The sequence below is a fragment of the Lutimaribacter pacificus genome (genome assembly GCF_900142185.1).
GTDB classification, from domain to species: Bacteria; Pseudomonadota; Alphaproteobacteria; order Rhodobacterales; family Rhodobacteraceae; genus Lutimaribacter; species Lutimaribacter pacificus.
Window position 1 is genome coordinate 57,259 of the sequence record NZ_FQZZ01000001.1, and the last position, 445,531, is coordinate 502,789.

The following is a 445,531-nucleotide window of genomic DNA, read 5'->3' on the forward strand; positions in this document are numbered from 1 at the left end:
GCCTGACGTTCGCCCACCGGCAGGCGCACGGGCACGCGGCGGCCGATGAACCGGGCGTCCAGCCCTTCGACTTCGATATCCGCCTGAAGGCGTCCGCCGGTGATCAGCGGATAAAGCTTGGCCAGCCGCCCCTCGCGCAGGCCGTCGCCGGCTTCGATCTGGATCGTGTCGCCCTCAGACAGCGCGGCCGAGAACCGTTCGGGCACGGCAATGCGCATGAAGACGCCGCCGCCGCCGATTTCGGCCACCGCCTCGCCCGGGGTGATGACCGATCCGCGCGAGACCGGCACGTCCAGCACGATCCCGGCCTCGGGCGCCAGAACACGCCCTTCCTCGATCTGGCGTTCGACCACCAGCTTTTCGGACCGGGTGCCGGCAATCTCGCCCTCCAGTACGTCGACCTGCGTTTGCAGCGCGTCGAACCGCTGCGTGGTGATGACGCCGCGATCCAGCAATTGCCGGCCGCGCTCCATATCGGCGCGGGCGGTGGCCAGTTGCGAGTTCAGCGCGTCGAGCCGTGAATTCAGCGCGTCGATCTGGAATTGCAGTTTGTCGTCGGTGATGACGGCCAGCGGCTGCCCGGCTTCGACCCGGTCGCCCTCGGTGATCGACAGGGTGTCGACCGTGCCGCCGATCCGTGCCCGTGCGGGCACCCGGTCGCGGGTATCGACCTGGCCATAGATCGCTTTCCACTCGGTCAGCGTGACGGGGCTGATGGTCAGCGTCTCGGCCCCAAGCGGGGCGGCAAGCAGGCTGAGCAGCAGGATAACCGGGATGCGGCGCATGGCGGGCCTCTTTATATTCCATATTTCGAATTTGATTTAGTGCGAGAAGGGGGCAAGTTTCAAGTGCCCTCAGTAAACGCGCCTATCTGCCCGTGATGCAAGCGAAAGCCCGCACAGCCCGGTTCATGGGGCCGGTGGGGCGGCCGCGTGTCGCAAGGCCTCTCTGTAATCCGCGTGATAGATATATTCCATAAACATGATATATGGAAAGGAGTACCCCATGAAACGCCTGATGACCGCCGCCACTCTGACCCTGGCAACGCTTGCCGCACCGATGGCCCATGCCGAGGGCCCCTCGCGGCTGGTGACGGTGCTGACCGCGCCCGAACCGCAGACGCAGCTTATGGCCATGGTCCTGAACATGCAGGCCGTGGCGCAGGGCAAGACCGTGCATATCCTGCTGTGCGGTCCCGCCGCCGACATCGCGCTGAAGGAGGCGCCGGCCAGCGCGACCGCGGGTCAGCCGCCCAAAGGCATGAGCCCGCAGGGCCTGATGCAGACGATCATGTCGAAGCCGGATACCAAGGTCGAGGTCTGCGCGATCTACCTGCCGGGCAAGGGCGCGACGCCCGAGGTTCTGCTGGACGGTGTCGGCGTGGCCAAACCCGAGGATATGGCATCCTCGATCATGTCGGAAGATACGCAGGTCATGAGCTACTGACCGGGGCGTCCCTTTCCCGGTTTACGGCGCGGCAGGGCAATCCTGCCGCGCCTTTCGTCATCGGGCCTCCGGCAGGAGTATTTGGGGAACGATGAAGGGCAGGGCGCGCGCTGCCGCAGCGCATTGCCCCGGCCCCGTGGCTTATGTATCAGGGGCCGCAACACGATATTCCATCAGGAGCACGGGGCCATGGCATCCTATCAGTACGTCTATCACATGCAGGGGGTTTCCAAGACCTATCCCGGCGGCAAGAAATGCTTTGAGAACATCCATCTCAACTTTCTGCCCGGCGTGAAGATCGGTGTCGTCGGCGTCAACGGCGCCGGTAAATCGACGCTGCTGCGCATCATGGCCGGCATCGACACCGATTTCCAGGGCGAGGCATGGTCGGCGCAGGGGGCCAAGGTCGGCTATCTGCCGCAGGAGCCGGAACTGGACCCGGCGCTTGACGTGCGCGGCAACGTGATGCTGGGCGTGGCCGACAAGAAGGCCAAGCTGGACCGGTTCAACGAACTGGCGATGAATTACTCGGATGAGACCGCCGACGAGATGGCCGAGTTGCAGGACGAGATCGACAGCAACAACTTGTGGGATCTGGACAGCCAGATCGACGTGGCGATGGAGGCATTGCGCTGCCCGCCGGACGATGCGGATGTCACCAGGCTGTCGGGCGGGGAAAAGCGCCGCGTGGCGCTGTGCAAGCTGCTGCTGGAAGCGCCGGACATGCTGCTGCTGGACGAACCGACCAACCACCTGGACGCGGAAACCATCGCCTGGCTGCAGCAGCACCTGATCGACTACAAGGGCACGATCCTGATCGTCACGCACGACCGGTATTTCCTGGACGATATCACCGGCTGGATTCTGGAGCTCGACCGTGGCCGGGGCATTCCCTACGAAGGCAATTACTCCAGCTGGCTGGAACAGAAGGCCAAGCGCCTGCAGCAGGAAGCGCGCGAGGACAAGAGCCGGCAGAAGACGCTGGAGCGCGAACTGGAATGGATGCGCGCCAGCCCGAAGGCGCGGCAGGCGAAATCCAAGGCGCGGATCAACGCCTATAACGACCTGGCCAACCAGTCCGAGCGGGAAAAGATCACCCGGGCGCAGATCGTCATCCCGGCGGGAAAGCGCCTTGGCGGCAAGGTGATCGAGGTCGATGGCCTGAAAAAGGCGATGGGTGACAAGCTGCTGATCGAGGACCTGTCCTTCAGCCTGCCGCCGGGCGGGATCGTCGGCGTGATCGGCCCGAACGGCGCTGGCAAGACCACGCTGTTTCGTATGCTGACCGGGCAAGAGCAGCCCGACGAGGGCACGGTTGAATACGGCGATACGGTCGAGCTGTCCTATGTCGACCAGACCCGCGACGCGCTGCCCGCCGACAAGACGGTGTGGGAGGTGATCTCGGGCGGGAACGACATCATCCAGCTGGGCGATGCCGAGGTGAACAGCCGCGCCTATTGCTCGGCCTTCAATTTCCGTGGCGGCGACCAGCAGAAGAAGGTGGGCATTCTGTCGGGCGGCGAGCGCAACCGCGTGCACATGGCGCGGCTGCTGAAATCGGGCGGCAACGTGCTGCTTCTCGACGAACCGACGAACGACCTGGACGTGGAAACGCTGCGCGCGCTCGAGGATGCGCTGGTGGATTTCGCGGGCTGTGCGGTGGTCATTTCGCACGACCGTTTCTTCCTTGACCGAATCTGCACCCATATCCTTGCCTTCGAGGGCGAGGCGCATGTCGAATGGTTCGAGGGCAATTTCGAGGATTACGAGGAGGACAAGAAACGCCGCCTCGGCCCCGATGCGTTGGAACCCAAGCGGTTGAAGTACAAGAAATTCGCCCGCTAAGGCGGCGGATTTTCGCAGCCCCGGCCCGTGCGGAGCGATCCGCGCGGGCCGTTTTCGTCCATGCGGTTGCCGGGCTGCCGGGGCGCCCCCATCTGACAGGGGCAACACGGAAAGCAAAGGAGGCTGCCATGCAATGCCCGATCGACGGAACCACGCTGAAAATCGCCGAACGGCAGGGGGTCGAGATCGACTTTTGCCCGCAATGCCGGGGCGTCTGGCTGGACCGGGGCGAGTTGGACAAGATCATCGACCGCAGCACGGCCGATGCCCCGGCGCCGCGCGGGGGCGGGTATGAGGAACGGCCGCGCAGGAAAAAGCGCGAAAGCTTCCTGTCGGAACTGTTCGATTTCTAGGGCAGGCCCATGGCCGGCGCAGGGCGGGGCGTCGCGGCGTTTGCGCCCTGTTTCTTATGACGATCCCACCCGGCCGGGCCTTGCCCGCCCTGCGCGTGGGGCTTGCATTTTTCGCGCCGATCTGCCATATGGGCGAGGCAAGACCATCTCTACGATCTTTCTGTTACCGCGACCCGGCCACAGTCTTCGATCCAGACGTGACTTCGCCGAGCCGCTGCATGACGCGAGCGGTACTAAAACAGAAAGGAAACTCACATGGCCAACGGCACTGTGAAATGGTTCAACACCACCAAGGGCTACGGCTTTATCGCACCGGAATCGGGCGGCAAGGACGTGTTCGTGCACATCTCGGCTGTCGAGCGTTCGGGCCTGACCGGCTTGGCCGACAACCAGAAGGTCACCTACGACCTGGAAGCCGGCCGTGATGGTCGCGAAAGCGCGACGAATATCGCCCTGGCCTGAGGTCTGATCAGACCACAGCGGATTTGGCGCGGTCCCGGAAACGGGGCCGCGTTTTTCTTTTCGGGCGGCAAGCTTTGACGCGGGTCGCCCTGCGGGACTAGGCTGGGGCGCAGGAGACATGGTCACCGGGAGGAGGAAGGATATGCGTATCGCGGTCATTGCGCTGGCATTGCTGGCGGGCACGGCACAGGCCGAAGAGGTGGCGATCACCAAGGACATGCCGAACGTCACGGTCGAGACCGGCAACGGGCCGGTGGTGATCGAACGCATCCAGGACCCCGCGCATGAGATCACCGGCGAATGGGCGCGCACCTCGCGCCCCTGTCCGAATTTCTGCGTTCAGCCGATCATTCCCGCGCCGGGCGTCACGCCCATCGGCGAGCTGGAGCTGATTGGGTTCCTGAACGATCCCGACGTGGTGGTGATCGACGGGCGGGTGCGGCGCGATTTCGAAACCGGCGCCATCCCCGGTGCGGTCAACGTGCCCTATACCGAGGCGGGCGACCGGCTGGGCGAGTTGGGCTGCGAGCCGGATTTCGAGGGGTTCATCTGCGAGGGCGACGACATCAAGTCAGCCGCGCTTTACTGCAATGGGCCTTGGTGCGGGCAATCGCCGGCTGCGGCGCGGCGGATGATCGAGGCCGGGTTTCCGGCGGAAAAGATCTACTACTACCGTCCCGGGATGCAGGGCTGGCGGATGCTCGGCCTTACCGTCACCGGCGAATGAGGGCCATTGGATGAGCGATCTGCCGGTGATCGGTGCGCAGTTGACGGTGCTGGACCTGGACCGGCACCGTGACTGGATCTTCGAAAAGGACCGGGATATCGAGCTGCCCGAGTTCTGCATGGCCGACATCCTGCGAGATCCCGACCCTTTCATCGACATGGCCAGGGCAAAGCTGGCGGGGTGGAAGGGACGGCTGGGCATTCACGGGCCGTTTTCGGGGTTCGAGCTGGATGTCAGGGATCGTGACATTCGCGCTGTGGTGCAGGCGCGGCTGGATACGGCGCTGGACGTTTGCGGAAAGCTGGACGCGCGGCAGATGGTGATCCACTCGCCCTATGATCCGTGGGATGCGCATAACCTGGACAACAAGCCGCGTGATCGTGAAAAATCCGTCGCGGCCATTCTCGATACGCTGGCGCCCGCGCTGACGCGGGCGGCCGACGTGGGCGTCGAAATGGTGCTGGAAAATATCCGCGATACCGACCCCGCCCTGCGCGGTGCGGTCGTCGGGGCGGCGGACAGCCCCGCCCTGCGCCTGTCGGTCGATACCGGGCATGCCGAATGGGCGCATGTCAGCGCCGGTGCGCCGCCGGTCGAGCGGTTCATCCGCGACGCGGCCGGGATGCTGGGCCATGTGCATCTGCAGGATGCCGACGGCTATGCCGACCGGCACTGGGTGCTGGGCGAGGGCAGCATAGATTTTCATAGTGTCTTCAAGGCGCTGGGTGAGCTGGGCGCACAGCCGCATCTGATTGTCGAGATCAACGACTTCAGCCGCGTTCCCGACAGCGTCGCGCATCTGGAGCGGTTGGGGCTGGGGCAGTAGGCACCCTGCTGTTTCTGTGCATGGTCTTTTCGGCCGGACGGGTGCGACCGCCAAAGCCGCCGGGTGCAAAGTGCTGTTTCCCGCGCATCGCCGCGGTTGTGCTTGCCAATGACCCGCGGACCTGTCATTGAGCGCGTGCTTAGACCTTCTCTTCGACTTCTGTTTTCCTTCACCGGCGCGCAGTCTTTCGATCCAGACGCCTCTACGCCGGGCCGCTGCATGTTGCGAGCGGTAATCAGACAAGGAAAATACAGATGGCCAATGGCACTGTGAAATGGTTCAACGCCACCAAAGGCTTCGGCTTCATTCAGCCTGAATCGGGCGGCAAAGACGTGTTCGTTCACATCTCGGCTGTCGAGCGTTCGGGCCTGACCGGCCTGGCGGACGACCAGAAAGTGACGTTCGACGTGGAATCCGGCCGTGACGGCCGCGAAAGCGCGACGAACCTTCAGCTGGCGTAAACCGCCCGCGATACGGAATTTGGCGCGGCCTCTGGAAGGGGGCCGCGTTTTTCATTTCGGGGCGAAAAATACCTGAACGACAGGCTTACCGCCCCCGCCGCCGCTTGTTCCCGCCGCGCTGCCCGGCGCGGCCTGCGGTTGAGCGGCCGCTTGATTTCACCGCCTCTTCGCTGGCGCGTTCGACTGCCTGCTGGCGGGCCAGCGGGTCGTCGTGGATGGCAAGGTCGACTGCTTCCAGCCGTTTGATCTCGTCGCGCAGGCGGGCGGCCTCTTCGAATTCCAGGTTCTCGGCGGCCTTGCGCATGTCGTCGCGCAGCCCGTCCAGCACCGCCTGCATGTTCGAGCCCTGCAGCTTGTCGTCGATCCTTGCGGTGACGCGGTTCATGTCCACATCGCCCTTGTAGAGCCCGGCAAGGATGTCATCGACATTCTTCCTGACGGTTTCCGGGGTGATCCCGTGTTCCTCGTTATAAGCGATCTGCTTGGCGCGGCGGCGGTCGGTTTCGGCAATCGCGCGTTCCATCGAGCCGGTGATGCGATCGGCATACATGATGACACGGCCATCGGCGTTGCGCGCGGCCCGCCCGATCGTCTGGATCAGCGAGGTTTCCGAGCGCAGGAACCCTTCCTTGTCGGCATCCAGAATGGCGACCAGCCCGCATTCGGGGATATCCAAGCCCTCGCGCAGCAGGTTGATGCCCACCAGCACGTCGAAGGCGCCGAGCCGCAGGTCGCGCAGGATTTCGATCCGTTCGATCGTGTCGATATCGGAATGCATGTAGCGCACGCGGATACCCTGTTCGTGCAGGTATTCGGTCAGATCCTCGGCCATGCGTTTGGTCAGCGTGGTGCAAAGCGTGCGATAGCCGGCGGCGGAAACCTTGCGCACCTCGTCCAGCAGGTCGTCGACCTGCATGTCGACGGGGCGGATTTCCACCTGCGGGTCCAGCAGGCCGGTGGGGCGGATCACCTGTTCGGTGAACACGCCGCCCGTCTGCTCCAGCTCCCACGCGCCGGGGGTGGCGCTGACGAAGATGGATTGCGGGCGCATGGCATCCCATTCCTCGAACTTCAGCGGGCGGTTGTCCATGCAGGAAGGCAGGCGGAACCCGTGTTCGGCCAGCGTGAACTTGCGCCGGTAGTCGCCGCGATACATGCCGCCGATCTGCGGCACGCTGACATGGCTTTCGTCTGCAAAGACGATGGCGTGATCGGGGATGAATTCGAACAGCGTGGGCGGCGGTTCGCCCGGTGCGCGCCCGGTCAGATAGCGCGAATAGTTCTCGATCCCGTTGCAGACGCCGGTCGCCTCCAGCATCTCCAGATCGAAATTGGTGCGTTGCTCCAGCCGCTGCGCCTCGAGCAGCTTGCCCTCGCCCACAAGCTGATCCAGCCGCTGGCGCAGCTCTTTCTTTATATTGATGATCGCCTGCTGCATCGTCGGCTTGGGCGTGACGTAATGCGAGTTGGCATAGACGCGCACGCGCTCCATCGTGGCGGCCTTTTCGCCGGTCAGCGGGTCGAACTCGGTGATGGATTCCAGCTCTTCGCCGAAGAACGACAGCTTCCATGCGCGATCTTCAAGGTGGGCAGGCCAGATTTCCAGGCTGTCGCCACGCACGCGGAACGAACCGCGCTGGAACGCCTGGTCGTTGCGACGGTATTGCTGCGCCACAAGGTCGGCCATCACCGCGCGCTGGTTGTACTCCTTGCCGACCTGCAGGTCCTGCGTCATCGCCCCATAGGTTTCGACCGAACCGATGCCGTAAATGCAGGACACCGAGGCGACGATGATCACGTCGTCGCGTTCCAGCAGCGCCCGCGTGGCCGAGTGGCGCATCCGGTCGATCTGTTCGTTGATCTGGGATTCCTTCTCGATATAGGTGTCGCTGCGCGCGACATAGGCCTCGGGCTGGTAATAGTCGTAATAGCTGACGAAATACTCGACCGCGTTTTCCGGGAAGAACCCCTTGAATTCGCCGTAAAGCTGGGCGGCGAGCGTCTTGTTCGGCGCAAGGATGATGGCGGGGCGCTGGGTTTCCTCGATCACCTTGGCCATCGTAAAGGTCTTGCCGGTGCCGGTCGCGCCCAGCAGCACCTGGTCGCGTTCGCCGGTGTCGATGCCGCCGGCCAGTTCGACGATGGCGGTGGGCTGATCGCCTGCAGGTTCGAACCCGCTATGCATGACGAACCGCTTGCCGCCTTCCAGCTTTTCGCGGGATTTCACCTCGGGGGCGGGGGAATGCAGGATCGGCTCCGACGCGTCGGAATGTGCATAGGGCATGAGAATCTCCGGCAGGGCAGATACAGATTTGATCTGTTTTTGTTCCAGTTCAACCCCGGTGCAGCCGATATGGCCCGGCCCTGCGGAAAAATGGGGCGGGACGTGGTTTGTCATGCCCCGACAGGCGCTTATTCGCGTGCGGTTCATGCGGCATCGCGTAAACACAAGTCTGAAAAACATCTATTTCTTGCGTGAGTTCGAATTGGGTTGCTAATCTTTGACTTGCAAGCAGTGTGCCTGGTTGCGCCATCGGCTGCACCACCCACCCCTCGCTCCCCGTGGCCGGGGCGTAGTCACGCAACTGTTTGCACCTTGCCCACCTCGCCGCGCCGGGTTGCGTTCGCCCTTGCCCCGTTCCGTGATTTGGCCGATAACGGCCGCATAACCTGGCAAGAGGAATCCAATGCGCGCACGTATCTACAAACCCGCCCGCAATGCGATGCAGTCCGGCAGCGCGAAAAGCAAGCACTGGGTTCTGGAATATGCGCCCGCCTCGCGGCGCGAGGTCGATCCGCTGATGGGCTGGACCTCGTCCTCGGACACGCAGACGCAGGTCAGGCTGCGCTTTGCCACCAAGGAGGCGGCGCTGGAATACGCCGAGGCGCACGGTATCAACGCCATCGTGGTCGAACCCAAACCGCGCAAGCCCAATATCCGCCCCGGCGGCTATGGCGAGAATTTCGCGACCAACCGGCGCGGGGCGTGGACCCACTGATAACCGCCGGACGCCCGGTCAGCGCGGGGCAATCGCCCCGCCGCATCCCGGGCACCTGACGCCTGCCGCGCGTGGCAGGTGCGTTCCGCATTCCGTGCAGAGCCGGACCTGCCTGTCCGATCGGTCGATCTGCGACCGGCAGGCCGGGCAGCGCCGGCGTGCCGCGCGGGGCAGAGGTGTGCGGCAGACCGGGCAGCGGGACCGCCCGGTCATGGCAGGACCCCGGCGGTTTCCCCGATCCCCAGAAGCAGCAGGCTGCGCGAGGCGCCGTCGCGCGTCTGCCAGCGCACCTGTGCGCCGACGGGCAGGCCGATCATTGCCACGCCGATCGGGGTCATGACCGATATGGCGCCCGATGCGATATCCGCCTGGGCGGGCGGGACGAGGGTAAGCACGCGGGTTTCGCCGGTTTCCTCGTCAAGGCAGGTCGCCGGGACGCCCAGGGTCACGACATCGGCGGGCATCTTCCGGGGCGGGGCGATACGCGCCCGCGCAAGCCGCGACAGCAGGCGGTCTGACAGGTCGGGGCTTCGGCGGGCGAACCCGGTTGCGAGATCTTCAAGGGTGGCGAGTTGCGCCTCGGCGATAACCGGACGCGCGGCGCGGGTGCGCCGGGGGTAGGGATGGGCCATCTGGGCCTCCGTTTATTGAAATGAAAGAAATCCCTGCGCAGGAACGTACGAGGGAGGGAAAGACCGACCCGGCTATGATGCCGGGGTGGTGGCCAGAACCTCGATCCGGTCGGCCGGGGCGCCAGGCAGCCCGCGCAGGCTGACGACCTGCCCCTCGGCCATGCCGATCAGCGCCGCGCCCAGCCATGACCCCGCGGAAACCGGGTGCGGCCGTTCCGGGGGCGTCCAGTGATAGAGATGCAGCCGGCAGGGCGCGTGCCGGTCGAGCCGGCACAGAACCTCGCTGTCGCCCGCAACGAAGGGGACGGGCGCGCGGCGGGTATCGGCGATCGCCGCGTCGGTCAGCTTGGCCCTGAGATAGGCGGCCAGCAGCGGCCGCGGCGCGCTGCCGCCGGGGGCACATCGCCGCCGGTGATCCTGCAACTGCCAGAAATCGAAGCCGCTGAGAACCGCGCGGATCGGGCGCAGGGCCTCGATCCGCGTGTCGATGCGGCCCTGCAGGTCCTTCTGCGCGTACTGGAATTCGATTGCCAGATGGCAATACCTGTCAACGTCGGATTGCATGTCAAATCCCTCTGGCCATGCACATGGCACGGCCCTGATGATGATGCTTTCGGTGTGAGGGAACCCCGGACGGATATTACCGGCACATGGCCTGAACCGCCCGGGGCAGCGGGCGGTTCAGAAGCGAACCGGAAAACAGGACGAACCTGCTCTTATGGACATGCGTCATCATCATTGCGCACCAAGGCTAGCACCCCCCGGGGCAAAGTCAATCTTGGTAAAGGGGCCGGCCGGGCGGTTGGCGGACCGGCGCCCCCTAACCCGGATTCCCGCTTGCGTTTGGGGGCTTGGCTGCGCAAATAAGGCACCAGCGGTCCCATAGCTCAACTGGATAGAGCAGCTGACTTCTAATCAGCAGGTTCGGGGTTCGAGTCCTCGTGGGATCGCCATTTCCCGGACCGGGGCCGCCACAATCCGGGGGTGGCATGAAAAAAGGGGCGCCGGGGCGCCCCTTTTCCATGTGATGCCGATATGCCCTTACTGGCGGGCCAGAAGCTTCCACTTGCCGCCTTCGACGATCGAGATCGTGATCTCGTTCGCGCCCTGGTGATCGCCCGGGCCATAGGTCAGTTGCGTGTCGAGCAGGTCGGAATAGTAATCGACCGATTCCATACCCTGCTGGAAGCTTTCATGGGTCAGGTCCGGCCCGGCGGCCTCCAGCGCCTTCACCAGCGTTTCGGCGGCGTTATAGCCCAGCATGGCAAAGCCACCGGCGGGCTGGCCGTATTCCTCTTCGTAGGCCTTGATGAAGGCGGCGGGCACCGGATCGGTGGCACGCGCGGCCAGGTCCACCCAGCCGGCCGCGGCGTAAAGCCCGTCGGTCACGCCGTTCGGCACGGCGGCCACCGGCTCAAGGAAACCGGCCGAGGTGTTGAGGAACTTGGCCTCGGTCCAGCCAAGCTGCTTGGCGGTGCCGACGACGGTGATGCCCGCCCGCACACCCAGCGCCAGGGCGATGATCTCGCAGTTTTCGCTGCGCAGCTTTTGCACGGCGCCGACGAAATCCTGCTCATCCGGCTTGTGGGTGGTCTCGGACACGAAGGTGGTGCCCAGGTCGCCGGTGCTTTCCTTGGCGGCGGCCGAGATTTCGATGCCGAAATCGGTGGGCAGGTACATCGCGCAGACATTGGTGTGGCCGAACTGTTCGTTCAGGTACTTGATGCCGGCGATGGTCTGGTCGTAGTAGCTGGCAAAGCCGGTATACTTGTTGTCGATCGGCTCCGACAGCATCTCGCGCGCGGCCGACAGCGGGTTGAGGTTCGGGATGCCCTTGGGATCGAGGATTTTGAAACCGGCCAGGTTGTGCGGCGTGCCGAGGCTCAGCATCATCGCAAAGACCTTGTCGCGGTTCACCAGCTTGTTATAGCCCTGCGCCGCCTTGGGCAGTTGGTAGGCATGGTCCTCGACGACAAAGCGGATCTGGCGACCATGCACGCCGCCAGCCTCGTTCACTTCCTTGATCTTGAGGTTGGCGCCGTTGACCGCGGGCACACCCACGGCGGCGAAGATGCCGGACAGGTCGTTGACCGACCCGATCACGATCTCGCTGTCGGTGACACCCTGGGTTTGGGCAAAGGCCGCCTGGGTCATCCCCAGCGCGAGCGCACCGCCCAGCACGGATTTCATGAGGGTTTTCATCTTGGTCTTTCCTCCCTAGGTCTCGCCCCGTGTTGCGGGGCCTGGTCAATACATATCATCAATCAAGGGCTTGTGGCGTTTTTCCACGAAGCTGCGGCGCAGTTTCATCGTCGGCGTCAGTTCCTCGTCCTCGGCCGTCAGCAGCACGTCGATCAGGCGGAAATCCTTGATCTGCTCGACGCGGGCGAATTCGCGGTTCACCTGCTCGACCTCGGCGCGGATCAGGTCCTGCACCTCGGCCGCGCGGCAGAGCGAGGCGAAGTCGGAAAACGGCACCTTCATGTCCTGGGCGTATTTCTCGACATTCTCCTGGTCGATCATGATCAGCGCGGTCAGGTATTTGCGCTTGTCGCCGATGATGACCGCGTCGTTGATGTAATGGCTGAATTTCAGGCGGCTTTCGATCTCGGCGGGCGTGATGTTCTTGCCGCCGGCGGTGATGATGATGTCCTTGAGCCGCCCGGTGATGGTGACATAGCCGTCACCGTCGATCCGGCCGACATCGCCGGTGCGCAGCCAACCGTCGTCGGTATAGGTTTCGGCCGTCTTTTCGTTGTTGCGCCAGTAGCCCTGGAAATTGTTCAGCCCCTTGGTCTGGATTTCGCCATCCTCGGCGATGCGGACCTCGACTCCGGGCACGGGTTTGCCGATGGTGCCGACCTTGTTCTCGTCCGGCGTGTTGATCGTTGCGATCCCGGCGGTTTCGGTCATGCCGTACCCTTCGACCAGCGGCACGCCGATCGACCAGTACCATTTCAGCAACTCGGGCGAGATCGGCGCCGCCCCCGTGCCGCCCCGGCGCATCCGGTCGAAGCCCAGCATCCGGCGCAGGTTCTTGAGCACCAGTTGATCCCACAGCCAGAAATTCAGCGCCGTGCCGGCGGGCACGCTGCCGGTTTCCATCAATGCCCTGGTGCGTTTCTGCCCCGCCTTCAGCGCCATGTGGAACGCGCTGCGGCCGATCCAGGTGCTTTCCTGCGCCAGGATCAGCACGCGGGAATAGATCTTTTCCCACACCCGCGGCACCGCGGTAAAGGTCATCGGGCTGACCTCTTGCAGGTTGTCGAACACGGTTTCGGGGCTTTCGGCGAAGTTCACCGTGCATTTCGCGGCGAGCGGGAAATAGATCGACACGTCGCGTTCAAGGATGTGGCAGAGCGGCAGAAAGCAAAGCTGCTCGTCCTCGGGCTTGGCAGGCAGACCATGCGCGCCCGCAGTGATCGCCGACATGATGTTTTCGTTCGACAGCATCGCGCCCTTGGGCATCCCCGTGGTGCCCGAGGTATAGATCAGCAGGGCGGTATCCTCGGGTCGGGATTTTTCGACCTCGGCCTCGAAGGTGCCGGGTTCGGCGGCGTCGGCCTCCTTGCCTATCCGGTACAGCTCGTCGATGAAGATGCAGCGGTCGTGGTCCAGGTCGTGCAGCCCCTCGTCTTCGAGGATGATAACCTTGAGAACCCCGGGCGCCTCGCCCTCGATTTCCAGGAACTTGTCGAGCTGCTCCTCGTTCTCGACGATCAGGAAGCGCGAGTCGCTGTCCTGCAGCAGATAGGACAGTTGCGTGGCGCTGTCGGTGGTGTAGACCCCCGAGGCGATGCCGCCCACGGCCTGTATCCCGAGATCGAAATAGGCCCATTCCTTGCGGTCTTCCGACAGGATCGACACGCACTCCCCGCGTTTCAGCCCCAGTTTGCGCAGGGCCATGCCGATCCATTTCGCGTGGGTCCAGTAATCGTTCCAGGAATAGGCTCTCCAGATGCCGAAATCCTTTTCCCGGTGCGCCGTGCGCTCGCCCAGCTCCTTGCAGCGCGCGGCAAGCAGCTTGACGATGGTGTCCTGTCCGTCGACGGTGACGGGGCGGGTATCGGGGATCGCGTTGAACACGACCCCGTTGATGGTGATCTTGTCCGATGCGGCATTGGCGTTCATCGCGTCACCTCCAGGTTTTCTTGCGCTTCCAGCGTTTTTCGCCGCGTGCGCCTTCTTCGGTATGGCCGAGATAGAAGCTCTTGATGTCTTCGCTTTCCTTCAGCCGGGCCGACGAGCCGCTCATCACGATCCGGCCCAGTTCCATCACATAGCCCTGGTCGGCCAGGTTCAGCGCGGCGCTGGCATTCTGTTCGACCAGCATCATGGTCACGCCTTCGTCCTTGTTGAGACGCTTCAGGATGCCAAAGATTTCCTGAACCAGCAGCGGCGACAGCCCGAGGCTGGGTTCGTCCAGCAGCATGATCTCGGGGCTCAGCATCAGGCCGCGGCCGATTGCCAGCATCTGCTGCTGGCCGCCCGACAGCGTGCCGGCCTCCTGGTGGCGGCGCTCGGCAAGGATCGGGAAATACTGGAACACCAGTTCCTTGTCCCGGGCGATGGCCGCGCGGTCGTTGCGGGTATAGGCGCCGAGGTTCAGGTTTTCCTCGACCGTCAGGAGCGGAAACACCTCGCGACCCTCGGGCACATGCACGATGCCGGCGCGCACAACCTTGTGCGGCTCCCATCCCTCGATGTGCTTGCCGTTGAACAGGATTTCGCCCTTTTCCGGGTCCATGATGCCCGAGATGGTTTTCAGCAGCGTCGTCTTGCCCGCGCCGTTCGCGCCCAAGACCGTCACGACCGATCCCTTGTGCACTTCGAGGCTGACGCCGCGGATCGCCATGATCGGCCCGTAAAAGGTTTCGAGGTTGCGGACTTCCAGAAGGGGCTTGTCGCTCATGCCGCGTCCCCCGTGCCCAGGTAGGCCTCGATCACGGCGGGGTGGTTCTGCACCTCCTGCGGTGTGCCCTCGGCCAGTTTCGCACCATCGGCCAGCGCCAGAACGCGGTCGCAGACCTTGCTGACCAACCCCATGTCGTGTTCCACCATCAGCACCGTGATCCCCATCTGGCGGCGGATGTCGTCGATCCACCACCGCATGTTCTGCGTTTCTTCGACCGACAGGCCCGAGGCGGGTTCGTCCAGCAACAGCAGCCGTGGCTTCGATGCCAGCGCGCGGCCCATCTCGACCACCTTGCGCACGCCATAGGGCAGGCCGGCGATCCGCTTGTTCCGGTAGGGTTGCAGGTCGAGGAAATCTATCACCTCTTCCACGGCCTCGCGGTGCGCGCGCTCTTCGCGGCGGACGCTGGGCAGGTGCAGCATCTGTTCGACCAGCGTGGTCCTGCGATGGCGGTGGCGGCCGACCAGCAGGTTGTCCAATACGGTCGCCTGGTCGAACAGCTCGATATTCTGGAAGGTGCGCGCGATGCCAAGGCTGGGCACTTCGTCGGGCGCAAGCCGCAGCAGGTCGGTCCCATCGAAGGTGATCCGGCCCTCGACCGGCGTATAGAACCGCGAGATCAGGTTGAACACCGTCGACTTGCCGGCGCCGTTCGGGCCCACAAGGGCGAAAACCTCGCCCTCGTCGACCGTCATGCTCAGCCTGTTCACGGCCGTCAGGCCCCCGAACCTGAGCGTTACGTTATCGAGCGTCAGCAGGCTCATCTCAGGCGCTCCGTCTTCAGATAGGATTTCTGGCGGCGGAACATATCCTTCCGCGCGAATGGGAACAGTTCAAGGAAGGTGCGGATCTTCAGCCACCGGCCATACAGCCCCATCGGCTCGAACAGGATGAACAGGATCATGATCAGCCCGAAGACGCCGGTTTCAAGGCCGGGGATCGCCACGGTGCTGCCCAGGCTGTCGGTCGCAATCGACAGGACCTGCGGCAGGAACGCGATCACGATGGCGCCCAGGAACGCCCCGTGGATAAAGCCCAGCCCGCCCACGACGATCATCATCAGAAGCTGGATCGAGATGATGAAGGTGAAGGTCTCGTTGTTGAACACCTCGGCGAACAGCCCCATCAGCGCGCCGCCCAGCCCGGTGATCCCGGCCGAGATGCCGAAGGCGATGGTCTTGGTGCGGGCGATGTTGACGCCCATGGCCTGCGCCGAGATTTCGCTGTCGCGCACGGCGGCAAAGGCCCGGCCCATCGGCGCGCGCAGCAGGTTGCGGTAAAACAGCGTCACCACCAGCACCACGATCAGCGCCATGTAATACCACGCCGCCGGGCTGGACCAGCGGTTGATTTCAAGCCCGAAAACCTCGATGGCCGGGGCGAACTTGCCGGCCACGCCGCCCGTCCAGGGCTCCAGCATCACGATCAGGTCGTCCGTCAGGATCGCCAGTGCCAGCGTGGCGATCGCCAGGTAGACGCCGTGCAGCTTCAGCGCCGGGATGGCGATCAGCGCACCGACCAGCCCGGTGATGACCCCGCCCAGCGGGAAGGCCAGGATGAAGGGCACGCCGGCCTCCATCAGCAGGACGCAGGCATAGCAGCCCATCGCCATGAAGGCCGAATGGCCAAGGCTGACCTGCCCGGTCTGGCCGGTCAGCAGCATCAGGCCCAGCCCGCAGGTGGCCCAGATCAGGACGTTGGTCGCCTCGCCGAGAAAGAAATCGTCGATCAGCCAGGGCAGGACGACCATCAGCGCCAGCAGCGCGATGTAGAGAAACGCCTGCCAGCCGTCCTTGAACAGGCGGATATCGTGGTCGTAGCTGGTTTTGAACTGGATGCGCATGGCGTCAGACCTTCTTGACCCGGACCTGCGCGAACAGGCCGTGCGGACGGAAGAGAAGTACGCCGATCAGCAGCGCATAGGGCGCGATCTGCGACCAGCCGGCAGGCAGGTAGCGCGCGGCGAAGGGTTCGATGATGCCGACGATCAGCCCGCCCATCAGCGCACCGGGCAGGCTGCCGAAACCGCCGATCACGGCGGCGGCAAAAGCCTTGATCCCGATGAAACCGGCATTGGGGTCGATCGCACCCTTCGAGGCGTAGAGGATACCGGCGATGGCGGCGACGATCCCGGCCAGCGCCCAGACAAAGCCCTGCACACGCTTGACGGGGATGCCCATGTAATAGGCCGCCATCTGGTTCTGGCTGGCCGCCTGCATCGCCAGTCCGACCTTGGTGCGCTGGAAGAACTGCCACAGAAACAGTGTCAGCAGGAAGGTGACGATGATGATCGCCACGTCGGCCATGCCCAGCACCAGCGTTCCCATCCGCAGATCGCCCAGCGCCAGCGGCGAATGCAGCGAAAGCGGCTCGTGCCCCCAGATCAGGCCGGCGACGAACCGCAGGATGAACCCCAGCGCGATGGTCAGGATGATCACGGCCACCTGATTCTGCCCGAACAGCGCCCGCAGCACCACGAGGTCGAGCAGGTAGCCGAACACCCCCATGATGACGAAGACGATGGGCAGCGCCACCCAGAAGTTGAGGCCCATGAACTCGGGGTTCACAAGGCCGAGCGTCACGAAGGCGCCCAGCATCATGAAATCGCCCTGCGCGAAATTCACCGCCTCGGTCGCCTTGTAGATGAGCACGAAGCCCAACGCGACGAGGCCGTAGACACAGCCGTTGGCCATGCCACTGATGAGAAGCTGAAGAACTTCCACCGCGATCCTCCCTGTTTCCTGCGGCCCGCAATCTTGATCGTTGCGGTCCCGCTGCGCCGGTCCTCCACCGGGCGATCCGTCCCCTTGGGGCGGTATCGTGATCCGTCCACAAAATCGGACACGGGTCAACATCCGGTGATAAAGTGACGTTGCGGAAATTACAACCGCCATGCGGAAGGTTCCCCATGCCCGCCCGCGACGCAACGGCAGACTGGACGCGGGCGCCGGTCCTTCGCCATGATCGTGGCCGAACCGGATCATGGGAGGAATTGATGGGTCTTTTCACGCCGACCGCAGGCTGGGTCGCGGATGAACACCGTATGTTCGCCGACGCCGTCTCGCGCGTTTATGCCGACGAACTGGCGCCGAATATCGAAAAGTGGATCGACCAGGGCATGGTCGACCGTGCATTCTGGGAAAAGGCGGGCGCGCAGGGGATCATGGGCGGCTCGGTGCCCGAGGCTTATGGTGGTGCCGGCGGCGGTCTGGGATTCGATGCAATCGCCATTTACGAACAGGGCGCCGTGGGCGATTGCGGCTGGGGGTACACGATCCAGTCGATCGTGCTGCATTACCTGCTGACCTATGGCTCGGAAGAGCAAAAACAACGCTGGGTGCCGGGCCTCGTGTCGGGCGAGCGCGTGGCCGCCATCGCCATGACCGAACCGGGCTGCGGATCGGACCTGCAGGCGGTCAAGACGACCGCCGAGAAGGACGGCAACCACTACCGCATCAACGGCTCGAAAACCTTTATCACCAACGGCCAGACCGCCGACCTGATCGTGGTGGTGGCCAAGACCGACAAGACCGCCGGTGCCAAGGGCGTGTCGCTGATCGTGGTCGAGACCGATGAGGTCGAGGGCTTTCGCCGGGGCCGCAACCTGAAAAAGCTGGGGATGAAGGCCAACGATACGTCCGAGCTGTTCTTCGAGGATGTGAAGGTGCCGCAGACGAATCTTCTGGGCGCCGAGGAAGGGCAGGGCTTCTACCAGCTGATGCGGCAATTGCCGTGGGAGCGGCTGGCAATCGCGATCACCGCGCTGGGCAATATCGACTTCGCGCTGGCCGAGACAATTCGCTACGTGCAGGAGCGCAAGGCGTTCGGCAAGCGGGTGATGGATTTCCAGAACACCCGCTTCAAGCTGGCCGAGATGAAAACCAAGGCCGAGGTTCTGCGCGCCTTCGTCAACGATTGCATCGCCCGCGCCGAGGCCGGAACGCTGGATGCTGCCACCGCGTCGATGGCGAAATACTGGGGCACCGAGACGCAGAACGAGGTGATGCATGAATGCCTGCAACTGTTCGGCGGCTATGGCTTCATGATGGAATACCCCATCGCGCGGCTTTACGCGGATGCGCGGGTGCAGATGATCTATGGCGGCACGAACGAGATCATGAAGGAACTGATCGCGCGCTCCATCGACGTGTGATCCGGCGGCGCAAGCCGGGTTCGCCGGGCGCGCGCCACTCCTCCCGTCCCGGGGGCGCTGCCCCCGGACCCCCGGAGTATTTTTGGCAAGATGAAACCGGGTGCCGCCTTATGTTTTAATCTTAAAATATTTGCCTTTGAAATAATTGCCGCCTGCGCTACGCTTGGATGACGCGATGGATTCGGGGAGGCGATACCATGAAGGTCGCATGTTTGGGCGGCGGGCCGGCGGGGCTCTATTTTGCCATTTCGATGAAGCTGCGGCAGCCGGATGCGGATATCACCGTGTTCGAGCGCAACAAGGCCGACGATACGTTCGGCTGGGGCGTGGTGCTGTCGGACGACGCGCTGGAGAACCTTGAACGGAACGACCCCAAAAGCGCCGGGGCGATCCGCGCGAATTTCGCCTACTGGGACGATATCGCCGTGATCCATGACGGGCACCGCACGGTATCGGGCGGGCATGGCTTTGCCGGCATCGGTCGGATGAAGCTGCTGCTGTTGCTGCAGGAACGCGCGCGCGAACTGGGTGTGAACCTGCAATTCGAAACCGAGGTCGGCGCGGTTGAGGAGTATTCCGACAAGTATGATCTCGTGGTGGCCGCGGACGGTCTGAACTCGCGCGTGCGCGATGCCTGGGCCGAGCATTTCAAACCCGATATCGACACGCGCCTGTGCAAGTTCATCTGGCTGGGCACGCATCAGAAATTCGACGACGCCTTTACCTTCATCTTCGAAAAGACGGAACATGGCTGGGTCTGGGCCCATGCCTACCAGTTCGACGACGACACCGCGACCTTCATCGTGGAATGCACGCAGGACACCTGGGATAACTGGGGGTTCGAGGGCATGTCGAAGGAAGAGATCGTCGAGACCTGCCGCAGCATTTTCGAAGATCACCTGGACGGGCACGATCTGATGTCGAACGCCAAGCATTTGCGCGGTTCGGCGGTCTGGATCAATTTCCCGCGCGTGAATTGCGAAAAATGGCACCACAAGAACGTGGTGCTGATGGGCGATGCCTCGGCCACGGCGCATTTTTCGATCGGGTCGGGGTCGCGGCTGGCCTTCGACAGCGCGATCGCGCTGGCCGAGTTCGTCGACAGCGAACCGACGCTGGAGGATGCGTTCCGCAAATACCAGGACGAACGCCGCCTTGATGTGCTGCGCCTGCAATCGGCCGCGCGCAACAGCCTTGAATGGTTCGAAGAGGTCGAGCGGTATCTCGACCTTGACCCGGTGCAGTTCAACTATTCGCTGCTGACCCGCTCGCAGCGGATCTCCCACGAAAACCTGCGCCTGCGCGACCCCGACTGGCTGCGCTCGGCGGAAAAGTGGTTCCAGATGCAGGCCGGTGTGCCCGGTGACGCGCCCGTGCGCCCGCCCATGTTCGCGCCCTACAAGCTGCGCGACATGGCGTTGAAGAACCGCATCGTCGTCAGCCCGATGGCGCAATACAAGGCGGTGAACGGTTGCCCGACCGACTGGCATTTCGTGCATTACGCCGAGCGCGCCAAGGGCGGCGCCGGGCTGGTCTATACCGAGATGACCTGCGTTTCGCCCGAAGGCCGGATCACACCCGGCTGTCCGGGGCTCTATGCCCCCGAGCACGAGGCCGCGTGGACGCGCCTGAACGATTTTGTCCATGCCGAAACCGAGGCGCGGCTGTGCTGCCAGATCGGGCATTCGGGGCGCAAGGGCTCGACCCAGCTGGGTTGGGAAAAGATGGACGCGCCGCTGGCCTCCGGCAACTGGGATATCGTCTCGGCCTCGCCGATCCCGTGGTCGCCCGAAAACGCGACCCCGCGCGAGATCACGCGCGCCGAGATGGACGAGCTACGCGATCAGTTCGTGGCCGCCACGGAAATGGCCGGCCGCGCAGGTTTCGACATGATCGAACTGCATGCCGCCCACGGCTATCTGCTGTCGTCCTTCATCTCGCCGAAATCCAACATCCGGCAGGACGAATATGGCGGCAGCCTGGAAAACCGGATGCGCTATCCTCTGGAAGTGTTCGCCGCGATGCGTGCGGCATGGCCCGCGGCCAAACCGATGTCGGTGCGCATTTCGGCCAACGACTGGGTGGGCGACGACGGCGTGACGCCCGAAGAGGCGGTAAAGATCGCGCGCATGTTCTGGGACGCGGGCGCCGATATCATCGACGTGTCCGCCGGCCAGACCAGCATCGACGCCAGGCCGGTTTACGGGCGTATGTTCCAGACCCCGTTTTCCGACCGCATCCGCAACGAGGCGGGGATTTCGACGATGGCCGTCGGCAATATCTACGAGGCCGACCACGCCAACTCGATCCTGATGGCGGGCCGGGCCGATCTTGTGGCCGTCGCGCGCCCGCATCTGGCCGATCCCTACTGGACGCTGCACGAAGGCGCGCGGATCGGCGACCGGCTGGAACATTGGCCGCTGCCCTATCTTGCCGGGCGCGATCAGGCGTGGCGTCTGGCCGACCGCGAGGCGGAAATGCAGCAGGTGCGTGTCTGATGGAGGGCCGGCACGTCATCGTCACCGGGGGCGGCACCGGCGTCGGCGCCGCGATGGCCGAGAGCTTTGCCCATGCCGGCGCAAAGGTCACGATCCTGGGTCGGCGCGAGGCACCTTTGCGCGAGGTGGCCAAGCAGCACAAGTTCATCGGCTGGATCACCTGCGACGTGACCGATGGCGCGGCGGTGCGCGACGCGTTCCGGCAGGCGCGCGGGCTGAACGGGCCTGTGGACGTGGTGGTGGCCAATGCCGGCGCCGCCGACAGCAAGCCGTTCGAGGCGATGACCGCCGACGATCTGGATGCGATGCTGCGGGTGAATCTGACGGGCGTCTTCCACAGCTTTCAGGCCGCTCTTCCCGACATGAAGACGCAGGGCTGGGGGCGGATGATCGCCGTGGCCTCGACCGCATCGCTGAAGGGCTATCCTTATGTCGCGGGTTATGTCGCGGCCAAGCATGGCGTGCTGGGTTTGGTCCGGGCGCTGGCGGTGGAACTGGCGCGCACGGGCGTGACGGTGAACGCGCTTTGCCCGGGTTTCATCGAAACGCCTTTGCTGGATCGCTCGATTGCCAATATCGTCGAAAAGACCGGCATGACCGGGGAACAGGCCGCCAAGTCGCTGCGCGCGGGCAACCCGCAGGGCCGCTTCATCCAGACCGACGAGGTGGCGGGCGCGGCGCTTTGGTTGTGTTCCGAGGCCGCGCGCTCGGTCAACGGGCACGCGCTGAGCCTGACGGGAGGCGAGATATGAGCGACCAGGCTGAGATTACCCGCAGCACGGACGACTCCAAGGCGCGGCTGCGCCTTTGGCTCCGGCTGCTGGGCGTCACCCGCAAGATCGAGGGCGAACTGCGCGACAGGCTGCGCCGCGAACATAGCACCACGCTGCCGCGCTTCGACGTGATGTCGGCGCTGAACCGGCACCGCGACGGGCTGCGCATGTCGGAACTGTCGGGCGTGCTGAAAGTGTCGAACGGCAACGTCACCGGGATCGTGGACCGCCTTGCCGAAGAGGGGCTTGTCGAGCGCGTGCCCGTCCCCGGCGACCGTCGGGCAATGATGGCACGGCTGACCGCGCGGGGGCAGGAGGTGTTCGCCGGGCAGGCCGCCGAGCACGAGGCGTGGATCGACAGGTTCTTCGCCGGGATGGGGGCCGCCGAAGCGCGGAACATGGCGGCCCGGCTGAAGGAACTGGCCGAGGCGCTGGAAACGAAGGGAGACAAGGGATGACGCCGATGCGCACCGACGTGAAACATTTTCTGCTGAAGATCGAGGACGGGATCGCCACCGTGCGGCTGGACCGGCCCGACCGCAAGAACCCGCTGACATTCGACAGCTACGCCGAACTGCGCGACTGGTTCCGCGACCTGCACTACGCGGATGACGTCAAGGCGGTGGTCTTTGCCTCGAACGGCGGCAATTTCAGTTCGGGCGGGGATGTGCATGACATCATCGGCCCGCTGACCCGGATGAACATGAAGGAACTGCTGGCCTTCACCCGGATGACGGGCGATCTGGTCAAGGCGATCGTGAACTGCGGCAAGCCGGTGATCGCGGCGGTCGATGGCATCTGCGTCGGCGCCGGTGCGATCATCGCCATGGCCTCGGACCTGCGCATGGGCACGGCGCAGGCGAAGACCGCGTTCCTGTTCACCCGCGTGGGGCTGGCCGGCTGCGACATGGGCGCCTGTGCGATCCTGCCGCGCATCATCGGGCAAGGGCGTGCGGCCGACCTGCTTTACACCGGCCGGGCGATGAGCGCCGAGGAAGGCGAGCGTTGGGGGTTCTTCAACCGCATCGTCGAGGCCGATCGGCTTGAGTCCGAGGCGGTGGCATGGGCGCGCAGCATCGCCGCGGGGCCGGGCTTTGGTCACATGATGACCAAGACGATGCTGGCGCAGGAATGGTCGATGTCGATCGAACAGGCCATCGAGGCCGAGGCGCAGGCGCAGGCGATCTGCATGCAGACCGGCGATTTCGAACGTGCCTACCATGCCTTCGTGAACAAGGAGAAACCCGTGTTCGAAGGCGACTGACGCCGCGCCGGGGTCACGCCTCCGGCGGGAGTATTTCGGGAACGATGAAACAGGGGAACGCGCAATGGCGGACAAGACATTCCTGAACTGGCCGTTTTTCGACGAAAGGCACCGCACGCTGTCGGAAGAGCTGGAGGCCTGGTGCGCCGCCAACCTGGGCGCCATCGACCATTCCGATACCGACGCGGCCTGCCGTGCGCTGGTGGCCGGGCTAGGCGAGGCGGGATTCCTGCGCCATTCCGCGGTGGACCCCGAGGGCGGCGGGCTCGATGTCCGGTCGCTTTGCCTGATCCGGGAAACGCTGGCGCGTCATGACGGGCTGGCGGATTTCGCCTTTGCCATGCAGGGGCTGGGCACCGGGGCGATCTCGCTGTTCGGCACCGACGACCAGAAACGCCGCTGGCTGACGCAGACGCGCGCGGGCGCGGCGATTTCCGCCTTTGCCCTGACCGAGCCGCAATCGGGCTCGGACGTGGCGGCCTCGACCCTGACGGCGGAAGAGGATGGCGACGATTTCATCCTGAACGGTGAAAAGACGTGGATTTCAAATGGCGGCATCGCCGGTCTCTACACGCTGTTCGCGCGCACCGGCGAGGGGCCCGGCGCCAAAGGGCTGTCGGCTTTCATCGTGCCTGCCGGGCTGCCGGGTTTCGAGGTGGTCGAGCGGCTGGAGGTGATTGCGCCACACCCGCTGGGACGCCTGAAATTCACCGATTGCCGCATTCCCAAAGATGCGTTGCTGGGCGAACGCGGGCAGGGATTCAGGATCGCCATGTCGGTGCTGGACGTGTTCCGCTCGACCGTGGCGGCGGCGGCGCTGGGCTTTGCCCGCCGCGCGCTGGACGAGGCGCTTGAGCGTGTCACAACCCGCCAGGTGCAGGGCGCGCCGCTTTTCGATCTGCAGATGGTCCAGGGCCATATCGCCGACATGGCGCTGGACGTGGATGCCGCGGCCCTGCTGGTCTATCGCGCGGCCTGGACCAAGGACAGCGGCGCGCCGCGCGTCACGCGCGAGGCGGCGATGGCCAAGCTGTTCGCCACCGACCAGGCGCAGCAGGTGATCGACCGCGCGGTGCAGCTGCATGGCGGCGACGGCGTGCGCAAGGGCCAGAAGGTCGAGGAACTGTATCGCGATATCCGGGCGCTGCGGATCTATGAAGGTGCCTCCGACGTGCAGCGCGTGGTGATCGCGCGGCAGGCGCTGGCGATGCATCAGGGGGGCTGACATGCTGGGACCGAGCGCACATACCGACACCTTCACCCGCGACAACCTGCCGCCCGCGGATCAGTGGCCGGATTTCCTGCTGGACGGGTTCGATTACCCCGACCACCTGAATATCGGGGTCGAACTGACCGACGCGATGGTCGAAAAGGGGCATGGCGACCGCACCGCCCTGATCGGCAACGGGCGGCGGCGCACCTACAAGGAACTGTCGGACTGGACCAACCGGCTGGCCCATGCGCTGGTCGACGACCTGAAGGTCAAGCCGGGCAATCGCGTGCTGATCCGCTCGGCCAACAACCCGGCGATGGTGGCGGCATGGCTGGCGGTGACCAAGGTGGGCGCGGTCGCGGTCAATACCATGCCGATGCTGCGCAAGGGCGAGCTGTCCAAGATCGTGGACAAGGCCGAGATCACCCATGCGCTGTGCGACACGCGGCTGATGGACGAGATGACCGCCTGCGCCAAGACCTCGAAATTCCTGAAAACGGTGGTCGGGTTCGACGGCACCTCGAACCACGATGCCGAGCTTGACCGGCTGGCGCTGGAAAAACCCGTGCGGTTCGAGGCGGTGAAGACGGGCCGCGACGACGTGGCATTGCTGGGCTTTACCAGCGGCACGACGGGATCACCCAAGGCGACGATGCATTTCCACCGCGATATCCTGATCATCGCCGACGGATATGCGCGCGAGGTGCTGAACGTGCAGCCCGACGACGTGTTCGTCGGCTCGCCGCCGCTGGCCTTTACCTTCGGCCTTGGCGGGCTGGCGGTGTTCCCGCTGCGCTTCGGCGCGGCGGCGGCGCTGCTGGAAAACGCCTCGCCCCCCAACCTGATCGAGATCATCGAGAAATTCCGTGCAACGGTGTGCTTTACCGCGCCCACCGCCTATCGCGTGATGCTGCAGGCGATCGACGAGGGTGCCGACCTGTCATCGCTGCGGGCTGCCGTCAGCGCGGGCGAAACGCTGCCCGCCCCGATCTACGAAGAGTGGATGGAAAAGACCGGCAAGCCGATGCTCGACGGGATCGGCGCGACCGAGATGCTGCATATCTTCATCACCAACCGTTTTGACGATCACCGTCCCGCCTGCACCGGCAGGCCGGTCACCGGTTACGAGGCCCGGGTGATCGGCGAAGACGGCAAGGACATGCCGCGCGGCCAGATCGGCCGGCTGGCGGTGCGCGGCCCCACCGGCTGCCGCTACATGGCCGACCCGCGCCAGGCCGATTACGTGACGGATGGCTGGAACGTCACCGGCGATGCGTTCTCGATGGACGAGGACGGTTACCTGCATTTCGCCGCACGCAACGACGACATGATCGTCAGCGCGGGCTACAATATCGCCGGACCCGAGGTCGAGGCGGCGTTGCTGGCGCACCCGGATGTGGCGGAATGCGCCGTCGTGGGCGTGGCGGACGACGCGCGCGGCCAGATCGTGCAGGCCCATGTTGTGCTGCGCGCGGGCACCGATGGCGGGGCAGCCATGGCAAAACTGCTGCAGGATCACGTCAAGGCGACGATTGCCCCTTACAAATATCCGCGATCGGTGGTCTTTACCGACGCGCTGCCGAAAACCGAAAGCGGCAAGATCCAGCGGTTCCGCCTGAAAGAGGAGTGACAAGCCATGCGTGCCACCTTTGTTCAACTGCGTTGCAAACCCGGCCAGACCTACAAGGTGGCCGAGCAGGTCATGCTGAAGGAGTTGCATTCCGAGCTGTATTCGACCAGCGGCGACTGGGATCTGCTGATCAAGCTGTACATTCCCGAGGATCAGGATATCGGCAAGTTCATCAACGAGATGCTGGTGGATGTCGCCGGGGTCGAGCGCAGCCTGACCACCCTGACCTTCAAGGCATTCTGAGCAGGGGCATGGCGTTCACCCATCGTCAACAGGTGCTGTTTCGGCACTGCGATCCGGCGCGGATCGTCTTTTTCCCGCGCTATTTCGAAATGCTGAACGACGTGGTCGAGGCGTTCTTTGCCGCCATCCCCGGCGAGGCGTTCCACGAGATGCACCCCGATCGTGGCGTGCCGACCGCCCGGATCGACACCGAATTCACCGCGCCCAGCCGGCATGGCGACTGGCTGGATTTCACGCTGGCATTCACCCGCGTCGGGCGCAGCAGCGTCACGACGCGATTTGTCTGTACCTGCGGCGGCGAAACGCGGCTGACCGCCCGGTCGGTGCTGGTCCATGTCGGGCCTGACCTGCGGCCGATGCCGTGGTCCGACGCGGCACGCGGCGCGCTGCTGGCGCATCAGGAGGAGGAAATCGCATGACGAACCGCATCATTCATCCCGAGGGCTGGGCTCCGGCCAGGGGCTATGCCAACGGTGTGCTGACCGAGGACGGCACGCTTTATGTCGGCGGGCAGATCGGCTGGACCGCCGGGCAGGTGTTCGAGGCGCATGATTTCATCGGGCAGATGGAGCAGGCGCTGAAGAACATCCTGGCCGTCGTCGAGGCCGCGGGCGGCGGGCCCGAGCACCTGACCCGGCTGACCTGGTATGTCACGGACAAGCAGGAATACCTGGCCCACCAGGCCGAGATCGGGCGCAGCTACCGGTCCGTTTTCGGGCGCAATTTTCCGGCGATGACGATGGTCGTCGTTTCGGCTTTGGTCGAGGACGAGGCGCAGATCGAGATCGAGGCGACGGCGAAGATCCCGCAGGCTTAGGCCAAGGCCGGGCAGCCGCCTCCGGCGGGAGTATTTTTCCGAACGATGAAGGGGGCGGGCCTGTTTTGCTTGACCAGCGGGCAGGGGGACATGAAGTTGCGTCCATGACAGAGCAGAAGAATGCCCTCCGCCCGGTCGCCGAAATCGCCGACATGCGCATCCCCCTGTCCGATGGCTGCCAGCTGTCGGCCCGTGTCTGGATGCCTGCGGATGCGGGCGACGATCCGGTGCCCGCGATCCTGGAATACCTGCCCTATCGCAAGCGTGACGGAACGACGGCGCGCGATGCGCTGACCCATCCGTGGTTCGCCGCGCGCGGTTATGCCTGCATCCGTGTCGACATGCGTGGCAATGGCGACAGCGACGGGCTGATGGCGGATGAATACAGCCCGCAGGAGCTGGACGACGCGGTCGAGGTGATCGGCTGGCTGGCGGCGCAGCCCTGGTGCTCGGGCCGGGTGGGCATGATGGGAATCAGCTGGGGCGGGTTCAACGGCTTGCAGGTGGCCTATCTGCAGCCTGAGCCGCTGAAGGCCGTGATCTCGCTGTGCTCGACGGTGGACCGCTTTGCCGATGACATCCACTACAAGGGCGGTTGCCTGCTGAACGAGAATTTCGGCTGGTCGTCGGTGATGTGGGCCTATTCCTCGCGCCCGCCCGATCCGGCCCTGCGGGACGACTGGCGCGACCTCTGGCTGCACCGGCTGGAGAACGAGCCGTTCCTGATCGCAACCTGGCTGCGCCACCAGCGGCGGGATGCCTATTGGCAGCACGGCTCGATCTGCGAGGATTTCAGCCGGATCAGGGCGAAGGTGCTGGCGATCAGCGGTTGGGGCGACGGATACCTGAACACGGTGCCGCACCTGGTGCGGAACATTCCGGGCACCAAGGGCATCAACGGGCCATGGATTCACAAATACCCGCATTTCGCCGTGCCCGAACCGCGCATCGGGTTTCTGCAGGAGGCGCTGCGCTGGTGGGACCGCTGGCTCAGGGATATCGACACCGGGGTCGAGGGCGACCCGGCCTATCGCCACTACCTGATGGACGGGGCGCGGCCCGACCGATCCTATGCCGAGCGTCCGGGGCGGTGGCTGGCCGATCACGATACCGAATGGCCGCAGCAGGTCTGGCATCTGTCGCCGGGCCAACTGGGCGGTATGGCCGCGCCGCTGGACGGGGCAATCGCCTCGCCGCAGACATGCGGGATGGAATGCGGCGAATATTACGGTGGGTCCGCCGGGCCGGAATGGCCGGGCGACCAGCGTGGCGACGACGCGATGTCGGCCTGTTTCGACAGCGCGCCGCTTGGGGCGGATGCGGATATCGTCGGCGCCCCGATCCTGCGCCTGAAGCTGAGCGCCGGCAGGCCGCAGGCGCAGATCGCCGTGCGGCTGTGCCACGTGCACCCGGACGGAGCCAGCACGCGGATCACCTGGGGCCTGCTGAACCTGTCGCACCGTGCGGGATCGGCCGAGCCGCGGCCGATGGTGCCCGGCGTGGCGGAAGAGGTCGAGGTCGTGCTGGATCATGTCGCCTATCGCGTGCCGGCAGGGCACCGGATACGGCTGGCCGTCAGCACGGCCTATTGGCCGATGATCTGGCCCGCGCCTGATGCCGCGACCGTCACCCTGCTGGAAGGTGACTTGCGGCTGTCCATACGTGACCGTGCCGGTGGTAATGAATGGACGTTCCCGCCGCCCGCCGCCGCCCCGCCGCAGGAGGTCGAGATCCTGCGCCCCGATACCGAACGGCGCGAGGTCACGACCGACATGGTCAGCGGCATCGTCACCCATTACATCGAGCGTGACGCCGGCAAGCGGCGCGATCTCGGGCACGGGCTGGTCTCGGGCGGGGTGGCGCGGGAATGGTGGGAAATCCATCCCGACGACCCGCTGAGCGCCCGCGCCCGCACGCACTGGACCGAAGAGGTCGAACGCGGCGACATCCGCACGCGGACCGAAACCTTTGCCGGGATGTGGGCCGATGCGACCCATTTCCATGTCGAGGGGCGGCTGGAAGCTTATGAAAACGACCGCCTGATCCTTGAGCGCAAGGTCGCCGATAGGATTCCACGCGACCACATGTGACGGGATGATGTCGCAAACAGACCTGTCATGTCGGAAATCATCAAAGTTTTGACTTGAAGCGCGCGGCGCAATCGGCATTCTTGACGGCAAAGTCAATAACCCGCCCGGCAGACCGGACAGGGACCAAACAACGGGGAGAACCGCATGAAGAACCAGATCGACTATCTCAAGCTACGCGCGGCGCTGGGCCATATCAGCCGCCGCGAATTCATGGGTCGCATGGGCGCGCTGGGCGTGTCGGCGGCGCTGGCGAACACGATGCTGGCCGGCGCGGTCAGGGCCGCCGGCCCGCAAAAGGGCGGCACCATCCGTGTCGGCATCCAGGGCGGCGGTTCGGGCGACAGCCTCGATCCGGCGCTGGCGGCAAATGCCACCGCGACGATGGTTTCGCAGATGTGGGGTGAAACGCTGGTCGAGCTGAAAGAGGGCGGCGGCCTCGAAGGCCGGGTTGCCGAAAGCTGGAGCTCGACCCCGGACGCCAAGACCTGGACCTTCAAGATTCGCTCCGGCGTCACCTTCTCGAACGGCAAGACCGTCACTGCCGAGGATGTTCTGGCCACGCTGGAACGCCACTCCGGCGAAGACACCAAATCGGGTGCGCTGGGGCTGCTGCGCGACATCACGGGTATGCGCGCCGAGGGCGACAGCTTTGTGATGGAACTGAACCAGCCGAATGCCGACTTGCCCTACCTGATGGCGGATTATCACCTGATCATCCAGCCCAATGGCGGCAAGGACGATCCGACCGCGGGTATCGGCACCGGGCCCTATGTGGTGAAATCGGCAGAGCCGGGTGTCCGGTTCGTGTTCGAAAAGTACCCCGATCACTGGGACAGCAACCGCGGCCACGCCTCGACGGTCGAGATGATCGTCATCAACGACGACACCGCCCGCATGGCGGCGCTGCAATCGGGACAGGTGGACATGGTGAACCGTGTGCCGCCGCGCACAGCCGCCCTTGTGGACCGTGCGCCCAATATCACGGTGAACAGCAAGTCGGGCCCGGGCCATTACGTGTTCATCATGCATTGCGATACCGCGCCCTTCGACAACAACGATGTGCGTATGGCGCTGAAATACGGCATCAACCGGCAGGAAATGGTCGACAAGATCCTGTTCGGTTATGGCTCGGTGGGCAATGACACACCGATCAACGCCTCCTATCCGCTGTTCACCGACTTCGAACAACGCGAATACGACCCGGACAAGGCGGCGCATCACTGGAAGAAATCCGGCGCCACCGATCCGATCCTTCTGCGTACCTCGGACAACTCTTTCCCCGGCGCGCCGGATGCGGCGGCGCTGTTCCAGCAAAGCTGCGCCCAGGCCGGTATCCCGGTCGAGATCAAGCGCGAGCCGAATGACGGTTACTGGTCCGAGGTCTGGAATGCGCAGCCCTTCTGCACCTCGTACTGGGGCGGGCGGCCAACGCAGGACCAGATGTTCACCACCGCTTACCTCTCGACCGCCGACTGGAACGACACGCGCTTCAACAACGAAACCTTCGACCAGTTGCTGCTGGCGGCGCGCGCCGAACTGGACGAGGCCAAGCGCACGCAGATGTATTCCGACATGTCGACCATCGTGCGCGACGAGGGCGGGCTGATCTGTCCGATGTTCAACGATTTCGTCGACGCGCTCAGCGATCGCGTGGCCGGTTACGTCCAAGGCGGCCCCGGTTACGAATTGATGAACTTCTTTGCCCCGGTGAAGATGTGGGTCGCCGCCTGAGATGGTGCCTGCACTGAAATTGGTGGTCCAGCGTGTCGCGCTGGGCCTCCTGCTTCTTTTTCTCGTGTCCGTCCTGATCTTTGCGGGCACGCAGATCCTGCCGGGCGATGTGGCGCAATCCATCCTCGGCCAGTCCGCCACGCCCGAGGCGCTGGCGAACCTGCGCGCCGAACTGGGCCTGAACGAACCGGCTGTGACCCGCTATCTGGATTGGCTGTTCGGTGCGTTGCAGGGCGATCTTGGAACCGCCCTGACCAACGGGGCCAGCATCTCGGAAAGCCTGGGCCGGCGGCTGGGCAACACGATGTTCCTGGCCTTCTGGGCGGCCGTCGTTGCCGTGCCGCTGGCGATCTTTCTGGGCCTTCTGGCCGTGCGCTATCGTGACCGCTGGCCGGACAAGCTGATTTCGGGGGTCACGCTGGCCTCGATCTCGATCCCGGAATTCCTGATCGGCTATGTGCTGATGTATTTCGTCGGGGTGAAGCTGGGCCTTGCCCCCTCGGTCGCCATGATCAACGACACGATGAGCCTGGGCCAGAAACTTCATGCCATCGCGCTGCCGGTGGCGGTTCTGACGCTGGTGGTGCTGGCGCATATGATGCGCATGACCCGCGCCGCCATCCTGAACGTGATGCAATCGGCCTATATCGAAACGGCCGAGCTGAAGGGCCTCTCGATGTTCACGATCATCTGGCGCCATGCCTTTCCCAATTCCATCGCGCCGATCGTCAACGTGGTGATGCTGAACCTGGCCTATCTGGTGGTCGGTGTCGTGGTGGTCGAGGTGGTGTTCACCTATCCCGGCATGGGGCAATACCTGGTCGATCACGTCTCGAAACGCGACGTGCCGGTGGTGCAGGCCTGCGGGCTTGTCTTTGCCGCCGTCTATATCGGGCTGAACATGATTGCCGATATCGTGTCGATCCTGTCGAACCCGCGTCTGAGGCATCCGAAATGACGAAGAACATTCCCATAGCGGCCGCCATCGGCCTGTTCTTCACGGCGCTTTATTTCCTGATGGCGATCCTTGCGCCCTGGATCGCGCCCTACGGCATGGCCGAGGTCGTGGGCGGCGTATGGGAACCGCCAAGCGCCGAACACCTGATCGGCACCGACAATATCGGGCGCGACCTGCTGACGCGGATGATCTATGGCGGGCGCACCACGATCTTCATCGCCACCGCCGCGACCGTCCTGTCCTTCACCACCGGGTCGGTTCTGGGGTTCCTTGCGGCAGTCATGGGCGGCTGGGTCGATCAGGTGATGAGCCGTTTCGTCGACCTGCTGATGTCGATCCCGTCGCTGATCTTTGCGCTGGTCGTGCTGTCGGTGATGCCGGTGACGGTGCCCGTGCTGATCGTCGTGATGGGCCTGCTGGACAGCACGCGCGTCTACCGGCTGGCCCGCGCGGTGGCGGTGGATATCAACGTGATGGACTATGTCGAGGCCGCCAAGCTGCGCGGCGAGGGGCGTATCTGGATCATCTTCCGTGAAATCCTGCCCAATGCGCTCAGCCCGCTGGTGGCCGAGATGGGGCTGCGCTTCATCTTCATGGTGCTGTTCGTGTCGACCCTGTCCTTCCTCGGGCTGGGTGTGCAGCCGCCTGCCGCCGACTGGGGCGGGATCGTGAAGGAAAACAAGGACGGCATCGTTTACGGCATCGGCGCGGCGCTGTGGCCGGCGGTGGCGATCGCCACGCTGGCGATCAGCGTCAACCTGGTGGCGGACTGGGTGCTTAACCGCACCACCAGCCTGAAAGGGGGCCGGGGATGAGCGAACCGCGCGATTCCTTGCTGAAAGTGCGCGATCTCAGGATCGGCGCGACCGTCTATCCGCCCGGCGAAAAGCCGCACGAGATCGAGATCGTGCATGGCGTCAGCTTCGACCTGGAACCGGGGCGCGTGCTGGGGCTGATCGGGGAATCCGGGGCGGGGAAATCCACCATCGGACTGGCCTCGATGGCCTATGGCCGCGGCGGGGTGAAGATCACCGGCGGCGAGGTCCGGGTGAACGGGCGCGATATCCTGAAAACGTCGCTATCCGACCTGCGCCGCCTGCGCGGGGGCGAGGTGACCTATGTCAGCCAGTCGGCCGCCGCCTCGTTCAACCCGGCCAAGCCCATCATGGAGCAGGTGACCGAGGCCGCGGTGCGCCACGGCAAGTTCACCCGCAAGCAGGCCGAGGACCGCGCGGTCGGGCTGTTCCGCAAGCTGGGCCTGCCGAACCCGGAAACCATCGGGAAACGCTATCCGCACCAGGTATCGGGAGGGCAGTTGCAACGCTGCATGACGGCGCTGGCGCTGTGCCCCGAACCCGATCTTGTGGTGTTCGACGAACCCACCACGGCGCTGGACGTGACCACCCAGATCGACGTGCTGATGGCCATCAAGGAGGCGATCCGCGATACCGGCGTGGCCGCGATCTATATCACGCATGATCTGGCCGTGGTGGCGCAGGTCAGCGACGATATCATGGTGCTGAAACTGGGTGACATGGTCGAATACGGCACCACCGACCAGATCATCAACAACCCGCAGGAAGAATATACTCAGGCGCTGGTGTCCGTCCGGTCGATCCGGCACGAGGAAAAGCAGCCCACCGATACCCCGTTGTTGCAGGTCGAGAACGTGACCGCGCGCTACAAGGGCACGAAATTCGACGTGCTTAAGGATGTAAACGTGGAGCTGCACCCCGGTCAGACGCTGGCGGTGGTGGGCGAAAGCGGCTCGGGGAAATCGACGCTGGCGCGGGTCATCACCGGGCTGTTGCCGCCGGGCGCGGGCCGGATCGTCTTTGACGGGCACGAGCTGACGCCCGACCTGGCCACGCGCCCGCGCGACGACCTGCGCGAATTGCAGATGATCTACCAGATGGCCGACGTGGCGATGAACCCGCGTCAGACCGTGGGCACGATCATCGGCCGCCCGCTGGAGTTCTATTTCGGGCTGAGAGGGGCCGAGAAACGCCGCCGCGTGCAGGAATTGCTGGATGAGATCGAGATGGGCGAGGGGTTCATCGACCGCTACCCGGCCGAGCTGTCGGGCGGGCAGAAGCAGCGCGTGTGCATCGCCCGCGCGCTGGCCGCCAAGCCCAAGCTGATCATCTGCGACGAGGTGACATCGGCGCTCGATCCGCTGGTGGCCGACGGCATCCTGAAGCTGTTGCTGAATCTGCAAAAGATCGAGGATGTGGCCTATCTCTTCATCACGCACGATCTGGCCACCGTGCGCGCCATCGCCGACAGCATCGCGGTGATGTATCAGGGGCAGGTCGTGCGCTATGGGACGAAAAGCGAGGTGCTCAGCCCGCCCTTCGACGACTACACCGACCTCCTGCTCAGCTCGGTGCCGGAAATGCGGCTGGGCTGGCTGGAGGACGTGATCGCCAGCCGCAGGATGGAAAGCGCGGGGAACTGAGCCCGCGATGCGGTGGTGATGCATGAAACGCAAGCTTCTTCTGATCATTCTGGACGGTGTGCCGCTGCGCAACTGGACGCGGCTTTTCGGCAATCTTGAAGGCTGGGTGCAGTCGGGCGCGGCGCGGCGCTGGACCATGCGCTCGGTGCTGCCGTCGATCTCGGCCTCGTGCTATGCCTCGATCCACACCGGGATCACCCCGCAGGAACATGGCTGCACGGGCAATGGCAACGTGTTCTATCTGGACAAGCCCGATATCTTTGCGCAGGTGCGCGCCGCCGGTGGTGTGACCGGGGCGGTGGCGCATTCGTTCTGGTCCGAGTTCTTCAACCGCGCGCCGTTCGATCTGGTGCGGGATATCGAATATGACGAACCCGCCAGCGCCACGATCAATCACGGGCGGTTCCACACGATGACCGGCTACGGGCTGATCAACCAGATGACGCCTTCGGACGTGGACCTGTTTGCCACGCTGACCAGCCTGTGCGCACGGTTCGGCCTGGATTACGGGCTGCTGCATACCTGTACGCTGGACAGCATGGGGCATCGCTTTTTCCACGAAAGCCGGGAGATGGATCACGCCTGCGCCGTGATGGACGAGATGCTGGCCCCCTTCATCCCGAAATGGCGCGCGATGGGGTACGAGGTGATCGTGACCGCCGATCACGGCCAGGATGCGCGTGGCCATCATGGCGGGCACGACCCGTTGCAGCAGGATTTCGCGCTTTACTATTTCGGCGATGGCGACGGACCCGCACCCGATACGCCGCTTGACCAGTTGCAACTGGCATCGAGTATCCTGCGCCTGCTGGGCGCACCCGTTCCCGAAACGATGCAGGCCGAGCCGTTCCTGCGCTGACGGGCTGACAGTCGCATTTTCGCCGTAATTGGTGCGGATTTCAGGATTTTCCCAGTGGGATATTCCCGCAACATTTTGGTTTTCCCACAGTATTTTGTGTGCGCGGGTAAAAAACCATCTTTCGAATGTGTCGAAAATAAGGTAACGTTTGCCGCACAATAACAGGCGCCGTCGGTAAATCGTGCGCCAAGAGGCAAAGAGTGGTGTTGTTATGAAGGCGATTGAGTTCGTCGTCCGTACTAGTATGGGCGCAGTTGAGCGCGGTGAAATCCCCCAGAACGAAACAATGACAAAGCTCGCTGTCCCCGGCGGCGCCGAGATGTCGTTGAATCTGCGGCAGATGGATCTGCAGGGCTTCAGCCGTATCGGAAACGACTTGGAAATTGTCCTGGCGGACGGGCGGGTTATCCTTCTCGAGGATTACTATGTCGGTGGCGAACCGGCGGCGCGCCTGTTCATCAGTGCCGACGGATACCTCAGCGAGGTAACGCTGGCCGAAGGGTCGGACGGGGTGCTTTACGCGCAATACGGCCCGACCGAGCAATGGGGCAAGTGGAGCCCCTCGGACGATCTGATCTTTGTCGGCGATCCCGAGGTCGCCGTGGCCGACGCCTATGCGGCGGGCGATAACGAGGTCAGCATGTTGGGCGCCGCCCTGCTGGGTGGCGGTGGCCTTGGCGGCCTGGCGGCCGGCGGGGCCGCGGCGCTGGGCGGTGCGGCCTTGCTGGCCGGCGGCGATGGCAGCGATGGCGGCAAGGACGGCAACGGCGGTGCTGGCGACGGTGGCGGCACTGGCGGGACCGACCGGATCGTGCCCACGGTGAACGAAAAAGGCGTGATCGAGATCGGCGGCGACGAGGCCGTGGCCAACGGCCCCTCGGTTTCGATCTCGGGCACCGGCGCGCCGGGCGCCACGGTCGACGTAACCATCGGCGGCGAAAGCGAAAGCACGACCGTTGGCGATGACGGAACGTGGGAAGTGACCTTTGACGATGGCACTTTCCCGGCCGATGGCAGCCATGACACGGCGGTGGTTGTCACCGATCCCGATGGCCATGTGACCGGAATCGAAGGCCCCGATGTGGTCATCGACACGACCGCGCCCGAACTGGGCTTCACCGACGGGACCAGATCGGTGGGCGACATCACCAATGGCGAGGATCATACCGATGGCGTGGAAATCGCCGGCACGGGTGAGCCGGGCGCCAGCGTTTCCGTCGTGGTGGGCGGGGCAAGCTATGACACGGTGGTCGGCGGCGACGGAACCTGGGGCGTGGTCGTCGATACCGCGACCCTTGGCACGGGCGAATACGAGGCCGGTATTACCGTCACCACGACCGACAGCTTCGGCAACAGCGCCGTCTTTACCGACAGCGTGGTGATCGACACGCAATCCTTCATCGAGATTTCGCCCGCGCCGGTCACGTCCGACAACGTGGTCAATCACGACGAACGCCTGAATGACGGCGTGACCCTGACCGGCACGACCGAGCCGGGCGCCAGTGTCGAGATCACGCTGGGCGGCGTTACCCGTCCGGCACAGGTGGATGGCAGCGGAAACTGGAGCGTGACCTTCCCAGCGGGCGATCTGCCCACCGGCGAAACCACGGCCGATGTTCTGGCGGTCACGACCGATGCGGCGGGCAACACCGCCAGCACCACGGGCAGCGTGCGGTTCGATACCGAGGTGCGGAACTTCACGCTCGGCAACGTGCCGGGCGGTGCCGACGGTGTGATCAACGCGGCCGAGGCCGATGCCGGCCTTGTGGTCAGCGGCACGACCGAGCCCGGTTCGCGCGTGACGGTGCAACTGGGGCAGGCGGTGGTTCAGGCCAGCGTCGACGATCAGGGCGTCTGGACCGCGACGATCCCGCAGGGCCAGATCGCGCGGGGCGAATATATCGCGACGATGACCGTCACCTCGACCGACATGGCCGAAAACGTCGCCACGATCACCGAGCAGGTGCGGGTCGATACCGATGCGGGCATCCTGACGCTCAGCCAGGCGCCGATCGAGGGCGACAACGTCATCAACGCACAGGAAAGCCTGGATGGCGTGGTGATCCGCGGCACCGCCGATCCCGGTGCGACGGTTCAGGTCAGCCTTGGCGGCGTGACCCGCAGCACGGTGGCCGACGGCAATGGCAACTGGCAGCGCCTGTTCACCCACGCCGAGATACCGGCAGATACCGACAGCGCGCCGATCGTGGCCACGACCACCGACGACGCCGGCAACACGCGCACGGTGACCGGCAGCGTCGGCGTCGATACCGTGGTGGAAAGCCACTCGCTCGCCACGTCGCAGGTTGCGGGCGATGGCGTCATCAACGCGGCCGAACAGTCCGGCATCGTCGAGGTTACCGGCACGGTCGAGCCGGGCTCGGTCGTGACGGTCACGATTGCGAATATCCCGCAGCAGGCCGTGGTCCAGCCCGACGGAAGCTGGACCGCCCGTTTCCCGGCCGGTGCGCTGCCCACGGGCGAGGGAACGCTGGACGTGACTGTCCGCTCGGTCGACCGGCATGGCAACGTCGCCACGCTGAACGACACGGTCGAGCTGGACACCTACGTCAATCAACTGAACACGACCGGCGATCCGACCGGCGGCGACGGCGTGGTCAACCTGGCCGAGGCGCAGGCCGGGCTGAGCCTGTCGGGGCAGGTCGAACCGGGGTCGGGCGTGCTGGTCACGGTGGCGGGCATGTCCTACGAGGCCACGGTAACCGCCGGCGGCCACTGGACGCTGGATCTGCCCTTCGGGGCGATCCCGGCCGGGCAGGACAGTGTCGATCTGGATATCGCGGCCACGGATGCGGCGGGTAATACCCACAGCATCACGCAAACGCTGGCGCTGGATTTCGACGTGCCCGACGTGCCGATCATCGAGGATTACACCCGCAACGTGAGCGGCTATTCCGCGATATCCGTCGACCTGACCGAGAATGACGTCACCGTCTACGAGGTCGACCACGGCGTGCCGGGTGCGCAGGTCGGCGGTGAGGGCCTGCCGATCGACGTCCTCGGGGTCGAAAGGTTCGGCTTTACCCCCGAGATCGCCGATGGCTCGCACCTGATCGTGCAAAGCACCGATGCGGCGGGCAACAGCTCGGGCACCTACCTGGTGCTGGACGAGGCGTCGACCTCTCAGGTGGATCTGTCGAACCCGGCCCTCGGTGCCTTCAACATCGAGGCGATCGACCTGCAATTCGCCGAGGACAGCCAGCTTACGCTGACCGAGGCGCAGATCAAGGCGCTGTCGGCCAACACCGACACGCTGGTGATCTCGGGCGGGGTGGACGATACGGTGACGATCACCGGCGCCACGCATACCGGCCAGTCGCAGACGGTCGGCGGGCAGGTGCACGACGTCTATACCCTGGGCGATGCCACCGTTCTGATCGACGACGATATCACCACCGTCATCTGACGGTGCCGGTCTTCGGGGCGCGCGCGCGGTTCCATGCGCGCGCGTCCCGGCAATCGAAAGAACAAGCGCCGGGTACAAGGGGCGGTTCATGGGGCAGAGTATGCGTTTCGGGGTTCTGGTTTGCGCGGGGGTGGTGCTGTCGGCCTGCATGGGGCCGGGCGGCACGTCCGGCGATACGGTCACGCGCAACGCCCCGCCGGCCCCGGCCCCGGCCACCGCGCTGGGCGCCGCGCAGGCCGATGCCGAAGGGTCGGTCATCCTCGAAACGCTGATGGCCCGCGAAAGCGCGCTGCCGGATGGCGGCGCCTATGATGCCGTGGCCACCGCGGTTCTGGCCGCCAACAGCCGCGCCGCCGAGGCAGAGCTGCGCAGCGCCAGGCTGCGGGCGCAGGCGGCGGCGAAGAACTGGCTGCCCACGCTCGGCCCGCAGATCAGCCTGACCAGCCTGTCGGACGTGATCGCCTCGCTCGTGGTCGATCAAGTGCTGTTCGACAATGGCCGCAAGAAGGCCGAGCGCGCCTTTGCCCGGGCCGATGTCGAGGTGGCCGCCGTCACGCTGGCGCAGGACACCAACGACCGGGTGTTCACCGCGCTGTCGCTTTATCTCGATGCGCAGAAGGCGCGCGAACGGGCGGCGCTGGCCGCGCGTTCGGAACAGGACATGGCGCATTTCGAATGGATCATGGATCAGCGCGTGCGGGGCGGGGTGTCGAACATGTCCGACCTCAACGTGATCCGGCAGAAGCTGGCCGAGATCCGCGCCGACCGGCAGGCCCAGTCCGAGGCCGCCGCGGCCGCACTGGCCGAGTTGAACGTGATGGCGATCCGCCCGCTGGATGACGTGTCGGGCCTGTCGCCCCTGTCGCCGGCCATGACTGGCGCCGACCCGTTGCCGGTGCTGCTGGCCGAGGCCGAGAAACGGCGCGCGGTCGAGGCGGCCAGGATCGAGCGTGCGGGCTTTCTGCCCGGCGCAAGCGTGGGTGCGGTGCTGGGCGACAACAGCAGCGATCCGGCGCTGAGCGTCGCATCCGACAAGCCGCTGGGCTTTGGCACGGGGGCGAGCCTGAAGGCCGTCGAGGCCGGGAAAGAGGCCGCCGGCCGCAAGGTGTCGCAGGCGCGCGAGGACAGCGGACGCCGGTTGCGCCGGCTGGAAAGCGAGGCGGGCGCACAGGCGCGGCAGCGCGACGAGGCCGGGAAACTGGCGGTGGCGGCAAAGCGCAACCTCGACCTGTTCCAGAGCCAGTATGACGCGGGGCAGCGGCAGGTGATGGATGTGGTGGGCGTCTATGAAACCTATGCCCGCCAGCACGAGGCGGAACTGGACCTGAAATACGGTGCCGCCCGTGCGCAGCTTGAAATCGCGCGTGAACTGGGCCTTCTGGCCGACGGGGGGCAGATTTGACCGCGCGGACCATATCGCTCGGGTCGGTGCGCAGGGGCGGTGCGACCCTGACCGCGATCACCCCCGATCCCGCCGCGCGGCCCACGGTGCAACCCCCCCGCTTCGACGAAAAGAGCACGGCCCGCGCCCGGCTGGCGGTGATCTATGCCGGGCTTCTGGGGGTCGATGCGCTGCATGGCGATATCCTCGAGGCGATGGCGGGCTCAGCGGCGCAGGGGGCCGGGGGGCAGGCGCAGCGTCTGGCCGATGGTCTGCGTGCTGCCGGGTTGATCGCGCGGGTGGAACGCGTGGATGCGCTTATGGCCGATCTGTGGCCGGCGCTGGCGCAGATGACATCGGGGCAGGTCGTGCTGGTGCTGGCGCAGTCGCGTGGCGGCCTGGTGATCTATGATGCCAGTTGCGCCGACAATCGCGCCGATGTGCCCCTGTCCGAGTTTACACCGGTCTTCGCCGGGCAGGTTGTCCGGGCCGAGGCACCGCTGGGCGCGCTGGAAAGGGCGCATGGTCCCGTCATCGCCGGACCGCACTGGTTCTGGGGCGAATTCGCGCGGTTCCGCCGGCCCTTTGCCGAGGTGGCGCTGGGCTCTTTCGTGGCGAACCTGCTGGCGGTGGCGGTCGCGCTGTTTTCGCTGCAGGTCTATGACCGGGTGATCCCGCACCAGTCCGAGGCGACGCTTTGGGTGCTGGCCATCGGCGCGATGATCGCCCTGCTGATGGAGGCCGCGCTCAAGATCGCGCGGGCGCGGCTGATCGACGGGGCGGGGCGGCAGATCGACCTGAACGTGCAGCAACTGTTGATGGCGCGCCTGCTGGGAATGCGTTCGGACACGCGGGGGCGGATGCCCTCGCAGCTGTTCAGCGCGATGCGCGAATTCGGCTCGGTGCGCGAGTTCTTTACCGCCTCGACGGTGTCGTCGCTGGCGGACATCCCCTTTATCTTCGTCTTTCTGCTGCTGGTCGCCTCCATCGCCGGCAGCGTGGTCTGGGTGCTGGTCGCGGGCGCGGTGCTGATGGTGGTGCCGGGGGTGTTCCTGCAAAAACGCATGATCCGGCTGACGCAGGAAACGCAAGGCGCATCGTCAAAGGCAGGGCGGCTGTTGCACGAGGCGGTGTTCGAGCTTGAAACCATCAAGACGCAGCGCGCCGAGGACCGGTTCCAGCGTATCTGGACCGAACTGACGGCGCTGTCGGCACTGAAATCCAGCGATCAGCGCAAACTGGCCTCGGCCCTGACATTCTGGAGCCAGGGCGTGCAGCAGGCGACCTATGTCACGGCGGTGATCACCGGCACCTACCTGGTCTTTGCCGGGGAATTCACCGTCGGGTCGATCATCGCGGTGGGCATCCTGACCAGCCGGACGCTGGCGCCGCTGACGCAGCTTTCCGGCACGATGGCGCGCTGGGGCAACGTGAAGACCGCGCTTGACGGGCTGGACGGGATCGCCAACGCCGCGCAGGACACCGACGAAAGCCGCAGCTACCTGCGCCGCGAAACCCTGCGTGGCGATTTCACCCTGCGTGAGGTGCTGTTCCGCTATGACGCGGATGGCGCACCGACGCTGGATGTGCCCGCGCTGCAGATCCGCGCGGGGCAGAAGCTGGCGATCCTCGGCGCGAACGGTTCGGGCAAATCGACCTTTCTGAAACTGCTGTCGGGGCTTTACGCGCCTGAACGGGGCACGGTGCTGGTCGACGGCACCGACATGGCCCAGATCGAGCCGCGCGACCTGCGCCGCATGATCGGTTACCTGGGGCAGGATGTGCGCCTGTTCGCCGGCACCCTGCGCGACAACCTGAACCTCAACCTCTTCGAACGCGATGACGAACGGCTGCTTTGCGCGCTGGATTTCGCCGGGCTGGGGCCGTTCGTCCGGTCGCATCCAAGGGGGCTGGACCTTGAAATCCGCGATGGTGGGCAGGGGCTGTCGGTGGGGCAGCGCCAGTCGATCGGCTGGGCGCGGCTGTGGTTGCAGAACCCGCCCGTCTGCTTGCTGGACGAACCCACCGCGGCGCTGGACCAGGTGCTGGAAACCACGCTGGTCAGCCGCCTGTCGCAATGGCTGGAGGGGCGCACGGCGATCATCGCCACCCATCGTGTGCCGATCCTGTCGCTGACCGACCGCACGCTGATCCTGCAAAACGGCCGCATGGCCGTGGACGGGCCGCGTGACCAGGTGCTGGCGCATCTGGCCAAGGCAAAGGGGAGCTGAGCGATGGCCTCGGCAAGCCCCGACCTGGCCGCGCAACTGCACGACCGTCTGAAGGGGGCGTCGCTGATCGTCTGGCTTTGCGCGGCTTCGGTCCTGCTGTTCCTTGTCTGGGCGGCCTTCGCCTGGATCGACGAGATCGTGCGCGCCGAGGGTGAGATGATCTCGTCCTCGCGGCCGCAGATCATCCAGAACCTCGAAGGGGGTATCCTGGCCGAGTTGTTGGTGCGCGAAGGCGACGTGGTGCAGCAGGGCGACGTGCTGGCGCGGCTGCATGGCACGCAGTTCCGGTCCTCGGTGGACGAGGTGGGCGAACAGATCCGCGCGCTGGATATCCGGCGCCTGCGGCTGGAGGCGGAACTGGCGGGACAGTTCGATTTCCAGGTGCCCGCCGATCTGGCGCAGGCCTCGCCCGAGATCGTGGCGTCGGAACGCGCGCTGCTGAAGGCGCGGCAATCCGATTACGTCGCCAGCCGCGACGGTGCGCAGAAGGTGCTGGATCAGACCGCTGCGGAACTGGCGCTGATGGAAAACCTGCTCCGCAAGAACGTCGTCGCGCTGATCGAGGTGACGCGCGCCCGCAAGGCCCATGCCGATGCGCAGGCACGCCACGACGAGGTCGTGACCCAAACCGAACTGGAGCGGGCGCAGGACTATTCCGATACGCTCAAGGAACTGGCGACGCTGCGGCAGACCCTCAAATCCGGGCTGGACCAGTTGAACCGCACGGTGCTGAAGGCGCCGATGCGCGGGATCGTCAACAACCTTGGCATCACCACGATCGGCGGGGTGGTGCGGCCGGGCGAAGAGATCCTGCAGATCATCCCGCTTGACGAGGAGCTTTTCGTCGAGGCGCGGGTCAAGCCCGAGAACATCGCCAATATCCGCCGCGGGCAGGCGGCGACGATCAAGCTGAGCGCCTATGACTACACGATCTTCGGCACGCTCAGGGGGCAGGTCGATGTCATTTCCGCCGACACGTTCAAGGACGAGCGCGCGCGCGACCCCGACGCCAGCGCGCATTACAAGGTGACGTTGCGGGTGGATATGGAGCATCTGACCGACCGTCAGGCCGGTGTCGAGATTCGCCCCGGAATGCAGGCCAGCGTCGAATTGCACACCGGGCAGAAAACCGTGCTGCAATATCTGCTGAAACCACTTTATAAATCCCGCGAGGCGTTGCGCGAACCCTGAAACGAAGGAGGCCCCGATGCGTGGAAAGCTGCGGTTCGGTCTGGTCCTGGCGATCCTGCTGGGCGGCGTGGCGCTGGTGACGGCGCCGGGGCAGGGGGCCGGTGAGCTGAAACTGCGCGCCGCGCTGGAGCGTGAACTGGCCCGCGCCGATCCCGACAGCGCCGGGGGGCCGCTGGGCAAGGTCGCCCTTGCGGCCTGCAAGCTTGACCCTGACAGCTGCTACAGCTTGATGCGCGACCAGATCGAAACGCATTACGAACATCGCATGGTCTACAGCGTTTTCACGGTCGAGGGGTTCGGCAAGACCGCCACCTGCTATGGCGCCTTCACGCGCTATGTCTGCCCCGGTGGCGTCGTCGATATCGGTGGCTGAGCGCGCTCAGTGCTCTATCCAGATGGTCACGGGGCCGTCGTTCAGCAGCTCGACCTTCATATCCGCGCCGAACCGGCCCTTTTCGGTCGGCACACCCTCGGCTGAGAGGCGGGTGGCAAAGTAATCGTAAAGACGCTCGCCCTCGTCCGGGCTGGCGGCGGTGGAAAAACCGGGCCTGTTCCCGCGCGAGGTGTCGGCGGCCAGCGTGAACTGGCTGACCACAAGGGCCGAGCCGCCGATATCGCGCAGCGACAGGTTCATCTTTCCGGCGTCGTCCTTGAAAATGCGCAGCTTGGCGATCTTGGCGGCAAGCGTGTCGGCCTGCGCCTCGGTATCGCCCTGCATTGCGCAGATCAGGATCAGCAGGCCCGGCCCGGTCCGGCCGATGACCTGACCATCCACCACCACGCTGGCATGGGCCACCCTTTGCAGCAGCGCCCGCATCAGCCGGCACCCGGTTTCACGCGGTTCACATGGCCCATCTTGCGGCCCGGTTTGCATGTCACCTTGCCGTAAAGATGCAGCGCGGCGTGCGCTTCGCGCGCGATCTGCGGGATACGGTCGATATCGTCGCCGATCAGGTTTTCCATCACCACGTCGGAATGGCGTTTGCCATCGCCCAGCGGCCAGCCCGCGACCGCGCGGATATGCTGTTCGAACTGGTCCACCGCACAGCCGTTCTGCGTCCAGTGGCCCGAGTTGTGCACGCGCGGCGCGATTTCGTTGACGATCAGGCCCCGGGGCGTGACGAACAGCTCGACCCCCATGACGCCCACATATTCCAGCGCATTGAGGATATTCGCCGCCAAGAGGACCGCGTCGGTGCGCTGTGCGGGGCTTAGCCTTGCGGGCACGGTGGTGCTGCGCAGGATGCCGTCACGGTGCACGTTCTCGCCCGGATCGAAACAGGACACCGCCCCGTCCGCGCCACGCGCCGCGATGATCGAAACCTCGTGGCTGAACTTCACGAACCCTTCGAGGATCGCGGGCGCGCCGGCCATGTCTGCCAGCGCCTGTTGGGCATCGCCGGGCGCCATGATCCGCGCCTGCCCCTTGCCGTCATAGCCGAAGCGGCGGGTCTTCAGGATCGCGGGGGTGCCGATCCGGCCGATCGCGGCGGCCAGGTCGTCGGCGTTGTCCACGGCCGCATAAGGTGCGGTGGCAAGACCGAGGCCGGACAGGAAATCCTTTTCGGTCATCCGGTCCTGGCTGATGCGCAATGCCTCGCGTCCCGGGCGGATCGGGCGCAGGGCGTCCAGTATGTCCAGCGCCGAGGTCGGGATATTCTCGAACTCGTAGGTGATCACATCGACGGCTTCGGCAAAGGCGCGCAGGGCGGCCTCGTCGTCGTAATCTGCCCTGAAATGGCGGTCGGTCACATGGCTGGCCGGGCAGTCGTCGCCCGGTTCGAATATGCAGGTCCTGAACCCCAGGCGGCTGGCGGCGACCGACAGCATCCGCCCCAGTTGACCGCCGCCGAGAATCCCGATGGTCGCGCCGGTGGTCAGCGGATCAGTCATCGCTGGGCACCTCGGGGATCGAGGCCGACAGCGCCGCGCGCCACGCATCCAGCCGGTCGGCCAGCGCGGGATCATGCATCGCCAGCATCTGCGCCGCCAGAAGGCCCGCGTTCTTGGCCCCCGCACCGCCGATGGCCATCGTCGCCACCGGATAGCCGCGCGGCATCTGCAGGATGGAATAGAGGCTGTCGACACCCGACAGCGCCCTGGTCTGGACCGGCACACCGATCACCGGCACCCGTGTCTTGGAGGCCATCATGCCCGGCAGATGCGCGGCGCCGCCGGCACCGGCGATGATCACCTCAAGCCCGCGGTCGACGGCCGTCTTGCCGTAGTCCCACAGCCGGTCGGGGGTGCGGTGGGCCGAAACGATCCGTGCCTCGTAGGGCACGCCAAGCTCGTCCAGGATATCGGCGGCTTCCTTCATTGTGGGCCAGTCCGACTGGCTGCCCATGATGATACCGACCTTGATCTCCGCCATTTACCTGCCTCTTCGCTGCGATGAGAGGCGCACTATACGAAAGGCGCGCGCTTAGGCAATGATATCCGGCGTCAGCCGATCCTCGATCAGCGCAATGCGGTCTTTCAGCAGCAGTTTCTTCTTTTTCAGCCGCTGCAGCGTCAGCTGGTCGGCGGTGGCACGCTCCTGCAACGCGCGGATCGCATCGTCCAGATCGCGGTGTTCGCGGCGGAAAACCTCAAGCTCGACGCGCAGCACCTCGTCGGTTTTCATCGCAAGGTCGCGGGCGAAGTCCGAATGGGCGTTCATGGCTGCTGATTCCGTGGTTGCAAGCGGTCCTTTAACATACTGAAAATGCCCGTTTTCGCAAAGCCCTTGCGCGGGCCTTGGCCAACCCCCATATTTTCAGTGACCGGGCATTGCCGCGATCGGGGTGGCCGGAGAGGACTGTCGCTTTGATAAGGACGTGTCGATGACAAAGCTTACACTCGGGTCGCACCCGTATCTTCTGGGCTTCGAACAGCTCGAGCGGTTGCTGGAACGCAATGCGAAATCCGGCAACGAGGGTTACCCGCCTTTCAATATCGAACAGACCTCGGATCATTCCTATCGCATCACGCTTGCGGTGGCCGGGTTTGCCGAAAACGATCTGAGCATCACCGTCGAGGACCGGCAGCTTGTGATCCGTGGCCGCCAGGGCGACGACAGCGCCGACCGCGTATTCCTGCATCGCGGGATCGCCGCGCGGCAGTTCCAGCGCAGTTTCGTTCTGGCCGACGGTGTCGAGGTGGGCGACGCGATCATGGAAAATGGTCTGTTGCATATCGACCTGACCCGCGCCGAGCCCGAAACGGTGGTGCAGACGATCAGTATCAAAAGGGGGTAAGCGAAATGGATGCGAAATACGATTTCGGCGAAGGCGGCGAAAACCGCATCGTCTATGTCCGGCCGGTAAAGGTGGCGGACCTGCCCGACGAGGTTCAGGCGCAGGTCGGCGATGCCGAGACGCTTTATGCCGTGCATGACGCCAACGGCCAGCAGCTTGCGCTGGTCCGGGATCGCCGCCTGGCCTTCGTGCTGGCACGCCAGCACGATCTGTCGCCGGTCACGGTGCACTGACGCAGCCCGGCGGCGGGCTTGCCGCCGCCGCCAAGTCCTGCCAGTCTCGGGCGTAACGCGCGGGAAAGGCGGGCAGATGTTTACCGAGAAAGAGCTATCCGAGGCACAGGCGCTTGTCGCGCGGCACATGGCGCCGACGGCCGCGCATGACTGGCCGCTTCTGGGGCAGGCGCTGGGCGCCGAAGTGATCGTCAAGCATGAAAACCATGCGCCCACCGGTGCCTTCAAGGTGCGCGGCGGGATCACCTTCATCGACTGGCTGAAACGCAGCCATCCCGAAATGCGCGGCATCGTGACCGCCACGCGCGGCAATCACGGCCAGAGCCAGGCCCGCGCGGCGGTGGCCGCCGGGCTGGAGGCGCGGATCGTCGTGCCGCACGGCAACTCGACCGAAAAGAACGCCGCGATGCGGGCCTATGGCGCCACGCTGATCGAACACGGGCAGGATTTCGACACCGCCCGCGAACTGGCGATGGAAATGGCCGAAAAGGAACCGCTGTTCCCCGTGCCGCCCTTTCACCGCGAACTGGTGCGGGGTGTCGCGACCTATGGGTATGAGCTGTTTTCCCGGCATCCCGACCTCGATGTCGTCTATGTGCCGATCGGCTGCGGATCGGGTATTTGCGGCACGATCGCCGCGCGAGATGCGCTGGGGGCAAAGGCGCGGATCGTCGGGGTGGTTTCGGAACATGCGCAAACCGCCAGACTGTCGGCCGAGGCCGGCGCGCCGATCGAGACCGACAGCGCGCGCACCTTCGCCGACGGGATGGCGGTGCGTGTGCCGGTGCAGGCCGCGCTGGATATCTATGGCCCCGGCACGGATCACATCGGTACCGTCAGCGAGGACGAGATTGCCGCCGCGATCCGGCTGTATTTCACCGCCACGCACAACCTTGCCGAAGGGGCCGGCGCGGCGGCGCTGGCTCTGGCGCTCAAGGAAAAGGACGAGAACGCCGGCAGGAAGGTCGGGCTGATCCTGTCGGGCGGCAATATCGACACCGGCTGGTTTCGGACCGTGCTGGCGGGGCAGGTGCCGGAACCCTGAAAAAAATACGACGGAACCTAGCGCGACATGCGTTAAAGGGAATGTGTTCCGTTTGCATATGAGATTCCCATGACACATGACTCGCCTCGCTACGCGACCATCCAGATCGCCCTGCACTGGGGTATCTTCCTGCTGTTCGCGCTGAACTACATCGTGTCCGACGATATGGGCCGCGCCCTGCGTACCAAGCTGGAAGGGGGCGATCCTGACCAGTTCGCGGCCCTGACCCATCCGCCGGTCGGGCTGGCCATCCTGGCGCTGACGTTGATCCGCATCGCCGTGCGCCTGCGCCTCGGGGCGCCCGCGCTGCCGCCGGGCAAACCGTTGCTGAACAAGCTTGCCCATCTCGGCCACGGCGCGCTTTACCTGCTGCTTCTCGCGGTGCCGCTGTCGGGCATGGCGGCCTGGGGCGCGGGCATCCGCGAGGCCGGTGACGTGCACGAGCTTCTGGTGACCCTGACGGTGCTGGTGATCGTCGGCCACGCGCTTGCCGCGCTGTACCATCAGCTCGTCCTTAAGGACGGGTTGATGGATCGTATCCGGCCTGCGCGGCGCTGAGATCGGCCGACAGGTGGAAAAGAAAAAGCCCGGTCGCAGGACCGGGCTTTATTCGTCTGGTCGGGTGCGGTCAGTGTGCCGCGACCAGCCCCATGCTTTCCAGCGTCAGGATCACCTGGTGGGCGCAATTGTCCACGTCCACGTTTTCGGTCTCGACCCGCAGTTCGGGTTCGACGGGCGCCTCGTAAGGGTCGGAAATCCCGGTGAACTCCTTGATCTTGCCCTCGCGCGCCAGCTTGTAGAGCCCCTTGCGGTCGCGGCGCTCGCACTCTTCCAGCGAGGTGGCGACATGCACCTCGACGAAGGCGCCGTATTGCTCGATCATCTCGCGCACGGCGCGGCGGGTCGCGGTGTAGGGCGCGATCGGCGCACAGATCGCGATCCCGCCGTTCTTGGTGATTTCCGAGGCGACATAGCCGATGCGCTTGATGTTCAGGTCGCGGTGCTCTTTCGAAAAGCCAAGTTCGGACGACAGGTGCTTGCGCACCACGTCGCCGTCCAGCAACGTGACCGGGCGCCCGCCCATCTCCATCAGCTTGACCATCAGCGCGTTGGCGATGGTCGATTTGCCCGACCCGGACAGCCCGGTGAAGAACACGGTAAAGCCCTGTTTCGAGCGCGGCGGCGAGGTGCGGCGCAGCTCGGTCACGACCTCGGGGAAGCTGAACCATTCGGGAATCTCCAGCCCCTCGCGCAGGCGGCGGCGCAGTTCGGTGCCCGAGATGTTCAGGATCGTGACATTGTCCTTGTCCGCGATCTCGTCGTTGGGTTCGTATTGCGCGCGCTCCTGCACATAGACCATGTGTTTGAAATCGACCATTTCGATGCCGATTTCCTCCTGGTGGTCGCGGAACAGGTCCTGCGCGTCATAGGGGCCATAGAAATCCTCGCCCGCGCTGTTCTTGCCGGGGCCGGCATGGTCGCGGCCGACGATCATGTGGGTGCAGCCGTGGTTGCGGCGGATGATCCCGTGCCACACCGCCTCGCGCGGGCCGGCCATGCGCATGGCCAGGTTCAGCAGGCTCATCGTGGTGGTGGCCTGCGGGTATTTGTCCAGCACCGCCTCATAGCAGCGCACGCGCGTGAAATGGTCCACATCGCCCGGTTTCGTCATGCCGACAACGGGGTGGATCAGCAGGTTGGCCTGGCTTTCCTTGGCGGCGCGGAAGGTCAGTTCCTGGTGCGCGCGGTGCAGCGGGTTGCGCGTCTGGAACGCCACGACCTTGCGCCAGCCCAGCTTGCGGAAATAGGCGCGCAATTCGTTGGGCGTGTCGCGGCGGGCGCGGAAATCGTAGTGCACCGGCGGCTGGATGCCGGTGATCGGGCCGCCCAGGTAAACCTTGCCCGCGGTGTGGTGCAGGTAGTTCACCGCCGGATGCGCCAGGTCGTCGGCGCCGAACACCTTTTCCGCCTCGCGCGATTTGTCCGGGGTCCAGCGGTCGGTCACCGTCATGGTGGCAAGGATCACGCCCTCCTGGTCGCGCAGCGCGATGTCCTGGCCCAGTTCCAGCCCCTCGGCGAAATCCCCGGACACGTCCAGCGTGATCGGCATCGGCCAAAGCTGCCCGTCGGCCAGCCGCATGTTTTCGACCACGCCGTTGTAATCCTCTTCGCTCAGGAACCCCTTGAGCGGGTTGAACCCGCCGTTCATCAGCAGTTCCAGGTCGCAGATCTGGCGCGGCGTCAGGTCCAGGCTGGTCAGGTCGCCGGCCTCTACCTTCAGCTTCTGCGCGCTCTCGTAAGAGACGTAGAGTTCGGGGATCGGCGCGAGGTTGGGAATGATCATCTTGTCTCTCTCAATAGGTACTGGGACAGCGGTTTTCGCGGCAGGGCTTAGTCCCGCAGCCCTGTCTTTAGCAAGGGATCGGGTTTCAAAACGTCAAAACAGGGACATTTTCAGGGAGTTCTGTGGCGAACGGGAACCAGCGTCCCGGCTCCCGTCCGATTTCCGTCTGTTTTCCGGCCGGCGAAAGGGACTCAGCCCTCCTGTTCGGCCAGCCACCGCTCGGCATCGAGCGCGGCCATGCAGCCCATGCCCGCGCTGGTGACCGCCTGGCGATAGACATGGTCGGTCAGGTCGCCCGCGGCGAACACGCCGGGGATCGAGGTGCGGGTATTGCCCGGCTCGACCCTGACATAGCCGCCATTGTGCAGTTCGAGCTGGTCCCTGACCAGTTCGCTGGCCGGGGCATGGCCGATGGCGATGAACACACCCTTGCACGGGATCTCGGTGATTTCGCCGGTTTCCACGTGCTTGACGCGCACCGCCTCGACCCCCTTGGGATTGTCGGTGCCGACGACCTCTTCCAGCGTGTGAAACCACATCGGTTCGATCTTGGGATGCTTGAGCAGCCGGTCCTGCAGGATCTTTTCCGCGCGCAGCTCGTCGCGGCGGTGGATCAGCGTGACCTTCGAGGCGAAATTGGTCAGGAACAGCGCCTCTTCCACGGCGGTGTTGCCGCCGCCGACCACCACGATCTCCTGCCCGCGGTAGAAGAACCCGTCACAGGTGGCGCAGGCCGACACGCCAAAGCCCTTGAACGCCTCTTCGCTGTCCAGCCCCAGCCACTTGGCGCGCGCGCCGGTGGCCAGGATCACCGCGTCGGCGGTATAGGTCGTGCCGCTGTCGCCCTTGGCGGTAAACGGGCGTTCGGACAGGTCGAGCGAGGCGATGATATCGCCCACGATCTCGCATCCCATCGCCTTGGCATGGGCCTCCATCCGCACCATCAGGTCGGGGCCCTGCACCTCGGTATCGCCGGGCCAGTTCTCGACCTCGGTGGTGGTGGTCAGCTGCCCGCCCGGCTCGATCCCCTGCACCAGGATCGGCTCCAGCATGGCGCGGCTGGCATAGACGCCGGCGGTATAGCCTGCCGGGCCCGAACCGATGATGAGAACCTTGGTGTGACGTGTCTCTGTCATCCTCGAACCTTCCGTGATTGATTTTCATCCGCTATTATCGGAATGAGAACGGAACCGCAAAAGCCATTTCAGGGCCGGATGCGATGGCCGGGTCGGAACATTGCGAGGTGATTGAATGATAAACGTATTTTCTGCAAGAGGATTGGCCGGCGCGGGTATATGCGTTGCCGCGGCCTTCTGGTTCCAGGGCGCACAGGCATCCGACCTGCCCGAAGGGTGCCGGGTGCTGGATGCCTCCGATGTGATCCGCGTCATGGTGTGCACCAACCCGATGGAGCAGGCTGCGCTGGTCGAGGCCGGAAAGGCCGCGTGTGGGGAGCATCTGCCCTGCGGTGTCTGGATCTGGTCGGACGAACGGGATGCGCCGCAAACTGCCCCGGAAAACCATGACGGGCTGACGCAGGAACAGATCACGACGGCGCAGGGGGTCTGGGTGGCGGAACAGGAAATGTTCGTCGGTATCGAGGCGCTGAGAAAATAACCCGGCCAAGGACGCATGAAAAAGGCCCGCACCACGGTGCGGGCCTTTCTGTTTTCGGGGGCTTTCGCGCGGTTTACGCGGCTGCCCGCTTGCGGCGCACAAAGGCGAAGACGCCGATGACGCTCAGCATCAGGGGCATACCCGCAGGCAGCGGAATCACGCCGTCGCCGCCACCGGTGTCGTCCACGATCCGCTGGATCTTGGCGCTGATTGCGGCCTCGTAATCGGCGAAGTTTTCAACCGCGAACACGAAGCCTGCCTCGGTCGGGTTCGGGAGATCCCCGGCAACCGTCACGTATTCCGACGGGGTCGGCGACGTGATCGCCAGCATGTTGTTGATCTGGCCCGTGGAGAAGCTGCCCACCAGTTCGACGCTGATGCCGTCAACACCCGCTGCAACAGCATTGTTTGCTGCGGTCAGGGTTGCGGACTGGCTCGACGGAGAACCATCGGTCGAAATGTTGTAGAGCGTCAGGGTGTTCTCCATGTCGTAAGGATCGAACAGCGAGGTCAGCCGATTGATTGCATCGTCGGTCTGTGTCGATGAGGTGCCGCTACGGCTATAGCCTGTGATTGCGGACTGGATGGTCCCGATATTGCCCGCGGTCACGATTTGCGGAGTAACGAGATTCGTAACGTCGCTTCCGAACGCGACCACCGAGACGCGGTACTGGACGTCGCCGGTTGTCGGGATCAGTGACAGGGCATTGGCAAGACCTTGCTGCTGCAATGTGAAATCACCAGCGTCAACGCTGCCTGATTTGTCGATCGCGAAGCCGAGGTTCACGATGGTCGCGGCCGATGCGGCCCCGCCCATCACCAGTCCCAGTGCCAGGGCGGCGCCGGTAATCAGTCTGTTGAGTTTCATATTTTCACTCCCCCTTCTGGAATGACTCTTTGGTTTCAAATTTCATGGCCAGCTATCGGGATTGAAAAAACGCCCAGGAAATTCTGATGCGCTGCAACCGGCCGATCAAAGATCCGACCGCCGCCATCGAAACCGTCATGACAGAAATCGTAAACTCTAATCGCAGCGACGCTAACACATTGGCGGCCAACCACGAACACATTTTCACCGCAATCATGCCTGGATTGCGCCTGAACCAGCGCCCTGAACACTATGTTTCCTGGATTGATACAGATGTTTCCCTAATAATATTGCCAGTCCTTGAAACAATATTGCGTGTGCCTGCGGGGTTGTTATAACTTTCTCAAACTTCCAACCAGGAGCGAATCATGCCCGCCACCCGTCTGGATCAGATAGATCGCAAGATCCTTGCCGAACTGCAGGCCGACGGGCGTATGACCAATGTCGAGCTGGCCAAGCGTGTCGGGATATCGGCGCCGCCCTGTCTGCGCCGGGTCCGCACGCTGGAAGAGGCGGGGTACATCCGTGGCTATCACGCCAAGGTGGACGCGCGCGAGCTTGGCTTCGAGGTGCAGGTTTTCGCCATGGTCGGCCTGCAAAGCCAGGCCGAGGCCGACCTGTCGAAATTCGAACAGCGTTGCCGCGACTGGCCGCTCGTGCGCGAATGCCACATGCTGAACGGCGAGGTCGATTTCATCCTGAAATGCGTGGCGCCCGACCTCAGCACGTTCCAGAGCTTCCTGACCGAGGAACTGACCGCCGCCGAGAACGTGGCCAGCGTCAAGACCAGCCTCGTCATTCGCGGCGCCAAGGACGAACCCGGCGTACCCTTCGACGTGCTTGAGGATCGCCTGGCGCGCAGCGCCTGATCCGCGTCAGGCGGCAGGTGCCTCGCTGAGATCGCGTTCGCTCAGGCGCGGATAGGTCAGCGGCCCGAAATCCCCCGGCTGGTCGATATGCGGAAAGATCGACAGGAACAGCGCAAGCTGGCGCGGCGAAAGCGTGCTGCGCAGGCTGATGCCGGGGTGATAGCTTTCCATCGCCAGCCCGCCGACCCGAAGGGTGGAATGCACCGGCAGCGCCAGGTGATACAGTTGCACCGCGCTGGGCGGGGTGACCGGGATGATGGTCGCGCCGTCCTGCAGGGCCGAGACCGGCACCAGCACCTGCGACCGCGGCCCGCCGGTGGGCAGGTTGCGCGGACGATGGATCACGCGCGCCGCGGGGCCGATCAGCAGATCGCGCACCGGCCGGCCGATTCCGAACCCGTCGGTCATGATCCGCGTCAGGCGCCGGCAGCGATCCTGCGGCGTGGCATGGCATGTCAGGCTGCCGCGCCACAGGACAGGGAGCGGGCCGTGCTCCTGCGTCAATACCTCGTCGCCGGGCAGGATGTCCTCGATCGCCACGGGCCCGTCGGGCGTCTGGATCGGCGTGCCGTGGGCAAAGGCCGAAAAGCACTCTTCGAACAAGGCCTTGGAGGGGATGGCATGGGCCGACATCTCGACATCGCCATTGCGCCTTTGCCAGGCGATTTCGATGCGGCGTCGCGGTATGTCGGTTTGCGGGGTATCGGATGCCGCCTGCCGTGCAACTTGCACGGGGGGCGTGCCGTGGGGGCTGTATGTGGTCATGCGGTGTCTGAACTCGTTTAAGATGTGCCGCCGGCCCCCACCGAACGCAGCACATGGATGCTGATATCGCGGAAAATATGCGGCAAACCCCGGCGACCTGTCAAAAATCGGCAACGACTGTCGGGGGCGGGGCGTCAATCGGGGCCGTTTCGGGCAAGTGTTTCCCCTGCGGTAACGGGTCTGCCCCATTCCGATACCCGATTCGCGCGAAAACCGCCCCGAGGGATGGGGCGGTTTCCGATTGTGCCACGGCGGCACGCACGAAGGGGATGCAGGACACCCCGGGGGAGGACCCTTACGCGTGGCGGCGGGCAGGCGCCGGGGCCTTGTCGTCGCGGCGGGCGATCATTTCGGCCCGGCGCCTGCCACGCTGCCACGGCACGGAGGGTACGTCGTCTGCCTTGGCGGTTTCGGTCACGCTTTTGATCCAGCGTTTGGTCTTGGTCATGCTCGGGTCTCCTGCCTTGTATCCCATTGCCGGGCCTTGTTTCGCCGGGCCTTGTTTCTTTGTTGTGAAACAATCTGCCTGCGCATTCGGGCATTGTTTTGGCAATCGGCGGGAAATCGAAAAGTTTTTGCCACGATCCCGGCGTCAATCCGGGCGGCGCCGGCATGATTGTTCAAGATGTTGAAAATGCTTGGCTTTGCGGGGTTCTGCTTGGCCAATAATTGAATTTTGGCAGGATTGTTTCCCCATATAAGGCAATTTCTGGGCGATGCGCGGCCAAACTCCTGCCGGAATTACAGCCGGATGGTGGAAATCAGCCGCCCGTAATCGGCCTCGCCGGCATGGGTGGCCCGGCGGTAAGAGAAGAATCGGTCAGGATCGGAATAGGTGCAGTGGCGCGTCCATTCGGCATGGCCGATTCCCGCATCACGCAGCCGTTGCAGCCCGTAGGCCGGCAGGTCGAAAAGATACCGGTCGCCCGCGCCATTGGTGAAGAAGCGGTGGTTGGCGTCATCCCCGGCCAGGAAATCGTCCAGGAATTCCGGCCCCACCTCATAGGCGCGCTGGCTGATCGTGGGGCCGATTACCGCCACGACATCGCCGCGCGCCGCGCCAAGCGTCTCCATCGCGTCCAGCGTCGCCTCGAGCACACCGTCCAGCGCCCCGCGCCAGCCCGCATGGGCCGCACCCACGACACCTGCCTGCCGGTCGGCGAACAGCACCGGCTGGCAATCTGCGGTCAGAACGCCCAGCACCAGCCCGGGGGTCGCGGTTACCATCGCATCGGCGCTGGGGCGCGGATCGGGCACGGCGTCAAGCGTCACGGCGGTGGCCGAATGCACCTGGTTCACGGTCACCAGCCGGTCGGGCGGGGCGCCCATCGCCTCGGCCACGCGGGTGCGGTTGATCGCCACGATCTCGGACTGGTCGGAACTGCCCTGCCCGCAATTCAGCCCCGCGAACACCCCCGAGGATGCGCCGCCGCGCCGGGTAAAGAACCCGTGCGTCACGTCGTGCAGCGCGTCGGATGTGATGATGTCCAGCGTCATGGCTCCAATCCCGGCGGTGGTGCGGCATGGGGCGGGTAGAGCCCCAGCACCTTGAACAACGAACCCATTTCATCGGGATGCGTCAAGCGGCGATGCGCGGCGACATGCGCCTCAAGCGCCCGCGGGGGCATCCCCCCGGCCAGCGCTTGCGCACGCTGCGTGATGCCCAGCCGCTCCAGAAACACGCCCTGAGGGGTCAGGCGGCTATGCGCGGCCGGGGCCGCGGCTTGCGCCAGAACCTCGAAATCCACATGCGCGGTCAGGTCGGCCGCGCCCGGATCGGCCAGCGGATCGACCGTCCTGTGCCCCTGCAACGCCTGGAACGTGTTGCCCAGGCTGCGCCAGTCGCCGTAATCCACGATCAGCGCCGCACCGCCATGCGCCGCGATGCGTCGGCCGACCTCTTGCAGGACGGGCGCGGCGGCGGGGCAATATTCCACCACGTCGCCGGGCCGCGTATCCGCCAGCCGGTGCGCAAGGGCGGGCTGCGGCGCATCCGCACCCAGCCCAAGGGTAAGCGCATCGTCCTGCGCGCCGACCAGCCGCTCGGCCCAGCCGGTTTCCGTGCGCTGGAACTGGCGGATCGGCAGGGCGTCGAAGAACTCATTGGCAAGCAGGAACAGCGGCGCCTCGGGCAGGGCTTCGACACTGTCATGGTGGGTGATCGCAACCCCCTCCAGCGTTGCGGTCTGACGCGCGCGCAGGGCGGGTGAGGCTTCGACCAGGTGCACCTGCGCGGCGGCGTGAAAGCCGGGCACCGCCTGCGTGGCGCGCAGCGCGTCGGCCATCAGCGTGCCCCGCCCCGGCCCAAGCTCGGCCAGCGTGAATTGCGCGGGCGCGCCCTGATCCAGCCAGCATTGCGCAAGGCACAGGCCCAGCAATTCACCGAACATCTGGCTGATCTCGGGCGCGGTGGTGAAATCCCCCGCCGCGCCCAGCGGGTCGCGCGTGGTGTAATAGCCCAGCGTCGGATGCAGCAACGCCTCGGCCATGAAATCGGCCAGGCTCATCGGCCCGTCCGAGGCGATCCGCGCCAGCAGGTGATCGCGCAGGCTCATCCCCGCACCCGCGCCCTTGCGTAAAGGATCAGGCCGATCCCGACCGCCACCATCGGCAGCGACAGGATCTGCCCCATCGTCAGCCCGATCTGCCCCGACCCGATGACGAAGCCCAGCGGGTTTCCATCCGTGATGAACTGCGCATCCGCCTGCCGGAAATACTCGACCACGAACCGCGCCAGCCCGTAGCCCGCGATGAAAACGCCGGTGATCTGCCCCGGCACCTTCAACGCCCCGCGCCGGTAGGCCAGCCACAGTATCAGCCCCAGCAGCACGACGCCTTCCAGGAACGCCTCGTAAAGCTGCGAAGGATGGCGCGCGCACAGCCCTGCAACCCCCGGACAATCCTGCGCCAGCGGATGCGGAAAGATCACGCCCCAGGGCAGGTCGGTGGGGCGGCCCCACAGTTCGCCATTGATGAAATTGGCGATCCGCCCCAGCATCAGCCCTACCGGCACACCCAGCGCGATCGCGTCGCCCGCGGCCAGCCGGGGGATGCCCTGTGCGCGGGTATAGAGCCACCCCGCCAAAACCACGCCCAGAAACCCGCCGTGAAACGCCATGCCGCCCTGCCAGACCTTCAGGATCTCGGCGGGGTTCTGCAAGTAGTAGGCCGGTTGATAGAACAGCACGAATCCCAGCCGCCCGCCCAGCACGATGCCGATGATGATCCAGGTCAGCAGATCCTCGACCTGCGCTCTGGTCATCGGCGGCGTGTCGCCCTGCCACAGCGCCGGCCGCGCCAGCGCGTGCAGCGATATCCGCCACGCCACCAGGATACCCACGATATAGGCCAGCGCATACCAGCGCAGCGCAAGGTCGATGCCGAAAACGGTGATGGTGAACAATTCGGGCGAGATGTCGGGAAAAGGGATCGCGGCCTGCATATGCGTCTTCCTGCCTCTGTTGCCGGGCGCAAGTCAACCTTGTGGCTGCCGCCCCCGTGGCCCATATAAGGGATCAAGCAGAAGGTGGAGAGCGCAATGCAAACCCGCAACAAGATTTTCGACGATCTGTCGCAGCTGATGACCAACGCGATGGGCGTGGCACAGGGCGCCCGGACCGAGGCCGAGACCGCGATGAAGGGCATGATCGACCGCTGGCTGGCCGACCGCGATTTCGTCACGCGCGAGGAATTCGAGGCCGTGCGCGCCATGGCCCAGAAGGCGCGCGAAGAGAACGAGGCGCTCAAGGCCCGGATCGAGGCGCTTGAGAAAAAGGGCTGACCGGGCGGGCTAACCCGCGCCGCGCGACCGCAGCGGCGCGCGGCTCTGTTCGTTGCCCGTGCTTGCCGCCTTGTCGAGCAGCCGCAGGAAGGTGGCGCGCTCGTCGGGATCGAGGCCCGACAGGATATCCATCTGCAACTCCCGGACCAGCGGCTGACAGGCCGTCAGCAGCTTTTCGCCCTTTGGCGTCAGCGCGATCACCCGCGCGCGCCTGTCGCGCGGGCTGACCGCGCGGCTGACCAACCCCTTTTTCTGCAACCGGTCGATCACCCCGCTCAGCGTCACCGGGTCATAGGCAATCAGCCCCGCCAGAGTGACCTGGTCGACCTCGGGGTTGGCGTCGATGGCCGACAGCGCGGCAAACTGCACCGGCGTCAGGTCATAGCCCGCGGCGCGCATATGCTCGGTGAATACCGACACCGAAATCTGTTGCAACCGCCGGATCAGGTGCCCGGCCATCTGGTAAATTTCGCTCATGCCTTTCTATAGCCCTTTGGGCGGCGACGCGGAAGGGGTTTACATGCATACTAATGATAAGTATACGTATTAAAATCTGATTACGGGAGGATGCAATGGCAGATCGGGTTCTGATCGCGGGTGGCGGCATTGGCGGGCTCGCCACGGCGTTGGGGCTGGCGCAAAAGGGCGTGCGCAGCCTTGTTCTGGAAAAGGCCGCCCGGCTGGGCGAGATCGGCGCCGGTATCCAGCTTGGCCCGAACGCCTTTCACGCCTTCGACTATCTCGGCGTGGGCGATGCCGCGCGCAAGATGGCGGTCTATATCGACAGCCTGCGCCTGATGGACGCGATCGAGGGGCGCGAGATCACCCGCATCCCGCTGGACGACGCGTTCCGCGCGCGCTTCGGCAACCCCTACGCGGTGGTGCATAGGGGCGACCTGCATGGCGTGTTCCTTCAGGCCTGCCGCGATCACGACCTGATCGAACTGCGCACCAGCGCGGCGGTGACCGAATACGACCAGACGGCGGACAAGGTCACCGCGATCCTGGACGACGGCGAGCGCATCGACGGCACCATGCTGATCGGGGCGGATGGCCTCTGGTCGAACATCCGCAAGCAGATGCTGGGCGACGGTGCGCCGCGCGTGTCGGGCCACACCACCTATCGCAGCGTCATCTCGGTCGACGACATGCCCGAGGATCTGCGCTGGAACGCCGCCACGCTCTGGGCCGGGCCCAAATGCCATATCGTGCATTATCCGTTGCAGGATTGGAAAAGCTTCAACCTTGTTGTCACCTATCACAACGACGCGCCCGAACCCGTGGCCGGCAAGCCCGTCAGCCATGACGAGGTGCGCCGCGGCTTCGAACACGTGGCCCCGGTGGCGCGGCAGGTGATCGACAAGGGCAAGGACTGGAAGCTCTGGGTGCTTTGCGACCGTGACCCGGTGATGGCCTGGGTGGACGGGCGCGTGGCGCTCTTGGGCGATGCGGCCCACCCGATGCTGCAATATTTCGCCCAGGGCGCCTGCATGGCGATGGAGGACGCGGTGGCGCTGGCCCATTGCGTCGAAACGGGCGGGCTCGGGAACGACGCGCTCATTCGCTATCAGGATATGCGCCGGTTGCGCACCGCCCGCGTGCAACTGCAGTCGCGCGAGATCGGCCAGCATGTCTATCACCCCGCCGGCGCCCATGCCGAGTTGCGCAATGCCGTGATGCGCGCCCGTGGCCCCGAAGAATGGTATGACCAGATCGACTGGCTCTATGGCTCCACCGGGCTGGAAGGGGCGGTGTCCTGCGAAACGCGCCGGCACTGAGGCATCGCCCGGTTCTTCATCGTTCCCGCAATACTCCGGGGGTGTGGGGGCAGCGCCCCCACCCGGGCGTTGAAGGGGGTCCCGGTTCTGGCTACGGTCACGGGCAGGATCACCCCGGAAAGGCCCGTGACGATGTCCGCGATCACCGTATTCAAGGCGAAAAAGATAATCACGATGGACCCCAACCGCGCGCAGGCGACCCATGTCGCGGTGCGCGACGGGTATATCCTGGCGGTGGGTGGCCCCGATTGCGCGGACCAGTGGGGGAAGGTCACCCACGACGACAGCCTGTCCGACACCGTGCTGATGCCCGGCATGGTCGAGGGGCACGCGCATATGATGGCGGGCGCGATGTGGAATTTCGCCTATGCCGGTTTCCACGACCGGATGGACCCGGACGGCACATGGTGGGACGGCAAGCCCGACCTCGCGGCGGTGGTGCGCGACCTGTCAGCCTATGAAAAGGGCCTGCCCGGGGACACGCCCCTGCTGGGCTGGGGGCTCGACCCGATCTTTTTCGATGGCGAACGGCTGAGCCGCAAACACCTTGACGCGATCAGCACCGACCGGCCGGTGGTGATCATGTTCTCGAATTTCCACCTGATGTGCGTGAACTCCCGCGCGCTGGAACTGGCCGGTTACGACCGCTCCACCAATGTCGAGGGCGTGGTGAAGGGCGCGGATGGCGAACCCACGGGCGAATTGCAGGAAATGGCCGCCATGTTCCCGGTGATGCGCCGGGTGGGCATGGATTTCCGTGCCCTGACGCAGAAACCCGAAACGATCCGCACCTATGGCCAGGTCTGCATGCGCGCGGGTGTGACCACGGTGACCGATCTTTTCGCGCAGATCGAAGGCGGGGATCTGGACGATCTGCTGGCGGTTACCTCGGAGGATGCGTTCAACGCGCGGCTGGTCAGCGTGCTGGGCGTGGCGGGCGCCGACCCGGCGCAGGCGGCGGCACGGGCGCTGGAGCTGCGCGGGAAATCCACCGACAAGCTGCGGCTGGGCGCGGTCAAGCTGATGACGGACGGGTCGATCCAGGGCTGGACCGCGCGGGTGAAATGGCCGCATTACGTCGGCGGGCAGCCCAACGGCATCTGGAACATGGCCCCGGACGAAATCCGCCGCATGGTGCTGGAGATGCAGAAGGCCGGTGTGCAGATGCATATCCACGTCAATGGCGACGAGGCCAGCGAGGTCGCTATCGACGCGATCGCGGCGGCAACGCGCGATCACCCCTGGGCCGGCGCGCGGCACGTGTTGCAGCATTGCCAGATGATGGGCCGCGACCAGTTCGAACGCTGTGTCGAGCTGGGGGTCTGCTGTAACATCTTTTCCAATCATATCTGGTATTTCGGCGACCAGCACGCGGCGCTGACCATCGGCGAGGATCGCGCGCTGCGCATGGATGCGGCACGCACGGCGCTGGACGCGGGCGTTCGCGTGGCGCTCCATTCCGACGCGCCGGTGACGCCTCTGGGCCCGCTTTTCACCGCCTGGTGCGCGGTCAACCGGAAAACCATGTCGGGCCGCACATTGGGCGCGGCGCAAAGGATCACCGTGGACGAGGCGCTTTATGCCATCACGATGGGCGCGGCCCATACGCTGAAAATGGATGACGAGATCGGCAGCATCGAAACCGGCAAGCGCGCCGATTTCGCCATACTGGGCCACGATCCGCTGTCGGTCGATCCGATGGCGCTGAAGGACGTGCCGGTGCTGGGCACCGTGCTGGGCGGGCGGGTCGCGCTGGCATGACGCTGCCCCGGCTGCCCCTGACGGTGATCGGCGGCTATCTGGGCGCGGGCAAGACCACGCTGCTCAACCGCCTGCTGGCCGAGGATCACGGGCTGCGCGTGATGGTGATGGTCAACGATTTCGGGGCCATCAACATAGATGCCGGCCTGATCGAACGGGCCGAGGGCGATACGATTTCCCTGACCAACGGCTGCGTCTGCTGCACGATGGGGGCGGATCTGTTCATGGCGCTGGGCGATGCGCTGGATCGCCGCCCGCGCCCCGACCACCTTGTGATCGAGGCGTCGGGCATCGCCGATCCCGCTAAGATCGCGATGGCCGCGCGCGCCGAGCCCGATATGGCCTATGGCGGCATTGCTGTGGTGGTGGATGCGCTGAACTGGCCCGCGCTGGCCGATGACCCGCAGATCGGGGCGCAGATACAGGGGCAGGTGGCGGTGGCCGACCTGCTGCTGGCGTCCAAGGCCGAAGGTGGCCTTCCGCCGGGGCTGGCGGCCCGGCTGGCTGCGCTGTCCCCCGCGCCGGTCGTCGATCTGGCGCAGGCGGGTGCGGTGGCGCCGCTGCTGCTGGGGATGAGTCCGGGCGATGCATGGGCCCCGGCACGCCCCCATCCCGATTATGTCGGCTGGGCGCATGAGGGGGCCGAGGCGCTGGATCGCGCGGCGCTTGATGCGCTGATGGCGCGGGTGCCGGCGGGGGTTTACCGGGTCAAGGGCAAGGTGCTGGCGCCGGACGGTGCGGCACATGAGGTGCATATGGTCGGCCGCACGGTCGACATCAAACCGGCCGAAGCGGAGCGCACGTCGCTGGTGGCCATAGGCCTGCCGGGCCGCGTGACCCGCCAGGAGATCGCGGATTGGTGGGGCGATCAGACGACCAGCTGAAACACCACGCCCGAAAGGATGGCTCCGAACACGCCAAGCCCCAGATAGAGCGCGAAGACCGGGCGCCTGACCAGCGACCACACCGCGATCATCGCGGGGATCGAACTGACCGCCCCCGCCACCATGAAGGCCAGCGCCGCGCCCATGCTCATCCCCTGCTGGGTCAGTCCGGCCAGCAGCGGCGGCGCGACATAGGAGTTGAGGTAGGCCGGCATCCCGACCAGCGCCGACAGCACGATCGGGCCGACCCCGTCACCGCCCACCAAACCGGCGATCAGGTCGGCGGGCACGTAGGTGACAAGCAGCGCCTCAAGCACATAGGCCAGTGCCAGCCACTTGATCAGGAACAGCGCGTTCACCCGCAACTCGGTGCCGAATATCTGACGCCGGGCGGGGTCTTGCCATACGGGCCAGACGGGGGCCTGCATTCCGGGTTTCGGTGCACCGCAGCAGCCGCTTGGGCGCCACGCCTTCAGCGGGTCTGCAAAGACGCCGTTGCGCATCAGGGCAAGCGTGACGAAGCCGCCGAACAGGCCGAGCGCGACCGCCGAAACCGCCTTGGCGATGGCGAAGGGCCAGCCAAGTGCTGCGGCGGTGATCAGCAGCGTCGGCGGGTCGATCAGCGGCGAGGACAGCCAGAACGCCATCACCGCCGACAATGGGGTGCCCAGCGCCAGCAGGCCCGCGATAAAGGGGATCACCTGGCAGGAACAGAAAGGCGCCAGCCCGCCCAGCAGGGCGGCGGCGACAATCATCCGCCGTTCACGCCCCTTGAAGGCCGTGGCGATCACCGCATCCGCGCCTGTCGCCTTGAGCCAGGCAATCAGCACCACCGCCCCGGCGATATAGGGCAGGGTGCCCAGAAAGGCGCGCAGCGCGAATCCGGCCACGGGTTGCGCGTTCGGCGGATCGAGCAGCGCCACCAGCACCAGCAGGCCGAAGGTGAATGTCCACGGGCTTGCCAGCAGGTTGCGCAGGCGCGTCAGGGTGGCATTGGGTGTTGTCGTGATATCAGCCATTGTTGGCGGCCTTTCGGTCGGTATCTGCGCAGCATTCGGACAGGATGAACCCGGCAAGCTGTTCCAGGGCGGTGAAATCGGCGCGCGTTCGCATCGCACGGCCTTCGCGCGTCTGGGTCAGCAACCCCGCGCCGGTCAGGAATTTCAGGTGATGGGCCAGCGTCGAGGCGGGAATGCCCGACCGCGCGCCGATTTCCTGCACGGTCAGGCCGTCATGGCCCGCCCGGATCAGCAGGCGCAACACCTGCAAGCGGGATTCCGATCCCATCGCGGCAAAGCCCTGCGCGGCGCGTTCCCAGTCCATGTCATCCTGCCTTTGATTCGATAAAACTAGTTTTATAGTTTAATTAAGGCGGCGAAATGTCAAGCCGCGTGTTTGCGCGGCGCAGGGTTAGGGCAGGGATGGAGGAAAGGCCGCCCTCAGAAGTCGGGCTGGCTGCCGCCGGTTTCGGCCGGGCCGCAGAACAGGCGATACAGCAGGCCGATCACCTCATAGGTGTTGCGGTCGGCAAGGCTGTAATAGATCGTCTTGCCGTCGCGGCGGGTGGTGACAAGCCCCTCTTCGCGCAGGCGGGCCAGCATCTGGCTGACCGCGGCCTGACGAATCTGAAGCAGCTCTTCCAACTCGCCAACGGATTTTTCGCCCGAGCCGAGATGGCACAGGATCATCAGCCGCCCTTCATGGGCAAGGGTCTTGAGATAGGCTGCCGCCGCTTCGGCGCTGCGCGCCATTTCCGAGGGCGGGGCCGGGGGGGCCTGCGTCGTCAAGTCGTCAATCCGGTTGTTTTCCATGTCCATAGCACGACCCATCAGGAATTACGAGATTACCGTTCGCCCGCGGGGGCTCCTCCTTCAAAATGGTTCCCTTTTGCGTAATCGCAAGGCTTTTCCTGCATCTGAAGGTGCAGGCCGGTGCCGGCATAGGGATGCGCGCGGGCCAGCTCCTCGTCGATCTCGATGCCAAGGCCGGGGGCGTCGGACAGGCGGACGAACCCCTCGTCGACCCGGATCGCGCCCTTGATCAGGCTGTCATGGAACCCGGTTTCGATGCATTCCGCGATCAGCAGGTTCGGGATCGAGGTGGCAAGATGCAGGTTCGCGGCCCACTCGACCGGCCCGGCGTAAAGATGCGGCGCCATCTGCGCGCCAAAGGCTTCTGCCATGCCGGCCAGCTTCTTCATCTCCCAGATGCCGCCCGCGCGTCCCAGCGCAGGTTGCAGGATTTCCGCCCCGCCGGTGCGCAGGAGGGTGGCGAACTCGGCCTTGGTGGTCAGCCGCTCTCCGGTGGCAACGGGGATGCGCACGGCCTGCGCGACGCGCTGGAAATCCAGCAGGTTGTCGGGCGGGATCGGTTCCTCGAACCAGAGCGGGCTGTAGGGTTCCAGCGCCTGACCCAGCCGGATGGCGCCGGCAGGCGTGAACTGCCCGTGCGTGCCGAACAGCAGGTCGGCGCGGTCGCCCACTGCCGCGCGGATCGCCTTGCAGAAGGCGGCCGAGCGGGTGATGTCGGACATCGCGGGCATGTGCCCGCCGCGCATGGTGTAGGGGCCGGCGGGGTCGAACTTCACCGCAGTCCAGCCGCGCGCGACGTAATCGGCCGCGGCCTCGGCCGCCATGTCGGGCGAGACCCAGAATTCATCCATGTCATGCTGGGGCAGCGGGTAGAGATAGGTATAGGCCCGCACCGCCTCGTTCATCCGCCCGCCCAAGAGCGCCCAGACCGGGCGGCCGCGATCCTTGCCGAGGATATCCCAGCACGCGATTTCCAGCCCCGAAAACGCGCCCATCACCGTCAGGTCGGGGCGCTGGGTAAAGCCGCTGGAATAGGCGCGGCGAAACATAAGCTCGATATTCTCCGGGTTTTCGCCCGCCATGTGGCGATCGAACACGTCGCGGATCACATGTTTCATCGCCTCGGGGCCGACCGACGCGGCATAGACCTCGCCCCAGCCGGTGATGCCGGTATCGGTGGTCAGCTTGACCAGTATCCAGTAACGTCCGCCCCAGCCCGGCGCGGGGGGCGACGTGACGATGATGTCGAGATCGGTCAGTTTCATCTGTCTGTCCTCGGTCTCATTGCGGTGTCGGGCAGGGTGGGGGCGCTGCCCCCACACCCCCGGAGTATTTATGGAACGATGAAGGGGCGGGCATGTCCGGTTCTCAGCGGTCGAACAGGATCACGTTGCGCCGCGCCGCGCCGGTCAGCGTGTCGGCGATCGCCTCGTTGATCTGCTCCAGCGTCCAGCGGCCCGAGATAAGCTCGTCCAGTTTCAGCCGGCCCTGCTGGTAGAGATCGACGATCCAGGGAATGTCGCGCTTGATCACCACGTCGCCCATTTTCGACCCGATCATGCCCTGGCCCGCATCGGCCATGATGATCGGCGAATAGCTGGCCACCTGGTCGAGATGCGGCATCCCGACCATCACGATATTGCCGCCATTGGCCAGGTAGCGCGGCGCCTTGTCATAGACCGGGGCGGCGCCCACGGTCACCAGAACGGCATCGGCGCCGCGGCCGAGGATATCCTTGACCTCGGCCCAGGGCTTGCCGCTGCCCAACACGCCGTGGGTGGCGCCGAACTCCCTTGCGATGTCCAGCTTGTCCGCGCTCATGTCGACGGCGACGATGCGGCGGGCGCCGGCCAGCCGCGCGCCCTGGATCGCGTTCAGCCCGACGCCGCCCGCGCCGATCACCACCACGTCCTGCCCCGGGCGCACGTCGGCGGCAAAGACCGCGGCCCCCAGCCCGGTGATCACCCCGCAGGAAATCAGCGAGGCCACGTCCTTGGGCATGTCGGCGGGGATCACAGCGACCTGGCTTTGATCCACCACGACCTTTTCGGCGAAGGCGCCGGTGGCCATCGCCTGCAACATCGGCTTGCCATCCACGGTGGTCAGCGGCCCCCTGGTGCCGTCATAGGGGGTTTCGCAGATCGTGGGCTTGCCCGAGCCGCAGCTGTTGCAATGCCCGCAGGCGCGGATCAGCGTGGCGCAGACGCTGTCGCCCACGGCGATGCCCTGCACGCCATCGCCCACGGCGGTTACAATGCCCGCGGCCTCGTGCCCATAGACGGCGGGCAGCGCGCCGCCGAACCCGCCCTGCCAGAACGAGATGTCGGAATGGCAGATCGCCACGGCATCGAGCGTCACTTCGACCTCGCCCATCGCGGGCGCGCGCAGGGCCACCTCTTCGATCACCAGCGGGGCGTTGAATTCGTGGCAGACGGCGGCTTTGATGGTGGGCATTTCCGTGACTCCCCTGAGATTTTCTTGCGGTGGAGCCTGCCTTCTGCGGGCAGGGCGCGCAAGGTGAAAGTCTTTTGCGCGATGCGGAATATCAGGCGATCCGCGGGCTGACGCGGCGGCGGAACAGCACGAGGCTGACCGCCATCAGAACCGCCGCCAAAAGGAACGGCGCGCCGGGCATGTAGACGGGGGCACCCGCGCCGGTGAAGGCGGCGAAGGTCTGGGTCATCACCACCGGGGCCAGGATCATGGCGACCGAGGTGACGCTGGTCAGCACGCCTTGCAATTCGCCCTGCGCGTTGTCGGGCGTCAGGCGCGACAGGATGCCGTGCAGGGCCGGTGCGCCGACAGCGCCGATGGCCGTGACGGGGATCAGCAGCAACACGGCGGTGCCGCTGGTGACAAGGCCCAGGATGACAAGGCTGACCACCTCGACCGAAAGGCCGAAGATCACGGTTATCCGCTCTCCCATCACGCGGATCGCGGGACGAACCAGCGCGCCCTGCACGATGGCCATCGAGATGCCGTAGACCGCAAGGCTGACGCCGATCAGGCCGGGCGACCAGCCGAACCGCTCGGCGGTGAAATAGGCCCAGACCGCGGGATAGACCATGGTGGCCACCTGGAAGAAGAAGAACACCCATAACAGCGCGGTCAGGTCCGGCAGCCGTGCCACCGCGCGAAACGCGCCGAACGGGTTGGCGCGGGCCCTGTCGAACGGGCGGCGGGTGGCGTCTGTCACGGTTTCGCGCAGCACCGCCCAGCCAAGGGTGACATTGGCCAGCGACAGCGCGGCGGCGGCGTAGAACGGCGCGCGCGTGCCGAACTCGGCCAGCAGCCCGCCCAGCATCGGGCCAAAGACGAACCCCACCCCGAAGCCCGCGCCGATCAGCCCGAAATTGCGCGCCTTGTCCTGCGGGGTCGAGATATCGGCCATATAGGCGGTGGCGGTGGCGTTCGTGGCCGCGGTGATCCCGCCGAAGATGCGCCCCGCCAGCAGCAGCCAGATCGAGCCCGCCAGCGCCATCACCACGTAATCCAGCGCCATCGCCAGCAGCGAGACAAGCATCACCGGCCGCCGCCCGAAGGCATCCGAGAGGTTGCCGACAAGCGGCGCGAACAGGAATTGCATTACCGCGAAACTGGCTGCCAGCAGCCCGCCCCAGATCGCCGCGCCGGAAATGTCGCCGCCATTCACCTCGCGGATCAGTTCGGGCATGACCGGCAGGATCAGCCCGATCCCCATCGCGTTGAGGATGACGGTCAGCAGGATGAAAAAGACGGGCAGACGCATGGGCAACCTTCGACCGGGTGCGGTGACGATAGGCCGGGTCGCGCGGCAGGGAAAGCGGTGACGTCGGGGCGTTGAAACGGCAGGGGCAATGCGGTTGAGTGGTGGCGAACCCGGAAAGCGATGGCAGGGAAACGGATATGAACAGACGCCGGATGCTTTTGCTGGCAGGCATGGGGCTGGCGGCAACGGGCGCAGCCGGCGCCGGCGCGGTGTTGCGCCTGCACAGCACGCCGCGGCGCACTCCCTTGCTGACCGGGGCGCATATGTCGGAGTTGCTGGCACGGGAACTGTCCCGGCCCCGCGTCCTGTTCATCGGCAATTCCATGCTGCTGCGCCATGACGTTCCGACCCGCGTGGCCGGGCTGGCAAAGGCTGACGGGGTGCCGATCGGCGTGGCGACACTGGCCGCCACCGGCGCAAGGCTGGTCGAGACCATGCGTATTGCCGGGATCGGCGCGGTCCTGCGACGCGGGTGGGATACGGTCGTGGTGCATGATTTCACCGGCACGCCGCTGCGCGCGGTCGACCGTTGGGGATCGGCGCTGGCAATTGGTCGGATCGCCCGGCTTGCCGCGCCCGCGCCACTGCTGCTTTGCCCGCCCTTTCCGGCGGCAACGGGTCATCCCGTCTACGAGCGGGCCGGGCTGCTGGCGCGGGTGCCCGACGGCCCGCGCGATTTCGCCGACCGCACGATGGCGCATTACGGCGGGCTGGGGCATCCGGTGACCGACCTGCCGCATCGCTGGCTCGACGCCGTCGGGGCGGGGCAGGGGCTTTATGCCCGGGACGGGCATCATGCCAGCGTCGCAGGGGCCGATTTCATGGCCGAACGGATCTGGGATGCGCTGCGCGGGATGTTGGCTTAGCCCTTCAGGTCACCGGGTCAATTCGCCACCATCAGCCTGAGCGCATCGTAGATCGCCGCATGGGTGTTGCGGGCGCTGACCGCGTCGCCGATGCGGAACAGGCGGAACCTGCCTTCGGGGTTTCTGTCCAGCATCTGCGGCTGCCGCGCGATAAAGGCGCCGTGGTCAAGCTCGCCCAGGTTGCGGGACAGCGGCTTGAGGTCGAAATAGAGCGCGTCCAGCGGCACCGTGCCGTGATTCACCACCACCTGGTCGAAATGGCGGGTTTCGGTATGGGGGCTGTAGTCGGTGCCGATCGTCGCTTTCAGGCGGTTGCCGTCGCGGGCCACGGATTTCAGCCGGTAGGTCACCGTGAAACGCGCCTGCTTGTCCTGCAGGCTGCGCATGTAGGGCACAAGGTTCATGCCCATCACCTCGGGCGCGAAGCTGCGGTCGGGTGTCATGATCTCGACCCGCGCGCCGGTATCGGCGATCACCCCGGCCGCCATCAGCGCCGGGTGGTCGCCCGCGTCGTCGAAGATCAGAACGTCCTGACCGGGTTTCGCATCGCCCGACAGGATGTCCCAGGCGCTGACCACAAGCTCATTGCCGGACTCAAGGATTTCGGTGTCGGGTATCCCGCCGGTGGCGACGATTACGATATCGGGGTCCAGCGCGGTGACATCCGCCGCCTCGGCCCATGTGTTGAAGCGGAACTCGACATCGCGGGCGGCGCATTGCGCCATGCGCCAGTCGACGATGCCGATCATTTCCGAGCGGCGCCTGTCCTGCGCGGTCAGCCGTACCTGCCCGCCGGGCTGGTCGGCGGCCTCGAACACCGTCACGCGATGGCCACGCCCGGCGGCGACGCGCGCGGCCTCGAGCCCGCCGGGGCCTGCACCGACGATGACCACCCGTTTCGCGCGGTCGGCGGCGGGAATGACCTGCGGCAGCTCCAGCTCGCGCCCGGTGGCGGCGTTGTGGATGCACAGCGCCTCGCCGCCCTGGTAGATGCGGTCGAGGCAATAGGTGGCGCCGACGCAGGGGCGGATATCGTCCTCGCGCCCGGCCATGATCTTGGCCACGATATGCGGATCAGCGATATGGGCGCGGGTCATGCCCACCATGTCAAGCTGCCCGGTGGCGACGGCATGGCGGGCGGTGGCCACGTCGGGGATGCGCGCGGCGTGGAACGTGGGCAGCCCCACCTCGGCACGGATGCGGCCCGCGAAATCCAGGTGTGGCGCATAGGCCATGCCCTGCACCGGGATCACGTCGGTCAGGTCGGCGTCGGTTTCGACGCGCCCGCGGATGACGTTCAGGAAATCGACCTGCCCGGAGTCGCGCAGGCGCTTGCCGATCTCGATCCCCTCCTCGGTGGAGATGCCGTCAGGCGCTAGATCGTCGGCGGTATAGCGCAGCCCGACGATGAAATCGGGGCCGACCCGGTCGCGGATCGCCGCCAGCACCTTGAGCGAGAATGCCATACGCGCGTCCAGGTCGCCGTTCCACGGTGCATCCAGTGCGTTCTGGCGGCGCGACCAGAAGGCATCCATCAGATGCCCGTAAGCCTCAAGCTCGATCCCGTCCAGCCCGGCGGCCTGCATCCGTTCGGCGGCGTCGGCGTAATCGGCGATGATACGGGCGATGTCCCAATCCTCCATCACCTTGGGAAAGGCGCGGTGCGCCGGTTCGCGCATCCCCGAGGGCGCGAGCGAGGGCAGCCAGTCGCCCTTGTTCCAGCCCGTGCGCCAGCCCAGATGCGTCAGCTGGATCATCACCGCGCAGCCGTGATCGTGGCATTCATCGGCCAGCTTCTTCAGCCACGGCACCACCTCGTCACGATAGGCCAGCACGTTGTTGAAGGCGGGCGGGCTGTCGCGGCTGACGATGGCCGAGCCGGCGGTCATGGTCATCGCCACGCCGCCCCGCGCGCGTTCGACGTGATAGGCGCGATAGCGGTCCTTGGGCAGCCCGTCCTCGGGATAGGCGGGTTCGTGCGCGGTGGTCATGATCCGGTTCTTCAGGGTCAGGTGTTTCAACCGATAGGGCTGAAGCAGCGGATCGTTCGACATGCCGGCGGCCTTTCCTGCGGGATCGTGCCGTCAGGGTTCCGCCTGTGCCCCGCCCTGTCAAGCGCCGCGCGCGACAGGCCGTGTCGCGGATGCGCCAACCGGGCGCGGCGCCGGCGGTTGCGTCGCGCCGTGAGTATTTTCGGAACGATGAAACCGGTCAGCCGGGCCGGGCCTGCCCTTTTGCGAAATCGTGCAGTATCGCCGCCAGATCGCGCGGTTTTGCGAAGAACGGCGAATGCGAGCAGTCCATCGTGACGACATGATCGGCGGGCCAGTCCCGCGTCATGGTGACCTGGTATTCCGGCGGGATCGTGCGGTCCTCGGAACAGCGGATATAGCGGCGCGGGATATGCGACGACCGTTCGGTGACCGTCACCGGAACCGAGGTCGGCTGCGTCGCCTGGATGCACAGGTTGGCGGCGGCAAACTCGACGGTGCCGGGCGGGCAGTCATGGTAAAAGCGGTCGTGCAGGATATCGTCGGGAACGGTCCAGCCCTTCCTGTCCGGGGTCATGCGGATATGCGGCAAAAGCGGCTGATAGGGCGCCTCCATCCGCATCTGGGCAAGGCTCAGGCCGGGTTTCGGGACATAGGCGCAGAGATAGATCAGCATCTGCACCATGTCCGGCGCGCGTTCGGCGGCAAGCGTGATCGGATAGCCACCCATGGAATGCCCGACCACGATCGCCGGGGTGTCGAGCGCATCGGCGATCGCGTCGGCATAGCCGTCCAGCGTCACCTGCGCATAGGGCGTGCCGTCCTGCCCGTGCCCCGGCAGGTCGATGGCGCGGGCATTGTGCCCCAGCGCGGTGAGTTCGGGGATCAGGTCGCGCCAGCACCATGCGCCATGGGCGGAGCCGTGGATCAGAAGGAAATCGCTCATGCCCGGTGTTGTGGCACGAAATCCCGGCCACGGGAACAGGGATCATCGCGCGATGTCGCGCGCGCTCAGCCGGTAGGCCTTGCCGAAGCCGCCGTTCAGCAGGGCGTCGGAGACCGTGAACCGGACCAGGCGGAAATCGGGAAAGTCGATATAGAGCTTCGACTTGGGGCGCTGGTCCAGGTAGCGGGCGCGCAGGGTGGCGTGATCGGTGCTGTCGCGCGGAACCAGCGCCGCGCGGGCGTGCAGCGTCAGGCGCGGATGGGTCAGGGGATCGCCCCTGTTGCCCGGCTCACCGATCAGCAGCGCGCAATCGGGCGTGGTCTCCAGCGCCTGAGTATGCGGCGCAAGGCCCGAGATCAGCGAAACCGGCCCGCCCGCATCGTCGGTGGCCAGCGCGATACGGCTGACCGAGGGCAGGGCGGTGCCCGGCCGGACCACGGCCAGCGCGGCATATGCGGCGGTGTCGATCAGGTCGCGTGCGATGCGGCGGGCCGTGTCGTCGGCGGGTTGGAACAGGTCATTTTCGGGCATTGCGGGCGCTTTTTCCAGTGGGGACATCGGGTTGCGCCCTTGGGCGTGCCTGTCCCATCTGTCGCGCGGCGCGCGCGGATTGGCAAGGGCCCTACCCGTCGCTGCGGCGATCAGGCATGGCCGGTTTCCGCGATGAACCCGTTGAGGATGCGGGCATACTCCCCGGGTTTTTCCACGCAGGGCAGGTGCCCCGCGCCCCGGATCAGCGCGAATTTCGATCCCGGTATCAGGTCCACGGTTTCGCGCACCAGGTCGGGCGGGGTCGATCCGTCCTCGGACCCGGCGATGCCGAGCGCGGGCAGGCGCAACCCGCTGGTGGGGGTGTAGAAATCGGTGCCCGCGATCGCGGCCGAACATCCCGCATACCCTTCGGGCGGCTGCCGCACCAGCATGTTGCGCCAGGCGTGAAACTCTTCCGTCTCGCGGAAGGACGCGGAAAACCACCGTTCCATGATGGCATCGGCCAGCGCCTCGATCCCGCCCGTTTTCACGGCGGCGATGCGGTCGGCCCACATGTCGGCGGTGCCGATCTTGGCGCCGGTATTCGACAGCACCACCGCGCGCACCATGTCCATGCGCTTCACCGCCAGCCCCTGCGCGATCATGCCGCCGATGGACAGGCCCACCAGCAGGCAATCGCGCACGCCAAGGTGATCGAGCAACCGTTCCAGATCGCCCACCAGCGTGCCCATCTTGTAGGGGCCGGGCGTCACCCCGCTCAGGCCGTGGCCGCGCTTGTCGTAGCGGATGATGCGCAAACCGGCGGGCAGCAGGGGCACGACCTTGTCCCAGAGGCGCAGATCGGTGCCCAGCGAATTGACAAAGACGATGGGCGCGCCGTTCGGGTCGCCCTCGTCGGTATAGTGGACCTTGAGGCCCTTCAGGTCGGCGACATGCATCAATAGGGCATCCCGGTATAATTCTCGGCCAGCGCCCTTTGCGCCGCCTCGTTCTCGCGCAGGAAGGCCAGTTCGGCCTGCTGCACCCTGAGGTCGAACTCGGTCTGGTCGGGAAAGCGATGCAGTTGCGTCGTCATCCACCAGCTGAACCGCTGGGTCTTCCAGATCCGGGCCAGCGCCTTTTCGGAATAAAGGTCCAGCCCCTCGCTGTCGCCATCGTTGTAATGCCGGTCGAAGCCGTGGAACAGATAATGGATGTCGCTGGCCGCCGTGTTCAGCCCTTTGGCGCCGGTGGGCGGCACGATATGGGCGGCATCCCCGGCCAGGAACAGCCGGCCCCAGCGCATCGGCTCGCACACGAAGCTGCGCAGCGGCGCGATGGATTTCTCGATCGAGGGGCCGGTCATCAGCTTGTCGGCGGCCTCTTGGGGGATACGGCGTTTCAGCTCGTCCCAGAAAGCGTCGTCGGTCCAGTCGTCGGGCGTATCGCTCAGGTCGCACTGGATGTAATAGCGGCTGAGATTGTCGTTGCGCATGGAGCACAGCGCGAAACCGCGCGACGAGTTGGCATAGATCAGTTCGTGATCGACGGGCGGGGTTTCCGACAGGATGCCGAGCCAGCCGAACGGGTAGGTGCGTTCGTATTCGCGGCGTATGTCGGTGGGGATCGCCTGGCGCGACGGCCCGTGAAACCCGTCGCAGCCGGCGACGAAATCGCAATCCAGCCGGTGCACCTTGCCATCCTTCAGGAAGGTGACATAGGGCGCGTCGGTATCCAGATCCCGTGGATTCACCGCCGAACATTCGTGCAAGACCGTGCCGCCCGCCGCATCGCGCGCCTCGTACAGGTCGCGCGTCACCTCGGTCTGGCCATAGACCATGACCGTCCTGTCGATCAGCTTGCGGAAATCGATGCGGAACATGTCGCCGTCAAAGGCGATCTGCGTGCCGTCATGGACAAAGCCTTCGCGCTCCATCCGGCCGGCCGCGCCGGCCTGTTTCATCAGATCGACGAACCCGGTTTCCAGAACCCCCGCCCGGATGCGCGACAGCACGTAGTCGCGCGACCGGCGCTCCAGCACGACGCTGTCGATGCCCTTTGTGTGAAGAAGCTGCGACAGCAAAATCCCCGAAGGCCCGCCGCCGATGATGGCCACCTGTGTGCGCATGGTTCCCCCCTGTTCGCCGGGATGACGATTCCGAAAATAGTTTACCATGTCAATCAATTTAAACCAAGGCCCGGCTTCATCGTTCCGGCAATACTCCGGGGGTGAGGCCGCAGGCCGAGGGGGCAGCGCCCCCTTTGCCCCTGCCGTGGCGATTACGCCGCCCCTTTGGATCGCGCGGGCTTTCCGCTATGCAGGGCGCCATGTGCGGACGTTTCACCCTGACCCAGACCCCCGACGCGCTGGCGCAGCTTTTCGGCGCGGTTCTGGCCAATGACCTGCCGGACCTGCCCGATTACAACATCTGCCCCACGGCCCGCGTCCTTTCGGTCGTGTCGGCGGGGGGCGGGCGGCGCATCGGGGCGATGCGCTGGGGGTTTCTGCCGCACTGGTACAAGAGCCCCACGGATGGCCCCCTGCTGATCAACGCGCGGGCCGAAACGATCGCCGACAAGCCCGCCTTTCGCAGTGCAGTGCGCAAGCGGCGCTGCCTGATCCCGGCCGACGGGTTCTACGAATGGGAAAAGGATGACGAGGGCCGCCGCCTGCCCTGGTATGTCACCCGCAGCGACGGGGCGCCGATGATCTTTGCCGGTGTCTGGCAGATGTGGGGGCCGGAAGAGGCGCGGATACCCGCCTGCGCCATCGTCACCACCGGGGCGGGCCCCGATGTCGAGACCATCCACCACCGCCAGCCGGTGATACTCGACCCCGGTCAATGGGGGCTGTGGCTGGGGGAGGAAGGCACAGGCGCGGTAAAATGCCTTCAGGCCGCCCCGCAGGGCAGCCTGACTGCGACGCGCGTCGATCCGCGCGTCAATTCGAACCGGGCCAGCGGGGCCGAACTGGTCCGTCCGCTGGCCTGAGGCTGGTCAGTCTTCGAGCACCGGCGCGTCGAAGCTCAGCATACCGTGCATGACGTTGCCTTCTTCGTCGGTGTCGGCCTCCTGCTCGGCGGTGGCGCCGCCTTCGCCGACGGTGCCCTCGGTCGCGGACGTGCCGAAATAGTCGGTGGGCATGTCTTCGGTCACGGTCAGCACGAACTGGTCACCGGTGTTCAGGCTGGGCGTGACGAAATGGAACGTGTCGCCGAAAACCGTGCGGGGTGTTTCGGAGGCATTCTCGATCACCACGGTATCGCCGGGCTGGACATAGGTGATCTCGGGGAAGAAGGCGCCATCGAGGATGGTGACCTCATGCTCGGCTGCATAAGCGCCGGCGGAAATCAGTCCAAATGCAAATGCCGCGGCAGCAGTCTTGCGTAGCATGTCGTATCTCCTGTCAACAAGCGCCCCACCCGTCACAGAATCATGTCCAAACGGATAGTCGGGAAATACGGCAGGAATAGGGCAGCCCGCGGCCGGCCCTTGGCCCGCGCGCCGCGGAAAGCCCCCGTGTCAGGCCGGATCGGCGGCCGGTGTCAGGCTTTCCCAGTGTTCGCCCATGGCCACGATGCACGAGGTGCCGTTGGCATAGCTTTGCACCAGCGTCCAGTCGCCCGTGCGCGGGGAAATCCAGACCTGAAGCACCGCGTCGGGGCCGCGCAGGCCCTGGCCCTGCTTTTGCGCGCCGTGGACCTGGCTGAGCCGCTGTTCAAGCCGGGCGGTGGCATCGCAGATGACATCGGCCAGCTGCGCGGTGCCGGTATGCGGCGCCAGCATAAGGGCGCCGATAAGGAAGGCGGATTTCAGCGTCATGGCCCGAGCCTAGCACCGGCTGCGCGGTTTGTAACGGTTTTATGACCGGCTGTGGATAACCGGGAAGACCGAAAGGCGCCAGATACTTGGCGGCACCCGCCCGGGGTGCGGCGGCGGTGCGTGTCACATGGCTGTTTCAAAAGCTTCAAGACTTTGAGTCAAAACCGTCAAGAAACTTTGTTCCCCGCCCGGTATCCGCCCTGTCGACACCAGGGGGAAACCGATGCTCGAAGTTCAGTCCTTGACCAAGATGTTTGGCGAAAAGGCCGCCGTGGACGCGGCCAGTTTCACCGTTGACCGCCCGATGATGATCGGGATCATCGGACGGTCCGGCGCGGGCAAATCGACGCTGCTGCGGATGCTGAACCGCCTGAGCGATGCGACGACCGGCGCGATCCGTTTCGAAGGGCGGGACATCACGTTGCTGAAAGGCGCGGATCGCCGCGAATGGCAGTCGCGCTGCGCGATGATCTTTCAGCAGTTCAACCTCGTGCCGCGCATGGACGTGGTGTCGAACGTGCTGCACGGCACGCTGAACCGCCGCTCGACCCTGGCGACGATGTTCAACCTCTATCCGCAGGCCGATATTCACAAGGCGATCGAGATCCTCGACCGTCTCGGCATTGCCGAACAGGCGCCCAAACGCGCCGAGGCGCTTTCGGGCGGGCAGCAGCAGCGGGTCGCAATCGCGCGGGCGCTGATGCAGGACCCGGCGGTGATCCTCGCGGATGAGCCCATTGCCTCGCTCGACCCGATGAATGCCCAGATCGTGATGGAGGCGCTGCGCCGCATTCACGAGGAAGACGGGCGCATGGTGATCGCGAACCTGCACACGCTGGATACAGCGCGGCGTTATTGCGACCGGGTGATCGGGATGCGTGACGGGCGCATCGTGTTCGACGGCACGCCGCAGCAGCTGACGACGGGCGTTGCCCGCGACATCTATGGCGCCGGTGCGGATTTTTCCGAGGCCGCCACCTCGACCGAGATCGAAACGCTGGACAGGACGGGCCCGCGCGCCGCGGTCCCCGCCTGAGTCAGTCGCCCGCCCGCAGACGCGCGGGCAAAACCCCATCACGCAATGGAGATGATGATGAAAAAGACCCTTGCCCTAGCCCTGGCCACCACCGCGCTGACCGGTGCCGTGCAGGCCCAGGAGATCACCGAATTCCGCATCGGCATCCTGGGCGGCGAGAACGCGCAGGACCGCATGAACAGCTATAGCTGCCTGCAGGATTATGCCGCCGAAGAACTGGGCGTCGACGTCAAGCTGTTCGCGCCGGCCGACTATAACGGCGTGATCCAGGGCCTGCTGGGCGGCACCATCGACATGGCGTGGCTGGGCGCCTCGGGTTATGCCGCCACCTACCTGCAAGACCCCGAAGCGGTCGAGCCGGTGCTGGTCAAGGTCAACATGGACGGCTCGATCGGTTATCACTCGATCGGTTTCGCCCGCAAGGATTCCGGCATTACCTCGCTGGAGGACATGAAGGGCAAGGTCTTCGGTTTCGGCGATCCGAACTCGACCAGCGGCTACCTGATCCCCTCGATCGAGATCCCGCAGCAGACCGGCGGCACGATGAAATCGGGCGACTATTTCGGCGAGGTGAAATTCACCGGCGGTCACGAGCAGACCATCGTCGCGGTCTATAACGGCGATATCGACGGCGGCGTGACCTGGGCGGACGCGCAGGGCCATTGGGAAGACGGTTACAACTCGGGCGCGCTGCGCAAGGCCGTGGATGCCGGGCTGGTGGATATGAACGAACTGGTGGAGATCTGGAAATCCAAGGTCATCCCCGAAGGCCCCGTCGTGCTGCGCAAGGCGCTGCCGGCCGAGGTCAAGGCCAGCATGACCGAGCTGGTGGATACCCTGCACGAGCGTGACCAGGAATGTGCCTATGGCGTGGCTGCGGGCGAAACGCTGGGCTTTCAGCCGGTCGATCACGAAACCTATCTTTCGGTGATCGAGGCGCGCAAGGCCAAGATCGGCGGCTGACCGCCCGAACGACACGAAACCGGCGGCCTGCCACGGCCGCCGGTTTTTTCCTGATCCGAGGTATCCGATGACCGACGCCACCCTTGGCAAGGCCCACAGCCCCGCGGCGATCGACGCGATCCAGTCCTCTTACATGGTGCAGGTGCAGCGCCGCCGGCTGTATGGCGGGCTGACGCTGATGATCTTCGTTCTGCTGATGGTGTCGGGCTTCGTGGTCGCCGACGACCGCAACGCCGGCGGGTTCTGGGAAGGGCTGCACCAGATCGGCGACTATCCCGCCGCCGTGCTGAGCGAGGCATGGGCGAAGCGCGCCGATCTGCCCGCGCTTTTACTGCATTTCTTTCCCGCGCTGGTCGAGACGATCAACATCGCGGCGGTATCGACGCTGTTCGGGGCAGGCGCGGGGCTTGTGCTGTCGCTGCTGTCGACGCGCGGGCTGGCGCGCTGGCCGCGCCTGATCCCGCTGTTCCGGCGCTTCATGGATATCATGCGCGCGGTGCCCGAGATCGTTATCGCGCTGGTCCTGATCTTCATCCTCGGCGGCGGTCCGGTGCCCGCGATGATCGCCATCTCAATTCATACCGCGGGCGCGCTGGGCAAGATGTTTTCCGAGGTGGCCGAAAACGCCGATCTGAAACCCGTCGAGGGGCTGGCCTCGACCGGGGCGACATGGTCGCAGCGGATGTGGCTGGGCGTGCTGCCGCAGGTGGCGCCGAACTATATCAGCTATGCGCTGCTGCGGTTCGAGATCAATATCCGCGCCTCGGCCATCCTGGGCTTTGTCGGCGCGGGCGGCCTTGGCTACGAGCTGCGCAACTCGATGGCCTGGGGGCCGGGCCAGTTCGACGAGGCGGCGGCGATCTTCATCCTGCTGTTCGGCACGATCGTGTTCTTCGACCAGTTGTCCAGCCGCTATCGCAACCGCCTGAGCGAAGGGGCACACGCATGACGACGGCCGATCTCGACCTGATGAAGCACAATGCCGAGGGCCTGTTCCGGCGCAAGCGTGTGCTGGCCTTTGCGATGCCGGCCATCGTCGCGGCCTATTTCGCCTATATCTTCTTTGCCTTCGACATTCCCGGTCTGGTCCAGCGGGCGAGCATGGACAATGCGGTGACGCTGGCCTCGGACAGCTGGTCCTACAAGGTGCATGTCACGCGCTCCAACAGCACGGGCGAAATCGCCTATGCTGTCGAGGGCGAGCGCAAGGGCGCCTATCCCGAGGGGCAGCGCCCCGACTGGGTAAGCGGCGGGGATATCGTGACCGTCGATCTGGGGCGCGGCTACCTGGTGCGCCTGCTGCCGGAGAACCGCACCGAGGTCGACATCCCCGGCTATGGCACGATCGAGGCGCAGGCCGGGGACCGGCAGGTCACGACCAACCTGGGCGACGATCTGCCCGACTGGATCAACGCCTCGGACCGGCGGGTGGCGATCACCACCCCCGAGGGGCGGATCACCCTCACCGGCTCCAAGACCGAGGTGTTCAACTATTTTCCGGGGTGGGAACTGTTCTGGTTCACCTTCGACAGCCCGTATCACGGGCAGCCGGTCACCCGCATCCTGTTCGGCGACCGGATCGACCCGGACCGCGCGAATATCGCCGGTGCGCTGGCCGACTGGTGGAACAACCCGATGTGGCGGCACAAGGACGTGGCCTGGGCCATCGGCGAAACGATCCTGATGGCGTTCCTGGGCACGATGGGGGCGGCGATGCTGGCCCTGCCGCTGGCATTCCTTGCGGCGCGGCGGTTCACGCCGATGGTGGTGGTGCGCGGGCTGACGCGGCGGCTGTTCGATTTCGTGCGCGGGGTCGACGCGCTGATCTGGACGGTGGTTCTGGCCCGCGCCTTCGGGCCGGGGCCGCTGACCGGATCGCTGGCAATCCTGATCACCGATACCGGCACCTTCGGCAAGATATTCTCGGAGGCGCTGGAAAACGTCGATGGCAGGCAGATCGAGGGCGTCGCCTCGACCGGGGCGAAGCCGCTGCAACGCTATCGTTTCGGCGTGATCCCGCAGGTGGTGCCGGTGCTGCTGGCGCAGGTGCTGTATTTCCTGGAATCGAACACCCGGTCGGCCACCATCATCGGGGCGATCACCGGGGGCGGCATCGGGCTGATGCTGACGCAGGCGATCCAGACCCAGAAGGACTGGGAAGAGGTGGCGTATTACATCGTCCTCGTTGTCGTGATGGTCATGCTGATGGACTGGTTCTCGGGCTGGCTGCGCGGCCGGCTGATCGGCCGGAAGGACTGACATGGCGCGACTGAAACCCGACGCGGCCGTCATTCACGACGGCTGCACCATCACCGGCAGCACCTTCGGCGCCTATGTCGAGATCGGTGCGGGATCGCGCGTCGCGCATAGCGAAGTCGGCGATTACTCCTATTGCGACCGCTATGCCGATATCGCCAATGCCACCGTCGGCAAATTCGCCAATATCGCCAGTTTCGTGCGGATCGGTGCCACCGATCACCCGTTGCACACGGCGGCCTGCCATCACTTCCTGTACCGCTCGGACGATTACTGGGACGATGCGGACCGTGACCCGGCCTTTTTCGCCCACCGCCTGTCCCGGCGCGCAGCGATTGGGCATGACACCTGGATCGGGCATGGCGCCATGATCAAGCCCGAGGTGACGCTGGGCCACGGCGCGGTGGTGGCGGCGGGCGCGGTCGTGACGCGGGATGTCGCCCCCTATACCATCGTCGCGGGCACGCCGGCCCGGCCCTTGCGCGAAAGGCAGCCGCGCGCGATTGCCGACCGGCTGATCGCGCTGGCGTGGTGGGACTGGCCGCATGACGCGCTGCGCGCCGCGCTGGCCGATTTCCGAAAGCTGCGGGCCGAGGCGTTTCTTGAAAAATACGGCGGCTGAGTCGCGCGGTCTCAGCTTTCCAGCGTCAGGGTCACCCTGTCGCCGGCAAACCATGTGCGCCCGTACTCCACCGGCACGCCATGCCCGTCGACATTGACCCCGGTCGAGCGCAGCAGCGGGTCGCCCTCGCGCAGGTGCAGCACAAGGGCGCGTGCCGCGTCAGCCCGCACCGCCGTCAGCCGGGTCGAGGCGCGGGTGTAATCGGCCACGCCCGCGCGGGCCAGCGCCTCGGTCACGCTGCTGACCTCGGTCAGGGCGGTGTCGATGCCCGGCAGCCGCCCGATGGGAAAGACGCTTTCGAACACGGCAATCGGCAGGTCGTCGGCAAGCGACAGGCCATGACAGGCGCAGACCTGGTCCTGCGGCGACAGCTCCAGCACCCGTGCCTCGCCCGGCGTGGCGGCGCGGAGCTCGATCTGCAGCACCTGCTTGCTGGGGCGGCGGCCCGCGGCCAGCAGATTTTCGTGAAACCGCACCCGCGCCCCGATCGGGTAATCGGTGGGCGCGGCGGCCACGAAGGCACCGGCCCCGCGCCGCGTGCGCACCAGCCCCTCGTCGACGAGATGCGCAAGCGCGTGGCGCACCGTGTGGCGGTTGACGCCGAACCGGGCCGCCATCGCGGCCTCGGTCGGCAGCTTGTCGCCGGGCTGGTAACGGCCTTCGGAAATTTCGCCGCGCAGGGTGTCGGCGATGGCCTGCCATATCGGCGTGCGGGGGGGCGCGGGCCGGGTGCTGTCACTCAAAATTCACAAATCTCCACTGTGCCCCAAGGGCGAATCTGCTATGATGTGTCTAGTTGTATAGGAATAGCCGAAGTTGTCGAGATGAAAGATACCGTTGACGGGAACGAGGACCGCAAAGGCTGGATGAGCCTGTTCGCCAGGGCGCCGGAGGGCCGGGTGGCGGCGTTGCTGGACGCGGCCTGCACGCGGCCCGGTTTCACCTGGCTGCGCCCGCCCGAGATCGGCAGCGTCATGGTGCAGGGCCGGGCCGGGGGCACCGGCGCGCCGTTCAACCTGGGCGAAATGACGGTCACGCGCTGCGCGCTGAAACTGGCAAGTGGCGAGGCGGGCCATGCCTATGTGCAGGGCCGCCGCAAACCCGATGCCGAGGCGGCGGCGCTGGTCGATGCGCTGATGCAGACCGACCTGGCCGATACGCTGCGAACGCAGGTGATCGCGCCCCTTGGGGCCGAACTGGCCGCCGCCACGCAGGCCCGCGCGAAAAAGGCAGCGGCGACCAGGGTCGATTTCTTCACAATGGTACGGGGAGAGGACTGATGCACCCGCAAACCCTTGAAGGCGGTTTCGCAAACCCGGCCGCCGATGCGGCCCATGCCTTTCGCAGCGTGATGGAGGCGGTGGCCCGCCCCGGCACGATCCACGAAATCACCGGCGCCCGTCCGCCCGCACCGCTGTCGCCCGCCGCCGGGGCGGTGCTGCTGACGCTGTGCGATACCGACACGCCGCTGTACCTGGCCGGTGCGGCCGATTGCGACGCGGTGCGTGCCTGGCTCGCCTTTCACACCGGCGCACCGCTTGCGGGGCCGTCGGACTGCATGTTCGCGCTGGGCACGTGGGACGCGCTGCTGCCGCTGTCGGCCTATCCCAAGGGCTCACCCGAATATCCCGACCGCTCGGCCACGCTGATCGTCGAGGCCCCGGCGCTTTCGGACGAGGGCGCCGTGTTGCAGGGGCCGGGCATCCGCGACACCGCCCGCCTGTCGCTGCCCGATATCGGGGCGTTCCGCCAAAACCGCGCGCTGTTCCCGCTCGGGCTCGATTTCCTGTTTACCTGCGACGGCCGCATCGCCGCGCTGCCGCGTGCGACACGGGTCGCGGCGCCGGCCGAGATGGCGGAGGCGCGCTGATGTATGTCGCGGTCAAGGGCGGCGAGGCCGCCATTCGCAACGCCCATGCCTGGCTGGCCGAGGAGCGCCGGGGCGATACTTCGGTCGCCGAATTGTCCATCGCGCAGATCCGCGAACAGCTCAGCCTGGCGGTCAACCGGGTGATGGCCGAGGGGTCGCTCTACGATCCCGACCTTGCCGCGCTGGCGATCAAACAGGCGCGCGGCGACCTGATCGAAGCGGTGTTCCTGATCCGGGCCTATCGCACGACATTGCCGCGATTTGGCGCGACGCGGCCGGTCGAAACCGCTGACATGGCGTGTGACCGGCGCATCTCGGCCACGTTCAAGGATCTGCCGGGCGGGCAGATCCTGGGCCCGACATTCGACTACACCCACCGGCTGCTGGATTTCAAACTGGCCGCCGAAGGGGGGAAAGAGGTGCAGCAGGCGGAGCAGGCCGGGGATGCCGCCCCGGCGCCGGTGCCGCATGTCACCGGCTTCCTGAACCGCGAGGGGCTGATCGAAGAGGCCCCGCGCGACGACACCCCGCCGCCCGACCTGACCCGCGAACCGCTGGAAATGCCCGCCGACCGTGCGCTGCGCCTGCAGGCGCTGACCCGCGCGGACGAGGGGTTTACCCTGTCGCTGGCCTATTCCACGCAGCGCGGATACGCCCGCAACCACGCCTTCGTGGGCGAGTTGCGTATCGGCACCGTCGCGGTCGAAATGGACATCCCCGAGCTCGGGTTCGCCATTGATATCGGCGAGATCACCCTGACCGAATGCGAAACCGTCAACCAGTTCACAGGGTCGAAAACCGAACCGCCGCAATTCACCCGCGGCTACGGGCTGGTTTTCGGGCAGACCGAGCGCAAGGCGATCTCGATGGCGCTGGTCGACCGCGCGCTGCGCTGGGAGGAACTGGGCGAGGATGACATGGGCGCCCCGGCGCAGGATGCGGAATTCGTCCTGTATCATTCCGACAACATCCAGGCGACCGGGTTCCTGGAGCATATCAAGCTGCCCCATTACGTCGATTTCCAGTCGGAGCTGGAACTGGTGCGCAAACTGCGCCGCGAGGCGGGGGCAGAGCCGATGCAGGAGGCGGCGGAATGACCGACCAAGCCTATAACTTCGCCTATCTCGACGAACAGACCAAGCGGATGATCCGCCGCGCGATCCTGAAAGGGCTGGCGATCCCCGGCTACCAGGTGCCCTTTGCCAGCCGCGAGATGCCGATGCCCTATGGCTGGGGCACCGGCGGCGTGCAGGTCAGTGCCGCCGTTCTGACGCCCGATGACCGGTTCAAGGTGATCGACCAGGGCGCAGACGACACCACCAACGCCGTCTCGATCCGCAGCTTTTTCGAACGTACCGCCGGGGTGGCGACGACCACCGTCACCACCGAGGCAACGGTGATCCAGACCCGCCACCGCATCCCCGAGGTGCCGCTGGCCGAGGGGCAGATCCTCGTCTACCAGGTGCCAATCCCCGAGCCGCTGCGCTTTCTCGAACCGCGCGAAAGCGAGACCCGCAAGATGCACAGCCTTGAGGAATACGGGCTGATGCATGTGAAGCTTTACGAGGATATCGCGCGCCACGGGCATATCGCGACCTCCTACGCCTACCCGGTGAAGGTCGAGGGGCGCTACGTGATGGACCCGTCGCCGATCCCGAAATTCGACAACCCGAAACTGGCCGATTGCCCGGCGATCCAGCTTTTCGGCGCCGGGCGCGAGCAGCGGATTTATGCGCTGCCGCCCTATACGCAGGTTGTCAGCCTCGATTTCGAGGATCACCCGTTCGAGGCGTCCCGCGCCGATCACCCCTGCGGGTTGTGCGGGGCGGTGGACAGCTATCTTGACGAGGTGATCACTGACGATGCGGGCGGGCGGATGTTCGTCTGCTCCGACACCGATTATTGCGAGACCCGGCAGGCCGCCGGCCATCGCGGAAAGGATGCGGCATGACCCCGTTGCTGTCTGTTCAGGGTGTGACCAAACGCTATGGCGCGCATATCGGATGCGCCGACGTGTCCTTCGATCTTTACCCCGGCGAGGTGATGGGGATCGTCGGCGAAAGCGGATCGGGCAAGTCTACGCTGCTCAACTGCATGGCCGGGCATATGGCGCCGGATGCAGGCAAGGTGGTGTTCGACACCCGCACCGACGGCCCGCGCGACACGCTCACCATGTCCGAACCCGAGCGCCGGATGCTGGGCCGCACCGACTGGGCCTTCGTGCATCAGCACGCGCGCGACGGGCTGCGCATGGGCGTTTCCGCCGGCGGCAACGTGGGCGAGCGGCTGATGGCCGTGGGCGCGCGTCACTATGGCGACATCCGCGCGCGGGCGACCGACTGGCTGGAACGGGTCGAGATCGCGCCGGGCCGGATCGACGACCGGCCCACCACCTTCTCGGGCGGGATGCAGCAGCGCCTGCAGATCGCGCGCAACCTTGTGACCGGGCCGCGGCTGGTGTTCATGGACGAACCGACCGGGGGTCTTGATGTCAGCGTGCAGGCGCGGCTGCTGGACCTGCTGCGCGGGCTTGTCCGCGACATGGGGCTGTCGGCGATCATCGTCACCCACGACCTAGCGGTGGTGCGGCTGCTGGCCGACCGGCTGATGGTGATGAAATCGGGCCATGTGGTCGAGGCCGGTCTGACCGACCGGGTGCTGGACGATCCGCAACATGCCTATACGCAGCTTCTGGTCAGCTCTGTGCTGCAAGTGTGAGGGGGAAGAGGATGATCGACCTGCAAAACGTTTCGAAAACCTTTACCCTGCACAACCAGGGCGGCGCGACGATCCGGGTGATGGACGGGGCCACCCTTTCGGTTGCGCAGGGCGAATGCGTGGCGCTGACCGGGGCGTCGGGCGCGGGGAAATCCACGCTGATGCGCATGATCTACGGCAACTACATGGCGCAGGGCGGCGCGATCCGCGTGGGCGGCGTGGATCTTGTGCAGGCCGAACCGCGCGAGATCATCCGCATCCGCCGCGAGGTGCTGGGTTATGTCAGCCAGTTCCTGCGCGTGGTGCCGCGCGTGCCCACGCTGGACGTGGTGGCCGAGCCGCTGCGCGCGGTGGGCGTGCCGCGGGACGAGGCGCAGGACCGCGCGCGTGCCCTGCTGTCGCAGCTCAATATCCCCGAACGGTTGTGGTCGCTGTCGCCCACCACCTTCTCGGGCGGGGAACAGCAGCGGGTGAACATCGCGCGCGGCTTTGCCCATGCATATCCCGCGATGCTGCTGGACGAGCCGACCGCCAGCCTGGATGCCGCGAACCGCGAGGTCGTGCTGGGCCTGATCGCCGAGGCCAAGGCGCGCGGCGCGGCAATCGTCGGGATATTCCACGACGAGGCGGCGCGCGACCGCGTCTGCGACCGCGAAATCGACGTCAGCCGGTTCAGCCCGGCCCGCGCGGCATGAGCGCGGGGCGGCTGATCGCCGTGGTCGGCCCGTCGGGTGTCGGCAAGGACAGCGTGATGGACGCGCTGTCCGGGGCCGCGCCCGCGTTCCGGCGCGTGCGCCGCACGATCACACGCGCGCCGCACCTGGGGGGCGAGGATTTCGATCCGCTGACGCCGGACGAGTTCGACCGGGCGGTCGCGCGTGGGGCGTTCTGCCTGCACTGGGCCGCGCACGGGCTGCGTTACGGCATCCCGGCCACCGTGCTGGACGAAACCCGCGCCGGGGCGGACTGCCTGGCCAACCTGTCGCGCGATGCACTGCCACGGGCGGCGGGGATATTTCCGCGCCTCCTGGTCATGAACATCACCGCCGCGCCTGACGTTCTTGCCCGGCGGCTGGCGGGGCGCGGGCGGGAAAGCGCCGATGAGATCGCCCTCCGGCTCGGGCAGGCGTCCAAGCCTTTGCCACCGGGGCTGGAGGTCGTCACGATTTCCAACGACGGATCGCTGGAGCAGACCGTGGCGCAGGCGCTGGCCGCCTTGCTGCCGGAAAGGGCATAGATATGGGCACCGCCCGCACCATCACCGCGAAAAGAGGAACCAGCATGAACTCTCCTATCCCGCGCATGTCGCCTGCCCGCGCCGGGGGCCAACCCGGTGCCGGTAGCCTGTGCCTGGCCAATGCGCGGCTCGTGCTGCACGACCGGGTGATGACGGGCCGGATCACGGTCGAAGACGGGCAGATCGCCGGGATCGCCGAGGGCGATCGCGTGCCGGGCGGTGCGGTGGATTGCGCGGGCGATTACGTGATGCCGGGGCTGGTCGAGCTGCATACCGACAACCTGGAACGCCATATCGAGCCGCGCCCGGCGGTCGACTGGCCGCACCTGCCGGCGATCCTGGCGCATGACGGCGAATTGGCCTCGACCGGGATCACAACGGTGTTCGACGCGCTGCGCGTGGGCTCGATCCACGACAGCAAGGCGCGCTACGGCGCCTATGCCCGCAAGCTGGCCGACGAGCTGCTGGCGGTGCGCGCCGAGGGGCACCTGAAGATCAGCCATTTCCTGCACCTGCGGGCCGAGATCTGTTCGGAAACCCTGCTGGAGGAAATGGCCCAGTTCGGCCCCGACGACCGGGTGGGTATCGTCAGCCTGATGGATCACACGCCCGGCCAACGGCAGTTCCGCGATCTGCAGGCGCTGCGCACCTACGTGTCGAAAAAGCGCGGCATGTCGGATGCCGATTTCGCCGACCATGTCGCCAACCTCAAAGAGCTTCAGCGGCTTTATGGCGAGCTGCACCAGATCGGGGCCGTGGCCGAGGCGCGGCGCTATGGCGCGGTGCTGGCCAGCCATGACGACACCACCGCCGAACAGGTGGTGCAATCGCGTGAAAACGGCGTGGGCTTCGCCGAGTTTCCGACCACGATCGAGGCCGCCGGGGCCTGCCACGCCAACGGCATCGCAGTGATGATGGGGGCGCCGAACCTGATCCGCGGCGGATCGCATTCCGGCAATGTCGCCGCCAGCGAACTGGCCCATGCCGGGCTGCTGGATATCGTGTCGTCGGATTACGTGCCCTCGGCGCTGCTGCTGTCGGCCTTCAGCCTGTCGGAGCTGTGGGGCGATCTGCCCCGCGCTGTGGCCTGCGTGACGGAAAACCCGGCAAAGGCGGCGGGGCTGACCGATCGCGGCCGGCTGGCGCCCGGATTGCGCGGCGATCTTTTGCGGGTCGGGCAGGCCGGGCAGACACCGCTGCTGCGCGGGGTCTGGAGCAACGGCCGCCGCGTGGGCTGACGCCCGGCCTGCGGCGGCACCGATCTGCGCAGGCGGGCCCGGCGGGGCGGGAACGGCTCGACGAAGCCGGCAAGCTGCGCTTTGATGTGACGGGACAAGGCACATCGGGGGGCCCGGACATGGCCAATAGCAGTTTCCTTTCCGATCTGATGGCGCGCGTCGCGCAGGCCGGCTGGCGCCGCCATGCGCGGGGCGATGCATCGGACACGTTCGACCTGTTCCAGCGGCTGCTGGGTGACGAGGGCGAGGCATCCGGCCTTGTGACCGCGATGCAGGCGCTCGACCAGTTCGAGACGCATTCGCCCTCGGAAAAGGCGCAGCTGTTCCACAAGATCGCCGGGGAGTGCAGCGTGGACGATGCGGCCCTTGCCGATGCGATTGCCGCCTACCGGCCGGGCGATGCCGAGGCCGCGCGGCGCATCCACTATACCGCCGAACCGCAAAGCCTTGAACTGATCCGCAGGCTCAACCGCGTGCCGGGCGCCACCGCGCGGCTGGTGAACATGCGCGCCGATCTGCTGGGCGCGCTGCGCGATGCCCCGTCGCTCAAGGGGCTGGATGCCGATTTCGAGCATCTTTTCGCAAGCTGGTTCAACCGGGGTTTCCTCGAAATCCGCAGGATCGACTGGCACACCCCCGCCGACATCCTGGAAAAGATCATCACCTACGAGGCGGTGCACGAAATCAACGGCTGGGACGATTTGCGCCAGCGCGTCGCCGATCCCGACCGCCGGCTTTTCGCGTTCTTCCATCCCGCGATGCCGTCGGACCCGCTGATATTCGTCGAGGTCGCGCTGACCCGCGTCATCCCGGCGGCGATCGACGCGATCATCCGCAGCGACCGCGACCGGATCGACCCGACGGATGCGACGACGGCGGTGTTCTACTCGATCTCGAACTGTCAGAAGGGGCTGCGCGGCATCTCGTTCGGGAATTTCCTGATCAAGCAGGTGGTCGCCGAACTGCAATCGGAACTGCCGAACCTGAAAACCTTTGTCACGCTGTCGCCGGTGCCGGGCCTGCGCAAATGGGCCGAGGCGCGGCCCGACCTGCTGACGCCCGGTGACCTGGCCGCCATCGACGCCGCGGATGGCCCGTCGTTCGACGATGCCCGCCGGATCGCCGCGCGCTACCTTCTGCACGCCCGCCGCCCGCAGGGCACCGCGATGGACCCGGTGGCGCATTTCCACCTGGGCAACGGCGCGGCGCTGCACCGCATCCACGCCGCCGCCGATCTCAGCGCGAATGGGCGGGCGGGCAGTTGGGGGGTCATGGTGAATTACCTTTACGATGGCCCAAGCATCGAGGCGAACCACCAGGCCTATGCCACCGCGCACAAGATCACCGCCTCGGCCGAGGTCAGGAAGCTGGCCGACTGACCGGCGGGCCGGCGCACCGCTCAGCGTGCCGCGCAATCGGTCAGCGCAAAGCTGTAGCCGGCCGATGGCAGCGCCCTGAACAGCCGGTAACCATCGCTTCCGGCCCGGAAAAGGGCGGCGGGTTCGCGCACGTGGATCGTGGTGGGCGGGCCATCGACTGGCCAGCCGAGGGAAAACAGCTTGATCATGGCGGCAGCCCCGCCGTTTTTCGTCTGCGAAAGCCGGGCGCTCATGCATTCGCTTGCCGCGCCGTCATGGATGCAGGTCGCTTCCTCGGGCTGGCGATGCGGCCAGTTCGAGACGAAGACAAGGCGGTCGCTGCCGATGATGACGGTGCCGCCGCCGTTGATCTCGTCATAGGGAACCGTGCATTCCCAGGTTTCCGACAGTGCCGGGCCCGCGGTCAGGGCGGCGAGTGCGATCAGGGGAAGGCGCATCATGGCTGTTCCTCCTTGCCCGGACGAAGGCGTGGCTGCGGCCGTTCCTGCGCGGTCCGGGCGGGGGAAACGCGGTCTTGCGTCTTGACCCGTCTGTATCGGTCCTCTAATCAGCCACTGTACCAAGCGGGTATAGCTTAATGGTAAAGCCCCTGCCTTCCAAGCAGGCTATGTCGGTTCGATTCCGTCTACCCGCTCCATGATTCCCGTTCACAAGGCGCGATGCGGCGGTGGAAACCGCGCTTCTTGACTGCGCAGGGAATGGGGATACGCTCGGCCCCAGGGAGGAAATTCCGCCATATGGGCGGGATCGGCGATGACCGGCGCGACACGCTGGCCGCCACCGCGGGAGGAGTATTACCCATGAAACTGAGGACAGTCGGTGCCGCGCTCGTGCTGGGGGCCATGCCTGTGGCCGGCGTGGCCGAAACCTATAACGTCACCGTCGCCGCGGGTCATCCGCCGGTCTTTCGCTGGGTGCGCATGATCTCGGAACAGTTCATCCCGACCGTGCAGGCCGGGCTTGAGGGCAGCGGCCACACGATGACTTTCTCGGAGCAGTACGGCGGCGCCATCGCCGGTGTCGGCGAAGAGCTTGAGGCGGTCGAGGCCGGGCTGGCCGAGATCGGCACCTGCCAGGCGTTGTTCGACCCGGCCAAGCTGGCGGTGCAGAACGTGACCTATTACACCCCCTTCGTCAGCGACGATGTGCGGCAGGTCGCCACCACCGTGGATGCGATGCATGATGACAACCCCGACATGCTGCGCGCCTATGCCGACAACGGCGTGGTCTATATCGGCGCGCCGATCGGCATCGACGATTACCTGCTGATGACGAACTTCCCGGTGGACAGCCTGGACGACCTCGATGGCCGCAAGATCGCGGCGCCGGGGGCGGCGATCAACTGGCTGTCGGGCACGGGCGCCGTGGGCGTGGCGGGGAACCTGACCACCTATTACAACGAGATCAAGACCGGCGTTTACGATGGCGTCATCGTGTTCGCCAGCGCCGCGCTTCCCGGCAAGCTCTACGAGGTCGCGCCCCATATCACGAAGTTCGGGCTGGGCGCGCAATATGCCGGTTCGCTCTGCGCGAACGAGGCGTGGTACGACGCCCTGCCGGACGAGGTGAAGGCCGCGCTGGAGGCGGGCGCGGATGCCGCGATGCAATGGTATCACGATGACCTCGAAAGCTTCGTGGAGATCGCCCTGACAAAGATGCAAGAGGCCGGCGCGACCGTCACCGAGGCCACGCCCGAGATGCGCGCGCAATGGGCCGACGGCATGGACAACGCCGCAAGGGTCTGGGCCGATGAGCTGGATGCGCAGGGCCGTCCGGCCTCGGCCATCCTGTCGGCCTACATGGATGCGATGCGCGCCGCCGGCGCGACACCGCTGAGGGACTGGGACAAGGAATAACCCGATGCGGCGCATCCTGCGCGCCCTCGATGGCGCGACCCAGGCCGCGAACGTGGCCGGGTCGCTGCTGATCCTTGTGCTGATGGCGCTTGTCGGGCTCGACGTGGCGGGGCGCAACCTGTTCGGGGCACCGGTGCCGGGCGTGCCGGAAATGGTGACGCTGTCCATCGTCGCCATCGTGTTCCTGCAGATCCCGCAGGCGCTGCGCGCGGGCCGCATGACGCGCTCCGAGGCGGTGCCTGGCTGGCTTTCGCGGCGCGCGCCGTGGGCGGGCAGGATGCTGGAAACCCTGTTCGACCTGCTGGCCATCGCCGTGGTCTGGGTGATCCTGCGCAGCACCTGGCCGATCTTTACCCGCGCGTGGGACAGGGGCGAATTCATCGGCGCGCTGGGCGATTTCACCGTGCCGGTCTGGCCGGTGAAGGCGACGATCCTTCTGGGCTGCGCGCTGCTGATCGCACAATTCGCCGCCCGCATCCTGCGCCGCTGGGCCGGGGGCGCGGCATGAGCCCGTTCGATATCGGCCTGATCGCGCTGGCCGCGATGTTCGGCACGGTCCTGCTGGGCCTTTACGTGCCGGTTGCGCTGATGGTCTGTTCCTTCGCCGGGGTCTGGGCGATCAAGGGTTCGCCGCTGCTGGCCTCGAAACTGCTGGCGCTGGCGGCGAACGATGCGATCTCCAGCTATTTCTTCGGCGTGGTGCCGCTGTTCGTGCTGATGGGTTTCGTCGTGTCCGAGGCCGGTCTGGGCCGCGACGCGTTCGACGTGGCCAACGCCATGTTCCGGCGGCTCAGGGGCGGTCTGGGCGTCGGCACCGTGGGGGCCAACGCGATCTTTGCCGCGATCACCGGCATCTCCATCGCCTCGGCCGCCGTCTTTACCAAGATCGCCGTGCCGCAGATGATCCGCCACGGCTATGCCCCGCGCTTTGCCGTGGGCGTGGTCGCCGGGTCCAGCGTGCTGGGGATGCTGATCCCGCCCTCGCTGCTGCTGATCCTCTACGGCATCCTGACCGAGCAGAGCATCGGCGACCTGTTCATCGCCGGTATCGGGCCGGGCATCCTGCTGGCGGTCTTTTTCGCCGTGGGAATCGTGGCGATGGCGATCTTCACCCCGCGTTTCGTCGGTCGCCCCGACGATGTGGACGACGGCGCGCTGCGCCCGGCCGAGATGCTGCGCAAGGGCCTGCCCATCGCGGGGCTTATCGTGCTGGTGCTGGGCGGCATCTATGCCGGTATCTTCACCCCGGTCGAGGCCGGCGCGATGGGCGCCATCGGCGCACTGGCCCTCGGGTTCGCCATGCGGCGGCTGACATGGGGCAAGCTGTGGACCGTGCTGGTCGATACCGGCATGGTCACCGCCACGATCTGTTTCCTGATCATCGCCGCGCAGATGTACAGCCGGATGCTGGCGCTGTCGGGCGTGCCCGGCGGGATCGGCGCCTGGGCGGCAGGGGCCGAGCTGGGATTCTGGGGGCTGATGCTGCTTTACGTGGCGATCGTGATCGCGCTGGGGATGATCCTCGACAGCTCATCCATCATGCTGATCCTCGTGCCGCTGATGCTGCCCGTGGTGGTGCCTATGGGGATCGACCTCGTGTGGTTCGGCATCGTCACCGTCCTTGCGGTGGAAATCGGCCTGCTGACACCGCCTTTCGGCATTTCCGTCTATGTCATCAAGGCGACACTCGACGATGACAGCATCACGCTGGCCGACATTTTCCGCGGGGCAGCCCCTTTCGCGCTGATGATGCTGGCGGTCTTGCTGATCGTCATCGCCATCCCATCCGTCGCCACCGGCCTGTTGCCGGGGCGCTAGACAAAAGGAGACACGCCATGCCACGCCGTTTCGTCGATATCTCGGTCCCGCTCGAGGCGGGGATCGCCAGCGATCCGCCGATCATGCTGCCCGAGATCGACTATCTCGACCACAAGATGACGGCGGGCCAGATCGCGTCGTTCTTTCCGGGGCTCAGGGAAAGCGATCTGCCGGGCGGCGATGGCTGGGCGGTCGAGATGCTGCGCGTGTCCAGCCATAACGGCACGCATCTGGACGCGCCGTATCACCACCATTCCACGATGAACGACGGCGAGCGCGCGATCACCATCGACGAGGTGCCGCTGGAATGGTGCTTTGCACCCGGCGTGAAGCTGGATTTCCGCCACTTCCCCGATGGCTATCTCGTCAGCGCGCAGGAAATCGAGGATGAACTCGCGCGCATCGGCCACGATCTGCAACCGCTGGATATCGTCGTGGTCAACACCGCCGCCGGGGCGAAATACGGCGCGCCCGATTACGTCGACAGCGGCTGCGGCATGGGACGCGAGGCCACGCTCTACCTGCTGGAACGCGGCGTGCGCGTCACCGGCACCGACGCCTGGAGCTGGGACGCCCCGTTTTCGCACACCGCGAGGAAATGGATGGACACCCACGATCCCGGCATCATCTGGGAAGGCCACCGCGCGTCGATCGACATCGGCTATTGCCACATGGAGAAACTTGCCAATCTCGACAGCCTGCCGCCGACGGGGTTTACGATCAGCTGTTTCCCGATGAAGCTGAAGGGCGGATCGGCCGGGTTCACCCGTGCCGTGGCGATATTCGAGGAGTGAGCACATGAAACTGGGAACGGTCGCCCATGAGGGCGTGGAAAAACCCGTCGCCGTGATCGACGGTGACACGCTGCTGGACCTGCGCGCGGCAGGGCTGGATATCCGCGACATGGTGCAGCTTGTGGAAATGGGCGAGGCGGGCCTCGAGGCGGTGCGCGACGCGCTGGCCAACCCGCAATTCGGCGCGACGCTGGGCATGGAGGACGTGGAGATGCGCGTGCCGATCCGGCCCGTGCAATACCGCGACTGCCTGGTGTTCGAGGCGCATCTGAAGAACTGCTTTACCGCAATGGAAAAGGTGACCGGCCGCGCGCACGAGATCCCGCCGGTCTGGTACGAGCAGCCGATCTATTACAAGGGCAACAGGCTGAGCTTCATCGGCCACGGGCAGGACGTGCGCTGGCCCAATTACGCCGATTTCCTGGACCTCGAGCTTGAGCTTGCGATCATCATCGGCAAGCGCGGCACGGATATCCCGGCCGGGGATGCGCCGGGATATATCTGGGGCTACACGATCCTCAACGATATGACCGCGCGGGATGCGCAGATGGTGGAAATGGCCGGCCAGCTCGGGCCCGCCAAGGGCAAGGATTTCGACACCGGCAATATCCTCGGCCCGTGGATCGTCACGGCGGACGAGATCGGCCACCCCGTCGCGCTGGATATGGAGGTGCGGGTGAACGGCACCCGCTGGGGCGGCGGCAGTTCCGCGCAGATGCATCACAGCTTTGCCGATATCATCGCGCATATCTCGCGCTCGGAAACGCTCTATCCCGGCGAGGTGATCGGCTCGGGCACGGTGGGCACCGGCTGCGGGCTGGAACTGGGCAAGCGGCTGGAGCCGGGCGATACGTTCGAGTTGGAGGTCGAGAAGATCGGGATTCTTGAGAACCGGATCGTGAAATGACGCCACCGGGGCGAGGGGCGCTACCCCTTTTGGGCCTGCGGCCCAATTCCCGGGGCTCCGCCCGTTCGGGCCTTGAAACGTCCACCGGACGTTTCATCGCGCTATCGCGCGAACCGGCCCTCACCCCCCGGAGTATTTCGCGGAACGATGAAAGGCGGGGCCGGCGCAGTCAGCTGCGCCAGCGCAGCATCCGGGCTTCGATCCGGCTGATGGCCCAGCTGAGCACCACCCCGAGCGCTGACAGGATCACCACACCGGCGAACAGCCGTTCGAGATCGTAGAGCGAGCCGGCCTCGAGGATATAGGCGCCGATGCCGTATTGCGCGCCCAGCATTTCCGCCGCGACCAGCAGGATGATCCCGATGCTGAGGGAAATGCGCATCCCCGACAGGATGCCGGGCAGCGCGCCGGGCAGCACGATCTTGGTCACGATCGACAGCCAGGGCAGGCCAAAGCTTTGCCCCATGCGGATCAGCGTGCGGTCCACGTTGTCGACCGCGCCGAAGGTGGCGACCACCGTGGGGGTAAAGGTGCCGAGCGCGATCAGCGCGTATTTCGATCCCTCGTCGATGCCGAACCAGATCACGAAAAGCGGCAGCAGTGCGATCTTGGGGATCGGGAACAGCGCGGCGACCAGCGGCACCAGCCCGGCGCGGGCCAGGCTGAACAGGCCGATCAGCACGCCGATGCCGATGCCCGCGGTGACCCCCATCGCGCTGCCCACGGCCAGCCGGCTGAGCGAGGGCAGGACATGCTGGAACAAGAGGCCGGATTGCCACAGGTCGATCAGCGTCCGCGCCACGTCCGAAGGGCGCGGCAGCGTGAGGCTGGAAATCCACCCCGCCCGCGTGCCCCATTCGACGATGGCGATCAGCAGGATGAAGACAAGCAACCCGACGCCGCGTTTCTGCACCGGGCGGAAGCCGCCGCCGCGAAAGGGGACGGGACGGGGATCAGCCATGCGCCAGCTCCGCATCGGCGGCCCTGGCCTCTTCGCGCATCAGGTGCCACAGGTGATCCTGCGCGCGGGCCAGTTCGGGGTCGGTGGCGTCGCGGGCATCGAGGGGGGTGTCGATCCCGACCACCTCGCGGATGCGGCCGGGGCGGCGCGACAGCACCACGATCCTGTGGCCGAGGCGCACCGCCTCGGACAGGTTGTGGGTGACGTAGACGGCGGTAAAGGGCGTGCGTGTCCACAGGCCCACAAGGTCGTCCATCAGCAATTCGCGGGTCTGTGCGTCGAGCGCGGAGAGCGGTTCGTCCATCAGCATGACCGCGGGGTTCACCGCCAGCGCGCGGGCGATGGCGACGCGCTGCTTCATGCCGCCCGACAATTGCCGGGGCAGGGCGCCCGCGAAATCCGACAGGTTGGTGCGTGCCAGCACATCGGCGATGCGATCCGCGCGGTCTTGCCGCGAAACCGCGCGGTCTTCGAGCACAAGCGAGATGTTGCCCGCGACCGTGCGCCAGGGCAGCAGCGCGAAATCCTGGAACACGAAGGTCAGCGGGTTCAGGCAATCGGGCGGCGGGTCGCCCAGTTGCATGATCTGCCCCGCGCTGGGCCGCTCCAGCCCGCCGATCATGCGCAGCAGCGTGGATTTTCCACAGCCCGACGGGCCGACGATGCAGACGATCCGGCCCGAGGGAATGGCAAGCGAAATGTCGGACAGCACCTCGACCGCATCGTAGCGATGGGTCAGGCCTTGGATCGTCAGGTCCATCGGGGCTCCCTGTGGGGCGGGCCGCGCGGGCCCGCACCGGGTTGGTCACATCGTGGCGACGTAGGACGGATCGACCAGCGTGTCCATGGTGACGCTGTCCTTGACCAGCCCTTCGGCCTTGAACCAGTCGAGCTGGTCCTGCACCGAGGTGGTGTTGAGCGCCGCGCCCGCGTTGACGCGCATCGCGCCGTTCACGATGCCGGCCTTGGCGGCCTCGTAGTCACGGTCGGTATAGACGTATTTGTGGATCAGTTTGACCATGTCCTCGGCGGCGTCCTCGCCCGCGGTCCGGTCGACCAGCGCGGCGTTGAAATCGTCGGCACCCTTTGCGAAGGCGGCCAGGAACGCCTCGGTCTTGGCGCGCTCGTTCGCGGCGTTCGCGGCCGAGGTAAAGACCGTCGTCACCTGGTAGTCGGGGATGTAATCGGCCACGTCGCCGATGATATGCACCGCGCCCGATCCGGCCAGCGGCTTGGCGATATGCGGCACGATCGACCAGGCGTCGACCTGCCCCGATTTCATCGCGCCGATGATGGCGCCGACCTTTTGCAGGGGGGTGAAGGTCATCTCGATCCCTTCGGCCTGCGCGATCTTGGACCCCATGTAGTGGAAGGACGACCCGGCCTGCGTGACCGCCCATTTCTTGCCCGCCAGTTGCGCGGGGCTGGTCAGCCCGGCCTGGAACGCGGCGTCCGAGGCCAGGATCTTTTGCCCGTCGATACCCTTTTCCTCGGACAGCCCGCCGCCGATCACCTTGGCCGCGCCCTTTTCGGCAAGGCTGATCAGCCCGCCGGATATCGCGGTTACGGCGTAATCGGCGTCGCCCGAGGCGATCGCCACCGCCATCGGCTGCGCGGCCTGGAAGAACTTGAACTCGACATCGAGCCCCGCCTCGGCGAAATATCCGCGCTCATAGGCGACGAAGCTGGGTGCGTGGCTGGTAAAGCGCAGCGCCCCCACGGTCAGTTTCGTGTTGGCCAGCGCCGGCGTGCCCAGCATCGGCAGCGTGGCGGCGCCCGCCATAAGGCCCAGCGTGTTGCGGCGTGTAAAACGGGTCATCGGATCCTCCCCCCGGCTATCTCGGTTGCGTGGGGAGATTTGACCGAATGGTCGGGGAAATCAACCCGCGACAGAGCGTCGCTTGCCCGGGGCGCGCGGAAAGCTTAAACCCCTCACGCGCGAACGAGGAAGGATATCCAGATGGCAGAGGCGGCGCCCGCGGGCGAACAGGAGCGCGAGAAATCCAAACGCGTGGGCGCGTTGCGCCGGCTTTGGCCCTTCATGAAACCCTATCGCAAGCTGATGGTCGCGGCGGGGCTGGCGCTGACCCTGACTGCCTGCCTGTCGCTGGCGTTGCCGATGGCGGTGCGGCGCGTGGTCGACAATTTCGGGGCCGAGGACGGCGCGCTGCTGGATCGCTATTTCGGCGCGGCGATGGTGTTGGCGGGGCTGCTGGCGATCGGCACGGGGCTGCGTTACGCGCTGGTCACGCGGCTGGGCGAACGGGTGGTCGCCGATATCCGCAAGGCCGTGTTCGACCGCGTGCTGTCGATGAGCCCGGCCTTTTACGAACGCATCATGACCGGCGAGGTGCTGAGCAGGATCACCACCGACACCACGCTCATCCTGTCGGTGATCGGTTCGTCGATATCCATCGCGCTGCGCAACATCCTGATCTTCATCGGCGGGCTGACGCTGATGCTGCTGACCTCGGCCAAGCTGACGGGGCTGGTGCTGCTGCTGGTGCCCGTCGTGATCGTGCCGATCCTGACGCTGGGCCGCAAGCTGCGCAAGCTCAGCCGCGAGAACCAGGACTGGATCGCCGAAAGCTCGGGCAGCGCGTCCGAGGCGCTGTCGAGCGTGCAGACGGTGCAGGCCTTCACCCATGAAAGCCACACGCGCGCGGCCTTTTCCGATGTGACCGAGAAAAGCTATGACGCGGCGCGGCGGCGGATCACCACCCGCGCGGTGATGACGGTGATCGTCATCTTCCTTGTGTTTTCCGGGGTTGTGGGCGTGTTGTGGATCGGCGCCAACGATGTGCGCGAGGGCATGATGACGCCCGGCGCGCTGGTGCAGTTCGTGATCTATTCGGTGATGGTCGCGGGCGGCGTGGGCGCGCTGTCGGAGATCTGGGGCGAGCTGCAGCGCGCCGCCGGAGCCACCGAGCGGCTGGTCGAGCTGCTGGAAACCGAGGACGCGGTACAGGACCCCGGAAACCCGGTCTCCCTGCCTGCGCCCGTGCGTGGTGAAATCGCGTTCGAGGGCGTGTCCTTCGAATATCCCGCGCGGCCCGATATCCCGGCGCTGGAAGCGGTCGACCTGTCGATTCGCCCCGGTGAAACGGTGGCGCTGGTGGGGCCCTCCGGTGCGGGCAAGACGACGGTGATCCAGATGATCCTGCGGTTCTACGACCCGCAGAAGGGCCGCGTGACGCTGGACGGCGTGGCGCTGACCGACATGGCGCGCGACGGGTTCCGCCGCCACCTGGCGCTGGTGCCGCAGGACCCGGTGATCTTTGCCACCACCGCACGCGAGAATATCCGCTTCGGTCGGCCCGAGGCGAGCGACGCCGAGGTCGAGGCCGCGGCGCGCGCGGCGGCCGCGCATGATTTCATAATGGCGCTGCCCGAGGGCTATGACAGCCAGGTGGGCGAACGCGGCGTGATGCTGTCGGGCGGGCAAAAACAGCGCATCGCCATTGCCCGCGCGATCCTGCGCGACGCGCCGGTGCTGCTGCTGGACGAGGCGACCAGCGCGCTGGACGCCGAAAGCGAGCGCGCGGTGCAAAGCGCGGTGGATACGCTGGCCGAGGGGCGCACGACGATCATCGTGGCGCACCGGCTGGCGACGGTGAAAAAGGCCGACCGCATCATCGTGATGGAGGCCGGCCGGATCGTGGCGCAGGGCACCCATGACGAGCTGGTGGCGCAGGACGGGCTTTACGCGCGGCTGGCGCGGCTGCAGTTCACCGACGGGCAGGCCGCGTAACCGTTACAGCCGGGCGACGGCGCGTGCCAGCACCGCCATCCCGGTCACGAGGTCGGATTCGTCGGTATCCTCGGCGAAATCGTGGCTGATCCCGTCGATCGAGGGCACGAAGAGCATCGCCGCCGGCATCAGTTTCGCCACGTTGGCCGCGTCATGCAGCGCGCCCGACTGCATCCGCCGCCAGCGCCCCGGACATACCGCTTCCGCTGCATCGGCCAGCGCGGATTGCAGGGGGGCGGCCATGTCCACGGGCTCCAGCCCCAGCATGGTGCCAAACTCCACCTGCAGGCCGCTTTCGCCTGCGATGTCTGACGCCGTGTCGCGGATGATCGTTTCCATCCGGCGCAGGCGGTCGCCATCGCCGTCGCGCCACTGCATCGAGAATGTGCAGCGCCCGGGCACGATGGAATGGGCGTTGGGATGCACCTCGACATGGCCGTTGGTCCAGACCGTCTGCGGTGCCACCACGTTGCGGAACCTTTCGTTGATCGCGGTGACGAAAGCCACCATCGCCTGCACCGCGTCCTTGCGCCGGTGCATCGGCGTGGTGCCGGCGTGGTTCTGTTCGCCGGAAAAGGTGATCCGCATGTCGCGGATGCCGACGATATCGGTCACGACGCCTGCCGCCTCGCCCGCCTCGTAAAGCCACGGGCCCTGTTCGATATGCACCTCGACGAAGCCGCTGAACCGGCCGGGATCGACGAAATCGCCCGCCAGGTGGGACATCGCGCCGCGCGCCTCGGCGAAGGTGATGCCGTCGCGGTCGGTCAGCGTGTCGGCTGCGTCCAGCGCCAGCGCGCCCGACCAGATGGTCGAGCCTGTGGTGACGCCGAACCGCCCCTCCTCGTCCTGGAAGTTTGCCACCGATACGGGCGGGCCGCCCGCCTCGGACGCGGCGCGGGCCAGTTCCAGCCCGCAGATCACGCCAAGCGCACCGTCCAGCCAGCCGCCCTCGGGCTGGGTGTCGGAATGCGAGCCGACCAGCAGCGATTTCGGCGCGTCCGACAGGCCGAACAGGCTGCCCACCGGGTCGAAATGCGGGGTCAGGCCGGCCTCCTGCATCTTTTGGGCCAGCCACTCCCGCGCGGCGATGTCGGGGGCGGAATAGGCCGGGCGCACCACGCCCTTGCCGATGCCTGATGCGCCGAACCCGCGCAGCTCGTGAAGGTCGCTCAGGAATCGGTCGGGGTTGATCTGCATGGGGCGCTCCTTGTCGTGACGCGACGGAGCCAACACCAAGAGCGGCCCGCGTGCAAGCGGGCCATTGCATCCCCGCGCTGCTCCTCCTAATCCGTTTACGACGCCAAATGGGGAAGGAATGCGATGTCCACCATCACGCTTGTGCGCCACGGACAGGCCAACACCGCCGCGCGGGACGAGGCGGATTACGACCGGCTGAGCGCGCTGGGCCACAGGCAGTCCGAATGGCTGGGCGATCACCTGCGCGACACCCGCGAACATTACACCCGCGTCTATACCGGCACGCTGACGCGGCATCGTGAAACGGTGGCGTCGATGGGGTTCGGCGCCGACGCGGCGGCCGATGCGCGGCTGAACGAGCTGGAGTTCTTTACGCTTGCCCACGCCCTGCGGGCCGAGCATGGCGTGCCGTTGCCCGCCACGCGCGAGGATTTCGTGGGGTATATGCCGCGGCTGTTGCAGGCATGGGCGGATGGACAAATCGAGGGCGCGCCGGAACCTTTCGACAGGTTCGAGGCCCGGATCACCGACGCGCTGGCCGATATCGCCGGCGGGCACGGGCCGGCGCTGATCGTCACCTCGGGCGGGCTGATCGGCATGGCGGTGCGGCAGGTGATGGGGCTGGATATAACGGCCTTTGCGCGCACCGCGATCGCGATCATGAACACCTCGGTCCACCGGCTGCACCCGATCGGCGATGCGATGTCGCTGACGCAGTTCAATGCCGTGCCGCATCTGGACCGGCCCGAACGGCAATTCGCCCAGACCCATCTTTAAGCCGGGCGCAGGCGGCGCTAGGTTGCTGCCAAACCAAGCGGGGACACCATGACACATCTGTGGGTGCGCGCCGAGCAGCGCGAGAACGAAGAGCGGGTCGGCCTGACGCCCGAGGGCTGCGCCGCGCTGATCGCGCAGGGTATCCGCGTGACGGTCGAGGACAGTTCGGTGCGCGCGATCCCCATCGGCGGCTATCGCGCGGCGGGTGCCGAAATCGCGCCGGAAAACAGCTGGCCGGATGCCCCGGTCGACGCGATCATCTTCGGCCTGAAGGAGCTGCCCGAGGACGGCACGCCGCTGCCGCATCGCCACATCATGTTCGGCCATGCCTACAAGGGCCAGCCCGCCGGGCAGGATCTGCTGCGCCGGTTCCGGGCCGCGGGCGGCACGCTTTACGACCTGGAATACCTTGTTAACGAGGATGGCCGCCGGGTGGCGGCGTTCGGATACTGGGCCGGGTTCGCGGGCGCGGCGGTGACGCTGACGGCCTGGGCCGCGCAGCAGCGGGGCGGCATTTGCGGGCCGGTGGGTGTCCATGCCGGGCGCGATGCGCTGGTATCCTCGCTGACGCAGGAGATGGCGGCCACCGGCGCCGAGTGTCCCCGTGCCATCGTTATCGGCGCGCTGGGGCGGGTGGGCACCGGCGCGTCGGATCTGTGCGAGGCGGTGGGTGTGCAGGTCACCCGCTGGGACATGGCCGAAACCGCAAGTGGCGGGCCGTTTCCGCAAGTGTTGGCGCACGAGGTATTCCTGAACTGCATCCTTGCCCAGCCCGGTTGCCCGGTCTTCGTGCCGGCGGATGCGAAAACTGCGCCGCGCAAACTGACCGCCATCGGCGATATCGCCTGCGATCCGACCTCGGATTTTTCGCCGGTCAAGGTCTATGACCGCACGACCACCTGGGCCGAACCGGTGTTGCGCGTGCAGGACGATCCGGTGCTGGATGTGATGGCGATCGACAATTTGCCGTCCATGCTGCCGGTGGAAAGCTCGCAGGATTACGCGGCGCAGCTTTTGCCATCGCTGCTGACGCTGGGCGACCCGGACAGCGGCGTCTGGGGGCGGGCGAAGGCGACATTCGACGACCATATCGCGCGCCTCTGAGCGCGCCGGGAAAGGGAGAGCGAGATGACGATTCACTGGTGCGGCACGGGCCTTTCGGCAATTCCGGGGCTGCGGCGTCTGCTGCAGGACGGGCATAAGGTGACGGTCTGGAACCGTACCGTGGACAAGGCGCAGGAGGCGGTCGGCGATCTGGCGACCGACATACGCGCGTTCGACCGCGACGCGCTGGCCGATGCGCTGCAACCCGGCGATGTGGTGGTGTCGATGCTGCCCGGCGACTGGCATGTGCCGCTGGCCGAACTGTGCCTTGGGAAAGGCGCGCATTTCGTCAGCTCGTCCTATATCGCGCCGGAAATGCGGGCGCTGGACGGTGCCGCACGGGAAAAGGGGCTGCGTTTCGTCAATGAAATCGGGCTCGATCCCGGTATAGATCACCTGATGGCGCATCAGCTGGTGGCCGATTACGTCGCCTCGGACGCCTACGACCCAACGAACGCCATATCCTTCATTTCCTATTGCGGCGGGGTGCCGAAGATCCCCAATGCCTTCCGCTACAAGTTCAGCTGGTCGCCGCTGGGCGTGCTCAAGGCGCTGCGCTCACCCTCGCGCTCGATCCGGGATTACACCGAATTGCGGGTGAACCGGCCGTGGGACGCGATTTCCAGCTATACCGCGCCGCTGCCGCAGCCCGAGGCGTTCGAGGTCTATCCCAACCGCGATTCGATCCCCTTCATGGCGCAGTATCATTTCGATCCGGCTTGGCCGGTAAAGGAGTTCGTGCGCGGCACGCTGCGCCTGAACGGCTGGGCCGAGGCGTGGAAGGACGTGTTCGCCGAGATCGAAACGCTGGAAGGCGAGGCCGGCGAGGCACGGCTGAAAGAGATGTCGGACCAGTTCTGGCGCGATAATGCCTATGACGAAGGCGAGCCGGATCGCGTGGTCCTGTGCGTCGGGCTGAAGGCCGAGAAGGACGGCGTTCCGGTCTGGCACAGGACATATGTGATGGATGCCTGGGGCGATGCGCGCGGCACGGCGATGGCGCGGCTGGTGTCGATCCCCGTATCGCTTGCGGTCGAGGCGGTGCTGAATCGCGAGGTGCCGGCCGGCGTCACCGCCGCGCCGTCGGACCCGAAGCTGGTGCAGCGGTTCATGGCCGGGATCGACAAGCTGGCGCAGCATTTGCAGATCGTTTCCCACGCCTGACGGAAAAACCCCGCCCGGCAGGGGGGCCGGACGGGGCCTGTGGGGGCGCGTAATCATGCGCCCCCCCGGGGGGGAGTCGCTTTAGCGTGCACCGTAGGCGGTAGCGGCGTTTTCGCTGCCACGGAACCGGTTGCTCGTCACGGTATCGCTGCGCAGATAGGCCTGCTCACGCGGGGTCAGGACATTGGCGGCGGGCAGTTCCACGGCCTGGCCCCTGGTGGCTTCGACGATGCCATCCACGCCGATACCCCGTTCGCCGGGATGCAGCGACACGACGGCCTGCTCGCCCATGGTCGAGATCGTGGTGCCGGCCAGGACCTGGTCGGCAAAGGCCGGGGCTGCGGATGCGCTTGCGATCAGGGCAAATGCGATGGTCATGCGTTTCATTTCTTCTCTCCTTCCAGATGGTCAAACCCATCGTTTCTGTGTGTTACGTCGCATCTTTCGATGCGTTGTGAGAAGGAAACTGGATATTTATGTGCGATTTTTCAAAACACCGGAATTCACGCTCCTGTGTGTGAGCGAGAGAAGTTCGGTGCAGCGGTGAACACTGAACGTGCTTTTTTGAATTTTTTATTAAAAACAGCAGGTTGAATCGGATAACCTGTCTCGTTCCCGCAGGTTTCGTTCACGAAAAAAGTTTGCAGGGCCGTGAATTTCCGATTTTCACGAATATGCAAAACCGGGCGCAAGAGGCCCGGTTTTGCTCTTTTCAAAGAGTGATCGTGCATGGATGCACATATGGCGGAAATTCCGCCTAGCGATGGCCCATCAGGTCGTCTTCGTCGTCGCTTGCCGACAGGCCGAGCGCGTCCAGCCCGTTTTCGAGATGGTCGCTCAGATGCGGCGTTCCCAGAAGGTAATCGGCGGTCGGCGTCGTCGCCTCGGTGGCGGCGGTTGCCTTGGCCTCTTCCAGTTCGTCGGCATCGAAACTGCCGCGTCCGATCCACATCAGGGCGACCAGCGAAATCTGTTCCTCTTCGCTCAGGCGGTCGATGAAGGCACGCAGTTCCCCCTCGGCACGGTCCATCTCCCGCGCCATCAGAATGACATTGGCCACTCGTCTTACAGTAATATCGAGCATGGTTCCTCCGGCGTTTCCTGTCGCGCAGAGTCACCCTATAGCACGGATCGCGTCTTTGATCTTACGCAAATAGCCGGTTGTCGGTGGCCGGGGATTGGTGGCCCCGTGAGTTCTGGGGCGATCATGCCCGGGCCGCCGCGCGGCTGTTCCGGGCGGGGTGCATCATTTGAACGGCAACGGGCCGCACTCAGGGAGGATGCGGCCCGTTTTCTGCGATTGCCAAGCCAGGCCGGGCGCAGCGCACCGGCCCGGCGTGTCACGCACCCTGGTTGTCGGGTTGCGCCCGCACGCACAGGCGACCGCGTTTCGAGATGCGGTAGGGGCTGCCGGAGCGGGATTCGATCAGGCGCTTCTTCCGCAGCCGGTGAAAGACGTCCAGATCGCAGTCCGAAAGGATCGTCCCCTCGCGGGTGACGCAGGTGATCGCGGTGATCTTGGGGCCATCGCCCCGTTCGTGCAGGATATGGCCGCCCAGGGCCAGAACGTGCAGGACACGTTGCTCGTTTCGTGAGATATTCATGAGAGTCTCGTGGGGCAGATGTGAAAAGATACCCCGCGTGCCGATGCGCGCGGCGGTTCGGATTTCACCCGGCTCTCTGACCTTCAGAGAGCCTTATCTCACAAGCTCTGACATCCAATCCTCATTGCACGAGCGGTGAGCCTGTCACCTGCTCGCAATGCCAATATGGGAAAGACGCGCGCCGGGGGCAAGCGCGAAAAGGGGCGGCAGGGCGTGCCCCGCCGTTCCGCGGGATTACCGGTCAGCCGCGGCCGCGCTCCAGCGCCGAGCGCAGTTCCTCGGCCTCGTATCGCGCATCGCGCAGCCCTTCCATCGCGGCGGCCAGTTCGGCCTCGGCCTGGCTGATCTGGTTGGTCAGCTCGGCCTCGCGCTGTTGCAGGTAGGTGATCGCCTGGTCGCGGGTTTCCTCGGCCTCGTGCAGTTCCTGCGCCATCCGCTCAAGCTCGCCCATGTCGGCGCGCGAGACGCGGGTGAAGCGGTGGATCAGCCAATGCGCGAACCAGCCCACGCAGAACGCCACGAACAGGATGACCGCCGTGGCGATGATGATCTCGGTTCTATTCATCGGTTGATCCCTCTTCCGACGACGCTTCGTCGTCGGGTATGTCTACGGCGGGCTGCTCGAGACTTTCAAGGGTCGTTTCCTCTTCGACCGTGGGTTCGGGGCGGATCAGCCTGAATTCGATCCGGCGGTTGGCCTCGCGGCCCTCCTCGGTTTCGTTGTCGGCGATGGGCTGCTCCTCGCCATATCCCTTTGCGGTGATGTTCGCGGTCAGCACCCGGCGTTCGCGCAGGGCATTCAGAACCGCCTGCGCGCGGGCCTGGCTGAGTTGCTGGTTCATGACCTCGCGGCCCTGGCTGTCGGTATGGCCGCCGATCTCCATGCGGATGCCGCCGCAGAGCTTCAGGATCTCGGCGATATCGTCGATGATGCCCCCGGCCTCGGAATCCGGGGTGGCCGAACCGGGTTCGAAGTTGATCTTGCGGGCGGCCAGGATCGCGGCGATCTCGGTTTCGCATTCCTCGGGCGTGGGGATCGAGGCGATCGGGTCCAGCTTTTCCTGATAGGTCACGTCGATTTCGAACCGTTCGGCCTCGCCCAGCTTTTCGACCAGCAGGCGCGATATCTCGGCCGATGCGTCCTGGTTGCCGGTATTGCCGTTGACGCGCACCGTATCCGGCCGCACGATCACCGCGCCGTTCGACAGTTTCGACAGCGCCTCCAGCCCGGCCAGCACGCGCACCGGCCAGTCCCTTGGCAGGCTGTCGTCCAGCCGCGCCCCGACATAGATCCTGTCCGAGCCGAAGCGCGCGCGGGCAAAACTTTCGGCGGCCACGCGGTTCAGCTCGTCACTGACGCGGCCGCGCAGTTGCAGCAGCCCCTCGGGCGACAGCGTGGCCACGAATTCGGGCGGGCCGCCCTGTGCCTTGTCCTCGGGTTCCGGCAAGACCGCGTGCAGCGCGAACACATCGGGCAGGCTGTTTTCCAGCTCGCCCACCGTGCGGTCGAAAAGCCCCTGCTCGGTGCCTTCGGCGGCGACCAGCGAGATGTCGGCATCGGCGAATGTGACCGACCCGCCGCCCAGCGTGGCCAGCGCGCCGATCGCCTGTTCGGCCGCGACCGCCCAGTTGGGCGAGGGCACGCCCAGCCCCACGGTGCAGCTTGTCTTGCCCTGCACGCCGGCGCGCGCCGCGGCGCGCAGGATGCGGTCGCGGGCCTCGTCGCTGTCGGCCGAGCAGGCATCGAACCGCGCGGTGCCGTCCTCGATCAGGAACCGCAGGGTAAAGGGCGTGATGACCGGGCGCGGCGCGCTGATCTCCAGCGCCAGCCGCAGGCCCAGCGGCGCGGCGCGCGACAGGTCGCTTTCCAGCTGGCGCTTGGCGGCCACGCTGTCCGATATCGCGGTGATCACCACCTGGTTGGCGCTGACCGAAACCTTGGCGCGGCGCAGCTTTTCCAGCGCCCCGACCGCATAGTCCACCGCAGGCTCCCACCCGTCGGGCACGGGGTAATCGGCGCTTTCCAGCAGATCGGTGACCGCGCCGCCATCCGACAGGTCGGCAAGGTCCCCGGCCAGTTCCTCGCGGTCGGTCGCGGCCGGCACCAGGCCGATCAGCGAGATGCCGCTGTCGTTGCGCAGGATCTCGATCGAAAAGCGCGGCGGCCTGATCCGCTTGCTTTCGGTCACCTCCATGCGGTCGATGATGCGGGCGGCATCGACGACCTTGCCCGCGGTCGACAGCGCCTGGAACCGTATCGCCTCGGTCGGGGCGGTTCCGGTCAGGAAGACCTGCAACCCGTTCGCCTGCACCTCGGCCCAGTGCAGCTCGGCGCGGTCCAGCGCCTGGCGCACGCCGCGTTCGGAATTGTCCTGGATCACGTTGACGGCGAAGACCGCCGCGATCAGGCACAAAATCGCGCCGACGGCGAAGGTTACGGCGATATAGGCGATCGAGGATAGACGCATGAACAGGCCGGGATCAGTCAGTGTTATCGCTTCTTAGGGCCGCGGGCGGGGAGGTGCAATCAAAGGAGCATGGCACCGGCGAAAAACAGCAGGGGGATCAGCCCGGTATCGCGGTTGGCGCGGAACAGCATCAGGCAGGTGTCGGGGTCGTCGATCTGCAGCTTGCGCATCTGCCAGACCATGTGCCAGCCCATCGCCCACGGCCCGAAGATCGCCAGCCCGATGGCCAGCGGGTTGCCACCCCGTCCCGCCATCGCCGACAGAATCGCCATCGCCATCAGCGCCACCGCCGCCACCATGAACCGCCGCAGCCACATCGCCGTGTCCGACCCGAAAAGGCGCGCGGTCGATTTCACGCCGATCAGCGCGTCGTCTTCCTTGTCCTGGTGCGCATAGATCGTGTCGTAGAACAGCGTCCACGCGATCCCGGCCATATAAAGCACCAGCGGCGCGGGGTGCAGATAGCCGGTATGCGCCACCCAGGCCAGCATCGCGCCCCAGTTGAAGGCCAGCCCAAGGAACACCTGCGGCCACCAGGTGAACCGCTTGGCGAAGGGATAGATCGCCACCGGCACCAGCGACGCGATCCCCATCGCGATGGCCGCGCCGTTATAGGTCAGCAGGATGGCAAAGGCCAAAAGCGCCTGCGCGATCATCCACGCGGCAGCCTGTGCCACGCTGACCTGCCCCGAGGGGATCGGCCGCGATGCCGTGCGCGCCACCGAACCGTCGAAATCGCGGTCGGTGATGTCGTTCCAGGTGCAGCCCGCCCCGCGCATCAGCCACGCGCCGATGCCGCAGGACAGGAAGATCCACGCATCCTCCCACCGGGGCGCGCCATCATGCAGGATCGCCAGCGCCAGCCCCCACCAGCAGGGGATCAGCAACAGCCATGTGCCGATGGGCCGGTCGGCCCGCGACAGCCGCAGGTAGGGCCGCGACCATGCCGGCGCGCGCCGATCCACCCAGTTGCCGCGATAGGCGTCGGCCACCTGTCCGTCTGGGCTCGTGCCCTCTGGCATCCGGTCGGGTGTGGTCATATGGTCGGCCCCATGAATTCGACTGCGAAGATCCGCCTTTATGTAGATCACCCTCTGGGGGAGGGGCAATGCGTCCCGTTGGATCGTGATCAGGCGCATTACCTGTTCGGCGTCATGCGGCAGGGTGCGGGCGATCCGGTGCTGCTGTTCAACGGGCGCGATGGCGAATGGCTGGCCCATGTCACGCAGGCGGGCAAGCGGGCGGGGGAACTGGCCTGCGATACGCAGACGCGCCCCTTGCAGATGCCGCCCGACCTGTGGCTGATGTTCGCCCCGATCAAGAAGGCGCGCACCGATTTCATCGTCGAAAAGGCGGCCGAGTTGGGGGCCGCGCGCATCCTGCCGGTGCAGACCGCGTTTACCAATGCCGAGCGTATCCGCCAGGACCGCCTGCAGGCCCACGCGGTCGAGGCGGCCGAGCAATGCGGCGGCACCTTCGTGCCCGAGGTCTGCGACCTGCAACGGCTCGACCGGTTGCTCGATGGCTGGGATGGGGCGCGGCGGATTCTCTTTTGCGACGAGGGGCTTGCCGGGGCGTCACCGGCCCTTCCGGGCTTTTTCCGCGATGAGGGGGCTGCGCCCCCCGACAGCGGCCCCTGGGCCATTCTGATCGGCCCCGAGGGCGGGTTTTCCGATGCCGAACGCGCGCGGCTGCGCGACATGCGCTGCGCCCGCGCGATCAGCCTCGGGCCCCGCATCCTGCGCGCCGACACCGCCGCCGTGGCCGCGCTGACGCTGTGGCAACTGGCGCTGGGGGACTGGCGGTGATCCGGGAGGCCGGCCCCCATGATGCGGCGGATATGGCGGCGTTTCTCGAACGTCACATCGACACCTCGATGTTCCTGCTGAGCAATCTCGAACGCTTCGGGACCGGCGAACGCGACCACCCGCATGGCACCCGCTTTTTCCTGCGCGACACCGGGACGGGCCTGAGCGGTGTGTTCGGCTGCACCAATGGCGGGTTCCTGATGTGCCAGATGCCGGGGCTGACCGCGCCGGAGGCCGGGATGCTGGCCCATCTCGTGCACGGCCGGGCCATGCGCGGGATGACGGGCGATGCGATACAGGTGGCGCGCGTTCTCGGTGCGCTGCCGCTGTCCGCCGATGCCTTCGCGCTGAACAGCGTGCAGCCGCTTTATGCGCTCGATCTGGCCCGGCTTGCCGCGCCCGTGGCGAATTTGCGGCGGCCCACCGGGGCCGACCGTGCCCTGCTGGAGCAATGGTATGCCGCGTCGGCGCTGGAGACCGGGCAATCCGTCGCTGCGCGGGCAGAGGGCGACGGGCGCGCGCGGGCCGAAACCGCGCTGTCCGCCGGTTGGGCGCGGTTGCTGTTCGTCGATGGCGTGCCGGTGTCGCTGGCCGGGATAAATGCCCGCGCCGGCAACGCTGTGCAGGTGGGGGGCGTCTATACCCCGCCCGCGTTTCGCGGAAACGGCCATGCCGGTCGTGCCGTCGCGGCCTGTCTGGCCGAGCTGCGCGCCGGTGGCGCTGCCCGTGCCATCCTGTTCGCGGCCTCCGCAGCCGCCGCACGGGCCTATGAGCGGATCGGATTCGCCCGTATCGGGGAGTACCGGATCGCCATGCTGAAAGCGCCTGTCACGCTGGGGGTGCCGGCATGAGCCTGATCCGCCCCGAAGCGATGGATGTGCTGACGCGCTGGCGCGATGCGCTGATCGGTGCGGGGCTGGGGGCGCTTGGCCTGTGGTGGGCGCTGGGGGTGCATGGCATCCTCAACTGGATCGGCTGGCTGGTCCTGCCGGTGGCGGCGGCGCTGGTCTGGACCGGCATCCGCCGCGCGCGGTTCCATTCGGGGCGCGGCGGCCCGGGTGTCGTGACGGTGGACGAGGGCGCGATTGCCTGGCTCGGGCCGTTCCACGGCGGGGCGGTGGCGCTGGAAGAGCTTGACCGGCTGGAGCTTGACCCGACCCGCAGCCCGCCGGTCTGGCGGTTGTTCGCACCGGGCCGGGTGCCGCTGGAAATCCCGGTGACGGCGGAAGGTGCGGATGCGCTTTTCGATGCGTTCGCCCGGCTTCCCGGCCTCGATACCCCGAAAATGCTGGCCGAATTGCGCGGTGGCGCACAGGCCCCCGTCACGATCTGGCGAAAAAGCCGGCCCCGGTTGCATTGACAGTGGCCCGAATTCATCGCACCCATTCCCGCGTTTGAAGCCAAAGATCGGAGAGCCACCCATGTCCATACCTCAGTCCGGCGGCGGGCCGATCGAAAGCTTCGACCAGCTTGCAGGCTACCTTGAAAGCGGCTGCAAGCCCAAGGAAGACTGGCGCATCGGCACCGAGCACGAGAAATTCGGCTATTGCAAGGACACCCATCTGCCGATCCCCTATGACGGCCCGCGCAGCGTGCGCGCGGTGCTGGAGGGCTTGCGCGACAAGCATGGCTGGGCCCCGATGGAAGAGGGCGGCAACCTGATCGGCCTGACCAAGGGCGGCGCGAATATCAGCCTTGAACCGGGCGGGCAGCTCGAACTGTCGGGCGCGGCGCTGGAAACCATCCACCAGACCTGCGACGAGGTGAACGAGCACCTGCGCGAGGTCAAGGATATCGCCGACAAGGTCGGCGTCGGTTTCATCGGGCTGGGGGCGGCGCCGGAATGGACGCATGAGCAGATGCCGATGATGCCGAAAGGCCGCTACCGGCTGATGACGTCCTACATGGACAAGGTCGGCACAATGGGCAAGTCGATGATGTATCGCACCTGCACCGTGCAGGTGAACCTCGATTTCTCGTCCGAGGCCGACATGGTGAAAAAGCTGCGCGTCGCGCTGGCGCTGCAGCCGGTCGCCACCGCGCTTTTCGCCAATTCGCCATTTTTCGAGGGCAAGCCCAACGGCCATAAATCCTGGCGCGCACGCGTCTGGCGCGATCTCGACCCGGCGCGCACGGGCATGTTGCCCTTCGTGTTCGAGGACGGGTTCGGTTTTGACCGCTATGTCGATTACGCGCTCGATGTGCCGATGTATTTCGTCTACCGCGACGGTGAATATATCGACGCGCTGGGCCAGTCGTTCCGCGATTTCCTGAACGGCAAGCTGCCCGCGCTGCCGGGCGAGACACCGACCCTCAGCGACTGGGCCGATCACCTGACCACGATCTTCCCCGAGGCGCGGATCAAGAAATACATGGAAATGCGCGGCGCCGATGGCGGCCCGTGGCGGCGGATCTGTGCGCTGCCCGCCTTCTGGGTGGGGCTGATGTATCACCAGGACAGCCTGGATGCCGCGTGGGATCTGGCAAAGCACTGGGATGCCGAAACCCGCGAGGCATGGCGCGTCGAGGCGTCGGTGCGCGGGTTGCAGGCCATCGTCGGCGGCCGGCGCATGATCGACCTGGCGTCCGAGGTGCTGGATATCAGCCGTGCCGGGCTCAAGGCGCGCGCGCGGCCCGGTCTTGGCGGTATGGTGCAGGACGAACGCCATTTCCTGCACGCGCTCGAGGACAGTATCGAAACCGGGCAGGCCCCGGCGGACGAGCTGCTGGAGCATTATCACGGCGACTGGAACGGCGACCTCGGGCGCATCTACGACGAATACAGCTACTGACACCGCCGCGCAGGTCGGTTTTGTGCGGCATTGCGTCGGCTGGGCAATCCGCGAATTGCGCGGCCTGCTAAAGATCGTGCAACGCATGATCCAAGGGAGTCGCCTGCGCAATGAAAACCCAAGTCAAAGCTTTGGTCGTCGGCGGTGGCGCTGTCGGCACCTCGATCGCCTATCACCTGGCCCGCGCGGGCTGGTCCGACGTGATGCTGCTGGAGCGCGACGAGCTGACCAGCGGATCGACCTGGCACGCCGCCGGGCTGCTGCCGCTGTTCAACATGTCCTACGCGACCACCCATATCCACCAGTATTCGGTCGAGTTCTACAAGACGCTCGAGGCCGAAACCGGGCTGAACGCGGGGTTTTCCATCGTCGGCAACCTGCGCATGGCGCAGACGCAGGACCGTATGGACGAATACATGGTCTATGCCACCACCGCCGAAACCTGCGGCGTGCCCTATGAATGGATGACACCGGCGCAGATCAAGGAGCGTTGGCCGCTGGTCCATACCGACGACCTGAAGGGCGCGATCTATCACCCGACCGACGGCTACATAAACCCCGCCGACGTGACGATGGCGATGGCCAAGGGCGCGCGCCAGCGCGGCGTGACGATCGAGCGGAAATGGCAGGCCGACGCCTTCGAATGGAAGGGCGATCACTGGGATGTCACCTGCACGAAGATGGTGGAAAGGGGTGGCAACCTCGTGCCCGGCGACGAGCAGATCGTGATCTCCGCCGAACACGTGGTCACCGCCAGCGGCAACCACGCGCAGCGCACCGCGCGGATGCTGGGCATCAAGATGCCCGCGATCCCGGTCGAGCATCAGTTCATCGTCACCGAACCCGATCCCGCGCTGGTCGCCTATCGCAGGAACGGCGGCGAGGAACACCCCGTCCTGCGCGATGCCGACGCCAAGTGGTATGTGCGCGAGGAACGCGGCGGCTGGATTCTGGGGCCTTATGAGCGCAACGCGCCCGCGCGGTTCGAATACGGCGTGCCCGACAGCTTCCGCGCCGACCTTTTCCCGCTGGATCTCGAGCGGATCGAAGAGGAATACATGTCGATGATCCACCGCATTCCGTCTTCGGAAACCGTGGGGCTCAAGGACGATTTCAACGGCCCGATCTGCTATACCCCCGATGGCAACCCGCTGGTCGGCCCCGCGCCGGGGCTGCGCAACATGTGGCTGGCCGAGGGCTTTTCCTTCGGTATCACCGCCGCCGGCGGCACCGGCTATTACCTGGCGCAGATGATGGTCGATGGCGAGGCCGGGATCGACATGGCCAGCCTCGACCCCAAGCGGTACGGGCAGGACTGGATGACGACCGAATACGCCGCGCGCAAGAACGAGGAATGTTACGAACACGTCTTCATCCTGCACCACCCGGACGAGGAACGCGAAGCCTGCCGCCCGCTGCGCACCGGCCCGGCCTATGACCGGCAAAAGGCGCGCGGCGCGCAGTTCGGTTGTGTCAACGGGTTCGAGCGGCCCAACTATTTCGGCCCGCTCGACGCGCCCGACAGCTTCGACCACGACGCGCGGTCTTTCCGCCGCGGTGGCTGGTGGGACCATGCAAGGGCCGAGGCCGAGGCGGTGCGCAACACCGCCGGGCTGATCGACGCCACCGCCTTTACCAAGCACGTGGTCAGGGGGCCGGGTGCGACGCAGTTCCTTGACTGGTTCACCTGCAACAAGCTGCCGAAGGTCGGGCGCATCAACCTGACCTATGCGCTGACCGATGCGGGCACCACGCGCACCGAATACACCATCGTGCGGCTGGCCGAGGACGAGTATTACCTTGTCTCCGCCGGGGCCTGGGGCGCCTATGACGGCGATTACCTGCGCAAGGCCGCCGCCGACAAGGCAGGCGAATTCGGCTATGTCGAGATCCAGGACGTGACGACGCAATGGGGCGTCTTCGCCCTTGCCGGGCCGAAGTCGCGCGACATCCTGAACGCGGTGATCCGGGATGCCGATCCCGCCACCGCGCTGTCGAACAAGCGGTTCCCGTGGCTGTCCTGCCGCGAGATCGAGCTGGGCATGTGCCCGGTGCGCGCGATCCGCGTGGCCTATACCGGTGAGCTGGGGTGGGAGCTGCATCACCCGATCGAGATGCAGAATTACCTGTTCGACCTGCTGGAAAAGGCCGGTGAAGCGCACGGGATGAAGCTGGTGGGCGCGCGCGCGCAGAACTGGCTGCGGCAGGAAAAATCCTATCGCGCCTTCGGCAACGAACTGGGCCGCGACGCCACTCCGCTCGAGGCCGACCTGCCGCGCTTTGTCGATCTGTCCAAGGATTTCCACGGCAAGGCGGCGATGGAGGCAAAGGGCATCCGCAGCACATGCGTGACCGTGCTGATCGACGGGCCGGACGACGCCGACCCGTGGGGCCGCGAGGCGCTTTACGTCGATGGCGAAAAGGTGGGCCGCCTGACCTCGGGCGGGTATTCCGTGGCCTTCGGTCAGTCGATCGGCATGGGCTATGTCAAACCCGAACTGGCGGTCGAGGGCCAGAAGCTGCAGGTCAGGATGTTCGACAGGCTGTGGGACGCGGTCGTGACCTGCGACAGCCCCTATGACCCGAAGAACGAGGTCATCCGCAAGGACGGCTGAGTGCCGTTGCGAATGACGGCGCCATCGCCCGGAACAGCGGCGCAAGCCGCCCGGGCCGCGCCCGACCGCCCCCCGGGCGGGCGCGTTTGCAGCGTTTCAGCACGCGCAGCCGCAGGAAGTATGTGGCACGATAAAGCGCCAGGCCACGAGTGGCGCAGCGCCCACCCGCGGTCGGGCGCGGCCCTTTTGTCGGGACGATCTTTTCAACCCGCTTGCGCCGCCACCAGCTCGTCATAGCATTCCAGCGCCTTGCCGGCATACATCGTGGCCGGGCCGCCGCCCATCTGGATCGTCATGCCCAGCACATCGGCGATCTCGTCCCGCGTGGCACCGGCCTTGACCAGCGCCTCGATATGCAGGGCAATGCAGGATTCGCAGCGGATGGCGACGGCGATCCCCAAGGCGACATATTCCTTGGTCTTGAAATCCAGAACGCCGCCCTCTTTCACCGCCTTGGACATCGCGCCAAAGCCCTTGGTCACGTCGGGGATGGTCTTGTAAAGCACGCGCAGACGGTTGCGGGTGGTGTTCAGTGTGTCGCTCCAGGCCATATGTGCCGCTCCTTGAATGTAATTTCGGCACAGCCAGACCACGGGCAGGCGGGCGGCTCTTTGACCTCGATCAGATGGGGGCGATTTTCTCGGCTGGCCGCCCACATCCGGTCGCCGCGCCTGTGGCAGGGGCAGGGTGAGTATTTGCGGAACGATGAAGCCGGCAGGTCAGGGCCGCTGCGCGACGAAGCCCATGTTGTTCGCGGGCATTTCCACGACCTGCACGAGGACCAGGAAATTCTGCTGGAGCCACTCGATCACATCCCAGTCATCCTTGTAACCGATCTCGGAATCCTGCGCGGTCAGCGCCGCGTGGAATGCGGCATCGCCGTCCGACGTGGTTTCGCCGTCGCGCAGGAAGGGGCCGTAAAGGATCAGTATCCCGCCCGGCGCCAGCGCCTGTGCCGCCTCGGCGATCAGGATACGCGCCTCGCCTTCGCTGATGAGGTGCAGCAGGTTCACCAGCACGATCAGATCCTGCCCGTCATGCGCCGCCGCCCAGCCCGGCGCGGTGGCATCCAGCGCGATGGCGGGGCACAGGTTCGCCAAACCCGCCTGCGCGGCATGGGCGTCAATGGACCGGCGGCGCGCGGCGTCGATATCGCTGGGTTGCCAGGTCAGACCGGGCAGGCGGCGGGCCAGCGTCACGGCATGTTCGCCGGTGCCCGAGGCAAGCTCCAGCGCGCGGCCCGTGTCCGGCGCGTGGGTGGCCACAAGATCGGCAATCGCAGCGGCGTTGCGCGCGGCCGAGGGGGCGAACAGGCGCCCGTCATCGGACGGGGTCGCGACCGAGGCGCTGTCGGGCAGGTTCAGGCGTCTGGGCATGGTTTTCTCCGATAGGGGCGCGGCGCTCAGGCGGCGAAACGGGCGGGCGACAGCGCCGCGACGGTGGCCGCGTCCAGCGTCGTGGGCACACCGTCGGCGATCTGGGCCAGCAACTCGCTGGCAGCGGCGGCGGTCTGGAACCCGTAGCCGCCTTGCCCGGCGAGCCACAGGAATTCCGGCACGCCCGCATCGCGGCCGATCACCAGTGCGCGGTCGGGGGCAAAGCTGCGCAGCCCGGCCCAGTTGGCGATCATCCGCTCCACCGGCGCGGTGCTGAACGCCTGGTAGCGCGCCAGCCCTTCGGCCAGCACCATGTCGTCGGCCCAGGCATCGTGCGGGTCCATCCGGTCTTCGTCGCCGGGCGACACGATCAGCGCACCGGCATCCGGTTTCGCATACCAGCGGTCGCCGACCCCGTCGACAAAGGGCCAGCCCGCAGGATCGGCGCCGTCCGGCAGCGCGATGCGCGCCATCGAGCGGCGATAGGGCTGGATGCCGAGCGGCGCGACCCCCGCCATCGCGGCCACCCCGTCGGCCCAGGCCCCGGCGGCGTTCACCAGCGTGCGTGCGGTGTAATCCTGCCCGCCCGCCGTCACCTGCCAGCCGCCGGGGACACGTCGGATCGCCCCGACCCGCGCGCCGGTGACGATGCGCGCCCCGGCGCCGCGCGCCTCGCGCAGGAAATTCTGGATGAACAGGTCGGTATCGAGGTCGCAGGTATCCGCGCGCAGGGCGGCATGGGCGGCATGGCCGCGATCCAGCAGCGGCCAGAGCGTTGCCGCCTCGTCGATGGCGATCCGCTCCAGCCCCATATCCGCAGCCTGCGCGGCAAAGCCCCCGGCCTCGTCCGCCGCGCCCAGCAACATCATCGGTCGCGGCGACAGCACCCCGCCATGTGCGGTGCGCAGGTAATCGGCGCTGGCGCCGTTCAGCGCGCGCACCACCGCGTTGCCGTAGCTTTCCAGGAACATCGCCGCCGACCGGCCCGAAGCGTGATAGGCCAGGTTGTCCTCTGCCTCGAGCAGCGTGACGCTGCCCAGCCGCGCCAGCCGCGCGGCGGCGCTGATGCCCGCGATACCGCCGCCTATGATCAGGAAATCCTGCATGGAAACCCCCTTGTCCCTGCCACAGCCTGCCACGGCTTGCGCCCCGCCGAAAGGGGCAGGAGGGCCGATTCCCCTTTTGATGAAATTTTCATGTCATCCACAAGATATAGAGGTTATCCCCAACTTTTTGCTTTACAGGATGCGAATTGACGCACACCATATCTGGTAGGAACAGGGCAAAAAGCCCCGGTTTCTAGAGCAGGCAGCTAGCGTTTGGGGCGCTGCCACGCCCCGACGCTACGCATAAACAGGAGGTGGCGTCATGGCCCTGTCCGAGCAGTTTCTTCAGGAAGATTTGCACCCCATCGACATCGTCGAGCATCTGGCCGAATTCAACGACTGGGATTTCGACCGCGTGCATGACGACCAGATCGCCATGGCGGTCGAGGGACAGTGGCGCACCTATTCGATCACGCTGGCATGGTCGGCCTATGACGAAACCCTGCGCATGGTCTGCACCTTCGAGATGGAGCCGCCCGAGGATCGCCTGCCGGCGCTTTACGAATGCCTGAACGCCGCCAACGACCAGTGCTGGGCCGGCGGCTTCAGCTATTGGGACGAGCACAAGATGATGGTCTATCGCTACGGCCTTGTGCTGGCGGGCGGGCAGTCGGCCAGCGCCGAGCAGATCGACACGATGATCGGCGCCGCGGTGCTGAGCGCGGAACGCTTCTATCCCGCCTTTCAGCTGGTGGTCTGGGGCAACCGGCCCGCGAAAGAGGCGTTGCAGATCGCCATTGCCGAGGCTTACGGCCGCGCCTGACACCCCTTTCGTGCGGGCAGGCCGCCGCTTGCCCGCCCTTTCCGCCATTGCCCCTTGGGGGCGGGCGGCGTAACACTCCCCCAACGACAAACGCGCAGGGGGTGCATCCGATGGACATGGACGATCTGGAACGGCGCGGCCTCGTTCTGCTGGGCTGCGGCAAGATGGGGTCGGCCATGCTGGAAGGGTGGCTTAAGGGCGGAGTGCCCGCCGCCTCGGTCTGGGTGATCGACCCGAACCCCTCGGACTGGCTGCAACAGACCGGTGTGCACCTGAACGCCAAACTGCCCGCCGCGCCCGCGCTGGTGCTGGTCGCCGTGAAACCGCAGATGATGGGCGATGCGCTGCCGTCGCTGCAGGCACTGGGCGGGGGCGATACGCTGTTCGTGTCGGTTGCCGCCGGCACGCCGATTGCGCATTTCGAACAGGTGCTGGGTGCCGCCACGCCGATCGTGCGCGCGATGCCCAACACGCCCGCCGCGGTGGCGCGCGGGATCACTGCTATCGTCGGCAACAGCCACGCCAGTGCCGGTCACATGACCCTGGCCGAGACATTGCTGCGCGCCGTCGGGCAGGTCGTGCGGCTGGAGGGCGAGGATCAGATGGACGCGGTCACCGGCCTGTCCGGCTCGGGCCCGGCCTATGTGTTCCACATGATCGAATGCATGGCCCGCGCGGGCGAGGCGCAGGGGCTGGCTCCCGCGCTGGCGATGCAACTGGCCAAGGCCACGGTCGCGGGCGCCGGTGCGCTGGCCGAGGCGGCGGATGAAACGCCCGCGCAGCTGCGCGTCAACGTCACCAGCCCCAACGGCACCACGCAGGCGGGGCTTGAGGTGCTGATGGACGAAACCACCGGCCTGCCGCCGCTGATGGCCCGGACCGTCGCCGCCGCCACCGACCGCAGCAAGGAGCTGCGCGATGGCTGACGAGATCACATTCGACGATTTCCTGCGCGTCGATATTCGCGTGGGCCGCGTGCTGCGCGCCGAACCCTTCCCCGAGGCGCGCAAGCCCGCGATCAAGATGTGGATCGACTTTGGCCCCGAACTCGGCGAACGCAAGACCAGCGCCCAGATCACCGCGCATTACACGCCCGACGCCCTGATCGGCAAACAGGTGATGGCCGTGGTCAATTTCCCGCCGCGCCAGATCGGAAAATTCATGTCCGAGGTGCTGGTGCTGGGGGTTTCTGACCCCGATGGCGGCATCGTTCTGATCTCACCCGACAAAGAGGTGCCGCTGGGCGGCAGGATGCATTGATGGCAAGGAAAAAGGTGCTTATGACACGGAACCTGCCCGACGCGGTGATCGCGCGGGCCGAGGATCTGTTCGACGTGACCGTGCGGGAAAAGACCCAGCCGATGACGCCCTCGGAAATGCGCTCGGGGCTGGCGATCTATGACGGGATGATGCCCTCGCTGGGCGATCGGTTCACGGCCGATATCTTCAACGAGTTCGGTCGCCCGCGCTGCAAGATCCTCGCCAATTTCGGGGTGGGGTATAACCATATCGACGTCGATGCCGCCCGCGCCCACAGCGTGACGGTGACCAACACGCCCGGCGCCGTGACCGACGCCACCGCCGACATCGCCATGACCCTGATCCTGATGAGCGCGCGCCGCGCCGCCGAGGGCGAAAGGCTGGTCCGCTCCGGCGCGTGGGAGGGCTGGCACCCCACGCAGATGCTGGGCCTGCACGTGACGGGCAAGACGGTCGGCATCGTCGGCATGGGCCGGATCGGCCAGGCCATCGCGCGGCGCTGCCATTTCGGATTCGGGATGGAGGTGCTGTATTTCAACCGCTCGCAAAAGGACGTGGATTTCCCCGCAAAACAGGTGGCCGACCTGGCCGATTTGGCGGCGCGCTGTGACATCCTCGTGACCGCCACGCCGGGCGGGGCCGAGACCCGGCACCTGGTCGGGGCGGATGTGTTCGCGGCAATGAAACCCACGGCGCATGTGGTCAATATCAGCCGCGGCGACGTGGTGGACGAGGCGGCGCTGATCGCCGCCCTGCAGGCGGGCCAGATTGGCGGCGCGGGGCTGGATGTCTACGAGTTCGAACCGCAGGTGCCCGAGGCGCTGCGCGCGCTGGAAAACGTCGTGCTGCTGCCCCATCTCGGCACCGCCGCCGAAGAGGTGCGCACCGACATGGGCATGATGGTTCTCGACAACCTGTCCGCCTTTTTCGAGGGCCGCGAACCGCCCAACAAGCTCTGACCGCGTGGCTTGACCTTTTGGTCAGCTTTGGATGATGTGGCAGGACACAAGGGAGGGGCCCCATGTATCAGCCTGCGATCACAGGAACCGGCGTGTTCACGCCAAGCCAGGTCATCACCAATGACGAGCTTGTGGAAAGTTTCAACCGCTACGTCGACCTGTTCAACGCCGAGAACGCCGAAGCGATCGCCGCAGGCGAGGTCGCGGCGAAGGAGCATTCCTCGACCGAATTCATCATCAAGGCCAGCGGTATCGAGCAACGCTATGTCCTTGATAAAGAAGGCGTTCTCGATCCCACCCGGATGTATCCCCGGTTCCGCCAGCGCAGCGACGACGAACCCGGCATCATGACCGAGATCGCGCTCGCGGCGTGCAAAACGGCGCTCGGTCAGGCGGGGCTGACGGGGGCGGATATCGACCTTGTGATCTGTGCCGCGTCGAATATGGAACGCGCCTATCCGGCGGTCGCCATCGAGATCCAGAAAGAGCTGGGCGCGGGCGGGTTCGCCTTCGACATGAACGTGGCGTGCTCCTCGGCCACCTTCGGAATCCAGGCCGCCGCCGACATGATCCGCGCCGGCTCGGTGCGCCGCGCCATCGTGGTCAATCCCGAGATTACCAGCGGGCATCTGGAGTGGCGGGATCGGGATTGTCACTTTATTTTCGGGGATGTAGCCACCGCGACGGTGCTGGAGCGGGCGGAGGATGCCAGGGGGGCGCACTGGCTCGTGCGCTCGACGCGCTGCGCGACCGAGTTTTCCAACAACATCCGCAACAACAACGGCTTCCTGCGCCGCAACCGGCCCGACGGGATGACGGACCGGCGCGACATGCAGTTCATGCAGAACGGCCGCAAGGTGTTCAAGGAAGTGGTGCCGATGGTCTCGGCGCATATCCTGCAACATCTTGAGGATGAAGGGATTTCCCCCGACCAACTGCGCCGGATGTGGCTGCACCAGGCCAACAAGGGCATGAACGATTTCGTGGGCCGCAAGGTGCTTGGGCGCGAGCCGGAGCCGGATGAGCAGCCCAATATCCTGCAGGAATATGCCAACACCTCGTCGGCGGGGTCGATCATCGCCTTTGCCAGGCATTCCGACGACATGAAGCCCGGCGACCTGGGGGTGATCTGTTCGTTCGGGGCGGGGTATTCGGTGGGCTCGGTCGTGGTGGAACGGGCCTGAAAGGCGGGGAAACCGCGCGGTTTGGGGCCGGAACCGCGCGCTTTTTAACGAAAGATGACCGGAAATCGCGCGGTTTCAGCGGGGAATCGCGTGGTTCCTAACGGGAAACCCATGTCGCGCACGCAGCGAATGGGGTGTCATGATACCTCTGACGCGAAAACCGCGCGGTTTGATGGCGAAATCGCGCGGTCGGGTCTGGGCCGATGCAGCCTTTGCCGGGGGACAGTCGCAACAGAGGGCGTCGCATGGCCGCGGTCGGGCGATCCGACATTTGTGACGGGCAGTTTATCTTGCAGTCACTTCCTACCTCTGACCGTGGCACTTGCGGCAGCCAATCGCACGGCCGGGGGGCGGCCGTGCGATGCCCGGGCCGCTGCGCGGCTGTTCCGGGCGGGGTGCGTGATTTGAACGGTAGCTTCTCCCGCAGCTGCCCCCGGCCGCCACCCTACAGCCCGCCATCCGTCACGCCGCTGATAAGCTGATAGGCCAGCAGGTCGCGGATCGTGTGCGGGTCGCGCAGCAGCGGGTGGGCGGATTTCGCCAGAGCCTTTCGGTGGGCCCTGGCGCGGCTCATGGCCTGCACCCCGTCCCCGGGCGTGACGAAGCGAAAGCGCAGGCCCGTGCCCGCGGCGGCCTGTGCGACGCGGGGCAGGTCGCAGGGCAGCACGGCGCCGATGCGGGGATAGCCGCCGGTGGTCTGGCATTCGGCCAGCAGCACGAAGGGCGTGCCGTCGCCGGTGATCTGGATATCGCCGGGCACGATCACCTCGGACAGCACCGAAAGCCCGCCCTCGGGGGCGAAGCCGTCGCCATCGGGCACCACGCGCACGCCCATGCGGTTGCCGCGAGTGTCGCGGGTGAATTGCGTGGCGTCGAAACGGGCGATCTCGTCATCGGGGAACAGCCCGGTTTGCGGGCCGGGCACGACGCGCACCGTGCCGCCGGAAAACCGGTCATCGACGGGCAGGGCAAGCCCGGTTTCGCCGCCCTTGTCGGGGCCGACCGGCAGGGAGGCGCCGCTTTCGATCCGCGCGCCGAGGCCCGAGGCCAGGTGCGCGCTGCGCGATCCCAGCGTCACCGGCCCGTCGAACCCGCCGCCCACATGCAGGTAGCCATAGACACCCGCGCGTGCCGCGCCGATGGTGAGTGTCGCCCCGGCGGCAAGCGTATGGCTGGCGTTCCACGTCACCGCCGTGCCGTCGATGGCGGCCTGCATCGGTGCGCCGGTCAGCGCGATGCGGATCGTCTGCGTGGCCTCGAACGCGCCGCCCATGCCGGCCATTTCCAGCGCCGCCAGATCGCCCGGCTGGCCCAGCAGCGCCGCGCCCTCGGCCAGGGCCAGCCTGTCGGCGGCCCCGCCGCGCGACAGCCCGTAGACCAGATAGCCGGGCCGCCCGGTATCCTGCAGGGAAAGGCCGGGACCGGCCTGACGGACGATCAGCGCGCGGGTCATGCCAGCGCCTCGGCCCTTGCGCCGCCGTCGGCATCGCTGCGCATGTTTTCCAGTTCTTCGGGCGTAACCTGCGGGAACAGCACCTCGTCGCCCGGGCGCAGGATGAAGGGCGTGGCGCTTTCGGGGCGGAAAAGCCGTATCGCCGTCTGGCCCGCATGGCGCCAGCCCGTGGGCGTCGAGACCGAGAACAGCACGACCTGCCGGATCGCCACGGTCAGCGCGCCCACCGGCACGCTGTCGGTCAGGGCGGTCTGGCGGGGGATGTCCCATTCGGGCGGCAGCTCGCCCAGGTAGGGCTGGCCGGGGGCGAAGCCGATGGTCTGCACGCGCAGGCGGGTGCCGGACAGGTGGGCGATCGCGTCATCGACGCCGAGGCCCGCCTCTTGCGCGGCCTCGTGCAGTTGCGGGGCAAGGCCGGTGCCATAGACGGTGGGGATGCGCCACAGCCGCCGGCCCTGCGGCAGCGGTGCGTCGTACCAGTTTCGGCCGGCCAGCAGCGCATCGGCCTGTGCGCGAATGGTGCCGGGATCGGCGGCCAGCGGATCGAGCCGCAGATAGACCGAGACCAGCGAGGTCGAACATTCCTCGACCCCGTCCCAGCCCGCGCGCTCGACCGCCGCGCGAAAGGCCAGCGCCGCGCGGTTGGCGGGTTCCGACAGCCGGTCGCCGAAGCTGACGAGCAACCCGTCGAGCCCGGCGGGGCGGATGCGCGGCCATTGTTGTGCGGCGGGATCGGTCATGGTGACAGGAATATTGCAGCGTGCCGGGCAGGAACAGGGCGATTTGCGCAAAGGCGATCGGTGCGCAGATTTTAACCCGAAATTAACGGTTGGGCGTGTCACATGCGGCGGTGTGCCGTCATCCGCACCGCTTGTCATGGAGGGGTCACCGCGTGTTGCGGCGCATCCAAGCCTTGTTTGCCCGCTATGCCGCCCGCCACGCGCGGCCCGGGCCGGCTGGAGGGCTGGCGCGTACCGGGCTTTTGCTGCGGTTCCTGCGCGATGGGGCGGGCGCGCTGCCGGCGGTGCTGCGCTGGTTTCGCCACCGTGACCCGGCGGCGCGGGCCGAGGTGAAGGCGCGGCTGGGTCTGGGGCCGCCTGACGCGGTGTTGCGGGTCGATCCCGGTTTCCTGGACGGGGGCGGCGCCGGGGTGCGGGCGGATACCGCGATCACCATCGTGATGCCGGTGCACAACGCCTTTGCAATGGTGCAGGAGGCGCTGGCGCGGGTCGCGCGCCATACCGAGCTGCCGTGGCGGCTGGTGCTGGTCGAGGATGGCTCGACCGATCCGCGCGTCAGGCCCTGGCTGCGTGACTGGGCGGCGGCGCAGGGCGCGCGGGTGCGGTTGCTTGAAAACGCGCGCAACCTCGGCTTCGTCGGCAGCGTCAACCGCGCCCTGGGCGTGGCGCGGGGATATGGCGATCCGGTGGTGCTGCTCAATTCGGACGCGATGGTGCCCGCCGGCTGGGCCGCGCGGCTTGTCGCGCCGATGCTGGCGGATACGGGTGTGGCGAGCGTCACGCCGATGTCGAACGATGCCGAATTGCTGTCGGTGCCGGTGCCCTGCCGGGCCACGGCGCTGCGCGCGGGCGAGGGCGATGCGATCGACGCGGTGGCGCGGCGCTTCGATCCCGGCGCGCAGATCGTGGCGGCGCCGACCGGCGTGGGGTTCTGCATGGCGCTGTCGCCGCGTTTCCTGGCGCTTGTGCCGGGGTTCGACCCGGCCTTCGGGCGCGGCTATGGCGAAGAGGTCGACTGGTGCCAAAAGGTGCAGGCGCTTGGCGGGCGGCACCTGTGCCTGCCGGGGCTGTTCGTGGAACACCGGGGCGGCGCGTCCTTCGGGGCGGAAAAACAGGCGCTTTTGCGGGCCTCGGGCGCGATCCTGTCGGCGCGCTATCCGGGGTTCGACGCCTCGGTCGACGGGTTCCTGCGCGCCGATCCGCTGCGCGGGCCACGGCTGGCGCTGGCGCTGGGCTGGGCGGCGGCGCGGGTCCGGGGCCGCGTGCCGGTCTATCTGGGGCACGCGATGGGCGGCGGGGCCGAGCGCGACCTGGAACGGCGCGTGGCGCGCGACGTGGCCGGCAAGGGCGCGGCGGTGGTGCTGCGCGTGGGCGGCGCACTCCGCTGGCAGATCGAGCTGCATTCGGACGCGGGCGTGACGGCGGGCGGCTGCGACAGCGCCGACGGGGTGCGGGCGTTCCTTGCGCTCCTGCCGGCGCGGCGGGTGGTCTATTCCTGCGCGGTGGGCGCGGCCGACCCGCTGGAGGTGCCCGCGCTGCTGAACGCGCTGGCCGGGGGCGCGGCGCATCGGCTGGAGGTGCTGGTGCACGATTACCTGCCGGTCAGCCCGTCCTATACGCTGCTGGGGGCGGACGGGATTTACGATGGCGTGCCGCAGCCCGGCGACGAGGGCCGCGCGCACCGGTTCCGCCAGCGCGACGGGCGGGTGGTCGGGCTGGCCGAGTGGCGCGCGTGTTGGGGCGCGATGATCGCGGCGGCCGACCGGGTAGAGCTGTTTTCCGAGGCCAGCCGCGCGATCATGGCCGGGGCGTTTCCCGATGCCGCCGGCCGGATGCGGGTCAACCCGCACCGGCCGCTGGCGCAGATACCGCGGATCGACGCGCGCGCCGGGCCCCGGCCGGTGATCGGGGTTCTGGGCCATATCGGTTTGCACAAGGGCGCGGGCGTGCTGGCCGGGATGGCGCGCCGCCGCCGGGCGCGGCTGGTGGTGATCGGCGATCTGGACCCGGCCCATGCGCTGCGCTCGCCCGCGCATGTGCACGGCGCCTATACCCATGACGAACTGCCGGGGCTGGTGGCGCGCTACGGCATCACCTGCTGGCTGATCCCCTCGGTCTGGCCCGAGACGTTTTCCTTTGCCACGCACGAGGCCGTGGCGACGGGCCTGCCGGTCTTTTGCTTCGAGCTGGGCGCGCAGGCCGAGGCGGTGCGCCGGGCCGGGCGCGGCGCCGTGGTGCCGCTGCGGCGCGGCGGCGATCCGGCGGGCGACATGCTGGATGCGATCCTGCGCCACGAGGCCCGCCAATGACGCCGCCGCCCCGCGCGATCCTGCATATCGGCGCGCCGAAATGCGGCAGCTCGGCGCTGCAGATGGCGCTGAGCGCCTCGCCGGAGCTGCGCGGGGCGGACGGGCGGCGATACGCCTACCTTGCCAGCCATGGCCGGGGTGTCCTGCGCGGCGGGGCGCTGAGCCGGGCGGCGCGGGGGGCGGCCCATGGCTATGCGAACTGGGCGAACATGGCGCGGGGCGCGGATGCGGAGACCTGGTGGCGCAGGCTGGAGGCGGCCATGCGGGGCAGCGCGGCGCGCGGTGTCGTGCCGATCCTGTCGAGCGAGGGATGGATCGAACGCGGGCGGGCCTTTGGCGCGCGCCCGGGCCTTGGCGACGGCGCGCCGGTCGATGCCATCGCCTTTGTCCGCCCGCCGCTCGACTGGCTGAACGCGGCCTACTGGCAATGGGGCGTGTGGCATTACGGGGCGTTCCACAACCGCAATACCGAGGACTGGCTGCACCGGGCGCGGTTCCGCCTCGGGCGCCAGGTGGCGGCATGGGCGGCGGTGCCGGCGATCCGGTTGCGGGTGTTGCCTGCCGGGCAGGATGTCGTGGCGGGCTTTGCCGGGGCTTGCGGCCTGACGCTGCCGCCCTCGGGCCAGGTGAACGGGGCGGTGCCGCCCGCGCTGATCGGGTTCCTGCTGCGCAATCGCCGGTTCCGCCCCTCGCCGCATGCCAGCGCCGTCGAATTCGTGTTCAACAGGTGGTGCCTTGTGCCCGGCACGCCGCGCCCCTGGGCGTTCCTGCCGCGTTTCGCCGAGGCGGCATGGCCCGCGCTGCAGGACGAGGTGTCGCGCCTGCTGGACGTGCTGCCCGAAGACGAGGCCGGGGCGTTGCTGGCCGATCCCGGCTGGCGTTCGCTGGGGCCGTATTACGCGCGGCTGCGGGCCGGGCCGGTGCCGCTGGATGCGCCCGCGGACATGGCCGGCCTGCTGGCGGCGCTGTCGGACGGGCTGCGCAGGGTGGCCGGGGCGTTGCGGATGCAGCCGCCAGCCCCGCCACAGGTTCCCACCGCCCGCGCGCCGGTGGCGGACTGGGATGCCGCCATCGCGCCGGTGCTGGCCGCACTTGTCGAACTGGACCGGCTCTGGCGACGGGGCCGGGGATGAGCCTTGCCCGCGGCTTCACTGTTCCGAAAATACTCCGGCGCCACCTCGCCCCGCGCTCAGCCGTCGATGAGTGTGCGATGATAGCGCCGCAGGAACAACAGCCCCGCCACGCCCAACCCCAGCCCCAGCCCGATGACATAGGCGGGCGAGGCATAGGCGGCGTCGTAGCTGGGGTAAAAGCCGCGCCGCATGATGCCGGTGACATGCACCAGCGGGTTGAACCACAGGTAATCGCGATAGGGCTGCGGGATGGTTTCGAACAGGAAGAAGATGCAGGAGACGATGAACATCGGCCGCATCGCCACCGACCAGACCCGTTGCCAGACCGGAAACCGGGTCATCAGGAAGCAGTTGATCGTGCCCACCCCGAAGCTGAGCACCGCCAGCATGGCATAGGCCGCCATGATCGCGTGGGGGTTCAGAACGGCGCGCGTCTCGAAGCTGAACAACAGCCCGGCCAGCACGATGTAACCCACCATAACCTGCGTCGCGGCGTTGAGCAGGAACCGCGCCAGGATCGCGTCGAGGAAGGTCACGCAGGGATAGGCCAGCAGCGCGCGGGAAAAGTTGATCGCCTGCGCCAGCTTGCCCGTCACATCGGTGAAAAAGATAAAGGGGATCATGCCGGTGGCATAGAACATCGGAAAGCTGATCCCCAGCGCCGGAGCCTGGAAGCCGACCGAGAATACCAGCGACAGCAGCGCGATGCCGGCGACCGGCTCGAGCACCGCCCAGAGATAGCCGCCGGGCGAGCGGCCATAGGTTGTGGCCATCTCGCGCAGGATCAGCGCCGGGATCGTGCGGACCCCGGCAAGGCGGCGCGGGCGGGTGCGGGGGATCGGTGTGGTATCGGACATCTTGCGCTGGTCAATCCGCTGGGTGATGTTTATCTATAGTAGAAGTATTCAACTGAAAACAACCAAGAGGAAATGGTGTCGCACAGCGTGACGGATTCGCAGGCGCAGGGCGCCCGCCCGCCGGCGCGGCGGGCGCGGTTGCGGGCGCGGCACAGGGCGGTGCTGGCCAGCTTCGTGCTGATGGTGCTGCTGCCCGCCGGCATCGCCGGGTGGTATCTGTGGCGGGTGGCGGCGGATCAATATGCCTCGACCGTGGCGTTTTCGGTGCGCAAGGAGGAAACCAGCTCGGCGGTGGAGCTGCTGGGCGGTATTACCGAGCTGTCGGGGTCAAGCTCGTCCGACACCGATATCCTGTACGAGTTCCTGCAAAGCCAGCGGCTGATTTCGGACATCGACGCGCAGGTCGACCTGCGCGGGTTGTGGTCGAAACCGCAGGACGATCCGTGGTTTCGTTTCGATCCGTCGGGGGCGGTCGAGGATCTGATGGATCACTGGGCGCGGATGGTGCGAATCTCGTATGACAGCGGCACCGGCATCATCGAGGTGCAGGTGCTGGCCTTCGATCCCGGCGATGCGCAGCGCATCGCGGCGGCGCTGTTCGCGCGCTCGTCCGGGATGATCAACGAATTGAGCGCCATCGCGCGCGAGGATGCGATCCGCTATGCCCGCGAGGAGTTGCAGGAGGCCGAGCAACGCCTGGCCGGCGCGCGCCGCGCGGTGACCGGGTTCCGCAACCGCAATCAGCTGGTCGATCCCGCGATGGACCTGCAGGCGCAGGCGGGGCTGCTGGGCACCCTGCAGGAACAGCTTGCCGCCGCGCTGATCGAGATCGACCTGCTGGGGCAGACCACCAAGCCGGGCGACCCCCGCATCCTGCAGGCCGAGCGGCGGGTGGGGGTAATCGAGGAACGCATCGCCGCCGAGCGCGGCAAGCTGGGCCTTGGCGGCGATGGCGCGCCCGGGATGGTCATGGCCGACGTGGTGGGCGAGTTCGAAAGCCTGGTGGTCGAGCGCGAGTTCGCCGAACGCAGCTATACCTCGGCGCTGGCGGCCTTCGACGCGGCAAGGGCCGAGGCCCGCCGCAAGAGCCGCTATCTTGCCGCGCATATCGACCCGACGCGGGCGGAAACCGCGCGCTATCCGCAACGCCGGACGCTGCTGGGGCTGCTGGCGCTGTTTTTGTCGCTGAGCTGGGCGAGCACGGTTCTGGTGATCTATGCGCTGAAGGACCGGCGCTGAGGGGCGGGAATGATCCGGTTCGAACATCTGAGCAAGCGTTTCACGCTGGACGGCCGCAGCAAGGTGGTGGCCGACGACATCACGCTGAGCTTTCCGGCGGGCCGTTCGGTGGCGCTGCTGGGGCGCAACGGGGCGGGGAAATCGACGCTGCTGAGAATGATCGCGGGCACGATGGAGCCGACATCGGGGCGTATCCTGTCCAGCGGCACGATCTCGTGGCCGGTGGGGTTCGCCGGGTCGTTCCACCCGGAGCTGACGGGGCTGCAGAACGCGCGGTTCGTCGGGCGCATCTATGGCGTGGACACCGACGAACTGGCCGCATTCGTCGAGGATTTCGCCGAGCTGGGCGCGCATTTCCGGCTGCCGTTCCGCACCTATTCGGCCGGCATGCGCTCGCGCCTGGCGTTCGGCGTGTCGATGGGGATCGCCTTCGACACCTATCTGGTGGACGAGGTGACATCGGTGGGCGACGCCGCCTTTCGCCGCAAGAGCGCCGAGGTGTTCCGCGCCCGGATGGAGCGGGCGGGCGCGGTGGTGGTGACGCATTCGATGGAGCAGGTGCGCCAGTTCTGCGACGCGGGCGCGGTGCTGGAGGCGGGCAGGCTGGTCTATTACGACGATGTGGAGGCGGCGATCACGCATCACAACCACAACATGGGCGGTTAGACCCGGCCCAGCAGCGCCGCCAGATAAAGCGCCGCCGTTTCGGGGCGGGTCTGCCGATGCAGGCCGCAGCGCGCCAGCAGCGCGGCGCGCGCCGGGCCATGGCGCGGGGTATCGGCGGCGGAAAGCGCCCGCAGGATCGCGCGGCTTTCCGGGGTCAGCAGGTGTGACGCCCGGTTCAGTGCCGCGATATGCGCCGCCACCCAGCCGCCATAGCGCCGCCCCAGCAGCGCCGCCGCCCGTGTCCCGGCGGCGCGTATCCCGTGGCGCGCGCCCAGGTGGTTCGCGCCATGCTGGCGGTAGGACAGCACCCTTTCCCGGTCGCAGATCACCCGCCCGCCCGCGCCCGTCACCAGTTGGTAGAGCCACCAGTCATGGAAGGCGAGGCCGTCCGGCATCCCCGCCCGGCGCAGCAGCTCCAGCGCCGGGGCGTTCAGCATGGCGCTATGGCCGCTGACGATGTTCTGCACCAGCGCGTTGCCGAAGGACGGGCCACGCCCCGGCGGGCGCGAATGGCCGGTCACGCGCAGCGCGGCGTCGGTGTACAGATACTGCGCGCCGTAAAGCACGGGGCCGCCGGCCGCCCCGATCCCTGCCAGCGCGCGGGACAGCTTGCCGGGGTGCCACACATCGTCCTGATCGGACAGCGCCACCGGGCCGGGCGGCAGGTCGGGATGGGTCAGCAGCGACAGGTAATTCGCCGCCACGCCCCGCTGCGGGCCGCGCAGGATGCGGATGTCGCGGCGGTGCCCATGCGCCTTGCGAAAGGCGTGCAGGATCTCCGGCGTGGCGTCGTCCGAGCCATCGTCGCTGATCCAGAGCGCCCAGTTTTCATGGGTCTGCGCAAGGTAGGAGTCGAGCTGCGCCGGCAGGTGCGCGGCGCCGTTGCGGGTGCACAGGCAGATGGTGACGGGCAAGGGTGTCATCGGCGGTTCGTCGGGTGTTTGCACTTTTGTCGTGCAATCACAATCTGATCGCAACCTGAAAGCGTAGCGTCGTATTTTACCGAAACGCCCAAAATCCGACACGGTTTGCCCGGCCCATCGTCGCGCCCGTCGCCCATCCTGCCCCCGGTGAGTGAGAGAAACGGGGGTCAGGGGTGGCCTATTTCAGGACGATCGGCACATGGCGCGCGGGGGCAGAGCGGTTCCTGTCGGGGATCGACGACCTGTATTTGCGGCAGTCCGGCGGATCGGTGCAGCTTTACCAGCTGTCCGGCACCGGTGTGCAGGTCTGGGACGTGGCCGATGCGCCGCGCACGGTGTTCCAGCGCGACCGGCTGGACGATCCGGTGCCGGGCCTGCGCCCGGAGCTGGGCAGCGGGCGTTACATGGGTCAGGATGTGCTGTGGCTTTACGGGCAGAACGGGCCGGGCGTGCAGGCCTTCGGGTTCGACGGGGCGGGGGCGCTGAGCCTGCTGGGTTCCTTCGTGTTCGGGACCGGGCGGATAACGGCGCTGGCGGAAACCGACGGCGCGGCGGGCCGTGTCTATGTCACCGCCGCGATGGACCGGCCCGAACTGACGCTGTGGCACGCGGATGCGCAGGACCGGCCGGTCGAGGTGGCGCGGCAGGCGGTCGGGGATACGGTTGCCGCGCTGGCCACGGTGACGCAGGGCGGCGCGGATTATCTGCTGGCGCTGTCGCCCGATACGGCCACGCTGGCCAGCTACCGGATCGCGGGCGACCGGCTGGAGGCGGTGGCAATGGTGGACCCCGCGCAGGGATTGCCGGTGGCGGTGCCGCACCTGCTGGAGGTGGTCGAACTGGCGGGGCGCGATTACGTGCTGCTCGGCGCGCATGGCACCAGCTCGATCTCGGTGCTGGAGATGCGCGATGGCGTGCCGGTGCTGCGCGACCAGGTCGGGGACGATATGAAGACGCGGTTCCAGAACATCACGGTTCTGGACACCGTTGCCGTGTCGGAGCGGGTCTTCGTGCTGGCGGGCGGGGCGGATGACGGGCTGTCGCTGCTGGAACTGCTGCCGGGCGGGCGGTTGCTGCACCACGCCACGGTCGCGGACGGGCCGGCCACCAGCCTTGCCAACGTGCCGGCGCTGGCGGTGGGCGTGGTGGACGGGCGGATCATGGTCTTTGCCAGCGGGCAGGAGGCTGACGGCGTGACCGTCCTTGCCATCGAAACCGGCGAGTTGGCCCCGCCGCGGCTGGCAGGCCCGGCGGGCGACATGCTGTCGGGCGACGGGCGCAACGACCTGCTGGCGGGCGGCGCGGGGGGCGACCTGCTGCACGGGCAGGGCGGCGACGATATCCTGATGGACGGGGCGGGATCGGATACGATGTGGGGCGGCGCGGGCGCGGATGTGTTCGTGTTCGTCAGGGACGGGCAGCGCGACGTGGTGATGGATTTCGACCCCGCGCGGGACCGGCTGGACCTGTCGACGCTGGGCCTGATCCATGGCCGCGAGTCGGTGGATATCGCGCAGGCGGGGGCCGGGCTGCTGATCACCGCCGCCGGCGAAGAGATCGAGCTGCGCGGAGCGGGGATGCTGCGGCCCGAGATGCTGACCTCGGCGCATCTGGTCGATCTGTGGCATATCGTCGGCCCGCCGCCCGACCCCCAGGGCTCGGTTTCCGATGACGGGCCCGGCGGCACGCTGCCGATGGCGGGCCCGGCGGGCGAGGTGCTGACTGGCCTTGGCGGGGCCGACACGCTGCGCGGGGCGGGGGGCGACGACGTGCTGCTGGGCGATCCGGGCGATGCGTGGTTCGACGTGAATGCCGGGCGGGTGGTGCGGCTTTACCAGGCGGTGCTGGATCGCGCGCCGGATCAGGCCGGGCTGCTGGGCTGGGTGGCTGCCTTGCAGGATGGCGCGCGCCTGCCGGATGTGGCGCGCGGCTTTGTCGCCTCGCCCGAGTTCCGGGCGGCCTATGGCGGGCTGGACGATGCGGGGTTCGTCACGCTGCTCTATCAGAACGTGCTGGGCCGCGATCCCGGCGCGGCCGAGGTCGCCTATTGGGCGGGGCAATTGCAAAGCGGCGCGCGCGACCGGGCGGTGGTGGTGGCGGATTTCGCCGAAAGCCCCGAGTTCCACCACAACACCTTTCTGGATACCCTTGGCCATGGCAGCACCGCCCGCGCGATGGAATGGAGCGACGATGTGTTCCGGCTCTACCAGGCGGTGCTGGACCGCGCGCCGAACCTGGGCGGCCTGTCCTACTGGGCGGGCGAGCTGGCCTCGGGCGTGGCGCTGGGCGAGGTGATCGGGGGCTTCATGGCCTCGCCCGAGTTTCGCGGGAAATACGGCGCGCTGGGGGACGAGGCGTTCGTGACGCAGCTTTACCTCAACGTGCTGGGCCGCACGCCGGCCACGCAGGAGGTGGGATACTGGGCGGGGCAACTGGAAAGCGGCGCGCGCGACCGCGCCGAGGTGGTCGCGGGGTTCGCCCAGAGCCCCGAGTTCCGCGCCGCCACCGCCGGGCCGCTGACCGGGTGGATGCGCAGCGCTGCCGCCGACGACCGGCTGGAACCGGGCGCGGGGCGCAACCTGCTGTTCGGCGGCATGTTCTCGGACGAGTTCGTGTTCGACATCGACGCCCAGGGCCACCACACCATCGCCGGGTTCGAGGCGTGGGACGTGCTGCGTTTCGGCGATTTCGGCTATGACGGGGCAGAGGACGCGCTGGCGCGGATGAGCCAGCAGGGCAACGACGTGCTGTTCTCGGACCGGGGGGTGGAGGTGCTGCTGACCGATACGCTGCTGTCGGATATCGGCGCGGACGGGGTGTTCGTGTGGTGACGTCTGGCGCGAGTGACTTTCGTGAAAAGCAAGTTAAGGTTGTGTGCGCTCGCCCGATGCGGTAGCAGGGGGCATCCGGCGACGCGCGCCGCAACTGGCAAGAAGGCACGAAGGTTTGAAACGGGCGATCATTCTTTTCGAAGGCCGCTGCGGCAGCAGCCACCTGAGCACGCTGCTGGACCGCTCGCCCGTCGGCACCTTCCTGGGCGAGGTTCTGTCGGATCTCAGCCACCAGGGCTGGGGCGCGCAAAAGGATTTCCTGGACGGGTTCTTTTCCGCCGAAAGCCATCCCGGCGCGGCGCAATATGTCGGGCTGAAGACCAAGCTGCGCGCCGTGGACGAGGCGCATCAGGACGAATTTGCCCGCTACCTCGTGGACAACGAAATCGCGGTGATCCGCCTGCACCGGCGCGACCTTCTGAAACAGACGGTATCGTCGCTGCGCGCGGATGAGCTGGTGCGGCAGAAGGGGCTTTACAACATCGCGCAGGCGGACGGGTTCGACCTTGGGCCCATCGTGATCGGGCCCGGCGCGATGTCCGAGCGGGCCGAATTCATCGTCCGCGAAGAGTTGCGGATCGACGCGTTCCTGCTGCGGCACGGCGATATCCAGCCGCGCATGGTGCTGAGCTACGAGGAATTGCTGGCCGACCGCAACGGCGTTCTGGCGCGGGTCTATGACTTTCTCGGGGTCGATCATTTCTTTCCCGGGCAGGATTTTTTTCGGAAGATGACCAGCGACCGGCTGGCCGACAGCGTCGGGAATTACGACCAGGTCGCCGCCTGGGCCGAGGGGTGCAAATTCCTGTGCCCGCCGCCGGGCTGACGGGGGCGGGACCGGTCTGATGCGTGTCTTCCAGTTCCATTCCGGCAGCCATCCCCGCGATGCGGTGACCAACTCCATGCTCCTGATCGCGCGGGAATTCGGGCGGCTGGGCCTTGGCGGCGCGATCATGGCCGAGCATGTCCACCCCGAGCTTGAGGGCCGGCTGGAGCCGTTCGATGCCGCCCGGATGACGCCGGACGATCTGCTGCTGGTGCATCATTCCATGCGGAACGGCATACTGGAGGACGTGCTGGCCGCGCCCTGCCGCAAGCTGCTGGTCTATCACAACATCACAAAGCCCGCGTTTTTCGCGCCGGACGATCCGATGCGTGCGGCCGCGATCGAGGGTTACCGCCAGCTTTGGGCGCTCAGGGACGCGGTTGCGGGGGCGGTGTGCGTTTCCGCCTTCAACGCCCGCGCGCTGGTCGAGCGGGGGTTCGGGAACGTCGAAACCATCTGCCTGCTGAGCGATTTCGAGGCGCTGCCAAGCCGCGCCAGCCTGGGCCGGCCCTGGCACCATGACGACGACGTGTTCCACATCCTGTTCGTCGGGCGCATCTGCCCCAACAAGGGCCAGCACCACCTGATCCGCGCCTTGCCGGAGTTGCAGCAGGCGCTGGGCCGCGAGGTGCGGCTGACGCTGTGCGGCCATGCCGAGCATGGCGGCGCCTACCTTGCGCGGCTCAGGCACCTGATGGCGCGGCTGGGTGTGGAGCGGAACGTGGTATTCGCCGGATCGGTGCCCGACGAGATGCTTTACGGCTATTACCGCGAGGCCGACGCCTATGTCAGCTACAGCCAGCACGAAGGGTTCGGCGTGCCGCTGATCGAGGCGATGGCCTTTGGCACGCCGGTCTTTGCCTATGGCTGCACCGCGATCCCCGAAACGCTGGGCGGGGCGGGGCATGTGCTGCACAGCCACGATCCGGCCGAGCTGGCACAGGCGATGCTGCGGGTCTTTGCCACCCGCCCGGCGCGGCGGGCCTTTGTCCGGGCGCAGCGCGCGCGCGTGCGGGCGCTGTCGATCCGGCAGGGCTTTCTCCGGCTGTGCGATTTCATGGAGGGCACGTTTGGCGTCACCCTGCCCGCGCGGGATGCGCGCAGCGACGCGGCCGGGCCGGCCCCCGCGCGGCAACTGGTCTGCGAGGGGCCGATGGATGGCAGCTATTCGCTGTCGCAGGTCAACCGGGCGCTGGCCATGGCGATGCGGGACAGCGGGGCGATGTCGGTCACGGCGATCCCGCGCGAGGGGACGGATGCCTATCGCTTCGACGCCACGGAACTGGACCGCCGGCCGGAGCTGGCGGCGATCCTTCACGGCGGTATCGACCTGTCGCGCCCCGGCGTGGGGCTGCGCAACATGTACCCGCCGCGCGTGCGCGGGCATGTCGCCGACCTGCGCCTGCATTACCTTTACTGGGAGGAAAGCCGCCTGCCCGCGCCGCTGGTGCGCCAGATCAACACCCAGCTTGACGGGATCGTGGCGCCGACGCGCTATTGCGAAAAGGTCTGCCGGGACAGCGGCGTGATGGTGCCCATCCGCACCGTGGGCAGCGGCATGGTCCGCCGGATGACAGCGCAGCCCCCGGCGGCGGGTGACGGGCCGTTCGTGTTCCTGCATGTCTCCTCGGGGCTGAAGCGCAAGGGGGTGGAGGAGCTGCTGCACGCCTATGCCCGCGCCTTTACCGCAGGCGATGACGTGCTGCTGCTGATCAAGACCCACGACAACCCCTCGAACGTGATCCCCGGCCTTGTGGCAGACCTGATCGCGCAATCCCCCAACGCGCCGCGGGTTCTGGTCGATACCGCCACGCTGGACGACGCGGCGATGGACGGGCTTTTCCGGCTGGCCGATGCGGTGGTGCTGCCGACGCGGGGCGAGGGGTTCAACCTGCCCGCGGCCGAGGCGCTGGCGGCGGGCAGGCCGCTGCTGGTGACCGATACCGGCGCGCATCGCGATTTCTGCGATGCCGAGAACGCGATCCTGCTGAGATCGCGGTTCGCGTATTCGGACAGTCACCTTGCGGAAAAGGGATCTTACTGGGCGGTCGTGGATATCGACGACCTGGCGGGCAAGATGCGTGCGCTGCGCGACGGGCGGCTGCGCCCGGCGGCCCGGCTGGATTACGGGGCGGAGGACTGGAAAGTGGTTGCCGAAAACATCGCGTCATTCGTGGACGAGCTGGAAACCGAAAAGCCGGTGAAGGACAGGATCAGGCTGGCCTCGGTCTCGACCTACAACACCCGCTGCGGTATCGCGGCCTATGCCGAGGGGCTGTTGCGGGAATTTCCCGACACGCTCTACGAGATCGAGCACTGGGCCACGCGGGAAGAGGCGCAGGCCGGGCATCTTGAAACCGACCGGGTCCGGCGGCTGTGGGTGCCGCTGGCGGGTGATTTCCGCGCCCTGTGCGAACGTGCCGTGGACGAGGGGTTCGACGCGGTTCTGGTGCAGTTCAATTTCGGGTTCTTCGAACTGGACGACCTGTTCGCCGGGCTGGCGCATCTGCGCGCGCATGGCGTGCTGGCCTATGTCGAGTTTCACAAGACCGCCGACGCGGCCATCGGCGACCGGCCGGTTTCGCTGGCCGGTCACGGGGCGGAACTGGCCGCCATCGACCGTATCTTTGTGCACGGGGTCGGGGACGTGAATTACCTGCGCGATCTGGGCGTGCACGACAATGTCACGCTGATCCCGCTGTATATCCCCCGGATGCCGCGCCTGTCGCGCGATGCGCTGCGCAGCGTGCTGGGGCTGCCGCAGAATGCCCCGGTGGTGGCGACGAACGGGTTCTTGCTGCCCAACAAGGGGGTGCCGGAACTGATCGGCGCCTTTGCCGGGCTGATCAACGATTTTCCCGACGCGCATCTGGTTCTGGCGACCGCACTGTTCCCGGCGCCCGAGTCCGCGGCGCTGAGCGATACCTGCGCCGATCTGATCGCGCTTTACGGGCTGGAGGGGCGGGTCAGCCTGTTCACCGAATTCCTGGGCCACGAGCAAATACATATGCTGCTGAGCGCGGCCGACCTGATCGTCTATCCCTACGGGTTTTCGCGCGAATCCGCCAGCGCCTCGGTCCGGCAGGGGCTGGCGGCGGGGCGGCCGGTGCTGGGCACCGACACGCCGATCTTTGCCAGCGTGGGCGACGCCATCGACCGGGCGGGCGACAACCGCCCCGAAACGCTGCTGCCCCACATGCGCGACATCCTGCGCGATCCCGAACGGCAACAGGCGATGCGGGCGCGGGCCGAAGGGGTTGCCGCCGGGCAGGGTGCCGACGATATCGCGCGGATCGTCATGGCCAACATCCAGCAGGACATCATGGCGCGCGACGGGGTCGAGATCCCGGTGATCGCGCCCGCGCGCGCCGCGCCGCCCGCCGCGCTGTCGGACCGCGCCAGCGGGCCGATCCTCAGGGCGCTGCTGGGCCGCGATCCCTCGCCGGAGCAGAACCGGGCGTTCCACGCGATCTATCGTGACAGCGGCTCGCTGGTGGCCGCCATCGACGACCTTCTGGGCCATGACGAGTATTTCGACGACCTGATGCGCGATCCGCAGCGGCTGGAAAGCCTGCGCCTTCCGGTGCTGGACCTCGATGCGCTGCACGGTCTCGGGGACGAGGCGTTCGTGACCCAATGCTATCGCCGCATCCTGTGCCGCGATCCCGATGCCGACGGGTTCGACGCCTTCCTTGCGCGGCTGCGCGACGATCCGGGCGGCAGGCAATGGGTGATCGACGCGATGACGGGGTCGGACGAGTACCGCGCCGCCGTCGTGCCGCGCCGGATCGTCGGGGGCAGGGGCGGATGATGGCCGGAACCGGATGCCCGGTCCCCGACCTGGCGGTGCACCACGCCAAGCTGGAATGGCTGGTCGAAAGCTGGCGCGACACCGGATCGTTCGAACGCTTCGCCCATATCCGCAACCTGCTGTCCTGCTTTCCCGAATTGCAGCCCGCGTTCGAGGACATGCTGGCGGCGCACGGCTTCGCGCGGGAGGCGGAGGCGCTGTTGCAACCGCTGCTGCGCGATGCGCTTGCCCCCGGCGAGGCGGCGATGGCTGCGTTCGAGGCCCGGCCGCTGTCGGTGGTCGCCACGCGGGAGCTGGCCGAAGATCTGGCAGCGGGCCTTGCCGCGCCCGGCGAAACCGTCCCGGTTGGCGATACGCTTTACCTTGCCGCCTCGGCCCGGCTGCTGCGCCGCCGGTTGTCCGGTGGGTCGCGCCAACCCCGCCCGCCGGTGCGGGCCGACGCGCTGCGCGCCCTGCGGGCGGGGATCGCCGCGCGCCCCGAGGCCACGCCGCCCGCCCCGGCGGATATCGCCACGCTGGACGGCCTGAGGGCGCGAAAGGACGCGGTGTCGGGGGTGGCGATGCTCAGATCCGCCTATGCGGCGTTCGACCCGCAGGACCGATGCTTTGCCGCCACGCTGCACGAGCGGGACAAGGCGTTCGTGCACGGGCCTTACCTGCAGCTTGGCGCGGGCCGCTACCTGCTGGAGCTTGAGTTGCGGGCGGCGCGTCCGGTGACGCTGGACCTCAGCGCGCGGGCCTTTCATGCCGGAGGCAGCCGGGTGCTGAGCGCGCGCAGCCACGATACCGGGCCGGGCGTGGCGGTGCTGCGGATGGGGGTCGACTGGCCCGGCGCGCTGGTGGCCGGCCACCTTTTCGAACTCCAGCTCAGGGTGGCGCATCCGGCGATGGCTGCGCTGGCGGTGACGGGTTTTCGCCTGCGCGCTGACAGGCAAGGAAGGAGCGATGTGTTGCCGGAGCCGGTCATGCCCAATAAGAATGGCTGCGAAGTCATTTCCGGGACACTCTCCAAAAGGTAGAAATTCATGAAAAAAGCATTCATCACCGGCATCTCGGGGCAGGACGGCGCTTATCTGGCCAAACTGCTGCTGGACAAGGGATACGAGGTGCATGGCGGCGTGCGCCGGATCTCGCAGCCGGAAACCGAGCGGCTGGAACGGCTGGGTATTGCGGATGACGTGCATATCCATGAGTTCGACCTGACCGAGATGAACAACATCTTCCGGGTGATCCGCGATATCGAGATGGACGAGTTCTATAACCTCGCCGCGCAAAGCTTTGTCGGCGCGTCGTGGGAATTGCCGATCTACACGGCGGATGTGGACGGGATGGCGGTCGTGCGCATCCTCGACACGCTGCGCACGCTCCGGCCCGAAACGCGGTTCTACCAGGCCTCGACCTCCGAGATGTTCGGGCTGGTGCAGGAGGTGCCGCAGCGCGAAACCACGCGGCTTTACCCGCGCTCGCCCTATGGCGTGGCCAAGGTCTATGGCCATTACATCACGATGAATTACCGCGAAAGCTTCGGGATGCACGCCAGTTCGGGCATCCTGTTCAACCACGAAAGCCCGCTGCGCGGAAAGGAGTTCGTGACCCGCAAGATCACGCTGGGGCTGGCGCGGATCGCGCATGGCGGCGAGGCGCCGATCGAGCTGGGCAACATGGATGCGCGGCGCGACTGGGGCTTTGCCGGGGATTATGTCGAGGGCATGTGGCGGATGCTGCAGCAGGACAAGGCCGACGATTACGTGCTGGCCACCGGCGTCACCACCACGATCCGCGATTTCTTTACCTATGCCGCCGAGGCGCTGGGCATGGACCTGGACTGGCAGGGCGAGGGCGAGGGCGAAACCGCGACCGACCGCAAGACCGGCAGGCAGGTGATGCGGGTGAACCCGAAATTCTATCGCCCGGCCGAGGTCGAGCTGCTGATCGGCGATGCCGCCAAGGCCCGCGAAACGCTGGGCTGGGAGGCAAAGGTCGATGTGCGGCAACTGGCCGGGATGATGGCCAGATCGGATTATGACGATCTGGCCTAGGCTGCAGGGGCGCCTGAGCACGGCGCTGGGCCGGGCCCGTGGCGGGCTGGGCCATATCGACGGGCGAAGCGGTGGCCAGCTTCTGGGCTGGGCCGCGCGCAGCGGGGCGGGCGGTGGCGCGCTGCGCGTGGGCATGTTCGGCGGCCGCCGTTTCCTGGCCGGGACGGTGGCGAATATCTTTCGCGGCGACCTGGCAGAGGCCGGGATCGGCGATGGCCATCACGGATTTGCCTTTGCTTTGACGCCCGAGCTTTTGTCGGCGGCAGCGCGGGCGGGCGGTATGGTGACGCTGCGCGCGCTCGATCCGCCGGGGCACGAGATCGGCAGCCTGCCGCTGGCCGCGCCCGCCGGTGCCCCGCCGCCGCGCGGCCAGGTTCCGGCGGCGTTGCAGGACCGGCTGTTCGGCGCGATGGCGGCGCTGTCCTTTCGCCGGGAATTGCCCATGCCCGACGGGGCGGCGCCCGCGCTGGAACCGCACGCCTTGCTGTTCGAACCGCGCGATCCGGCGCGCGGCGGCTTTGCCTATGGCGCCTATTTGCGGGATCGCTTCGGGCTGCCCGACGGGGACGGGCGCGATTTCCTGCGCTGGTATTTGCGCCACTATGCCGGGCTGCGCAACGGTCTGCGCGTGCCGATACCGGCGCGGATGATCGCGGAGCTGAACGCGCCCGCTGGCCCCGGCGGGCTGAGCCTTGCGACATGTCTGTTGCAGGACAGCCCGGCCGAGGTGGAGGAGGATTTCGAGGCGATCTATCGCTGGGCCGCGCGGCAGGTGCGGGCGATCCATTGCGCGGATTGCCTTGTGCCCGATCGCTATGCGGACGGTCTGGCCGGGGTGCCCGCCGAATGGCAGGGGCGCGACTGGGCGCCGTCGCGTTACATGCTGCGGCTGCGGGCGGATGAGCCGGCGCTGGCGGCGCTTGATCTGAGCACGCATACCGGGCGGCGGTGGCTGGCGCTGTCGATGCTGGCGCTGGCGGTCGCCGATCCGTGCACGCTGCGTTACCTGCCGGCGGGGCTGATCGAGCGGGCGCTGGATGAAAGGGCGGGGGAAAGCCCGTTCTCGGCCTTTGTCCGGGCGCAGTCGGTGCCGGGCGCGCCGGTGCTGACGCGGGCCGACTACGCGGCGGCCCTGCGGTTGTCGGGCTACGATCTGGACCGGGGGCGCTTTGCCAGCCTGACGGCGGCGGGCGACCGGCTGGAGGCGGCGGCGCTGCCGCCCGCGCCGGGGCCGGTTGAGACCGATGTGCAGATCATCGGGCCGTTCGGCAAATCCTCGGGGCTGGGGCAGGCGGCGCGGCTGTCGGCGCTGATGCTGGACAAGACCGGGTTGCGGATCAACAGGGTGGACTTCGACCTCGACAACCCCGCGCCGGACCAGGGCGCGGCGGGCACGGGCCCCTGCCGGCGGGCGCGGGTGAACCTGATCCACCTGAACGCGGAATCGGTGCCGCTGGCCTTTGCCTACCTGCCGGACGTGTTTTCGGGCGCGTATAATATCGGGTATTTCTTCTGGGAACTCGACAGCCCGGCCGATTGCCACCGCCTTGGCATGGGCCTGCTGGACGAGATCTGGGTGTCCGGCGATTATGGCGTGGAGATCTATCGCCCAGCGACGGGCAGGCCGGTCACGAATGTGGGCATGTGCGTGGCAGAGATGCCGGAGGTGGATCGCGCGCAGGCGCGCGCCGGCCTGCGCGCCCGGTTCGGGTTCGCGCGGGACAGTTTCGTCTTTTTCCTGAGCTTCGACAGTTTTTCCTTTGTCCGGCGCAAGAACCCGGCCGGGGCGGTGCGGGCGTTCCGCGATGCCTTTCCGAACGATCCCGGCGTGCGGCTGGTCATCAAGACGCAGAACCGGCGCAGGATTTCCGACCCTGCGCATCGTGCGGAATGGGACGGGATCGAGGCCGCGATGCGGGCCGATCCGCGCATTGCCGTGCTGGACGAAACGATGGATCACGCGGCGCTTTGGCACCTTATGGCGGGGTGCGACGCCTACCTGTCGCTGCACCGCTCCGAGGGCTGGGGGTTCGGCATGATCGAGGCGATGGCGCTGCGCGTGCCGGTGGTCTGCACCGCCTATTCCGGCAACATGGCGTTCTGCAACGACGACACCGCCTTCCTGGTCGGGGCGTCGCCGGTCGAGGCGGCACCGGGCGACTATATCTTTGTCCGCCCCGGCCAGTGCTGGGGCGAGCCGGACCATGCGCAGGCGGTGGCGCAACTGCGCGCGGTGCGGGGTGATGCGGCGCTGCGGGACGCGCGCGCCGGGGCGGCGTGGTGCAACGTGCAGGATCGCTTTGCCGCCGATGCGGTGGCCGGGCGCTATGCCGCGCGGCTGCGGCGGATACTGGAGGGGCGGTGATGCGCATAGGGCGCAATCCATGCCCGGCGCAGGGGCGGGGCGCTGACAAGCCGGTGGGTTGGGCTGTATGCTCGGCGCGAAACGTCTTTGCCCGCATCCGCGGCGCGCCGGCTGCGCCAGGGATCGGAAAACATGATGAGATTTGAAATCTTTACGCAGGAAAGACAACGCGCATGATCACTCCCGTCCTTTTGTGCGGCGGCTCGGGAACCCGCCTGTGGCCCTTGTCGCGGAAAAGCTATCCCAAGCAATTCGCCGATATCATCGGGCACGAAAGCCTGTTCCAGGCCTCGGCGCGGCGGTTTCGCGGGGCCGAGTTCGGCGATCCGCTGGTGGTGACGAATGACAGTTTCCGCTTCATCGTGACCGAGCAGCTTGACGAATGCGGCATCGCGCCGGCGGGCATCCTGATCGAACCCGAGGGGCGCAATACCGCGCCCGCCGCCGTGGCGGCGGCGCTGCACCTGGTGCGCCGCGACCCCGAGGCGATGCTGGTGCTGGTGCCCTCGGATCACGCGGTGGCCGATCCCGACCTGTTCCGCGAGGCGGTGCTGCGCGGGGCGGTGGCCGCGCAGGAGGGGCAGATCGTCACCTTCGGTATCGTGCCGGAGCGCGCCGAAACCGGCTATGGCTGGCTGGAAAGCGGGGCCGAGACCCATCCCGGCGTGCACCGGCTGGAGCGGTTCATCGAAAAGCCGCAGCAGGCGCGCGCCGACGAGCTGTTCGCCGACAAGCGATACCTGTGGAACGCGGGCGTTTTCCTGGCGCGGGCGCAAACCCTGATCGACGCCTTCCGCGACCATGCGCCCGATATCCTGGACGCCGTGCAGCCGACGCTGGACGACGCGGTGGCCGACCTGGGCTTTACCCGCATCGACCCCGAGGGCTGGGCCCGCGTGCGCGACGAGTCGATCGACTATGCCGTGATGGAAAAGGCCGGCAATGTCAGCGCGGTGCGGTTCGACGGCAAGTGGTCGGACCTGGGTAGCTGGGAATCGGTCTGGCGCGAAAGCACGCAGGACGAGACCGGCAACGCGCTGTCCGAGAACACCACCGCCTTTCATTGCGAGAACACGCTGCTGCGGTCGGAAAGCGACGAGGTCGAACTGGTCGGCATCGGGCTGAAGAACGTGGTGGCCGTGGCGATGCGCGACGCGGTGATGGTGGCCGATATCTCGGAGGCGCAGAACGTCAAGATGGCGGTCAGCACGCTGAAGGCGCGGGGCGCCAAGCAGGCGGTGCAATTGCCCGTGGATCACCGCCCCTGGGGCTGGTTCGAGACGCTGGTGCTGGCCGACCGGTTCCAGGTCAAGCGCATCCATGTGCATCCCGGCGCCGCGTTGAGCCTGCAAAGCCACATGCACCGCTCGGAACACTGGATCGTGGTGCAGGGCACCGCGCGGGTGACGGTGGATGACGATGTCAGGCTGCTGAGCGAGAACGAGTCGGTCTATATCCCGCTGGGCGCGGTGCACCGGATGGAAAACCCCGGCAAGGTGCCGATGGTGCTGATCGAGGTGCAGACCGGTGCCTATCTGGGCGAGGACGATATCCTGCGCTACGAGGATGTCTATGCCCGCAAGTAGGCGATGCGCCCGTTTTGCGGGCCCGAACTTGCGAAGGGCCCGCCCGATGACATAGATGCAGCCCAAGGGCGCGTGCCCCGGAACCGACGAGGAGCGATCATGTCCCAAGCTGCAAACACCCCGCCAAGGCCCGCATCCGAGGTTGCCGCGCAGGTTCTGATGCAGGAGGCCGACGCGCTGCGGCTGTTCGCGGGCGCGATCCCGCCGGATTTCGAGCGCGTGGTCGCCGATATCGCGCGCATTCCCGGCCGGGTGATCGTGTCGGGCATCGGCAAGTCGGGCCATATCGGGCGCAAGATCGCGGCGACGCTCGCCTCGACCGGGACGCCCAGCTATTTCGTGCATGCCTCCGAGGCGAGCCATGGCGACCTGGGCATGATCACCGGGGACGATATCTGCATCCTGATCTCGAACTCGGGCGAAACGCAGGAACTGGGCGACGTGGTGGCCCATACGCGGCGTTTTTCGATCCCGCTGGTGGCGATCTCGTCGCGCGAGGACAGCACGCTGATGCGCGCCGCCGATTATCGCCTGCTGCTGCCGCCCGCGCCCGAGGCCTGCCCGATGGGGCTGGCGCCCACCACCTCGACCACGCTGACGCTGGCGCTGGGCGATGCGCTGGCCGTGGCGCTGATGGAGGCGCGCGATTTCCGGGCCGAGAATTTCCGCACCTTCCATCCCGGCGGCAAGCTGGGGGCGCAGCTGTCGACGGTGGCGCAGTTGATGCATGGCGGGGACGAGGTGCCGCTGGTGCCGCTTGATGCGCCGATGGAGCAGGCGCTGCTGGAGATGACCTCAAAGGGGTTCGGCACCACCGGCGTGGTGCGCGACGGTGTGCTGGCGGGGCTGATCTCGGACGGCGATTTGCGGCGCAACATGGCGCGTCTGATGGACAGCACGGCGGGCGAGGTCGCAACGCTCGACCCGGTTACGGTGCCGCCGGCGATGCTGGCGGCGCAGGCGCTGGCGCTGATGAACGAGCGCAAGATCACCACGCTGTTCGTCGTCGAAGAGGATGGCAGCCCGGTGGGCATCGTGCATCTGCACGACCTGCTGCGCGCCGGGGTCGCCTGACCGCGCATATGCTTGACCTTCGGGGGTAAACCGGTCACACACGGACTGGTTGTGTATTATCCCCTTTTGGTTGATCCGGCATGATCCTGTTCGACGTTACGACAAGCTATACCTTCCGGCACTGGAACGCGATGGGCCTGCTGCGGGTCGAACACGAAGCCATCCGCGCCTTTCGGGACGCTTGTGGCGAGGGGGTGACATTTGTCATCTACCACGCCGAACAGGGATGTTTCTTTCCCGTTGACGACGACGAGATCGACGCGCTGATTGCGGATCGCAAATGGAGTGTCCCGGCGGTGGACCGCGCGGGCGCGGCCCGCAACCGGCTGCGCAGCCTGGCAAGGCAGGTACGGTTTCTGGCTGCCGTGCCGCGCATTCGCAGGATGCATCGCGCGGATGGCGCGGCGGGCGGGTATCTGCGGCAACAGGCGCTGACCGCGCAACTCGCGCGGCTGAGCCTGGCGGATTACAGCGCGCTGCGCCGTGTGCTGGGATGGCTTTGCCGCCTTTGGCCGGGGCTGGCGCCCTATCTGCAACGGCTGGACCTGATCAATCACCGCATCCATGTGGGCGAGGTCGATGCCCGCGCGGCGGCGCGGTTCCATCCCGAACGTGCGGTCGATTTCGCGCGGGTCGCGCATTATGTCTCGGCCGGCGGGTTCTGGTCGGACGACCGTTACAAGGCCGCGTGGCAGGCGCGCGAAACGCATGGCTGCGCGCTGCATTACCTGATCTGCGATCTTGTCCCGGTGCTGTGGCGGCATGTGACCGAGCCCACCACGAAAGAGACCTTTCCGCTGGCGCTGCACTGGGTGCTTTGGGGCGTCGATCAGGTCTGGACGATCTCGCGCACGACGCGGGACGATCTGCTGGGGCATATCGCGGAAAACGGCTATCCGCAGATCGCGCCGGACCGGGTGACGCCGGTCTACCTGGGCTGCGATATCGAAACCGGCCCCGCCGCGCCCGAGGACGAGGCCGCCATTCTGGCGCGGCACGATCTGGCGCAGGGCGGGTTCGTGCTGATGGTCGGCACGCAGGAGCCGCGCAAGAACCACGATTTCGCCTATCGCCTGTGGCGCGAACTGAACCGCCGCCGCCCCGGCGCGGTGCCGCCGCTTGTCTGGGCCGGTCAGCCGGGCTGGTCCATCGGCCCGCTGCTGGAACAGGTGGCCGGGGATACCGGCCTGCCGCATGGCGCGATCCGCATCCTCAGCGATGTGAGCGACGCCGAACTGGCGACGCTTTACCGCGCCTGCCGCTTTACCATCTACCCCTCGCATTACGAGGGCTGGGGCCTGCCGGTGGTCGAAAGCCTGGCCCATGGCAAGCCCTGCATCGCCAGCGACGCGCCCTCGCTGATCGAGGCGGGGCAGGGCGCCTGCGATCATATCCCCACCATCGACGGCGAGGGCTGGATCGCGCGGGTGGTTGCGCTGCTTGACGATGACACCGCCTATCGCGCGGCCTGCGCCCGCGCGCGGGGGGTCGAGGGGCGTCGCTGGCAGGATTTCCGCACGGCGCTGATCGCGGATTTCCGGCGGTTCCCGGACCGGCGGATGGGGGCGGTGGCATGAGGTTATTGTCGCTTTCGACCTATCCGCTCAGCCACCCGCTGCATGGTGGGCAGCGCCGGGCCGATGCGCTGCTCCGGGCCGCGACAGGGGCGGGCTGTGCCTGTCTCAACATCCCGGTGTTCTTTGCCGAAAGCTATCCCGATGCGGATATCCGCGAACAACGGACAGCATTGCCGGGGGATCTGCGCGCCGCGCTGGTCAGGCAGGGCCTGCGCGAGGATCTGCACCTGCACCGCGTGCTGAGCGATGACCTTGCGGCCATGGGGCATCTGGGCGCGCAGGTCGCGGCGTTCCGCCCCGACGCGGTGCAGCTTGAACATCCCTGGCTGTTCCCGGTCTACGAACGGCTGGCCGCGCGGCTGCCCGACCTTGCCCGCGCAAGGCTGATCTATTCGGCGCATAATATCGAGGGCGATCTTTTGCCCGGGCGGTTCCACGAGGCGGTCACCGCGCTGGAAAGACGGCTGAGCGCCTGCGCCGACATGATCGTCGCGGTCAGCGAGGGCGATGCCGCCCGGCTGCGCGCATGGGCCGGCGACCGCCGCGATGTGCCGGTGATCGTGGCGCCCAACGGCTGCTGGGCACCCGACGGGCCGCCGCCGGGCGACGCCATCGTCAGCGAGCCCTACGTGATGGTGGCGGGCAGCGCCCATCCCCCGAATGCCCAGGGGTTCCGGGACAGTTTCGGCGAGATCCCGGGATGCATCCCCCCGGGCGGCAGGCTGGTCGTGGCGGGCGGGGTTTGCGACCTGCTGAGGGCCGATCCCCGGTTTGGCCGGTTTCGGATGCTCAACGATGCGGTGGTGCGCCATATGGGGGTGGTCGGGGACGGCGTGCTGGCGAACCTGCTGCACCATGCGCGCGGCATCTGCCTGCCGGTCACCGGCGGCGGCGGCACCAACCTAAAGACCGCCGAGGCGCTGGTCAGCCTCAAGCCGGTGGTGGCGCGGCCCGCGGCCTTTCGCGGCTACGAGGACGCGCGCACGCTTGGCGGGGTGCGGATCGCCGACAGCCCGCAGGCGTTCCGCCACGCGGTCCGCGGGCTTTTTTCCGGTCCCCCGACGGGCATGCGGACGCGCGACGAGGTTGCGCGCTTTACCTGGCCCGCGACGCTGGCCGGGCTGACCGGGGCCTATCGCGGGATGCGGCGGTCTGCGCCCGCAAAGGCCCCGGCATGACCGGCAGCGTGGCGGCGCCCCCCTTCGTCCCGGTCGGGGAACCGGCCAGCGCCGAGGTGCTGGATTTCCTGTTCCGCGCCTATCTGGGCCGCCCGTCCGCGCCGGCGAATGTCGCGCAGCTGCTGGACGAGCGGAAGATGACGGTGGCCCAGATCGAGGAGATGCTGCGCAAAAGCCCCGAATACCGCAGCCGCGGGCGATTGCTGCAGCACGGCTTTCGCGGTGCGTCGGACGGGGCCATCCTGATGATCGAACCTGCGCGGCTGTTCTTTTGCCCGATTGCCAAGGTGGCGAACACCTCGGTCAAGGACTGGGCGCTGCGGCTGTCGGGCGAGGGGGTTTCGAATGCCGGCAGTGTGCACCATCACCTGGACAGTGGCCGCTCGCCGATGCAGATCCGTCACTGGCCGATGGCCTCGGTCGCGGCGCGGATGCAAAGCCCCGGCTGGGCACGGGTCGCCATCCTGCGCGACCCCGAGGACCGGCTTGTCAGTTGCTACTGGGACAAGTTCGTGCGCAACCGCGCGCAACCCGGCGTGCTGTTTCACACCGCGCCCGTCTATCGCTTTTTCCACGGCGAGGAGCCGACCGCCGAGCAGGTCGAACGCGGGCTGAGCTTTCGCCAGTTCTGCCACTATATCAACCACGCGCCGCGCGACGCGATGGACCCGCACTGGGCGCCGCAATACCGTTACCTGGAAAACCACCGCTGGGACCGGCTGTTCACGATGGAGCGGATTGCCGGGTTCGAGGCCTTCGTGCTGTCACGCTGCCCGCCGGAGCTGCAACATGTCCGGCTGGGCCTGGCCAACGTGGCGCCGCGCCATGCCGAGCCGGTGGCCGGGGATATATCCGACCACCTGCCCTGCGAGATGGCGGGCATGGCGAAACCGCCGAATGCCGCGCTTTTGTCGCCCGATATCCGCGCCTTCATCCGCGACTATTACGCGCTGGACCGTGTTCTTCTGGCGCAGGCGCGCGCGGATCAGCCGGAATAGGGCGGTAGCGGCACGGGCCCGGTTTCGACCACGACCGGGGCGGGAAACAGCGTTTCCTCCGGCGCGGTGGGGCCATGCGGCAAGATCACCGTCAGTTCGACGACCCCGTCCCGCCGTCGCACGTCCGAGGCCAGCCAATCCGGCTCCAGTGTGTCGCGCGACAGCGTCGCGCCCTCAGCCAGCGACGAGAAATCGAAGGTCTCGCCATTCACGGTCAGTCTGTCGCCATCGCAGGACAGCACCATCCCCGGATCGCGGCGCATGGGGGTAAAGGAAATCTTCATCGGTTTTTCTTCCTGATCAGTACCAGCGGCCGGTGGCCATCACCCAGGCATCCGAGAAATCGCCGCTGGCAAAGGAACTGCCTGCCGCGGCGAACACGTTGGCGCGTGCGCCATTTGCCGTTTCCGTGCTGAACCCGACCAGCGAGACCGCGTTGAGGCCCGGCGTGGCATTGGCGTAAAAGTGGTCGACGTCGATGGTGATCTGCAGCATCGGGTGCGTTGCGAAAGCGGCCGGATAGGTCCAGTCCTGTTTGAGCGATGTGGCGTTCGAGAAACCGATCCGCAGCTTGAAGGTGCAGATTTGCGTGCCATCGGCCATGCGGACGTAATCGCCATTGGCGTTGCTTCCGCGCTCGATCACCGCGCCGCCCGGCACGCCGCCCGATTGCGACACCGGCCCCAGCAGGTTGCCCGGGCCGTAAACGAAATCGGCCCGCGCAAGCCGCCCCGGCGTGGTGTCCTGCGGTGTGTCCTGCACCGCCGCCCCGGTGACGGTTCCGTGGATTTCGGCCCCCGCGGGGATGGTGACCCGCGCGGTGGACGGATCGGCCAGCAGCGCCTCGGACCAGGTTGTGCCATCGGCGCTGAGCTTGATGGCGAAGGCGTCGTTCCCGGCAAGGCCCATCTCGGCCCGGCCCGACCAGCCGGTCTGGAACAGCAGGCTTGCGGTGTCGCCGCTGGTGGCCTTGTTCACCTTCAGCCGGTGATCCGCGCCTTCGTGGCTGAACAGCGTCGCGGGAGCCGAGACTGCCAGCCGGTTGCCGCCATCCGGCGCGGCGTTGACGCCCAGCATTGCCGCCTGGCGCGTCATCTCGGCCTCGCGCCGCCAGGCGCTGCCGTCGTGGACCAGATCCTGCCCTGTGGCCGCCACATGCGCCCGCCAGCCCGCGCGCGGCGTCAGGAACCACCAGCCGCCGCTGTCGCGCATGGCGATCTGCCCCGCGTGCCCGGCCCAGTCGCCGGTGCCGCCCGGCGGCACCACGTAGCGCGCGCCGTTCTGCGCAGCGGCGGGCGGGGCGGTCACATCGTCGGCCAGAACCGACAACTGCACCAGCGCGTCCAGAACGCGCAGAGCCTCGTTATGGGTGACGTGTTTCTGGGCCTGGGACGGCTGGATATAGGGCAGGGACAAGCTGGCTGAGACGTCGGACATGCACGATCCTCCTGTGCGAAAACAGGCAGGAAGGTAGGTATCGCCGGCTTAACCTTTCCTGACGGCACCGCGCGGTGCCCGCCTTATCCCAGCAGGCGCATCAGGTAATCGCCATACTGGTTCTTGCCGAACAACGCGGCGCGCGCGCGCAGCGCCTCGGCGTCGATCCAGCCGCGATCGAAGGCAATTTCGTCGGGGCTGCCGATCTGCTGGCCCTGCCGTTCGCTCAGCGTGCGCACGAAGTTCCCGGCATCCAGAAGGCTGCCATGCGTCCCGGTATCCAGCCAGGCATAGCCGCGCCCCATCTGCTGCACCGAAAGCAGCCCGTCGGTCAGGTACATGTCCAGAAGCGAGGTAATCTCAAGCTCGCCCCGCGCGGATTTTTCCACCTTCGCGGCGCGTTCGGGCGCGCTGCCGTCGAGGAAATAGAGCCCGGTCACCGCGTAGGGCGATGGCGCGACCTCTGGCTTTTCGATGATCTGGCGCACGGTGCCGTCCGGCGCGAAATCCACCACGCCATAGCGTTCGGGATCGGCCACGCGATAGCCGAAGACCATGCCGCCCTGCCGTTGCGCGTCGGCGGCCGCAAGGATTTCGGGCAAGCCGTGACCGAAGAAGATGTTATCGCCCAGAACCATCGCGCTGGGGGCGCCTTCGAGGAAGGTTTCGGTCAGGAGATAGGCCTGCGCCAGCCCCTCGGGCTCGGGTTGAACGATATAGGTGAAGCTCAGCCCCCACTGACTGCCATCGTCCAGAAGGCGGCGGAACTGGTCGCGATCCTGCGGCGTGGTGATGATTGCGATTTCGCGGATACCGGCCAGCATCAGCACCGACAGCGGGTAATAGATCATCGGCTTGTCGTAGATCGGCAGCAATTGCTTGGACAGGCCCATGGTGATGGGATAAAGCCGCGTGCCCGATCCGCCCGCCAGAATGATGCCCTTGCGTTCCTTCATGCGCCGCTCTCCAACTGCTGCAACACCCGGGTCAGCCCGGTTTTCCAGTTCGGCTGTGTAATCCCGAAATCCGTCCGTATCTTGGCGCAATCGAGACGGGAATTGAGCGGCCGGACCGCCGGTGTCGGATACTCCGCCGAGGGAATGCCGGTCACGGTTACGGCCCGACCGGCCTGTGCGAATATCTCGCGCGCGAAACCGGCCCAGCTGACTGCAGGGGCGCCGGCAAAGTGACAGGTGCCACCCGGCGTGCCCGCCAGCATCTGCCCGGTCATGTCCAGAAGCGCGGCGGCGATGGCGTCGGCCGGGGTCGGCCCGCCGGTCTGATCGTCCACGATGTTCAGTGCGTCACGGCTTTCCGCCAGCCGCAGCATGGTTTTGACGAAATTGGCCCCATGCGCCGAAAAGACCCAGCTTGTGCGCAGGATCGCGTAGTGCCCGCCGGCGGCGCGCACGGCCCTTTCCCCGGCCAGTTTCGACCGGCCATAGGCGTTTTGCGGCGACACCGGATCGCTTTCGCGCCACGGAGCCGTGCCGCTGCCGTCAAAGACGTAATCGGTCGAGACATGCAGGAACGGGATGCCCAGATCGGCGCAGGCCCGCGCCATCGCACCGGGGCTGTCCCCGTTCACGATGGTGGCCAGGTCTTCCTCGTCCTCGGCGCGGTCAACGGCGGTGTAGGCCGCAGCGTTGATCACCGCGCGGGGGCGCGTGTCGCGTATCGTCTTTTCGCAGGCTTCGGGATCGGACAGGTCCGCCTTGTCACGCCCCAATGCCAGCACCTCGGCCTGAATCTGCAATTCCCGCGCGACCTGCCCGGTCCTGCCGAATACGAGGAGCGTCATCCCGTGCCCAGCCTTTCGCCCACGCCCGCGCGGGATTGCAGGGCGCGCCACCAGTCCTCGTTGTCGAGATACCATTGCACTGTCTTTTCCAGCCCTTCCTCGACCGTGACCGAGGGCCGCCAGCCCAGTTCGTCGCGGATGCGCGAAGGGTCGATCGCATAGCGCGCATCATGTCCGGGCCGGTCGGTGACGAAGGTGATCTGGTCCGCATAGCTGCCGTTCGGTTTCGCGCGCTTTTCGTCCAGGATCGCGCAGATCGTGCGCACCAGTTCAAGATTGCTGCGCTCGTTCTCGCCGCCGATGTTGTAGGACCGGCCAAGCTGACCCTTTTGCAGCACCAGCAGCAGCGCGTCGGCGTGATCCTCGACATAAAGCCAGTCGCGCACGTTGGACCCGTCGCCATAGATCGGGATCGGCCTGCCCGCCAGCGCGTTCAGGATCACCACCGGGATCAGCTTTTCGGGAAAATGATAGGGCCCGTAATTGTTCGAGCAGTTGGTCAGCACGACGGGCAGCCCATAGGTTTCGTGCCACGCCCGCACCAGGTGGTCCGAGGCCGCCTTGGACGCCGAATAGGGGCTGCGCGGATCATAAGGCGTGTCCTCGGTGAATTTCACCGACGGATCGCCGGGAAGCGAGCCGAACACCTCGTCCGTCGAGATGTGGTGAAATCGGAAATCGCCGGGCCTGCCGCGTGCCAGCCAATAGGCGCGCGCGGCCTCGAGCAGGGTGTAGGTGCCGTTGATATTGGTCTCGATGAACGTGCCCGGCCCGTCGATGGAGCGGTCGACATGGGATTCCGCCGCAAGATGCATCACGGCGTCCGGTCGATGGGCCGCGAACACCCGGTCCAGCGCCACGCGGTCGCGGATATCCACATGTTCGAACGCGTAAAGCGGGTTGCCCGCCACGCCTGCGACATTGTCCAGGCAGGCGGCATAGGTCAGCGCATCGAGATTGACCACCTCGTGCCCCGCGGCCACCGCCTGCCGCACGACGGCGGACCCGATGAACCCGGCGCCGCCGGTCACCAGCAGTTTCATGACGCTTCCCCCCATGCGAAGGGGCTGTCCAGATCGGCAAGGCGCGGCGCTGCGGCGTCCTTGCCCGACAGGATCGCGGTGTCGCGCGTCACGCCCCAGTCGATACCGATCTCCGGGTCGTCGAAGGCCAGCGCCCGGTCACAGTCGGGCGCGTAGTAATCGCTGCATTTATAGATGATCTCGGTGCCCGGTTCGCGGGTCACGAAGCCATGGGCGAACCCCTCGGGCACCAGTAATTGCCTGCCGTTTTCAAAGGACAGTTCCACACCCGCCCACTGCCCGTAGGTGGGGCTGCCGCGCCGGATATCGACGGCCACGTCGAACAGCCGCCCGCGCCCGCAGCGCACCAGCTTGGCCTGTGCATGGGGCGGTGCCTGGAAATGCAACCCGCGCACCGTGCCCGCCTGTTCGGACAGCGAATGGTTGTCCTGCACGAAATCCAGCGCGATCCCGGCCTCTTCCATCCGCTTGCGGTTCCAGCTTTCGCTGAAAAACCCGCGCGCGTCGCCGTGCCGCACCGGCGTCAGGATCAGGACGCCGGGAAGGTTGGTAGGAATGAGGTCAAGCATCTGTAAATTCCGTCATGAAACACGGGTTCCCTCATAGCAAGGCCGGGGCCGGATGAACAGCAGTCCCGCATTATGGCCGCCCGTCAGCCCGCCGGTGTCGTGGTGAAGAAATCGACCTTGCCCGGTGCGATCCGCGCGGCGCTCAAACGCCCGGTGCGATAGGCGCCGGTATCGAGCGCGATGCGCCCGGCCCGCATGTCGGGTGTTGCGTGGATGTAATGGCCATGTACCACCCAGAGCCCGTCGGACCGGGGCGTGGTCAGGAACTTCCGATGCCCCCAAAGAAGCCCGTGGCCGCGCCGGGCCTCGATCGGGCGCGTTGGATCGCCGCCGGCATGGCTGGCCACGACATTGCCGCTTTGCCACAGCAGCGGGCGGTTGCGCAGCCAGTCGATCAGGTCGGGCCCAAGCGCATCATGCAGGGCATCTGGCAGGGCGTCATCGGGTATGTCCGCAGGCAGGCCGAAGCTGTCCAGCGTCGCATCGCCGCCGTTGCGCAGCCAGATTCGCATGTTCGACGCGGGCGCGTCCAGGGCATCGAGCAGCATCGCCTCGTGATTGCCGGACAGGCAGGCCACCTTGCCGGGCCTGTCGACCTCCAGCTGCCGCAGGATTCGCAGCACCCCGGAACTGTCGGGGCCGCGGTCGATGTAGTCGCCAAGGAACACCAGCGGCAGGCCGGGCGCCGCATCGTCGACCTGATCCAGAAGCGCGCGCAGCAGGTCTGCACGCCCGTGGATATCGCCCACGGCGACGAAGGCGCCATCGGGCGCAAGGGGGGTGTCGAAACTCTGGTCTTTTGCACCGAAATGGCGCAGAATCTGCCGAAATCCGCTCATATCCACGGTCCTGCGGCACATGGCCGCCAAAAGCAAGCGGCGCGTGGCGGTGTTTGGACTGGCATAGGGGCCCCGGATGCATTAACCAAATGACAATATTGGCGCCGGTTCAGAAATTGTTTCCGTTTTTGCGTCAGGACAGGATTTCAAGGGTCAGATTCAGTAAGGGCATTGCGCAGCATGACAGACCAGCCGGCCCCGGGATTGCAGGAATTGCGCGCCGCGCGGCGCAAGGGGCTGGGATTGCTTGTCTGGGCCTTTGTCTTCTCGGTTTTCGTGAACCTGCTGATGCTGACCGGGCCGCTTTACATGTTGCAGGTCTATGACCGGGTTCTGACCTCGCGCTCGGTCGAGACACTGGTGGCGCTGTCGATCCTGGTGACGATGCTTTACGCGCTGATGGGCGTGCTGGACTACGCCCGCGGGCGGGTGATGGCGCGGGTCGGCGCGCGGTTTCAGACCGCGCTGGACGGGCGGTTGTTCTCGGCCACGCTCAGACGGTCGATGAACCCGCACGAACGTGCGGCCTGCACCGCGGTTCTGCGCGATCTCGACGCGTTGCAGAACATCTTCGTGTCGCCGGTGCTGATGGCGATCATGGACATGCCCTGGACGCCGATCTTCATCGCCGCGATCTTTATCTTCCACCCGGTGCTGGGCTGGGTCTCGGTGGTCGGCGGCGCGATCATCATCGTCCTTGCGCTGCTGAACCAGATCGTGACCACGAACCGCGTACGCACCGCGCAGATCGCGACCCAGCGCGCCCATGCCTTTGCCGAACAGGCCCATGAGGCGAGCGAGGTCGCGCTGAGTCAGGGGATGCGCGACAGCCTGCAACGCCGCTACAAGCGCCTGCGCAACCTGGCGCTGCAGCAGAACGTGACCGCGAACGACTGGACGGGCCTGTTCACCTCGGCGACCAAGGCGTTCCGGCTGTTCCTGCAATCGGCCATCCTCGGGCTTGGCGCCTACCTGGTGCTGCAGGGGGACATGACGGCGGGCTCGATGATTGCCGGCTCCATCCTGCTGGGGCGGGCGCTGGCGCCGATCGAACAGGCGATGGGCAACTGGCCGGTGGTGCAGCGCGCCCGCGCCGGCTGGCGCACGCTGGAGCGGTTCCTGGCCGTTGTCCCGCACGAACCCGAACGCACCGACCTGCCCAGACCCGAGGCGCGACTGGCGGTCAAGGGGCTGACCATCGTGCCGCCAGGCACCAAGAAGCCGACGGTGCGCAACGTCACCTTCACGCTGGAGCCGGGGCAGGCGCTGGGCGTAATCGGCAAAAGCGGGTCTGGCAAATCGACGCTGGCCCGCGCGCTGGCCGGGTACTGGCCGATCGCCGCGGGCGAGGCGCGGCTGGGCGGCGCGACGCTCGACCAGTACGGGCCGACGCTGGGGCTGCATATCGGCTATCTGCCCCAGACCGTCAGCCTGTTTGCCGGCACGGTGGCCGAGAATATCCGCCGCATGTCGCTGGAACCGGATTCGCAGGCGGTGGTCGCCGCGGCGAAAAAGGCCAACGCGCACGAGATGATCATGCAGCTTGAAAACGGGTACGACACGTTTCTGGAAGGCAATGAAAACCAGCTTTCGGGCGGCCAGAAACAGCGTATCGCGCTGGCGCGTGCGATCCATGGCGACCCGACGCTGCTGATCCTGGACGAGCCGAACTCGATGCTGGATGCGGACGGCTCTCAGGCGCTGAACGAAACGGTCAGGGAATTCAAGGCGCAGGACAGGGCGGTGATCGTCATGACCCATCGGCCCGCCGCGATCGCGGAATGCGACCTGCTGATGGTGATGGACCAGGGCGCGCTTGTCGCCTTCGGCCCGCGAGACGAGGTGCTGAGCACGGTCCTGGCCAGCAATCCCAAATCCGCCCGGCGCCCGCAGGTGGTGCGCCCGCAAAAGGTGTCGATGTGAACGGAAATGCCTTCGATCAGGACCCGAAATGGAGCGGCTGGCGCCCATTGATTGCGGGTATCCTTGCGCTGGTCGCGCTGCTGGGTGGGCTGGGTTTCTGGGCGGTGCGTGCCGAAATCTCGGGGGCGGTCGTCGCGTCGGGGCAGGTCAAGGTCGAATCCAACCGCCAGATCATCCAGCATCCCGAAGGCGGGGTGGTGGGCGAAATCCTTGTCACCGAAAGCGACATGGTCGGCCAGGGCGACGTGCTGATCCGGCTGGACGGTCGCCAGCTGGTGACCGAGCTGTCGATCGTCGAGGGCCAGTTGCGCGAATTGTCGGCCCGCAAATCGCGGCTCGAAGCCGAGCGTGATGGAGCCGAGGCGGTGGAGTTTGCCGCCGAACTGGTGGCGGCCGCGGCGCTGGATACAGATGCGGGCGGCCTGTTGCGCGGGGAAGAAACCCTGTTTTTATCCCGCAAGGAGGCACTGGAGCAGGAGGTGGAGCTGCTGGCCGAACAGAACCAGCAGATCGACAACCGGATCGGCGGCCTTGAGGCGCAGCTTGCCGCGCTGGAGGAGCAGGCCGAGTTGATGCGCCGCGATCTTCAGGCGGAACAAGCCCTGCTGGACCAGCGCCTGACCCGCGCCGCGCGTGTGAGCGAGATCATGCGCGACATCGCCGGCCAGCGCGGTCAGATCGGCCGGATCGAGGCCGAGATCGCCGAGCTGCGCGGCCAGAAGGCAAGCAACGGCATCGCGCTGCTGCAACTGACGACGCAGCGGCGCGAGAATGCGGTATCCCGCCTGCGCGACCTGGAATTCCGCGAGATCGAGCTGCGCGAGCGGCGCACCGCGCTGCAGGATCGTATTTCCCGCCTCGATATCCGCGCGCCCGTGTCCGGCATCGTCTACGGGATGCAGGTCTTTGCCCGGCAATCGGTGGTGCAGCCGGCACAGCCGCTGATGTATATCGTGCCGCAGGATCTGCCGCTCGTGGTGTCGGCCCGCGTGGACGCCATCAATGTCGACGAGGTCTTTGTCGGGCAGGAAGCCTCGCTTCAGTTCCCTGCCTTCGATCAGCGTGAAACGCCCGAGATCCGGGGCAAGGTCGAACGCATCTCGGCCGATGTGCTGATGGACGAGGCCAGCGGGCAGAGCTATTACTCGGTCGAGATCCAGCTTGCGGCGGCCGAGATCGACAAGCTGGGCACGCAGACCCTGCTGCCGGGGATGCCGGTGGAATCCTTCATCCAGACCGGCAAGCGCACCCCGCTCGGCTATTTGGTGGAGCCGATGGCGGCGTTTTTCAACCGTGCCTTCCGCGAATGACCGTGCCACGGCCCTGACGCAATTCGGCAACAGTTTTTCCCCGGCGCGGTAAATCCGCGGGCGGAATGGAAAAATCGGCGCTTTTCTGCTACAAACACGGGCAAAGGGCCAGAACGACACGTGAAAACACGTGCGCCAAAGACCGGCCCGAGAGGCAGAAAAACGAGCATTTCAAATGCGGACCGTCTTTATTTTAAGCGTCGCAACCGTCGTGGCCGGGTGCAGTATCGGCCCCGATTACGAAACACCGACAATGAACCTGCCGGACCGTTATTCCCTGGTCGCGCCGGTCACCAAGGCCAGCGCATCGGATATCTACTGGTGGCGGGCCTTCAGGGACCCGGTGCTGGACCGGCTGATCGCCGCCGGGCTGGAGGGGAACCTGACCGTCGCCGAAGCGCGCGAACGCATCCGCGAGGCCGAGGCCGTATTCCGCCGCGACAGCGTAAGCCCGCTTGGCGATCTGACGCTCGAGGCGCGCAACAATTCCGCGTCGCAGGATATCGGCAGCGCCGAGGTGACCGCGAATTTCGGCGTGCCCGCGCGCAAGCAATGGGCCAGCCGCGCCGCGCACCAGCGCCTGCAGGCGGCCGAACTGGGCGAGGCCGAAGCAAAGCGGCTTTTGCTGTCCGACCTGAGCGAAAGCTACATCAACCTGCGCTTTTTGCAGCGCAACCTGGCGCTACGGCAGCAGGATATCACCTCGCGCCAGCAGACCCTGCGCGATATCCGCACCCAGCTCGACGCCGGGGCGGCGACGCGTCTGGATGTCCTGCGCGCGCAGGCTCTGGTGGCCGAAACCCGCGCCGAGGTGCCGCAGATCCGGTCCGATATCGTGGCGCAGCGCAACCGTATTTCGACGCTTCTCGGGGTGCCGGTGGGGCATCTTGGCATTGACCTGCGCGATACCGGCACCCAGCCCGTGCCGGTGGGCGTGGGCGATCTGGGCGTGCCGGCCGATCTTTTGCGGGCGCGGCCCGATATCCGTGCCGCGGAACGCCAATACGCGGCGGCGGTGTCTGATATGGGCGTGGCCGAGGCGGCGCGGTATCCCAGCCTAAGCCTCAGCGGATTGCTGACCGCGCCGCTGAACGGGAACGGCGACGACGCCGAAAGCCTGGTCGCGGGCGTGACCGTGCCGCTTTTCTCGCAACCGTCGCTGGCGGCGGCCGAGGATGCGGCTGCGGCCCGCGCGCAACAGGCCTATATCCGCTGGCGGCAGAGCGTGCTTGGCGCGGTCGAACAGGTCGAAAACGCGCTTGCCGCGCTTGCCGCCGCGCGAGAGGCCGCCGCCGCCTCGCGCGAACTGGTGTCTTACAACGAACGTGCGCTCAACCTGTCGCGGCGCCTTGTGGGTGAGGGCGGTAACGCGACGGTGCTGGACATCATCGACCGCGAACGCTCGCTCTCGACGGCGCGTCAGGGGCTGGCCAGCGATCTGCGTGATCTTTCTGCGGCTTACGTGGCGCTTCGTGCCGCGCTGGGTATCGGGCATGGCGCACCGGAGGTCGCACGCGCCGATCCCGAACCCCAGCCGCCGCAGGACGAAGGGTAGGGGCAGGCACTACGGCCCGGTTTCCGGCGGTTCGGGCCGCAATATCAGGGCAAGCCCGGCACCGCCGACGAACCCGCCAAGATGCGTTTCCCACGCCACGGTGCCATCCGTACCCACATACATCAGCACGTTGAGCACCACCAGGATGCCGACCGGCCAGAGGATCGACGCCGCGCCCAGCCAGATGCCGGGCCGGCTGCCCAGCGTGTGGATCACGTTCCAGGCGATCAGGGCGCCGGCCAGCCCGAACAGCGCGCCCGACGCCCCCACCATCGGCCGGAACCCGCTATGTGACAGCAGCGCAAAGAACACGCCTCCCAGCAGGACCGACACGGTATAGAGTGCAAGAAACCGGCGCTGCCCCACCTGCGCGATGGTCGCGCCGCCCAGCGAAAACAACGTGATCATGTTCACCGCAAGGTGCAGCAGGCCGCCATGCAAAAAGGCATAGGTTGCGAACATCGTAACAGGTTGCGCGGCATAGTTCGGCCGCCATCCCGCCAGAAGGCCGGGCCAGAAAGCACCGTTCTGATAGGCCAGCGTCCGCCAGCGCTGCGTGCCCCAAAGCCCGTGATCGGCCCCTTGCAGCACCAGCTCTATCCCGATGCAGGGCAATGCCAGCAGCAAAAGCGCGATGGGCCAGCGGCCGAGATTGTTCAAGCGAGGCATCGGACCCCCGGACACGCTGGGCGCGGCGAAATGCGCCTGCGCCGGTCGCACCCGTCGGCCCGGCAGGGCGCGCTACTGGAAAAGGGTAAAGCTGCGGCCGATCGTGACATAGACTGAGGCGGAATCCGATTTGCCCGCAGTATCTTCGTCGCGGACACGGTACGCCACGCCGGTATTGAGGTTCCAGTCTTCGGTCAGCGCATAGACATAGCCCAGGGTGATATCGGTGCGCCGCGTGTCCTGGCCGGTCGCGGTTTGCTCGGTCATCCCGTAGGCCGCGTTGAAGCGGATACTGGACAGCGCGTTGATCTCGTAGGTGTAGCCGAGGTCGAGCGTCGTGACGATCCGTTCCTCGTCTTCCGCGTTGACCGCGACGTTGCGTTGCAGGCCCAGCCGGATCGACCCGGTCGGCAGGGCGTTCTGCCAGTTGACGCCGCCGATCAGCTTGGGATCGCCGCCTTCCTTGCGGGTGGTGCCGATATTGAACGACAGGTTGCCCGTCGGCAGGTCGAGAGCGCGGTTCATGCGCAGCGTGTCGCGCAGGCCGTTCTGATCGCGTGTGGCGGTGTAAGAGGCCCCGATCGTGCCGTTGGGCAGGTCGCGCGAGTAGGTCAGCCGCCCGGTCAGGCCGTTTTCGCGCAGGACGACGACGTCGTTTTCGCGCTCTTCGATCTCGGAATACCCGATCCCTGCGGTCAGCGTCGCCGCCTCGGAGATATCCCGCGTGAGGGCGAATTCCAGGTTGTTGGTGTCGCGTTCGGTATTGACCGCGTCATCGGCCTCATAGGTTCTTTGCGAATAGGTGATTTCGCCCGTCGTCACCTCGGAGAAACGAAGGCGCGTGCCCAGCCCGATATTGGTGCGGCGTATATCCGTGAGGCTGGTCGTTCCCGTGTCCGAATAGGAAATCCCGTTGACACCCGCATCGAAGGTGAACCCGAGCGGCGCATTCAGGCCGGTTTCGAACCCGATTTTCGCATCATAGGCCTCGCGTGTGCCCGCACCGCGCAGATCCTCGAAATCCTCGGGCAGGACGATGACGCCGGTGTCGTCGATGAAATCCGACAGCGGCAAAAAGAACGAGACATCGGTCTCACGGTAATTCGCGCTGGCCGTCAGGCGGGCATTCGCGGCCTCGCGGCTGTAGGCAAAGCGCAAAGCCGGTTCGACAAACCCTGTCTGCAGGTCGCTACCGCTGGGAATACGGCCCTCCCGGATCTTTCCGTCGATGCCGAAGGACAGCTGTTGGGTGCGGGTCTCGGCCAGGAAATCGAAGGACAGCGTCGTCGTGGACAGGACGGTGGAGCCTTCCTCGGGGAAGTCGAGGGCAAGGTTGTCGCCGGCCTCAAGCTCCTGGCTGATCCCGAACACCGCGCGCATACCCGTGCCGCCCTGCTGGGCAAGGGCGGGCAGAACGGCGCAGCCCAAAAGCCCCGAGGCAAGCGCCAGTCCGGTTTTCCTGATTTTCACAACAGCCCCCACGGCTCAGGAGTTACTCGAAGAGTTTGCGCTGCGGAACGATGATGACATCGCCCGCGGACAGCACCGTCGTTCCGATGCTGGTCTTGCCCATCAGGATGTCCTCGTAATTGATGTTGTAGATGCGTTCGCGGTTGTTTTCGACCCGCCGAAGCTGAATCCGCTTGGTTGCCGCGAATTTCGAGAAACCGCCGACCGCCGCAAGCGCCTGCAGCAGGGTCGTGCCCCGCTCAAGCTGGACCAGGCCGGGCTGGCCGACTTCGCCCAGGATATAGATCGTGTTCGTCACCGGTGCCGCACCCCCTGCGCCCATGCTTTCCGGTGCGAGATTGTTGAGCGCGACGAAAACCGTCGGCGCGTTGGCGAAGTTCGGAGCCAGTTTGCTGGCGATATCGGCACGCACCTGGTCGACGGTGCGCCCGCCTGCCCGAACCGTGCCTGCCAGCGGCAATGAGATCTGCCCGTCCGGCAGCACCAGCGCGTTTCGGTTGATGCTGGAATCCTCAAGCACTTCGACCCGGACGACATCGCCCGGTTTGATTCTGTAGCTGCTTTGCGCCTCTGCCGGCTGGCCCATCAACGGGGCGATCAGCAGGGCGGCCAAAAATGCGAAAAAAGGTTTCATGCCGAAGTCTCGTACCGTTGTTTTCAAATTTGCATGAAAAGTACTCTCTAGCGGCTGGTACTGGAAGGGATTTCTGGGAAACGCGGCCAAATCGCCCCATGCAGGGACCGCGCGTGCCAAGTTGGCAACAGGTTTCAGGCCCCTCGACAGATCATGGCGCCACCGTGGCAGCGTTAAGGCAATAGTAACAAATTGTCGTTCCAATTTGGCCGCACTTGCATGGTCAGGTGCATCCATGGGTGTTTCGGGTGCGCGTTTGACGGGTATTTTTGCGAAGAACCAGGAGGGGCATATGCTGGCTTTCGTAGTTATCGCAGGCGTTACGGGAATGATGGCGAGCGTCGTTTCGATGGCGCTGGTCGGGTCCGTCTGGGTCGCGGTCGGTATTTACGCCGGAACCGGCTTCCTGGTGCTGCTGGCGGTGCTTGGTCGCGGCCTTGTGTGCGATGCGCTCAAATCCCCTGTAACAAAAGGGCTGATGGCTGATTCTGCTGGTTCCGGGAATCATACCGGGTGACGAGCGGCGCGGGCGAATCGCTATTCCGTGGCGCCCTCATGCGTTCAATCTATGACTTGAAGGCTCATTGAGCACGATCTGGAAATAATCGGTGGTTTGCCGGGCGAGTTCGGTGTGCCGATGACGGGAATCCGACCGGAAATCACCCCTCAAAGGCATGTTTGGCGAATTATGGCGAAGGGAAGGCTTTTTTTTGAACCTGTGATGCGTTAACCTTTGTTATCGCCGTCGCTGTTTTCCTTGGGTGGGATGGCGACCTTGTGAACGCAGGAGTCAAAAATGTATTTTAAAACGGCAATTGGAGCCGCCATCAGCTCAATCGTGATGGCAACCGCAGCGGCAGCCGCTACGCTGTCGATCTCGGGTGGGGAGGATTTCGTACTGGGATCGGACCACAATCCCGATTACACGGGGCTGTATGGACCCCTGGTGCCTGGCGTTGGGGTCGGCAGCACGGTGAAAGCCTTTGGGACGCCCTTCGAAGCTTTCAATGGCACGAATGGTCTTGAAATCAGTAGCAACAGCACGGTCAAGATCACGTATCTCGGCAAAGAGGCGTCGGCGACCAACACCGCGCTGAATCTGGATGGTGGCGTTCTCAGCAACCAGACCAGCAGCCCCGGCGACCGTATCTACGCCGACGACATGCCGACCTTCATCGATTTCGCCTTCTCGACGATTATCGGTGGCGGGCCGGAGTCGATCACAAACGGCGTTGGGCAGACCGATGACCGGCTGAGCATCGCGTTCTTCTGGGAAGACGAGAAGAACGTGCTCGCCTTCTTCGGTGATGGGCGTGCTGACGATCTGGGTCGGTCGAGCGACTTCGACGACATGATCGTCCGTATCTCGGTCGTTCCGCTGCCCGCGGGCGGTGTGCTGCTGCTGACGGCGCTCGGTGGTATGGCTGTTGCGCGTCGTCGCAAGAAAGCCTGAACAAGAACGCATATCTCGCTTGCGAGATGAAAAGGGGCCCGGTCGGGCCCCTTTTTCGTTAGGTCGGTGAAAGCACAGTCAGGCGATACAATCGCTTAAAAGAACTCTCTTGCAAAGTGTCATGGCCCCGGGCAGAGCGCGCCCGATAGCCCCGGTCTGCATGGTGATCGGTGGTGATAATGATACCGACCCGGGCATGGTACGCTGCCCGGGCCCACAGGTCCGGCACGCCAAATCAGTCTGCGGTTTCTTCGCTCGTCTGATCTGCCGGGATGGTTTCCAGCAGTTCCTTTGCGTGCTGGATCTGCGGCAGGGGCGCATCGCCTGAAATCCTGACCGCCCGCTCCAGCAACTCGCGGGCATTGGCGACATCTTCCAGCTCCAGGTAGGTGCGGCCGAGGTGATATTGCACCAACGGATCGTTCGGCAGGCCGGCGGCGGCCGGTTCGAGATGGCTCAGCGCGTCCTGGAAGTTGCCGCGGCGGAATTCGATCCAGCCATATGTATCCTGCAGTGCCGGCACCTCGATCCCGCGCAGGCGCCGTGCCACGGCATAGGCGCGCTCCAGGCTTTCGGGGTCGTCGCGGTGGGTCGCAAGAAGGCTGGCAAGGTTGTTGGCAATGACGATGTTGTTGCTGTTTTCCTCGTAAAGCTGGCTGTAAACGTCGATCGCACCGTCGAAATCGCGGTCACGTTCAAGCAGCTCGGCCTTGATCAGGCGCACGTTCAGCGCGTTGGGATTCAGGGCGATCTGGTCCTCGATCAGCGCGCGCGCGTCATCCTGCCGGTCTTCGGCCAGAAGCAGGCTGTAAAGCGACCGGATCACCGCGTCGTTCGCGGGGAAATCGGCCAGAATGCCGCGATAGACATCCTCGGCAATGTCGCGTTCGTCGGACAGCACGTGCAGGCCCGCGCGCAGGAACCGAAGGGCCGGATCTTCCGGGGTTTCGGCAAGCCGTTCCTCGATGATGCCGGTGGCCTCGTCGATATTGCCGTTGCGCACCTGCGTTTGCACCAGCGCCGACAGGGTTTGCAGATCGCCGGAGTCGCGCGAAAGCTGTTCAAGGAACGCGACGGTGTCCTCGACGCGATCCTGCTGGAGCAGCATCTCGGCTTCCAGCCGGTTGGCGACGGCGGTCGCCTCTTCGGTATCGAGCGCGCGCAGCTTCCAGATCGTGCGCTGGGTTTCGTTCCAGTCCTTTGCCCTGACGTTGATCGACCCCAGCATTTCGAGCAGCGGGACATTCGAAGGGGTTTCGTTCAGGGCCTCGGTCACGACGGCCTCGGCTGCTTCGGCACGGTCTTCCCCCACCAGGAAGGTGGCATATCGCAGCGATTCGGTCGGGGCCTTGTTCGAGAACTCCACGGCCAGGGCATAGCGTTCGCCCGCCAGTGCACGGTCGCCTGCGCGTTCATGCGCGCGGGCCATGAGCGTCATGATCTCCGCGTCCCGCGGTGCCTGCGAGAGGGCGGTGCGCAGGTCGATGATCGCCTCGCCCGGCTGATCCTCGTCGATCCGCCAGCCGGCCCGCAGTTTCAGCGCACCGACATGGCTGGTATCGTCGGCCAGGATCTCTTCGACACGGGCGCGTGCGCCCACAGGGTTTCCGGTTGCCAGCAGCATCTTTGCCAGCAGGATCTTGGCGTTGTTGCCCTGTTCGGTGGCCGGGTCGATCCCGTCGACCAGTTGTTCGAGGGTCGATATCGCCTTGTCGCGTTCGCCGTTTTCGAAATCCATCGAGGCCAGAAGCGCGACATAGATCGTCGGGCTTTCTTCGGATGCGGCCAGCCGTTCCAGCTCGGCGCGGGCGGCCTCTTCGCCCTCGGCGTTCCGAAGGAACTGCACGATGGCAAGCTTGGTGCCTTCCTCGGCATCGGGTCGGGCGGCCAGTTCCCGCAGGAAAGCCTCGGCCCCTTCCATGTCGCCCTGGTCGATGTACCACGCGATCAGCAGGCGGCGCGCGCGTTCGTTGTCCGGGAAGGTTTCCACGATGGTGCGGAGCGTGGCGCCGGCCTCGTCCGTCTTTTGTGAGCGAAGCTGCGCGGTAAGCTTCAGCTCGTGCAGTTCGGGGTCTTCGGGGTAGATGTCGATGCCCGCGTCGATCACCGGCAGGGCCTCGTCGTAGCGACCGTTCATGAGAAGCTGGTCGATCACGATACGCCGCGCGATCTTGTTGTCCGGCGTCGAGGCCAGCACATCCCGTGCCTCGTCGGCCAGGTTGGCGAGGGCCGCGATTTCCTCGGCCTGCACCGCGTCGAAGTAATCGAGGGCGATCCGTATCACCTGGACGCGCGGATCGTCGGGCTGCCGCTCGATCACGAACGAGCCGTGACGCCGGGCCTCGTCCCAGCTGCGGCCCTGGATCGCCATTTCGGCAAGGATGATCCTTGCCTCGATCTCTTCGGGATATTGTTCGACGACGCGCAGGAACTGGCCATAGGCCTCGCTCATGTTGCCGCGTTCCATCTGGGCGTGGGCATAGGCCATGCGCGCGTCCTTGTGCATCGGGTCCAGCTTGAAGACGTTGCGAAACTCGACGAATGCCCGCCGCGCGTCGCCCTCGGCCAGAAGCTCCACGCCTCTTTCGAAATGGTCCTGCGCGCGTTCCTCGGAGCTTTGGCAGCCGGTCAGGGCGAGTGTGGCGGAAAGAAGAAGAACCGGGATCACGGGAGAAGTGCGGCGCATGGTTTTTCCTGGTCGAATACAGTGTGGGTTATGTCTCCGCCCAAGGTGGCGGATCGGCGAATGGGATCAGTGTAAATAAGCAAGGCCGTTTGTGAAAGCGTCACAAACGGCCTTGTAACCTGATACCGGGAAAGCGTGATCAGCAGCCGGTGCAGCGCAGCACCACCGCGACGGTCGACAGCAGGACCGAGGCGTCGGTCGACATGCTGATATCGCGGTAATACTGGTTGTCATAGCTTGCGCGCGCAGCAAATGTGGTCTGGTTGCGATCGGAAATCTGCCAGTAACCGGTGATCCCCGGGCGCATTTCGTAATAGGCGGCGCCGGGATACAGGCGCTGCTGTTCCGGCATCATCGGGCGCGGGCCGACAAGGCTCATGTCGCCGATCAGGACGTTCCACAGTTGCGGAAGCTCGTCGAGCGACGTCTTGCGCAGCACACGGCCGAGGCGGGTAATGCGCGGGTCGCTGGCCAGCTTCTGCATGTCGTCCCATTCGGCGCGCGCCTCGGGATCGTTTTCCAGATGCGCCTGCAGCCGTTCATCGGCGTCATGCACCATCGAGCGCAGTTTCCACATGGTAAAGATGCGGCCATCGCGCCCGACCCGCCGCTGCTTGTAGAACGGGTTGCGCCCGTCCAGCGCCACCATCAGCCCGAGGAACACGATGAATGGCAGCACGATCGGTGCGGCAGCCAGCACTGCGGCGACATTGAGGAAGCGTTTGAAAAAGCTGCGGTAAAATCCCGAACGGACAGTGCCGCGCGAGGTGGAAATCGGGGTTGGTTGAACAAATTGAACGTCGGTTGAAAAATTCTTCTGCTGAATAGTCATTTTAACATAAACCCTTAATCGCCTCCACGACCGCAAAGGTCGAAGATGCCAAGTTTTAAATTCACCGCTCGATAGAATGCTTTGTTTATCGCCAGCCAACCGCCGGCTTTTTTGGTGATGGAAAGGTACAACTCGTTATGGATTTGAAGGTAACACCGGGGCGGCATCCCACAAAGAGGAAACTACAAAATTGCCACAATTGCCCGGTTTCACGCTTACGGATACAACCATTGATGGTACATTGTTTAAGTTTGTGGGCAAATGAAAAAAAATACAGTCATTGTCCCCGCTTCCCCGGCTGATCGTAGCAGGTTTGTGGCAGATTTCGGGCCGCATTCTGCGAATCAAGAGGCCTGAGGTCCGGGGGCGGGCAGGGCGCGACACCAAAACACCTTACTCCTGTCCATATCTCAACAAAGCGCGCCTGTAGCCCGGTCGCTGGCGTGATCCGTCCTCTGGCCGGTGGCGTTGCGACCCGTATGTGGTACACACAAGGAGTGGTAACGATGTTTTGGGATAGCGGTTCAGACGTGAACACCCGCGCCGATGACCGGCGGGGCGAGGTGATTCATATCGCAGACAGGGGCCGCCCCGCACCCGATCCCGACGTCGGTCCGTCATCTGCCGGGGACCAGCCGGTCTTTCGCAGCCAGCGGGGCGATCCCGACGCGCCCCATTTGCGTAATGGCAGCACCAGCCGCGCCACGCCGCTTGAGAAAGCGCAGAAAAAGGTCGCGGCCAGCTATACGGTGGATGGTGGCACCGATTCGGGATACAGGGAAAAAATGACCGGCCCTCTCAATATATACACGCAGCATTTCGGCCTGTCTGCGCGACCGTTCACGCTGGTGCCGGACCCCGATTTCCTGTTCTGGTCCGCTGCGCACCGGCGTGCCTATACCATGCTGGAATACGGAACATTGACCGGCTCGCCGATCACGCTGATCACCGGTGAGGTCGGCGCCGGCAAGACCACATTGCTGCACAAGTTCCTTGCCGGTCTGGGCGAGGGCGTCAAGGTCGGCCTGATTTCCAACGCGCACGGGTCGCGGGGCGAGTTGCTGCGCTGGGTGCTGATGGCGCTCGACCAGCCGGCGGAACGGGACGCGACCTATGTCGATCTGTTCGACGCCTTCCAGAAATACCTGATTTCGGAATACGCGACCGGCAACCGGGTGATCCTTATCTTCGACGAGGCGCAGAACCTCAGCGTCGAGACGCTGGAAGAGCTGCGGATGTTCACCAACATCAATTCCAACAAGGACGAGCTGTTGCAGCTTGTCCTGGTGGGACAGCCCGAATTGCGCGATACCATCCACCGGCCGGAACTGCGGCAGTTCGCGCAGCGCATAGCGGCCAGTTTTCACCTCAGCGCGATGGATCAGGAAACGGTCACCGCCTATATCGGGCACAGGTTGCGCGTGGCCGGCGCCGGGAGAAACCTGTTTACCGAGGCGGCATGTCACCTGATCCATGAGCAGACCGGCGGAGTGCCGCGCCTGGTCAATCAACTTTGCGATCTTTCAATGGTATATGCCTTTACCAAGAACCAGAAGACGGTAACCTTGACCACCGTCGAGGAGGTTCTGGCCGACGGTACATTCTTTGCGGCCGGGTCGCGGCCCGACCTTGGATCGGATATATAAAGAGACAGCTTGATGCTTCCTGATATTAAATTTCTTCTTTTGCTGTTCCTGCGGCGACTGCATTATTTCGTCGTGATCGCGCTGGCCGTGGCGGCATTCGGCGTCACCATCGCCTATACCTTACCCGCCGGATACACGGCGCGTGCGACGCTGCTGGTGGAATCGCCGCAAATTCCCGACGATCTGGCGGGCACGACCGTGCGCGCGGGCACCAACGAGGTGCTGCAGATCATCGCCCAGCGTATCCAGACCCGGGCGAACCTGCTGGATATCGCCCGCGAATTCAATGTCTATGCCGGGCGCCCGGACATGAGCGCGGATGAAATCGTTGCCGATATGCGCGGACGCATCGGTATCGACCTGCCGCGCCGGCGCGATGCGGCCTCTTTTGTCTATGTGAGCTTCTCGGCGCAATCGGGGCAGTTGGCGGCGCAGGTGGCGAACGAGGTCGTGACCCGTATCCTGAACGAAAATCGCCGCCTGCGGACCTCGGTCGCCGGTCAGACGCTGGAATTCTTCAAGCAGGAAGTGGCGCGGCTGGACGAGGACCTTGCCGAACAGGGCGGGCGTATCCTGGCGTTCAAGCAGGCGAACCAGGGTGCCTTGCCGGACAGTCTCGATTTCCGTCGGGCCCGGCAGGCCTCGTTGCAGGAGCGCGTCCTTCAGATGGAGCGCGAACTGGCCGGTCTGCGCGACCGCCGCGCCCGGCTGACCGATCTTTACGAGCGCACCGGCGAGGTGAGTTTCGACGAAGAGAAACTGACGCCTGAAGAGCAGAGGTTGCAGGATTTGCGCAATGAACTGGCCTCGGCCCTTGTGCTGTATTCCCCTCAGAACCCGCGGGTGCGCGCGCTCCAGGGCCAGATCGAGGTGGCCGAGCGGATCGTCCAGGAGCAGCGCGCCAAGCGGACCGGCGTCAGCGAGGCGATGAGCGCGTATGAAATCCAGCTGGCCGATCTCGATGCCCAGATGGAATTCATCGTCGTGGAAAAGACCCAGCTCGAAAAGGAGCTGGAGGCGCTTGAGGCGTCGATCGACAAGACCCCGGAAAACGCCATCGTGCTGAGCACGCTGGAACGCGACTATGAAAACCTGCGGGTGCAGTACCAGCAGGCGACGACCGACCTTGCCGCCGCCCGCACGGGCGACCAGATCGAGGCGCAGTCGCGCGGCCAGCGGATCACGGTCGTGGAACAGGCGACGCCCCCGCGCGTGCCGACATCGCCGCCGCGCAAGAAGATTGCCGCCGCGGGTGTCGCCGGCGGGATCGCCCTTGGCGGGGCTTTCATTTTCCTGTTGGAACTGCTGAACCGTTCGGTGCGCCGGCCGGTCGATCTCAGCAATCGGCTGGGGATCGCCCCCTTTGTTTCGGTGCCGTATATCCGTACCCATCGTGAGCGCGTTGTCCGGCGCTCGATCATCATCGGGGCGATCGTCGTTGTCACGCTCGGGATTCCCACGGTGCTGTATCTTGTTGACCAATATTACCTGCCCCTCGATCTGTTGATCGAACGGGCGATGGACAAAACCGGGCTTGGCGCCCTGATCGAGCAGTTGCGTAACGCGTTTTAACAGGAAAGACATTCATGGAACGGATACAGGCAGCGCTGAAAAAGGCCCGCGAGGAACGCGATCAGACGACCCCCGCGGCCCCGGCCCCGACCGGGCAACCCCCGGCGGAGACGCATGAAAGAAAGCCGGACCCGCTGGTGCTGCAGCAATCGCAATGGGTCGGCGATTGCGAGGCGCTGTGGAAATCGGTCAAGGGGTTCAACCCGTCCGACCGCTGGCTGAAACGCAACCGCATCTTCGCCTTCCAGTCCTGCGAAGAGGCCGTGCCGTATGACGTGATGCGCACCAAGGTCTTGCACAACATGCGCAAGAACAAGTGGTCGCGCCTGGCGATCACCTCGCCCTCGCTTGGTGCGGGAAAGACGATGACCAGCCTCAACCTGGCCTTCAGCCTGGCGCGCCAAAGTGATCTGCGCATCATGCTGATCGAACTGGACATGCGCCGCCCCAGCATTTTCAGGACCCTCGGGATCAAGGAACCGTGCCAGTTCTCCAAGGCGCTGGCAGGCGAGGCCGAGCCGCAGGATCACATGCTGCGTTACGGCCGGAACCTGATCATCGCCGCGAACCAGGCACCGGCGCGCAACCCCGCGGAACTGTTGCAAAGCAACCGGGCCGCACATGCGATCGACCAGATCCAGGCCGCGTTCCAGCCCAGCATCATGATCTTCGACACCGCGCCGCTTTTCGCCGGAGACGACACGATGGCGTTTCTGGACCAGGTCGATTGCGCCCTGCTGATGGCCGAGGCCGAGAAATCGACGACCGAGGAAATCGACAAGAGCGAACAGGACCTGGCGGCACGCACCAACGTGCTGGGCGTGGTGCTGAACAAGTGCCGCTATCTCAACCGGCACGAGGAATATGGCAAGACCTACGGGTATTGAAGGGGCGACCGCCCCTGCCTGCGAAGCCTGCGGATCACCCGGCTTTTCACATAGCGGTTGAGTATCCTCTCACCAAGGCCGGGTGCCGCTTTGCTTGTCAGCCAATGCGTTACGCTGGACGCCCGCAGATCCGAGAAATAGCCGTCATACCTTGTCTGGACCAGTACCCGATCGCCATCCACGATAAGCGGCGGCACGTCGCCCTGGGCCGCGCGCTTTTCCAGTATCCTGTATCGGATGGGTCCCTGAGCATGATCGCCGGCAAGATGCGATGCCTTTGCGCCACGGCCCAATGCCAGGTTGATGCCCGCGCCAAGCGCGCCGGGTCCCACCATTGAGAAGCCGTCGAATCTCCAGGAGCGGTGGATCATTTCGGTCGCGTACTCGATGGTACGGGCCAGAAAAGGGTGCCCCGGTGTGCTGCAGATAAAGGCATTGAACACCGAATGTGGCGGCCCGCCCGTGCCGGCTTCGGCGGGTACGATGAATTCGTCATCGGTGCCGATAATCTGGTCCAGCGGCGTTTTGCAGACCGAGTCGATATCGGCGTACACCCCTCCGTGTTCGTAAAGAACGCAATAGCGCCAGAGATCGGCACGAAACGCCCCCTCGGTCAGTTTTCCATAGGCATCGGCCACGCGTTTGTCGAAATGGCTGCGCAGGAACGGGAGGTGATCGGCATCATCGTAAAACCGATACTCGTATCCGGGATTGAGGCCAGACCACGACATCGCGGCGGAATGCATGGCGTCAGGCACATCCGCAGTTTTGAACGTCTGGTGCAGGATGCGCGGAATCCTTTGTTCCGGTTCCGGCTGGCGCGCCGCAATGGATTTCGGAATGGTATGTGTCATTGCATAGATACCTGTCGCGACGGCCTCGGTGTATGGCGGTGCCTCGCCTGATCGGGGTCAGGAAGGCCCCGGTGTTTTCCATCGTGTTTTCTGAACCGATAGATGCGGAATAAGACAAAATCCGGGAGAAAGGGGCACGGTTTCGAGATGTTTTGAAACGCGCATTGCATGGAAGCGGCATGATACGACACCAGGTATCCGGTGCCGGCGGGACTGGGCGCATACATTTATTCGATGCCCGTAGCCCGGGTTTTCTGCGGGCCGTCCGGCAGGCAGATGCGCGAACACATCATGCCTGCAGGCCCAACCTGTTGAGCATTCTGTAATATTTCATCTTCAGGCTTTTGACCCTGCGCGTGTTGGCGTGCGGCCAGGGGAGGCCCGGTTCGGGGTCCCCCAGGAAGCGGCAGAGATTGGTCCAGTTCACCTCGCCCTTGTTCAGGTCGAGCGAGATGAAATCGTCCGGCCGGTCGGCGAAATACGCCTGAACCTCGGCATTGTGGCGGTCGTATCGTGCCAGCCACGCCTCTTCGTGTCCCAGCGGGTAGGGGCTGCCATAGATCAGTTGATGTATGGCGTTCGGGTGATCGGCGAAATCCTTGCGCGCGCTGTCGATCCAGGCATCCCGGGCGCGGGTGATGTGAATGAAGCGGGAGCCGGGAAAGGCGGTATCGAGGTCGCGGTAAAGAAGCGGCCAGGGCGTATCCTGCGCGGCGTCGAAATCCTGCGCCGTTGCCAGGGCCCGATCCCGCAGGTCATCCCAGGTAGTGTCGAAATTCTTTCCGTAGTCGCGGAACTGATAATAGCCGGCCACGCGATAGCCCAGCTTTTCCAGCGCCAGCCCCAGCGAAGAGGTGCCGGTTTTTTGAAAGCCGAGGCAAAAAACCTTGCGGGTCTTCATCGGTCGGGTCGCCTTTGGTCCGGTTAACGCGGGTTTCGTGAAGTGTTGCAGGATTTCCGCGCGGCTGCAACGCGGGCCGGTGGCTTAATCCGCGCTCACAGCTTTCATCGACAACAGCCGTTTCTTCTTTTGCTCGGTCAGGTCATATCCGACCGGGCTCCCATCCTCCAGGTGGTCCGGGTCGCGCAATATCGTGGTGCCATCCGCATCCACACGCCAGATCGACGCGACCGCCCCATCCGGCGCATAGACCATCCTGTCGCTCCATGGCGCCGACCAGAACAGCAGCGGATCGTAGTAAACGTCGCGCGCTTCGGCGTCGTAATCCACGTTGGCCAGCCGTTTGCCCGTCTGTCCACGGGCCTCGTATTCGCGCAACTGGTGTCCCGGGAATGCGACCGAGATGAAAGAAGGCGCGCTGTCCTGCGCACCGTTATAGGCGAACACCCCGATATCGACGCGGTTGGTGATCCGTTTCTTGCCGCGCCCGGCAATGAAGGGATCGTGCCAGTCTATAGTGATCTCGGCACGTGCATTCCCCGGCCCCTGCGGCGTGATCCGCACGCGCGCGGGATCGCCCTGCAGCAGAACCCAGGTGAATTGCAGGTCGCGCCCGTTCGGGTCTTTCGTCGTCTCGGCCGACACCACCATGCGCTTGGTGTACTCCGGCCCGCGCCAGATCCGCCCGATCGCCGCGGGCGTGTTGAAAAGAAGCTCCGACATGTCCGCCAGCCCGGCCTCGGGTTGGAAGCTTTCTTCGACGACATTCAGCGCGACGATGGGCGGAATCTCGTCGGGTTTCAGGCTCGACGCGAGCGAGACCATTCGTTCGGGCGCAAGCTGCCCTTTGTCGAAGACGACCGGGTGGGCGCTGCCCGACATGTAATGTTCACGCGAATAGATACCCTTGAGCGAGCGGCGCAGGATCATTTGCAGCGTGGGCGCCACAAGCCGGTTTTCGCGCAACGCCTCGCGGGTGTCCGCGGGCATCGCGGCCAGCGCAAAGAACAGCGCGCGCAGGAACGGCTTGTCGGACCGGGACGAGCCCTGCGTGGTCAGCGTATAGGGCCAGTTGACCGGGAAAAGATCGGCATCGTCATGGTCACGATGCTCGGGATAGACGTAAAGGTGGTTGCTGACATAGGTCAGGAACGCCTGCGCGCTCAGGTGCGAGGTGGTCATCGCCAGCCGGGTCTGGCTGCGCGGGGCAGGGCCGTTGACGATCGCGGTCGAGGAATTGCCCACCACGATGGCGGGCAGGATGATCCGCCCGCCAAGGCCGACATCGGCCTTTTTCTTGCTCAGCTCCTTGCTGAACTGAAGGTGTGGCAGGCGCGGGAACATGCCCATCGGCAACCGTGAATGATCCCCGTCGCGGTTCTCGTATATGATTCCATCGAAACCGCCTGCGATCCCCTCGTGTTCCAGCCGGCGCAGCATTGCCGCCTCGGGAGAGTCGTCGCCGGGATCGACCAGCGGCAGCGCGGGGGAAGTGACGGGCATCTCGAAATCGGGGGCGCCCAGCGCAATATTTCCAATGGGTTGCAGGCTTTGTTCGTCCACCACACCGGGCTCTGCCGGCGCGGGCGAGGGCAGCAGCCAGGCCGCGCAAAGCGCGGTGCAGCACAGGGCTAAGGCGTGGGGCGACAGCAGGCGCATGGCGCCATTTTCCGCCATCGCCCGCCATATCGCAAAGTCTTTTTTAGCTCTGCCCCGTTTCCCAGCGGAACCCGACGACACGCGCGGGAATGCCGACGGCAATGGCCGCTTCGGGGATGTCGTCGACCACCACGGCATTCGCGCCGATGATCGCGTGATCGCCGATTGTCACCGGCCCCAGAACCTTGGCGCCGGCGCCGATCTCGACCCCTCCGCCGACGACCGGCGTTCCCGACCCGGCCCCGGACGTGCCCAGCGTCACCTGCTGGAAGATGACGCAGTTTGGCCCGGTCCTGGCGCGCGAATGGATCACGATGCCGTTCGGGTGCGGCAGCTTCAGCCCGCCGCCCAGATCGCAGGTCAGCGGGATATCGGCCTGCGTGACGACCGACCAGAACCGATGCTGAAGGGTGTGGAATTTGCGGGCAAGCGTGGCAACCGGCCCCGTTTCGCGTTTCGCCGCCTGATACCTGCGCAGGCTGCGCAACAGCCGGCGCGACGGATCCCAAAGCCGGCGAGGGCGTTCGCGTTCCCAATCCGGCGTGTCCCCTGAGACTGCGGGGGTATCTGGTGTTTCGCTAGTCATCCGGGGCCTGTTTCTGACAGCTTTTGCGCATCGCTGGCCATATTACGGCTAATCGGGACATGTGCTAGTGCGTTTTCCCCGGGCTTGGAGTAAAGCGAAGGCAAGCAGACACGTTGCACGAGCAAGGCACCAAACATGTTTGGCACGGGGGAGGCCGCTTTCAGGCCGGATCGACACGAACCTGTCACAGGCTTGCCCTTCACATGCCATGTGGGATGGCTATCGCTGCCTCAAACCGATGAGAGCATGATATGATCGACGTCTTCACAAAGGTAATGGCCCTTTTCAGCGCGCGTGAGCGGCGCAATTTCTTCGTGCTCATGGTGTTGATGGTGTTCGTCGCCTTTGCCGAGGTTTTCGGCATCTCGACGCTGCTTGTCCTTCTGCGGGTGCTGTCGGAACCACAGCTTATCTCGGAAAACACCTATTTGGCGTGGGCCTATGAGACCTTCGGGTTTTCCGGTGTGTTCCCATTCCAGATCGCGCTTTCGCTTGCGGTTCTGACTGTTCTGGTGCTGAGCCTTGTCGTCAAGGCGGGGGGCACATATGCCATCATCCGCTTTGCCGCCATGCGCGGCTACACGATTTCCAGCCGGCTTCTCGAGGCCTATCTTCACCAGCCCTATACCTGGTTTCTGGAACGCAACAGTGCCGAGGTTGCACGCAGCGTTCTGGGCGAGGTCCAGAATGTCGTCAACAAGATCGTCGAACCGGGGGGGCGCCTTCTGGCCAACCTTCTGCTGGCCCTGTCGATCATCGGTTTCCTGATTGCCATAGACCCTGTCGTCGCGGTCTTTGCCGCCGTGCTGCTGGGCGGCAGCTATGCCGGTATCTACGCATGGCTGCGGGGGCGCTTGCTGGCGATCGGCGAGCGCCTGCTGGAGGCCAACCGCTCGCGGTACCGGCTGACGCAGGAGGCCGCTGGCGGCTTCAAGGAAATCAAGCTGATGGCCCTTGAAGACAGCTATGTCACGCGGTTCCGTAAACCCGCACGCGCGCTGGCCCGCAATGCCGCGCTGTCGCAGGTGATGAACCAGACACCCCGCTTCGCGCTGGAAGGGCTGACATATGCGGTTCTGCTTGGGGTCATCCTTATCCTGCTGGTGCGCAACGACGGCAACCTCGTGGCCGCGATCCCGACATTGGGCGTCTTCGGTATCTCGGCGCTGCGCCTGTTGCCGGCCATGCAGCAGATCTACCTCGCCCTGGCGTCGATCCGGTCGGCCAAGCCGGTTCTGGATCACATCCATCGTGATTACATGGACGCGGTCCGCCATGTCGTCGAGGCAAAGGCGAAAGATACGGAGGCCGACGATATCCGCCTTGAGCGTGAGCTTGTCCTCAAGGATATCGCGTTTCGATACGCCGGGGGCGACAGGCCGGCGATTCACGACCTGAACCTGACCATTCCGGCCCTCAGCACGGTGGGGTTCGTCGGGGGCACCGGGGCGGGGAAAACCACCGTCGTCGATGTGATCCTTGGGCTTTTGACCCCGGACGAGGGCGAAATCGTGGTGGATGGCACGCCGCTCACCCCCGGGAACCTGCACCTGTGGCGCCGTTCGATCGGCTATGTGCCCCAGTCGATCTACCTGACCGATGCCTCGATCGCGCAGAATATCGCCTTCGGCGTTCCGCCCGGCGCGATCGACATGAAGGCGGTCGAACGCGCGGCCCGAACCGCGGCGTTGCATGATTTCGTGGTGAACGACCTGCCCGCGAAATACGATACCATCGTGGGTGAGCGCGGCGTGCGCCTGTCGGGCGGGCAGCGGCAGCGCATCGGCATCGCACGGGCGCTGTACCATGATCCTTCGCTGCTGATCCTGGACGAGGCGACCTCAGCGCTCGACAATCTGACCGAGCGGGCGGTGATGGATGCCGTGCGGCGCGTGAAGGACAAGAAATCCGTCATCATGATCGCGCACCGGCTGAGCACGATCCGCGATTGCGACCGGATATTCCTGTTGGAGCGCGGCCAGATCCGGGCCTCGGGGACATATGACGAATTGCTGAACGACAGCGCGACATTCCGTAAGATGGCGGTGAATGAATAAGGTCCCCGACCCTTGGCATTGGAATGCGCGTATTTTGCATGGTTTCGGCCGTATTTTGGTCGACCTGAATGTTTAACTTGGGTTCGGTCACGATTGGGACGGAACGATATTGAAAAAGGAGCGTCACGCGAATGAGTGACCGGTATTATGGCAATGTGCGCCGTGAGGTTTTCCCGCTGCTTCCAGAAAAATGCGGGCGCGTTCTGGACCTGGGTGGCGGATTTGGTGCGACATCCTCGCATCTGAAGCGCGAGGGGCGCGCCGGGTATGTCGTTCTGGCCGATCTGGTGGCCGAGTCCCACGATCCCGACATCGACAGGGCCTTTGCCGGCAATCTGGAGGACGCGGCCTTTCTGGAGCGTATCATCGAAGAGGCCGGCCCCTTCGATACCGTGTTGTGCCTCGACGTTCTCGAACATCTGCGTGAGCCGTGGGATGTTATCGCCACCCTGCACAAGGGACTTGCGAAGGATGGCGTGATCGTTGCCAGCATTCCCAACATGCGCCACGTCAACCTGACCGTCCCCCTGGTTCTGAAGGGAGAGTTCGAGCTGGGCGACAGCCATTTGCGCGACAGGACCCATATGCGCTGGTTCACGCGAAAAAGCATGATCGAACTGATGACAGGCAGCGGTCTGAAGCTTGAAGAGATCGTGCCGCGAAAGTCCATGAAGCGCTGGCACAAATGGACCGATCTGGCGACGTTCGGCCTGTTGGCCGATTTCTTCACGATCCAGTACCTTATCCGGGTGCGCAATCGCTGACCGGGATCGCCCGGCAAAAGGGGCCGTCATGACAATCGGCAAGAAACTCCGAAAAAGCGTGCGTAGCGCCCGGTGGCGGGCGATGGGCGCTATCGGTCAGGCCCGAAAGGGCCGGTTCCTCGGCGATGCCTACGCGTTCAGCCTGCCGGTGGCGCATAGCCACTCCGCCCTGTCAGAGCTTGCGGCGCACGCCATGACTGCCCTTGCGCCCGGGCATGTTTTCATCCGTGGCTCCAGTCGGAACACGCATCTGCCGGAAGGGGCCGAACCGGCCGATCCGACCAGGCTTGCGGCCTCTGGCCGTTTCGCGCTGTGGTCGGATGCCCCGGAAGCAGCGGGATGGGTTGCCGGTGTCCGGCAGGATCTGGCGCGATGCGCTGTCCTGCTTCTTTCGGTCTCGCGGCGCGAAATCGTCGAGGTGACGGATCTTGCGCTTGCGCAGGGGTTGGAGCCCGTTCTGCGCGATGAAGGTACCGGCGGGCGGTTTTCCCTGCTTTTCGTCAGCAAAACCGGTCTGGCCGATGCGCGCCTGTCCGATCTGCCCGCCCGGGTCGCATCCGCGGTCGAGGGAAAGGGCGATCGCCCGCAAGATGCCCCCGACATTCCGGTGCTGGTGCCCTGTTTCAACAACCAGACCTATTGCCGGACGATGATCGCGCAATTGCGCTGCCACGGGCTGACGGACATCACGCTGCTTGACAACGCCTCGACCAGCTCCGAGATGCACGGGTTCCTGGACGAGGCCGGGGACCTTGTCACCGTGCGGCGACTGGGCGAAAACCTTGGCCCCAAGAAATGCCTTTTCGCGCCGGGGGTTTACGAAAACCTGCCCCGGTATTTTTGCGTCACCGACCCCGATATCGTGTTCAACCCGTATCTGCCGTCCGATTTCATCGCCCGGATGATCGCGCTGACCGCCGAGTATCGCGTGGGGAAAGTAGGGTTCGCGCTGGATATCTCGCACCGGCAGTTCTTTCGTGAGATCACGGTCAATCTTTTGTACCGGGAATGGAATACCGCCGAATGGGAAGAACGGTTCTGGGCCAGGCCGATCGGCCAGACCCGCACACGCGACCGCATATTCGATGCGCCCGTCGACACGACCTTCGCGGTTTATGACAAGGAGGTCTGGTCGCCGTCCGATTTCACCGCCGGGATACGTGTCGGCGGACGGTTCACCGCGACCCATGCCCCCTGGTACGACGACACCTCGGTTCCCACGTCGGAGCGCGAACGCTATGCCCGCGAAAGTACGGCGTCTTTTTACAGGATGTAGGGCGGTAGCTGAAATGGCTCAATCAGACATGGATGTTTTTCAGGGCTTGCTATAGTCTTCCGAGGCTTGTGACAGGATTTCCTGCAACTTTCTCTTTTTTGACATAAGTACAGTGTCATCGCTCAACTGCGGTTTTCGTTTTGCGGCCGAAGCAATAGCCTTGGGTAGAAAAGTTTGCTCCAGGCGGTGTCGCGCTTGTCGCACGATCCGTGGTGACTCTTGCAAAGTCCTCGATGGGTATTTTAGCTTTCGGAGTGTTGGTAAGAGATCGGTTATCTCTGGTTGTAATTCAAGGCTTTCGGCCCAGTCCATCCATTTATCCCGAAGAAACAGGTCGGATATTTTGACGCCTACCCATGGAACGCGGAACGCATCGGCAATTATTGCCGCATGCATGGATTCTGCGATTACAAGTTTCGCAGATGCAATTTCTGAAATGACATGTTTCGCATCCTGACTGGGCAGAACAATCTTGATGTCGGATTTACCCTGAATCACATTCCAGTCGAATCTGCTGTCTGATGAGGCGTGTGGAACGAAAACTGTTTCTTGCGATTTTGGAAGCGATTGAAACATTCCGATCTCGGAAAGAAGAACGGCAGGATCGACAGCCGCTTTGCTGCTCTCCAGATTCATAAGGCGTGCGCTGCGCGGGCCGCGCACGGCACGGATGTCCCATGCTTTGGGGAAGGGATGCTTCGGAATCTCACCATAGCCGACTCCACTTCCCAAAACGAGGATGCGTTTTTCTCTGAACTGGGACAATCTTTCTTCGTTGAGAAGGGTGCCCACACCAATAAGAGTTACGTCGGCGGCCCAGTCGCGCCATCCGGGAATTATGCTGTCCCAAATCCACGCATTCAGGTCGTCACCGAAATTGCCGCCTTTGGCTTCATAAAAGTGAAGGTCCATTATGATTTGTCTGCCTCGGGTTGGGAATGGAAATTCAGCAAGAAAAATTCGACCTGCCTTTCGGCAGGTACCGTTTGGAAATGTCCGTTGATAGCGTCATCTTGTCAAGGGATGCTCGTGGCGTGTGCGGATGCAACCGCATGGTGCGGGAGAACACTCTGCAAGCGTTTATCTTGTTGAACTAGCATTATATTTTTAACGCAGGAGGCAATTATTGCCGGGCGTTGTCGAGAGCGCGTGTCTGCCGGAATTTTCTTGTTTGTCGTTGTGGAAATGTGCAGGATGCGGCAAAGAACTTTGGAAAGTTTGTGTCTCTTCGATAAATTTCCTTGAACGCACAATTGAAAATAATCGTAAAGCTCTTTTAATCAAATGAGGTGATCCATGTCTTTGGGTGTCGGAGTGGTCATTCCCGCGCGAAACGCAGAGAAGACGCTGGCTGGAACAATCGAAAGCATCCTGGCATGTCGCGGTGTCGAGCAGATCGTTATCGTTGACGACAAGTCCACCGATGGAACCCGTGAAATCGCCCTGAGTTTTCCAGACGACCGGATCGAGGTCGTTTCCGGCCCGGGCAATGGCATCTCCGCCGCATTGAATGCGGGGTTCGATCGTTTGCGCACCCCCTATGCGATGCGCTGCGACGCCGACGACACGGTTCCGGCGGATCGCCTGGAATGGCAGGTGCCGCTGCTGGAAGAGAACAGTGACCTGATCGCCGTATCGGCCGGTTTCGAAACGATGCTGGATGGCGGGATCATGTGCGGTACGCTTGCATGCAAGGGCAAGACGAGGGATGTAACGGATATATTGAGAGGGGGGGAGCCGGTCACGTCCTTCTGCACATGGCTCACGAGGACCGATGCAATTCGTAAGGTCGGCGGGGCACGCAGCTGGTTTCGTACCGCCGAAGACGTCGATCTCATGTTCCGCCTGGCTGTCGAGGGGCGGGTGCTTCATGTGCCGAGAGTCGCGTATCACTACCTGATGCATGACGCGTCCATCGTCCATTCCACGTCCAATTCGACGCGCTTCTTTTTCGACGAACACGCAACGAAATTCGTGCGCGACCGCTGCCTGACCGGATCGGATGCCCTTGAGCGGGGCGAGGATCTGCCGGACTGGCCCCCGGTGGTGCATGGTGAGATGAGACCGGCCTTGCAACAAGGTATCAGCCACGCGGTAGCAACTGCCTGGGCCGAAGCGGACCGTGGCGATTACGCGTCTGCCCTCAGGCGTATTTCCCGCGTGTGGCGAAAGGCTCCTTTCGAGAAAAAGCTGCTGACCGCCTATTTCAAGATCCTCGGGAAGCGGTACTTGCGGTAGCCTTGACCGCGATCCGCCGTGATACCCTGCAACCCGAAGGCAGGTGCGTCCGGCGTGAGTGTCGAAAGAGGGGGCTTTCGAATATCTGCAGCCGGAGGGTCCGCGCACACCTACGCGAACGGATCCCGATACCATCCCAGCTTCTGCTTCAGCGCCAGCCACAGGAACGGTGTCTGGTGGATGAAATAGCGTTTCCAGCGCAACCGGGGTTCCTTCAGCACGCGATAGAACCATTCGAACCCGGCATTCGTCACCCAGGCCGGGGGCCTTTTCAACGTGCGGGCCTCGTAGTCGACCGTGCCGCCAAGCGGCAGGACAAGGCGCAGGCCGGGCATCCGGTCGCAGGTGTCCATGATGAATTTTTCCTGCGTGCCGCCGCTCATCGCCACGAACAGGACCGTGGCGCCGGACGCGTTCACGCGATCGACCACGCGGGCAACCTCGTCAGCGTCCTTTTCGAAGCCGAAGGGCGGGGCGTAGGTGTCGATCACGATGTCGCGCCCGGCCTTTTCGTTGATGTTGCGCGCCGCGATCTCGGCAATGCCGGGCTTGCCACCGAGTATGAACACGGTCACATCCGGGTCGTCCTTGTGGCGCATGTAGAATTTCGGAAAGAAATCCGAGCCAGACACCCGCTCTCTCACCGGGGTGCCCAAGAGCTTGAGCGCGAAATACATGATCTGGCTGTCGCAGGTCACCACGTCGAACCTGTCGAGGATGTCATAGAACGCCCGGTCCTTTTGCAGCTTGATCAGCATATCGACATGAAGCGTCAAAAGGCGGCCGCGATCGAAGTTTTCCAGCAGCTCGTCCATCGTGACGTCATGCACGAAGGCGTTAAGAATGGGCACCTTGCGCAACGGGCGCATCACCGGTGCGGCGCCGGGAACCTTGACGGTGCTGCCCTCGTGACGCTTGGAGATCAAGCCATCCTCCATAAGCCGGTCCTTCCCTGAATAGTTATCGAAACCGGAGCAAGACATTGCCGCGGCCGGTCTGGCAAAAGCGGCATCGTGGGCACCGGCCGAGTTTATTGAAAATTCTACCGTTTGAAACGCTTACCTGTTACCGCACCCTTCTATCGGCGAAATTTATGTCTGCAATTTGACGTCACTGGACCGGTTCGATGGCCTTGCCCCCGCCTTCCGGCGCAAAACCGCCGGCGCGGCTGCAAAAATACCCAGAAAAAAGGGTACATAACGGTCCTGCAGGCGGAAAGTGGGAAAAACCTGACCTTCTTCCCGCGGCTCACCCGGTTTCCAGGGCAAGCGTCAGCGACCTGGGATCGACCGCAAAGGATTGCAGCGAGTATTTCACGAAGGGCTTTTCCAGATCGTAGGCCCCGGCCACATGTTCGGGCTTGATCCGTCCGCGCACGCCCAGCCAGCGGCAGCCGACCTGGTGGGACATGACGCGGTAGACATCGGTCATGTGGCCGCAAGGGAAAAGCTCGATCAGCCGTTCGAGGCGGGATTGCCCGGAACGATAGAGCAGTGGGGCAAGCGCCGCGCCGTGAATGGCGACAATCTCTTCGGTCTCTTCGAACAGGCGGAACTGGTCCGCGACGGACAGGTCCTCGGGGTAGAGCCTGGTGAAACCGCGTTCCGCCAACAGGCTTTCGATCTCGGGCTCATTCTCCAGCACGCGGGTTTTCCGGCGGGACAGGAATGCCCGCGCAGGAAGGACGGTACCCTGGCTGTCCGCTTCCCTGCATTGCGACAGCACCTGTTGCGGATAAGGCAGATGCGCCCAATCCGCCCGGGCGGGCCGGATTCCGGTCCAGGGGTCTGCGGTGAAATTCAGGGCGCGTCCCTCCACGGGGGCATCGGTGCACAGGGTTTCAAGCCCGAAGAACTGTGCGGCCTGGATGATATACCGCGGCGTGTCGCCGGGCAGGACAAGCAGCATGCCCTCCGGCGGGCATCCGGCGTCCTCGGCCAGCGCGAACAGGATGGGCAGGTGGTTGTTCAGGAAATGCGCCCAGTTCTGCGGAAACCGCAGGCGAAAATCCACGAAAACCCGGCCTTCGACACGCTGAGGGGCGGGCCGGCGCAACAGGGACAAGCTGCGCCGGGGCGGTTCCGGCGGGTGAGCCACGGTATCGGTCAGATCGAATGAAAGCGTGCCGCCCACCACTGTCTTGACTGGCAGGTGCACGATCTCGCAATCGGCGACGAAGCGGTCGACCAGGTGCGACTGCGCCGTGACCAATGTATCGGCCGGACAGTGACAAGGCGCGATCGTCAGCTTGCCGGTGTTGCGCATCAAATCGACATCATCCTTCTCTCGGCTTGCGGATGTGGAGAGGCGGCCGTGTGTAGGCGGGTTTTTCTTCGGCCGCGGCCGATGGCGGCCGTAATTGTTCCTCATGCCTGCCCGAGGCCGTCACACGCGCCGCGCGAATATCCCTTGTCTTCTCTATCGCGCGTGCGGTCTGATACCTGCCCATCAGCGCCCCCGCCACGAGCCAGACCACGGGCGAAATCGTCGCGTTCGGAAGAAGGTCGATCAGCGACCCCGCCAGCACCAGGGTCAGGCCCGCTGTCGCCGGCGACAGGTTGAACCGCCTTCGGTTGAATGCCAACAACACGGTGGAAAGCCCCAGCAGGCCGAACTGGGCGATATAGCCCATCCAGCCGTAGACCCCGGTGACAATGATCCAGTAACCGTCCGTTGCGATCGTGCGGTCGTTTTCCGTCTGAACCCGATTGCGCCCGCCGCTGCCCCAGCCCGCAAGGGGCTTGCGGTTGGCGTGCAGCAGCATCGCGTCCTCGGCGTCGAACCGGTACTGGAGCGAATCCGCACGTTCCCTGCTTATGCCCGCCACCAGCGAATAGATCTGCTGCGTCGGGATCAGGTCGGCACCGCGCAGGCTGGGGTAGAGCATGACAACCGACGCAATCGCCGCCGCGGCAAGCAGTTGAAGCTGCAGCGCAGTGAACAGCACCAGCGGCAGAAGCAGCAAGGCGATGACAAGCGCCGTCATGGATTTACACAGCACCAGCGTCATCAGCAGCCAGAAACAAGCAAGAAGCCAGCGCCTGGCGCTTTCCGTACCCTTGAATTCGCGCCAGAGCGCCCCGGCAGCGATCACCGCGATACTGAACAGGATCGCAACCCAGATTCCATGATAGAGAAACAGCACCGGCCGGAAGCCGCCATAACGCACATTCTGCAGGAAACGGTGTGGAGAAAAGCCGTAGAAGATGCGGTTGAGCTGCGGGCTCATCCGTACCTCGTAAAGGGCAAGCAAGGAATAGCCGAGCGCGGCGATTACCAGCACCTTCAGCAACACCACATGGCTTTCGGGGCTGTTGAGATAGCGCCGCGCCAGGAAGAACGGCGCCAGCCCCACCAGCAGGTTCAGGTTCACCGACAGCCCGTCATAGAGTTCCAGCCCGGCCAGAAACCGATCGCCCTCAACAAGCGGCTCCATGTTGTTCATCACCGTGATAAGCGGCGATCCGAACAGCAACACGATAAGCCCCCAGAACAGAACCTTGCCGCGCCTTATGGTGAAGCCATCGGCGATCGGTCCCCCGGCATCCACCCGCTGTGTCGCGCGACCCTGCCGGCTTGTCTTGTCGGAGGCAACCAGGGCGAAACACATGATCGCCGCGAACAGGCTGGGCACAAGCTCCTTATCCCAGGCCGGCAATAGTGGCAGGTCGAACGCTGTGATTCGCGGCAGCAGCATATAGCCGGCGATGATCGTCCAGGCCAGCGCCTCGTTCAGCGGGCGCAGGCGGAACAGGACGATGGTGACCACCGGCCATATGAACAACATGGCATATGCGAAAGTGGATGGCATGAAAAGCGTCTGCGGTTTCCGTAATGCGCCTCAAGTTCGGCGGTGGTTGGCAATCATCTGCCAACATACATACGAGGTTTGGCGCTTTTGAAAAACCTTGGTTTTCTTGCTCAACCAATTGTTTCTGCCGGGGTCTGCGTCAAGCGTGCCGAATGATAAGGGATCACCGATTCGTACGGATGGATTTCAAGGATCATATGCGCAAGCACTACCTTGGCGATTGTTTTGAGAGTCTGTTGGCGAGAGGTGCAATCATAGGGTGAATTTCATTGCTCACATTCTGATTTTTCTATGAAATGAGGCGGGAATGTGGCACACTTTAACAGAATGTTAGGTGTGATTTGAGCCTGTTTGACGCTCCAAATTATTAGGGCTGGAAAATGAAAACTTTGAAAAACAAACTCCTTGCGGGTGCAGCTTCTACTGCCGTGCTGTTCTTTGTTAGCGTGGCGGGAGCTTCGGCAGCCACATTATCCACCGAGATTACGTTTGAAGATGGCGTTGTCAGCCCGAACGCAAATGGGTCGGTGGTTTGGGATGGCTACCTCGTAGAGCCCACGAATATCACGAGTGGCCAGTGCGAATCCGGCGACTGCACATTGGAATCCGGCAATGGCCCGCTTCCTGTGATCACAAGGCAGAGCGATAGCGTGCTGTTCGATTTCAAGAGCTTCTGGTTTTCGATGCAGGGCAAAGGCGGCACGACAGACGCACAGAACAGTTTCTACGTCGAAGGCTTCGATGAGAACAATATTTCGGTAAAGAAGATTACGTTCACACTTAGCGACGCAATTGGTGTCTTCACCGATTACACGATCGTCCAGAAGACAGGCGAGGGTGGTACCGGGACCGGCGACTCCGCTTGTGAGAACGACAAGATTTGCAAATCGGTCGGATATGCCGTGACCCTTGGAAGTGCGTTTGAAAACCTCAGCCGTGTGGAGTTTCTAGCCACGGAAACAGCGAATACGCGGTTGGATTCTATGTTATTCGAGCGCGAGGGTGATCCCGGCGGCGGCGTCATCCCCCTTCCCGCCGGCCTGCCCCTTCTGCTGACGGCCGTGGGTATCGGCGGGCTGATCGGCCGGCGCAAGCGCAAGTCTGCCTGAACGCTGAAAAGACTACTATATCTTGGGGTAGGGTGCCTTGATGGGCGCCCTACTTTCGTCATAGTGTCTGCTTAAAAAAACATGCCCGGACGGGGCTGAATTCGAGCGAGAGCGGACATGAAAAAGCAATACCAGAACGGCCTGCGGGGGCCGCTTGCGGATATCCTGCCCCCGGTCTTCGATACGGAAGCGGTGGCCGGGTTCTTTTCCGGCGGACATCGCGGCAAGGCGTTTGAAGGGGCGGACATGTCTTTCGGGCCGGGGTCTGCCGATACAGGTGCGCCCGGTGAAGCCGCGCCAGGGACAGATCCGGTCCTGCCCGACGCCGCGCAGAACGCGCAGGACGGTCTGAACCCCGCGCAGGAACGCGCCGCGACCGAGCTGCCGGAGCGTGCCAAGCCCTTTGCCACATATGAACAGCCCGAGGAGCCGGATACGCCGTTTCAGGACGCCGCGGCCAAGCCCAGCTGGGCCGGCGGCGGTGACAAGACCTCGGACGGCGGCGGCGGCGGGGGCAAGGGAAAGGGCAAGAACAAGCCCGTGGACAATGGGGACGGGTCGACGGATACCAGCGACAGCGGGACCGATACCGGCATGGATACCGGCGGCGACACCGGCACGGATACGGGGACCGGTACCGCGACGGAAACCAACCCCGGCAGCAACGATCCGAACACTTATATCAGCGGCATGGACACGCCGGACGGCTATAACATCGCCCTGGTTTTTCAGGGCGACTGGCTGCAATCGCAGCGGGATGCCCTGGCGCGTGCGGCCGAGGCGATCAGCGATTTCATTACCGGGGATGTCGCAAGCCATAATGGCATCGACGATATCGAACTGACCCTTGTGCAGGCCAGCATTGACGGCGGCGGCGGCGCATGGGCAACCGGCGGGCCGCGCTCGGTGCGTTCTGACAGCCTGCTGCCCAGCACCGGCGTTCTGACCTTCGATACCGCCGATATCGACAGCCTCGATTCCAGCGGGTTGTGGGAAGACCTGGGTATGCATGAAATGCTGCACGCGATGGGGTTCGGCACACTGTTCTCGGCTCTGGGCCTTATCGAAACGGTCGATGGGCAAAAACGGTTCACCGGCGCGAATGCGGTCGAGGCCTATCATACCGAATTCGCCGGGATTGCCGGTAGCGATCTACTTTCGGATATCGGCATCGCGCTCGATGCGTCCGGTGCGCATTGGGATGACGGCGGTTTCACCAAGGAACTGATGACGCCCTATCTGCGTTACTCGGGCAATTACCTGTCGGATATGAGCATCGCGGCGATGGAAGACATCGGTTACGAAACCATCTACGAGTCCGTTACCGTCGCCTGACAGTCTGGCGGCCAGCCAAAAGGAAAGGCCGGCGCCACGAAAGCGGCACCGGCCTGGTGTAATGTCAGATCGCGTAATTCCCTCTGCGATCCCCGTCATAAAACCTTCTGCGGCCTGTGGCCGTTGAAAAGGGCTTTCTACGCGAACCGGGCACTCGTTACGGAAAATGCGATTGAACTCAGTGTTCGGCCAACCTGCGCCTGCGTCTTCCTGTTGTCAGCGGCCGACGAAAAATCGCCATGTTGCAGCCATAATCTACCAATTGCGCCATATACCGCATAGCGGAGATTGGGGAATGCTACCTATAGGCGTGTTTTGCGCGTTTCCGTAACGCATTATCCCGTCAGGGTGGAGTCTCGCAAAAACAATTCCGCGGCGAATTTCAGACTGGTGATCGGTCGGAAACGAGCTGCCTTCGCATGATGCCGGAAAATTGCCCGATTTGTACGATTTGTCTTGGGGGCGATTCTTGGCTCCGCGGGCCTCTGGCCTTGTGGCAGGGGCATGCATCAATCAGTTTCGGTATTTCGAACAGTGGTGACCGAACCATGCTCTGACCGTGTGGCAGGTGTGCAGGATTTCGTATAACCTATTGACTTTAAACTAATAAATAGTTCATGTCCTGATTTCTCCGGCGAAAACGCACCGTCGCATCATACCCGTTTTCGATCCACCCGGCGCGATCACGCCTGCGTCAGGCGGCAGGATTGAATTGGTTTTCCGGGCCGTCTCGGGTAGAACCTTGTGTGTTCAAAGAATTTCTTGCCCAACGGGCTATTCAATTTTCGACAGGGTCTGGCATCGGTCATGACGGATATAACAAGGTCGCATTCTCCCATCGTTTCCGGGTTTTTCCACTGGGGCACGTTCTGGCTGCTGCTGGCGACGATTGCCGCCGGCATGTTCTATTGGAACGGTATCTCCGAACTGCTCGAAGCGTGGCAATTGCCGGAATACAGCCACGGCCCGCTGATCCCGGTTCTGTCCGCGCTGCTGTTCCTGCGGCAGCTGAAAACCGTGCCGGTCAATCACGGGCCGGTGCATGATCGCTGGCCGGGCATCGTGCTGCTGGTCATCGCCGTTGCGCTGGGCGCGGCGGGGCGGCTGCTCGAAATCCACGATATCGTGGCCTATGGGCTGATCCTCTGGGTCGGGGCCATCCTGCTGATCAGTTTCGGCTGGGACACGGGCAAGCATTTCTGGCCGCCGGTGGTGCATCTGGTCTACATGCTGCCGCTGCCCGGTGCGCTTTACTATGGCCTGTCCACCTATCTGCAGGGCGTGTCGTCCGAGCTTGGGGTGTTTTTCCTGCAACTGATCCACGTCCCGGTCTTCCTCGAGGGGAACATCATCGACCTTGGTGTCTACAAGCTGCAGGTCGCCGAGGCCTGTTCGGGGCTGCGTTACCTGTTCCCGATCCTCAGCTTCTCCTACATCTTTGCGGTGCTTTATCAGGGGCCGATGTGGCACAAGGCACTGCTGCTGGTGTCCGCCGCGCCGATCACCGTTTTCATGAACTCGGTGCGTATCGCGATCGCAGGCTACATCGTGAACCACTACGGGCTCGACTGGGTCGAGGGGTTCACCCATTTCTTCGAAGGCTGGGTCATCTTCATTGCCTGCGTGCTGATCCTGTTCGCCCTGGCCTGGGTGCTGGTGCTGCTCAGGCGCGACAAGGTGGGCCTGATCGAGGCGCTTGATCTTGAGACCGAGGGCCTTGGCACACAGGCCAGGCGTATCGGGCTGGTGCAGCCCAGCAAGGCGATGCTGACCGCTGCCCTGCTGGTCGGCTGCCTGGCGATGGCCTGGAAGGCCGTGCCCGAACGCGAGGCGATCGTGGTCGAGCGCGAACCCTTCACGCTGTTCCCGTCGAGCGTGGGCGACTGGCGGGCATTGCGCCACGGCTCGTTCGACCCCGAGATCGAGCGCGCGCTGGCGGCCAACGACTATCTTCTGGCCAACCTCAGCCAGCCGGGGGTGGACGAACCCGTCGAGCTGTTCATCGCCTGGTACAAGGATCAAAGCCGCGGCGGCGTGCACTCGCCCGAGGTCTGCCTGCCCGGCGCCGGCTGGGAGATCGCGGCGCTCGATCCCATCGAGGCGGTGGATGAAACGACCGGCCAGTCCTTTACCCTGAACCGCGCGATCATCCAGAAGGGCGTGAACCGGCAGCTTGTCTATTACTGGTACGAACAACAGGGCAAGCGCACGTCGTCGATGTTCGGCGCCAAGCTGCACCTGTTGCTGGGCAAGCTGGCGAACGGGCGCAACGACAGCGCGATCGTCCGGCTGACCACGCGGATGGGCGCGGGCGAGCCGGTCGCGGCGGCCGAGGCGCGGCTGCAGGACAGTATGCAGGACGTTCTGGTCAAGCTGCCGCGCTTTGTTCCCGGGATCTGACCAGGGGGCCGGGGCAGGGCGATGAAGGATACGCAAACGACGGCCCCGGTATTCGTCTTCGGCGCGCTGCGATCCGGGACGACAGTGTTCCGGCTGATGCTGGACGCGCATCCGCACCTCAACAACCCGGGCGAGGTGGATTACCTGTTCGACACGCTGCACCGCGATCCCGGGGCGCCGGGGGGCTGGCGGTATGATCTGGACGCTCTGCGCGAAAGGCGTGGCTTCCTCTCCTCGGGGTTGCACCTGCCCGAGGGGAAGGACGGCCTTGATCTGCTGGCCGATTTCCTGGGCCAGTTCCGGGCGCGCAAGCCGGGGTTGCTGACGCTGAACATCCACCGCAACCTTGGCAGGGCGCTGGCGGCCGTGCCCGGCGCGCGCGTCATCCACATGCTGCGCGATCCCCGCGATGTGGCGCGGTCCTGCATCGGAATGGGATGGGCCGGTACGCTTTACCACGGTATAACGCCCTGGATCGAGACCGAGACCGACTGGGATCGGGCGGCGCCCGCGATCCCGGCGCCGGCCAGGGCCGAACTGACCTACGAGGCCCTGATCCGCGATACCGGGGCCGAGTTGCACCGGATTTGCGATTTCCTTGCCGTGCCTTTCGAGCCGGATATGCTGCGTTACCACGAGGATACAACCTATGCCGCGCCGGACCTGTCGCTGATCGAGCAATGGCGCAGGAAATCGACCGCCAAAGAGATTTCCCAGGTCGAGGCCCGGGTGGGCGGGATGATGACGGCGCGCGGCTATGCCATGGCCGGCCCCGCCATGCCGCCCGGCCGGTGGGAGCTTTTGCGCCTGTCGGCGGTGAACCGTTTTCGAAGGTGGAAAATGGCGGTTGGGCGCTATGGGCTCGGCCTGTTCCTGAAAGAGACGCTGACACGACGTCTGGGCTTGCGGTCGCTGCACAGGCGTTTTGCGGCGCAGAAACGGGCCCTCGATACTGAATACCTGAAATAGAAGCAGCCCGCAGGGCGATCCTGCGGGCTGCTTTGGGTTCCCCGAAGACGATGCCTGTCAGGCGTCGAATATGTCGATGAACACGGTGCCCTTGGACAGAACGCCATCCCCGTCCGACACCCAGTAGTCAAAGCTTTCGACCCCCACCTTGTTCTCGTGCGGCGAGAACAGCAGCGTGCCGTCGTCCTGCAGGCTCAGATCGCCGTGGAACGGGTTCGTGAAACCATCGATCTGCAACATGCCCCCCTCGGGGTCCATATCGTTGGCCAGCACGTCGATCACGATCGGTGCCTCCATCGGGGTGCTGACGAAGTCGTCCTGCGTCACTGGTGCAAGGCTGTCGAGATTGATCAGGCCGTTGTTGACGATGCCGCGTTTGGTCAGTTCCGACTCGGGAAAATCGAGCGTGACCACATGCACCATCTTCAGCAACTCACCCGTTGCGCGATCGGCGATGAAGTCATTGACAAGCATGACCCTCTCGCCATCCCCGGTTTCGAAATAACCATCCCGTTCAAGCATCGGAAGGATGTTCTTCCTGAAGTCCAGAACGTGGGTGTCGTCGGCGAATTGACGGTCATGTTCGCCGATCGAGTCGATCTTGATGCCATTGAGATACAGGTTTTCCCACATGCCGATCGTGGTGTCGCTGTCGATCACGAACTCAAGGCGGCCCTCAACGAGGTCTTCCGAGGTCATGATCATGTGTTTCTCCGGGTCGAACCCTTCGAAATCGGTCTCGTTGCCGATCAGTTCGGCGTCGATCACCACATGGCTGACATCGTCCGTGTCCCAGTGGGAACGCTCGCGCTGATCAAAGTCGATGGCCGTGTCGAAACCTTCGATCCTTATTCCGTTCACGACGAGATCGAAACTCATCTGGCTGAAGTCGAAGCCGATCTTGGCATTCGCAATCGTGTCCGTGTTCGTCGTGCCCAAAAGGTCGAAATCCTTGAAGGTGTAATGACCGGTATAGGTCATCTCGACACCGTTCGAGGTTTCCCAGTTGGTGAACCCGTCCATCACCGTGCGAACATCATGACCTTGCCACCCCGTCGCCTTGACCACGATCAGGCCAACCTGCGTGCCAAAGGCCTCGTTGTCGTGGAAGCCCTGGATCGGTGTCTGGGACGTGCCGCGTGCCGTGTCGCGGCCGTAATAGGCATCCGGGTGGTCGAGCTGATCGGTTTCCGGCACCAAATCGGCGGCACGCGTCATCCAGACATAGCCATGCGTCGTGTTCGCCGCGACGTTGTGGCCGCTCTCAACCGCACGCCCGGCAAAGAAGAACCCGTCGCCCGTGCGGCCGACATCGTCCCGCTCGACGCCATCGCTTGCCTTGGTCTTGGCATGGCCATACCCGATCCCCTCGGATTTGATCGCCATGTTCTCCCACCAGAGGCCGGTTTCGTTGCCGGATTCGGCCACGAATGCCGCACCGAACACGTCAAAGGCGATGTTCTGCACGAACTCGGCGTGGCTGTCGTGGTGCACATATCCCCAGCCGGGCGATCCGCTGACCGTGTTCCCGAAGGAAATCGCGGGATTGTCCTGGTCCTCGGTGCCCGTTTTGTGCAGGTGGAAGGAATAGCGGCCCTGGATATTGGTGTCGGCCTCGATGGTCGACAGGTCCAGCGTTTCGACAAGGAAGGCAGGTTCGGACTTGTCGGTGCGGCCCAGATCGTCGAAGGCGGCATAGCGCACGTCGACATTGTCGCTGTGCATGAACATCACGTGACCGCGGTGGTGGATTTCGGTCGCATCGCCATCCTCGCTCGAGAAGGTGATGTTGCGCGTCATGTTTGCCACATAGCCCGACAGATCCTCGCGCGGGGCGTCGTGGTCGTATTGCAGCGGGCGGTCGACGGTGATCGTGTCGCCGTCGATACTCACGATCACCAGTTCCTCGTCCTGGCTTTCGATATGTTCCTTCGCGCGCTCTTCGCTGTTCCAGGTCCAGCCGGTCTTGTGCGTGCCGGTCACCACGATGGTGTCGCCGACCGACCAGTTGTCCGGGATCTCGGCCAGCCGGATCTCGGTATCGCCGGCCATCGGGGCGTCTGCGAACTTGGTATAGGCGGTCTTTTCCGCGCCGTGGATTTCTGCCTCGCCGTGGGAAATCACGCCGCGTGACAGCAGGGTCGGGTCCCAGTCGACGTCGATATCCCCGTTATTGGCGATCACGATCTCGACATTCACGTGGTCCTGGACGGGGTTGTCTTCGGTCCCGATTTCCAGCCGCCCCGAGGTCGAGATGACCATCGTGTCCACAAGCAGCTTGCTGTCGGTATCGGTGGCAAAGGACAGCTCTCCGTCCACGCGGACGGTGAACAGGGATTCGTCGCTTTCGCCGGCATAATTGACCGAAACGCCCTTGGGGATCAGAACCTTTGCGCCCTCGTCGGGGATGCGGCCCTGATACCATGTGTCCGGGTCGAACCAGTCGCCGTCGCGCACCGCGACATGGGTCGCCTCCGAGCGCGGCACCAGGTCGAGAAGCTGGCCATGCTCGGTCGCCTTGGTCGGGTTGTCCATGTGGGCCATGTGGCCACCGGTGTCGGGTTCGGCCATCACGGCCGCGACAAAGGCGTCCTCTTCATCGGGCGTCGTGGGCTGTGCAGGACCCGCGTCATCGTGATCGCCATGGTCCATGTCGCCGTGATCGCCGCCCATGTCCGTGTCGTCGTGATCGCCGTGATCCATATCACCGCCATCGCCCATGTCGGTGTCGCCATGGTCCATATCGCCCTGACCATCGCCCATGTCGGTATCGCCGTGGTCGCCATGGTCATCGCCCATGTCCATGCCGCCGTCATCGCCACCCATGTCCATGCCGCTGTCGACCGTGTCGTCCCCTTCCGAGCCGACCATCGAATCCTCGCCGGCGGGCGCTTCGTGGGCAAAGCTGTCGCCGCCGATGACCTGACGCTCACCGCCGGAATCCGGGCCGTCCCATTCCAGCGTCAGAACCTGCTCGCGGAGATTGTCGAAATAGCGGATTTCGATCTCATGCGCGCCGGACTCCAGATCCAGCGTGATCGTCTGCAGCGTCGCGCTATGCGCGCCGTCATTGTCGATAACGAGTTGACCGTCGAGATACAGCGCCGAGCCATCGTCCGATGTCAGGTAGAAGGTGTAGCTGCCCGCGTTCGAGACATTCAGGAAACCCTGGTATTGCGCGGCGAACTTGTCGATCGCGCCGTCCTCCCAGAACGGATCCTGCGACTTGCCGTAATCCAGCGCGCCCACCACCGAGGTAGCGTCGGGCGTGGCGTCGAAATCGATATCGGCCAGCGACCGCGTGCGCGCGTCCAGCGCGAAAAAGGTGGCGCGCAGGCCGCTTTCGAAATCGCCGTCCATGTCGCCATGATCGCTGTGGTCGTCGCCCGTGTCCGTGCCGTCATCGCTGCCCATGTCGCCATGGTCGCCATGCTCGTCGCCCATATCCATGCCGCCGTCGATCGTGTCGTCCCCTTCCGAGCCGACCAGCGTATCGTCGCCGGCGGGCGCATCGAGGGTAAAGCTGTCGCCGCCGATGACCTGACGCTCACCGCCGGAATCAGGGCCTTCCCATTCCAGCGTCAGAACCTGCTCGCGGAAATTGTCGAAATAGCGGATTTCGATCTCATGCGCACCCGCGTCCAGGTTGAGCGTGACGGTTTGCAGCGTCGCGCTATGCGCGCCGTCATTGTCGATGATCATCTCGCCATCGAGATACAGCGCCGAGCCATCGTCCGATGTCAGGTAGAAGGTGTAGGAACCCGCCGTTTCGACATTCAGGAAGCCCTGGTACTGTGCCGCGAACTTGTTGATGGCACCCTTTTCCCAGAACGCCTCGTTCGTCATGCCGTAATCCAGCGCACCCACCACCATCGTGGCATCGGGCGTCGCGTCGAAATCGATATCGGCCAGCGACCGCGTGCGCGACTCCAGCGCGAAAAAGCTGGCGCGCAGGCCGTTGTCATCGCCGGAGGCGACGATATGGTCACCGCTGCCGTCGTCCATGGGGTCCGTTTGGTCCGTGCCTGTGCCCTGGTCCTCGGCCTCGTCTTCCGGGGCCACCATCGCAGGCTCGTCGCTGTTCGTGTCGTCGGGCAGGACCAGGTCGTCCCGCAAGGCTTGCAGATAGGCGTTGAACCTGTCGCCAAATGTATGGCCGTGGCTCTCGCGTTCGTCATCCTGGAACAGGTCGTCCAGGGTGAACATCTGCATCAGCTTCTTGCCTGCCAAGCTTTTCATTCCTTCTGCTCCTCGAAACCGGGTCGCGTCATTTCGTGCCATGGGTGACTGAGCTTTTGGGCCAATTTGCGGCGGCAATTGGCCAATTACAGGGGTGTCCCCAAAACCACGCGACGTCTTATCCGGTCGGATTCATTGCCTTTTTTCATTCCCAGCCCGATACGCGACAGACCCTCCTCCCGGATATCGGTATGCGACACGGCAATCGGGCACGCCAAAGCGCGCGCACCCGAAATACATGCACAACCAAGAAATTGAGCGGAAACCCGTCGAAACACACTGCCATCAACGCCACGGCTTAATTGCCGCGATCTTCTGTGATTCCGGGGTAGCCAAACCAGCGGTGGTCGGCAATCGCCTCATCGGAAATCCCGTGAAACAAGCACGATTTCGCCCATGACGCAGGGGCAAAGACCGAACCACGCGCCCGGCGATGAAGACCGGAGACCGGTCAGGCGCGGGTCACAGGTTGAAATGGAAATCGTCCATATCCAGAAATTCCGACAGCGGTGCCGCCGGCGCTTTGGGGGGCTCGGGCGCGCGGTAGGTGCGCGGCGCGGTCCGGCGCGGTGCAGCGGCGGGCTGCGTCAGGCGCAGGGGGGCAGGGGCCTCGTCCGCGCGCGCGGCAAAGGCCGGTACGTCCGCGGGGTCGTGCCCGGCGGGCTCGGCGCCCGATTGCAGCAGGTAGAATATGCCCTGGCGCGTGCCGACCAGATCCTCGGGGATCGGCGCGTCCGAAACGGTCTCTGTCATATGCAACTCTCCGCGGCGGTTTCCACGAGGCGCAGGGCCTGACGTCAGAATCCAGACAAACTTGTCGAAATAACGGCAGGGCGCCGATAAACCGGCAAACGGTCCAAGCATAAGAGTCGGGTCATGTGACTGCTCCCTCGATACCGGCCATGGCCGGGTTTGCCTGTTTGCGGCGCGCGTCGGCGGTTGCTCCACCCGTTGCTGCGGCGCTCTGACGTTTCGTCATTATCTGCCTCACTGCCATTGTGCCCGTTTCGCGCCGCTTCGCAAAGCCCTAAATCGGCCGGTCCGGCGGGCAAAAGCCTTGATTACCGGAAACAAAACCTGCCACTCTCTGCGGGCATTACGGATGACTGGAAAAGGCGATTGCCGATCATGTATTTCAAAGGCTGTGGTGATCCCGCGGGTTCGGGATGGTGGCACAGGATATGACAAAGGCACTTTCGGCCGTCGCAATCGGGGCCGCGAACTCGCTCGATTTTCTTGAAAAGGCATTCCGGCTCTATGACGCGGGCACCGTGTTCACGGTGCAGCGCGCCGGGCTCGACCTGTCGCGCTATCCGGGGCTCGATATCACCGACCGTCAGCAGGCCGACCCCGGCGGCGGGTGGGGGCGGCTGAACTTCACGCCCGACAGCAGCGACCGGCCGGCGCAGATCCTGTTCTCGTCGGGCACCGAAGGGCTGCCCAAGGCCATCGTTCTGTCCCCGCGCAACATCTCGGATGTCGTGCGCAGGCTCAACGCCGCGATGGCGGTGGACGACACGATCCGCGAGTATATCGGCGTGCCCGTCACCTATTCCTTCGGGCTGGGGCGGGTGCGCGCCGTATCGGCTGCCGGCGGACGTTTCTTCCTGCCCGAACGGTTTGACCCGGCCGAGATTCGCCGGATGCTGGACGCCGATCAGATCAACGCGGTTTCGGCGGTGCCGACCCTGTGGCGCATCGTGCTGAACAATCCCGCGGCGATCGGTGACGCGGGCGCGCGCCTCCGCTGGATCGAGATCGGCAGCCAGTATATGTCGGGCGAGGAAAAGGCCGCGCTTGCCGCGCTGTTCCCGAATGCCCGGATCGTGCAGCATTACGGCCTGACCGAGGCGTCGCGCACCACCTTCCTCGACGTGTCGCGCACGCCTGCCGACGGCCTGGAAAGCGTGGGCAGCGTAGCACCGCCGGCCGAGATCCGCATCGGGGACGAGGGCGAGATCTGCATTCGTGGCGATCACGTCGCGCTGGGCCAGCTCGCCCCGGACGGCCAAATCGCGCCGGTGACGGAGGCCGACGGCTGGCTGCATACGAAGGATCGCGGAGACATTCGTGACGGCATGTTGTATTATCTGGGGCGGCTCGACGATCAGATGAACATCGCGGGCGTCAACGTGAACGCCGAGAACCTCGAACGCGAGATCGTCGAACTTTGCGGCTGCGCGGGCCATATCGCCGTGACCAGCGCCCCGGACCCGCTGCGCGGCGACGCGGCGGTTGTCGCCGTCGAATCCGCGCTGGCCGAGCGTGTGCCGCTGATCGCGAAGGCGGCCGAGATCGCCCTGCGCCGGATGGGCGTCGACCAGAGCGGCGGCATTCACCTGTTCGAGGTCGATGAGATCCCCGTCACCGGCAGCGGAAAGATCCAGCGCAAGGCGCTGCGCGCGCTTTTCGAAGCCCGCGAAACCCACCCCGCCCCCGCGCCGGACAGCGCGGCCGCCGCCGACCTGACCGGGGCCGAGGATACCATCGCGCGCGCCTGGCAAAAGGTCGTGGGGCAGGTGGCCATCGGGCCGGGCGACACGTTCTACGATATCGGTGGCGACTCGCTCAGCGCGGTGCAGATCGGGCTGGTGATGGAGGGCAGCTTCGATCAGGCGACGGTGCGGGCCACGCTGGAGGGGCGCAGCCTGCGCGAGGTCGCGGCCACCCTGGACGCGCCGGCGGATGCCGCCGCGCCGCGCAAATCCCTGCCGGACCGCACCACCGCGACATGGGCCATCAACATCACCCGCGCGCTGATGGTTTTCGCGGTGCTGACATCGCATTGGGGGCCGGGATTCTTCCAGCGCCTCGGCATCGGTTCCGAGGCCGATTTCTATCTCGGCGGTATCTACCGCATGGGAACCGAGGGCTTCGCCACCATTTTCGGCATCGGGCTGGGGTTCTTCTTCCTGCCCCGCTATGTCACTGACCGGCCGGCGGTGCACAAGCGCCTGCGCCTGTCGCTGACCCTTGTCGCGTCGGGCCTGACGCTGATGGCCCTTGTGCGGCTGTTGCTTCTGTATCTCCAGGGGCAACCGATCGGCGGGCTGCAACTGGGGCACGCCTTCTATAACATCCTGGCGTTTTACGTGCTGGCCTTCGCCACGGCGCCGCTGTGGCTGTGGTATCTCAGCCGTGGCAACGTCACCGTCCGCGCGCTGATCGTGGCGGTGCTGGGGCCGGTGCTCATGTGGGGCTTGCAGGCGCTCTTTCCCGATCAGATCGACGGGGTGGCCGAGTGGCTGCGGCTGCTGGCCGTTGCGAATTACAGCTATTTCCAGTTGCTTGCGCTGGTCTTTCCGGCCATCGCGCTGGGGTACTGGTATTCCGCGCAGAAGGACACGGCACGCGCCGGCAAGGCGATGGTGACCGGCGGCGCCATGGGCGTGGCGGTGGCGGTGCTGATCGGCCTGGACGTGCTGCCGCCCAACGCCTTTGCCACCAGCGGCTCACCGTTCTTCACCAGCCTGCTGGGATACCTTTTCTATTTCTCGACCGTCGTGACCCTCGTGGGGCTTTTCGCGCTGCTGCTGAAATCCTGGCACCGGTTCGGGGCGCTGTGCCGGGGCGTGCTTCAGATCCTGATTGTCGTCGGCGGGCTTGCCCTGCCGGTCTATGCCTTCCACGGCATCGTCATCCCGATAAAGGACATCCTTGTCGTGCTGGGGCTGCCCGGTGCCGTCGCGCTGATCGTGCCGATGGGCGCGTTCCTTGCGGTGATGGTCTATCTCGGCTGGCGTCTGCGGCGGATGTATTTCGGCTGAGGACGGGGATCAGCCCGTAACCTCGCGGATTTGGGCCAGCAGGGTCCGGGCCTCCTGCCCGATATCGTGTCGCGCCTCGACGCGTGCGCGCCCTTCGGCGCCCATGGCGGCCAGCGTGCCGGCATCGGTTTCCAGCGCCGCGCGCATCGCGGCGGCGATGCGCTCCACCGAACCGGCGGGCACCATCCAGCCGCAGCTGTCGTCGACCAGTTCGGGAATCCCCGCGATGAAGCTGGAAATCGCCGGTCGCCCCAGCGCGAAGGCTTCCATGATCACGACCGGCAGCCCCTCGGCAAAGCTGGGCAGGACCAGCGCGCGGGCGCGGCCCAGTTCCCTGCGCACCTCGGCATTGTCGCGCCAGCCCAGCAGCGTCACGTTCCGCTCCAGCCCGTGCCGGGTGATCGCGGCCTCGATTTCGGGCCGCGTGTCGCCATCGCCGATCAGGCGCAGTTGCACGCCCGGATGGGTCTGCGCGACCTGTGCCACGGCTTCGACGATCAGCACCTGCGCCTTTTGCGGGCAAAGCCGCCCGACACAGACGAAGGGGGCGCTTTCGTCGAAGGGCGCATCGCTCGGCGGATAGTCGTCCAGATTCACGCCGCAATGCACGATGCGCAGCTTGCCCCAGTGTTCCATCCCCGCCGCCAGCGCCAGTTGCACCCGCGCGAAATCCGATATCGCCGCGACGAACCGCGCCTCGGCCACCTTCATCGCCAGCGAGGCCGGGCCCCAGTCCACGAACTCGTCCGGCCCGTGCGCGGTAAAGCTGTAGCCCGGCCCGCCCAGGCGGTGCGACAACAGCGCCACGGCGGCGGTATTGGTGGAAAAATGCGCGTGGATATGGGCGATCCCGTCCCGCGCGGCGCGGCGTTTCAGCGACACCGCCTCAAGCAGGTAGGCCACATGCGGTACGAACCCGCGCCCGGCATTGCGCCACAGCCGTGCCCAGCCTTTCAGCGCCCGCCAGACCCCGGCCGGGTTGGTCGCGCATTCCGCCGCGAAATCGCCCAGCAGCGCCGGCACGCGCCCCGACAGCAGGTAGAACGTGCGCTCCTGCTCGGCGCGGTCGGCAGGGTCCACCAGCGCGCCCTCCCACGGCCGCAGGGCATAGCGCATCACTGCGACGCCCTCGGCCTCGATCGCGTGTATCTCGCGCCGGATGAAGGTGCCGCTGATGACCGGATACATATTCATCAGATAACCGATACGCATAGGTGAAATTCCCTGAACGATCCTGCCTGCGGTCGCGGCCCGCGATTGCGGTGTAGCGGAAAATCCCGTCGCCGCACAGGCGGGAATGCCCCTGCGCGATGTCAACACTGTGGCCAGAACCGGGAAATCCCAAGGTTGCCGTGCGGCCCCACCCGCTGCCGGAATACACTGGCCGGCAGGTTCACCGTCGACAAACACCGCCTGGAACGGCTATCGCGTTGACCTGACGGTTTTGAAATGTCTGATTTGAACAAGGCAATTGACGGCGGATTGGCATGACGGCGCAGGGCACGGGGCATTCGGGGCATGACGGGGCGGTTTCGGTCGTCATCGCCGCCCGCAACGAAGAGGGCTATATCGGCGATTGCCTGCGCTCGCTGCTGGCGCAGGATGCCGACGCCGGGGCGGTTCAGGTGATCGTTGCCGCCAATGCCTGCACCGACCGCACCGCCGGGGTGGCCGCCGGGTTTGCCCCCCGGTTTGCGGAACGCGGCTGGCAGCTTGACGTGATCGAGGTGCCGGAGCCGGGCAAGCCCAACGCGCTGAACGCGGGCGATGCCGCCGCCCATGGCGGAATGCGCGCCTTCCTCGACGCCGATGTGCGGCTCGATCCCGCGATGCTGGGGCAGTTGCGCGCGGCGCTTGCCCCCGATGCCCCGCTATACGCCACCGGCACGCTTGCCGTCACCCGCGCCGAAAGCTGGGTAACGCGGCAATACGCGCGGCTCTGGGTCGACCTGCCATTTGTCAGGGGCGGCGCGGTGGGCGCCGGGCTTTTTGCCGTGAACAAGGCGGGGCGCGCGCGCTGGGGGGATTTCCCCGCGATCATCTCGGACGATACCTTCGTGCGGCTGCAATTCACGCCCGAGGAACGCATCGAGGTGCCCGCCCGCTATCACTGGCCGATGGTCGAGGGCTTCGGCAACCTCGTCCGCGTCCGCCGCAGGCAGGACGAGGGCGTGCGCGAACTGCACAGGCTCTGGCCCGGACTGGCCGATCGCGAGGCCAAGGACACCCTGTCCCGCGCTCAACTGGCCGGGCTTTTCCTGCGCAAGCCCGTGCCGTTCATCGTCTACGCGCTGGTGCATGTCGCGGTGCGCCTGAAACGCTCGGGCACGGAATGGACAAGGGGGAGGTAGGGGGATGGAGCACCACGTCATCCTGACCCTCGGCCGCAGCGGCAGCAACACCCTGCGCGACATGCTGAACCAAAGCCCCGAGGTGCTGAATTTCGGCGAGGTTCTGGGCGAATGGAACCTTGTCCGCAAGCTCCAGCGAAAGCTGCCCTTCATGCCGCGCAGCGATGAGGCGTTCCTGGATCGGGTGCTCTATTCGCCCGGTTTCCTGCGCGGCGCGAACGGCATCCGGTCGGTGCGCAAGGTGCTGGCGGGGCAGGGCGCATCGGCCAAGCGCCTGCGGGATATCAGAACCTTCGGGATCAAGGATTTCTCGCTCAACTTCGCGCGCTACGGCCTGTCCGACTATCTGGACCGGCGCACCGATATCAAGGTGATCGGGCTGATCCGCGAGAACGTCGTGGACCGCATGATCTCGAACGCGATGCTGGGCGCGACGGGGGTGGTGGCCGCGACGGATGACAGCGGCGCGCGCAAGCGGTTGCGGATCGACCCCGCGCGCATCGCCACCCTCCTGCACGAGATCGAGACCGAGAATGCCCAGCTTGACGACATGCTGGCCCGCCTGCACGACGGGCGGAAATACGTGATCCGGTATGACGAGCTTTTCTCCGACCGGGACAGCCGCCAGCGCCTGATGGACGGTGCCTTTGCCTTTCTCGGGGTGGCGCCGGTGCAGACGACCGAACGGATGAAAAAGATCATCCGCACGCCGATTTCCGAAACGATCGAGAATTTCGACGATTGCCTTGCCGCCGTCAAAGGCACCCCGCACGAGGCGTTGCTGCGCGCGGCGGCCGACGCGCCGGGCTGAGCCGTCACTTATACTCGATCAACCCGCCCCTGCGGCCGCGCAGCCGGCCCCACCAGTATTCGGCGACGCCCGTCGCTTCGGCGAACTTGCCGGTGATCAGGAAAAACGCCCGTTCCCAGGCGGCCCTGTCGCCGCCTTCGCGCAGCGCGATGCGGATCAGCCGCACGGGGTAGATCAGCAAAAGCCACAGCGCGGCCGGGCCTGCCAGCAGCGCAAGCAGCACGATAGCCAGCGGCACCGCCGCCCCCCACAGGATCGCGCGCCGCGTCTCGGTCACCCAGTGGCGGGTGGGGCCGCGGCCGTGCAGCGCCGCGCCCTCGGCAAAGGCGTGGCCCGAGCGGCGGGTGCGTTTCCAGAACTGGCCGAACCGGGTCATCGCGGCATCGTGCCATGTCATCTCGTGATCCAGCCGCCAGATCCGCCAACCCGCAAGGCGCAGGCGCACGCACAGCTCGGGCTCTTCGCCGGCGATCAGGTCGGGGTTGAACCCGCCCACCGCCTGCAACGCGGCGACCCGCATCAGCGCGTCGCCGCCGCAGGCCGTGGCCTCGCCCACCGGCGTATCCCATTCCCAGTCGCACAGCCGGTTATAGGGCGTGGCCCCGGGGAACCGTTCGCGCCGCCGGCCGCAGGTCACGGCGACGTCCTCATGCTGGTCCAGAAAGGCGCTTGCCGCCGCGATCCAGCCCTCGCGCAGCTCGCAATCGCCGTCGATGAACTGGACGTAACCGAACGCGCCATGTGCCAGCAGCGCATCCAGCCCCGCGTTCCGCGCCCTCGCCGCGGTAAAGGGCACGCCCATGTCCAGCGCCACCACCTCCACCCCACGCGCCCGCGCCGCCGCCACGCTGTCGTCGGTCGAGCCGGAATCGACATAGACCACATGCGCCACCCCGCCGCGCACCGACTCCAGGCAGCGGATCAGGCGGTCGCCCTCGTTCCGGCCGATGACGACCGCGCCGATACGGGGATCAGCCGTCATGGGCCAGGAACGGATAGCTGGCGCGCAGGTCGGGGCGGTCGGGGACCAGCCGTTGCAGCGCCTCGTAATCCTCGGCAAAGCGCGCGATCAGCCGCTGGCGCGTGGCGTCCGACAGTTCGGGGCGGTCCTGCATCTGGCGCGATTTCCTGATCCGGTCGCGCAGGCCCTGCGGGATCAGCGCCCGGCGCAGGCGCGTGGCCACCGGGTTGTCAAAGACCAGCCTGTGCAGCGGAAAACGCCGGATACGCTCGGCCGAGGCATTCATCTGCGCCAGATCGTCCCGCCAGTGCGGCGTTCCCCCATAGCCCAGAAAGGCGCAGGCCCGCTCCAGCGTCTGCTGCGGCGCGCCCTTCATCGCCTCAAGGCTCAGCACCAGCACGTTGTCGCGCCCGAACGCCTCGATATAAGGGGCGATCTGCATGGCATAGCAGCCATAGGCGACCAGCTCCTCATGCCGGTCGAACGCCGCGTCGATTTCGCCCGACATGACGCCCATCGTCCATTCGTGGATGTAATGCGATACCGCGCGCGCCACCGGGTCGCGGATCAGGTAGACGATCTTCGGCGCCTCCAGCACCCCGGCCATGCGCGGCAGGGCGTCGGGATGGGTGGGCCGCTTGGTGTAATGGGTGCTGGCCTCGCCCTTCAGATCGTCGGGCGCGGCACCGGCGAACAGGTTTTCGTACCAGTCCAGCCCCTTCCCATAAACGGCGTCGTCGGAAAAGAAGTTGGGCTCTTTCGGCTCGGTCATGAAGAGGCCGGGCTGCGCGCCCAGTTGCGCGGCCAGCGTGCTGGTGCCGCATTTCATCGCGCCGACGATCACGAAATCGGGCAGGGCCATCGCTCAGCCCCCCATCCGGCGGCCATCGGCCAGCGGCGACAGGATATTGGTCCAGATATCGCGCGCCTCCCGCGCGTTGCTGGGCGGCACCGCCTTGCCGAACAGCAGCCGCAGCCGCGCCAGCGCCCGCCCCGAGGCCCAGGCGACATTGGCCAGCACCGGCCCCGCCGGGCCGTAAGTCTGGCGAAAGAACCGCGTGCGCGAGGCATAGTAATAGCCGGGCAGCCGCTTCTTTTCCTTCGCCAGCGCCTTGACCGGGCCGCTGCCGCCCCGGAAATGCACCGCGCGGGCCTGCGGCACATAGGCGATGCGCCAGCCCGCCTGCCGCGCGCGCCAGCAATATTCGATATCCTCGAAATACAGGAAATACCCCTCGTCCATCGGGCCGATCTCGTCGATCATCCGGCGGCGCAGAAGGATGCAGGCGAAGCTGGCCCAGCCGATCTCGTCGGGCGCGGGCGGCATCGGCAGCGCGACAAGGCGGCGCGACAGCAGCCGGCTGACCGCCCCGGTCCTTGCCCCCCGGTCGAACTCGCTCGCGGGCGAGGGGAAGCGAAAGCAGCTGGTCTGCTGTTCGCCGTCGTCATAGTCGATGCGCGGCGCGAAAAGCCCGGTCTCGGGCCGGTCGTCGGCGGCCGACAGGATCGCCGCCAGGAACCCCGGCCGCAGCACCGCGTCCGAGTTCAGCACCAGCACATACTCCGACGGCCCCGCGGCAAAGCCCTGGTTATGCCCGCCGGAAAAGCCGGAATTGGTGGCCGAGCGCACAAGGCTGACCCGGCGCGGCGCGGGCAGCGTGTCGATCCAGGCCGCGATCTCGTCGGCCGACCCGTCGCCCGACAGGTTGTCGACGATCACCACATGGCCGTCGATATCGCCCATGTCGTCCAGAACCGATTGCGCGCATTGGATGGTCAGCGGCCCGGTCCGGTAATTGATGATGGAGATCACAACCCTGTGGGGCTGCGAAAGGGGTCGGGGGATATCCGGCATCAAATGGTCCGCTTGAAAATGGATCGGCGCAGGCTGCGTATGCGGCGGAGTATAGGAAGACCGGCGCAGGCGCGTAAACCCCCGGAACGCACAGGGTTTCACGCCGCCGCCCGGAATGCCGCCTCCGGGCGACCCTGCGTCATTTTTCGCGTCCCGCCTTGCGCTCGGGGGCGTGCTCGCGGTTAATGCCGCGCAAATCGCAAGGGGAGGGGGCGCATCATGCTGAGCGGTATCCGCATCATCGAAATCGAAGGGCTGGGGCCGGGGCCCTTCGCGGCCATGACGCTGGCCGATCTCGGCGCCGAGGTGATCGTGGTGCACCGCAAGGATGGCAGCAGCGCGCCGGGCCAGCCAGAACGCAACCCGCTGGATCGCGGCAAACGCTCGATCGCGCTCGACCTGAAGGACCCCGCCGATCTGGACATTGTGAAACGCCTGATCGCCGGCGCCGACGGGCTGATCGAGGGGTTCCGCCCCGGCGTGATGGAGCGGCTGGGTCTTGGCCCGCAGGACGCCCATGCGCTCAATCCCGCACTGGTCTATGGCCGCATGACCGGCTGGGGCCAGGACGGCCCGCGCGCCATGCAGGCGGGGCACGACCTGAACTATATCGCGCTGTCCGGCGCGCTCTGGTACGGCTCGCCCGCAGGTCAGCCGCCCTTTACCCCGCCGACGCTTGTCGGCGATATCGGCGGCGGCGCGCTTTATCTCGTGGCGGGGATGCTGGCGGGGATCGTCCGGGCGGGGCGCACCGGGCAGGGCACGGTGGTGGACGCCGCCATCGTCGACGGATCGGCCCACATGATGAACCTGCTGATGTCGCTGGCGGCGGCGGGCGGGTTGTCCATGCAGCGCGGGCAAAGCATCCTCGACGGCCCGCACTGGAGCCGCTGCTACGCCTGTGCCGACGGGCAGTTCATCTCGGTCCAGAGCCTTGAGCCGAAATTCTATGCCATCTTCCTCGACCGGATGGGCCTTGCCGACGATCCGGCCTTTCAAAAGCAGTTCGACAAATCTGCCTGGCCCGCGCAAACCGACCGGCTGGCGGCGATATTCGCCGAAAAACCGCTGGCGCACTGGGTGGCGCTGTTCGACGGCACCGATGCCTGCGTCGCGCCCGTCAACCCGCCCGACCGCGCGGCAGAGGATACCCATATCGCCGCGCGCGGCATCTGGCACCGCGACGGCGACAGCCTGCAGGCCGCCGCCGCCCCGCGTTTCGACGGGCAGACCCCGCCGGCACCGCGCCCCGCGCCGACACGCGGGCAGGACGCCGCCGCGATCCTGGCCGAACTGAACACCGACCGGGCCTGAGCGCCCGCAGCAAGACAGACCCAAAGGACATAACCCATGGACAGCCTCGATATCTTCGACCTGGAAAACCTTGCCATCAGCGCCGATGACGAGGGCATCGTCACGCTTTCGCTGAACCGCCCGGCCAAGCGCAACGCGCTGAACGCCGCCACCGTGGACGAGCTGATCGAGGTGTTCTCGAAACTGCCGCGCATGGGCGCGCGCGCCGTGATCCTGCGCGCCGAGGGGCCGCATTTCTGCGCCGGGCTGGACCTTGTGGAACACCACGCCGAAGATCGCCGCCCCGAGGATTTCATGCATATCTGCCTGCGCTGGCACGAGGCGTTCAACAAGATGGAATATGGCGGCGTGCCGGTGATCGCCGCGCTGAAGGGCGCGGTCGTGGGCGGCGGGCTGGAACTGGCCAGCTCGGCCCATATCCGCGTCGCCGACCATTCGACCTATTTCGCCCTTCCCGAAGGGCAGCGTGGCCTCTTTACCGGCGGCGGCGCCACGATCCGCGTGGCCGACCTGGTGGGCAAGGCGCGGATGATCGACATGATGCTGACCGGCCGCGTCTACAAGGGCGACGAGGCGATCGGCGTCGGCCTGGCGCAATACCTGGTCGAGGATTCCGAGGCCAAGGCGCTGGAAATCGCGCGCGCGGCGGCCACCAACCCGCCGCTGTCGAATTTTGCGATCTGCTCGGCCATTTCCCACATGCAGAACATGTCGGGGCTGGACGCGGCCTATGCGGAATCGGTGGTGGCGGGGATCGTCAACACCCAGCCCGCCTCGCGCGGGCGGCTCGAGGCGTTTGCCAACAAGACGGCGGCGCGCGTGCGGCCGGAATGATCCGCGCCGCGCTGATCTGCGCGGCACTTTGGGCATCGGGCGCGCAGGCGCAGGATGCCTGGGCGCAGCGCAAATGCGCGCTGTATACGCAGGCGTGGGATTTCGCCCTGCGGGCCTATGGCACCGCGGGGCTGAGCGCCGAATTCCTCGACCGGCACGCGGGTTTTCTGGCGTCGGGCTGCACTGCCGCCCATGATGTCTGCCCGCGCAGCCGGGAAGAACGGGCCATGGCGGACCGGCTGACAATCATGTCGATGAGCGAGGGCATGGCCTCGACCTTCGTGCCTTTCGCCTGCCCGCGGGGCTGACGCCTGTCGCGCCCGCGCGGGCCCGGGTCGTGTTTGGCCTTTTCAGCGTGGCAAAGTTTCGGTATCAGAAGTCTGCTTCGGTCCGGTCGATTCACTCGGCCGGGTAAAAGGGAACACGGTGCGGACCCGCCTGAAAGGGCACCCAAGACCGTGACTGCCCCCGCAACTGTAAGCGGTGAGCGACGCCGGCATATGCCACTGCCGCGCCCCAGGGCGCCGTGGGAAGGCCCGGCCAAGCGATGACCCGCAAGTCAGGAGACCTGCCGAGGTGATCACCCTATCCGGGCGCGGGGCGCGTCGTGGATAACGGACCTTCCGTAGTGGTGGCATCTATCACCGTCGCGGGAGGGCGCAGTCCTTCCGAAAGACAAGGCAAAACCCCGGGCCGATGCCCGAAGGAGGGACAAAACCCATGAAAAGGACGCTTCTGGCTTCCGTCGCTTTCACCGCATTGCTTGCCGCGCCCACGATGGCGCAGGATGCATTCGACCTGGACGAGATCGTCGTTTCGCCCAGCCTCGCACCGATCGACCCCGCGCGCACCGGCGCCACGGTCGAGGTGATCGAGGGCGAGGAGCTGCAAAACGCCGACACCTCGCTGATCCAGACCCTGTCGCGCGAACCCGGGGTGTCGTTCACCGCCAATGGCGGGGTGGGCACCAACACCAATATCCGCATCCGCGGGCTGGATACCTCATATGTCGGGGTGCGCGTGGACGGGATCGACGTGACCGACCCCTCCTCGACGCAGACCGGGTTCAACTTCGGCGGGCTGACCGCCGCCGGGCTGGGCCGGGTCGAGATCCTCAAGGGCTCGCAATCGGCCATCTACGGCTCCGAGGCGGTCGGCGGCGTGATCGACATCACCACGATGCGCGCGCGCGGGCTGGGCGCGTCGAGCGAGCTGAACCTCGAATTCGGCAGCTTCGACACCTATTCCGGCAGCTTCGGCCATGCCTATGCCACCGAACGCGGCGAGGTGGCGCTGACCTATTCGCGCTTCAGCACCGAGGGGATTTCCGCCCGTGCCGGCGACACCGAAAAGGACGGCTACGACCAGGAGATGCTGACCGCATCCGCCCGCTATGACCTGACCGAGGGGCTGACCGTGGGCGGATCGCTGCTCTGGCGCGATGGCGAGGTCGAGATCGACCGCTCGGCCACCGACAATTCCGGCCTTAACTTCTTCACCCAGCGCGGCGCGCGCGTCTTTGCCGAGTTCGAAACCGGCAGCGTGTCGCACCGCCTGGCCTATGCCGCCTTCCAGAGCGACCGGCAGGACCCCGGCGGCTTCACCACCTCTTTCCTGGGCGAGCGCGAAACGCTGGAATATCGCGGCCGGGCCGATCTGAACGCGGCGCTGTCGCTGAATTTCGGCGCCGACATCACCGATGAAAGCTTCGAATTGCCCGGCACCTCGGGTGAGGTCGAAACCCGCTCGGTCTTTGCCGAGGCGCTTTATGCCCCGACCGACACGCTCGACCTGTCGCTGGCGCTGCGGCATGACGATCACTCGATCTTCGGCGGCAGCACCACCGGCCGGGTTGCCGCCGCGTGGCGCCTGCAACCCGACCTGACCCTGCGCGCCGTGCTGGGCACCGGGTTCCGCGCACCCTCGCTCTACGAACTCTATGGCCCCTATGGCAGCAGCACGCTGCAGCCCGAGGAAAGCCGCTCGTTCGAGCTGGGCATCGAAAAGGGCTTTGCCGCGGGCCATGTCCGCGCCACCGCCTTCTATAGCGAGATCGACGACCTGATCGGCTATGATTTCGTGACCTCGGCCTATAGCCAGATACCGGGCACGACCGTCACGCGCGGGCTGGAACTGTCCGGGCGCTATGCGCTGTCCGAGCGGGTGGCGCTGTTCGCCAACTACACGCTGACCGACGCCAAGACCGAGGGCGTCCGGCTTGAGCGCGTGCCGCGCCACGATCTGGTGCTGGGGCTGGACGCCGATCTGGGTAACGGTTTTGGCGGGACGTTCGAGGTGCAGCGCATCGCCGATGTCGAACCCAGCGCCTTTGCCCCCGCCGGGCACAAGGTGGGCGATTACACGCTGGTCAATCTCGGCGTCACCTATGACCTGAGCGACCGGGCCACGGCCTATCTGCGGGTCGAGAACCTGCTGGACGAGGATTACGAAACAGCGGGCGGCTTCAACACGCCGGGCCGCGCGGCGTATTTCGGAATCCGTGCGTCCTTCTAGGCTCATATCCTGGCTTGTCGCGCTGGTGCTGACCGGCGCGGCGGCCCTTGCCGACACGCCGGAAAGAGTCGTGTCGGTCAGCGACGCGCCGCAAAGGGTCGTGTCGGTCAGCGACGCGCCGCAAAGAGTCGTGTCGGTCAACCTGTGCACCGATCAACTGGCAATGCTGGTGGCCGCGCCGGGGCAGCTGGTCTCGGTCACGCCGCTGGCCGCCAATCCGCGCACGTCGGCAATGGCCGATGCAGCGGCGGGCCTGCCGGTGAACCACGCCCGCGCCGAGGAAATCTATCTGCTGAACCCCGATCTCGTGCTGGCCGGGCGCTTCACCGACCGCGCGACCATCGACATGCTGCGCCGCCTCGACATCCGGGTGGAAGAGTTTTCCCCCGCCTACGCGCTGTCGGACGTGGCCGCGCGGCTGACGCAGATGGGTGCCGTGCTGGGGCAACAGGCGCGCGCCGCCGAACTGGTCGACGGCTTCAACGCCGACCTTGCCATGCTGGCTGGCCCCGTGGGCAACCGCCCGCAGGCCGCGCTCTACTATGCCAACGGCTATACCTCGGGCGATGCCTCGCTGGCCGGGCAGATCCTGTCGGCGGCCGGGTTCGACAACGTGGCCACGGGCATGGGATACGGCGCCATCGGCGCGCTGCCGCTCGAGGTGCTGGCGATGGCCGCGCCCGACGTGGTGATCACCGGCAACCCCTATCCCGGCGCCAGCCGCGCCGAGGCGGTGATGGATCACCCGGTCGTCCATGCGCTGAAACGCGGCCGCGTCAGCGGCACCATCACCGATCGCAACTGGGTCTGCGGCACGCCTTTCGTGCTGCGCGCGGTCGAAGACCTCGTTGCCCTGCGTCACGCGGTGGAGGCCGGGCGATGACGCGGCTCATGCTTCTTCTGTCGCTGGCGGTCGCGGGCCTTTTCACCCTGTCGCTTCTGGTGGGCCCGGCCAGCATCGCGCCGCTCGACAGCCTTGCCGGGCTGCTCGGCGGGGGCGAGGGGCCGGTGGCGATGGTGATGCGCGAGATCCGCCTGCCGCGCGCCCTGCTGGCGGCGATGATCGGCGCCAGCCTCGGCCTTTCCGGCGCGGCGATGCAGGGCTACCTGCGCAACCCGCTGGCCGAACCGGGGCTGATCGGCGTTTCGGGCTCGGCCGCGCTGGGCGCGGTCATCGCGATCCAGAGCGGGCTGTCGGCCGGTTTCGCGCTGGGCCTGCCGCTGATGGCGCTGGCCGGGGCGCTGGGCGGCGTGCTGCTGGTGCTGGCGCTGGCCGGCCCGCGCGGCGGCTCGATCACCCTGATCCTGGCCGGTATCGCGATCTCGGCGATGGCCGGGGCGCTGACGCAACTGGTGCTGAACCTGTCGCAGAACCCCTTTGCCGTGAACGAGATCGTGTTCTGGATGATGGGCTCGCTCGCTGACCGCTCGATGACGCATCTGTGGCTGGCGCTGCCCTTCACGGTGATCGGCTGGGCGCTGCTGGCCTCGCTGGGGCGCGGGCTGGATGCGCTGACGCTGGGCGAGGACGCCGCCGAGGCGATGGGCATCCGCCTGTCGCGCCTGCGCCTGACGCTGATTTTCGGCACCGCCTGCGTGGTCGGCGCGGGCACGGCGGTGGCGGGCGCCATCGGGTTCGTCGGGCTGGTGGTGCCGCACCTGCTGCGCCCGTGGGTCGGCGCGCAACCCTCGCGGCTGCTCTGGGCCTCGGCGCTGGGGGGCGCGGCGATGCTGCTGGCGGCCGACCTTGCGGTGCGGGTGATCCTGCCCGAACGCGACCTGAAACTGGGCGTGCTGACCGCACTGGTGGGCGCGCCGCTGTTCCTGCACCTGATCTACAAGACGCGGAGGGAGATGCCATGACGCTGCTGTCCCTGCGCGATCTCTCGGTCACCCTGCGCGACAGGCCGGTGTTTTCCGGCGTCACGCTCGAAATCGGCGCGGGCGAGCTGGTGGGCCTGATCGGCCCCAACGGCGCGGGCAAGACCACGCTGATGCGCGCCGCGCTCGGCCTGCTGGGGCACGCGGGCCAAAGCAGCCTTGCCACGCTCGACCCGCGCGCGCGGGCCCGCGCGGTCGCGTGGATGCCGCAGGCGCGCGAAATCGCCTGGCCGGTCACGGTCGAGGCGCTGGTGACGCTGGGCCGCACACCCCACCGCGCCCGCCGCCTGACCGATGCCGATCACCGGGCCGTGACCCGCGCGATCGACTGGATGGGCCTGTCGGACATGCGCCGGCGCACCGCCACCCGGCTGTCGGGCGGCGAACAGGCGCGGGCGCTGATCGCGCGCGCGCTGGCGCAGGACACGCCGCTGGTGATGGCCGACGAACCCATCGCCGGGCTCGACCCCGCGCACCAGATCGCCACGATGGAAACCTTCGCCGGGCTTGCCCGCGCGGGCCGTTCGGTGCTGGTGTCGCTGCACGACCTGGGCCTTGCCGCGCGGCATTGTTCGCGGCTGATCCTGCTGGGGCAGGGGCGCGTCATGGCCGACGGACCGCCGGGCGAGGTGCTGACGCCCGCCCTCGTGGCCGAGGTCTTTGGCATCACCGCCTACCAGGCCGAAACCGAACATGGCCGCATTTTCCAACCGCTCGAGGTGCTGGAATGAGTGTCACCCTCTCGCGCCCCTGGCTGGAATTCGACCTCGGCGCCGAAATGCCGGTGCTCAGCTTCACGCTGAACCGCCCGGGCTTCACCACCGCGCGGCGCATCCTGTGGCGCGAGGTGCGCAATGCCGATCTGACGCCGGAACTGGACGTGGGTGAATGGCTGTCAAAGGAACTGGCGCAGCGCCGCGCGCCCGACGCGCCCTGTTTCCTGACCTCGCGCGATGTCACTGCCTTCGAGGTGGCTGAAACCGCCGGGGATGGCGTCACCGCCACCGCCGTCGCCACCGTGGGCCTGTCCAACGCCGAACGCATCGGCACGCGCATGGCCTATGACCCGGCCAGTTTCGGCACGATCAACGTGGCGCTGCGCCTGTCGGCGGGGCTGACACAGGCCGCGCTGATCGAAACGCTGGCCATCGTCGCGCAGGCCCGCACCGTCGCCGTGGCCGAACTGGGATTTCGCCTGCCCACCGGGATCGCCACCGGCACCGGCACCGATTGCATCGCCGTGGCCGCGCCCGCGGGCGATACCGCCTTTGCCGGGATGCACACGGCGGTCGGCGTGGCGGCGGGCCGCGCGGTATATGACGCGGTGCGCGCGGGCGGCGCATACTGGATGAAGCATGTCAGACGGGGGGCGGCATGATGGAATTTGGCAACCTTCAGGGCCTTCTGGATCGCGGCGGCCCGGCGCTCTGGGTCATTGCCGCACTGTCGGTGCTGACCGTGGCAATCATCGCGTGGAAGCTCTGGCGCCTGGCGCTGGCGGGCATCTGGTCGCCGGGCCGGGCCGAGGCGGTCGTCGCCGGCCATGCCGATCCGGCCTCCGCCAGCCGCAACCTGCGCCTGCGGTTCGTGTCGCGCGTGCGCGGCGTGCTGTCCGGCCCGCTGCCGCCCGAGGCGCAGCGCGACGAGATCACCCGCCTTGCCATGCGCGAACTTGCCGCCCTGCGCGCCGGGCTGCGCCCGCTGGAACTGATCGTGACCATCGCGCCGCTCGTCGGCCTTCTGGGCACGGTGCTGGGGATGATCGAGGCGTTCCAGGCCCTGCAGGACAGCGGATCGCGCGCCGACCCCTCGGTTCTGGCCGGCGGCATATGGGAGGCGCTTCTGACCACCGCCGCAGGCATGGGCGTGGCGATCCCCGCCGCCGTGGCGCTTTCGGCCTTCGAAGGCGTGGCCGAGCGTGTGCAGGGCGACATGGAAGACATGGCCACCCGTATGGTCAACGGGCAGGACACCATGTGATGTTCGCCTTCGCCCAGCCCCGCCCGCGCCGCCGCCCCAGCCTGACGCCGATGATCGACGTGGTTTTCCTGTTGCTCATCTTCTTCATGCTGGCCGCGCGGTTCGGGATGGACGCGGCGCTGCCGCTCGATCCCGGCGCGATGGGGGCGGGCGACTATCAGGGCCCGCCGCGGCTGGTCGGGATCGGGCCCGATGCGCTGCGCCTCAACGGGCAGGCGGTCGTGGTCGAGGATTTGCCCGCCGCGCTGGCGCCGCTGATGGACGGGCCGGACGATATCGTGGTGCTGCGCCCGCGTGACGGGGCCGATCTGCAACGGCTGATCGACGTGGCGCAGGTGTTGCGCGATGCGGGGCTGACCCGCCTGACCGTGGCGGAGTAACCGCGATGCGCTTTGCCACACCCACCCGCCGCCAGCCGCCCGAAAGCATCGTGCCGATGATCAACGTGGTGTTTCTGCTGCTGATCTTCTTCCTGATGACCGCCCAGATCGCGCCGCCCGACCCGTTCGAGATGGCGCTGCCGCAGGCCGGTCAACAGGCCGAGATCGCGGGCGACGCGGTGCTGTGGCTGTCGGCCGAGGGTATCCCGGCGTTGTCCGGGCAGACCGGCGATGCCGCCTGGGCCGCGCTTGGCGCGCTCGATCCCGATACGCCGGTGACCATCCGCGCCGACCGCGCGCTGCCCGCGGTGGACCTGGCGCGCGTGTTGCAAAGGCTTGGTGCGCTTGGGTTTTCCGCGATCGAACTGGCGGTGCAGCCATGAGGGCGCTGGCAGAATACGCGGCTTTCCTGGCGCTGTCGGTGGGGGCGCATGTGCTGGTTCTGTCGCAGCCCGGCGGCGTCGGCGGCGGCCCCGGCGGCGAGGCGCCGGTGACGCTGGCCGCGATGCCGGGGGACATGGCGGAAATGGTGGCGGCCTGGACCGCGCCGCCCGAGGCGCAGGACAGCCCGGCCACGCTGGCGCCACCGCCGCTGTCCGATGTTGCACGGGTTCCGCCCGCCGTTGCGGACACGGCGCTTCGCCAGCCCCGGCCGACCGGGTTGCCGGTGCCCGATGCGCCCCGGACTGCGCCGCAGGTGGACAGCACCGTGCCGCCGCCTCCTGAGGAAAAGGTGGAATCCGTTGAAGATCAAGAGGTTGCGCCGCCACCTTCAGCCACTCGCCCGGTCGCGCGCGTGACGCCCGAGGCACCGCGCCCGGCGCAGAAGGCCAGCGGGCAGGGCGCCGCGCCGCAGGCTGGCACGGAACGGGCGAAGGTTGAGAAACAGGCAGGCCCGGGCGCGTCGCAAACCCGCAGCCTGATGGCGCAATGGGGGGGGCGGATTCACGCAAGTATCGAAAGAAACAAGCGTTTTCCGCGCGGCACGCGGGCCTCGGGGCGGGTCGGGTTGCGCATCACCCTGTCGCATGACGGGCGGTTGCAGGCGGTGTCCGTCACCCGGTCGTCGGGCCACGCGGCGCTGGACCGCGCGGCGGTCGAGGCGGTGCGGCGCACACGGTTCCCGGCCGCGCCTAGGGGGCTGGCGGCGGGGCATCACAGGTTCAATCTGCCGGTCTCGTTCGGTGGTTAACCGCGCGGTTTCGGGCGGATAGCGCGCGATTCCTGACGAAACATTAACCAAAACCGCGCGGTTCCCGGGGATGACCGCGCGGTTTTGCCATGTCCTGCGGGGCCGGTAAGGCGAAACCGGGGGCATTTGCGTGGAATTTCCCGCAAACCGCGCGGTTCTGGCGTGAAACCGCGCGGCGTTAACCTGCGCCCCGTCTATGCCGCCACCAGCCCGTCGCAGAGTCGTTCCAACATGGCGACGCATTGGCGCAGCTGGTCGGTGCTGACGAATTCGTCGGCTTTGTGCGCCTGCTCGATCGAGCCGGGGCCGCAGACCACCGCGCTCATCCCCAGCGACTGGAACAGCCCCGCCTCGGTGCCGAAGGCCACCACGTCGGCGCCGTTCTGGCCGGTCAGGCGCTGGATGATGTCGCGCGCCTCGTTCGCGGTGGTGGGTTCCAGCCCCTGCACCTCGCCGATCACCTCGGTGGCGATGGTCGCAGCCGGGTGCACTTCGCGCATCGCGGGCAGCAGCACGTCATTGGCGTAGCGCGCGATTTCCCCGGTGACATAGGCCTTGTCCGACGCCTGCACCGGGCGCAGTTCCCATTCCACCTCGGCGTCGCCCGCGATCACGTTATGGGCCACGCCGCCGTGGATGCGCCCGACCTGAAGCGTCGACCAGGGCGGATCGAAGCGGCTGTCCTGCGGCGCGCGGGGTTTCAGATCCTCGCGCAGCTCCAGCAGGCGCATGATGTAGCGCGCGGCGTATTCCACCGCCGAAACGCCGAGGTCGGGGGCCGAGCCGTGCCCTTCCAGACCGTGAAACCGGGTGGTGTATTCGCAGCAGCCCTTGTGCCCCTCGATGATGCGCATCATGGTCGGTTCGCCGATGATCGCGGTGGCGGGGCGCAGGCCGGTTTCGGCCAGTTCGCGCACAAGGTGCTGCGCGCCGAGGCATCCGACCTCTTCGTCATAGGTAAAGGCGAAATGCACCGGGCGGCGCAGGTCGGCCTGCGCCAGCGTCGGGGCCATCGCCATCGCGGCGGCGATAAACCCCTTCATGTCGCAGGTGCCGCGGCCATAGAAATTGCCGTCGCGCGCCACCATTTCGAACGGGTCGGCGGACCAGCCGTGTTCCTCGGCGGGCACCACGTCGGAATGGCCCGACAGCACGATGCCGCCATCTGTTTCGGGGCCGATCGTGGCAAAGAGGTTCGCCTTGTGGCCGCTTTCGTCGGTCATGACCTGCACATGCGCGCCCACATCGCCCAGCCGGTTTGCGAGATAGGCGATGAGTTCGAGGTTGCTGTCGGCCGACACGGTGGGAAAGGCGATGAGATCGCCGAGGATGCCGACCGTCTGTTCGAACCTGTCCATGTGCTGCCCTTTCCTGTCCGTGCATTCCACGCATATCCGGCTGGCGCGGCGATGCAAGCCCCTGCGCGACATGATCGGGGCGGGATGCGCAGTCGGCGGGGGCTTTGGGCCCTGAGCCCGCATTTCAGGTTGAGCGCAACAGAAGGGCAGCGCATGGCCGCGGTCGGGCGATCCGACATTTGTGACTGGCAGTTTATCGTGCCGCCACTTCCTCCCTCAAAGCGTGGCACTTGCGGCAGCCAATCGCCCGGCCGGGGGGCGGCCGTGCGATGCCCGGGCCGCTGCGCGGCTGTTCCGGGCGGGGTGTGTCGTTCGAGCGTCCAACCCACCCTGCGACCATTGTTTCAGGGCCGTCACGCGATTGGCACTTTCCCGTGTGGTCCCGTGCGGTCTATCCCTAGGCGCATGATCGACGCCTTGATACGCCCCGTGATCGACCCGGTCCTGAACGCGCAGGGGCGCGTTCTGGCGCGGATGGGCGTGCGGGCGGATGCCGTCACGCTGGCGGGGCTGGCGCTGGGGCTGGCCGCCGCGGCGCTGATCGCGCTGGGCGCGCCGGGCTGGGCGCTGGCGCCGCTGCTGCTGGGCCGGCTGGCCGACGGGCTGGACGGGGCGGTGGCGCGCGCAAGCCATACATCGGATTTCGGCGGTTACCTGGATATCGTCAGCGATTTCCTGTTCTATGGCGCGATCCCGATGGCGTTCGTCTGGCTCGACCCGGCGTCGAACGGGGCGGCAGGCGCATTCCTGCTCTGCAGCTTCTATTTCAACGGGGCGAGTTTCCTGGGCTATGCGATCCTGGCCGAGAAACACGCGATGAAAAGCGATGCGCGCGGGGTCAAATCGCTCTATTTCACCGGCGGCTTGCTGGAGGGGTTCGAAACCATCGCGTTCTTCGTGGCGCTGTGCCTCTGGCCCGGCTGGTTCGTGCCGCTGGCCTGGGTCTTTGGCGCGTTGTGTTTCGTCACCGGGACGGCGCGCATCCTGCTGGCGCGACGGGTTTTCGAAGGAGTGGAAGGGGAATGACCATGCTGAAAACGCTGATCGCCGCGGCGGCGGCGCTTGTGCCGGGATGGGCGGTGGCCGATCCCGATCCGGCCGACTGGGCATCGGTGCTGGAGGCGGCGCGCGGCCAGACCGTCTATTGGAACGCCTGGGGCGGGTCGCCCGTCACCAACGATTTCATCGCCTGGGTGGGCCGCCGCGTGGCCGAGGATCACGGCGTCACGCTGGAGCATGTCAAGCTGTCGGACACCGCCGATGCGGTCGCCCGCGTGCTGGCCGAGAAACAGGCGGGGCAGGATAAGGGCGGCGCGATCGACCTGATCTGGATCAACGGGCCCAATTTCGCCGCGATGAAAGAGGCCGGGCTGCTGTTCGGCCCCTTTGCCGAACAATTGCCGAACTGGGCGCTGGTCGATGTGGCGGGCAAGCCGGTCAGGGCCGATTTCACCGTGCCGACCGATGGCATGGAAAGCCCGTGGGCCACGGCGCAGGTGGTGTTCATGTATGACAGCGCCGATATGGCGCCGCTGGCGGATATGGGCGCTCTGCTGGATTGGGCGCAGGCCAATCCGGGGCGGTTCACCTATCCGCAGCCGCCCGATTTTCTGGGCACGACATTCCTGAAACAGGCGCTTTATGGCGTGCTGGACGACCCCTCGGTCCTGTTGCGGCCGGTGGACGAGGCCGGGTACGACGATATCGTCGCGCCGCTGTGGGCGTATCTCGATGCGCTGACGCCGAACCTGTGGCGGCAGGGCAGGGCCTATCCGCAGACCGGGCCGCGGCAGATCCAGCTTTTGGCGGATGGCGAGATCTCCTTGGCGATCTCGTTCAGCCCGGGCGAGGCATCGGCGGCGATCGCCAACGGGCAGCTGCCCGACACGGTGCGGACCTTCGTGCCCGCGGGCGGCACCATCGGCAACGCCAGCTTCGTGGCGATCCCTTATAACGCAACGGCCCCGGCGGGGGCGATGGTGGTGGCGAATTTCCTGCTGAGCGCGCAGGCGCAGGCGCGCGCGCTGGACCCGGCGAACCTGGGCTATGGCACGGTGCTGGACCTGGGCGCGCTGCCCGATGGGGAACGCGCGCTGTTCGACGGGATCGACCTTGGCATCGCCACGCTGTCGCCCGCCGAACTGGGCCCCGCGCTGCCCGAACCGCACCCCAGCTGGATGACCCGGATCGCGGCGGACTGGGTCGGCCGCTACGGCGTCGCCAACTGACGTGAGCCTGCGTGCCGTCCCGATCCTGACGCTTGTGCTGCTGCTGGGGCCGGTGCTGGCCGGGCTTGCCGGCACGCTGGCGCCGGCCTTCGGTATCCTGCCGGTGATCGGCCGGGTCGAGCCGGGGCTGGATGCCTTTGCCGCGCTGCTGGCATGGCCGGGCCTGCCGGCGGCAGTGCGGCTGAGCCTCGTGACCGGGCTGGGATCGGCGGCGCTGTCGCTGGCCATCGTCACGCTGCTGGTGGCCTGCTGGTCGGGTACGCGGTCCTTCGCGGCGTTCCGGCGGGTGCTGTCGCCGCTTTTGTCGGTGCCGCACGCGGCGGCGGCGTTCGGCCTTGCCTTCCTGATCGCGCCTTCGGGGCTGATCGTGCGGGCGCTGTCGCCCGGGCTGACCGGCTGGACGCAGCCGCCTGACCTGCTGATCGTGCAGGATGGTGCGGGACTGAGCCTGATGGCCGGGCTGGTCGTCAAGGAGGTGCCGTTCCTGCTGCTGATGGTGCTGGCGGCGCTGGGGCAGGCGGATGCGGCCCGCGCCGAACTGGTGGCACGCAGCCTTGGCCATGACCGGCCGGCGGCCTGGCTCAAGGCGGTGTTCCCGCCGGTCTATGCCCAGATCCGCCTGCCGGTGCTGGTGGTGCTGGCGTTTTCCATGACGGTGGTGGACGTGGCGATGATCCTTGGCCCCAACACGCCCCCCACGCTGGCGGTGCAGATCCTGCGCTGGATGAACGCCCCCGATCTTGCGATGCGCCTGCAGGGCGCGGCGGCGGCCACGCTGCAACTGGCGCTGGTCTGTGCCGCGCTGGGCCTGTGGTGGCTGGGCGAGCGCGCGGTGGCGCGGCTGGGGCGGGCCTGGGTCTGGTCGGGTGCGCGGCGCGCGGGCGGGCAGGGGACGGCGGCGGTCGCGTTGGTGCTGGCCGGTATCGCGGCGGCGGCGGTGCTGGCCGGGCTGGCGGTGCTGGCGATCTGGTCGGTCGCCGGGTTCTGGCGCTTTCCCGGGGTCTGGCCCGACGCGATCACCCTGCGCAACTGGATGCGGCACGGGCCGGGCGTTGCCGATGTGCTGGGCGATACTGTGCTGATCGCGGGCGCCGCCACGGGGATCGCGCTGGCGCTGGCCATCGGCTGCCTGGAGGCCGAGCATCGCCACGGGCTGCGTATGCGGGTGCGTGGGCAATGGCTGCTTTACCTGCCGCTGCTGGCGCCGCAGGTGGCGTTCCTGCCCGGCGTGCAGACCTGGATGCTGATCCTCGGGATCAAGGGCGGGGTGGCGGCGGTGGTGGCGGCGCATGTGCTGTTCGTCTTTCCCTATGTCTTTTTGTCGCTGGGCGATCCGTTCCGCGCCTGGGACACGCGGCAGGCCACGGTCGCGCACAGCCTTGGCGCCGGGCCGGACCGGGTGCTGTGGGCGGTGCGGCTGCCGATGCTGCTGGCCCCGGTCCTGACCGCCGCCGCCGTTGGATTTGCCGTCTCGGTCGGGCAGTATCTGCCGACGCTGCTGATCGGCGGCGGGCGGGTGCCCACGGTCACGACCGAGGCGGTGGCGCTGGCCTCGGGCGGGGACAGGCGGGCGATCGGGGTCTGGGCGCTGGTGCAGACCGGGCTGGCGCTGCTGCCCTTCGCGCTGGCCATCGGACTGCCGCGGCTGGCGTGGCGCAACAGGAAGGGGCTGCTGCATGGCTGAGCCGGGGCTGACATTGCAGGATCTGGCCGTCACGCTGGACGGCAAGGCGATGCTGCGCCTGTCGGCCCATGTGCCGCCGGGCGAGGTGCTGTCGGTCATGGGGCCGTCGGGGGCGGGGAAATCGACCCTGCTGGCGGCGGTCATGGGCACGCTCGCCCCGCCCTTCGCGGTGACAGGCCGGGTGCTGCTGGACGGGCGCGACCTGACCGATCTGCCGCCCGAGGCGCGCGGCATCGGCATCCTGTTCCAGGACCCGCTGCTTTTCGCACACCTGTCGGTGGGCGCGAACCTGGCCTTCGGCCTGCCGCGAACCGTGCGCGGGCGCGACCGGGCACAGGCGGTCGACGCCGCGCTGCGCGAGGTCGGGCTGGAGGGCTTCGCCCCCCGCGACCCCGCCACCCTGTCAGGCGGGCAGCGGGTGCGCGTGGCGCTGATGCGCACGCTGCTGGCCGCCCCCGGCGCGCTGCTGCTGGACGAGCCGTTCTCGTCCCTCGATGCCGACCGCCGGGCACAGATCCGCGCGCTGGTGTTCGACCGCGCCCGCGCCGCCGGGCTGCCGGTGCTGATGGTCACCCACGACCCGCAGGATGCAGGGGCGGCGGGCGGCCCGGTGCTGCGGCTGGGGTGAACGCGGCACCTGCATTTCATCGTTCCCGAAATACTCATACTGTCGGACCGTGAGTATTTGCGGAACGATGAAATGCGGGGCGAAAACGGGAGGAGACCGACATGAGCAAGGTGCTGTACGAAAAGGACGGGCGGATCGCGCGGATCACGCTGAACCGGCCCGAGGTGATGAACGCCATCGACGACGAGGTGCCGGTGCTGCTGGAAGAGGCGGTCAAGCGCGCCGATGCCGATGACGGTGTGCATGTGATGGTGCTGTCGGGCGCGGGCGCGGCATTCTGCGCGGGATATGACCTGGCCTATTACGCCGAGGGTAACGGCAACGGGCAGGCCACGCAGGACATGCCGTGGGATCCGATCAGGGATTACCGTTTCATGTGGAAGAACACGCAGCATTTCATGGCTTTGTGGCGGGCGCTGAAGCCGGTGGTGGCCAGGGTGCACGGGCATGCCGTGGCGGGTGGCTCGGACATTGCGCTGTGTTCCGATTTCGTGGTGATGGGGGAGAACGCGCGCATCGGCTACATGCCGGTGCGGGTCTGGGGCTGCCCCACCACGGCGATGTGGGTGTATCGCCTGGGGCCGGAGCGGGCCAAGCGGATGCTGTTCACCGGCGACAAGGTGACGGGGCGCGAGGCGGCCGAGATGGGGCTGGTGCTGAAGGCCGTGCCCGAGGCGGAGCTGGACGCCGAGGTCGAGGCGCTGGCCGCGCGCATGGCGACGGTGCCGGTCAACCAGCTTGCGATGCAGAAGATGGTGATCAACCAGGCGATCGAGGCGACCGGGCTAATGAACACGCAGCGGCTGGCCACGATATTCGACGGCATCACCCGGCATTCGCCCGAGGGGTTGAACTTCAAGGCGCGGGCCGAGGCGGTGGGCTGGAAACAGGCGGTGGACGAGCGCGACGCGGGAACCTGGGACTGGACGCAGAACGGGCCCATTCCGGGGGCGAACCGTTAAGGGGGGTGGGGGCGCTGCCCCCGTCCTCTTTCAGAGGACTCCCCCGGAGTATTTTGGCAAGATGAAGCCCGGGGCCGGGTCTCAGCCTTTCTCGTGGAAGTAGGCGTAGATGGTTTCGGCCATGCTGCCCGATATCCCCTCGACCGCCCTGAGATCGGCGAGGTCGGCGCGGCTGACCGCCTTGGCCGAGCCGAAATGCGCCAGCAGCGCGCGTTTGCGCGCCGCACCCACGCCCGGCACCTCGTCCAGCGGTGTGGCGCCCACCGCCTTGGCGCGTTTGGCGCGGTGGGTGCCGATGGCAAACCGGTGCGCCTCGTCGCGCAGGCGCTGGATGAAATAGAGCACCGGATCGTTCATGCGCAGGGCAAAGGGGCGCTGGCCGGGGCGGTGGAATTCCTCCTTGCCGTGGTCGCGGTCGATGCCCTTGGCGACGCCGACCACGGGGATGTCATGCACGCCGTGTTCCTTCATGATCTGGGCCACGGCCGAAACCTGCCCGGCGCCGCCGTCGATCAGCAGCAGGTCGGGCCAGAGCCCCTTGCCGCGGTCGGGATCTTCCTTCAGCAGGCGTTTGAAACGGCGGGTCAGCACCTCTTTCATCATGCCGAAATCATCGCCCGGCGTCAGGTCGGTGCCGCGGATGTTGAACTTGCGATAGGCGTTCTTCATGAACCCGTCGGGGCCGGCGACGATCATTGCACCCACCGCGTGCGCGCCCTGGATGTGGGAGTTGTCGTAGACCTCGATCCGCTGTGGGGGGGCGGGCAGGTCGAACGCCCCGGCCACGCCTTTCAGCAGTTTCGCCTGGGTCGCGGTTTCGGCCATCTTGCGCGCCAGGCTTTCGCGGGCGTTGCGCACGGCGCTTTCGACCAGTTCGGCCTTTTCGCCCTTTTGCGGCACGATCAGCGTGACCTTGCCGCCGCGTTTGCCGCCAAGCGCCTGTTCCATCAGGTCGGGGTTCTCGATGCCGTGCGACAGGATGATCTGCCGGGGTGGGTCCTTGGTGTCGTAGAACTGGCCGAGGAACGCCTCGAGCACTTCGGGCGCGTCGATATCGGCGCCGGTGCGGGGGTAGAAGTCGCGGTTGCCCCAGTTCTGCCCGGCCCGGATGAAGAACACCTGCACGCAGGCCTGCCCCTGTTCGAGATGCAGCGCGACGATATCGGCCTCGGTCACGGTACGGGGGTTGATGCCCTGCGCGCTCTGGACCTGGGTCAGGGCGCGGATGCGGTCGCGCAGGGCGGCGGCGCGTTCGAATTCCATCGCTTCGGACGCCTCGGCCATTTCTGCGGCAAGCTTTTCCTGGATCTCGGTCGATTTGCCGGACAGGTACCGCTCGGCATCGGCGACCTGAGCGGCGTAATCGGCCTTGCCGATCTTGCCGACGCAGGGCGCGGTGCAGCGTTTGATCTGGTATTGCAGGCAGGGGCGGGTGCGGGTTTCGAACTGGCTGTCGGTACAGTTGCGCAGCAGGAACACCTTTTGCAGCTGGCTGAGCGTGCGGTTCACCGCGCCGGCGCTGGCGAAGGGGCCGAAATAGCGGCCCTTTTCCTTTTTCGCGCCGCGGTGTTTCTTGATCATCGGAAAATCATGCGCGGTGACCAGGATGTTGGGAAACGACTTGTCGTCGCGCAGCAGCACGTTGAACCGCGGCTTGAGCTGCTTGATGAGGTTCTGTTCCAGCAGCAGCGCCTCGGTTTCCGTCCGCGTGGTCAGGAACATCATCGACGCGGTTTCGGAAATCATCCGGGCGATGCGCGGGCTGTGGCCGGTGGGGCGGGCGTAATTTCCGACGCGGGCGCGCAGGTTGCGCGCCTTGCCGACATAGAGCACGCGGCTTTGCGCATCCAGCATCCGGTAGACGCCCGGCGAGCTGTCGAGCGTTTTCAGATAGTCCTGGATGACGGTGTGGCCGGTTCTGGGCGTGTCGGTTTCGGCGGTCATGGGCAAGAGATATGATTCTGCGCGGCGGGCTGCAACGAATACCGGGGCGGGGCAAGAGAGAACAAATCCACGGATACTGTGGATAAATCTGAAGATATCTTTCGGGCAGCCGGAAATTCTCGTTGTTTTCGGCGCGTTTCCGGGGTTTGCCTAAAAAATGGGCGCATCAATAACCACTTGAAATGAAACGATAAAAAATTACACATGACACAAGTGACTGAAATTTCTAACAATTTTGTAACGCTCCTGTCACGCCGGTGTGAGCGGTGCACAACTTTCCGCGGGGGAAGCTGCGGGCGGGCCTATTCCGGCCCCAGGATGTCGGGCGTCTGCCAGGCCAGATGCTGCCCGCCATCGACGCAGATCAGCTGTCCGGTGATGCCCGGACTGTCCAGGAAGAACCCCAGCGCGCCGGTGATGTCGGCCGGATTCGCACCGCGGTTCAGGACGGTGGCGGCGCGCTGTCGGGCGAAGTGATCGACGCTTTGCCGGCTGCCCCGCAGGGTGGGGCCGGGGCCGATGGCGTTGACGCGGATACGCGGCGCCAGCGCCTGCGCGGCGGTCTGCGTAAAGGCCCAGAGCCCCATCTTGGCGATGGTGTAGCTCATGAATTCGGGGGTCAGCTTGCGCACGCGCTGGTCGATCATGTTGACGACAAGGCCCTGCGCCACGGGTTCGCCCATCCCGTCCGGGACCGGGTCGGGGATGGTGCGCGCCATCGCCTGCGTCAGGATGAAGGGCGCGCGCAGGTTCGATTCCATGTGCCTGTCCCAGCTGTCGCGGGTGGCGGTTGCAATCGTGTCGTATTCGAAGATCGAGGCATTGTTGACAAGGCAGGTGACCGGCCCGCCCAGCGCCTGCTCTGCCGCGGGCAGCAGCGCCTGCGTCGCGTCCTCGTCCAGCAGGTCGGCCTGCAGCGTCACGGCGCTGCGGCCCATGTCGCGCACCGCTTGCGCGACCTCTTCGGCGGCACCGGCCGAGCTGGCGTAATGCACCGCCACGTCATGTCCGCGCTGCGCCAGATACAGCGCCATCGCGCGGCCCAGCCGTTTGCCCGCGCCCGTCACCAGTGCCCGTGTCATCGCCTGTCCCCCGGTTTCAGCTCAGCACGATCAGGACATAGATCACGTAAAGCAGGGTCAAGGCCATACCCCAGGCCCGCGTGATATCGCGGCGCAGGAACACGAAGGGGATCAGCAGGACCGACGCGCCCAGCATCACCCACAGATCGAAGCGCAGGAATTCGGGATCGACCGGGATCGGCGCCACCAGCGAGGCCAGGCCGATGATGGCCAGCAGGTTGAACATGTTGGAGCCGATCACGTTGCCCAGCGCCACGTCGGCCTGCCGGCGCAGCGCGGCCATCACGGTGGTGGCCAGTTCCGGCAGCGAGGTGCCGACCGCGACCAGCGTCAGGCCGATCACCGTGTCGCTGATGCCGAATCGCTGCGCGATCAGCGTGGCGTTGTCGATCAGCAGGTCGGCGCCCAGCGGCAGGCCGATCAGCCCCAGCGCCAGGAAGACGAAGATCTGCCACCAGGGCATGTCGGGGTCGGCGCCCTCGATCTCGTCCTCGGCCTCGAGCGCGGCGGCCTTTTCGGCGCGTCGGTGTGCCTTTGCGTCCAGGAAGGCGAATGTCAGCATGGCGAACAGGGCCGCCAGCAGGATCAGGCCGGTGGTCACGTTGAATTCGCCGGTAAAGGCCAGCCCGATGAACAGCACCGAGGCGGCAAGCATCTGAAGATAGGTCTTCCGGCTGTTGCATTCGCTGGTGTGCATGGTTGCCAGCAGCGCGGGAATGCCCAGCACCAGCAGGATATTGGCGGTGTTCGATCCCACCACGTTGCCCAGCGCGATGCCCGGCACCCCGCCGATCGCGGCCTTGACCGAGATCAGCAGTTCGGGCGCCGAGGTGCCGAAGGCCACGATGGTCAGGCTGACGATCAGGGCCGGGATGCCCACCCGCAGCGACAGGTTGACCGCCCCCTTCACCAGCGCGTCGCCCGCAAGCAACAGGATCACCAGACCAAGCCCGACCAGCAGCCATTCCATGTGTCAGCGTTTTCCCTTCTTGCAGGGGCAGGGCCCCTTGCCGATCCGATAGCGCCCGCATGACGGGCAGCGGGCCGATTTCAGTTTCGCCTGTCCGGGAAAGCGCAGCTTGCCGAACATGGCCAGCACGCCCATTGCAACAAGGAACAGGGTGACGATCTTGACAATCACGTCACAGGCCAAAACGCGCGTAGGCCGCGCGCTCCTCCAGCCCCGCAAGGGCATCCTGCGTCAGCGTCGCGCCGAGCCGCTGGAACAGCGAGCGCCGGCGCCCGTAACGGGCAAAGCGCACCTTGTCGCCGTAAAGTTCTTTCATCTTCGGCTCCAGGTGGGCCAGCCCGTCGATCAGGCCCATCTCCTGCGCCCTGGCGCCCAGCCACACGTCGCCGGTGAACAGGTCGGTGCCTGCCGTCAGCTTGTCGCCGCGGCGCGATTTCACCCAGTCGATGAAGCCGGTATGCATGTCGTCGAGGATCACCCGCAGGCGGGCCACGTCCTCTTCCTTTTCGGGCTGGAACGGGTCGAGCAGGGATTTCGACTGCCCGGCGGTGTGAACACGCCGCTCCACCCCCTGCCGGGCCAGCAGCACATGCGCGCCGAAGCCCGACGAGATCACCCCGATCGAGCCCAGGATCGAGCCGTAATCGGCCCAGATGTCGTCGGCCGCGCAGGCCAGCCAGTACCCGCCCGAGGCGGCCACATCCTCGACGAAGGCGTGGACCGGCACCTTTTTCTCGGCGCTCAGGCGGCGGATGCGCGCGCCGATCAGGGCCGACTGCACCGGCGATCCGCCGGGGCTGTTGATCAGCAGGGCCACCGCGCGGGGCCTGCCCCGGCGAAAGGCGCGGTCCAGCACGGGGGCCAGCACCTCGTCGCTGAGCTGCGCGCGTGCGCCCGATCCGATCGTGCCCGACAGCCGCACCACGGCCACGACGGGATCGGATTTCACGAAGGGGATAAACCTTTTCATGGCTGCCATGTAGATTGCCGATGCCGGACAAACAAGGCAGGCACCGCCGTTGCGTTGCGTCTGTTGTGCAAAAAGCCTGTCAGTCGCGCAATCTGTAACCGGTTCGGAAGATCCACCAGATGATCCCGAGGCACAGCAGCGTAAAGCCCGCGATGGCCAGCAGGCTGAGCCCCACCGGCACATCGGCCAGCCCGAAGAACGACCAGCGAAAGCCCGAGATCAGGTAGACCACCGGGTTGAACAGCGTCACCGTCTGCCAGGCCGGCGGCAGCATCGAGACCGAGTAGAACGCGCCGCCCAGGAACACCAGCGGCGTGACGACCAGCAGCGGGATCAGTTGCAACTGTTCGAAATTCCGCGCCCAGATGCCGATGATGAAACCGAACAGCGCGAAACTCAGGCAGGTCAGCCCCATGAAGGCCACCATCGCCAGCGGGTGCGTGATCTGGATATCCACGAACAGGTGCGCCGTGGCCAGGATCACCGCGCCGATGAACAGCGATTTCGTGGCCGCCGCGCCGACATAGCCGATGGTGATCTCGAGGAAGCTGACCGGCGCCGACAGGATTTCATAGACCGTGCCGATGAATTTCGGGAAATAGATCGCGAAACTGGCGTTGGATATGCCCTGCGTCATGATCGACAGCATGATCAGCCCCGGCACGATGAAGGCGCCGTAACTCACCCCCTCGACCTGGTCGATGCGGCTGCCGATGGCGGTGCCGAACACCACGAAGTAAAGCGAGGTCGACAGCACCGGCGCGATGAAGCTTTGCAGGATCGTGCGTGCGAAGCGCAGCATTTCCATCCGGTAGATGGCGAATATGGCGGTCAGGTTCATGCCGCGTCCTCCGTCACCAGCCCGACGAAGATCTCTTCCAGGCTGGATTGCCGGGTCACGATATCGCGCAGCACGATCCCTTCCTCCGCAAGCTCGGCCAGCAGCGAGGCGATGCCGGTGCGCTCGCCCCGGGTGTCGTAGTGGTATAGGATCGCGTTTCCGTCATGGATCAGCTCCAGCCCCTGGGCGGCAAAGCGGTCGGGCAGGGCGTCGATCCTGTGCTGCAGCTCGATGCGCAATTCCTTGCGGCCCATGCGCGCCATCAGCCGGGCCTTTTCCTCGACCAGCAGGATCTGGCCGCGATTGATCACGGCGACGCGGTCGGCGATTTCCTCGGCCTCTTCGATGTAATGGGTGGTCAGGATGATGGTGACACCCCGCGCGCGCAGCCCCTCGACCACCTCCCACATGCCGCGGCGCAGTTCCACGTCGACGCCGGCGGTGGGCTCGTCGAGAAACAGGATCTTCGGCTCGTGCGCCAGCGCCTTGGCGATCAGCACCCGGCGTTTCATGCCGCCCGACAATTCATGCACCTTGGCGTCGCGTTTGTCCCACAGGCTGAGGCTGCGCAGCACCGCCTCAAGATGCGCATCGTCGCGCGGCTTGCCGAACAGCCCGCGCGAAAACCGCACGAGGTTCCAGACGGTTTCAAACGGCTCCAGCGCGATTTCCTGCGGCACCAGCCCGATCAGCGCGCGGGCCTTGCGATAGTCGTGGCGGATGTCGTGCCCGTCCACGCGCACCTGCCCGCCCGAGGGCGTTACCAGCCCGCAGATGATGGAAATCAGCGTCGTCTTGCCCGCGCCGTTGGGGCCGAGCAGGGCGAGGATCTCGCCCTTTTCGATGGTCAGATCGACGCCCGACAACGCCTCGTGCCCCGAGGCGTATCGCTTTTGCAGGCCCTCGACCTCCAGTATCGGTGCCATGATCCTCCTCCTTCGGTCCTCTATCTGGCAACGGGGCGGGGCAAATCCAACCTGCCCGTTCGCACAGACGCCCTGCGTTTTCCTCTCTCCGAAAATATCCAGGGGAGCGCGAGGGGCAGCGCCCCTCGCCCGGCATCGCGGCAGCGATGCGCTCCCTGCGCGCGCCCCTTGGGCGCGCTCATTCCGGTCACGCCCCGCCGGTCAGGCGTTTGAGCCAGCCCTTCCTGACCGCCTCGGGCTCGTCGCCGCCGTCCTCTTCGGCGGGGCCTTCCAGCACCTCCTGGAAGCGGGTAAAGAACTGATCGGCCATCTTTTTCGCAAACCCGTCGATGATGCGGCTGCCGAGCTGCGCCAGCTTGCCGCCCACCTTGGCGTCGACGTCGTAGAACAGCCGGGTGCCGTCCTCGATCTCTTCCAGCCGCACCTTCGCGCCGCCCTTGGCGAAACCGGCGGCGCCGCCCTTGCCCTCGCCCGAAAGCGTCAGGCTTTCCAGGTCCACCATGTCGGACAGCGTCACCGTGCCCTTGAAGGTCGCCTTCACCGGGCCGACCTTTTGCACCACCGTGGCCTCGAACCCGTCCTCGGGGGTGCCGGTCACGTCCTGCGCGCCGGGCACGCATTCCTGCAGCACATCCGCGCTCAGCAGCGCGGCCCACACCGTTTCACGGTCGGCGCGGATATCGCGCTGGTCGTGCATTTCCATCTGGCGTCTCCTTCCATGTCCGCTGGACCGCGAGGTTAGCCGAGCGGCGGCCCGGCGAAAAGAGGTCGCTTTTCGCATAGGCCGCCCGTTGCGCGCGTGCTATCGCGGGCCCATGCGCGCGGATATCGACAGAAACGCCATCGGCATCGCCTTCATCCTGGCGGGGGTCACGGCGATCTCGGTCAACGACATGCTGATCAAGCAGCTGTCGGGCGGCTACCCGTTGCACCAGATGGTGTTCATCCGCTCCTCGATCGGCATCCTGTTCAGCCTGCTGCTGGTGCGCTGGGAGGGCGGGTTGCACCTGCTCAGGACCAGCACGCCGGGGCTGCACGTGCTGCGCGGCGTGATGGTGGTGATTTCGAACATGAGCTTTTTCGCCGCGCTTGCGGTGATCCCGCTGGCCGATGCGACGGCGCTGTTCTTCGTGGCGCCGCTGATGATCACGCTGCTGTCGATCCCGGTGCTGGGCGAAAAGGTGGGGCCGTGGCGGATCGGCGCGGTGCTGGTGGGGTTCGTCGGCGTCGTGGTGATGATGAAGCCCTGGGCCGGGCAGGCGGCGCTGGGCGTGTCGCGCATCGTGCTTTTCCTGCCGGTGATCGCGGCGCTGACCTATGCGCTGAACCAGCTTCTGACGCGGCGGCTGGGGGTTACGACCAGCGCCTCGGCGCTGGCGGTCTATATCCAGGGCACCTTCATCGCGATCTCGGTGCTGTTCTGGCTGGTGGCGGGCGACGGGCGCTTTGCCGAAGGGGTGGATAACGCATCGCTGCAATTTCTGCTGCGTGCCTGGGTCTGGCCGGAGGATGGCGATATCTGGCTGTTTGCCGGGCTGGGCGTCAATTCCGCGATCACCGGCTATTGCCTGAGCCAGGCCTACCGGATGGCCGATGCCGCCACGGTGGCGCCCTTCGAATATGTGGGCCTGCCGCTGGCGGTGTTCTGGGGCTGGACGATCTGGGCCGAGCTGCCCGATCTCTGGGTCACCCTGGGTATTTTCCTGATCATGGGCTCGGGGCTGTTCATATTCCTGCGCGAGGCGATGCTGAAACGGCGCATCGCCAGCGGGCGGCGCGTGAACCGCCGGTATTGACGGGCCTTTCCCCGGCCCGGCGAAGCGGCTAGGAAAGCGACATGAGATGGACCTTGCCGAATATCCTGACGGTTCTGCGTCTGCTGGCCGCGCCGGGCGTGGCGGTGATGTTTTTGTATTTCACCCGGCCCTATGCCGACTGGTTCGCGCTGCTGCTGTTCCTGGGCGCCGCGATCACCGACTGGTTCGACGGCTACCTTGCCCGCGCCTGGAAGCAGGAAACGAAACTGGGGGCGATGCTGGACCCGATCGCCGACAAGGTGATGGTGGTGATCGCGCTGATGGTGATCGTGGGCTATTCCTCGATGTCGCCCTGGCTGGTGCTGCCCGCCACCGTGATCCTGTTCCGCGAGGTGTTCGTGTCGGGCCTGCGGGAATTCCTGGGCGATACGGCGGGCACACTGAAGGTGACGAAGCTGGCCAAGTGGAAGACCACCGCGCAGATGGTCGCCATCGCGGTGCTGTTTTCGCAGGGGGTCTTTGAACATTACTTCGGGATGACCACATATGGCATGGATGCCGAAACGGTTTCTGCCATCCTGGACGGGCGCGAACCCGATCTTCACGGGCTCTGGTGGAAGCTGGAGGGCATGATCTGGGCGGGCCGGTTCGGTCTGGTGCTGCTCTGGATCGCGGCGGCGCTGACGCTGGTGACGGGGTGGGATTACTTCCGCAAGTCCGTCCCCTATCTGAGGGATGAGCCATGATCGACATTCTCTATTTCGCCTGGGTGCGCGAACGCATCGGCATCCCGCGCGAGGCGGTCGAGACGCAGGCCGCCACCGTGGCCGAGCTTGTCGGGGAACTGCGCGCGCGCGAGGAACGCTATGCCGCCGCCTTTTCCGACCTGTCGGCGCTGCGCGTGGCGCTCGATCAGGACCTGGCCGATTTCGACGCACCGCTGGCCGGCGTGCGCGAGGTGGCGTTCTTTCCGCCGATGACCGGGGGCTAGGGCGATGGCCGTGCGCGTGCAGCCCGGCCCGTTCGATATGGGCGAAGAGGCCAATGCCTTCGCCGCCGCGCAAACGGGCGGCATGGGCGCGATCGTGACCTTTACCGGCGTGGTGCGCGATGTCGCGGGCGGGCTGGAGGCGATGGAGATCGAGCATTACCCCGGCATGACCGAACGCGCGCTGGAGCGGATCGAGGCGCAGGCGCGCGAGCGCTGGGCCCTGGGCGATGTGCTGATCCTGCACCGCCATGGCCGGATGCGCCCGGACGAGATGATCATGATGGTTGCCACCTCGGCGCGGCATCGCGGCGATGCGTTCGAGGCGGCCGAATTCCTGATGGACTACCTGAAATCCCGCGCCCCCTTCTGGAAGAAGGAACATACCGCGCAGGGCGCCGGCTGGGTCGCCGCGCGTGACGAGGACGAGGACGCGCTGAGCCGCTGGTAGGGGAAGTGGCGGCGCTTTTCCCCCTTGTTATGCGGGGGGCGATGCGGAACAGTTGCCCCGTTCTCATTCTCAAGGAGGCCAGTCATGGGTCTGTTCAATTTCTGGAAGAAATCCGGCAAGCGCGTCGGCAAGGGCGGGGACGAAGCCCCGAGCGCCGAGGAGTTGCAAAAGGAAGTGGCCGATCTGGGGCTTGATACCAAGGGCGCCGAAATCTCGGTCGCGGGCGACAAGGTCACCGTCAAGGGCGGCACCATGAGCGCGGAAGAACGCGAAAAGGTGATCCTGGCTGTGGGCAATGTGGAAGGCGTGGCCGAGGTCGAGGCCGACGAGGCCGACGACGCGGTGTTCCACACCGTCGAAAAGGGCGACACGCTTTGGGCCATCGCCGAAAAGACGCTGGGCAACGGCGCGAAATACGAAGCGATCTTCGAAGCCAACAAGCCGATGCTGAGCCACCCCGACAAGATCTACCCCGGCCAGGTGCTGCGCATCCCCGGCGGCAAGACCGCCTGATCCGGGTTTCCGTGATGCTGTGAAAAAAGGGCTGGCGGGGGTCTCGCCAGCCCTTTGCGTGTTCCGGTATGGGCTTCGCTTTACGGGGCACTGCTGCGGTTCGTGCATTTTGCGACGGAGGGCATTGCACGGCCGCGGTCGGGCGATCCGACATTCGTGACTGGCAATTTATCGCGCCGCCACTTCTTACCTCAGACCGTGGCACTTGCGGCAGCCAATCGCCCGGCCGGGGGGCGGCCGTGCGATGCCCGGGCCGCTGCGCGGCTGTTCCGGGCGGGGTGTCCGGTTCAAGTGTCACCCTTCTGGTGCAAGCAGCCCGCGCCGCCCGCACCCCGACAGGACCGAACCATAAACGATTGCGGTTTCCCGCCCCTTTTTCATGGTTTACGTCGCTTCCCCGGCCTTGCGCATGGCGGGATTCCACCCCAGACTGCGCGTCAGGACAACGCGCCCGCCCGGGCGCAACCAGGGGAGGAACGTCATGGCCTTTGCCAGCGTGCAGGATTCGATCGCCATCGAAAACGAAATGCCGTGGGAGGATCGTGATGTGCCGGTCACGCTGCACCAGATGCTGCGGCAGACCAGGGACCGCTTCGGCCAGAACAACGCGGTGACGTTCCAGCTGCTGTCCGGCCCCGACGACAAGGCCGAGACGCTGAGCTGGGACGAGCTTTACGCCCGCACCTGCCAGGCGGCGAACCTGTTTCGCAGCCTCAAGGTGGGCGAGGGCGATGTCGTCGCCATGATCATGCCGAACTGCACCGAAACCGTGCTGACCATCCTCGGCGGGGCCATTGCGGGGATCGTCAACCCGATCAACCCGCTGCTGGAACCCGAACAGATCGGCGCCATCCTGCGCGAAACGAATGCCAAGGTGGTGGTGACGCTCAAGGCGTTTCCCAAGACCGACGTGGCGCAGAAAACCACCGAGGCGGTGCGCCACGCACCGAACGTGCATACCGTGCTCGAGGTCGACCTGAACCGCTACCTGACATTTCCCAAGAACCTGATCGTGCCGCTGATCCGGCCGAAGAATCCCGGCAATCACCATGCCGACGTGCTGGATTTCAACAAGGAACTGGCGAAACAGCCCCGCACGTTGCAATTCGAGGATTCCAAGGGCGACCGGGTGGCGGCCTATTTCCACACCGGCGGCACCACGGGGATGCCCAAGGTGGCGCAGCACCGCTATTCCGGCATCGTCTATAACGGCTGGCTGGGCGGCACGCTGCTTTACACCCCCGACGACAACGTGATCTGCCCGCTGCCGCTGTTCCACGTCTTCGCCTGCCACGTGATCCTGATGGCCTGCGTCACGTCGGGCGCGCATGTGGTGTTTCCGACGCCCGCCGGCTATCGCGGGGACGGGGTGTTCGACAATTTCTGGAAGCTGATCGAACGCTGGAAGATCACCTTCATCATCACCGTGCCGACCGCGGTTTCGGCGCTGATGCAGCGCCCGGTGGATGCGGACGTGTCCAGCGTGAAAACCTCGTTCTCGGGCTCGGCGCCGATGCCGCTGGAACTGTTCCGCCGCTTCGAAAGCGCCTCGAACGTCACCATCGTCGAGGGCTACGGCCTGACCGAGGCCACCTGTCTGGTCAGCGTGAACCCGGTGGATGGCGAGAAAAAGGTGGGCTCGGTCGGCATCCGCTTTCCCTATACCGAGATCCGCATCATGCGGCAGGCCAATGGCGAGCCGGTGGAATGCGCCACCGACGAGGTGGGCGAGATCTGCGTGTCGAACCCCGGCGTGAACGCACCCGAGACCTATACCGAGTTGGACAAGAACAAGGACCTCTACTACTACGGCAAGTTCCTGCGCACCGGCGATCTTGGCCGGATGGATGCCGACGGATACCTGTGGATCACCGGCCGCGCCAAGGACCTGATCATCCGCGGCGGGCACAATATCGACCCGGCCGAGATCGAGGACGCGCTGCTGGCGCACAAGGACGTGGCCTTTGCCGGGGCGATCGGGCAGCCCGACGCCCATGCCGGCGAAATCCCCTGCGCCTATGTCGAGCTGATCGCCGGCGGCACCGTCACCGCCGAGGAGCTGCGCGAGCATTGCAAGATCCACGTCCACGAACGCGCCGCCCAGCCCAAGTATGTCGAGATCCTGGACGAGCTGCCCAAGACCGCCGTGGGCAAGGTGTTCAAGCCCGACCTGCGCAAGCGCGCGATCACCCGCGTCTACAACGCCGCGCTGGAAGAGGCCAAGCTGAACGCCCGCGTCGTCGAGGTGATCGACGACAAGAAACGCGGCCTCGTCGCGCAGGTCGAACGCACCGGCGTTCTGCACGACGACGAGGTGGGCCACGTGCTGGGCGCCTTTACCCGGCCGTGGGACTGGGTCGAATAGGCGCCGGCCGATTGGCTACGGAAAAGGCCGCCCATCGGGGCGGCCTTTGTTTTTGGTGCAGAGCGGGTCTACTCCAGCACGAACTGGTAGCTGGCCGGCACGTATTCGAACCCGTCGTCGCGGGTTTCGACGAAGCCGATGGCCGGGAACGGCATGTGGTAGCCGACAAAGGGCACCTTGTCGGCGGCCATCATGTCCAGCATCCGGCGGCGGGTGGCGGCGGCGGTGGATTTGTCCATGTCGAACCTGACCTCCCAATCGGGATAGGCCAGCGACCAGACATAGTGGTTGGCGAAATCCGCCCCCAGCACCAGCTGCGCGCCGTCGCTTTCCAGCATATAGGCCATGTGGCCCGGCGTGTGCCCGAAGGCGTCCATCGCCGTGATGCCGGATGCGACGCTGCCGCCATCGTCGAGCATGGTCATGTTCTCGGCCAGCGGCCGGACGTTGTTTTCAAAGCCTTCGTTATCCATGCCGGCCCAGGCGTCGAACTCGGTCGTGCCGGTCAGGTAGGCGGCGTTGGCGAAGGTGGGGCTGCCATCGCTCATCAGCCCGCCGATATGGTCGCCATGCATGTGGGTGATCACCACCTTGTCGACCTGCTCGGGGCCGTAGCCCGCCGCCTGCAACGCGGCGGTGGTGCCCGCCGCGCTGAGCCCGGTGTCGAACAGGATCAGTTCCGAGCCGGTATTGACCACTGTCGGCGTAAAGAAGAATTGCGCCTTGTCGGTCGGGATCATGTTTGCGGCCGAGACCTCGGCGAATTCCTCGGGGCTGACATTCATGCCGAAGATGCCATGCGGCTCGGGCACGGTTCGGGTGCCGGCCAGCAGGGTCGTCACCTCGAACCCGCCCAGTCTGATGCGGTTGAATTGCGGCATGGCGATGCCCATCATCTCGGCCGCGGCAAGGGCCGGGCTGGCTGCCGCGGCGGCAACCGGCAGCGCGGCCGCCGAGGCCAGCACGCTGCGGCGGGTCAGTTTGGGATTGGTCATTGCGGGACTCCTCTGTTGAACCGGGTCAAGGTCGTGATACGGGGATCGCGCGCCCCTGTCCTGCGATGCCGCGCGTCCCGTGTGCCCTGACGTGGGGTTAAGATAGGCGGTGCCGCCCGCCCGTCCAGTGGTGTCGGGAGGTGCGGGATTTGTTCGGGGGACGTTTTCGGGATGCTCCTGCCCGGAACAGCCGCGCAGCGGCCCGGGCATCGCACGGCCGCCCCCCGGTCGGGCGATTGGCTGCCGCAGGCACTCCGTTTCGAGGGGGGATGTGGCGGCAAGATAAATTACCAGCCACAAATGTCGGATCGCCCGAACGCGGCCGTGCGATGCCCTCTGTCGCGCTCAACCTGACATACCGGCCCCAGGGTGCCAGCCCTGTCCGACGCGCCCCGGAACCGCGCGGTTTCTGGACAAATCCGCGCGGGTGTGCGATGGCCCGCGCCAACAGGAGACATCCCGATGACAACCACCCGTTTCGCCCCGTCGCCCACCGGCCATATCCATGTGGGCAACCTGCGCACCGCGCTGATGAACTATCTGATCGCCCGCAAGGCCGGCGGCACATTCATCCTGCGGATCGACGACACCGACCAGGAACGCTCGAAACAGGAATATATCGACCAGATCCAGCGCGACCTGGAATGGCTGGGGCTGACCTGGGACCGTATCGAATACCAGTCGAAACGGCTGGACCGCTATGCCGAGGCCGCCGACCGCCTGCGCGACATGGGCCGGTTCTATGAGGCGTTCGAGACACCCACCGAACTGGATCTCAAGCGCAAGAAGCAGCTCAACATGGGCAAGCCGCCGGTTTACGACCGCGCGGCGCTGGCGCTGGCGCAGGCGGAAAAGGACAGGCTGCGTGACGAACGCGGGCCGGGCGTGTGGCGTTTCAAGCTGGATCACGAGCGGATCGAGTGGGAGGACGGCATCCTTGGCCCGATCTCGATCGACGCGGCCAGCGTCAGCGACCCGGTGCTGATCCGGGCCGACGGGCAGGTGCTCTATACCATCGCCTCGGTGGTGGACGATACCGAGATGGGCGTGACCAACGTGGTGCGCGGCTCGGACCACGTGACCAACACCGCGACCCAGATCCAGATCATCCGCGCGCTGGGCGGCACCGTACCCGCCTTTGCCCACCATTCGCTGCTGACCGGCCCGCAGGGCGAGGCGCTGTCGAAACGCCTTGGCGCGCTGTCGATCAGGGATCTGCGCGAACAGGGAGTGGAGCCGATGGCGCTGCTGTCGCTGATGGCGCGGCTGGGGTCGTCCGATCCGGTGGAACTGCGGCTGTCGCTGGACGAGCTGGCGGACGGCTTCGATATCACGCGTTTCGGTTCCGCGCCCACGAAATTCGACGAGCGTGACCTGTTTCCGCTGACCGCGCATTACCTGCAGCAGCAGCCGCTGTCCGAACTGGCCGGCGAGATCGCCGCGCTGGGCGTGCCGGACGATCTGGCCGAGCGGTTCTGGACCGTGACGCGCGACAACATCACCACGCGGGCCGATCTGGCCGGCTGGTGGGCGATGTGCCGCGACGGCGCCACCCCTGTGGTGGCCGACGAGGACCGCGATTTCGTGAAACAGGCGCTGACCATGCTGCCCGCGCCGCCCTTTGCCGACGATACATGGGCCACCTGGACCGCGGCGGTGAAAGAGGCGACGGGCCGCAAGGGCAAGGGGCTGTTCATGCCGCTGCGGCTGGCGCTGACGGGGCAGAAATCGGGGCCCGACATGGGCGATCTGATGCCGCTGTTGCAGAAGGTGCCACAGGTCGGCTGAGCCCGCACCGCCCATGCAAATAAAAAAGGCCCGCACATATGGCGGGCCTTTTCGATCTTTGGGACCAGGCGATCAGTTCGCGCAGGCGCGGATCTTCTCGATATCCGGGCCGTTCGGCGTGCGGCCAAGGTTGAACGGCGCCGAGGCGTCGCGCCACTTGGCGTAATCGGCCAGGTATTCCAGCTGGCTCAGATAGACCTTGGCGGAATCGGGGTTCTCGCAGGCGGTCTGCTCGATCACCGCGTTGGCCATTTCCTGAACCCGGGCCAGCGTCTCGTCGTCATAGCGGGTGATCTCGACACCGGCGTCCTGGAACTGCTGGTAGGCTTCGGTGGCGCGCTTCTCGGTGAAGGACAGCGACCAGACCAGGTTTGCCTGTGCCGCGATCTTCAGGTCTTCCTGCGTTTCGGGCGACAGGGCATCCCAGGACGTCTTGTTGATCATCACGCCGAACAGCGATGCGGACTGGTGCCAGCCCGGCGTCGCCCAGAACTTGGTGACCTGGTGGAAGCCGCCCGAGAAATCGACGTTGGGGGTCGAGAATTCGGCCCCGTCGATCACGCCGCGTTCGAGCGACTGATAGATTTCGCCACCGGCCATCGAGACCTGGCTGCCGCCGAGCTGTTCCAGCAGGCGGCCCTGTTCGAGACCCGACAGGCGCAGGCGCTTGCCCTTCAGGTCGTCGAGGGTGACGATCTTTTCGTTGGTGCGGAAACCGGATTCGTTGTTGGTCACGCCATAGGGCAGGTAGACCATGCCGAACTGGCCGTAGATCTCGTTGTAAAGCTCGGCACCGCCCCACTGTTCGATCCAGTTGACGTAATCGACCGCGTTGAACAGGCTGGCCGTGGTTGCCAGCGGCGAGAAGGCCGAGTTGCGGCCCGCCCAGTAGCCGGGCCAGTCGCCGCCGGCCTGGATGGTGCCGGATTCGACCGCGCCGAAAACCTCGCCCGCGGGCACCAGCGCGCCGCCTTCGAAGAATTCGATGGTCAGGGCGTCGCCCGTCAGCTTGTTGGCAAGCTCGACAAAGTGCTTGTCGATCTCGATCAGCTCCAGCGAGCTGGGCCAGGTGGTCGTCATGGTCCAGCTTTCCTGCGCGAGCGATTGCGTCGCCATCCCCGCCGCCAGCGCGGCGCCTGCGATCAGTGTTCTCTTCAATGTCATTTTCTTCCTCCTCAGGTTACTTGGAATAAAGTGTTTCCGGCAGCCACGTGACCAGCTGCGGAAACAGGGCAATGGCCAGGCACATCAGCACGATCAGCCCGATGAAGGGCAGCACGCCGACGATGATCTGCGATGTCTTCACCGACCTGGGGGCGATGGCCCGCAGGTAGAACAGGGCGTATCCGAAGGGCGGTGTCAGGAACGAGGTCTGCAGGACGACCGACATCAGCACGACGAACCACAACAGGCTGACATCCATCTCCTGCACGATGGGCAGGAAGATCGGGAAGGACAAAAGCACGATCCCGGTCCAGTCGAGGAACGCGCCGAGGACGAAGACGATGAACATCATCATCGTGATCAGCATCCACGGTGCCATGTCGAGGTTGCGGATGATCTCCTGCGTGGCGCGCAGGCCGCCGGTGATGTTGAACACCCCGGTAAAGGCGGTCGCGCCGATCACGATGAACAGGATCATCGCCGAGGTGCGCCCGGTTTCCAGCATCGCGCTGTAAAAGCTTGCCCAGGTGAACTTGCGCCGCAGGATCACGATCAACAGCGCGAGCGCCGCACCGATGGCCGACGCCTCGGTGGCGGTGGCGATCCCCGCCAGCAACGAACCGAGGATGCCGAGGATCAGCACCAGCGGCGGCACCGCCTCGATCGCCAGCATCCGCAGCAGCGCGGGCTTGCTGATCTTCTCGTCCGGCTCTACCGCCGGCGCCATGTCGGGGCGCACGACCGCGACGAGGAACACCCAGACCGCGTAAAGCAGGCCCAGAACCACGCCCGGTATCATCGCCCCGGCGAACAGCTCACCGACCGACAGGGGCGAATAGCTGGCCATCAGGATCAGCATGATCGAGGGCGGGATGAGAATCCCCAGGCAGCCCGAGGCGGCGATGACCCCGGTGGTCAGCGTCGGGCTGTAGCCGTATTGCAGCATCGGGCGCAGCGCCATGACGCCCATCACCGTGATCGAGGCGCCGATGATCCCCGTGGTCGCAGCCAGCAGGATCGAGATGAACACCACCGCCAGCGCCAGCCCGCCACGGACATTCGACATCAATAACCGAAGCGATTCGAACATCTTGTCGGTCACGCCCGAGTCGGACAGGAAGCGGGCCATCAGGATGAACAGCGGAATGGCGATAAGCGTGAAATTGTCCAGCACATCGCCGAATATCCGGTTGATCACGATGCCCAACACCATCGGCTTGCCCGCGATCAGCGCGCCCAGAACGGCGGTTCCGCCCAGAACGAAAGCCAGCGGATGACCCATGAAAAGGCCGAGCAACAGCAGGCCGGACATGGCCAGCGCAATGAATTCAGGCGTCAACGGGCATCTCCTGGCGGTTGAGAACGATCTTTAGGAATTCGGAAATGCCCTGCACCAGCAGCAGCGCCGCCGCCACGGCCATCGCCATCTTCAGCGGGTAGACGGGCAATTGCACCGATCCGTATGTCGTTTCGCCCTGCGCATAGGACCGCATGGCGAATTCGTAGGATCGCGTCATGAAGACCCAGGCGAAGGGAAAGAAGAAGATCACGTATCCCGCCGCCTCGACCCAGCGCCGCGTGCCCGGTTTCAGGGTCTCGGTCACCAGGTCGACCCGCACGTGGGACTGGTGGCGCAGCGCGTAGCCCCCGAGCATGACGAAATAGAAGCCGTAAAGCTGCTTGGTCACGTCGAACGCCCAGCGGGTCGGATCGCTCAGCGCATAGCGCATGAACACGTCATAAATGATGATCGCGGCGAAGATGAGGGCGACGACCGATACGATGCGACCGACAGTTTCGTTCACCCGGTCGATGATCCGTATAATCATGGCAGCCCTCCCTTGCCGGGACCTTATTGGCTGTCTTTGACAGTGACAAGCAGATTTGATTTGCCGTCCAAGGTGTGTCCGGCGACCCTGTTGCCAGCGCTTTTCAGTGCCGGAAAATCGCGCCGGACTGCTGCTTTTGTCATCAGGGGCGGGCGGTTTCGCGGGACGGTTCGGGCCCGGTCGGGCGCCCGCCGGGGGCGGTCTGCGACGTCGTTGCGCATCGGGGCATTAACCGCGGTCAATGCGTCGTCGGGGGGAATCGGGTCAGCTTCGGGATGTCGGGGCCTTTCAGGGCGCAAGCCGGGGGGCGCTGTCATGTTCAGCCCGGAGGACCACAGATGACCGATCAATCCACGCCGCCGACCGATCCGGCGCAAGAGCTTTCGTCCCGGTTTCCGTCGGCCTACACGATCCTGTTCCTTCTGATCGTGCTGGTCGCGGTGCTGACCTGGATCATCCCGGCCGGCCAGTACGACCGGGTGATGAACGAGGAGGTCGGTCGCGAAGTGGCCGTCGCCGGCACCTATCAGCAGGTCGATCCGAACCCGCAGGGCTTCGTCGCGGTGATGCTGGCGCCGATTGCGGGGTTCTACGATCCCGACAGCTATGCGGCGAACGCCATCGACGTTGCGCTTTTCATCCTGTTCCTGGGCGGGTTCCTCGGCGTGGTGAACGCCACCGGCGCGATCGACACCGGGATCAGAACGGCGATGTCCGCGATGAAGGGACACGAGATCTGGATGATCCCGATCATGATGTGCCTTTTCGCGCTGGGCGGCACGACCTATGGCATGGCCGAAGAGACGCTTGCCTTCTACGCGATCCTGATCCCGGTCATGATCGCCGCGGGCTATGATGCGGTGACGGGGGTCGCGATCATCCTGGTCGGGGCGGGGATCGGCGTGCTCGGCTCGACGATCAACCCCTTCGCCACGGTCATCGCCTCGAACGCGGCGAGCATCCCCTTTACCGAGGGCATGATCCTGCGGCTGGTGATCCTGCTGGGCGGGCTGGCGATCTGCGCGGCCTATGTCATGCGCTATGCGCACCGGGTCAAGGCCGATCCCGCGCGCTCGGTCGTGGCCAAGCAGGCCGAGGCGCACCGGAAGTTCTTTCTGAAGGACGCGGCCGGGGAAAAGACCGAGGCCGCGCTGAGCGGCACGCAGAAGATCGTCCTGGTGATCTTTGCCGTCACCTTCGCGGTGATGATCTGGGGCGTGTCCAGCCAGGGCTGGTGGATGGCGCGGATGGGCGCGCTGTTCTTTGGCGCGGCCATCGTCATCGGGGTGGTGGCGCGGCAGGGCGAAAAGCAGCTGACCGGCAATTTCGTCGACGGCGCGCGCGACCTTCTGGGCGTCGCGCTGGTCGTGGGGCTGGCGCGCGGCATCGTCGTGATCATGGAGCAGGGGCTGATCGCCGACACGATCCTGCACGGCGCCGAACAGTCGCTTGCCGGGCTTGGCGACTTTGCCTTCATCAACCTGATGTTCTGGATCGAGATCGGCATGAGCTTTTTCGTCCCGTCCTCGTCCGGCCTTGCGGTGCTGTCGATGCCGATCCTGGCGCCGCTTGCCGATTTCGCCGGCGTCGGCCGCGACCTGGTGGTCACCGCCTACCAGTCGGCGAACGGGCTGGTGAACCTGATCAACCCGACCTTCGCGGTGGTCATCGGCGGGCTTGCCATCGGGCGGGTGTCCTATGACCGCTGGATCGTCTTCATCTGGCCGCTGATGCTGATCCTGCTGGTGTTCATCTCGGCCGCGCTGAGCGTCGGCGCGCTGTTCTGAAAGGGAGGTCCGACATGACCGGCCACCAACTCGGGGTCCATTCCGAAAGCGGCACGCTGCGGCAGGTGATCATCTGCCGCCCCGGGCTGGCGCATCGGCGCCTGACCCCGGACAATTGCGAGGAACTGCTGTTCGACGACGTGTTCTGGGTCAAGCAGGCGCAGAAGGATCACGACGCCTTTGCCGAAGCGATGCGCGGCGAGGGTGTCGAGGTGCTGGAAACCGGCGCGATGCTGGCCGAGGTGCTGGACAACCCCGAGGCCCGCAAATGGGTGCTGGATAACCGCATATCGGCCAGCCATGTCGGCGTCGGGATGCAGCGGGAGTTGCGGGACTGGATGGACACCCTGCCGGGGGCGGCGCTGTCGGACTACCTGATCGGCGGGCTGACAGTGGGCGATCTGCCGTTCGAGGCGACAGGCATGTTCGGCAGCTACCTGGGCTATCACGGCTTCATCCTGCCGCCGCTGCCGAATTTCCTGTTCACCCGCGACAACTCGGCCTGGATATATGGCGGCGTCACGCTGAACCCGATGTATTGGCAGGCGCGGCGCCCGGAAACCCTGCTGACCGCGGCGATCTACCGCTTCCACCCGAACTTCGCCGGCAGGGCCGAGGTGATCTGGGGCGATCCGCTGGCCGATCACGGGCTTGCCACGCTGGAAGGCGGCGACCAGATGCCGGTCGGCGACGGGCTGGTGCTGATCGGCATGGGCGAGCGGACCTCGCCGCAGGCGGTGGGGCTGCTGGCGCAGGCGCTGTTCGACCAGGGCCGGGCCGAGCGGGTCATCGCCTGCCAGATGCCCAAGGCGCGGTCGGCCATGCATCTCGATACGGTCTTTACCTTCTGCGGCGGCGATATCGTCACCAGCTTCAAGGAGGTCGCCGACGAGATGACCTGCTATGACCTGCACCCGGGCGAAGGGGACAGGCCGCTCGACATGCGCCATGATCCCCGCCCGATGTTCGATGTCGTGGCCGAGGCGATGGGGTTCAAGCGGCTGAAGGTCGTGGCAACCGGCGGCAGCGATCCGTTCGAACAATCGCGCGAACAGTGGAACGACGGTAACAACGTGCTGGCGCTGCGCCCAGGGCTGGTCATGGGCTATGACCGCAACGACGACACCAATGCCGCCCTGCGCGCCGAGGGCATCGAGGTGATCGAACTGCCCGGCGCCGAACTGGGGCGCGGGCGCGGCGGCAGCCGCTGCATGTCCTGCCCCACGATCCGCGACCCGGTCTGAGGAGGCACCGCATGGCTTACAACCTGAAAAACCGTCATTTCCTGACCCTGCGCGATTTCACGCCGCAGGAAATCGCCTTCCTGCTGAAGCTTTCGGCCGACCTGAAGGCCGCCAAGTATGCCGGCACCGAGGTGCCGATGCTCAGGGGCAGGGAAATCGCGCTGATCTTCGAAAAGGACAGCACCCGCACCCGCGTCGGATTCGAGGTGGCGGCCCACGATCAGGGCGCGACCGTCACCTACCTGGGCCCCTCGGGCAACCACATGGGCCACAAGGAGACCGTCAAGGATACCGCCCGCGTGCTGGGCCGCGTCTATGACGCGATCGAGTATCGCGGCTTCGGGCAGGAGGTGGTGCAGACCCTGGCCGAATGGTCGGGCGTGCCGGTGTATAACGGGCTGACGGACGAATTCCACCCGACCCAGATCCTTGCCGATTTCCTGACCATGCAGGAACATTCCGAAAAACCCCTGCGCGAGATTGCCTATTGCTTCATGGGGGACGCGGGCAACAACATGGGCGACAGCCTGCTGATCGGCGGCGCCAAGATGGGCATGGACGTGCGGCTTTGCGCGCCGGAAAGCCTGTGGCCCGGCGCGGACATCAGCGACGAGGCGCAGGAGATCGCGGCGGAAACCGGTGCGCGGATCACCCTGACGCAGGACGTGGACGAGGCCGTGGAGGGGGCCGATTTCATCTATACCGATGTCTGGGTGTCGATGGGCGAGGGCAAGGAGAAATGGGCCGAACGCATCGAGCTTCTCAAACCCTACCAGGTCACCGCGCAGGTCATGGCAAAGACCGGCAACCCGCGCACGAAGTTCATGCATTGCCTGCCTGCCTTCCACAATGCCGACACCGCCGTCGGCAGGGAGATAAAGGAACAGTTCGGCCTCGACGCGATGGAAGTGACCGAAGAGGTGTTCGAAAGCCCCGCCTCGATCGTCTTCGACCAGGCCGAGAACCGGATGCACACGATCAAGGCGGTGCTTGTCGCCACGCTGGGGGGCTGAGGATGCTGGTCGTGGCAGCACTTGGCGGAAATGCGCTGCTGAAACGGGGCGATCCGCTGACCGCCGAAAACCAGCGCGCCAATGTCCGCCATGCCGCCGATGCGCTGGCCCGCATCGTCCGGGCGGGGCACCGGCTGGTCGTGACCCACGGCAACGGCCCGCAGGTGGGGCTGCTGGCGCTTCAGGGCGCGGCCTACAAGCCCGACGAGGCCTATCCGCTGGACGTGCTGGGGGCCGAGACCGGCGGCATGATCGGCTACATGATCGAGCAGGAGCTGGAGAACGCGCTGGATCACGCGCACCCGGTCGCCACGCTGCTGACGCAGGTCGTCGTGGACGGGCGCGACCCGGCCTTTAGCAAGCCGACGAAGTTCATCGGCCCGGTCTATGACCGCGACGAGGCCGAGGCGCGCGCGCGGGCCGCCGGCTGGACCATCGCGCAGGATGGCGACAAGTGGCGGCGCGTCGTGCCCTCGCCCGCGCCGCAGGAAATCCCCGATATCCGCGTGCTGCGGCTTTTGCTGGATCAGGGGGTGATCGTGATCTGCACCGGCGGCGGCGGTATTCCCGTGTTGCGCCGGCCCGATGGCAGCCTGACGGGCATCGAGGCGGTGATCGACAAGGATGCCGCCAGCGCCCTTCTGGCGCGGGAACTGGGGGCCGACGCCCTGCTGCTGCTGACGGATGTCGACGCGGTCTATCGCGGTTTCGGCACCGGGGAAGAGGCGGCGATCGGGGTGCTGACCCCCGAGGAGGCCCGCGCGCTGGATTTGCCCGCCGGGTCCATGGGGCCCAAGGTCAGGGCCGCGGCGGATTTCGCCAGCCGGGGCGGGCTGGCCGGGATCGGGCGGCTGGACCAGGCCACGGATATACTGGAAAATCGCGCCGGCACCCGCGTGACCGCCGGCGCCCGTTGAGGAAAGGAAAGACCATGCCACGCCTGAAGGACAAGATCGCACTTATCACCGGAGGGGCCGCCGGTATCGGCCTTGAGACCGCAAGGCTTTTCGTGAAGGAGGGCGCGCGCGTGGCGCTTGTCGACCTGCGCGAGGAGGATCTGAAGAAGGCCGCCGAAAACCTTGGGGACAAGGCCGACGTGCTGACCGTGGCCGCCGACGTGTCGTCCGCCGAGGATGCCGCCCGCTATGTCCGCGAGACGGTGGAGCGTTTCGGCCGCATCGACATCTTCTTCAACAATGCCGGGATCGAGGGCAAGGTCGCCCCGCTGGTCGAGCAGAAGATCGAGGATTTCGACCGCGTGATCGCCGTCAACGTGCGCGGCCCCTTCCTTGGGCTTCAGAACGTGCTGCCGGTGATGATGGAGCAGAAATCCGGCAGCATCATCAACACCTCCTCGGTCGCGGGGCTGAAGGGCAGCCCCGACCTTGCCCCCTATATCACCTCGAAACACGCGGTTGTGGGCCTGACGCGCGCCGCGGCCGTCGAAGCGGCGCGGGCCAATGTGCGGGTCAACTCGGTCCATCCCTCGCCGGTGAACACGCGCATGATGCGTTCGCTCGAAGAGGGGTTCAGCCCCGGCCACGGGACCGAGGTCAAGGACCAGCTGACCACGACCATCCCGCTGGGCCGCTATGGCGAAAGCGCCGATATCGCCAATCTCGTGCTTTTCCTCGCCTCCGACGACTCGGCCTTCATCACCGGCGCGCAATACCCGGTGGACGGGGGCATGGCCGCGACGTGACGGGGACACGCCCAAGGGGCCGCCCATGCAGGACGTAGCGCCGGATACCGACGCCCCGGATACCGGGCAGGCCGGCGGGGCGATCGTTGCGATCCGTGGCGGGATCGTGGACGTGGCCTTTGCGGGCCAGATTCCGCGCATCGACAGCCTTGTCCTTGCCGGCGGCGTGCCGATGGAGGTCGCCTCGGTGGTGGGTGATGGCATCGTGCGCTGCATCGCGCTGGGCGGTGTCGGCGGGCTGGCGCTGGGCACCCCGGTCACCGATACCGGCGCGGAAATCACGGTTCCGGTGGGCGCTGCGGTGCTTGGCCGGATGCTCGACATGTTCGGTGCGCCGCTCGACGGCCTGCCCGCGCCCGAGGCCGAGGACCACCGCCCGATCCACGCGGCACCGCCGCACCTGTCCGACCGGGTGCTGCGCGCCAGCGTGCTTGAGACCGGGATCAAGGCGATCGACCTGCTTTCGCCCATCGAACGCGGCGGCAAGACCGGGCTTTTCGGCGGTGCGGGCGTGGGCAAGACGGTGCTGTTGAGCGAACTGATCCACAACACGGTCGAGCATCACCACGGCGTCAGCCTGTTCTGCGGCATCGGCGAACGCTCGCGCGAGGCCGAGGAACTCTGGCGCGAGATGGGCGAAGCGGGCGTGCGCGACCGGATGGTGATGCTGTTCGGCCAGATGAACGAGGCGCCGGGCGTGCGGTTCCTTGTCGGCAAGTCCGCCCTGACGATGGCCGAGTATTTCCGCGACACGCGCGGGCAGGACGTGCTGGTGCTGATCGACAACATCTTCCGCTTCGTGCAGGCGGGGTCGGAACTGTCCGGGCTGCTGGGCCGGATGCCCAGCCGCGTGGGATACCAGCCGACGCTGGCGACCGAACTGGCCGAACTGGAGGAGCGCATCGCCTCGACCCGCAAGGGCGCGATCACCTCGATCCAGGCGGTCTATGTCCCGGCCGACGATTTCACCGACCCCGCGGCGGCGCATATCTTTTCGCATCTTTCGGCCTCGGTCGTGCTGTCGCGCAAACGCGCGAGCGAGGGGCTCTATCCGGCGGTCGATCCGCTGGCCTCGGCCTCGGTCATGCTGACGCCGAACGTGGTGGGGCAGCGCCACTACGACATCGCGCGCGCCGTGCGCCGGACGCTGGCGGAATACGAGGACCTGCGCGACATCATCGCCATGCTGGGGATCGAGGAACTGTCGGCGCATGACCGCGCGGTCGTTGCCCGTGCCCGGCGGCTGGAGCGGTTCCTGACCCAGCCCTTCTTTACCGTCGGGGCCGCCGCGGGGACGGCGGGCAGGCTGGTTCCCGTCGCCGACACGCTGGATGGCTGCGAAGCGATCCTGTCCGAGACCCGCTTTGATCGCCCCGAAAGCGCCTATTACATGATCGGCGGCCTGAAAGAGCTTGCGGAGGGCACGGCATGAGCATGGCACCCGACATGCAGGTCCACCTGCGCCTGCCCTCGGAGGTGCTGTTCGAAGGCACCGCCGCGCGTCTGCGGGCCGAGGCCGAGGACGGCGCCTTCGGCATCCTGCCCAACCATGTCGATTTCGTCACGGCCCTTGTGCCCTCGGTCATCCTGCTGACGCAGCCCGACGGGCGGGAGCGGTTCTTCGGTATCGACGAGGGGCTGCTGGTCAAGAAGGGGCATACCGTGGAAATCGCCGCGCGGCGCGGGATCGAAAGCGCCGATCTCGACAGCCTGCGCGACCGCGTGGCCAGCAGCTTTGCCCGGCTCGAGGACGAGGAGCGCGTGGCGCGCGCCGCGCTTTCGCGGCTCGAGGCCGACATGGTGCGCCGTTTCGCCAGCCTGAGGAAGATGCAGCCATGAGCGACGAGGACGACCGTTCCGCCAGCGAGATCGGCCGCCGCGCAGGCCGGATGAAAGCGGCGCGCGACAATCCCGGCCCCAGCCCGCTGCGCGGCTTCGGCACGTTCGGTATGATCGGGTGGTCCGTCGCCGTTCCGACAGTGGGCGGCGCGCTGCTGGGGCTGTGGCTGGACCGGGTGGCGCCGCAGGAATTTTCCTGGACGCTGGCGCTTTTGCTTGGCGGCGTGGTCGTGGGCGCGTTCATCGCCTGGGGCTGGATTCGAAAGGAAGGAGACTGACATGATCGTTCTTGACTGGACATTGCTGGTGCCCGGCCTGCTGGCCGGGGCCGCGGCGGCGGGCCTGTTCCTGGCCGGTCTGGCGGCCGGTATCCGGCTTGCCCTGCGCCGGGCGCGGCCGTCGCCGGTGCTGTTTCTCAGCGCCGCGCTGCGCATCGCCGCGGTGCTTGGGCTGGGCTGGTGGATCGCGGGGCTGGGGGCGCAGGCGCTGGCCGGGTTCGCGCTGGGCTTCGTCCTCATGCGCACGCTGGTCCTGGCGGTGATGCGCCCGGCCGGCGCGCGCAGGGCCCCGTCATGCAACTGACGCCAGACGACACGATCCTTCTTACCTTCTTCGGCATCGGGCTGAACGCCACGATCGTCAATACCTGGATCATCATGGCGCTGCTGACCGGGGTGTCGGCCCTGATCACCCGCAACCTGCGCCCGGACGTGCCGCCGAACCGCTGGCGCACCGCGCTCGAGGTCATGGTGGGCGGGATCGTCGGCCAGATCTCCGAGGTGACGCAGCGGCGCGATCCGCGCATCCTCTATTTCGTCGGCACGCTGTTCCTGTTCATCGTGACCGCGAACCTGCTGACGGTGGTGCCCGGCTTCGACACGCCGACCGCGTCGCTGTCGACCACGGCGGCGCTGGCGATTTCGGTGCTGGTGGCGGTGCCGGTCTTCGGGATCGGCAGCCGCGGCCTGGGCGGCTATCTGAAAACCTATGTCCAGCCCTCGGTCGTCATGCTGCCCTTCAACGTCATAAGCGAGGTGTCGCGCGGCATATCGCTGGCCATCCGCCTTTACGGCAACATCATGAGCGGCGCGGTCATCGCCGCCATCCTGCTGTCCATCGCGCCGTTCTTCTTTCCGGTCCTCATGGATATGCTGGGCCTGCTGACGGGCGTGATCCAGGCCTATATCTTCGCCATCCTCGCCACCGTCTACATTGCCACGGCCACGGCCGCACCCGATGCCCATCAGGACAAAAAGGACATGTCATGAGCGACCTTTCCATCATCGCCTTCATTTCGATCTTCACCGCCGGGCTGACCGTGTCCTTCGGCGCCCTTGGGCCCGCCCTGGGCGAGGGGCGGGCCGCGGCGACCGCGCTCAGCGCCATCGCGCAGCAGCCCGATGCCGCCCCGACCCTGTCGCGCACGCTGTTCGTCAGCCTTGCGATGATCGAATCGACGGCCATCTACTGTTTCGTCGTCGCCATGATCCTGATCTTCGCCAACCCGTTCTGGAACGCCGCGCTCGAGGCTGCGGCGCAAGGGGCAGGGGGCTGAGGCCGTGTCGATCGACTGGATCACGGTCGGCGCGCAGATCGTCAATTTCCTGGTCCTCGTGTGGCTGCTCAAGCGGTTCCTGTACCGGCCCATCCTCGACGGGATCGACGCGCGCGAGGCCGAGATCACCGCGCGCATGGGCGAGGCGGCGCAGATCGAGGCGGCGGCGCAGCAGCAGAAGGCCGAGTACGAGGAACGGATCGAGGCCCTGCAGGCCAGCCGCGCCGAAACGCTGGAGGCTGCCCGGCAGGAGGCCGAGAAGGAACGCAACGCGATGCTGACCGAGGCCCGCAGGCAGATGGACCACGAACAGGCCGAGCGCGCGGCGCAGCGCGCCGAGGATGCCCGCGCCTTCCGCGCCGAGCTGCAGAAATCGGCGGCCGAGGCGCTTTTGTCGCTGACCCGCAAGGCGCTGACCGACCTGGCGGACGAAACGCTGGAACGGCGCATCGTGGCGCGCGCCGCCGCGCGCCTGCCAGAGGTGACCGACAGGCTGCGTGGCGATGCGAAACAGGCGGTGGCCCTGACCCGCGATCCGCTGCCCGAGGAGGTGCGCGCCCACCTGCGCGATGCGCTGGATGCGGTGGCGCCCGGCGCCGCGCTGAGTTTCGAGACCGATCCCGTGCGATCGCCGGGGCTGAGCCTGACACTGGGCAGCGTGCAGGTGGACTGGACGATCGGCGACTACCTGGAAGACCTCGAGGCGATGCTGGACGAGTCCACGAACGGCGTGTCGGCCGGGGATCCCCGCGATGCCGGCTGACAGCCCCCCTGAAACTGGCGTGACCGAGCTGATCCAGAGGCTTCTGGACAGCCCGGCCCCGCCCCCGCGCGTCAGCGAGATGGGCCGGGTGAAGGAAGTGGCCGACGGCGTCGCCATCGTCACCGGGCTGACCTCGGCTTTGGCCGACGAGGTGCTGGCATTCGCCTCGGGCGTGCGTGGCATCGTCTTCGACCTGGAGCCGGGGCGGCTGGGTGTCGTCCTGCTGGGCCCCACCGAAAAGGTCGCCCCCGGAGAAAGCGTGCGCCGCACCCACCGGGTGATCGGCGTGCCGGTCGGCGCGGCGCTGCTGGGGCGGGTCGTCGATCCGACTGGCCGGCCGCGCGACGGGCAGGGGCCGCTCGACGCGACCCATGACCGGCCCATCGAAAGCCCGGCGCCCGGTATTCTCGACCGGCGGGCGGTGTCGCGGCCGCTGGCCACCGGGATCAGGGCGGTGGACGCGGCGGTGCCCGTGGGGATGGGCCAGCGCGAGCTGATCATCGGCGACCGGCAGACCGGCAAGACCTCGATCGCGGTCGATGCGATCCTCAACCAGCGCGATACCGGGGTGCATTGCATCTATTGCGCCATCGGCCAGCGGGGCGACGCGGTCGCCAAGGTCGTCGGCGCGATCCGCGAGGGCGGCATGATGGCGCGCACCGTCATCGTGGCGGCGGGCGACGAGGATGTGCCGGGCCTTGTCCACATCGCGCCCTATGCCGCGATGTCGATGGCCGAGGCCTTTGCCGCCAGGGGGCATGACGTGCTGCTGGTGCTGGACGACCTGACCCATCACGCCCGCGCCTATCGTGAGCTGTCGCTGCTTTTGCGCCGCCCGCCGGGGCGCGAGGCGTTTCCCGGCGACATCTTCTTTATCCACGCCCGGCTGCTGGAACGCGCGGGCCAGTTCGGCGAGGGGCGCGGTTCGATCACCGCGCTGCCGGTGGTCGAGACGCAGGCCGAGAACCTGTCGGCCTATATCCCGACCAACCTGATCTCGATCACCGACGGGCAGATCTATCTTTCGCCGCGTCTTGTCCGGCGCAACCAGTTCCCGGCGGTCGATCTGGGCGTGTCGGTCAGCCGTGTCGGGGGGAAGGCACAGGCGCGGGCCTTTCGCAAGGTCGCGGGCAACCTGCGCGTCACGCTTTCGCAATTCGAGGAACTGGAGGATTTCGCCCGCTTCGGCACGCGGCTGGACGAGGATACCCGGGCGCGGCTGGCGCGTGGGGCGGCGGTGCGCACCGCGCTGCGCCAGCCCGAGCGCGATCCGATGCCGGCCGCCGAACAGCTTGCCATCCTGCTGGCCGCGATGGAGGGCCTGCTGGACGGGCTGGACGAGGCCCGGGCGCTGCGCGCGATGGCCCGGGTCCGCGACGCCGTCGCCGGGGATGACAGCGGGCTTGCGGCAAGTATCGCGGCCGACGAGCCCCTGACCGACGAGTTGCGCGCCGCCGTGCTGGACAGGGCACGCCACGCCATCGGCCCGGCGGAAGGAGAGGGCGATGACGCAGACGCTTGAACGCCTCAGGCGGCGCACCGACACCATGAGCAGCATCCGCGGCATCGTGCGCACGATGAAGACGATGTCGGCGATCAACGCTGCCCCCTACGAACAGGCCGCCCGTGCCATCGGGGCGTATCGCGCCACGGTCCTGGACGGGCTGCACGCCTTCATCGCCGCGCACGGGGCGCTGCCGGCGGTCCCCGATGACGACAGGCCCCGGATCACGATCGCCTTCGGCTCCGATCACGGGCTGTGCGGCAACTACAACGAGGTGCTGGCCGACGAGGTTCTGCGCAGCACCGGCGATGGCCCGGCGCGGGTGATCTGTATCGGCGCGCAGATGGAGGACGCGCTTGCCGGGCAGGGCATCGCGTCCGAAACCGTGCTTTTGCCGCCGGCGAATGTCGACGGGCTGGGCCGGCTGGCCGGGCGTCTGATCACCCTGCTCGACGACATCCGGGGTGCGCAGGGGGCCGCCGGGATGACGGTGTCGCTGGTGTTCATGCAGCGGGCCGAGCATGGCCGGCAGGCGCCCGTGACGCGCAGGCTGCTGCCGCTCGACCCGGGCATGACCGGGGCGCTGGCGCAGCGCCCCTGGGCGTCGCGCAGCCTGCCGGGTTTTTCCCTGCCGCCCGGCCGGCTTCTGGCGGCGCTTGTCCGCAGCTTCCTTTTCGCCGAACTCTACGGCGCGGCAGCCGAGGCGCTGGTCACCGAGAACGCCGCGCGCCTGGCCCGTATGCAGCAGGCCGAACGCGCGATCGACGACCGGCGCGCGGAACTGGCCGGCGAGATGCGCCAGATGCGCCAGAGCGAGATCACTACCGAACTGCTGGATGTCATCATCGGCTTCGAGGCGCTGAAGACGCAGCGCGCCAGACGGCAGGACGAGGACGACACGCACACCGAACCGTGACGCATTTTGCGGCGGTCGCATTAACCGCTGTCAAAGCCAGCGGGGCAGGCGATGCTATCCTGACAGGCAGCACCCGATGCGGAGGCCGGAGATGCTTGTCAGATCCATCATGCGTTGCCCGGTGATCGCCGTCGGCCCCGCGACATCGGTCCGGGCCGTGGCGGCGCTGATGAAGGAATGGGATATCGGCGCCGTGGTGATCTGCGAGGCGGGGCAGGTCACGGGCATCGTCACCGACCGGGATATCGTGACGCGTTGTTTCCCGAATGTCCCTTCGGATGAGCCCATCGCCGCCATCATGACGCGCGACGTCGCCACCTGCCGCCCCGGTCAGACCGTGCGCGAGGCGGCGAACCGCATGGGCGACCTGCAAATCCGGCGGCTGGTGGTCGTCGATGGCACCGGCGCCGTTGGCATGATCACGCTGGGCGACATCGCCAATGACGCCGACGAGGAACTGGCGGGGCAAACGCTGGGCGAGGTGGTCGAAACGCGCTGAGCCTATTGCGGCCGGCGCAGCAGGATTTCTTCGCGGAACCGGGCAAGGTCGATCTCTGCAAGCGCGCTCAGCCTGTCCAGATCGGGAAGGTAAATATCGTGATCGTCGGGATGGGCGATCAGCCCGTCGCGTTCGAACCGGCGCATGGTGCGGCACACATGCACGTTGCTCAACCCGGCGAATTCGCCCAGCCTGTGCTGGGTCATCGGCAGGTGAAAGCGACCGTTCCGCGCCATGCCGATCTGCTCCAGCCGGACATAGAGTTCCAGCAGCGCATAGGCGACGCGGCAGGCGCCGCTGCTCCGGCCCATGCGCAGCAACAGCTCGGAGGTGCGCGCCTGCGTCGTCACCAGCATCGCCGCCAGCACCCCCCGCAGCGCGGCGTGTTCCGGCTCGGGGCCGTTGACGTGCTCCAGCGGTATGGCGAGATAGCTGATGTCGGTCAGCGCCCCGACCGTGAAGGCCGCGACAGGCGCGATCTCGGCCCCGATCAGCGCGAAATCGCCCGGCAGCATCACGTCGATGATCTGTGCGCCGCCCTCGGGCATGGTCTTGGACAGGGCCGCCCAGCCCTCCAGCAGCAGCATGGAGTAATCCGCGTATCCCGATTCCTGCACGACGCTTTGTCCCTTGGCGGCCTTTCGGATGGCATGTTTCGGGCGCAGGGCGATATAGGCGTCGACAACCGACAGACGGTCGGCATCCCGGAAAGCAGTTGGTAGATTTCCGCTGATCTGCATGATGATGTCGCTCCAGCTCCGAACACTACACGATCGCGACGGATTCGCCCGGGTCGGCCATTTCCCGTAAGCGGAAACATGCCTGTCAACCCGGCCGGTGCAAACCGGCGCCGGTCCGGCATCCCGGTTGCGGCCGGACGTTGCCCGGCGGTGTCCGCCTGGCGGACACGTGCTCGGCGCGATGCTTCGGGCAGGGCGGTTTTGGGTATTCTGCCCGGACAGCTTGTGGGAGGAGCAGGGTGGAAACGCGCACTCTCTGTCTTCGCGCGGGCCGTCCGGCATTCGGTTGCCCCGTTCACGGGGCGCGGGTGTCGTGATGGGGCCGGCCGCGAAGAAGATCATATCGAACGGCTTGCTCGGCCTGGCCGGGATCTGTTTCCTGTTCGGCACCGGGGTTACCGTCGCCGATGTCGTGCTGCGCGCGGTCGCCGGCACGAATGTGCCCGCCGCGATCGAGCTTACCTCGCTGTCCATCGGGCTGGGCGCGCTGCTGTCGATGCCGGTCTGCTACGCCCAGCGTACCCACGTGACGGCGAAATTGCTGTCCGAGGTCTCGCCCCTGCGGTTCGCCTATCCGCTCGGCATCGTCGGCGCGGCGGTGTCGGTCGTGTTCGCGGCGCTTCTTCTCTGGGTGGTGGGCAGCAATGCGCTGTCCAAGCTCGGCTCGCCCGAGACCACGGCGGATCTGGGGTTGCCGATGCCGGTCCTGCTGCTGGCCGTGACGGCCGCGCTGGCCGCCGGGCTTGTCGCGGCGGTGGCGGGGCTGCGTTTTGCGCTGCGCAATGAAAGGGACAGGTGGTGAGCGGGCTTTTGCTGGGCGGTCTCGGGTTTGCCGCCGCGATCTTCATGATATTTCTCGAAATTCCCGTGGCGGTCGCGCTGGGGCTTGTGGGGATCGTCGGATCGGGGCTGATCATCGGCTTTTCCGGGGCCGTGGCCATCGGGGCAACGACGGTCTGGGACAGCCTGACCAATTACACGCTGACGATGCTGCCGCTGTTCGTGATGATGGGCAACCTTGCCGCCCATAGCGGGCTGTCGACAAGGCTTTACCAGTCCATGTCGGTGCTGATCGGGCATCGCCGCGGCGGTCTGGCGCTGGCCACGATCGGGGCCTCGGCGGGGTTCGGGATGATATCCGGCTCGTCGCTGGCGACGACGGCCACGATGGGGCGCATCGCCCTGCCCGAGATGCGTGAGGCGGGGTATTCCAAATCGCTTTCGGCGGGGTCGGTCGCGGCGGGCGGGACGCTGGGCATTCTGATCCCGCCCTCGACCGTTCTGGTCATCTATGCCTTCATCGCCGAGCAATCCATCCGCGATCTGCTGCTGGCGACCGCCGGGCCGATCGTCCTGGCCGTGCTGCTCTATTGCCTGGCGATCTGGGTGCCGATCTGGCTGGGCTGGTCGGTCGCGCCGCAGCGCGCCCGCGCCGAGGGCGCCGAGCGCCGCGATGCCGTGAAGGAGCTTGCGCCGCCGGTTGGCATCTTCGCCCTGATCATGGGCGGGCTGTATTCCGGCGTGTTCACCGCGAACGAGACCGCGGCCATCGGCGCCGCCGTGGTTCTGGGCTACGGGGTTCTGACCCGCCGGCTGAGTGCCGGGGGCTTCATGTCCGCCATGTTGAACACGGCGATGACCTGCGGGGCGCTCTACCTCGTGCTGATCGCGGCCAATGTCTTCAACTTCTTCCTGGCCCTGACCGGCCTGCCGTTTTCGCTGACCGGCATGTTCACGGGTATCCTCGATACGCCGATCCTGGTGATCCTGCTGATGCTGGTGATCTATCTCGTGCTCGGCACGCTGATGGACAGCCTTGCCATGCTGCTGCTGACCGTGCCGCTGTTCGTGCCCATCGCGCAGGCGGCCGGCATCGACCTGGTCTGGTTCGGCATCTTCGCGGTGATGGTGGTCGAAATGGGCCTTATCACCCCGCCCGTGGGCATGAACCTTTTCGTGCTCAAGACCGTCCAGCCGGACATTCGCCTGACAGAGCTGTGGAAGGGGGCCGCGCCCTTCGTCATCGCCGATCTCATCCGCGTAGCGGTCATCATCGCGGTTCCCGCGCTGGTGATCTGGCTGCCCGACATCGCCTTGTAATGAACATCAGGGAGGAAACCATGTTCAATCGACTGCTGACCGCCGCCGCGACGGCACTGATCCTGACCGCCCCGGCGCTTGAGGCGCGCGAGATGCGTGTCTCGTCCTTCGAGCCTGCACAGGGCTTTTATTCGTCCAAGGTGCTTCAGCCCTGGATCGAGCAGGTGAACGCGAAACTGTCGGAGGGCAACGCGTTCAAGCTCTACCCCGGTTCGATCCTCGGCGCGCCGCCCGCACAGGCGGAGCTGGTCAAGGCGGGCGTCGCCGACGTGGCGCTGGTCGTGCCGACCTACACGCCCGGCCTTTTCCCGCTGAGCGGCGTGGTCGAAGTGCCGGGCCTTGTCGAAACCGGTGCCAAGGGGGCCGACATCCTGAATACGCTGGCCGAAGAGGGCGCCCTGGATGCCGAATATGCCGATTACAAGGTCATCGCCGTGTTCACCACGCCCTCTTACCGCTTCCTGATGGCCGACAAGGCGGTGCACGTACCGGCCGATCTGGATGGTCTCAAGCTGCGCTCGCCGTCGAAATTCGGCTCGGAGCTGTTCGGCATGGCCGGGGCCTCGGGCGTCGGTATCCCGGCGCCGCAGGTCTATGAAAACCTGGAACGCGGGGTCGTGGCCGGCGCGGTCTGGGTGATGGACGCCTACCGCACCTTCCGCCTGAACGAGGTCGCGCCGAACGTCACCAACACGAAATTCATCGCGCAGCCCATGGCGGTCCTGATGAACAAGGGCGCCTATGACAGCCTGCCCGACGCCGACAAGGCGGTGATCGACGAGATGTCGGGGCGTGCCACCGCCGAATGGATCGCCTCGGTGGTCGACGAGACCGACGCCAGCAACGAAGCCGCCTTTCGGGATGCCGGCGAGGTGACCTTCATCGACCTGACGGACGAGGAAAAGGCCGCCTGGGATGCCGCCTTTGCCGGGGCCGCGGATGCCTGGGTGAAGGGCCAGCCCGATCCCGCAGCCGCCGCGGCGGCGCTGGACCGCGCCCGCGCCGTTGCCGGCGAGTGAACCGTCTTTCCCCGTCCGTTCCGTGGACAGGCGGGGATCATACCTTGGGGGTGCGGCGGGGCCGGTCCAGGATGCCGCATCCCGAACTGAAACGATTGGAGACGACCATGGCTATCAATGCTCTGGGCTATCTCGGCATACGGTCCGACAAGCTTGACGACTGGGGCGATTTCGCCGGCAAGCTGCTTGGAATGCAGAAGATCGACCGTGGCGGCAAGGCGCTGGCCTTTCGCATGGACGACCGTCAGCAGCGGCTTCTGGTGTCCGACGAAGAGGGCGATACGCTGGCCTTCATGGGCTGGGAGGTCGCACACCGGGACGACCTGCAATCCTATGCCGCGCGGCTCGACAAGGCGGGGGTGACGGTGCATCCGGGCACGCCGGAGCTGTGCGACCGCCGCTTTGTCGACAGCCTGATCTGGTTCGAGGACCCGATGGGCAACCGTGTCGAGCTGTTCCACGGGCCGATGATCGCCTCGGACCCGTTCGTGCCGGGCCGGCCGATCGACGGCTTTCGGACCGGCCCGCTGGGCATGGGCCACGCGGTGCTGCATGTAAGGGACATCGACGTGATGCTGCCCTTCTATCGTGACCTGCTGGATTTTCATGTCTCGGACTACGGGCTCAAGCCCTATGGTCTCTACTTCTTCCACGTGAACGGGCGGCACCATTCCTTTGCGATGGTGGGCTCCGGCCAGGCGGGATTTCATCATTTCATGGTGGAGTTCCAGAATCTCGACGATGTGGGGCAGGGCTATGACCTTGCCCAGCAGGACGAAGGTCGCGTCGCCTATACGCTGGGCCGCCATACCAACGATTACATGACCTCGTACTATGCCAATTCGCCCTCGGGCTTTTTCGTCGAGAACGGCTGGGGCGGGCGGGTCATCGACCCCGACACCTGGGAGCCGCACGAAACCCATGACGGGCCCAGCTTCTGGGGACATGAGCGGTTGTACCTGCCCGAGGAGGGCGGGCGGAAGGCGTTGCGCGACATGCGGCTGGATGCCGCCGCGCGCGGACGCCGCGCGCCGCCCGTCGCGGATTGCCCGTGGCTTTTCGGCGAACTGGCCAGGCAGGGGGTGTGAGCATGGAGCATTATGACGTCGCCATCGTGGGCTACGGTCCCGCCGGGGCAACGCTGGCGCATCTGCTGGCCGATTGCGGGGTGCGCACCCTCGTGCTGGAACGTGAGGGTGCGCATTACCACCTGCCCCGCGCCGTTCATTTCGACGCCGAGGTCATGCGCACCTTTCAGTGGATCGGTATTGCCGACAGGATGGAGCCGAAGACCGCCAGGCATCCCGGTATGCGTTTCGTCGATCCCGACGGCCGGCTGCTGCTCGACTGGCCGCGCCCGCAGGGCGAAGGCCCGCAGGGCTGGCGCGCCAATTACCGCTTTCACCAGCCCGACCTCGAGGACGTGCTGCGCGACCACATGACGACCCGCGAAACGGTCACCGTGCGCACCCGCTGCGATGTGTTCCATGTCGAGGAACGGGACGAGGATGTCGAGCTGCGCTTTGAGGACATGTCCTGCGGCCGGATCGAACGTGTCCGTGCGAAATACGTCGTCGGCTGCGATGGCGCGCGCTCGCTCATCCGCCGCTACATCGAAAGCGGGATGGAGGATTACGGGTTCCACGAACGCTGGCTCGTGGTGGATGTGATCCTGAACCGTGACAAGCCGGACCTGGGCGAACACTCGATCCAGTATTGCGTGCCCGAACGCCCCGCCACCTATGTCCGCACCCCCGGCCTGCGGCGGCGCTGGGAAATCACGGTGCTGCCGGACGAGGACAGCAACGAGATCGCGCGCCCCGACCGGGTGTGGGAGCTGCTGTCCGGCTGGCTGCGCCCCGACGAGGCGGAACTGGAGCGCACGGCGGTCTACGTGTTCCACTCGCTCGTGGCCGAGGACTGGCGCAAGGGGCGGCTGATCCTCGCGGGCGATGCCTGCCACCAGACGCCGCCGTTCATGGGGCAGGGGATGTGCGCGGGCACCCGCGACGTGACGAACCTGTACTGGAAACTGGCGCTGATCTGCAAAGGCATGGTCGGCGGCGACGCCGCCGAAGCCCTGCTCGACACCTATGAAAGCGAGCGCAAGCCGAACGCGCGCGAATATATCCAGACGGCGGTGCGCCTAGGCGGGCTGATCAACACCGCCGGAACCGAAGAGGCGCTGCGCGCCGCCCTGCCTGCGGCGGATGGCTCGGCGCGGATGGAAAGCATCATGCCGCCCATCGGGCCGGGGCTGGGCGTCGGTGACCGGGCCGGGCGATTGTTCGGCCAGCCCCGCATGGCCGACGGCACGCGCATGGACGACCTCTACCCGCACCGGTGGGTGGTCGTCGCCGAGGCCGGGCTTGCCAAAGGGCTGGAGCTGCCCGCCGGCGTGGGGCTGGTCACGACCGCCGATTCGAATGCCGCCGAACACCTGTCGCGGCTGGGCGCCCGCGCCACGGTTCTGCGCCCCGACCGCTATACGCTGGGCGGGGCCGACACGCGCGAGGCGCTGGATGCGCTTGTCGCGCGCATCCTTCCCGACCTGACACAAACGCAACAACCGGAGCTGGTCTGACATATGAAACTCTGTTCTTTCACCAAGGACGGCACGTCCTCTTACGGCCTTGTCACCGAGGCGGGCATCGTCGATCTGGGCAAGCGGTTCGACGCACCCACGCTGCGCGATTTCCTGGCCACGGGCGACATGGCCGCCGCCGCCGGGCTGGCGTCGGAGCCGGCGGATTTCGCCTTTGACGAGGTGGCCCACGACCCGGTCATCCCCAACCCCGACAAGATCATCTGCGTCGGCCTGAACTACCACGCCCATATCGAGGAAACCGGCCGCGAGGAAACCCCGAACCCGGTGCTGTTCGCCCGCTTCGCTGGGTCCCAGATCGGGCACGACCAGCCGCTTGTCAAGCCGCTGGAAAGCGACAGGTTCGACTATGAGGGCGAGGTCGCGGTGATCATCGGCAAGGAAGGCCGCCGCATCAGCGAGGCAGACGCGCTCGATCATGTGGCGGGTTATGCCTGTTACAACGACGGCTCGGTGCGCGACTGGCAGAAACATACGCATCAGTTCATGCCCGGCAAGACCTTTGCCGGCACGGGCGGCTTCGGCCCGTGGATGACCACCGCCGACGAGATCCCAGATCCCGCCGCGATGCGCCTGCAGACGCGGCTTAACGGCGAGACCGTGCAGGACACGACCCTCGATCTGCTGGTTGCCTCGATCCCGCGCCTGATCGCCTATTGCTCGACCATCCTGCCGCTCTTGCCGGGTGACGTGATCGTATCCGGCACGCCGGGCGGCGTCGGCGCGCGCCGCAATCCGCCGCTTTTCATGAAGGATGGCGATGTGTGCGAGGTCGAGGTATCCGGCGTCGGCATCCTGCGAAATCCGGTCGTCGCCGAAAGCTGACTTCCGGTGCGGCGGACCTTGTGAGATGGTCACCCCATGACCGAGGACCCCGCCGCCAGATCGCCCGGCGGCTCCGTGCGTGCGCTCGCGCGGGGCCTTGCCATCCTGCGCCACGTCAACAAGACCGGCGAAGCGCGCCCCGGCGAGATCGCCAGGGCGCTCGATATTCCCCGCCCGACCGTCTATCGCCTGCTCGAAACGCTCGAGGAGCTGGGCTATGTCGCCTTCTCGGCCACCTCGAACTACGTGCGTGTCACGCGCTTCGCCGCGGCGCTGGGCGATGGCTATGCGCTGACGACCGAGATCGCGCAGGCCGCGGGGCCGATCTTTGCCGCCTATTCGAAGCAACTCGTCTGGCCGCTCGACCTGACCGTCTATCACAACGCGGCCATGGTGATCCAGGAAACCACGCATGGCCGCTCACCCCTCTCGATCGACAGGGGCATGACCGGTTTCCGGCTGCCGATGCTGCGCACATCGGCCGGCCGTGCCTATCTTTCCTTCTGCCCGGACGAGGAACGCAACCTGATCCTCGACCACCTGCGGCGGCTGGACCACGAGGATGACCTGCCGTTTCTGGACGACCGCTGGCTGACGCATCTTGTCGAAGAGACGCGCGCACGCGGCATCGCCATCCGCGACAGCGGCGAGTTCCGCCAGGAAACCGCCTCGATCGCGGTGCCGATCCGGGCCGACGGCAATGTGCTGGGCTGCGTGTCGCTGATCTGGATCAGAAGCGCGATGAGCACCCGCCGGGCGCTGGACGATTTCGGCGCGCCGCTGCTCGGGATCGCCGAACGCATCTCGGGCGCGCTGCCCGGTTGAGCGGTCAGACCGGGCGCGCCTCGAGCTCGCTGGCAATGGCCGCGTCCAGCGGCACGTCATAGGTCATCAGGATCGCGCCCAGAACCGAGTAGAACCCGACCGTGGCGATCAGGTCGAACACCGCCTCGCGCCCGATGGTCGCGGCCAGCTCGCGCTCAAGCGCGTCGGGCAGGCGGTGTTCGTCGAGGATCGCATCGACCGCGCGCGCCAGAAGCCCGTCCTCGCCCTCGGGCATCCTCAGCATCGCGGCGATTCTGTCGTCCGCGATGCCGAGCGCACGGGCCCGCGCGACGTGATGCGCCCATTCGTAGGACGAGCCGAGCCGGACCCCGGTCCGCAGGATCACGATCTCGGACCGTTCCGGCCCCAGCGCCGTGTCCTTGACTATGTGCTGGCGCAAGGGAGCCCAGGCGCGCAGCAGCGCAGGGTGATGCGCCATCATGCGATAGACATTGAGCGCCCCGGCGAACCCCGTCCGCAGATCGCCGATCTCCTCGGGCCACATCTCGTCGGGGATCGGCCCCGGTGTTCCGGCATCTGTCATGGTCTGCTCCCTTTTGCCGCGATCTTTCCCGCAATTGCACGGGTTGCCAAGACCCTGGGCGACCGGCGTTCGCGCTGCGGACAGGCGAGAGGTCTGGGGCGTCATCAAATGCACCGGCCGCGGGCGCACCCCTCGGGGCACTTCCCGCCACACGCCATCCCGCGCGGTCCATCGCTCCAAAGCTCGAAGGAAGGTGGCTGGGGTGGTAGGATTCGAACCTACGGTACACGGTACCAAAAACCGCTGCCTTACCGCTTGGCTACACCCCAACAGTGACGCGCTAATTACTGGCTTGCGTGCGGGGGTTCAAGACCGGATTTGCGAAAAAGTCGCGGATTATTCCCGCGGGGCGTCGTGTTGCAGAAGGTCCTCCTGCGCGGTGTCCTCGCGTTCCTCCTCGACGATGCGCTCCAGTTGCTGTTCGGCATGTGCCTGCACGTCGAGCGATTCGGCCGGGTCGTTGGCGGGGGCGGCGGGCGGGGCCGGTTGCGGGCGGGCAGGGCCGGCCGGTGTCGCGGGCGTCGTGGCGGCGATGTCGCGCGTCAGCACGCGGTAGGTGGGTTCGGGCATTTCGATCCCCGCGGCTTCGAAGGCCGCGAGGATCTGGCGGATCGCCTCGCCGCGCGCCGCGGTCAGCGAGGTTTCGCGCTGGTCGATCCAGGCGGTCATGCGCAGCGTGATGTCCGAGCCGTTCAGCTGCTCGGTCCAGACCGACACCGCCGGGGCGGCCAGCACGAAGGGCAGGGCGTTCAGCGTTTCCTCGGCCAGGTGGACGGCCGCGGCAAGGTCGGTGCCATAGCCCACGCCGACATCGAACAGCATCCGCCGTTCGGGATTGCGCGTGTAGTTCACGATGCGCGACTTGAAGACGGTGGCATTGGGGATGCGGATATGGTTGCCGTCATAGCTCAGCAGGATCGTGGCGCGGCTGGTCAGGCGGATCACCTTGCCCTCGTCGCCGCCGATCTCGATCGCGTCGTTGGGCCGAAAGGGCTGGCGCACCGACAGCATGATCGAGGCGATGAAATTCTCGACCGTGTCGCGCACGGCAAAGCCGATGGCCAGCCCGATGATCCCCGCCGCGCCGAGGATCGTCGACAGCAGCGCCGTGGCGCCCAGGATATCCAGCGCGATCACCAGCCCGCCGATGACGAATCCCAGCCGGATCACCTGCCGGTAGATATCGGCGATGAAGGCATTGGGCGCCAGCCTGTCCCACGGCCGGCGCATCCGCGCGATCAGCCAGCCGACAAGGACGACGGCCAGGAACGCCAGCGCCGCCACCGCCAGCAGCGGGGTATAGTTCACCATCTGCACCATGCGGTTGCGGAACCGCTCGAAGGCCGGGTCGAGGCGGCGGCCGACATCGGTGGTTTCGGTCACCTCGTTGCGGATGGCGACAACGCCGTCGACGCGGCCCACCAGATCGTTCAGGCGCGCGGCCTCGGTCGCCTCCAGCGTGGTGCCGCGCAGGGTGACGATGCCGGACGACACGGTGACGGTCACGTCCTCGTACCCCGCCAGTTCGGACAGGATGTTGCGGATGCGCACCGCGATGGCGGCGTCCTGTTCGGCGGTGTCGGCGACTGCGATGGTGCCGGTGGGCTGATCGCTGCCCTGGGCGGTCGCGGGATGGGCCAGCGGCAGGCACAGGAGCAGGAACAGGGCAAGGGCAAGGCGGTGCGGCATGGGGCGGTATCGGGCTGGTGAAAACGACTGCCGGCAGCCTAGGCCAGAACCGCGCGGTTTCCTATCCGAACCGCGCGGTTTTTTCGGGGCTTGCAATAGATGACAAAAATACTCAGTATTGTGGCCAGCCACCCCTTCTGGCGGGGAAGCCGATTCACGCAATGGAAACCCGACCGAGGATTTCGCATGACACGGACACCACCCCGCCCGGGGCAGCCTGTGCTGCCCGCCGACCGCACCGACATCCTGACGCTTCTCGGCGTCGAGCTGATGCCGGACATGCCCACGCTCGAAGCCCTGCTCGACCGGATCGAGCGGCGGGAGGCGCGGCCATGATCCCGCGCCAGACATTCGACAAGGACGCCGCGGCAAGCCTGCCGCAGCACGACGCGCTGGCGCTGACCAATGGCGGCCACCTGGCGCTGATCCGCCTGGGCGACCAGGTCTATACGCTGCGGATCACCAAGGCGGGCAAGCTTATCCTGACCAAATAGGCCCCGGCCTCAGTCAAGGATCTCGTCGGGGCGCACCCCCCAGAGCGCGGCCTTCTCGGCCCAGCCCTTGTAGCCCGCGACGCTGATCCGGCACCAGGCCGGCCCGCAATCCCCAAGCCGTGCGATCACGCCCAGTTCCAGTTGCGCGACCACCGGGCTTTCGGGGTCGCGGCGGGCATGGAGCGCCACCATGTCACGGTCGACGATGACCGTGCGCACACCCGACAGCAGGGAATAATGTATCCAGCCGCCCGCGCCCTCGCGGTCGCGCACGCGGCGCCAGTGGCCGTGTTCGGCGGTGATCTCGACCGGCATGTCCTTGCGGGTGAACACCCAGTCGATGCGGTGCGTCAGCGACGGGCCGCGGCGCACATTCGCCTCGCCCGCGCGGATCGAGACAAAGCGCGGAATCGGCAGGTTGGTCTCCGGTCCCCGTTCCTGCGCGGCGGCGATGCCGGGGGCCAGCAGCAGCACACACAGAAATGCCCGCGCCAGATGCGATGTCATGGTGCCTGTTCCCATAAGCCCGATGTTTTTGCGCCCGGGTTCTTGTGCCCCGGCTGTTCATCCGCCACTCTGCCAACAAGACCGGTGAATGGAAAGCCTGCGGAGGACAGCAATGCCATCTGAACGTCTGAGTGTTGTCGTCACGCGACGCCTGCCCGAGGTGGTCGAGACACGGATGACCGAACTGTTCGACGTCTCCCTGCGCGAGGACGACACGCCGATGACCCGCGAGGAGCTGGTGGCCGCCATGCAGGAGGCCGATGTGCTGGTGCCCACCATCGGCGACCAGATCGACGCCGGGATGCTGGGCCAGGCCGGCCCGCGGCTGAAGCTGATTGCGAATTACGGCGCCGGGATCGACCATGTCGACGTCGCCACCGCGCGCCAGCGCGGCATCCTGGTGTCGAACACGCCGGGCGTGCTGACCGACGATACCGCCGACATGACGATGGCGCTGATCCTGGCCGTCACGCGGCGCATCCCCGAGGGGCTGGCGCTGATGCAGTCGGGCGCGTGGCAGGGCTGGTCGCCGACCGCCCTTCTGGGCGGGCGCGTGGGCGGCAAGCGGCTGGGCATCCTGGGCATGGGCCGCATCGGGCAGGCCGTGGCGCGACGCGCGCGGGCCTTCGGGATGCAGATCCATTACCACAACCGCCACCGGCTGCGCAGCGAGATCGAGCAGGCGCACGAGGCGACATGGTGGGAAAGCCTGGACCAGATGGTCGCGCGGATGGACGTGATTTCGATCAACTGTCCGCACACGCCCTCGACCTTTCACCTGATGAACGCGCGGCGGCTGAAGCTGATGAAGCCCGAGGCGGTGATCGTGAACACCAGCCGGGGCGAGGTGATCGACGAGAACGCGCTGACGCGGCTGCTGCGCGCGGGCGAGATCGCGGGTGCGGGGCTGGATGTCTACGAACACGGCCACGATGTGAACCCGCGCCTGCGCGAGCTGGGCAACGTGGTGCTGCTGCCGCATATGGGCTCGGCCACGCGCGAGGGCCGGATCGAGATGGGCGAAAAGGTGCTGATCAACATCAAGACCTTCGCCGACGGCCACCGCCCGCCCGACCAGGTGCTGCCCTCGATGCTGTGACAGCAGCCCGGCCGGTCGCCCGTGGCGGGCGGCGGATGCCTCCGGCGGGAGTATTTCGGGAACGATGAAGCAGCGGAGAGGCGACATGCGGACGATCCTTCTGGCGGCCATCCTGGCGATCCTGGCGCCCGTCACCATGGCGCAGGACGCCGCCGACACGGTCGCGCCCGAAGGCGGCGGGGCAGGGGCGGTCGCCACCTCGGCCGCGACCGCCGCCGCGCAGGAGGCCAAGGCCGCCGGGCGCCCGGTTGCCGCATCCGACTGGATGGTGGCCGTGGCCAACCCGCTGGCGGCCGAGGCGGGCGCGCGGGTGTTGCGCGCGGGCGGCTCGGCGGCGGATGCGATGGTGGCCGTGCAGGCGGTGCTGGGGCTGGTCGAGCCGCAAAGCTCGGGCCTTGGGGGCGGTGCGTTCCTTGTCTGGTACGATGCCGCGACCGGAGCGGTGACGACGCTGGACGGGCGTGAAACCGCGCCGCTGGCGGCAACGCCCCGGCTGTTCCTTGACGACAAGGGCGAACCGCTGGGGTTTTTCGAGGCGGTCGTGGGCGGCCGTTCGGTCGGCGTGCCGGGCACGCCCGCGCTGCTGGAGGCGGCGCACCGGCGCTGGGGCCGGGCGAACTGGGCCGGGCTGTTCGGTGACGCGATCACGCTGGCCGAGGAGGGGTTTGCCGTGTCGCCACGCCTGGCCGCGTCGGTCGCGCGCGATGCCGAACGGCTGGCCAGCCCCCCGGCGACGGCGGCGTATTTCCTGCCGGACGGTGCGCCGCTGGCCGAGGGCGCGGTGCTGCGCAATCCCGAATATGCCGATATGCTGCGCCGGATCGCCGGCGACGGGGCAGGGGCGTTCTATACCGGCGAGATCGCCGCCGATATCGTGCGTGCGGTGCGCGGCGCGTCGAACCCGGGGCGGCTCTCGGCGCTGGACATGGCGATCTACGAGGTGAAGGAACGCGCGCCCGTTTGCGTGGCCTATCGCGGGGCGGATGTCTGCGGGATGGGGCCGCCAAGTTCGGGCGCGCTGACGGTTGGCCAGATCCTCGGGATGCTGGAGGGGCACGACCTGCCCGGCCCCGACAGCGCCGACGCCTGGCGGCTGATCGGCGATGCCAGCCGGCTCGCCTTTGCCGATCGCGGGCTTTACATGGCCGACAGCGATTTCGTGCCGGTGCCGGTGCGCGGGCTGGTCGATCCGGCCTACCTGGCGGAACGCGGCGCGCTGCTGGACGGTGACGATGCGCTGCCCGAGGTGGCGCCGGGGCAACCTGCCTTCGATCATGGCTGGAACTATGCGCCGGGGCGCGACATGGCGCAGCCCGCGACCTCGCATATTTCCATCGTCGATGGCTATGGCAACGCGCTGAGCATGACGACGACCATCGAGAACGCCTTTGGCAGCCGGGTGATGGTGCGGGGTTTCCTGCTGAACAACGAGCTGACGGATTTCTCGTTCCGCTCGCATGACGGGGGCCGCCCGGTGGCCAATGCGGTGGCGCCGGGCAAGCGGCCGCGGTCCTCCATGGCGCCGACCATCGTGTTGCGCGACGGCAGGCCGGTGCTGGTGGTGGGCAGCCCCGGCGGCAGCCGGATCATCGGCTATGTCGCCAAAACGATCATCGCGCATCTGGACTGGGGGATGGACGTGCAGCAGGCGGTGGCGCTGCCGCACCTGGTGAACCGCTTTGGCACCTATGACGTGGAAGAGGGCACCGGGGCCGCCGACCTGGCCGACGCTTTGGCGGCGCTGGGATACGAGGTGGATACGCGCGAGCTGAACTCGGGCCTGCACGCGATTTCCATCGGTCCCGAGGGGCTGCGCGGCGGGGCCGACCCCCGGCGCGAGGGCGTGGCGCTGGGGCAATAGCGGGCGCGCGGAGTTATTTCTGGCCGATCTTCGGTTCGGTCCCGGCGCGCAGCCGGGCGATATTGGTGCGATGGGTCCAGAACACCAGCAGGGTCAGCACGACGCCCAGCCCGAACATCTGGCCCTGCACCAGGATCATGATCCAGATCGTCGAGGCCGCCGCCGCCGTGATGGCCGCCAGCGACGAGATGCGTGCGGAAAAGGCCACGATCAGCCATGTCAGGCAGAGCACGATACCGACGGGCCATGACAGGGCCAGCATGATCCCCAGGAAGGTCGCCACCCCCTTGCCGCCGCGAAAGCCCAGCCAGACCGGAAAGACATGGCCGACAAAGGCCATAAGCCCGGCAAGCTGCGCGGCATCCTCGCCCGCCATCGCGCGGGCCAGCAGCACGGCGACCGCGCCCTTGGCCCCGTCCAGCAGCAGCGTCAGGGCGGCGGCGGGCCTGTTGCCGGTGCGCAGCACGTTGGTGGCGCCGATATTGCCCGACCCGATCTCGCGCAGGTTGCCCAGCCCCAGCGCGCGGGTCAGCACCACGCCGAAAGGGATCGAGCCCAGAAGGTAACCCGCCACGGCCCAGAGGATCAGCAGCGGCAGGGCGGTTTCGATGGGCGGCATCAGGGCTCTCCGTAAACGCGGGTTCCGGCGACGTAGGTGGCGTGCAGCTTACCCTGCAGGCGGGCGCCGTCAAAAGGCGTATTGCGCGATTTCGACAGCAGCGTGAAACGGTCCAGCACGAAGGGCGCACCGGCGTCGAAGACGATCAGGTCGGCGGGTGCGCCGGGCGACAGCCGCCCCTGCGGCAGGCCCAGCCGGTTCGCCGGGTTCAGCGCCATCGCCCGGAACAGTTGCGGCAGCGTCAGGTCGCCCGCGTGATGCAGGCGCAGCGCGGCGGGCAGCAGCGTTTGCAGCGCCACCGCGCCGCCGGCCGCCTCTTCGAAGGGCAGGCGCTTGCTTTCCTCGTCCTGCGGCGTGTGCATCGAGCTGACGATGTCGATCAGCCCGTGGCGCAGCGCGTCGACCGTGGCCAGCCGGTCCTCTTCCGCGCGCAGCGGCGGCTTGACCTTGTAGAAGGTGCGATAGTCGGCCACGTCCAGCTCGTTCAGCGTCAGGTGGTGGATCGAGGTACCGGCGGTCACGTCCAGCCCGTTGCGCTTGGCCCGCTCCAGCGCGGGCAGGGCGCGGGCGGTGGTGATCTGGTCGAAATGCACCCGCGCGCCGGTCATCTCGATCAGCGCGATATCGCGGTCGAGCCCCATGCGCTCGGCCATCGCCGACACCGCCGGCAGCCCGCGCAGCGAGGCGAACTTGCCGCTGGTCGCCGCCGCCCCGCGCGACAGGCCGGGTTCCTGCGGGTGCAGCAGCACCAGCGCGTCCAGGCTGCGTGCATAGGTCAGCGCGCGCGACAGCACCTTGGTATCGGTCACCACGTTGTCGCAATCGGTAAAGGCCACCGCGCCGGCATCCAGCAGGAAACCGATCTCGGTCATCTCGCGCCCTTCGCGGCCCTTGGTCAGCGCGGCCATCGGCAGCACGCGGACCGGCGCGGCCTCGGCCGCGCGGCGGGCGACGAATTCCAGCGTTTCGGGGTTGTCGATGGCGGGCGTGGTGTCGGGGCGCGTGACCATCGTGGTCACCCCGCCCGCCGCCGCCGCCAGCCCCGCCGAGCGATAGGATTCCTTGTGCCGCTCACCGGGTTCGCAGACCTTGACGCCGATATCGACTATGCCGGGGGCCAGGTGATGGCCGCCGCAATCCACGACCTGCGCGCCCTTGGGCACGGCGATCTCGGGGCCGTGACCGGCGATCGTGCCGTTTTCGACCAGAAGGGCGCCGTGGCTGACATCGCCGGCCTCGGGGTCGACGATGCGGGCATTGGTGAACAGCGTCGCGGTCATGGGCCTTGTCCTCTGTGGCGCGGCACAGGGTAAACACTCATGCGGGCGCGGGGGCAAGGGGCAGGTGGTCGATGCGGTGTTTTTCGGCGGATGGTTCGGGCGTTTGTGGCTGCCAGTGGAATGGAGCGCAACAGAGGGCAGCGCACGGCCGCGGTCGGGCGATCCGACGTCTGTTTGTGGCAGTTTATGCTGCAGCTACTTCCTACCTCAGGCCGTGGCACTGGCGGCAGCCAATCGCCCGGCCGGGGGGCGGCCGTGCGATGCCCGGGCCGCTGCGCGGCTGTTCCGGGCGGGTGTGTCCTTCCCGTCAACTGTTGGACGCAAAGGCGCCCCTACCCGTCGCCCGGCGGCAAATCGCGCTCGATCTTGCCCTGCACGCCGCGCAGCAGGGCGTAGACGGTATTCCCGTCGGGGATGCGTTCAAAGCCCACCATCCGCATTCGCGTGCCGCGTTTCATCGGCACCGGTTCGAAGGCGAAGCCGATCGACCCCGGCTCGGCGCCGTCGAAGCTCAGGATCGTTTCGCGGGTGATCGGATAGCTTTTCAGCCGCTTGCCCCGGAACGGCAGGTCGGTTGCGACGAAGGCGCGCTTATTGCTCAGCGAATACCAGGTGCGGCCGCGGCGGTAGGCATCCCACAGCACGTGGCCGCCGAGATGGTAAAGCCCGATCCCCAGGAAGGGCAGCGCCAGCAGCGGCATCAGCGCCGCGACGCCGCCCCGGTCGGCAAGTGCGGCCGCCTGCACGAACCAGATCACCGCCACCACGGTGAACACCGCCGCCGGCACCATCCGCTGCCGGGTCAGCGCGGCCCATTGCGGGCGGGTGTCGGGGCGCCCCTGCCACAGGATCGTTTCGTCCGGGGCAAGGATTCCGGCCCAGGGGTCTTGCGCGTTCATGCCACGGCCTCGCGGGCGCGGGCCAGCTCGGCGCGCAGGTCGCGCAGGCCGGGCACATAGGCGATGTCGATGATCTCGCGCCCTTCGCCCACCACGAACAGGCGCCACCACAACAGCCCGCGCAGCCGGGCGATCTCGGCGATGGGCAGGGCACGGGTATCCAGCGGGTCGCGCCGGTCGACCTGCACCAGCCGCTTGTCGGTCACCAGCCACATCAGCGAACGGTTGCGCCGCCAGTCGCCCAGGTTGTCGAAGACGAACAGGTCGACCAGCACCACCAGCGGCAGCACGATCCAGCCCCGCGGGTCGCCGATGAAGAACACCACCGGCGCAAAGGCCAGCGCGGTGGCGGTGACGACGAACAGCTCACGCCGCAGGTAGACGCGGAAGGACGGGCGGTAGAGGCCGCGCAACGCCTCGCCCGGCTCCAGGTAATCGGCGACGGGCTCAGCCATCGCGCCGCCCGGCCTGCACGGCGGCGATCCGCGTGCGGGTGGCATCGCGGTCCTTCTGGTATTTCAGCAAGTGCTTGTCGCCGGTCAGGGTGACCACCTGCACCGCGCTGCCCAGCGTGTTGAGTGCCCCGATCTCGGCCAGCCGCACCGCGCGGCTGCCGGGCCCCAGAAGGCGGCGGTCGGTCAGGTCCCAGCGCACCGCCAGCTCGTCCGAGGCCACGAACCACGCGCGCAGCACCACCGCCGCCAGCCCGCCCACGGCACCTGTCCAGACATGGGGGTTCCCCAGCGCCCACAGGATGCCCATCCCCGCCGCCATCGCTGCCGCCGCCAGCCAGGCGTGATCGCGGATATAGGTGGCGCGGTCGGCGCTGAAGCTGGCCTGCACGGTTTCACCCTCGGCCAGCGCGGTCGTGGGGGTGTTGGCATAGTCGCTCATGCCGCGATCCAGACCATGATGGCGACCAGCAGGAACAGGACCAGCAGCGCCACTGCCGCCACCCGGCCGGATATGGCGGCATCGCTCGGGCCGCGTTTCAGCGGTGCACCCTTTGCCCCCTCGGAGCGGAGCGGGGTGAAATCGCTTTGCGCCTGCGCCTGCGGCTCGGCATAGGTGCCGATCCAGCGCAGCGGCGCGCGCGGCGTCAGCACCTGCGCGGTGCCCGCGAAGGCGCGCGAGGGCAGCACCAGAACATAGCCCGTCAGCGCGCGCAGCCGGGCGCGGTCGGGGGCGATCTCGTCCGCGGCGACGCCCAGCCCCTCGGTCAGGTAGCCGTCGAGGCCAAGTTCGCCCAGATCGGCAAGCCTGACCAGGTCGACGTGGTCGGGCGACAGCGCCTGCGCGCCAAGCGCATCGCGGATCGTGGCGATACCGGGGCTGTCGGGATCGGTGAACCCGGCGATGCCGTCGGGCGGCAGGTCGATGGCGAAGACCCGGACAAGCCCGGCCTCGGTCGCGCTGACCTGCATCCGGTCGCTCACACCGTCACCTCTTTTTCCGCCGCGCGGCGGGCGCGCAGGTTGCGGGCCAGCAGGTCCATCGCCGCCATGCGCACCGCGACGCCCATCTCGACCTGTTCCTGGATGACCGAGCGGTTGATGTCGTCGGCGATGGTTCCGTCGATCTCGACCCCGCGGTTCATCGGGCCGGGATGCATCACGATGGCGTCCGCCTTGGCGTGGGACAGCTTTTCGGCATCCAGCCCGAAGCGGTGGAAATACTCGCGTTCCGACGGGATGAAACCGCCATCCATCCGCTCGCGCTGAAGCCGCAGCATCATCACCACGTCGACGTCGCGCAGCCCCTCGCGCATGTCGTCAAAGACCTCGACCCCGAATTCCGAGATCCCCGAGGGCATCAGCGTCGGCGGGCCGACCAGCCGCACGCGGTTTTCCATCTTGCCCAGCAGGATGATGTTCGACCGCGCCACGCGGGAATGGGCGATGTCGCCGCAGATTGCGATCGACAGCCGGTGCAGCCGGCCCTTGGCGCGGCGGATCGTCAGCGCGTCCAGCAGCGCCTGCGTGGGGTGTTCGTGCCGCCCGTCGCCGGCGTTCAGCACCGCGCAGTTCACCTTTTGCGCCAGCAGGTCCACCGCGCCGGAATGCGGGTGGCGCACCACCAGAAGGTCGGGATGCATCGCGTTCAGCGTCAGCGCCGTGTCGATCAGGGTTTCGCCCTTCTTGATCGAGCTGGCCTGCATCGCCATGTTCATCACATCCGCGCCCAGCCGTTTGCCCGCCAGTTCGAAACTGGCCTGCGTGCGGGTCGAGTTTTCGAAGAACATGTTGATCTGCGTCAGCCCGGCCAGCGCATCGGCGTGCTTGTTGGCCTGCCGGTTCAGGTCGACATACTGGTCGGCCAGATCGAGGATCGTGGTGATCCCGGCCGGGTGGAGGGGTTCGATCCCCAGAAGATGCGATTGCGTAAAGCTCATGCCGCTGAACCCCTTGGCTGACCGCTGCCCGTTATAGGCGGGCAGGGGGCGCTGGGCAACGGGGCGCGATCAGGCCCGCCCGGCATCGGCCGACAGCGTCAGCGCGCCCACCCCGAGGGAGTTCAGCGCCGCCTCCCACAGGGCGGCGGGGGCGGTGCCGAACACCAGCTCATAGGATGCGTCGCAGGTCAGCCAGCCGTTTTCGGCGATCTCGGCCTCAAGCTGGCCGGGCCCCCAGCCGGCATATCCCAGCGCGACGATGGCGTGCGCCGGGCCGGTGCCCTGGCCCATCTCTTCCAGCACGTCCAGCGTGGCGGTCAGGGCAAAGCCGCCCGGGATCTCCATCGAGTTCAGCGCCGAGGCGAAATCGTCGCTGTGCAGCACGAAACCGCGCCCGGTTTCCACCGGCCCGCCGAAATACACCGCCGGGTCGGGCGCATCCGCCTGCATCGGGATCTCAAGCTGCTCAAGCAGTTGCGACAGGGTGATGTCGCCCGTCGGCTTGTTGATCACAAGGCCCATCCCGCCCTCGTCGGAATGCGCGCAGATAAAGACCAGCGCCTTGGCAAAGCGCGTATCGCCCATGCCCGGCATGGCGATCAGCAGCTTGCCCGTCAGGTCCAGTTCCTGGGTCATATCGGTCATCCTCGGCGATATGGGGTTCCGTCCCGCCCGTGTCCAGCATGGAGGGGGGCGGGCGGTGTTGCAAGGGGCGGGCGGCTCGCTCAGACGTGACTTGGATTTCAACACGGTTTCGCCCATGTGTTAGGGCATGAAGAACCCGACTGCCCTTTTTGCCGCGCTTGCCGCGATATCCATGGCCCTTGCCGCCCCGGCGCCCGCCCGCGCCAACCCGTATTCCGAGCTTGTGCGCGTCGAATTGCTGCCGGGCTGGCGGCGTGTCGACGGCGAACATATCGCCGCGCTGCACCTGACGCTGGCCGAGGGGTGGAAAACCTACTGGCGCGCGCCGGGCGACGCGGGCATCCCGCCGCTGTTCGACTGGTCGCAATCGCGCAACCTGCGGGCGGCGATGCCGGTCTGGCCGACGCCGGTGGTGTTTTCGCAAAACGGGATGCGCTCCATCGGCTACAAGCACGACCTGGTATTGCCCCTGCGCGTCACCCCCGACCGCGCCGGCCGCGAGATCAGGCTGGACGCGCGGCTGCAGATCGGGATCTGCAACGATATCTGCGTGCCGGTCGACCTGACCGTCACCGGCGCGCTGCCCGATGGCGGGCGGCCCGATCCGCGCATCGTTTCGGCGCTGGCCGATATCCCGGTGCCCGCGGCCGAGGCCGGTGTGCGTGTCACCGGCTGCACGCTGAGCCCGACACCGGACGGGCTGCGCCTGACCGCGCGGGTGGCGATGCCGCAGGCCGGCCGGGCCGAGGCGCTGGTGATCGAAACCGCCGACCCCGAGGTCTGGGTGGCCGAACCCCGGCTGAGCCGTGAAAGCGGCACGCTGGTGGCCGAGACCGAGCTGATGCATATCGACGGCGGTGCCTTCGCGCTGGACCGTTCGGGCCTGCGCCTGACCGTGCTGGGGCGCGGGCAGGCGGTGGATATCCGCGGCTGCCCGGCGCCCTGACGCCTATTCCGCCGCCATCTTGCGGCGGCCCTCGCGGGTGGGCGCGTAAAGGTAGTCGCGGGTCAGCGGCACGGCCTCCTGCGCGGGGCTGAGCTGTATCTGGAACACCACCTGCCCGGCATGGCGGAAGGTGAATTCGCTGGCCAGCAGGTAGAACCGCCACATCCGGCAGAACCGTTCGTCGTAAAGCGCGCGGGCGCGATCCTCGTTCGCCACGAAGCGGCGGTGCCATTCCTTGAGCGTTTCGGCGTAATGCAGCCGCCAGACCTCGATATCGGTCGATCCCAGCCCCGAAAGCTCGACCGCCTCCATCGTTTCGGACAGCGACGGGCAATAGCCGCCGGGGAAGATGTATTTGGTGATCCACGGGCTTGTTGCGCCGGGCGGCGTGGTGCGCCCGATCGTGTGGATCAGCGCGATCCCCTCGGGCGTCAGCAACTCGCGGACCTTGCGGAAATATTCGCGGTAATGCGGCACGCCCACATGTTCGAACATGCCGACCGACACGATCCGGTCGAACGGACCCTGCACCTTGCGGTAATCCATCAGCTCGAACCGCACCTTGTCGGCCAGCCCGGCCTCCTGCGCGCGGCGGTTGGCCATGGCGTGCTGTTCGGTCGACAGCGTGACGCCCACCACCTGTGCGCCGTAATCGCGCGCCAGCGTCAGCCCCATGCCGCCCCAGCCGCAGCCGATATCCAGCACCCGCATTCCCGGCTTTATCAGCAGCTTGCGCGCGATATGGTGCTTCTTGGCCTCCTGCGCGGCGTCCAGCGTCATGTCGGGGCGCGGGAAATAGGCGCAGGAATACTGCCGGTCGGCATCCAGGAACAGGTCATACAGCTCGCCCGACAGGTCGTAGTGATGCGCCACGTTGCGGCGCGACCGCGGCGCCGGGTTGAACTGCGCCAGCCGCCGCCCCAGCCGGCGCAGCCAGTCGGCGGGCCGCTGGAAGGCTGGCAACCCGTTCTGCGCCGCGTTGCGCACGATCAGGTCGAGAAATCCGCGCAGATCGTCGCCCTCGACGGTCAGCTCGCCATCCATATAGCTTTCGCCAAGCGCCATCTGCGGCGTCAGCACCAGCCGCCGGGGCAGCGACGGCGCGTTCAGCCGCACCGCCACCTGCGGATCGCCGCCGCCATAGCGCCGCGTCGTGCCGTCGGGAAACGTGACGCGCAACTCACCCTGCCGCACCAGGTGCGACAGCAATCGGTCCAAAGCCGTGTTCCACATGGTCCACCCCCTTGATCAGGTGCCCGCACGGGCACCATCACCGTTCGCGTTCGACCCTGCCTGCCGGGTATCAACCAGCCCTGTTCGCCGGGCTTTCCCGGACTGCTCGCGCCGGAAATCTTATCGCAGAATGGATTAGTGTAAAGATTCCGGTGCTTTTGCCGCCTGACCCGGCGCGGAACTGCCTGCAAAACGGGACGGCGACCTTGACTTCCCGCCTCAGGCAAGGTGTATCGGCGCGGATTGCGAAACATCCGCCGAAGGATACCATCATGCACGCCTATCGCAGCCATACCTGCGCCGAACTGACCAAGGAAAACGTCGGTGACACCGTCCGCCTGTCGGGCTGGGTGCATCGCGTGCGCGACCACGGCGGCGTGCTGTTCATCGACCTGCGCGACCATTACGGCGTGACGCAGGTTCTGTGCGACCCCGACAGCCCGGTGTTCAACGCGGTTGAAAAGGTCCGGTCCGAATGGTGCATCCGCATCGACGGCGTGGTGAAAGCCCGCGGCCCCGAGCTGATCAATGCCAAGATCCCCACCGGCGAGATCGAGGTGTATATCCGCGACATGGAGGTTCTGGGCGCCGCGAACGAATTGCCGCTGATGGTGTTCGGCGATCAGGAATACCCCGAGGAAACGCGCCTGCGCTATCGTTACCTCGACCTGCGCCGCGAAGAGATGCAGCAGAACATGAAACTGCGCTCGGACGTGGTGGCCTCGATCCGGCGTCGCATGTGGGACCAGTCGTTCCGCGAATACCAGACGCCGATCATCACCGCCTCGTCGCCCGAGGGCGCGCGCGATTTCCTGGTGCCGTCGCGGCTGCATCCGGGCAAGTTCTATGCGCTGCCGCAGGCGCCGCAGCTGTTCAAGCAGCTGATCATGGTGTCGGGGTTCGACCGCTATTTCCAGATCGCGCCCTGTTTCCGTGACGAAGACCCGCGCGCCGACCGCTCGCCCACCGATTTCTACCAGCTCGACATGGAAATGTCCTTCGTCGAGCAGCAGGACGTGTTCGACACCATCCAGCCGGTGATCGAGGGCATCTTCGAGGAATTTGGCGGCGGCAAGACGGTGGACAAGCACTGGCCGCAGATTTCCTACAAGGATGCGGCGCTGTGGTATGGCACCGACAAGCCCGACCTGCGCAACCCGATCAAGATGCAGGATTGTTCCGACCATTTCCGCGGCTCGGGCTTTGCCATCTTCGCAAAGCTGCTGGAACAGGACGGCACCGAAATCCGCGCCATCCCCGCGCCCGGTGGCGGCAGCCGCAAGTTCTGCGACCGCATGAACAGCTTTGCCCAGAAAGAGGGCCTGCCGGGCATGGGCTATATCTTCTGGCGGGATAGAACCAATGACCCATTGGAAGAGATAAAGAGGAAGGCGATTAAGCAAGCTCTTAGGGAAGAACTCAATTCAGAGAACGGACTTCGCGCATTAGTGGCTCATGAACAATTGAAAGAGCTTGAAGAAGAGGACCGATTGTCAATTGGCACTCTAAGTAGCGATGAGTTGCGATCTGTTTTGGATCGACTCGAACAACATCGTTTGAATGGCGAAGAAGCTGAGGCGGATTTCCTGATCTCAGCCTATTTTGGCGAAATGGAAGCCGCAGGCCCGCTGGCCAAGAATATCGGCCCCGAACGGACCGAGGCGATCCGCCTGCAACTGGGCCTTGGCAAGGGCGATGCGGCGTTCTTCCTTGGCGGCAAGCCCGCCAGCTTCGAACGTGTCGCAGGCAAGGCCCGCGACGTGATCGGCGAGGAGCTGGGCCTGACCGACAGGGACCGGTTCGCATTCTGCTGGATCGTCGATTTCCCGATGTACGAGGCCGACGAGGAAACCGGCGCGATCGATTTCAGCCACAACCCGTTCTCGATGCCGCAGGGCGGGATCGACGCGCTGTCGGGCGATCCGCTGGACGTGCTGGGATACCAGTACGACCTGGCCTGCAACGGGTATGAGCTGATCTCGGGCGCGATCCGCAATCACAAGCTGGATATCATGATCAAGGCGTTCGAACTGGCCGGTTACGGCGAGGACGAAGTGCGCAAGCGGTTCGGCGGGCTGGTCAACGCGTTCCAGTTCGGCGCCCCCCCGCACGGTGGCTGCGCGGCGGGCATCGACCGGATCGTGATGCTGCTGGCGGATGAGCAGAACATCCGCGAGGTCATCATGTTCCCGATGAACCAGCGCGCCGAAGACCTGATGATGGGCGCGCCCAGCGAGCCCACCAGCGACCAGTTGATGGAACTGAACCTGCGCGTCATCCCGCAGGACTGATCCCTTCGTGGAAACGGGCCGGTCCGGCCCCGTGAAACGCGCCGCCGGTTTGCACCGTGGCGCGTTTTTTACATGGCGGGCAGGGCTTTCCCCTCTGGCGGCTTCGTGCCACTCTCGCGCCCGGGGACAACCGGGAACGGGGATGATGGCCATGGAAAGATCGCTTGCGGACTGGACCGCGCCGCCGGCGCCGGACGGTGCGGTGCTCGAGGGGCGTTACGCGCGGCTGGAACGGCTGGATGCCGCCCGCCACGCGGCGCTTTTGTTTCGGGAAATCGACGGGCATGACCGCCTGTGGGATTATCTGGGTTACGGTCCCTTCGCCTCGGCCGCGCAGTATCACCGCTGGGTGCGCGAGGTCGCGGCGGGCGACGATCCGCTGTTCTATGCGATCCAGACGCGGGACGGCGGCGTTTTCGGCGGCGTGGCGTCGTTCCTGCGGATCACGCCTGACATGGGCGTGATCGAGCTGGGCCATATCAACCTGTCGCCCGCGCTGCAGGGCACCCGCGCCGCGACCGAGGCGTTCTACCTGATGATGGCATGGGCCTTCGACGCGGGATATCGCCGGTTCGAATGGAAATGCGATGCCGGAAACATGCCCTCGCGCCGGGCGGCGCAACGGCTGGGGCTGAGCTTCGAGGGCGTGTTCCGCCAGCACATGATCGTCAAGGGCCGCAACCGCGACACCGCCTGGTTCGCCGCCACCGATACCGACTGGCCCGCCCTGAAAGAGGCATTCGGCGTCTGGTTGTCGCCGGGCAATTTCGATGCCTCCGGGCAGCAGCGCGAACGCCTGTCCGATCTGACCCGGCTGGTGCGGGTCAGCCGCGACCCGGCGCTTGAAACCCGGTAAACGCCCCGGTCAGATCGCCACGCGATCCTCCAGCCGGTCCTGCACCAGCCCGGCCAGATGCGCCACGCCGGCATGGGTGACCCGACCTTCGCGGCGGGTCTGCGCCAGCGTCCGGCTGGCCTGCGCCAGAACGCCGTCACCGGCGCTGAGCGCGACGCCGTGCAGGAAATGCAGCGCGTAATCCAGCGCGCCCTCGCCGCCGTCCTCCAGCACCCCGGCGGCATGGGCCATGTCGTCACGAAAGGCGGTGCGGTCAGGCACGATCACGTCGTCACGCAGCAGCCGCGGCCCGGTGGGCTGGCGGTCGGCGGGCAGGCGGCTGAGGATCGCCTGCTGGAATCCGGCCAGCGAATCCAGCGGTTTGGGCAGGAACCCGTCGGCCCCCGCGGCGCTTGCCGAGGCGCGGGCCATCTCGTCGCCGCTGGTGGCCAGGATCACGCCGATGCGGGGGCGGGCGCTGGCCATTTCTTCGATCAGCTCGGTTCCCGATCCGTCGGGCAGGCCAAGGTCCACGATCATCGCCGAGGGGCGATAGACCTGCAGATGGCGGCGGGCAGAGCGCAGGCAATCGGCGCGCCGCAGCCGCGCGCCCGAACGCAGGCACATCAGGCGCAGCGCCTCGCAGGCGAAAATGCTGTCCTCGACCACCAGGATGGTCAGGCCCAGCAGCGGGCGGCTGGCGCTGGGCAGCGGTGTGGCGGGCAGGAAATCGCGGTTGTCCATGGCAGTCATCCCTTGTTGGCGGCATTCATGCGACTCACCATGGCGCGTCTTGGCTAATGCATGGTTAAGGCGCCCGTTGCGGCGCCCTGTCGCTTGCCCTCGGACGCGCGCGGGACCATAAGAGGCCAGACGCGAACACGACCCGAAAAGGAGACCGCCATGATCGGACGTCTGAACCATGTCGCCATCGCCGTGCCCGACCTCGAGGCCGCATCGGCACAGTACCGCGACGCGCTGGGCGCCAAGGTCGGCGCACCGCAGGACGAGCCCGATCACGGCGTGACAGTGGTGTTCATCGAATTGCCCAATACCAAGATCGAGCTGCTTTACCCGCTGGGCGAAAACTCTCCGATCCGCGGGTTCCTCGACAAGAACCCATCGGGCGGCATCCACCATGTCTGTTACGAGGTCGACGACATCATCGCCGCCCGCGACAAGCTGAAAGAGGCCGGTCTGCGCGTGCTGGGCGACGGCGAGCCCCGGATCGGCGCGCATGGCAAGCCGGTGCTGTTCCTGCATCCCAAGGACATGAACGGCACGCTGACGGAACTGGAGCAGGTCTGATGGGCGTGACGTCGGGCATCGTCCTGTTCGCGGTGCTGTGGTTCCTGACCTTCCTCATCGCCATTCCGATCCGGCTCAGGACGCAGGGCGATGTGGGCGAGGTGGTGCCGGGCACCCATGCCTCCAGCCCCGAGGTGCACAACCTGAAGAAAAAGGCGATCATCACCACGATCGTCGCCGCGATCCTGTGGGCGATCATCGCCACGATCATCATCACCGGCACGATCACCGTGCGCGATATCGACTGGCGCCACCTGATGCCGCCGGTATCCGAGCCGGGCTGACGAACCGCGCGGTTGCGGTCACGAACCGCGCGGTTTCACCCCGTGATAGATATGGGTGAAGGTGGCCGCGCCCAGGATCGGGATCAGCAGGTTCATGATCGGGATGCTCAGCGGGATCGCCATCAGGATACCCGCGGCCCAGATCGTCATGGCGTGCTGCCGGCGCAGCTCTTTCGCCCGCGCGCGCCCCTCGCGGCGCATCGCGGCCAGGGTGAAATATTCCCGCCCCAGCAGGAACCCGTTCAGCCCCCAGAACAGTGCCAGCGGGGCAAACGGTATCCAGAACACGAAGGCATAGACGAACAGCGCCAGCGTGTTCGCCGCGATCAGCACGCCCAGGAAATTCACCGTGTCGCGCAGCGCGTCGCCAAAGGGCACCGGCGCCACGTCGGGCAGGGCGGGGTAATGGCGGTCCTCGACCGCGTCGGCCACGGTTTCCAGGAACATCGAGGTGATGGCCGAGGCCACCGGGATCATCAGGAACACCGACAGGATCAGCATCAGCAGCAGGCTGGACCAGCCCACCAGGTCGTCCAGCCAGGTGACGGTGCCGATCAGCGGCAGCGTCGCCTCGGGGCCCATCAGCGTCTGCAACAGCCACAAAACGGCGGCATAGGCCGCCACCAGCAGCGCGAATGTCAGCCCCACGCCAAGCCCCAGCACCCGCAGGAAGCGGCGGTCATGCACCTGCCCCAGCGTGCGCTGAAAGGCGGAAAGGATCAGTCCGATATCCATGTCACGATCTTCCCAAGGTCCGGCCGGGGGCGTTCGGGGGGCGCGCTGCGCTCGGTCCCGATATGGACGAAGCCCGCGATGCGTTCGTTTTCGGCAAGGCCAAGCCCCGTCGCCATGAAGCCGCGGTCATGGCTGGGCCAGCCCGACAACCAGTTCGCGCCCCAGCCGGCGGCCAGCGCGGCGTTCAGCAGCGCAAGGCAGGCGGCGCCGGCGGAATAGGTCTGTTCCAGCGCGGGCACCTTCTCGCTCTCGCGCTGCACCTCGATCACGGCGACGGCAAGGTTGCCCTGTTCGAACTGGCTGGCGCCCTTGTCGGCTTTTTCGGCGTCATGACCCAGGGCGGCGGCGCGCTCGCGCGCAAGGCCCGCCAGGCGTTGCAGCGCCGCGTGCTCCAGCACGACAAAGCGCCACGGCTCCAGCTTGCCGTGATCGGGGGTGCGCGCGGCGGCCGTCAGGATCGGCAGCAGCGCCGCGCGGTCCGGCACCGGCAGGGTCAGCGTCTTGGCGGGGCGCGAGCGCCGCGTCAGCAGGAACTCCAGCGCGGAGGGGTTGGGATCGGGCATGAAAATCCTTTCGCGTTTCGGCTCTTATGTCGGACAAGCGCGCATGGGGTTCAAGGGCGGGGAGGCATTTCCCGCGCCATTTCCCCGACGGGTGTGCCGAAAACCCCTGCAGGGCGATTTCCGCCGCCCGACCGGGGGAGCGTCGAGGAGTATTCAACTCGGCCGCGAAATTGTCCATGCTGGGGGCATGTCCAGGGATTTGCCCGATCTGACCCACCTTGTGCGCCCCGGCGCCGAGTTCGCCCTGCGCGTCACGCCCAAGGCGTCGCGCGACCGCATCGTCGCGGCGGGCGGCGTGCTGCGGGTCTATGTCACCGTCGCGCCCGAGGACGGCAAGGCGAACGCCGCCGTGCAGAAACTGCTGGCCAAATCGCTGGGCGTGGCGAAATCGCGCCTGACCCTGCTGCGCGGGCAGACATCGCGGGACAAGCTGTTCCGGCTGGAGTGACGCGCCTATTTGCGCACCCGCGAATAGATCCCCTCGGGCAGGTTCAGCGCCACCGCCAGATCCTGCAATTGCGAGATCGACAGCGTGATCTTTTCCACCCGGTCGGTGCGCGCGTCGTATTGCTCGACCGTCACGCATTCCTCGAAGGCGTTGATGGTGATGTCTTCCTGCAAGGGCGCGGGGCCCTCGTCGACAAGGGTGACGACCGTGGCGTCGAATTCGTGCTCGATGCTGAACATGGGGGCAGTCTATGGCGGGATTTCGCCAGTGCAAGCGATTCAGCGCGGCGAGATGGGTCTGGCGGCGCGCGGCGGGCGTGATAGAACGTGGGCGCCGCTTGCCAGAGGAAAGGAAAACGATGCGCCTACCGGCCCTGATCCTGATCGTCGCCATGGGCCTTGCCGGATGCGTGCCGACCGGCACGCCCGCGCCTGTCGCACAACCCGCGGGCGCCGTGCCCGCGCCGCAATCGGCCCGCGCGGCGGCGCGGCAATTCGTCGAGGTGGTCGAAACCGTCGAACCCGTGGCCGAGCGCGAATGCCGCCGCCACGCGCCGGGCGCCAATTGCGATTTCCAGATCGTCGTGGACGACCGCCCCGGCCAGCCGCCCAACGCCTTCCAGACCCTCGATGCGCAGGGGCGGCCGGTGATCGCGTTCAACCTCGGGCTCATCGCCGAGGCGCGCAACGCCGACGAGCTGGCCTTTGTGATGGGGCACGAGGCCGCGCATCATATCGCCGGCCATATCGACCGGCAACGCCAGGCGGCGGCCGCCGGCGCTGTGATCTTTGCCGGGCTGGCCACGCTGACCGGCGCCGACGAAAGCGGCGTGCGCAGCGCGCAGGAGCTGGGCGCGGCGGTGGGCGCACGCAGCTATTCCAAGGAATTCGAGCTTGAGGCCGACCGGCTGGGCACGATCATCACCGCGCGGGCGGGCTACGATCCGCTGCGCGGGGCCGAGTTCTTTACCCGCATCCCCGATCCGGGCAACCGTTTCCTCGGCACCCACCCGCCCAACGCGCAGCGCATCCAGACCGTGCGCGACACCGTCGCGGGCCTGTGACGGCGCATCCCGCCACATGCTGACCCTGCCCAATGTCCTGAGCGACCGCGGTTCGCGCTATGCCGCATCGGGCGGGGTGGCGACATCCGAACCCGATGTCGCTGCGTTTCTCAAAAATTTGAAACGCAACAAGAAATTTGCGAAGGCCACCCATAACAGCTGGGGCGTGATCCTGGCGGACGGCACCGCGCTCAAGGGCGATGACGGCGAGGCGGGGGCCGGAATGGTGATCCTGCGGATGCTCGAACGCGAAGATGTCAGGGACGTGATCGTGGTGGTCACGCGCTGGTATGGCGGCAAACACCTGGGCGGCGACCGCTTTCGCCATGTGCAGACCTGCGTCGCGGCCTTTCTGACGGAATGGCGCGGCGGGTCTTGATCAGGATCAAGGCCAGCTTTCGCGCGGCGGATTAGCATTCACGGCACACCGGAAAGGGGAGGGCGCCATGCACAGGCTCGGCAACCCGATCAAGCATTTCTGGCTGGTTCAGGACATGGCGCGCGCCGCCAGCGTCGATCTGGCCGATGCCCGCCGCGACGGGCGCCTGACGACCGAGGACTGGGCCGCGATGGTGACCCGCTGCCGCGGCTGCCAGTGGGCCGAAGGGTGCCAGCACTGGCTGCGCGCGCAGCAGCAGGACGACGACAGCGCCGAGGTGCCGCCCGCCTGCGCCAACCGCGCCGTGTTCGACAGCCTGCGCGAACCGGCCTGAGCAGGCACTGCCTGCCGTTTCCTCTCTCTGGCACTTGCCCGGGGGGGGAGGCGCCGCAGGCGACGGGGGCAGAGTCCCCTTGCGCGGGATTGTGCAGATCAGCCGGGGGTCAGACGAACTGTTCGCGGATCAGCCGCTCTTCCAGCCCGTGACCGGGATCGAACAGGATGCGGTGGGCGATTTCCGGCGCGCTCTGGATTTCGACCGACACCACATCGCGGACCGAGCGGGAATCGGCGTCGGCCATGACCGGGCGCTTGTCGGGGTCGGTCACGTCGATGCGCACGCGGGCCGATTTGGGCAGCAGCGCGCCGCGCCAGCGCCGCGGGCGGAACGGCGCGATGGCCGTCAGCGCCAGCACGTCCGAGCCGATCGGCAGGATCGGCCCGTGGGCGGAGTAGTTATAGGCAGTCGACCCCGCGGGGGTCGAAACCAGCGCTCCGTCGCAGACCAGCTCTTCCATCCGCAGCCGCCCGTCGACGGTGATCTTCAGCCTGGCGGCCTGCGGGCCCTGCCGCAGCAGCGACACCTCGTTGATCGCCAGCGCCTCGTGCACCGATCCGTCCATCCGCGTCGCCCGCATCCGCAGCGGGTTCAGCACCTCTTCCTGGGCTTCCTGCAATCTTTCGATCAGGTCGCCCTCGTGATAGGCGTTCATCAGGAAGCCGACGGTGCCCCGGTTCATGCCGTAGACCGGCGCATCCAGCGCCTGTGTGCGGTGCAGGGTCTGCAGCATGAACCCGTCGCCCCCCAGCGCCACGATCACGTCGGCACGATCCTCGGGGGTGTCGCCATAGCGCGCCACCAGCGCGGCGCGCGCGGTCTGCGCGGTGGGCGCGTCGCTGGCGGTGAAGGCGATGGCAAGCGGCATCTGGCGGGCGTCCTGTTTCCGAAGGGGTGAATTCGGTTCCGAAAGAACCACAAAGTTCCCAACTTAACCAGCCCCGCCGCATGTGCGTGCGGCTGCGTCGCTTTCAGCCCTTTCCGTGGCGCGGGGTTTCCTTTACGAAATCGGCCAAACCATGCCTTTGGATTTCACCAAAACGGAGCCCTCGATGTCTGACACCGGTTTCTTCACCGAATCCCTCGCCTCGCGCGATCCCGAGCTTTACCAGTCGATCACCGACGAGCTGGGCCGCCAGCGCCACGAGATCGAGCTGATCGCCTCGGAAAACATCGTTTCCGCCGCGGTGATGGAGGCGCAGGGCTCGGTCATGACGAACAAATACGCCGAGGGCTATCCCGGCCGGCGCTATTACGGCGGCTGCCAGTTCGTCGACGTGGCCGAAAACCTGGCCATCGAACGGGCGAAACAGTTGTTCGGCTGCGAATTCGCCAATGTGCAGCCCAATTCGGGCAGCCAGGCCAACCAGGGTGTCTATACCGCGCTGCTGCAGCCGGGCGACACGATCCTGGGGATGTCGCTGGACGCGGGCGGCCACCTGACCCACGGCGCGAAACCCAACCAGTCGGGCAAGTGGTTCCACGCGGTGCAATACGGCGTGCGCCAGCAGGACAGCCTGATCGACTATGACCAGATCGCCGCGCTGACCGCCGAGCACAAGCCGAAGATGATCATCGCGGGCGGTTCGGCCATCCCGCGGGTGATCGACTTTGCCAAGATCCGCGAGATCGCCGATACCGTGGGCGCGATCGTGCTGGCCGACGTGGCGCATTTCGCCGGGCTGATTGCGGCGGGCGTCTATCCCGACCCGTTCCCGCACGCCCATGTGGTCACCACCACCACCCACAAGACCCTGCGCGGCCCGCGCGGCGGCATGATCCTGACCAATGACGAGGCGATTGCGAAAAAGATCAACAGCGCGATCTTCCCCGGTATCCAGGGCGGGCCGCTGATGCATGTGATCGCCGCCAAGGCCGTGGCCTTCGGCGAGGCGCTGCGCCCCGGGTTCAGGACCTACCAGCAACAGGTGGTGAAGAACGCCGGAGCGCTGGCCGAGCAGCTGATGAAGGGTGGGCTGGATATCGTGACCGGCGGCACCGACAGCCACGTGATGCTGGTCGACCTGCGGCCCAAGGGCGTCAAGGGCAACGCGACCGAGGCCGCGCTGGAGCGCGCGCATATCACCTGCAACAAGAACGGCATTCCGTTCGACCCGGAAAAACCCACCGTCACCAGCGGCGTGCGCCTCGGCACCCCCGCAGGCACGACGCGCGGTTTCGGCGAGGCCGAGTTCCGCCAGATCGCCGACTGGATCGTCGAGGTGGTGGACGGGCTGGCCGCCAATGGCGAGGACGGTAACGCCGAGGTCGAGGCCAAGGTGCGCTCGGAGGTCGAGGCGCTGTGCAAGCGGTTCCCGATCTATCCGAACCTGTAAGGGAAGGGGCTGTTGGCACCGGATAGGGGGGCGCTGCCCCCCGTCGCCTGCGGCGCTTCCCCCCGGGATATTGCCAGAGAGAGGAAACCGGGGGTCAGATCATCCCCCGCCAGCGCAGCACCGCGAGAACGAGCGCGGCCAGCAGCAGCAGGTTGAAGGCCAGACCGCCGGCAACGCCGATCAGCCGGTCCTTGCGGCGCTCTTTCGGGTCGATGGTTTTCAGGTGCGCGACCGCCGCGCTGTAGGCACGCTCGAGCGCGCCGGGGTCGGCCATGCGGGCCAGCCGGGGGTTGCCCGCCATCCGCGATGCCGCGTCCAGGCGGTGCAGGTCGCGGCGCAGCCATGCCGGCAGGCGGCGCCCGGCCTTGTCGGCGCGGTGCCCCAGCGGACCCTTGCGCAGGCCCAGCTTTTGCTCCAGCAATGCGTTCAGATGCGCGGTCTTGCGCGCCAGGTCCGTGGACTCCATCGGCGACTCTCCGACCGGCAGGGTAGGGCGCGGGCGCGGCGGGGTCAAATGCCAGGGGGAACGCGATGCTGAATTATATCTTGCACGGCGATGCCGCTGCCGGCCCCGGCCTGCTGATCGCGCACGGGCTGTTCGGCTCGGCCCGGAACTGGGGGGTGATCGCCAAACGGCTGTCGCAGGACCGGCCGGTGGTGGCGGTGGACATGCGCAACCATGGGCAAAGCCCGTGGTATGACACGCATTCCTATATCGACATGGCGGATGATCTGGCCGAGGTGATCGACCACCTGGGCGGGGCCTGGGACGTGCTGGGGCATTCGATGGGGGGCAAGGCGGCGATGGTGCTGGCGCTGACGCATCCCGAAAAGCTGCGCCGGCTGATCGTGGCGGATATCGCGCCCGTGGCCTATGACCATTCGCAGATGCAATATATCGAGGCGATGCGGGCGGTCGATCTTGCGCGCGTCTCGAAACGCTCGGACGCGCTGGCGCAGCTCGAGGGGGTCGATGACCCGCAGCTGCGGTCCTTTTTCCTGCAATCGCTGGATATCGCCGAACGGCGCTGGCGGCTGAACCTCGACGTGCTGGCCGCCGAAATGCCGAAGATCCTGTCCTTTCCCGATACGGACGCGCGGTTCGACGGCCCCACGCTGTTCCTGTCGGGGGCGGAGTCGCATTACGTCGACCGGGCCTATCGGCCGCGTATCAAGGCGCTGTTCCCGCGGGCGCAATTCGCAAAAATCCCGGGCGCAGGCCACTGGCTGCACGCCGAGAAACCGCGCGAGTTCGAGGCGGCGGTGCGCCATTGGCTTGCCGTGACGCAAGCCGCCTGAGCCGTCAGGCGTTGCCGTAAAGCCGGTAGGCGACCGCCCATGACACGGGCAGCGCCAGAAGGAACCCGGCGACCGCCGCAACCAGGATCGGTTGCAGGGTGGTGAACCCGGCCACCAGGGAAACGACGATGAAACTGCCGGCCAGCGTGGTGCTGATGAGCGAGTAGAGAATCGAAGCAAGGCGCATCATGGCGGGGCCTCATATATTGCTGTCACTGGCGCGTTCCGGTGAAATATGCATTAAGGATTAAGCAATAAGGGCGCCTTGATCTGTATCAGATGGCCGCCATCTATCTGCTGGCCCCTGTCAGGGGGCGGCACCCCTTGGCGAAAGGGCGATCCGATGGACGGGCTCGCATTTCACGCCGACCTTGATAAACTCGACCTTGTTAGTCGCACTTCCGGGACCGAATTTACCGAATGATCACTCAAAAGACGAAATATGCCCTGAAATCCCTCATGGTGCTTGCCGATGAGAAGGCGGGCGATGGCGCTGCCCTGCGGATCGAGGAAATCGCTGAGCGATCCGGGGCGCCCAAGCGGTTCCTGGAACATATCCTGCTGGACCTGAAGCGTGCCGGGCTGATCGGCAGCCGGCGGGGGCGCAAGGGCGGCTATGAGCTGATCAAGAACCCCAGGACGGTTTCCCTGGCCGAGATCCTGCGCCTGATCGACGGGCCGATGGCGCCGTTGCCCTGCCTGTCGCGCAAGGCCTATCAACGCTGCGAGGATTGCAAGGACGAGGTCACCTGCCGGGTGCGGGCCGTGTTCGGGGGTTTCTATTCCACCTACATCCTGATGATCGAGTCGCTGACCCTGGCCGACCTGATGGAAGATTCGCAGCCCCTGGAACGCTTCAACCTGCCCGAAGTCGCGGCGGGGGAATAATATTCTACTATCACGATCAAATTAGACGTGATTTTTCCTTTGCAAAACACGACTAACCCTGTCGTAATTTAGGTGTCAGGCGGCGCTGACGGTGTCTGCACGGTTTCCGGCAAGGCCGGGGGCCGGTTTGCCACCACCGCCCCGTCGACCTGGCACGAGATGTCAAGACCGGGTTCAGCAGAGGAAGTCACAATGATCCATACCATCAGCATCGGTGCCCATGCGCTTGCGCAGGGCCAGTTCATCCGAAGTCTCGGGGATGGCCGTATCGAGATCGAAGCGGGCGGCCGCACATTCGCCGGAACGCCCGTGGCGGGGCGTCATGCCGTGCCCCGCGGGGACGCGCTGCCCCGTCCTGTTGCGGCCCGGCGCTGGAAGGGCGGCCTGCTTGCCGCCATCGGCGCGCTTGCGCTGGCCGTCGGCCATGTGCCTGCGGCGCAGGCGCAGGAACCGGTCGAAATCCTTAACGTGTCCTATGATCCGACGCGGGAATTCTACCGCGAATACAACGAGTTGTTCAGCGAATGGTGGGTTGCGCAGGGGAATGCCCCCGTGACCATCCAGCAATCGCATGGCGGCGCCGGGGCGCAGGCCCGGGCCGTGATCGACGGGCTTGAGGCGACGGTCGTCACGCTGGCACTGTCGGCCGATATCGACACGATTTCCGAGCGGACGGGCCTTTTCCCGGCCGACTGGCAATCGCGCCTGCCGCACAATTCCTCGCCCTATACCTCGACCATCGTGTTCCTGGTGCGCGAGGGCAATCCGAAGGGCATCGGCGACTGGGGCGACCTGGTCGCCGAGGGCGTGCAGGTGATCACGCCCAACCCCAAGACCTCGGGCGGGGCGCGCTGGAACTTCCTTGCGGCCTGGGCCTATGCCGAGAAGAACGGGCTGGACCCGCGCGAATTCGTCGGTGCGATGTATCGCAACGTGCCGGTGCTCGATACCGGGGCGCGCGGCTCGACCACCACCTTTACCCAGCGCGGTATCGGCGACGTGCTGCTGGCCTGGGAGAACGAGGCCTTCCTTGCGCTGGCCGAACAGGGCGAGGATGCCTTTGACATCGTGGTGCCCTCGGTTTCGATCCTGGCCGAGCCGCCGGTGACGCTGGTCGACGGCAACATCGCATCGGATGCGCAGCGCGCGGCGGCCGAAGCCTATCTCGAACATCTCTACAGCCCCGAGGCGCAGGCGCTGGCGCTGAAGCACTATTACCGCGCCTGGGATGTCTCGGCCGCCGCCCCCGAGGATGCGGCCCGCTTTCCCGAGGTGGACCTGGTCTCGATCAAGGATTTCGGCGGCTGGCCGGTCGTTCAGCCGGAATATTTCGGCGAAGGCGGCATATTCGACCAGATCTTCGAGGGGCAGTAGGTCATGAGGGCGGGCATTCTCCGCTCGCCCTCACCCCTGCCGGGGTTTGGGCTGAGCTTCGGGATCATGATGGCGGTGCTGTCCATCGTCGTCCTTCTGCCGATCGTCGCCCTGCTGGGGCACGGTCTGGCCATCGGCCCGGCTGACCTGTGGGGGATGGTCAGTTCGCGCCGTATCCGCGCGGCGCTGGCCCTTTCCTTCCGCGCGGCGCTGGTCGCCTCGCTCTTCAACCTCGTGTTCGGGCTCGTGCTGGCCTGGGTGCTGGTGCGCTACCGTTTCTGGGGGCGGCGCCTGATCGACGCGGCCATCGACCTGCCCTTTGCCCTGCCGACGGCGGTGGCCGGGATCGCGCTGACCGCGCTTTACGCGCCGAACGGCGCCTTCGGGCAGCTTCTGGCGCCGCTGGGCCTTCGCGTGGCCTATACCGAGATCGGCATCTGGCTGGCGCTGATCTTCATCGGGCTGCCTTTCGTGGTGCGCACCGTCCAGCCGGTGATCGAGGAGGTCGACCGCGAGGTGGAAGAGGTCAGCGCCACGCTGGGCGCGCGCCGCGCCTACACGCTGCGCCGGGTGGTCCTGCCGACGCTGACGCCCGCGCTGCTGACGGGCTTCGCCCTCGCGCTGGCGCGGTCGGTCGGCGAATACGGCTCGGTCATCTTCATTGCCGGGAACCTGCCCTTCCAGACCGAGATCGCGCCCCTGCTGATCGTCATCCGGCTGGAGGAATACAATCACGAGGCCGCCACCGCGATCGGGCTGGCCATGCTGCTGATCGCGTTCGCGATGCTGTTGGCCATCAACGCCATCCAGATCTGGAGCAGACGGAGGATCGGAGATGTCTAGGATCAAGGGCTGCCGGAACACCTGCCGGCACGACGAAGCGGCACGATTGCCGCCGGGATCGGGGGTCGTTCTTGCCGGGACGATCGGGTTCGCCGGTGTCCTTGTCGGTGCCGCGGTCTTTCTGTCTGGGGCCGGGATCGGCTGGGCCGTTGCGGGCTGGCTTGTCGCCAATGCCTGCGGGCTCGTCATGGTGGTGGTCTTTGCCGGGCGCCCGCCGCAACCGGGGGCCTGCCTATCCGGGAGGTGCCGGTTTCGCGGCGACCACCGACTTTTCGGGAGACTTGTAAATGTCTGATGTCGCACATCCCGTTACCCGGCCCACGCCGGTCACGACAGAGCCCCGGCTGGCCCGTCACATCCTGATCGGCACCGTCGTGGCGCTTGTCGCGGTCCTGCTGTTCGCGCCGCTGTTCGCGGTCTTCGCCGAGGCACTGCGCCAGGGCTGGGCCGCTTCGATCGAGGGGATATCGTCGCCCGATGCGCGCGCCGCGATACGGTTGACGCTGATTGTGGCGGCCATCGCGGTGCCGCTGAACGCGGTGTTCGGCATCGCCGCCGCCTGGGCCATCACCAAGTTCGACTTTCGCGGGAAGGCGTTCCTGATCACATTGATCGACCTGCCGTTCTCGGTCTCGCCGGTGGTGGCGGGGCTGGCGCTGGTGTTGCTGTTCGGGGCGAATTCATGGTTCGGGGCGTGGCTGATCGCCCATGACCTCAAGATCGTCTTTGCCTTTCCCGGCATCGTGCTGGCCACGATGTTCGTGACCTTCCCCTTCGTCGCGCGCGAGCTGATCCCGGTGATGATGGAACAGGGCCGCGCCGAGGAAGAGGCGGCGCTGACGCTGGGCGCGTCGGGCTGGCGCGTGTTCCTTACCGTGACCCTGCCGAATATCCGCTGGGCGCTGCTTTACGGCGTGCTGCTGTGCAACGCGCGCGCGATGGGGGAATTCGGCGCGGTGGCCGTGATCTCGGGCAAGATCCGGGGTGAGACCACCACCATGCCGATCATGATCGAGATGCTTTACAACGAGTATCTTTCGGTCGCGGCCTTTTCGCTTGCCGCCGTGCTGGCGCTGCTGGCGCTGGTCACGCTGTTCCTGAAATCCCTGCTCGAATGGTGCTATGCGGATCTGCTGGCCGCCACGCGACGCCACTGAAAGGACATCCCATGTTTGTCGAAATCGAAGAAATCGCCAAGGAATTCGGGACCGAACGCGCCCTGCACCCGGTATCGCTTTCGATCCCCTCGGGCGCGCTGATCGCGCTGCTGGGGCCCTCGGGCTCGGGCAAGACGACGCTGCTGCGCATCCTTGCGGGGCTTGAGTTTCCCACCTCGGGGCGGGTGCTGTTCGACGGGACGGACGCGACCGGCATGAGCGTGCAGGAGCGTCGCGCCGGCTTCGTGTTCCAGCATTACGCGCTGTTCCGGCACATGACCGTGTTCGAAAACGTCGCCTACGGCCTGCGCGCGCGCAAACGCCACGAGCGCCCGACCCGGGCCGAGATCGGCCGGCGCGTCAACCGGCTGCTGGACCTGATCCAGCTTCCCGATATCGGGTCGCGCTATCCCAGCCAGTTGTCCGGCGGCCAGCGCCAGCGGGTCGCGCTGGCGCGCGCGCTGGCCATCGAGCCGCGCATGCTGCTGCTGGACGAGCCGTTCGGTGCGCTCGACGCCAAGGTCCGCAAGGAGCTGCGGCAGGGCCTGCGCGAGATCCACGACACCACGGGCCTGACCACCGTGTTCGTGACGCATGACCAGGAAGAGGCCATGGAACTGGCCGACCTGGTGGTCGTCATGTCGATGGGCCGGGTCGAGCAGGTGGGCAAGCCGGCGGATATCCGGGCACGCCCCGCCAGCGATTTCGTCCGCACCTTCACGGCGGCCTAGGAATGGCTGGATGCGATGTGCCCGCAAACCCCAGCAGGTGCTTCGGCCTGGCTTCGTGCGGCGTTGTGGTTCACGACGATGCCGGTGCGGGGCAGGGCGGTGGCCGGTATCGCCGCCGGATGGTCGCTGCGTACCGCCGCGCCGAAATGGGCCTGCGTCTGGCGTAACCACCCCGAGGCGCAATGCCGGTTGCGGACAATCGTCATGCCTGCGCCCTGGAACGGCTGGTCCGACCCGGCGTGGCAGGCCCTTCTGCATCAGCGGTTGCACGAGGTCGGACTGGAACCGGATGGGCCGGACCCCCGGCTTCTTGCGCAGGCCGAGCGGGAAATCCTTGCCCGGCTTGCGCCCCCCTGGACGAAACTGATGACGGGACAGCACAGATGAGCGGTGTGACACTCGACCGGATCGACCGGAAAATCCTCGACCAGCTGATGCATGACGCGACGCTGCCCATCGCGCAACTGGCGGAACGTGTCGGGCTGTCCCAGACCCCGTGCTGGAAACGGGTGCAAAAGCTCGAGGCCGCGGGCATCATCACCGGCCGGGTCGCGCTGGTCGATCCCGCGCGGATCGGCCTGGGCCTGACTGTCTTCGTCGAGATCGAGGCCCCCGACCACACGCCGGAATGGCGCGCGGAGTTCCGCAAGGTGACCCCCCGTTTCCCGGCCATCGTCGAGGTGCATCGCCTTGCGGGCGATATCGACTACCTTCTGAAGGTGGCCGTGCCGGACATGGCGACGTTTGACGAGTTCTACCTGCAACTGACCCGCGCGCTGCCATGCCGGAACATCACGTCGAAATTCTCGATGGAGACCATCAGGAGCACGACCGCCTGGCCCATCGACGTGGAAACGGTATGAGCGTCATGGCGCCCGGCCGGGCACCTGTTCAAAACGGGAAAAACAGCGGGATGACCACCACCGCGAGCGCCGCGAAGATGATGTTCAGCGGCAGGCCGACCTTCAGGAAGTCGCGGAACTTGTAGCCGCCGGCGCTGTAGACGAAGGTGTTGGTCTGGTACCCGATGGGCGTGGCGAAGCTGGCCGAGGCGGCGAACATCACCGCCATGATGAAGGGCCGCGGATCGAAGCCCAGCTCCAGCGCCAGCGCGATCACGATGGGGCCGATCAGCACCGCGACCGCGTTGTTCGAGATCATCTCGGTCAGCACGCTGGTCAGGACATAGACCGCCGCCAGGATCGCCAGCGGGCCGACCCCGCCAACCGCGCCCACCACGGTTTCAACGATGACCCGCGCGGTGCCGGTCTGCTCCATCCCCATGCTCAGGCCCAGCATCCCGAAGATCAGGAACAGGATGCGCCAGTCGATCGCATCGAACGCCTCTTCCGGGTCGACGCAGCGCGTCAGCATCACCACCACCGCCCCGATGACGGCCAGCCCGGCAATGGGCAGCACGTTCAGCGCGGCCAGCCCCATCACGCCGAGGATCGTCAGGACCGCAATCGGTGCCTTGGCACGGCGCATCGCCCGCCCGGACGGGGCGGACAGGTTGATGATCCCGCCATCCTCCATCAGCCGCTGGATGCCTTCGGGCGGGCCCTCCAGCAGCAGCGTGTCGGCGAATTGCAGCCGCAGGTCGTCGATCCGGTCGGAAATGTTGCGGTCGTTGCGGTGCACCGCCATGACGTAGATCCCGTATTTGCGCCGCAGCCGGAGATTGCCCAGCTCCTGCCCGCGCAGGTGCGAGTTCGGCCCGACGCTGGCCTCCATCAGCACCGTCTGTTCCGCGGTCACCGGTTCATAGCCGCGGTCGGCGATATCGCGGAATTCGATCCCGCCATCCTCGCGGAAGCCCAGGATCTCGCCTGTGTCGGTCTTGATGACCACGCGGTCGCCGGCGCGCAGCACCAGATCGCCCAGTTCCCGCCGCATCGAGACCTCGCCCCTGATGACGTCTAGCACGCGCGACTGCGCGGTGTTGAACGGCAGATCGGCCAGCTTCATGCCGACATAGCGCGACTCGGCCGGGATCAGCAGCCGCGCCATGAATTTCCGCTTGCCCTCCTGCCCCAGAAGGCTCGACAGCGAGGCACGGTCCGGCAGCAGGAAACGCCCGGCGAACACCATGTAAAGCATCCCGACAGTGGCGAAGATCAGCCCCGGCAGGGTCATCTCGAACATCGAGATCGGCGGCTGGCCGGTATCGCGCGCCACCCCGCTCATCAGGATGTTGGTCGAGGTGCCGACCAGCGTCAGCGTGCCGCCGAAGATCGCCGAAAAGGACAGCGGGATCAGCAGCCGCGAGGGCGCCACCCCGACCGACGCCGCCACGGAAATCATGATCGGGGCCAGCAGGATCACGACCGGCGTGTTGTTCATGAAGGCCGAGGCCGCCATCGTGCCGAACATCATCAGCAGGATGGTTCTGAGATACGATCCGCGCGCCTGCCGTTGCAGGAAATCCCCCAGGATCGTGAGCACCCCGGTACGTTCCAGCGCCGCCGATATGATGAACATCATGGCGATGGTGATCGGCGCCGAGGAGCTGAAGACCGCCAGGAAATCGCCGGTGTCGATGATCCCGGTCGCCAGCAACGCCGCCGAAGCCGCGAGCGCGGTCACCTCGGGGGGGTAGACCTCTTTGAAAAAGCTCAGGAATACCACCCCGAGAAGCACAAGAACGAAGATCTGGTCGAGACTCATGGACAGGGTTTCCCGGGCGATGAAGTTATTACGCAATAAACGATAACTTTAATCGTGTTTTCAACCGGGAACTGGTTGCGCCACGAAAAACTGCCGTCTGGACGCCGCGCCCAAAGGGTATTTCGTGATGCGAAAGAGCGGATGCCCTTTTCGGCACGGCTTTTGTCCGGGGGGCACAGCCCGAAGGGCTCCTATACGGGACAGGGCTGCCGTCAACTGTGAACACGCAAATGACCGCCTTGGCAAGACGATGGAACCTGTCGCAGTCCCGTGCGCATCGGTTTTTCGCGACGCGAACACCGGATATACATCGATGTCGCGGTGGTCATTTGACCTGATACTCATCGTTGTAATTCCACCAACTGTAGGGAGAGTTCTGCGGATAGCCGTCCGGCGAGTCCTCCCAGGTTTCCTGCCGCCCGAGCGCGGTCATGTCGAGCCACGACCACGTCGTGACGAACTGTTCGTCGCCCCGTTCGTTCACGAAACAGGTGCGGCAGATGCGATCGCCGACCCGGATGAAGGCGTTATGGCCGTGCCATTCTGCGACGTCGAAATCGGCGTCGAAATCATCGGTCAGCGTGTACCAGGGGATGTGATCCCAGCCCATTCTCGCCTTGATCCGGGCGAGATCGGTCTGCGGCCCACGCGAGACGTAGACAAAACTCGTCCCGCGCGCGTGGAGATGGGCCAGGTTCGGAACGTGATCGGCCATCAACGAGCAGCCGACGCAGCCCTGGGCCGGCCAGCGCTTAACCCCGGGGTCCATGAAAGCGCGATAGACGATCAGTTGGCGCCGTCCGTCGAAGAGGTCCGCGAGCGATACCTCGCCGTCCGGCCCGACGAAGCGGTAGGGCTTGGTGACCTCCATCCACGGCATGCGCCGTCGTTCCGCGGCCAGGGCATCCCTGGCACGCGTCAGCGCCTTTTCCTTTGCCAGAATGGCCTTGCGGGCAGCATCCCATTCCGTACGCGCAACGATTGGTGGCGTTTGCATGGCCTTTCATCCCTTCCCGGTTTTCCGCCGGCCGGCGCCGCCGGGTCAGCCCGTCGGCATTTCGTCAAATCGGGTCAGCGCCGGATCGAGCACGTCCCACGCCAGCGCGCGGCTTGCATAGGTCACGATCCTCGGCGCGAATTGATCGCGCTCGTCCAGCAGAACCGGATTGATCGCCGTGATCCCGGGATTGGCCGGAAAGGTCACATGGGTGGGCGTGCCGCACTCGGGGCAGAACGCCTGGTGCTTCTCGATTCCGCTGTCGCCGGTGACTGACCAACTCGTGGTCTTGCCGTCGACCTTTACCGCCCCCGGCCCGGCGAACACCATGAAGGAGCTGTGCCCGGTGCCGGAACGCAGCTGGCATTGCCTGCACTGGCAGTGCAGTTCGGCCACTGAGTTCCCGCTAGCCCGGATGCGGACGGCGCCGCAGGCGCATTGGCCGTGATGGATTTTGCTCATTTCGCTCTCCCTGATGGATGGGTGTCGAAGGTTTCAGAGGTCCAGGCCGGTCCCGGTCTCGAGGAAGGACTTCATGCTCGAAAGGACCAGCGGCCATCCCTTGCCGATGCCCTTGGCCATGCTGCTGCCCGGCTGAAGTTGATCGTGCGTGACGGTGAGCCGCGCCATGCCGTTCTCCTGCCCCTCGATCTCGAAGGTGACGCGGCTTTCCTCGTCCGGGTCGCCGGCCTTGGACGCAGCCGACCAGGTGATGACCAGCTTGTGCGGAGGCTCGGCCAGAACGACCGTACCGACGATTTCGACCGGTCGTTCGTCGTTGGCGCGGACATGCTCCCATGACGCGCCGGGCGTCCAGGCCGAGACGTTCTCGTGCCCCCAGTAGCGCCGCGCGACCTCGGGCATGGTAATCGCCTCGTAGATCTTCTCGGGTGTCGTTCGGATGTATGTCACGTAGACGAAACTCGCGGACTTGTCGGTCATATCCTCGCTCCTTTCCAGGTTGTGTTTGAGGTCGTAGAGCAGGCCCAGGCGGCCCGCCTCGAACTTGCGGACCCAACGTTCGTAGACGTCGTGCAGCGGGACCGGGTTGATGAAGTGAAGCTTCTCCCGCCCCCGGCGCGCGGTGCTGATCAGATTGGCGTCTTCGAGCAAGCCCAGATGCTGGGTCACGGATTGCCGGGTCATGTCCATGGACTCGCAAAGTTCGCTGAGTGTCCTGCCGTTCTTTGCGTGCAGCCGGTCCAGAAGCTGCCTGCGCGCCGGATCCCCCAGCGCCTTGAACACCCTGTCGTCATCGTTCGGAGCATCTGCCATGCGCGATAATAGGCAGGTAAATGCCTGCATGTCAAGTGCAGGTATTTACCTGCCTGAATTCGATGGGCCGACGTTCATGCCTGATCAAAAGATCGCAGGTTTGAGCTCCAAACCGACCTTCAGCTTGTCATGAATCGGCGCAGCCGCGCGGCGGGTGCAGATAAGGTGTTTGCCCTCTAGCGGCGGGCAAACCGGGCCAGGGCACAGCGGCGCCCGAAGGGCAAATGCCCTGACGATCTATAAGTTGAGATTACTGGTCGGAGTGAGAGGATTCGAACCTCCGGCCCCTGCCTCCCGAAGACAGTGCTCTACCAGGCTGAGCTACACTCCGACCGTGGCGCGTGCATTACCCGTGCCTTGCGCCATTTGCAAGGGCTATCGCACAGGAAATCGTCCGCGCGGCGCGGCTTGCGTGCAACCCTTGCCGCGGGCAAGATCGGGGCGCGGGTGGTGGGGCCTATGGATCACGTTCTTTCCCTGATTGGCGGTATCGGCATGTTCCTTCTGGGGATGGAGGTCATGACCGCCGCGTTGCGCGATGCGGCGGGCCGCGATCTGCGGGCGGTGCTGGCGCGGTTCACCACCACGCCGCTGCGCGGTGTGCTGACCGGGGCGGGGGCCACGGCGCTGATCCAGTCGTCCAGCGCCACAACGGTGATGACCGTCGGATTCGTGGGTGCGGGGCTTTTGTCCATGCCGCAGGCGCTGGGGGTGATCTTCGGCGCCAATATCGGCACCACGGCGACCGGCTGGCTGGTGTCGATCCTGGGGTTCAAGCTGCAGCTCGATGCGCTGGCGATGGTGCTTCTGCTGCCGGCCAGCCTGACGCTGCTGCTGGGCCGGGGCGGGGTGGCGCGGGCCGGGCGTGTGGTGGCGGGGCTGTGCCTGCTGCTGGTCGCGCTGGCGCTGATGCAGGCGGGCGCGGCGGACCTGACCGGCTGGCTGACGCCCGAAAGGCTGCCGGGGGCCAGCCTGGGCGGGATGCTGGCGCTGGCCGGGCTGGGGCTGGCAGTGACGGTGCTGATGCAATCCTCGAGCGCGGCGATGGCGCTCGCGCTGGTGCTGCTGGACAGTGGCGCGCTGACGCTGATCCAGGCGGTGGCCATCGTGCTGGGCATGAATATCGGCACCACCTTTACCGCGATCCTTGCCTCGGTCGGCGGGTCCGGCCCGATGCGCCAGACGGCGCTGGCCAACCTGCTGTTCAACCTGGGCACCTTTGCGGTGGCCTTTCCGCTGGTCTGGCTGGGGGCCGGGCTGATCGCCGGGTTCGGTGCGCGTCATGACGCGATGACCGTGCTGCTGGCGATGCATACCGGGGTCAACATGCTGGGCGTTGCGCTGTTCCTGCCGGGGACCGCGCGTTTCGCCGGGTTCCTGGCCCGGCTGGTGCCCAACCCGAAAGAGCCGCCGCTGGTCACGCTCGACCGGGGGATGCTGCGCGATTCCGAGGCCGCGCTGGTTGCCGCGCAGACCGCGGCGGATGCGATCGCGGCGCGGCTTTTCGCGGCGCTGGGGGCGGCGCTGGATGCGCGGCCGGATTACCGGGGGCTGTCGGCGCTGGCCGCCTGCGACGAGGCCATCGAGGAATTGCGCGGGTTCCTGCAGAACATCCGCCTGCCCGAGGGGCGGCAATCGGCGGAACAGGTCTATTCCGCGCTGTTGCACCAGCTCGACCACCTGACGCGGATGCGCGCGCGGACACAAAGCCGGGGGCATTTCACCGCCCTGATGGACGACCGCGTGCTGCGCCGGCCGGCGCTGGCCACGGGGGCCTGCCTGCGGCGGCTGGGCGCGCAGTATTCCCCGCGCGAGGCCGCGCGCCTTGCCCGGTTGCAGGCGCTGATCGAACATCGCCAGTCACGGCACAGGCGCGGGCTGCTGCTGGGGGAACATGCCGGGATGTATGCGCTGGGGGATGTGTTTTCGCATACCGACGCGATGCGGTGGCTGCTGCGCACGCTGCACCATGCGGTGCGGGTGGCCGAGTATCAGCGCCAGGCGCGCGCCGGGTTGCCCGCGGCCCCCGAAAAGGCCGCGGGCTGAGATCGTTCAGACGCTCGCGTCCAGCGCGGCGACGACCGCATCGCCCATTTCCGAGGTCGAGACCGGCGTCACGCCTTCCTCGCCCAGCAGGTCGGCGGTGCGCAGCCCGTCGGCCAGCACCTTTTCCACCGCTGCCTCCAGCCGGTCGGCCTCGTCGCCGAGGTCGAAGGAATAGCGCAGCGCCATGGCAAAGCTCAGGATACAGGCGATCGGGTTCGCCTTGCCCTGACCGGCGATGTCGGGGGCCGAGCCGTGCACCGGCTCATAAAGCGCCTTGGGCCGGCCATTGGCCATCGGCGCGCCCAGGCTGGCCGAGGGCAGCATCCCCAGCGACCCGGTCAGCATCGCCGCGGCATCCGACAGCAGGTCGCCAAACAGGTTGTCGGTCACGATCACGTCGAACTGCTTGGGCCAGCGGCACAGCTGCATGGCGCCGGCATCGGCATACATGTGGCTGAGCTCGACATCCGGGTATTCCTCGTCATGGACCTTTTGCACCACCTCGCGCCACAGCACGCCCGATTCCATCACATTGGCCTTTTCCATCGAACAGACCTTGTTGCCCCGGCGGCGGGCCAGTTCAAAGGCCGAGCGCGCCACGCGCTCGATCTCGGATTCGGTGTAACGCTGGGTGTTGATGCCCACGCGTTCGTTGCCTTCCTCGAAGATGCCGCGCGGCTCGCCGAAATAGATGCCCGAGGTCAGTTCGCGTACGATCATGATATCCAACCCGGCAACCACGTCGCGTTTCAGCGACGAGAAATCGGCCAGCGCGTCAAAGCACTGGGCCGGGCGCAGGTTGGCGAAAAGGTCCATTTCCTTGCGCAGGCGCAGCAGGCCGCGTTCGGGTTTCACGCTGAAATCGAGGTTGTCGTATTTCGGCCCGCCCACGGCGCCCAGCAGCACGGCGTCGACGGATTGCGCCAGTTCCATGGTCTCGTCGGTCAGCGGCGTGCCGTGGGCGTCGTAGCTGCATCCGCCGACAAGCCCCTCGCTCACGTCGAATGCCAGGTCGCGTTTGGTGCCGAACCAGTCGATGATCTTGCGCACCTCGGCCATGACTTCGGGGCCGATCCCGTCACCGGGCAGGATAAGAAGCGAGGGGTTGGTCATGTCGTGCTGTCCTTCGTCTGCAAAAGCGTTGCGCGTGGCGTAGCGCCCGGGGCGGGAAGGGTCAAGAAAGCAAAGGGGTCAGCCCTTCGGCCAACAGATCCCAGACCCGCGCGATGCGCGGTGTCCGGCGGGTCGTCTGCGGTGCGGCCAGCCAGACCGGCAGGCCGGGCAGGTCGATGCCGAGGTCAAGGATTTCCAGCGCCGGGTCGCGTTCGGCGATATGGCGCTGCACGAAGCCGATGCCGCAGCCCGCGCGCGCCAGTTCGACACAGGCGGCCTGATCGTCGCAGCGCAGGGCGAACCAGTCGCGCGTCGCGGGAAAACCCGCCGCGCGCATCCCCCGCAGGATTAGGTCGGACCGATCATAGCCGATCAGGTCGTGCCGCATCAGATCGTCCGGTGTGTGCGGGCGCCCGCGCCGGTCGAGGTAGTCGCGGCTGGCAAAGACCGCCACCGGCAACGTGCCCAGGTGCCGCGTGACGATATCCAGCTGCGTGCTGCGAAACATGCGCAGCGCGATATCGGCCTCGCGGAACAGCAGGTTCTCGGCGCTGTCCGAGGGGGCAAGCTCGATCGTGATGCCGGGTTCTTCCCGGCGGAGCCGTGCAAGGATCGGCGGCAGGACGTAGTGCGAGACGACATGGCTGGCGGTGATGCGCACCACGCCCTGCAGCGCATGATCCTGGCCGGCGGCCTGCAGGGCCATACGTTGCGCGGCCTCCTGCATGTGGCGCGCTGCGGGCAGCAGGGCCTGTCCCGCCTCGCTGAGTGTCAGGCCACGCGGATGGCGGATGAAGAGCGCGGTGCCGAACTGATCCTCCAGCGCCCTGATCTGGCGTCCGAGCGTCGGCTGGCTGCTGCCCAGCCGCTGCGCCGCGCCGGACAGGGTGCCCGTTTCGGCCACCGCAAGAAAGGCGGGAACAAGGGACCAGTCGGTGATCTGGGAAAGCTTTTCCATTCATAAATGAATGGTTGGTAGTCGATTTTTGTCAATATTCATTCGCAACAGAATGAATGATCCTGTGGCCATCAAGTGAACCAGGAGAACAACATGTCAGGAACGATTCTCGTCTTGGGCGCCAGCGGGCGCTTTGGCCGCAGCGTGGCGGATGAATTCGCACGGGCAGGCTGGACGGTGCGCGGGTTCGACAGGGGCAGGGACGATCTGGACCGTGCCGCCGCCGGGGTCGACCTGATCGCGGTGGGCTGGAACCCGCCCTATCACAAATGGGCGGCCGAGCTGCCGGGGCTGCACGCGCAGGTGCGCCGCGCGGCCCTGCGCCACGATGCGACGGTGCTGCTGCCGGGCAATGTCTATGTCTTCGGGCCCGGCACCGGCCCGGTCTGGGATGAAACCACCCCGCACCGCGCCACCAATCCGCTGGGCCGGCTGCGGATCGACATGGAGGCGGCCTATCGGGCCGAAGGTGTGCGCACGATCCTGCTGCGCGCGGGCGATTTCCTGGATACCGAGGCCTCGGGCAACTGGTTCGACCGGCTGATCGCGCAGGATATCCGCAAGGGTGTGATCCATTACCCTGCGCCTGTCGATGTGCCCCATGCCTGGGCCTTCCTTCCCGATCTGGCCCGCGCCTTCCACCTGCTGGCCGAACGGCGCGATGACCTGCCGCGGTTCTGCGACGTGCCCTTTCCGGGCTATACGCTGACGGGGGATGATCTGGCCTGCGCGCTGGGCCGGGTCATGGGGCAGCCGGTGCGCATCCGCCCCATGCGGTTCTGGCCGCTGCGCCTGCTGCGTCCGGTAATGCCGGTTCTGGGCGGGGTGTTCGAGATGAAATACCTTTGGAATCTGCCGCACAGCCTGTCCGCTGCCCGTTTCGGGGCGCTTGTGCCGGAATTCGCCGCAACGCCCGTCGATCAGGCGCTGGCCGCCGCGATCGCGCCACTGCGTTAATCGCCGGGCAGCCGGATATCGGCCCAGACCGCCCGGTGCCGGCTGGCCTGCGCGACCGTCCCGGCCATCGGATCGCCCGGCGGCGGCCAGAAAACCCCGCTTGCCACCACCGCCAGGTCGGCGGAGGGCAGAATATAGCTGACCCGCCGCGCGCCCAGCCCGATCCCCGACCAGTCGACCGTGTTCGTCCCAGCGGCACCCATGGGGGCGAGCGGCGCGATCCGCGGATCGGCCAGCAGGGCGTGGATCGCAGTGCGCCGCCCCTCGCCCCGGCCGGGGTCGAGATTGGCATCGCCCGCGATCACGAAAGCTGCCGTGGGGGCGGGGCCGAGATCGCCGTCGAGATAGACCTGCCACAGGCGTATCTCGTCGGCATTGCGCAATCCGTTGCGATCCTCGGGCCCGTCGAATACCGGCGGCGTGGCGTGAAACGCCAGAAGCGACAGCGGCCCCGCCCGCACCGCCCAATGCGCGACCGAGGACAGGCGCTGCACCTCCTGCGCGGCGGGCGAGGGAAAGGGGGTGCCATCGCGGGCGGGCAGCGTCGCGCCCGGCAGGTCGCGCCAGCGCAGCGCGGTGAAATCCCGCGTGGCGTCCTTGTCGATGGGCAGGCGGGACAGGATCAGCATTCCGCCCTGGCCGCGAAACAGGCCATGGCCCTGCGCGTCGCCCGCCCGGTCGCTGCGCCCGTCGCCATCCATGTCCAGCCCGGTGGGCACTCCGCTGTTGGGCGCGCGGGCAAAGCGATGGGCCAGCGGCAGGCCGGCCTCGCGCAGGGCGGTTTGCAGCGCGCGGGCCGTGGCGTGGCCGGCATCGTGATCGACATTCTGCAGCAGCAGGATATCGGGCTGCAGCGCGCTGAGCACCCGCACGACCGCGGCCACCTGCGGGTCGCGCCCGTTGCGGATGTCGCGCAGCAACAGGCCCGGCCCCTCGCGGGTCAGTTCGGCATTGTAGGTAACGATGCGCAGGGTTTCGGCGGGCAGGGGCGCCGCCGCGCAGAACAGCGCGATCAGACCAGCTGATAGGTGCGCGATTTGCTTTCTTCGGCGGCGGGCGTATCGTCGCCCTCGGCTTCGGCCGCGGCATAGGCGCGCTGGCGCTTTTGCAGGATCATCTGCGCGATGCGGTTCATGGCCAGACCGCGGATCATCATGCTGGCCGGCAGAATAGCCCATAGAGACACGACCCAGATCAGCGTTTGCGCGTTTGCAAGGATCATCGGGTCGATCACGCCCGACGCGGCCTTCACACCCGCCGGGAACAGGAATGGCAGCAAAAACCCTAACACGAGGTTAATCAGCCCGTGCCGCTGCAACCGCCGGACGACATCGCTGCCCGCCGTGGGGTCGAAAAGCGGCAGGTTGATCCAGACGTTGAACGCGCCGTGGCGGGCGGGCCAGCCGGCGACATGCACCTGCAGGAAAAAGACGACGACGATGGCGAGAGAGACGAAATAGGCGAAGCCGGCGGCATCGCGCAACGTGTTCACAAGGGTTGCCGGGGCATCGGGCGGCAGCGTCAGCACCATCAGCCGCACCGGCGAAAAGGGCACGTCCAGCCAGCCGCCGGTCAGCCGGGCGACCGCGGCGCCGATCGCGCCGATGGTGCTGTTCGAGGTGGCATCGGCGCACACCGCGCTCAGCACCGCGACGCTCAGGAACAGCGCGCCGAACCGCAGGCGGTTGATGGGCGGGGCATAGCGGAATTCCACAAGGCTGGGATAGGCGCTGTTGTATTCCAGGAAAACCAGCAGGGCGATGACGATGGAAACCAGCACGACGATCTGCGAGCCGTCATGGCTTGCGCTGGGCAGCACAAGCGCGGGCAGTGCCACGAGCACAGCCACAAGAGCGGCGCGAAAAAGCGCGTTGAATACCTGAGCGATCACTGCCCGTTCCCTTCAACCTGGCCGGGCGCGATGCGTTGCCGCGCCCTTTTCCCAAACTGATGCCGCCGGTGCCGGCGGTCTGCCTCATTCTTGCCCAATTGTTGCCTTCTTTCGTCACATTGCTCAAGCGACCCTTACCATTGTGATAATCAATTTGGCCTTTTCATGGAAAAACTGGTGCGGGAATGCATCATTTTTCCCGCGAATTGAATAAACTCGCGTGGTTTCTCAATATCTTGTGGGAAGGAGTTAAATACGCACAAGCGCCGATGGGGCAGGGCGTCCGGGGCCATGCCCGGACGCCGCCACATGGTCAGACCCAGGGGCGTGCCTGGGCGATGCCGGTTTCGAACGCGTCGATCGAGGAGGCCTTTTCCAGCGTCAGGCCGATATCGTCCAGCCCGTTGAGCAGGCAATGCTTCTTGAAGCTGTCCACCTCGAACGGGAACACCTCGCCATCCGACGAGGTCACGGTCTGCGCTTCGAGATCGACGATCATCCGCGCGTTCGAGCCCTTTTCGGCGTCCTGCATCAGCACATCCACCGCCTCCTGCGGCAGGATGATGGGCAGGATGCCGTTCTTGAAGCAGTTGTTGTAGAAGATGTCGGCGAAAGAGGTTGCGATCACCGTCCTGATGCCGAAATCCTTGAGCGCCCAGGGCGCGTGTTCGCGCGACGAGCCGCAGCCGAAATTGTCGCCGGTGACAAGGATCTCGGCCTCGCGGTATTGCGGCTTGTTCAGCACGAAATCGGGGTTCTCGTTGCCTTGCCGGTCATAACGCATTTCCTGGAACAGGCTCACGCCCAGCCCCGACCGCTTGATCGTTTTCAGGAACTGCTTGGGGATGATCATATCGGTGTCGATATTCACCAGCGGCAGGGGCGCCGCGATACCCGTCAGTTTTTCGAACTTTTCCATCAGATCATCTCCCGAACGTCGGTCAGCTTGCCGGTCACGGCGGCGGCGGCGGCCATCGCCGGCGACACCAGGTGGGTGCGGCCCTTGTAGCCCTGCCGCCCCTCGAAGTTGCGGTTCGAGGTCGAGGCGCAGCGTTCGCCCTCGCTCAGCTGGTCGGGGTTCATCGCCAGGCACATCGAACAGCCCGCCATGCGCCATTCGAAACCGGCCTCGCGGAAAATGTCGGCAAGGCCCTCTTCCTCGGCCTGCGCGCGCACCAGGCCCGAGCCGGGCACAACCATCGCGCGCATCCCGTCCTTGACCTTCTTGCCCTTCAGGATCGCGGCGGCGGCGCGCAGATCCTCGATCCGGCCGTTGGTGCAGGACCCGATAAAGACGGTATCCACCTCGATGTCCGACAGTTTCTGGCCGGGCGTCAGGCCCATATATTCCAGCGACCGGCGCGCGGCCTCGACCTTGCCGCCGGAAAAGCTTGCCGGATCGGGCACTTCCCCGGTGATCGGCAGCACGTCCTCGGGCGAGGTGCCCCAGGTCACGAGGGGGGCGATATCCTCGCCCTTGATGGTCACGACCTTGTCCCAATGCGCGTCGTCATCGGAATAGAGCGTCTTCCACCAGTCCAGCGCGGCCTCCCACTGTGCGCCCTTAGGCGCGTGCGGGCGGCCCCTGACGTATTCGAAGGTGGTTTCGTCCGGCGCGATCAGGCCGGCGCGCGCGCCGCCTTCGATCGCCATGTTGCAGACGGTCATCCGCCCTTCCATCGACAGGTCGCGGATCGCCTCGCCGCAATATTCGATCACGTATCCGGTGCCGCCGGCGGTGCCGGTGGCGCCGATGACCGACAGGGTGATGTCCTTGGCGGTGACGCCCGGGCGCAGCTTGCCGGTGATTTCCACCTTCATGTTCTTGGATTTCTTCTGGATCAGCGTCTGGGTGGCCAGCACATGTTCCACCTCCGAGGTGCCGATACCATGCGCCAGCGCGCCGAAGGCGCCATGCGTGGCGGTGTGGCTGTCGCCGCAAACCACGGTCATGCCCGGCAGGGTCCAGCCCTGTTCGGGGCCGACGATATGCACGATGCCCTGGCGGATGTCGTCCACCGGGTAATAGTGGATGCCGAAATCCCTGGCGTTCTGGTCCAGCGCGGCGACCTGGATACGGCTGTCCTCGGGCATCTGGTCGGGGTTCTCGCGACCGGCCGTGGTGGGCACGTTATGGTCGGGCACCGCGATCGTGCGGTCCGGCGCGTGGACCTTGCGGCCGGCCATGCGCAGCCCTTCGAAGGCTTGCGGGCTGGTCACCTCGTGCACGAGGTGGCGGTCGATATAAAGCAGGCAGGTGCCGTCCTCGTCCTGCTGGACGACATGGGCATCCCAGATCTTGTCATAAAGCGTTTTGGGGGACATCGGACCTCTCCGGTTTTCAGATGTTTGTCGGTGGGTAACGGGTATATCGGGGCGCACTCAGCGCCCGGCCGGCATCATAGACGGGCCAGAACGGTATGCGTGGCGCCATAGAACCGCCAGGGCAGGCGGGCGCGATCATCCATGTCGAAAATCCGTGTCATGTCGCACGGGATATACCGGCCCGCCGAGTCTCGCAAGCCTCTATGCCCTTGCCCCGCTGTGCCCCATTGGCCAAACTGCCCGAAAGGACGGTGCGATGAACCCCGAGGAAAGTAACAACCTGGCCGATCAGGCTGCCGAGTTCGCCCAGATCGGCCAGGGCCTGCTGGGCCATGTCGAGGCGTTCGTGCAATCCTTCCTGCGGCCGTGGAACGGCTACCAGATCCTGATCGCGCTGGCGGTGCTGGTGGTGGCGCATTTCGCCGCCAGGGTGCTGGCGGCGCGCTGGGACGCCTGGCTGCGCACGCGCGAGAACTGGCCGATGTGGCGCAAGCGGTTCGGCCTGATGGTGCGCAACCGGATGCGGCTGATCCTGTTCGTGGCGCTGCTCTGGCCGGTGATCTGGATCATGCGCGAACTGACCTGGCCGTCGCGCACCTATCTTCTGGGCATCATCGCGCAGCTTGCGCTGGCCTGGTTGCTGATCGTCCTGGTGTCGCGGCTGATCGTCAACGCCTTCCTGCGCGCCGTCGTGCGCTATGCCGGCTGGACATGGGTAACACTGTCGATCCTGGGGCTGACGGACGAAACCCGCGCGCTGTTGGACAGCATGTCGCTGTCGCTGGGCGACACGCGGCTGTCGGTCTGGATCGTGCTGCAGGCAGTGGCGATCATCGGGGCGCTGTTCTTCGTGGCGCGCTTTGTCTCGGTGACCTCGGCGGGGCGCATCCGCAAGAACCAGGATATCAGCCCCTCGATGCAGGTGCTGGCGGTCAAGTTCCTGCAACTGCTGCTCTATGGCGCGGCGTTCTTCCTCGGGCTGCGCATGGTGGGGGTGGACCTGACCGGGCTGGCCGTCCTGTCCGGCGCCATCGGCGTGGGGTTGGGTTTCGGTCTGCAAAAGGTGGTGTCGAACCTGGTGTCGGGCGTCATCATCCTGCTCGACAAGTCGATCAAGCCCGGCGACGTGATCAGCCTGGGCGAAACCTTCGGCTGGATCAACACGCTGGGCGCCCGCTATACCTCGGTCGTGACGCGCGATGGGCGCGAATACCTGATCCCGAACGAGGACCTGATCACCGGGCAGGTGGTGAACTGGTCGCATTCCAACGATTTCGTGCGGCTGGATATCTATTTCGGCACCGCCTATGGCGACGATCCGCACGCGGTGCGCCGCATCGCCATCGAGGCGGCGAAATCCGTCGACAGGGTGCTGACTTTCAAGCCGCCGGTCTGCCATATCGTCGGTTTCGGCGACAGTTCGGTGGATTACATCCTGCGCTTCTGGATCTCGGACCCGACCGGCGGTCTGACCAATATCCGCGGCAATGTCTACCTGGCGCTTTGGGATGCGTTCAAGGAAAACGATATCTCGATCCCGTTCCCGCAGCGCGAGGTGCGGATGCTGAACGATCCCGCCCGTCTGCCCGACTGAGATGCGCACCGGCGGGGTTCCGCACAATGCCGCAGGGGCCTTGCCGCCGAACGACATTGTTTTTTCACACCCGCGTTGTTACTTTTACCATACGCCCAGCACCGGGGCACGGACGGTGCGCAGCATAGGAGGACAATGTCCTGTCTCTTATCGCAGACGCGGCCGGGGCCGCTGACAACGGGGTGCCGATGACCGGCGCCCGCACGGATGTGACCAGCGATGCCCTGCTGACGAGCATCCTTTCCTCACTGGAAAGCGACAAGGCCGAAGACATCGTGCAGATCGACCTGCGCGGCAAGTCGTCTATCGGCGATTACATGATCGTCTGTTCGGGCCGGTCGTCGCGCCAGGTCACGGCGATTGCCGAAAAGCTGGTCGAGCGCCTGAAGGAGGAATTCGGTATTCCCGTCCGCACCGAGGGCAAGGAAACCGGCGACTGGGTGCTGATCGACACCGGCGACGTGGTGGTGCACGTGTTCCGCCCCGAGGTGCGCGAATTCTACCAGCTTGAAAAGATGTGGCTGCCCAACCATCCGGCATCGGATCAGGCACGGGGCTGAATGCGCGTCCATCTTTGCGCCGTGGGGCGCCTTCGGGCGGGGCCCGAGCGCGCGCTGATCGACGATTATCTCACACGTTTCGACCGCACCGGGCGGGCGCTTGGCCTGGGCCCGGCGCAGCTGCATGAGGTCGAGGACAGGAAGGGTGGCGGCATGGCCGCCGAGGCCGCGCTGCTGGATCGCGCGATCCCCGGCGGCGCGCTGGTCTGCACGCTGGATGAACGCGGCAAACTGATGTCCTCGCCCGATTTCGCGGCGCTGCTGGCGAAATGGCGCGATGCCGGGCGGGGCGACGTGGCTTTCGTGATCGGCGGCGCTGACGGGATCGACCCCGCCCTGCGGGCGCGGGCCGATGCCTCGCTCAGCTTCGGCAGGATGGTGTGGCCGCATATGCTGGCCCGCGTGATGCTGTGCGAACAGCTTTACCGCGCTGCCTCGATCCTGGCCGGCAGCCCCTATCACCGGGCCTGAGTTACGGCGCGTTCCCGGTTTCGCGCCGCCGGTGCCGCAGATGTGCCACCGCGATTACCGCGAACGCCCCCAGCGCCAGAACCGCCGCCCCGGCAAGAAACAGCACGAACCCCGCCACCATCGCCGGCAGCGCGGCCAGCCCCGGCAGCGCCATGGCGACCTGCGGGTTCAGCGCGCCGGTCACCGCGACCCAGCCCATCGCCAGCCCCAGCCACGCCAGCACCAGCGCCAGCGCCGGCCACATCGCGCCGCGCAGGGCAGGGGCCCGCAGGCTGCGCTTCAGCGCCGCCACCTGCCGCGCCACGTCCTGCTGCATCGCCATCAGCGCGGGCACCACGATCAGCACCAGCACCATGCCGAAACCCAGCCCGTAAACCAGCGTGATCACCGTCGGTTTCAGGAACTGCGCCTGTTGCGACCCTTCGTAAAGCAGCGGCGCCAGCCCCAGCACCGTGGTCAGGGTGGTCAGCATCACCGGCCGCAGACGGTCGGCCGTTCCGTCGACGATCGACGGGAACAGACCGCGTTCCTGCCCGTATTCGTCGATCGTCGTGACCAGCACGATCGAGTCGTTGATGATGATCCCGGTCATCCCCAGCAGGCCGACGACCGTGAACATCGACATCGGCACATCCCAGATGTAATGGCCCCAGACCGTGCCGACCAGGCCGAAGGGAATGATCGCCATCACCACCACCGGCCGGGTCCAGCTTGAAAACACCCAGGCCAGCACGATGTAGATCCCCGTCAGGCACAGGATCAGGCCGGTCATCGCGTCGCCTAGGAATTCGTCCTCCTGTTCGCTCAGCCCCGACAGGCGCCATTCGACCTGATGGCTGGCGGCGATGTCGGGCAGGATCTCCTGCTCCAGCGCGCGCATGACCTCTTCGGCGCGGGCGGGATCGTCCTCGGATATGTCGCCGGTGACGGAAATCAGCCGGATACCGTCCTCGCGCCGCACGGTGGAAAACCCGGTGCGCCGCTCGGCGCTGACGATATCGGCCAGCGGCACATAGGCGCCGGTCGGCGTGCGCATCTGCATCCGTTCCATGAAGTCGGCGGTCAGTTCGCTGTCGGGCAGCTCCACGCGGATCTCGGCGCTGCGCGGACCCATCGGGTAGGTCGCGGCCTCCAGCCCGTTCAGGCGGTGGCGCAGCACGCGGCCGATCCCGTCGATGGTGAAGCCCAGCGATTGCCCCTGCGGGGTCAGCTCCAGGATCAGTTCTTCCTTGTCGTAGGCCAGGTCGTCCTCGACCGCCGAAACCTCGGGAAAGCGCAGCAGCGCGGTTTTCAGCGCCTCGCTCGCCGCCTTGAGCGTTTCGGGGCTGGCGCCGTGGAACTGCACGTCCAGCGCCTCGCCGCCGGGGCCGGAACGCCAGCCGCGGAAGCTGACGGTTTCGGCCATCGGGTGCGGCTGCACCGCGTCCTGCAACTCGGCCACGAACTGGAAACTGGAATAGGGCCGCAGGTCGGCGTCGATCAGCTCGACCGAGATACCGCCCAGCAGGTCGGCATCCTTGTTCTCGGTGCCCGGCAGCGCGCGGCCCGAATTGCCGCCGATCTCGGCGATGGCATAGTCGATCGGGTTGCGCCCGTACTGTTCCTCGTACTGCGCGCCCAGGGCCTCGGCCGCGCGTTGCATTTCGCGCATCATCGCCAGCGACTCGGCCCGCGTCGCGCCGGGCAGCATGGCGAAATTGCCGGTCACGCTGCCCTGTTCGGGCGAGTTGAAGAACCGCCATTGCACATCGCCGCGGGTCAGCATCGCCACCTGGCTGGCCAGGACCACCACGGCCAGCCCGAAAACCGGGTAGCGCGCCCAGACCACGAAGGCGATGATGCTGCGGAAGACGTGATCGCGCAGCCAGCGAAAACCGCGGTTCACCACGCGCGAGGGCGCGTCGTACCAGTGGTCCTTGCCGGTATGGGTCAGGGCATGGGCCATGTGATGCGGCAGGATCAGGAAGCATTCCACCAGCGAGGCAGTCAGCACCACGATCACCGTAAAGGGAATGTCCGAGATCATGTTGCCGAACCGCCCGCCGATGGCGGTCAGGCCGAAAAAGGCGATCACGGTGGTCAGCGTCGCGGAAAACACCGGCATCGCCATGCGGCGCGCGGCGTTCTCGGCCGCGGCCTCGGGCGCCTCGCGCAGCCGGCGCGCGCGGGCATCGGCATGTTCGCCCACCACGATGGCGTCGTCCACCACGATACCCAGCGTGATGATCAGCGCGAAAAGCGAGATCATGTTGATCGTCAGCCCGGCGGCATACATCAGCGCGACCGCCGTCAGCATCGACACCGGGATACCCGCCGCCACCCAGAAGGCGGTGCGCGCGTTGAGAAACAGGAACAGCAGCGCCAGCACCAGCCCCAGCCCCATGACGCCGTTGTCGATCAGGATGTTCAGGCGCCCGGTGATATGTTCGGCCCGCGTGCGGATCAGGTCGATGGTGACGCCCGCGGGCAGGGTGGCCTCCATCTCGGCGGCGACCTCCTCGACCTGGCGCTGCAACCCGATGGCGTCGCCCGAGGCCGAGCGGTCCACCCGGATCGACATCGCCGGGTCCGGGCCCACGAAATAGCTGCGGTTTCGCGTCACGCCCTCGGTGCGCACATGGGCCACGTCTCCCACCGTCAGGGTCGAACCGTCGTCGTTCGAGCGCAGGACGATCCCGGCGATCTGGCCGGGGTCGCGCTTTTCCACGCCGGTGCGCACGCGGGTATTGGCGCCGGTGATGTCGCCCGCCGGATCGGTATCGACCTCTTCGGCGATGGCGGCGGCGATCTGCTGGATCGTCACGTCATGCGCCATCAGGTTGACCGACGGCACCTCGACGATGGTCTGCGGCGCGGCAAGGCCGCGCACCGTCGTGCGGGTGACGCCCGCGGCGAACAGCCGGTTCACCAGCTCGTCGGTGAACAGCGCCAGTTGCTCGGTGCCGACCGGGCCGGTGATCACCAGGTCGGTCACGCGGTCGTACCAGACACCGCGGCGCATCTCGGGTTCCTCGGACTCTTCCGGCAGGGTGGTGACGGAATCGATGGCCTGCTGCACGTCGTCCGAGGCGCGGCTCATATCATAGTCGGGTTCGAATTCCAGCCGGATCGAGGCACGCCCCTCGTAGGACGCGCTGGACGAGCTTTCGACCCCCTCGACCGCCAGCAGGGCGGGTTCCAGCAGTTGCACGATACCATGGTCCACGTCCTCGGCGCCCGCGCCCTCCCAGATGACCGAGACCGAGATGTCGTCGACCACCACGTCGGGAAAGAACTGCGCCCGCATCCGCGGCACGGCGGCCATGCCCAGCACCAGCAGCACCACCAGCAGCAGGTTCGCGGCGGTGCGGTGGCGGGTGAAATAGGACAGGATGCCGCCCGCGCTTTCGGGGATCTGGCGCACCATCGCCTAGCCCCCCATCCGGGATTCGAGCCGTTCGACCATCTGCGCGGGCACGCGGGGCTGTTGCAGGCTGGCCAGGATCGAAGACCGGATCTCGTCCGGCATCCCGGGATTGTTCTCGACGAAGGCGACCAGCCGCGCGCGGCGTTCCTCGGTCAGTTCCAGCATCGCGGGCGGGGGCGGGGCGGCCTGCGCGCCTTCCTGCGCCTGGCGCAGCGGGCGCACCTTGATGCCCGGCCCCAGCAGCGGCGATCGTTCGCGCACCACCTCGCGCCCGCCAAGCCCGGGGCCGCGCACCAGAACGTCGTCGCCCTGCCGCCGCACCAGCGTCACCGGCAGGGAGTCAAGCCGGTCCTCGACGCCCAGAACCAGAACCGTGCCATCCGCCGCAAGCGATGTCGCGGGCAGGCGCACCACGTTTTCGACCTCTGGTTCGGTGACGCGGACGGTGACGAAATCGCCGGGCTTGAAGCCGCGCGCCTCGTCCAGCCGGGCAAAGATCAGCCGCCCGGTCTGGCCCTCGCCGACCGCGGCGCTGTCGCGGGTCAGGGTGCCCGTCGCCTCAAGCTCGGCCCCCAGCACGCTGAGCGTGACGGTCACCGGCAGCGGGGCCAGCTCGCCGTTATCGTCAAGCAGCCGGGCATATTGCGGGGTCGAGATGCGCAGCGCGACCTCGAGCGCGCTGTCGTCCACAAGTTCCGCCAGCCGCTCGTTGACCGAGACAAGCCCACCCTCGACCACCGTCACCCCGCTGAGCGATCCGTCGAACCCGGCGCGCATCACGGTATCGTCCAGCCGCCGCTGCGCCTCGTCGCGGGCGATGCGGGCGCGGGCCAGCAGGGTTTGCGCCTGATCGACCCGCGCCTCGGCCTGGCTGACCGCCTGCCGGCGGGTCAGCACCGCCTGCCGCGCCGAGGACGCGGCCAGTTCGGCGGTTTCCACCGCCGCCGCCGTGCCCACGCCGCGCGCCTCAAGGTCGGTTTGCCGCCGGAAGGCGCGTTCGCGCAGATCGGCCTGTTCCTGCGCGGCGGCCAGTTCGTCGCGCGCCAGCACCAACGCGCGGGCGGCCTCGCGCTCCTCGGCCTCGGCATCCAGCAGGTCCGCCGCCGTCCGGTCGTAGGCGGATTGCGCATCGGCCGGGTCGATCCGCAAAAGCACCGTTCCGGCCGTGATCCGGGCGCCTTCCTCGAAATCGGGGGACAGTTCGATCACCGTGCCGCTGGCGGCGGCGCGCAGTTCCAGCGTCCGGCGGCTCTGCACCTGGCCAAAGGCGGTCAGGACGGGGGCGACGGTGCGCAACTCGGCCGGTTCGACATTGACCGTGAAGACGCGCTCGCGCTGCGGGGGCACGACGGCCTCGCGGCTCAGGCGGTCCTGGATGGCGTCACGCAGCAGCGCCCCGGCATAGATCAGAAGCGCCAGGGTGACTGAAACCAGAAACAGCCCCGAAAGGCTTTGCCGCAGAAAACGCATCGTTTTTTCAAACCCTTGCAAGGCGGGACAATGCCCGGCGCCGAAGTGTAACCGCGGCCCGGAAAAAACCAAACCACAAGCATGTTACGCGGCACCGTGCTATTTCCGTCGCTTGTGTTCTTCCAGACGGGGCATAATCTGCACGAAGTTGCAGGGGCCGTGGCGGTAATCGAGCTGGTATTGCAGGATTTCGTCCCACGCATCCTTGCAGGCGCCGGTGCTGCCGGGCAGGGCGAACAGGTAGGTGCCGCCCGCCACGCCGCCGGTGGCGCGGGACTGCACGGCGCTGGTGCCGATCTTGTTCATGCTGACGATGGTAAAGACCGTGCCGAAGGCGTCGATTTCCTTTTCATAGACATCGCGATGCGCCTCGACCGTCACGTCGCGCCCGGTCAGGCCGGTGCCGCCGGTCGAGATCACCACGTCCACGTCGGGGTTTTCCACCCATTCGCGCAATTGCGCGGCGATGGCGTCGCGTTCGTCACGCACAAGCATCCGGTCGGCCAGGATATGCCCCGCCCCCTCGATCCGCTGCACCAGCGTATCGCCCGAGCGGTCATCCGCGATCCCGCGCGTGTCGCTGACGGTCAGGACCGCGATGCGCACGGGGATGAATTCCTTGCTGTCGTCGATGCGTGACATGTCGATCCTGCCTCAGATTTCGAACCAGTTGGGTTTCGGGCCGAGGTTGTGCACCTTCGTATCGCCGATCGTTCCCGACTTGCCCCAGCTGTCGTGGATATGGCCGCACAGCGCGATTTTGGGTTGAAACCGCGCGATTGCGTCTCGGATCGCAACCGAGCCGACCGATTGCCCGCCCGATGTCGTGTCGGCCACACCCTTGGGCGGGGAGTGGGTGATCAGGATATCGCAGCCCTCGGCCCCTTCCAGCATCTTCGCGGCCTCGTCCTCGGACAGGTCGCACGACCACTGGCCGAAGGGCGTGACCGGTACGCCATAGCCCAGCCCGAAGATGCGCAGGCCTTCGGCCTCGGTGGCCCGCCCGTGCAGCACGGTCATGTTGGGCCGGGCCGCGGCGCGCAGTTCCCCGGCGCTTTCGGCATTGCCGGGCACGACGATCATCGGCGCCATGATGCCGCGCAGCATCTCCATCGCGTCCTCCAGCCCCTCGCGCATGTTGCAGAAATCGCCTGCGCCGATCACCAGCCCGGCCTCGGTGCTGGCCTCGGTCAGCGCCTCGGCCCGGTTGCGGGCCAGATGCAGGTCGGAAAACGCAAGGATATGCATCAGGAGGACTCCAGCCGCGCCTTGAGGGTCAGAAGGTCGGCCCATGCCTCGCGCTTGGCCTGCGGCTGGCGCAGCAGGTAGGCCGGGTGCAGCATCGGCAGGGCGGGGCGGCCATAGGCCTCGTGCCACTGGCCGCGCAGCCGGGTGATACCGCGTTTGCCAAGCCCGGCCTGACAACTGGAATTGCCCATCAGCACCACGATATCGGGCTGCACCAGGTCGACATGGCGCTGCACGAAGGGCAGCATCATGGCGATTTCCTCGGGCTTCGGGTCGCGGTTCTGCGGCGGGCGCCAGGGCAGGACGTTGGTGATATAGACCGCTTTGGCCGCATCGTCGGCGTGGCGGTCCAGCCCGACGGCGGCCAGCATCCGGTCCAGCAACTGGCCCGCGCGCCCGACAAAGGGCTTGCCCTCGCGGTCCTCGTCGCGGCCTGGCGCCTCGCCGATGATCATGACGCGGGCGGCGGGGTTGCCATCGGCAAAGACAAGGTTGCGCGCGCCGCGCCGCAATTCGCAATGGTCATAGGCCGCCAGCGCCGCGCGCAGGTGTTCAAGGTCGGCAGCACCCTGCGCCATCTGGCGCGCGATGGCCACGGGGTCGATCCCGGCGGGTTTGGCGGGGGGCGCGGCCTGTGGTGCCGGGCGGGCCGATGTCGGTTTTGCCGGTGCTTCGGTCGGCAGATCATAGCGGTTGACCGGCGCGTCGCCGATGGCGTCGATCGCGCCAAGCTCGACCTGCCAGTCCAGCGCGGCCAGTGCCGCATATGTGTCGGTTGCCGATTCCATGCTTCTAACCTAGGCGCTGGCGCGGTGGGCGAAAAGGCTCAGTCGCGCGGGGCGGCGGCGCGCCGCAGCCGGTCGTTGATCGCCACGCCCAGCCCCCGGTCGGGGATCGGCGCCACGGCGATGCCCGCGATGCCGGGCCGGTCGAGCGTGTGGAGGTGGCGAAACAGGTTCGCCGCCGCCTCGACCAGGTCGCCGGTTTCCGAGAGGTTCAGATCGCACTCCATCGCGCCGAAGCCCAGCAGCACCTCGCCCGGTTCGGCGCGTTCCGCGTTCAGCCGGACCCGCGCGCCGGGCGCGTAGTGCGAGCCGAGCTGCCCCGGCGCGGTGATTTCGCCGCCGGTATGCGTGGCCAGTGCTGCGCCCAGAACCGCCCCGATCGCCTCGGCCGGGATGCCGCCCGGACGCAGCAGGGTGGGCGTGCCGGCCAGCCCGACGATGGTGCTTTCCAGCCCGACCGCGCAATCGCCGCCGTCGATCACCGCGTCGATCCGGCCCCTGAGCCCGGCCAACACATGCGCGGCGCTGGTGGGGCTGATCCGGCCCGACGGGTTGGCCGAGGGCGCCGCCACCGGCCCGCCGAAGACGCGCAGCACCGCCTGCGCCAGCGGATGCGCGGGCACCCTGAGCGCCACGGTGTCCAGCCCCGCGGTGACCAGCGGCGACAGCCCGTGCCCGTCGCGCAGCGGCAACACCAGCGTCAGCGGGCCGGGCCAGAACGCATCGGCCAGTTTCTGCGCCGCATCCGTCCATTCCACGTAATCGCGCGCGCGGGCGGCGTCAGGCAGGTGCACGATCAGCGGGTTGAAGCTGGGCCGCCCCTTGGCTTCGTAGATGCGGGCCACGGCGCGGTCGTTGCGCGCATCGCCGGCCAGCCCATAGACGGTTTCGGTCGGCAGGGCGATAAGCCGCCCCTCGGAAAGCAGTTCCGCGGCGCGGACGATGCCCGCCTGATCCCAATTCAGAAGCTCCGTTTCAGCCATGCTCTGACGCCGCGTTTTTGTTGATGCCGGGCGTCTTCGGATTAGTGTGCCCGGAAACCACCGGCATACAGGCAGCCCCATCCTTTGCCAAGCTGCCACCGCAGGAGACCAACCGATGCCCTATCGCGCCCCGATCACCGATTTCCGTTTCATCTTTGACCATGTTTCCGATTTCTCGCAGGTGCAGGGGACAGAGCGGTTCGGCGATGCCTCGGACGACATGGTCGATGCCATCCTGGAAGGGGCCGGGCGCATCTGCGAAGAGGTGCTGGAGCCGCTGCGCCGCACCGGCGACATGCAGGGCGCCGTTCTGGAAAACGGCGTGGTGCGGATGCCCGAGGGGTTCAAACAGGCGTTCGGTGAACTGGCCGAGGGTGGCTGGATCGCGCTGTCGGCGGCGCAGGAATACGGCGGTATGGGCCTGCCGATCACGATGACAACCGCCCTCAACGAGATGATGGCATCCACCACGATGGGGCTGGGCCTGTGCACGATCCTGACGCAGGGCCAGATCGAGGCGTTGGAGCATCACGCCAGCGACCCGATCAGGGAGACCTACCTGCCGAAACTGATCTCGGGCGAATGGACCGGCACGATGAACCTGACCGAACCGCAGGCGGGATCGGATGTGGGCGCGCTGAAAACCCGGGCCGAGCCGAACGAAGACGGGTCTTATGCGATCACGGGGCAAAAGATATTCATCACTTTCGGCGATCACGACATGGCCGAAAACGTGTGCCACCTGGTGCTGGCACGCCTGCCCGGCGCGCCCGGCGGGACCAGGGGGATCAGCCTGTTCATGGTGCCCAAGCTGATCCCGGACGATGCCGGAAACACCGGCGTCGCCAACGCGCTCAAGGTGGTGAGCCTTGAGGAAAAGATGGGCATCCACTCCAGCCCCACGGCGGTGATGCAGTACGACGGCGCGACCGGCTGGCTTGTCGGCGAGGAAAACAAGGGCATGGCGGCCATGTTCACGATGATGAACAACGCCCGGCTTGCCGTGGGCGTGCAGGGCGTCGGCTGCGCCGAGGGGGCGTATCAGCAGTCGCTGGCCTATGCGCAGGAGCGCGAGCAGATGGGCCGGATCATCGACCATGCGGATGTGCGCCGGATGCTGCTGACGATGAAGGCGGAAACCTTCGTCGCGCGGGCCATCGCGGTCAACTGCGCCGTGGCCATCGACATGCAGACCGCCACCGGCGAGGCCGAGTGGAAGGCCCGCGCGGCGCTGCTGACGCCGATCGCCAAGGCCTTTGCGACCGATATCGGCTGCGAGGTGGCCAGCATCGGCATCCAGGTCCATGGCGGCATGGGCTTCATCGAGGAAACCGGCGCGGCGCAGTTTTTGCGCGACGCGCGGATCACCCCGATCTACGAGGGCACCAACGGCATTCAGGCGGCAGACCTCGTGGGCCGCAAGATGATGGATGGCGGGGAGGCCGCATTCCGCCTGCTGGACGAGATCGAGGCGCACGCGGAATCGGTGCGCTCGCAGATGCCCGAACTGGCCGAACCGGTGTGGCAGGCCTCGGAAACCCTGCGCGAGGCGGTGGAATGGCTGGTCGCGCAAAGCGACATGCCCACGCGGCTTGCCGGGTCGGTGCCGTTCCTGCGCGCCTTTGCCCGTGTGCTGGGCGGGCATTACCACCTGCGCGCCGCGTTGGCCGAGCAGGGTGAGGGCGCCCGGACCAAGCTGGCGCGCTTTTACATCATGCGGCTGTTGCCGGAACATGCCGCGCTGCTGACCCATGCGATGGCCGGGGCCGGGGATCTGTTCGCGCTCGACGAAGACGAGATGGCGGCATGATGGACGGCGCGACCCACGGCATACGCTATCCCTGGGATACCCCGCCCGCGCCGGGCGATGCCATCGAGGTGGCCGAGGGCGTTCTGTGGATTCGCCTGCCGCTGCCGATGAAGCTGGACCATGTGAATATCTACGCGCTGGACGAGGGCGATCACTGGACCATCGTGGATGCCGGCCTGAAATCGCGCAAGTCCGAGGCGATATGGGAGGATATCCTGTCGCGCGTGCTGGGTGGCAAGCCGGTGGGCCGCGTGATCCTGACCCATTACCATCCCGATCACGTCGGCATGGTGGGCTGGCTGCTGGACCGTTTCGGCGCCGAGCACTGGACCACCCGCATGACCTATACGATGGCGCGGATGCTGATGCTGGATGTCGAGGACAGCCCCAGCCCGCAGGCGCAGGAGTTCTGGCGCGATGCCGGCATGTCCCCCGCGATGCTTGAACAACGCCTGAAGGAGCGGCCTTTCAACCTGTCGGACATGGCGCATATGCTGCCGACCGGCTTTATCCGGCTGCAACAGGGCGACACCCTGCGCGCCGGCGGACGCATGTGGGACGTGCATATCGGCAATGGCCACGCGCCCGAGCACCTCACGCTCTGGAGCCGCGACGACAACCTGGTGATCGCGGGCGACCAGATCCTGCCCTCGATCAGCCCCAATATCGGCGTCTACCCGGCCGAGCCGCTGGCCGATCCGCTGGCGGAATGGCTGGAAAGCTGCGAACGCCTGGCCCCGCTGGCGCGCGAGGATCACCTGGTGCTGGGCGGGCACAAGCTGCCCTTTACCGGGCTGCCGCTGCGCATGTACCAACTGGCCGAGAACCATCACGGCGCGCTGGACCGGTTGCGCGACCACCTGGCCACGCCGCGCATCGCCGGCGATTGCTTTGCGCCGCTGTTCAAGCGCACGATCGACGGTGACACCTACGGGATGGCGCTGTCGGAAACGGTGGCGCATCTGAACCATTTGCTGCATCTTGGCGAGGTCACGCGCCATCGCCGCGAGGATGGGGCGTGGGCCTGGGAACTGGCAAAGGAGTGATTGCATGGACGATACCATCCAGACATCCGCCGAAGCCGAGGAAAACGCAGCCCTTCCGCGTCGGCACGAGGTGCATACCGACGCCAGCCGCGCCTGCGCGCCCGATCTGCCCGAGGGCGTGACGCGCAAGCCGGTGGCGCGCAAAAGCCCTGCGGAATGGGCCTATGAGCGGCTGATCCTTTATATCAAGAATTTCGAGGAACAGCTCGATTCCGAGCACGAGGTCGCCATGGGCTTTGCCGGTGGCGAGATCGGCGTGCTGAGGATCGAGGGCATGGGCTATTTCGACCCCGATATCGTCACGTTCTACGGCACCGATGCCAGCGGCGCGCGCACCCAGCTGGTCCAGCATGTCAGCCAGCTGAACGTGATGCTGCGCGCGCTGGCAAAGCCCGAAACCGTCGCCCAGCCACGCCGCATCGGCTTTCGGCTGGCGCAGGATCTGGAAAACGTCTGATACGCTGCGCTTGACGGGTGACAGGCGGATTTGAATCCGCTAATCAACGGGCAACCGCCCTCGGAGTAGCGAAAAAGGACAGGACATATGGCCGAATACAAGCATGGCGAAATGGATATCACCGTTCAGCAGAAAACCTTTAACGGCTTCGTCGGCGCGGTGAAGTGGTCGGTCGTGGCCATCATCCTCGTCCTGATCTTCATCGCCATCGTCAACGGCTGAACCGGCGCGCGCGCCCCGGCGCGACGCAGGCGGTGTCCTGGGAGTAATTCGGTATGCTGCGCCTTGTGCTGGCCGTTTTCGTCGCGCTTTCGCTTGCCGGCTGCGCGGTCAAACCCGAGATTCCGCGCAGCGACGAAACCATCGCGCAATCCGCCTATCGCCATGACGGCCCGCCCGAGCTGGTGCTGTTCACGATGAAAAGCAACCGCACCGGGCAGGGCGCGCATACCGCGCTTCTGGTCAATGGCAGCCAGCGCGTGATCTTCGACCCGGCCGGGTCTTTCCGCAACGAGGCTATCGTGCGCCGCGGCGACGTGATCTATGGTGTCACGCCCGGGATGCTGGATGTCTATACCCGCTATCACGCGCGTGAGACGTTCCATGTGCAGGTGCAAAGCCTTCCGGTCTCGTCCGAGCTGGCCGAGGCCGTCCTGCACGAGGCGCTGGGCAAGGGCCGGCAGGCCGATGCGCGCTGCGCGGCCAGCACCTCGGAAATCCTGGCCGGCTTTCCGCAGCTCGGGATTTCGACCACCTGGTATCCCAACAACCTGGCCGATCAGTTCGCGCAACTGCCCGGCGTGTCCTCGCGCGAGCTTCACGAATACGATTCCGATGATAACCGCGCGGTGCTGGCAGCGTTCGATCACGACCGGGTCGCCACCCAGCGCGCCGCGCGCGAACGCCGTGAAAAAGAGGCCGAGCAGGCCGCCTATCAGGGCGGCGACAGGCTGGCCGCGAACTGAGCGGTCAGCCCAGCAGCAGCCCGCCCACCAGCGTCGCGGCGCCCAGCCCGATCGACAGCAGGACATTTTTCGTGACATAGCCCACGCCCAGCGTCACCACCGCGGCGGCCAGCCGCGCGGGATCGACCTGCCCGCCGGTGGCGCCTGGCCAGATCACCAGCGGCGTGACGATGGCGGGCAGCACCGCCACCGCCGTATAGCGCAGGTGGCGCAGCAGCCATTCGGGCATCGGCCGCTCGCCCGCCAGCCCCAGAAAGACGAAGCGCAGGGCGAAACTGCCCAGCCCCAGCCCGAAGATGATGATCCAGAGTTCTGTACGGTCGATCATGGGTCCACCCAAAGGCCGCGGCGCCGCAGCACCAGTTCCACCTGCCCGCCCACGATCATGCCGCCCAGGGCGGCCACGATCAGGCCGAGGTTGAAGGGCAGCCAGGCAAACCCCAGCGCCAGCGCCACCGCGGAAAGGGCCGCGGCCCGGTGCGCAGCGGTGCGCAGCATCGGCGCGATCAGCGCGATGAAGGTGATGGGAACGGCGAAATCCAGCCCGTATTCGGGCGGGATCGCGCTGCCGACCAGCGCGCCGACCAGCGTCATCGCGTACCACATCGGGCAGATCGGGGTGACGACGCCAAAGAAATACGCGACCTTCTCGGATACCGACCAGTCGCGGTTTCTTTCGAAGGCGACGATGGAACAGGCATAGGACTGGTCGACCAGGAAATAGGCGATCAGCATCCGTTGCCACATCGGCGCGCGGCCCAGATGCGGGGTCAGCGAAGCCGAATACATCGCCATCCGCAGGTTGACCGCCAGCGCCGAGGCCAGCGCCACGAAGACCGAGGCGTTGTCGAGCAGAAGTTGCAGCGCGGTGAACTGCGCCGCCCCGGCGATCACCACCACCGAAAAGCTGAGCGCCTCGAACACGCTCAGCCCGGCCTCGGTCGCCACCACGCCGAACAGCAGCGAGAACGGCGCGACGACGAAGACAAAGGGCGCGGCGTCACGAATGCCCTGCCAATAGGCGTGTTTCATCTCTTCGGTCATGGCTGGAATGCCCCGGCGTTTCGGTCCGTCCCAGACCTATCGGCAGGGTGCGGGGGATGCAAGGCGGTGGGCGGTCAGTCGAACATGCCTGCCACGCGTCCCAGCAGCATGAAGGCCCGCGCCGTCCGGGTGCCGGCCAGATCCTGTATCTCGCTGTCGCTGGCCGCCTTTTCGAAGGCGATGAACATGTGGTCGAACTTGCGCAGGAAATGGTGTGCGGTATCGCGGAAGATCGGGTCCTGCTTCATCCGGCCGGCGGTCAGCGCCAGCGAGGAGCGGTCGCGGATACCCCCGAGCGAGGCGATGGCGCGGCCCCGTTCGCCGGTGGCGAAGCGGCGCCAGATCTCGGGGCGGGCGAGGTCGGGGCGCAGGTCGTCCATGTAGATGCCGTCCTGGCTGAGCAGGGTCAGCACGTCCTGGCTGGCCTGGATCAGCTCCTTGGCCTGGCGGTCGCGCAGCGCCTTGCGCAGGGCGGCGAAACCCTCCTCGTCCTCGGCGGTTTCGGGAAAGTTCAGCGCCCGGACGAAATCGGCCCGGTCGAGCGGCGGCGCCATGTCTTCGGACGTGGTGCCGAGGGGCAGGGCGGCCTGATCGCCGGCGGCGGGGGTGGTGTCGGGCGCGGGGGCGGGGCGCAGCGCGGCCGGGGCGTTGCGGATCGAGGTGAAGGTGGCCAGCGCGGTTTCGGTCTTTTTCGCTGTCGCGGCGATCTCGTCCAGCTTGCGCGCGACCGAGGGTTCGGTGCCCAGGTCGCGCCCCTGCGCCTGCGCGATATAGGCCTGCCGGATCGCGTCGATGGCGGCCTGCAGGCGGTGGCTTTCCTCGCGCATCACCTTGCTGGCGCGCGCCGCGGTCGCCGCGACCCAGATCATCGCCACCGGCATGAAGATCGCCAGCATCGTCATCAGCAGCCGCATCCCCTGGCCCTGCTCGGGCCCCGAGCCGGGGCCCAGCACCAGGAAAAAGATCGCCGCCCCGGTCAGCCACAACAGCGACAGCGCCACGGCGACCCATTCGATCGCCGTTACCCTGGGGGTGCCGGGCCGGTCGTAGATGCCCAGCGGCGTCGGTCTGCTGTCGTTCCTGTTGGCCATTCACACCCCCGCGGCAGGCTCGGTAACCCTACTTGTACGTGATCTTCAGCACTTCGTAGGATTTTTCGCCGCCGGGCGTGCGCACTTCGACGCTGTCGCCCTCTTCCTTGCCGATCAATGCGCGGGCGATGGGCGATTTGATGTTCAAAAGGCCCTTTTCGATATTCGCCTCGTGTTCGCCCACGATCTGCCAGGTCTTTTCCTCGTCGGTGTCCTCGTCCACCAGCGTGACGGTGGCGCCGAACTTGATCGCGCCCGACATGGCGGCCGGGTCGATCACCTCGGCCAGGCCGATGATGCCCTCAAGCTCCTTGATCCGGCCCTCGATGAAGGACTGCTTTTCGCGCGCCGAATGGTATTCGGCGTTTTCCGACAGGTCGCCATGCTCGCGCGCCTCGGCGATCGCCTTGATGATGGCGGGGCGCTCGACACTCTTGAGGTGCTTCAACTCGGCTTCCAGCGCGGTGTGACCCGCGCGTGTCATCGGTATTTTTTCCATAAGTAACTCTCCCTTGGCGGGCGATCCCGGCCATGGTGCGTCTTTCGTCGCAAACAAACCTGCCCCAACGGGGCTTGCCAATGCAATAGACCAAGCGGCAGGGCGGTGCAATTCCGCGTGCGATGCCCCTTGCCGTTCGTTTCGCACGGTTTAACGTCGTGTTGCGATTGACTGGCCTTGCTGCAGCGCGGTAACCAAGGCGAAATTTTCTTGCGCGTGTCAAAACGAAAAGGGGGCCCCGATGTCCGAGATCGAACGCGAAGCCATGGAATATGACGTCGTCATCGTCGGCGCCGGCCCGGCGGGCCTGTCCGCGGCGATCCGTCTGAAACAGCTGGATGCGGATCTGAACGTGGTCGTGCTGGAAAAGGGCTCGGAAGTGGGGGCGCATATCCTGTCGGGTGCCGTTCTCGATCCCTGCGGGCTGGATGCGCTGATCCCCGACTGGAAGGAAAAGGGCGCACCGCTGAACGTGCCCGTGCGCGAGGATAATTTCTACATGCTGGGCGAGGGGGGCGAGGTGCGCATCCCCAACTGGCCGATGCCGCCGCTGATGAACAACCACGGCAATTACATCGTGTCGATGGGCAATGTCTGCCGCTGGATGGCCGAGCAGGCCGAGGAACTGGGCGTCGAGGTGTTTCCCGGCATGGCCTGTTCCGAGCTTGTCTATGGCGACAGTGGCGAGGTGAAGGGCGTGGTCGCCGGTGTCTTCGGGCTGGAGCCCGACGGCAGCTATGGTCCCAACACCGAGCCGGGGATGGAACTGCACGGCAAATACGTGTTCCTGTCCGAAGGCGTGCGCGGGTCTCTGGCCAAGGAAGTGATCGCCAAGTACGATCTGCAGAACGGCAAGGAGCCGCAGAAATTCGGCCTCGGCATGAAAGAGATCTGGGAGGTCGACCCCGCCAAGCATAACGAGGGCGAGGTCACCCATACGATGGGCTGGCCGCTGGGCGGCAATGCCGGCGGCGGGTCGTTCATCTATCACCTGGAAAACAACCAGGTCTATGTGGGCTTCGTGGTGCACCTGAACTACAAGAACCCGCATCTTTACCCCTACATGGAATTCCAGCGGTTCAAGCATCACCCGAAGGTGGCCGAACTGCTGAAGGGCGGCAAGCGCGTGGCCTATGGCGCGCGGGCGATTTCCGAGGGCGGATACCAGTCGATGCCCAAGATGGTCGCGCCGGGCGTGGCGCTGCTGGGCTGTTCGGTCGGCATGGTCAACGTGCCGCGGATCAAGGGCAACCACAACGCCATGCTGTCGGGCAAGGCCGCCGCCGAGGCCGCGCACGCGGCGCTGCAAGCGGGCCGCCAGTCGGACGAGCTGACCGCATATGAGGACGAGGTGCGCGGCGGCGCGATCGGCAAGGATCTGAAAAAGGTCCGTAACGTCAAACCGCTGTGGTCGAAATTCGGGCTGACCGCCTCGCTGGCGCTGGGCGGGTTCGACATGTGGACCAACACGCTGGGCTTTTCGCTGTTCGGCACGCTCAGGCACGGCAAGACGGATGCCGCGGCGACCGAACCGGCGACAAAGCACCGCGAGATCGCCTATCCCAAGCCCGACGGCACGCTGTCCTTCGACCGGCTGACCAATGTCAGCTTCTCGATGACCAACCACGAGGAAAGCCAGCCCTGCCACCTCAAGCTCAAGGACCCCACGATCCCGGTCGCGGTGAACCTGCCCGAATATGCCGGCCCCTCGGCCCGCTATTGCCCGGCGGGCGTGTACGAGTTCGTGGAAAAGGATGGCAAGCCGGAATTCGTCATCAACTTCCAGAACTGCGTGCATTGCAAGACCTGCGATATCAAGGACCCGCCCCAGAATATCAACTGGACCACGCCGCAGGGCGGGGACGGGCCGAACTATCCCAACATGTGATCCACCCGGATCGCGTTTGCAGGCGGCCCGCCGGGGCCGCCTGTTTGCGTTCTGCCGCCCATTGTCGCGCCTCACGCGGCGGTGCATTGCGTTTCGGGCAAGGCACGCTACCTTGGGCGGGAACAGCAGGCTGAAGGGGCGACGAGTGGCACAGGCAAGGGCGCGACTTTTGGGAATGACGGCGGTATTGGCCATGGCGGTCTCTGCCGGGCCGGTGGCGGCGCAGAACGGGCTGGCCGGTTCCTACCTTGCGGCGCGTCAGGCGGCATTCGATGCCGACTACGCGGCCGCGGCGCAGTATTTCACCCGTGCCCTGGCGCGCGACCCGTCGAACCCCAAGCTGCTTGAGGATACGACGCTGTCGCAACTGGCGGTGGGCGAATTGCCCCGCGCCGTGCCGACCGCCCGCAAGATGGAGGCCGACGGGATGAGCAGCCAGGTCGGCCAGATGGTGCTGGTGGCCGACGAGGTGGCGAACGAACGCTACGACGCGCTGCTGACGCGGCTGGACGAGGAAAAGGCCGTCGGCCCGCTGGTCGACGGGCTGCTGCGCGGCTGGGCGCATCTGGGCCAGGGCGCCGCGAAAGAGGCGCTGGCCGCCTTCGACGTGCTGGCGCAAGAACGCGGGCTGAGCGGTTTCGCGCTGTATCACAAGGCGCTGGCGCTGGCCGTGGTGGGCGATTTCGAAAGCGCCGAGGCGATCTTTGCCGGGGATGGCGCGGGGCCGTTGCAGATGACCCGCCGCGCCACCATCGCGCGGATGCAGATCCTCAGCCAGCTGGGCCAGAACGACCGCGCGATGGAGCTGCTGACGACGCTGTTCGGCCCCGACCTGGACCCGTTCCTGCGCGATATGCGCGACCGGCTTTCGGCGGGCGAAACGCTGCGCTTCGATTTCGTGACCTCGCCGCGCGACGGCGTGGCCGAGGTATTCTTTACCGTCGCCGCCGCGCTTTCGAACGAGGCGGGCGACGATTACACGCTGGTCTACAGCCGCGTGGCCGAGTTCCTGCGCCCCGATCACAGCGATGCGCTGCTGTTGTCGGCGCAGCTTCTGGAAAACCTCGACCGGTTCGAACTGGCGGTCGAGACCTACAAGCGGCTGCCGCGCGATCACCCCTCGTACCATGCCGCCGAACTGGGCCGGGCCGAGGCGCTGCGCCGCGCCGGGCGCACCGATGCGGCGGTCGAGGTGCTGGAGCAACTGGCCGGAACCCATGGCGACCTGCCCATCGTGCATATGACGCTGGGCGACATGATGCGGCAGGTCAAGGATTACGCCGCTGCCGCCGCCTCGTACACCCGCGCGCTGGAACTGTTCGGCGAACCGACCGAACAGCAATGGTTCATCCTCTACGCCCGCGCCATCAGCTATGAACGGCAGGACATGTGGGAAGAGGCCGAGGCCGATTTCCGCCGCGCGCTGGAACTGAACCCCGAACAACCGCAGGTGCTGAACTATCTCGGGTATTCGCTGGTCGAAAAACAGCAGAAGCTGGACGAGGCGCTGGACATGATCGAACGCGCGGTCGCCGCGCGGCCCGACAGCGGCTATATCGTCGACAGCCTGGGCTGGGTGCTTTACCGGCTCGGCCGTTATGACGAGGCGGTGGGCCACATGGAACGCGCGGCCGAACTGATGCCGACCGACCCGGTGGTGAACGACCACCTCGGCGATGTCTACTGGGCCGTGGACCGCAAGCTCGAGGCGCGGTTCCAGTGGAAACGCGCGCTGTCCTTCCACGGCACCGCCGAAACCTCGGACGATGTCGATGCCGACCGCCTTCGCCGCAAGCTCGAGGTCGGGCTGGACCAGGTGCTGCGGGAAGAGGGTGCGCCGCCGCTGAAGGTCGCCAATGGCGACTGAGGCATTCGCCCCGGCCAAGATCAACCTGACGCTACACGTCACTGCCCGGCGGCCGGACGGCTATCACATGCTCGATTCGCTGGTGGTGTTCGTCGATGTCGGCGACAGGCTGTCATTCACGGCCGCGCCCGCGATGGGGCTGACCGTCACCGGCCCGTTTGCGCCCGGAGTGCCCGACGATGCGCGCAACCTTGTCTGGCGCGCGGCGCTGGCGGCGGGCTGGACGGGGCATATCGCGCTGGAAAAGAACCTGCCGCACGGCGCCGGGATCGGTGGCGGATCGTCCGATGCCGCGGCGGTGCTGCGCCACCTGGGGCAGGGGGATCTGGACACCGCCGAAAGCCTGGGCGCCGACGTGCCCGTCTGCCTCAGCGCGGTGCCCAAGCGGATGCAGGGGATCGGCGAAATCCTGACGCCGCTGCCCGGCCTGCCGGAGCTGGATGTTGTGCTGGTCAATCCCGGTGCTCACCTGGCGACGCCCGGCGTCTTCGGCGCGCTGCGCGAGAAATTCAACGACCAGATGGAGGGGTTGGACAGCTGGATCACCCGCGACGGGTTCGTGGCGTGGTTGGCACGGCAGCGCAACGACCTGCAGGCCCCGGCCATCACTCTTGCGCCGCAGATTTCCGGTGCGTTGCAGGCGCTTGGGGATGCGGAACTGGCGCGCATGTCGGGATCGGGCGCGACCTGTTTCGGCATCTATCCCGACCGCACCGCCGCCGCCGCCGCAGCCGCCCGCATCGCGCGGGACAATCCCGGCTGGTGGTGCGTTGCGGCCCGCACGATATCGGCCCGCCCGCAAGTGGTCAGTTGATCCGCGCCACCACGTAATCGGCCAGGTCGGACAGCATCCGCCGCAATTCGCTGTCGGGCAGGGTATCCATTGCCGCCCTGGCCCTGGCCGCCCAGTCCAGCGCGTCCTGCCGGGTCGCGTCCAGCGCGTCATGTTTGTGCAGCAGCGAAATCGCGTGCTCCAGGTCGCCTTCGTCCTGGCGGCCCTTTTCGATGGTGCGTTGCCAGAAGGCGCGCTCGGCCTCGTCGGCCTGTGCCACCGCCTTGATCACCGGCAGGGTCAGCTTGCGCTCGCGGAAATCGTCGCCCACGTTCTTGCCGGTGGCGCTGGCATCGCCTTGGTAATCCAGCAGGTCGTCGACGATCTGGAACGCGATCCCCAGCGCGTCGCCGTAATCGAACAGCGCCTGCACCTGCGCCTCGGGCGCGCCCGCGATCACGCCGCCCGCCTCGGTCGCGGCGGAAAACAGTGCCGCCGTCTTGCCGCGCACGATCCTGAGATAGGTATCCTCGCCGGTGCGCAGATCCTGTGCCGCGCTCAGTTGCAGCACCTCGCCCTCGGCGATGGTGGCGGCCGCGTTCGACAGGATCGACAGAACCCGCAGGCTGCCCGGTTCGACCATCAACTGGAACGCGCGCGCGAACAGGTAATCGCCCACCAGCACGCTGGACTTGTTGTCCCACAGCAGGTTCGCGGTGGGGCGGCCCCGGCGCTGGCGGCTTTCGTCCACCACGTCGTCATGCAGCAGCGTGGCGGTGTGGATGAATTCCACCGTCGCGGCCAGGTGCACGTCGTAGGGGCCGGGATAGCCGCACATGCGCGCCGCCGCCAGAACCAGCATCGGGCGCAGGCGCTTGCCGCCGGCCTCGACCAGGTGGGCGGTGACCTCGGGGATACGGGGGGCGTTTTCACTGGCCATCCGCTCGCGGATCAGCAGGTTCACGGCCTCCATGCCATCGGCAAGGGTCGCGGCCAGTTCCTCATGCGGTTTCGTGGCGGCTTCGTCCAGGCTCATCCTACCCTCATCGCATGGCTCGACATTCGCCCGGCCATGATCTTATCTCGGTCCCATGAAACAGCTTTTGCGCACAAACGACCCGACGGTGATGGCCTTTGCCAAGGCACTGCTTCAGGGCGAGGATATAGACTGCTTTGAAATGGACGTAAACATGAGCGTCCTTGAAGGCTCCATTGGCATATTGCCGCGCCGCCTCATGGTGCGTGAGGGTGACCTGACCCGCGCCCAGCGGGTGATGCGCGACAACGGGATCGCGGTGGATGGATGACCTGACCCATGACAAGTTCATGGGCGGGCGGTTGCGGCTGTGGCAGCCGCGCCGCGGCTATCGCGCGGGCGTCGATCCGGTGCTGCTGGCCGCCTCGGTGCCCGGCGACGTGCAGACGGTTCTGGATCTCGGCTGCGGCGTGGGGGCGGCGGGGCTGTGCCTGGCCGCGCGCCTGCCCGGCGTGCGGGTGACCGGGCTTGAGGTGCAGCCGCCCTATGCCGCGCTGGCCCGCCGCAACGCCGATGAAACCGGCCTTGCCTTCGATGTGGTCGAGGGCGACCTGACCGACATGCCGCCCCCGCTGCGCGACCGGCAGTTCGACCAGGTGATCGCCAACCCGCCCTATTTCCGCCGTGACCGGAGCGTGCCTGCACAAGACGCCACGCGCGAAACCGCGATGGGCGAAACCGCCCCGCTTGAGGCATGGGTGCGCGCCGCCGCCCGCCGGACCCGCGACCGCGGCCATGTCACCATGATCCAGCGGGTCGAGCGCCTGCCGGAACTGCTGGCGCTGTTCGACCGCTACCTCGGGTCGGTCGCGCTTTTGCCGCTGGTCCCGCGTGCGGGGCGCGACAGCCAGCTGGTGCTGATCCGGGGGCGCAAGGGCGGGCGCGCGGCGTTTCGCCTGCACGCGGGCATCGTCATGCACGACGCCCCCAGCCATCAGGGCGATGGCGAGGATTACAGCCCCGCGATTCGCGCGGTGCTGCGCGACGGGGCGGCGCTGCCGTTTCCCTGACCGGGATTAAGAGAAACTTTGCCACATGTTGCGACTGCGGCGTGACAGAAGGCCGGGAATGTGCTGCACTACCCATTGGCTACATCGAAACGAGAGGAGGACGCCAATGAGCTTGAGTTCGCATATCGAGGAACTGAAGAAGAAACACCAGACCCTCTCGGACCGGGTGGAAGAGGCGCTGCGCGCGCCGGGTGTGCCCGATACCGAAATCGCCGAACTGAAAAAGCAGAAATTGCGTCTGAAGGACGAGATCGAGCGGCTGACCGCCGACGCGCCCTGACCCTGTCACCAAGGCTCCGGGCCTGAAAAGCCCGGAGCGATTCATGCCCGAACCGCCATCGGTCGGCGCCCCGGTTTGACGACTGTCAGTCGCGGATCGGTTCGAGATATTCACGCTCCAGCACGTCGCGCAGATGGGCGTGCTGGGCGGGCAGTTTCAACGCCTCGCCCAGATGCGCGCGATCCTCGTCGCGGTCGAAACCGGGGTCGTTGGTGGCCACCTCGAACAGCACTCCGCCCGGCGTGCGGAAATAGATCGCGTGGAAATAATCGCGGTCGATCACCGGCGTCACCTGATAGCCGGTGTCCAGAAGCGCCTTGCGCACCTCGGCCTGCGCCTCGGCGTTGTCGACGGAAAACGCAACGTGATGGACCGACCCCGCGCCCTGCGTGGCCATCGGTGCATGGGGCAGCGTTTCGATGTCGATCACATGCGCGCCATTGCCGTTTTCCAGTGCGAAACGGGTGATATCCCCGGCGCTGTCCTGCTGCATATAGCCCATGAAGCGCAGCAATTCGGCGGTTGCGCCTTTGTCGTTCAGCCGCATCTGGGTGGAATGAAAGCCGCGGATCGCGTGATCGGCATCCACATCCCCGCCGGTCCAGGGGGGGCGATCATCCCCGGTCTCGACCAGCGCGAAACCGTCGCCATCGGGCCCGTCAAAGCGCAGCCGGGCCTCGCCCAGGTATTCCTGTTTCCGGATGCCCGTCACCCCGTGGCTGTCCAGCCGGTCCGCCCACCAGTCGCGGCTGCCTTTGGGGATGGCAAAGGCGGTCACCGCCACCTCGCCCGCGCCGGGCCGGCCGCGCCGTGCGTTGGGGAAGGGGAAATAGGTCATCACCGTGCCGGGCGTGCCCAGCTCGTCGCCGTAATAGAGGTGATAGACCTCGGGCGCGTCGAAATTCACCGTCTTCTTCACCCGGCGCAGACCGAGCAGTTTGGTAAAGAAATCGTTGTTTTCCTGCGCGCCGCTCGCCAGCGCGGTGACGTGATGCAGGCCGTTGATCCGGGTCAGCATGGCAAATCCTCCGTTTCGTTGGAATATGCCCTTTCCAGATTGCACGAAAACGCCGATGACCGCGCGTCATTTGTGCAGGCGCGCACAAAAAAGGCGCCCCGGAAACCCGGGGCGCCTGTCGATCCGGTTCGGGCGGTTCAGACGAAGAACTGTGCGCCGTTGGCCGAAATCGTCGAACCGTTGATGAACCCCGCGTCGTCGGAGGCCAGGAACACCACGCAGCGCGCGATTTCCTCGGGCTCGCCCAGGCGGCCGGTGGGGATCTGCGCGATGATCGACTCGCGCACCTTTTCCGGCACCGCCATCACCATGTCGGTGGCGATATAGCCCGGGCAGATCGCGTTGGCGGTGATCCCGGCGCGCGCGCCCTCTTGCGCAAGGGATTTCACGATGCCCAGGTCGCCCGCCTTGGTCGCGGCATAGTTCACCTGCGCGAACTGCCCCTTCTGGCCGTTGATCGACGAAATCACGATGACGCGGCCGAACTTGCGCTCGCGCATCCCGGGCCAGACCGGGTGGATGGTGTTGAACACGCCGGTCAGGTTGGTGTCGATCACCTCGTGCCATTGTTCCGGCGTCATCCTGTGGAACGGCGCATCGCGGGTGATGCCGGCATTGGCCACCACCACGTCGACCGGGCCCAGGTCGGCCTCGACCTTTTCGATGCCAGACTTCGATTCGTCGTAGTCGCCCACGTTCCACTTGTAGGTCTTGATCCCGGTTTCCTCGGTGAAGCTGGCCGCGGCTTCGTCGTTGCCGGCATAGGTGGCCGCCACCTCGTAGCCTTCTGCCTTCAGGGCCTTTGAAATGGCCGCGCCGATGCCGCGCGATCCGCCGGTGACGAGTGCAACTCTTGCCATGATATCCTCCAACTCTGGCGTAATTAATTTTGTAACCTTGTTACTTTTTCAAAAACAGATGCGCAATAATGTTTCGCGCTCAATCTTCGGCTTTGCCGTTGATTTTTGTTGCGGCGCAGAAAAAAGGGCGCCCGGAGGCGCCCCTTCATGCCGTCGCCGCACGGTCTTACGGGCGCTCCAGGCACATGGCGACGCCCATGCCGCCCCCGATGCAGAGCGTGGCAAGGCCCTTTTTCGCATCGCGCCGCTTCATCTCGAACAGCAGCGTGTTCAGGATGCGCGCGCCCGAGGCGCCGATCGGGTGGCCGATGGCGATGGCGCCGCCGTTCACGTTCACGATCGCCGGGTCCCAGCCCATGTCCTTGTTCACCGCACAGGCCTGCGCGGCAAAGGCTTCGTTCGCCTCGACCAAGTCCAGCTCGTCGACCGACCAGCCGGCTTTTTCCAATGCCTTGCGGCTGGCATGGATCGGGCCCACGCCCATGATCGACGGGTCCAGCCCCGCGGTGGCGTAGGATGCGATGCGCGCCAGCGGTTCGATCCCGCGCTTTTCGGCGGCCTCCGCGGTCATCAGCAGCACGGCGGCCGCGCCGTCATTGATGCCCGAGGCATTGGCCGCGGTCACGCTGCCATCCCTGGTAAAGGCGGGGCGCAGCTTTGCCATCGCGTCCAGCGTGGCGCCGTGGCGGATATACTCGTCCTGGTCCACCACGGTCTCGCCCTTGCGGGTCCTCACGGTGAAGGGCACGATTTCGTCGGCGAACCTGCCGGCCTTCTGCGCGGCTTCGGCCTTGTTCTGGCTGGCCACGGCGAACTCGTCCTGCATGTCGCGGCTGATCTGCCATTTCTCGGCCACGTTCTCGGCGGTCTGACCCATGTGATAGCCGTTGAAGGCATCCCACAGACCGTCGCGGATCATCGTGTCGATATATTTGACGTCGCCCATCTTGTGACCGGCGCGCAGATGCGCGGCATGGGTCGACAGGCTCATGTTTTCCTGCCCGCCCGCGGCGATGATGTCGGCATCGCCCAACTGGATGTGCTGGGCCCCCAGCGCCACCGCGCGCAGCCCCGAACCGCAGACCTGGTTGATGCCCCAGGCCGCGCTTTCGACCGGCAGGCCGGCATTGACATGTGCCTGCCGGGCGGGGTTCTGGCCCTGCGCGGCGGTCAGCACCTGACCAAGGATCGTTTCCGATACCTCGGATTTGTCGATGCCCGCGCGCGCGACCACGGCTTCGAGCACGGCCGAGCCAAGATCATGGGCGGGTGTGTTGGCAAACGCGCCAGAGAACGACCCCACAGCGGTGCGCGCCGCGGATGCGATTACGACATTGGTCATGGTTTCCTCCACCAAATGCAGGGCAGGGGCGGGGCCACCGGGGCCACGCTTGCCCGGTCTTCCCCTGCGTCATAAAGGAAATGCCGCGCTGCGGCAACTGCCTCCCATGCCGCAGTCTGGAGCGTTTCGGGAAATACCCGGGCCATCGCGTATCGCTTTTTGCGTTCCAGCCGAAGGCGAGGGGCAGCGCAAAGCGATTCAGGATTCTCCCGAAACGCATTAGCCGGTGGCGCGGTTTCCCTCGGCGCCCCAGAGCGGCGATACCGTCGGCGCGGCATGGAAATACCCCTGTTGGCAATCCACCCCGGCCTGCGCCAGCCACAGCGCATCGGCCCGGGCCTCGACATTTCCCGCGACGGTGAACATGTCGAATTGCCGCCCGATCGCCAGCAGCGCCTTGACCAGAACCTGGTTGTCGGCGTCGTGGTGAATGCCGCGTGTGAACTGCCCGTCGATCTTGAGGATGTCGAAAAAGAAATCGCGCAGGTAGCGGAACGAGGTGAAACCCGCACCGAAATCGTCCAGCGCAAAGCAGATGCCCTTGCGCTGCAGGTCCGACATGAAGGTCACCACCAGTTCCGGCACCGTCACGGCCGAGCGTTCGGTGATCTCAAGGATCAGCCGTTCGCCCAGCGTCGGGTCACGCTGCAGCCCGCGGCGCAGGGATGCCATCCAGCGCGGATAGCCGATCGACCGGGCCGACATGTTGATCGACAGCCGCAGTCCGGGCAGGCGGCGCAGCGTGTTCAGCCCCATTTCCAGCGCCACGCAATCCAGGATGCGGCCGGTCTCGGTCGTTTCGACGGCGGCGATGAAATCGCGGGCGGGGATCACGCGGCCGCTGGCGTCCAGCACGCGGACAAGCCCCTCGTAGAACGCCACGCGCTGCGGATCGGCCGAGGACACCACCGGCTGAAACGCCAGCAGAACCTCCCGGTGGCGCAGCGCGTCGGCCACCATCTTCAAGGTCTCCCGGTCACGCGCCTGCAGCGCCATGTCCAGCGGATTGTCCGCCCCCGGCGGCATCTCCGCCCATCTCTTGTCCACCCAGCGCGGCATCTTGCCCTCCATCGCTCACTCCGGGGGTGACGCTGCGCCGGGGGATGTTGACAGCCGGTAAATATGACCATTTGCTTGGTATTTGACACGATTGCGGCAGGAGGGGCGAGATGGGGGAAAGATGCGGCTGGGTCACGTCCGATCCGATCTACATCGCCTATCACGACAACGAATGGGGCGTGCCCCTGCGCGACAGCCGCGCGCTGTTCGAGCTGCTGACGCTCGAAGGATTCCAGGCCGGGCTGAACTGGCTGACCATCCTGAAACGGCGCGACGGGTTTCGTGAGGCTTTCCAGGGGTTTGACCCGCATGTCATCGCCGGATGGGGCGAGGACGAGGTTGCCCGCCTTGTCACCGATACGCGGATCATCCGCCACCGTGGCAAGATCGAGGCGACGATCGGCAACGCCCGCGCCTGGACCCGGATTGAGGCCGAACGCGGCTTTGCCGGGTACCTGTGGGATTTCGTCGGTGGCACGCCGTTGCAGACCCGCCGGGCCAGCCTGTCCGAGGTACCGGCGCAGACGGAAATCTCGCGAAAACTCTCGAAGGATTTGAAGAAACGCGGCTTTCGCTTCGTCGGGCCGACGATCGTCTACGCCTTCATGCAGGCCTCGGGCATGGTGAACGACCATGTCACGGACTGCCCCCGCCAGGCCGAGGTTGCGGCCCTGTCGTGACGGGGCGCTGCGCGGCTGTTCCGGGCAGGGCGTGTCGTTCGAATGTCATGGTGGGCGTCATGCAATCACCACCACGCCCCGCGCTGCCCTCTGTTGCGCCCCGGCTAACGCAGCCGGTCCAGCAGCGCGCGCGTGGGCACGCCGGTCACGCGCAGCCCGTTGGCGGCCTCGTAGGCGCGGACCGCGGCGCGGCCCTTTTCGCCGATCACCCCGTCGGGGTTGCCCGCCCCGTACCCCCCGGCATTCAGCCGTTTCTGCAACGCAACCCGTTCGGCATCGCTCAGCCCCCAGGGATTGCGCGGGTAACCCGCGCGGATCGGCCCACCCCCGGCCAGCCGGTCGCCCAGGTGGCCCGCGCCGATCACGTAGCTGTCGGCGTAGTTATAGGTCTTGAGCACGTGGAAATTCCTGTAGATCAGGAACACCGGCCCGCCGGGCCCCGCCGGCAGGATCAGCGCGCCGGGCCCGTGATCGGGCAGGGGGCCGCCATCCGCCGCCCGCACGCCCAGCTCGTGCCAGTCGTGCGCGGGGCGGGGATGGACACGGCCGGTCAGCGCAAGGTCGAACCGGTCGGGCAGGCGCGCCTCGACCGCCCAGGGCTGGCCCTTTTGCCAGCCGTTGCGCGCCAGCAGCGCCGCGGTCGAGGCCAGCGCATCGCCCGGCGCATCGCCCCAGATGTCGCGCCGCCCGTCGCCATGGAAATCGACCGCATGGGCCAGGTAGGTCGAGGGCATGAACTGCGTGTGCCCCATCGCCCCGGCAAAGCTGCCGCGCATCCGGTCGGGCCCGATCTCGCCCGCTTGCAGGATACGCAGCGCGGCCAGCAGTTCGGCCGCGAACAGATCGCGCCGCCGCCCTTCGTAAGCCAGCGTCGCTAGGGTCGAAATCACCGGCAGCGATCCCCGGAACCCGCCATAGCTGCTTTCCATCCCCCAGATCGCGGTGACGACCTGTTTCGGGACGCCGTATTGCCGCTCGATCCGCGCCAGCGCCCGCCCGTGCCGATCCAGCGCGCGCCGCCCGCCGTCGATGCGCGCGGGCGAGGCCGCGGTGGCGACATAATCGCCCAGCGGGCGGGCGACCTCGGCCTGCTTGCGGTCGTTGGCGATGACCTTGGGCAGGTAGCCGACCCCGGCAAGGCCCGCGTCCAGCGTGCGCTCGGTGATGCCGGCGGCGCGCGCCTCGCGCCGGAACCCGTCGATCCAGGCCGCGAACCCCTGCGCCGCCGCCGGGCGGGGCAGGGTGGCGGTGGCGCACAGCCCCAGAACGAACGCGCGTCTTGGCAATGTCATGATGGCCCGGCCTCCTGTTTCGTGCCCAGCTTAGACCGGCCTGCGGGCGCGCGGCAACCGATGCGCGGCGCCCCGGCAACGCGCCGCGCAAGGCCGGTTCTGGTGGTTGCCGCGAAAAGCGATTCAAGTTTTCCCGAAACGCTATAGGGTGGCACCATGATCCTGTCGCGCGGCCGAAACTACCTGTTCATCCACATCCCCAAGACCGGGGGCACCGCACTGGCGCTGGCGCTCGAGGCGCGCGCGATGAAGGACGATATCATGCTGGGCGACACGCCCAAGGCGCGCAGGCGGCGCAGGCGGCTGCAGGGGGTCAAGGCGGCGGGGCGGCTGTGGAAGCATTCCACGCTGGCCGATCTGGACGGGCTGGTTACAGGGGGGGAGCTGGACGAGCTGTTCTGTTTCACCCTGGTGCGCAACCCGTGGGACCGGATGGTGAGTTATTACCACTGGCTGCGCACGCAGAGCTTTGGCCACGAGGCTGTGGCGCTGGCAAAGGCGCTGGATTTCGGCGCGTTCCTTGACCAGCCGCAGATACAGGCCAGCATCCGCGCCACGCCCGCGCGCCGCTACATGACCGACGCCAGCGGGCGCGAGCGTTGCGACGCCTATATCCGGCTGGAGCATTTCGCGCAGGACGCCGCGCCGCTGGTGGCGCATCTGGGTTTTCCGCTGATGCCAGAGCGGGCCAATGCCAGCGACCGCGCCCGCGACTGGCGGAGCTATTACGACGACAGGTCCGCCGCGCTGGTGGGCGCGCTTTGCGCCGGGGATATCGCCCGGTTCGGTTACGCGTTCGATCCCTGAGGCAAAAGGAAACCGCGCCCGATGGGCGCGGTTGCAGGTTTTGCGCGGGCCGTTGGCCCGCGCCCGGGGGCATGGGGCGCTGCCGCGATCAGGCGGCCTTTGCCTGCGGACCGAACCGGCCGTAGAAGCTCTGGCCCTTGTCGGCCATTTCGCGCAGCAGGCCGGGGCAGGCGAAACGGTTGCCATAGGCGGCCTGCAACTGGTCGCAGCGTTCGGCGGCGTATTCCGCGCCGAGGATGTCGAGCCAGCTGAACGGACCACCCGACCACGGCGCGAAGCCCCAGGCCAGGATCGCGCCGACATCGCCCTCGCGGATATCCATCAGCACGTTTTCTTCCAGTGCGCGGACCGCTTCCAGCACCTGCGCGAACATCAGCCGGTGCTGCACCTCGATCAGGTCGGGCTGGGTGTCCAGGCGGGGATAGGTGGCTTCCAGCCCCGCCCAATAGCCCTGGCGCTTGCCGTTCTCGTCATAGTCGAAGAAACCGGCCTTGGATTTGCGGCCCAGGCGGCCCTCGCCTTCCATGAAGAAGATGATCTCGTCCACCTCGCCGTCCGGGTAGGCATCGCCCATCGCGGATTTGGTGGCGCGGGCGATCTTGGCGCCGAGGTCGATCGAGGTTTCATCGACCAGTTGCAGCGGCCCCACCGGAAAGCCCAGCATCCGCGCGGCATTGTCGATCAGCGCGGGCGCCACGCCTTCCTTCACCATGCGCATCCCTTCGTTGATGTAGGGGATGATGCAGCGGTTGCAGTAGAAGAAGCGCGCGTCGTTCACCACGATCGGGGTCTTGCGGATCTGGCGGACGTAATCCAGCGCCTTGGCCGTGGCGCGGTCGCCGGTTTTCGCGCCCTTGATGATCTCGACCAGCAGCATTTTTTCCACGGGCGAGAAGAAGTGGATGCCGATGAACTGTTCGGGGTTGTCCGACGCCTTTGCCAGCTCGGTGATCGGCAGGGTCGAGGTGTTGGAGGCATAGATGCAGTCGGGGCCGACCGCGGCCAGCGCCTTTTTCGTGACCTCGGCCTTGACGCCCATATCCTCGAACACCGCCTCGATGATCAAGTCGCAACCGTCGAGCAGGGCGTAATCGGTGGTCGGCGTGATCAGGCCCAGCATCTGCTGTTTCTTGTCCTCGGTCACCTTGCCGCGCTTGATGCCCTTGTCCAGATAGGACTCGGTATAGGCCTTGCCCTTGTCGGCGGCTTCCTGTTTCGCGTCGATCAGCACCACCTCGATGCCGGCCTGCGCGCTGACCAGCGCGATGCCCGCGCCCATCATGCCGGCGCCCAGAACGCCCAGCTTCTTCACGCGCTGGTCGGGGGCCTCGGGGCGGTTCGCGCCTTTTTCCAGCGCCTCCTTGTTGAGGAAGAGCGACCGGATCATCGCGCCGGACGAGGGGTTCATCAGCACGTTGGTGAACCAGCGCGCCTCGATCTTCAGCGCGGTGTCGAAGGGCACCAGCGCGCCCTCGTAGACCGCCGACAGCAATGCCTTCGCCGCCGGGAAGGCGCCCTTGGTCTTGCCGTTCACCATCGCGCTGGCGCCCACGAAGGTGGGGAAGCCGGCGGGGTTGTAGGGCGCGCCGCCCGGCATCTTGTAGCCCTTGGCATCCCACGGCTTGACCAGGTCGGCATCGGTGGCGTTCAGCACCCAGTCGCGCGCGGCGGCCACCGGGTCATCCACGACCTCGTCGATCAGGCCGGCGCTTTTTGCCTTTTTCGGCTCCAGCAGCTTGCCCTCCAGCAGGTAGGGCGAGGCCGCCATGGCCCCCAGTTTGCGCACCAGCCGCGTGGTGCCGCCCGCGCCGGGAAAGATACCGACCATGATTTCAGGCAGGCCGATCTTGGCCTTCGGGTTGTCGGCGGCAAAGACGCGGTGCGTGGACAGCGGCAGTTCCAGCCCGATGCCCACGGCGGTGCCGGGCAGGGCGGCGGCGACGGGCTTGCCGCCCTTTTTTGTCTTGGGGTCCATCCCTGCCAGTTCGATCTTACGCAGCAGCCCGTGCATCTGCATGATGCCGTCGAACAGCCCCTGCGCGGGGTTGTCGCCGGCCTGTTCCTTCATCTCGGCCAGCACGTTGAGGTCCATGCCGCCCGCGAAATCCGCCTTGGCGCTGGTGATGACGATGCCCTTGACGGCCTCGTCGGCCAGCGCGTCGTCGATACAGGCGCTCAGTTCCTCAAGCGCCTCGCCGGTCATCACGTTCATGGATTTGCCCGGGCAGTCCCAGGTGATCGTGGCGATGCCCTCGGCATCCTTTGCAATGGTGAAATCGGTCATGTCTTGTCTCCCAAGAAGTGGTCTCTGCTGCGGGGGGCGCCCGGGCAGGTATTTCAGGTTTCGCCGAACGGGCTTTCGCGGCGGTGCCGGGATGGCGGTGGCGGGGGGGCGATCTCGGACGGGAACGCATCGGGCATCAGCGCCGCCGCGACCCATTCGTTCGACAGCCCCACGGCGTAATTGGCCGAGGCGATCAGCCAGTCCCGGCCACACAGGACAAGTTCGGCCTGCACCGGATAGGGGTCGATCACGCGTTCGCCGCCGGCCAGCACGTGCGAGATCAGCCGCGCCTCGATCGCGTGGGGGGTGACGTAGCGTGCCGAAACCATCACCCTGTGCAACTCGTCCACGCCGCGCCGCCGGTATTCCGCGGTGACGCGGTCATGGACCGTCCTGAGATCGTCCAGCGTCTCCAGAACCGAGGTGCCTTCCATCGTCGTGTGGACATGCGGCAGCAGGAAAGACGCACGGAAGATGTCGAAATCCCCCGTCAGCAGTCCGGTCCTGGTCTGGTCGAGAATACGCTCGCAGATGACCAGGGCGCGCTGTGTCTCGTCCGGCACGTACATGCGCTACACCCGTTCGATGATGGTCGCGGCCCCCATGCCGCTTGCGATGCACAGCGTGGCAAGCCCGGTGCCCTTGCCGGTGCGTTCAAGCTCGTCCAGCAGGGTGCCGATGATGATCGCGCCGGTCGCGCCCAGCGGGTGCCCCATGGCGATGGACCCGCCATTGACGTTCACCACGCTGTCATCCACGTCGAAGGCCTGCATGAAGCGCAGCACGACCGAGGCGAAGGCCTCGTTCACCTCGAACAGGTCGATATCCTTGATCGACATGCCGCTGTCTTTCAGGATCTTCTCGGTCGCGGGCACGGGGCCGGTCAGCATGATCGTGGGGTCAGTGCCGATCTTGGCGGTCTGCACGATGCGCGCGCGGGGCTTGAGCCCGTATTTCTCGCCAAATTCCTTCGACCCGATCAGAACCCCGGCCGAGCCGTCCACGATGCCCGAGCTGTTGCCGGCGTGGTGGATATGGTTGATCCGCTCCAGATGCGGGTATTTCATCAGCGCGACGGCGTCAAAGCCCGGCATCACCTCGCCCATGTCCTTGAAGCTGGGCTTGAGCGCGCCAAGCGTCTGCATGTCGGTGCCCGGGCGCATGTATTCGTCACGGTCGAGGATGGTCAGGCCGTTCTGGTCCTTCACCTCGATGATCGAGCGGGCAAAGCGGTCGTCCTGCCACGCGGCGGCCGCGCGGTTCTGCGATTCCACCGCCAGCGCGTCGGCATCGTCGCGCGAGAACCCGTATTCGGTGGCGATGATGTCGGCGCTGATGCCCTGCGGCACGAAATAGCTGTCCATCGCCACCGACGGATCGACCGCGATCGCCGCGCCGTCGCTGCCCATCGGCACGCGGCCCATCATCTCGACCCCGCCGGCGATATAGGCCTCGCCCGCGCCGCCGCGCACCTGGTTGGCGGCCAGGTTCACCGCCTCCATGCCCGAGGCGCAAAAGCGGTTGATCGCAAGGCCGGGGATCGATTCATCCAGGTCCGAGGCCAGCACCGCGGTGCGCGCAAGGCAGCCGCCCTGTTCCATCACCTGCGTGACATTGCCCCAGATCACGTCCTCGACGGCATGACCGTCCAGCCCGTTGCGCTCTTTCAGCGCATTCAGCACCTGCGTGGACAGCCGCACCGAGGTCACCTCGTGCAGCGCGCCGTCCTTGCGGCCCTTGCCGCGCGGAGTGCGCACGGCGTCGTAGATAAAGGCATCAGTCATCATCGTCTCCTTTGTCACGCCCGGTCCGACGGATTGCCGGGCATCAGGTCATAAGGGTGTTTCCAGCCGGGCAGCCCCTGGATATTGGACAGCCAGCGGTCGATATTGCGCCACTCGGTGCGTTCGAACCCGAACGGTTCGGGATAGAACAGGTAGCCGCAGCAGGAAAAATCGGCATTGGTCGGCCCGTCGCCGACGATCCAGTCGCGGCCCTCCAGATGCGCATCGAGCGTATGATAGGCGGCCTTCAGCCGTCCCTGGTTAAAGGCGATCACCTCGGCCGGGCGCTTGTTTTCGGGCAGGAAATTCATCAGGAACCGCGTCGCGCCCGCCATCGAGGACAGCTTGTGATTGTCCCACAGCACCCAGCGCAGAACCTCGTATTTCTGGTCCGGCGTGCCGCCGAACCTGCCCGACTTGTCGGTGACATATTGCTGGATCGCGCCGGATTGCGTCAGGCGCAGATCGCCGTCTTCCAGAACCGGCGCCTCGCCCATGACGTTCATGGCGCGAAACTCCGGGCTGCGCGCCGCGCCGCCGAAGAAATCGACATAGACGGGTTCCCAGTCGAGCCCCGAAAGCTCCAGCGGCAGCGCCGCCTTGTAGGCATTCCCGGATTCGCCGAAACAGTGCAGTTTGATGGTCATGTCGTTCCTCCCTTTGGCTGGCGGAGCAGTGGGGGTTTTGCACCCCCACACCCCCGCAGAGTATTTCCGGCAAGATGAAGACGTGGGCCTTCACCGGCCGTCTAGGTTAACCGCCCCATCCGGCGGAGGTGTGGAGAGCGATGGCCCTTCATCGTTCCCCAAATACTCTCGCCGAAGGCGTCCGCCGCCCTGCGCCCCGCGCGATCCTTACCGTTTGCGCGCATCCAGTTCCGAATTGAACAGGCGCAGCCGGTGGCCGAACGTGTCCTCGTCGATGACGCTGTCGAAATTCTCGAACAGGAAAGACAGCGCCTCGCCCTCGTCCAGCCCGGCCTCGGCCGCGAATTTCCTCAGCCGGCGATAGCCGTCCTCGGTCATGGCGACGGGAAAGCGGCGGGTCAGGCGGAAACGCTTGGGCATGGTGTCCTCCGGTCGGGCGTGCGGGGGTGGGCATCTCTGCCCACCCTATGCTCAGAAGTTCGCGGCCTCCAGTTCCATCACCGTGTCCGCGCCCGAATTGATGCGCGCCAGGTGCAGGGCGGTCGCGGGCAGGCGGCGCTGCATGTAGTAGCGCCCGGTGGTCAGCTTGGTGCGATAAAAGGTTTCGTCATCGGCGCCGGCCTCCAGCGCGGTCAGCGCGGCCTTGCCCATCTGCGCCCACATCAGGCCCAGGCAGACATGCCCGAACAGGTGCATGAAGTCATAGGACCCCGCCAGCGCGGCATTGGGGTTCTTCATGCCGTTCTGCATGAAGAACATGCCGGCGGCCTGCAGGTCCTTGGACGCGGCCTTGAGCGGGTCGAGGAAATCCGCCTTCAGCGCCTCGTTGCCTTCGTTGTCCTTGATGAAGCTCTTGACCAGATCGAAGAAGGCCATCACGTGCTTGCCGCCGTCGGTGGCCAGTTTCCGGCCCACGAGATCCAGCGCCTGCACGCCGTTCGCGCCTTCGTAGATCATGGCGATCCGGGCGTCGCGGACGAACTGGGACACGCCCGATTCCTCGATATAGCCGTGCCCGCCATAGACCTGCTGCGCCAGCACCGTCATGTCGAAGCCCTGGTCGGTCAGGAAGCCCTTGATCACCGGCGTCATCAGCGAGACCAGCCCGTCGGCGTCCTTGTCCTCCATGCGATGCGCGCGGTCGACCAGCGATGCACCCCACAGCATGAAGGCGCGCGCGCCCTCGGCAAAGCTTTTCTGGTCCATCAGCGAGCGGCGGATATCGGGGTGCACGATCAGCGGGTCGGCCGGGCCGTCGGGGTTCTTGACCCCGGTCACGTCGCGGCCCTGCAGGCGCTCTTTCGCGTAATCCAGCGCGTTCTGATACGCCACCTCGGCCTGCGCCAGCCCCTGCATCCCCACGCCGATCCGCGCCTCGTTCATCATGGTGAACATCGCGCGCATCCCCTTGTGCTCCTGCCCCAGCAAATAGCCCGTCGCCTCGTCATAGTTCATCACGCAGGTCGAGTTGCCGTGGATGCCCATCTTTTCCTCGATCTTGCCGCAGCTTACGCCGTTGCGTTCGCCAAGGCTGCCGTCGTCCTTCACCAGGAACTTGGGCACGATGAACAGCGACACACCCTTGATGCCCTCGGGGCCGCCGGGAATTTTCGCCAGCACCAGGTGGATGATGTTGTCGGCCATGTCATGCTCGCCGGCCGAGATGAAAATCTTCTGCCCCGAGATCTTGTAGCTGCCATCCTCCTGCGGCACGGCCTTGCTGCGCATCATCCCCAGGTCGGTGCCGCAATGCGGCTCGGTCAGGTTCATGGTGCCGGTCCATTCGCAGCTGACCATTTTCGGCAGATAGGTGTCTTTCTGCTGCTCGGTGCCATGCGCCAGGATCGCCGAGGCGGCGCCGTGGGTCAGGCCGTGATACATGGTAAAGGCCTGGTTGGCGGCGGAAAAGAACTCGCCCACCGCCGAGCCCATGACATAGGGCATCCCCTGGCCGCCGTATTGTTCGGGCAGGTCTAGCCCCGGCCAGCCGCCGTCACGAACCTGGTCGAACGCCGCCTTGAACCCGGCGGGCGTGCGGACCACGCCGTTTTCCAGCGTGCAGCCCTCGGCGTCGCCGGTGGCGTTGAGCGGGGCGAGCACTTCCGAGGTCAGCTTGCCGGCCTCTTCCAGGATGGCCGAGGTGAAATCGGCCTCCAGTTCGGCATAGCCGGGCACGTCCTGCGCGGTCACGTTCAGCACGTTGTGCAGGATGAACTGCATGTCCTTGACGGGGGCGGTATAGCTGGGCATGTCTCTCTCCCTTGGGATGGTCTCGGGTGGCGGGCGGCCGGTTACTCGGCCGCCTTTTTCTGATGGTTCATCGAGGCGATGATCTTTTCGCCCCATTTCATCTGTTCCTGCAGATCGGAAATGGCGGTGTTCAGCTCGTCGCGCTGGCGGATCAGGTCGTCCAGCCGCTGCTGCGCGATCTCGTAGGTGCGGGTCAGCTGTGTCTGCTGCTGGTCGCCCACATGGTAGAGGTCGAGAAGCTGGCGGATTTCCTCGAGGTTGAAGCCGAAGCGCTTGCCGCGCAGGATCAGCTTCAGCCGCGCGCGGTCGCGCCGGGTGAACAGGCGTTTCTGTCCCTCGCGGATCGGGAACAGCAATTCCTTGGCTTCGTAGAAACGCAGGGTGCGGGGGGTAACGCCGAATTCGTCACACATCTCGCGGATGGTCATGGTCTTTTCGGACATGGAACAACTCTTTGATGCTTGTGTCATGGAGCATGACCTGCGTGTATGACACCGTCGATACAACAGCGAATAAAGTTGACGTAACCGGGACGTCACGTCACTTGCAAGTTGACGTAAGATCAGGTCGCGTCAATCGCGGCCCGCGCAATTTCCTTACTTTGCCCACGCAGGGGCAGGCGGGCGACGGTCGGGAAATCCTTACCCGGCGCGAGCGCCGCGCTCAGTCGATTCCAAGCCTTTTGGCGGTGTCGTTCCGCAAATCCTGCAACTCGGCCAGCGCCTCGTCCAGCTGCGCCTTTTGCTCGGCCAGTTCCAGAAGCTGCCGGTCGGCCATGTCGATCCAGGCATACATCTGCGCCTCGGTGCCTTCCTTTTCGTAGATCAGCAGCCATTGCCGGATCTCTTCCAGCGGAAAGCCGAACCTGCGGCCGCGCAGGATCAGCGTCATGCGCGCGCATTCCCGCGGGCCGTAGAATCGCGCGCGGCCATCACGCTCGGGGGAAAGCAGCTCGATATACTCGTAATACCGCAGCGTGCGCGGGGTTACATCGAACCTCGCGCACATTTCCTTGAACGTCAGTCGGGTATCGGACATCGTGCCAGCCTCCGGTGAGGGCCCGACCTTACCCGCGTCGCGCGCGGCGTCAATGCCGCTACGTCAGTTCATGAAGCCCGGCGCCCAAAAGTAGAAGCCATAGGCCACGATCAGCGCCGGCACGGCGGAATAGACCGTGGCCAGGACCGCCGCGCGCGGGTTCAGGGCGATCGCGGGGAAAAGCGCGTCGCCGTCGTTCGAGATCGCGTTGCCCACCAGCGCCGAGAACGGCACCAGCCCGTTGATATAGAGCGTCGTCACCAGCACCTGCGGCCCGCAGCCCGGCACGAACCCGACCGCGATCGCGATCAGCGGCAGCAGCGGCGCGACGGCGGCGAACATCGCCTCGATATCCAGTCCGGCATAGGCGGCGGCATAATCGTAGGCCAGGTAGGCCCCGATCACCCAGACCGAGATGAACGAGGTCTCTTCCGCCATCCGCGTCACCGGCCCGTCGGCCGGGTTGGTCATGGCGTGCACCGGTGAGGTGGCCCAGATCGCCACGCCGATCGCGGTGCCGGCAAGGCCGATGGCCAGGATCGTGCCGGGGCCGAATACCGCCCCGATATCGGCGCCGGTCAGTTGCGTGATGCCCAGCACCAGCCCCGGCAGCGCCACCGCCAGAAAGGCGAAATCCCGCTTGCGCTGCGGCCCGATGCGCGGTGCGATCCCGCCGCCGTGGCCGGATTGCGCCAGCGCCGGTGCCATCTTCAGCCCGTCGATGATCCAGCCCGACAGGATGCCCACGCCGAAGGACAGCGGCAGCACCACGGCGGCCGCCTCGGGCCGGGTTGCGATCAGCAGAAACGCCGCGTCGCCCATCGTCGCGGTCAGCGTTGCGACAACCGCGCCAAAGCTGACATGCCCCGAGCCGTAGGCGGCAACCACCACCACCGCGCCGCCACAGCCCGGCGTTGCCCCCAGCAGCGCCGCCATCGGCACCTGTGCGGTGCGTGCATTGTTCAGCACCTGGCCGATATCGAAGCGGAATACCCGTTCGGCCCCGTAGAACAGCAGCAGCGTCGCCGCGACGAAGGCCGAGACCTGCACATAGGCGTCCACCATCAGCCCGCGCGTCAGCGCCCCGAACTCGCCCGGCGCCAGGCCGAGCGCCAGCAGGGCTACCGCCACCGCCAGTCGCCTGGGCCTCGGGGGGCGGCCGAATCCGACCCTGTCGGCGGCTTGCATGGTTTGAGTCGTCATCGGGCACTCCGCTTCTGCAATTGAGAATAAGTCGCAATTGCAGAAGTTAGCACTTGAACACAGGAAGACAAGCCCGAATAACTTGGGCCGCGACAGCAAGGCGAACCGCAGCAGGGGGCAGGGGCATGGACAAGGTCAGGATGGCGCGCCAGTTCACCGAGGCGATCCCTCATGCCAGGGCACTGGGCATGGAGTTCACCGCAATCGGCGACGGCACCGCCGAAATGCGGATGCCCTATGACGAGCGGTTCATCGGCGATCCCGAAACGGGGGTGATCCATGGCGGCGCGGTCTATGCGCTGCTCGACACCACCTGCGGCGCGGCGGTGATCGCCCATCCCGCCAACCCCGGCGCCACCGCCACCATCGGGCTGCGCATCGACTACATGCGCGCGGCGACGCCGGGCCAGGCGATCCGCACCCGCGCCGAATGCTATCACCTGACGCGCACGGTGGCCTTCCTGCGGGCCTGGGCGCTCGATGACGACGAGGACAACCCCGTGGCCACCGCCACCGGCACCTTCACCGTGGAGGGCGTGAAATGAGCCGCAAACGCCCCGAACCCGTGCAGGTGGTCAAGCAGCGCCGCGATGCCGCGCTCAACGCGCTGGTGCATGGCGTGCCCTATATCAAGTTCCTCGGGATCGAGTTCGACCGCCGCGGCGACGAGCTGACGGCCGTGCTGCCCTTCGACGACAAGCTGATCGGCAACCCGCTGCTGCCCGCGATCCACGGCGGCGTCACGGCGGCGTTTCTCGAGGTGACGGCGGTGATCGGCCTCAGTTGGGCCGTGCTCTGGGAAGAGCTGGAGCGTGGCGAGCTCGACCCCAACGAACTGATCACCGGCCACCTGCCGCGCCTGCCCAAGACCATTGACTTTACGGTGGATTACCTGCGCTCGGGCCTCCCGCGCGACGCCTATGCGCGGGCCAAGGTCAACCGCTCGGGCCGGCGCTATGCCAGCGTCTATGTCGAGGCATGGCAGGACAACCGCAACCGCGCCTTCGCGCAGGCCACCGGCCATTTCCTGATGCCGCGCCGGGATGAGTGACGCCACACCGCCCCTGACCCACAAACGCGTCCTGAAGATCGCGATCCCGATCCTTCTGGCCAATGTCACCGTGCCGATCCTGGGCGCGGTGGATACCGGCGTGGTGGGGCAACTGGGGCAGGCCGCGCCCATCGGCGCGGTCGGCGTGGGCGCGGTGATCCTGTCGGCGATCTACTGGATCTTCGGTTTCCTGCGCATGGGCACCACCGGGCTGACGGCGCAGGCCGAGGGGCAGGGCAACCGCGCCGAGGTGGCGGCGCTGCTGACCCGCGCGCTGGCCATCGGGCTGACGGGCGGCGTGCTGCTGATCGCGTTGCAGGGCGTGGTGATCCGCGCCGGCTTCCTCGCCGCGCCGGCCAGCGACGAGGTCGAGGCGCTGGCCGCCACCTATATGCGCATCCGCATCTGGTCGGCCCCGGCGGCCATCGCGATCTACGGCATCACCGGCTGGCTGATCGCGCAGGAACGCACCCGCGCGGTGCTGCTGCTGCAATTGTGGATGAACGGGCTGAACGTGGTGCTGGACCTGTGGTTCGTCCTCGGCCTCGGCTGGGGGGTGGGCGGCGTCGCCACCGCCACCTTCATCGCCGAATGGACGGGGCTGGCCTTCGGGCTGTGGCTGTGCCGGGCGGCGTTCCGGGTGCCCGACTGGCGCGACTGGGCGCGCGTCTTCGACCGCGAAAAGCTCGGGCGCATGGCGGTGGTCAATACCGACATCCTGATCCGCTCGCTGCTGCTGCAGGCGATCTTCGTGTCCTTCCTGCTGCTGGGCGCGCGGTTCGGCGACGTGACGCTGGCCGCCAACCAGGTCCTGCTGCAATTCCTGCATGTCACCGGCTACGCGATGGACGGGTTCGCCTTTGCCGCCGAGGCGCTGGTGGGCCACGCGGTCGGCGCGCGCAGCGCGCACCTGGTGCGCCGTTCGGCGGTCATGGCCTCGGTCTGGGGCGCGGTGACGGCGCTGGTGATGGCGGCGGCGTTCGCCATCTTCGGCCCGGCGATCATCGACACGATGACCACCGCCCCCGAGGTCCGCGCCGCGGCGCGCGCCTACCTGCCGTGGATGGCGGTCGCGCCGCTTCTGGGCCTCGTGCCCTTCATGTTCGACGGCATCTTCATCGGCGCCACCCGCAGCGCCGACATGCGCAACATGATGGCCGTGTCCGCCGCGATCTACGCCGCCGCCGTAATGCTTCTGATCGGGCCGATGGAAAACCACGGGCTATGGCTGGCGCTGCACATCTCGTTCCTTGCCCGGGGGCTGACGCTGGCCCTGCGCTACCCCGCGCTGGAACGCGCCGTGGCCGCGGGCTGACCTGCCCCGGACCGGCGCAGCCGGTCCGAAACCCCGTCAGAGCAGTCCCAGAACCGCCTCGGGCGGGCGTCCGATCACGGCACGGTCGGCGGTGATCGCCACCGGCCGCTCGATCAGCTTCGGCTCGGCCGCCATCGCCGCGAACAGCGCGTCGTCCGATGCCTGCGCGGTCAGCCCCGCCGCACGGAACGCGGGCTCCTTTACCCGCACCATCCCGATCACCGGGCCGCCCAGCAGGGCATGGACACGGCGCAGCTCGGCCTCGTCCGGCGCGTCCTCCAGGTACCGGCGCACGGTCAGGTCCGCCTTGCCCTCCAGCAGCGCCAGCGCCGCGCGCGATTTCGAACAGCGCGGATTATGCCAAAAGGTGATCACAGCCATTCCTCCCGTCCGGTGCCGACCGCGTCTGCGACATGCGCGAACCCGTCCCGCGCCAGCAATTCGTCCAGCCCCCGCGCGATCCGCGCCGCCAGCGACAGCCCGCCGAACACCAGCGCGGTATAAAGCTGCACCGCGCTCGCGCCGGCGCGGATCTTGGCATAGGCGTCCTCGGCCGAACTGACGCCGCCCACCCCGATCAGCGGCATTTCGCCCGCCGTCACCTGGCTGAGCCGCGCCAGAACCCGCGTCGATCTTTCGAACAGCGGCGCGCCCGACAGCCCGCCCGCCTGATTGCGATGGGCGCTTTGCAGCCCCTCGCGCGACAGGGTGGTGTTGGTGGCGATGATCGCATCCACACCCGAGACGCGCGCCACATCGGCGATCTCGCCCAGCTCCGCATCCGACAGGTCCGGCGCGATCTTCAGGAACACCGGGATCGGTTTCGGCAGCCCGCTCCGCGCCGCCATCACACCTGCCAGCAGCGCCGACAATGCCTCGGCCCCCTGCAAATCGCGCAGCTTCTCGGTGTTGGGCGAGGACACGTTGACCGTGGCGAAATCCAGCCATTCGCCGCAATGCGCCAGCACGCGGGCGAAATCCTCGGCCCGGTCGGCGCTGTCCTTGTTCGCGCCCAGGTTCAGCCCCAGCACCATGTTTGCGGGCCGCCGGGCCAGCCTTGCGCCGATCGCCTCCATCCCCTCGTTGTTGAAGCCGAAGCGATTGATCGCCGCGCGGTCCTCGGTCAGGCGGAACAGCCGCGGGCGCGGGTTGCCCGGCTGCGGGCGGGGCGTCGCGGCCCCCACCTCGACAAAGCCGAAGCCGGCGCGCGCCAGCGGCGCCAGCGCCTCGGCGTTCTTGTCGAACCCGGCGGCCAGCCCCACCGGGTTGGGCAGCTCCAGCCCGGCCAGCCGCGTGCGCAGCCGGTCCGAGGTGACGGTGCCGGGCAGCGGCGCCAGCCCCGATTTCAGCGCCACCAGTGCCAGCCGGTGCGCGCGTTCGGACTCGACATGGCGCAGCGCGGCAATTCCCAGGCGTTCCAACCCGCTCATGACAGCCCCTCCGGGAAGATATGCACGCCGCCCGCCAGCGGCAGCGGTTTCGACCACGCGACATCCGCGATCCGCATCTCGCGGTAGAGGTGGGGAAACAGCGCGCCGCCGCGCGACACCTCCCATTTCAGCGCCTCGCCCATCGCTTCAGCCTCGCAGGCGATCAGTATCAGCCCGTCCTCGCCCGCGAAATGTTTTGCGGCGGTCTCAGCCACGGTTTCGGCGGTCGAAAAATGCACGAACCCGTCGGCCACATCCACCGGCGCGCCGGCGGTGACGCCGGCCCGGTTCAGCGCGTCCCATTCGGGGGCACGGAATATCTTGTAGATCAGCATGGGATGCTCATTGCCCTTGCACCGCCGCGCGGTCAAGCGGCTTACCGCCGCAGCGGGCTTTGACAGGTGGCGCGGGCCATTGCACCATTCCACCAATACCAGAAAACCAACAGGGAGATTCCCCATGCCCTTCCGACCGATGACCAGCGCGGCGGCGCTGATGCTGTGCGCCGGCATGGCGCAGGCCGATTACAGCCTGACCATCCTGCACACCAACGATTTCCACGCCCGGTTCGAACCGATCAGCAAATACGACAGCGGCTGTTCGGCCGAGGATAACGCGGCGGGCGAATGCTTCGGCGGCACCGCGCGGCTGGTCAGCGCCATCGCCGAGGCGCGGCAGCGGTCGAACAATACCGTGCTGTTCGATGGCGGCGACCAGTTCCAGGGCACGCTGTTCTACACCTATTACAAGGGCAGGATGGCGGCCGAGTTCATGAACAAGCTGGGTTACGACGCGATGACCGTGGGCAACCACGAATTCGACGACGGCCCCGAGGTGTTGCGCGGCTTCATGGACGCGGTGGAATTTCCCGTGCTGATGTCGAATGCCGATGTCTCGGGCGAGCCGCAACTGGCGGGCGTGCTGAAGAAATCCACCGTGATCGAACGCGGCGGCGAAAGGCTGGGCCTGATCGGCCTGACCCCGCAGGACACCGACGAGCTGGCCAGCCCCGGCCCCAACATCACCTTCACCGATCCGGTCGATGCCGTGCAGGCCGAGGTCGACCGCCTGACCGCCGAGGGTGTGAACAAGATCATCGTGCTGTCGCATTCCGGCTATGGCGTCGATCAGCGCGTGGCGGCGGAAACCACCGGCGTTGACGTGATCGTGGGCGGGCACACCAATACCTACCTGTCCAACACCGCCGACAATGCCGAGGGGCCTTATCCCACGATGGTGAACGGCACCGCCATCGTGTCGGCCTATGCCTATGGCAAGTTCCTGGGCGAACTGACCGTGACATTCGACGATGCCGGTGAGATGGTTCAGGCCACGGGCGAGCCGCTGATCATGGACGCCGCCGTGCCCGAAGACGAAGGCACCGTCGCGCGCATCGCCGAACTGGCACAGCCGCTGGACGAGATCCGCAGCCGCGTTGTGGCCGAAACCGCCGAGCCGATCGACGGTGAGCGCGGATCGTGCCGCGCGGGCGAATGCACGATGGGCAACCTGGTGGCCGACGCGATGCTGGCGCGGGTCCGCGATCAGGGCATCCAGATCGCCATCCAGAACGGCGGCGGCCTGCGCGCCTCGATCGACGAGGGCGAGGTGACGATGGGCGAGGTGCTGACCGTGCTGCCGTTCCAGAACACGCTGTCGACCTTCCACGTGTCCGGCGCGGTGATGCTTGCGGCGCTGGAAAACGGGCTCAGCCAGGTCGAGGACGGCGCCGGGCGTTTCCCGCAGGTGGCGGGGATGAAATTCGCCTACGATCCCGGGGCCGAACCGGGTGCCCGCGTGATCTCGGCCGAGGTGATGGGCGCCGATGGCTGGGCCACGCTCGACCCGGACAAGACCTATGGCGTGGTGTCCAACAACTATGTGCGCAACGGCGGCGACGGCTATGCGATGTTCGCGTCCGAGGCCACGAATGTCTACGATTTCGGCCCCGACCTTGCGGATGTCACCGCCGAATTCCTGGCCGAGAACGCGCCCTACACGCCCTATCTGGACGGGCGGATCGCCGCGCAATAGGCGCGGCGCGCATATATCGGCGCGGGCCTTCCCGGCCCGCCCGAAATCCCCTAGCCTTGCCGCGAAACAGGGGGACATCATGAAAGCGATCACCTATTCCGAATTCGGCCCCGCGGCCGTGGTCCTGGAACTTAAAGACCTGCCCACGCCCGATCCCGCGCCGGGCGAGGTTCTGGTGCAACTCAGCCATTCGGGCGCCAATCCGTCGGACGTCAAGGCGCGCGCGGGCAGCCGCCCCGGCGTGACGAAACCGCCCTTTCCCCGGATCATCCCGCATTCCGACGGCGCGGGCGAGATCGTCGCGGTGGGCGAAGGTGTCGATCCGGCGCGGGTGGGCGAGCCGGTCTGGATCTGGAACGGCCAGTGGCGGCGCGCATTCGGCACCGCGGCCGACCATATCGCGCTGCCCGCCGAACAGGCGGTGACGCGCCCCGACGGGATCGGCGCGGAAATCGGCGCGACGCTGGGCATTCCCGGCCTGACGGCGGCACATGCGGTTCTGGGCGGCGGCGACGTGGCGGGCAAGACGCTGCTGATCTCGGGCGGCGGCGGGGCCGTGGGCCACAACGCGGTGCAGCTTGCCGCCTGGGCCGGCGCGCGGGTGATCGCCACCTGTTCCGCCCGCGACACCGACCGCGTGCGCGCGGCAGGGGCCGCCGAGGTTCTGGATTACCGCGACCCGGACTTGTCCGCGAAACTGGTGGACCTGACCGATGGGCGGGGCATCGACCGCGCGGTGGAAACCGAGTTCGGCGTGAATGCGCAGATGCTGGCCGCGGCGATGGCCGAGAACGGCACCGTCGCGGCCTATGGCTCGGCGCTCGACATGAACCCGGTGCTGCCCTTCGGGGCCTTTCTTTTCAAGGCGATCACCATCGACATCGTGCTGATCTACCTGTTGCAACACGCGCCTCGCGCGGCGGCCATCGACGCGCTGCACCGCGCCATCGGTGCGGGCGCGCTGACGCCCGCAATCCACGCGCGTTTCGCGCTGGCCGATTGCGCGCGCGCCCATGAATGCATCGAATCCGGCGGGCGCGCCGGCGCGGTGCTGCTGGAAACCTGATGGCGCGGGCCTCAGCCGCCCTCGGGAAAGCCGGGCGTGCCTGCATCCTGCGGGTTGCGGGCCAGGTGCTTGCGCTTGATCGCCTCCGACGTGTCGCGGCTGCCGTCATGGCTCCAGCCCGGCGGCTTGATGCAGTAATCCAGCCGCTGCCGCCATGTCAGCCCCGGTTGCGTGGCGTCGCGGAAAATGCCCACCCATTCGTGAAACGCCACCCGGATCGGATTGAAGGTGCCAAGGTTGCGCACCAGCCCGTAATCGGGCTTTTCCTCGTCCAGCTCCGGCACGAAGGTCCCGAACATCCTGTCCCAGATGATGAAGACACCGGCGTAATTGGCATCGAGGTAGCGCGGATTGCGCCCGTGATGCACCCGGTGGTGGCTGGGTGTGTTCATCACCGCCTCGATCCAGCGCGGCATCCGGCCGATCGCCTCGGTATGAATCCAGAACTGGTAGATCAGGTTCAGCCCGCCGCAAAACAGCACCATCGCCGGGTGGAACCCCAGCAGGATCAGCGGCGCGCGCACGATCATCATGAAGGTAAAGGTGCCCGTCCATGTCTGCCGCAGCGCGGTGGTCAGGTTGTAATGCTGGCTGGAATGGTGGTTCACATGGCTGGCCCAGACCCAGCGGATGCGGTGCCCGAAACGATGCACCCAGTAATAGCGCAGGTCGTCCAGCACGAAACACAGCAGCACCACATACCACGCGGTGCCAAGGTCCAGCGGCGTGATGTCCCACAGCACCATGAAGAACCCGTAGGCGATGAACCCCAGCACGATGCCCGAGATCACGTTGCCCGCGCCCATGATCAGGCTGGTCAGCGCATCGCGTGTCTCGTACCGCCCGCCGCGGCCCTTGAGGACGATCCACAAAAGCTCGATCAGGATCGCGGCGATGAAGAACGGCACCGCCATCTGCACCACGTCCGGATAGGTCAGCTGATCGCTCATGCGGTTTTCTCCAGGTCGGTCAGCCACGCCTCGGCCTCGTCGGGATCGAGCGTCAGGCGAATGCGCGGGGCGGTGTAATCGGGCAGGCGGATGGTCAGCCCGTCGCGGCTGCGGGCGATCCGCGCGCCGGTCAGGAACCGCGCCGTGCTGTCGGCGCCCATCGGCCAGACGACGCCGGGCCCTTGCGGCGTTTCGATCAGCGCCGCCGCGCGGTTCCGGCACAAAACCGCGCGGTTTGCCGGGATGTCGGGAAACTCGGCCGCCCAGGCGGCGCGCGCGGCGGCCTCGTCCCCGAACCGCCTGACCCGCGACAACCCGAGCAGGTGCAACAGCACCGCGACCCCCGCGATACCGCCGACCACCAAAATGCCAAGGATATGCAACGGCATGGCACCTCCCTTTGTCGCCGCCATGAAAGCCGTGCAGGGGGCCGTTTGTCAAAGGGGCCGTCGGGTCAGGCAGGGAGGGCGTTTGCCTGAAGCTTTCGGGGCTTGCCCGCGTGGGGGCGATATCAAGCGACGGCAATTTCGCGCAGGGCAGTCGTTTGAAGAGTATGCAGCGAATGCCGGGTCCGGGCCCTGAGCCTGCGTTTCCAGTCGAGCGCAGCAGAGGGCATCGCATGGCCGCGGTCGGGCGATCCGACATTTGTGAGGGGCAGTTTATCGTGCCGCCACGTCCTCCCTCAAAGCGTGGCACTGGCGGCTGCCAATCGCCCGGCCGGGAGGCGGCCGTGCGATGCCCGGGCCGCTGCGCGGCCGTTCCGGGCAGGGTGTGACGTTCAAGCGGCAGCCTTGTCCGCATCGTAGGACGTAAAGCTTTTTACCGCGTCGGCATCATCGTGCGCAGGATCGCCTTGGCGCTGTCCGAAGACCAGTCGGCATCGCCGGTCAGCCGCGCCACCTCGACGCCCTCTGGCGACAGGATCACCGTCACCGGCAGGCCCAGCACGCCCATGCCGCGCGCCAGCGCCGAGTTCGGGTCGCGGTGCAGCGGCAGGTGTTTGACGCCGATCTCGTCGAAAAACGCCTTCATCGCCTGCGGCGCGTTGCGGCCCGTGGCGATGGTGACCACCTCGAACCCGTCGCCGCCCAACTCGTCCTGCAGCGCATCGAGCATCGGCATCTCCTTGCGGCAGGGCGCGCACCATGTGGCCCAGAAATTTACCACCGTCACCTTGCCGGCATAATCGGCCAGCGTGGCCTTGCCGCCCTCTGCCGTGTTGAATGTGATGTCCGGCACCGCCTTGGGCGCGGCATGGAACTGCAGTTTCTTCATGTCGCCCGTGCGCAGCCCCTCAAGCGCGGCGCGGTTTTCCAGCCCGGCGGGGATCACCTGCGCGGGGTCTTTCACCGCGACCCAGCCGATCGCTGCAATTGCACAGGCGGCGATGGCCGTATAAAGCACCAAAGACCGTTTCAGACGCATTTTTCCTCCGAAGGGGCAGACATGGGTAACGACAGCTCGAACCAGATGTGGGGCGGCCGCTTTTCCGCGGGCCCGGACGCGATCATGGAGGCGATCAACGCCTCGATCGGGTTCGACCGGCGGATGGCGGCACAGGACATTGCCGGCTCGCGCGCCCATGCCGCGATGCTGGCGGCGACAGGCATCCTGAGTGATAGCGACGCCGAGGCCATTCGGAAAGGCTTGCTCACCGTTTTGTCAGAGATCGAGGGCGGCACGTTCCAGTTTTCCACTGCGCTGGAAGACATCCACATGAATGTCGAGGCGCGGCTGAAAGACCTGATCGGCGAACCGGCGGGCCGGTTGCATACCGGGCGATCGCGCAACGACCAGGTGGCCACCGATTTCAAACTGTGGGTGCGCGACCAGATCGACGCCGCCCTGCAGGGGCTTGAGGCGCTGATCCGCGCGCTGCTGGTGCAGGCCGGGGCCGGGGCCGACTGGGTGATGCCCGGTTTTACCCATCTGCAGACCGCGCAGCCCGTCACCTGGGGCCATCACATGATGGCCTATGTGGAAATGTTCGGCCGCGACCTGGGCCGGTTCCGGGATGCGCGCGCACGGATGAACGAAAGCCCGCTGGGCGCCGCCGCGCTGGCGGGCACCTCGTTCCCGATCGACCGGCACATGACCGCGACGGAGCTGGGTTTCGACCGGCCCGCGGCCAACAGCCTCGATGCGGTCAGCGACCGCGATTTCGCGCTGGAATTCCTGGCCGCTGCCTCGATCTGCGCGATGCACCTGTCGCGCTTTGCCGAGGAACTGGTGATCTGGTCCAGCGCGCAGTTCCGCTTTGTCACGCTGAGCGACAGGTTTTCCACCGGCTCGTCGATCATGCCGCAGAAGAAGAACCCCGACGCCGCCGAGCTGATCCGCGCCAAGATCGGCCGCATCTTCGGTGCCAATGTCGCGTTGATGACGGTGATGAAGGGGCTGCCGCTGGCCTATTCCAAGGACATGCAGGAAGACAAGGAACAGGTGTTCGACGCCGCCGACAACCTGATGCTGGCGCTGGCCGCGATGGAGGGCATGGTGCGCGACATGTCGGCCAACCGCGACAGCCTGGCAGTGGCGGCGGGCAGCGGGTTTTCCACCGCGACCGATCTTGCCGACTGGCTGGTAAGGGTGCTGAACATGCCGTTCCGCGATGCCCACCACGTCACCGGCACGCTGGTCGCGCTGGCCGAGAAAAAGGGCTGCGACCTGCCGGATCTGACGCTGGACGACATGCAATCGGTGCATTCCGCGATCACCGGGGACGTGTTCGGCGTGCTCGGGGTTGAAAACTCGGTCGCGTCGCGCACATCCTACGGGGGCACCGCGCCCGATCAGGTGCGCGCGCAGATCGCCCGCTGGAAAGAGGTTCTGGGATGAGAACGATCGCCGCCTGCCTTGCCCTTGCCCTGCTTGCCGCTTGCGGCGCGGATGGTGAGCCGATCCGCCCCGTGCTGGGGGTGGACGCCTCGAACACGACCGGGGTTTCGGTCAGCGGCGAGGTCACCATCGGGATCACGAACTGAGATGTCGCCGCTGCGCATGACCTATCTGGGGCTTGCGGTCTGGGGCGCGATCCACCCGATGTATCATTTCATCCGTCACATGGCGGAAACCGGCACCGGCCTGTCGGGGGTGATCGACGCATGGTATGTGAACGCCTCGACCACCGGGCTGACATGGGATCTGACCATTGCCGCCATCGCGCTGACCCTCTGGATTCTGGCCGAGGTCGCCACCCGCCGCAACTGGACCGCGCTGGCGGCGATCCCGGCCACCTTCTGTATCGGAGTAAGCTGCGGGCTGCCGCTTTACCTGTTCCTGCGCACAAGGCCGGTCTGAGTTTTCCTGTCTGTGGAATTGTTGCGCCTGTTTTGGATTGCAGGATGGCCGACCGCCAGCCAACGGGGTTGAGGCCTGCCACCACATATGACCGGCGCACCCGGCCCGGAACAGCCGCGCAGCGGCCCGGGCATCGCACGGCCGCCCCCCGGCCGGGCGATTGGGCGCCGACAGTGCCACGGTCAGGGGTAGGAAGTGGTTGCACGATAAACTGCCACTCACAGATGTCGGATCGCCCAACCGCGGCCATGCGATACCCTTCTGTTGTGAACGGCCCAAACGGCGGCTTGCCCCGCATGGCAAAGTGCGGCTCACCCTCCGTTCAGAACCACTGCCCCGGCTCCATCAGGCCGAGGTCCAGCAACTGCCGCGAATGCCATTCGAAGGGCACCGAGTTGTGCCAGCGGAAGGTTTCGATATCGAAGGTCGATCCCGGATTGCGCTTGAGCGCCTTGGCGGTGCGGAACGAACAGATCGCCGCCGTCAGGTTGTGGTGCCAGGGGCAGGCATAGGTGTTATATTCCTCGTCGGAAAAGGTGTGATCGTCACGCAGGCGCAGCCCCGGTTTGGCCCGGAAGAGCGCGATCCGGTCGATCTTGCGGCGTGGCGCGGGGATATGTTCCTCATAGCGCCAGCGCAGCCCGCCGAAGAAATCGAGCTGCCGCTCCCTTGGTTCCTTCGTGACCGGGTCGGGGCGGGCCAGCGCGTAATAGCCCGACCTGTCCAGATGCGCATCCTCCAGCGACACGGCGTCGCGGTGGGCGTAGAGATCGCCGGCATAGAGGTCGATCACGTAGGTCAGCATCGCGTCGCGCCGTTCCTCGGCGTGAAAGCTGAGCATCTCGCCCACGGTGCGCGTCTCGCAGAACGGGTAGAACAGGTATTCCGCGTTGTAGCAGTAATAAAGCCACGTGCCCGGCGCCGCCCCGATCACCGTGTTCACCGCGTCGGTCAGGGCGTTGTCGGCCAGCGTGTCATGATCGACGCGCACCACCGTTTGCGCCACGTCCGCCGCCAGCCGCAGATCTGCCGGGGCCAGCAGGATCACCGCCCGGAACCCGCAGCTCAGGTGGTGGCGCAGGGTGCTGTCGACCTCGGTTTCGTCCTCGGCAAGGATCAGCGCCACCGGACCGCGGGCCAGCGCCGCCTTGCCCTTGTCCAGAAACTCTTTCAACGATGGGTAATGCATACTGCCCGTGACCTGATCGTGACTGCTGCGGAACCTCGGACAATTCGCCCCGCATTGCAAGGCGGGACCGTTCTGGTATAGGGACGCGCAATGCGACAGGACGGGACCGGCGCGATGGGTGAGGCCAGGAAACTCTATATCAAGACCTATGGCTGTCAGATGAACGTCTACAACAAATTCATCATTTGACGACCAGTAGGACTTTCTGAAATCACGTGTAAATAGACGAGTTCTGGCTTTGAAAATAAGGAGCCAACCACATTCGCGATATCGTAAGGCCCGCATAAGTTTGGGTTGCACCGATATCGTAAGGGTTTCTTCTGTAACTCGGATGCCCAACATCTCTCTGAATTTTCGATGGAAATACAATGGAAACGTACACGTTCTTTGGAAAAATCTTGCCTGAACGAGCCATACTCACATTCAATACACCCATGCTGGAATTTGAACATCCCAGCACTGGGCGTAGAGGCCGGGCAGAAGTGAGTGTCATCAACAATCAGCTTGCCGTCCAAATCCACACCGAGGCCGAGTGGGACATCGCCACTCTTCGAAACATTGTCCTCAACCTTGTGGGCATTGATGTCGCCGCCATTGGATACCTCAAGGGCCATGCGTATGACATAGAGATTACCCGCGTCCTGCAGCCTTCGAGGGGCATCGACTATGTTTACGGTATTGACGTCCGGTGCATCTCTGAGCCGAGAAAGGCAGTTGAAGTCGAACCGAACCTGAAACGTATTCGTGCGCTGGTTGGAAAAGAGCATGGAATGTTTGTCAGCCGATCATTGACCGATCTGACTTCGGCTATGCGCCACGCTGATGATACGGCGTTCTATTGTTATCGTGCGATTGAGGCTCTGCGAAATCACTGCTCAGCACTTCATGACGTAGATATCGACGATCGCGCAGGGCAATGGGAAAAGTTCAGAGAAGTATCTGGTGTCAGCGAGGAGAGAATTCGCTCAATAAGCGATGCAGCAAAGCAAGTGCGTCACGGTGGTCTTGCGAGTTTCGATAGCGACGGTAGGGCGGATATTCTTACGCGCACTTGGGACATCGTGGATCACTACCTCAAAGCTGTCTCGGACCAAGAAAACCATGTGTGACATCCGTGACCATTTGTGACAAAACAAGTGACCCTGTGACCCTGTGACCCTGCCCTGTGTTGAAAAGGCTGTGAAATGAAGAAGTTATACATCCGCACTTATGGGTGCCAAATGAACGTCTATGACAGCGAACGCATGGCCGAGGCGCTGGGCGGGCGGGGATATGTCACCACCGACAGCCCCGAAGATGCCGACATGATCCTGCTCAACACCTGCCATATCCGCGAAAAGGCGGCCGAAAAGGTCTATTCCGAGCTTGGCCGCCTCAAGGCGCTGAAGGCGGGCAAACCCGACCTCAAGATCGGGGTCGCAGGCTGCGTGGCGCAGGCCGAGGGCGAAGAGATCATGCGCCGCCAGCCGATGGTCGACCTGGTGGTGGGGCCGCAAAGCTATCACCGCCTGCCCGAGCTTGAGGCGAAGGCGGGGCAGGGGGAAAAGGCGCTCGATACCGATTTCCCGGTCGAGGACAAGTTCGAGATCCTGAAATCCCGCCCCAAGGCGAAACGCGGCCCGACCGCGTTCCTGACCGTGCAGGAAGGCTGCGACAAGTTCTGCGCCTTCTGCGTCGTGCCCTATACCCGCGGCGCCGAGGTCAGCCGCCCGGTCACGCGCGTTCTGGACGAGGCGCGCGACCTGGTCGAGCGCGGCGTGCGCGAGATCACGCTGCTGGGCCAGAACGTCAACGCCTATCATGGCGCCGGCCCGGACGGCGCCGACTGGTCGCTGGCGCGGCTGATCCGGGAACTGGACCGCATCGACGGGCTGGCGCGCATCCGCTTTACCACCAGCCACCCCAACGACATGAGCGACGACCTGATCGCGGCCCATGGCGACTGCGCCAAGCTGATGCCCTACCTGCACCTGCCGGTGCAGTCGGGCAGCGACCGCATCCTCAAGCGGATGAACCGCAGCCATGACCGCGACAGCTATCTTCGGCTGATCGAGCGCATCCGCGCGGCGCGGCCCGACATCCTGATCTCGGGCGATTTCATCGTCGGCTTCCCCGAAGAGACCGACCGCGATTTCGAGGACACGATGGACCTGATCCGCGAGGTCCGGTACGGGCAGGCGTTTTCGTTCAAATACTCCACCCGCCCCGGCACCCCGGCGGCCGAGCGTGCGCAGGTCGACCCGGATGTGGCCAGCGAACGGCTGGCGCGGTTGCAGGCGCTGATCACCGAACAGCAGCGCGCGATCCAGGACGCGATGGTGGGCCGCGAGGTTGGCGTACTGTTCGAGAAACCGGGCCGGATGGCGGGGCAGATGGTGGGCAAGTCCGATCACCTGCACGCCGTGCACGTGACCGACCCGCGCGCCGAAATCGGCAGCATCGCCCGGGTTCGAATCACGCAAAGCGGCCCCAATTCTCTGGCCGGCGAAATCGTCTGAACCGCCGGCCCCGCGCCCGTCCGCGCGGGCAAAGCCGGGCCGTGGGGACGGTTTTGCGCCCGATGTTTCCGGCGGGGAAACAATATACCCGCTTTTTCCCTTCACAGCGGTCTGAATTTGCTACATTCTGTAGGTGTGAGGGTGGTCGGACCCATTTCTTTGTGGGCCGACCCCACGGGGGATAGCAAGTATAGGACGAGAGCTGTGGTAGGTTTTTCCAAGGCACTCCGCGGGACGGCACGGGCGATGGCCATGACCGTTCTGGCGGGGGCGGTATTCGCCTCGGGCGCGGTCGCGCAAGAGAGACTTCTGGACAATGGTGACGTCAAGGGTGAGAGGTACATCCCGACGATCTGGATCGACCCGGACGGGTGTGAGCACTGGGTCATGGACGATGGCGCCGAAGGCTATATGAGCCCGCATGTGAACCGCCAGGGTATCCCGGTCTGCCGCCGGGGCAATGTCTGTGGTGTGGTGAACTCGGACCAGTATTTCGCTACCGACAGCTACCGCATCTCAAAGGGCGGTCGGGCGCAGCTGGAAAACTTCTTCCGCTCGTCCAATGCGCGGGCCTATGCGATCGCCGGGCACACCGACAGCCGCGCCTCGGACGAATACAACATGCGCCTCAGCTATAACCGGGCGAACGCGGTGGCCCGCGTCGCCGCCGGCATCGGCGCCAGGGTCGTGGATGTGCGCGGCTATGGCGAACGGATGCCCAAGGCATCCAACGGCACCGCGGCCGGCATGGCGCAGAACCGCCGTGTCGAAATCATCTGTATCCAGTAAGGCCCCGGGGGACCATGTCATGAATCTCATCAAAATCGCCATTGGCCTCGGACTTATCACGTCACTTTCGGCCTGCATGGGGTCTGTCGGCCCGGACAAGACCCGCGACAGAGGGTTCGATGCCAAGCATCTGAGCCAGCTTCAGGCCGGTATCTGGGTCGATCCGAACGGATGTGACCACTGGATCATCGACGACGGGGTCGAAGGATATCTGTCGCAGCGGCTGGACAAATACGGAAAGCCGGTCTGCTCGGGTGCGGCGCCGCCGAATACGGCTGTGGGTCCGTTCAAGAGTGGCAGTCCGGTGTCGGATTCGCTGTAGGAAGATGCGCAGAAAGTCGCACATAAAGGCTGCGGACTTCATGGTCCGCAGCCTTTTTCGTGTCAGCGGGATGACATTTCCCCCCACCGGGTTGCGCGGGGCCGTGCAACTTGGCACCATGAGACCGAACACTGACAAGGAGAGCTGATTGGCTACAAGTGTGCTGCCCCCGGCGACCGATCTGACCGCGCTCAGCGAGCGCCTGATAGATTTCCCCGACAACCGTCTGCTGATCGACCTGTGCGGGGAATACGACCGGAACCTTGCGGAGATCGAAAGCAAGCTTGGGGTGCAGATCCTTCGCCGCGGCAACGAGCTGGCGGTGATCGGCGACGACGACGCCACCGCCGAGGCGATCGGGGTCCTGTCCGCGCTCTATGCCCGGCTCGAGGCCGGGCGCGAGGTCGGTCGCGCCGATATCGACCGCGAGATCCGCATGGGCGGCTCGGACGAGGATACCGGCGCCCGCGACGGCGACCAGCTCGAGATGTTCAAGGGCGGCGCGGTCGAGATCAAGACGCGCAAGAAACTGGTCGAGCCGCGCACCGACGCGCAGAAGGCCTATGTGCAGAACCTGTTCCAGTCGGAGCTGTGCTTCGGCATCGGCCCGGCGGGCACCGGCAAGACCTACCTTGCGGTCGCGGTGGGCGTGAACATGTTCATCAACGGGGTGGTGGACCGGATCATCCTCAGCCGCCCCGCGGTCGAGGCCGGCGAAAAGCTGGGTTACCTGCCCGGCGACATGAAGGACAAGGTCGATCCCTACATGCAGCCGCTTTACGACGCGCTGAACGATTTCCTGCCCGGCAAGCAGGTGGCCAAGCTGATCGAGGAAAAGCGGATCGAGATCGCGCCGCTGGCCTTCATGCGGGGGCGCACGCTGTCCAACGCCTTCGTGGTGCTGGACGAGGCGCAGAACGCCACCTCGATGCAGATGAAGATGTTCCTGACCCGCCTGGGCGAGGGATCGCGCATGGTGATCACCGGCGACCGCAGCCAGGTCGACCTGCCGCGCGGCGTGTCCTCGGGGCTGCATGACGCCGAGCGGCTGCTGAAAAGCATCGACAAGATCAGCTTCAACTATTTCACCGCCAAGGACGTGGTGCGCCACCCGCTCGTCGCGGCCATCATCGAGGCTTATGACGCCGAGGGCAGCGTCTGACCTTCATCGTTCCGGCAAATACTCAAAGCCCGGCCCACATCCGCAACAGGTTGCTGCGCGATTTCGACAGCAATTGCACCTGGTCTGCGTCCCCGGCAGCCTCGGCCGCGGTCACGGCCTGCCAGAGATCGAACAGGATCTCGCGCTGGCGCGGGTCGCGGATATGGCTGGTGATCCAGCCCACCACCACCACCCGCGTACCGCCGGTCACCGGCGCCACGCGGTGCAGCGTGTCGGACGGGTAAAGCACCGCCCCGCCCTGGCCCGGTTTGAAGGCGCGGTCTTCGACCCGGTCGGCGATCACCAGTTCGCCGCCGTCGTAGCTGTCGGGCGGGGACAGGAACAGCGTGAAGGACAGGTCGGTGCGTGCGCCGCCCATCAGGGCGTTGTCCACGTGATCGCCATACTGCCCGCCCCCTTCGGTGCGCGACACGATCATGCGGGCAAAATCCCTGGGATACGCCATCGCCGTGAAGACGGGATGCGCCAGCAGCGCCCGGCGCGCGGTTTCCAGCACCGCCCGCGTGTCGGCCCCGTCGGTGGCCTGCGCGTTGTCCTTGACCTGTGCGGCGATGCGCCCGGCGGTTTTCGACCCGTCCTCGAAGGGCAGGGCGCAGGCCGCCTGATAGAGTGCCTGTGCCTGTCCGCCGGGCAGGATATCGTTCAGGACGATGGTCATGCCGTCACTTCAGCCGCAGCGCGATGATCTCGGCCCAGCCGGCGGCGACGGCCAGTTGCCCCGCATCCGCCGCGCCGGTGCCCGAGGCGAGCCCGGGATAAAGCCTGTCGATCCCGTCCAGCTGCGCCAGCAGGTCGCGGCCGGCCTGTGCAAGTGCCGCGTCGTCGCCCGCTGCCAGCGCCTCGGCCCGTATGCGGGCGGTTTCGGCGAACCCCCAGCTGTCGCGGTATTCGATGGGCACCTCGACGCTGCCATCGGCGGCAACGCCGCCCGCGTATTCGGCGGCGGCCAGCGCGATCAGTTCCTTTATCGACATCACCCGCTCGTGCCCGGTGGCGCGGGCGGCCTGGGCGCTTTCGGCCATCCGGGCCAGAACCGCGTTGTGTGCGGCGCGCACGTCATCGTCATCGGCATCCGCCGCGATCGCATCGGTCAGTGCGGTTGCCTGCGCCTCGAATCCCGGCGCGTCGTATTTGGCAAGCTCGGGCGCGATATCCTCGTAAAAGGCGTGGTGCGACATCTCCAGGTGTTCGCGCGCCAGGTCGCGCTGGCCCGACAGGTAAAGCGCCGTGGCGATGCGATAGGTGCCTTCGAAATATCCCAGCGAGGTCAGCAGCGCGGCCGGCCCCTCCTGTCGGGCGATACCGGCTTCGCCCGCTTCCCCGGCCTCGCCCGCCTCGCTTGCGATGGCGGTGGCCGGTTGCGCCAGCAGCGCGATCCCGATCACCGGCTGCGCCGCCGCCAGGCCCGCCGCGGTGGCCGCGGCCCATGTGCGGGGGGAAACTTTGCGGGGGGTGCGGGGGTGGCCGGACATTGTGGGACTCCTCTTATATCCGATATATTTTGTTGGGTATTTTCGCGTGGCCTTTCCGTCAAGGGAATTCCCGCTTTCCTGCCTGCGGCCAAACGTCTATGGCAGGATCATGCTTGTGGACACGATCATCGAAGACGACCGCTGGACCGGCCTGGCCCTGACGCCGCTGGCCGAGCGCGCGGCATCCGCGGCGCTGGCGCATCTGGGCCTTGCGCCCGGGCGTTTCGAAATCGCGCTTCTGGCCTGCGACGATGCGCGCATCGCCGTGCTGAACGCCGATTTCCGGGGCAAGCCGCAGCCCACCAACGTGCTGAGCTGGCCCACGGACGAGCGCGGCGCGGATCGCGATGGCGCCGTGCCGGACCTGCCGCAGGCGCCGGGCGACGGCCCGCCCGGGGAGCTGGGCGATATCGCCATCGCCTATGACACCTGCGCGCGCGAGGCCGCCGAAGCGGGCAAGCCGCTGGCCGATCATGTCACTCATCTGGTCGTTCATGCCACTTTGCATTTGCTGGGATATGATCATATCCGTGACCGTGACGCCACTTTGATGGAACGAACCGAGGCCGGGATACTTGGCAAACTGGGTCTGCCTGACCCATATTCATAGGCGAAGGGCCGTTACGGCCCGCTTTGTTGGAAAGGACAGATGGGCGACAGCACCGACGGGTCTTCTATCGCAGCGCAAGGCGCGCGCGACGAACAGACCGAAATCCACGACCCCTCCGCGCAGGACGCGAGCGGTGGATTCTTCAAACGGATCATCGGGGCGCTCAGCCCCACGGACGCGACGGACGAGTTGCAGGCTGCGGGCAGTTTCAGCCAGCCGGCGCTGCCGGGCCTGTCGAACCTGCGCCAGATGCGGGTCGAGGACGTGGCCGTTCCCAAGGCCGATATCGTTGCGGTCCCCTGCACGATCAGCAGGGACGAGCTGGTCGAACAGTTCCGCGAAACCGGCCTGACCCGGCTGCCGGTCTACGAGGGCACGCTGGACAGTCCGCAGGGCATGGTGCACCTCAAGGATTTCGCGCTGCGCCACGGGTTCAACGGCAAGGGCGGGCGGTTTTCCCTCAAGGGGATGCTGCGGCCGCTGCTTTACGTGCCGCCCTCGATGACCATCGGCGTGCTGCTGCAGAAGATGCAGAGCGAACGCAAGCACATGGCGCTGGTGATCGACGAATATGGCGGCGTCGACGGGCTGGTCACCATCGAGGACCTGATCGAACAGGTCATCGGCGAGATCGAGGACGAGCACGATATCGACGACGACAAGTTCTGGACGCTGGAAAAGCCGGGCCAGTACCTTGCGCTGGCCAAGACCCCGCTGGAAGAGTTCGAGGCCGAGATCGGCCTGTCCCTGACCGATACCGAGGATGTGGACGAGGAAGAGATCGACACGCTGGGCGGGCTGGTCTTCATGCTGTCGGGCCGTGTGCCGGTCCGGGGCGAGGTGGTGAAACACCCCGCCGGCCCCGAATTCGAGGTGGTCGAGGCCGACCCGCGCCGTATCAAGCGGCTGCGGGTGCGTCTCGATGGCGGCGCAGACGGCTGAGATGCGCGATGCTGCGCCCGCGCTGAGCGAACGTCTGGAAGCCCGGGGCCGGGCGCAATCCACCCGGCGGCTGATGCTGCTGGCGGCGGGCGCGGGGGCGGTGGCCGCGACGGGGCAGGCGCCGCTGAACCTGTGGCCGCTGGCGCTGGCGGGCTTTGCCGCGCTGTTCGCGCTGTTCCGCATGGCGCCGGGCTGGCGGCGGGCGGCGTGGATCGGCTGGGCGGGCGGCACCGGCTATTTCCTGCTGGCGCTCAGCTGGATCGTCGAGCCGTTCCTTGTCGATATCCCCCGCCACGGCTGGATGGCGCCCTTTGCCATCGCCTGCATGGCCGGGGGGCTTGCGCTGTTCTGGGCGCTGGGGTTCGGCGTTGCGCGGGCGTCGGGCGGGCGAACGTTGGTCTGGATCGTGGCGCTGGCGGGGGCAGAGCTTTTGCGCGCCTACGTCTTCACGGGGTTTCCATGGGCGATGATGGGCCATGTGCTGATCGCCACGCCGTTGTTGCAACTGGCGGCTTTTGCCGGGCCGGTCGGCCTGACGCTTCTGGTGCTGTCCATGGCCGCCTGCCTGTGGCGGTTCCTGGCGGTTGAGTGGTGGAAAAGTGTTTTTGTAACAGCATTATACGCCGTGCTCTTCATCTTTTGCGCAAACCTGTCCGCGCGGCCCTTGCCCGAGGCCGACGCGCCGCTGGTGCGCCTTGTGCAGCCCAACGCGCCCCAGCATGAGAAATGGAACCCGGAAAAGGCCCCGGTGTTCTTCAACCGCCAGCTTGAATTCACTGCGGCCGGTGCCGGTCCGCGCCCCGACCTGATCGTCTGGCCCGAAACCGCCGTGCCGGTCTGGCTGGACCTTGCGCAGGATGCGCTGGCGGCGGTGGCCGATGCGGCCGGTGGCGTGCCGGTGGTGCTGGGCATCCAGCGTTTCGATGACACCCGCATCTACAACAGCGCCGTGCGCGTGGATGCGGGCGGGCAGGTGGGCGCGCTTTACGACAAGCACCATCTGGTGCCCTTCGGGGAATACGTACCGCTGGGCGATCTGGCGGCGCGCTGGGGTATCCACGGGCTTGCCGCGTCCGAGGGACAGGGCTATTCCCCGGGGCCCGGCGCGCGGCTGATGGAGCTGCCGGGCATCGGCGCGGCGCTGCCGCTGATCTGTTACGAGGCGGTGTTCCCGCAGGACGTGGCGGCCGCGCCCGCGCGCCCGCGCCTGCTGTTGCAGGTCACCAACGATGCGTGGTTCGGGCAGGTTTCCGGCCCCTACCAGCATCTTGCGCAGGCGCGGCTGCGGGCGGTCGAACAGGGCCTGCCGATGGTGCGCGTGGCCAATACCGGCGTTTCGGCCATGATCGGGCCGCGCGGCGCCGTCACCGCGCAGATCGCGCTGGGGCAGGCGGGGTTCGTCGACGCCGCGCTGCCGCCCGCTCTGCCACCCACCCTTTATGCCCGCAGCGGCGACGGGCCGCTGGCCGTCGTGATCGCCCTTGTGCTGGCGGGGTTCGGCCTGTCTGCTGCGGTGTCGCAGCGCGCGAAACCGCATTGACGCCGCCCGCACCTTTGCGTAACGAATGCTGACCCACCGTCACAACGGCTTCCTGGCGTGGCGGGCAGACCCAATGGAGCAATTTTCATGGCAAGACAGAACTATATCTTCACCTCCGAATCCGTGTCGGAGGGGCATCCCGACAAAGTGTGCGATCGTATTTCCGACGCGGTGCTGGATGCCTTCCTGGCGCAGGAGCCCGAGGCGCGCGTCGCCTGCGAGGCCTTCGCCACGACGAACCGGGTGGTCATCGGCGGTGAGGTGGGGCTGAGCGATCAGGCCAAGCTGACCGAATACATGGGCCGTATCGACCAGATCGCCCGCGACTGCATCCGCGATATCGGGTATGAGCAGGACAAGTTCCACTGGAACACCTGCGAGATCACCAACCTGCTGCACGAGCAATCGGCGCATATCGCCCAGGGTGTGAAAGCATCCGACAACAAGGACGAAGGCGCCGGCGACCAGGGCATCATGTTCGGCTATGCCACCGATGAAACCGACGCGCTGATGCCCGCGCCGATCCAGTTCAGCCACGCGATCCTGCGCCGGCTGGCCGAGGTGCGCAAGAACGGCACCGAGCCACGGCTGGGCCCGGATGCGAAATCGCAGCTCTCGGTGCGCTATGAGAATGGTGAGCCGGTCGAGGTGACGCAGATCGTTCTGTCGACCCAGCACCTGGACGAGACCATGACCAGCGACGACGTGCGCGCCCTGGTCGAACCCTATATCCGCGAGGTTCTGCCGCAGGATTGGATCACCGCCGCGACCGAATGGCACGTGAACCCGACCGGCAAATTCGTGATCGGCGGCCCCGATGGCGATGCCGGCCTGACCGGGCGCAAGATCATCGTGGATACCTATGGCGGTGCCGCGCCCCATGGCGGCGGCGCGTTTTCCGGCAAGGACCCGACCAAGGTCGACCGTTCGGCCGCCTATGCCGCGCGCTATCTTGCCAAGAACATCGTCGCGGCGGGGCTGGCCAAACGCTGCACGCTGCAACTGTCTTACGCCATCGGCGTGGCGCGGCCCTTGTCGATCTATGTCAACACCCATGACACCGGCGATATCCCCGAGGCCGCGATCGAGGCCGCGATCCCCCGGGTGATGGACCTGACCCCGCGCGGCATCCGCACCCATCTGGGGCTGAACAGGCCGATCTACCAGCGCACCGCCGCCTACGGTCATTTCGGCCGCGAGCCCGAGGCCGATGGCGGGTTCAGTTGGGAACGCACCGACCTGGCCGAGGCGCTCAAGGGCGCGCTGTAGGCCTGCGCAGCCCGTGTGATGAAACGAAACCGCGCGTTGCCCATCCGGTGACGCGCGGTTTTTTGTTGTCCGGCGCGCCGGCTGCCCCGACACTGGGCGGTGCACGAACAGGAGCCAAGCGATGATTTTCTACGACTGCCCCACCGCCCCCAGCCCGCGCCGCGCGCGGATGTTCATTGCCGAAAAGGGGCTGGATATCGAAACGCGCGCTGTCTCCATCGCCGATGGCGAACAGCTTGCGCCGGCCTTCCTGAAGGTGAACCCGCGCGCCACCGTGCCGGTCCTCATCACCGATGAGGGCACGGCTTTGACCGAGAATGTGGCCATCGCCACCTATCTCGAGGCGATGCATCCCGATCCGCCCCTGATGGGCCGGACGCCGGATGAAAAGGCGCGTGTCGCCATGTGGAACGCGATTGCCGAGGCGCAGGGTGGCATGGCCGTGGCCGAGGCGTTCCGCAACGCCCATCCCGCGATGAAGGGCCGTGCGCTGCCGGGGCCGCTGGATTTGCCGCAGATCCCCGACCTGGCCGAACGCGGGCGCAGGCGGGTGGCGGCGTATTTCGACCTGTTGGAGACGCGGCTGTCGGAAAGCCCGTGGATGGCGGGGGATGCGTTCAGCCTGGCCGACATCACCGCTTTCGTGTTCACCGATTTCGCCCGCGTGGTGAAGATGCGCCCGCCCGAGGATCACGCTGCCACGCAAGCGTGGCTGGACCGGATGCGCGCCCGCCCCGCCGCCGCCCTGTGACCCATGCCGCCGCTTGATCCCGGCCCGAACGGGCGCTAGGACGCGGGCCATGAGCAAGACACAGCATCATTCCGGCGCGCCCTGGCGCAATTTTTACGGCCGCCTAAAGGGCAAGAGCCTGCGCCCCAGCCAGGAGGCATATCTGGACGAGGATCTGGCCCGCCTGTCGCCCGGCGCGGTGGATTGGGACGCGAACCCCGACCGCCAGCCGCTGGAGCTTGCGGCGCTGTTCGGCGACCGCCCGGTCTGGCTGGAAATCGGTTTCGGCGGGGGCGAGCACATGGTGCATCAGGCGCAGTTGAACCCGCAGGTGGGGATCATCGGGTGCGAGCCCTATATCAACGGCGTGGCGATGCTGCTGGGCAAGATCCGCAAGGCCGGGGCCGGCAACCTGCGCGTCCATCCCGGCGATGTGCGCGACATGTTCGACGTGCTGCCCGAGGCCAGCATCGACCGGGCCTTCCTGCTCTATCCCGATCCGTGGCCGAAAAAGCGCCATCACCGCCGCCGCTTCGTGACGCCCGAGCATCTGGAGCCGCTGGCCCGCGCGATGAGGCCCGGCGCGATCTTCCGCGTGGCGACCGACATTCCCGACTACGTGCGGCAAACGCTGGAACAGGTGCCGCGCCACGGGTTCGACTGGCTGGCCGAACGCCCCGCCGACTGGCGCGAACCGTGGGGTGACTGGATATCCACCCGTTACGAGCAAAAGGCCCTGCGCGAAGGGCGGGTGCCGCATTACCTGACGTTCCGGCGGCAGGGGTGACGTCCGAACGATACACCCTGCCCGGAACAGCCGCGTAAGCGGCCCGGGCATCGCACGGCCGCCCCCCGGCCGGGCGATTGGCTGCCGCAGGTGCCACGTTCAGAGGGAGGATGTGGCGGCGCGATAAATTGCCATGCCACGAGTGTTGGATCGCCCGACCGCGGCCCTGCGATGCCCTTCTGTTGCGTTCACGGGCAAACAGACGCCCTTGCGCCTGCCTCGCCCTTCACCGAAACGCCGGCCCATGCGCCCATATCGTCAGCGACTGGCGTGCGCCCTGCGTGACGGGCGTCACGCGATGCAGGATGTAGCTGGCAAACAGCGTGGCGCTGCCCTGCGCGCGCGGCGCCTGCACCACGTGGGCCGAGGGCATCAGCTCCAGCGCGCCGCCGTCATAGTCCCGCGGATCGGACAGTTGCGCGACGAAGGTCAGCTTGCGCTTGCGCGCGAGCGGCGCATCCCCGATATCGGCGTGCCAGTCGAAATGCCCCGCGCGCTCGGCGCCATAGCGGGCCACCTGCGGGCTTTCGGCGAATTCGGTCAGATCGAACCCGAAGGCGTCGCGGTTGGCCGCGCGCACCACGTCGATGATGCGCTCCATCACCCAGCCGCTCCCCGGCACCTCGTCCAGCCAGACCAGATCGGCCCGGCGCAGGTTGTGATCGCGCGCATGGCCCACCAGCCCTGCATCGCGGCTGTCACGGGTGGCGGCCATTTCGGAAATGGCGGTGCATTCGGCGGGCGAAAAGGCGCCCTCGACATGATGGACGTGGATCACCTGTGCGGTCTTTCCTTGGGACGGGTAGCGACCGGTAGCGCGGGCGGGGGCCAGGCGCTTGCCCGTTTTCGCCGCAAAGGTCGCTTTCGGCCTTTTCCCCGCGCCGCTTCCGCCCCATATCGCCTGCATGGACAGGGTGCTTGATCTCGACGGGTTCGAACAGGTGGCGCGTGACACCGTCGCGGGCTTTCCCGCGCCCTTTGCCGCGCTTGCGGGGGACGTGGCGCTGCGGGTGGCCGACTGGCCGCCCGGGGATATCCTGCAAGAGCTTGAGATTGCCGCGCCGCTGGAACTGACCGGCCTTTACGACGGTATCCCCCTGACCGAGAAATCGGTCTGGGATCAGCCCCTTGGCCCCGACGTGGTGTGGCTGTTCCGCCAACCGATCCTTGCCGAGTGGCGTGACAGGGGCGACGTGACCCTGACCCGGCTGATCGCCCATGTCACGGTGCATGAATTCGCCCACCATTTCGGCTGGTCCGACGGTGATATCGCCAGTATCGACCGCTGGTGGGAATAACGCGCCGGTTCAGCGCATCGCCATGTCCGGCATCGCCATCACCGACATTTCCGCGTCCTCGCCCGGCAGACACAGGTCACCGGGACCGAAGGTCATCGCCATCATCGGCTGGGCCGGAACCTCACGCGGCTCGACGGTCAGGAAAATGCCAAGCGCCATGAGCAGAATCATCAAACTGTTCGAGATTGCCATATCTCACCCTCACTCAATCACAAGGTGCAGGGTGGCCGGGATTTGTGGTGATTTTGCGCCCGGGAAGGGGCGTTTTCCGGCGATATCCGGCCGAAATAAGGCCACGGCCCGCCGGGGTCAGCCCCGGTCGCGCCAGCGGTTGACGATGGGATAGCGGCGATCCAGCCAGAACGCCCGCTTCGACAGTCGCGTGCCGGGCGCGGACTGGAACCGCTTGTATTCGCTGATGTAAAGCAGGTGCTCGACCTTTTCGACGGTGGCCCGGTCGAACCCTTCGGCGACGCAATCGGCCACGCTGGCATCCATGTCCACCAGCAGTTCCAGGATGCGGTCCAGCACCTCGTAGGGCGGCAGGCTGTCCTCGTCCTTCTGATCGGGGCGCAGCTCGGCGCTGGGCGGCTTGTCGATGATCCGGGGCGGGATCACCTCGCCCTCCGGCCCCATCATCCAGTCGCGGTGATGGGCGTTGCGCCAGCGGCACAGGTCGAACACCCGCGTCTTGTAGACATCCTTGATCGGGTTATAGCCGCCGGCCATGTCGCCATAGATCGTGGCATAGCCCACGGCGACCTCGGACTTGTTGCCGGTGGTCAGCAGCATCTCGCCGAACTTGTTGGATAGCGCCATCAGCAGCAGCCCGCGCAGGCGCGACTGGATGTTTTCCTCGGTCAGGTCCGGTTCGGTCCCTTCGAAGAGCGACGCCAGCGTGCGCGTGACCGCCTGCCGGCTGTCCGAGATCGGCACGAAATCGTAGCGGCAGCCCAGGGCCTGCGCGACGGCCTTCGCATCCTCCAGCGAATGGTCCGAGGTATATTCCGACGGCAGCATCACGCAGCGCACGTTGTCGGGCCCCAGCGCATCGGCCGCGATGGTGGCCACGATCGCGCTGTCGATCCCGCCCGACAGGCCCAGCAGCACCTTTTTGAAGCCGGTCTTGCCCATGTAGTCGCGCAGCGCCAGCACCATCGCGTGATAATCCTGCTCCATCGCGTCGGGCACATGCGCGAGCGGTCCCTGTTCGATGCGCCAGCCATCGGCCCCGCGCCGCAGGTCGATATGCGCAATCGCCTCTTCCATCACCGGCATCTGCAATGCCAGCGCCCCGCCGGGGTTGAGCGCGAAGGAGCCGCCGTCGAACACCTGGTCGTCCTGCCCGCCCACGAGGTTGAGGTAGATCGCCGGCAACCCGGTTTCGATCACGCGCGACACCATCACGTTCTGGCGCAGCTCCAGCTTGTCGCGGAAATAGGGCGAACCGTTGGGCACCAGCAGCAATTCTGCCCCGGTTTCGGCCAGGGTTTCGGCCACGTCCTCGTACCAGGCATCCTCGCAGACGGGGCTGCCGATGCGCAGCCCGTTCACCACGTAGGGGCCGGTCACGTCGCCCGATTCGAAGGTGCGTTCCTCGTCGAAGACATTGAAATTGGGCAGGTGATGCTTCAGCACCTGCGCCGAGACCGTGCCGCCCTGCAGGATGTAGTAGGCGTTGTGCAGGCGCGCGCCCTCCAGCGTCGGGCCACCGATGGCGATGGCGGGGCCGTCGGCGCAGTCGCGGGCCAGCGCCTCGAGCCGGGCGATCGCAGTCTGGTGGAACACCGGCTTCAGGATCAGATCCTGCATGTTGTAGCCGGTGATGAACATCTCGGGCAGGGCAAGCAGGTCGGCGCCCGCGTCGCGCGCCTTGTGCCAGGCCGCCTGTGCCCTGGCGGCGTTGCCCTCGATATCGCCGACGGTGGCGTTCAGCTGGGCCAGTGTGATGCGGAACCGGTCGGCCATGTGCATGTTCCCCTGCCTGTTTCGGCATTCATGTAACAGATCGCGGACAAAGGGAAAGGGCAAGCACCCGCCCGCGCCGGGCAAAAGGCGTTGATAGACCCTTGAGCCTCCTTTAGGTTTCTCGGCACGCGCCGGCGGGACGGTCCCCCGCGGGCAGAGCAGGGACGCATCACATGACGATCACAACCGCCAAATCCGCATGTCTGGCACTGGCGCTGGCGCTGGCCGCGCCGGCATGGGCGCAGGACACCCAGACCAAGGAATACGACGATGGCGGCGTCTACGAGGGCGAGTTCCGCAACGGCTTGCAGCACGGGCAGGGCACCTATCGCCTGCCCAACGGCTATGAATATACCGGCCAGTGGGTCGATGGCGAGATTCGCGGCCAGGGCGTCGCGCGCTTTCCCAACGGCTCGGTCTACGAGGGCGAGTTCGAAAAGGGCAAGCCGCATGGCGTCGGCAAGATCGTCTTTACCGATGGCGGCACCTATGAGGGCGACTGGGTCGAGGGCAAGATCACCGGGCGCGGCGTGGCGGTCTATGCCAACGGCGTGCGCTACGAGGGCGGGTTCCGCAACGCCATGCATCACGGCCAGGGCACGATGGAATCGCCCGGCGGCTATGTCTACGAAGGCGACTGGGTGAACGGCGTCAAGGAAGGGCTGGGCACCATCACCTATCCCGACGGCTCGGTCTACGAGGGCGAAATGGCCCGCGGCGCGCGCGAGGGGCGCGGCACCCTGACCCTGCCCGACGGGCTGGTCTACGAGGGCGACTGGCGCGGCGGCCAGATGACCGGGCAGGGCAGGCTGACCCAGCCCAACGGCGATGTCTACGAAGGCGCCTTCGTCTCGGGCCGGCGCGAGGGGCTGGGCAAGCTGACCTATGCCAACGGCGATATCTACGAGGGCGAGTTCGAGGACGACCGCCGCCACGGGCAGGGCAGTTTCACCGGCACCGACGGCTACCGTTACCAGGGTTCGTGGGTCGCGGGCCAGATCGAGGGGCAGGGCCGCGTCACCTATCCCGACGGCTCGGTCTACGAGGGGCAGTTCCGCAACGACCTGGCCGATGGCGAGGGCAAGATCACCTATCCCGACGGCTCGACCTACGAAGGCCAGTGGCGCGCGGGGGTGATCGAGGGGCAGGGCAAGGCCACCTATGCCAACGGGCTGGTCTACGAAGGCGCCTACCAGGATGCCAGGAACCACGGCTTCGGCGTGATGACATACCCTGACGGCTACCGCTACGAGGGCGAATGGCAGAACGGCCAGCGCCACGGCCAGGGCAAGGCCACCTATCCCGACGGCACGGTCTACGAGGGCCAGTTCGCCGGCGGCCAGCGCGAAGGCACCGGCAGCATCGTGATGCCCGACGGGTTCCGCTACGAAGGCCAGTGGCAGGCGGGCGAGATTTCGGGGCGCGGGGTGGCGACCTATGCCAATGGCGATGTCTACGAGGGCATGTTCCGCGCCGGCAAGCGCCAGGGCGAGGGCACCATGCGCTATGCCACCGGGGAAGAGGCCTCCGGCACCTGGGAAAACGGCGCGCTGACGCAGGAATGACGGGCCGGCCCGTATCGGGCGCGCTGTCGCGCGCAGTATATCTCGGCGGCGGACCTTCGGCCCTGTGCCTCGGGGCGCCTTCGGCGAGAGTATTTCCGGCAAGATGAAGCGGCACGGTCCACCCCGCCCCGGCACTGGCGTATCCGCATCCGGCCGGGAACGGGGCTTCACCTTGCACGCCCATCGGCTCTCCAGCCTGTGACGCGCGGGAAGGATGGAGCGAAACGGGTTAATCCGGGGTAAACCCTGCCGCTTCATCTTGCCGGAAATACTCTGCGGGGGTGTGGGGGTGCAAAACCCCCACTGCATACCCCAGGGGCCGGGCGGAAACAGGTGTTTTTCCTCTTTCCAAGCAGGCGCATCCGGTCTATACGCGCGGCTTCACGCGGGCGGTACAGCCTTGGAGGGCCCCCGCACCAACATATGGAGAATTCAAATGGCTGGAGAAATTCCTGATCTTCAGGCCGAAGTTCGGACGGGGACAGGCAAGGGCGCCGCTCGTCAGGCACGGCGCAACGGCATGGTGCCGGGGATCGTTTTCGGCGGCGACGTCGATCCGCTTCCCATCAATATCCCCTTCAACGCGCTGCTCAAGCGCCTGAAGTCCGGTCGCTTCAAGTCGACCCTCTTCAACCTCAAGGTTGAAGGGCATGACGACGTGCGTGTGATCTGCCGCGACGTGCAGCGCGACGTGGTCAAGGATCTGCCGACGCATCTGGACCTGATGCGCCTGCGCCGCACCACCAAGATCAACCTTTTCATCCCGGTCGAGTTCCTGAACGAGGAAACCGCGCCCGGCATCAAGAAGGGCGGCGTGCTGACCGTCGTGCGCCCCGAGGTGGAACTGGTTGTGACCGCGGGTGACATCCCCGAGAAGATCGTCGTCGATCTGGATGGCCTGAACATCGGCGACACCGTGACGATTTCCTCGGTGACCCTGCCGGAAGGCGCGAAGCCCACGATCGACCGCGATTTCGTGATCGCCAACATCTCGGCACCGTCGGGCCTGCGCGCGGCCGAGGACGAGGCCGAGGGCGAAGAAGCCGCGGCCGACGAGGTGCCGGCCACCGAACAGGAGGGCGACGCCGAGTAAACGGCGCGCGCCCCGCGAGGGACAGACCGGAACGGCGCGGGGATTTCCCGCGCCGTTTTTCTTTGCGCGGCCTCGGTCCATTGAAAAGGCCGGACCGGGCCAATATCCTGCAGCGCAGGAACAAGGAGCCTTGGCAATGCAGCTTTGGGTGGGGCTGGGCAATCCCGGCGCGAAATACGCGGCCAACCGGCACAATATCGGGTTCATGGCGGTGGACCGCGTGGCCGAGGATCACGGCTTTGCGCCTTGGCGGGCCAAGTTCCAGGGCCAGCTTTCCGAAGGGCGGCTGGGGGCCGACAAGGTGCTGCTGCTGAAGCCCGAAACCTTCATGAACCTCAGCGGCCAGTCGGTGGGCGAGGCGATGCGGTTCTACAAGCTGACGCCCGGGGACGTGACCGTGTTCCATGACGAGCTGGACCTCGCCCCCGGCAAGGTGCGGCTGAAGCGCGGCGGCGGCCATGCCGGGCATAACGGGTTGCGCTCGATCCACGCCCATATCGGCGAGGCCTATGCCCGCGTGCGGCTGGGGATCGGCCATCCCGGCCACAAGGACCGGGTGGCGGCCTATGTCCTGTCGGATTTCGCCAGGGCCGATCAGGACTGGCTGGACGACCTGCTGCGCGGCATCGCGCGCGGCGCGCCGGACCTGGCGGCGGGCGACGGGCCGAAATTCCTCAACGCCATCGCGCAGGCCCGGCCCGCCCCGGCAAAGCCCGCATCGGCAAAGAAACCCGACGCACCGAAACCCGAACCCGCGCCCGAAGACAGCCGCAGCCCGATGCAAAAACTGCTGGACCGCTTCAAGTGAGGTTGCAAACCGCGCTGCGCGAGCAGGCGGGCCATTGCGCCGCCCTCGGCTCGCCCTTCATGGCGCGGCTGATGGGGTTATGCGCCGATCACTGGCCGCTGGACCGCACAATCGCCGCCCGGATGGAGGCATGGCCGGGCGATATCGGGCCCAAGGCTGTGTCGCTGCCGCTGCGGCTGGCGGGCGGGCTGCACGCGCTGGCCCTGACGGGGGTGGCGCCGGAGCTGGCCGCCGCCTATCCACCGAACGCGGCGTCAGATGCGCAACTGCTGGCCGCGCTGCGGGGCGCGATGCGGGATCATGCCGCTTTCCTCGACCGCTGGATCGACAGCGCGCCGCAAACGAACGAGCTGGGCCGCTCGGCGGTGCTGATTGCCGCCGCGCGTTTTCTGGCGGCGCGGCATGGCCTGCCCTTCGTGTTGAGCGAGTTGGGGGCAAGCGCCGGGCTGAACCTGCATTTCGACCGCTACGCCCTGCGTGTGGGTGGGCGCGCATACGGCCCGACCGATCCTGTTCTGGCGCTGGAGCCCGACTGGCACGGCCCCGACCCCGAATCCGCCGAGATCGAAATCGCGGCGCGCGCGGGTGTCGACCTCAACCCGCTCGACCCTTCGGACAGGGACGATGCGCTGCGCCTTCTGGCTTATCTCTGGCCGGACCAGGAGGCTCGGCTGGCGCGCACCCGCGCGGCGCTGACCCTGCCGCCCGCGCCGGTGGCGCGGGGCGATGCGATCGACTGGCTTGAGGCGCGCCTTGCCACGCCACAGCCCGGCCGCCTGCACCTGATCTGTCACACCGTCGCGTGGCAGTATTTTCCCGCCGCCGCGCAGGCAAGGGGCCGCGCGATGATCGAGGCCGCCGGCGCCGCCGCGACGGAGGACGCGCCGCTGGCCTGGCTGGGGCTGGAGGCGGACGGGGACACGCCCGGCGCGGCGCTGACCCTGCGGATGTGGCCCGGCGATCTGCGGCTGGGGCTGGGCCGCGCGTGCTTTCACGGCCGATGGGTGCATTGGGCGCCTCCAACCGGCTGACCCGACGCTCCCCTTGTTTTTGACACCCTGCCATGCTGCACTTGCCCCGGTGAGATCGGGAGGTGAGAGCCATGCGGGCAACCCTGCGCGTCCTTGGGCGTATCGTTGTGCTACTGCTGCTGGCGGCGGTTGTCGTCGGCATCTGGAAACGGGACGAGCTGTCGCGGCTCTGGGCGGTGAATTCGCTTTTTTCGGAAGAGCGGATCGTGCAGAATTTTTCCTCGATGGACCGGCTCTTTTTCGCCCGGACCATGCCGCGCGGCGACGATCCGGTGGCCCCGCTGCCGCAGGGCGCGGCGATGGCGCTGCCCGAGGGCGCCGATACGTGGATCACAGACCGCGCCGTGACTTCGCTGATCGTGCTGCGCGACGGGGCGATCCGGCACGAAAGCTATCACCTGGGCACCGGCGCCGACGACCGGCGGATTTCCTGGTCGGTCGCCAAGAGTTTCCTGTCGGTGCTGACCGGCATCGTGATGGCCGAGGGCGCGATCGGCAGCCTGGACGATCCGGTGACGGACTACGCCCCGGAACTGCGCGGCAGCGCCTATGACGGGGCCAGCCTGCGCAACGTGCTTCAGATGGCCAGCGGCGTGGAATTCGACGAGGATTACCTGAAGTTTTCATCGGATATAAACAGGATGGGCCGTGTTCTGGCGCTTGGCGGCTCGATGGATGGGTTCGCCGCTGGCCAGCAGAAACAGGCCGGGCCGCCCGGTGAGGCATGGCGCTATGTCTCGATCGATACCCATGTTCTGGGCATGGTGCTGCGCGGCGCGACGGGCCGCCCGGTGACCGAACTGATGCAGGAAAAGCTGATCGTGCCGCTGGGGCTTGAGGCCGATCCCTATTACGTCACCGACGGGTTCGGCACCGCCTTCGTGCTGGGCGGGCTGAACCTGCGCAGCCGCGATTACGCGCGGTTCGGCCAGATGGTGCTGCAGGACGGGCAATGGCAGGGCCGGCAGATCGTGCCGCCGGCGTGGCTGGCCGAAAGCACCGTGCCGTCGGCGCCCACCGCGCCCGGCGCCGAGCAGTACGGCTATCAGTGGTGGATGCCGAAGGACGCCGCCGAGGGCGAGGTCTATGGACGCGGCATTTACGGGCAATACCTGTTCATCGACCGTGCGCGCGGCGTGGTGATCGTCACCACCGCCGCAGACCGGCAATTCCGCGACGAGGGCGTGCATGACGGTAACATCGCCATGCTGCGCCGGATCGCCCGCGCGGCGGCAGGAGGGTAAGGCATGACGATCCAAAAGGACGCATCGGTGAACGTGCTGGGCGGCGCGCTGGAAAGCTGCTCGTCCGACCCGCTGACCGGGTTCTTCCGCGACGGGCATTGCAACACCTGCGCCGAGGATCAGGGCAGCCACACGGTCTGTGCCATCATGACCGCCGAGTTCCTGGCCTATTCGAAATACGTGGGCAACGACCTGTCCACCCCGCGCCCCGGGTTCGGCTTTGCCGGCCTCAAGCCGGGCGACCGCTGGTGCCTGTGCGCGGCGCGTTTCCTGCAGGCCCATGACGAGGGCTGCGCGCCCCGGGTGCACCTGGCCGCGACCCATATCCGCGCGCTCGATATCGTTCCGCTGGCGGTGCTCCGGGCCCATGCCGCCGGTTAGGGGGCGGTCAAAACCGCGCATTGTGGCCCCTGGCCGCCGCTGTTAGGGTCCGCGGGCCAGCCAGGAAGGCCGCTTGCCCCCTGCCAGCCTGCATTTCCACAGGATCGAGGACAAACAGCGATGAGCTTTATCGCCATGAACCGTTTTCGCGTGGCCCCCGGGCGCGAGGAAGATTTCGAAACCATCTGGAAGACCCGCGAAAGCCGCCTGAAAGAGATGACGGGATTTCGTGAATTCCGCCTGCTCAAAGGGCCGGAAGGCGAGGGATACACGCTCTATTCCAGCCACGCGATCTGGGACAGCCGGGCCGATTTCGAGGCCTGGACGAAATCCGAACAGTTCCGCGATGCGCACAGGAACGCGGGCCGGAACCGGACCGAGGGGGTCATGATCGGCCGGCCCGAGTTCGAGGGGTTCGAAACCGTCATGCACGAGGTCTGATCCGGCCCCGAAGGGCGCGGGGGCCGTTGCGTCAGTCGCTGTCGCGGCCCACCGTGTCCGACATGTCGAAACCGAGGTGCCGGGCGACGGTAAAGATATCCTTGTCGCCGCGCCCGCACATGTTCATCACGATGATATGGTCGCGCGGCAGGTCGGGGGCGATCTTCATCACATGGGCCAGCGCGTGGCAGGGTTCCAGCGCGGGAATGATCCCCTCGGTCGCGCAGGACAGCTGGAACGCCTCCAGCGCCTCCTTGTCGGTGATCGCGACATACTCGGCCCGGCCGATATCGTGCAGCCAGGCATGTTCCGGCCCGATGCCCGGATAATCCAGCCCCGCCGAGATCGAGAACCCTTCGAGGATCTGGCCGTCATCGTCCTGCAGCAGGTAGGTGCGGTTGCCATGCAGCACGCCGGGCCGCCCGCCGGTCAGCGAGGCGCAATGCTCCATCTTCTCGGTCACGCCCTTGCCGCCGGCCTCGACCCCGATGATGCGCACCGAGGCGTCGTCGAGGAACGGATAGAACAGGCCCATCGCGTTGGACCCGCCGCCGATCGCGGCGATCACCGTGTCGGGCAGGCGGCCTTCGCCTTCCTGTTCGGCCAGTTGCCAGCGCACCTCCTTGCCGATGATCGACTGGAAATCGCGCACCATCGCCGGGTAGGGGTGCGGCCCGGCCACCGTGCCGATGCAATAGAACGTGTCACGCACATTGGTCACCCAGTCGCGCAACGCGTCGTTCATCGCGTCCTTCAGCGTGCCGCGGCCCGATGTCACCGGGATCACCTCGGCGCCCAGCAGGCGCATGCGGAACACGTTGGGCGCCTGGCGCTCGACATCGTGCTTGCCCATGTAGACCACGCATTTCAGCCCGAACTTGGCGCAGACCGTGGCGGTCGCCACCCCGTGCTGCCCGGCGCCGGTTTCGGCGATGATGCGTTTCTTGCCCATGCGGCGGGCAAGGATGATCTGCCCCAGCACGTTGTTGATCTTGTGCGCGCCGGTATGGTTCAGCTCGTCCCGCTTGAGATAGATCCTGGCCCCGCCCAGGTGCTCGGTCAGCCGTTCGGCATAGTAGAGCGGCGAGGGGCGGCCGACATAATGCTTCCACAGGTCGTCCATCTCGGCCCAGAAATCCGGGTCGTCCTTGGCGCGGTCGTATTCCTCTTCCAGCGACAGGATCAGCGGCATCAGCGTTTCCGACACGAAACGCCCGCCGAAATCGCCGAACCGGCCCTTTTCGTCGGGGCCGTTCATGAAGGAGTTGAAAAGATCGTCGGCCATCGTGGCGCCTCCCGGTTTCGTGGGGCTGGTGGTTCTGCGACGTTTAAAGGCAAGTGCGGACAGGAGCAATAGAGGCCGGGCGACGCGGGCGCGCGGCGGATCGGTTCGGCGCGAGGGGAATACATTACGTAGCCGGATTTCGGAATGACGGTCGGGGGCAGGGCGGTCATCCGTGCAAAGCGGACCGCAACGGTCAGGCCCGGGTCAATCCGTCCCCGCCTGCGCCGCCACCACGAAGTCGCGGATCAGCGCCGCATCCTTGACCCCCGGCGCGCTTTCCACGCCCGAGGCCACGTCGACCTGCCGCGCGCCGGTCAGGCGCACCGCTTCGGCCACGTTGCCGGGCGTCAGTCCGCCCGCCAGCATCCATGGCTTCTGCCAGTATTTGCGCCCCTGCAAAAGCCGCCAGTCGAACCGCAGCCCGTTGCCGCCGGGCAGGATCGCGCCCTCTGGCGGTTTTGCGTCGATCAGCAACTGGTCCACCACCGGCGCGTACAGGTCGATCCTTGGCAGGTCGGCCGCATCGGCGATGCCGATGGCCTTCATCACCGGGAGCCCGTGGCGGGCGCGGATTTCGGCCACCCGCTCGGGCGTTTCGCGCCCGTGCAGCTGCAGCATGTCCAGCGGCACCCCGGCCACGATCCGGTCCAGCGTGGCGTCGTCGGCATCCACCACCAGCGCCACCTTGGCCAGCCCCGCGGGCGCGCGCAGCGCCAGCGCGCGGGCGGTTTCGATGGACACGCAGCGCGGGCTTTTGGGAAAGAAGTTAAGGCCGATATAGGCCGCCCCGCCCGTGGCGGACGCGTCCACGTCCTCGGGCCGGGTCAGCCCGCATATCTTTACGCGGATGCCGGGCATCGCGGGCTCAGCCGGCCTCGTCCAGAAGGGCCAGAACCTCGTCCTTGCCCTCGTTCTGGCGGGCCTTGTTGCGGCGCAGCTCGCGCTCCAGCTTCCTGACCTCGGATTGCTTGCGCGAGACCTCGGCGCGGTGCTTGTGCTCGCGGACCCATTCCCAGACGAAGCCCAGCAGCAGCCCGGCCAGCACGCCGCCGAACCCGACGGCGAAAAGCGGCAGCTCGACCGAGTAGCTCAGCAGCCCCATGCCGGGGATTTCGGCCAGCCCGTCGGGCAGGGTGTTGAGCGTCACGCTGGCGCGGTTGGCCAGCGCCAGGACGATCAGCACCACCGCGATCGCCGCAAGAATGGCGTAGCGGATGTAACGCATGGTCTTTTACTTTCCGTTCAGGCGATCCCGCAAAAGCTTGCCGGTCTTGAAGAACGGCACATGCTTTTCCTCGACATGCACGGATTCGCCGGTGCGCGGGTTTCGGCCGGTGCGCGCATCGCGCTTCTTGACCGAAAACGCGCCGAAGCCCCGCAGTTCGACCCGGTCGCCCCGCGACATCGCCGCGGTGATTTCCTCGAAGATCGTGTTCACGATCCTTTCGACATCCCGTTGATACAAGTGTGGGTTTTCGTCTGCGATCTTCTGAATCAGTTCCGACCTGATCATTCCAAAAATCCCCCCCGCGTGCCTTCGATCGCCGCAGTTCATTTTGCCCGACTATAGGGAGAAAACACGCCCACGGAAATAGCCGCGCACGGGCTTTGCGGGAATTCTGGCGTGATTCCGCGGCGATTCCGGGTAGGTGCAGGGGGGTGTTTGGATTATCCGGCCCGTGACAACGGGTTAGCCCGCCCGCCGCGCCGGGCATGATTCGGGCGATGTGCCACGAAAAAGGCCCCGCGCGATGGCGGGGCCCTTCGATCTTTTGCGAATGTCACGCGGTGCGCGCGATCACTTGTCGTCGTCGCCTTTCAGCGCGGCGCCCAGGATGTCGCCCAGCGATGCGCCCGAATCGGACGACCCGTATTGCTGCACGGCTTCCTTTTCCTCGGCGATTTCGCGCGCCTTGATCGACAGGCCCAGGCGGCGGGTCTTGCTGTCGACGTTGGTCACGCGGACATCGACCTTGTCACCGACCTGGAAACGCTCGGGGCGCTGTTCGGAACGGTCGCGCGACAGGTCCGAGCGGCGGATAAAGGACTTCATGCCCTCGTATTCCACCTCGATGCCGCCATCCTCGATCGCGGTCACTTCGACCGTGATGACCGAGCCGCGCTTCACGCCGCCGACGGCCTCGGCGAACTTGTCGCCGCCCAGTGCCTTGATCGACAGCGAGATACGCTCTTTCTCGACATCCGTTTCGGTGACCACGGCCTGAACCACATCACCCTTCTTGTAGTCCTGGATGGCTTCTTCGCCGCGCTGGTCCCAGCTCAGGTCGCTGAGGTGGACCATGCCGTCGATATCGCCATCGAGACCGATGAACAGGCCGAACTCGGTGATGTTCTTGACTTCGCCCTCGACCTCGGTGCCCTCGGGATGGGTTTCCGCGAACAGCTCCCACGGGTTGCGCATGGTCTGCTTCAGGCCCAGCGACACGCGGCGCTTGGCCGGGTCGATTTCCAGAACCATGACTTCCACTTCCTGGCTGGTCGACACGATCTTGCCGGGGTGGACGTTCTTCTTGGTCCAGGACATTTCCGAGACGTGCACCAGACCCTCGACACCGGGCTCCAGCTCGACGAACGCGCCGTAATCGGTGATGTTGGTCACGCGGCCGGTATGGACCGAGCCCAGCGGGTACTTGGCGCCGACCAGATCCCACGGATCGTCCTCAAGCTGCTTCATGCCCAGGCTGATACGGTGGGTTTCCTTGTTGATCTTGATGACCTGCACCTTGATCGTTTCGCCGATCGACAGGATTTCGCTGGGGTGGTTGACCCGGCGCCATGCCATGTCGGTGACGTGCAGCAGGCCGTCCACACCGCCCAGGTCCACGAAGGCCCCGTATTCGGTGATGTTCTTGACCACGCCGTCCACGGTGTCGCCCTCGTTCAGCTTGCCGATGACTTCGGCGCGCTGTTCGGCACGGCTTTCTTCCAGGATCGCGCGGCGCGAAACCACGATGTTGCCACGGCGGCGGTCCATCTTGAGGATCTGGAACGGCTGCTTCAGCCCCATCAGCGGGCCGGCGTCGCGCACCGGGCGCACATCCACCTGGCTGCCGGGCAGGAACGCCACGGCGCCGCCCAGGTCGACGGTAAAGCCGCCCTTGACGCGGCCAAAGATCGCGCCTTCGACGCGGGCGTCGTCGGCATAGGCTTTTTCCAGGCGGTCCCAGGCTTCTTCGCGGCGGGCCATTTCGCGGGAAATGACGGCTTCGCCGCGCGCGTTTTCGGCGGCGCGCAGATACACCTCGACCTCGTCGCCGACGGCGATTTCGGGGGCTTCACCGGGATTTGCGAATTCTTTCAGATCGACGCGGCCTTCCATCTTGTAGCCGACGTCGATGATGGCTTGTCCCGCCTCGACGGCGATGACCTTGCCCTTGACGACAGAGCCCTCTTCGGGCGTGTCCATTTCGAAGCTTTCGTTCAGGAGGGCTTCGAATTCCTCCATGCTTGCGTTCTGAGCCATGTGGCGTCTGTTTCCTTTACGTATCGGTTTATCTGGCCGTGCGGTTGTCTCCGCCGGTCTTGGGTTGGTCACTTGGGCCGCCGCAAAACAAAGAGGGCCGGTGCGTCCCGACCCTGCCCGATCTCTTCGTTATAGCGGCATGAATGCCGTGTCGACGCGCGGTGTTTAGCGAAGGCCGCCCCGCGTGGCAAGGGCTTTGCGCGTATTCGGGCCGGGGCGGCGGGATATGGCCGGGCACAAGCCCGGCCTGCCGCGCGAAGATCAGCAAAACCGTTCCGGCCCCACCCATTGCCCGGCGGAATAGCGGTCGCCATGGGCCCAGCCCACCGGCAGCGCCGCCTCGATCCGGGCGATGTCGTCCGCCGACAGCTCCAGCGTGACGCCCTGCACAAGCTCGCGGAAATGGCCGACGGATCGCGTGCCGGGGATCGGCAGCACGTGGTCGCCCTGCGCCAGCACCCAGCCGATGGCCAGCGCCGCGGCGGGCACGCCCATTTCGGCGGCCAGCGCGCGGAACCTGTCGGTCGCGGCCAGGTTGGCGGCCAGGTTCGGCGCCTGGAACCGCGGATTTTCCCGCAGGAATGGCAGCTCGGCCACCGCCCCGGCGTTCAGCGGGCGGTCGGTCAGCAGCGACCGGCCCACCGGCGAAAATGCCACCAGTGCCACGCCCAGGTCGGCGCAGGCCTGCACCAGTCCCAGCTCGGGCGCGCGGGTCGCCAGCGAATATTCCGACTGCACGGCGGCGACGGGATGCACCGCATGGGCGCGGCGCAGGCTGGATGGGGCGATCTCGGAGAAACCGATGCTTTTGGTCTTGCCCTTCTCCACCAGCGCGGCCAGCGCCCCGGTCGCGTCCTCGATGGGCATATCCGCCTGCCGCCGGTGGATGTAGTAGAGATCGACGCAGTCGATGCCCATCCGCTCAAGGCTCTGATCCAGTTCCGCCTCGAGATGCGCCAGCGTGTTGTCGAAGCGGCGGTTGCCCTCCGCGTCGCGGGTGATCCCGCCCTTGGTGGCGATATGCAACTGCGCGCGCGCACCGGGATTGGCCGCCAGCCACGCACCGATGGCGCGCTCCGAGCGGCCCATGCCATAGACGTTCGAGGTGTCGATATGGCGCACGCCCAGTTCCATCGCGGCATCGAGGATGGCGTATGAGTTTTCCTCGGTCGTCGGGCCATAGAACTCGGCGAAACTCATCGCCCCGATCCCGAGGGCCGAGGTCGTCGCGCCGCCGATCTTGCGGCCGGGCAGGGTGGTCATGTCGTGCGCTCCTTCATGGCTTGGTCCACCGCGGCGATGGCGGCGGCGACGGCCTCGTCTATGCTCAGATGCGAGGTGTCGATTTCCACCGCGTCATCGGCCGGGCGCAGGGGCGCGTCGGTGCGGCCCATGTCGCGGGCGTCGCGTTCGCGGGTGTCCGCCAGCACCGTGGCGAAATCCGTCTCGATCCCCTTTTCGCGCAGCTCGCGATACCGGCGTTCGGCGCGCACCTCGGGGCTGGCGGTAACGAACAGCTTGGCCTCGGCCTCGGGGCAGATCACCGTGCCGATGTCGCGCCCGTCCAGAACCGCGCCGCCCGCCCGCCGGGCAAAGGCGCGCTGGAAATCCACCAATGCGGCGCGCACCGCGCCGATCGCGGCCACCCTGGAGGCGGCCTGCGCCACCTCGGGCGTGCGCAGGTCATCGGCCTCAAGGTCGGCGGCGGTCAGTTGCGTGGCCGCGGCCACCGGCTCGGCGCCCGCCAGGTGGCGCGCGCCCACCGCCCGGTAAAGCAGCCCGGTATCCAGATGCGCAAAGCCGAAATGCGCGGCCACGGCCCTTGAGATCGTGCCCTTGCCGGCGGCGGCCGGCCCGTCGATGGCGATGGTGAAACTCATGTCAGTCCCCGTGCGGTGCTGGCCAAAGCCCTAGCAAGCCCGCGCGGGATTGGAAAGCGATGCGCGCTCAGGCCGGCCAGATCAGCCGGACGAAGCCCGTCACCGTTTCGACCGACCAAATCAGCGACGATCCCACCGCCACGGCAAAGCCCATGGCAAAGACGCAGCGCGACAGCCGCGACCGGCGGGCAAAGGATTGTTCCAGCCGGGTGATCTCGGCCCCGGTGCGCCTGCCCAGCCGCCGGAACGTATCGCCGTCCAGCCGGTTAAAAAGGCAATCCACGATCACCACGCAGCCCACCGCGCAAAGGAACACCGATCCGGCCACCCAGCCCGTCACGGCGAACAGCGCGGCCACCGACATCGCCAGCGCCCCGAACAGGAATCCAAGCGGAAAACTGAAAGCGATCAGGAAACGATCGAAAAACGTCATGCAACTATCCCGGTTCCGAATGGCCCGGAAATACCCGTGAAATGCGGCCCGTTTTTGACAGGCAGGTGAAAAGAAAAGTCCGCCGGTAAGGCGCCTGTGTGGCTCAGGCCGGCCCGATTTGTGCCCCCAGCGCGGTCATCAGCGGCTCGAAAACGGGGAAAGAAGTGGCGATCGGCCCGCCGTCATCCACCGTCATCGGCGCGTCCGAGGCCAGCCCCAGCACCAGGAACGACATGGCGATCCGGTGGTCCAGATGCGTGGCCGCCGTCGCGCCGCCCGGCACGCCATCCGCGCCGCGCCCGTGCACGATCCACCAGTCCGGCCCGTCCTCGACTGTCACGCCCGCCGCGCGCAACCCGTCGGCCATCGCGGCGATGCGGTCGGATTCCTTGACGCGCAGTTCCTTCACCCCGCGCATTTCGGTCGCGCCCGTCGCAAAGGCGGCCACCACCGACAGCACGGGGTATTCGTCGATCATGCTGGCCGCGCGGTCGGGCGGCACCGCGATGCCCTTCATGTCCGGGGAATAGCGCGCGCGCAGGTCGGCCACCGGCTCGCCCCCCTCTTCGCGCAGGTTCTCGAATGCAAGGTCGGCGCCCATGTCCTGCAAGGTATGGAACAGCCCCGCCCGTGTCGGGTTCAGCCCGATATTGGGCACCAGCACGTCCGAGCCCGGCACGATCAGCGCGGCACAGACCGGAAACGCGGCCGAGCTTGGATCGCGCGGCACCACGATGGTCTGCGGGCGCAGTTCCGGCCGCCCGGTCAGGGTGATGACCCGGCCTTCGCCGGTCTCTTCGGTCACGATCTCGGCGCCGAACCCGGCCAGCATCCGCTCGGTATGGTCGCGCGTCGCCTCGCGTTCGATCACCACCGTCTGCCCCGGCGCGTTCAGCCCGGCCAGCAGCACCGCCGATTTCACCTGGGCCGAGGGCACCGGCACCGTATAGCGCACCGGCACCGGGTCCGCCGCGCCCACCAGCGTCATCGGCAGCCGCCCGCCCGCCCGGCCCACCGCCTGCGCGCCGAACAGCGCCAGCGGATCGGTGACCCGCGCCATCGGGCGCTTGTTCAGGCTGGCGTCGCCGGTGAATGTCGCGCTGATCGGGCAGGTGGCCATCGCCCCCATGATCAGCCGCACGCCGGTGCCGGAATTGCCGCAGTCGATCACCTGCTCGGGCTCGGCAAAACCGCCCACTCCGACCCCGTGCACATGCCAGGTGCCGTCCCCGTCCCGCGTCACCTCGGCGCCGAAGGCCCGCATCGCCTCCGCCGTGTCCAGCACGTCCTGCCCCTCCAGCAGGCCGGTGACGACGGTCTCGCCCACGCTCAGCGCGCCGAGGATCAGCGCACGGTGGCTGATCGACTTGTCGCCGGGCACATGCGCCTCGCCCCGCAGGGCGTCGCTGCGCCGGGCAATCATCTTCCGGGCCGGACCATGAGCGGACATCGCATACCTCATCCTTGACGTCGCCCACCCTCTAGCGCGCCCGCCGGGCAAGGTCCATCGCCCTGGCTTCATCGTTCCCGAAAATACTCCCGCCGGAGGCATCTGCCACTTGCCGCCCGCGCCCGGGCCGCGGCGGGGGCGCTATCGCAACCGGATCACGTCGGGGCTGATCGTCAGCATGTAGCCCTCGCGCGACACATGCCGGATCAGAAGCTGGCTCAGCAACTGGTTGCCCAGGTGGTCGCGCAGCCGCTTGATCCGCGTGGCGCCCGCCGCCTCTTCGCAATCCACCGCCGATTTGCCCGATATTGCCGCCTCCAGGTCCACGCCCGATATGATCTCGTCGTCCAGCCGCGCCTCGCACAGCACCGACAGGGTTTCCAGCGCGTTGTCGGTCAGCCCGAATTCCATGTTGTTGATCGCCACGATCTTCTGCTCGCGGTTCAGCACCAGCGAGGTGATATGCAGCCCCGAGCGTTCGATTTCCAGCAGGCGCTGGTTCAGCGCCGCGTTGGTCAGCAGGAAATAGAGCGAGGACAGAAGCAGGCAGAACGCCAGCACCAGCAGCACCAGGATGATCAGCCGGTAAGACGACAACACCTCGGCAAAGGTCGTGCCCGACTGGCCCAGCACCATCAGCAGGTTGATCTCGCCCGGATTCACCAGCGCGTCGTTTTCCGCAAAGATCTGCGCCACCCGGTCGTTGAACACGTTGGCGTCGGGCAGGCTCAGGAACATCGCCACCGAGGCCGCGACCAGCGCCACCAGCAGGAATATCCCGCCCCGGATCACCAGCGTGCGCGGCGCTCCGAACCATGCCGCGCGCCCGTCATCTCCTGCCATTGGCCCGATCCTTTCGGCTGTTGCTGCCCGCCGACAATAGGCAAGCCCGCCCGCGCTGCCAATCGCCCCACACGCGATTGTAATGGGGGTTGGCATCCGGCCGCGCAGGCGGGAATGTGGCGGTGGAAGGGACGGGATGCAGGGATGAACGGAACACCGCAACGCGCGGACATGGCAGGGCGGGCGGCGTGATCGCGGCGCTGCACATGGTGGCGCGGCATGGCCGCTGGGCGCTGGTTCTGGGGCTGGCTTGCGGGCTGGGCCTGCCGGGGCTGGCCGCCCAGCTGAAGCCGTGGCTGCCGCATCTGGTGGCGCTGCTGCTGTACCTGACCGCGCTCAGGATCGGGCCGCGCGCCGCGCTGGGCCGGCTGGCCGAGGCGCGCCGCACGCTGGCGCTGGTGCTGCTTTTGCAACTGGCGCTGCCGCTTGCCGCGCTTGCCGCGCTTTGGGTTCTGGGGCTGCGCGATCACCCCTACGCGCTGGCCTTCCTGCTGATGCTGTCCGCGCCCTCGGTCACCGGTTCGGTCAATTTCACCATCATGCTGGGCCGCGATCCGGCCCCGGCGCTGCGCCTGCTGATCCTCGGCACCGCGCTTTTGCCGCTGACGGTGCTGCCGATCCTCTGGCTTGGCCCCGAGATCGGCGCCGGGGGCGAGGCGCTGGCCGCCTCGGGGCGGTTGCTGGCGGTGATCTTCGCCGCCACGACGGCCGGTTTCGCCACCCGCGCCTTTATCTGGCGTGCGCCCGACCTGCGCACGGTGGACGGGATGAACGCCGTGGCGCTGGCGGTGATCGTGGTGGGACTGATGGCGGCGCTCGGCCCCGCGCTGCGCGCCAATCCGGTGCCGGTGCTGTGGCTGGTCGCGGGGGTGATGGCGGTGAATTTCGGCTTGCAGATAGCGGGTTACAGGCTGTTTTCCGCCCTGCACCTGCCCGAACCCGTCGGCCCGGCGATCGTTGCGGGCAACCGTAATGCGGCGCTTTTCCTGATGGCGCTGCCGCCCGCCGTCACCGACCCCTTGCTGATCCTGCTGGGCTGCTATCAACTGCCGATGTACCTGACACCGATCCTGCTGGCGCGGCTCTACGGCCCCGCCGCCCCGAAAGGAGAACCGCGATGACCCTGCGCGTGGACCTCAATGCCGACATGGGCGAAAGCTTCGGCGCCTGGACGATGGGCGACGACGCGGCGCTGCTGGACGTGGTGACCTCGGCCAATATCGCCTGCGGCTTTCACGCGGGCGAGCCCGACGTGATGGCCGCGACCATGGCGCTGGCGGCGGAAAAGGGCGTGGGCATCGGTGCGCATCCCGGGTTCCGGGATCTCGCGGGGTTCGGCCGCTACCGGATGCACCTGCCGCCCGCGTCGCTGGCCAACGACATCCGTTACCAGCTGGGCGCGGCGCAGGGTGTGGCCCGTGCGGTGGGCGGCGAGGTGCGGCACCTGAAACTTCACGGCGCGCTGGCCAACATGTGCAGCGAGGATGCGGAACTTGCGCGCGCCTGCTATGACGCGGCGCTGTCGGTTGCACCGGACCTGACGATCATGGTCATCGCCGGCACCGCGCAGCAGCAGGCGGCGCAGGCGCTGGGTTGCAACTGGGTGGGCGAGATCTTTGCCGACCGCGCCTATAACGACGACGCCACGCTGGTCGACCGCCGTCAGCCCGGCGCGGTGATCCACGACCCCGACGAGGCCGCCGCGCGCGTGCTGCGGATGGTGCGGGAAGGTGCGATCGTCGCCGCCAGCGGCAAGCGCATCCCCGCCCGGATCGACACGGTCTGCCTGCATGGCGACACGCCCGCCGCGGTGGGCATCGCCCGCGCCGTGCGCGCGCATCTGGAGGCGGCGGGCGTTACGGTGGCGCGGTTTCCGGGATGAGGGCGCGCGCGGCCTGGAACCCTCCCGTGACAGCCGAACGGGGCGGCCAGCCCGCACCGGCCTGCGGATTTCCATGACACGGCGCTTTTGATTGCCGTGACGCCCGGCCTGCGCTAGGGACAGGCCATTCCAAAGACGGGAAGACCCATGTCCTACATCACCCATATCGAGTTGGACGACGCCAACCTGCCGCCGCCCACGCCGGAAATCGAGCAGGAGCGCAAGGTCGCCATGTTCGACCTGCTGGAGGAAAACCGCTTTGCCCTTCCCGCGCGCGACGATCGCGTGGTGCCGGACGGGCCCTATCGCGTGGGCCTGTCGATCCGTGACAAGCGGCTGGTCTTCGACGTGCTGACCGAGGGGGAGGAGAAGGCGGCCGAGTTCCACCTGTCGCTGTCGCCCTTCCGCCAGGTGGTCAAGGATTACTGGGCGATCTGCGAAAGCTATTACGACGCGGTCAAGAATTCGGCCCCCAGCCAGATCGAGACCATCGACATGGCCCGGCGCGGTATCCACAACGAGGGCGCGCGCATCCTGGCGGAACGGCTGGATGGCAAGGCCGAGATCGACACCGACACCGCGCGCCGCCTGTTCACCCTGATCTGCGTGCTGCATTTCGGGGGGTGAGCGTGGCGCGGGATCTGCCCCAGTCGGTGCTTTTCTGCTGCGATCACAACGCGGTCCGGTCGCCGATGGCCGAAGGGATCATGAAGAAGTTTTACGGCGCCGACACCTATGTGCAGTCGGTCGGCGTGCGGGGCGATCTGGAGGTCGACGGTTTCGCCATCGCGGTCTGCGACGAGATCGGGGTGGAACTGTCGCGCCACCGGTCGCGCAGTTTCGAGCAGTTGCAGGAATGGGGCGACGACCTGTCGGCCTTTGACCTCGTGGTGGCGCTGTCGCCGGCCAGCCAGCGGCAGGCGCTGGAACTGACGCGGGTGTTTCACCTCGACGTCGAATACTGGCCGATCATGGACCCCACCGGCCTGGGCGAGTCGCGCGAGGACAAGCTGGATGCCTATCGCCAGACCCGCGACCAGATCGTTGCGCACCTGGTCGAACGCTGGGGCCCGCCACAGGAGGGGTAGCGCGCCGGGTGTCGCCAACGGGCCGGAACCTGCCGTTTGCCGGTTTGACCGGCGCGGCGCCGGTGCTACCAATCGCGCGACCACCAGGGAGTGACCGGGATGACCCAAAACGCGCGCGACACGATCCAACGATATTTCGATGCCTTCAACGCCGGCGATGCCGACGCCATGCTGGCCTGTCTTGCCGATGACGTGGCCCATCACGTCAACGAGGGGCAACTGCGCAACGGCAAGGAGAAATTCGCCGAATTCTGCGCCCATATGGGCCGCTGCTACAAGGAAGAGCTGACCGACATGGTGATCTTTGCCGACGACAGCGGCACCCGCGCGGCGGCAGAATATACCGTCAACGGCACCTACCTGCAGACCGACGAGGGCCTGCCCGGGGCGAACGGCCAGACCTATCGCCTGCCGGCGGGGTCGTTCTTTACGCTGGGCGGCGGCCGGATTACCCGGATCGTGACCTATTACAACCTTGCCGACTGGATGGCGCAGGTGTCGGAATGACCGACATGCGCGTCCTGACCGGCGCGGCGCTCGGGGCCGCGCTGGACGATGTGGCGCGGCTGCGCATCGCGGTGTTCCGCGACTGGCCCTATCTCTACGACGGGGATTTCGCCTATGAGCGGGATTACCTGCAATCCTGTCGCGACAGCGCGGGTGCCATCGTCGTGGGCGCCTTCGACGGCGACCGGCTGGTGGGGGCGGCGACGGGCACGCCGCTGGAGGATCACGCCGACGATTTCGCCGCCGCCTTTGCCGGGACGGGGCTGGATTTGTCCGGCATCTTCTATTGCGCCGAATCGGTGCTGCTGCCCGAGTATCGCGGGCAGGGGATCGGGCACCGCTTTTTCGAGCAGCGCGAGGATCACGCCCGCGCGCTGGGCCGGACGAAATGCGCCTTTTGCGCGGTGGTGCGCCCCGGCGATCATCCGCTGCGCCCGGCCGGGTATGTGCCGCTGGATGCATTCTGGCGCAGGCGCGGCTATGAAAAGCTGCCCGGCGCGGTGGCGGAATTCGCGTGGAAGGATATCGACGCGGCGGGCGAGACGAAGAAACCGCTGCAATTCTGGATACGGGACCTCTAGATTGGGGGCGCTGCCCCCAAACCCCCGGAGTATTTCCGGCAAGATGAAGCTGTAGGGCCGCGCACCCGCGCGTTCGGAAAGGAGCCTTGGATGAAAGTCGCAACCGCCGCATATCCGCTGGACTGGTTCGAGGACTGGGCCGCCTATGAGGCCAAGCAGCGCGCCTGGGTGGCCGAGGCCGCGGATGCGGGTGCCGATCTGCTGGTGTTTCCCGAATATGGCGCGATGGAGCTGGCCTCGCTCGGGGGCGAGGCCGTGGCGGGGGATGTGACCGGCTCGATCCGGGAGGTGTCGGCGCGGGTGCCCGAGATGAACGCGCTTCATGCCCGGCTGGCGGCCGAGTTCGGGGTGCATATCCTGGGCGGCTCGGCCCCGGTCGAGGAAGATGGTCGTGTGGTCAATCGCGCGCATCTGTTCGCGCCCACGGGGGCGGCGGGCCATCAGGACAAGCAGATCATGACGCGGTTCGAGCGCGACGACTGGGGCGTGGCCGGCGGCGGGCCGCTGCGCATCTTCGACACCGCGCTGGGCAAGCTGGCCGTGCTGATCTGTTACGACAGCGAGTTTCCCCTGCTGGCGCGCACGCTGGCCGAGGCGGGGGCCGAGATCCTGCTGGTGCCGAGCGCCACCGAGGCGCTGGAAGGGTATTGGCGGGTGCGGATCGGGGCGATGGCCCGCGCGCTGGAATGCCAGTGCGTGACGGTCATGGCCTCGCTTGTCGGCGACCAGCCGCGTATCTACGCCGTCGAGGAGAATACCGGGATGGGTGGCGTGTTCGGCCCGCCCGACCGGGGATTCCCGCCCACCGGCGTTCTGGCCGAGGGCGCGCTGAACCGCCCCGGCTGGACCTATGCGGCGATAGACCGGGCCGCGATCGCCGATGTGCGGGCCGATGGCCGGGTGCTGAACCTGCGCCACTGGACCGAACAGGCCGAACGCCTGCCACATATCGAGACGATCGCGCTGGCATAGGCGTTTTCCCCTTGAAAAAAGCCGCGAATGCGCCCATTTAAGCGCCTGTCCCGCAGCACTGGCGGGGCGTGCAACGAAGGAGAGACCATGGCCAAGGAAGAAATGCTCGAATTTCCCGGTGTCGTGAAGGAACTCCTGCCAAATGCGACATTTCGGGTCGAGCTGGATAACGGCCATGAAATCATTGCACATACGGCAGGAAAGATGCGCAAGAACCGCATCCGTGTTCTGGCAGGCGACCGGGTTCAGGTTGAAATGACGCCCTACGATCTGACCAAGGGTCGTATCAACTATCGCTTCAAGTAACGTGCGCCTGATCCTCGGGTCAGGCAGCCCGCGCCGGCAGGAATTGCTGGCGCAGATCGGGGTGGCGGCGGATGACGTGCGCCCGCCCGATATCGACGAGACCCCCCTGAAACAGGAATTGCCGCGCCCCTATTGCGCGCGCATGGCGCGGGAAAAGGCGCAGGCCGTTCCCGCCGGGCCGGACGATCTGGTGCTTTGCGCCGATACCACCGTTGCGATGGGCCGGCGCATCCTGGGCAAACCGGCAGATCAGGCCGAGGCCGAGGGGTTCCTGCGCGCGCTGTCGGGGCGGCGGCACCGGGTAATCACTGCCGTGGCGCTGAAACGGGGCGACCGGCTGTGGGAGCGTGACGTGGTGACCACCGTGCAGATGAAACGCCTGTCGGAACAGGAGTTGCGCGGCTATCTTGCCACCGGCGACTGGCAGGGCAAGGCGGGCGGTTACGGCATACAGGGGCCGGCGGGTGCGCTGATCCCGTGGATCAACGGATCGTTTACCGGCGTGGTGGGGCTGCCGCTGGCGGAAACCGCCGCGCTCTTGCAGGCGGCGGGCTATCCGGTATGGAGGGTGGCATGAAGGGACGACAGATCATCCTGGACCATCTTGACGGGCGCGAGGCCGCGGCGCTGATCGTCGACGGCCGGCTTGAGGATCTGCTGATCGACGGCGACACGCCGCGCGTCGGCGCGATCTATCGCGCGCTGGCCGACCGCCCGATGAAGGGGCAGGGCGGGCTGTTCCTGTCCACCCCCGATGGCAAGGTGTTCCTGCGCCAGGTGCGGGGCGTGGCACCGGGGCAAAGCCTGCTGGTGCAGGCGTCGGGCCATGCCGAGCCGGGCAAGGCGATGCCGGTGACGCAGAAGATCCTGTTCAAGAGCCGTTTCGCCATCGTCACGCCCGAGGCGCCGGGGCTGAACATCAGCCGCAAGATCCGCGACGACGACCTGCGCGACCGGCTGCTGGAAATCGCCCATGACGAGATGGCGGATGGCGACATGGGGCTGATCCTGCGCTCGTCCTGCGCAGACGCCGAACCGGCGGATATCGCCGCCGATATCGCGCAGATGGCCGACCTGGCCCGCGCGGTGATGGCCGACCAGGCCGGCGAGATGGAAAAGCTGACCGAGGGCGACGGACCCCACGCGCTGGCCTGGCGCGAATGGACCGGCCCGGCCGACATTGTGACCGAACCGGGCGGGTTCGCCGCGCATGGCGTGCTGGAACGTATCGACGCGGCGCGCAGCCCGCATGTGTCGCTGCCCGGTGGCGGCTCGCTCTATATCGAACCCACGCGCGCGCTGGTGGCGGTGGATGTGAACACCGGCACCGACACCACGCCGGCGGCCGCGCTCAAGGCGAATATCGCCGCGGCGCGCGATCTGCCCCGGCAGTTGCGGGTGCGGGGCCTGGGCGGGCAGATCACGCTGGACCTGGCGCCGATGCCGAAAAAGGACCGCCGCGCCTTCGAAACCGCGCTGCGCGCCGCGTTCCGCGCCGATACGGTCGAAACGACCCTCGCCGGCTGGACGCCGCTGGGCCATTACGAGTTGCAGCGCAAACGCGAACGCCGCCCGTTGTCGGAGGTGCTGACATGAGCTGCCCGATCTGCGGCAAGGACACCGCGCCGGACTTTCGCCCGTTCTGTTCGAAACGCTGCGCCGATGTCGACCTGGCCAAGTGGCTGGGCGGGTCCTACGCGATCCCGTCGGACGATCCCGAAGACGCCGAGCGCGCGTTGGACGAAATCGCGCGCGAGGCGCAGAAACCGCACTGAGCCGGTTGTCTGATCCCTCGGTGCGACCTTTGCCGGAACGGATACCGTGCCCGGCACCTCAGGCAGGAGGCACTCCGGCGCTGCCACGCACGATGAACTCGACCTCGATCAGTTCCGACGGGCCGGTCAGCGATCCCGTTTCGATCATCGCCAGAAGAAGCTCGGCCGCACGCACCCCGATCTGGGTGCGGGGCTGCCGGATGGTCGTCAGGCCCGGGCTGAGATGCTGCGCGATCTCGATATTGTCGAAGCCCACGATCGACACGTCTTCGGGAACGCGGATACCGGCCCTCTGAACCTCGCCGAGGAAACCGATCGCCATCTCGTCCGAGGACAGGAAAAGAGCGGTCGGCCGGTCCGTCATCCCCAGCCAGGCACGCCCGGCGGCGGCGCCGGAATCCATGCTGAAATCGCCCTCGAGAACCCAGTGATCGTCAAGCGGCAGGCCCAGCTCTTGCAGTGCCGCACAGAACCCCTCCAGCCGGGTTTCCGTCAACACGTTGCCGCGCGGCCCGGTCACGTGGCCGATCCGGCGATGCCCCAACCGGGCCAGGTGCCCCACGGCCAGCGCGGCGCCCCTGGCGTTCTCGACCCGCACGGAAGGCAGATCGTGGCCCATCCATTCGCAGGCAAGGACGACCGGCGGGCGCCCGGGGATCGCCAGCGCCTCGGGCGACAAAGTGCCATCGAGCAGGATCAGGCCATCCGCCTGTCCCGAGGTCAGGTAGTGCCGCAGCCGCTCCTCGGGGTCGGGGCCGGATTGGGTGTCCGCGATCAGCATCCCCAACTGGGCCGGTGTCAGCACTGACGCCAGCCCGGCAAGGATCTGCGAAAAGAACGGGTTTGCGAGGTTCGGCAGCAGGACGATCACCGTTCCGGTGCGCTGCCGTCGCAGGTTCGAGGCGGTCGCATTCACCCGGTATCCGGTCTCGGCCACGGCATCCAGAACCGCCTCCCGAGTCGATTTTGCAACCACGGAAGGTTTCGACAGGGTCCGGCTCACGGTTGCGGTGGATACGCCTGCGATACGTGCAACGTCCTGAATAGTCGCGGTTTTCCGATCCATATGTCCCCCCGGATGGCGGTTACAATGGCGCGGAATTTCATACTTGTAAACGATTACATTCTTTGTCAGGCTCAAAAGTACACGATTACATGCGCGGATCGGGAGAATCCGCGCGATGGGAGGCTGCCGTGAAGACGATCAGGGGACCTGCGCTGTTTCTGGCGCAGTTCGCGGGCGACGACGCTCCGTTCGACAGCTGGAAGGGCATCACTGGCTGGGCCGCCGGATGCGGCTATGACGGCGTCCAGGTTCCAAGCTGGGATGCCCGGTTGTTCGACCTCGACGCCGCCGCCGGCAGCAAGGGGTATTGCGAGGACTGGGCCGGGCAGGCCCGGGACAATGGCATCGCCGTCACCGAACTTTCCTGTCACCTGCAGGGCCAGCTCGTCGCCGTGCACCCGGCCTATGACGCCGCCTTCGACGGGTTCGCCGCCGAGGCGGTTCGCGGCAATCCGGCGGCGCGGCAGGAATGGGCGGTCGAGCAGGTGCGCAAGGCGATCCGCGCCTCTGCCAATCTCGGGCTGACGGCGCTGCCGACCTTTTCGGGGGCGCTGGCCTGGCCCTATGTCTATCCCTGGCCGCAACGCCCTGCGGGCCTGATCGAGGCCGCATTCGACGAACTGGCCGCGCGCTGGCGCCCGCTGCTCGACTATGCCGGGGATCACGGCGTGAACCTCTGCTACGAGATCCACCCCGGCGAGGACCTGCATGACGGCGCCAGCTTCGAGATGTTCCTGGAGCGGGTCGGCAATCACCCGCGTGCGATGATGCTATATGACCCGAGCCATTACGTGCTGCAATGCCTCGACTATATCGCCCATCTCGATATCTACGCCGAGCGGATCGGTGCGTTCCACGTCAAGGATGCCGAGTTCAATCCGACCGGGCGCCAGGGCGTCTACGGCGGCTACCAGTCGTGGCTGGATCGCGCCGGGCGCTTCCGGTCGCCGGGGGATGGGCAGGTCGATTTCAAGGCGATCTTTGCAAAACTTGCCGCGATGGATTTCGACGGCTGGGCCGTCGTGGAGTGGGAATGCGCGCTGAAACACCCCGAGGACGGCGCACGCGAGGGCGCGGCCTTCGTCCGGGATCATATCATCCGGGTGACCCCCCATGCCTTTGACGATTTCGCAGCCGGCGGTGCGGATGACGCGGCCAACCGCAAGATGCTGGGGCTGACATGACGCGGTTTGCCGACAGGACGGGCCCGATCCGGCTGGGCATGGTCGGAGGAGGGCAGGGGGCCATGATCGGCTCGGTGCACCGCGTGGCGGCCCGGCTTGACGGGCATTTCCGGCTTGTCGCCGGCGCGCTGTCCTCGACGCCGGACAAGGCGCGCGCCTCGGCGGCCGATCTGGGGCTGGCAGAGGGCCGGACCTATTCCGATTTCACCGAGATGGCCAGGCGCGAGGCGCGGCTGAAGGACGGGATCGAGGCGGTCTCGGTCGTGGTGCCGAACCACATGCACCTTCCGGTGGCGCGCGAGTTTCTCAAGCGTGGAATCCACGTCATCTGCGACAAGCCGCTGACCGGTACGATGCGGGATGCGCGAAAGCTGGAAAAGGCGGCGGCCGGCTCGGACGCGCTGTTCGTGCTGACCCATAATTACACGGGCTATCCGATGGTGCGCGAGGCACGGGCGCGGGTCGCGCGCGGCGATCTCGGCCCGATCCGGCTGGTGCAGGTCGAGTATCCGCAGGACTGGCTGGGCGAGGTGCCGGACCCGTCGAACAAGCAGGCCGCCTGGCGCACGGACCCGGCGCAGAGCGGGGCAGGGGGATCGACCGGCGATATCGGCACCCATGCCTGGAACCTGATGCGCTATGTGACGGGGCTGGTGCCCGAGGCGCTTGCGGCGGACCTCCAGAGCTTCGTTCCGGGGCGCGAACTGGACGACAATGCGCATGTGATGCTGCGTTTCGAAGGCGGCGCGCGGGGTATGCTCTGGTGCAGCCAGGTGGCGTCGGGGTCGGAAAACACCCTGAAAATCCGGGTTTTCGGCGAAAAGGCCGGGCTGGAATGGTCCCACGACACGCCGGAAAAGCTGCGCGTCACGCCGCTTGGCGGGGTCACGACGATCGTCACGCGCGGCTCTGTGGCGAGCGATCCGGCCTCTCTCAGGCTGACCCGCATTCCCGCCGGTCACCCCGAGGGGTTCCTCGAAGCCTTTGCGAACATCTATGCAGAGGCCGCCGCCGCCATCCGGGCCGCCCGCACCGGCGCACCGCTCCCGCCTGGGGTGCATTTCCCCGGCATCGCCGAGGGCGTCGAAGGCGTCGCCTTCGTCGAGGCCTGCGTGCGCTCGTCGCGCCGCAATGCCGCCTGGGTGAGCCTGTGAGCGCGGTTCTCGAAACCAGGGGCGTGACCCGCAGTTTCGGCCCGATCGAGGTGTTGCACGGGGTCGATTTCTCGCTCGTGCCCGGCGAGGTTCACGCGCTGATCGGCGAGAACGGCGCCGGCAAGTCGACGATGATGAAGATCCTCGGCGGCTATCTCGCGCCCTCCGGCGGCACGGTCCTGCTCGACGGCGAGCCGGTAACCTTCCCGGATCAGCGCGCGGCCGAGGATGCCGGCATTCTCATGATCCACCAGGAATTCAACCTCGCGCTCCAGCTGACGGTCGAAGAGAACATCTTTCTCGGGCGCGAGAAACGGCGCGGTCCGTTCCTCGATCGCCGGGCGATGCAGGACGAGGCGCGCAAGCTGTTGCGCCGGCTCGACTGCCACGTCGATCCCGGCACCCGGGTTCGGGACCTTTCCGTTCCCAACCGGCAGATGGTCGAGATCGCCCGCGCGCTCGGCCGCAACGCGCGGGTGTTGATCATGGACGAACCGACGGCCGTGCTGACCGGGCGCGAAACGGATGTGCTGCTGAAACAGATCGAGCGGCTGAAAGCGCAGGGGGCTGCGATCCTCTATACCTCGCACAAGCTGGACGAGGTGGCGCGGATCGCGGATCGCGTGACGGTCCTGCGCGACGGGGCCCATATCGTGACCCGCGCAGCCGAGGGGTTTACCGAACACGCGATGGCCGAGGCCATGGTCGGGCGCGAACTGTCCGGCCTTTTCCCGGCCAGGCCGGTCCCCGGTGACGAGGTGGTGCTCGAGGTCGAGGGGCTGACGGTGCCGGGCCATGTCCGCGACGCGTCGTTCAAGCTGCGCCGGGGCGAGGTGCTGGGCTTTGCCGGTCTTGTCGGGGCGGGGCGGACCGAGCTGATGGAAGGGATCGTCGGCCTGCGTCCGGCGACGGGCACCGTCAGGGTCAACGGCGTGCCGATCAGGCCGGGCTCGGTGTTGTCCGCGCGCCAGGCGGGGCTGGTCTATCTGACCGAGGATCGCAAGGAAAAGGGGCTGTTGCTGGGCAAGAACCTGACCGAGAACCTGACGCTGCTCGCGCTCGACCGGTTCGGGCGGATTGCCATCGACAAGCGGGCCGAGGACCGGGCGCTGACCGGGGCGATCAGGGAATTCGACATCCGGGCGAAGGATCGCCGGATGCCGGCGGGCAGCCTGTCGGGCGGCAACCAGCAAAAGCTGCTTCTGGCCAAGACCATGCTGGCCGAACCCCGGATCGTCATCATCGACGAGCCGACGCGCGGGATCGACATTGGCACCAAGCAGCAGATCTATGAATTCATCGCGGCCCTCGCGGCCGAGGGCAAGAGCGTCATCGTCGTCTCGTCCGAGCTGCCCGAGATCATCGGGCTGTCCGCACGGGTCGTCGTGATGGGCCGGGGGCACATCGCGGGCGAATTGACGGGGGCGCAGATCACCGAGGACGCCATCCTGCGCCGCGCCATGGGCGTGGGCGAAATGGCAGGAGCAGACGCATGACCGACACCACAGCCACGACCGGGCACCGCAAAGGCCGCCGCATATCGCTCCACGTCCTCGGGCCGGTGCTGGCGCTGATCGCGCTGGTCATCCTGGGGGCGTCGCTGAACTCCAACTTCCTGAGCTACGGCAATGTCACCAACGTGCTGGCGCGCTCGGCCTTCATCGGGATCATCGCGGTCGGGATGACCTTCGTCATCACGGCGGGCGGGATCGACCTGTCGGTGGGGTCGATGGCCGCCTTCGTGGCGGGGGTGATGATCATGGCGATGAACGCCATGATCCCCACGCTTGGCGTCGGTGTGTCGCTGGTCATGGCGGGGATGGCCGTGGCGCTGGTCACGGGGTTTTCTGCGGGGCTGATAAACGGCTTTCTCATATCCAAGGTCGGGATCGAGGCCTTCATCGTTACGCTCGGGTCCATGGGGATCTACCGGTCGCTCACCACCTGGCTGGCGGATGGCGGCACGCTGTCGCTGAACTTCGACGCGCGCAGCTTTTACCGCCCGGTCTACTATGACGGGCTTTTCGGTATCGCCTGGCCGATCATCGTCTTCGCCCTCGTGGCGATCCTGGGCGAGCTGGCGATGCGCAAGACGCCTTTCGGCCGCCACTGCGCGGCCCTCGGCGCGAACGAGCAGGTGGCGAAGTATTCGGCCGTGAAGGTCGATCGCGTGCGCATGGCGACCTACGTGCTGCTCGGTATGCTCGTGGGGGTCGCGACGATCATGTACGTGCCGCGCCTCGGCTCGGCCTCGGGCTCGACCGGGGTGCTGTGGGAACTTGAGGCCATCGCGGCGGTCATCATCGGCGGCACCGTCCTCAAGGGCGGTTTCGGCCGGGTCTGGGGCACCGTGGTCGGCGTTCTGATCCTGAGCCTGATCGACAACATCCTGAACCTCGCCTCGATCGTCAGCCCGTATCTCAACGGGGCGATCCAGGGCGTCATCGTCATCCTTGCCGTGGTTCTGCAACGGGAAGGGAAGTCCGCCGATTGAGCGGCAAAACTGGGAGGAAACCATGAAACGCAGAGATATCTTCAAGGGGGCCGCGCTTGGCCTCGCACTGGCCGCCGGGCCCGTCGCGGCGCAGGACGAAAGCTACACCATCGGTGTGGCGATCCCCTCCGCCACGCATGGCTTCATGGGCGGGCTGAACTACCACGCGCGCGCCGCCATCGAACGGCTCGAGGCCACCTATCCGCAGCTCGAATTCGTGCTGGCCACGGCGGGCGACGCGGCCAAGATGGTCAATGACATCGAGGACATGGTCGCCACGCGCGACATCGACGCGCTTGTCGTGCTGCCCTTCGAATCCGAGCCGCTGACCTCGCCGGTGCAGGCGGTCAAGGAACAGGGGGTCTGGGTGACGGTCGTCGACCGCGGCCTGTCGGTCGAAGGGATCGAGGATCTGTACGTCGCGGGCGACAACACCGGATTCGGCCGCGTGGCGGGCGAATATTTCGCCGAAACGCTGGGCGAGGGTGACAACATCGTCGTCCTGCGCGGCATTCCCACGACGCTCGATAACGAGCGGGTCGATGCCTTCAACGCGGCGATCGAGGGGTCGGGCATCAACGTGCTCGACATGCAGCACGGCAACTGGAACCGCGACGATGCCTTCAACGTGATGCAGGATTTCCTGTCCAAGTACGACGACATCGACGCCGTCTGGGCGGCGGATGACGACATGGCGGTCGGCGTTCTCGAAGCCATCGACCAGGCGGGTCGCTCCGGCGACATGTGGGTCGTCGGCGGCGCCGGCATGAAGGAGATCATCCAGCGCATGATGGACGGCGATCCGATGCTGCCGGTGAACGTGACCTATCCGCCGGCGCAGATCGCCACTGCGATCGAGTTGACGGCGCTGGGCCTGGTGTCTGCCACGCCGGTTGCCGGGCGCTTCATCATCGGCAGCCAGCGCATCACGCCGGAGAACGCGGAGCAGTATTATTTCCCGGACAGCCCGTTCTGATCGGAAGTTCCGCAATATATGAACCGGAGAGGCCCGGACCACACGGTCCGGGCCATCCTTGTTCCCGGCAGAGGACAGTGACGGCATGAGACTGGTTGCGGATATCGGCGGCACCAACGCCCGGCTGGCGCTGGCGCAAGACGGGTGTCTGCTGCCGGGCACGTCACAAAGCTTTCGCAACACGGAGCACCGGGGCTTTGCCGATCTCGCGGCGCATTACCTGTCAGGGACCGGCGCGGCGGCGCCGGACAGCATGGTCATCGCGGTGGCAGGGCCGGTGGGGGCAGGGCGCGCGCGGCTTACGAACCACGACTGGTCCTTCGACGCGGCTGATCTGTCCCGCCGGTTCGGCGGCGCCGGGGTGACCCTGCTCAACGACCTGACCGCGCTTGGCCATGCCCTGCCGGCGTTGCCGGCCGACGGCTTCGGCCCGGTCACGCCGGGGGCGGGGCGCGCGGCAAGCGACGGGCAGGCGCTGGTCGCCGGGATCGGAACGGGCTTCAACGTCTGTTCCGTGATGCTGGCCGGGGGCGCCGCACGGTGCATGAGGGCGGAATTCGGCCATGTCTCCCTGCCGGGGTCGGTCGGGCGCGAACTGAGGGCAAGGATCGGTGCCGCCACCGACGCCTTCGCAACGGTCGAGGAGTGCTTTTCCGGGGCCGGGGTGTCGGCGATATTCGCGGCCATGACGGGCCGTTCCGGGGGGACACCCGAAACCCTGCTTTCCGCAAAAGGCCCCGACGCGGTGGAATTCGCCGATTTCTACGCGCGCCTTGTCGGCCACCTTGCCCGCGATCTGCTCATGGCCTTCATGCCGGAGGCCGGGCTTTACTTTGCGGGCAGTGTCGCCCGTGCGGTGTTGTCGGGCCCCTCGGCCGCGCGCTTTGCCGAGGTCTATTCGGCCCCCACCGGGGTGCCTCTGCCCGACATGGCGGGCGTCCGGCTGATCCTGGACGACAGGGCCGCGCTCAGGGGGTGTGCCGCGCTGCCCTGACCACGGCCGGCGATCCGTGACGCCTGTTCAGAACCGCCGCGTCACCCCGATCAGGGCACGCTTGTTGTCATAGCTGTAAAGCGTGTTGGTCGAGCGTTGCCGCTCGATCCCCAGTTCCAGCACCGGGGCAAAGCCGCCCACCGCCCAGTCACGATGGGTCAGCCGCAGTTCGACGCTTTGCCGCCGGTCCGAGCGCACGATGCCCAGCAGGCTGTCGGGTCCGTCGCGGTCCTGATCCCCGACCGTCACCGAAAGATCGGCCAGAAGCCCGCCCCTGAATGCATAGCGTGCCGTCATCGTGACCGCGCGCCCGGTTCCGGCCTGCGAGGCGACGGCGCTGTCGGTCCGGTCCAGCAAGAGACCGAGCGACAGTTGCAGGCGCGGGGCGACGATGCGGCTCAGCGAGGCCGCAAGCAGGCTGCGGGTTTCCTCGGGCACGGCACGGCGGGCATATTCCGTCTGCTCGCGGATCAGCGTGACCGTGAGGTTCGTAAGGGCCTTGGCATCCAGGGCCTGCCCCCAGGTCAGGTAGACCCCGCGCGAGGTGGAATAGGGCTCGGACGCGATCCGGCGATGACCGAAGGTCAGGCCGCCCCCCAGGCGCCGGTTGCGATCGCCGAAATGCAGCAGCCCCAGCTCGGTGCGGGCCTGGATGTCGTCCGGGGCCCCGCCATCGTAAAGCCGCGCGTCCAGGCTGCCGCCAAGCCGCAGGCGCAGGTCGTCGCCAAGCCGGGGCAACGCCGCAAGACCAAGACCGATTTCGATACCCTTCGCCGGTTGCTCGCGCGAACTGGGATGCAGGCGGAAGGGGAGGTCGCCGATGACGATGGTTTCGGCCGCGGTGCGCCGTGCGGCATTGCTTTCGGGGGCAAAGGCCAGGTGGAAACGGCCCTCCCAGATTCGGGCGCGGTCGATGCGATCTATGCGCCGGTCGACCTCCTGCGCCAGCGATGCCGGCAGCCGGCCGCCCCGGGTCAGGTCATAGTGATAGCGCGCGCGGTCCGTTTGCCCCGCCTTGTCCAGCGCGGCCGCCAGTTCCAGCCGGTAGCTGGCGTTGCCCGGGGCCAGCGACACCAGTTTTTCCAGAAAGGGCAGCGCCGCGCGGGGCCTGCCGGCATAGGCATGTGCCATCGCCAGCGCCCACAGCCGGCGCTGTTCCGCGCCCCGGTCCGGTAACGGCCCCGTCGCTTCGAGCGCCGCGATGGCCGCGCCGTAGTTCCCGGCATTGACCTGCGCCTCGGCGCGCGAAATGAGATCCGGCGCCTGTGCCCCCGCCGCACGCGGCAGGGACACAAGAAATGCATTGGCCAGAACGATCCCGAGGGCGAGACGGAGGAGCCCTCCTCTCCCTCCGATCCGCAACATCACTGGGCTTCGACGTAATACTCGCCGGCGATCGCCCCGTCGAAGACGGCGGGGTTGGACGATCCCTCCAGGTTGTAGCCGCCGACGACCGGACCGGCCGCGGCCTTTCCGCCGTCACCGAAGAACGCACCGCCAAGGGTGATCAGGGTGTCGGCCGAGGTGCCGCCCTGGCTCAGGTCGCCGGTCAGCGTAACGGACAGCGCGCCGACCTGGGTTTCGGGCACGTTGACGCCGCCCACGGTCATTGCCGGGTTGACGGTCCGGGAAATCGCGCCGCCATAGCTGTCGTCCACGGTCAGCGTCCCGTCGATGGCGCCGGTTTCGCCGCTGACCAGCGTGCCGGTAAAGTTCGAGGCGGTCCCCGAGAAGGGATTGGCCGTCTGCCCGTCGGTCCAGTCGACATCGAGGTTCAGGTCCGCCTCGACCTGGGCCACGACACTGCTGGCGTCGGTCACGTCGGCGCGAAGCTGGCCGGCATAGGTTGCCTTGAGCGTGGTCGGCATGTTCGATGTCGGCGCCATGCCGGTGACCCGGTCATAGTTTTCCTGGAAACTCGGTCCGCCGCCACCCCCGCCGCCGCCGCCGCCTCCGGTTCCGCTTCCGCCGCCAAAGCAGCCCCCAAGCATGGTTCCGAGTGCGAGTGCCGCGGCGACCCGCCCAAGTGTAAATATCCGCATCTGTTTATTCCTTCTGAAATGCTTCCGTCCTTTCCTATGGTGTCCAGAAATTGCGCTGTCTCCCCCCTGTTCGGGGGTATGCAGGCCGTAAAACTTCTTCTACCGTGACACGCCATTTAAGCGTTTAGATTCATTACGTATCCCAGGGATTGCCATGAAGCCGGCTTATTCTCCCGTTTCACCCGTTCTTGCCGTTCTGTCGGTGCTGTTTCTCGGGCTCGCGGCCGCGGGGCTGGTGCTGTGGGTGGCATTGGCCCAGCCATGGCTGGGCCTCGGCCTGGCGCCTGACCCCGAGGGCGGTGTGACGGTGGCAGAGGTCGATCCCGCAGGCGCTGCCGCCGGGCGCATCCCGCCGGGGTCGGAGCTGATCGCGTTGCGTGCCGGGCGCGCGCCGGCGCAGACCGCCCTGACACTTTCTGCCGTGGATGTGATCGAGGAGCCCGATGCCCTTGGCCCCGAGGCCATACGCGGCTTTTTCCGGCGCCAGGGCGCTATCCACGAGGTCCTGAAAGGCGGATCGGTCGTGCTGACGATCCGGGCGCCATCGGCGGCGGAGCCGTCGGAGCCGACGCTGACCCCGCTGTCGCGGCGGCCGCTGACGGACCTGCCGGGGGTATTCTGGCTTCAGATCGGTGTCGGGCTGATCGGCATGGTGCTGAGCGGTTGGGTCATGGCGCTTCGGCGCGGCGACCGGGCGGTGCAGTTCTTCGTGCTGGCGGGGGCGGGGCTGATGATCTCGGCCTATGCCGCCGCCCTTTACAGCACGCGCGAACTGGCGCTCGGGCGCGACCTCTTCACCCTTGCGTCGAAGCTCAACTTTCTCGGGACGCTGGTCTTCGGGATCGGCATGATCAACCTGTTCCTGATCTACCCGGCCCGGATCGCAGGCCCCCGGGTGCTCTGGACCGTCGCGGCGGTGCTGTCGGGCTTTGTCCTTGCCGTGTTTCTCGACGGGCCGGACCTGTTGCAGAACCGGCAGATGCCCGTTGTGCTGGCCATGCTGGTGCTGCTCGGCGTGGTGCTGGTGCAGGCGGTCAAGGCACGCCGCAACCCGACCACCCGCGCCATGCTGGGGTGGTTCGGCCTGTCCGTGCTGCTGGGCGCAGGCGGTTTCGGCCTGACCGTCACGCTGCCGCTGCTGATGGGCGCGCCGCCCAGCCTTTCGCAGGGTCACGCCTTTCTGTTCTTCCTCGTGATCTTTGCCGGGCTTGCCATGGGGATCGCGCGTTACCGGCTGTTCGAGCTCGCCGACTGGTCTTTCCGCATCCTTTTCTATCTCGGCGGTGTCGTGCTGCTTCTGGTGCTTGATGCGACACTGATCTTCGTGCTGGCGCTCGACCGTGCCCCGGCGCTGGGTCTTGCGCTGGTGTTGGTGGGGCTGGTCTACCTGCCGCTGCGCGACGTGGTCGCGGGCTGGCTGCGCAACGATCCCAGCCTGTCGAAGGAAGAGCTTTTCGCGCTGATCGGGGACGTGACGCTGGCCTCGGACGGGGCGGGCCGGGGCACCGCGCTGACTGCATTGCTGCAACGGCTGTTCAACCCGCTGAGCATCGAACAGGGCCCGCCCGTTTGCGGCCCGGCCCGCCTGGTGCAGGGGGGTGAAATCCTCGACATACCCCTGCCGCACGGATTGCCGGGCATCCGGCTGCATTGGGCGCGGCAGGGGCGGGGGCTGTTCAGTCGCCGCGACGAGCGGCTGGCCCGCAGCGTGGCCGAAATGCTCGACCGTGCGATCGCCCGCCAGCGCGCCCATGACGCGGCGGTCGATACCGAGCGGCAGCGCATCAATCGGGACATGCACGACAATATCGGCGTGCAGCTTCTTGGCGCGCTCCATTCCCGCGACGCCGAGCGCAAGGACATGCTGATCCGCCAGACCCTGTCGGACCTGCGCCAGATCGTTTCGAGCCCGGCGCAGGACCGCATGGACCTGGCGCAGCTTCTGGGGGATATGCGGAGCGAGATCGGCGATCACCTCGAGGCGGCGGGGCTGGAGCTTGACTGGCGTGACCGGGGGGCGCCCGCAGCGGGGGCGGCTGGCACCGAACTCACGCCGCAGCTGGTGCAGACGTTGCGCGCGCTGCTGCGCGAAAGCGTCGGGAATATCCTGCGCCATTCCGGTGCCCGGAACGTCGCGATCGACATCGTCCGCGCGCCGGGCCCGCGGCTGGAGATACGTATCGCGGATGACGGCGCGGGTCACCGGGGCGCGGGTCAGGGGGCCGGCACCGGACTTGCGAACCTGCGATTCCGTATCGAGGGGTGCGGCGGCACGCTGCGTGTTGCGACCGATCCGGGCGGCACCCGGATCGAGGCCGGATTGCCCCTGGGCAACGGCGCCACCGGCGACGCGCCAAGAGTGCGGGCCGCGGGCTGATGCGGGTTCTGATCGTCGAGGATATCGCCGAGACCCGCCGCTGGCTCGAAGAGATCGTCGCCGGGGTCTTTCCCGCTGCCGAAATTGATACCGTCGACACGTTGCGGCGGGCGCGTGGCCTGCTCGAGCGCGGTCATGATCTGGCGCTGATCGACCTTGGGTTGCCGGACGGGTCCGGGCTCGACCTGCTGTGGCAGATCCGCGACGCCGAAACCCCGACGATCTGCGTCGTGACGACGGTGATGGGCGACGATGCCAGCGTTGTCGGCGCGCTGTCCGCCGGTGCACAGGGTTACCTGCTCAAGGAAAACCCGGCGCATCTTCTGGCCCACCAACTGCGTCAGATCCACATGGGGCTGCCCGCGCTGTCGCCCTCGATCGCCCGGCGCATCATGGACCATTTCAGCCTGACCGGCCCCAGCGCGGCCGCGCCGCATGACCTGACGGGACGCGAAACCGAGGTGCTGGCGCTGATCGCGCGCGGGCTGCGCAACACCGAGGTCGGCCGCGAGCTTGGCCTGGCGAACAGCACCGTTGCCAGCTATATCAAATCGGTCTACCGCAAGCACGGCATCTCGTCGCGGGCCGAGGCCTCGTGGCACGCCACGCGCATGGGGCTGAACCGCAGCGAAAAAGGGCCGGCCGGGCGATAGCTGCACCCGGCGCGCGCCCGTCCCGGTGCCTTATTCCCCGGTTTCCGGGTCTGTCAAACTCTCGCGCAGCCGCGATATTTCGGCCGCTATCCGGCCTGTGGGGTCTTCCGAGGCTTCCGACCATTCGGAGAAACGCTCCAGCAGCGGGATGAAGACCTCAAGCTCCTCATCGCTCCAGTCCTTCAGAAAGCTGCCAAGGATCAGGAACTTGTAATGCCGGACCGCCCGGATGACGCGGTTTCCCTCGTCGGTCAGTTCCAGCACGGCGCGGCGGGCGTCTTCCTGGCTGACCGCGCGGCGGACAAGGCCGAGGCGGATCAGCTCCGAGGTCAGCCGGCTGGACCGCGACGGGTCGATCCCGAGCCGCGTGGCAACCGTCGAGACCATGGTTTCGCCGTCAGGCACATCGCCGAACTCGTTGGCCGGTGTCCATATCACCGTCAGCACGTCCAGAAGCGGCAGGTCCAGGTCCAGGCCAAGATCGGCAAGCGCGCGCTGGCCCAGCTCGCGTTTGACCACCTTGCGCCGCCAGTGCTGCATGATCGCATCCAGTTCCAGGGCCGAACGGCTCAGATCCTCGCCGATACCGGCCTGGGCCAATTCGCGTTTCAGATCCTCGTCGTGGTCGGGCACGGTTTGCCTCCAAAATACATGCTGTTGACATATATGTGCTGTAGTCACATATATGCAAGGAACAACGGCTACTGCCGCCGGCAGGGCAGCAATGCCTGCAACCGCCAGAGATGTGACATGACCACCACGATAAGGCAAAACCCGCCCGAGGCCGGGACAAATTCTTCTCAGACCCGTATCGCGCTTGCCGCAGTTGCGGTGACGCTGCTGTTCGCTTCGCTCGGTCAGACGATCGTCACCACGGCCATGCCGATCATGGTCGCGGACCTTGGCGGCATGGATCACATGACATGGGTGATCACCGCCTATCTGCTGGCTTCGACCATCGGGGCGCCGGTGGCGGGCAAGCTGGGCGATCTCTTCGGCCGCAAGCTGGTGGTTCAGATCGGCATCTTCGTGTTCCTTGCGGGGGCGACACTGGCGGGGCTGGCGCAGTCGATGGGCGTCCTGATCGCGGGGCGTGCGATCCAGGGGCTTGGCGGCGGCGGGCTGATCGTGGTGTCGATGGCGGTGGTCGCCGACGTGCTGCCGCCGCGCCAGCGGGGACAGGCGCAGGGGCTGATGGGGGCGGTTTTTGGCGTTTCGACGGTGATCGGGCCGCTTATCGGCGGCTTTCTGGTCGAGGCGCTGAGTTGGCACTGGATATTCTTCGCCAATTTTCCCATCGGCCTGCTGGCGCTGGTTGTGCTGCATGTCGCGCTGCCGAACGTCAAACGCGAGAAGGCGGTGAAACTCGACGTGGCCGGTGCCTTCCTGCTGGCGACGATCCTGTCGGTGGCGGTGCTGGTGTCGAACCTCGGCGGCTCGGTGCTGCCCTGGAACAGCGCAGAACTGCTCGGGTTGGCGGCGCTCGGCCTTGCGGCCCTTGCGGGCTTCATCGCGGTCGAGCGGCGCGCATCCGAGCCGGTGCTGCCGCTCAGCCTCTTTGCCAACAACACCTTCCTGGTCGTCAATACGGTGGGTTTCATGGTCGGCGTGGCGATGTTCGGCACGATCACCTTCATGCCGCTCTACCTGCAGGTGGTGCAGGGCGTGTCGCCGGCGGTTTCGGGCCTTTTCCTGACGCCGATGATGGTCGGGCTGATCACCTCGTCCGCCGGGGCAGGCCGGATCATGAGCCGCACCGGGCGATACAAGTGGATGCCCGTCCTTTCAACCGCGCTGCTGAGCCTTGCGATGCTCTCGTTGACGACGCTTTCGGCCGGGTCCTCGCTCTGGCAGGTGGCGCTGTCGATGGTCCTGGTGGGGCTTGGGCTGGGGCCGGTATTCTCGATCGGGGTGGCGGCCATCCAGAACGACATCCCCATGCATATGCTGGGTGTCGGCACGGCCAGCGCCAACATGTTCCGGCTGATCGGCGGCTCCATCGGCACCGCGGCCTTCGGTGCGCTGTTCAACGCGAACCTGTCGCGGCAACTGGCCGGGAAACTGCCGGCCGACAGCGGCAGCGGGATGGGGTCGTTCAGCGCCGAAATGGTTGCCCACCTGCCGCTGCAGGCCCAGCACGAGGTCATCTCGGACTTCTCGATGGCCCTGCATCCGGTGTTCTGGATCGCGTCCGGGCTGGCCGCTGTCGCCTGCATGGTCTCCTTGCGGCTGCGCGAGGCGCCATTGCCGGGCAGTTCCCGGGATCAGGGGTTTGGCTGACGCTTTCGTTTCCTGTTCGGGCAGGGCCGGAATGCGCCTGCTTCGTGAACGAGGCAGTGATTTTCCCGCTGAAACGGCCTGCGCTGGCGTTTCGAGCGGCGCTTCATCGGTCTGAAGGCGGCCGGTTTCCCGGGGCCGGGCGGCATTCTCCGAAAACCATCACTGGCTTGCCTACCGCCGGCGATCCGCCCACAGGCGTTGTGCCTGCTGGCGCGATACCTGCAGGGGCGTCCCGGGTGCCGCCAGCAGATCAAGCGCGATTGCCGCCGTTTCGATGATTGCCGCCTCGGACACGGGATCGGCAAGCGACCCGTCCCAGATGGCTTGCCAGGTTTCAAGCCGCGACAGGCCCGCGGCGTCGGGCGGCTGGCCGTCACCCGGCGGCAGCGGACAGGTGAACGAGGTTTGCGTCATCTCGCCATCGCGCAGCAGGATCAGCTCCTGCGACCGTCCCGGCACGACCTGGGCGATGTCGCGGTTGCCCGACAATACCGCGAAACTCTCCCATCCCAGCCGCGCCGCCGCATCCCGTTGCAGCCTGGGGCGCCTGGCCGTGCGCATTCCCGTCAGCGTGGTGCGCGCCCCTCCGGGGTTGAGCATCGCCGACAGAACCTGCGCCACGTTCGGCATCATGAAAAGGGGGTAGAGCCGGTGCAACTGACGCACATCCGGCGCAAACCGCTCGGTCGGCAGAAAACCCGGCGCATGCGCCGTTTCCGGGGTGCAGGCATCCCGCACGCTTTCGGCCACCGGCAGGCCCGCATGGAGAAAGGCGCGATGCGCGATCTCGTTCTCGGGTCCGTGCATCAGCACCCGGTAGCCCGCGCGCGCCACCAGCCTTGCGGCATGTATCAGCAGCGGCGCCCCCTGGACGCGCGGCGACAGGTATACGGGCCAGTCCAGGTCGACGCGGTCGCCGCCGAAAGGCGGCAGGCCGCCATGCCGCCGGGCCGCGCGTACGAAGCCCGCAAGCTCCTGGTCGGTGACGCCACGGGATTGCAGCGCGATCAGCAGGGCGCCGATCTGGATGTCGGGAATCTGCCCGGACAGTAACAGGCTCATCGCGTCCTCGGCCTCGGTCTCGTTCAGCGGACGGGTCTGGCCCGGGGTATTGCCGGTGGCGGCGATATAGGTGGCGAAACGGCGGGTCGGTTCGGTGTCGGCACCCGACACCGCCAGGCGCCAGGCGATCGTCCTGGGGCCCGGGCCGGTCCCCGGGTCCGTCCACTCATCAAGCGCGAGGGGCGGGTGCTGCGGCAGCATGGCTGCCGGAGGGGCCTGCATGTCGCTGTCCGGCACCAGCAACGCGTTGGTTTCGGCGACCAGCGCGCGCAGCCTCGGGCGCATCGCCTCGGCAAACGGGGTGGGCACGATCCCCTGCGCCGTGCGCTCGAACAGCTCCTGCCCGAAATACTCCTGCAACTGCCTGTGCAGGCGGCTCATCACCGAGGGGCTTTTGCCCAGCTTCTGCCCCGCCCGGGCCAGCGAGCCCTCGACCAGGATCGCGTCAAGGACGACAAGCAGCTTCAACCGGTCCAGATCGCCGATGATATCGCTTGCAGCTTCGTCCCGGTCGTTCCGGCGATCGGCTTTCGAGGTGGTCATATTGCGCATGTGTGAACTTAGAAGAATTCCAGATTTGTTCCGATTGCACCCGGCTGCCTGTTCAGATAGCCGAATAAAACACTCAGGAATAGGGGCGGATGATCACGCGACCGTGATAACCCGCCCGGATCTGGCCACAGGCAACCATCGGAGTATCCATCATGCGAGGATTTCTTGGCGCGGCACTGATTTGCGCAACCGCCACCCTGGCGCACTCACAGGAAACCACGGTATCGACAGCACGGGGCGAGGTCGCGCTGGACGCGGTGCCGGAAACGGTCGTGACGCTGGACCTGGCGATCCTCGATATCCTCGACGCGCTTGAGGTTCCGGTCGCGGGGGTCACGGCGGGGTTCAAGCCCGCTTACCTTTCGGCCTATGCCGAGGCGCCTTACGCCCAGCTTGGCAGCCCGTTCGAGCCGGATATCGAAAAGCTGGCCGCGCTGTCGCCCGACCTCGTGATCGTCGCCGGCCGGTCGAGCACGAAATATGACGAGGTCGCCGCCATGGCGCCGACGATCGACCTGACGACGGACGCCACGCAGCTTGTCGCCTCGCTGACGCGGAACATGACCACGCTCGGCGGGCTTTTCGACAAGCAGGACGAGGCCGCCGGCCTTCTTGCCGGGCTGGAGGAAAAATTCGCCTCGGTCCGTGAACGGGCGGCGGATGCCGGCACCGCGCTGGTGATCCTGACCACCGGCGGCCGGATGAGCACCCATGGTGCGCAGGGCCGGTTCGCCACGATCTTCAACGAAATGGGCTTTACCCCCGCGCTGGAGCAGGTCAAGGCCGGCACGCATGGCCAGCCGATTTCCAACGAGTTCATCCTGGAAACCAACCCCGACTGGATCTTCGTCGTGGACCGGGATGCGGCGATCGGGCGCGACGGGCAGCCCGCCGAGCAGATGCTCGACAACCCGCTGGTGCGCCGCACGACCGCCTGGCAGAAGGGGCAGGTCGTCTTCCTGGACGCGGCGGACTGGTATCTGGTCGGGGCCGGCCCGCGGGCGCTGGATCGCGCGCTGAGCCAGATTTCTTCCGAACTTGAAGACTGACGATCCGATGACGGCCCGTGTGACTGCGGCCGCGTCTGACTGGACGCGGCCGAAATACGGCGCGGTGTTTCGTGCCGGTCTGGCCCTGGCGGTCCTCGGTGTGCTTGCCGCGGCAAGCGTGCTGGTCGGTGCGACCGGGATCGGCTGGTCAAGCATCCTGTCCGATGCCGATGCGCGCGAGGTGCTGATGGTCAGCCGGATGCCCCGGACGGCGGCGCTGGTCCTGGCGGGGGCAAGCTCGGCCATCATGGGCGCCATCGTCCAGCGGCTGGTACGCAACCGCTTTGTCGAACCCTCGACGATGGGCACGGTCGATTGCGCCGGTTTCGGGCTGTTGATGGGGCTCTTGTTCCTGCCCGACGCCGCGCCGATGGCGCGCCTGGCCCTTGCGGCCGCGGGCGCATGGATCGGGACGGCCATGTTCCTGCTGCTTTTGCGGGCGGTCGATCTGCGCTCGCCGCTGATGCCGCCGCTTCTGGGGATCGCGTTTGGGGGCATCGTCGGCTCGGCCACCAGTTTCATCGCCTATCGCTATGATCTGATGCAATCGCTGTTCGCGTGGATGACCGCCGATTTCTCGGTCGTCCTTCAGGGCCGGTACGAGCTGCTTTACATCGCCGCCGGGGCGACCGCCCTGGGCTGGCTGGCGGCCGACCGCTTTACCGTTCTGGGGCTGGGCGACGACATGGCCCGGGGGCTGGGGCTGAACCCGGCACTCGTGCTGGCCATCGGTATCAGCATCACCGCCTCGGTCACCGGGGTCATCGTCGTGACGGTCGGATTCATCCCCTTCCTCGGCCTCGTGGTTCCGAATATCGTCGCCCGCTGGCGCGGCGACAACCTGCGCCGTTCGCTGCCGCTGGTCGCCTGTATGGGCGCGTCGGCCACGCTGGCCTGCGACCTGTTCGGGCGGCTGATCTTTCACCCCTATGAAATCCCCATCGGCGTGACGATGGGCGTTCTGGGCGCGGTGGTCTTTCTTTGGCTTCTGCTGTCGAGGCAGGCAAGATGAGCCCCGAGGCGAGAACCACCCGCGCCCGGCAGGTGTCCGGCGCGTCGGTGCTGGTCGGCGCCGCGCTGGTCGTCGCCTTCCTGACCGTCGGGGCGGTTGGCGACTGGTCTTTCGTGCTGTCCTTTCGGGGGGACAAGCTGATCACCATCGCGCTGGTGGCCTGCGCCGTACCGCTGTCCACGGTGCTGTTCCACACGATGTCCGACAACCGCATCCTGACGCCGTCGATCATGGGATTCGACGCGCTCTTCGTGCTGATCCAGACCGCCGGGGTGTTTCTGCTGGGCTCGGCCCGGGTGGCGCAATTCGATCCCCGGCTTGTCTTTGCCGCGGAACTGGGCGCGATGACCCTGTTTTCGCTGGCGCTCTACCGGCTGCTTTTCACGCGGATCGCGCGATCCCTGGAACTGCTGCTGCTGGTCGGGGTGATCTGCGGCGTGCTGTTCCGCTCCCTCGCCGGCCTGCTGCAACGGCTGATCGACCCGGGCGAATTCCTGGTGCTGCAGGATCGCGTCTTTGCCAGTTTCAGCGGCGCGAGCGGGACCGATCAGGTCTGGGCCGCGATGCTGATCCTTGGCGCGGGCGTCTGGTGCCGGGTCCGCCTGCCGGCCCTCGATGCGCTGATGCTGGGCCGCAACGGCGCGATCGCTGTGGGCGTCGATCACCGCCGCCTGACATTCGAGACCTTCGTGGTCGTCACCCTTCTGGTCGCGGCCTCGACCGCCCTTGTCGGGCCGATCACCTTTTTCGGGCTGTTGGTGGCCAACCTCGCCTACCGGGTCCTTCCGGGCGCGCCGCACCGCATGATCGTTCCGTTGGCGATCCTTTTCGGCTTCATCCTGCTGGCTGGCGCCCAGGTCGTGCTGGAAAGGCTGCTGGGCTTTACCGGCACCGTCGGCATGGTCGTCGAATTCGTCGGCGGCATTCTGTTCATCCTTCTGTTGATAGGCCGCCGCTGATGATCCGGGTGCAAGACCTTTCCAAACATTATGGCGCGAAGCCGGTGCTCGATATCGACGCGCTGGACCTGCCGAAGGGTGGCGTTGCGGCCATCATCGGCCCGAACGGCGCGGGGAAATCGACGCTGCTTTCGCTGATCAGCCGGCTGGACACACCCAGCGCGGGCAGCGTGCTGCTGGACGGCGACGACATCCGCAGCCTGAAATCCGATGCCCTTGCGCGCCGTCTTGCGGTGCTGCGGCAGGACAACGCGCTGACCGCGCGCCTGACCGTCCGCGATCTGGTCGCCTTTGGCCGCTATCCCTATTCCCGGGGCCGCCTGACCGCCACCGACCAGGCCAAGGTGGACGAGGCGCTTGGCCTTGTCGGGCTGGACGGGTTCGAGGACCGTTTTCTCGACGAGTTGTCCGGCGGGCAGCGCCAGCGCGCCTTCATCGCGCTCGTGCTTGCGCAGGACACCGATTACGCGCTGTTCGACGAACCGCTGAACAGTCTCGACATCAACCATGCCGTCGCGGTCATGCGCCTGTTGCGCCGCGCGGCCGACGAGCTGGGCAAGACGGTTGTCGTCGTCCTGCACGACCTGAACTTCGCCGCCCGCCACGCCGATCACGTGATCGCCATGCAGGCGGGCCGTGTCGTCCATACCGGAACCGTGCCGGAGGTGATCCGCGCGGAGCTGCTGAAACCGCTTTACGGCATGGACATAAACGTCAGCACCATCGACGGACGCCTGATCGTCGATGTGTTCGGCTGACCCTGATGATTTTCACCGCCCGTCCCGCCAAGTGCCTGTTGCCACTAGCCAGACCTCCCGGGCCCGACAACGACGAAAGGACGTAAACATGAACGGGACAGTATCACGCCACCTCAGAACCTCGGCCGCGATCGGAGCGATTGCCGTGACCGGCGTGCTTGCCAGCGAAGCCATGGCGCAGGGCGCGCCGGGGGACGAGCTGTTCGATCTGGGAACCATCACCATCACCGCCGGCGGCTTCACCCAGAACGTGACCGACGCGCCCGCCTCGGTTACCGTGGTGACCGGCGACGAGCTGCGGAAAACCAACGTCACCACCCTTTCGGACGCGCTGCGCGAAGTGCAGGGTGTCACGACGACCGGCGTCGCCAATGAAAAAGACATCAAGATCCGGGGCCTGCCGGGCGATTACACCCTGATCCTGGTCGACGGCAAACGGCAGGGCACGCGCGAAAGCCGGACCAACGGTTCGGCCGGATTCGAGCAAAGCTTCATCCCGCCCATGGCCGCCATCGAGCGTATCGAGATCGTGCGGGGACCGATGTCTTCGCTTTACGGCTCGGACGCGATGGGCGGTGTGATCAACATCATCACCAAGAAGGTCACGCCGGTCTGGACGGGGTCCGTCACCGCCGAAACCCGGCTGCCCCAGAACGACGACGACCCGGCGTCGCGGCAGCTGTCCTTTTACCTGAACGGGCCGATCGTCCAGGATAAGCTGGGCCTCCAGCTCTGGGGGCGCCGCCTGACGAGCGACGAATCCTCGATCCTCGACGGCCCGGCCGAGCAGCAGGATTTCGACATCAGCGGGCGCCTGACCTGGACCCCCACCGATGATCACGAGATCGCGCTGGAATACGGCCGGACCAGGATCAAGCGGTTCACCAATCCGGGCTACAGCCTCGACCCCACGGCAGACCCGGACCGGCAGGACAATATCCGCAAGGATATTGCGCTCAGCTATGTCGGGCACTGGGGCACCACGACGACCGAACTGAGCTTTCAGCGCGAGTTCGGCGAGCGCACCAATTACGACTGGGCCCCGGGCTATTTCGTCGAAAATCCCCGGTCGCCGGAAATCGTGAACTCGGTCGTCGACGGCAAGGTGACGACGCCCTTCACGCTTGCCGGCGAGCATACCTTCGTCGGCGGGTTCCAGTTCCGCCGCGCCGAGCTGACCGACCAGAACCCCGGCCTGGGCGATGGCATCGACCGTACCTATGCGTCGGACGAATGGGCCATCTTCGCCGAGGACGAATGGCGGATCACCTCCGATTTCGCGCTTACGGCCGGGGTGCGCTATACCGACAGCGATGCGTTTGGCGGGGAAGTGACCCCGCGGCTCTACGCCGTGTGGAATGCGATGCCCGAACTGACGATCAAGGGCGGTATCTCGACCGGCTATCGCACACCGTCGATCCGCCAGACCGTGCCGGGCTATTACTACACCACGCAACGCGGCGCCGGCGTGATCGTCTCGAATGCCGATCTTAAGCCGGAATCGAGCACCAACTACGAATTGTCGGCGCTCTGGCAGTCCGGCAATTTCGAGTTCGGCGCGACGGCATTCCGTACCGAGTTCGAGGACAAGATCGAGAACTTCAATACCGGCATCCCGATCACCGTGGCGGGGACCACCTACAACCGCTGGGAATATTACAACGTGCAGGACGCCACGATCCAGGGTGTCGAGCTGACGCTGGGCGTGGACCTGTCCGAGGCGGTTTCGCTGCGGGGCTCTTACACCTTCACGGATTCGAGCCAGGATTCCGGCACCTATGCCGGGTTGCCGCTGTCGCGGACGCCGAAACACGCGGCCAGCCTGCGGCTCGACTGGACAACGCCGGTATCGGGGCTCGATGCCTGGGGCGTGGCCACCTATCACGGCGCCGAGGTCAACTCGGGCGCGCGGATCGGCAGCAACGGCACGCCCTATGCCTATGACAGCAGCGGCGGGGTGATCGCCTACGAATACGATCCCTACACGACCCTGGATGTCGGGCTGTCCTATCAGGTCAATCCCAACCTCGTGCTGAACGCGGCCATCTACAACGTGGCGAATGCCTCGATCAACGCGAGCGACAACAACACCTACCAATCCGGGCGGACCTACTGGTTCGGGCTGACCAGCTCCTTCTGATCTGCCCCCGGCGTGACCGCCCCGCGGGACCCTGCGGGGCGGTCATGGCAAGCGTGATCGCCTGGCGGGGGTCACATAGTTCTGCCTCCGGGGCGCAAGAATCTCGTTTGAAAACAGAGCGGCAAAATCTCGGCGCGGAGTCGAGATTGCCTCTTTCGTCAGAAAGGCTTGCCTCTCATGTGTCACATCGCGGCCGCCTGCACTCGAAGCTGCCGTTCAGGCAGATCGCGGCGAAGGACGGGATCGAGCCCATTTTGTCGGATGCTGCGCCGTGCATGAATGTCTGGCTCCAATGCAACCAGGATGCGTTGCTCTCCGCAAAAAAAGTTGCGAACGGTGGTCTTGGGCTTTCTTTACCAATTGTGAATAGAACATTTCCGGCACGCTTTCGGAGATTCCACGCAACACAGTTTCAGCCACTTCCTAAGGCACGGCGGTGACGGCCAGTACGAGATCGTGCAGCGACACGGTCATCTGATTGGCCGCCGCGTAGGATTGTCGCTCAAGTCGACATTTCCTGACTACACAGCTCTACGGGCCGATTTCAGCGAACGCCTCGACCAGGTGATTTCCGAAAACACTCGGATGCTCCTGAACGCGCTGACCCCGCCTGACACAGTGCCAACTGTCTCCGAAGCTGAGTTGCGGGATGTGTCAGACGCAAAGTCAGAAGCGCTCGACGCCTGGGACGCGCGCCTTGAGATTATATTCGGCGAATACCAAAACCATCCGCAACGGTTGCGGCCACTGCGAACAGTCATGGAAGAACGTCTCGTTCGGGCTTTTGCGGGATTGATAAATCAGCAGCGGCAGGAAAACTTGGGGATTCAGCAATACATCTGGCGCTCGCGAGATGATGCCAAGGTGCGTGGCAGTCATGCGGCCTATGACGACCGCGTATTCCGCTGGAACAATCCACCGGAGGGCGGGCATCCCGGCGAGGCACACAATTGCAGGTGCTACGCCGAGCCTGTGTTGCCGGGCGTTCAGAGCCATGTGGTGCTCGCTGACTTTGCAACCACGGCAAATGGTGTCCCCGCTCTCGATCTGACGGAGGCGATGCGTGGCTTGCGCGCCCTGACCAGCGTTGGTGCGGCGCTTCTCGCGTCTGACGCGTTGCAGGGCTGGCTCGACGCCGTGCGTGATCGGCGTGTGGATGAGGCAGGTGCGCGACTGGGGATCGATGTGATGACCATCGAAGGCCGCCTCGCCGCGACGGCCTATGCGCTCGTTCAGGAAGGGATCGGTAGCGGGGGATACCCTGTTTTGCCCAAAAACCCTGAATTTGCACGTATCGGTGCTGAGGCGGCTGCGCTCTACGAGCTGATGAACCCCGGCACCATCCTGGAAACGGGCGTTGGCGGCGACCCCGCCGAACAACGCGCTTTGCAGGATTTCATAGAGGCGGCGGGGGCAGCATTCGCGCGCGGGAACTTGCGGCTTCAGGACGGCGATCTGGCGCAGGGCTGGGTTGAAGTCTTTCCCGAACTGACCGAAGACGAGCGCCGCCTTGGGCAACTCCCTGGCTTTACCCCGGAACGGATCGAGCAGTGGCTTGAAACCTATCCCCTTGAAGAACTGGGCCTGCCGAACCACACCGGATCGCCGATCCCCGATGATCCGACCGACAACATCGTTTCAACCCCGATCCCGGACGAGACGGGGCCGAATATCGTCGAAGCCCGGCCCGGGACGATAACGACGCCGGGCGGCAACAGCATCCTGCCACATGGCGCAAAGGGGGACGGGCAGGAGTATATTGGCCTCAAAGGCCACGATGTTGAGCAGATTGACGATATCATTGCCAATCCGCGTCCTGACCTAAGCGGTTTTGTCGAAGGTCGTGGTCACCTAAAAGAACAGGATGTAAGACTGTTGACTGGGCCGGACGGTCATTGGGTCAAACTGGACGAAGATGGGAATGTATTTGCCACGAGCAATCGCAACTTGCCGTTGAGCCATAAAGAAAACTATCCCGGTGAGATCATTCGGCCATTGGAGCAACCATGAACGCAAGATTTGAAACCCTTATTGCGCAGGCGCAAACGGGTGCAGGAACGGAATGGATTTCCGAGGCTGAGCTGCTGGAGTTCAACGAATACCTTGCTGCGCGGGGCTTTGGCGTTTCGCGCATGGAGGTTGCGCGGGCAGAAGGCGGGACAGTTGCGCCTAATCATGGCTATGGAGTAACGCCGCAGCCTTTTCGCGGCGATGATGAGCACTGGATGCATCATTTCGATCCTGTTCGCTCCGCCGCCTATGTTCGCAGGCAGGTTCAGTATGCCAGGGAAGACGGCGCGCTGTTCGACTACAAGGTCTGGGCAGAGCAACCCTGACGATTGGGCGATCCGTAGCCAAGGTTGTTAAAAGCCGCAGAGTGGGCGTGCCAGCTCGCGGCAGACGCCTTGGCCGCGTTGGACGCATACCTTCTTACCGCGGTGGATGGCGAACTGACGCAGGGCTGGGTCGAGGTTTTCCCGGAACTTACGGAGGATGAACGCCGCTTGGGGCAACTGCCGGGCTTCACTCTGGAACGGGTCGAGCAATGGCTTGAAACCTATCCGATTGAAGAGCTTGGTCTGCCGAACCACACCGGATCGCCAACTCCTGATGATCCGAACGACAACATCGTCTCTACGCCGATCCCGGATGAAGCGGGGCCGAATATCGTTGACGCTCGACCTGGGACCACAACGACACCTGACGGCAACAGCATTCTTCCTCATGGCGCGAAGGGGAACGGGCAAGAATACATCGCCGGCAAAGGTCACACAGCTGAGCAGATCGACGATATCATCGCCAATCCGCGTCCCGACTTGAGCGGCTTTGTCGAAGGGCGTGGCAGATACAAAGGGCAGGATATGACCCTGTTGACAGGCCAGGATGGCCATTGGGTTCTTTTGGACCCCGATGGTAACGTCATTGCTGTAAGCAACCGCAATGTCCAGCTCGGCGACAATGAAAACACCCCGAGAGACATCATTCGACCACTGGAGTGATCATGAACGAACGATTTGAAACTCTTATTGCACAGGCTGAGACGGGCGGTGGAACGGATTGGATATCCGAGGCCGAGCTGCTTTCCTTCAATGTTTATCTGGCGTCTTGCGGCTATGGTGTTTCCCGCATGGAGGTGGCCCGAGTAGGAGCTGAGGGCTGGCAGTCTCCATTGGACGTTACCTACGGCATCTTGCCCGCTCCAATCGGCGACGACCCCGAACACTGGCTCAATCATTTCGATCCCCAACGTTCCGCCACATATGTGCGCGAAACTGTTCAGTTTGCCAAGAAGGACGGCGCCCTGTTCGACTACAAGGTTTGGGCTGAACAGCCTTAAATCACCGAGAAGCTTGGTCAAAAAAAATATACGTTTCTGCCCTGCCAACCCTGAGCCGCCATTGGTGCGACCGCAGCGAAATGGTGCTCCGTCCCGTACTGCCGACGCCCGCGCCAGTCGCAGCGAATGGCCGCTTCGGGGTATGCCGCGCGGTCAGAGGCAATGCTTCTGACGATAAAGGCAGAACTATCTGGTGCTTTTCATCGCCACTCCACAGGGCTGCGGCGATTGACCGGCCTTTGGCCTTACTCCACCGCGCGGATCAGCTTGCGCTCCAGCACGCGCAGCACGGTTTTCAGGTCGTGGCCACGCTTCAATATCTGCCCGTCCATGCCGACAACCGCGTATTGCCCCTGTTTCAGCCGCAGCTTGGGGTGTTTCTCGATCCGGTAGAGCGGATGTTCCGCCGTGCGCCGGAAGACCGAGAAAACGGCCGCGTCGCGCAGATGCGATATGCCGTAGTCGCGCCATTCCCCGGCGGCCACCATGCGCCCGTAAAGCCCCAGGATCACCCCCAGCTCACGGCGGTCGAAGGCCACCTGCTCGGGCATGGGACGGGGCGGGATCGGCGTGGGGGTCTGGATCGTCATGGTGTCAGAGTTGCGCCCTCTGCCCGATCAATCAAGCTTTTTCCGCCGAACCGCGTCCAAAGGCCGGGATCGGCGGCTGGCATCGGGGGCAGGTCGCCCGCGGTTTGATCCCACCACGCCTCGGCCTGCGGGCTCAGCCCATGCCAGGCGCGGGCCACGGCGGCGCGGGGTTCGTCGTGCCATCCGGGCGGCAGCAGCGGCGGCGGCAGGTCGGGAAAACGCAGCACGATCCGGCGCCAGCGATGGATCAGCAGCGTGCGCGCGGCGGCGGCCTCGAGCGGTGCGGGCACGATCCCCGACAGCGCGTCCAGGTCGCGGCGCAGCGCGGCCAGCGCGGCCAGGTGTCCGGGCGTCGCGATTTCGGGGCCAAGCCCCGGCGCCAGCATCTCGATCCGACCGGTCATACGGAACCGTGCGGCGGGCGCGGGGGCCGTGGCCGGGCGCAGCGCCAGCCCGCCCAGATGCAGCGCGCCGGTATCCGGCACCTCGTCAAGGCTCAGCGCCCAATCCGCCACCGGTCCCGTGGGGGGCGCATAGATGCGATGCGTGGCGTCGGTAAACTTCGCCCGGCCCGATCCCGTCAGCCGGTAATGGCTCAGCCGTCCGTCGCGCTCGCTTTCGACCCAGCCGTCGCGCCCCAGCCGCGACAGCGCGGTGCGCAGCGCGCCGGGCTCCACCCCGATCCGCCCCAGCAGCCTTTGCAGCCGCGCGGTCGAAACACGGCCGCCGCGCATCTGCACGCTGTCGCCGAAAACGGTGATCACCAGCGACCAGACGCGCAGCCTTCCGTCGGCGTGCAGGGTGTCGATCAGGGGGGCAAGCGGGTCCATGCCCCTTGTTACCGCCTTGCGGGGCCAGAGAAAAGCCGCCCCCGATGCGCGCGCCCTGCTTCATCTTGCCGGAAATACTCGCGCCGCAGGCATCCCGGCCCCACCGCCGGGACCGGCCCTTCGGGGCTCAGGCACCGGCAGGCCGGTCATGGCTGACCATGGTCAGCAATTCGTATTCCGCCACCTGTTCGCCATGCTGGTTGGTCAGCGTGGCATTCCACGCCACCTCGCCATAACTCCTGGTGCGTGCGGTCTTGCGTTTGCAGGTCAGCCGCACGGCGATGCTGTCGCCGGGGCTGACGGGTTTCTGAAAGCTCAGCCCGTTCAGCCCGGTATTGGCCAGCACCGGCCCCGGATCGGGTTGCACGAACAGTCCCGCCGCAAAGGACAGCAGCAGGTATCCATGCGCCACGCGGCCGGGGAAGAACGGGTTCGCCTTTGCGGCGTCCTCGTCCATATGGGCATAGAAGGTGTCGCCGGTGAAGCGGGCGAAATGCTCGATATCCTCCAGCGTGATCTCGCGCGCCTCGGTGTTCAGCGTTTCGCCGATTTCGATTTCGCCGAAGGTGCGCTGGAACGGGTGCTGCGGGCCTGTTTTCTCGGCGCTGCCCCGCACCCAGGTGCCGGTGATCGCGGTCAGCATGTCGGGGCTGCCCTGGATGGCGCTGCGCTGCATGTAGTGCAGCACGCCGCGCACGCCGCCCAGTTCCTCGCCGCCGCCGGCGCGGCCCGGTCCGCCATGGACCATGTGGGGCAGGGGGCTGCCGTGGCCCGTCGCCTCGTCCGCGCTGTCGCGGTTCATGATGTAAAGCCGCCCGTGATGCGCCGCGCTGTGCAGCGTCACCTCGCGCGCCACGCCCGGATCGTGGGTGAACAGCGAGGCCACCAGCGATCCGCCGCCCGCATTGGCCAGCCGCGCCGCATGTGCGGTGTCGCGGCAGGGCAGCAGCGTGGCCACCGGGCCGAACGCCTCGACCCGATGCACGGCGCTGGCCGCGTCCGGGTCGGCGCAGGCCAGCAGGGTGGGGGACAGGAAGGCGCCCGGCAGGTCCGGCGCGCTGTCGCCGCAGACAACCCGGGCCTCGGCCTTCAGTTGCGCCAGCCGTGCGGTCACGTCGTCGCGCTGCGCGAACCCGGCCAGCGCGCCCATGCGCGTGGCCTTGTCCGCCGGGTCGCCGATGGTGATCCGGCCCAGCCTGTCGGCCAGTGCGTCGGCCACGTCACCGACCTGCGCTTCGGGTACGATCAGGCGGCGCATGGCGGTGCATTTCTGGCCCGCCTTCACCGTGATCTCGCTCACCGCCTCTTTCACGAACAGGTCGAACTCGGCGCTGCCGGGGGTGGCGTCGGGGCCAAGGATCGCGGCGTTCAGGCTGTCCTGCTCGCTGGTGAACCGCACCGCGTTGCGCAGCAGCCCCGGCGTCTGGCGCAGCATCAGCGCGGTGTCGGCCGATCCGGTAAAGGCCACCACGTCCTGCGCGCCCAGCAGCTCCAGCAGGTTGCCGGTGCGCCCGATCACCAGTTGCACCGCGCCTTCGGGCAACAGGCCGGACTCGACGATCATGCGGAAACACGCCTCGGTCAGGTAACAGGTCTGCGTTGCGGGCTTCACGATGCAGGGCACGCCCGCCAGCAGCGCCGGGGCCAGCTTTTCCAGCATCCCCCAGACCGGGAAATTGAAGGCGTTGATATGCACCGCCACGCCCTGCAGCGGCACCGCGATATGCTGGCCCAGGAACGTACCCTTGCGCGACAGCTGCTCGATATCGCCCTCGATATAGACATGGCCGTCGGGCATCTCGCGCCGCCCCTTCGAGGCGAACAGGAACATCGTGCCGATCCCGCCGTCGATATCCACCGCGCCGTCCTGCCTTGTCGCGCCGGTCAGCGGGTTCAGGGCATAAAGTTCCTCCTTGCGGGTATCGAGATAGCCCGCCAGCGCCTTGAGCATCCCGGCGCGCTGGTGAAAGGTCATCGCGCGCAGGGCGGGGCCGCCGCGGGTTCGGGCGTGCTCCAGCATCGCGGCGAAATCCAGCGGGGTGCCGCCGGCCTGCGCGATGGCGGTTGCGCTGACCGGGCCGACGATCTCTTGCGCGGTATCGCCCGGCGCGATCCATTGCCCGCAGGCATAGCTTTCCGGTCTCAGCATGTCCTGTCCTCCCGCTGTCCATGTGCCCGGGCAGCATGGCGCATCGCGCGGCGTCGCGCAATACTCTTGACCGTGCGGTCGGTTTTGTGCACGCTTCCACAAGGAACAGGAGGAGGGCCGGATGACGCCAGAAGAGCGTGCCCGCCGTTCGGCGGCGGCGATGTGGGAGGGCGACCGCGCAAGCAAGTGGCTGGGCGCGCGGATCGACGAGATCGGCCCCGGCCGGGCGGTGCTGTCGATGGAGGTCGCCGACCACCACCTGAACGGCCACAGCATCTGTCACGGCGGCTATATCTTCACGCTGGCCGACAGCGCCTTCGCCTTTGCCTGCAACAGCCATAACAGGATGGTCGTGGCGCAGGAAAACACCATCACCTTCCTGTCCCCGGGCAAGGGGGGCGAGCGGCTGACCGCCACCGCCGAAGAGATCAGCCTGAGCGGCCGCTCGGGCGTCTACGACGTGGTGGTCACCGGGCAGGACGGCCGCAAGGTGGCGCTGTTCCGCGGGTTGTCGCGGCAATTGTCCGGGCAGCATTTCGAGGAGGAGGAGGACGAGGCATGACAACGCCAATCATCTGCACCATGTGCATCGGCGCGAACCGGGGCCGCGCCCCTTCGGCGGGGGCTGCGTGATGGAAGACCTGTCCCCCAAACCCGGCGATCTGGAGCCGATCGAAACCGCCAGCCGCGACGAGATTTCGGCGCTGCAACTCGACCGCATGAAATGGTCGCTGCGCCACGCCTATGACAACGTGCCGTTCTATCGCCAAAGCTTCGACGACGCGGGTGTGCATCCCGACGACCTGCACAGCCTGTCGGACCTGGCGAAATTCCCGTTCACGGCCAAAACCGACCTGCGCGACAATTACCCCTTCGGCATGTTCGCCGTGCCGCGCGCGCAGGTGCAGCGCATCCATGCCTCGTCGGGCACGACGGGGCAGCCGACCGTGGTGGGCTATACCCAAAATGACCTCGATGTCTGGGGCACGGTGGTGGCGCGGTCGCTGCGCGCCTCGGGGCTGCGGGCGGGCGACCTGCTGCACAACGCCTATGGCTACGGGTTGTTCACCGGCGGGCTGGGCATCCACCTCGGCGCCGACAAGCTGGGGCTGGCCACTGTGCCGATCTCGGGCGGGATGACGCCGCGCCAGGTGCGCCTGATCGAGGATTTCCAGGCCACCGGCATCACCGTCACCCCGTCCTACGCGCTGTCGATCCTGGATGAATACGCGGCACAGGGGCTGGACCCGCGCAAATCGCCGCTCAAGGTCGGGATCTTCGGGGCCGAACCCTGGACCAACGCCATGCGCCGCGAGATCGAAGAGGCGTTCGACATGCACGCCGTCGACATCTACGGCCTGTCCGAGGTGATGGGCCCCGGCGTCGCCAATGAATGCGTGGAAACCAAGGACGGGTTGCACATCTGGGAGGATCATTTCTACCCCGAGGTGATCGACCCGAACACCGGCGCGGTCCTGCCCGATGGCGAACTGGGCGAACTTGTCTTCACCTCGCTGTCGAAAGAGGCATTCCCGATCGTCCGCTACCGCACGCGCGACCTGACGCGGCTGTTGCCGGGCACCGCGCGCACGATGCGGCGGATGGAAAAGGTGACGGGGCGCAGCGACGACATGATCATCCTGCGCGGCGTCAACGTCTTTCCCACCCAGATCGAAGAGGTGCTGATGCAGGTCCGCGACCTTGCCCCGCATTTCCAGATCGAACTGCACCGCAAGGGCCGGATGGACGCGATGCGCGTGCTCTGCGAGGCCTGCGAAGGCATCGGCCCCTCGGGCCGCGAGGCCGCGGCGCGCGACATGGCGCATCGCATCAAGCAGACGGTGGGCATCAGCGTGGAAATCCACGTCTTCGATCCGGGCGGCGTGGCGCGCAGCCAGGGCAAGGCGGTGCGCATCATCGACAACCGCCCCGGGCGCAACTGATGGCCCGGGGTCTGGCCCGCGATCACGACGAGAAACGCGCGGCCCTGCGCCACGGGGCCGCGCAATATTTCGCGCGCCATGGCTTCGACCGTGCCAGCATGACCGGCGCGGCGCGGTCCTGCGGCGTGTCCAAGGCGCTGATCTATCACTATTACCCGTCGAAAGAGGATCTGCTTTTCGACATCCTCGACGATCACCTCGGCGCGCTGGTCGCAACGGTCGAGGCCGCGCGCGGGCAGGGCATAGGCGGGCTGATCCGCGCCATCCTGTCCGCCTACGAGGATGCCGATGCCGAGCACAAGCTGCAGCTCGACGCGTTGTCGGTGCTGCCCCACGACAAGCAGACCCCGCTGATCGCCCATCAGCGGCGGCTGGTGACGATCATGTCCGACGCGGTGCACGCCGCCTCGCCGGACCTGTCCCCCGACCGGCTGCGCGCGGCCACGATGACCGTTTTCGGCATCCTCAACTGGTTCTACATGTGGCACCGCCCCGGCAAGGGGCTGAGCCGCGCCGACTATGCCGACCTTGCGGCCGATTTCGTCATGGGCGGGCTGGCTGCGCTGCGCTGAGGGGCACCCCGGCCCCCTTCATCGTTCCGCAAATACTCCCGCCGGAGGCGTCCGGCGGTCAGCCCCCGCGCACCGCCGGAACGATGGCTCAGCCCCTGGGATAGCCGATGGTTTTCAGCGCCGCGGCGATCTCGTCCAGGATCGCGGGGTCGTCGATCGTGGCGGGCATCCTGAACTCTTCGCCATCGGCGATCTTGACCATCGTCGCGCGCAGGATCTTGCCCGAGCGTGTCTTGGGCAGGCGGTCGACCACGCAGGCCAGCTTGAACGCCGCGACCGGGCCGATCTGGTCGCGCACCATCGCTACGCATTCCTTTACGATCTCGTCATGCGGGCGGTTCACCCCGGTGGTCAGGCAGACGAAGCCCACCGGCAACTGGCCTTTCAACTCGTCCGAGATGCCGATCACCGCGCATTCGGCCACGTCGGGATGGTTGGCCAGCACCTCCTCCATCGCGCCGGTGGACAGGCGATGCCCGGCCACGTTGATCACGTCGTCGGTGCGCGCCATGATGTAGAGGTATCCGTCCTCGTCGATCATGCCCGCGTCGCCGGTTTCGTAATAGCCGGGGAAATGGTCGAGATAGGATTTGCGGAACCGGTCCTCGGCATTCCACAGGGTCGGCAGCGTGCCCGGCGGCAGCGGCAGTCTGACGGCGATCGCGCCCAGTTCACCGGGTTTCATCGGGTGGCCGGCCTCGTCCAGGATCTGCACGTCATAGCCCGGCATCGGCACGGTGGGGCTGCCCAGCTTGACCGGCAGCGCCTCGATCCCGGCGGGCATCCCGGCGATGGTCCAGCCGGTTTCGGTCTGCCACCAGTGGTCGTAGATCGGCTTGCCCAGGACATTCGCCGCCCAGTTGATCGTGTCGGGATCGGCGCGTTCCCCGGCCAGGTAGACCGCGCGCAGCGCGCTCAGGTCGTATTTGCCGACGAACTCGCCCTTGGGATCGTCGCGTTTCACCGCGCGAAAGGCGGTGGGCGCGGTAAAGAAGCTGCGCACGTTATGTTCGGAAATCACCCGCCAGAAGGTGCCGGCATCGGGCGTGCCCACGGGCTTGCCCTCGAACACGATGGTGGTGTTGCCGTGGATCAGAGGGGCGTAGCAGATATAGCTGTGGCCGACGACCCAGCCGACATCGGACGCCGCCCAGAACGTATCGCCCGGATCGACGTTGTAGATGTTCTTCATCGACCAGTTCAGCGCCACCAGATGCCCGCCCGTATGGCGCACCACGCCCTTGGGCTGGCCCGTGGTGCCCGAGGTATAGAGGATATAGGACGGGTGGTTGCCCTCGACCGGCAGGCAGTCCGCCGGTTCCACGCCGTATTGAAAGGCGTGCCAGTCCACGTCGCGCCCCTCTTCCAGCTTTGCGACCTCTTGTTCGCGCTGGAAGATCACGCAGAAATCGGGCTTGTGGGCGGCCTGTTCGATGGCGCCGTCCAGCAGTGGCTTGTAATGCACCACGCGGCCCGGCTCCAGCCCGCAGGAGGCGGCGATGATCGCCTTGGGCTGCGCGTCGTCGATGCGCACCGCCAGTTCATGCGCCGCGAAGCCGCCGAAGACGACCGAATGGATCGCGCCGATCCGCCCGCAGGCCAGCATCGCCTCCAGCGCCTCGGGCACCATGGGCATGTAGATGATCACGCGGTCGCCCTTTTCGACGCCCCTGGCGCGCAGCGCGCCGGCCAGCGTGGCCACGCGGTTGCGCAGCTCGGCAAAGGTGATCTTGCGCGTGGTGCCGGTGATCGGGCTGTCATGGATGATCGCCACCTGCGCGCCGCGGCCGTTTTCGACGTGGCGGTCCACCGCGTTCCAGCAGGTGTTCACCTTGCCGTCGGCGAACCATTCGTACAGGTCGCCGCCCCGGTCGAACAGCGCCTGTGACGGTTTCTCGTCCCAGTCGATCGCCTCGGCGGCCTGCATCCAGAAGGTTTCGGGATCGGTCTTCCAGCTTTGATAGGTTTCGGCATAGGTGGTCATGGTCTTTGTCCTCCATCCCTCGGGCGCCGGGGCTTATGTGGCGCTGTCTGCCAATCGGGATAGGTGACGGGGCGCCTTTTGGGCAAGCCTGTTACCGCCCAAACGGACAGATGGCCGCAGGAAATTTGCAGAAATCACCGAAACGAACCTGCAAATTTTTGCAAACCGGCCGGAGGGGCGATGGCTTGCTGCGAAATTTGCAGATGTTTGCAAACCTGCAAATCGACTGGTGCAAATCCTCGCGAATCCGCGGGACTCAGCCGTAATGGGCCACCGGCGTGCCGGCGATGGCGGCCATGTTCAGCAGGCCGCGCGTGGTGATGCCGGGGCTGACCACGTGGGCGCGGTTGCCCATGCCCATCAGGATCGGCCCGACCTCGAGCCCGTCGGCCTTCATCTTCAGGATGTTGCGCACGCCCGAGGCCGCGTCGGCATGGCCGAAGATCAGCACATTGGCCACCCCCTCCATCCGGTTGCCGGGCAGCAGCCGCTCGCGCAGGTCGGGATCGAGCGCGGCATCCACGTTCATCTCGCCCTCATAGGCGAAATCGCGCGGCTTGCCGTCGAGGATGGCAATCGCCTCGCGCAGGCGCTTGCCCGACCCCTCGGCCTGGTTGCCGAACTGGCTTTGCGAACAGAAGGCGATGTTGGGGACCAGCCCGAAGCGGCGCACGTGGCGCGCGGCGCCGATGGCGATCTCGGCCAGGTTTTCCGGCGTGGGCAGCGAATAGACATGGGTGTCGGCGATGAAAAGCGGCCCGTCCTCGAGGATCATCAGCGACAGCGCGCCATGCGGGCGCAGATCGCCCCGGCCCAGCACTTGCGTCACGTAATTCAGGTGCCAGCGATATTCGCCGAAGGTGCCGCAGATCAGGCTGTCGGCCTCTTCGCGGTGGACCATGACCGCGCCGATGGCGGTGGAATTGGTGCGCATGATCGCGCGGGCCAGGTCGGGGGTGACGCCGCGCCGCGCCATCAGCTCGTGATAGGTGCCCCAGTAATCGCGGTAGCGCGGGTCGTTCTCGGGGTTCACGATATGCAGGTCGCGCCCCGGCCGCACGGTCAGGCCGTAGCGTTCGCAGCGGCGTTCGATCACCTCGGGGCGGCCGATCAGGATGGGCTGTTCGGTGGTCTCCTCCAGGATGGCCTGGGCGGCGCGCAGCACGCGCTCGTCCTCGCCCTCGGCAAAGACGATGCGGCGGGCCGCGGTCGCCGCGGCCTCGAACACCGGGCGCATCAGCAGGGCGGATTTGAACACGCTGGCGTTCAGTTGCTGCTTGTAGGCGGCGAAGTCGTCGATCGGGCGGGTGGCCACGCCCGACTCCATCGCAGCGCGGGCCACGGCGGTCGACACCACGCCCGACAGGCGCGGATCGAACGGTTTGGGGATCAGGTAATCGGCCCCGAAATTCAGCTGCTCGCCGCGATAGGCGGCGGCGGCCTCGGCGCTGGTGGTGGTGCGGGCCAGTTCCGCGATGCCGTCGATGCAGGCCAGTTGCATGGCGTCGTTGATCTCGGTCGCGCCAACGTCGAGCGCGCCGCGAAAGATGAACGGGAAACACAGCACGTTGTTGACCTGGTTGGGAAAATCGCTGCGCCCGGTGGCCATGATCGCATCGGGCGCGACCTCGCGCACCTCGTCGGGCAGGATCTCGGGCGTGGGGTTGGCCAGCGCAAAGACGATGGGCCGGTCCGCCATTTTCGCCACCATGTCGCGGTTCAGGACGCGGGGGCCCGACAGGCCCAGGAACAGGTCGGCGCCACCGATCACCTCGTCCAGCGTGCGCAGCTCGGTCTCCTGCGCATAGGCGGCCTTTTGCTCGGTCATGTCCTCGGTCCGGCCCTTCCAGACCAGCCCGTGAATGTCGCACAGCCACACGTTTTCGCGCCGCACGCCCAGCTTCAGCAGCATGTTCAGGCAGGCGATGCCCGCCGCGCCGCCGCCGGTGCTGACCACCTTGATATCCTCGAATCGCTTACCCGCCACGTGCAGCGCGTTCTTGGCCGCCGCGCCCACCACGATGGCGGTGCCGTGCTGGTCGTCGTGAAAGACGGGGATGTTCATCCGCTCGCGGCAGATCCGTTCGACGATAAAGCAATCCGGCGCCTTGATGTCCTCAAGGTTGATCGCGCCGAAGCTGGGCTCCATCGCGCAGACGATTTCGGCCAGCTTCTCGGGGTCGGGCTCGTCCAGTTCCAGGTCGAAACAGTCGATGCCCGCGAATTTCTTGAACAGGACCGCCTTGCCCTCCATCACCGGCTTTGACGCCAGCGCGCCGATATTGCCCAGCCCCAGCACGGCCGAGCCGTTCGACACCACCGCCACCAGGTTGCCGCGCGCGGTATAGCGGCTGGCATTGGCGGGGTCGGCCACGATCTCGGTGCAGGCCTCGGCCACGCCGGGGGAATAGGCGCGGGCCAGGTCGCGGCCATTGGCCAGCGGCTTGGTGGCGCGAATCTCGAGTTTTCCGGGCTTGGGATGCTCGTGATAGAACAGCGCGGCCTGGCGCAGCGTGTCTTTCTGGGTATCGGTCATCGCGGTCTCCTCAGGGGATTGTTTAGTGTTAAACTATCGTCCAGCGCAAGGAAAATCGGCGGTTTCCGACCGGCAATGGCATATTGCAAAGCGCGGCCCGAACGGACAGGATCGGCCGTGCAATCACGCAAGGACGCCCGCCCATGCAGATCATGACCGCCGGAATGCCGTGGCCCGCCCGGCCCGGCGCGTTCGCAACCACAACGGAGGACCGGCCATGAGCCTGCTGGATGCCGCGCGCGACGTGCGCGAAAACGCCTATGCCCCCTATTCCCATTTCAAGGTCGGCGCCGCGATTCGCGGTGCCTCGGGCACGATATACGTGGGCTGTAACGTGGAAAACGTGGCCTATCCCGAAGGCACCTGCGCCGAGGCCGGGGCCATCGCCGCGATGATCGCCGCGGGCGAAACCGAGATCACCGAGGTCTGCGTGATCGCCGACAGCCCCACGCCCGTTACCCCCTGCGGCGGCTGCCGCCAGAAACTGGCCGAGTTCTCGCGCGGCGAGGTCACGGTGCGCATGGCCACCGTGGACGGGCCCGAACAGGTGGTGACCGTGGCCGACCTGCTGCCCGGCGCCTTCGGGCTGGGCCATCTGGGTCACGGGCACGCGGTCAAGGGCTGATCCCGCATGGATGCCCGCGCCATCATCGCCAGACTGCGCGACCGTCAGCCGGTCACGGCCGACGAACTGCGCTGGTTCGCGCAGGGGCTGGCCGATCGCGGCGTCAGCGATGCGCAGGCCGGCGCCTTTGCGATGGCGGTGCTGCTTAACGGGCTGGATCGTGACGGGCGCGTGGCGCTGACGCTGGCGATGCGCGATTCCGGCCATGTGCTGCGCTGGGCGCTGGACCGGCCGGTGATCGACAAGCATTCCACCGGCGGGGTGGGCGATTGCGTGTCGCTGGTGCTGGCCCCGGCGCTGGCGGCCTGCGGCGCGGCGGTGCCGATGATCTCGGGGCGGGGGCTGGGCCACACCGGCGGCACGCTCGACAAGCTGGAATCGATCCCCGGCTTCACCACCGGGCTGGACGAGGCGCGGCTGCGCTCGGTCGTGGATCAGGCGGGCTGCGCCATTGTGGCGGCCAACGCCGAAATCGCACCCGCCGACAAGCGGCTTTACGCGGTGCGCGACGTGACCGCGACGGTCGAAAGCCTGGACCTGATCACCGCCTCGATCCTGTCGAAAAAACTGGCGGCGGGGCTTCAGGGGCTGGTGCTGGATGTCAAGCTGGGCTCGGGCGCGTTCATGAAGACGCCGCAGGACGCGCGCGCGCTGGCGCAGGCGCTGGTGGAAACCGCCAACAGCGCGGGCTGCCCCACCGCCGCGCTGATCACCGACATGAGCCAGCCGCTTGCGCCCGACCTTGGCAACGCGCTCGAGGTTGCCAGCGCCATGCGCGTGCTGACCGGGGCGGCGCGCGGGCGGCTGCACGAGCTGACGGTGACGCTGGGCGGCGTGGCGCTGGCGCAGGCGGGGCTGGCGGCCGATGTCGTCGCGGGTGCGGATGCGCTGGCCGCCGCCATCGCCGACGGGCGCGCGGCACAGGCGATGGGCCGCATGGTGGCGACCCAGGGCGGGCCGCTGGCCTTTGTCGAGGAATGGGCGCGCTTCCTGCCCGAGGCCCCGGTCATCCGCGAAGTGCCCGCGCCGCAGGCGGGCCATGTCGCGGCCATCGACGGGCAGGCGCTGGGGCTGGCCGTGGTGGGGCTGGGCGGCGGGCGGCAGGTGGAAACCGACCGCGTCGATCCGGCGGTGGGCCTGTCCGAGGTCGTGCCGCTGGGCGCGGCCGTCGAACGGGGGCAGCCGCTGGCCCGCATCCATGCCGCGCGCGAGGATGCCGCCGACGCGGCGCTGCGGGCGGTGCAGGGCGCGATCACGCTGGGCGCGCAGGCCCCCGACCTGCCGCCGCTGGTGCATGAGGGGGTGGGGATATGACCCGCGCCTTCCTGATCGTGCTCGATTCCGCCGGGATCGGCGGCGCGCCCGATGCCGGGCGGTTCTTCAACGGCACGCAGCCCGATACCGGCGCCAACACGCTGGCCCATATCGCGCAGGCCTGCGCCGATGGCCGGGCAGGGGCGGGCCGCAGCGGGCCGCTGCGCCTGCCCAATCTCGACCGGCTGGGGCTGGGCGCGGCCATCGCGCTGGCCAGCGGCGACGCCGCGCCGGGGCTGGGTTGCGCGCCGCAGGGCCTGTGGGGCGCGGCGACCGAGGTGAGCCCGGGCAAGGACACGCCCTCGGGCCATTGGGAGCTGGCGGGCGTTCCGGTGCCGTGGGACTGGCATTATTTCCCCGACACGCAGCCCGCCTTTCCGCCCGATCTCAGCGCGGCGGTGGCGCGGGCGGCGGGCACCGATGGCATCCTCGGCAACTGCCACGCCAGCGGCACCGAGATCGTCGCTCGTCTGGGAGAGGAGCACCTGCGCAGCGGCTGGCCCATCTGCTATACCTCCGCCGACAGCGTGTTCCAGATCGCCGCGCATGAGCAGGCGTTCGGCCTCGACCGCCTGCTGGATCTGTGCCGCGCGGTGGCGCCGATGCTGCACGACATGCGGGTGGGCCGCGTGATCGCGCGGCCCTTTACCGGCGCGCCGGGGCAGTTCACCCGCACCAGCAACCGCCGCGATTTCGCCATCGCGCCGCCCAGCCCGACGCTGTGCGACTGGATCAGCGGGGCGGGCGGCACGGTGCATGGCGTCGGCAAGATCGGCGACATCTTTTCGATGCAGGGCATTTTCGACACCGTCAAAGGCAGCGATGCCGAGCTGATGGGAGACCTGTCGCGCCTTGTGGACGGGGCAGAAGACGGCAGCCTGACCTTCGCCAATTTCGTGGAATTCGACAGCCTTTATGGCCACCGCCGCGACGTTTCGGGCTATGCGCGGCACCTGGAATGGGCGGATGCCGAACTGGGGGCGCTGATCGCGCGGCTGCGCCCGGGCGACCTGATGCTGATCACCGCCGATCACGGCAACGATCCCACGTGGATCGGCACCGACCACACCCGCGAACGGGTGCCGGTGCTGGGCGCGGGTGTGGGTGTGCGCGCGGTGGGGCAGGTGGGCTTTGCCGATATCGCCGCCAGCATCGCGGCGCATCTGGGCGTGCCCTCGCAAGGACCGGGAAAAAGCTTTCTATGAGTTGGCAATCCTTTCCGAAGATCGAACTGCACCTGCATCACGAAGGCGCCGCGCCGCCCGATTTCATCCGCCGCCTCGCGCAGGAGAAATCGGTGAACCTGTCCGGCGTCTTTGCCGAAGACGGCTCTTACGCCTTCCGCGATTTCGCGCATTTCCTGCAGGTCTACGAGGCCGCGACCGGCGTGTTGAAAACGCCCGACGATTACGCCCGGCTGACCGCCACGGTGCTGGAGCGCGCGGCGGAGCACGGCGTGATCTATTGCGAAAGTTTCCTGTCGCCCGATTTCTGCGGCGGGCGCGATCTGGGTGCGTGGCGCGAATACCTGCACGCGATACAAGAGGCCGCCGCGCATGCCGAGGCGCAGACCGGCGTCACCCTGCGCGGCATCGTCACCTGCATCCGCCATTTCGGCCCCGACAAGGCCCGCGAAACCGCGATCTGCGCGGCGGAAACCGCGGGCGACTGGATCGTGGGCTTCGGCATGGGCGGGGATGAAACCCGCGGCAGGCAGGGCGATTTCGCCTGGGCCTTCGATTGTGCGCGCGAGGCGGGGCTGAAGCTGACCACACACGCGGGCGAATTCGGCGGCCCGGATGCGGTGCGCCAGGCGCTCGACGATCTGCGCGTCGACCGGATCGGCCACGGCGTGCGCGCCATCGAAGACCCCGCGCTGGTCGACCGGCTGGCCGGGAGCGGGACGGTGCTGGAGGTCTGCCCCCGCTCGAACCTCGCGCTGCGGCTTTATCCCGACATGCGCGCGCATCCCGTCGAACGGCTGCGCGCGGCGGGCGTGCGGGTGACCGTCAATACCGACGATCCGCCGTTTTTCCGCACCACCATGACCCGCGAATACGAGGCGCTGGAACGCGCCTTCGGCTGGGACGAAGAGGTGTTCACGCAGATCGCCCGCACCGCGCTGGAGGCCGCGTTTTGCGACGACGCCACGCGTGAAAGGCTGGCAAAGCGGCTTGAGGCAGGTCTGAAAGCGGCCACATAGCTTGCCCATCCTGCCGTTCGAGCAATGCACCCTGCCCGGAACAGCCGCGCAGCGGCCCGGGCATCGCACGGCCGCCCCCCGGCCGGGCGATTGGCTGCCGTCTGCACTCCGTTTCGAGGGAGGAAGTGGCGGGACGATAAATTGCCCATCACAAATGTCGGATCGCCCGACCGCGGCCGTGCGCTGCCCTTCGGGTGCGCTCGACTTTAAATGCCGGCTCCGGGGTGCGAGACAGCCATCGACCGCAGACCGCAGGCGCTCCATCCCCGACGAAACGGAAAAACCCTGGCCGAAATGAAAGGCCGATGTGTCGCGTTTCAGCCTCCCGATCCGGGAGGAGCCCGTTTCCAAGCCTGTCAAGCTGCGCTAGAACGGCGCAAATCCCGAGACAGGAGCCCGGCCATGACCGATCATCTGACCATCGTCGACCACCCGCTGGTGCAGCACAAGCTGACCCTGATGCGCGACAAGACCACCCCCAGCGCCGTGTTCCGCCAGTTGCTGCACGAGATCAGCCATTTCCTGACATACGAGATCACCCGCGACCTGCCGATGACCACCAAGACCATCGAAACCCCGATGGCCGAGATGGAGGCGCCGACGCTCAGGGGCAAGAAACTGGCGCTGGTCAGCATCCTGCGCGCGGGCAACGGGATGCTGGACGGGGTGCTGGACTGCATTCCGCTGGCGCGTGTGGGGTTTGTCGGGCTCTACCGGGACGAGGCGACGCTGCAACCGGTGCAGTATTACTGCAAGCTGCCCGAGGGCATGAACGACCGCGTGGCGATCGTGGTCGACCCGATGCTGGCCACCGGCAATTCCTCGGCCGCGGCGATCGACCTGGTCAAGGCGTCGGGCTGCACCGACATCCGTTTCATGTGCCTGCTGGCCGCCCCCGAAGGCGTGGCCCGCATGAAAGAGGCGCACCCCGATGTGCCCATCGTCACCGCCGCGCTGGACGAGCGGCTGAACGACAAGGGATACATCGTTCCGGGACTAGGTGATGCGGGCGATCGCATGTTCGGCACAAAATAAAGGGGGTTCACCAAGGCAACGCCCTTTACTCGGTTGCCGAAAAAAGGCACTCTGCGCGCAGTGAATGCGTGGGGGCGCCATGAGTTTTGCACGAGTTCTGTCTGTCGCTGTATTGATCGGCCATATCGGGTTCGGCGTCGCCAACGCCCAGTCCCAGATGAAAACCGAGATTCCGGCCGAATTTCCGCCCGCCAGCTTCAAGGGCAGCCAATACGTGGACAGCCGCGGCTGCGTCTATATCCGCGCGGGGATCGACGGCAATGTCACCTGGGTGCCGCGCATGACGCGGGCCCGCCAGCATATCTGCAACGCCCGGCCGACCTTTGCCAGCGCACCCGCGCCGCAGCCGCAACAGACAGCGGCGGCCAGCACGGCGACGGTGCTGCCGCCGCCCGCCGATGCGCCGAAACCGAAACCGGCCGCCGCGCCGGCACCCGCGCCGAAACCCCAGCCGGCCAGCCGCCCCGCGCCGCGTGTCGTGACGGCACAGCCCGCACCCGCGCCGGAACCCGTCCGCGTCGCACCCCCGGCGCCGCAGCGGGTCACGGTCTCGTCCGCGCCACGGCCGGTTTCCATCGCGCCAGCACCCGCGCCGGTCCGGCAGGTCGCCGTGCCCGCGCGCAAGGTCGGGACGGTGCGCGCGCCGGTGGCGCCCAGCACCGCCACGGGCTGCCGCTGGGCCTCGCCGCAAAGCGCGCAATACATGCGTGGCAAGGGCGTGCGCTGCGGTCCGCAGGCCGTGTCGCCGGTTTCATCCACGCGGGTGCCCGCCGCGCGGGGGGCGGGCATCCGCGTGGCCACCGGCCCGCAGGCGATCCGCATTGCGCCGGGCACGCGGGTCGCGCCGCTGCACGTGGCCCGGATGCAGCAGGCCGCCCATGTCACAGGCCCGGTCCCCGAGGGCTATCGCCTGGTGTGGGAGGACGACCGCCTGAACCCGCACCGCGCGCACCAGACGCTTGAAGGCAAGCGCATGATGGACCTGCGCTGGACCCGCGATGTGCCGCGCCGCCTGATCGACATGTCGACGGGCCGCGACGTGACGGTGTTCAACCCCGATCTTGTCTATCCCTATACCTCGATGGAGCAGCAGCAGATGGCGCCGGGATCGCCCGCCCGCGTGTCGACCAAGGGGCAGGCCGTCGCGGCGCAGCCCCGGATGTCGACCCGCTCGGCCCCCAGGGCGCTGCGCCCCGGCGGCAACGACAAGGCGCTGCGCGTGGCGTCCGGCCATCGCTACGTGCAGGTCGGCAGCTACCCGTCGGACACGGCCGCGCGCGCGGATGCGGCGCGGCTGAAACGGGCGGGGCTGACGGTGCGGATGGGCACGCTGCATCGCGGCGGCACCACGGCGCGCGTGCTGCTGGCCGGGCCCTACGGCTCGCCGCAAAGCCTGGGCAACGCGCTCCACGCGGCCCGGCGGGCGGGCTTCCCGGCGGCGGTCACGCGCGAGTAGGCGGCGGCGCGTTTCCGTCAGGCCCCTTGCCGGATGTGTCGGGTGGCCAGGCAGAAATCGACCGGTCGAAAGACACACCCTGCCCGGAACAGCCGCGCAGCGGCCCGGGCATCGCACGGCCGCCCCCCGGCCGGGCGATTGGCTGCCGCAGGTGCCACGCTTTGAGGGAGAATGTGGCTGGACGATAAATTGCCAGTCACAGATGTTGGATCGCCCGACCGCGGCCATGCGATGCCCTTCGATTGCGCTCGACTTGAAATACCGGCTCAGGACGCGCCGCAGACAAACACCTTCATCCCGCCGGGTTCCGCACCGCATCCGGCAAGAGACCCACATTCCCGCGCGGGCCTTGCCCGGCGTGGTCAGCTGCCGCAGATCGCCTGCAGGCGCAGCCAGTCATTGTCGCTCAGCACGGCGCGGGGCGGCGGGGTGCTGGCAAAGGGATCGGCCTCGATCAGGCCCAGCACCGTCTCACCCGTCATGTCGAGCGCATAGGCATAGGGGGACGAGCGCACGCCGGCACGGGCAAAGGCGGCCAGCATCCGGTCGTCGGGCACCGGCAGGTGCTTCACCGCAGGCAGCGTTTCGGCATAGCGTTGCAACGTCTCATCGGGCAGCGCGCCAGTGGTCAGCAGCCGGAACGAGGCGCGCAGACCGCCCGCGCGCAACAGCCGGTCCAGCGGATCGGACAGCGCCGCACGCTCCTGCGCGGCAAGGATGTAGCCCGCCACCACGTCGGGATCTTCGTGATCCTCGATCAGCCGCGCGCGCAGCAGGATCTGCCCGCCCGGCAGCATCAGCGCGTCGCGCACCCCGTCGCGCACCACGGCCAGTTTCGGCACCCGCCCGCCGGGGCCGGGCAGCCGCGCGGCCAGCCGCGCCAGCGCCGCCTGGCCCTGCGGCTCGGCGCAGGCGGGGCCGGTGACGCGCTGCAACTGGGTGACCAGCGCCGCGCCGATATCGGCGCGCTTGGCGGCGGGCACCACCGACACCGCGTGCTCGCGCAGCGCGCCGGGCAGCCAGAACACCGCCACCGCCGCCACGGCGGCCGCGCTCAGCCCCAGCATCAGCAGCCGCAGACGGCCGGGATGCGGGCGGCCCCGGTCGATGGCGTGGCGCAGCTTTTCGATGGCGTCGATCATTTCCCCGGCATCGGCATCCAGTTCCAGCACCTCGTCGGGGTCGCCGTCGGGGTGGAACAGCGCGGGCCTTTCGCCGGGATTGGCACGCTCGACCGCGGCCAGCGACCAATGTGCCAGCGGCCTGTCCTGCAGGTCCGATATCACCAGCGTGGCGTCGCCGATCGACACCACGACCTCGCGTCGCTGCGCCCCGGCGCTTTCACGCCACAGCCCCGTCGCCTCGATCCGCTGGTACTGGGTAAGTGCTGTCATCTGCGGGCCTGCCCTGCCTCTTTGCGTCACAGTAGCACGGGCGCGGAAGCCGGGGCAATTGCCCCGGCGTCCGGGGAAAACCGCGCGGTTTTTCCCCCGGACCGCGCGGTTCGGGCGGCACTGGTAACGCCGGGCGGGCATGTCTATCTTGGGCCCAAAGGATACGGGGGCGCATTTGGTCATTTCCACCATTGCCGACAGCATTGCGCGCGGCGCCGAGGAAATCGGCGACACGGTTTCCGGCGCGTTCTTCGAGCCGGTGATCCGGCTGGGCGTCACCGGGCTCGCGCGGTCGGGCAAGACGGTGTTCATCACCTCGCTGGTGGCCAACCTGATGGACCGGGGCCGGATGCCGCAACTGGTGGCCGCCGCCGACGGGCGCATCTCTGCCGCGTTCCTGCAGCCCCAGCCCGACGACACGGTGCCGCGCTTCGATTACGAGGCGCATTACGCGTCGCTCACCGCCGATCGGCCGCGCTGGCCCGACAGCACCCGCGCGGTGTCGGAACTGCGGCTGTCGCTGCGGGTCAGGCCCTCGGGGCTGCTGGGCGGCTTGCAGGGGCCGCGCACGGTGCACCTGGATATCGTCGATTACCCCGGCGAATGGCTGCTGGACCTGGCGCTGCTGGACAAGGGCTATGCCCAATGGTCGGTCGAGGTGCTGGGCCGCATCGCAGGCCGTGCGCAGGCGGCCGAGTTCCTGGCGCTGGCGCAGGGCACGGACGGCACCGCCGGGCATGACGAGCCCACCGCCCGCGCGCTGGCCGACAGCTTTACCGCCTATCTGACGGCGGCGCGCGATGCGGGGTTCTACGACTGCACGCCGGGGCGGTTCCTGCTGCCGGGCGATCTGGCGGGCAGCCCGGCGATCACCTTTGCGCCGCTGCCCGGGGCGGAAAACGCCCCGCGCAAATCGCTGGCGCGCGAGATGGCCCGCCGGTTCGAAGCCTACAAGGCGCAGGTGGTCAAACCGTTCTTCCGCGATCACTTTTCCCGCATCGACCGGCAGGTGGTGCTGGTCGACGCGCTGGGCGCGATCAACGCGGGGCCGCAGGCGGTCGAGGATATGCGGCTGGCGATGGCCGACATCCTGACGGCGTTTCGCCCCGGCCGGAACGCGTTCCTGACCCGGCTGCTGCTGGGCCGGCGGGTGGAAAAGATCCTGTTCGCCGCCACCAAGGCCGACCACCTGCATCACAGCCAGCACGCACGGCTGACCGAGATCATGGAGGCGCTGACCCGCGACGCCCGCGACCGCGCCGATTTCGCCGGGGCCGCGACGCAGGCGATGGCCATCGCCGCGCTGCGCGCCACGACCGAGGAAACCATAGCCCATGACGGGCAGGCGCTGGACTGCGTGCGCGGCACGCTGCTGGACACCGGCAAGCGCGCGGCCTTCTATCCCGGCGCGCTGCCGGAAGATCCCAACCGCCTGCTGTCGCCCGCACGCGAGGGGGCGGAAAAATGGCTGGACGCCGATTACCGGATCATGCGCTTCGCACCCGCGCGGCTGACGCTGAAGCCGGGCGAGGGGCCGCCGCATATCCGGCTGGACCGCGCCGCGCAATTCCTGATCGGCGACCGGCTGTGAGCCGCGCCCCGAAACCCGCCCGCCTGTGGGAGGCGCCGTTTCTGCTGCGCATCCTGTGGGCGCATGAGGCGCCGGGGGCGCGCCCCCGGCGCACGGATGCGGCGCTGATGCTGCGCCTGATCCGCGATGGCGCGGTGCGGGTGGCCCGCGATGCGCGCGGGCCGGTCGGTTTCATCGCGCGGCGCGGGCCCATCGTTCTGGCGCTTTACGTGCATCCG

The 445,531-nt window shown here is 66.4% G+C and carries 443 protein-coding genes, 4 tRNA genes, 2 pseudogenes and 2 riboswitches (2 of these 451 running past the window's edge); of the genes and pseudogenes, 264 read left to right on the plus strand and 185 right to left on the minus strand.

Annotation, left to right across the window (positions count from 1 at the left end):
- Positions 1 to 785: the 5' portion of an efflux RND transporter periplasmic adaptor subunit gene (locus F3H87_RS00250; protein WP_149787028.1), read on the minus strand. The gene continues 187 nt to the left of window position 1, outside the view; only the first 785 of its 972 coding nucleotides appear in the window; it begins with the start codon at positions 783 to 785; the stop codon falls past the left edge of the window.
- 220 nt (positions 786 to 1,005) lie between these two features.
- On the opposite strand from F3H87_RS00250, the gene F3H87_RS00255 reads away from it, so the two are divergent.
- The 7 genes from F3H87_RS00255 (at position 1,006) to F3H87_RS00285 (ending at position 6,120) form a co-directional block, all read left to right on the plus strand.
- A complete protein-coding gene (locus F3H87_RS00255) occupies positions 1,006 to 1,446 on the plus strand; it encodes a hypothetical protein (protein WP_149787027.1) in 441 nt (146 codons plus the stop codon).
- Between the two features lie 189 nt (positions 1,447 to 1,635).
- Entirely contained in the window at positions 1,636 to 3,291 is a 1,656-nt protein-coding gene (gene ettA, locus F3H87_RS00260; protein WP_149787026.1) for an energy-dependent translational throttle protein EttA, read from the plus strand.
- Between the two features lie 128 nt (positions 3,292 to 3,419).
- Positions 3,420 to 3,644: a TFIIB-type zinc ribbon-containing protein gene (locus tag F3H87_RS00265; protein ID WP_149787025.1), complete on the plus strand. Its 225-nt coding sequence runs from the start codon at positions 3,420 to 3,422 to the stop codon at positions 3,642 to 3,644.
- Positions 3,645 to 3,899: 255 nt separating this feature from the next.
- A complete protein-coding gene (locus F3H87_RS00270; RefSeq protein WP_149787024.1) occupies positions 3,900 to 4,106 on the plus strand; it encodes a cold-shock protein in 207 nt (68 codons plus the stop codon).
- Positions 4,107 to 4,248: 142 nt separating this feature from the next.
- The gene (locus F3H87_RS00275) at positions 4,249 to 4,833 is read left to right on the plus strand and encodes a rhodanese-like domain-containing protein (RefSeq protein WP_149787023.1); all 585 of its coding nucleotides are present in this window, start codon (positions 4,249 to 4,251) and stop codon (positions 4,831 to 4,833) included.
- A 10-nt stretch (positions 4,834 to 4,843) separates the two neighbouring features.
- Positions 4,844 to 5,659 (plus strand): sugar phosphate isomerase/epimerase family protein, encoded by an 816-nt coding sequence (locus F3H87_RS00280; protein WP_149787022.1) that lies wholly within the window; start codon positions 4,844 to 4,846, stop codon positions 5,657 to 5,659.
- Positions 5,660 to 5,913: 254 nt separating this feature from the next.
- A complete protein-coding gene (locus F3H87_RS00285; protein ID WP_149787021.1) occupies positions 5,914 to 6,120 on the plus strand; it encodes a cold-shock protein in 207 nt (68 codons plus the stop codon).
- A gap of 85 nt (positions 6,121 to 6,205) precedes the next feature.
- On the opposite strand, the gene uvrB is transcribed toward F3H87_RS00285, so the two are convergent.
- Positions 6,206 to 8,404 (minus strand): excinuclease ABC subunit UvrB, encoded by a 2,199-nt coding sequence (gene uvrB / locus F3H87_RS00290; protein WP_149787020.1) that lies wholly within the window; start codon positions 8,402 to 8,404, stop codon positions 6,206 to 6,208.
- 403 nt (positions 8,405 to 8,807) lie between these two features.
- On the opposite strand from uvrB, the gene F3H87_RS00295 reads away from it, so the two are divergent.
- Entirely contained in the window at positions 8,808 to 9,119 is a 312-nt protein-coding gene (locus tag F3H87_RS00295) for an ETC complex I subunit (RefSeq protein ID WP_149787019.1), read from the plus strand.
- Positions 9,120 to 9,328: 209 nt separating this feature from the next.
- Here F3H87_RS00295 and rnk read toward each other — a convergent pair whose 3' ends face one another.
- Together rnk and F3H87_RS00305 are read right to left on the minus strand one after the other, a co-directional pair.
- On the minus strand, positions 9,329 to 9,751 hold the full coding sequence (gene rnk / locus F3H87_RS00300; RefSeq protein WP_149787018.1) for a nucleoside diphosphate kinase regulator: 423 nt from the start codon (positions 9,749 to 9,751) through the stop codon (positions 9,329 to 9,331).
- Between the two features lie 72 nt (positions 9,752 to 9,823).
- A complete protein-coding gene (locus tag F3H87_RS00305) occupies positions 9,824 to 10,315 on the minus strand; it encodes a hypothetical protein (protein ID WP_149787017.1) in 492 nt (163 codons plus the stop codon).
- 312 nt (positions 10,316 to 10,627) lie between these two features.
- Here F3H87_RS00305 and F3H87_RS00310 point away from each other — a divergent pair.
- Positions 10,628 to 10,704, plus strand: a tRNA-Arg gene (locus tag F3H87_RS00310).
- Between the two features lie 88 nt (positions 10,705 to 10,792).
- On the opposite strand, the gene F3H87_RS00315 is transcribed toward F3H87_RS00310, so the two are convergent.
- The 6 genes from F3H87_RS00315 to F3H87_RS00340 are packed head-to-tail and all read right to left on the minus strand — an operon-like array spanning position 10,793 to position 17,389.
- Positions 10,793 to 11,953 (minus strand): ABC transporter substrate-binding protein, encoded by a 1,161-nt coding sequence (locus F3H87_RS00315; RefSeq protein ID WP_149787016.1) that lies wholly within the window; start codon positions 11,951 to 11,953, stop codon positions 10,793 to 10,795.
- A 45-nt stretch (positions 11,954 to 11,998) separates the two neighbouring features.
- Positions 11,999 to 13,882, minus strand: coding sequence for an AMP-dependent synthetase/ligase (locus F3H87_RS00320; protein ID WP_149787015.1), 1,884 nt, complete (start codon positions 13,880 to 13,882; stop codon positions 11,999 to 12,001).
- 4 nt (positions 13,883 to 13,886) lie between these two features.
- A complete protein-coding gene (locus tag F3H87_RS00325; protein ID WP_149787014.1) occupies positions 13,887 to 14,663 on the minus strand; it encodes an ABC transporter ATP-binding protein in 777 nt (258 codons plus the stop codon).
- Positions 14,660 to 15,430, minus strand: a complete 771-nt coding sequence (locus F3H87_RS00330) for an ABC transporter ATP-binding protein (RefSeq protein WP_149787013.1) — start codon at positions 15,428 to 15,430, stop codon at positions 14,660 to 14,662. Before F3H87_RS00330 ends, F3H87_RS00325 begins: the two co-directional genes overlap by 4 nt.
- Entirely contained in the window at positions 15,427 to 16,509 is a 1,083-nt protein-coding gene (locus F3H87_RS00335; RefSeq protein WP_149787012.1) for a branched-chain amino acid ABC transporter permease, read from the minus strand. The genes F3H87_RS00330 and F3H87_RS00335 overlap by 4 nt, the downstream gene beginning before the upstream one ends.
- Before the next feature lie 4 nt (positions 16,510 to 16,513).
- The gene (locus F3H87_RS00340; protein WP_149787011.1) at positions 16,514 to 17,389 is read right to left on the minus strand and encodes a branched-chain amino acid ABC transporter permease; all 876 of its coding nucleotides are present in this window, start codon (positions 17,387 to 17,389) and stop codon (positions 16,514 to 16,516) included.
- A gap of 272 nt (positions 17,390 to 17,661) precedes the next feature.
- On the opposite strand from F3H87_RS00340, the gene F3H87_RS00345 reads away from it, so the two are divergent.
- The 21 genes from F3H87_RS00345 (at position 17,662) to F3H87_RS00445 (ending at position 43,956) form a co-directional block, all read left to right on the plus strand.
- Positions 17,662 to 18,819: an acyl-CoA dehydrogenase family protein gene (locus tag F3H87_RS00345; RefSeq protein ID WP_149787010.1), complete on the plus strand. Its 1,158-nt coding sequence runs from the start codon at positions 17,662 to 17,664 to the stop codon at positions 18,817 to 18,819.
- Between the two features lie 197 nt (positions 18,820 to 19,016).
- A complete protein-coding gene (locus F3H87_RS00350; protein WP_149787009.1) occupies positions 19,017 to 21,317 on the plus strand; it encodes a bifunctional salicylyl-CoA 5-hydroxylase/oxidoreductase in 2,301 nt (766 codons plus the stop codon).
- Positions 21,317 to 22,069 (plus strand): SDR family NAD(P)-dependent oxidoreductase, encoded by a 753-nt coding sequence (locus F3H87_RS00355; protein ID WP_149787008.1) that lies wholly within the window; start codon positions 21,317 to 21,319, stop codon positions 22,067 to 22,069. Before F3H87_RS00350 ends, F3H87_RS00355 begins: the two co-directional genes overlap by 1 nt.
- The gene (locus F3H87_RS00360) at positions 22,066 to 22,548 is read left to right on the plus strand and encodes a MarR family winged helix-turn-helix transcriptional regulator (RefSeq protein ID WP_149787007.1); all 483 of its coding nucleotides are present in this window, start codon (positions 22,066 to 22,068) and stop codon (positions 22,546 to 22,548) included. The genes F3H87_RS00355 and F3H87_RS00360 overlap by 4 nt, the downstream gene beginning before the upstream one ends.
- Before the next feature lie 5 nt (positions 22,549 to 22,553).
- A complete protein-coding gene (locus F3H87_RS00365; RefSeq protein WP_149787143.1) occupies positions 22,554 to 23,354 on the plus strand; it encodes an enoyl-CoA hydratase family protein in 801 nt (266 codons plus the stop codon).
- Positions 23,355 to 23,418: 64 nt separating this feature from the next.
- On the plus strand, positions 23,419 to 24,579 hold the full coding sequence (locus F3H87_RS00370) for an acyl-CoA dehydrogenase family protein (RefSeq protein WP_149787006.1): 1,161 nt from the start codon (positions 23,419 to 23,421) through the stop codon (positions 24,577 to 24,579).
- A 1-nt stretch (position 24,580) separates the two neighbouring features.
- A complete protein-coding gene (locus tag F3H87_RS00375) occupies positions 24,581 to 26,197 on the plus strand; it encodes an AMP-binding protein (RefSeq protein WP_149787005.1) in 1,617 nt (538 codons plus the stop codon).
- A 6-nt stretch (positions 26,198 to 26,203) separates the two neighbouring features.
- Positions 26,204 to 26,440 (plus strand): Lrp/AsnC ligand binding domain-containing protein, encoded by a 237-nt coding sequence (locus F3H87_RS00380; RefSeq protein WP_149787004.1) that lies wholly within the window; start codon positions 26,204 to 26,206, stop codon positions 26,438 to 26,440.
- An 8-nt stretch (positions 26,441 to 26,448) separates the two neighbouring features.
- The gene (locus F3H87_RS00385) at positions 26,449 to 26,859 is read left to right on the plus strand and encodes an acyl-CoA thioesterase (protein WP_149787003.1); all 411 of its coding nucleotides are present in this window, start codon (positions 26,449 to 26,451) and stop codon (positions 26,857 to 26,859) included.
- Entirely contained in the window at positions 26,856 to 27,257 is a 402-nt protein-coding gene (locus F3H87_RS00390; protein ID WP_149787002.1) for a RidA family protein, read from the plus strand. Before F3H87_RS00385 ends, F3H87_RS00390 begins: the two co-directional genes overlap by 4 nt.
- A gap of 104 nt (positions 27,258 to 27,361) precedes the next feature.
- Positions 27,362 to 29,347, plus strand: coding sequence for a CocE/NonD family hydrolase (locus F3H87_RS00395; RefSeq protein ID WP_149787001.1), 1,986 nt, complete (start codon positions 27,362 to 27,364; stop codon positions 29,345 to 29,347).
- 144 nt (positions 29,348 to 29,491) lie between these two features.
- Entirely contained in the window at positions 29,492 to 31,078 is a 1,587-nt protein-coding gene (locus tag F3H87_RS00400) for an ABC transporter substrate-binding protein (RefSeq protein ID WP_149787000.1), read from the plus strand.
- Between the two features lies 1 nt (position 31,079).
- Positions 31,080 to 32,036 carry an ABC transporter permease gene (locus F3H87_RS00405; RefSeq protein WP_149786999.1) on the plus strand — a complete coding sequence of 319 codons (957 nt, stop codon included), beginning with the start codon at positions 31,080 to 31,082 and terminating at the stop codon, positions 32,034 to 32,036.
- Positions 32,033 to 32,851, plus strand: coding sequence for an ABC transporter permease (locus tag F3H87_RS00410; RefSeq protein ID WP_149786998.1), 819 nt, complete (start codon positions 32,033 to 32,035; stop codon positions 32,849 to 32,851). Before F3H87_RS00405 ends, F3H87_RS00410 begins: the two co-directional genes overlap by 4 nt.
- Complete coding sequence (locus tag F3H87_RS00415; RefSeq protein WP_149786997.1) at positions 32,848 to 34,494, plus strand: ABC transporter ATP-binding protein; 1,647 nt, start codon at positions 32,848 to 32,850, stop codon at positions 34,492 to 34,494. Before F3H87_RS00410 ends, F3H87_RS00415 begins: the two co-directional genes overlap by 4 nt.
- Positions 34,495 to 34,516: 22 nt before the next feature.
- Positions 34,517 to 35,353: an alkaline phosphatase family protein gene (locus F3H87_RS00420; protein WP_149786996.1), complete on the plus strand. Its 837-nt coding sequence runs from the start codon at positions 34,517 to 34,519 to the stop codon at positions 35,351 to 35,353.
- Positions 35,354 to 35,639: 286 nt separating this feature from the next.
- Entirely contained in the window at positions 35,640 to 38,780 is a 3,141-nt protein-coding gene (locus F3H87_RS00425; RefSeq protein WP_223227929.1) for an Ig-like domain-containing protein, read from the plus strand.
- A gap of 88 nt (positions 38,781 to 38,868) precedes the next feature.
- Complete coding sequence (locus tag F3H87_RS00430) at positions 38,869 to 40,182, plus strand: TolC family protein (protein ID WP_223227930.1); 1,314 nt, start codon at positions 38,869 to 38,871, stop codon at positions 40,180 to 40,182.
- Positions 40,179 to 42,392 (plus strand): ATP-binding cassette domain-containing protein, encoded by a 2,214-nt coding sequence (locus F3H87_RS00435; RefSeq protein ID WP_394852149.1) that lies wholly within the window; start codon positions 40,179 to 40,181, stop codon positions 42,390 to 42,392. The genes F3H87_RS00430 and F3H87_RS00435 overlap by 4 nt, the downstream gene beginning before the upstream one ends.
- A gap of 3 nt (positions 42,393 to 42,395) precedes the next feature.
- Positions 42,396 to 43,583, plus strand: a complete 1,188-nt coding sequence (locus F3H87_RS00440; protein WP_149786994.1) for an HlyD family efflux transporter periplasmic adaptor subunit — start codon at positions 42,396 to 42,398, stop codon at positions 43,581 to 43,583.
- A 16-nt stretch (positions 43,584 to 43,599) separates the two neighbouring features.
- Positions 43,600 to 43,956, plus strand: coding sequence for a hypothetical protein (locus tag F3H87_RS00445; RefSeq protein ID WP_149786993.1), 357 nt, complete (start codon positions 43,600 to 43,602; stop codon positions 43,954 to 43,956).
- Positions 43,957 to 43,962: 6 nt separating this feature from the next.
- On the opposite strand, the gene dtd is transcribed toward F3H87_RS00445, so the two are convergent.
- From dtd to F3H87_RS00465, 4 genes are read right to left on the minus strand one after another with little or no spacing between them, the layout of a single operon-like run.
- A complete protein-coding gene (dtd, locus tag F3H87_RS00450) occupies positions 43,963 to 44,400 on the minus strand; it encodes a D-aminoacyl-tRNA deacylase (protein ID WP_149786992.1) in 438 nt (145 codons plus the stop codon).
- Positions 44,400 to 45,476 carry a 5-(carboxyamino)imidazole ribonucleotide synthase gene (locus F3H87_RS00455; RefSeq protein ID WP_149786991.1) on the minus strand — a complete coding sequence of 359 codons (1,077 nt, stop codon included), beginning with the start codon at positions 45,474 to 45,476 and terminating at the stop codon, positions 44,400 to 44,402. Before F3H87_RS00455 ends, dtd begins: the two co-directional genes overlap by 1 nt.
- Positions 45,469 to 45,957 (minus strand): 5-(carboxyamino)imidazole ribonucleotide mutase, encoded by a 489-nt coding sequence (gene purE, locus F3H87_RS00460; protein WP_149786990.1) that lies wholly within the window; start codon positions 45,955 to 45,957, stop codon positions 45,469 to 45,471. Before purE ends, F3H87_RS00455 begins: the two co-directional genes overlap by 8 nt.
- Positions 45,958 to 46,008: 51 nt before the next feature.
- Positions 46,009 to 46,245, minus strand: a complete 237-nt coding sequence (locus F3H87_RS00465) for a YdcH family protein (RefSeq protein ID WP_149786989.1) — start codon at positions 46,243 to 46,245, stop codon at positions 46,009 to 46,011.
- A gap of 163 nt (positions 46,246 to 46,408) precedes the next feature.
- On the opposite strand from F3H87_RS00465, the gene F3H87_RS00470 reads away from it, so the two are divergent.
- The 4 genes from F3H87_RS00470 to F3H87_RS00485 all read left to right on the plus strand — a co-directional run bounded on the left by F3H87_RS00470 (position 46,409) and on the right by F3H87_RS00485 (position 48,658).
- Positions 46,409 to 46,822, plus strand: coding sequence for an Hsp20 family protein (locus F3H87_RS00470; protein ID WP_149786988.1), 414 nt, complete (start codon positions 46,409 to 46,411; stop codon positions 46,820 to 46,822).
- Positions 46,823 to 46,827: 5 nt separating this feature from the next.
- Positions 46,828 to 47,055 (plus strand): DUF1150 family protein, encoded by a 228-nt coding sequence (locus tag F3H87_RS00475; RefSeq protein ID WP_149786987.1) that lies wholly within the window; start codon positions 46,828 to 46,830, stop codon positions 47,053 to 47,055.
- A gap of 76 nt (positions 47,056 to 47,131) precedes the next feature.
- Positions 47,132 to 48,100: a threonine dehydratase gene (locus F3H87_RS00480; RefSeq protein WP_149786986.1), complete on the plus strand. Its 969-nt coding sequence runs from the start codon at positions 47,132 to 47,134 to the stop codon at positions 48,098 to 48,100.
- 69 nt (positions 48,101 to 48,169) lie between these two features.
- The gene (locus F3H87_RS00485) at positions 48,170 to 48,658 is read left to right on the plus strand and encodes a cytochrome b (protein WP_149786985.1); all 489 of its coding nucleotides are present in this window, start codon (positions 48,170 to 48,172) and stop codon (positions 48,656 to 48,658) included.
- A 70-nt stretch (positions 48,659 to 48,728) separates the two neighbouring features.
- Here the strand turns inward: F3H87_RS00485 and F3H87_RS00490 are convergent, their stop codons facing one another.
- On the minus strand, positions 48,729 to 50,444 hold the full coding sequence (locus F3H87_RS00490) for a bifunctional sulfate adenylyltransferase/adenylylsulfate kinase (protein ID WP_149786984.1): 1,716 nt from the start codon (positions 50,442 to 50,444) through the stop codon (positions 48,729 to 48,731).
- A gap of 191 nt (positions 50,445 to 50,635) precedes the next feature.
- Positions 50,636 to 51,580 carry a thioredoxin-disulfide reductase gene (gene trxB, locus F3H87_RS00495; RefSeq protein ID WP_149786983.1) on the minus strand — a complete coding sequence of 315 codons (945 nt, stop codon included), beginning with the start codon at positions 51,578 to 51,580 and terminating at the stop codon, positions 50,636 to 50,638.
- A gap of 115 nt (positions 51,581 to 51,695) precedes the next feature.
- Between trxB and F3H87_RS00500 the strand changes: the two genes are divergently transcribed.
- Positions 51,696 to 52,061 (plus strand): hypothetical protein, encoded by a 366-nt coding sequence (locus tag F3H87_RS00500; protein ID WP_149786982.1) that lies wholly within the window; start codon positions 51,696 to 51,698, stop codon positions 52,059 to 52,061.
- A gap of 73 nt (positions 52,062 to 52,134) precedes the next feature.
- Here F3H87_RS00500 and F3H87_RS00505 read toward each other — a convergent pair whose 3' ends face one another.
- Complete coding sequence (locus F3H87_RS00505; protein WP_149786981.1) at positions 52,135 to 52,929, minus strand: VWA domain-containing protein; 795 nt, start codon at positions 52,927 to 52,929, stop codon at positions 52,135 to 52,137.
- An 86-nt stretch (positions 52,930 to 53,015) separates the two neighbouring features.
- On the opposite strand from F3H87_RS00505, the gene F3H87_RS00510 reads away from it, so the two are divergent.
- Together F3H87_RS00510 and F3H87_RS00515 are read left to right on the plus strand one after the other, a co-directional pair.
- Complete coding sequence (locus F3H87_RS00510; RefSeq protein ID WP_149786980.1) at positions 53,016 to 53,267, plus strand: hypothetical protein; 252 nt, start codon at positions 53,016 to 53,018, stop codon at positions 53,265 to 53,267.
- Between the two features lie 30 nt (positions 53,268 to 53,297).
- The gene (locus tag F3H87_RS00515) at positions 53,298 to 53,798 is read left to right on the plus strand and encodes an Lrp/AsnC family transcriptional regulator (protein WP_149786979.1); all 501 of its coding nucleotides are present in this window, start codon (positions 53,298 to 53,300) and stop codon (positions 53,796 to 53,798) included.
- A 6-nt stretch (positions 53,799 to 53,804) separates the two neighbouring features.
- On the opposite strand, the gene F3H87_RS00520 is transcribed toward F3H87_RS00515, so the two are convergent.
- From F3H87_RS00520 to lgt, 5 genes are all read right to left on the minus strand, one after another.
- Positions 53,805 to 54,563, minus strand: a complete 759-nt coding sequence (locus F3H87_RS00520; RefSeq protein WP_188129148.1) for a Hint domain-containing protein — start codon at positions 54,561 to 54,563, stop codon at positions 53,805 to 53,807.
- Between the two features lie 295 nt (positions 54,564 to 54,858).
- The gene (locus tag F3H87_RS21735; protein WP_188129147.1) at positions 54,859 to 55,011 is read right to left on the minus strand and encodes a hypothetical protein; all 153 of its coding nucleotides are present in this window, start codon (positions 55,009 to 55,011) and stop codon (positions 54,859 to 54,861) included.
- Between the two features lie 293 nt (positions 55,012 to 55,304).
- Positions 55,305 to 56,060, minus strand: a complete 756-nt coding sequence (gene pgeF, locus F3H87_RS00525; protein ID WP_149786977.1) for a peptidoglycan editing factor PgeF — start codon at positions 56,058 to 56,060, stop codon at positions 55,305 to 55,307.
- Positions 56,057 to 57,118, minus strand: a complete 1,062-nt coding sequence (locus F3H87_RS00530; protein WP_149786976.1) for a class I SAM-dependent methyltransferase — start codon at positions 57,116 to 57,118, stop codon at positions 56,057 to 56,059. Before F3H87_RS00530 ends, pgeF begins: the two co-directional genes overlap by 4 nt.
- A complete protein-coding gene (gene lgt / locus F3H87_RS00535; RefSeq protein ID WP_149786975.1) occupies positions 57,115 to 58,005 on the minus strand; it encodes a prolipoprotein diacylglyceryl transferase in 891 nt (296 codons plus the stop codon). Before lgt ends, F3H87_RS00530 begins: the two co-directional genes overlap by 4 nt.
- A 96-nt stretch (positions 58,006 to 58,101) precedes the next feature.
- On the opposite strand from lgt, the gene F3H87_RS00540 reads away from it, so the two are divergent.
- A complete protein-coding gene (locus F3H87_RS00540) occupies positions 58,102 to 58,344 on the plus strand; it encodes an accessory factor UbiK family protein (RefSeq protein WP_149786974.1) in 243 nt (80 codons plus the stop codon).
- Positions 58,345 to 58,353: 9 nt separating this feature from the next.
- Here F3H87_RS00540 and F3H87_RS00545 read toward each other — a convergent pair whose 3' ends face one another.
- Positions 58,354 to 58,821: a MarR family winged helix-turn-helix transcriptional regulator gene (locus F3H87_RS00545; RefSeq protein ID WP_149786973.1), complete on the minus strand. Its 468-nt coding sequence runs from the start codon at positions 58,819 to 58,821 to the stop codon at positions 58,354 to 58,356.
- Positions 58,822 to 58,916: 95 nt separating this feature from the next.
- Here F3H87_RS00545 and F3H87_RS00550 point away from each other — a divergent pair, with 95 nt between their 5' ends.
- The 3 genes from F3H87_RS00550 to F3H87_RS00560 all read left to right on the plus strand — a co-directional run bounded on the left by F3H87_RS00550 (position 58,917) and on the right by F3H87_RS00560 (position 62,767).
- The gene (locus F3H87_RS00550) at positions 58,917 to 60,122 is read left to right on the plus strand and encodes a 3-hydroxybenzoate 6-monooxygenase (protein WP_149786972.1); all 1,206 of its coding nucleotides are present in this window, start codon (positions 58,917 to 58,919) and stop codon (positions 60,120 to 60,122) included.
- A gap of 132 nt (positions 60,123 to 60,254) precedes the next feature.
- Positions 60,255 to 61,883 carry an amidohydrolase gene (locus F3H87_RS00555; RefSeq protein WP_149786971.1) on the plus strand — a complete coding sequence of 543 codons (1,629 nt, stop codon included), beginning with the start codon at positions 60,255 to 60,257 and terminating at the stop codon, positions 61,881 to 61,883.
- A complete protein-coding gene (locus tag F3H87_RS00560; RefSeq protein WP_149786970.1) occupies positions 61,880 to 62,767 on the plus strand; it encodes a CobW family GTP-binding protein in 888 nt (295 codons plus the stop codon). Before F3H87_RS00555 ends, F3H87_RS00560 begins: the two co-directional genes overlap by 4 nt.
- Here F3H87_RS00560 and F3H87_RS00565 read toward each other — a convergent pair.
- The 6 genes from F3H87_RS00565 to F3H87_RS00590 all read right to left on the minus strand — a co-directional run bounded on the left by F3H87_RS00565 (position 62,752) and on the right by F3H87_RS00590 (position 68,326).
- Positions 62,752 to 63,786 carry a permease gene (locus F3H87_RS00565; RefSeq protein ID WP_149786969.1) on the minus strand — a complete coding sequence of 345 codons (1,035 nt, stop codon included), beginning with the start codon at positions 63,784 to 63,786 and terminating at the stop codon, positions 62,752 to 62,754. The two genes, F3H87_RS00560 and F3H87_RS00565, sit on opposite strands and share 16 nt — an antisense overlap.
- Positions 63,779 to 64,090 (minus strand): ArsR/SmtB family transcription factor, encoded by a 312-nt coding sequence (locus F3H87_RS00570; protein ID WP_149786968.1) that lies wholly within the window; start codon positions 64,088 to 64,090, stop codon positions 63,779 to 63,781. Before F3H87_RS00570 ends, F3H87_RS00565 begins: the two co-directional genes overlap by 8 nt.
- Positions 64,091 to 64,206: 116 nt before the next feature.
- Entirely contained in the window at positions 64,207 to 64,518 is a 312-nt protein-coding gene (locus F3H87_RS00575) for an ArsR/SmtB family transcription factor (RefSeq protein WP_317511110.1), read from the minus strand.
- Positions 64,519 to 64,610: 92 nt separating this feature from the next.
- Positions 64,611 to 65,843, minus strand: a complete 1,233-nt coding sequence (locus F3H87_RS00580) for a mandelate racemase/muconate lactonizing enzyme family protein (RefSeq protein WP_149786966.1) — start codon at positions 65,841 to 65,843, stop codon at positions 64,611 to 64,613.
- Between the two features lie 103 nt (positions 65,844 to 65,946).
- The gene (locus F3H87_RS00585; RefSeq protein WP_149786965.1) at positions 65,947 to 67,032 is read right to left on the minus strand and encodes a Zn-dependent alcohol dehydrogenase; all 1,086 of its coding nucleotides are present in this window, start codon (positions 67,030 to 67,032) and stop codon (positions 65,947 to 65,949) included.
- Positions 67,033 to 67,123: 91 nt separating this feature from the next.
- A complete protein-coding gene (locus F3H87_RS00590; RefSeq protein ID WP_149786964.1) occupies positions 67,124 to 68,326 on the minus strand; it encodes a TCR/Tet family MFS transporter in 1,203 nt (400 codons plus the stop codon).
- Between the two features lie 137 nt (positions 68,327 to 68,463).
- Here F3H87_RS00590 and F3H87_RS00595 point away from each other — a divergent pair, with 137 nt between their 5' ends.
- Positions 68,464 to 69,192 (plus strand): SGNH/GDSL hydrolase family protein, encoded by a 729-nt coding sequence (locus F3H87_RS00595; protein WP_149786963.1) that lies wholly within the window; start codon positions 68,464 to 68,466, stop codon positions 69,190 to 69,192.
- Positions 69,193 to 69,209: 17 nt separating this feature from the next.
- Here the strand turns inward: F3H87_RS00595 and F3H87_RS00600 are convergent, their stop codons facing one another.
- The 5 genes from F3H87_RS00600 to pobA all read right to left on the minus strand — a co-directional run bounded on the left by F3H87_RS00600 (position 69,210) and on the right by pobA (position 74,728).
- Entirely contained in the window at positions 69,210 to 71,246 is a 2,037-nt protein-coding gene (locus tag F3H87_RS00600) for an NADH:flavin oxidoreductase (protein ID WP_149786962.1), read from the minus strand.
- Between the two features lie 157 nt (positions 71,247 to 71,403).
- Positions 71,404 to 72,129, minus strand: a complete 726-nt coding sequence (locus F3H87_RS00605) for an alpha/beta fold hydrolase (RefSeq protein ID WP_149786961.1) — start codon at positions 72,127 to 72,129, stop codon at positions 71,404 to 71,406.
- Positions 72,130 to 72,171: 42 nt separating this feature from the next.
- A complete protein-coding gene (locus F3H87_RS00610) occupies positions 72,172 to 72,660 on the minus strand; it encodes a HugZ family pyridoxamine 5'-phosphate oxidase (protein ID WP_149786960.1) in 489 nt (162 codons plus the stop codon).
- Between the two features lie 110 nt (positions 72,661 to 72,770).
- Complete coding sequence (gene pcaD, locus F3H87_RS00615) at positions 72,771 to 73,559, minus strand: 3-oxoadipate enol-lactonase (protein ID WP_149786959.1); 789 nt, start codon at positions 73,557 to 73,559, stop codon at positions 72,771 to 72,773.
- Positions 73,559 to 74,728 (minus strand): 4-hydroxybenzoate 3-monooxygenase, encoded by a 1,170-nt coding sequence (gene pobA / locus F3H87_RS00620; RefSeq protein WP_149786958.1) that lies wholly within the window; start codon positions 74,726 to 74,728, stop codon positions 73,559 to 73,561. The genes pcaD and pobA overlap by 1 nt, the downstream gene beginning before the upstream one ends.
- 200 nt (positions 74,729 to 74,928) lie before the next feature.
- Between pobA and F3H87_RS00625 the strand changes: the two genes are divergently transcribed.
- Positions 74,929 to 75,591, plus strand: a complete 663-nt coding sequence (locus tag F3H87_RS00625; RefSeq protein WP_149786957.1) for an SOS response-associated peptidase — start codon at positions 74,929 to 74,931, stop codon at positions 75,589 to 75,591.
- Positions 75,592 to 75,597: 6 nt separating this feature from the next.
- Here F3H87_RS00625 and F3H87_RS00630 read toward each other — a convergent pair whose 3' ends face one another.
- Positions 75,598 to 75,993 (minus strand): cupredoxin domain-containing protein, encoded by a 396-nt coding sequence (locus tag F3H87_RS00630; protein ID WP_149786956.1) that lies wholly within the window; start codon positions 75,991 to 75,993, stop codon positions 75,598 to 75,600.
- A gap of 129 nt (positions 75,994 to 76,122) precedes the next feature.
- Positions 76,123 to 76,422 carry a hypothetical protein gene (locus F3H87_RS00635; protein ID WP_223227931.1) on the minus strand — a complete coding sequence of 100 codons (300 nt, stop codon included), beginning with the start codon at positions 76,420 to 76,422 and terminating at the stop codon, positions 76,123 to 76,125.
- A 223-nt stretch (positions 76,423 to 76,645) separates the two neighbouring features.
- On the opposite strand from F3H87_RS00635, the gene phnC reads away from it, so the two are divergent.
- From phnC to F3H87_RS00660, 5 genes are all read left to right on the plus strand, one after another.
- Entirely contained in the window at positions 76,646 to 77,458 is an 813-nt protein-coding gene (phnC, locus tag F3H87_RS00640) for a phosphonate ABC transporter ATP-binding protein (RefSeq protein WP_149786955.1), read from the plus strand.
- A gap of 57 nt (positions 77,459 to 77,515) precedes the next feature.
- Positions 77,516 to 78,421, plus strand: a complete 906-nt coding sequence (phnD, locus tag F3H87_RS00645) for a phosphonate ABC transporter substrate-binding protein (protein ID WP_149786954.1) — start codon at positions 77,516 to 77,518, stop codon at positions 78,419 to 78,421.
- A 67-nt stretch (positions 78,422 to 78,488) separates the two neighbouring features.
- A complete protein-coding gene (gene phnE / locus F3H87_RS00650) occupies positions 78,489 to 79,370 on the plus strand; it encodes a phosphonate ABC transporter, permease protein PhnE (protein ID WP_149786953.1) in 882 nt (293 codons plus the stop codon).
- The gene (gene phnE, locus F3H87_RS00655) at positions 79,367 to 80,680 is read left to right on the plus strand and encodes a phosphonate ABC transporter, permease protein PhnE (RefSeq protein WP_149786952.1); all 1,314 of its coding nucleotides are present in this window, start codon (positions 79,367 to 79,369) and stop codon (positions 80,678 to 80,680) included. The genes phnE (F3H87_RS00650) and phnE (F3H87_RS00655) overlap by 4 nt, the downstream gene beginning before the upstream one ends.
- 1 nt (position 80,681) lies before the next feature.
- Positions 80,682 to 81,299 carry an LbetaH domain-containing protein gene (locus F3H87_RS00660; protein ID WP_149786951.1) on the plus strand — a complete coding sequence of 206 codons (618 nt, stop codon included), beginning with the start codon at positions 80,682 to 80,684 and terminating at the stop codon, positions 81,297 to 81,299.
- 11 nt (positions 81,300 to 81,310) lie between these two features.
- On the opposite strand, the gene phnF is transcribed toward F3H87_RS00660, so the two are convergent.
- The gene (gene phnF, locus F3H87_RS00665; protein ID WP_149786950.1) at positions 81,311 to 82,042 is read right to left on the minus strand and encodes a phosphonate metabolism transcriptional regulator PhnF; all 732 of its coding nucleotides are present in this window, start codon (positions 82,040 to 82,042) and stop codon (positions 81,311 to 81,313) included.
- Between the two features lie 81 nt (positions 82,043 to 82,123).
- Between phnF and phnG the strand changes: the two genes are divergently transcribed.
- The 9 genes from phnG to F3H87_RS00710 all read left to right on the plus strand — a co-directional run bounded on the left by phnG (position 82,124) and on the right by F3H87_RS00710 (position 89,741).
- Positions 82,124 to 82,579, plus strand: coding sequence for a phosphonate C-P lyase system protein PhnG (phnG, locus tag F3H87_RS00670; protein WP_149786949.1), 456 nt, complete (start codon positions 82,124 to 82,126; stop codon positions 82,577 to 82,579).
- Entirely contained in the window at positions 82,579 to 83,169 is a 591-nt protein-coding gene (gene phnH / locus F3H87_RS00675) for a phosphonate C-P lyase system protein PhnH (protein ID WP_149786948.1), read from the plus strand. Before phnG ends, phnH begins: the two co-directional genes overlap by 1 nt.
- Positions 83,169 to 84,266, plus strand: coding sequence for a carbon-phosphorus lyase complex subunit PhnI (locus F3H87_RS00680; protein WP_149786947.1), 1,098 nt, complete (start codon positions 83,169 to 83,171; stop codon positions 84,264 to 84,266). The genes phnH and F3H87_RS00680 overlap by 1 nt, the downstream gene beginning before the upstream one ends.
- Positions 84,263 to 85,120 (plus strand): alpha-D-ribose 1-methylphosphonate 5-phosphate C-P-lyase PhnJ, encoded by an 858-nt coding sequence (locus F3H87_RS00685; protein WP_149786946.1) that lies wholly within the window; start codon positions 84,263 to 84,265, stop codon positions 85,118 to 85,120. The genes F3H87_RS00680 and F3H87_RS00685 overlap by 4 nt, the downstream gene beginning before the upstream one ends.
- Positions 85,117 to 85,887 carry a phosphonate C-P lyase system protein PhnK gene (phnK, locus tag F3H87_RS00690; RefSeq protein ID WP_149786945.1) on the plus strand — a complete coding sequence of 257 codons (771 nt, stop codon included), beginning with the start codon at positions 85,117 to 85,119 and terminating at the stop codon, positions 85,885 to 85,887. The genes F3H87_RS00685 and phnK overlap by 4 nt, the downstream gene beginning before the upstream one ends.
- An 11-nt stretch (positions 85,888 to 85,898) precedes the next feature.
- Positions 85,899 to 86,582, plus strand: a complete 684-nt coding sequence (phnL, locus tag F3H87_RS00695) for a phosphonate C-P lyase system protein PhnL (protein WP_149786944.1) — start codon at positions 85,899 to 85,901, stop codon at positions 86,580 to 86,582.
- On the plus strand, positions 86,579 to 87,124 hold the full coding sequence (phnN, locus tag F3H87_RS00700) for a phosphonate metabolism protein/1,5-bisphosphokinase (PRPP-forming) PhnN (RefSeq protein WP_149786943.1): 546 nt from the start codon (positions 86,579 to 86,581) through the stop codon (positions 87,122 to 87,124). The genes phnL and phnN overlap by 4 nt, the downstream gene beginning before the upstream one ends.
- 44 nt (positions 87,125 to 87,168) lie before the next feature.
- The gene (locus F3H87_RS00705) at positions 87,169 to 88,362 is read left to right on the plus strand and encodes an alpha-D-ribose 1-methylphosphonate 5-triphosphate diphosphatase (RefSeq protein WP_149786942.1); all 1,194 of its coding nucleotides are present in this window, start codon (positions 87,169 to 87,171) and stop codon (positions 88,360 to 88,362) included.
- A gap of 119 nt (positions 88,363 to 88,481) precedes the next feature.
- Positions 88,482 to 89,741 (plus strand): malonyl-CoA decarboxylase, encoded by a 1,260-nt coding sequence (locus F3H87_RS00710; RefSeq protein WP_149786941.1) that lies wholly within the window; start codon positions 88,482 to 88,484, stop codon positions 89,739 to 89,741.
- Between the two features lie 20 nt (positions 89,742 to 89,761).
- Here the strand turns inward: F3H87_RS00710 and F3H87_RS00715 are convergent, their stop codons facing one another.
- Positions 89,762 to 90,181, minus strand: coding sequence for a hypothetical protein (locus tag F3H87_RS00715; RefSeq protein WP_149786940.1), 420 nt, complete (start codon positions 90,179 to 90,181; stop codon positions 89,762 to 89,764).
- A gap of 123 nt (positions 90,182 to 90,304) precedes the next feature.
- Between F3H87_RS00715 and F3H87_RS00720 the strand changes: the two genes are divergently transcribed.
- The 6 genes from F3H87_RS00720 (at position 90,305) to F3H87_RS00745 (ending at position 95,116) form a co-directional block, all read left to right on the plus strand.
- Positions 90,305 to 90,378: transfer RNA gene (locus F3H87_RS00720), tRNA-Gly, on the plus strand.
- Between the two features lie 163 nt (positions 90,379 to 90,541).
- On the plus strand, positions 90,542 to 91,597 hold the full coding sequence (locus tag F3H87_RS00725) for a C4-dicarboxylate TRAP transporter substrate-binding protein (protein WP_149786939.1): 1,056 nt from the start codon (positions 90,542 to 90,544) through the stop codon (positions 91,595 to 91,597).
- 4 nt (positions 91,598 to 91,601) lie between these two features.
- Positions 91,602 to 92,105, plus strand: coding sequence for a TRAP transporter small permease subunit (locus F3H87_RS00730; RefSeq protein ID WP_149786938.1), 504 nt, complete (start codon positions 91,602 to 91,604; stop codon positions 92,103 to 92,105).
- The gene (locus F3H87_RS00735) at positions 92,102 to 93,415 is read left to right on the plus strand and encodes a TRAP transporter large permease (protein WP_149786937.1); all 1,314 of its coding nucleotides are present in this window, start codon (positions 92,102 to 92,104) and stop codon (positions 93,413 to 93,415) included. Before F3H87_RS00730 ends, F3H87_RS00735 begins: the two co-directional genes overlap by 4 nt.
- A gap of 17 nt (positions 93,416 to 93,432) precedes the next feature.
- Positions 93,433 to 94,209: a cyclase family protein gene (locus F3H87_RS00740; RefSeq protein WP_149786936.1), complete on the plus strand. Its 777-nt coding sequence runs from the start codon at positions 93,433 to 93,435 to the stop codon at positions 94,207 to 94,209.
- A gap of 4 nt (positions 94,210 to 94,213) precedes the next feature.
- Complete coding sequence (locus tag F3H87_RS00745) at positions 94,214 to 95,116, plus strand: fumarylacetoacetate hydrolase family protein (RefSeq protein ID WP_149786935.1); 903 nt, start codon at positions 94,214 to 94,216, stop codon at positions 95,114 to 95,116.
- 169 nt (positions 95,117 to 95,285) lie between these two features.
- Here F3H87_RS00745 and F3H87_RS00750 read toward each other — a convergent pair whose 3' ends face one another.
- The 3 genes from F3H87_RS00750 to F3H87_RS00760 are packed head-to-tail and all read right to left on the minus strand — an operon-like array spanning position 95,286 to position 97,896.
- Positions 95,286 to 96,077 (minus strand): ABC transporter permease, encoded by a 792-nt coding sequence (locus F3H87_RS00750; RefSeq protein ID WP_149786934.1) that lies wholly within the window; start codon positions 96,075 to 96,077, stop codon positions 95,286 to 95,288.
- Complete coding sequence (locus tag F3H87_RS00755) at positions 96,070 to 96,837, minus strand: ABC transporter ATP-binding protein (protein WP_149786933.1); 768 nt, start codon at positions 96,835 to 96,837, stop codon at positions 96,070 to 96,072. Before F3H87_RS00755 ends, F3H87_RS00750 begins: the two co-directional genes overlap by 8 nt.
- Before the next feature lie 45 nt (positions 96,838 to 96,882).
- Positions 96,883 to 97,896 carry an ABC transporter substrate-binding protein gene (locus F3H87_RS00760; RefSeq protein WP_149786932.1) on the minus strand — a complete coding sequence of 338 codons (1,014 nt, stop codon included), beginning with the start codon at positions 97,894 to 97,896 and terminating at the stop codon, positions 96,883 to 96,885.
- 141 nt (positions 97,897 to 98,037) lie between these two features.
- Between F3H87_RS00760 and F3H87_RS00765 the strand changes: the two genes are divergently transcribed.
- Entirely contained in the window at positions 98,038 to 99,828 is a 1,791-nt protein-coding gene (locus tag F3H87_RS00765) for an ABC transporter transmembrane domain-containing protein (RefSeq protein WP_149786931.1), read from the plus strand.
- Positions 99,829 to 99,831: 3 nt separating this feature from the next.
- Here the strand turns inward: F3H87_RS00765 and F3H87_RS00770 are convergent, their stop codons facing one another.
- Entirely contained in the window at positions 99,832 to 101,028 is a 1,197-nt protein-coding gene (locus F3H87_RS00770; RefSeq protein ID WP_149786930.1) for a hydantoinase/carbamoylase family amidase, read from the minus strand.
- Between the two features lie 123 nt (positions 101,029 to 101,151).
- Between F3H87_RS00770 and F3H87_RS00775 the strand changes: the two genes are divergently transcribed.
- Genes F3H87_RS00775 through F3H87_RS00785 form a run of 3 tightly spaced genes read left to right on the plus strand, consistent with a single transcriptional unit; the run spans position 101,152 to position 104,073 of the window.
- Positions 101,152 to 101,805, plus strand: a complete 654-nt coding sequence (locus F3H87_RS00775; RefSeq protein ID WP_149786929.1) for a histidine phosphatase family protein — start codon at positions 101,152 to 101,154, stop codon at positions 101,803 to 101,805.
- A gap of 48 nt (positions 101,806 to 101,853) precedes the next feature.
- Positions 101,854 to 102,909 carry a saccharopine dehydrogenase gene (locus F3H87_RS00780; RefSeq protein ID WP_149786928.1) on the plus strand — a complete coding sequence of 352 codons (1,056 nt, stop codon included), beginning with the start codon at positions 101,854 to 101,856 and terminating at the stop codon, positions 102,907 to 102,909.
- Between the two features lie 24 nt (positions 102,910 to 102,933).
- Positions 102,934 to 104,073 carry a saccharopine dehydrogenase family protein gene (locus tag F3H87_RS00785; protein ID WP_149786927.1) on the plus strand — a complete coding sequence of 380 codons (1,140 nt, stop codon included), beginning with the start codon at positions 102,934 to 102,936 and terminating at the stop codon, positions 104,071 to 104,073.
- An 81-nt stretch (positions 104,074 to 104,154) separates the two neighbouring features.
- On the opposite strand, the gene F3H87_RS00790 is transcribed toward F3H87_RS00785, so the two are convergent.
- From F3H87_RS00790 to ubiA, 6 genes are all read right to left on the minus strand, one after another.
- The gene (locus F3H87_RS00790) at positions 104,155 to 104,460 is read right to left on the minus strand and encodes a hypothetical protein (protein ID WP_149786926.1); all 306 of its coding nucleotides are present in this window, start codon (positions 104,458 to 104,460) and stop codon (positions 104,155 to 104,157) included.
- Positions 104,461 to 104,830: 370 nt separating this feature from the next.
- A complete protein-coding gene (locus F3H87_RS00795) occupies positions 104,831 to 105,157 on the minus strand; it encodes a DUF3775 domain-containing protein (protein WP_149786925.1) in 327 nt (108 codons plus the stop codon).
- Between the two features lie 256 nt (positions 105,158 to 105,413).
- Entirely contained in the window at positions 105,414 to 105,677 is a 264-nt protein-coding gene (locus F3H87_RS00800) for a YjhX family toxin (RefSeq protein ID WP_149786924.1), read from the minus strand.
- Between the two features lie 241 nt (positions 105,678 to 105,918).
- Positions 105,919 to 106,242 carry a hypothetical protein gene (locus F3H87_RS00805; protein ID WP_149786923.1) on the minus strand — a complete coding sequence of 108 codons (324 nt, stop codon included), beginning with the start codon at positions 106,240 to 106,242 and terminating at the stop codon, positions 105,919 to 105,921.
- Entirely contained in the window at positions 106,235 to 108,145 is a 1,911-nt protein-coding gene (locus F3H87_RS00810; protein WP_149786922.1) for an OmpA family protein, read from the minus strand. Before F3H87_RS00810 ends, F3H87_RS00805 begins: the two co-directional genes overlap by 8 nt.
- A 59-nt stretch (positions 108,146 to 108,204) precedes the next feature.
- Positions 108,205 to 109,167: a 4-hydroxybenzoate octaprenyltransferase gene (gene ubiA, locus F3H87_RS00815; RefSeq protein ID WP_188129152.1), complete on the minus strand. Its 963-nt coding sequence runs from the start codon at positions 109,165 to 109,167 to the stop codon at positions 108,205 to 108,207.
- Between the two features lie 30 nt (positions 109,168 to 109,197).
- Between ubiA and F3H87_RS00820 the strand changes: the two genes are divergently transcribed.
- The 5 genes from F3H87_RS00820 to F3H87_RS00840 all read left to right on the plus strand — a co-directional run bounded on the left by F3H87_RS00820 (position 109,198) and on the right by F3H87_RS00840 (position 115,360).
- Positions 109,198 to 109,953, plus strand: coding sequence for a 16S rRNA (uracil(1498)-N(3))-methyltransferase (locus F3H87_RS00820; protein ID WP_188129146.1), 756 nt, complete (start codon positions 109,198 to 109,200; stop codon positions 109,951 to 109,953).
- Positions 109,950 to 110,804, plus strand: a complete 855-nt coding sequence (locus F3H87_RS00825) for a GNAT family N-acetyltransferase (protein WP_149786919.1) — start codon at positions 109,950 to 109,952, stop codon at positions 110,802 to 110,804. The genes F3H87_RS00820 and F3H87_RS00825 overlap by 4 nt, the downstream gene beginning before the upstream one ends.
- Positions 110,801 to 111,313, plus strand: a complete 513-nt coding sequence (locus tag F3H87_RS00830) for a hypothetical protein (RefSeq protein WP_149786918.1) — start codon at positions 110,801 to 110,803, stop codon at positions 111,311 to 111,313. Before F3H87_RS00825 ends, F3H87_RS00830 begins: the two co-directional genes overlap by 4 nt.
- Positions 111,314 to 111,374: 61 nt before the next feature.
- On the plus strand, positions 111,375 to 112,745 hold the full coding sequence (locus F3H87_RS00835) for a glutamate--cysteine ligase (RefSeq protein WP_149786917.1): 1,371 nt from the start codon (positions 111,375 to 111,377) through the stop codon (positions 112,743 to 112,745).
- A gap of 110 nt (positions 112,746 to 112,855) precedes the next feature.
- Entirely contained in the window at positions 112,856 to 115,360 is a 2,505-nt protein-coding gene (locus tag F3H87_RS00840) for a GcvT family protein (RefSeq protein ID WP_149786916.1), read from the plus strand.
- A 203-nt stretch (positions 115,361 to 115,563) separates the two neighbouring features.
- Here the strand turns inward: F3H87_RS00840 and F3H87_RS00845 are convergent, their stop codons facing one another.
- The 3 genes from F3H87_RS00845 to F3H87_RS00855 all read right to left on the minus strand — a co-directional run bounded on the left by F3H87_RS00845 (position 115,564) and on the right by F3H87_RS00855 (position 117,842).
- Positions 115,564 to 115,911 (minus strand): carboxymuconolactone decarboxylase family protein, encoded by a 348-nt coding sequence (locus tag F3H87_RS00845; RefSeq protein WP_149786915.1) that lies wholly within the window; start codon positions 115,909 to 115,911, stop codon positions 115,564 to 115,566.
- Between the two features lie 168 nt (positions 115,912 to 116,079).
- Positions 116,080 to 116,736 (minus strand): DUF938 domain-containing protein, encoded by a 657-nt coding sequence (locus tag F3H87_RS00850; RefSeq protein ID WP_149786914.1) that lies wholly within the window; start codon positions 116,734 to 116,736, stop codon positions 116,080 to 116,082.
- Between the two features lie 26 nt (positions 116,737 to 116,762).
- Positions 116,763 to 117,842 carry an NAD(P)/FAD-dependent oxidoreductase gene (locus tag F3H87_RS00855; RefSeq protein ID WP_149786913.1) on the minus strand — a complete coding sequence of 360 codons (1,080 nt, stop codon included), beginning with the start codon at positions 117,840 to 117,842 and terminating at the stop codon, positions 116,763 to 116,765.
- A 262-nt stretch (positions 117,843 to 118,104) separates the two neighbouring features.
- Between F3H87_RS00855 and F3H87_RS00860 the strand changes: the two genes are divergently transcribed.
- The 5 genes from F3H87_RS00860 to F3H87_RS00880 all read left to right on the plus strand — a co-directional run bounded on the left by F3H87_RS00860 (position 118,105) and on the right by F3H87_RS00880 (position 122,008).
- Positions 118,105 to 118,605 (plus strand): type III secretion system chaperone family protein, encoded by a 501-nt coding sequence (locus F3H87_RS00860; protein ID WP_149786912.1) that lies wholly within the window; start codon positions 118,105 to 118,107, stop codon positions 118,603 to 118,605.
- 110 nt (positions 118,606 to 118,715) lie between these two features.
- Positions 118,716 to 119,531, plus strand: coding sequence for a pyrroline-5-carboxylate reductase (gene proC / locus F3H87_RS00865; RefSeq protein ID WP_149786911.1), 816 nt, complete (start codon positions 118,716 to 118,718; stop codon positions 119,529 to 119,531).
- Positions 119,524 to 119,865 carry a tRNA-binding protein gene (locus F3H87_RS00870; RefSeq protein ID WP_149786910.1) on the plus strand — a complete coding sequence of 114 codons (342 nt, stop codon included), beginning with the start codon at positions 119,524 to 119,526 and terminating at the stop codon, positions 119,863 to 119,865. The genes proC and F3H87_RS00870 overlap by 8 nt, the downstream gene beginning before the upstream one ends.
- A gap of 20 nt (positions 119,866 to 119,885) precedes the next feature.
- Entirely contained in the window at positions 119,886 to 120,824 is a 939-nt protein-coding gene (locus F3H87_RS00875) for a 2-hydroxyacid dehydrogenase (protein WP_149786909.1), read from the plus strand.
- Between the two features lie 62 nt (positions 120,825 to 120,886).
- Positions 120,887 to 122,008 carry a beta-ketoacyl-ACP synthase III gene (locus F3H87_RS00880; protein ID WP_149786908.1) on the plus strand — a complete coding sequence of 374 codons (1,122 nt, stop codon included), beginning with the start codon at positions 120,887 to 120,889 and terminating at the stop codon, positions 122,006 to 122,008.
- A 445-nt stretch (positions 122,009 to 122,453) separates the two neighbouring features.
- Here the strand turns inward: F3H87_RS00880 and F3H87_RS00885 are convergent, their stop codons facing one another.
- Positions 122,454 to 123,461, minus strand: a complete 1,008-nt coding sequence (locus F3H87_RS00885; protein ID WP_149786907.1) for a 5-oxoprolinase subunit C family protein — start codon at positions 123,459 to 123,461, stop codon at positions 122,454 to 122,456.
- Positions 123,458 to 124,201 carry a 5-oxoprolinase subunit B family protein gene (locus tag F3H87_RS00890; RefSeq protein WP_149786906.1) on the minus strand — a complete coding sequence of 248 codons (744 nt, stop codon included), beginning with the start codon at positions 124,199 to 124,201 and terminating at the stop codon, positions 123,458 to 123,460. The genes F3H87_RS00885 and F3H87_RS00890 overlap by 4 nt, the downstream gene beginning before the upstream one ends.
- 152 nt (positions 124,202 to 124,353) lie before the next feature.
- On the opposite strand from F3H87_RS00890, the gene F3H87_RS00895 reads away from it, so the two are divergent.
- Together F3H87_RS00895 and F3H87_RS00900 are read left to right on the plus strand one after the other, a co-directional pair.
- Complete coding sequence (locus tag F3H87_RS00895; RefSeq protein ID WP_149786905.1) at positions 124,354 to 126,510, plus strand: glycosyltransferase; 2,157 nt, start codon at positions 124,354 to 124,356, stop codon at positions 126,508 to 126,510.
- Positions 126,507 to 127,643 (plus strand): hypothetical protein, encoded by a 1,137-nt coding sequence (locus tag F3H87_RS00900; protein WP_149786904.1) that lies wholly within the window; start codon positions 126,507 to 126,509, stop codon positions 127,641 to 127,643. The genes F3H87_RS00895 and F3H87_RS00900 overlap by 4 nt, the downstream gene beginning before the upstream one ends.
- A 56-nt stretch (positions 127,644 to 127,699) precedes the next feature.
- Here the strand turns inward: F3H87_RS00900 and F3H87_RS00905 are convergent, their stop codons facing one another.
- A complete protein-coding gene (locus tag F3H87_RS00905; protein ID WP_149786903.1) occupies positions 127,700 to 128,500 on the minus strand; it encodes an ABC transporter permease in 801 nt (266 codons plus the stop codon).
- 87 nt (positions 128,501 to 128,587) lie between these two features.
- Here F3H87_RS00905 and F3H87_RS00910 point away from each other — a divergent pair, with 87 nt between their 5' ends.
- Both F3H87_RS00910 and F3H87_RS00915 read left to right on the plus strand, forming a co-directional pair.
- A complete protein-coding gene (locus F3H87_RS00910; protein ID WP_223227932.1) occupies positions 128,588 to 129,739 on the plus strand; it encodes a hypothetical protein in 1,152 nt (383 codons plus the stop codon).
- Positions 129,740 to 129,748: 9 nt separating this feature from the next.
- Complete coding sequence (locus F3H87_RS00915; RefSeq protein WP_149786901.1) at positions 129,749 to 130,405, plus strand: ABC transporter ATP-binding protein; 657 nt, start codon at positions 129,749 to 129,751, stop codon at positions 130,403 to 130,405.
- Here the strand turns inward: F3H87_RS00915 and F3H87_RS00920 are convergent.
- Entirely contained in the window at positions 130,402 to 131,328 is a 927-nt protein-coding gene (locus F3H87_RS00920; protein WP_149786900.1) for a glycosyltransferase, read from the minus strand. The two genes, F3H87_RS00915 and F3H87_RS00920, sit on opposite strands and share 4 nt — an antisense overlap.
- A gap of 173 nt (positions 131,329 to 131,501) precedes the next feature.
- Between F3H87_RS00920 and F3H87_RS00925 the strand changes: the two genes are divergently transcribed.
- From F3H87_RS00925 to F3H87_RS00975, 11 genes are all read left to right on the plus strand, one after another.
- The gene (locus tag F3H87_RS00925) at positions 131,502 to 134,159 is read left to right on the plus strand and encodes a DUF4214 domain-containing protein (protein WP_149786899.1); all 2,658 of its coding nucleotides are present in this window, start codon (positions 131,502 to 131,504) and stop codon (positions 134,157 to 134,159) included.
- Positions 134,160 to 134,274: 115 nt separating this feature from the next.
- On the plus strand, positions 134,275 to 134,985 hold the full coding sequence (locus F3H87_RS00930; protein WP_149786898.1) for a sulfotransferase family protein: 711 nt from the start codon (positions 134,275 to 134,277) through the stop codon (positions 134,983 to 134,985).
- A gap of 19 nt (positions 134,986 to 135,004) precedes the next feature.
- Positions 135,005 to 138,796, plus strand: coding sequence for a glycosyltransferase (locus F3H87_RS00935; RefSeq protein WP_149786897.1), 3,792 nt, complete (start codon positions 135,005 to 135,007; stop codon positions 138,794 to 138,796).
- Entirely contained in the window at positions 138,796 to 139,815 is a 1,020-nt protein-coding gene (locus tag F3H87_RS00940) for a serine/threonine-protein kinase (RefSeq protein WP_149786896.1), read from the plus strand. Before F3H87_RS00935 ends, F3H87_RS00940 begins: the two co-directional genes overlap by 1 nt.
- Before the next feature lie 6 nt (positions 139,816 to 139,821).
- Positions 139,822 to 140,835, plus strand: coding sequence for a GDP-mannose 4,6-dehydratase (gmd, locus tag F3H87_RS00945; protein ID WP_149786895.1), 1,014 nt, complete (start codon positions 139,822 to 139,824; stop codon positions 140,833 to 140,835).
- The gene (locus F3H87_RS00950) at positions 140,819 to 143,200 is read left to right on the plus strand and encodes a glycosyltransferase (RefSeq protein WP_149786894.1); all 2,382 of its coding nucleotides are present in this window, start codon (positions 140,819 to 140,821) and stop codon (positions 143,198 to 143,200) included. The genes gmd and F3H87_RS00950 overlap by 17 nt, the downstream gene beginning before the upstream one ends.
- 173 nt (positions 143,201 to 143,373) lie before the next feature.
- Positions 143,374 to 144,786: a mannose-1-phosphate guanylyltransferase/mannose-6-phosphate isomerase gene (locus F3H87_RS00955; protein ID WP_149786893.1), complete on the plus strand. Its 1,413-nt coding sequence runs from the start codon at positions 143,374 to 143,376 to the stop codon at positions 144,784 to 144,786.
- A gap of 99 nt (positions 144,787 to 144,885) precedes the next feature.
- Entirely contained in the window at positions 144,886 to 145,860 is a 975-nt protein-coding gene (locus F3H87_RS00960) for a KpsF/GutQ family sugar-phosphate isomerase (protein WP_149786892.1), read from the plus strand.
- 80 nt (positions 145,861 to 145,940) lie between these two features.
- A complete protein-coding gene (locus F3H87_RS00965) occupies positions 145,941 to 147,437 on the plus strand; it encodes a glycosyltransferase family 4 protein (protein ID WP_149786891.1) in 1,497 nt (498 codons plus the stop codon).
- Positions 147,434 to 148,615 carry a glycosyltransferase gene (locus tag F3H87_RS00970; RefSeq protein WP_149786890.1) on the plus strand — a complete coding sequence of 394 codons (1,182 nt, stop codon included), beginning with the start codon at positions 147,434 to 147,436 and terminating at the stop codon, positions 148,613 to 148,615. The genes F3H87_RS00965 and F3H87_RS00970 overlap by 4 nt, the downstream gene beginning before the upstream one ends.
- Complete coding sequence (locus tag F3H87_RS00975) at positions 148,612 to 149,613, plus strand: sulfotransferase family 2 domain-containing protein (RefSeq protein ID WP_149786889.1); 1,002 nt, start codon at positions 148,612 to 148,614, stop codon at positions 149,611 to 149,613. The genes F3H87_RS00970 and F3H87_RS00975 overlap by 4 nt, the downstream gene beginning before the upstream one ends.
- Here the strand turns inward: F3H87_RS00975 and F3H87_RS00980 are convergent.
- From F3H87_RS00980 to F3H87_RS01010, 7 genes are all read right to left on the minus strand, one after another.
- Positions 149,601 to 149,897 carry a hypothetical protein gene (locus F3H87_RS00980; RefSeq protein WP_149786888.1) on the minus strand — a complete coding sequence of 99 codons (297 nt, stop codon included), beginning with the start codon at positions 149,895 to 149,897 and terminating at the stop codon, positions 149,601 to 149,603. The two genes, F3H87_RS00975 and F3H87_RS00980, sit on opposite strands and share 13 nt — an antisense overlap.
- A gap of 16 nt (positions 149,898 to 149,913) precedes the next feature.
- On the minus strand, positions 149,914 to 151,050 hold the full coding sequence (locus F3H87_RS00985) for a DUF2793 domain-containing protein (RefSeq protein ID WP_149786887.1): 1,137 nt from the start codon (positions 151,048 to 151,050) through the stop codon (positions 149,914 to 149,916).
- Positions 151,051 to 151,133: 83 nt separating this feature from the next.
- Complete coding sequence (gene rfbA / locus F3H87_RS00990) at positions 151,134 to 152,006, minus strand: glucose-1-phosphate thymidylyltransferase RfbA (RefSeq protein WP_149786886.1); 873 nt, start codon at positions 152,004 to 152,006, stop codon at positions 151,134 to 151,136.
- Complete coding sequence (gene rfbD / locus F3H87_RS00995) at positions 152,003 to 152,851, minus strand: dTDP-4-dehydrorhamnose reductase (RefSeq protein WP_149786885.1); 849 nt, start codon at positions 152,849 to 152,851, stop codon at positions 152,003 to 152,005. The genes rfbA and rfbD overlap by 4 nt, the downstream gene beginning before the upstream one ends.
- On the minus strand, positions 152,848 to 153,894 hold the full coding sequence (gene rfbB, locus F3H87_RS01000) for a dTDP-glucose 4,6-dehydratase (RefSeq protein ID WP_149786884.1): 1,047 nt from the start codon (positions 153,892 to 153,894) through the stop codon (positions 152,848 to 152,850). Before rfbB ends, rfbD begins: the two co-directional genes overlap by 4 nt.
- On the minus strand, positions 153,891 to 154,463 hold the full coding sequence (rfbC, locus tag F3H87_RS01005; protein ID WP_149786883.1) for a dTDP-4-dehydrorhamnose 3,5-epimerase: 573 nt from the start codon (positions 154,461 to 154,463) through the stop codon (positions 153,891 to 153,893). Before rfbC ends, rfbB begins: the two co-directional genes overlap by 4 nt.
- Positions 154,464 to 154,546: 83 nt before the next feature.
- Positions 154,547 to 155,302, minus strand: coding sequence for a metallophosphoesterase (locus tag F3H87_RS01010; RefSeq protein ID WP_149786882.1), 756 nt, complete (start codon positions 155,300 to 155,302; stop codon positions 154,547 to 154,549).
- 180 nt (positions 155,303 to 155,482) lie between these two features.
- Between F3H87_RS01010 and F3H87_RS01015 the strand changes: the two genes are divergently transcribed.
- The 3 genes from F3H87_RS01015 (at position 155,483) to F3H87_RS01025 (ending at position 160,090) form a co-directional block, all read left to right on the plus strand.
- A complete protein-coding gene (locus F3H87_RS01015; RefSeq protein ID WP_149786881.1) occupies positions 155,483 to 157,225 on the plus strand; it encodes a type I secretion system permease/ATPase in 1,743 nt (580 codons plus the stop codon).
- A complete protein-coding gene (locus tag F3H87_RS01020; RefSeq protein ID WP_149786880.1) occupies positions 157,222 to 158,535 on the plus strand; it encodes an HlyD family type I secretion periplasmic adaptor subunit in 1,314 nt (437 codons plus the stop codon). Before F3H87_RS01015 ends, F3H87_RS01020 begins: the two co-directional genes overlap by 4 nt.
- A 175-nt stretch (positions 158,536 to 158,710) precedes the next feature.
- Positions 158,711 to 160,090 (plus strand): efflux transporter outer membrane subunit, encoded by a 1,380-nt coding sequence (locus F3H87_RS01025; RefSeq protein ID WP_149786879.1) that lies wholly within the window; start codon positions 158,711 to 158,713, stop codon positions 160,088 to 160,090.
- A 9-nt stretch (positions 160,091 to 160,099) separates the two neighbouring features.
- Here F3H87_RS01025 and F3H87_RS01030 read toward each other — a convergent pair whose 3' ends face one another.
- The 3 genes from F3H87_RS01030 to F3H87_RS01040 form a co-directional block, all read right to left on the minus strand.
- The gene (locus F3H87_RS01030) at positions 160,100 to 160,759 is read right to left on the minus strand and encodes a rhomboid family intramembrane serine protease (protein WP_149786878.1); all 660 of its coding nucleotides are present in this window, start codon (positions 160,757 to 160,759) and stop codon (positions 160,100 to 160,102) included.
- Between the two features lie 72 nt (positions 160,760 to 160,831).
- Positions 160,832 to 162,229: a porin gene (locus tag F3H87_RS01035; RefSeq protein WP_149786877.1), complete on the minus strand. Its 1,398-nt coding sequence runs from the start codon at positions 162,227 to 162,229 to the stop codon at positions 160,832 to 160,834.
- Between the two features lie 22 nt (positions 162,230 to 162,251).
- A complete protein-coding gene (locus tag F3H87_RS01040; protein ID WP_223227933.1) occupies positions 162,252 to 163,100 on the minus strand; it encodes a polysaccharide biosynthesis/export family protein in 849 nt (282 codons plus the stop codon).
- Between F3H87_RS01040 and F3H87_RS01045 the strand changes: the two genes are divergently transcribed.
- A complete protein-coding gene (locus tag F3H87_RS01045; protein ID WP_149786876.1) occupies positions 163,099 to 163,380 on the plus strand; it encodes a hypothetical protein in 282 nt (93 codons plus the stop codon). The two genes, F3H87_RS01040 and F3H87_RS01045, sit on opposite strands and share 2 nt — an antisense overlap.
- 279 nt (positions 163,381 to 163,659) lie before the next feature.
- A complete protein-coding gene (locus F3H87_RS01050) occupies positions 163,660 to 164,316 on the plus strand; it encodes a VPLPA-CTERM sorting domain-containing protein (protein WP_149786875.1) in 657 nt (218 codons plus the stop codon).
- Positions 164,317 to 164,551: 235 nt separating this feature from the next.
- On the opposite strand, the gene F3H87_RS01055 is transcribed toward F3H87_RS01050, so the two are convergent.
- Positions 164,552 to 167,002 carry a tetratricopeptide repeat protein gene (locus F3H87_RS01055; RefSeq protein WP_149786874.1) on the minus strand — a complete coding sequence of 817 codons (2,451 nt, stop codon included), beginning with the start codon at positions 167,000 to 167,002 and terminating at the stop codon, positions 164,552 to 164,554.
- 139 nt (positions 167,003 to 167,141) lie between these two features.
- Positions 167,142 to 167,834 (minus strand): sugar transferase, encoded by a 693-nt coding sequence (locus tag F3H87_RS01060; protein ID WP_149786873.1) that lies wholly within the window; start codon positions 167,832 to 167,834, stop codon positions 167,142 to 167,144.
- A 506-nt stretch (positions 167,835 to 168,340) separates the two neighbouring features.
- Between F3H87_RS01060 and F3H87_RS01065 the strand changes: the two genes are divergently transcribed.
- From F3H87_RS01065 to F3H87_RS01075, 3 genes are read left to right on the plus strand one after another with little or no spacing between them, the layout of a single operon-like run.
- Entirely contained in the window at positions 168,341 to 169,480 is a 1,140-nt protein-coding gene (locus F3H87_RS01065; RefSeq protein WP_223227934.1) for an ExeA family protein, read from the plus strand.
- A 12-nt stretch (positions 169,481 to 169,492) separates the two neighbouring features.
- A complete protein-coding gene (locus F3H87_RS01070) occupies positions 169,493 to 171,052 on the plus strand; it encodes a GumC family protein (RefSeq protein ID WP_149786872.1) in 1,560 nt (519 codons plus the stop codon).
- A 14-nt stretch (positions 171,053 to 171,066) separates the two neighbouring features.
- On the plus strand, positions 171,067 to 171,939 hold the full coding sequence (locus F3H87_RS01075) for a CpsD/CapB family tyrosine-protein kinase (protein WP_149786871.1): 873 nt from the start codon (positions 171,067 to 171,069) through the stop codon (positions 171,937 to 171,939).
- Here F3H87_RS01075 and F3H87_RS01080 read toward each other — a convergent pair.
- The 4 genes from F3H87_RS01080 to F3H87_RS01095 all read right to left on the minus strand — a co-directional run bounded on the left by F3H87_RS01080 (position 171,927) and on the right by F3H87_RS01095 (position 175,939).
- Complete coding sequence (locus F3H87_RS01080) at positions 171,927 to 172,697, minus strand: glycosyltransferase family 32 protein (RefSeq protein WP_188129145.1); 771 nt, start codon at positions 172,695 to 172,697, stop codon at positions 171,927 to 171,929. The genes F3H87_RS01075 and F3H87_RS01080 overlap by 13 nt on opposite strands.
- 385 nt (positions 172,698 to 173,082) lie before the next feature.
- Entirely contained in the window at positions 173,083 to 173,694 is a 612-nt protein-coding gene (locus tag F3H87_RS01085; RefSeq protein ID WP_149786869.1) for a sulfotransferase family protein, read from the minus strand.
- Positions 173,695 to 173,778: 84 nt separating this feature from the next.
- Positions 173,779 to 175,353, minus strand: a complete 1,575-nt coding sequence (locus F3H87_RS01090) for a hypothetical protein (RefSeq protein ID WP_149786868.1) — start codon at positions 175,351 to 175,353, stop codon at positions 173,779 to 173,781.
- A 43-nt stretch (positions 175,354 to 175,396) separates the two neighbouring features.
- Positions 175,397 to 175,939, minus strand: coding sequence for a serine O-acetyltransferase (locus tag F3H87_RS01095; protein WP_149786867.1), 543 nt, complete (start codon positions 175,937 to 175,939; stop codon positions 175,397 to 175,399).
- A gap of 251 nt (positions 175,940 to 176,190) precedes the next feature.
- Between F3H87_RS01095 and F3H87_RS01100 the strand changes: the two genes are divergently transcribed.
- From F3H87_RS01100 to F3H87_RS01110, 3 genes are all read left to right on the plus strand, one after another.
- On the plus strand, positions 176,191 to 177,996 hold the full coding sequence (locus tag F3H87_RS01100) for an ABC transporter ATP-binding protein (protein ID WP_149786866.1): 1,806 nt from the start codon (positions 176,191 to 176,193) through the stop codon (positions 177,994 to 177,996).
- A gap of 131 nt (positions 177,997 to 178,127) precedes the next feature.
- Positions 178,128 to 178,760: a class I SAM-dependent methyltransferase gene (locus F3H87_RS01105; RefSeq protein WP_149786865.1), complete on the plus strand. Its 633-nt coding sequence runs from the start codon at positions 178,128 to 178,130 to the stop codon at positions 178,758 to 178,760.
- Between the two features lie 28 nt (positions 178,761 to 178,788).
- Positions 178,789 to 180,036, plus strand: coding sequence for a glycosyltransferase family A protein (locus F3H87_RS01110; RefSeq protein ID WP_149786864.1), 1,248 nt, complete (start codon positions 178,789 to 178,791; stop codon positions 180,034 to 180,036).
- Between the two features lie 39 nt (positions 180,037 to 180,075).
- Here F3H87_RS01110 and F3H87_RS01115 read toward each other — a convergent pair whose 3' ends face one another.
- Positions 180,076 to 180,948, minus strand: coding sequence for a polysaccharide pyruvyl transferase family protein (locus F3H87_RS01115; protein ID WP_149786863.1), 873 nt, complete (start codon positions 180,946 to 180,948; stop codon positions 180,076 to 180,078).
- Between the two features lie 384 nt (positions 180,949 to 181,332).
- Between F3H87_RS01115 and F3H87_RS01120 the strand changes: the two genes are divergently transcribed.
- On the plus strand, positions 181,333 to 182,274 hold the full coding sequence (locus F3H87_RS01120) for a glycosyltransferase family 2 protein (protein ID WP_149786862.1): 942 nt from the start codon (positions 181,333 to 181,335) through the stop codon (positions 182,272 to 182,274).
- Between the two features lie 110 nt (positions 182,275 to 182,384).
- On the opposite strand, the gene F3H87_RS01125 is transcribed toward F3H87_RS01120, so the two are convergent.
- From F3H87_RS01125 to F3H87_RS01135, 3 genes are all read right to left on the minus strand, one after another.
- Positions 182,385 to 183,212 carry a WecB/TagA/CpsF family glycosyltransferase gene (locus F3H87_RS01125; protein ID WP_188129144.1) on the minus strand — a complete coding sequence of 276 codons (828 nt, stop codon included), beginning with the start codon at positions 183,210 to 183,212 and terminating at the stop codon, positions 182,385 to 182,387.
- Between the two features lie 310 nt (positions 183,213 to 183,522).
- The gene (locus tag F3H87_RS01130) at positions 183,523 to 184,539 is read right to left on the minus strand and encodes a glycosyltransferase family 61 protein (protein WP_223227977.1); all 1,017 of its coding nucleotides are present in this window, start codon (positions 184,537 to 184,539) and stop codon (positions 183,523 to 183,525) included.
- 10 nt (positions 184,540 to 184,549) lie between these two features.
- Positions 184,550 to 186,043 (minus strand): hypothetical protein, encoded by a 1,494-nt coding sequence (locus F3H87_RS01135; RefSeq protein ID WP_149786859.1) that lies wholly within the window; start codon positions 186,041 to 186,043, stop codon positions 184,550 to 184,552.
- A gap of 422 nt (positions 186,044 to 186,465) precedes the next feature.
- Here F3H87_RS01135 and F3H87_RS01140 point away from each other — a divergent pair, with 422 nt between their 5' ends.
- The 4 genes from F3H87_RS01140 to F3H87_RS01155 all read left to right on the plus strand — a co-directional run bounded on the left by F3H87_RS01140 (position 186,466) and on the right by F3H87_RS01155 (position 191,898).
- Positions 186,466 to 187,194: a hypothetical protein gene (locus F3H87_RS01140; protein ID WP_149786858.1), complete on the plus strand. Its 729-nt coding sequence runs from the start codon at positions 186,466 to 186,468 to the stop codon at positions 187,192 to 187,194.
- A 117-nt stretch (positions 187,195 to 187,311) separates the two neighbouring features.
- Positions 187,312 to 188,529, plus strand: coding sequence for a leishmanolysin-related zinc metalloendopeptidase (locus F3H87_RS01145; protein ID WP_149786857.1), 1,218 nt, complete (start codon positions 187,312 to 187,314; stop codon positions 188,527 to 188,529).
- A gap of 807 nt (positions 188,530 to 189,336) precedes the next feature.
- Positions 189,337 to 190,929, plus strand: coding sequence for a VPLPA-CTERM-specific exosortase XrtD (gene xrtD, locus F3H87_RS01150; RefSeq protein ID WP_149786856.1), 1,593 nt, complete (start codon positions 189,337 to 189,339; stop codon positions 190,927 to 190,929).
- A 21-nt stretch (positions 190,930 to 190,950) separates the two neighbouring features.
- The gene (locus tag F3H87_RS01155) at positions 190,951 to 191,898 is read left to right on the plus strand and encodes a sulfotransferase family protein (RefSeq protein ID WP_149786855.1); all 948 of its coding nucleotides are present in this window, start codon (positions 190,951 to 190,953) and stop codon (positions 191,896 to 191,898) included.
- Positions 191,899 to 191,955: 57 nt separating this feature from the next.
- Here the strand turns inward: F3H87_RS01155 and F3H87_RS01160 are convergent, their stop codons facing one another.
- Positions 191,956 to 196,137, minus strand: coding sequence for a PA14 domain-containing protein (locus F3H87_RS01160; RefSeq protein ID WP_188129142.1), 4,182 nt, complete (start codon positions 196,135 to 196,137; stop codon positions 191,956 to 191,958).
- Between the two features lie 462 nt (positions 196,138 to 196,599).
- A complete protein-coding gene (locus tag F3H87_RS01165) occupies positions 196,600 to 196,890 on the minus strand; it encodes a hypothetical protein (RefSeq protein ID WP_149786853.1) in 291 nt (96 codons plus the stop codon).
- A gap of 428 nt (positions 196,891 to 197,318) precedes the next feature.
- Between F3H87_RS01165 and F3H87_RS01170 the strand changes: the two genes are divergently transcribed.
- A complete protein-coding gene (locus F3H87_RS01170; RefSeq protein ID WP_188129141.1) occupies positions 197,319 to 199,904 on the plus strand; it encodes an AMP-binding protein in 2,586 nt (861 codons plus the stop codon).
- A gap of 9 nt (positions 199,905 to 199,913) precedes the next feature.
- Here the strand turns inward: F3H87_RS01170 and F3H87_RS01175 are convergent, their stop codons facing one another.
- The gene (locus F3H87_RS01175; RefSeq protein ID WP_149786851.1) at positions 199,914 to 201,116 is read right to left on the minus strand and encodes a glycosyltransferase family 4 protein; all 1,203 of its coding nucleotides are present in this window, start codon (positions 201,114 to 201,116) and stop codon (positions 199,914 to 199,916) included.
- Between the two features lie 275 nt (positions 201,117 to 201,391).
- Between F3H87_RS01175 and F3H87_RS01180 the strand changes: the two genes are divergently transcribed.
- Together F3H87_RS01180 and F3H87_RS01185 are read left to right on the plus strand one after the other, a co-directional pair.
- The gene (locus F3H87_RS01180; protein ID WP_149786850.1) at positions 201,392 to 202,255 is read left to right on the plus strand and encodes a glycosyltransferase; all 864 of its coding nucleotides are present in this window, start codon (positions 201,392 to 201,394) and stop codon (positions 202,253 to 202,255) included.
- A 4-nt stretch (positions 202,256 to 202,259) separates the two neighbouring features.
- Complete coding sequence (locus tag F3H87_RS01185; RefSeq protein ID WP_149786849.1) at positions 202,260 to 203,066, plus strand: sulfotransferase; 807 nt, start codon at positions 202,260 to 202,262, stop codon at positions 203,064 to 203,066.
- A gap of 4 nt (positions 203,067 to 203,070) precedes the next feature.
- On the opposite strand, the gene F3H87_RS01190 is transcribed toward F3H87_RS01185, so the two are convergent.
- From F3H87_RS01190 to F3H87_RS01200, 3 genes are read right to left on the minus strand one after another with little or no spacing between them, the layout of a single operon-like run.
- Positions 203,071 to 204,048: a glycosyltransferase family 2 protein gene (locus F3H87_RS01190; protein WP_149786848.1), complete on the minus strand. Its 978-nt coding sequence runs from the start codon at positions 204,046 to 204,048 to the stop codon at positions 203,071 to 203,073.
- Complete coding sequence (locus F3H87_RS01195; protein WP_149786847.1) at positions 204,038 to 204,889, minus strand: sulfotransferase domain-containing protein; 852 nt, start codon at positions 204,887 to 204,889, stop codon at positions 204,038 to 204,040. Before F3H87_RS01195 ends, F3H87_RS01190 begins: the two co-directional genes overlap by 11 nt.
- Positions 204,890 to 204,892: 3 nt before the next feature.
- On the minus strand, positions 204,893 to 205,840 hold the full coding sequence (locus F3H87_RS01200) for a glycosyltransferase family 2 protein (RefSeq protein ID WP_262974971.1): 948 nt from the start codon (positions 205,838 to 205,840) through the stop codon (positions 204,893 to 204,895).
- A 261-nt stretch (positions 205,841 to 206,101) separates the two neighbouring features.
- Here F3H87_RS01200 and F3H87_RS01205 point away from each other — a divergent pair, with 261 nt between their 5' ends.
- The 4 genes from F3H87_RS01205 (at position 206,102) to F3H87_RS01220 (ending at position 210,544) form a co-directional block, all read left to right on the plus strand.
- Entirely contained in the window at positions 206,102 to 207,196 is a 1,095-nt protein-coding gene (locus tag F3H87_RS01205) for a CaiB/BaiF CoA transferase family protein (protein WP_149786845.1), read from the plus strand.
- Between the two features lie 36 nt (positions 207,197 to 207,232).
- The gene (locus F3H87_RS01210; protein WP_149786844.1) at positions 207,233 to 208,030 is read left to right on the plus strand and encodes a crotonase/enoyl-CoA hydratase family protein; all 798 of its coding nucleotides are present in this window, start codon (positions 207,233 to 207,235) and stop codon (positions 208,028 to 208,030) included.
- A complete protein-coding gene (locus tag F3H87_RS01215; RefSeq protein WP_149786843.1) occupies positions 208,027 to 208,338 on the plus strand; it encodes a hypothetical protein in 312 nt (103 codons plus the stop codon). Before F3H87_RS01210 ends, F3H87_RS01215 begins: the two co-directional genes overlap by 4 nt.
- Positions 208,339 to 208,399: 61 nt before the next feature.
- Positions 208,400 to 208,620, plus strand: a riboswitch (cobalamin riboswitch).
- Between the two features lie 130 nt (positions 208,621 to 208,750).
- A complete protein-coding gene (locus tag F3H87_RS01220; protein ID WP_149786842.1) occupies positions 208,751 to 210,544 on the plus strand; it encodes a TonB-dependent receptor plug domain-containing protein in 1,794 nt (597 codons plus the stop codon).
- Between the two features lie 93 nt (positions 210,545 to 210,637).
- Here the strand turns inward: F3H87_RS01220 and F3H87_RS22135 are convergent.
- Positions 210,638 to 210,694: pseudogene (locus tag F3H87_RS22135) on the minus strand (hypothetical protein); the annotation flags it as partial.
- Between F3H87_RS22135 and F3H87_RS01225 the strand changes: the two are divergent.
- Genes F3H87_RS01225 through F3H87_RS01260 form a run of 8 tightly spaced genes read left to right on the plus strand, consistent with a single transcriptional unit; the run spans position 210,675 to position 215,977 of the window.
- Complete coding sequence (locus tag F3H87_RS01225) at positions 210,675 to 211,427, plus strand: ABC transporter substrate-binding protein (RefSeq protein ID WP_223227978.1); 753 nt, start codon at positions 210,675 to 210,677, stop codon at positions 211,425 to 211,427. The pseudogene F3H87_RS22135 and the gene F3H87_RS01225 overlap by 20 nt on opposite strands.
- Positions 211,424 to 212,407, plus strand: a complete 984-nt coding sequence (locus F3H87_RS01230) for a FecCD family ABC transporter permease (RefSeq protein WP_149786841.1) — start codon at positions 211,424 to 211,426, stop codon at positions 212,405 to 212,407. The genes F3H87_RS01225 and F3H87_RS01230 overlap by 4 nt, the downstream gene beginning before the upstream one ends.
- On the plus strand, positions 212,404 to 213,156 hold the full coding sequence (locus tag F3H87_RS01235) for an ABC transporter ATP-binding protein (protein WP_149786840.1): 753 nt from the start codon (positions 212,404 to 212,406) through the stop codon (positions 213,154 to 213,156). Before F3H87_RS01230 ends, F3H87_RS01235 begins: the two co-directional genes overlap by 4 nt.
- Complete coding sequence (locus F3H87_RS01240) at positions 213,153 to 213,803, plus strand: adenosylcobinamide amidohydrolase (protein WP_149786839.1); 651 nt, start codon at positions 213,153 to 213,155, stop codon at positions 213,801 to 213,803. The genes F3H87_RS01235 and F3H87_RS01240 overlap by 4 nt, the downstream gene beginning before the upstream one ends.
- Positions 213,800 to 214,405 (plus strand): MotA/TolQ/ExbB proton channel family protein, encoded by a 606-nt coding sequence (locus tag F3H87_RS01245; RefSeq protein WP_149786838.1) that lies wholly within the window; start codon positions 213,800 to 213,802, stop codon positions 214,403 to 214,405. Before F3H87_RS01240 ends, F3H87_RS01245 begins: the two co-directional genes overlap by 4 nt.
- On the plus strand, positions 214,405 to 214,785 hold the full coding sequence (locus tag F3H87_RS01250; protein WP_149786837.1) for an ExbD/TolR family protein: 381 nt from the start codon (positions 214,405 to 214,407) through the stop codon (positions 214,783 to 214,785). Before F3H87_RS01245 ends, F3H87_RS01250 begins: the two co-directional genes overlap by 1 nt.
- A gap of 5 nt (positions 214,786 to 214,790) precedes the next feature.
- Positions 214,791 to 215,168, plus strand: a complete 378-nt coding sequence (locus F3H87_RS01255; RefSeq protein ID WP_149786836.1) for an ExbD/TolR family protein — start codon at positions 214,791 to 214,793, stop codon at positions 215,166 to 215,168.
- Positions 215,165 to 215,977, plus strand: coding sequence for an energy transducer TonB family protein (locus F3H87_RS01260; RefSeq protein ID WP_149786835.1), 813 nt, complete (start codon positions 215,165 to 215,167; stop codon positions 215,975 to 215,977). The genes F3H87_RS01255 and F3H87_RS01260 overlap by 4 nt, the downstream gene beginning before the upstream one ends.
- 194 nt (positions 215,978 to 216,171) lie before the next feature.
- On the opposite strand, the gene argE is transcribed toward F3H87_RS01260, so the two are convergent.
- Complete coding sequence (gene argE / locus F3H87_RS01265) at positions 216,172 to 217,335, minus strand: acetylornithine deacetylase (protein WP_149786834.1); 1,164 nt, start codon at positions 217,333 to 217,335, stop codon at positions 216,172 to 216,174.
- 405 nt (positions 217,336 to 217,740) lie between these two features.
- Between argE and F3H87_RS01270 the strand changes: the two genes are divergently transcribed.
- The 5 genes and pseudogenes from F3H87_RS01270 to F3H87_RS01290 form a co-directional block, all read left to right on the plus strand.
- On the plus strand, positions 217,741 to 218,361 hold the full coding sequence (locus F3H87_RS01270; protein WP_149786833.1) for a CDP-alcohol phosphatidyltransferase family protein: 621 nt from the start codon (positions 217,741 to 217,743) through the stop codon (positions 218,359 to 218,361).
- Positions 218,362 to 218,363: 2 nt separating this feature from the next.
- Positions 218,364 to 219,563, plus strand: a complete 1,200-nt coding sequence (locus F3H87_RS01275) for an ABC transporter substrate-binding protein (RefSeq protein WP_149787136.1) — start codon at positions 218,364 to 218,366, stop codon at positions 219,561 to 219,563.
- Position 219,564: 1 nt separating this feature from the next.
- Entirely contained in the window at positions 219,565 to 221,247 is a 1,683-nt protein-coding gene (locus F3H87_RS01280; protein WP_149786832.1) for an ABC transporter permease, read from the plus strand.
- Positions 221,240 to 221,875 carry an ATP-binding cassette domain-containing protein gene (locus F3H87_RS01285; RefSeq protein ID WP_149786831.1) on the plus strand — a complete coding sequence of 212 codons (636 nt, stop codon included), beginning with the start codon at positions 221,240 to 221,242 and terminating at the stop codon, positions 221,873 to 221,875. Before F3H87_RS01280 ends, F3H87_RS01285 begins: the two co-directional genes overlap by 8 nt.
- Before the next feature lie 98 nt (positions 221,876 to 221,973).
- Positions 221,974 to 222,837, plus strand: a pseudogene (locus F3H87_RS01290) (crotonase/enoyl-CoA hydratase family protein); the annotation flags it as partial.
- An 81-nt stretch (positions 222,838 to 222,918) separates the two neighbouring features.
- Here the strand turns inward: F3H87_RS01290 and uvrC are convergent.
- The 8 genes from uvrC to F3H87_RS01330 form a co-directional block, all read right to left on the minus strand.
- Positions 222,919 to 224,781: an excinuclease ABC subunit UvrC gene (gene uvrC, locus F3H87_RS01295; RefSeq protein ID WP_149786829.1), complete on the minus strand. Its 1,863-nt coding sequence runs from the start codon at positions 224,779 to 224,781 to the stop codon at positions 222,919 to 222,921.
- Positions 224,782 to 225,083: 302 nt separating this feature from the next.
- Positions 225,084 to 225,863 carry an SDR family oxidoreductase gene (locus tag F3H87_RS01300; protein ID WP_149786828.1) on the minus strand — a complete coding sequence of 260 codons (780 nt, stop codon included), beginning with the start codon at positions 225,861 to 225,863 and terminating at the stop codon, positions 225,084 to 225,086.
- A gap of 16 nt (positions 225,864 to 225,879) precedes the next feature.
- Positions 225,880 to 226,833, minus strand: a complete 954-nt coding sequence (locus F3H87_RS01305; protein WP_149786827.1) for a calcium/sodium antiporter — start codon at positions 226,831 to 226,833, stop codon at positions 225,880 to 225,882.
- A gap of 3 nt (positions 226,834 to 226,836) precedes the next feature.
- Positions 226,837 to 227,004, minus strand: a complete 168-nt coding sequence (locus tag F3H87_RS01310) for a hypothetical protein (protein ID WP_188129140.1) — start codon at positions 227,002 to 227,004, stop codon at positions 226,837 to 226,839.
- A 1-nt stretch (position 227,005) separates the two neighbouring features.
- Positions 227,006 to 227,803, minus strand: coding sequence for a S49 family peptidase (locus F3H87_RS01315; RefSeq protein WP_149786825.1), 798 nt, complete (start codon positions 227,801 to 227,803; stop codon positions 227,006 to 227,008).
- A 79-nt stretch (positions 227,804 to 227,882) separates the two neighbouring features.
- Positions 227,883 to 228,644, minus strand: coding sequence for an ABC transporter permease (locus F3H87_RS01320; RefSeq protein ID WP_149786824.1), 762 nt, complete (start codon positions 228,642 to 228,644; stop codon positions 227,883 to 227,885).
- Positions 228,641 to 229,570 (minus strand): ABC transporter ATP-binding protein, encoded by a 930-nt coding sequence (locus F3H87_RS01325; protein ID WP_149786823.1) that lies wholly within the window; start codon positions 229,568 to 229,570, stop codon positions 228,641 to 228,643. The genes F3H87_RS01320 and F3H87_RS01325 overlap by 4 nt, the downstream gene beginning before the upstream one ends.
- A gap of 187 nt (positions 229,571 to 229,757) precedes the next feature.
- On the minus strand, positions 229,758 to 230,273 hold the full coding sequence (locus F3H87_RS01330; protein ID WP_149786822.1) for a CoxG family protein: 516 nt from the start codon (positions 230,271 to 230,273) through the stop codon (positions 229,758 to 229,760).
- 112 nt (positions 230,274 to 230,385) lie between these two features.
- Here F3H87_RS01330 and F3H87_RS01335 point away from each other — a divergent pair, with 112 nt between their 5' ends.
- The 6 genes from F3H87_RS01335 (at position 230,386) to F3H87_RS01360 (ending at position 235,644) form a co-directional block, all read left to right on the plus strand.
- Positions 230,386 to 231,366, plus strand: coding sequence for a DMT family transporter (locus F3H87_RS01335; RefSeq protein ID WP_149786821.1), 981 nt, complete (start codon positions 230,386 to 230,388; stop codon positions 231,364 to 231,366).
- A gap of 41 nt (positions 231,367 to 231,407) precedes the next feature.
- Positions 231,408 to 232,073 (plus strand): CDP-diacylglycerol--glycerol-3-phosphate 3-phosphatidyltransferase, encoded by a 666-nt coding sequence (gene pgsA, locus F3H87_RS01340; protein WP_149786820.1) that lies wholly within the window; start codon positions 231,408 to 231,410, stop codon positions 232,071 to 232,073.
- On the plus strand, positions 232,070 to 232,318 hold the full coding sequence (gene moaD, locus F3H87_RS01345) for a molybdopterin converting factor subunit 1 (protein WP_149786819.1): 249 nt from the start codon (positions 232,070 to 232,072) through the stop codon (positions 232,316 to 232,318). Before pgsA ends, moaD begins: the two co-directional genes overlap by 4 nt.
- 4 nt (positions 232,319 to 232,322) lie before the next feature.
- Positions 232,323 to 232,766, plus strand: coding sequence for a molybdenum cofactor biosynthesis protein MoaE (locus F3H87_RS01350; protein ID WP_149786818.1), 444 nt, complete (start codon positions 232,323 to 232,325; stop codon positions 232,764 to 232,766).
- A gap of 84 nt (positions 232,767 to 232,850) precedes the next feature.
- A complete protein-coding gene (gene lysM, locus F3H87_RS01355) occupies positions 232,851 to 233,279 on the plus strand; it encodes a peptidoglycan-binding protein LysM (protein WP_149786817.1) in 429 nt (142 codons plus the stop codon).
- A gap of 481 nt (positions 233,280 to 233,760) precedes the next feature.
- Entirely contained in the window at positions 233,761 to 235,644 is a 1,884-nt protein-coding gene (locus tag F3H87_RS01360) for an acyl-CoA synthetase (protein ID WP_149786816.1), read from the plus strand.
- Positions 235,645 to 235,712: 68 nt separating this feature from the next.
- Here F3H87_RS01360 and F3H87_RS01365 read toward each other — a convergent pair whose 3' ends face one another.
- Positions 235,713 to 236,639 carry an MBL fold metallo-hydrolase gene (locus F3H87_RS01365; protein WP_149786815.1) on the minus strand — a complete coding sequence of 309 codons (927 nt, stop codon included), beginning with the start codon at positions 236,637 to 236,639 and terminating at the stop codon, positions 235,713 to 235,715.
- 462 nt (positions 236,640 to 237,101) lie between these two features.
- Between F3H87_RS01365 and gltX the strand changes: the two genes are divergently transcribed.
- On the plus strand, positions 237,102 to 238,427 hold the full coding sequence (gene gltX, locus F3H87_RS01370) for a glutamate--tRNA ligase (RefSeq protein ID WP_149786814.1): 1,326 nt from the start codon (positions 237,102 to 237,104) through the stop codon (positions 238,425 to 238,427).
- A 72-nt stretch (positions 238,428 to 238,499) separates the two neighbouring features.
- On the opposite strand, the gene dctP is transcribed toward gltX, so the two are convergent.
- From dctP to F3H87_RS01385, 3 genes are read right to left on the minus strand one after another with little or no spacing between them, the layout of a single operon-like run.
- Positions 238,500 to 239,591: a TRAP transporter substrate-binding protein DctP gene (dctP, locus tag F3H87_RS01375; protein WP_149786813.1), complete on the minus strand. Its 1,092-nt coding sequence runs from the start codon at positions 239,589 to 239,591 to the stop codon at positions 238,500 to 238,502.
- 16 nt (positions 239,592 to 239,607) lie between these two features.
- Positions 239,608 to 240,903, minus strand: coding sequence for a TRAP transporter large permease (locus tag F3H87_RS01380; protein ID WP_149787135.1), 1,296 nt, complete (start codon positions 240,901 to 240,903; stop codon positions 239,608 to 239,610).
- A gap of 16 nt (positions 240,904 to 240,919) precedes the next feature.
- Complete coding sequence (locus tag F3H87_RS01385) at positions 240,920 to 241,420, minus strand: TRAP transporter small permease subunit (RefSeq protein WP_149786812.1); 501 nt, start codon at positions 241,418 to 241,420, stop codon at positions 240,920 to 240,922.
- A gap of 338 nt (positions 241,421 to 241,758) precedes the next feature.
- Here F3H87_RS01385 and F3H87_RS01390 point away from each other — a divergent pair, with 338 nt between their 5' ends.
- From F3H87_RS01390 to F3H87_RS01460, 15 genes are all read left to right on the plus strand, one after another.
- On the plus strand, positions 241,759 to 243,207 hold the full coding sequence (locus tag F3H87_RS01390; RefSeq protein ID WP_149786811.1) for a YfcC family protein: 1,449 nt from the start codon (positions 241,759 to 241,761) through the stop codon (positions 243,205 to 243,207).
- A 14-nt stretch (positions 243,208 to 243,221) separates the two neighbouring features.
- Complete coding sequence (locus tag F3H87_RS01395) at positions 243,222 to 244,451, plus strand: arginine deiminase (protein WP_149786810.1); 1,230 nt, start codon at positions 243,222 to 243,224, stop codon at positions 244,449 to 244,451.
- Between the two features lie 11 nt (positions 244,452 to 244,462).
- Positions 244,463 to 245,464, plus strand: a complete 1,002-nt coding sequence (gene argF / locus F3H87_RS01400) for an ornithine carbamoyltransferase (RefSeq protein ID WP_149786809.1) — start codon at positions 244,463 to 244,465, stop codon at positions 245,462 to 245,464.
- Positions 245,465 to 245,466: 2 nt separating this feature from the next.
- Positions 245,467 to 246,381, plus strand: a complete 915-nt coding sequence (gene arcC / locus F3H87_RS01405; RefSeq protein WP_149786808.1) for a carbamate kinase — start codon at positions 245,467 to 245,469, stop codon at positions 246,379 to 246,381.
- Between the two features lie 14 nt (positions 246,382 to 246,395).
- On the plus strand, positions 246,396 to 247,166 hold the full coding sequence (locus F3H87_RS01410) for an SDR family NAD(P)-dependent oxidoreductase (protein WP_149786807.1): 771 nt from the start codon (positions 246,396 to 246,398) through the stop codon (positions 247,164 to 247,166).
- A 25-nt stretch (positions 247,167 to 247,191) separates the two neighbouring features.
- On the plus strand, positions 247,192 to 248,598 hold the full coding sequence (gene atpD / locus F3H87_RS01415) for a F0F1 ATP synthase subunit beta (RefSeq protein ID WP_149786806.1): 1,407 nt from the start codon (positions 247,192 to 247,194) through the stop codon (positions 248,596 to 248,598).
- Positions 248,595 to 249,005: an ATPase gene (locus F3H87_RS01420; RefSeq protein ID WP_149786805.1), complete on the plus strand. Its 411-nt coding sequence runs from the start codon at positions 248,595 to 248,597 to the stop codon at positions 249,003 to 249,005. The genes atpD and F3H87_RS01420 overlap by 4 nt, the downstream gene beginning before the upstream one ends.
- Positions 249,002 to 249,283 carry an AtpZ/AtpI family protein gene (locus F3H87_RS01425; RefSeq protein ID WP_149786804.1) on the plus strand — a complete coding sequence of 94 codons (282 nt, stop codon included), beginning with the start codon at positions 249,002 to 249,004 and terminating at the stop codon, positions 249,281 to 249,283. Before F3H87_RS01420 ends, F3H87_RS01425 begins: the two co-directional genes overlap by 4 nt.
- Position 249,284: 1 nt before the next feature.
- Complete coding sequence (locus tag F3H87_RS01430; RefSeq protein ID WP_149786803.1) at positions 249,285 to 249,587, plus strand: N-ATPase subunit AtpR; 303 nt, start codon at positions 249,285 to 249,287, stop codon at positions 249,585 to 249,587.
- The gene (locus F3H87_RS01435) at positions 249,578 to 250,273 is read left to right on the plus strand and encodes a F0F1 ATP synthase subunit A (protein WP_149786802.1); all 696 of its coding nucleotides are present in this window, start codon (positions 249,578 to 249,580) and stop codon (positions 250,271 to 250,273) included. Before F3H87_RS01430 ends, F3H87_RS01435 begins: the two co-directional genes overlap by 10 nt.
- Positions 250,270 to 250,560 (plus strand): F0F1 ATP synthase subunit C, encoded by a 291-nt coding sequence (locus F3H87_RS01440; protein ID WP_149786801.1) that lies wholly within the window; start codon positions 250,270 to 250,272, stop codon positions 250,558 to 250,560. The genes F3H87_RS01435 and F3H87_RS01440 overlap by 4 nt, the downstream gene beginning before the upstream one ends.
- A gap of 4 nt (positions 250,561 to 250,564) precedes the next feature.
- Positions 250,565 to 251,323 (plus strand): F0F1 ATP synthase subunit B family protein, encoded by a 759-nt coding sequence (locus F3H87_RS01445; RefSeq protein WP_149786800.1) that lies wholly within the window; start codon positions 250,565 to 250,567, stop codon positions 251,321 to 251,323.
- Positions 251,313 to 252,845 (plus strand): F0F1 ATP synthase subunit alpha, encoded by a 1,533-nt coding sequence (locus F3H87_RS01450; RefSeq protein WP_149786799.1) that lies wholly within the window; start codon positions 251,313 to 251,315, stop codon positions 252,843 to 252,845. The genes F3H87_RS01445 and F3H87_RS01450 overlap by 11 nt, the downstream gene beginning before the upstream one ends.
- Positions 252,829 to 253,743 (plus strand): F0F1 ATP synthase subunit gamma, encoded by a 915-nt coding sequence (locus F3H87_RS01455; protein WP_149786798.1) that lies wholly within the window; start codon positions 252,829 to 252,831, stop codon positions 253,741 to 253,743. Before F3H87_RS01450 ends, F3H87_RS01455 begins: the two co-directional genes overlap by 17 nt.
- Positions 253,744 to 253,834: 91 nt before the next feature.
- Positions 253,835 to 254,242, plus strand: coding sequence for a CBS domain-containing protein (locus tag F3H87_RS01460; RefSeq protein WP_149786797.1), 408 nt, complete (start codon positions 253,835 to 253,837; stop codon positions 254,240 to 254,242).
- 2 nt (positions 254,243 to 254,244) lie between these two features.
- Here the strand turns inward: F3H87_RS01460 and F3H87_RS01465 are convergent, their stop codons facing one another.
- Positions 254,245 to 254,982 (minus strand): Crp/Fnr family transcriptional regulator, encoded by a 738-nt coding sequence (locus F3H87_RS01465; protein WP_149786796.1) that lies wholly within the window; start codon positions 254,980 to 254,982, stop codon positions 254,245 to 254,247.
- A gap of 316 nt (positions 254,983 to 255,298) precedes the next feature.
- Here F3H87_RS01465 and F3H87_RS01470 point away from each other — a divergent pair, with 316 nt between their 5' ends.
- From F3H87_RS01470 to F3H87_RS01500, 7 genes are all read left to right on the plus strand, one after another.
- Positions 255,299 to 255,784 (plus strand): TRAP transporter small permease, encoded by a 486-nt coding sequence (locus tag F3H87_RS01470; protein ID WP_149787134.1) that lies wholly within the window; start codon positions 255,299 to 255,301, stop codon positions 255,782 to 255,784.
- The gene (locus tag F3H87_RS01475) at positions 255,781 to 257,082 is read left to right on the plus strand and encodes a TRAP transporter large permease (RefSeq protein WP_149786795.1); all 1,302 of its coding nucleotides are present in this window, start codon (positions 255,781 to 255,783) and stop codon (positions 257,080 to 257,082) included. The genes F3H87_RS01470 and F3H87_RS01475 overlap by 4 nt, the downstream gene beginning before the upstream one ends.
- 20 nt (positions 257,083 to 257,102) lie before the next feature.
- A complete protein-coding gene (locus tag F3H87_RS01480) occupies positions 257,103 to 258,101 on the plus strand; it encodes a TRAP transporter substrate-binding protein (RefSeq protein ID WP_149786794.1) in 999 nt (332 codons plus the stop codon).
- Between the two features lie 107 nt (positions 258,102 to 258,208).
- A complete protein-coding gene (locus F3H87_RS01485; protein ID WP_149786793.1) occupies positions 258,209 to 259,189 on the plus strand; it encodes a VOC family protein in 981 nt (326 codons plus the stop codon).
- Between the two features lie 2 nt (positions 259,190 to 259,191).
- Positions 259,192 to 260,685 (plus strand): bifunctional 3-(3-hydroxy-phenyl)propionate/3-hydroxycinnamic acid hydroxylase MhpA, encoded by a 1,494-nt coding sequence (gene mhpA, locus F3H87_RS01490; protein WP_149786792.1) that lies wholly within the window; start codon positions 259,192 to 259,194, stop codon positions 260,683 to 260,685.
- A 3-nt stretch (positions 260,686 to 260,688) separates the two neighbouring features.
- Positions 260,689 to 261,531, plus strand: a complete 843-nt coding sequence (locus F3H87_RS01495; protein ID WP_149786791.1) for a fumarylacetoacetate hydrolase family protein — start codon at positions 260,689 to 260,691, stop codon at positions 261,529 to 261,531.
- A 36-nt stretch (positions 261,532 to 261,567) separates the two neighbouring features.
- A complete protein-coding gene (locus tag F3H87_RS01500; protein WP_149786790.1) occupies positions 261,568 to 262,356 on the plus strand; it encodes a DNA-binding transcriptional regulator in 789 nt (262 codons plus the stop codon).
- Between the two features lie 4 nt (positions 262,357 to 262,360).
- Here F3H87_RS01500 and F3H87_RS01505 read toward each other — a convergent pair whose 3' ends face one another.
- The 3 genes from F3H87_RS01505 to F3H87_RS01515 all read right to left on the minus strand — a co-directional run bounded on the left by F3H87_RS01505 (position 262,361) and on the right by F3H87_RS01515 (position 264,589).
- The gene (locus F3H87_RS01505) at positions 262,361 to 262,900 is read right to left on the minus strand and encodes a carboxymuconolactone decarboxylase family protein (RefSeq protein WP_149786789.1); all 540 of its coding nucleotides are present in this window, start codon (positions 262,898 to 262,900) and stop codon (positions 262,361 to 262,363) included.
- 194 nt (positions 262,901 to 263,094) lie between these two features.
- Positions 263,095 to 263,169, minus strand: a tRNA-Gln gene (locus tag F3H87_RS01510).
- Positions 263,170 to 263,236: 67 nt separating this feature from the next.
- On the minus strand, positions 263,237 to 264,589 hold the full coding sequence (locus F3H87_RS01515) for a mechanosensitive ion channel family protein (RefSeq protein WP_149786788.1): 1,353 nt from the start codon (positions 264,587 to 264,589) through the stop codon (positions 263,237 to 263,239).
- 186 nt (positions 264,590 to 264,775) lie between these two features.
- On the opposite strand from F3H87_RS01515, the gene F3H87_RS21740 reads away from it, so the two are divergent.
- A complete protein-coding gene (locus tag F3H87_RS21740; protein ID WP_188129138.1) occupies positions 264,776 to 264,925 on the plus strand; it encodes a hypothetical protein in 150 nt (49 codons plus the stop codon).
- Positions 264,922 to 265,083 (plus strand): hemin uptake protein HemP, encoded by a 162-nt coding sequence (gene hemP / locus F3H87_RS01520; RefSeq protein ID WP_149786787.1) that lies wholly within the window; start codon positions 264,922 to 264,924, stop codon positions 265,081 to 265,083. The genes F3H87_RS21740 and hemP overlap by 4 nt, the downstream gene beginning before the upstream one ends.
- Before the next feature lie 9 nt (positions 265,084 to 265,092).
- Here the strand turns inward: hemP and F3H87_RS01525 are convergent, their stop codons facing one another.
- Positions 265,093 to 265,590: an SH3 domain-containing protein gene (locus tag F3H87_RS01525; protein WP_149786786.1), complete on the minus strand. Its 498-nt coding sequence runs from the start codon at positions 265,588 to 265,590 to the stop codon at positions 265,093 to 265,095.
- A 112-nt stretch (positions 265,591 to 265,702) separates the two neighbouring features.
- On the opposite strand from F3H87_RS01525, the gene F3H87_RS01530 reads away from it, so the two are divergent.
- Both F3H87_RS01530 and ggt read left to right on the plus strand, forming a co-directional pair.
- Positions 265,703 to 266,689: a 2-hydroxyacid dehydrogenase gene (locus F3H87_RS01530; protein ID WP_149786785.1), complete on the plus strand. Its 987-nt coding sequence runs from the start codon at positions 265,703 to 265,705 to the stop codon at positions 266,687 to 266,689.
- Positions 266,690 to 266,774: 85 nt separating this feature from the next.
- The gene (gene ggt, locus F3H87_RS01535) at positions 266,775 to 268,550 is read left to right on the plus strand and encodes a gamma-glutamyltransferase (protein WP_149786784.1); all 1,776 of its coding nucleotides are present in this window, start codon (positions 266,775 to 266,777) and stop codon (positions 268,548 to 268,550) included.
- Between the two features lie 13 nt (positions 268,551 to 268,563).
- Here ggt and plsY read toward each other — a convergent pair whose 3' ends face one another.
- The 8 genes from plsY to F3H87_RS01575 all read right to left on the minus strand — a co-directional run bounded on the left by plsY (position 268,564) and on the right by F3H87_RS01575 (position 274,376).
- The gene (gene plsY / locus F3H87_RS01540) at positions 268,564 to 269,169 is read right to left on the minus strand and encodes a glycerol-3-phosphate 1-O-acyltransferase PlsY (RefSeq protein WP_149786783.1); all 606 of its coding nucleotides are present in this window, start codon (positions 269,167 to 269,169) and stop codon (positions 268,564 to 268,566) included.
- A complete protein-coding gene (gene pyrC, locus F3H87_RS01545) occupies positions 269,169 to 270,449 on the minus strand; it encodes a dihydroorotase (protein ID WP_149786782.1) in 1,281 nt (426 codons plus the stop codon). The genes plsY and pyrC overlap by 1 nt, the downstream gene beginning before the upstream one ends.
- Positions 270,450 to 270,781: 332 nt before the next feature.
- Positions 270,782 to 271,348 (minus strand): aspartate carbamoyltransferase catalytic subunit, encoded by a 567-nt coding sequence (locus tag F3H87_RS01550; RefSeq protein ID WP_149786781.1) that lies wholly within the window; start codon positions 271,346 to 271,348, stop codon positions 270,782 to 270,784.
- Positions 271,345 to 271,803 carry a hypothetical protein gene (locus F3H87_RS01555; RefSeq protein ID WP_149786780.1) on the minus strand — a complete coding sequence of 153 codons (459 nt, stop codon included), beginning with the start codon at positions 271,801 to 271,803 and terminating at the stop codon, positions 271,345 to 271,347. The genes F3H87_RS01550 and F3H87_RS01555 overlap by 4 nt, the downstream gene beginning before the upstream one ends.
- On the minus strand, positions 271,796 to 272,242 hold the full coding sequence (locus tag F3H87_RS01560; protein WP_149786779.1) for a hypothetical protein: 447 nt from the start codon (positions 272,240 to 272,242) through the stop codon (positions 271,796 to 271,798). The genes F3H87_RS01555 and F3H87_RS01560 overlap by 8 nt, the downstream gene beginning before the upstream one ends.
- Positions 272,239 to 272,784, minus strand: coding sequence for an aspartate carbamoyltransferase catalytic subunit (locus F3H87_RS01565; RefSeq protein ID WP_149786778.1), 546 nt, complete (start codon positions 272,782 to 272,784; stop codon positions 272,239 to 272,241). The genes F3H87_RS01560 and F3H87_RS01565 overlap by 4 nt, the downstream gene beginning before the upstream one ends.
- Positions 272,781 to 273,740: an aspartate carbamoyltransferase catalytic subunit gene (locus tag F3H87_RS01570; protein WP_149786777.1), complete on the minus strand. Its 960-nt coding sequence runs from the start codon at positions 273,738 to 273,740 to the stop codon at positions 272,781 to 272,783. Before F3H87_RS01570 ends, F3H87_RS01565 begins: the two co-directional genes overlap by 4 nt.
- 69 nt (positions 273,741 to 273,809) lie before the next feature.
- Complete coding sequence (locus F3H87_RS01575; protein ID WP_149786776.1) at positions 273,810 to 274,376, minus strand: YqgE/AlgH family protein; 567 nt, start codon at positions 274,374 to 274,376, stop codon at positions 273,810 to 273,812.
- Between the two features lie 136 nt (positions 274,377 to 274,512).
- On the opposite strand from F3H87_RS01575, the gene F3H87_RS01580 reads away from it, so the two are divergent.
- A complete protein-coding gene (locus F3H87_RS01580) occupies positions 274,513 to 275,331 on the plus strand; it encodes a protein-disulfide reductase DsbD domain-containing protein (protein ID WP_149786775.1) in 819 nt (272 codons plus the stop codon).
- A 3-nt stretch (positions 275,332 to 275,334) separates the two neighbouring features.
- Here the strand turns inward: F3H87_RS01580 and F3H87_RS01585 are convergent, their stop codons facing one another.
- Positions 275,335 to 276,564 (minus strand): SAM-dependent methyltransferase, encoded by a 1,230-nt coding sequence (locus F3H87_RS01585; RefSeq protein ID WP_149786774.1) that lies wholly within the window; start codon positions 276,562 to 276,564, stop codon positions 275,335 to 275,337.
- 272 nt (positions 276,565 to 276,836) lie between these two features.
- Between F3H87_RS01585 and aspS the strand changes: the two genes are divergently transcribed.
- The gene (aspS, locus tag F3H87_RS01590) at positions 276,837 to 278,855 is read left to right on the plus strand and encodes an aspartate--tRNA ligase (RefSeq protein ID WP_149786773.1); all 2,019 of its coding nucleotides are present in this window, start codon (positions 276,837 to 276,839) and stop codon (positions 278,853 to 278,855) included.
- A gap of 151 nt (positions 278,856 to 279,006) precedes the next feature.
- A complete protein-coding gene (locus F3H87_RS01595) occupies positions 279,007 to 279,711 on the plus strand; it encodes a GNAT family N-acetyltransferase (protein WP_394852148.1) in 705 nt (234 codons plus the stop codon).
- 9 nt (positions 279,712 to 279,720) lie between these two features.
- Here F3H87_RS01595 and F3H87_RS01600 read toward each other — a convergent pair whose 3' ends face one another.
- A complete protein-coding gene (locus F3H87_RS01600) occupies positions 279,721 to 280,434 on the minus strand; it encodes a response regulator (protein ID WP_149786771.1) in 714 nt (237 codons plus the stop codon).
- A 159-nt stretch (positions 280,435 to 280,593) separates the two neighbouring features.
- On the opposite strand from F3H87_RS01600, the gene mce reads away from it, so the two are divergent.
- Both mce and F3H87_RS01610 read left to right on the plus strand, forming a co-directional pair.
- Positions 280,594 to 280,998 (plus strand): methylmalonyl-CoA epimerase, encoded by a 405-nt coding sequence (gene mce, locus F3H87_RS01605; RefSeq protein ID WP_149786770.1) that lies wholly within the window; start codon positions 280,594 to 280,596, stop codon positions 280,996 to 280,998.
- Positions 280,998 to 281,282, plus strand: a complete 285-nt coding sequence (locus F3H87_RS01610; protein ID WP_149786769.1) for a DUF1467 family protein — start codon at positions 280,998 to 281,000, stop codon at positions 281,280 to 281,282. Before mce ends, F3H87_RS01610 begins: the two co-directional genes overlap by 1 nt.
- Before the next feature lie 18 nt (positions 281,283 to 281,300).
- Here the strand turns inward: F3H87_RS01610 and F3H87_RS01615 are convergent, their stop codons facing one another.
- Positions 281,301 to 282,017, minus strand: a complete 717-nt coding sequence (locus F3H87_RS01615) for an EI24 domain-containing protein (protein WP_223227936.1) — start codon at positions 282,015 to 282,017, stop codon at positions 281,301 to 281,303.
- Entirely contained in the window at positions 282,002 to 282,580 is a 579-nt protein-coding gene (locus F3H87_RS01620) for a nitroreductase family protein (protein WP_149786768.1), read from the minus strand. The genes F3H87_RS01615 and F3H87_RS01620 overlap by 16 nt, the downstream gene beginning before the upstream one ends.
- A 187-nt stretch (positions 282,581 to 282,767) precedes the next feature.
- Between F3H87_RS01620 and F3H87_RS01625 the strand changes: the two genes are divergently transcribed.
- Positions 282,768 to 283,028, plus strand: a complete 261-nt coding sequence (locus F3H87_RS01625; RefSeq protein ID WP_149786767.1) for a DUF167 domain-containing protein — start codon at positions 282,768 to 282,770, stop codon at positions 283,026 to 283,028.
- Positions 283,029 to 283,033: 5 nt separating this feature from the next.
- Here the strand turns inward: F3H87_RS01625 and F3H87_RS01630 are convergent, their stop codons facing one another.
- Positions 283,034 to 283,267, minus strand: a complete 234-nt coding sequence (locus F3H87_RS01630) for a hypothetical protein (RefSeq protein ID WP_149786766.1) — start codon at positions 283,265 to 283,267, stop codon at positions 283,034 to 283,036.
- A gap of 119 nt (positions 283,268 to 283,386) precedes the next feature.
- On the opposite strand from F3H87_RS01630, the gene F3H87_RS01635 reads away from it, so the two are divergent.
- From F3H87_RS01635 to F3H87_RS01645, 3 genes are all read left to right on the plus strand, one after another.
- On the plus strand, positions 283,387 to 284,091 hold the full coding sequence (locus F3H87_RS01635) for a M48 family metallopeptidase (protein WP_149786765.1): 705 nt from the start codon (positions 283,387 to 283,389) through the stop codon (positions 284,089 to 284,091).
- Between the two features lie 16 nt (positions 284,092 to 284,107).
- Positions 284,108 to 284,470 (plus strand): YigZ family protein, encoded by a 363-nt coding sequence (locus F3H87_RS01640; RefSeq protein ID WP_149786764.1) that lies wholly within the window; start codon positions 284,108 to 284,110, stop codon positions 284,468 to 284,470.
- Between the two features lie 67 nt (positions 284,471 to 284,537).
- On the plus strand, positions 284,538 to 284,804 hold the full coding sequence (locus tag F3H87_RS01645) for a DUF6455 family protein (RefSeq protein ID WP_149786763.1): 267 nt from the start codon (positions 284,538 to 284,540) through the stop codon (positions 284,802 to 284,804).
- 109 nt (positions 284,805 to 284,913) lie between these two features.
- Here F3H87_RS01645 and F3H87_RS01650 read toward each other — a convergent pair whose 3' ends face one another.
- On the minus strand, positions 284,914 to 285,675 hold the full coding sequence (locus tag F3H87_RS01650; protein WP_149786762.1) for an NAD kinase: 762 nt from the start codon (positions 285,673 to 285,675) through the stop codon (positions 284,914 to 284,916).
- 184 nt (positions 285,676 to 285,859) lie between these two features.
- Between F3H87_RS01650 and glyA the strand changes: the two genes are divergently transcribed.
- Positions 285,860 to 287,143 carry a serine hydroxymethyltransferase gene (glyA, locus tag F3H87_RS01655; RefSeq protein WP_188129137.1) on the plus strand — a complete coding sequence of 428 codons (1,284 nt, stop codon included), beginning with the start codon at positions 285,860 to 285,862 and terminating at the stop codon, positions 287,141 to 287,143.
- A 94-nt stretch (positions 287,144 to 287,237) separates the two neighbouring features.
- On the opposite strand, the gene F3H87_RS01660 is transcribed toward glyA, so the two are convergent.
- Positions 287,238 to 287,609, minus strand: coding sequence for a hypothetical protein (locus F3H87_RS01660; protein WP_149786760.1), 372 nt, complete (start codon positions 287,607 to 287,609; stop codon positions 287,238 to 287,240).
- A 65-nt stretch (positions 287,610 to 287,674) separates the two neighbouring features.
- Here F3H87_RS01660 and F3H87_RS01665 point away from each other — a divergent pair, with 65 nt between their 5' ends.
- A complete protein-coding gene (locus F3H87_RS01665; RefSeq protein ID WP_149786759.1) occupies positions 287,675 to 288,442 on the plus strand; it encodes an alpha/beta fold hydrolase in 768 nt (255 codons plus the stop codon).
- Between the two features lie 4 nt (positions 288,443 to 288,446).
- Here the strand turns inward: F3H87_RS01665 and F3H87_RS01670 are convergent, their stop codons facing one another.
- Positions 288,447 to 288,632, minus strand: coding sequence for a CTP synthetase (locus F3H87_RS01670; RefSeq protein WP_149786758.1), 186 nt, complete (start codon positions 288,630 to 288,632; stop codon positions 288,447 to 288,449).
- Between the two features lie 230 nt (positions 288,633 to 288,862).
- Between F3H87_RS01670 and F3H87_RS01675 the strand changes: the two genes are divergently transcribed.
- The 7 genes from F3H87_RS01675 (at position 288,863) to F3H87_RS01710 (ending at position 294,298) form a co-directional block, all read left to right on the plus strand.
- Positions 288,863 to 289,330 (plus strand): RrF2 family transcriptional regulator, encoded by a 468-nt coding sequence (locus tag F3H87_RS01675; protein WP_149786757.1) that lies wholly within the window; start codon positions 288,863 to 288,865, stop codon positions 289,328 to 289,330.
- A 192-nt stretch (positions 289,331 to 289,522) separates the two neighbouring features.
- Positions 289,523 to 290,704: a sulfate ABC transporter substrate-binding protein gene (locus tag F3H87_RS01680; RefSeq protein WP_149786756.1), complete on the plus strand. Its 1,182-nt coding sequence runs from the start codon at positions 289,523 to 289,525 to the stop codon at positions 290,702 to 290,704.
- A 3-nt stretch (positions 290,705 to 290,707) separates the two neighbouring features.
- Positions 290,708 to 291,547: a sulfate ABC transporter permease subunit CysT gene (gene cysT, locus F3H87_RS01685; RefSeq protein ID WP_149786755.1), complete on the plus strand. Its 840-nt coding sequence runs from the start codon at positions 290,708 to 290,710 to the stop codon at positions 291,545 to 291,547.
- A gap of 287 nt (positions 291,548 to 291,834) precedes the next feature.
- Entirely contained in the window at positions 291,835 to 292,704 is an 870-nt protein-coding gene (gene cysW, locus F3H87_RS01690; protein WP_149786753.1) for a sulfate ABC transporter permease subunit CysW, read from the plus strand.
- An 11-nt stretch (positions 292,705 to 292,715) separates the two neighbouring features.
- Entirely contained in the window at positions 292,716 to 293,435 is a 720-nt protein-coding gene (locus tag F3H87_RS01695; protein ID WP_149786752.1) for a sulfate/molybdate ABC transporter ATP-binding protein, read from the plus strand.
- 99 nt (positions 293,436 to 293,534) lie between these two features.
- Entirely contained in the window at positions 293,535 to 293,822 is a 288-nt protein-coding gene (locus tag F3H87_RS21745; RefSeq protein WP_149786751.1) for a hypothetical protein, read from the plus strand.
- On the plus strand, positions 293,819 to 294,298 hold the full coding sequence (locus tag F3H87_RS01710; RefSeq protein WP_149786750.1) for an Lrp/AsnC family transcriptional regulator: 480 nt from the start codon (positions 293,819 to 293,821) through the stop codon (positions 294,296 to 294,298). Before F3H87_RS21745 ends, F3H87_RS01710 begins: the two co-directional genes overlap by 4 nt.
- Positions 294,299 to 294,326: 28 nt before the next feature.
- Here F3H87_RS01710 and F3H87_RS01715 read toward each other — a convergent pair whose 3' ends face one another.
- The 5 genes from F3H87_RS01715 to F3H87_RS01735 form a co-directional block, all read right to left on the minus strand.
- A complete protein-coding gene (locus tag F3H87_RS01715; protein ID WP_149786749.1) occupies positions 294,327 to 296,102 on the minus strand; it encodes an SLC13 family permease in 1,776 nt (591 codons plus the stop codon).
- 325 nt (positions 296,103 to 296,427) lie between these two features.
- On the minus strand, positions 296,428 to 297,099 hold the full coding sequence (locus tag F3H87_RS01720) for a DUF899 domain-containing protein (RefSeq protein WP_149786748.1): 672 nt from the start codon (positions 297,097 to 297,099) through the stop codon (positions 296,428 to 296,430).
- A 45-nt stretch (positions 297,100 to 297,144) separates the two neighbouring features.
- Positions 297,145 to 297,561 (minus strand): GFA family protein, encoded by a 417-nt coding sequence (locus F3H87_RS01725; protein WP_149786747.1) that lies wholly within the window; start codon positions 297,559 to 297,561, stop codon positions 297,145 to 297,147.
- 33 nt (positions 297,562 to 297,594) lie between these two features.
- Positions 297,595 to 298,344, minus strand: coding sequence for an ArsR/SmtB family transcription factor (locus F3H87_RS01730; RefSeq protein WP_262974973.1), 750 nt, complete (start codon positions 298,342 to 298,344; stop codon positions 297,595 to 297,597).
- 284 nt (positions 298,345 to 298,628) lie between these two features.
- Positions 298,629 to 298,705: transfer RNA gene (locus F3H87_RS01735), tRNA-Pro, on the minus strand.
- A 77-nt stretch (positions 298,706 to 298,782) separates the two neighbouring features.
- Between F3H87_RS01735 and F3H87_RS01740 the strand changes: the two genes are divergently transcribed.
- Positions 298,783 to 300,420 carry a Na/Pi cotransporter family protein gene (locus tag F3H87_RS01740; protein ID WP_223227937.1) on the plus strand — a complete coding sequence of 546 codons (1,638 nt, stop codon included), beginning with the start codon at positions 298,783 to 298,785 and terminating at the stop codon, positions 300,418 to 300,420.
- 6 nt (positions 300,421 to 300,426) lie between these two features.
- On the opposite strand, the gene leuB is transcribed toward F3H87_RS01740, so the two are convergent.
- Entirely contained in the window at positions 300,427 to 301,533 is a 1,107-nt protein-coding gene (gene leuB / locus F3H87_RS01745; protein ID WP_149786746.1) for a 3-isopropylmalate dehydrogenase, read from the minus strand.
- A gap of 61 nt (positions 301,534 to 301,594) precedes the next feature.
- Positions 301,595 to 302,491 carry a LysR family transcriptional regulator gene (locus F3H87_RS01750; RefSeq protein WP_149786745.1) on the minus strand — a complete coding sequence of 299 codons (897 nt, stop codon included), beginning with the start codon at positions 302,489 to 302,491 and terminating at the stop codon, positions 301,595 to 301,597.
- A 93-nt stretch (positions 302,492 to 302,584) separates the two neighbouring features.
- Between F3H87_RS01750 and F3H87_RS01755 the strand changes: the two genes are divergently transcribed.
- Positions 302,585 to 303,448 (plus strand): Rossmann-fold NAD(P)-binding domain-containing protein, encoded by an 864-nt coding sequence (locus F3H87_RS01755; protein ID WP_149786744.1) that lies wholly within the window; start codon positions 302,585 to 302,587, stop codon positions 303,446 to 303,448.
- Here the strand turns inward: F3H87_RS01755 and F3H87_RS01760 are convergent.
- From F3H87_RS01760 to leuC, 4 genes are all read right to left on the minus strand, one after another.
- Positions 303,445 to 304,368 (minus strand): endonuclease/exonuclease/phosphatase family protein, encoded by a 924-nt coding sequence (locus F3H87_RS01760; protein WP_223228825.1) that lies wholly within the window; start codon positions 304,366 to 304,368, stop codon positions 303,445 to 303,447. The genes F3H87_RS01755 and F3H87_RS01760 overlap by 4 nt on opposite strands.
- A 92-nt stretch (positions 304,369 to 304,460) precedes the next feature.
- Positions 304,461 to 305,339, minus strand: coding sequence for a hypothetical protein (locus tag F3H87_RS21910; protein WP_223227938.1), 879 nt, complete (start codon positions 305,337 to 305,339; stop codon positions 304,461 to 304,463).
- 313 nt (positions 305,340 to 305,652) lie between these two features.
- Entirely contained in the window at positions 305,653 to 306,258 is a 606-nt protein-coding gene (leuD, locus tag F3H87_RS01770; RefSeq protein ID WP_149786742.1) for a 3-isopropylmalate dehydratase small subunit, read from the minus strand.
- Positions 306,258 to 307,664, minus strand: a complete 1,407-nt coding sequence (gene leuC, locus F3H87_RS01775; RefSeq protein ID WP_149786741.1) for a 3-isopropylmalate dehydratase large subunit — start codon at positions 307,662 to 307,664, stop codon at positions 306,258 to 306,260. Before leuC ends, leuD begins: the two co-directional genes overlap by 1 nt.
- Before the next feature lie 256 nt (positions 307,665 to 307,920).
- Between leuC and F3H87_RS01785 the strand changes: the two genes are divergently transcribed.
- The 3 genes from F3H87_RS01785 to rlmH all read left to right on the plus strand — a co-directional run bounded on the left by F3H87_RS01785 (position 307,921) and on the right by rlmH (position 310,289).
- Positions 307,921 to 309,258: a mechanosensitive ion channel family protein gene (locus F3H87_RS01785; RefSeq protein WP_149786740.1), complete on the plus strand. Its 1,338-nt coding sequence runs from the start codon at positions 307,921 to 307,923 to the stop codon at positions 309,256 to 309,258.
- A 188-nt stretch (positions 309,259 to 309,446) separates the two neighbouring features.
- Positions 309,447 to 309,818, plus strand: coding sequence for a ribosome silencing factor (gene rsfS, locus F3H87_RS01790; protein ID WP_149786739.1), 372 nt, complete (start codon positions 309,447 to 309,449; stop codon positions 309,816 to 309,818).
- On the plus strand, positions 309,819 to 310,289 hold the full coding sequence (rlmH, locus tag F3H87_RS01795; protein WP_149786738.1) for a 23S rRNA (pseudouridine(1915)-N(3))-methyltransferase RlmH: 471 nt from the start codon (positions 309,819 to 309,821) through the stop codon (positions 310,287 to 310,289).
- A 1-nt stretch (position 310,290) separates the two neighbouring features.
- Here the strand turns inward: rlmH and F3H87_RS01800 are convergent, their stop codons facing one another.
- The 6 genes from F3H87_RS01800 to F3H87_RS01825 form a co-directional block, all read right to left on the minus strand.
- On the minus strand, positions 310,291 to 313,695 hold the full coding sequence (locus F3H87_RS01800; RefSeq protein ID WP_149786737.1) for an efflux RND transporter permease subunit: 3,405 nt from the start codon (positions 313,693 to 313,695) through the stop codon (positions 310,291 to 310,293).
- 3 nt (positions 313,696 to 313,698) lie between these two features.
- Positions 313,699 to 315,165 (minus strand): efflux RND transporter periplasmic adaptor subunit, encoded by a 1,467-nt coding sequence (locus F3H87_RS01805; protein WP_149786736.1) that lies wholly within the window; start codon positions 315,163 to 315,165, stop codon positions 313,699 to 313,701.
- Positions 315,166 to 315,264: 99 nt separating this feature from the next.
- A complete protein-coding gene (gene moaB / locus F3H87_RS01810) occupies positions 315,265 to 315,807 on the minus strand; it encodes a molybdenum cofactor biosynthesis protein B (RefSeq protein ID WP_149786735.1) in 543 nt (180 codons plus the stop codon).
- Between the two features lie 12 nt (positions 315,808 to 315,819).
- A complete protein-coding gene (locus F3H87_RS01815; RefSeq protein ID WP_149786734.1) occupies positions 315,820 to 316,413 on the minus strand; it encodes a metallophosphoesterase family protein in 594 nt (197 codons plus the stop codon).
- Entirely contained in the window at positions 316,413 to 317,201 is a 789-nt protein-coding gene (locus F3H87_RS01820; RefSeq protein ID WP_149786733.1) for a uracil-DNA glycosylase, read from the minus strand. Before F3H87_RS01820 ends, F3H87_RS01815 begins: the two co-directional genes overlap by 1 nt.
- A 38-nt stretch (positions 317,202 to 317,239) precedes the next feature.
- Positions 317,240 to 318,181: an L-threonylcarbamoyladenylate synthase gene (locus tag F3H87_RS01825; RefSeq protein ID WP_149786732.1), complete on the minus strand. Its 942-nt coding sequence runs from the start codon at positions 318,179 to 318,181 to the stop codon at positions 317,240 to 317,242.
- 115 nt (positions 318,182 to 318,296) lie between these two features.
- On the opposite strand from F3H87_RS01825, the gene F3H87_RS01830 reads away from it, so the two are divergent.
- The 5 genes from F3H87_RS01830 to F3H87_RS01850 all read left to right on the plus strand — a co-directional run bounded on the left by F3H87_RS01830 (position 318,297) and on the right by F3H87_RS01850 (position 322,459).
- Complete coding sequence (locus tag F3H87_RS01830) at positions 318,297 to 319,991, plus strand: acyl-CoA dehydrogenase (RefSeq protein ID WP_149786731.1); 1,695 nt, start codon at positions 318,297 to 318,299, stop codon at positions 319,989 to 319,991.
- Positions 319,991 to 321,037 (plus strand): MBL fold metallo-hydrolase, encoded by a 1,047-nt coding sequence (locus F3H87_RS01835; RefSeq protein WP_149787129.1) that lies wholly within the window; start codon positions 319,991 to 319,993, stop codon positions 321,035 to 321,037. Before F3H87_RS01830 ends, F3H87_RS01835 begins: the two co-directional genes overlap by 1 nt.
- Before the next feature lie 4 nt (positions 321,038 to 321,041).
- Positions 321,042 to 321,494: a DUF6173 family protein gene (locus F3H87_RS01840; RefSeq protein ID WP_149786730.1), complete on the plus strand. Its 453-nt coding sequence runs from the start codon at positions 321,042 to 321,044 to the stop codon at positions 321,492 to 321,494.
- Between the two features lie 87 nt (positions 321,495 to 321,581).
- Positions 321,582 to 321,716, plus strand: coding sequence for an aa3-type cytochrome c oxidase subunit IV (locus F3H87_RS01845; RefSeq protein ID WP_149786729.1), 135 nt, complete (start codon positions 321,582 to 321,584; stop codon positions 321,714 to 321,716).
- Between the two features lie 53 nt (positions 321,717 to 321,769).
- Complete coding sequence (locus F3H87_RS01850; RefSeq protein ID WP_188129136.1) at positions 321,770 to 322,459, plus strand: hypothetical protein; 690 nt, start codon at positions 321,770 to 321,772, stop codon at positions 322,457 to 322,459.
- Positions 322,460 to 322,463: 4 nt separating this feature from the next.
- On the opposite strand, the gene F3H87_RS01855 is transcribed toward F3H87_RS01850, so the two are convergent.
- The 4 genes from F3H87_RS01855 to greA all read right to left on the minus strand — a co-directional run bounded on the left by F3H87_RS01855 (position 322,464) and on the right by greA (position 325,093).
- A complete protein-coding gene (locus F3H87_RS01855) occupies positions 322,464 to 322,787 on the minus strand; it encodes an AzlD domain-containing protein (protein ID WP_149786728.1) in 324 nt (107 codons plus the stop codon).
- On the minus strand, positions 322,784 to 323,503 hold the full coding sequence (locus F3H87_RS01860; protein WP_149786727.1) for an AzlC family ABC transporter permease: 720 nt from the start codon (positions 323,501 to 323,503) through the stop codon (positions 322,784 to 322,786). The genes F3H87_RS01855 and F3H87_RS01860 overlap by 4 nt, the downstream gene beginning before the upstream one ends.
- Before the next feature lie 74 nt (positions 323,504 to 323,577).
- The gene (locus F3H87_RS01865; RefSeq protein ID WP_149786726.1) at positions 323,578 to 324,594 is read right to left on the minus strand and encodes a hypothetical protein; all 1,017 of its coding nucleotides are present in this window, start codon (positions 324,592 to 324,594) and stop codon (positions 323,578 to 323,580) included.
- 28 nt (positions 324,595 to 324,622) lie between these two features.
- A complete protein-coding gene (greA, locus tag F3H87_RS01870; RefSeq protein ID WP_149786725.1) occupies positions 324,623 to 325,093 on the minus strand; it encodes a transcription elongation factor GreA in 471 nt (156 codons plus the stop codon).
- Between the two features lie 241 nt (positions 325,094 to 325,334).
- Here greA and F3H87_RS01875 point away from each other — a divergent pair, with 241 nt between their 5' ends.
- The 3 genes from F3H87_RS01875 (at position 325,335) to F3H87_RS01885 (ending at position 329,662) form a co-directional block, all read left to right on the plus strand.
- Complete coding sequence (locus F3H87_RS01875) at positions 325,335 to 326,981, plus strand: electron transfer flavoprotein-ubiquinone oxidoreductase (RefSeq protein ID WP_149786724.1); 1,647 nt, start codon at positions 325,335 to 325,337, stop codon at positions 326,979 to 326,981.
- 175 nt (positions 326,982 to 327,156) lie between these two features.
- Complete coding sequence (locus F3H87_RS01880; protein WP_149787128.1) at positions 327,157 to 328,848, plus strand: tetratricopeptide repeat protein; 1,692 nt, start codon at positions 327,157 to 327,159, stop codon at positions 328,846 to 328,848.
- Positions 328,838 to 329,662: a 4-(cytidine 5'-diphospho)-2-C-methyl-D-erythritol kinase gene (locus F3H87_RS01885; RefSeq protein WP_149786723.1), complete on the plus strand. Its 825-nt coding sequence runs from the start codon at positions 328,838 to 328,840 to the stop codon at positions 329,660 to 329,662. The genes F3H87_RS01880 and F3H87_RS01885 overlap by 11 nt, the downstream gene beginning before the upstream one ends.
- Here F3H87_RS01885 and F3H87_RS01890 read toward each other — a convergent pair.
- Positions 329,655 to 330,656, minus strand: a complete 1,002-nt coding sequence (locus F3H87_RS01890; RefSeq protein WP_149786722.1) for a polyprenyl synthetase family protein — start codon at positions 330,654 to 330,656, stop codon at positions 329,655 to 329,657. The two genes, F3H87_RS01885 and F3H87_RS01890, sit on opposite strands and share 8 nt — an antisense overlap.
- 55 nt (positions 330,657 to 330,711) lie before the next feature.
- On the opposite strand from F3H87_RS01890, the gene F3H87_RS01895 reads away from it, so the two are divergent.
- From F3H87_RS01895 to F3H87_RS01905, 3 genes are all read left to right on the plus strand, one after another.
- On the plus strand, positions 330,712 to 330,927 hold the full coding sequence (locus F3H87_RS01895; protein WP_149786721.1) for a putative signal transducing protein: 216 nt from the start codon (positions 330,712 to 330,714) through the stop codon (positions 330,925 to 330,927).
- A complete protein-coding gene (locus F3H87_RS01900; protein WP_149786720.1) occupies positions 330,920 to 331,666 on the plus strand; it encodes a tRNA1(Val) (adenine(37)-N6)-methyltransferase in 747 nt (248 codons plus the stop codon). The genes F3H87_RS01895 and F3H87_RS01900 overlap by 8 nt, the downstream gene beginning before the upstream one ends.
- A 106-nt stretch (positions 331,667 to 331,772) precedes the next feature.
- Positions 331,773 to 331,946: a YdcH family protein gene (locus F3H87_RS01905; RefSeq protein WP_149786719.1), complete on the plus strand. Its 174-nt coding sequence runs from the start codon at positions 331,773 to 331,775 to the stop codon at positions 331,944 to 331,946.
- 85 nt (positions 331,947 to 332,031) lie between these two features.
- On the opposite strand, the gene F3H87_RS01910 is transcribed toward F3H87_RS01905, so the two are convergent.
- The 4 genes from F3H87_RS01910 to F3H87_RS01925 all read right to left on the minus strand — a co-directional run bounded on the left by F3H87_RS01910 (position 332,032) and on the right by F3H87_RS01925 (position 336,237).
- Entirely contained in the window at positions 332,032 to 332,964 is a 933-nt protein-coding gene (locus F3H87_RS01910; RefSeq protein WP_149786718.1) for a VOC family protein, read from the minus strand.
- Positions 332,965 to 333,101: 137 nt separating this feature from the next.
- Positions 333,102 to 333,824, minus strand: a complete 723-nt coding sequence (gene phbB, locus F3H87_RS01915; protein WP_149786717.1) for an acetoacetyl-CoA reductase — start codon at positions 333,822 to 333,824, stop codon at positions 333,102 to 333,104.
- A 166-nt stretch (positions 333,825 to 333,990) separates the two neighbouring features.
- Positions 333,991 to 335,166, minus strand: a complete 1,176-nt coding sequence (locus F3H87_RS01920) for an acetyl-CoA C-acetyltransferase (RefSeq protein ID WP_149786716.1) — start codon at positions 335,164 to 335,166, stop codon at positions 333,991 to 333,993.
- Between the two features lie 219 nt (positions 335,167 to 335,385).
- Positions 335,386 to 336,237 carry an EAL domain-containing protein gene (locus F3H87_RS01925; RefSeq protein ID WP_223227939.1) on the minus strand — a complete coding sequence of 284 codons (852 nt, stop codon included), beginning with the start codon at positions 336,235 to 336,237 and terminating at the stop codon, positions 335,386 to 335,388.
- Positions 336,238 to 336,335: 98 nt separating this feature from the next.
- Between F3H87_RS01925 and F3H87_RS01930 the strand changes: the two genes are divergently transcribed.
- Positions 336,336 to 336,905 carry a DNA-3-methyladenine glycosylase I gene (locus F3H87_RS01930; protein WP_149786715.1) on the plus strand — a complete coding sequence of 190 codons (570 nt, stop codon included), beginning with the start codon at positions 336,336 to 336,338 and terminating at the stop codon, positions 336,903 to 336,905.
- Positions 336,906 to 337,009: 104 nt separating this feature from the next.
- Here F3H87_RS01930 and F3H87_RS01935 read toward each other — a convergent pair whose 3' ends face one another.
- Positions 337,010 to 338,197 (minus strand): lytic murein transglycosylase, encoded by a 1,188-nt coding sequence (locus tag F3H87_RS01935; RefSeq protein ID WP_149786714.1) that lies wholly within the window; start codon positions 338,195 to 338,197, stop codon positions 337,010 to 337,012.
- 156 nt (positions 338,198 to 338,353) lie between these two features.
- Between F3H87_RS01935 and F3H87_RS01940 the strand changes: the two genes are divergently transcribed.
- A complete protein-coding gene (locus F3H87_RS01940) occupies positions 338,354 to 339,004 on the plus strand; it encodes a sulfotransferase family 2 domain-containing protein (protein ID WP_149786713.1) in 651 nt (216 codons plus the stop codon).
- Positions 339,005 to 339,092: 88 nt separating this feature from the next.
- Here F3H87_RS01940 and F3H87_RS01945 read toward each other — a convergent pair whose 3' ends face one another.
- The 9 genes from F3H87_RS01945 to F3H87_RS01985 all read right to left on the minus strand — a co-directional run bounded on the left by F3H87_RS01945 (position 339,093) and on the right by F3H87_RS01985 (position 348,210).
- Positions 339,093 to 341,288 (minus strand): 3-hydroxyacyl-CoA dehydrogenase NAD-binding domain-containing protein, encoded by a 2,196-nt coding sequence (locus F3H87_RS01945; protein WP_149786712.1) that lies wholly within the window; start codon positions 341,286 to 341,288, stop codon positions 339,093 to 339,095.
- Between the two features lie 53 nt (positions 341,289 to 341,341).
- On the minus strand, positions 341,342 to 341,857 hold the full coding sequence (locus F3H87_RS01950; RefSeq protein WP_149786711.1) for a hypothetical protein: 516 nt from the start codon (positions 341,855 to 341,857) through the stop codon (positions 341,342 to 341,344).
- Between the two features lie 3 nt (positions 341,858 to 341,860).
- On the minus strand, positions 341,861 to 343,072 hold the full coding sequence (locus F3H87_RS01955) for an acetyl-CoA C-acetyltransferase (protein ID WP_149786710.1): 1,212 nt from the start codon (positions 343,070 to 343,072) through the stop codon (positions 341,861 to 341,863).
- Between the two features lie 14 nt (positions 343,073 to 343,086).
- A complete protein-coding gene (locus tag F3H87_RS01960; protein WP_149786709.1) occupies positions 343,087 to 343,719 on the minus strand; it encodes a glutathione S-transferase family protein in 633 nt (210 codons plus the stop codon).
- Between the two features lie 207 nt (positions 343,720 to 343,926).
- Positions 343,927 to 344,139 carry a hypothetical protein gene (locus F3H87_RS01965; protein WP_149786708.1) on the minus strand — a complete coding sequence of 71 codons (213 nt, stop codon included), beginning with the start codon at positions 344,137 to 344,139 and terminating at the stop codon, positions 343,927 to 343,929.
- Between the two features lie 51 nt (positions 344,140 to 344,190).
- Positions 344,191 to 345,969 (minus strand): acyl-CoA dehydrogenase C-terminal domain-containing protein, encoded by a 1,779-nt coding sequence (locus tag F3H87_RS01970; protein ID WP_149786707.1) that lies wholly within the window; start codon positions 345,967 to 345,969, stop codon positions 344,191 to 344,193.
- A 41-nt stretch (positions 345,970 to 346,010) separates the two neighbouring features.
- Positions 346,011 to 346,412 carry a MerR family transcriptional regulator gene (locus F3H87_RS01975; protein ID WP_149786706.1) on the minus strand — a complete coding sequence of 134 codons (402 nt, stop codon included), beginning with the start codon at positions 346,410 to 346,412 and terminating at the stop codon, positions 346,011 to 346,013.
- A 220-nt stretch (positions 346,413 to 346,632) separates the two neighbouring features.
- Positions 346,633 to 347,007: a MerR family transcriptional regulator gene (locus tag F3H87_RS01980; RefSeq protein ID WP_149786705.1), complete on the minus strand. Its 375-nt coding sequence runs from the start codon at positions 347,005 to 347,007 to the stop codon at positions 346,633 to 346,635.
- 63 nt (positions 347,008 to 347,070) lie between these two features.
- Positions 347,071 to 348,210: a putative manganese transporter gene (locus F3H87_RS01985; protein WP_149786704.1), complete on the minus strand. Its 1,140-nt coding sequence runs from the start codon at positions 348,208 to 348,210 to the stop codon at positions 347,071 to 347,073.
- A 125-nt stretch (positions 348,211 to 348,335) separates the two neighbouring features.
- On the opposite strand from F3H87_RS01985, the gene F3H87_RS01990 reads away from it, so the two are divergent.
- From F3H87_RS01990 to F3H87_RS02000, 3 genes are read left to right on the plus strand one after another with little or no spacing between them, the layout of a single operon-like run.
- The gene (locus F3H87_RS01990; protein WP_149786703.1) at positions 348,336 to 348,755 is read left to right on the plus strand and encodes a PaaI family thioesterase; all 420 of its coding nucleotides are present in this window, start codon (positions 348,336 to 348,338) and stop codon (positions 348,753 to 348,755) included.
- Positions 348,752 to 349,261: a PaaI family thioesterase gene (locus F3H87_RS01995; protein ID WP_149786702.1), complete on the plus strand. Its 510-nt coding sequence runs from the start codon at positions 348,752 to 348,754 to the stop codon at positions 349,259 to 349,261. Before F3H87_RS01990 ends, F3H87_RS01995 begins: the two co-directional genes overlap by 4 nt.
- Entirely contained in the window at positions 349,254 to 350,576 is a 1,323-nt protein-coding gene (locus F3H87_RS02000; protein WP_149786701.1) for an MATE family efflux transporter, read from the plus strand. Before F3H87_RS01995 ends, F3H87_RS02000 begins: the two co-directional genes overlap by 8 nt.
- A gap of 36 nt (positions 350,577 to 350,612) precedes the next feature.
- Here the strand turns inward: F3H87_RS02000 and arsC are convergent, their stop codons facing one another.
- Genes arsC through F3H87_RS02015 form a run of 3 tightly spaced genes read right to left on the minus strand, consistent with a single transcriptional unit; the run spans position 350,613 to position 352,341 of the window.
- The gene (gene arsC, locus F3H87_RS02005) at positions 350,613 to 350,957 is read right to left on the minus strand and encodes an arsenate reductase (glutaredoxin) (protein ID WP_149786700.1); all 345 of its coding nucleotides are present in this window, start codon (positions 350,955 to 350,957) and stop codon (positions 350,613 to 350,615) included.
- On the minus strand, positions 350,948 to 352,006 hold the full coding sequence (locus F3H87_RS02010; protein WP_149786699.1) for a quinone-dependent dihydroorotate dehydrogenase: 1,059 nt from the start codon (positions 352,004 to 352,006) through the stop codon (positions 350,948 to 350,950). Before F3H87_RS02010 ends, arsC begins: the two co-directional genes overlap by 10 nt.
- Positions 352,003 to 352,341 (minus strand): DUF952 domain-containing protein, encoded by a 339-nt coding sequence (locus tag F3H87_RS02015; RefSeq protein ID WP_149786698.1) that lies wholly within the window; start codon positions 352,339 to 352,341, stop codon positions 352,003 to 352,005. The genes F3H87_RS02010 and F3H87_RS02015 overlap by 4 nt, the downstream gene beginning before the upstream one ends.
- A 124-nt stretch (positions 352,342 to 352,465) precedes the next feature.
- Between F3H87_RS02015 and F3H87_RS02020 the strand changes: the two genes are divergently transcribed.
- Entirely contained in the window at positions 352,466 to 354,040 is a 1,575-nt protein-coding gene (locus tag F3H87_RS02020) for a bifunctional metallophosphatase/5'-nucleotidase (protein WP_149786697.1), read from the plus strand.
- A gap of 79 nt (positions 354,041 to 354,119) precedes the next feature.
- Entirely contained in the window at positions 354,120 to 355,106 is a 987-nt protein-coding gene (locus F3H87_RS02025) for an NADPH:quinone reductase (protein WP_149786696.1), read from the plus strand.
- An 11-nt stretch (positions 355,107 to 355,117) separates the two neighbouring features.
- On the opposite strand, the gene F3H87_RS02030 is transcribed toward F3H87_RS02025, so the two are convergent.
- The 3 genes from F3H87_RS02030 to F3H87_RS02040 all read right to left on the minus strand — a co-directional run bounded on the left by F3H87_RS02030 (position 355,118) and on the right by F3H87_RS02040 (position 357,481).
- Positions 355,118 to 356,056, minus strand: a complete 939-nt coding sequence (locus F3H87_RS02030; protein WP_149786695.1) for a sterol desaturase family protein — start codon at positions 356,054 to 356,056, stop codon at positions 355,118 to 355,120.
- The gene (locus F3H87_RS02035) at positions 356,053 to 356,445 is read right to left on the minus strand and encodes a hypothetical protein (protein ID WP_149786694.1); all 393 of its coding nucleotides are present in this window, start codon (positions 356,443 to 356,445) and stop codon (positions 356,053 to 356,055) included. Before F3H87_RS02035 ends, F3H87_RS02030 begins: the two co-directional genes overlap by 4 nt.
- Positions 356,446 to 356,875: 430 nt before the next feature.
- Positions 356,876 to 357,481: a TlpA disulfide reductase family protein gene (locus F3H87_RS02040; RefSeq protein WP_149786693.1), complete on the minus strand. Its 606-nt coding sequence runs from the start codon at positions 357,479 to 357,481 to the stop codon at positions 356,876 to 356,878.
- Between the two features lie 21 nt (positions 357,482 to 357,502).
- On the opposite strand from F3H87_RS02040, the gene argH reads away from it, so the two are divergent.
- Genes argH through F3H87_RS02055 form a run of 3 tightly spaced genes read left to right on the plus strand, consistent with a single transcriptional unit; the run spans position 357,503 to position 359,356 of the window.
- On the plus strand, positions 357,503 to 358,894 hold the full coding sequence (gene argH, locus F3H87_RS02045; protein ID WP_149786692.1) for an argininosuccinate lyase: 1,392 nt from the start codon (positions 357,503 to 357,505) through the stop codon (positions 358,892 to 358,894).
- Complete coding sequence (locus tag F3H87_RS02050; protein ID WP_149786691.1) at positions 358,891 to 359,040, plus strand: argininosuccinate lyase; 150 nt, start codon at positions 358,891 to 358,893, stop codon at positions 359,038 to 359,040. The genes argH and F3H87_RS02050 overlap by 4 nt, the downstream gene beginning before the upstream one ends.
- 1 nt (position 359,041) lies before the next feature.
- A complete protein-coding gene (locus F3H87_RS02055; RefSeq protein WP_149786690.1) occupies positions 359,042 to 359,356 on the plus strand; it encodes a DUF2834 domain-containing protein in 315 nt (104 codons plus the stop codon).
- Positions 359,357 to 359,678: 322 nt separating this feature from the next.
- On the opposite strand, the gene F3H87_RS02060 is transcribed toward F3H87_RS02055, so the two are convergent.
- Complete coding sequence (locus tag F3H87_RS02060; RefSeq protein WP_149786689.1) at positions 359,679 to 360,545, minus strand: glycosyltransferase family 2 protein; 867 nt, start codon at positions 360,543 to 360,545, stop codon at positions 359,679 to 359,681.
- Positions 360,546 to 360,913: 368 nt separating this feature from the next.
- Between F3H87_RS02060 and F3H87_RS02065 the strand changes: the two genes are divergently transcribed.
- The 5 genes from F3H87_RS02065 (at position 360,914) to F3H87_RS02085 (ending at position 365,316) form a co-directional block, all read left to right on the plus strand.
- A complete protein-coding gene (locus tag F3H87_RS02065; RefSeq protein ID WP_149786688.1) occupies positions 360,914 to 361,654 on the plus strand; it encodes a hypothetical protein in 741 nt (246 codons plus the stop codon).
- Between the two features lie 75 nt (positions 361,655 to 361,729).
- Positions 361,730 to 363,043 (plus strand): tRNA (N6-isopentenyl adenosine(37)-C2)-methylthiotransferase MiaB, encoded by a 1,314-nt coding sequence (gene miaB, locus F3H87_RS02070; protein WP_149786687.1) that lies wholly within the window; start codon positions 361,730 to 361,732, stop codon positions 363,041 to 363,043.
- A gap of 246 nt (positions 363,044 to 363,289) precedes the next feature.
- The gene (locus F3H87_RS02075; protein ID WP_149786686.1) at positions 363,290 to 363,832 is read left to right on the plus strand and encodes an OmpA family protein; all 543 of its coding nucleotides are present in this window, start codon (positions 363,290 to 363,292) and stop codon (positions 363,830 to 363,832) included.
- A gap of 19 nt (positions 363,833 to 363,851) precedes the next feature.
- Positions 363,852 to 364,154: a hypothetical protein gene (locus tag F3H87_RS02080; RefSeq protein ID WP_149786685.1), complete on the plus strand. Its 303-nt coding sequence runs from the start codon at positions 363,852 to 363,854 to the stop codon at positions 364,152 to 364,154.
- A gap of 148 nt (positions 364,155 to 364,302) precedes the next feature.
- The gene (locus F3H87_RS02085; protein ID WP_149786684.1) at positions 364,303 to 365,316 is read left to right on the plus strand and encodes a PhoH family protein; all 1,014 of its coding nucleotides are present in this window, start codon (positions 364,303 to 364,305) and stop codon (positions 365,314 to 365,316) included.
- Between the two features lie 22 nt (positions 365,317 to 365,338).
- Here F3H87_RS02085 and F3H87_RS02090 read toward each other — a convergent pair whose 3' ends face one another.
- Both F3H87_RS02090 and F3H87_RS02095 read right to left on the minus strand, forming a co-directional pair.
- Positions 365,339 to 365,995, minus strand: coding sequence for a Fe2+-dependent dioxygenase (locus F3H87_RS02090; RefSeq protein WP_149786683.1), 657 nt, complete (start codon positions 365,993 to 365,995; stop codon positions 365,339 to 365,341).
- A gap of 4 nt (positions 365,996 to 365,999) precedes the next feature.
- Complete coding sequence (locus F3H87_RS02095; protein ID WP_149786682.1) at positions 366,000 to 366,809, minus strand: hypothetical protein; 810 nt, start codon at positions 366,807 to 366,809, stop codon at positions 366,000 to 366,002.
- Positions 366,810 to 366,918: 109 nt separating this feature from the next.
- Here F3H87_RS02095 and ybeY point away from each other — a divergent pair, with 109 nt between their 5' ends.
- The 6 genes from ybeY to trmB all read left to right on the plus strand — a co-directional run bounded on the left by ybeY (position 366,919) and on the right by trmB (position 372,687).
- The gene (ybeY, locus tag F3H87_RS02100; RefSeq protein ID WP_149786681.1) at positions 366,919 to 367,419 is read left to right on the plus strand and encodes an rRNA maturation RNase YbeY; all 501 of its coding nucleotides are present in this window, start codon (positions 366,919 to 366,921) and stop codon (positions 367,417 to 367,419) included.
- Positions 367,420 to 367,458: 39 nt separating this feature from the next.
- Positions 367,459 to 368,361: a transporter associated domain-containing protein gene (locus F3H87_RS02105; RefSeq protein WP_149786680.1), complete on the plus strand. Its 903-nt coding sequence runs from the start codon at positions 367,459 to 367,461 to the stop codon at positions 368,359 to 368,361.
- The gene (gene lnt, locus F3H87_RS02110; RefSeq protein WP_223227940.1) at positions 368,342 to 369,901 is read left to right on the plus strand and encodes an apolipoprotein N-acyltransferase; all 1,560 of its coding nucleotides are present in this window, start codon (positions 368,342 to 368,344) and stop codon (positions 369,899 to 369,901) included. The genes F3H87_RS02105 and lnt overlap by 20 nt, the downstream gene beginning before the upstream one ends.
- A 33-nt stretch (positions 369,902 to 369,934) precedes the next feature.
- Positions 369,935 to 369,982, plus strand: a riboswitch (SAM-SAH riboswitch).
- Positions 369,983 to 369,988: 6 nt separating this feature from the next.
- On the plus strand, positions 369,989 to 371,170 hold the full coding sequence (metK, locus tag F3H87_RS02115; RefSeq protein ID WP_149786679.1) for a methionine adenosyltransferase: 1,182 nt from the start codon (positions 369,989 to 369,991) through the stop codon (positions 371,168 to 371,170).
- A gap of 121 nt (positions 371,171 to 371,291) precedes the next feature.
- Entirely contained in the window at positions 371,292 to 371,921 is a 630-nt protein-coding gene (locus F3H87_RS02120; RefSeq protein ID WP_149786678.1) for a glutathione S-transferase family protein, read from the plus strand.
- Between the two features lie 49 nt (positions 371,922 to 371,970).
- Positions 371,971 to 372,687 carry a tRNA (guanine(46)-N(7))-methyltransferase TrmB gene (gene trmB / locus F3H87_RS02125; RefSeq protein WP_149786677.1) on the plus strand — a complete coding sequence of 239 codons (717 nt, stop codon included), beginning with the start codon at positions 371,971 to 371,973 and terminating at the stop codon, positions 372,685 to 372,687.
- 226 nt (positions 372,688 to 372,913) lie between these two features.
- On the opposite strand, the gene F3H87_RS02130 is transcribed toward trmB, so the two are convergent.
- The gene (locus F3H87_RS02130) at positions 372,914 to 373,465 is read right to left on the minus strand and encodes a 2OG-Fe(II) oxygenase (protein WP_149786676.1); all 552 of its coding nucleotides are present in this window, start codon (positions 373,463 to 373,465) and stop codon (positions 372,914 to 372,916) included.
- A gap of 127 nt (positions 373,466 to 373,592) precedes the next feature.
- Between F3H87_RS02130 and F3H87_RS02135 the strand changes: the two genes are divergently transcribed.
- Positions 373,593 to 373,985, plus strand: a complete 393-nt coding sequence (locus F3H87_RS02135; protein ID WP_149787125.1) for a metallopeptidase family protein — start codon at positions 373,593 to 373,595, stop codon at positions 373,983 to 373,985.
- Positions 373,986 to 373,994: 9 nt separating this feature from the next.
- Here F3H87_RS02135 and F3H87_RS02140 read toward each other — a convergent pair whose 3' ends face one another.
- Both F3H87_RS02140 and F3H87_RS02145 read right to left on the minus strand, forming a co-directional pair.
- A complete protein-coding gene (locus F3H87_RS02140) occupies positions 373,995 to 374,177 on the minus strand; it encodes a hypothetical protein (protein ID WP_149786675.1) in 183 nt (60 codons plus the stop codon).
- 117 nt (positions 374,178 to 374,294) lie between these two features.
- The gene (locus tag F3H87_RS02145) at positions 374,295 to 375,953 is read right to left on the minus strand and encodes an NAD+ synthase (RefSeq protein WP_149786674.1); all 1,659 of its coding nucleotides are present in this window, start codon (positions 375,951 to 375,953) and stop codon (positions 374,295 to 374,297) included.
- Positions 375,954 to 376,126: 173 nt separating this feature from the next.
- On the opposite strand from F3H87_RS02145, the gene F3H87_RS02150 reads away from it, so the two are divergent.
- From F3H87_RS02150 to F3H87_RS02180, 7 genes are all read left to right on the plus strand, one after another.
- Positions 376,127 to 377,518 carry an MORN repeat-containing protein gene (locus F3H87_RS02150; protein ID WP_149786673.1) on the plus strand — a complete coding sequence of 464 codons (1,392 nt, stop codon included), beginning with the start codon at positions 376,127 to 376,129 and terminating at the stop codon, positions 377,516 to 377,518.
- 436 nt (positions 377,519 to 377,954) lie between these two features.
- Complete coding sequence (locus tag F3H87_RS02155; RefSeq protein WP_149786672.1) at positions 377,955 to 378,611, plus strand: 50S ribosomal protein L25/general stress protein Ctc; 657 nt, start codon at positions 377,955 to 377,957, stop codon at positions 378,609 to 378,611.
- A 136-nt stretch (positions 378,612 to 378,747) separates the two neighbouring features.
- Complete coding sequence (gene pth, locus F3H87_RS02160; protein ID WP_149786671.1) at positions 378,748 to 379,419, plus strand: aminoacyl-tRNA hydrolase; 672 nt, start codon at positions 378,748 to 378,750, stop codon at positions 379,417 to 379,419.
- Entirely contained in the window at positions 379,416 to 380,450 is a 1,035-nt protein-coding gene (locus F3H87_RS02165) for a DUF2332 domain-containing protein (protein ID WP_149786670.1), read from the plus strand. The genes pth and F3H87_RS02165 overlap by 4 nt, the downstream gene beginning before the upstream one ends.
- Positions 380,451 to 380,521: 71 nt before the next feature.
- Positions 380,522 to 381,694, plus strand: coding sequence for a serine hydrolase domain-containing protein (locus F3H87_RS02170; protein WP_149786669.1), 1,173 nt, complete (start codon positions 380,522 to 380,524; stop codon positions 381,692 to 381,694).
- A gap of 3 nt (positions 381,695 to 381,697) precedes the next feature.
- Entirely contained in the window at positions 381,698 to 382,075 is a 378-nt protein-coding gene (locus F3H87_RS02175) for a DUF2237 family protein (RefSeq protein ID WP_149786668.1), read from the plus strand.
- Positions 382,076 to 382,195: 120 nt separating this feature from the next.
- The gene (locus F3H87_RS02180; RefSeq protein WP_149786667.1) at positions 382,196 to 382,516 is read left to right on the plus strand and encodes an antibiotic biosynthesis monooxygenase family protein; all 321 of its coding nucleotides are present in this window, start codon (positions 382,196 to 382,198) and stop codon (positions 382,514 to 382,516) included.
- A gap of 31 nt (positions 382,517 to 382,547) precedes the next feature.
- On the opposite strand, the gene trpB is transcribed toward F3H87_RS02180, so the two are convergent.
- The 10 genes from trpB to F3H87_RS02230 all read right to left on the minus strand — a co-directional run bounded on the left by trpB (position 382,548) and on the right by F3H87_RS02230 (position 391,891).
- Positions 382,548 to 383,801: a tryptophan synthase subunit beta gene (gene trpB / locus F3H87_RS02185; protein WP_149786666.1), complete on the minus strand. Its 1,254-nt coding sequence runs from the start codon at positions 383,799 to 383,801 to the stop codon at positions 382,548 to 382,550.
- Positions 383,802 to 384,005: 204 nt separating this feature from the next.
- Complete coding sequence (locus F3H87_RS02190) at positions 384,006 to 384,659, minus strand: phosphoribosylanthranilate isomerase (RefSeq protein WP_149786665.1); 654 nt, start codon at positions 384,657 to 384,659, stop codon at positions 384,006 to 384,008.
- A 7-nt stretch (positions 384,660 to 384,666) separates the two neighbouring features.
- The gene (locus F3H87_RS02195; RefSeq protein ID WP_149786664.1) at positions 384,667 to 385,026 is read right to left on the minus strand and encodes a lipopolysaccharide assembly protein LapA domain-containing protein; all 360 of its coding nucleotides are present in this window, start codon (positions 385,024 to 385,026) and stop codon (positions 384,667 to 384,669) included.
- 6 nt (positions 385,027 to 385,032) lie between these two features.
- Positions 385,033 to 385,314 carry an integration host factor subunit beta gene (gene ihfB / locus F3H87_RS02200; protein ID WP_149786663.1) on the minus strand — a complete coding sequence of 94 codons (282 nt, stop codon included), beginning with the start codon at positions 385,312 to 385,314 and terminating at the stop codon, positions 385,033 to 385,035.
- A gap of 285 nt (positions 385,315 to 385,599) precedes the next feature.
- Positions 385,600 to 387,309 (minus strand): 30S ribosomal protein S1, encoded by a 1,710-nt coding sequence (gene rpsA / locus F3H87_RS02205; protein ID WP_262974974.1) that lies wholly within the window; start codon positions 387,307 to 387,309, stop codon positions 385,600 to 385,602.
- Positions 387,310 to 387,546: 237 nt separating this feature from the next.
- On the minus strand, positions 387,547 to 388,539 hold the full coding sequence (locus tag F3H87_RS02210) for an aldo/keto reductase (protein WP_394852151.1): 993 nt from the start codon (positions 388,537 to 388,539) through the stop codon (positions 387,547 to 387,549).
- A gap of 5 nt (positions 388,540 to 388,544) precedes the next feature.
- The gene (gene cmk, locus F3H87_RS02215; protein WP_149786660.1) at positions 388,545 to 389,165 is read right to left on the minus strand and encodes a (d)CMP kinase; all 621 of its coding nucleotides are present in this window, start codon (positions 389,163 to 389,165) and stop codon (positions 388,545 to 388,547) included.
- 67 nt (positions 389,166 to 389,232) lie between these two features.
- Positions 389,233 to 389,598 carry a hypothetical protein gene (locus F3H87_RS02220; protein WP_149786659.1) on the minus strand — a complete coding sequence of 122 codons (366 nt, stop codon included), beginning with the start codon at positions 389,596 to 389,598 and terminating at the stop codon, positions 389,233 to 389,235.
- Between the two features lie 103 nt (positions 389,599 to 389,701).
- A complete protein-coding gene (gene aroA, locus F3H87_RS02225; RefSeq protein ID WP_149786658.1) occupies positions 389,702 to 391,048 on the minus strand; it encodes a 3-phosphoshikimate 1-carboxyvinyltransferase in 1,347 nt (448 codons plus the stop codon).
- Positions 391,049 to 391,189: 141 nt separating this feature from the next.
- Positions 391,190 to 391,891, minus strand: a complete 702-nt coding sequence (locus tag F3H87_RS02230) for a winged helix-turn-helix domain-containing protein (protein WP_149786657.1) — start codon at positions 391,889 to 391,891, stop codon at positions 391,190 to 391,192.
- A 188-nt stretch (positions 391,892 to 392,079) separates the two neighbouring features.
- Here F3H87_RS02230 and F3H87_RS02235 point away from each other — a divergent pair, with 188 nt between their 5' ends.
- From F3H87_RS02235 to F3H87_RS02285, 11 genes are all read left to right on the plus strand, one after another.
- Positions 392,080 to 393,012 carry a hypothetical protein gene (locus F3H87_RS02235; RefSeq protein ID WP_149786656.1) on the plus strand — a complete coding sequence of 311 codons (933 nt, stop codon included), beginning with the start codon at positions 392,080 to 392,082 and terminating at the stop codon, positions 393,010 to 393,012.
- The gene (locus tag F3H87_RS02240; RefSeq protein WP_149786655.1) at positions 393,009 to 393,773 is read left to right on the plus strand and encodes a LamB/YcsF family protein; all 765 of its coding nucleotides are present in this window, start codon (positions 393,009 to 393,011) and stop codon (positions 393,771 to 393,773) included. The genes F3H87_RS02235 and F3H87_RS02240 overlap by 4 nt, the downstream gene beginning before the upstream one ends.
- A 147-nt stretch (positions 393,774 to 393,920) precedes the next feature.
- Complete coding sequence (locus F3H87_RS02245) at positions 393,921 to 394,400, plus strand: UPF0262 family protein (RefSeq protein ID WP_149786654.1); 480 nt, start codon at positions 393,921 to 393,923, stop codon at positions 394,398 to 394,400.
- A 2-nt stretch (positions 394,401 to 394,402) separates the two neighbouring features.
- Positions 394,403 to 394,861, plus strand: coding sequence for an arsenate-mycothiol transferase ArsC (locus tag F3H87_RS02250; RefSeq protein WP_149786653.1), 459 nt, complete (start codon positions 394,403 to 394,405; stop codon positions 394,859 to 394,861).
- 99 nt (positions 394,862 to 394,960) lie between these two features.
- A complete protein-coding gene (locus F3H87_RS02255; RefSeq protein WP_149786652.1) occupies positions 394,961 to 395,368 on the plus strand; it encodes a ketosteroid isomerase-related protein in 408 nt (135 codons plus the stop codon).
- 5 nt (positions 395,369 to 395,373) lie between these two features.
- On the plus strand, positions 395,374 to 395,949 hold the full coding sequence (locus tag F3H87_RS02260) for a GNAT family N-acetyltransferase (protein WP_149787124.1): 576 nt from the start codon (positions 395,374 to 395,376) through the stop codon (positions 395,947 to 395,949).
- Positions 395,950 to 396,039: 90 nt separating this feature from the next.
- Positions 396,040 to 396,921, plus strand: coding sequence for a carbon-nitrogen hydrolase family protein (locus tag F3H87_RS02265; RefSeq protein WP_149786651.1), 882 nt, complete (start codon positions 396,040 to 396,042; stop codon positions 396,919 to 396,921).
- Positions 396,922 to 397,008: 87 nt separating this feature from the next.
- Positions 397,009 to 397,227, plus strand: coding sequence for a translation initiation factor IF-1 (gene infA / locus F3H87_RS02270; protein ID WP_043918791.1), 219 nt, complete (start codon positions 397,009 to 397,011; stop codon positions 397,225 to 397,227).
- Between the two features lies 1 nt (position 397,228).
- Positions 397,229 to 397,804, plus strand: a complete 576-nt coding sequence (locus F3H87_RS02275) for a Maf family protein (protein ID WP_149786650.1) — start codon at positions 397,229 to 397,231, stop codon at positions 397,802 to 397,804.
- Positions 397,801 to 398,823 carry a ribonuclease E/G gene (locus F3H87_RS02280; protein ID WP_149786649.1) on the plus strand — a complete coding sequence of 341 codons (1,023 nt, stop codon included), beginning with the start codon at positions 397,801 to 397,803 and terminating at the stop codon, positions 398,821 to 398,823. The genes F3H87_RS02275 and F3H87_RS02280 overlap by 4 nt, the downstream gene beginning before the upstream one ends.
- Positions 398,820 to 399,002: a DNA gyrase inhibitor YacG gene (locus tag F3H87_RS02285; RefSeq protein WP_149786648.1), complete on the plus strand. Its 183-nt coding sequence runs from the start codon at positions 398,820 to 398,822 to the stop codon at positions 399,000 to 399,002. The genes F3H87_RS02280 and F3H87_RS02285 overlap by 4 nt, the downstream gene beginning before the upstream one ends.
- Before the next feature lie 58 nt (positions 399,003 to 399,060).
- Here F3H87_RS02285 and F3H87_RS02290 read toward each other — a convergent pair whose 3' ends face one another.
- A complete protein-coding gene (locus tag F3H87_RS02290) occupies positions 399,061 to 400,068 on the minus strand; it encodes a LacI family DNA-binding transcriptional regulator (protein ID WP_149786647.1) in 1,008 nt (335 codons plus the stop codon).
- Between the two features lie 128 nt (positions 400,069 to 400,196).
- Between F3H87_RS02290 and F3H87_RS02295 the strand changes: the two genes are divergently transcribed.
- The 6 genes from F3H87_RS02295 to F3H87_RS02320 all read left to right on the plus strand — a co-directional run bounded on the left by F3H87_RS02295 (position 400,197) and on the right by F3H87_RS02320 (position 406,870).
- Positions 400,197 to 401,252, plus strand: a complete 1,056-nt coding sequence (locus F3H87_RS02295) for a sugar phosphate isomerase/epimerase family protein (RefSeq protein WP_149786646.1) — start codon at positions 400,197 to 400,199, stop codon at positions 401,250 to 401,252.
- Complete coding sequence (locus F3H87_RS02300; RefSeq protein WP_149786645.1) at positions 401,249 to 402,406, plus strand: Gfo/Idh/MocA family protein; 1,158 nt, start codon at positions 401,249 to 401,251, stop codon at positions 402,404 to 402,406. Before F3H87_RS02295 ends, F3H87_RS02300 begins: the two co-directional genes overlap by 4 nt.
- The gene (locus tag F3H87_RS02305) at positions 402,391 to 403,902 is read left to right on the plus strand and encodes a sugar ABC transporter ATP-binding protein (protein ID WP_149787123.1); all 1,512 of its coding nucleotides are present in this window, start codon (positions 402,391 to 402,393) and stop codon (positions 403,900 to 403,902) included. The genes F3H87_RS02300 and F3H87_RS02305 overlap by 16 nt, the downstream gene beginning before the upstream one ends.
- Complete coding sequence (locus F3H87_RS02310; protein WP_149786644.1) at positions 403,899 to 404,900, plus strand: ABC transporter permease; 1,002 nt, start codon at positions 403,899 to 403,901, stop codon at positions 404,898 to 404,900. Before F3H87_RS02305 ends, F3H87_RS02310 begins: the two co-directional genes overlap by 4 nt.
- 22 nt (positions 404,901 to 404,922) lie before the next feature.
- Complete coding sequence (locus F3H87_RS02315) at positions 404,923 to 405,876, plus strand: ABC transporter substrate-binding protein (RefSeq protein ID WP_149786643.1); 954 nt, start codon at positions 404,923 to 404,925, stop codon at positions 405,874 to 405,876.
- A gap of 85 nt (positions 405,877 to 405,961) precedes the next feature.
- Entirely contained in the window at positions 405,962 to 406,870 is a 909-nt protein-coding gene (locus F3H87_RS02320; protein WP_149786642.1) for a glucokinase, read from the plus strand.
- 27 nt (positions 406,871 to 406,897) lie between these two features.
- Here F3H87_RS02320 and F3H87_RS02325 read toward each other — a convergent pair whose 3' ends face one another.
- Positions 406,898 to 408,163 (minus strand): surface lipoprotein assembly modifier, encoded by a 1,266-nt coding sequence (locus tag F3H87_RS02325; protein WP_149786641.1) that lies wholly within the window; start codon positions 408,161 to 408,163, stop codon positions 406,898 to 406,900.
- A 71-nt stretch (positions 408,164 to 408,234) separates the two neighbouring features.
- The gene (locus F3H87_RS02330; RefSeq protein ID WP_149786640.1) at positions 408,235 to 408,912 is read right to left on the minus strand and encodes a hypothetical protein; all 678 of its coding nucleotides are present in this window, start codon (positions 408,910 to 408,912) and stop codon (positions 408,235 to 408,237) included.
- Between the two features lie 154 nt (positions 408,913 to 409,066).
- Between F3H87_RS02330 and F3H87_RS02335 the strand changes: the two genes are divergently transcribed.
- Together F3H87_RS02335 and F3H87_RS02340 are read left to right on the plus strand one after the other, a co-directional pair.
- A complete protein-coding gene (locus F3H87_RS02335) occupies positions 409,067 to 411,289 on the plus strand; it encodes a sensor histidine kinase (RefSeq protein WP_149786639.1) in 2,223 nt (740 codons plus the stop codon).
- Positions 411,289 to 411,942 carry a response regulator transcription factor gene (locus F3H87_RS02340; RefSeq protein WP_223227942.1) on the plus strand — a complete coding sequence of 218 codons (654 nt, stop codon included), beginning with the start codon at positions 411,289 to 411,291 and terminating at the stop codon, positions 411,940 to 411,942. Before F3H87_RS02335 ends, F3H87_RS02340 begins: the two co-directional genes overlap by 1 nt.
- Before the next feature lie 30 nt (positions 411,943 to 411,972).
- Here the strand turns inward: F3H87_RS02340 and F3H87_RS02345 are convergent, their stop codons facing one another.
- Positions 411,973 to 412,575 (minus strand): MarR family winged helix-turn-helix transcriptional regulator, encoded by a 603-nt coding sequence (locus F3H87_RS02345; protein ID WP_223227943.1) that lies wholly within the window; start codon positions 412,573 to 412,575, stop codon positions 411,973 to 411,975.
- A 33-nt stretch (positions 412,576 to 412,608) separates the two neighbouring features.
- On the opposite strand from F3H87_RS02345, the gene F3H87_RS02350 reads away from it, so the two are divergent.
- Entirely contained in the window at positions 412,609 to 414,222 is a 1,614-nt protein-coding gene (locus F3H87_RS02350; RefSeq protein ID WP_149787120.1) for an MDR family MFS transporter, read from the plus strand.
- A 171-nt stretch (positions 414,223 to 414,393) separates the two neighbouring features.
- Here the strand turns inward: F3H87_RS02350 and F3H87_RS02355 are convergent, their stop codons facing one another.
- On the minus strand, positions 414,394 to 415,827 hold the full coding sequence (locus F3H87_RS02355; RefSeq protein WP_188129135.1) for a LysR family transcriptional regulator: 1,434 nt from the start codon (positions 415,825 to 415,827) through the stop codon (positions 414,394 to 414,396).
- A gap of 161 nt (positions 415,828 to 415,988) precedes the next feature.
- On the opposite strand from F3H87_RS02355, the gene F3H87_RS02360 reads away from it, so the two are divergent.
- The 9 genes from F3H87_RS02360 to F3H87_RS02400 all read left to right on the plus strand — a co-directional run bounded on the left by F3H87_RS02360 (position 415,989) and on the right by F3H87_RS02400 (position 425,091).
- Positions 415,989 to 416,885, plus strand: a complete 897-nt coding sequence (locus tag F3H87_RS02360; RefSeq protein WP_149786637.1) for a siderophore ABC transporter substrate-binding protein — start codon at positions 415,989 to 415,991, stop codon at positions 416,883 to 416,885.
- A 7-nt stretch (positions 416,886 to 416,892) separates the two neighbouring features.
- The gene (locus F3H87_RS02365) at positions 416,893 to 417,897 is read left to right on the plus strand and encodes an ABC transporter permease (RefSeq protein WP_149786636.1); all 1,005 of its coding nucleotides are present in this window, start codon (positions 416,893 to 416,895) and stop codon (positions 417,895 to 417,897) included.
- Positions 417,894 to 418,856, plus strand: a complete 963-nt coding sequence (locus F3H87_RS02370; RefSeq protein WP_149786635.1) for an iron chelate uptake ABC transporter family permease subunit — start codon at positions 417,894 to 417,896, stop codon at positions 418,854 to 418,856. The genes F3H87_RS02365 and F3H87_RS02370 overlap by 4 nt, the downstream gene beginning before the upstream one ends.
- Positions 418,856 to 419,614, plus strand: a complete 759-nt coding sequence (locus tag F3H87_RS02375) for an iron ABC transporter ATP-binding protein (RefSeq protein WP_149786634.1) — start codon at positions 418,856 to 418,858, stop codon at positions 419,612 to 419,614. The genes F3H87_RS02370 and F3H87_RS02375 overlap by 1 nt, the downstream gene beginning before the upstream one ends.
- 88 nt (positions 419,615 to 419,702) lie before the next feature.
- Positions 419,703 to 421,754, plus strand: coding sequence for a TonB-dependent receptor domain-containing protein (locus tag F3H87_RS02380; protein WP_149786633.1), 2,052 nt, complete (start codon positions 419,703 to 419,705; stop codon positions 421,752 to 421,754).
- A gap of 495 nt (positions 421,755 to 422,249) precedes the next feature.
- Entirely contained in the window at positions 422,250 to 423,764 is a 1,515-nt protein-coding gene (locus F3H87_RS02385; RefSeq protein ID WP_149786632.1) for a phage minor head protein, read from the plus strand.
- On the plus strand, positions 423,761 to 424,090 hold the full coding sequence (locus F3H87_RS02390; RefSeq protein WP_149786631.1) for a hypothetical protein: 330 nt from the start codon (positions 423,761 to 423,763) through the stop codon (positions 424,088 to 424,090). Before F3H87_RS02385 ends, F3H87_RS02390 begins: the two co-directional genes overlap by 4 nt.
- Before the next feature lie 69 nt (positions 424,091 to 424,159).
- Entirely contained in the window at positions 424,160 to 424,753 is a 594-nt protein-coding gene (locus F3H87_RS02395; RefSeq protein WP_188129134.1) for a hypothetical protein, read from the plus strand.
- A gap of 2 nt (positions 424,754 to 424,755) precedes the next feature.
- Complete coding sequence (locus F3H87_RS02400; RefSeq protein ID WP_149786630.1) at positions 424,756 to 425,091, plus strand: hypothetical protein; 336 nt, start codon at positions 424,756 to 424,758, stop codon at positions 425,089 to 425,091.
- Positions 425,092 to 425,336: 245 nt separating this feature from the next.
- On the opposite strand, the gene F3H87_RS02405 is transcribed toward F3H87_RS02400, so the two are convergent.
- The 3 genes from F3H87_RS02405 to paaZ all read right to left on the minus strand — a co-directional run bounded on the left by F3H87_RS02405 (position 425,337) and on the right by paaZ (position 428,660).
- Positions 425,337 to 425,681: a DUF2794 domain-containing protein gene (locus F3H87_RS02405; RefSeq protein ID WP_149786629.1), complete on the minus strand. Its 345-nt coding sequence runs from the start codon at positions 425,679 to 425,681 to the stop codon at positions 425,337 to 425,339.
- The gene (locus F3H87_RS02410; RefSeq protein ID WP_149786628.1) at positions 425,678 to 426,511 is read right to left on the minus strand and encodes a PaaX family transcriptional regulator C-terminal domain-containing protein; all 834 of its coding nucleotides are present in this window, start codon (positions 426,509 to 426,511) and stop codon (positions 425,678 to 425,680) included. Before F3H87_RS02410 ends, F3H87_RS02405 begins: the two co-directional genes overlap by 4 nt.
- Positions 426,512 to 426,638: 127 nt before the next feature.
- Positions 426,639 to 428,660 carry a phenylacetic acid degradation bifunctional protein PaaZ gene (gene paaZ, locus F3H87_RS02415; RefSeq protein ID WP_149786627.1) on the minus strand — a complete coding sequence of 674 codons (2,022 nt, stop codon included), beginning with the start codon at positions 428,658 to 428,660 and terminating at the stop codon, positions 426,639 to 426,641.
- A gap of 121 nt (positions 428,661 to 428,781) precedes the next feature.
- On the opposite strand from paaZ, the gene paaI reads away from it, so the two are divergent.
- The 3 genes from paaI to F3H87_RS02430 all read left to right on the plus strand — a co-directional run bounded on the left by paaI (position 428,782) and on the right by F3H87_RS02430 (position 431,175).
- Positions 428,782 to 429,222 (plus strand): hydroxyphenylacetyl-CoA thioesterase PaaI, encoded by a 441-nt coding sequence (gene paaI, locus F3H87_RS02420; RefSeq protein ID WP_149786626.1) that lies wholly within the window; start codon positions 428,782 to 428,784, stop codon positions 429,220 to 429,222.
- 70 nt (positions 429,223 to 429,292) lie between these two features.
- Positions 429,293 to 430,603, plus strand: coding sequence for a phenylacetate--CoA ligase PaaK (gene paaK / locus F3H87_RS02425; RefSeq protein WP_149786625.1), 1,311 nt, complete (start codon positions 429,293 to 429,295; stop codon positions 430,601 to 430,603).
- Positions 430,603 to 431,175, plus strand: a complete 573-nt coding sequence (locus F3H87_RS02430; RefSeq protein WP_149786624.1) for a TetR/AcrR family transcriptional regulator — start codon at positions 430,603 to 430,605, stop codon at positions 431,173 to 431,175. The genes paaK and F3H87_RS02430 overlap by 1 nt, the downstream gene beginning before the upstream one ends.
- An 88-nt stretch (positions 431,176 to 431,263) precedes the next feature.
- Here the strand turns inward: F3H87_RS02430 and prpE are convergent, their stop codons facing one another.
- A complete protein-coding gene (prpE, locus tag F3H87_RS02435; RefSeq protein ID WP_149786623.1) occupies positions 431,264 to 433,159 on the minus strand; it encodes a propionate-CoA ligase PrpE in 1,896 nt (631 codons plus the stop codon).
- Positions 433,160 to 433,415: 256 nt separating this feature from the next.
- On the minus strand, positions 433,416 to 435,695 hold the full coding sequence (locus F3H87_RS02440; RefSeq protein WP_149786622.1) for an NADP-dependent malic enzyme: 2,280 nt from the start codon (positions 435,693 to 435,695) through the stop codon (positions 433,416 to 433,418).
- A 169-nt stretch (positions 435,696 to 435,864) separates the two neighbouring features.
- Between F3H87_RS02440 and F3H87_RS02445 the strand changes: the two genes are divergently transcribed.
- The 6 genes from F3H87_RS02445 to F3H87_RS02470 all read left to right on the plus strand — a co-directional run bounded on the left by F3H87_RS02445 (position 435,865) and on the right by F3H87_RS02470 (position 442,328).
- On the plus strand, positions 435,865 to 436,320 hold the full coding sequence (locus F3H87_RS02445) for a cytidine deaminase (protein ID WP_223227944.1): 456 nt from the start codon (positions 435,865 to 435,867) through the stop codon (positions 436,318 to 436,320).
- 6 nt (positions 436,321 to 436,326) lie between these two features.
- Positions 436,327 to 437,634, plus strand: coding sequence for a thymidine phosphorylase (locus tag F3H87_RS02450; RefSeq protein WP_149786620.1), 1,308 nt, complete (start codon positions 436,327 to 436,329; stop codon positions 437,632 to 437,634).
- Entirely contained in the window at positions 437,631 to 438,839 is a 1,209-nt protein-coding gene (locus tag F3H87_RS02455; protein WP_149786619.1) for a phosphopentomutase, read from the plus strand. Before F3H87_RS02450 ends, F3H87_RS02455 begins: the two co-directional genes overlap by 4 nt.
- On the plus strand, positions 438,836 to 439,837 hold the full coding sequence (locus F3H87_RS02460; protein ID WP_149786618.1) for an adenosine deaminase: 1,002 nt from the start codon (positions 438,836 to 438,838) through the stop codon (positions 439,835 to 439,837). Before F3H87_RS02455 ends, F3H87_RS02460 begins: the two co-directional genes overlap by 4 nt.
- Before the next feature lie 402 nt (positions 439,838 to 440,239).
- On the plus strand, positions 440,240 to 440,872 hold the full coding sequence (gene upp, locus F3H87_RS02465) for a uracil phosphoribosyltransferase (RefSeq protein ID WP_149786617.1): 633 nt from the start codon (positions 440,240 to 440,242) through the stop codon (positions 440,870 to 440,872).
- Between the two features lie 79 nt (positions 440,873 to 440,951).
- Positions 440,952 to 442,328, plus strand: coding sequence for an SPOR domain-containing protein (locus F3H87_RS02470; protein WP_149786616.1), 1,377 nt, complete (start codon positions 440,952 to 440,954; stop codon positions 442,326 to 442,328).
- A 362-nt stretch (positions 442,329 to 442,690) separates the two neighbouring features.
- Here F3H87_RS02470 and F3H87_RS02475 read toward each other — a convergent pair whose 3' ends face one another.
- Complete coding sequence (locus F3H87_RS02475; RefSeq protein WP_149786615.1) at positions 442,691 to 443,722, minus strand: hypothetical protein; 1,032 nt, start codon at positions 443,720 to 443,722, stop codon at positions 442,691 to 442,693.
- 175 nt (positions 443,723 to 443,897) lie between these two features.
- On the opposite strand from F3H87_RS02475, the gene F3H87_RS02480 reads away from it, so the two are divergent.
- Together F3H87_RS02480 and F3H87_RS02485 are read left to right on the plus strand one after the other, a co-directional pair.
- Entirely contained in the window at positions 443,898 to 445,313 is a 1,416-nt protein-coding gene (locus F3H87_RS02480) for a YcjX family GTP-binding protein (protein WP_149786614.1), read from the plus strand.
- Positions 445,310 to 445,531 carry the 5' portion of a GNAT family N-acetyltransferase gene (locus F3H87_RS02485; protein WP_223227945.1) on the plus strand. 213 nt of this gene lie beyond the right edge of the window, so the window shows 222 of its 435 coding nt (coding positions 1-222); it begins with the start codon at positions 445,310 to 445,312; its stop codon lies beyond the right edge, outside the window. Before F3H87_RS02480 ends, F3H87_RS02485 begins: the two co-directional genes overlap by 4 nt.

Bases quoted from the DNA above. Each gene is read 5' to 3' on its own strand.
- F3H87_RS01820 (WP_149786733.1), bottom strand. From the start codon at position 317,201: ATGGAATCGGCAACCGACACATATGCGGCACTGGCCGCGCTGGACTGG.
- F3H87_RS01305 (WP_149786827.1), bottom strand. From the start codon at position 226,833: ATGGAATGGCTGCTGGTCGGGCTTGGTCTGGTGATCCTGTTGCTTGCG.
- F3H87_RS00880 (WP_149786908.1), top strand. From the start codon at position 120,887: ATGTATCAGCCTGCGATCACAGGAACCGGCGTGTTCACGCCAAGCCAG.
- xrtD (WP_149786856.1), top strand. From the start codon at position 189,337: ATGACGGATATAACAAGGTCGCATTCTCCCATCGTTTCCGGGTTTTTC.
- F3H87_RS00440 (WP_149786994.1), top strand. From the start codon at position 42,396: ATGGCCTCGGCAAGCCCCGACCTGGCCGCGCAACTGCACGACCGTCTG.
- pth (WP_149786671.1), top strand. From the start codon at position 378,748: ATGCAGCTTTGGGTGGGGCTGGGCAATCCCGGCGCGAAATACGCGGCC.
- F3H87_RS01635 (WP_149786765.1), top strand. From the start codon at position 283,387: ATGCGCCTACCGGCCCTGATCCTGATCGTCGCCATGGGCCTTGCCGGA.
- F3H87_RS00985 (WP_149786887.1), bottom strand. From the start codon at position 151,050: ATGTCCGACGTCTCAGCCAGCTTGTCCCTGCCCTATATCCAGCCGTCC.
- F3H87_RS01980 (WP_149786705.1), bottom strand. From the start codon at position 347,007: ATGTCCGATACCCGACTGACGTTCAAGGAAATGTGCGCGAGGTTCGAT.
- F3H87_RS00575 (WP_317511110.1), bottom strand. From the start codon at position 64,518: ATGGCGCGCAGCGCCGAAGCGGCGGCAGCCTATCTCAAGACCCTTGCC.
- F3H87_RS01470 (WP_149787134.1), top strand. From the start codon at position 255,299: ATGGGGCCGGCCGCGAAGAAGATCATATCGAACGGCTTGCTCGGCCTG.
- F3H87_RS00970 (WP_149786890.1), top strand. From the start codon at position 147,434: ATGAGGTTATTGTCGCTTTCGACCTATCCGCTCAGCCACCCGCTGCAT.
- F3H87_RS01425 (WP_149786804.1), top strand. From the start codon at position 249,002: ATGAGCGACGAGGACGACCGTTCCGCCAGCGAGATCGGCCGCCGCGCA.
- F3H87_RS00355 (WP_149787008.1), top strand. From the start codon at position 21,317: ATGGAGGGCCGGCACGTCATCGTCACCGGGGGCGGCACCGGCGTCGGC.
- F3H87_RS01420 (WP_149786805.1), top strand. From the start codon at position 248,595: ATGAGCATGGCACCCGACATGCAGGTCCACCTGCGCCTGCCCTCGGAG.
- F3H87_RS02390 (WP_149786631.1), top strand. From the start codon at position 423,761: ATGAACGCAAGATTTGAAACCCTTATTGCGCAGGCGCAAACGGGTGCA.
- F3H87_RS01320 (WP_149786824.1), bottom strand. From the start codon at position 228,644: ATGAACCTGACCGCCATATTCGCCATCTACCGGATGGAAATGCTGCGC.
- F3H87_RS01430 (WP_149786803.1), top strand. From the start codon at position 249,285: ATGATCGTTCTTGACTGGACATTGCTGGTGCCCGGCCTGCTGGCCGGG.
- F3H87_RS00570 (WP_149786968.1), bottom strand. From the start codon at position 64,090: ATGGACTGGGAACGCGCCGCGCAGGGCTTTGCCGCGATGGGATCGGAA.
- F3H87_RS01110 (WP_149786864.1), top strand. From the start codon at position 178,789: ATGACAATCGGCAAGAAACTCCGAAAAAGCGTGCGTAGCGCCCGGTGG.
- F3H87_RS02055 (WP_149786690.1), top strand. From the start codon at position 359,042: ATGTCGCCGCTGCGCATGACCTATCTGGGGCTTGCGGTCTGGGGCGCG.
- phnC (WP_149786955.1), top strand. From the start codon at position 76,646: ATGCTCGAAGTTCAGTCCTTGACCAAGATGTTTGGCGAAAAGGCCGCC.
- F3H87_RS02220 (WP_149786659.1), bottom strand. From the start codon at position 389,598: ATGACGTTTTTCGATCGTTTCCTGATCGCTTTCAGTTTTCCGCTTGGA.
- F3H87_RS01755 (WP_149786744.1), top strand. From the start codon at position 302,585: ATGTCAGGAACGATTCTCGTCTTGGGCGCCAGCGGGCGCTTTGGCCGC.
- F3H87_RS00955 (WP_149786893.1), top strand. From the start codon at position 143,374: ATGATCACTCCCGTCCTTTTGTGCGGCGGCTCGGGAACCCGCCTGTGG.
- F3H87_RS02090 (WP_149786683.1), bottom strand. From the start codon at position 365,995: ATGACCATCGTCCTGAACGATATCCTGCCCGGCGGACAGGCACAGGCA.
- F3H87_RS00810 (WP_149786922.1), bottom strand. From the start codon at position 108,145: ATGCGTCTATCCTCGATCGCCTATATCGCCGTAACCTTCGCCGTCGGC.
- F3H87_RS02340 (WP_223227942.1), top strand. From the start codon at position 411,289: ATGCGGGTTCTGATCGTCGAGGATATCGCCGAGACCCGCCGCTGGCTC.
- leuB (WP_149786746.1), bottom strand. From the start codon at position 301,533: ATGACCAACCCCTCGCTTCTTATCCTGCCCGGTGACGGGATCGGCCCC.
- lysM (WP_149786817.1), top strand. From the start codon at position 232,851: ATGGGTCTGTTCAATTTCTGGAAGAAATCCGGCAAGCGCGTCGGCAAG.
- F3H87_RS00550 (WP_149786972.1), top strand. From the start codon at position 58,917: ATGGCAGATCGGGTTCTGATCGCGGGTGGCGGCATTGGCGGGCTCGCC.
- F3H87_RS00410 (WP_149786998.1), top strand. From the start codon at position 32,033: ATGACGAAGAACATTCCCATAGCGGCCGCCATCGGCCTGTTCTTCACG.
- F3H87_RS02410 (WP_149786628.1), bottom strand. From the start codon at position 426,511: ATGGACCCGCTTGCCCCCCTGATCGACACCCTGCACGCCGACGGAAGG.
- F3H87_RS02145 (WP_149786674.1), bottom strand. From the start codon at position 375,953: ATGGCCGACCGGTTCCGCATCACACTGGCCCAGCTGAACGCCACCGTC.
- F3H87_RS00870 (WP_149786910.1), top strand. From the start codon at position 119,524: ATGGCTGACGAGATCACATTCGACGATTTCCTGCGCGTCGATATTCGC.
- F3H87_RS00375 (WP_149787005.1), top strand. From the start codon at position 24,581: ATGCTGGGACCGAGCGCACATACCGACACCTTCACCCGCGACAACCTG.
- prpE (WP_149786623.1), bottom strand. From the start codon at position 433,159: ATGACCACCTATGCCGAAACCTATCAAAGCTGGAAGACCGATCCCGAA.
- F3H87_RS00510 (WP_149786980.1), top strand. From the start codon at position 53,016: ATGCGCTGCAACCGGCCGATCAAAGATCCGACCGCCGCCATCGAAACC.
- F3H87_RS02365 (WP_149786636.1), top strand. From the start codon at position 416,893: ATGACGGCCCGTGTGACTGCGGCCGCGTCTGACTGGACGCGGCCGAAA.
- F3H87_RS00470 (WP_149786988.1), top strand. From the start codon at position 46,409: ATGACAAAGCTTACACTCGGGTCGCACCCGTATCTTCTGGGCTTCGAA.
- F3H87_RS01610 (WP_149786769.1), top strand. From the start codon at position 280,998: ATGGGCGTGACGTCGGGCATCGTCCTGTTCGCGGTGCTGTGGTTCCTG.
- F3H87_RS02050 (WP_149786691.1), top strand. From the start codon at position 358,891: ATGAGAACGATCGCCGCCTGCCTTGCCCTTGCCCTGCTTGCCGCTTGC.
- F3H87_RS00390 (WP_149787002.1), top strand. From the start codon at position 26,856: ATGACGAACCGCATCATTCATCCCGAGGGCTGGGCTCCGGCCAGGGGC.
- F3H87_RS00885 (WP_149786907.1), bottom strand. From the start codon at position 123,461: ATGACCCGCGCGCTGATCGTCCGTCAGGCCGGTCCCGGCCTTTCCCTG.
- F3H87_RS02430 (WP_149786624.1), top strand. From the start codon at position 430,603: ATGGCCCGGGGTCTGGCCCGCGATCACGACGAGAAACGCGCGGCCCTG.
- ubiA (WP_188129152.1), bottom strand. From the start codon at position 109,167: ATGCCAGAGGGCACGAGCCCAGACGGACAGGTGGCCGACGCCTATCGC.
- F3H87_RS00900 (WP_149786904.1), top strand. From the start codon at position 126,507: ATGACGCCGCCGCCCCGCGCGATCCTGCATATCGGCGCGCCGAAATGC.
- F3H87_RS01120 (WP_149786862.1), top strand. From the start codon at position 181,333: ATGTCTTTGGGTGTCGGAGTGGTCATTCCCGCGCGAAACGCAGAGAAG.
- F3H87_RS00490 (WP_149786984.1), bottom strand. From the start codon at position 50,444: ATGATCATTCCCAACCTCGCGCCGATCCCCGAACTCTACGTCTCTTAC.
- phbB (WP_149786717.1), bottom strand. From the start codon at position 333,824: ATGGCAAGAGTTGCACTCGTCACCGGCGGATCGCGCGGCATCGGCGCG.
- F3H87_RS02080 (WP_149786685.1), top strand. From the start codon at position 363,852: ATGAATCTCATCAAAATCGCCATTGGCCTCGGACTTATCACGTCACTT.
- F3H87_RS00755 (WP_149786933.1), bottom strand. From the start codon at position 96,837: ATGGACCTGACGATCCAAGGCCTGACCCATCGCTACGATGCGGTCGAG.
- F3H87_RS01525 (WP_149786786.1), bottom strand. From the start codon at position 265,590: ATGACATCGCATCTGGCGCGGGCATTTCTGTGTGTGCTGCTGCTGGCC.
- F3H87_RS02375 (WP_149786634.1), top strand. From the start codon at position 418,856: ATGATCCGGGTGCAAGACCTTTCCAAACATTATGGCGCGAAGCCGGTG.
- F3H87_RS01750 (WP_149786745.1), bottom strand. From the start codon at position 302,491: ATGGAAAAGCTTTCCCAGATCACCGACTGGTCCCTTGTTCCCGCCTTT.
- rsfS (WP_149786739.1), top strand. From the start codon at position 309,447: ATGACCGGCGCCCGCACGGATGTGACCAGCGATGCCCTGCTGACGAGC.
- F3H87_RS00765 (WP_149786931.1), top strand. From the start codon at position 98,038: ATGGCAGAGGCGGCGCCCGCGGGCGAACAGGAGCGCGAGAAATCCAAA.
- F3H87_RS00940 (WP_149786896.1), top strand. From the start codon at position 138,796: ATGGCCGGAACCGGATGCCCGGTCCCCGACCTGGCGGTGCACCACGCC.
- F3H87_RS02260 (WP_149787124.1), top strand. From the start codon at position 395,374: ATGCGCGTCCTGACCGGCGCGGCGCTCGGGGCCGCGCTGGACGATGTG.
- phnE (WP_149786953.1), top strand. From the start codon at position 78,489: ATGACCGACGCCACCCTTGGCAAGGCCCACAGCCCCGCGGCGATCGAC.
- F3H87_RS01195 (WP_149786847.1), bottom strand. From the start codon at position 204,889: ATGGCCCTGCCCGATTTCGTGATCGTCGGCGCGATGAAATGCGGCACC.
- miaB (WP_149786687.1), top strand. From the start codon at position 361,730: ATGAAGAAGTTATACATCCGCACTTATGGGTGCCAAATGAACGTCTAT.
- F3H87_RS01585 (WP_149786774.1), bottom strand. From the start codon at position 276,564: ATGTGGAACACGGCTTTGGACCGATTGCTGTCGCACCTGGTGCGGCAG.
- paaI (WP_149786626.1), top strand. From the start codon at position 428,782: ATGACGCCAGAAGAGCGTGCCCGCCGTTCGGCGGCGGCGATGTGGGAG.
- F3H87_RS01600 (WP_149786771.1), bottom strand. From the start codon at position 280,434: ATGGACAACCGCGATTTCCTGCCCGCCACACCGCTGCCCAGCGCCAGC.
- F3H87_RS00965 (WP_149786891.1), top strand. From the start codon at position 145,941: ATGATCCTGTTCGACGTTACGACAAGCTATACCTTCCGGCACTGGAAC.
- F3H87_RS02300 (WP_149786645.1), top strand. From the start codon at position 401,249: ATGACGCGGTTTGCCGACAGGACGGGCCCGATCCGGCTGGGCATGGTC.
- F3H87_RS00950 (WP_149786894.1), top strand. From the start codon at position 140,819: ATGACGATCTGGCCTAGGCTGCAGGGGCGCCTGAGCACGGCGCTGGGC.
- F3H87_RS00800 (WP_149786924.1), bottom strand. From the start codon at position 105,677: ATGAATATCTCACGAAACGAGCAACGTGTCCTGCACGTTCTGGCCCTG.
- F3H87_RS01230 (WP_149786841.1), top strand. From the start codon at position 211,424: ATGACGCGGCTCATGCTTCTTCTGTCGCTGGCGGTCGCGGGCCTTTTC.
- F3H87_RS02150 (WP_149786673.1), top strand. From the start codon at position 376,127: ATGACGATCACAACCGCCAAATCCGCATGTCTGGCACTGGCGCTGGCG.
- F3H87_RS00475 (WP_149786987.1), top strand. From the start codon at position 46,828: ATGGATGCGAAATACGATTTCGGCGAAGGCGGCGAAAACCGCATCGTC.
- F3H87_RS01550 (WP_149786781.1), bottom strand. From the start codon at position 271,348: ATGAACGCGCAAGACCCCTGGGCCGGAATCCTTGCCCCGGACGAAACG.
- phnG (WP_149786949.1), top strand. From the start codon at position 82,124: ATGAAAGATACCGTTGACGGGAACGAGGACCGCAAAGGCTGGATGAGC.
- F3H87_RS02230 (WP_149786657.1), bottom strand. From the start codon at position 391,891: ATGGCAGGAGATGACGGGCGCGCGGCATGGTTCGGAGCGCCGCGCACG.
- F3H87_RS01155 (WP_149786855.1), top strand. From the start codon at position 190,951: ATGAAGGATACGCAAACGACGGCCCCGGTATTCGTCTTCGGCGCGCTG.
- F3H87_RS01065 (WP_223227934.1), top strand. From the start codon at position 168,341: ATGTTTTGGGATAGCGGTTCAGACGTGAACACCCGCGCCGATGACCGG.
- F3H87_RS02320 (WP_149786642.1), top strand. From the start codon at position 405,962: ATGAGACTGGTTGCGGATATCGGCGGCACCAACGCCCGGCTGGCGCTG.
- F3H87_RS00515 (WP_149786979.1), top strand. From the start codon at position 53,298: ATGCCCGCCACCCGTCTGGATCAGATAGATCGCAAGATCCTTGCCGAA.
- F3H87_RS00680 (WP_149786947.1), top strand. From the start codon at position 83,169: ATGTATGTCGCGGTCAAGGGCGGCGAGGCCGCCATTCGCAACGCCCAT.
- F3H87_RS01925 (WP_223227939.1), bottom strand. From the start codon at position 336,237: ATGGAGGGCAAGATGCCGCGCTGGGTGGACAAGAGATGGGCGGAGATG.
- F3H87_RS00935 (WP_149786897.1), top strand. From the start codon at position 135,005: ATGCGTGTCTTCCAGTTCCATTCCGGCAGCCATCCCCGCGATGCGGTG.
- F3H87_RS00845 (WP_149786915.1), bottom strand. From the start codon at position 115,911: ATGGCCTGGAGCGACACACTGAACACCACCCGCAACCGTCTGCGCGTG.
- F3H87_RS01945 (WP_149786712.1), bottom strand. From the start codon at position 341,288: ATGACCGATTTCACCATTGCAAAGGATGCCGAGGGCATCGCCACGATC.
- F3H87_RS02060 (WP_149786689.1), bottom strand. From the start codon at position 360,545: ATGCATTACCCATCGTTGAAAGAGTTTCTGGACAAGGGCAAGGCGGCG.
- phnE (WP_149786952.1), top strand. From the start codon at position 79,367: ATGACGACGGCCGATCTCGACCTGATGAAGCACAATGCCGAGGGCCTG.
- F3H87_RS01975 (WP_149786706.1), bottom strand. From the start codon at position 346,412: ATGTCCGAAAAGACCATGACCATCCGCGAGATGTGTGACGAATTCGGC.
- paaZ (WP_149786627.1), bottom strand. From the start codon at position 428,660: ATGCTGAGACCGGAAAGCTATGCCTGCGGGCAATGGATCGCGCCGGGC.
- glyA (WP_188129137.1), top strand. From the start codon at position 285,860: ATGTCTGACACCGGTTTCTTCACCGAATCCCTCGCCTCGCGCGATCCC.
- pgsA (WP_149786820.1), top strand. From the start codon at position 231,408: ATGAGATGGACCTTGCCGAATATCCTGACGGTTCTGCGTCTGCTGGCC.
- F3H87_RS01680 (WP_149786756.1), top strand. From the start codon at position 289,523: ATGATCCATACCATCAGCATCGGTGCCCATGCGCTTGCGCAGGGCCAG.
- F3H87_RS01645 (WP_149786763.1), top strand. From the start codon at position 284,538: ATGCACAGGCTCGGCAACCCGATCAAGCATTTCTGGCTGGTTCAGGAC.
- F3H87_RS01160 (WP_188129142.1), bottom strand. From the start codon at position 196,137: ATGAAAAGCTTGGCAGGCAAGAAGCTGATGCAGATGTTCACCCTGGAC.
- F3H87_RS01985 (WP_149786704.1), bottom strand. From the start codon at position 348,210: ATGACGACTCAAACCATGCAAGCCGCCGACAGGGTCGGATTCGGCCGC.
- cysT (WP_149786755.1), top strand. From the start codon at position 290,708: ATGAGGGCGGGCATTCTCCGCTCGCCCTCACCCCTGCCGGGGTTTGGG.
- F3H87_RS01625 (WP_149786767.1), top strand. From the start codon at position 282,768: ATGTCCAGGGATTTGCCCGATCTGACCCACCTTGTGCGCCCCGGCGCC.
- F3H87_RS00500 (WP_149786982.1), top strand. From the start codon at position 51,696: ATGATAAACGTATTTTCTGCAAGAGGATTGGCCGGCGCGGGTATATGC.
- F3H87_RS01165 (WP_149786853.1), bottom strand. From the start codon at position 196,890: ATGACAGAGACCGTTTCGGACGCGCCGATCCCCGAGGATCTGGTCGGC.
- phnH (WP_149786948.1), top strand. From the start codon at position 82,579: ATGCACCCGCAAACCCTTGAAGGCGGTTTCGCAAACCCGGCCGCCGAT.
- F3H87_RS01720 (WP_149786748.1), bottom strand. From the start codon at position 297,099: ATGCAAACGCCACCAATCGTTGCGCGTACGGAATGGGATGCTGCCCGC.
- F3H87_RS00530 (WP_149786976.1), bottom strand. From the start codon at position 57,118: ATGAGCCTGCGCGATCACCTGCTGGCGCGGATCGCCTCGGACGGGCCG.
- rfbA (WP_149786886.1), bottom strand. From the start codon at position 152,006: ATGAAGGAACGCAAGGGCATCATTCTGGCGGGCGGATCGGGCACGCGG.
- F3H87_RS01555 (WP_149786780.1), bottom strand. From the start codon at position 271,803: ATGGCTGAGCCCGTCGCCGATTACCTGGAGCCGGGCGAGGCGTTGCGC.
- F3H87_RS01825 (WP_149786732.1), bottom strand. From the start codon at position 318,181: ATGGCTGAAACGGAGCTTCTGAATTGGGATCAGGCGGGCATCGTCCGC.
- moaB (WP_149786735.1), bottom strand. From the start codon at position 315,807: ATGTCACGCATCGACGACAGCAAGGAATTCATCCCCGTGCGCATCGCG.
- F3H87_RS00780 (WP_149786928.1), top strand. From the start codon at position 101,854: ATGACACATCTGTGGGTGCGCGCCGAGCAGCGCGAGAACGAAGAGCGG.
- F3H87_RS00605 (WP_149786961.1), bottom strand. From the start codon at position 72,129: ATGAGCGATTTCCTTCTGATCCACGGCTCCGCCCATGGCGCATGGTGC.
- F3H87_RS01315 (WP_149786825.1), bottom strand. From the start codon at position 227,803: ATGAAAAGGTTTATCCCCTTCGTGAAATCCGATCCCGTCGTGGCCGTG.
- F3H87_RS01050 (WP_149786875.1), top strand. From the start codon at position 163,660: ATGTATTTTAAAACGGCAATTGGAGCCGCCATCAGCTCAATCGTGATG.
- F3H87_RS01920 (WP_149786716.1), bottom strand. From the start codon at position 335,166: ATGACCAATGTCGTAATCGCATCCGCGGCGCGCACCGCTGTGGGGTCG.
- F3H87_RS01785 (WP_149786740.1), top strand. From the start codon at position 307,921: ATGAACCCCGAGGAAAGTAACAACCTGGCCGATCAGGCTGCCGAGTTC.
- F3H87_RS01285 (WP_149786831.1), top strand. From the start codon at position 221,240: ATGGCTGAGCCGGGGCTGACATTGCAGGATCTGGCCGTCACGCTGGAC.
- gltX (WP_149786814.1), top strand. From the start codon at position 237,102: ATGACAACCACCCGTTTCGCCCCGTCGCCCACCGGCCATATCCATGTG.
- F3H87_RS01245 (WP_149786838.1), top strand. From the start codon at position 213,800: ATGATGGAATTTGGCAACCTTCAGGGCCTTCTGGATCGCGGCGGCCCG.
- F3H87_RS02240 (WP_149786655.1), top strand. From the start codon at position 393,009: ATGACCCTGCGCGTGGACCTCAATGCCGACATGGGCGAAAGCTTCGGC.
- F3H87_RS02400 (WP_149786630.1), top strand. From the start codon at position 424,756: ATGAACGAACGATTTGAAACTCTTATTGCACAGGCTGAGACGGGCGGT.
- F3H87_RS00635 (WP_223227931.1), bottom strand. From the start codon at position 76,422: ATGACGCTGAAATCCGCCTTCCTTATCGGCGCCCTTATGCTGGCGCCG.
- F3H87_RS01180 (WP_149786850.1), top strand. From the start codon at position 201,392: ATGACGGCGCAGGGCACGGGGCATTCGGGGCATGACGGGGCGGTTTCG.
- F3H87_RS02135 (WP_149787125.1), top strand. From the start codon at position 373,593: ATGGACAGGGTGCTTGATCTCGACGGGTTCGAACAGGTGGCGCGTGAC.
- F3H87_RS02450 (WP_149786620.1), top strand. From the start codon at position 436,327: ATGGATGCCCGCGCCATCATCGCCAGACTGCGCGACCGTCAGCCGGTC.
- F3H87_RS01095 (WP_149786867.1), bottom strand. From the start codon at position 175,939: ATGACTAGCGAAACACCAGATACCCCCGCAGTCTCAGGGGACACGCCG.
- F3H87_RS01115 (WP_149786863.1), bottom strand. From the start codon at position 180,948: ATGGACCTTCACTTTTATGAAGCCAAAGGCGGCAATTTCGGTGACGAC.
- rnk (WP_149787018.1), bottom strand. From the start codon at position 9,751: ATGGCCCATCCCTACCCCCGGCGCACCCGCGCCGCGCGTCCGGTTATC.
- uvrB (WP_149787020.1), bottom strand. From the start codon at position 8,404: ATGCCCTATGCACATTCCGACGCGTCGGAGCCGATCCTGCATTCCCCC.
- F3H87_RS00585 (WP_149786965.1), bottom strand. From the start codon at position 67,032: ATGCCCACCATCAAAGCCGCCGTCTGCCACGAATTCAACGCCCCGCTG.
- F3H87_RS00820 (WP_188129146.1), top strand. From the start codon at position 109,198: ATGAATTCGACTGCGAAGATCCGCCTTTATGTAGATCACCCTCTGGGG.
- F3H87_RS01860 (WP_149786727.1), bottom strand. From the start codon at position 323,503: ATGACCGAAGAGATGAAACACGCCTATTGGCAGGGCATTCGTGACGCC.
- F3H87_RS01460 (WP_149786797.1), top strand. From the start codon at position 253,835: ATGCTTGTCAGATCCATCATGCGTTGCCCGGTGATCGCCGTCGGCCCC.
- F3H87_RS02460 (WP_149786618.1), top strand. From the start codon at position 438,836: ATGAGTTGGCAATCCTTTCCGAAGATCGAACTGCACCTGCATCACGAA.
- F3H87_RS01950 (WP_149786711.1), bottom strand. From the start codon at position 341,857: ATGTACGTGCCGGACGAGACACAGCGCGCCCTGGTCATCTGCGAGCGT.
- trxB (WP_149786983.1), bottom strand. From the start codon at position 51,580: ATGACAGAGACACGTCACACCAAGGTTCTCATCATCGGTTCGGGCCCG.
- rfbB (WP_149786884.1), bottom strand. From the start codon at position 153,894: ATGAAACTGCTGGTGACCGGCGGCGCCGGGTTCATCGGGTCCGCCGTC.
- F3H87_RS01515 (WP_149786788.1), bottom strand. From the start codon at position 264,589: ATGCCGCACCGCCTTGCCCTTGCCCTGTTCCTGCTCCTGTGCCTGCCG.
- F3H87_RS02245 (WP_149786654.1), top strand. From the start codon at position 393,921: ATGTCCTACATCACCCATATCGAGTTGGACGACGCCAACCTGCCGCCG.
- F3H87_RS01260 (WP_149786835.1), top strand. From the start codon at position 215,165: ATGAGGGCGCTGGCAGAATACGCGGCTTTCCTGGCGCTGTCGGTGGGG.
- F3H87_RS21740 (WP_188129138.1), top strand. From the start codon at position 264,776: ATGACACGGACACCACCCCGCCCGGGGCAGCCTGTGCTGCCCGCCGAC.
- trmB (WP_149786677.1), top strand. From the start codon at position 371,971: ATGAGCAAGACACAGCATCATTCCGGCGCGCCCTGGCGCAATTTTTAC.
- F3H87_RS02105 (WP_149786680.1), top strand. From the start codon at position 367,459: ATGGGCGACAGCACCGACGGGTCTTCTATCGCAGCGCAAGGCGCGCGC.
- F3H87_RS01185 (WP_149786849.1), top strand. From the start codon at position 202,260: ATGGAGCACCACGTCATCCTGACCCTCGGCCGCAGCGGCAGCAACACC.
- F3H87_RS01210 (WP_149786844.1), top strand. From the start codon at position 207,233: ATGGACAGCCTCGATATCTTCGACCTGGAAAACCTTGCCATCAGCGCC.
- F3H87_RS01495 (WP_149786791.1), top strand. From the start codon at position 260,689: ATGAAACTCTGTTCTTTCACCAAGGACGGCACGTCCTCTTACGGCCTT.
- lnt (WP_223227940.1), top strand. From the start codon at position 368,342: ATGGCGGCGCAGACGGCTGAGATGCGCGATGCTGCGCCCGCGCTGAGC.
- F3H87_RS01970 (WP_149786707.1), bottom strand. From the start codon at position 345,969: ATGCCCAGCTATACCGCCCCCGTCAAGGACATGCAGTTCATCCTGCAC.
- F3H87_RS00750 (WP_149786934.1), bottom strand. From the start codon at position 96,077: ATGGCTGATCCCCGTCCCGTCCCCTTTCGCGGCGGCGGCTTCCGCCCG.
- F3H87_RS01100 (WP_149786866.1), top strand. From the start codon at position 176,191: ATGATCGACGTCTTCACAAAGGTAATGGCCCTTTTCAGCGCGCGTGAG.
- F3H87_RS02475 (WP_149786615.1), bottom strand. From the start codon at position 443,722: ATGACAGCACTTACCCAGTACCAGCGGATCGAGGCGACGGGGCTGTGG.
- F3H87_RS01335 (WP_149786821.1), top strand. From the start codon at position 230,386: ATGCGCGCGGATATCGACAGAAACGCCATCGGCATCGCCTTCATCCTG.
- F3H87_RS01505 (WP_149786789.1), bottom strand. From the start codon at position 262,900: ATGACAGATGCCGGAACACCGGGGCCGATCCCCGACGAGATGTGGCCC.
- F3H87_RS01275 (WP_149787136.1), top strand. From the start codon at position 218,364: ATGCTGAAAACGCTGATCGCCGCGGCGGCGGCGCTTGTGCCGGGATGG.
- F3H87_RS01125 (WP_188129144.1), bottom strand. From the start codon at position 183,212: ATGGAGGATGGCTTGATCTCCAAGCGTCACGAGGGCAGCACCGTCAAG.
- F3H87_RS01580 (WP_149786775.1), top strand. From the start codon at position 274,513: ATGAAGAACCCGACTGCCCTTTTTGCCGCGCTTGCCGCGATATCCATG.
- F3H87_RS01365 (WP_149786815.1), bottom strand. From the start codon at position 236,639: ATGACCAATCCCAAACTGACCCGCCGCAGCGTGCTGGCCTCGGCGGCC.
- F3H87_RS01885 (WP_149786723.1), top strand. From the start codon at position 328,838: ATGGCGACTGAGGCATTCGCCCCGGCCAAGATCAACCTGACGCTACAC.
- F3H87_RS00335 (WP_149787012.1), bottom strand. From the start codon at position 16,509: ATGCGCATCCAGTTCAAAACCAGCTACGACCACGATATCCGCCTGTTC.
- F3H87_RS00455 (WP_149786991.1), bottom strand. From the start codon at position 45,476: ATGACTGATCCGCTGACCACCGGCGCGACCATCGGGATTCTCGGCGGC.
- F3H87_RS00745 (WP_149786935.1), top strand. From the start codon at position 94,214: ATGAAACTGGGAACGGTCGCCCATGAGGGCGTGGAAAAACCCGTCGCC.
- F3H87_RS02000 (WP_149786701.1), top strand. From the start codon at position 349,254: ATGAGTGACGCCACACCGCCCCTGACCCACAAACGCGTCCTGAAGATC.
- F3H87_RS00555 (WP_149786971.1), top strand. From the start codon at position 60,255: ATGTCCGCGATCACCGTATTCAAGGCGAAAAAGATAATCACGATGGAC.
- F3H87_RS00400 (WP_149787000.1), top strand. From the start codon at position 29,492: ATGAAGAACCAGATCGACTATCTCAAGCTACGCGCGGCGCTGGGCCAT.
- F3H87_RS02350 (WP_149787120.1), top strand. From the start codon at position 412,609: ATGTGCTGTAGTCACATATATGCAAGGAACAACGGCTACTGCCGCCGG.
- F3H87_RS01845 (WP_149786729.1), top strand. From the start codon at position 321,582: ATGGCCGAATACAAGCATGGCGAAATGGATATCACCGTTCAGCAGAAA.
- F3H87_RS01140 (WP_149786858.1), top strand. From the start codon at position 186,466: ATGAAAACTTTGAAAAACAAACTCCTTGCGGGTGCAGCTTCTACTGCC.
- F3H87_RS00560 (WP_149786970.1), top strand. From the start codon at position 61,880: ATGACGCTGCCCCGGCTGCCCCTGACGGTGATCGGCGGCTATCTGGGC.
- F3H87_RS02360 (WP_149786637.1), top strand. From the start codon at position 415,989: ATGCGAGGATTTCTTGGCGCGGCACTGATTTGCGCAACCGCCACCCTG.
- F3H87_RS00430 (WP_223227930.1), top strand. From the start codon at position 38,869: ATGGGGCAGAGTATGCGTTTCGGGGTTCTGGTTTGCGCGGGGGTGGTG.
- F3H87_RS02440 (WP_149786622.1), bottom strand. From the start codon at position 435,695: ATGACCGATACCCAGAAAGACACGCTGCGCCAGGCCGCGCTGTTCTAT.
- F3H87_RS01045 (WP_149786876.1), top strand. From the start codon at position 163,099: ATGGGTGTTTCGGGTGCGCGTTTGACGGGTATTTTTGCGAAGAACCAG.
- F3H87_RS00960 (WP_149786892.1), top strand. From the start codon at position 144,886: ATGTCCCAAGCTGCAAACACCCCGCCAAGGCCCGCATCCGAGGTTGCC.
- F3H87_RS00545 (WP_149786973.1), bottom strand. From the start codon at position 58,821: ATGAGCGAAATTTACCAGATGGCCGGGCACCTGATCCGGCGGTTGCAA.
- F3H87_RS01665 (WP_149786759.1), top strand. From the start codon at position 287,675: ATGCTGAATTATATCTTGCACGGCGATGCCGCTGCCGGCCCCGGCCTG.
- F3H87_RS00465 (WP_149786989.1), bottom strand. From the start codon at position 46,245: ATGAACGCCCATTCGGACTTCGCCCGCGACCTTGCGATGAAAACCGAC.
- argF (WP_149786809.1), top strand. From the start codon at position 244,463: ATGGCTTACAACCTGAAAAACCGTCATTTCCTGACCCTGCGCGATTTC.
- F3H87_RS01090 (WP_149786868.1), bottom strand. From the start codon at position 175,353: ATGCGCCTGCTGTCGCCCCACGCCTTAGCCCTGTGCTGCACCGCGCTT.
- F3H87_RS00920 (WP_149786900.1), bottom strand. From the start codon at position 131,328: ATGACACCCTTGCCCGTCACCATCTGCCTGTGCACCCGCAACGGCGCC.
- F3H87_RS00405 (WP_149786999.1), top strand. From the start codon at position 31,080: ATGGTGCCTGCACTGAAATTGGTGGTCCAGCGTGTCGCGCTGGGCCTC.
- argH (WP_149786692.1), top strand. From the start codon at position 357,503: ATGGGTAACGACAGCTCGAACCAGATGTGGGGCGGCCGCTTTTCCGCG.
- F3H87_RS00275 (WP_149787023.1), top strand. From the start codon at position 4,249: ATGCGTATCGCGGTCATTGCGCTGGCATTGCTGGCGGGCACGGCACAG.
- F3H87_RS02195 (WP_149786664.1), bottom strand. From the start codon at position 385,026: ATGCGTTACATCCGCTACGCCATTCTTGCGGCGATCGCGGTGGTGCTG.
- F3H87_RS01725 (WP_149786747.1), bottom strand. From the start codon at position 297,561: ATGAGCAAAATCCATCACGGCCAATGCGCCTGCGGCGCCGTCCGCATC.
- F3H87_RS00385 (WP_149787003.1), top strand. From the start codon at position 26,449: ATGGCGTTCACCCATCGTCAACAGGTGCTGTTTCGGCACTGCGATCCG.
- upp (WP_149786617.1), top strand. From the start codon at position 440,240: ATGACCGATCATCTGACCATCGTCGACCACCCGCTGGTGCAGCACAAG.
- F3H87_RS01070 (WP_149786872.1), top strand. From the start codon at position 169,493: ATGCTTCCTGATATTAAATTTCTTCTTTTGCTGTTCCTGCGGCGACTG.
- F3H87_RS00580 (WP_149786966.1), bottom strand. From the start codon at position 65,843: ATGAAACTGACCGATCTCGACATCATCGTCACGTCGCCCCCCGCGCCG.
- F3H87_RS00660 (WP_149786951.1), top strand. From the start codon at position 80,682: ATGGCGCGACTGAAACCCGACGCGGCCGTCATTCACGACGGCTGCACC.
- F3H87_RS01055 (WP_149786874.1), bottom strand. From the start codon at position 167,002: ATGCGCCGCACTTCTCCCGTGATCCCGGTTCTTCTTCTTTCCGCCACA.
- F3H87_RS00345 (WP_149787010.1), top strand. From the start codon at position 17,662: ATGGGTCTTTTCACGCCGACCGCAGGCTGGGTCGCGGATGAACACCGT.
- moaD (WP_149786819.1), top strand. From the start codon at position 232,070: ATGATCGACATTCTCTATTTCGCCTGGGTGCGCGAACGCATCGGCATC.
- lgt (WP_149786975.1), bottom strand. From the start codon at position 58,005: ATGCAGGCCGCGATCCCTTTTCCCGACATCTCGCCCGAATTGTTCACC.
- cmk (WP_149786660.1), bottom strand. From the start codon at position 389,165: ATGAGTTTCACCATCGCCATCGACGGGCCGGCCGCCGCCGGCAAGGGC.
- F3H87_RS01480 (WP_149786794.1), top strand. From the start codon at position 257,103: ATGTTCAATCGACTGCTGACCGCCGCCGCGACGGCACTGATCCTGACC.
- F3H87_RS02280 (WP_149786649.1), top strand. From the start codon at position 397,801: ATGAAGGGACGACAGATCATCCTGGACCATCTTGACGGGCGCGAGGCC.
- F3H87_RS00480 (WP_149786986.1), top strand. From the start codon at position 47,132: ATGTTTACCGAGAAAGAGCTATCCGAGGCACAGGCGCTTGTCGCGCGG.
- F3H87_RS00595 (WP_149786963.1), top strand. From the start codon at position 68,464: ATGAACAGACGCCGGATGCTTTTGCTGGCAGGCATGGGGCTGGCGGCA.
- F3H87_RS00280 (WP_149787022.1), top strand. From the start codon at position 4,844: ATGAGCGATCTGCCGGTGATCGGTGCGCAGTTGACGGTGCTGGACCTG.
- F3H87_RS00835 (WP_149786917.1), top strand. From the start codon at position 111,375: ATGTCCATACCTCAGTCCGGCGGCGGGCCGATCGAAAGCTTCGACCAG.
- ybeY (WP_149786681.1), top strand. From the start codon at position 366,919: ATGCTTGTGGACACGATCATCGAAGACGACCGCTGGACCGGCCTGGCC.
- gmd (WP_149786895.1), top strand. From the start codon at position 139,822: ATGAAAAAAGCATTCATCACCGGCATCTCGGGGCAGGACGGCGCTTAT.
- F3H87_RS00730 (WP_149786938.1), top strand. From the start codon at position 91,602: ATGCGGCGCATCCTGCGCGCCCTCGATGGCGCGACCCAGGCCGCGAAC.
- leuD (WP_149786742.1), bottom strand. From the start codon at position 306,258: ATGGAAAAGTTCGAAAAACTGACGGGTATCGCGGCGCCCCTGCCGCTG.
- F3H87_RS02355 (WP_188129135.1), bottom strand. From the start codon at position 415,827: ATGACCACCTCGAAAGCCGATCGCCGGAACGACCGGGACGAAGCTGCA.
- mce (WP_149786770.1), top strand. From the start codon at position 280,594: ATGATCGGACGTCTGAACCATGTCGCCATCGCCGTGCCCGACCTCGAG.
- F3H87_RS00725 (WP_149786939.1), top strand. From the start codon at position 90,542: ATGAAACTGAGGACAGTCGGTGCCGCGCTCGTGCTGGGGGCCATGCCT.
- F3H87_RS00505 (WP_149786981.1), bottom strand. From the start codon at position 52,929: ATGAAACTCAACAGACTGATTACCGGCGCCGCCCTGGCACTGGGACTG.
- F3H87_RS01910 (WP_149786718.1), bottom strand. From the start codon at position 332,964: ATGCTGACCCGGATCAACGGCCTGCATCACGTCACCGCGCTGGCGAGC.
- F3H87_RS01930 (WP_149786715.1), top strand. From the start codon at position 336,336: ATGGGGGAAAGATGCGGCTGGGTCACGTCCGATCCGATCTACATCGCC.
- F3H87_RS01465 (WP_149786796.1), bottom strand. From the start codon at position 254,982: ATGCAGATCAGCGGAAATCTACCAACTGCTTTCCGGGATGCCGACCGT.
- F3H87_RS01040 (WP_223227933.1), bottom strand. From the start codon at position 163,100: ATGGATGCACCTGACCATGCAAGTGCGGCCAAATTGGAACGACAATTT.
- F3H87_RS02405 (WP_149786629.1), bottom strand. From the start codon at position 425,681: ATGACGATCCAGACCCCCACGCCGATCCCGCCCCGTCCCATGCCCGAG.
- trpB (WP_149786666.1), bottom strand. From the start codon at position 383,801: ATGGCCGACGATCTTTTCAACTCCTTCATGAACGGCCCCGACGAAAAG.
- F3H87_RS00350 (WP_149787009.1), top strand. From the start codon at position 19,017: ATGAAGGTCGCATGTTTGGGCGGCGGGCCGGCGGGGCTCTATTTTGCC.
- F3H87_RS01500 (WP_149786790.1), top strand. From the start codon at position 261,568: ATGACCGAGGACCCCGCCGCCAGATCGCCCGGCGGCTCCGTGCGTGCG.
- F3H87_RS01940 (WP_149786713.1), top strand. From the start codon at position 338,354: ATGATCCTGTCGCGCGGCCGAAACTACCTGTTCATCCACATCCCCAAG.
- greA (WP_149786725.1), bottom strand. From the start codon at position 325,093: ATGGAAAAAATACCGATGACACGCGCGGGTCACACCGCGCTGGAAGCC.
- F3H87_RS02335 (WP_149786639.1), top strand. From the start codon at position 409,067: ATGAAGCCGGCTTATTCTCCCGTTTCACCCGTTCTTGCCGTTCTGTCG.
- F3H87_RS01595 (WP_394852148.1), top strand. From the start codon at position 279,007: ATGGAAAGATCGCTTGCGGACTGGACCGCGCCGCCGGCGCCGGACGGT.
- ggt (WP_149786784.1), top strand. From the start codon at position 266,775: ATGCGGACGATCCTTCTGGCGGCCATCCTGGCGATCCTGGCGCCCGTC.
- F3H87_RS02040 (WP_149786693.1), bottom strand. From the start codon at position 357,481: ATGCGTCTGAAACGGTCTTTGGTGCTTTATACGGCCATCGCCGCCTGT.
- F3H87_RS01710 (WP_149786750.1), top strand. From the start codon at position 293,819: ATGAGCGGTGTGACACTCGACCGGATCGACCGGAAAATCCTCGACCAG.
- F3H87_RS00265 (WP_149787025.1), top strand. From the start codon at position 3,420: ATGCAATGCCCGATCGACGGAACCACGCTGAAAATCGCCGAACGGCAG.
- F3H87_RS01105 (WP_149786865.1), top strand. From the start codon at position 178,128: ATGAGTGACCGGTATTATGGCAATGTGCGCCGTGAGGTTTTCCCGCTG.
- F3H87_RS01875 (WP_149786724.1), top strand. From the start codon at position 325,335: ATGTCCGAGATCGAACGCGAAGCCATGGAATATGACGTCGTCATCGTC.
- aspS (WP_149786773.1), top strand. From the start codon at position 276,837: ATGCACGCCTATCGCAGCCATACCTGCGCCGAACTGACCAAGGAAAAC.
- F3H87_RS01695 (WP_149786752.1), top strand. From the start codon at position 292,716: ATGTTTGTCGAAATCGAAGAAATCGCCAAGGAATTCGGGACCGAACGC.
- F3H87_RS01640 (WP_149786764.1), top strand. From the start codon at position 284,108: ATGCTGACCCTGCCCAATGTCCTGAGCGACCGCGGTTCGCGCTATGCC.
- F3H87_RS00320 (WP_149787015.1), bottom strand. From the start codon at position 13,882: ATGAACGCCAATGCCGCATCGGACAAGATCACCATCAACGGGGTCGTG.
- F3H87_RS02075 (WP_149786686.1), top strand. From the start codon at position 363,290: ATGGCCATGACCGTTCTGGCGGGGGCGGTATTCGCCTCGGGCGCGGTC.
- F3H87_RS01715 (WP_149786749.1), bottom strand. From the start codon at position 296,102: ATGAGTCTCGACCAGATCTTCGTTCTTGTGCTTCTCGGGGTGGTATTC.
- F3H87_RS00600 (WP_149786962.1), bottom strand. From the start codon at position 71,246: ATGTCGAACGATCCGCTGCTTCAGCCCTATCGGTTGAAACACCTGACC.
- F3H87_RS00770 (WP_149786930.1), bottom strand. From the start codon at position 101,028: ATGCAGATCAACCCCGACCGATTCCTGAGCGACCTTCACGAGCTGCGC.
- F3H87_RS00830 (WP_149786918.1), top strand. From the start codon at position 110,801: ATGAGCCTGATCCGCCCCGAAGCGATGGATGTGCTGACGCGCTGGCGC.
- F3H87_RS01025 (WP_149786879.1), top strand. From the start codon at position 158,711: ATGCGGACCGTCTTTATTTTAAGCGTCGCAACCGTCGTGGCCGGGTGC.
- F3H87_RS01865 (WP_149786726.1), bottom strand. From the start codon at position 324,594: ATGGCCAACAGGAACGACAGCAGACCGACGCCGCTGGGCATCTACGAC.
- F3H87_RS01085 (WP_149786869.1), bottom strand. From the start codon at position 173,694: ATGAAGACCCGCAAGGTTTTTTGCCTCGGCTTTCAAAAAACCGGCACC.
- phnL (WP_149786944.1), top strand. From the start codon at position 85,899: ATGATCGACCTGCAAAACGTTTCGAAAACCTTTACCCTGCACAACCAG.
- F3H87_RS02095 (WP_149786682.1), bottom strand. From the start codon at position 366,809: ATGTCCGGCCACCCCCGCACCCCCCGCAAAGTTTCCCCCCGCACATGG.
- cysW (WP_149786753.1), top strand. From the start codon at position 291,835: ATGTCTGATGTCGCACATCCCGTTACCCGGCCCACGCCGGTCACGACA.
- F3H87_RS02455 (WP_149786619.1), top strand. From the start codon at position 437,631: ATGACCCGCGCCTTCCTGATCGTGCTCGATTCCGCCGGGATCGGCGGC.
- F3H87_RS02020 (WP_149786697.1), top strand. From the start codon at position 352,466: ATGCCCTTCCGACCGATGACCAGCGCGGCGGCGCTGATGCTGTGCGCC.
- F3H87_RS00370 (WP_149787006.1), top strand. From the start codon at position 23,419: ATGGCGGACAAGACATTCCTGAACTGGCCGTTTTTCGACGAAAGGCAC.
- F3H87_RS00805 (WP_149786923.1), bottom strand. From the start codon at position 106,242: ATGAATAGAACCGAGATCATCATCGCCACGGCGGTCATCCTGTTCGTG.
- F3H87_RS01250 (WP_149786837.1), top strand. From the start codon at position 214,405: ATGTTCGCCTTCGCCCAGCCCCGCCCGCGCCGCCGCCCCAGCCTGACG.
- pyrC (WP_149786782.1), bottom strand. From the start codon at position 270,449: ATGACCGCGACGCTGTTCACCAATGCCCGCATCGTCGACCCCGAGGCC.
- F3H87_RS01145 (WP_149786857.1), top strand. From the start codon at position 187,312: ATGAAAAAGCAATACCAGAACGGCCTGCGGGGGCCGCTTGCGGATATC.
- F3H87_RS01900 (WP_149786720.1), top strand. From the start codon at position 330,920: ATGGATGACCTGACCCATGACAAGTTCATGGGCGGGCGGTTGCGGCTG.
- F3H87_RS00365 (WP_149787143.1), top strand. From the start codon at position 22,554: ATGCGCACCGACGTGAAACATTTTCTGCTGAAGATCGAGGACGGGATC.
- F3H87_RS01835 (WP_149787129.1), top strand. From the start codon at position 319,991: ATGGACGGCGCGACCCACGGCATACGCTATCCCTGGGATACCCCGCCC.
- rfbC (WP_149786883.1), bottom strand. From the start codon at position 154,463: ATGCTTGACCTCATTCCTACCAACCTTCCCGGCGTCCTGATCCTGACG.
- F3H87_RS01670 (WP_149786758.1), bottom strand. From the start codon at position 288,632: ATGATGCGCCTTGCTTCGATTCTCTACTCGCTCATCAGCACCACGCTG.
- F3H87_RS02155 (WP_149786672.1), top strand. From the start codon at position 377,955: ATGGCTGGAGAAATTCCTGATCTTCAGGCCGAAGTTCGGACGGGGACA.
- infA (WP_043918791.1), top strand. From the start codon at position 397,009: ATGGCCAAGGAAGAAATGCTCGAATTTCCCGGTGTCGTGAAGGAACTC.
- F3H87_RS01175 (WP_149786851.1), bottom strand. From the start codon at position 201,116: ATGCGTATCGGTTATCTGATGAATATGTATCCGGTCATCAGCGGCACC.
- F3H87_RS01270 (WP_149786833.1), top strand. From the start codon at position 217,741: ATGATCGACGCCTTGATACGCCCCGTGATCGACCCGGTCCTGAACGCG.
- F3H87_RS01190 (WP_149786848.1), bottom strand. From the start codon at position 204,048: ATGACGGCTGATCCCCGTATCGGCGCGGTCGTCATCGGCCGGAACGAG.
- F3H87_RS01830 (WP_149786731.1), top strand. From the start codon at position 318,297: ATGCCCTATCGCGCCCCGATCACCGATTTCCGTTTCATCTTTGACCAT.
- F3H87_RS02265 (WP_149786651.1), top strand. From the start codon at position 396,040: ATGAAAGTCGCAACCGCCGCATATCCGCTGGACTGGTTCGAGGACTGG.
- F3H87_RS00975 (WP_149786889.1), top strand. From the start codon at position 148,612: ATGACCGGCAGCGTGGCGGCGCCCCCCTTCGTCCCGGTCGGGGAACCG.
- F3H87_RS01660 (WP_149786760.1), bottom strand. From the start codon at position 287,609: ATGGAGTCCACGGACCTGGCGCGCAAGACCGCGCATCTGAACGCATTG.
- F3H87_RS02180 (WP_149786667.1), top strand. From the start codon at position 382,196: ATGAGCTTTATCGCCATGAACCGTTTTCGCGTGGCCCCCGGGCGCGAG.
- F3H87_RS01615 (WP_223227936.1), bottom strand. From the start codon at position 282,017: ATGGATATCGGACTGATCCTTTCCGCCTTTCAGCGCACGCTGGGGCAG.
- F3H87_RS02140 (WP_149786675.1), bottom strand. From the start codon at position 374,177: ATGGCAATCTCGAACAGTTTGATGATTCTGCTCATGGCGCTTGGCATT.
- F3H87_RS00735 (WP_149786937.1), top strand. From the start codon at position 92,102: ATGAGCCCGTTCGATATCGGCCTGATCGCGCTGGCCGCGATGTTCGGC.
- F3H87_RS00255 (WP_149787027.1), top strand. From the start codon at position 1,006: ATGAAACGCCTGATGACCGCCGCCACTCTGACCCTGGCAACGCTTGCC.
- F3H87_RS00785 (WP_149786927.1), top strand. From the start codon at position 102,934: ATGACGATTCACTGGTGCGGCACGGGCCTTTCGGCAATTCCGGGGCTG.
- F3H87_RS01220 (WP_149786842.1), top strand. From the start codon at position 208,751: ATGAAAAGGACGCTTCTGGCTTCCGTCGCTTTCACCGCATTGCTTGCC.
- F3H87_RS01060 (WP_149786873.1), bottom strand. From the start codon at position 167,834: ATGACTATTCAGCAGAAGAATTTTTCAACCGACGTTCAATTTGTTCAA.
- F3H87_RS01360 (WP_149786816.1), top strand. From the start codon at position 233,761: ATGGCCTTTGCCAGCGTGCAGGATTCGATCGCCATCGAAAACGAAATG.
- F3H87_RS02380 (WP_149786633.1), top strand. From the start codon at position 419,703: ATGAACGGGACAGTATCACGCCACCTCAGAACCTCGGCCGCGATCGGA.
- F3H87_RS00890 (WP_149786906.1), bottom strand. From the start codon at position 124,201: ATGACCGATCCCGCCGCACAACAATGGCCGCGCATCCGCCCCGCCGGG.
- F3H87_RS01895 (WP_149786721.1), top strand. From the start codon at position 330,712: ATGAAACAGCTTTTGCGCACAAACGACCCGACGGTGATGGCCTTTGCC.
- F3H87_RS01965 (WP_149786708.1), bottom strand. From the start codon at position 344,139: ATGCCCAAGCGTTTCCGCCTGACCCGCCGCTTTCCCGTCGCCATGACC.
- F3H87_RS00395 (WP_149787001.1), top strand. From the start codon at position 27,362: ATGACAGAGCAGAAGAATGCCCTCCGCCCGGTCGCCGAAATCGCCGAC.
- F3H87_RS01620 (WP_149786768.1), bottom strand. From the start codon at position 282,580: ATGCCCGATCCCAACCCCTCCGCGCTGGAGTTCCTGCTGACGCGGCGC.
- F3H87_RS01170 (WP_188129141.1), top strand. From the start codon at position 197,319: ATGACAAAGGCACTTTCGGCCGTCGCAATCGGGGCCGCGAACTCGCTC.
- F3H87_RS00285 (WP_149787021.1), top strand. From the start codon at position 5,914: ATGGCCAATGGCACTGTGAAATGGTTCAACGCCACCAAAGGCTTCGGC.
- F3H87_RS01350 (WP_149786818.1), top strand. From the start codon at position 232,323: ATGGCCGTGCGCGTGCAGCCCGGCCCGTTCGATATGGGCGAAGAGGCC.
- F3H87_RS01485 (WP_149786793.1), top strand. From the start codon at position 258,209: ATGGCTATCAATGCTCTGGGCTATCTCGGCATACGGTCCGACAAGCTT.
- hemP (WP_149786787.1), top strand. From the start codon at position 264,922: ATGATCCCGCGCCAGACATTCGACAAGGACGCCGCGGCAAGCCTGCCG.
- F3H87_RS01385 (WP_149786812.1), bottom strand. From the start codon at position 241,420: ATGATTATACGGATCATCGACCGGGTGAACGAAACTGTCGGTCGCATC.
- F3H87_RS01235 (WP_149786840.1), top strand. From the start codon at position 212,404: ATGACGCTGCTGTCCCTGCGCGATCTCTCGGTCACCCTGCGCGACAGG.
- F3H87_RS00710 (WP_149786941.1), top strand. From the start codon at position 88,482: ATGGCCAATAGCAGTTTCCTTTCCGATCTGATGGCGCGCGTCGCGCAG.
- F3H87_RS01075 (WP_149786871.1), top strand. From the start codon at position 171,067: ATGGAACGGATACAGGCAGCGCTGAAAAAGGCCCGCGAGGAACGCGAT.
- F3H87_RS00420 (WP_149786996.1), top strand. From the start codon at position 34,517: ATGAAACGCAAGCTTCTTCTGATCATTCTGGACGGTGTGCCGCTGCGC.
- phnD (WP_149786954.1), top strand. From the start codon at position 77,516: ATGAAAAAGACCCTTGCCCTAGCCCTGGCCACCACCGCGCTGACCGGT.
- F3H87_RS00740 (WP_149786936.1), top strand. From the start codon at position 93,433: ATGCCACGCCGTTTCGTCGATATCTCGGTCCCGCTCGAGGCGGGGATC.
- F3H87_RS00855 (WP_149786913.1), bottom strand. From the start codon at position 117,842: ATGCAGGATTTCCTGATCATAGGCGGCGGTATCGCGGGCATCAGCGCC.
- phnK (WP_149786945.1), top strand. From the start codon at position 85,117: ATGACCCCGTTGCTGTCTGTTCAGGGTGTGACCAAACGCTATGGCGCG.
- F3H87_RS01205 (WP_149786845.1), top strand. From the start codon at position 206,102: ATGCTGAGCGGTATCCGCATCATCGAAATCGAAGGGCTGGGGCCGGGG.
- dtd (WP_149786992.1), bottom strand. From the start codon at position 44,400: ATGCGGGCGCTGCTGCAAAGGGTGGCCCATGCCAGCGTGGTGGTGGAT.
- F3H87_RS01995 (WP_149786702.1), top strand. From the start codon at position 348,752: ATGAGCCGCAAACGCCCCGAACCCGTGCAGGTGGTCAAGCAGCGCCGC.
- F3H87_RS01440 (WP_149786801.1), top strand. From the start codon at position 250,270: ATGAGCGACCTTTCCATCATCGCCTTCATTTCGATCTTCACCGCCGGG.
- F3H87_RS01395 (WP_149786810.1), top strand. From the start codon at position 243,222: ATGACCGGCCACCAACTCGGGGTCCATTCCGAAAGCGGCACGCTGCGG.
- F3H87_RS01255 (WP_149786836.1), top strand. From the start codon at position 214,791: ATGCGCTTTGCCACACCCACCCGCCGCCAGCCGCCCGAAAGCATCGTG.
- F3H87_RS00625 (WP_149786957.1), top strand. From the start codon at position 74,929: ATGTGCGGACGTTTCACCCTGACCCAGACCCCCGACGCGCTGGCGCAG.
- F3H87_RS01935 (WP_149786714.1), bottom strand. From the start codon at position 338,197: ATGACATTGCCAAGACGCGCGTTCGTTCTGGGGCTGTGCGCCACCGCC.
- F3H87_RS01455 (WP_149786798.1), top strand. From the start codon at position 252,829: ATGACGCAGACGCTTGAACGCCTCAGGCGGCGCACCGACACCATGAGC.
- F3H87_RS02290 (WP_149786647.1), bottom strand. From the start codon at position 400,068: ATGGATCGGAAAACCGCGACTATTCAGGACGTTGCACGTATCGCAGGC.
- F3H87_RS00915 (WP_149786901.1), top strand. From the start codon at position 129,749: ATGATCCGGTTCGAACATCTGAGCAAGCGTTTCACGCTGGACGGCCGC.
- F3H87_RS00520 (WP_188129148.1), bottom strand. From the start codon at position 54,563: ATGACCACATACAGCCCCCACGGCACGCCCCCCGTGCAAGTTGCACGG.
- F3H87_RS01905 (WP_149786719.1), top strand. From the start codon at position 331,773: ATGAGCTTGAGTTCGCATATCGAGGAACTGAAGAAGAAACACCAGACC.
- F3H87_RS01010 (WP_149786882.1), bottom strand. From the start codon at position 155,302: ATGAGCGGATTTCGGCAGATTCTGCGCCATTTCGGTGCAAAAGACCAG.
- F3H87_RS00775 (WP_149786929.1), top strand. From the start codon at position 101,152: ATGTCCACCATCACGCTTGTGCGCCACGGACAGGCCAACACCGCCGCG.
- F3H87_RS00610 (WP_149786960.1), bottom strand. From the start codon at position 72,660: ATGCCCGAAAATGACCTGTTCCAACCCGCCGACGACACGGCCCGCCGC.
- F3H87_RS01130 (WP_223227977.1), bottom strand. From the start codon at position 184,539: ATGCGCAACACCGGCAAGCTGACGATCGCGCCTTGTCACTGTCCGGCC.
- proC (WP_149786911.1), top strand. From the start codon at position 118,716: ATGGACATGGACGATCTGGAACGGCGCGGCCTCGTTCTGCTGGGCTGC.
- F3H87_RS01675 (WP_149786757.1), top strand. From the start codon at position 288,863: ATGATCACTCAAAAGACGAAATATGCCCTGAAATCCCTCATGGTGCTT.
- F3H87_RS00980 (WP_149786888.1), bottom strand. From the start codon at position 149,897: ATGAAGATTTCCTTTACCCCCATGCGCCGCGATCCGGGGATGGTGCTG.
- F3H87_RS00380 (WP_149787004.1), top strand. From the start codon at position 26,204: ATGCGTGCCACCTTTGTTCAACTGCGTTGCAAACCCGGCCAGACCTAC.
- dctP (WP_149786813.1), bottom strand. From the start codon at position 239,591: ATGACATTGAAGAGAACACTGATCGCAGGCGCCGCGCTGGCGGCGGGG.
- F3H87_RS00325 (WP_149787014.1), bottom strand. From the start codon at position 14,663: ATGAGCGACAAGCCCCTTCTGGAAGTCCGCAACCTCGAAACCTTTTAC.
- F3H87_RS00790 (WP_149786926.1), bottom strand. From the start codon at position 104,460: ATGAAACGCATGACCATCGCATTTGCCCTGATCGCAAGCGCATCCGCA.
- F3H87_RS02015 (WP_149786698.1), bottom strand. From the start codon at position 352,341: ATGCTGATCTACAAGATATTCCGTGCCCCCGAATGGGACGCGCTGAAC.
- F3H87_RS01990 (WP_149786703.1), top strand. From the start codon at position 348,336: ATGGACAAGGTCAGGATGGCGCGCCAGTTCACCGAGGCGATCCCTCAT.
- plsY (WP_149786783.1), bottom strand. From the start codon at position 269,169: ATGCCGCCCATCGAAACCGCCCTGCCGCTGCTGATCCTCTGGGCCGTG.
- F3H87_RS02370 (WP_149786635.1), top strand. From the start codon at position 417,894: ATGAGCCCCGAGGCGAGAACCACCCGCGCCCGGCAGGTGTCCGGCGCG.
- pobA (WP_149786958.1), bottom strand. From the start codon at position 74,728: ATGCGCACACAGGTGGCCATCATCGGCGGCGGGCCTTCGGGGATTTTG.
- F3H87_RS01800 (WP_149786737.1), bottom strand. From the start codon at position 313,695: ATGGTGCGCCAGATCCCCGAAAGCGCGGGCGGCATCCTGTCCTATTTC.
- F3H87_RS02470 (WP_149786616.1), top strand. From the start codon at position 440,952: ATGAGTTTTGCACGAGTTCTGTCTGTCGCTGTATTGATCGGCCATATC.
- F3H87_RS00565 (WP_149786969.1), bottom strand. From the start codon at position 63,786: ATGGCTGATATCACGACAACACCCAATGCCACCCTGACGCGCCTGCGC.
- F3H87_RS02190 (WP_149786665.1), bottom strand. From the start codon at position 384,659: ATGCCCGGCATCCGCGTAAAGATATGCGGGCTGACCCGGCCCGAGGAC.
- F3H87_RS00630 (WP_149786956.1), bottom strand. From the start codon at position 75,993: ATGCTACGCAAGACTGCTGCCGCGGCATTTGCATTTGGACTGATTTCC.
- F3H87_RS02065 (WP_149786688.1), top strand. From the start codon at position 360,914: ATGGAAACGTACACGTTCTTTGGAAAAATCTTGCCTGAACGAGCCATA.
- F3H87_RS01435 (WP_149786802.1), top strand. From the start codon at position 249,578: ATGCAACTGACGCCAGACGACACGATCCTTCTTACCTTCTTCGGCATC.
- F3H87_RS00305 (WP_149787017.1), bottom strand. From the start codon at position 10,315: ATGCAATCCGACGTTGACAGGTATTGCCATCTGGCAATCGAATTCCAG.
- F3H87_RS00330 (WP_149787013.1), bottom strand. From the start codon at position 15,430: ATGAGCCTGCTGACGCTCGATAACGTAACGCTCAGGTTCGGGGGCCTG.
- F3H87_RS00715 (WP_149786940.1), bottom strand. From the start codon at position 90,181: ATGATGCGCCTTCCCCTGATCGCACTCGCCGCCCTGACCGCGGGCCCG.
- pcaD (WP_149786959.1), bottom strand. From the start codon at position 73,559: ATGCATGTCGCCGACCTGAAGGGCCTCAAGGTCCACTATACCGACGAG.
- F3H87_RS02315 (WP_149786643.1), top strand. From the start codon at position 404,923: ATGAAACGCAGAGATATCTTCAAGGGGGCCGCGCTTGGCCTCGCACTG.
- F3H87_RS00485 (WP_149786985.1), top strand. From the start codon at position 48,170: ATGACACATGACTCGCCTCGCTACGCGACCATCCAGATCGCCCTGCAC.
- F3H87_RS01030 (WP_149786878.1), bottom strand. From the start codon at position 160,759: ATGCCTCGCTTGAACAATCTCGGCCGCTGGCCCATCGCGCTTTTGCTG.
- F3H87_RS01815 (WP_149786734.1), bottom strand. From the start codon at position 316,413: ATGCATATCCTTGCGTTTTCCGACCTGCATCTGGCCCGCAACCGGGCC.
- F3H87_RS01215 (WP_149786843.1), top strand. From the start codon at position 208,027: ATGATCCGCGCCGCGCTGATCTGCGCGGCACTTTGGGCATCGGGCGCG.
- F3H87_RS01570 (WP_149786777.1), bottom strand. From the start codon at position 273,740: ATGAGCTTTACGCAATCGCATCTTCTGGGGATCGAACCCCTCCACCCG.
- F3H87_RS00270 (WP_149787024.1), top strand. From the start codon at position 3,900: ATGGCCAACGGCACTGTGAAATGGTTCAACACCACCAAGGGCTACGGC.
- F3H87_RS00860 (WP_149786912.1), top strand. From the start codon at position 118,105: ATGGCCCTGTCCGAGCAGTTTCTTCAGGAAGATTTGCACCCCATCGAC.
- F3H87_RS00685 (WP_149786946.1), top strand. From the start codon at position 84,263: ATGACCGACCAAGCCTATAACTTCGCCTATCTCGACGAACAGACCAAG.
- F3H87_RS00540 (WP_149786974.1), top strand. From the start codon at position 58,102: ATGCAAACCCGCAACAAGATTTTCGACGATCTGTCGCAGCTGATGACC.
- F3H87_RS01960 (WP_149786709.1), bottom strand. From the start codon at position 343,719: ATGACCATCAAACTGCACTGTTTCGGCGAATCCGGGAATGCCTACAAG.
- F3H87_RS00415 (WP_149786997.1), top strand. From the start codon at position 32,848: ATGAGCGAACCGCGCGATTCCTTGCTGAAAGTGCGCGATCTCAGGATC.
- F3H87_RS01240 (WP_149786839.1), top strand. From the start codon at position 213,153: ATGAGTGTCACCCTCTCGCGCCCCTGGCTGGAATTCGACCTCGGCGCC.
- F3H87_RS00705 (WP_149786942.1), top strand. From the start codon at position 87,169: ATGAACTCTCCTATCCCGCGCATGTCGCCTGCCCGCGCCGGGGGCCAA.
- F3H87_RS01560 (WP_149786779.1), bottom strand. From the start codon at position 272,242: ATGAGCGACTATGCCAACACCCCCACGACCGCGCTGGCCGAGGGTGAA.
- arsC (WP_149786700.1), bottom strand. From the start codon at position 350,957: ATGGCTGTGATCACCTTTTGGCATAATCCGCGCTGTTCGAAATCGCGC.
- F3H87_RS01890 (WP_149786722.1), bottom strand. From the start codon at position 330,656: ATGAGCCTGGACGAAGCCGCCACGAAACCGCATGAGGAACTGGCCGCG.
- F3H87_RS01850 (WP_188129136.1), top strand. From the start codon at position 321,770: ATGCTGCGCCTTGTGCTGGCCGTTTTCGTCGCGCTTTCGCTTGCCGGC.
- F3H87_RS01575 (WP_149786776.1), bottom strand. From the start codon at position 274,376: ATGACCCAGGAACTGGACCTGACGGGCAAGCTGCTGATCGCCATGCCG.
- F3H87_RS00850 (WP_149786914.1), bottom strand. From the start codon at position 116,736: ATGCCCAGACGCCTGAACCTGCCCGACAGCGCCTCGGTCGCGACCCCG.
- F3H87_RS00295 (WP_149787019.1), top strand. From the start codon at position 8,808: ATGCGCGCACGTATCTACAAACCCGCCCGCAATGCGATGCAGTCCGGC.
- F3H87_RS01325 (WP_149786823.1), bottom strand. From the start codon at position 229,570: ATGGCACCGATACTGGAGGTCGAGGGCCTGCAAAAGCGATACGCCTCG.
- F3H87_RS21735 (WP_188129147.1), bottom strand. From the start codon at position 55,011: ATGACCAAGACCAAACGCTGGATCAAAAGCGTGACCGAAACCGCCAAG.
- F3H87_RS00795 (WP_149786925.1), bottom strand. From the start codon at position 105,157: ATGCTCGATATTACTGTAAGACGAGTGGCCAATGTCATTCTGATGGCG.
- F3H87_RS02175 (WP_149786668.1), top strand. From the start codon at position 381,698: ATGACGATCCAAAAGGACGCATCGGTGAACGTGCTGGGCGGCGCGCTG.
- F3H87_RS00360 (WP_149787007.1), top strand. From the start codon at position 22,066: ATGAGCGACCAGGCTGAGATTACCCGCAGCACGGACGACTCCAAGGCG.
- F3H87_RS02330 (WP_149786640.1), bottom strand. From the start codon at position 408,912: ATGCGGATATTTACACTTGGGCGGGTCGCCGCGGCACTCGCACTCGGA.
- rfbD (WP_149786885.1), bottom strand. From the start codon at position 152,851: ATGACGCTCCTCGTATTCGGCAGGACCGGGCAGGTCGCGCGGGAATTG.
- F3H87_RS02035 (WP_149786694.1), bottom strand. From the start codon at position 356,445: ATGCCGTTGCATATCCTTGGCATTTTGGTGGTCGGCGGTATCGCGGGG.
- F3H87_RS01380 (WP_149787135.1), bottom strand. From the start codon at position 240,903: ATGTCCGGCCTGCTGTTGCTCGGCCTTTTCATGGGTCATCCGCTGGCT.
- F3H87_RS01955 (WP_149786710.1), bottom strand. From the start codon at position 343,072: ATGACTGATGCCTTTATCTACGACGCCGTGCGCACTCCGCGCGGCAAG.
- F3H87_RS01450 (WP_149786799.1), top strand. From the start codon at position 251,313: ATGCCGGCTGACAGCCCCCCTGAAACTGGCGTGACCGAGCTGATCCAG.
- F3H87_RS02310 (WP_149786644.1), top strand. From the start codon at position 403,899: ATGACCGACACCACAGCCACGACCGGGCACCGCAAAGGCCGCCGCATA.
- F3H87_RS01650 (WP_149786762.1), bottom strand. From the start codon at position 285,675: ATGCCGCTTGCCATCGCCTTCACCGCCAGCGACGCGCCCACCGCGCAG.
- F3H87_RS01880 (WP_149787128.1), top strand. From the start codon at position 327,157: ATGACGGCGGTATTGGCCATGGCGGTCTCTGCCGGGCCGGTGGCGGCG.
- F3H87_RS00760 (WP_149786932.1), bottom strand. From the start codon at position 97,896: ATGACCCGTTTTACACGCCGCAACACGCTGGGCCTTATGGCGGGCGCC.
- F3H87_RS01630 (WP_149786766.1), bottom strand. From the start codon at position 283,267: ATGTTCAGCATCGAGCACGAATTCGACGCCACGGTCGTCACCCTTGTC.
- F3H87_RS01330 (WP_149786822.1), bottom strand. From the start codon at position 230,273: ATGGAAATGCACGACCAGCGCGATATCCGCGCCGACCGTGAAACGGTG.
- metK (WP_149786679.1), top strand. From the start codon at position 369,989: ATGGCAAGACAGAACTATATCTTCACCTCCGAATCCGTGTCGGAGGGG.
- rlmH (WP_149786738.1), top strand. From the start codon at position 309,819: ATGCGCGTCCATCTTTGCGCCGTGGGGCGCCTTCGGGCGGGGCCCGAG.
- arcC (WP_149786808.1), top strand. From the start codon at position 245,467: ATGCTGGTCGTGGCAGCACTTGGCGGAAATGCGCTGCTGAAACGGGGC.
- F3H87_RS02025 (WP_149786696.1), top strand. From the start codon at position 354,120: ATGAAAGCGATCACCTATTCCGAATTCGGCCCCGCGGCCGTGGTCCTG.
- F3H87_RS00905 (WP_149786903.1), bottom strand. From the start codon at position 128,500: ATGTCCGATACCACACCGATCCCCCGCACCCGCCCGCGCCGCCTTGCC.
- F3H87_RS01805 (WP_149786736.1), bottom strand. From the start codon at position 315,165: ATGCGTTTTCTGCGGCAAAGCCTTTCGGGGCTGTTTCTGGTTTCAGTC.
- aroA (WP_149786658.1), bottom strand. From the start codon at position 391,048: ATGTCCGCTCATGGTCCGGCCCGGAAGATGATTGCCCGGCGCAGCGAC.
- F3H87_RS01530 (WP_149786785.1), top strand. From the start codon at position 265,703: ATGCCATCTGAACGTCTGAGTGTTGTCGTCACGCGACGCCTGCCCGAG.
- argE (WP_149786834.1), bottom strand. From the start codon at position 217,335: ATGGACAGGTTCGAACAGACGGTCGGCATCCTCGGCGATCTCATCGCC.
- F3H87_RS01410 (WP_149786807.1), top strand. From the start codon at position 246,396: ATGCCACGCCTGAAGGACAAGATCGCACTTATCACCGGAGGGGCCGCC.
- F3H87_RS02285 (WP_149786648.1), top strand. From the start codon at position 398,820: ATGAGCTGCCCGATCTGCGGCAAGGACACCGCGCCGGACTTTCGCCCG.
- phnN (WP_149786943.1), top strand. From the start codon at position 86,579: ATGAGCGCGGGGCGGCTGATCGCCGTGGTCGGCCCGTCGGGTGTCGGC.
- F3H87_RS01300 (WP_149786828.1), bottom strand. From the start codon at position 225,863: ATGACACGGGCACTGGTGACGGGCGCGGGCAAACGGCTGGGCCGCGCG.
- ettA (WP_149787026.1), top strand. From the start codon at position 1,636: ATGGCATCCTATCAGTACGTCTATCACATGCAGGGGGTTTCCAAGACC.
- F3H87_RS02170 (WP_149786669.1), top strand. From the start codon at position 380,522: ATGCGGGCAACCCTGCGCGTCCTTGGGCGTATCGTTGTGCTACTGCTG.
- F3H87_RS00590 (WP_149786964.1), bottom strand. From the start codon at position 68,326: ATGCGTCTGCCCGTCTTTTTCATCCTGCTGACCGTCATCCTCAACGCG.
- F3H87_RS00315 (WP_149787016.1), bottom strand. From the start codon at position 11,953: ATGAAAACCCTCATGAAATCCGTGCTGGGCGGTGCGCTCGCGCTGGGG.
- paaK (WP_149786625.1), top strand. From the start codon at position 429,293: ATGGAAGACCTGTCCCCCAAACCCGGCGATCTGGAGCCGATCGAAACC.
- F3H87_RS01015 (WP_149786881.1), top strand. From the start codon at position 155,483: ATGACAGACCAGCCGGCCCCGGGATTGCAGGAATTGCGCGCCGCGCGG.
- atpD (WP_149786806.1), top strand. From the start codon at position 247,192: ATGCAGGACGTAGCGCCGGATACCGACGCCCCGGATACCGGGCAGGCC.
- F3H87_RS00875 (WP_149786909.1), top strand. From the start codon at position 119,886: ATGACACGGAACCTGCCCGACGCGGTGATCGCGCGGGCCGAGGATCTG.
- F3H87_RS00840 (WP_149786916.1), top strand. From the start codon at position 112,856: ATGAAAACCCAAGTCAAAGCTTTGGTCGTCGGCGGTGGCGCTGTCGGC.
- uvrC (WP_149786829.1), bottom strand. From the start codon at position 224,781: ATGACCGCCGAAACCGACACGCCCAGAACCGGCCACACCGTCATCCAG.
- leuC (WP_149786741.1), bottom strand. From the start codon at position 307,664: ATGTCCCCCAAAACGCTTTATGACAAGATCTGGGATGCCCATGTCGTC.
- F3H87_RS00425 (WP_223227929.1), top strand. From the start codon at position 35,640: ATGACAAAGCTCGCTGTCCCCGGCGGCGCCGAGATGTCGTTGAATCTG.
- F3H87_RS02255 (WP_149786652.1), top strand. From the start codon at position 394,961: ATGACCCAAAACGCGCGCGACACGATCCAACGATATTTCGATGCCTTC.
- F3H87_RS01840 (WP_149786730.1), top strand. From the start codon at position 321,042: ATGGACGATACCATCCAGACATCCGCCGAAGCCGAGGAAAACGCAGCC.
- ihfB (WP_149786663.1), bottom strand. From the start codon at position 385,314: ATGATCAGGTCGGAACTGATTCAGAAGATCGCAGACGAAAACCCACAC.
- purE (WP_149786990.1), bottom strand. From the start codon at position 45,957: ATGGCGGAGATCAAGGTCGGTATCATCATGGGCAGCCAGTCGGACTGG.
- F3H87_RS02010 (WP_149786699.1), bottom strand. From the start codon at position 352,006: ATGAGCGGGTTGGAACGCCTGGGAATTGCCGCGCTGCGCCATGTCGAG.
- F3H87_RS01855 (WP_149786728.1), bottom strand. From the start codon at position 322,787: ATGATCGACCGTACAGAACTCTGGATCATCATCTTCGGGCTGGGGCTG.
- F3H87_RS02030 (WP_149786695.1), bottom strand. From the start codon at position 356,056: ATGAGCGATCAGCTGACCTATCCGGACGTGGTGCAGATGGCGGTGCCG.
- F3H87_RS02120 (WP_149786678.1), top strand. From the start codon at position 371,292: ATGATTTTCTACGACTGCCCCACCGCCCCCAGCCCGCGCCGCGCGCGG.
- pgeF (WP_149786977.1), bottom strand. From the start codon at position 56,060: ATGACGCTGGACATCATCACATCCGACGCGCTGCACGACGTGACGCAC.
- F3H87_RS01390 (WP_149786811.1), top strand. From the start codon at position 241,759: ATGACCGATCAATCCACGCCGCCGACCGATCCGGCGCAAGAGCTTTCG.
- F3H87_RS00445 (WP_149786993.1), top strand. From the start codon at position 43,600: ATGCGTGGAAAGCTGCGGTTCGGTCTGGTCCTGGCGATCCTGCTGGGC.
- mhpA (WP_149786792.1), top strand. From the start codon at position 259,192: ATGGAGCATTATGACGTCGCCATCGTGGGCTACGGTCCCGCCGGGGCA.